387 protein-coding genes, 10 tRNA genes, 7 pseudogenes and 1 riboswitch (2 of these 405 only partly in view) are annotated in these 461,373 nt (G+C 58.6%); of the genes and pseudogenes, 227 read left to right on the top strand and 177 right to left on the bottom strand.

The window, feature by feature from the left end:
- Window positions 1–978: the 5' portion of a Cna B-type domain-containing protein gene (locus BN3002_RS10195; RefSeq protein WP_058237736.1), read on the bottom strand. Its footprint begins 1,824 nt before the window's first position; only the first 978 of its 2,802 coding nucleotides appear in the window; its start codon is at window positions 976–978; the stop codon falls past the left edge of the window.
- A 164-nt stretch (window positions 979–1,142) separates the two neighbouring features.
- On the opposite strand from BN3002_RS10195, the gene BN3002_RS11370 reads away from it, so the two are divergent.
- From BN3002_RS11370 to BN3002_RS10180, 3 genes are read left to right on the top strand one after another with little or no spacing between them, the layout of a single operon-like run.
- Complete coding sequence (locus BN3002_RS11370) at window positions 1,143–1,364, top strand: hypothetical protein (RefSeq protein WP_257525642.1); 222 nt, start codon at window positions 1,143–1,145, stop codon at window positions 1,362–1,364.
- Window positions 1,354–2,307 (top strand): ABC transporter ATP-binding protein, encoded by a 954-nt coding sequence (locus BN3002_RS10185; RefSeq protein ID WP_257525640.1) that lies wholly within the window; start codon window positions 1,354–1,356, stop codon window positions 2,305–2,307. Before BN3002_RS11370 ends, BN3002_RS10185 begins: the two co-directional genes overlap by 11 nt.
- A complete protein-coding gene (locus BN3002_RS10180) occupies window positions 2,304–3,065 on the top strand; it encodes an ABC transporter permease (RefSeq protein ID WP_257525638.1) in 762 nt (253 codons plus the stop codon). The genes BN3002_RS10185 and BN3002_RS10180 overlap by 4 nt, the downstream gene beginning before the upstream one ends.
- A 257-nt stretch (window positions 3,066–3,322) precedes the next feature.
- Here the strand turns inward: BN3002_RS10180 and BN3002_RS10175 are convergent, their stop codons facing one another.
- From BN3002_RS10175 to BN3002_RS10135, 9 genes are all read right to left on the bottom strand, one after another.
- Complete coding sequence (locus BN3002_RS10175) at window positions 3,323–5,173, bottom strand: phosphoenolpyruvate carboxykinase (GTP) (RefSeq protein WP_371935779.1); 1,851 nt, start codon at window positions 5,171–5,173, stop codon at window positions 3,323–3,325.
- A gap of 297 nt (window positions 5,174–5,470) precedes the next feature.
- Window positions 5,471–7,225, bottom strand: a complete 1,755-nt coding sequence (locus tag BN3002_RS10170; RefSeq protein ID WP_058237733.1) for an ABC transporter ATP-binding protein — start codon at window positions 7,223–7,225, stop codon at window positions 5,471–5,473.
- Entirely contained in the window at window positions 7,222–8,934 is a 1,713-nt protein-coding gene (locus tag BN3002_RS10165; protein ID WP_257525634.1) for an ABC transporter ATP-binding protein, read from the bottom strand. Before BN3002_RS10165 ends, BN3002_RS10170 begins: the two co-directional genes overlap by 4 nt.
- Window positions 8,935–9,033: 99 nt before the next feature.
- Window positions 9,034–9,699 (bottom strand): class I SAM-dependent methyltransferase, encoded by a 666-nt coding sequence (locus BN3002_RS10160; RefSeq protein WP_058237731.1) that lies wholly within the window; start codon window positions 9,697–9,699, stop codon window positions 9,034–9,036.
- A 31-nt stretch (window positions 9,700–9,730) separates the two neighbouring features.
- Window positions 9,731–10,744, bottom strand: coding sequence for a saccharopine dehydrogenase family protein (locus BN3002_RS11215; protein ID WP_058237730.1), 1,014 nt, complete (start codon window positions 10,742–10,744; stop codon window positions 9,731–9,733).
- Window positions 10,741–16,473: a non-ribosomal peptide synthetase gene (locus tag BN3002_RS10150; RefSeq protein WP_058237729.1), complete on the bottom strand. Its 5,733-nt coding sequence runs from the start codon at window positions 16,471–16,473 to the stop codon at window positions 10,741–10,743. The genes BN3002_RS11215 and BN3002_RS10150 overlap by 4 nt, the downstream gene beginning before the upstream one ends.
- Complete coding sequence (locus BN3002_RS10145) at window positions 16,470–18,056, bottom strand: AMP-binding protein (protein WP_074026238.1); 1,587 nt, start codon at window positions 18,054–18,056, stop codon at window positions 16,470–16,472. The genes BN3002_RS10150 and BN3002_RS10145 overlap by 4 nt, the downstream gene beginning before the upstream one ends.
- A gap of 15 nt (window positions 18,057–18,071) precedes the next feature.
- Window positions 18,072–20,111 (bottom strand): ATP-binding cassette domain-containing protein, encoded by a 2,040-nt coding sequence (locus tag BN3002_RS10140; protein WP_074026237.1) that lies wholly within the window; start codon window positions 20,109–20,111, stop codon window positions 18,072–18,074.
- A 16-nt stretch (window positions 20,112–20,127) separates the two neighbouring features.
- Complete coding sequence (locus tag BN3002_RS10135) at window positions 20,128–20,685, bottom strand: ECF transporter S component (RefSeq protein WP_157843532.1); 558 nt, start codon at window positions 20,683–20,685, stop codon at window positions 20,128–20,130.
- Window positions 20,686–20,779: 94 nt separating this feature from the next.
- Between BN3002_RS10135 and BN3002_RS11520 the strand changes: the two are divergent.
- Window positions 20,780–21,058 (top strand): annotated as a pseudogene (locus tag BN3002_RS11520) (hypothetical protein); the annotation flags it as partial.
- A 6-nt stretch (window positions 21,059–21,064) separates the two neighbouring features.
- Window positions 21,065–21,481 carry a 4'-phosphopantetheinyl transferase superfamily protein gene (locus tag BN3002_RS11365; protein ID WP_257525629.1) on the top strand — a complete coding sequence of 139 codons (417 nt, stop codon included), beginning with the start codon at window positions 21,065–21,067 and terminating at the stop codon, window positions 21,479–21,481.
- A gap of 87 nt (window positions 21,482–21,568) precedes the next feature.
- Here the strand turns inward: BN3002_RS11365 and BN3002_RS10125 are convergent, their stop codons facing one another.
- A complete protein-coding gene (locus BN3002_RS10125) occupies window positions 21,569–21,805 on the bottom strand; it encodes an integrase core domain-containing protein (protein ID WP_257525628.1) in 237 nt (78 codons plus the stop codon).
- Window positions 21,806–22,149: 344 nt separating this feature from the next.
- Between BN3002_RS10125 and BN3002_RS11565 the strand changes: the two genes are divergently transcribed.
- From BN3002_RS11565 to BN3002_RS10090, 8 genes are all read left to right on the top strand, one after another.
- The gene (locus BN3002_RS11565; protein ID WP_443592066.1) at window positions 22,150–22,494 is read left to right on the top strand and encodes an IS1/IS1595 family N-terminal zinc-binding domain-containing protein; all 345 of its coding nucleotides are present in this window, start codon (window positions 22,150–22,152) and stop codon (window positions 22,492–22,494) included.
- 21 nt (window positions 22,495–22,515) lie between these two features.
- Window positions 22,516–22,893, top strand: coding sequence for an IS256 family transposase (locus tag BN3002_RS10120; protein ID WP_058237241.1), 378 nt, complete (start codon window positions 22,516–22,518; stop codon window positions 22,891–22,893).
- 729 nt (window positions 22,894–23,622) lie between these two features.
- On the top strand, window positions 23,623–24,693 hold the full coding sequence (locus BN3002_RS10115; RefSeq protein WP_157843531.1) for a tyrosine-type recombinase/integrase: 1,071 nt from the start codon (window positions 23,623–23,625) through the stop codon (window positions 24,691–24,693).
- Window positions 24,694–24,774: 81 nt separating this feature from the next.
- Window positions 24,775–25,578 (top strand): ParA family protein, encoded by an 804-nt coding sequence (locus BN3002_RS10110; protein ID WP_058237722.1) that lies wholly within the window; start codon window positions 24,775–24,777, stop codon window positions 25,576–25,578.
- Window positions 25,579–25,585: 7 nt separating this feature from the next.
- Window positions 25,586–25,888 (top strand): hypothetical protein, encoded by a 303-nt coding sequence (locus BN3002_RS10105; RefSeq protein WP_154955736.1) that lies wholly within the window; start codon window positions 25,586–25,588, stop codon window positions 25,886–25,888.
- Between the two features lie 71 nt (window positions 25,889–25,959).
- On the top strand, window positions 25,960–27,123 hold the full coding sequence (locus BN3002_RS10100) for a coiled-coil domain-containing protein (protein WP_058237720.1): 1,164 nt from the start codon (window positions 25,960–25,962) through the stop codon (window positions 27,121–27,123).
- A gap of 144 nt (window positions 27,124–27,267) precedes the next feature.
- Window positions 27,268–29,910, top strand: coding sequence for a VaFE repeat-containing surface-anchored protein (locus BN3002_RS10095; RefSeq protein ID WP_058237719.1), 2,643 nt, complete (start codon window positions 27,268–27,270; stop codon window positions 29,908–29,910).
- Window positions 29,911–30,099: 189 nt separating this feature from the next.
- Entirely contained in the window at window positions 30,100–30,279 is a 180-nt protein-coding gene (locus BN3002_RS10090) for a hypothetical protein (protein ID WP_257525627.1), read from the top strand.
- A 434-nt stretch (window positions 30,280–30,713) separates the two neighbouring features.
- Here the strand turns inward: BN3002_RS10090 and BN3002_RS10080 are convergent, their stop codons facing one another.
- Window positions 30,714–30,977 carry a type II toxin-antitoxin system RelE family toxin gene (locus tag BN3002_RS10080; RefSeq protein WP_058237960.1) on the bottom strand — a complete coding sequence of 88 codons (264 nt, stop codon included), beginning with the start codon at window positions 30,975–30,977 and terminating at the stop codon, window positions 30,714–30,716.
- A gap of 56 nt (window positions 30,978–31,033) precedes the next feature.
- Between BN3002_RS10080 and BN3002_RS10075 the strand changes: the two genes are divergently transcribed.
- The 5 genes from BN3002_RS10075 to BN3002_RS10060 are packed head-to-tail and all read left to right on the top strand — an operon-like array spanning window position 31,034 to window position 34,013.
- Window positions 31,034–31,369, top strand: a complete 336-nt coding sequence (locus BN3002_RS10075) for a glutaredoxin domain-containing protein (protein ID WP_074026236.1) — start codon at window positions 31,034–31,036, stop codon at window positions 31,367–31,369.
- 2 nt (window positions 31,370–31,371) lie between these two features.
- A complete protein-coding gene (locus tag BN3002_RS10070) occupies window positions 31,372–32,307 on the top strand; it encodes a C40 family peptidase (protein ID WP_257525626.1) in 936 nt (311 codons plus the stop codon).
- 20 nt (window positions 32,308–32,327) lie between these two features.
- Complete coding sequence (locus BN3002_RS10065; RefSeq protein WP_058237716.1) at window positions 32,328–32,708, top strand: single-stranded DNA-binding protein; 381 nt, start codon at window positions 32,328–32,330, stop codon at window positions 32,706–32,708.
- Window positions 32,709–32,741: 33 nt separating this feature from the next.
- Window positions 32,742–32,876, top strand: a complete 135-nt coding sequence (locus BN3002_RS11360; RefSeq protein WP_257525625.1) for a hypothetical protein — start codon at window positions 32,742–32,744, stop codon at window positions 32,874–32,876.
- A gap of 3 nt (window positions 32,877–32,879) precedes the next feature.
- Window positions 32,880–34,013 carry an ArdC-like ssDNA-binding domain-containing protein gene (locus tag BN3002_RS10060; protein WP_058237715.1) on the top strand — a complete coding sequence of 378 codons (1,134 nt, stop codon included), beginning with the start codon at window positions 32,880–32,882 and terminating at the stop codon, window positions 34,011–34,013.
- Window positions 34,014–34,149: 136 nt separating this feature from the next.
- Here BN3002_RS10060 and BN3002_RS10055 read toward each other — a convergent pair whose 3' ends face one another.
- Both BN3002_RS10055 and BN3002_RS10050 read right to left on the bottom strand, forming a co-directional pair.
- Window positions 34,150–34,944 (bottom strand): Fic/DOC family protein, encoded by a 795-nt coding sequence (locus BN3002_RS10055; protein ID WP_074026235.1) that lies wholly within the window; start codon window positions 34,942–34,944, stop codon window positions 34,150–34,152.
- A 4-nt stretch (window positions 34,945–34,948) separates the two neighbouring features.
- The gene (locus BN3002_RS10050) at window positions 34,949–35,188 is read right to left on the bottom strand and encodes an antitoxin VbhA family protein (protein WP_058237714.1); all 240 of its coding nucleotides are present in this window, start codon (window positions 35,186–35,188) and stop codon (window positions 34,949–34,951) included.
- 600 nt (window positions 35,189–35,788) lie between these two features.
- Between BN3002_RS10050 and BN3002_RS10045 the strand changes: the two genes are divergently transcribed.
- Window positions 35,789–36,361, top strand: a complete 573-nt coding sequence (locus BN3002_RS10045) for a DNA-processing protein DprA (protein WP_257525624.1) — start codon at window positions 35,789–35,791, stop codon at window positions 36,359–36,361.
- Window positions 36,362–36,437: 76 nt separating this feature from the next.
- Here the strand turns inward: BN3002_RS10045 and BN3002_RS10040 are convergent, their stop codons facing one another.
- Window positions 36,438–36,671 (bottom strand): hypothetical protein, encoded by a 234-nt coding sequence (locus BN3002_RS10040; protein WP_058237712.1) that lies wholly within the window; start codon window positions 36,669–36,671, stop codon window positions 36,438–36,440.
- Window positions 36,668–37,000, bottom strand: coding sequence for a hypothetical protein (locus tag BN3002_RS10035; RefSeq protein WP_058237711.1), 333 nt, complete (start codon window positions 36,998–37,000; stop codon window positions 36,668–36,670). The genes BN3002_RS10040 and BN3002_RS10035 overlap by 4 nt, the downstream gene beginning before the upstream one ends.
- A gap of 268 nt (window positions 37,001–37,268) precedes the next feature.
- On the opposite strand from BN3002_RS10035, the gene BN3002_RS10030 reads away from it, so the two are divergent.
- Both BN3002_RS10030 and BN3002_RS10025 read left to right on the top strand, forming a co-directional pair.
- Window positions 37,269–37,469 (top strand): antitoxin VbhA family protein, encoded by a 201-nt coding sequence (locus BN3002_RS10030; RefSeq protein ID WP_058237710.1) that lies wholly within the window; start codon window positions 37,269–37,271, stop codon window positions 37,467–37,469.
- A gap of 212 nt (window positions 37,470–37,681) precedes the next feature.
- Window positions 37,682–38,584, top strand: coding sequence for a DNA adenine methylase (locus BN3002_RS10025; RefSeq protein WP_058237958.1), 903 nt, complete (start codon window positions 37,682–37,684; stop codon window positions 38,582–38,584).
- On the opposite strand, the gene BN3002_RS10020 is transcribed toward BN3002_RS10025, so the two are convergent.
- Window positions 38,541–40,046, bottom strand: a complete 1,506-nt coding sequence (locus BN3002_RS10020) for a hypothetical protein (RefSeq protein WP_154955735.1) — start codon at window positions 40,044–40,046, stop codon at window positions 38,541–38,543. The two genes, BN3002_RS10025 and BN3002_RS10020, sit on opposite strands and share 44 nt — an antisense overlap.
- Before the next feature lie 442 nt (window positions 40,047–40,488).
- Here BN3002_RS10020 and BN3002_RS10015 point away from each other — a divergent pair, with 442 nt between their 5' ends.
- Together BN3002_RS10015 and BN3002_RS10010 are read left to right on the top strand one after the other, a co-directional pair.
- Window positions 40,489–41,313 (top strand): Fic/DOC family protein, encoded by an 825-nt coding sequence (locus BN3002_RS10015; protein WP_074026234.1) that lies wholly within the window; start codon window positions 40,489–40,491, stop codon window positions 41,311–41,313.
- On the top strand, window positions 41,310–41,858 hold the full coding sequence (locus BN3002_RS10010; RefSeq protein ID WP_058237708.1) for a recombinase family protein: 549 nt from the start codon (window positions 41,310–41,312) through the stop codon (window positions 41,856–41,858). The genes BN3002_RS10015 and BN3002_RS10010 overlap by 4 nt, the downstream gene beginning before the upstream one ends.
- A 271-nt stretch (window positions 41,859–42,129) precedes the next feature.
- On the opposite strand, the gene BN3002_RS10005 is transcribed toward BN3002_RS10010, so the two are convergent.
- The gene (locus BN3002_RS10005) at window positions 42,130–42,387 is read right to left on the bottom strand and encodes a YceI family protein (protein WP_058237707.1); all 258 of its coding nucleotides are present in this window, start codon (window positions 42,385–42,387) and stop codon (window positions 42,130–42,132) included.
- A 443-nt stretch (window positions 42,388–42,830) separates the two neighbouring features.
- On the opposite strand from BN3002_RS10005, the gene BN3002_RS10000 reads away from it, so the two are divergent.
- Genes BN3002_RS10000 through BN3002_RS09990 form a run of 3 tightly spaced genes read left to right on the top strand, consistent with a single transcriptional unit; the run spans window position 42,831 to window position 45,470 of the window.
- The gene (locus tag BN3002_RS10000; RefSeq protein ID WP_058237706.1) at window positions 42,831–43,238 is read left to right on the top strand and encodes a MobC family plasmid mobilization relaxosome protein; all 408 of its coding nucleotides are present in this window, start codon (window positions 42,831–42,833) and stop codon (window positions 43,236–43,238) included.
- Window positions 43,235–45,052, top strand: a complete 1,818-nt coding sequence (locus BN3002_RS09995) for a relaxase/mobilization nuclease domain-containing protein (RefSeq protein WP_082628647.1) — start codon at window positions 43,235–43,237, stop codon at window positions 45,050–45,052. Before BN3002_RS10000 ends, BN3002_RS09995 begins: the two co-directional genes overlap by 4 nt.
- A gap of 25 nt (window positions 45,053–45,077) precedes the next feature.
- On the top strand, window positions 45,078–45,470 hold the full coding sequence (locus tag BN3002_RS09990; RefSeq protein ID WP_154955734.1) for a DUF4913 domain-containing protein: 393 nt from the start codon (window positions 45,078–45,080) through the stop codon (window positions 45,468–45,470).
- 25 nt (window positions 45,471–45,495) lie between these two features.
- Here the strand turns inward: BN3002_RS09990 and BN3002_RS09985 are convergent, their stop codons facing one another.
- The 8 genes from BN3002_RS09985 to BN3002_RS09950 are packed head-to-tail and all read right to left on the bottom strand — an operon-like array spanning window position 45,496 to window position 54,151.
- Entirely contained in the window at window positions 45,496–46,542 is a 1,047-nt protein-coding gene (locus tag BN3002_RS09985) for a hypothetical protein (protein WP_058237703.1), read from the bottom strand.
- 27 nt (window positions 46,543–46,569) lie between these two features.
- A complete protein-coding gene (locus tag BN3002_RS09980; RefSeq protein ID WP_058237702.1) occupies window positions 46,570–48,279 on the bottom strand; it encodes a type IV secretory system conjugative DNA transfer family protein in 1,710 nt (569 codons plus the stop codon).
- Entirely contained in the window at window positions 48,276–49,754 is a 1,479-nt protein-coding gene (locus tag BN3002_RS09975) for a putative type IV secretion/conjugal transfer ATPase (RefSeq protein WP_058237701.1), read from the bottom strand. The genes BN3002_RS09980 and BN3002_RS09975 overlap by 4 nt, the downstream gene beginning before the upstream one ends.
- Before the next feature lie 2 nt (window positions 49,755–49,756).
- Entirely contained in the window at window positions 49,757–51,235 is a 1,479-nt protein-coding gene (locus BN3002_RS09970) for an SCO6880 family protein (protein WP_058237700.1), read from the bottom strand.
- On the bottom strand, window positions 51,225–52,502 hold the full coding sequence (locus tag BN3002_RS09965; RefSeq protein WP_058237699.1) for a collagen-like triple helix repeat-containing protein: 1,278 nt from the start codon (window positions 52,500–52,502) through the stop codon (window positions 51,225–51,227). The genes BN3002_RS09970 and BN3002_RS09965 overlap by 11 nt, the downstream gene beginning before the upstream one ends.
- Complete coding sequence (locus BN3002_RS09960) at window positions 52,503–53,273, bottom strand: DUF8175 domain-containg protein (RefSeq protein ID WP_058237698.1); 771 nt, start codon at window positions 53,271–53,273, stop codon at window positions 52,503–52,505.
- Complete coding sequence (locus BN3002_RS09955) at window positions 53,273–53,581, bottom strand: hypothetical protein (protein ID WP_058237697.1); 309 nt, start codon at window positions 53,579–53,581, stop codon at window positions 53,273–53,275. Before BN3002_RS09955 ends, BN3002_RS09960 begins: the two co-directional genes overlap by 1 nt.
- A complete protein-coding gene (locus tag BN3002_RS09950; protein WP_058237696.1) occupies window positions 53,582–54,151 on the bottom strand; it encodes a DUF6668 family protein in 570 nt (189 codons plus the stop codon).
- 66 nt (window positions 54,152–54,217) lie between these two features.
- On the opposite strand from BN3002_RS09950, the gene BN3002_RS11355 reads away from it, so the two are divergent.
- Both BN3002_RS11355 and BN3002_RS09940 read left to right on the top strand, forming a co-directional pair.
- Window positions 54,218–55,216, top strand: coding sequence for a hypothetical protein (locus BN3002_RS11355; protein ID WP_058237695.1), 999 nt, complete (start codon window positions 54,218–54,220; stop codon window positions 55,214–55,216).
- Window positions 55,217–55,234: 18 nt separating this feature from the next.
- Entirely contained in the window at window positions 55,235–55,507 is a 273-nt protein-coding gene (locus tag BN3002_RS09940; protein WP_058237694.1) for a hypothetical protein, read from the top strand.
- 68 nt (window positions 55,508–55,575) lie between these two features.
- Here BN3002_RS09940 and BN3002_RS09935 read toward each other — a convergent pair whose 3' ends face one another.
- The 3 genes and pseudogenes from BN3002_RS09935 to BN3002_RS09930 all read right to left on the bottom strand — a co-directional run bounded on the left by BN3002_RS09935 (window position 55,576) and on the right by BN3002_RS09930 (window position 57,830).
- Window positions 55,576–56,367, bottom strand: coding sequence for a hypothetical protein (locus BN3002_RS09935; RefSeq protein ID WP_154955733.1), 792 nt, complete (start codon window positions 56,365–56,367; stop codon window positions 55,576–55,578).
- 72 nt (window positions 56,368–56,439) lie between these two features.
- Window positions 56,440–56,634, bottom strand: a pseudogene (locus BN3002_RS11575) (MarR family transcriptional regulator); the annotation flags it as partial.
- The gene (locus tag BN3002_RS09930) at window positions 56,631–57,830 is read right to left on the bottom strand and encodes a hypothetical protein (protein WP_154955732.1); all 1,200 of its coding nucleotides are present in this window, start codon (window positions 57,828–57,830) and stop codon (window positions 56,631–56,633) included. The gene BN3002_RS09930 and the pseudogene BN3002_RS11575, both read right to left, overlap by 4 nt.
- Here BN3002_RS09930 and BN3002_RS09925 point away from each other — a divergent pair.
- Complete coding sequence (locus BN3002_RS09925) at window positions 57,829–58,242, top strand: hypothetical protein (RefSeq protein ID WP_154955731.1); 414 nt, start codon at window positions 57,829–57,831, stop codon at window positions 58,240–58,242. The genes BN3002_RS09930 and BN3002_RS09925 overlap by 2 nt on opposite strands.
- A 295-nt stretch (window positions 58,243–58,537) precedes the next feature.
- On the opposite strand, the gene BN3002_RS11515 is transcribed toward BN3002_RS09925, so the two are convergent.
- Window positions 58,538–58,759: a MerR family transcriptional regulator gene (locus BN3002_RS11515; RefSeq protein ID WP_058237690.1), complete on the bottom strand. Its 222-nt coding sequence runs from the start codon at window positions 58,757–58,759 to the stop codon at window positions 58,538–58,540.
- An 85-nt stretch (window positions 58,760–58,844) separates the two neighbouring features.
- On the opposite strand from BN3002_RS11515, the pseudogene BN3002_RS11510 reads away from it, so the two are divergent.
- Window positions 58,845–59,087 (top strand): annotated as a pseudogene (locus tag BN3002_RS11510) (helix-turn-helix domain-containing protein); the annotation flags it as partial.
- Window positions 59,088–59,166: 79 nt separating this feature from the next.
- Here the strand turns inward: BN3002_RS11510 and BN3002_RS09915 are convergent.
- From BN3002_RS09915 to BN3002_RS09885, 7 genes are all read right to left on the bottom strand, one after another.
- A tRNA-Thr gene (locus tag BN3002_RS09915) sits at window positions 59,167–59,239 on the bottom strand.
- A gap of 133 nt (window positions 59,240–59,372) precedes the next feature.
- Complete coding sequence (locus BN3002_RS09910; protein WP_058237689.1) at window positions 59,373–61,058, bottom strand: alpha/beta hydrolase; 1,686 nt, start codon at window positions 61,056–61,058, stop codon at window positions 59,373–59,375.
- A gap of 114 nt (window positions 61,059–61,172) precedes the next feature.
- Window positions 61,173–62,342 carry a DNA polymerase III subunit delta' gene (locus BN3002_RS09905; protein WP_058237688.1) on the bottom strand — a complete coding sequence of 390 codons (1,170 nt, stop codon included), beginning with the start codon at window positions 62,340–62,342 and terminating at the stop codon, window positions 61,173–61,175.
- A 92-nt stretch (window positions 62,343–62,434) separates the two neighbouring features.
- Window positions 62,435–63,283: a dTMP kinase gene (gene tmk, locus BN3002_RS09900; RefSeq protein ID WP_058237957.1), complete on the bottom strand. Its 849-nt coding sequence runs from the start codon at window positions 63,281–63,283 to the stop codon at window positions 62,435–62,437.
- Between the two features lie 61 nt (window positions 63,284–63,344).
- Window positions 63,345–66,293, bottom strand: a complete 2,949-nt coding sequence (gene topA / locus BN3002_RS09895) for a type I DNA topoisomerase (protein WP_058237687.1) — start codon at window positions 66,291–66,293, stop codon at window positions 63,345–63,347.
- A gap of 110 nt (window positions 66,294–66,403) precedes the next feature.
- Window positions 66,404–68,359 carry a DUF7059 domain-containing protein gene (locus BN3002_RS09890; protein WP_058237686.1) on the bottom strand — a complete coding sequence of 652 codons (1,956 nt, stop codon included), beginning with the start codon at window positions 68,357–68,359 and terminating at the stop codon, window positions 66,404–66,406.
- A 493-nt stretch (window positions 68,360–68,852) separates the two neighbouring features.
- Window positions 68,853–70,190, bottom strand: a complete 1,338-nt coding sequence (locus BN3002_RS09885) for a serpin family protein (RefSeq protein ID WP_058237685.1) — start codon at window positions 70,188–70,190, stop codon at window positions 68,853–68,855.
- Between the two features lie 401 nt (window positions 70,191–70,591).
- Between BN3002_RS09885 and tdh the strand changes: the two genes are divergently transcribed.
- The 3 genes from tdh (at window position 70,592) to BN3002_RS09870 (ending at window position 73,647) form a co-directional block, all read left to right on the top strand.
- Window positions 70,592–71,650: an L-threonine 3-dehydrogenase gene (gene tdh, locus BN3002_RS09880; protein WP_058237684.1), complete on the top strand. Its 1,059-nt coding sequence runs from the start codon at window positions 70,592–70,594 to the stop codon at window positions 71,648–71,650.
- A 22-nt stretch (window positions 71,651–71,672) separates the two neighbouring features.
- A complete protein-coding gene (locus BN3002_RS09875; protein WP_058237683.1) occupies window positions 71,673–72,866 on the top strand; it encodes a glycine C-acetyltransferase in 1,194 nt (397 codons plus the stop codon).
- Between the two features lie 160 nt (window positions 72,867–73,026).
- Window positions 73,027–73,647 carry a superoxide dismutase gene (locus tag BN3002_RS09870; RefSeq protein WP_058237682.1) on the top strand — a complete coding sequence of 207 codons (621 nt, stop codon included), beginning with the start codon at window positions 73,027–73,029 and terminating at the stop codon, window positions 73,645–73,647.
- Between the two features lie 175 nt (window positions 73,648–73,822).
- Here BN3002_RS09870 and BN3002_RS09865 read toward each other — a convergent pair whose 3' ends face one another.
- The 3 genes from BN3002_RS09865 to tadA form a co-directional block, all read right to left on the bottom strand.
- Window positions 73,823–75,382 (bottom strand): Ig-like domain-containing protein, encoded by a 1,560-nt coding sequence (locus BN3002_RS09865; RefSeq protein WP_058237681.1) that lies wholly within the window; start codon window positions 75,380–75,382, stop codon window positions 73,823–73,825.
- Between the two features lie 854 nt (window positions 75,383–76,236).
- Window positions 76,237–76,325, bottom strand: a tRNA-Ser gene (locus tag BN3002_RS09860).
- Between the two features lie 98 nt (window positions 76,326–76,423).
- The gene (gene tadA / locus BN3002_RS09855) at window positions 76,424–77,077 is read right to left on the bottom strand and encodes a tRNA adenosine(34) deaminase TadA (protein WP_074026232.1); all 654 of its coding nucleotides are present in this window, start codon (window positions 77,075–77,077) and stop codon (window positions 76,424–76,426) included.
- 84 nt (window positions 77,078–77,161) lie between these two features.
- Between tadA and upp the strand changes: the two genes are divergently transcribed.
- Window positions 77,162–77,800: a uracil phosphoribosyltransferase gene (upp, locus tag BN3002_RS09850; RefSeq protein WP_058237680.1), complete on the top strand. Its 639-nt coding sequence runs from the start codon at window positions 77,162–77,164 to the stop codon at window positions 77,798–77,800.
- Window positions 77,801–77,979: 179 nt separating this feature from the next.
- On the opposite strand, the gene BN3002_RS09845 is transcribed toward upp, so the two are convergent.
- The 5 genes from BN3002_RS09845 to BN3002_RS09825 all read right to left on the bottom strand — a co-directional run bounded on the left by BN3002_RS09845 (window position 77,980) and on the right by BN3002_RS09825 (window position 81,939).
- Entirely contained in the window at window positions 77,980–78,873 is an 894-nt protein-coding gene (locus tag BN3002_RS09845) for a MetQ/NlpA family ABC transporter substrate-binding protein (protein WP_058237679.1), read from the bottom strand.
- Window positions 78,874–79,109: 236 nt separating this feature from the next.
- Window positions 79,110–79,853, bottom strand: a complete 744-nt coding sequence (locus tag BN3002_RS09840; protein WP_058237956.1) for a methionine ABC transporter permease — start codon at window positions 79,851–79,853, stop codon at window positions 79,110–79,112.
- Window positions 79,854–79,855: 2 nt separating this feature from the next.
- Complete coding sequence (locus BN3002_RS09835; RefSeq protein WP_058237678.1) at window positions 79,856–80,848, bottom strand: methionine ABC transporter ATP-binding protein; 993 nt, start codon at window positions 80,846–80,848, stop codon at window positions 79,856–79,858.
- A gap of 4 nt (window positions 80,849–80,852) precedes the next feature.
- Window positions 80,853–80,943, bottom strand: a riboswitch (SAM riboswitch).
- Window positions 80,944–81,004: 61 nt separating this feature from the next.
- Window positions 81,005–81,460 carry a fluoride efflux transporter FluC gene (locus BN3002_RS09830; protein ID WP_058237677.1) on the bottom strand — a complete coding sequence of 152 codons (456 nt, stop codon included), beginning with the start codon at window positions 81,458–81,460 and terminating at the stop codon, window positions 81,005–81,007.
- Window positions 81,457–81,939, bottom strand: a complete 483-nt coding sequence (locus tag BN3002_RS09825) for a fluoride efflux transporter FluC (protein ID WP_058237676.1) — start codon at window positions 81,937–81,939, stop codon at window positions 81,457–81,459. The genes BN3002_RS09830 and BN3002_RS09825 overlap by 4 nt, the downstream gene beginning before the upstream one ends.
- Window positions 81,940–82,013: 74 nt before the next feature.
- On the opposite strand from BN3002_RS09825, the gene BN3002_RS09820 reads away from it, so the two are divergent.
- The 10 genes from BN3002_RS09820 to BN3002_RS10960 all read left to right on the top strand — a co-directional run bounded on the left by BN3002_RS09820 (window position 82,014) and on the right by BN3002_RS10960 (window position 94,207).
- On the top strand, window positions 82,014–82,847 hold the full coding sequence (locus BN3002_RS09820) for a hypothetical protein (RefSeq protein WP_058237675.1): 834 nt from the start codon (window positions 82,014–82,016) through the stop codon (window positions 82,845–82,847).
- A gap of 124 nt (window positions 82,848–82,971) precedes the next feature.
- Window positions 82,972–83,493, top strand: coding sequence for a GNAT family N-acetyltransferase (locus tag BN3002_RS09815; protein ID WP_257525615.1), 522 nt, complete (start codon window positions 82,972–82,974; stop codon window positions 83,491–83,493).
- 464 nt (window positions 83,494–83,957) lie between these two features.
- Complete coding sequence (nrdH, locus tag BN3002_RS09810) at window positions 83,958–84,221, top strand: glutaredoxin-like protein NrdH (protein WP_058237674.1); 264 nt, start codon at window positions 83,958–83,960, stop codon at window positions 84,219–84,221.
- Between the two features lie 169 nt (window positions 84,222–84,390).
- Window positions 84,391–84,816 (top strand): class Ib ribonucleoside-diphosphate reductase assembly flavoprotein NrdI, encoded by a 426-nt coding sequence (gene nrdI, locus BN3002_RS09805; protein WP_058237673.1) that lies wholly within the window; start codon window positions 84,391–84,393, stop codon window positions 84,814–84,816.
- Window positions 84,777–86,930: a class 1b ribonucleoside-diphosphate reductase subunit alpha gene (gene nrdE / locus BN3002_RS09800; protein WP_058237672.1), complete on the top strand. Its 2,154-nt coding sequence runs from the start codon at window positions 84,777–84,779 to the stop codon at window positions 86,928–86,930. Before nrdI ends, nrdE begins: the two co-directional genes overlap by 40 nt.
- 122 nt (window positions 86,931–87,052) lie before the next feature.
- On the top strand, window positions 87,053–87,676 hold the full coding sequence (locus BN3002_RS09795; RefSeq protein WP_058237671.1) for a hypothetical protein: 624 nt from the start codon (window positions 87,053–87,055) through the stop codon (window positions 87,674–87,676).
- A gap of 167 nt (window positions 87,677–87,843) precedes the next feature.
- Complete coding sequence (locus BN3002_RS09790; protein ID WP_058237670.1) at window positions 87,844–89,598, top strand: ABC-ATPase domain-containing protein; 1,755 nt, start codon at window positions 87,844–87,846, stop codon at window positions 89,596–89,598.
- Between the two features lie 44 nt (window positions 89,599–89,642).
- Window positions 89,643–90,542 carry a sulfite exporter TauE/SafE family protein gene (locus BN3002_RS09785; RefSeq protein WP_058237669.1) on the top strand — a complete coding sequence of 300 codons (900 nt, stop codon included), beginning with the start codon at window positions 89,643–89,645 and terminating at the stop codon, window positions 90,540–90,542.
- A gap of 349 nt (window positions 90,543–90,891) precedes the next feature.
- Entirely contained in the window at window positions 90,892–93,297 is a 2,406-nt protein-coding gene (locus BN3002_RS09780; RefSeq protein ID WP_082628643.1) for a S9 family peptidase, read from the top strand.
- Window positions 93,290–94,207 (top strand): ribonuclease H family protein, encoded by a 918-nt coding sequence (locus BN3002_RS10960; RefSeq protein WP_082628642.1) that lies wholly within the window; start codon window positions 93,290–93,292, stop codon window positions 94,205–94,207. Before BN3002_RS09780 ends, BN3002_RS10960 begins: the two co-directional genes overlap by 8 nt.
- Window positions 94,208–94,242: 35 nt before the next feature.
- Here BN3002_RS10960 and BN3002_RS09770 read toward each other — a convergent pair whose 3' ends face one another.
- Window positions 94,243–94,965 carry a response regulator transcription factor gene (locus BN3002_RS09770; RefSeq protein WP_058237668.1) on the bottom strand — a complete coding sequence of 241 codons (723 nt, stop codon included), beginning with the start codon at window positions 94,963–94,965 and terminating at the stop codon, window positions 94,243–94,245.
- The gene (locus BN3002_RS09765; protein WP_257525701.1) at window positions 94,965–95,915 is read right to left on the bottom strand and encodes a sensor histidine kinase; all 951 of its coding nucleotides are present in this window, start codon (window positions 95,913–95,915) and stop codon (window positions 94,965–94,967) included. Before BN3002_RS09765 ends, BN3002_RS09770 begins: the two co-directional genes overlap by 1 nt.
- 151 nt (window positions 95,916–96,066) lie before the next feature.
- Between BN3002_RS09765 and BN3002_RS09760 the strand changes: the two genes are divergently transcribed.
- The 4 genes from BN3002_RS09760 to BN3002_RS09745 are packed head-to-tail and all read left to right on the top strand — an operon-like array spanning window position 96,067 to window position 101,511.
- On the top strand, window positions 96,067–96,810 hold the full coding sequence (locus BN3002_RS09760) for an ABC transporter ATP-binding protein (RefSeq protein ID WP_257525614.1): 744 nt from the start codon (window positions 96,067–96,069) through the stop codon (window positions 96,808–96,810).
- The gene (locus BN3002_RS09755; protein ID WP_058237666.1) at window positions 96,807–98,204 is read left to right on the top strand and encodes an FtsX-like permease family protein; all 1,398 of its coding nucleotides are present in this window, start codon (window positions 96,807–96,809) and stop codon (window positions 98,202–98,204) included. The genes BN3002_RS09760 and BN3002_RS09755 overlap by 4 nt, the downstream gene beginning before the upstream one ends.
- A 30-nt stretch (window positions 98,205–98,234) precedes the next feature.
- Window positions 98,235–99,587 (top strand): alpha/beta fold hydrolase, encoded by a 1,353-nt coding sequence (locus tag BN3002_RS09750; protein ID WP_058237665.1) that lies wholly within the window; start codon window positions 98,235–98,237, stop codon window positions 99,585–99,587.
- On the top strand, window positions 99,556–101,511 hold the full coding sequence (locus BN3002_RS09745; RefSeq protein WP_257525613.1) for an acyltransferase family protein: 1,956 nt from the start codon (window positions 99,556–99,558) through the stop codon (window positions 101,509–101,511). Before BN3002_RS09750 ends, BN3002_RS09745 begins: the two co-directional genes overlap by 32 nt.
- A 16-nt stretch (window positions 101,512–101,527) precedes the next feature.
- On the opposite strand, the gene BN3002_RS09740 is transcribed toward BN3002_RS09745, so the two are convergent.
- The 3 genes from BN3002_RS09740 to BN3002_RS11205 all read right to left on the bottom strand — a co-directional run bounded on the left by BN3002_RS09740 (window position 101,528) and on the right by BN3002_RS11205 (window position 104,236).
- A complete protein-coding gene (locus BN3002_RS09740) occupies window positions 101,528–102,613 on the bottom strand; it encodes an AEC family transporter (RefSeq protein ID WP_058237663.1) in 1,086 nt (361 codons plus the stop codon).
- Window positions 102,614–102,734: 121 nt separating this feature from the next.
- Entirely contained in the window at window positions 102,735–103,331 is a 597-nt protein-coding gene (locus BN3002_RS09735; RefSeq protein ID WP_058237662.1) for a DUF1349 domain-containing protein, read from the bottom strand.
- Between the two features lie 554 nt (window positions 103,332–103,885).
- Window positions 103,886–104,236, bottom strand: a complete 351-nt coding sequence (locus tag BN3002_RS11205; protein WP_058237661.1) for a hypothetical protein — start codon at window positions 104,234–104,236, stop codon at window positions 103,886–103,888.
- Between the two features lie 452 nt (window positions 104,237–104,688).
- On the opposite strand from BN3002_RS11205, the gene nrdF reads away from it, so the two are divergent.
- The 6 genes from nrdF to BN3002_RS11435 all read left to right on the top strand — a co-directional run bounded on the left by nrdF (window position 104,689) and on the right by BN3002_RS11435 (window position 112,105).
- Window positions 104,689–105,657 (top strand): class 1b ribonucleoside-diphosphate reductase subunit beta, encoded by a 969-nt coding sequence (gene nrdF, locus BN3002_RS09725; protein WP_058237952.1) that lies wholly within the window; start codon window positions 104,689–104,691, stop codon window positions 105,655–105,657.
- A gap of 194 nt (window positions 105,658–105,851) precedes the next feature.
- On the top strand, window positions 105,852–106,145 hold the full coding sequence (locus tag BN3002_RS09720) for a heavy metal-binding domain-containing protein (protein ID WP_070728262.1): 294 nt from the start codon (window positions 105,852–105,854) through the stop codon (window positions 106,143–106,145).
- Between the two features lie 49 nt (window positions 106,146–106,194).
- Window positions 106,195–108,471, top strand: a complete 2,277-nt coding sequence (locus tag BN3002_RS09715; protein ID WP_058237659.1) for an ABC transporter ATP-binding protein — start codon at window positions 106,195–106,197, stop codon at window positions 108,469–108,471.
- Window positions 108,468–109,298 carry an energy-coupling factor transporter transmembrane component T family protein gene (locus BN3002_RS09710; RefSeq protein WP_058237658.1) on the top strand — a complete coding sequence of 277 codons (831 nt, stop codon included), beginning with the start codon at window positions 108,468–108,470 and terminating at the stop codon, window positions 109,296–109,298. Before BN3002_RS09715 ends, BN3002_RS09710 begins: the two co-directional genes overlap by 4 nt.
- Window positions 109,299–109,377: 79 nt before the next feature.
- Window positions 109,378–109,465: transfer RNA gene (locus BN3002_RS09705), tRNA-Leu, on the top strand.
- A 1,146-nt stretch (window positions 109,466–110,611) separates the two neighbouring features.
- Entirely contained in the window at window positions 110,612–112,105 is a 1,494-nt protein-coding gene (locus BN3002_RS11435; protein WP_058237657.1) for a DUF4352 domain-containing protein, read from the top strand.
- 118 nt (window positions 112,106–112,223) lie between these two features.
- Here BN3002_RS11435 and BN3002_RS09695 read toward each other — a convergent pair whose 3' ends face one another.
- On the bottom strand, window positions 112,224–113,762 hold the full coding sequence (locus tag BN3002_RS09695; RefSeq protein WP_257525612.1) for a polysaccharide deacetylase family protein: 1,539 nt from the start codon (window positions 113,760–113,762) through the stop codon (window positions 112,224–112,226).
- A 253-nt stretch (window positions 113,763–114,015) separates the two neighbouring features.
- On the opposite strand from BN3002_RS09695, the gene BN3002_RS09690 reads away from it, so the two are divergent.
- The 7 genes from BN3002_RS09690 to pknB are packed head-to-tail and all read left to right on the top strand — an operon-like array spanning window position 114,016 to window position 123,180.
- The gene (locus tag BN3002_RS09690; protein WP_058237655.1) at window positions 114,016–114,723 is read left to right on the top strand and encodes an FHA domain-containing protein; all 708 of its coding nucleotides are present in this window, start codon (window positions 114,016–114,018) and stop codon (window positions 114,721–114,723) included.
- On the top strand, window positions 114,723–115,214 hold the full coding sequence (locus BN3002_RS09685; protein WP_058237654.1) for an FHA domain-containing protein FhaB/FipA: 492 nt from the start codon (window positions 114,723–114,725) through the stop codon (window positions 115,212–115,214). The genes BN3002_RS09690 and BN3002_RS09685 overlap by 1 nt, the downstream gene beginning before the upstream one ends.
- 5 nt (window positions 115,215–115,219) lie before the next feature.
- Window positions 115,220–116,563: a PP2C family protein-serine/threonine phosphatase gene (locus BN3002_RS09680; protein WP_058237951.1), complete on the top strand. Its 1,344-nt coding sequence runs from the start codon at window positions 115,220–115,222 to the stop codon at window positions 116,561–116,563.
- Window positions 116,563–118,050: an FtsW/RodA/SpoVE family cell cycle protein gene (locus BN3002_RS09675; RefSeq protein WP_082628641.1), complete on the top strand. Its 1,488-nt coding sequence runs from the start codon at window positions 116,563–116,565 to the stop codon at window positions 118,048–118,050. Before BN3002_RS09680 ends, BN3002_RS09675 begins: the two co-directional genes overlap by 1 nt.
- Complete coding sequence (locus BN3002_RS09670) at window positions 118,047–119,501, top strand: peptidoglycan D,D-transpeptidase FtsI family protein (RefSeq protein ID WP_058237653.1); 1,455 nt, start codon at window positions 118,047–118,049, stop codon at window positions 119,499–119,501. Before BN3002_RS09675 ends, BN3002_RS09670 begins: the two co-directional genes overlap by 4 nt.
- Window positions 119,498–121,213, top strand: a complete 1,716-nt coding sequence (locus tag BN3002_RS09665) for a serine/threonine-protein kinase (RefSeq protein WP_058237652.1) — start codon at window positions 119,498–119,500, stop codon at window positions 121,211–121,213. The genes BN3002_RS09670 and BN3002_RS09665 overlap by 4 nt, the downstream gene beginning before the upstream one ends.
- On the top strand, window positions 121,186–123,180 hold the full coding sequence (pknB, locus tag BN3002_RS09660) for a Stk1 family PASTA domain-containing Ser/Thr kinase (protein ID WP_058237651.1): 1,995 nt from the start codon (window positions 121,186–121,188) through the stop codon (window positions 123,178–123,180). The genes BN3002_RS09665 and pknB overlap by 28 nt, the downstream gene beginning before the upstream one ends.
- A gap of 49 nt (window positions 123,181–123,229) precedes the next feature.
- Here pknB and BN3002_RS09655 read toward each other — a convergent pair whose 3' ends face one another.
- Genes BN3002_RS09655 through BN3002_RS09645 form a run of 4 tightly spaced genes read right to left on the bottom strand, consistent with a single transcriptional unit; the run spans window position 123,230 to window position 125,742 of the window.
- Window positions 123,230–123,934: an anthranilate synthase component II gene (locus BN3002_RS09655; RefSeq protein ID WP_058237650.1), complete on the bottom strand. Its 705-nt coding sequence runs from the start codon at window positions 123,932–123,934 to the stop codon at window positions 123,230–123,232.
- Window positions 123,935–123,960: 26 nt separating this feature from the next.
- The gene (locus BN3002_RS11345) at window positions 123,961–124,113 is read right to left on the bottom strand and encodes a hypothetical protein (protein WP_257525610.1); all 153 of its coding nucleotides are present in this window, start codon (window positions 124,111–124,113) and stop codon (window positions 123,961–123,963) included.
- 47 nt (window positions 124,114–124,160) lie between these two features.
- Entirely contained in the window at window positions 124,161–124,922 is a 762-nt protein-coding gene (locus BN3002_RS09650; protein ID WP_082628640.1) for a class E sortase, read from the bottom strand.
- A complete protein-coding gene (locus BN3002_RS09645) occupies window positions 124,915–125,742 on the bottom strand; it encodes a DUF881 domain-containing protein (RefSeq protein ID WP_257525609.1) in 828 nt (275 codons plus the stop codon). Before BN3002_RS09645 ends, BN3002_RS09650 begins: the two co-directional genes overlap by 8 nt.
- A gap of 218 nt (window positions 125,743–125,960) precedes the next feature.
- Between BN3002_RS09645 and BN3002_RS09640 the strand changes: the two genes are divergently transcribed.
- Complete coding sequence (locus BN3002_RS09640; RefSeq protein WP_058237648.1) at window positions 125,961–126,227, top strand: cell division protein CrgA; 267 nt, start codon at window positions 125,961–125,963, stop codon at window positions 126,225–126,227.
- A gap of 78 nt (window positions 126,228–126,305) precedes the next feature.
- Here BN3002_RS09640 and BN3002_RS09635 read toward each other — a convergent pair whose 3' ends face one another.
- Window positions 126,306–127,211: a rhomboid family intramembrane serine protease gene (locus BN3002_RS09635; RefSeq protein WP_257525608.1), complete on the bottom strand. Its 906-nt coding sequence runs from the start codon at window positions 127,209–127,211 to the stop codon at window positions 126,306–126,308.
- Window positions 127,212–127,354: 143 nt separating this feature from the next.
- Window positions 127,355–127,879, bottom strand: coding sequence for a peptidylprolyl isomerase (locus BN3002_RS09630; RefSeq protein WP_058237647.1), 525 nt, complete (start codon window positions 127,877–127,879; stop codon window positions 127,355–127,357).
- A 201-nt stretch (window positions 127,880–128,080) separates the two neighbouring features.
- On the opposite strand from BN3002_RS09630, the gene BN3002_RS09625 reads away from it, so the two are divergent.
- The 5 genes from BN3002_RS09625 to BN3002_RS09605 all read left to right on the top strand — a co-directional run bounded on the left by BN3002_RS09625 (window position 128,081) and on the right by BN3002_RS09605 (window position 130,680).
- Window positions 128,081–128,809, top strand: coding sequence for a hypothetical protein (locus tag BN3002_RS09625; RefSeq protein WP_058237646.1), 729 nt, complete (start codon window positions 128,081–128,083; stop codon window positions 128,807–128,809).
- 376 nt (window positions 128,810–129,185) lie between these two features.
- Window positions 129,186–129,428, top strand: coding sequence for a hypothetical protein (locus BN3002_RS11190; protein ID WP_058237645.1), 243 nt, complete (start codon window positions 129,186–129,188; stop codon window positions 129,426–129,428).
- On the top strand, window positions 129,428–129,721 hold the full coding sequence (locus BN3002_RS09615) for a GNAT family N-acetyltransferase (RefSeq protein WP_058237644.1): 294 nt from the start codon (window positions 129,428–129,430) through the stop codon (window positions 129,719–129,721). Before BN3002_RS11190 ends, BN3002_RS09615 begins: the two co-directional genes overlap by 1 nt.
- Before the next feature lie 148 nt (window positions 129,722–129,869).
- Window positions 129,870–130,298, top strand: a complete 429-nt coding sequence (locus BN3002_RS09610) for an OsmC family peroxiredoxin (protein WP_058237643.1) — start codon at window positions 129,870–129,872, stop codon at window positions 130,296–130,298.
- Window positions 130,291–130,680 (top strand): DUF488 domain-containing protein, encoded by a 390-nt coding sequence (locus BN3002_RS09605; RefSeq protein ID WP_058237642.1) that lies wholly within the window; start codon window positions 130,291–130,293, stop codon window positions 130,678–130,680. Before BN3002_RS09610 ends, BN3002_RS09605 begins: the two co-directional genes overlap by 8 nt.
- Before the next feature lie 180 nt (window positions 130,681–130,860).
- Here BN3002_RS09605 and BN3002_RS09600 read toward each other — a convergent pair whose 3' ends face one another.
- The 5 genes from BN3002_RS09600 to serS all read right to left on the bottom strand — a co-directional run bounded on the left by BN3002_RS09600 (window position 130,861) and on the right by serS (window position 136,773).
- Window positions 130,861–131,811 carry a carbohydrate ABC transporter permease gene (locus tag BN3002_RS09600; RefSeq protein ID WP_257525607.1) on the bottom strand — a complete coding sequence of 317 codons (951 nt, stop codon included), beginning with the start codon at window positions 131,809–131,811 and terminating at the stop codon, window positions 130,861–130,863.
- 1 nt (window position 131,812) lies between these two features.
- The gene (locus BN3002_RS09595; protein ID WP_227469227.1) at window positions 131,813–132,937 is read right to left on the bottom strand and encodes a carbohydrate ABC transporter permease; all 1,125 of its coding nucleotides are present in this window, start codon (window positions 132,935–132,937) and stop codon (window positions 131,813–131,815) included.
- Window positions 132,938–132,948: 11 nt separating this feature from the next.
- On the bottom strand, window positions 132,949–134,328 hold the full coding sequence (locus BN3002_RS09590) for an ABC transporter substrate-binding protein (protein ID WP_257525606.1): 1,380 nt from the start codon (window positions 134,326–134,328) through the stop codon (window positions 132,949–132,951).
- A gap of 271 nt (window positions 134,329–134,599) precedes the next feature.
- A complete protein-coding gene (locus tag BN3002_RS09585; RefSeq protein ID WP_058237641.1) occupies window positions 134,600–135,505 on the bottom strand; it encodes an HAD family hydrolase in 906 nt (301 codons plus the stop codon).
- The gene (serS, locus tag BN3002_RS09580) at window positions 135,502–136,773 is read right to left on the bottom strand and encodes a serine--tRNA ligase (protein WP_058237640.1); all 1,272 of its coding nucleotides are present in this window, start codon (window positions 136,771–136,773) and stop codon (window positions 135,502–135,504) included. The genes BN3002_RS09585 and serS overlap by 4 nt, the downstream gene beginning before the upstream one ends.
- A gap of 248 nt (window positions 136,774–137,021) precedes the next feature.
- Here serS and BN3002_RS09575 point away from each other — a divergent pair, with 248 nt between their 5' ends.
- Both BN3002_RS09575 and BN3002_RS09570 read left to right on the top strand, forming a co-directional pair.
- Window positions 137,022–138,344 (top strand): YkvI family membrane protein, encoded by a 1,323-nt coding sequence (locus tag BN3002_RS09575; protein ID WP_058237639.1) that lies wholly within the window; start codon window positions 137,022–137,024, stop codon window positions 138,342–138,344.
- Window positions 138,345–138,584: 240 nt separating this feature from the next.
- Window positions 138,585–139,913, top strand: a complete 1,329-nt coding sequence (locus BN3002_RS09570) for a YkvI family membrane protein (protein WP_058237638.1) — start codon at window positions 138,585–138,587, stop codon at window positions 139,911–139,913.
- A gap of 27 nt (window positions 139,914–139,940) precedes the next feature.
- Here the strand turns inward: BN3002_RS09570 and BN3002_RS09565 are convergent, their stop codons facing one another.
- Window positions 139,941–142,298 (bottom strand): DUF6541 family protein, encoded by a 2,358-nt coding sequence (locus tag BN3002_RS09565; protein WP_154955729.1) that lies wholly within the window; start codon window positions 142,296–142,298, stop codon window positions 139,941–139,943.
- A 204-nt stretch (window positions 142,299–142,502) separates the two neighbouring features.
- Window positions 142,503–143,141: pseudogene (locus BN3002_RS09560) on the bottom strand (DedA family protein); the annotation flags it as partial.
- A 120-nt stretch (window positions 143,142–143,261) separates the two neighbouring features.
- Between BN3002_RS09560 and BN3002_RS09555 the strand changes: the two are divergent.
- The 3 genes from BN3002_RS09555 to BN3002_RS09545 all read left to right on the top strand — a co-directional run bounded on the left by BN3002_RS09555 (window position 143,262) and on the right by BN3002_RS09545 (window position 148,739).
- Window positions 143,262–146,225, top strand: a complete 2,964-nt coding sequence (locus BN3002_RS09555; RefSeq protein ID WP_058237636.1) for a lysylphosphatidylglycerol synthase transmembrane domain-containing protein — start codon at window positions 143,262–143,264, stop codon at window positions 146,223–146,225.
- Window positions 146,226–146,302: 77 nt separating this feature from the next.
- On the top strand, window positions 146,303–147,313 hold the full coding sequence (locus tag BN3002_RS09550; RefSeq protein WP_058237635.1) for a DsbA family protein: 1,011 nt from the start codon (window positions 146,303–146,305) through the stop codon (window positions 147,311–147,313).
- A 160-nt stretch (window positions 147,314–147,473) separates the two neighbouring features.
- Window positions 147,474–148,739 carry a diacylglycerol/lipid kinase family protein gene (locus BN3002_RS09545; protein WP_058237634.1) on the top strand — a complete coding sequence of 422 codons (1,266 nt, stop codon included), beginning with the start codon at window positions 147,474–147,476 and terminating at the stop codon, window positions 148,737–148,739.
- A 42-nt stretch (window positions 148,740–148,781) separates the two neighbouring features.
- On the opposite strand, the gene BN3002_RS09540 is transcribed toward BN3002_RS09545, so the two are convergent.
- Entirely contained in the window at window positions 148,782–150,491 is a 1,710-nt protein-coding gene (locus BN3002_RS09540; protein ID WP_443592064.1) for an alpha/beta hydrolase, read from the bottom strand.
- Between the two features lie 160 nt (window positions 150,492–150,651).
- Between BN3002_RS09540 and BN3002_RS09535 the strand changes: the two genes are divergently transcribed.
- On the top strand, window positions 150,652–151,749 hold the full coding sequence (locus BN3002_RS09535) for a Gfo/Idh/MocA family protein (RefSeq protein WP_082628638.1): 1,098 nt from the start codon (window positions 150,652–150,654) through the stop codon (window positions 151,747–151,749).
- A gap of 64 nt (window positions 151,750–151,813) precedes the next feature.
- On the opposite strand, the gene BN3002_RS09530 is transcribed toward BN3002_RS09535, so the two are convergent.
- From BN3002_RS09530 to BN3002_RS09515, 4 genes are all read right to left on the bottom strand, one after another.
- A complete protein-coding gene (locus BN3002_RS09530; RefSeq protein WP_082628637.1) occupies window positions 151,814–152,674 on the bottom strand; it encodes a class I SAM-dependent methyltransferase in 861 nt (286 codons plus the stop codon).
- Window positions 152,675–152,776: 102 nt separating this feature from the next.
- Window positions 152,777–155,212, bottom strand: a complete 2,436-nt coding sequence (locus tag BN3002_RS09525) for an ATP-binding cassette domain-containing protein (protein WP_058237632.1) — start codon at window positions 155,210–155,212, stop codon at window positions 152,777–152,779.
- Window positions 155,209–155,805, bottom strand: a complete 597-nt coding sequence (locus tag BN3002_RS09520) for an ECF transporter S component (protein WP_058237943.1) — start codon at window positions 155,803–155,805, stop codon at window positions 155,209–155,211. The genes BN3002_RS09525 and BN3002_RS09520 overlap by 4 nt, the downstream gene beginning before the upstream one ends.
- A gap of 179 nt (window positions 155,806–155,984) precedes the next feature.
- Window positions 155,985–157,151 carry an ROK family protein gene (locus BN3002_RS09515; protein ID WP_058237631.1) on the bottom strand — a complete coding sequence of 389 codons (1,167 nt, stop codon included), beginning with the start codon at window positions 157,149–157,151 and terminating at the stop codon, window positions 155,985–155,987.
- 95 nt (window positions 157,152–157,246) lie between these two features.
- Here BN3002_RS09515 and BN3002_RS09510 point away from each other — a divergent pair, with 95 nt between their 5' ends.
- The 4 genes from BN3002_RS09510 to BN3002_RS09495 all read left to right on the top strand — a co-directional run bounded on the left by BN3002_RS09510 (window position 157,247) and on the right by BN3002_RS09495 (window position 162,294).
- The gene (locus BN3002_RS09510; RefSeq protein ID WP_058237630.1) at window positions 157,247–158,176 is read left to right on the top strand and encodes a carbohydrate ABC transporter permease; all 930 of its coding nucleotides are present in this window, start codon (window positions 157,247–157,249) and stop codon (window positions 158,174–158,176) included.
- 4 nt (window positions 158,177–158,180) lie between these two features.
- On the top strand, window positions 158,181–159,125 hold the full coding sequence (locus BN3002_RS09505) for a carbohydrate ABC transporter permease (RefSeq protein ID WP_082628635.1): 945 nt from the start codon (window positions 158,181–158,183) through the stop codon (window positions 159,123–159,125).
- 58 nt (window positions 159,126–159,183) lie between these two features.
- Complete coding sequence (locus tag BN3002_RS09500; protein WP_058237629.1) at window positions 159,184–160,560, top strand: ABC transporter substrate-binding protein; 1,377 nt, start codon at window positions 159,184–159,186, stop codon at window positions 160,558–160,560.
- Window positions 160,561–160,791: 231 nt separating this feature from the next.
- Window positions 160,792–162,294 carry a glycoside hydrolase family 36 protein gene (locus tag BN3002_RS09495; protein ID WP_193599988.1) on the top strand — a complete coding sequence of 501 codons (1,503 nt, stop codon included), beginning with the start codon at window positions 160,792–160,794 and terminating at the stop codon, window positions 162,292–162,294.
- 55 nt (window positions 162,295–162,349) lie between these two features.
- On the opposite strand, the gene BN3002_RS09490 is transcribed toward BN3002_RS09495, so the two are convergent.
- Entirely contained in the window at window positions 162,350–162,835 is a 486-nt protein-coding gene (locus BN3002_RS09490; protein WP_058237627.1) for an SRPBCC domain-containing protein, read from the bottom strand.
- 206 nt (window positions 162,836–163,041) lie between these two features.
- On the opposite strand from BN3002_RS09490, the gene BN3002_RS09485 reads away from it, so the two are divergent.
- Together BN3002_RS09485 and pntB are read left to right on the top strand one after the other, a co-directional pair.
- Window positions 163,042–164,595 carry a Re/Si-specific NAD(P)(+) transhydrogenase subunit alpha gene (locus BN3002_RS09485; RefSeq protein ID WP_058237626.1) on the top strand — a complete coding sequence of 518 codons (1,554 nt, stop codon included), beginning with the start codon at window positions 163,042–163,044 and terminating at the stop codon, window positions 164,593–164,595.
- Window positions 164,596–164,646: 51 nt separating this feature from the next.
- Window positions 164,647–166,101: a Re/Si-specific NAD(P)(+) transhydrogenase subunit beta gene (pntB, locus tag BN3002_RS09480; RefSeq protein WP_082628704.1), complete on the top strand. Its 1,455-nt coding sequence runs from the start codon at window positions 164,647–164,649 to the stop codon at window positions 166,099–166,101.
- An 8-nt stretch (window positions 166,102–166,109) separates the two neighbouring features.
- Here pntB and BN3002_RS09475 read toward each other — a convergent pair whose 3' ends face one another.
- The 8 genes from BN3002_RS09475 to BN3002_RS09440 all read right to left on the bottom strand — a co-directional run bounded on the left by BN3002_RS09475 (window position 166,110) and on the right by BN3002_RS09440 (window position 175,898).
- Window positions 166,110–167,174, bottom strand: a complete 1,065-nt coding sequence (locus BN3002_RS09475; protein WP_058237624.1) for an NAD-dependent epimerase/dehydratase family protein — start codon at window positions 167,172–167,174, stop codon at window positions 166,110–166,112.
- A 77-nt stretch (window positions 167,175–167,251) separates the two neighbouring features.
- Window positions 167,252–167,713 (bottom strand): RidA family protein, encoded by a 462-nt coding sequence (locus BN3002_RS09470; protein ID WP_058237623.1) that lies wholly within the window; start codon window positions 167,711–167,713, stop codon window positions 167,252–167,254.
- Between the two features lie 169 nt (window positions 167,714–167,882).
- Window positions 167,883–169,910 (bottom strand): glycoside hydrolase family 31 protein, encoded by a 2,028-nt coding sequence (locus BN3002_RS09465; RefSeq protein ID WP_058237622.1) that lies wholly within the window; start codon window positions 169,908–169,910, stop codon window positions 167,883–167,885.
- A gap of 140 nt (window positions 169,911–170,050) precedes the next feature.
- A complete protein-coding gene (locus BN3002_RS09460; protein WP_257525605.1) occupies window positions 170,051–170,653 on the bottom strand; it encodes a carbohydrate ABC transporter permease in 603 nt (200 codons plus the stop codon).
- A 227-nt stretch (window positions 170,654–170,880) separates the two neighbouring features.
- Entirely contained in the window at window positions 170,881–171,780 is a 900-nt protein-coding gene (locus BN3002_RS09455; RefSeq protein WP_257525604.1) for a carbohydrate ABC transporter permease, read from the bottom strand.
- 69 nt (window positions 171,781–171,849) lie between these two features.
- A complete protein-coding gene (locus tag BN3002_RS09450; protein ID WP_082628633.1) occupies window positions 171,850–173,085 on the bottom strand; it encodes a sugar ABC transporter substrate-binding protein in 1,236 nt (411 codons plus the stop codon).
- A gap of 411 nt (window positions 173,086–173,496) precedes the next feature.
- A complete protein-coding gene (locus tag BN3002_RS09445) occupies window positions 173,497–174,540 on the bottom strand; it encodes an NAD(P)-dependent alcohol dehydrogenase (RefSeq protein WP_058237618.1) in 1,044 nt (347 codons plus the stop codon).
- Window positions 174,540–175,898 carry a xylulokinase gene (locus BN3002_RS09440; protein ID WP_058237617.1) on the bottom strand — a complete coding sequence of 453 codons (1,359 nt, stop codon included), beginning with the start codon at window positions 175,896–175,898 and terminating at the stop codon, window positions 174,540–174,542. Before BN3002_RS09440 ends, BN3002_RS09445 begins: the two co-directional genes overlap by 1 nt.
- Window positions 175,899–176,068: 170 nt before the next feature.
- Between BN3002_RS09440 and BN3002_RS09435 the strand changes: the two genes are divergently transcribed.
- Together BN3002_RS09435 and BN3002_RS09430 are read left to right on the top strand one after the other, a co-directional pair.
- Window positions 176,069–177,355: an ROK family transcriptional regulator gene (locus BN3002_RS09435; RefSeq protein WP_058237616.1), complete on the top strand. Its 1,287-nt coding sequence runs from the start codon at window positions 176,069–176,071 to the stop codon at window positions 177,353–177,355.
- Window positions 177,316–178,011: a mismatch-specific DNA-glycosylase gene (locus tag BN3002_RS09430; protein ID WP_257525603.1), complete on the top strand. Its 696-nt coding sequence runs from the start codon at window positions 177,316–177,318 to the stop codon at window positions 178,009–178,011. The genes BN3002_RS09435 and BN3002_RS09430 overlap by 40 nt, the downstream gene beginning before the upstream one ends.
- 94 nt (window positions 178,012–178,105) lie before the next feature.
- On the opposite strand, the gene rbsK is transcribed toward BN3002_RS09430, so the two are convergent.
- From rbsK to BN3002_RS09410, 4 genes are read right to left on the bottom strand one after another with little or no spacing between them, the layout of a single operon-like run.
- Complete coding sequence (gene rbsK / locus BN3002_RS09425; protein ID WP_058237614.1) at window positions 178,106–179,047, bottom strand: ribokinase; 942 nt, start codon at window positions 179,045–179,047, stop codon at window positions 178,106–178,108.
- A 22-nt stretch (window positions 179,048–179,069) separates the two neighbouring features.
- Entirely contained in the window at window positions 179,070–179,540 is a 471-nt protein-coding gene (locus BN3002_RS09420; protein ID WP_058237613.1) for a response regulator, read from the bottom strand.
- The gene (locus BN3002_RS09415) at window positions 179,537–181,543 is read right to left on the bottom strand and encodes an ATP-binding protein (RefSeq protein WP_058237612.1); all 2,007 of its coding nucleotides are present in this window, start codon (window positions 181,541–181,543) and stop codon (window positions 179,537–179,539) included. The genes BN3002_RS09420 and BN3002_RS09415 overlap by 4 nt, the downstream gene beginning before the upstream one ends.
- Window positions 181,544–183,106: an SLC13 family permease gene (locus BN3002_RS09410; protein ID WP_257525602.1), complete on the bottom strand. Its 1,563-nt coding sequence runs from the start codon at window positions 183,104–183,106 to the stop codon at window positions 181,544–181,546.
- A gap of 485 nt (window positions 183,107–183,591) precedes the next feature.
- Between BN3002_RS09410 and BN3002_RS09400 the strand changes: the two genes are divergently transcribed.
- From BN3002_RS09400 to BN3002_RS09390, 3 genes are all read left to right on the top strand, one after another.
- Window positions 183,592–183,801: a cold-shock protein gene (locus BN3002_RS09400; RefSeq protein WP_058237610.1), complete on the top strand. Its 210-nt coding sequence runs from the start codon at window positions 183,592–183,594 to the stop codon at window positions 183,799–183,801.
- Between the two features lie 222 nt (window positions 183,802–184,023).
- The gene (locus BN3002_RS09395; protein ID WP_058237609.1) at window positions 184,024–184,866 is read left to right on the top strand and encodes an MBL fold metallo-hydrolase; all 843 of its coding nucleotides are present in this window, start codon (window positions 184,024–184,026) and stop codon (window positions 184,864–184,866) included.
- A gap of 339 nt (window positions 184,867–185,205) precedes the next feature.
- Window positions 185,206–185,430 (top strand): hypothetical protein, encoded by a 225-nt coding sequence (locus BN3002_RS09390; RefSeq protein WP_058237608.1) that lies wholly within the window; start codon window positions 185,206–185,208, stop codon window positions 185,428–185,430.
- Window positions 185,431–185,682: 252 nt separating this feature from the next.
- On the opposite strand, the gene BN3002_RS09385 is transcribed toward BN3002_RS09390, so the two are convergent.
- The gene (locus BN3002_RS09385; RefSeq protein ID WP_058237940.1) at window positions 185,683–187,176 is read right to left on the bottom strand and encodes a CoA-acylating methylmalonate-semialdehyde dehydrogenase; all 1,494 of its coding nucleotides are present in this window, start codon (window positions 187,174–187,176) and stop codon (window positions 185,683–185,685) included.
- Window positions 187,177–187,533: 357 nt separating this feature from the next.
- A complete protein-coding gene (gene xylA, locus BN3002_RS09380; protein ID WP_058237607.1) occupies window positions 187,534–188,880 on the bottom strand; it encodes a xylose isomerase in 1,347 nt (448 codons plus the stop codon).
- A 231-nt stretch (window positions 188,881–189,111) separates the two neighbouring features.
- Here xylA and BN3002_RS09375 point away from each other — a divergent pair, with 231 nt between their 5' ends.
- Both BN3002_RS09375 and BN3002_RS09370 read left to right on the top strand, forming a co-directional pair.
- Entirely contained in the window at window positions 189,112–189,876 is a 765-nt protein-coding gene (locus BN3002_RS09375) for a GntR family transcriptional regulator (protein ID WP_058237606.1), read from the top strand.
- Window positions 189,877–189,930: 54 nt separating this feature from the next.
- Complete coding sequence (locus BN3002_RS09370) at window positions 189,931–190,716, top strand: CPBP family intramembrane glutamic endopeptidase (RefSeq protein WP_058237605.1); 786 nt, start codon at window positions 189,931–189,933, stop codon at window positions 190,714–190,716.
- Here BN3002_RS09370 and BN3002_RS09365 read toward each other — a convergent pair.
- Window positions 190,713–190,934 carry a hypothetical protein gene (locus BN3002_RS09365; protein WP_058237604.1) on the bottom strand — a complete coding sequence of 74 codons (222 nt, stop codon included), beginning with the start codon at window positions 190,932–190,934 and terminating at the stop codon, window positions 190,713–190,715. The two genes, BN3002_RS09370 and BN3002_RS09365, sit on opposite strands and share 4 nt — an antisense overlap.
- 113 nt (window positions 190,935–191,047) lie before the next feature.
- Window positions 191,048–192,397, bottom strand: coding sequence for a replicative DNA helicase (dnaB, locus tag BN3002_RS09360; protein WP_058237603.1), 1,350 nt, complete (start codon window positions 192,395–192,397; stop codon window positions 191,048–191,050).
- Window positions 192,398–192,687: 290 nt separating this feature from the next.
- Between dnaB and BN3002_RS09355 the strand changes: the two genes are divergently transcribed.
- The 5 genes from BN3002_RS09355 to rplI all read left to right on the top strand — a co-directional run bounded on the left by BN3002_RS09355 (window position 192,688) and on the right by rplI (window position 196,066).
- Complete coding sequence (locus tag BN3002_RS09355; protein WP_257525601.1) at window positions 192,688–194,139, top strand: MATE family efflux transporter; 1,452 nt, start codon at window positions 192,688–192,690, stop codon at window positions 194,137–194,139.
- Window positions 194,140–194,334: 195 nt separating this feature from the next.
- Entirely contained in the window at window positions 194,335–194,625 is a 291-nt protein-coding gene (gene rpsF, locus BN3002_RS09350) for a 30S ribosomal protein S6 (RefSeq protein ID WP_058237602.1), read from the top strand.
- A gap of 36 nt (window positions 194,626–194,661) precedes the next feature.
- Entirely contained in the window at window positions 194,662–195,225 is a 564-nt protein-coding gene (locus BN3002_RS09345) for a single-stranded DNA-binding protein (RefSeq protein ID WP_058237601.1), read from the top strand.
- 116 nt (window positions 195,226–195,341) lie between these two features.
- Window positions 195,342–195,584, top strand: a complete 243-nt coding sequence (rpsR, locus tag BN3002_RS09340) for a 30S ribosomal protein S18 (protein ID WP_058237600.1) — start codon at window positions 195,342–195,344, stop codon at window positions 195,582–195,584.
- 23 nt (window positions 195,585–195,607) lie between these two features.
- Complete coding sequence (rplI, locus tag BN3002_RS09335; protein WP_058237599.1) at window positions 195,608–196,066, top strand: 50S ribosomal protein L9; 459 nt, start codon at window positions 195,608–195,610, stop codon at window positions 196,064–196,066.
- 196 nt (window positions 196,067–196,262) lie between these two features.
- On the opposite strand, the gene BN3002_RS09330 is transcribed toward rplI, so the two are convergent.
- The 3 genes from BN3002_RS09330 to BN3002_RS09320 all read right to left on the bottom strand — a co-directional run bounded on the left by BN3002_RS09330 (window position 196,263) and on the right by BN3002_RS09320 (window position 201,798).
- Entirely contained in the window at window positions 196,263–198,635 is a 2,373-nt protein-coding gene (locus BN3002_RS09330; protein WP_307781423.1) for a transglycosylase domain-containing protein, read from the bottom strand.
- A gap of 136 nt (window positions 198,636–198,771) precedes the next feature.
- Window positions 198,772–200,241: an NADP-dependent phosphogluconate dehydrogenase gene (gene gnd, locus BN3002_RS09325; protein ID WP_058237597.1), complete on the bottom strand. Its 1,470-nt coding sequence runs from the start codon at window positions 200,239–200,241 to the stop codon at window positions 198,772–198,774.
- A 132-nt stretch (window positions 200,242–200,373) separates the two neighbouring features.
- Window positions 200,374–201,798: a CCA tRNA nucleotidyltransferase gene (locus tag BN3002_RS09320; RefSeq protein ID WP_082628699.1), complete on the bottom strand. Its 1,425-nt coding sequence runs from the start codon at window positions 201,796–201,798 to the stop codon at window positions 200,374–200,376.
- A gap of 212 nt (window positions 201,799–202,010) precedes the next feature.
- Between BN3002_RS09320 and BN3002_RS09315 the strand changes: the two genes are divergently transcribed.
- The 7 genes from BN3002_RS09315 to BN3002_RS09285 all read left to right on the top strand — a co-directional run bounded on the left by BN3002_RS09315 (window position 202,011) and on the right by BN3002_RS09285 (window position 212,279).
- Window positions 202,011–202,547, top strand: coding sequence for an NUDIX hydrolase (locus BN3002_RS09315; protein WP_082628632.1), 537 nt, complete (start codon window positions 202,011–202,013; stop codon window positions 202,545–202,547).
- On the top strand, window positions 202,547–205,060 hold the full coding sequence (locus BN3002_RS09310; RefSeq protein WP_058237596.1) for a DUF6049 family protein: 2,514 nt from the start codon (window positions 202,547–202,549) through the stop codon (window positions 205,058–205,060). The genes BN3002_RS09315 and BN3002_RS09310 overlap by 1 nt, the downstream gene beginning before the upstream one ends.
- The gene (gene murJ, locus BN3002_RS11340) at window positions 205,057–208,368 is read left to right on the top strand and encodes a murein biosynthesis integral membrane protein MurJ (RefSeq protein ID WP_074026228.1); all 3,312 of its coding nucleotides are present in this window, start codon (window positions 205,057–205,059) and stop codon (window positions 208,366–208,368) included. The genes BN3002_RS09310 and murJ overlap by 4 nt, the downstream gene beginning before the upstream one ends.
- 11 nt (window positions 208,369–208,379) lie before the next feature.
- Window positions 208,380–209,432, top strand: a complete 1,053-nt coding sequence (gene trxB / locus BN3002_RS09300) for a thioredoxin-disulfide reductase (RefSeq protein WP_058237937.1) — start codon at window positions 208,380–208,382, stop codon at window positions 209,430–209,432.
- On the top strand, window positions 209,429–209,785 hold the full coding sequence (locus BN3002_RS09295) for a thioredoxin family protein (protein WP_058237595.1): 357 nt from the start codon (window positions 209,429–209,431) through the stop codon (window positions 209,783–209,785). The genes trxB and BN3002_RS09295 overlap by 4 nt, the downstream gene beginning before the upstream one ends.
- A gap of 123 nt (window positions 209,786–209,908) precedes the next feature.
- Window positions 209,909–211,228 (top strand): aminotransferase-like domain-containing protein, encoded by a 1,320-nt coding sequence (locus tag BN3002_RS09290; RefSeq protein WP_058237936.1) that lies wholly within the window; start codon window positions 209,909–209,911, stop codon window positions 211,226–211,228.
- Between the two features lie 91 nt (window positions 211,229–211,319).
- Window positions 211,320–212,279, top strand: coding sequence for a D-alanine--D-alanine ligase family protein (locus BN3002_RS09285; protein WP_058237594.1), 960 nt, complete (start codon window positions 211,320–211,322; stop codon window positions 212,277–212,279).
- A 72-nt stretch (window positions 212,280–212,351) separates the two neighbouring features.
- On the opposite strand, the gene BN3002_RS09280 is transcribed toward BN3002_RS09285, so the two are convergent.
- The 9 genes from BN3002_RS09280 to rpmH all read right to left on the bottom strand — a co-directional run bounded on the left by BN3002_RS09280 (window position 212,352) and on the right by rpmH (window position 220,014).
- Window positions 212,352–213,008, bottom strand: coding sequence for an HAD family hydrolase (locus tag BN3002_RS09280; RefSeq protein WP_058237593.1), 657 nt, complete (start codon window positions 213,006–213,008; stop codon window positions 212,352–212,354).
- Window positions 213,009–213,426: 418 nt separating this feature from the next.
- Window positions 213,427–214,341 carry a ParB/RepB/Spo0J family partition protein gene (locus BN3002_RS11505; protein ID WP_371935778.1) on the bottom strand — a complete coding sequence of 305 codons (915 nt, stop codon included), beginning with the start codon at window positions 214,339–214,341 and terminating at the stop codon, window positions 213,427–213,429.
- 1,015 nt (window positions 214,342–215,356) lie between these two features.
- Window positions 215,357–216,241 carry a ParA family protein gene (locus BN3002_RS09265; RefSeq protein WP_058237591.1) on the bottom strand — a complete coding sequence of 295 codons (885 nt, stop codon included), beginning with the start codon at window positions 216,239–216,241 and terminating at the stop codon, window positions 215,357–215,359.
- 48 nt (window positions 216,242–216,289) lie between these two features.
- Window positions 216,290–216,979, bottom strand: a complete 690-nt coding sequence (gene rsmG / locus BN3002_RS09260) for a 16S rRNA (guanine(527)-N(7))-methyltransferase RsmG (RefSeq protein ID WP_058237590.1) — start codon at window positions 216,977–216,979, stop codon at window positions 216,290–216,292.
- Window positions 216,972–217,634, bottom strand: coding sequence for a Jag family protein (locus BN3002_RS09255; RefSeq protein ID WP_082628630.1), 663 nt, complete (start codon window positions 217,632–217,634; stop codon window positions 216,972–216,974). Before BN3002_RS09255 ends, rsmG begins: the two co-directional genes overlap by 8 nt.
- Before the next feature lie 93 nt (window positions 217,635–217,727).
- Window positions 217,728–219,098 (bottom strand): membrane protein insertase YidC, encoded by a 1,371-nt coding sequence (gene yidC / locus BN3002_RS09250; protein ID WP_058237589.1) that lies wholly within the window; start codon window positions 219,096–219,098, stop codon window positions 217,728–217,730.
- A complete protein-coding gene (yidD, locus tag BN3002_RS09245; RefSeq protein ID WP_058237588.1) occupies window positions 219,088–219,498 on the bottom strand; it encodes a membrane protein insertion efficiency factor YidD in 411 nt (136 codons plus the stop codon). The genes yidC and yidD overlap by 11 nt, the downstream gene beginning before the upstream one ends.
- Entirely contained in the window at window positions 219,495–219,869 is a 375-nt protein-coding gene (gene rnpA / locus BN3002_RS09240) for a ribonuclease P protein component (protein ID WP_058237587.1), read from the bottom strand. Before rnpA ends, yidD begins: the two co-directional genes overlap by 4 nt.
- A gap of 7 nt (window positions 219,870–219,876) precedes the next feature.
- On the bottom strand, window positions 219,877–220,014 hold the full coding sequence (gene rpmH, locus BN3002_RS10820; RefSeq protein WP_074026227.1) for a 50S ribosomal protein L34: 138 nt from the start codon (window positions 220,012–220,014) through the stop codon (window positions 219,877–219,879).
- A 473-nt stretch (window positions 220,015–220,487) separates the two neighbouring features.
- Between rpmH and dnaA the strand changes: the two genes are divergently transcribed.
- The 10 genes from dnaA (at window position 220,488) to BN3002_RS09195 (ending at window position 231,370) form a co-directional block, all read left to right on the top strand.
- Window positions 220,488–221,894, top strand: a complete 1,407-nt coding sequence (gene dnaA / locus BN3002_RS09235; RefSeq protein ID WP_058237586.1) for a chromosomal replication initiator protein DnaA — start codon at window positions 220,488–220,490, stop codon at window positions 221,892–221,894.
- Window positions 221,895–222,425: 531 nt separating this feature from the next.
- Window positions 222,426–223,559, top strand: coding sequence for a DNA polymerase III subunit beta (gene dnaN / locus BN3002_RS09230; RefSeq protein WP_058237585.1), 1,134 nt, complete (start codon window positions 222,426–222,428; stop codon window positions 223,557–223,559).
- Between the two features lie 4 nt (window positions 223,560–223,563).
- The gene (gene recF / locus BN3002_RS09225) at window positions 223,564–224,817 is read left to right on the top strand and encodes a DNA replication/repair protein RecF (protein WP_058237584.1); all 1,254 of its coding nucleotides are present in this window, start codon (window positions 223,564–223,566) and stop codon (window positions 224,815–224,817) included.
- The gene (locus BN3002_RS09220) at window positions 224,804–225,523 is read left to right on the top strand and encodes a DciA family protein (protein ID WP_371935777.1); all 720 of its coding nucleotides are present in this window, start codon (window positions 224,804–224,806) and stop codon (window positions 225,521–225,523) included. The genes recF and BN3002_RS09220 overlap by 14 nt, the downstream gene beginning before the upstream one ends.
- A gap of 215 nt (window positions 225,524–225,738) precedes the next feature.
- Window positions 225,739–227,775 (top strand): DNA topoisomerase (ATP-hydrolyzing) subunit B, encoded by a 2,037-nt coding sequence (gyrB, locus tag BN3002_RS09215; protein ID WP_058237582.1) that lies wholly within the window; start codon window positions 225,739–225,741, stop codon window positions 227,773–227,775.
- A gap of 72 nt (window positions 227,776–227,847) precedes the next feature.
- Window positions 227,848–230,433 (top strand): DNA gyrase subunit A, encoded by a 2,586-nt coding sequence (gene gyrA, locus BN3002_RS09210; RefSeq protein WP_058237581.1) that lies wholly within the window; start codon window positions 227,848–227,850, stop codon window positions 230,431–230,433.
- A complete protein-coding gene (locus tag BN3002_RS09205; protein WP_058237580.1) occupies window positions 230,430–230,834 on the top strand; it encodes a DUF3566 domain-containing protein in 405 nt (134 codons plus the stop codon). The genes gyrA and BN3002_RS09205 overlap by 4 nt, the downstream gene beginning before the upstream one ends.
- 122 nt (window positions 230,835–230,956) lie before the next feature.
- Window positions 230,957–231,030 (top strand) — tRNA-Ile (locus tag BN3002_RS09200).
- A 33-nt stretch (window positions 231,031–231,063) separates the two neighbouring features.
- Window positions 231,064–231,216, top strand: coding sequence for a DLW-39 family protein (locus BN3002_RS11185; protein ID WP_227469239.1), 153 nt, complete (start codon window positions 231,064–231,066; stop codon window positions 231,214–231,216).
- A 78-nt stretch (window positions 231,217–231,294) separates the two neighbouring features.
- Window positions 231,295–231,370 (top strand) — tRNA-Ala (locus BN3002_RS09195).
- Between the two features lie 87 nt (window positions 231,371–231,457).
- Here the strand turns inward: BN3002_RS09195 and BN3002_RS11335 are convergent.
- Window positions 231,458–232,352: pseudogene (locus BN3002_RS11335) on the bottom strand (IS1249 family transposase); the annotation flags it as partial.
- Between the two features lie 516 nt (window positions 232,353–232,868).
- Here BN3002_RS11335 and BN3002_RS09180 point away from each other — a divergent pair.
- The 13 genes from BN3002_RS09180 to BN3002_RS09120 all read left to right on the top strand — a co-directional run bounded on the left by BN3002_RS09180 (window position 232,869) and on the right by BN3002_RS09120 (window position 247,596).
- Window positions 232,869–233,189: a PadR family transcriptional regulator gene (locus BN3002_RS09180; protein ID WP_058237577.1), complete on the top strand. Its 321-nt coding sequence runs from the start codon at window positions 232,869–232,871 to the stop codon at window positions 233,187–233,189.
- A gap of 9 nt (window positions 233,190–233,198) precedes the next feature.
- A complete protein-coding gene (locus tag BN3002_RS09175; protein WP_058237576.1) occupies window positions 233,199–234,251 on the top strand; it encodes a permease prefix domain 1-containing protein in 1,053 nt (350 codons plus the stop codon).
- 251 nt (window positions 234,252–234,502) lie between these two features.
- Window positions 234,503–234,904, top strand: a complete 402-nt coding sequence (locus tag BN3002_RS09170; RefSeq protein ID WP_257525599.1) for a hypothetical protein — start codon at window positions 234,503–234,505, stop codon at window positions 234,902–234,904.
- The gene (locus tag BN3002_RS09165; protein ID WP_058237574.1) at window positions 234,901–235,125 is read left to right on the top strand and encodes a GNAT family N-acetyltransferase; all 225 of its coding nucleotides are present in this window, start codon (window positions 234,901–234,903) and stop codon (window positions 235,123–235,125) included. Before BN3002_RS09170 ends, BN3002_RS09165 begins: the two co-directional genes overlap by 4 nt.
- A gap of 131 nt (window positions 235,126–235,256) precedes the next feature.
- Window positions 235,257–235,667, top strand: coding sequence for a peptidoglycan bridge formation glycyltransferase FemA/FemB family protein (locus BN3002_RS09160; protein ID WP_082628629.1), 411 nt, complete (start codon window positions 235,257–235,259; stop codon window positions 235,665–235,667).
- Window positions 235,668–235,819: 152 nt separating this feature from the next.
- Window positions 235,820–237,196 carry an anaerobic sulfatase maturase gene (locus BN3002_RS09155; protein WP_082628698.1) on the top strand — a complete coding sequence of 459 codons (1,377 nt, stop codon included), beginning with the start codon at window positions 235,820–235,822 and terminating at the stop codon, window positions 237,194–237,196.
- A complete protein-coding gene (locus tag BN3002_RS09150; protein WP_058237933.1) occupies window positions 237,193–238,074 on the top strand; it encodes a sulfite exporter TauE/SafE family protein in 882 nt (293 codons plus the stop codon). The genes BN3002_RS09155 and BN3002_RS09150 overlap by 4 nt, the downstream gene beginning before the upstream one ends.
- Window positions 238,075–238,324: 250 nt before the next feature.
- Window positions 238,325–239,632 carry an ABC transporter substrate-binding protein gene (locus tag BN3002_RS09145; protein WP_227469246.1) on the top strand — a complete coding sequence of 436 codons (1,308 nt, stop codon included), beginning with the start codon at window positions 238,325–238,327 and terminating at the stop codon, window positions 239,630–239,632.
- 112 nt (window positions 239,633–239,744) lie between these two features.
- Entirely contained in the window at window positions 239,745–240,845 is a 1,101-nt protein-coding gene (locus BN3002_RS09140) for a carbohydrate ABC transporter permease (protein WP_082628628.1), read from the top strand.
- A complete protein-coding gene (locus BN3002_RS09135; RefSeq protein WP_257525598.1) occupies window positions 240,842–241,915 on the top strand; it encodes a carbohydrate ABC transporter permease in 1,074 nt (357 codons plus the stop codon). Before BN3002_RS09140 ends, BN3002_RS09135 begins: the two co-directional genes overlap by 4 nt.
- The gene (locus BN3002_RS09130) at window positions 241,912–243,354 is read left to right on the top strand and encodes a GH1 family beta-glucosidase (RefSeq protein ID WP_058237571.1); all 1,443 of its coding nucleotides are present in this window, start codon (window positions 241,912–241,914) and stop codon (window positions 243,352–243,354) included. Before BN3002_RS09135 ends, BN3002_RS09130 begins: the two co-directional genes overlap by 4 nt.
- 16 nt (window positions 243,355–243,370) lie before the next feature.
- On the top strand, window positions 243,371–244,390 hold the full coding sequence (locus tag BN3002_RS09125; RefSeq protein ID WP_058237570.1) for a LacI family DNA-binding transcriptional regulator: 1,020 nt from the start codon (window positions 243,371–243,373) through the stop codon (window positions 244,388–244,390).
- A gap of 8 nt (window positions 244,391–244,398) precedes the next feature.
- Window positions 244,399–247,596: a DEAD/DEAH box helicase family protein gene (locus tag BN3002_RS09120; protein ID WP_058237569.1), complete on the top strand. Its 3,198-nt coding sequence runs from the start codon at window positions 244,399–244,401 to the stop codon at window positions 247,594–247,596.
- A gap of 2 nt (window positions 247,597–247,598) precedes the next feature.
- Here BN3002_RS09120 and BN3002_RS09115 read toward each other — a convergent pair whose 3' ends face one another.
- Together BN3002_RS09115 and BN3002_RS09110 are read right to left on the bottom strand one after the other, a co-directional pair.
- Window positions 247,599–248,312: a response regulator gene (locus BN3002_RS09115; RefSeq protein WP_058237568.1), complete on the bottom strand. Its 714-nt coding sequence runs from the start codon at window positions 248,310–248,312 to the stop codon at window positions 247,599–247,601.
- Window positions 248,309–249,646, bottom strand: coding sequence for a sensor histidine kinase (locus tag BN3002_RS09110; RefSeq protein WP_058237567.1), 1,338 nt, complete (start codon window positions 249,644–249,646; stop codon window positions 248,309–248,311). Before BN3002_RS09110 ends, BN3002_RS09115 begins: the two co-directional genes overlap by 4 nt.
- Before the next feature lie 115 nt (window positions 249,647–249,761).
- On the opposite strand from BN3002_RS09110, the gene BN3002_RS09105 reads away from it, so the two are divergent.
- The 4 genes from BN3002_RS09105 to BN3002_RS09090 all read left to right on the top strand — a co-directional run bounded on the left by BN3002_RS09105 (window position 249,762) and on the right by BN3002_RS09090 (window position 254,058).
- Entirely contained in the window at window positions 249,762–250,679 is a 918-nt protein-coding gene (locus BN3002_RS09105) for an ABC transporter ATP-binding protein (protein ID WP_257525597.1), read from the top strand.
- The gene (locus tag BN3002_RS09100) at window positions 250,676–251,749 is read left to right on the top strand and encodes an ABC transporter permease (protein WP_058237565.1); all 1,074 of its coding nucleotides are present in this window, start codon (window positions 250,676–250,678) and stop codon (window positions 251,747–251,749) included. Before BN3002_RS09105 ends, BN3002_RS09100 begins: the two co-directional genes overlap by 4 nt.
- Before the next feature lie 128 nt (window positions 251,750–251,877).
- The gene (gene hemG / locus BN3002_RS09095; protein ID WP_157886418.1) at window positions 251,878–252,405 is read left to right on the top strand and encodes a menaquinone-dependent protoporphyrinogen IX dehydrogenase; all 528 of its coding nucleotides are present in this window, start codon (window positions 251,878–251,880) and stop codon (window positions 252,403–252,405) included.
- Between the two features lie 219 nt (window positions 252,406–252,624).
- Entirely contained in the window at window positions 252,625–254,058 is a 1,434-nt protein-coding gene (locus BN3002_RS09090) for an MFS transporter (RefSeq protein ID WP_058237563.1), read from the top strand.
- 100 nt (window positions 254,059–254,158) lie between these two features.
- Here the strand turns inward: BN3002_RS09090 and BN3002_RS09085 are convergent, their stop codons facing one another.
- Both BN3002_RS09085 and BN3002_RS09080 read right to left on the bottom strand, forming a co-directional pair.
- Window positions 254,159–255,031 (bottom strand): NADPH-dependent oxidoreductase, encoded by an 873-nt coding sequence (locus BN3002_RS09085; RefSeq protein WP_257525596.1) that lies wholly within the window; start codon window positions 255,029–255,031, stop codon window positions 254,159–254,161.
- A 211-nt stretch (window positions 255,032–255,242) separates the two neighbouring features.
- Window positions 255,243–255,914, bottom strand: a complete 672-nt coding sequence (locus BN3002_RS09080; protein WP_058237562.1) for an MFS transporter — start codon at window positions 255,912–255,914, stop codon at window positions 255,243–255,245.
- A 9-nt stretch (window positions 255,915–255,923) separates the two neighbouring features.
- Here BN3002_RS09080 and BN3002_RS09075 point away from each other — a divergent pair, with 9 nt between their 5' ends.
- From BN3002_RS09075 to BN3002_RS09065, 3 genes are read left to right on the top strand one after another with little or no spacing between them, the layout of a single operon-like run.
- Window positions 255,924–256,148: a hypothetical protein gene (locus tag BN3002_RS09075; RefSeq protein ID WP_058237561.1), complete on the top strand. Its 225-nt coding sequence runs from the start codon at window positions 255,924–255,926 to the stop codon at window positions 256,146–256,148.
- An 8-nt stretch (window positions 256,149–256,156) separates the two neighbouring features.
- Window positions 256,157–257,551: a hypothetical protein gene (locus tag BN3002_RS09070; RefSeq protein WP_154955727.1), complete on the top strand. Its 1,395-nt coding sequence runs from the start codon at window positions 256,157–256,159 to the stop codon at window positions 257,549–257,551.
- Between the two features lie 7 nt (window positions 257,552–257,558).
- Window positions 257,559–257,756, top strand: coding sequence for a hypothetical protein (locus BN3002_RS09065; protein WP_058237559.1), 198 nt, complete (start codon window positions 257,559–257,561; stop codon window positions 257,754–257,756).
- 168 nt (window positions 257,757–257,924) lie between these two features.
- On the opposite strand, the gene BN3002_RS11180 is transcribed toward BN3002_RS09065, so the two are convergent.
- The 4 genes and pseudogenes from BN3002_RS11180 to BN3002_RS09055 all read right to left on the bottom strand — a co-directional run bounded on the left by BN3002_RS11180 (window position 257,925) and on the right by BN3002_RS09055 (window position 260,807).
- Complete coding sequence (locus BN3002_RS11180; protein WP_154955726.1) at window positions 257,925–258,125, bottom strand: hypothetical protein; 201 nt, start codon at window positions 258,123–258,125, stop codon at window positions 257,925–257,927.
- Window positions 258,126–258,430: 305 nt separating this feature from the next.
- Complete coding sequence (locus tag BN3002_RS09060; RefSeq protein ID WP_058237241.1) at window positions 258,431–258,808, bottom strand: IS256 family transposase; 378 nt, start codon at window positions 258,806–258,808, stop codon at window positions 258,431–258,433.
- A gap of 21 nt (window positions 258,809–258,829) precedes the next feature.
- On the bottom strand, window positions 258,830–259,081 hold the full coding sequence (locus BN3002_RS11560; protein WP_443592060.1) for an IS1/IS1595 family N-terminal zinc-binding domain-containing protein: 252 nt from the start codon (window positions 259,079–259,081) through the stop codon (window positions 258,830–258,832).
- 612 nt (window positions 259,082–259,693) lie between these two features.
- Window positions 259,694–260,807, bottom strand: a pseudogene (locus BN3002_RS09055) (IS1249 family transposase).
- A gap of 569 nt (window positions 260,808–261,376) precedes the next feature.
- Here BN3002_RS09055 and BN3002_RS09050 point away from each other — a divergent pair.
- Both BN3002_RS09050 and BN3002_RS09045 read left to right on the top strand, forming a co-directional pair.
- Window positions 261,377–261,943: a hypothetical protein gene (locus tag BN3002_RS09050; RefSeq protein WP_058237558.1), complete on the top strand. Its 567-nt coding sequence runs from the start codon at window positions 261,377–261,379 to the stop codon at window positions 261,941–261,943.
- A 14-nt stretch (window positions 261,944–261,957) separates the two neighbouring features.
- The gene (locus tag BN3002_RS09045) at window positions 261,958–262,653 is read left to right on the top strand and encodes a hypothetical protein (protein WP_058237557.1); all 696 of its coding nucleotides are present in this window, start codon (window positions 261,958–261,960) and stop codon (window positions 262,651–262,653) included.
- Here BN3002_RS09045 and BN3002_RS09040 read toward each other — a convergent pair.
- Together BN3002_RS09040 and BN3002_RS09035 are read right to left on the bottom strand one after the other, a co-directional pair.
- Complete coding sequence (locus BN3002_RS09040) at window positions 262,636–263,943, bottom strand: ISL3 family transposase (protein WP_058237555.1); 1,308 nt, start codon at window positions 263,941–263,943, stop codon at window positions 262,636–262,638. The genes BN3002_RS09045 and BN3002_RS09040 overlap by 18 nt on opposite strands.
- Window positions 263,944–264,206: 263 nt before the next feature.
- The gene (locus tag BN3002_RS09035) at window positions 264,207–265,991 is read right to left on the bottom strand and encodes a hypothetical protein (protein WP_103632992.1); all 1,785 of its coding nucleotides are present in this window, start codon (window positions 265,989–265,991) and stop codon (window positions 264,207–264,209) included.
- 254 nt (window positions 265,992–266,245) lie between these two features.
- Between BN3002_RS09035 and BN3002_RS09030 the strand changes: the two genes are divergently transcribed.
- Both BN3002_RS09030 and BN3002_RS09025 read left to right on the top strand, forming a co-directional pair.
- Window positions 266,246–267,553, top strand: coding sequence for an ISL3 family transposase (locus BN3002_RS09030; protein WP_058237555.1), 1,308 nt, complete (start codon window positions 266,246–266,248; stop codon window positions 267,551–267,553).
- Window positions 267,554–267,742: 189 nt separating this feature from the next.
- Entirely contained in the window at window positions 267,743–269,008 is a 1,266-nt protein-coding gene (locus tag BN3002_RS09025) for a VG15 protein (protein ID WP_058237554.1), read from the top strand.
- Window positions 269,009–269,277: 269 nt separating this feature from the next.
- On the opposite strand, the gene BN3002_RS09020 is transcribed toward BN3002_RS09025, so the two are convergent.
- Window positions 269,278–269,892: a type IV toxin-antitoxin system AbiEi family antitoxin domain-containing protein gene (locus tag BN3002_RS09020; protein WP_058237553.1), complete on the bottom strand. Its 615-nt coding sequence runs from the start codon at window positions 269,890–269,892 to the stop codon at window positions 269,278–269,280.
- An 82-nt stretch (window positions 269,893–269,974) separates the two neighbouring features.
- On the opposite strand from BN3002_RS09020, the gene BN3002_RS09015 reads away from it, so the two are divergent.
- Window positions 269,975–270,304 (top strand): ADP-ribosyltransferase, encoded by a 330-nt coding sequence (locus BN3002_RS09015; protein WP_257525595.1) that lies wholly within the window; start codon window positions 269,975–269,977, stop codon window positions 270,302–270,304.
- A gap of 392 nt (window positions 270,305–270,696) precedes the next feature.
- A complete protein-coding gene (locus BN3002_RS11170; protein WP_157843526.1) occupies window positions 270,697–270,843 on the top strand; it encodes a hypothetical protein in 147 nt (48 codons plus the stop codon).
- Between the two features lie 993 nt (window positions 270,844–271,836).
- Here the strand turns inward: BN3002_RS11170 and BN3002_RS09010 are convergent.
- The 3 genes from BN3002_RS09010 to BN3002_RS09000 all read right to left on the bottom strand — a co-directional run bounded on the left by BN3002_RS09010 (window position 271,837) and on the right by BN3002_RS09000 (window position 273,670).
- A tRNA-Ser gene (locus BN3002_RS09010) sits at window positions 271,837–271,925 on the bottom strand.
- 150 nt (window positions 271,926–272,075) lie between these two features.
- Window positions 272,076–272,162: transfer RNA gene (locus BN3002_RS09005), tRNA-Ser, on the bottom strand.
- Between the two features lie 173 nt (window positions 272,163–272,335).
- Window positions 272,336–273,670, bottom strand: coding sequence for an AGE family epimerase/isomerase (locus BN3002_RS09000; RefSeq protein ID WP_058237551.1), 1,335 nt, complete (start codon window positions 273,668–273,670; stop codon window positions 272,336–272,338).
- Window positions 273,671–273,778: 108 nt separating this feature from the next.
- Between BN3002_RS09000 and BN3002_RS08995 the strand changes: the two genes are divergently transcribed.
- The 5 genes from BN3002_RS08995 (at window position 273,779) to BN3002_RS11330 (ending at window position 281,612) form a co-directional block, all read left to right on the top strand.
- Window positions 273,779–274,114, top strand: coding sequence for a hypothetical protein (locus BN3002_RS08995; protein WP_058237550.1), 336 nt, complete (start codon window positions 273,779–273,781; stop codon window positions 274,112–274,114).
- 60 nt (window positions 274,115–274,174) lie between these two features.
- A complete protein-coding gene (gene pgm, locus BN3002_RS08990; RefSeq protein WP_058237549.1) occupies window positions 274,175–275,845 on the top strand; it encodes a phosphoglucomutase (alpha-D-glucose-1,6-bisphosphate-dependent) in 1,671 nt (556 codons plus the stop codon).
- Between the two features lie 166 nt (window positions 275,846–276,011).
- On the top strand, window positions 276,012–277,370 hold the full coding sequence (locus BN3002_RS08985; protein WP_117394379.1) for an MFS transporter: 1,359 nt from the start codon (window positions 276,012–276,014) through the stop codon (window positions 277,368–277,370).
- Between the two features lie 77 nt (window positions 277,371–277,447).
- Entirely contained in the window at window positions 277,448–280,138 is a 2,691-nt protein-coding gene (locus tag BN3002_RS08980; RefSeq protein WP_058237548.1) for a beta-glucosidase, read from the top strand.
- Window positions 280,104–281,612, top strand: coding sequence for an App1 family protein phosphatidate phosphatase (locus BN3002_RS11330; RefSeq protein WP_371935776.1), 1,509 nt, complete (start codon window positions 280,104–280,106; stop codon window positions 281,610–281,612). The genes BN3002_RS08980 and BN3002_RS11330 overlap by 35 nt, the downstream gene beginning before the upstream one ends.
- Here BN3002_RS11330 and BN3002_RS08970 read toward each other — a convergent pair.
- The 5 genes from BN3002_RS08970 to BN3002_RS08950 form a co-directional block, all read right to left on the bottom strand.
- On the bottom strand, window positions 281,609–284,839 hold the full coding sequence (locus tag BN3002_RS08970; protein WP_082628624.1) for a PIG-L family deacetylase: 3,231 nt from the start codon (window positions 284,837–284,839) through the stop codon (window positions 281,609–281,611). The genes BN3002_RS11330 and BN3002_RS08970 overlap by 4 nt on opposite strands.
- A gap of 40 nt (window positions 284,840–284,879) precedes the next feature.
- Window positions 284,880–285,689: a carbohydrate ABC transporter permease gene (locus BN3002_RS08965; protein ID WP_058237545.1), complete on the bottom strand. Its 810-nt coding sequence runs from the start codon at window positions 285,687–285,689 to the stop codon at window positions 284,880–284,882.
- Window positions 285,686–286,627: a carbohydrate ABC transporter permease gene (locus tag BN3002_RS08960; RefSeq protein ID WP_058237930.1), complete on the bottom strand. Its 942-nt coding sequence runs from the start codon at window positions 286,625–286,627 to the stop codon at window positions 285,686–285,688. Before BN3002_RS08960 ends, BN3002_RS08965 begins: the two co-directional genes overlap by 4 nt.
- Before the next feature lie 92 nt (window positions 286,628–286,719).
- Window positions 286,720–288,099, bottom strand: coding sequence for an ABC transporter substrate-binding protein (locus BN3002_RS08955; protein WP_257525594.1), 1,380 nt, complete (start codon window positions 288,097–288,099; stop codon window positions 286,720–286,722).
- Window positions 288,100–288,126: 27 nt separating this feature from the next.
- Window positions 288,127–289,104 carry a carbohydrate kinase family protein gene (locus BN3002_RS08950; RefSeq protein ID WP_058237543.1) on the bottom strand — a complete coding sequence of 326 codons (978 nt, stop codon included), beginning with the start codon at window positions 289,102–289,104 and terminating at the stop codon, window positions 288,127–288,129.
- 131 nt (window positions 289,105–289,235) lie between these two features.
- On the opposite strand from BN3002_RS08950, the gene BN3002_RS08945 reads away from it, so the two are divergent.
- The 3 genes from BN3002_RS08945 to BN3002_RS08935 all read left to right on the top strand — a co-directional run bounded on the left by BN3002_RS08945 (window position 289,236) and on the right by BN3002_RS08935 (window position 295,992).
- Window positions 289,236–290,030 (top strand): DeoR/GlpR family DNA-binding transcription regulator, encoded by a 795-nt coding sequence (locus BN3002_RS08945; RefSeq protein WP_058237542.1) that lies wholly within the window; start codon window positions 289,236–289,238, stop codon window positions 290,028–290,030.
- Window positions 290,027–291,421: a family 4 glycosyl hydrolase gene (locus BN3002_RS08940; RefSeq protein ID WP_058237541.1), complete on the top strand. Its 1,395-nt coding sequence runs from the start codon at window positions 290,027–290,029 to the stop codon at window positions 291,419–291,421. Before BN3002_RS08945 ends, BN3002_RS08940 begins: the two co-directional genes overlap by 4 nt.
- A gap of 122 nt (window positions 291,422–291,543) precedes the next feature.
- Window positions 291,544–295,992: a lamin tail domain-containing protein gene (locus tag BN3002_RS08935; RefSeq protein ID WP_058237540.1), complete on the top strand. Its 4,449-nt coding sequence runs from the start codon at window positions 291,544–291,546 to the stop codon at window positions 295,990–295,992.
- A 57-nt stretch (window positions 295,993–296,049) separates the two neighbouring features.
- Here BN3002_RS08935 and coaE read toward each other — a convergent pair whose 3' ends face one another.
- Complete coding sequence (gene coaE, locus BN3002_RS08930) at window positions 296,050–296,742, bottom strand: dephospho-CoA kinase (RefSeq protein ID WP_082628622.1); 693 nt, start codon at window positions 296,740–296,742, stop codon at window positions 296,050–296,052.
- Between the two features lie 334 nt (window positions 296,743–297,076).
- Between coaE and BN3002_RS08925 the strand changes: the two genes are divergently transcribed.
- The 5 genes and pseudogenes from BN3002_RS08925 to BN3002_RS11500 all read left to right on the top strand — a co-directional run.
- Window positions 297,077–298,693, top strand: coding sequence for a peptide ABC transporter substrate-binding protein (locus tag BN3002_RS08925; protein ID WP_058237539.1), 1,617 nt, complete (start codon window positions 297,077–297,079; stop codon window positions 298,691–298,693).
- Window positions 298,694–299,087: 394 nt separating this feature from the next.
- A complete protein-coding gene (locus tag BN3002_RS08920) occupies window positions 299,088–300,014 on the top strand; it encodes an ABC transporter permease (protein WP_058237538.1) in 927 nt (308 codons plus the stop codon).
- Complete coding sequence (locus BN3002_RS08915) at window positions 300,007–300,981, top strand: ABC transporter permease (RefSeq protein WP_058237537.1); 975 nt, start codon at window positions 300,007–300,009, stop codon at window positions 300,979–300,981. The genes BN3002_RS08920 and BN3002_RS08915 overlap by 8 nt, the downstream gene beginning before the upstream one ends.
- 191 nt (window positions 300,982–301,172) lie before the next feature.
- On the top strand, window positions 301,173–302,906 hold the full coding sequence (locus BN3002_RS08910) for a dipeptide ABC transporter ATP-binding protein (RefSeq protein WP_058237928.1): 1,734 nt from the start codon (window positions 301,173–301,175) through the stop codon (window positions 302,904–302,906).
- A gap of 139 nt (window positions 302,907–303,045) precedes the next feature.
- A pseudogene (locus BN3002_RS11500) lies at window positions 303,046–303,363 on the top strand (acetylxylan esterase); the annotation flags it as partial.
- Window positions 303,364–303,456: 93 nt separating this feature from the next.
- On the opposite strand, the gene BN3002_RS08905 reads toward BN3002_RS11500, so the two are convergent.
- Together BN3002_RS08905 and BN3002_RS08900 are read right to left on the bottom strand one after the other, a co-directional pair.
- Window positions 303,457–304,929 (bottom strand): arylsulfatase, encoded by a 1,473-nt coding sequence (locus BN3002_RS08905; protein ID WP_058237536.1) that lies wholly within the window; start codon window positions 304,927–304,929, stop codon window positions 303,457–303,459.
- Window positions 304,922–306,583, bottom strand: coding sequence for a xylulokinase (locus BN3002_RS08900; protein WP_257525593.1), 1,662 nt, complete (start codon window positions 306,581–306,583; stop codon window positions 304,922–304,924). The genes BN3002_RS08905 and BN3002_RS08900 overlap by 8 nt, the downstream gene beginning before the upstream one ends.
- Before the next feature lie 230 nt (window positions 306,584–306,813).
- On the opposite strand from BN3002_RS08900, the gene mgrA reads away from it, so the two are divergent.
- Both mgrA and BN3002_RS08890 read left to right on the top strand, forming a co-directional pair.
- The gene (mgrA, locus tag BN3002_RS08895; RefSeq protein ID WP_082628620.1) at window positions 306,814–307,884 is read left to right on the top strand and encodes an L-glyceraldehyde 3-phosphate reductase; all 1,071 of its coding nucleotides are present in this window, start codon (window positions 306,814–306,816) and stop codon (window positions 307,882–307,884) included.
- Between the two features lie 13 nt (window positions 307,885–307,897).
- The gene (locus BN3002_RS08890) at window positions 307,898–308,881 is read left to right on the top strand and encodes a PfkB family carbohydrate kinase (RefSeq protein ID WP_058237535.1); all 984 of its coding nucleotides are present in this window, start codon (window positions 307,898–307,900) and stop codon (window positions 308,879–308,881) included.
- A 29-nt stretch (window positions 308,882–308,910) separates the two neighbouring features.
- On the opposite strand, the gene BN3002_RS08885 is transcribed toward BN3002_RS08890, so the two are convergent.
- Window positions 308,911–309,900 carry a diaminopimelate dehydrogenase gene (locus BN3002_RS08885; RefSeq protein WP_058237925.1) on the bottom strand — a complete coding sequence of 330 codons (990 nt, stop codon included), beginning with the start codon at window positions 309,898–309,900 and terminating at the stop codon, window positions 308,911–308,913.
- A gap of 133 nt (window positions 309,901–310,033) precedes the next feature.
- On the opposite strand from BN3002_RS08885, the gene BN3002_RS08880 reads away from it, so the two are divergent.
- Window positions 310,034–310,106, top strand: a tRNA-Arg gene (locus tag BN3002_RS08880).
- Here BN3002_RS08880 and gluQRS read toward each other — a convergent pair.
- The 3 genes from gluQRS to BN3002_RS08865 are packed head-to-tail and all read right to left on the bottom strand — an operon-like array spanning window position 310,072 to window position 313,598.
- Window positions 310,072–311,082: a tRNA glutamyl-Q(34) synthetase GluQRS gene (gene gluQRS / locus BN3002_RS08875; RefSeq protein ID WP_074026223.1), complete on the bottom strand. Its 1,011-nt coding sequence runs from the start codon at window positions 311,080–311,082 to the stop codon at window positions 310,072–310,074. The two genes, BN3002_RS08880 and gluQRS, sit on opposite strands and share 35 nt — an antisense overlap.
- 28 nt (window positions 311,083–311,110) lie before the next feature.
- Window positions 311,111–311,935 carry a hypothetical protein gene (locus BN3002_RS08870; protein WP_058237534.1) on the bottom strand — a complete coding sequence of 275 codons (825 nt, stop codon included), beginning with the start codon at window positions 311,933–311,935 and terminating at the stop codon, window positions 311,111–311,113.
- 16 nt (window positions 311,936–311,951) lie between these two features.
- Window positions 311,952–313,598: an L-serine ammonia-lyase gene (locus tag BN3002_RS08865; RefSeq protein ID WP_082628618.1), complete on the bottom strand. Its 1,647-nt coding sequence runs from the start codon at window positions 313,596–313,598 to the stop codon at window positions 311,952–311,954.
- A 110-nt stretch (window positions 313,599–313,708) separates the two neighbouring features.
- Between BN3002_RS08865 and BN3002_RS08860 the strand changes: the two genes are divergently transcribed.
- From BN3002_RS08860 to ppgK, 3 genes are all read left to right on the top strand, one after another.
- Window positions 313,709–314,962, top strand: a complete 1,254-nt coding sequence (locus tag BN3002_RS08860) for an ROK family transcriptional regulator (protein WP_082628617.1) — start codon at window positions 313,709–313,711, stop codon at window positions 314,960–314,962.
- Between the two features lie 137 nt (window positions 314,963–315,099).
- Window positions 315,100–316,425: a CehA/McbA family metallohydrolase gene (locus BN3002_RS08855; protein ID WP_058237532.1), complete on the top strand. Its 1,326-nt coding sequence runs from the start codon at window positions 315,100–315,102 to the stop codon at window positions 316,423–316,425.
- Window positions 316,426–316,575: 150 nt separating this feature from the next.
- Complete coding sequence (ppgK, locus tag BN3002_RS08850) at window positions 316,576–317,328, top strand: polyphosphate--glucose phosphotransferase (RefSeq protein WP_058237923.1); 753 nt, start codon at window positions 316,576–316,578, stop codon at window positions 317,326–317,328.
- 3 nt (window positions 317,329–317,331) lie between these two features.
- Here ppgK and BN3002_RS08845 read toward each other — a convergent pair whose 3' ends face one another.
- Window positions 317,332–318,804: a mannitol dehydrogenase family protein gene (locus tag BN3002_RS08845; RefSeq protein WP_058237531.1), complete on the bottom strand. Its 1,473-nt coding sequence runs from the start codon at window positions 318,802–318,804 to the stop codon at window positions 317,332–317,334.
- A 121-nt stretch (window positions 318,805–318,925) separates the two neighbouring features.
- Between BN3002_RS08845 and mtnN the strand changes: the two genes are divergently transcribed.
- Genes mtnN through BN3002_RS08830 form a run of 3 tightly spaced genes read left to right on the top strand, consistent with a single transcriptional unit; the run spans window position 318,926 to window position 321,012 of the window.
- Window positions 318,926–319,648 carry a 5'-methylthioadenosine/S-adenosylhomocysteine nucleosidase gene (mtnN, locus tag BN3002_RS08840; protein ID WP_058237922.1) on the top strand — a complete coding sequence of 241 codons (723 nt, stop codon included), beginning with the start codon at window positions 318,926–318,928 and terminating at the stop codon, window positions 319,646–319,648.
- Window positions 319,649–319,703: 55 nt separating this feature from the next.
- Window positions 319,704–320,129: a low molecular weight protein-tyrosine-phosphatase gene (locus tag BN3002_RS08835; RefSeq protein ID WP_504739172.1), complete on the top strand. Its 426-nt coding sequence runs from the start codon at window positions 319,704–319,706 to the stop codon at window positions 320,127–320,129.
- Entirely contained in the window at window positions 320,113–321,012 is a 900-nt protein-coding gene (locus BN3002_RS08830; RefSeq protein WP_257525592.1) for a hemagglutinin, read from the top strand. The genes BN3002_RS08835 and BN3002_RS08830 overlap by 17 nt, the downstream gene beginning before the upstream one ends.
- On the opposite strand, the gene BN3002_RS08825 is transcribed toward BN3002_RS08830, so the two are convergent.
- Window positions 320,988–322,184 (bottom strand): glycoside hydrolase 5 family protein, encoded by a 1,197-nt coding sequence (locus BN3002_RS08825; protein ID WP_058237528.1) that lies wholly within the window; start codon window positions 322,182–322,184, stop codon window positions 320,988–320,990. The genes BN3002_RS08830 and BN3002_RS08825 overlap by 25 nt on opposite strands.
- 295 nt (window positions 322,185–322,479) lie before the next feature.
- On the opposite strand from BN3002_RS08825, the gene BN3002_RS08820 reads away from it, so the two are divergent.
- From BN3002_RS08820 to BN3002_RS08810, 3 genes are all read left to right on the top strand, one after another.
- Window positions 322,480–323,787 carry an ABC transporter substrate-binding protein gene (locus tag BN3002_RS08820; protein ID WP_058237527.1) on the top strand — a complete coding sequence of 436 codons (1,308 nt, stop codon included), beginning with the start codon at window positions 322,480–322,482 and terminating at the stop codon, window positions 323,785–323,787.
- Window positions 323,788–323,887: 100 nt separating this feature from the next.
- On the top strand, window positions 323,888–324,850 hold the full coding sequence (locus BN3002_RS08815; RefSeq protein ID WP_058237526.1) for a carbohydrate ABC transporter permease: 963 nt from the start codon (window positions 323,888–323,890) through the stop codon (window positions 324,848–324,850).
- The gene (locus BN3002_RS08810) at window positions 324,847–325,692 is read left to right on the top strand and encodes a carbohydrate ABC transporter permease (RefSeq protein ID WP_082628616.1); all 846 of its coding nucleotides are present in this window, start codon (window positions 324,847–324,849) and stop codon (window positions 325,690–325,692) included. Before BN3002_RS08815 ends, BN3002_RS08810 begins: the two co-directional genes overlap by 4 nt.
- 186 nt (window positions 325,693–325,878) lie before the next feature.
- On the opposite strand, the gene BN3002_RS08805 is transcribed toward BN3002_RS08810, so the two are convergent.
- The 4 genes from BN3002_RS08805 to BN3002_RS08790 form a co-directional block, all read right to left on the bottom strand.
- Entirely contained in the window at window positions 325,879–326,700 is an 822-nt protein-coding gene (locus tag BN3002_RS08805; RefSeq protein WP_058237525.1) for a carbohydrate ABC transporter permease, read from the bottom strand.
- Entirely contained in the window at window positions 326,697–327,602 is a 906-nt protein-coding gene (locus BN3002_RS08800) for a carbohydrate ABC transporter permease (RefSeq protein ID WP_058237524.1), read from the bottom strand. The genes BN3002_RS08805 and BN3002_RS08800 overlap by 4 nt, the downstream gene beginning before the upstream one ends.
- An 85-nt stretch (window positions 327,603–327,687) precedes the next feature.
- Window positions 327,688–328,974: an ABC transporter substrate-binding protein gene (locus tag BN3002_RS08795; RefSeq protein WP_074026222.1), complete on the bottom strand. Its 1,287-nt coding sequence runs from the start codon at window positions 328,972–328,974 to the stop codon at window positions 327,688–327,690.
- Window positions 328,975–329,348: 374 nt separating this feature from the next.
- Window positions 329,349–331,484, bottom strand: a complete 2,136-nt coding sequence (locus BN3002_RS08790; protein WP_058237522.1) for an alpha-galactosidase — start codon at window positions 331,482–331,484, stop codon at window positions 329,349–329,351.
- A 129-nt stretch (window positions 331,485–331,613) separates the two neighbouring features.
- On the opposite strand from BN3002_RS08790, the gene BN3002_RS08785 reads away from it, so the two are divergent.
- Window positions 331,614–332,756 (top strand): ROK family protein, encoded by a 1,143-nt coding sequence (locus BN3002_RS08785; protein ID WP_227469120.1) that lies wholly within the window; start codon window positions 331,614–331,616, stop codon window positions 332,754–332,756.
- Here the strand turns inward: BN3002_RS08785 and BN3002_RS08780 are convergent.
- The 8 genes from BN3002_RS08780 to BN3002_RS08745 form a co-directional block, all read right to left on the bottom strand.
- A complete protein-coding gene (locus tag BN3002_RS08780; protein WP_058237521.1) occupies window positions 332,740–333,369 on the bottom strand; it encodes a nucleoside/nucleotide kinase family protein in 630 nt (209 codons plus the stop codon). The genes BN3002_RS08785 and BN3002_RS08780 overlap by 17 nt on opposite strands.
- Entirely contained in the window at window positions 333,350–333,934 is a 585-nt protein-coding gene (locus BN3002_RS08775) for a phosphoribosyltransferase (RefSeq protein WP_058237520.1), read from the bottom strand. The genes BN3002_RS08780 and BN3002_RS08775 overlap by 20 nt, the downstream gene beginning before the upstream one ends.
- A gap of 11 nt (window positions 333,935–333,945) precedes the next feature.
- Window positions 333,946–335,076 (bottom strand): 6-phosphofructokinase, encoded by a 1,131-nt coding sequence (locus BN3002_RS08770; protein ID WP_058237519.1) that lies wholly within the window; start codon window positions 335,074–335,076, stop codon window positions 333,946–333,948.
- 84 nt (window positions 335,077–335,160) lie between these two features.
- Window positions 335,161–335,685, bottom strand: a complete 525-nt coding sequence (locus tag BN3002_RS08765; protein WP_257525591.1) for a SprT-like domain-containing protein — start codon at window positions 335,683–335,685, stop codon at window positions 335,161–335,163.
- 9 nt (window positions 335,686–335,694) lie between these two features.
- Window positions 335,695–337,047, bottom strand: a complete 1,353-nt coding sequence (locus BN3002_RS08760) for a carbohydrate ABC transporter substrate-binding protein (RefSeq protein ID WP_074026221.1) — start codon at window positions 337,045–337,047, stop codon at window positions 335,695–335,697.
- Window positions 337,048–337,063: 16 nt separating this feature from the next.
- Window positions 337,064–337,243 carry a DUF6903 family protein gene (locus tag BN3002_RS08755; protein WP_058237517.1) on the bottom strand — a complete coding sequence of 60 codons (180 nt, stop codon included), beginning with the start codon at window positions 337,241–337,243 and terminating at the stop codon, window positions 337,064–337,066.
- Window positions 337,240–338,178: a carbohydrate ABC transporter permease gene (locus BN3002_RS08750; protein WP_257525590.1), complete on the bottom strand. Its 939-nt coding sequence runs from the start codon at window positions 338,176–338,178 to the stop codon at window positions 337,240–337,242. Before BN3002_RS08750 ends, BN3002_RS08755 begins: the two co-directional genes overlap by 4 nt.
- A gap of 10 nt (window positions 338,179–338,188) precedes the next feature.
- Window positions 338,189–339,115 (bottom strand): carbohydrate ABC transporter permease, encoded by a 927-nt coding sequence (locus BN3002_RS08745; RefSeq protein WP_082628613.1) that lies wholly within the window; start codon window positions 339,113–339,115, stop codon window positions 338,189–338,191.
- Between the two features lie 241 nt (window positions 339,116–339,356).
- On the opposite strand from BN3002_RS08745, the gene BN3002_RS08740 reads away from it, so the two are divergent.
- Window positions 339,357–340,814, top strand: coding sequence for an alpha-L-fucosidase (locus BN3002_RS08740; RefSeq protein ID WP_058237515.1), 1,458 nt, complete (start codon window positions 339,357–339,359; stop codon window positions 340,812–340,814).
- Here the strand turns inward: BN3002_RS08740 and hrpA are convergent.
- The gene (gene hrpA, locus BN3002_RS08735; protein ID WP_058237514.1) at window positions 340,804–345,156 is read right to left on the bottom strand and encodes an ATP-dependent RNA helicase HrpA; all 4,353 of its coding nucleotides are present in this window, start codon (window positions 345,154–345,156) and stop codon (window positions 340,804–340,806) included. The genes BN3002_RS08740 and hrpA overlap by 11 nt on opposite strands.
- Before the next feature lie 38 nt (window positions 345,157–345,194).
- Window positions 345,195–348,221, bottom strand: coding sequence for an alpha-mannosidase (locus BN3002_RS08730; protein ID WP_058237513.1), 3,027 nt, complete (start codon window positions 348,219–348,221; stop codon window positions 345,195–345,197).
- Between the two features lie 135 nt (window positions 348,222–348,356).
- On the opposite strand from BN3002_RS08730, the gene BN3002_RS08725 reads away from it, so the two are divergent.
- From BN3002_RS08725 to BN3002_RS08715, 3 genes are all read left to right on the top strand, one after another.
- Window positions 348,357–349,703 carry an MFS transporter gene (locus tag BN3002_RS08725; protein ID WP_257525589.1) on the top strand — a complete coding sequence of 449 codons (1,347 nt, stop codon included), beginning with the start codon at window positions 348,357–348,359 and terminating at the stop codon, window positions 349,701–349,703.
- Window positions 349,700–350,395, top strand: a complete 696-nt coding sequence (locus tag BN3002_RS08720) for a ChbG/HpnK family deacetylase (RefSeq protein WP_058237512.1) — start codon at window positions 349,700–349,702, stop codon at window positions 350,393–350,395. Before BN3002_RS08725 ends, BN3002_RS08720 begins: the two co-directional genes overlap by 4 nt.
- Window positions 350,396–350,520: 125 nt before the next feature.
- Complete coding sequence (locus BN3002_RS08715) at window positions 350,521–351,780, top strand: hypothetical protein (protein WP_154955723.1); 1,260 nt, start codon at window positions 350,521–350,523, stop codon at window positions 351,778–351,780.
- 9 nt (window positions 351,781–351,789) lie between these two features.
- On the opposite strand, the gene BN3002_RS08710 is transcribed toward BN3002_RS08715, so the two are convergent.
- Window positions 351,790–352,560 carry an alpha/beta hydrolase gene (locus BN3002_RS08710; RefSeq protein WP_058237510.1) on the bottom strand — a complete coding sequence of 257 codons (771 nt, stop codon included), beginning with the start codon at window positions 352,558–352,560 and terminating at the stop codon, window positions 351,790–351,792.
- A gap of 100 nt (window positions 352,561–352,660) precedes the next feature.
- Between BN3002_RS08710 and BN3002_RS08705 the strand changes: the two genes are divergently transcribed.
- The 8 genes from BN3002_RS08705 (at window position 352,661) to BN3002_RS08670 (ending at window position 359,464) form a co-directional block, all read left to right on the top strand.
- Window positions 352,661–352,945: a YtxH domain-containing protein gene (locus tag BN3002_RS08705; protein ID WP_058237509.1), complete on the top strand. Its 285-nt coding sequence runs from the start codon at window positions 352,661–352,663 to the stop codon at window positions 352,943–352,945.
- Window positions 352,946–353,088: 143 nt separating this feature from the next.
- The gene (locus tag BN3002_RS08700) at window positions 353,089–354,129 is read left to right on the top strand and encodes a VIT1/CCC1 transporter family protein (RefSeq protein ID WP_082628612.1); all 1,041 of its coding nucleotides are present in this window, start codon (window positions 353,089–353,091) and stop codon (window positions 354,127–354,129) included.
- Window positions 354,130–354,148: 19 nt separating this feature from the next.
- Complete coding sequence (locus BN3002_RS08695) at window positions 354,149–354,904, top strand: trimeric intracellular cation channel family protein (protein ID WP_070725480.1); 756 nt, start codon at window positions 354,149–354,151, stop codon at window positions 354,902–354,904.
- Window positions 354,904–355,545, top strand: a complete 642-nt coding sequence (locus BN3002_RS08690; RefSeq protein ID WP_058237507.1) for an SOS response-associated peptidase — start codon at window positions 354,904–354,906, stop codon at window positions 355,543–355,545. The genes BN3002_RS08695 and BN3002_RS08690 overlap by 1 nt, the downstream gene beginning before the upstream one ends.
- Before the next feature lie 34 nt (window positions 355,546–355,579).
- Window positions 355,580–357,034, top strand: a complete 1,455-nt coding sequence (locus BN3002_RS08685; RefSeq protein ID WP_257525588.1) for an amino acid permease — start codon at window positions 355,580–355,582, stop codon at window positions 357,032–357,034.
- A gap of 49 nt (window positions 357,035–357,083) precedes the next feature.
- A complete protein-coding gene (locus BN3002_RS08680) occupies window positions 357,084–357,746 on the top strand; it encodes an HNH endonuclease family protein (protein WP_058237505.1) in 663 nt (220 codons plus the stop codon).
- A gap of 17 nt (window positions 357,747–357,763) precedes the next feature.
- Window positions 357,764–358,615, top strand: coding sequence for a DUF5926 family protein (locus BN3002_RS08675; RefSeq protein WP_058237504.1), 852 nt, complete (start codon window positions 357,764–357,766; stop codon window positions 358,613–358,615).
- 39 nt (window positions 358,616–358,654) lie between these two features.
- The gene (locus BN3002_RS08670) at window positions 358,655–359,464 is read left to right on the top strand and encodes a glycosyltransferase family 2 protein (RefSeq protein WP_257525587.1); all 810 of its coding nucleotides are present in this window, start codon (window positions 358,655–358,657) and stop codon (window positions 359,462–359,464) included.
- Here the strand turns inward: BN3002_RS08670 and BN3002_RS08665 are convergent.
- From BN3002_RS08665 to BN3002_RS08650, 4 genes are all read right to left on the bottom strand, one after another.
- Window positions 359,388–361,688 (bottom strand): heavy metal translocating P-type ATPase, encoded by a 2,301-nt coding sequence (locus tag BN3002_RS08665; RefSeq protein ID WP_058237502.1) that lies wholly within the window; start codon window positions 361,686–361,688, stop codon window positions 359,388–359,390. The genes BN3002_RS08670 and BN3002_RS08665 overlap by 77 nt on opposite strands.
- A gap of 8 nt (window positions 361,689–361,696) precedes the next feature.
- Window positions 361,697–361,936 (bottom strand): heavy-metal-associated domain-containing protein, encoded by a 240-nt coding sequence (locus BN3002_RS08660; protein WP_058237501.1) that lies wholly within the window; start codon window positions 361,934–361,936, stop codon window positions 361,697–361,699.
- Between the two features lie 11 nt (window positions 361,937–361,947).
- Entirely contained in the window at window positions 361,948–362,229 is a 282-nt protein-coding gene (locus BN3002_RS08655) for a metal-sensitive transcriptional regulator (RefSeq protein WP_058237500.1), read from the bottom strand.
- A gap of 125 nt (window positions 362,230–362,354) precedes the next feature.
- The gene (locus tag BN3002_RS08650; protein WP_058237499.1) at window positions 362,355–363,089 is read right to left on the bottom strand and encodes a transaldolase family protein; all 735 of its coding nucleotides are present in this window, start codon (window positions 363,087–363,089) and stop codon (window positions 362,355–362,357) included.
- A 79-nt stretch (window positions 363,090–363,168) separates the two neighbouring features.
- On the opposite strand from BN3002_RS08650, the gene BN3002_RS08645 reads away from it, so the two are divergent.
- Together BN3002_RS08645 and BN3002_RS08640 are read left to right on the top strand one after the other, a co-directional pair.
- On the top strand, window positions 363,169–364,587 hold the full coding sequence (locus BN3002_RS08645) for an alpha/beta hydrolase family protein (RefSeq protein ID WP_058237498.1): 1,419 nt from the start codon (window positions 363,169–363,171) through the stop codon (window positions 364,585–364,587).
- Entirely contained in the window at window positions 364,574–365,104 is a 531-nt protein-coding gene (locus BN3002_RS08640; RefSeq protein ID WP_058237497.1) for a hypothetical protein, read from the top strand. The genes BN3002_RS08645 and BN3002_RS08640 overlap by 14 nt, the downstream gene beginning before the upstream one ends.
- A gap of 12 nt (window positions 365,105–365,116) precedes the next feature.
- Here the strand turns inward: BN3002_RS08640 and purB are convergent, their stop codons facing one another.
- Window positions 365,117–366,571, bottom strand: a complete 1,455-nt coding sequence (gene purB, locus BN3002_RS08635; RefSeq protein ID WP_058237496.1) for an adenylosuccinate lyase — start codon at window positions 366,569–366,571, stop codon at window positions 365,117–365,119.
- A gap of 128 nt (window positions 366,572–366,699) precedes the next feature.
- On the opposite strand from purB, the gene BN3002_RS08630 reads away from it, so the two are divergent.
- The 3 genes from BN3002_RS08630 to putP all read left to right on the top strand — a co-directional run bounded on the left by BN3002_RS08630 (window position 366,700) and on the right by putP (window position 370,200).
- Entirely contained in the window at window positions 366,700–367,221 is a 522-nt protein-coding gene (locus BN3002_RS08630) for a gluconokinase (RefSeq protein ID WP_058237495.1), read from the top strand.
- Window positions 367,222–367,233: 12 nt separating this feature from the next.
- The gene (locus BN3002_RS08625; protein ID WP_058237494.1) at window positions 367,234–368,643 is read left to right on the top strand and encodes a GntP family permease; all 1,410 of its coding nucleotides are present in this window, start codon (window positions 367,234–367,236) and stop codon (window positions 368,641–368,643) included.
- Between the two features lie 69 nt (window positions 368,644–368,712).
- On the top strand, window positions 368,713–370,200 hold the full coding sequence (putP, locus tag BN3002_RS08620) for a sodium/proline symporter PutP (protein ID WP_058237493.1): 1,488 nt from the start codon (window positions 368,713–368,715) through the stop codon (window positions 370,198–370,200).
- On the opposite strand, the gene BN3002_RS08615 is transcribed toward putP, so the two are convergent.
- Together BN3002_RS08615 and BN3002_RS08610 are read right to left on the bottom strand one after the other, a co-directional pair.
- The gene (locus tag BN3002_RS08615; RefSeq protein WP_058237492.1) at window positions 370,197–370,973 is read right to left on the bottom strand and encodes a fructosamine kinase family protein; all 777 of its coding nucleotides are present in this window, start codon (window positions 370,971–370,973) and stop codon (window positions 370,197–370,199) included. The genes putP and BN3002_RS08615 overlap by 4 nt on opposite strands.
- 255 nt (window positions 370,974–371,228) lie before the next feature.
- On the bottom strand, window positions 371,229–372,068 hold the full coding sequence (locus BN3002_RS08610; protein ID WP_058237491.1) for an ABC transporter ATP-binding protein: 840 nt from the start codon (window positions 372,066–372,068) through the stop codon (window positions 371,229–371,231).
- 204 nt (window positions 372,069–372,272) lie between these two features.
- Here BN3002_RS08610 and BN3002_RS08605 point away from each other — a divergent pair, with 204 nt between their 5' ends.
- Both BN3002_RS08605 and BN3002_RS08600 read left to right on the top strand, forming a co-directional pair.
- Entirely contained in the window at window positions 372,273–372,500 is a 228-nt protein-coding gene (locus BN3002_RS08605) for a hypothetical protein (protein WP_058237490.1), read from the top strand.
- 9 nt (window positions 372,501–372,509) lie between these two features.
- Window positions 372,510–374,165, top strand: coding sequence for a hypothetical protein (locus tag BN3002_RS08600; protein WP_058237489.1), 1,656 nt, complete (start codon window positions 372,510–372,512; stop codon window positions 374,163–374,165).
- Here BN3002_RS08600 and BN3002_RS08595 read toward each other — a convergent pair whose 3' ends face one another.
- On the bottom strand, window positions 374,166–374,549 hold the full coding sequence (locus BN3002_RS08595) for a phage holin family protein (RefSeq protein ID WP_058237488.1): 384 nt from the start codon (window positions 374,547–374,549) through the stop codon (window positions 374,166–374,168).
- A 38-nt stretch (window positions 374,550–374,587) separates the two neighbouring features.
- Window positions 374,588–375,463: a YwiC-like family protein gene (locus BN3002_RS08590; RefSeq protein ID WP_058237487.1), complete on the bottom strand. Its 876-nt coding sequence runs from the start codon at window positions 375,461–375,463 to the stop codon at window positions 374,588–374,590.
- Between the two features lie 78 nt (window positions 375,464–375,541).
- Here BN3002_RS08590 and BN3002_RS08585 point away from each other — a divergent pair, with 78 nt between their 5' ends.
- Both BN3002_RS08585 and BN3002_RS08580 read left to right on the top strand, forming a co-directional pair.
- A complete protein-coding gene (locus tag BN3002_RS08585; RefSeq protein ID WP_058237486.1) occupies window positions 375,542–376,552 on the top strand; it encodes a bile acid:sodium symporter family protein in 1,011 nt (336 codons plus the stop codon).
- 42 nt (window positions 376,553–376,594) lie between these two features.
- Entirely contained in the window at window positions 376,595–376,990 is a 396-nt protein-coding gene (locus BN3002_RS08580; RefSeq protein ID WP_058237485.1) for a hypothetical protein, read from the top strand.
- On the opposite strand, the gene BN3002_RS08575 is transcribed toward BN3002_RS08580, so the two are convergent.
- The 5 genes from BN3002_RS08575 to BN3002_RS08555 form a co-directional block, all read right to left on the bottom strand.
- Window positions 376,987–377,793 (bottom strand): hypothetical protein, encoded by an 807-nt coding sequence (locus tag BN3002_RS08575; RefSeq protein WP_058237484.1) that lies wholly within the window; start codon window positions 377,791–377,793, stop codon window positions 376,987–376,989. The genes BN3002_RS08580 and BN3002_RS08575 overlap by 4 nt on opposite strands.
- Before the next feature lie 667 nt (window positions 377,794–378,460).
- Window positions 378,461–378,537 (bottom strand) — tRNA-Pro (locus BN3002_RS08570).
- Window positions 378,538–378,713: 176 nt separating this feature from the next.
- On the bottom strand, window positions 378,714–380,864 hold the full coding sequence (locus BN3002_RS08565) for an alpha-L-fucosidase (RefSeq protein ID WP_141757242.1): 2,151 nt from the start codon (window positions 380,862–380,864) through the stop codon (window positions 378,714–378,716).
- Between the two features lie 187 nt (window positions 380,865–381,051).
- Window positions 381,052–382,089 (bottom strand): metallophosphoesterase, encoded by a 1,038-nt coding sequence (locus BN3002_RS08560; protein WP_082628610.1) that lies wholly within the window; start codon window positions 382,087–382,089, stop codon window positions 381,052–381,054.
- A gap of 2 nt (window positions 382,090–382,091) precedes the next feature.
- A complete protein-coding gene (locus BN3002_RS08555; RefSeq protein WP_070725301.1) occupies window positions 382,092–384,380 on the bottom strand; it encodes a transglycosylase domain-containing protein in 2,289 nt (762 codons plus the stop codon).
- Window positions 384,381–384,629: 249 nt separating this feature from the next.
- Between BN3002_RS08555 and BN3002_RS08550 the strand changes: the two genes are divergently transcribed.
- Window positions 384,630–384,965, top strand: coding sequence for a WhiB family transcriptional regulator (locus BN3002_RS08550; RefSeq protein ID WP_058237482.1), 336 nt, complete (start codon window positions 384,630–384,632; stop codon window positions 384,963–384,965).
- Window positions 384,966–384,998: 33 nt separating this feature from the next.
- Window positions 384,999–385,166 carry a Sp36 family protein gene (gene sp36 / locus BN3002_RS11010; protein ID WP_074026219.1) on the top strand — a complete coding sequence of 56 codons (168 nt, stop codon included), beginning with the start codon at window positions 384,999–385,001 and terminating at the stop codon, window positions 385,164–385,166.
- A 42-nt stretch (window positions 385,167–385,208) separates the two neighbouring features.
- Here sp36 and BN3002_RS08545 read toward each other — a convergent pair whose 3' ends face one another.
- Window positions 385,209–385,889: a Crp/Fnr family transcriptional regulator gene (locus tag BN3002_RS08545; protein ID WP_058237481.1), complete on the bottom strand. Its 681-nt coding sequence runs from the start codon at window positions 385,887–385,889 to the stop codon at window positions 385,209–385,211.
- Between the two features lie 148 nt (window positions 385,890–386,037).
- Between BN3002_RS08545 and nth the strand changes: the two genes are divergently transcribed.
- Window positions 386,038–386,730 carry an endonuclease III gene (gene nth / locus BN3002_RS08540; protein WP_058237480.1) on the top strand — a complete coding sequence of 231 codons (693 nt, stop codon included), beginning with the start codon at window positions 386,038–386,040 and terminating at the stop codon, window positions 386,728–386,730.
- Here the strand turns inward: nth and BN3002_RS08535 are convergent.
- The 3 genes from BN3002_RS08535 to BN3002_RS08525 form a co-directional block, all read right to left on the bottom strand.
- Complete coding sequence (locus BN3002_RS08535) at window positions 386,713–387,627, bottom strand: alpha/beta fold hydrolase (RefSeq protein ID WP_058237479.1); 915 nt, start codon at window positions 387,625–387,627, stop codon at window positions 386,713–386,715. The genes nth and BN3002_RS08535 overlap by 18 nt on opposite strands.
- A gap of 5 nt (window positions 387,628–387,632) precedes the next feature.
- The gene (locus BN3002_RS08530) at window positions 387,633–388,853 is read right to left on the bottom strand and encodes a Yip1 family protein (RefSeq protein ID WP_058237478.1); all 1,221 of its coding nucleotides are present in this window, start codon (window positions 388,851–388,853) and stop codon (window positions 387,633–387,635) included.
- A gap of 85 nt (window positions 388,854–388,938) precedes the next feature.
- Window positions 388,939–389,961: a hypothetical protein gene (locus BN3002_RS08525; protein WP_154955722.1), complete on the bottom strand. Its 1,023-nt coding sequence runs from the start codon at window positions 389,959–389,961 to the stop codon at window positions 388,939–388,941.
- Between the two features lie 27 nt (window positions 389,962–389,988).
- On the opposite strand from BN3002_RS08525, the gene BN3002_RS08520 reads away from it, so the two are divergent.
- Window positions 389,989–390,828 carry a hypothetical protein gene (locus BN3002_RS08520; protein WP_058237476.1) on the top strand — a complete coding sequence of 280 codons (840 nt, stop codon included), beginning with the start codon at window positions 389,989–389,991 and terminating at the stop codon, window positions 390,826–390,828.
- A 14-nt stretch (window positions 390,829–390,842) separates the two neighbouring features.
- On the opposite strand, the gene BN3002_RS08515 is transcribed toward BN3002_RS08520, so the two are convergent.
- Entirely contained in the window at window positions 390,843–391,646 is an 804-nt protein-coding gene (locus BN3002_RS08515) for an HAD family hydrolase (RefSeq protein ID WP_058237475.1), read from the bottom strand.
- 126 nt (window positions 391,647–391,772) lie between these two features.
- Here BN3002_RS08515 and BN3002_RS08510 point away from each other — a divergent pair, with 126 nt between their 5' ends.
- From BN3002_RS08510 to BN3002_RS08390, 25 genes are all read left to right on the top strand, one after another.
- A complete protein-coding gene (locus tag BN3002_RS08510) occupies window positions 391,773–392,753 on the top strand; it encodes a hypothetical protein (RefSeq protein WP_058237474.1) in 981 nt (326 codons plus the stop codon).
- The gene (locus BN3002_RS08505) at window positions 392,750–393,895 is read left to right on the top strand and encodes a TadA family conjugal transfer-associated ATPase (protein ID WP_117394378.1); all 1,146 of its coding nucleotides are present in this window, start codon (window positions 392,750–392,752) and stop codon (window positions 393,893–393,895) included. Before BN3002_RS08510 ends, BN3002_RS08505 begins: the two co-directional genes overlap by 4 nt.
- Window positions 393,896–393,981: 86 nt before the next feature.
- On the top strand, window positions 393,982–395,145 hold the full coding sequence (locus tag BN3002_RS08500; RefSeq protein ID WP_257525586.1) for a type II secretion system F family protein: 1,164 nt from the start codon (window positions 393,982–393,984) through the stop codon (window positions 395,143–395,145).
- Window positions 395,146–395,409: 264 nt separating this feature from the next.
- Window positions 395,410–395,595, top strand: coding sequence for a DUF4244 domain-containing protein (locus BN3002_RS08495; protein WP_058237916.1), 186 nt, complete (start codon window positions 395,410–395,412; stop codon window positions 395,593–395,595).
- A gap of 98 nt (window positions 395,596–395,693) precedes the next feature.
- Window positions 395,694–396,008, top strand: coding sequence for a pilus assembly protein TadE (locus BN3002_RS08490; protein WP_257525585.1), 315 nt, complete (start codon window positions 395,694–395,696; stop codon window positions 396,006–396,008).
- Entirely contained in the window at window positions 396,008–396,394 is a 387-nt protein-coding gene (locus BN3002_RS08485; RefSeq protein WP_058237471.1) for an Rv3654c family TadE-like protein, read from the top strand. Before BN3002_RS08490 ends, BN3002_RS08485 begins: the two co-directional genes overlap by 1 nt.
- Before the next feature lie 372 nt (window positions 396,395–396,766).
- Window positions 396,767–398,284 (top strand): sugar ABC transporter ATP-binding protein, encoded by a 1,518-nt coding sequence (locus BN3002_RS08480; protein ID WP_058237470.1) that lies wholly within the window; start codon window positions 396,767–396,769, stop codon window positions 398,282–398,284.
- Window positions 398,281–399,303 carry an ABC transporter permease gene (locus BN3002_RS08475; protein ID WP_058237469.1) on the top strand — a complete coding sequence of 341 codons (1,023 nt, stop codon included), beginning with the start codon at window positions 398,281–398,283 and terminating at the stop codon, window positions 399,301–399,303. The genes BN3002_RS08480 and BN3002_RS08475 overlap by 4 nt, the downstream gene beginning before the upstream one ends.
- 76 nt (window positions 399,304–399,379) lie before the next feature.
- Window positions 399,380–400,399 carry an ABC transporter substrate-binding protein gene (locus BN3002_RS08470; protein ID WP_058237468.1) on the top strand — a complete coding sequence of 340 codons (1,020 nt, stop codon included), beginning with the start codon at window positions 399,380–399,382 and terminating at the stop codon, window positions 400,397–400,399.
- A gap of 178 nt (window positions 400,400–400,577) precedes the next feature.
- Window positions 400,578–402,344 carry an L-fucose isomerase gene (locus tag BN3002_RS08465; protein WP_058237467.1) on the top strand — a complete coding sequence of 589 codons (1,767 nt, stop codon included), beginning with the start codon at window positions 400,578–400,580 and terminating at the stop codon, window positions 402,342–402,344.
- Between the two features lie 154 nt (window positions 402,345–402,498).
- Window positions 402,499–403,905 carry a rhamnulokinase gene (locus BN3002_RS08460; protein ID WP_058237466.1) on the top strand — a complete coding sequence of 469 codons (1,407 nt, stop codon included), beginning with the start codon at window positions 402,499–402,501 and terminating at the stop codon, window positions 403,903–403,905.
- Window positions 403,880–404,920, top strand: coding sequence for a LacI family DNA-binding transcriptional regulator (locus BN3002_RS08455; protein ID WP_257525584.1), 1,041 nt, complete (start codon window positions 403,880–403,882; stop codon window positions 404,918–404,920). Before BN3002_RS08460 ends, BN3002_RS08455 begins: the two co-directional genes overlap by 26 nt.
- A gap of 13 nt (window positions 404,921–404,933) precedes the next feature.
- Window positions 404,934–405,365 carry an RbsD/FucU family protein gene (locus BN3002_RS08450; RefSeq protein WP_058237465.1) on the top strand — a complete coding sequence of 144 codons (432 nt, stop codon included), beginning with the start codon at window positions 404,934–404,936 and terminating at the stop codon, window positions 405,363–405,365.
- 275 nt (window positions 405,366–405,640) lie between these two features.
- Window positions 405,641–406,393, top strand: coding sequence for a DeoR/GlpR family DNA-binding transcription regulator (locus BN3002_RS08445; RefSeq protein ID WP_058237464.1), 753 nt, complete (start codon window positions 405,641–405,643; stop codon window positions 406,391–406,393).
- Window positions 406,394–406,404: 11 nt separating this feature from the next.
- Window positions 406,405–407,754, top strand: a complete 1,350-nt coding sequence (locus BN3002_RS08440) for a dihydrolipoamide acetyltransferase family protein (protein WP_058237463.1) — start codon at window positions 406,405–406,407, stop codon at window positions 407,752–407,754.
- A 5-nt stretch (window positions 407,755–407,759) separates the two neighbouring features.
- The gene (gene lpdA / locus BN3002_RS08435) at window positions 407,760–409,130 is read left to right on the top strand and encodes a dihydrolipoyl dehydrogenase (protein ID WP_058237462.1); all 1,371 of its coding nucleotides are present in this window, start codon (window positions 407,760–407,762) and stop codon (window positions 409,128–409,130) included.
- Window positions 409,131–409,172: 42 nt separating this feature from the next.
- A complete protein-coding gene (locus tag BN3002_RS08430) occupies window positions 409,173–411,623 on the top strand; it encodes an alpha-ketoacid dehydrogenase subunit alpha/beta (protein ID WP_058237461.1) in 2,451 nt (816 codons plus the stop codon).
- A gap of 139 nt (window positions 411,624–411,762) precedes the next feature.
- On the top strand, window positions 411,763–413,076 hold the full coding sequence (locus BN3002_RS08425; RefSeq protein ID WP_058237460.1) for a PHP domain-containing protein: 1,314 nt from the start codon (window positions 411,763–411,765) through the stop codon (window positions 413,074–413,076).
- A gap of 43 nt (window positions 413,077–413,119) precedes the next feature.
- A complete protein-coding gene (locus BN3002_RS08420) occupies window positions 413,120–414,160 on the top strand; it encodes an SDR family NAD(P)-dependent oxidoreductase (RefSeq protein ID WP_058237459.1) in 1,041 nt (346 codons plus the stop codon).
- 31 nt (window positions 414,161–414,191) lie between these two features.
- On the top strand, window positions 414,192–415,469 hold the full coding sequence (locus BN3002_RS08415) for a zinc-binding dehydrogenase (protein WP_058237458.1): 1,278 nt from the start codon (window positions 414,192–414,194) through the stop codon (window positions 415,467–415,469).
- A gap of 135 nt (window positions 415,470–415,604) precedes the next feature.
- A complete protein-coding gene (locus BN3002_RS08410) occupies window positions 415,605–416,435 on the top strand; it encodes a prephenate dehydratase (RefSeq protein WP_257525583.1) in 831 nt (276 codons plus the stop codon).
- 170 nt (window positions 416,436–416,605) lie between these two features.
- On the top strand, window positions 416,606–416,965 hold the full coding sequence (locus BN3002_RS08405) for a hypothetical protein (RefSeq protein ID WP_058237456.1): 360 nt from the start codon (window positions 416,606–416,608) through the stop codon (window positions 416,963–416,965).
- Window positions 416,966–416,967: 2 nt separating this feature from the next.
- Window positions 416,968–419,679: a hypothetical protein gene (locus tag BN3002_RS08400; RefSeq protein WP_058237455.1), complete on the top strand. Its 2,712-nt coding sequence runs from the start codon at window positions 416,968–416,970 to the stop codon at window positions 419,677–419,679.
- A 34-nt stretch (window positions 419,680–419,713) separates the two neighbouring features.
- Window positions 419,714–420,334 (top strand): hypothetical protein, encoded by a 621-nt coding sequence (locus tag BN3002_RS08395; protein WP_058237454.1) that lies wholly within the window; start codon window positions 419,714–419,716, stop codon window positions 420,332–420,334.
- A gap of 132 nt (window positions 420,335–420,466) precedes the next feature.
- Window positions 420,467–421,219 (top strand): CDP-alcohol phosphatidyltransferase family protein, encoded by a 753-nt coding sequence (locus BN3002_RS08390; protein WP_227469082.1) that lies wholly within the window; start codon window positions 420,467–420,469, stop codon window positions 421,217–421,219.
- On the opposite strand, the gene BN3002_RS08385 is transcribed toward BN3002_RS08390, so the two are convergent.
- The 6 genes from BN3002_RS08385 to BN3002_RS08360 form a co-directional block, all read right to left on the bottom strand.
- On the bottom strand, window positions 421,216–422,100 hold the full coding sequence (locus BN3002_RS08385) for a hypothetical protein (protein WP_058237453.1): 885 nt from the start codon (window positions 422,098–422,100) through the stop codon (window positions 421,216–421,218). The genes BN3002_RS08390 and BN3002_RS08385 overlap by 4 nt on opposite strands.
- Window positions 422,101–422,409: 309 nt before the next feature.
- On the bottom strand, window positions 422,410–424,980 hold the full coding sequence (sftH, locus tag BN3002_RS08380; RefSeq protein WP_074026218.1) for a DEAD/DEAH box helicase: 2,571 nt from the start codon (window positions 424,978–424,980) through the stop codon (window positions 422,410–422,412).
- Window positions 424,973–425,452 (bottom strand): YbjN domain-containing protein, encoded by a 480-nt coding sequence (locus BN3002_RS08375; protein WP_058237452.1) that lies wholly within the window; start codon window positions 425,450–425,452, stop codon window positions 424,973–424,975. Before BN3002_RS08375 ends, sftH begins: the two co-directional genes overlap by 8 nt.
- A complete protein-coding gene (locus tag BN3002_RS08370; protein WP_058237451.1) occupies window positions 425,449–425,904 on the bottom strand; it encodes a hypothetical protein in 456 nt (151 codons plus the stop codon). The genes BN3002_RS08375 and BN3002_RS08370 overlap by 4 nt, the downstream gene beginning before the upstream one ends.
- 70 nt (window positions 425,905–425,974) lie before the next feature.
- Complete coding sequence (locus tag BN3002_RS08365; RefSeq protein ID WP_058237450.1) at window positions 425,975–426,463, bottom strand: YbjN domain-containing protein; 489 nt, start codon at window positions 426,461–426,463, stop codon at window positions 425,975–425,977.
- 2 nt (window positions 426,464–426,465) lie between these two features.
- The gene (locus BN3002_RS08360) at window positions 426,466–426,945 is read right to left on the bottom strand and encodes a type III secretion system chaperone family protein (protein WP_058237449.1); all 480 of its coding nucleotides are present in this window, start codon (window positions 426,943–426,945) and stop codon (window positions 426,466–426,468) included.
- A gap of 273 nt (window positions 426,946–427,218) precedes the next feature.
- Here BN3002_RS08360 and BN3002_RS08355 point away from each other — a divergent pair, with 273 nt between their 5' ends.
- The 4 genes from BN3002_RS08355 to BN3002_RS08340 all read left to right on the top strand — a co-directional run bounded on the left by BN3002_RS08355 (window position 427,219) and on the right by BN3002_RS08340 (window position 432,323).
- The gene (locus tag BN3002_RS08355; protein WP_058237448.1) at window positions 427,219–428,256 is read left to right on the top strand and encodes a phosphatase PAP2 family protein; all 1,038 of its coding nucleotides are present in this window, start codon (window positions 427,219–427,221) and stop codon (window positions 428,254–428,256) included.
- 330 nt (window positions 428,257–428,586) lie between these two features.
- A complete protein-coding gene (locus tag BN3002_RS08350; protein WP_058237447.1) occupies window positions 428,587–430,440 on the top strand; it encodes a ribonucleoside triphosphate reductase in 1,854 nt (617 codons plus the stop codon).
- Window positions 430,437–431,261 (top strand): anaerobic ribonucleoside-triphosphate reductase activating protein, encoded by an 825-nt coding sequence (locus BN3002_RS08345; RefSeq protein WP_058237446.1) that lies wholly within the window; start codon window positions 430,437–430,439, stop codon window positions 431,259–431,261. Before BN3002_RS08350 ends, BN3002_RS08345 begins: the two co-directional genes overlap by 4 nt.
- A gap of 117 nt (window positions 431,262–431,378) precedes the next feature.
- Entirely contained in the window at window positions 431,379–432,323 is a 945-nt protein-coding gene (locus BN3002_RS08340) for a variant leucine-rich repeat-containing protein (RefSeq protein ID WP_058237445.1), read from the top strand.
- A gap of 82 nt (window positions 432,324–432,405) precedes the next feature.
- On the opposite strand, the gene BN3002_RS08335 is transcribed toward BN3002_RS08340, so the two are convergent.
- Window positions 432,406–433,392 (bottom strand): LacI family DNA-binding transcriptional regulator, encoded by a 987-nt coding sequence (locus BN3002_RS08335; protein ID WP_058237444.1) that lies wholly within the window; start codon window positions 433,390–433,392, stop codon window positions 432,406–432,408.
- A 141-nt stretch (window positions 433,393–433,533) separates the two neighbouring features.
- Between BN3002_RS08335 and BN3002_RS08330 the strand changes: the two genes are divergently transcribed.
- Together BN3002_RS08330 and BN3002_RS08325 are read left to right on the top strand one after the other, a co-directional pair.
- The gene (locus BN3002_RS08330) at window positions 433,534–435,630 is read left to right on the top strand and encodes a beta-galactosidase (RefSeq protein ID WP_058237443.1); all 2,097 of its coding nucleotides are present in this window, start codon (window positions 433,534–433,536) and stop codon (window positions 435,628–435,630) included.
- Window positions 435,631–435,678: 48 nt separating this feature from the next.
- Window positions 435,679–436,950 (top strand): MFS transporter, encoded by a 1,272-nt coding sequence (locus BN3002_RS08325; RefSeq protein WP_058237442.1) that lies wholly within the window; start codon window positions 435,679–435,681, stop codon window positions 436,948–436,950.
- A 4-nt stretch (window positions 436,951–436,954) separates the two neighbouring features.
- Here the strand turns inward: BN3002_RS08325 and BN3002_RS08320 are convergent, their stop codons facing one another.
- From BN3002_RS08320 to BN3002_RS08310, 3 genes are read right to left on the bottom strand one after another with little or no spacing between them, the layout of a single operon-like run.
- Window positions 436,955–437,803 carry an SIR2 family NAD-dependent protein deacylase gene (locus tag BN3002_RS08320; RefSeq protein WP_058237441.1) on the bottom strand — a complete coding sequence of 283 codons (849 nt, stop codon included), beginning with the start codon at window positions 437,801–437,803 and terminating at the stop codon, window positions 436,955–436,957.
- Window positions 437,803–438,540 (bottom strand): glutamine amidotransferase-related protein, encoded by a 738-nt coding sequence (locus BN3002_RS08315; protein WP_058237440.1) that lies wholly within the window; start codon window positions 438,538–438,540, stop codon window positions 437,803–437,805. Before BN3002_RS08315 ends, BN3002_RS08320 begins: the two co-directional genes overlap by 1 nt.
- Window positions 438,541–438,597: 57 nt before the next feature.
- Complete coding sequence (locus tag BN3002_RS08310) at window positions 438,598–439,047, bottom strand: hypothetical protein (protein WP_058237439.1); 450 nt, start codon at window positions 439,045–439,047, stop codon at window positions 438,598–438,600.
- Window positions 439,048–439,331: 284 nt separating this feature from the next.
- On the opposite strand from BN3002_RS08310, the gene BN3002_RS08305 reads away from it, so the two are divergent.
- Window positions 439,332–440,804, top strand: coding sequence for a uracil-xanthine permease family protein (locus BN3002_RS08305; protein ID WP_082628607.1), 1,473 nt, complete (start codon window positions 439,332–439,334; stop codon window positions 440,802–440,804).
- 98 nt (window positions 440,805–440,902) lie between these two features.
- On the opposite strand, the gene BN3002_RS08300 is transcribed toward BN3002_RS08305, so the two are convergent.
- Window positions 440,903–441,577, bottom strand: a complete 675-nt coding sequence (locus BN3002_RS08300; protein WP_070725239.1) for a LytR C-terminal domain-containing protein — start codon at window positions 441,575–441,577, stop codon at window positions 440,903–440,905.
- Window positions 441,578–441,638: 61 nt separating this feature from the next.
- A complete protein-coding gene (locus BN3002_RS08295; protein WP_257525582.1) occupies window positions 441,639–442,040 on the bottom strand; it encodes a hypothetical protein in 402 nt (133 codons plus the stop codon).
- Window positions 442,041–442,270: 230 nt separating this feature from the next.
- Between BN3002_RS08295 and betT the strand changes: the two genes are divergently transcribed.
- Window positions 442,271–444,565: a choline BCCT transporter BetT gene (betT, locus tag BN3002_RS08290; protein WP_058237912.1), complete on the top strand. Its 2,295-nt coding sequence runs from the start codon at window positions 442,271–442,273 to the stop codon at window positions 444,563–444,565.
- 187 nt (window positions 444,566–444,752) lie between these two features.
- A tRNA-Ser gene (locus BN3002_RS08285) sits at window positions 444,753–444,837 on the top strand.
- Window positions 444,838–445,245: 408 nt separating this feature from the next.
- Here BN3002_RS08285 and BN3002_RS08280 read toward each other — a convergent pair.
- Complete coding sequence (locus BN3002_RS08280) at window positions 445,246–445,458, bottom strand: hypothetical protein (RefSeq protein ID WP_058237436.1); 213 nt, start codon at window positions 445,456–445,458, stop codon at window positions 445,246–445,248.
- 462 nt (window positions 445,459–445,920) lie between these two features.
- A complete protein-coding gene (locus BN3002_RS08275) occupies window positions 445,921–446,124 on the bottom strand; it encodes a hypothetical protein (RefSeq protein ID WP_058237435.1) in 204 nt (67 codons plus the stop codon).
- Between the two features lie 66 nt (window positions 446,125–446,190).
- Between BN3002_RS08275 and BN3002_RS08270 the strand changes: the two genes are divergently transcribed.
- From BN3002_RS08270 to BN3002_RS08255, 4 genes are all read left to right on the top strand, one after another.
- On the top strand, window positions 446,191–446,799 hold the full coding sequence (locus BN3002_RS08270; protein WP_058237434.1) for a hypothetical protein: 609 nt from the start codon (window positions 446,191–446,193) through the stop codon (window positions 446,797–446,799).
- Between the two features lie 690 nt (window positions 446,800–447,489).
- Window positions 447,490–448,875 (top strand): ABC transporter substrate-binding protein, encoded by a 1,386-nt coding sequence (locus BN3002_RS08265; protein ID WP_257525691.1) that lies wholly within the window; start codon window positions 447,490–447,492, stop codon window positions 448,873–448,875.
- Window positions 448,876–448,949: 74 nt separating this feature from the next.
- Window positions 448,950–449,849, top strand: coding sequence for a carbohydrate ABC transporter permease (locus BN3002_RS08260; RefSeq protein WP_058237432.1), 900 nt, complete (start codon window positions 448,950–448,952; stop codon window positions 449,847–449,849).
- Window positions 449,846–450,688 (top strand): carbohydrate ABC transporter permease, encoded by an 843-nt coding sequence (locus BN3002_RS08255; protein WP_117394376.1) that lies wholly within the window; start codon window positions 449,846–449,848, stop codon window positions 450,686–450,688. The genes BN3002_RS08260 and BN3002_RS08255 overlap by 4 nt, the downstream gene beginning before the upstream one ends.
- A 1,323-nt stretch (window positions 450,689–452,011) precedes the next feature.
- Here the strand turns inward: BN3002_RS08255 and BN3002_RS08250 are convergent.
- Window positions 452,012–454,603 (bottom strand): glycoside hydrolase family 3 protein, encoded by a 2,592-nt coding sequence (locus BN3002_RS08250; RefSeq protein ID WP_082628606.1) that lies wholly within the window; start codon window positions 454,601–454,603, stop codon window positions 452,012–452,014.
- Between the two features lie 707 nt (window positions 454,604–455,310).
- On the opposite strand from BN3002_RS08250, the gene BN3002_RS08245 reads away from it, so the two are divergent.
- On the top strand, window positions 455,311–456,468 hold the full coding sequence (locus BN3002_RS08245) for a class II aldolase/adducin family protein (protein ID WP_074026273.1): 1,158 nt from the start codon (window positions 455,311–455,313) through the stop codon (window positions 456,466–456,468).
- 53 nt (window positions 456,469–456,521) lie between these two features.
- On the opposite strand, the gene BN3002_RS08240 is transcribed toward BN3002_RS08245, so the two are convergent.
- Window positions 456,522–457,616 carry a LacI family DNA-binding transcriptional regulator gene (locus tag BN3002_RS08240; RefSeq protein WP_058237429.1) on the bottom strand — a complete coding sequence of 365 codons (1,095 nt, stop codon included), beginning with the start codon at window positions 457,614–457,616 and terminating at the stop codon, window positions 456,522–456,524.
- 396 nt (window positions 457,617–458,012) lie between these two features.
- Here BN3002_RS08240 and rhaI point away from each other — a divergent pair, with 396 nt between their 5' ends.
- From rhaI to BN3002_RS08225, 3 genes are all read left to right on the top strand, one after another.
- Window positions 458,013–459,191, top strand: coding sequence for an L-rhamnose isomerase (gene rhaI / locus BN3002_RS08235; protein WP_058237428.1), 1,179 nt, complete (start codon window positions 458,013–458,015; stop codon window positions 459,189–459,191).
- 91 nt (window positions 459,192–459,282) lie between these two features.
- Window positions 459,283–460,782, top strand: coding sequence for a rhamnulokinase (locus tag BN3002_RS08230; protein ID WP_058237910.1), 1,500 nt, complete (start codon window positions 459,283–459,285; stop codon window positions 460,780–460,782).
- A 142-nt stretch (window positions 460,783–460,924) separates the two neighbouring features.
- On the top strand, window positions 460,925–461,373 hold the 5' portion of the coding sequence (locus BN3002_RS08225; protein WP_058237427.1) for a family 78 glycoside hydrolase catalytic domain. 2,437 nt of this gene lie beyond the right edge of the window; 449 of the gene's 2,886 nt are visible here — the first part of the coding sequence; it begins with the start codon at window positions 460,925–460,927; the stop codon falls past the right edge of the window.

The raw sequence follows: 461,373 nt of genomic DNA, 5'->3' as shown, positions 1-461,373 counted from the left end.
GACCGTGCCGCCGGAGATTTCCACATCTTTGCCACCACCGAGCGCGATCCCTCCTCCGAGACCTTTAGCAGTATTGCCTTCGACCGTGCCGCCAGAGATTTCCACATCTTTGACATCATGGATGTACATGCCGCCGCCCTGACCGGCGTAATCACCGTTGGTGTTTTCCTGGACAGTTCCGCTCGTGAAGTTGAAGCTATCTCCATTATCAATCGCGATTCCTCCGCCAATTTCGGTGGTATTTTTTGCGATTGTCGTTCCATCAAGCGTGACGTTGGCAAAACTCGCATACACGCCTCCACCGAATCCTTTATATTTGGGATGAACCGCATCATTGCCGGATATTTCCCCACCGGTCAAGGAAACGGGTACAGGAGCACCTTCAGCTCCCCAAATGCCTATCGCACCACCACGCTGGTAGCCGTGGTTCTCCTGAAGAGTTCCGCCGGCAATGCTGACACCGTCACCGCCGTAGATCGTAATCGGTGCGTAGAGGCCCTCATTCACCCCTTCAGGCAGGGTGCCGGAGGTATCAGTGACATTGTTCCTCGAAAAGTCAGCGCTCCCAGTCATGTTGAATTCGCCGTCTTTGACGAAGATGACAGGTCCGGTGAGCGATGTGTCGTGGACGGATCCGTCAGTGAAGTCCAGCGTTCCACCGTTCACAACGATTCGTGAGTTCGTGAAGGAGGGGCCGGCAAGCGTGAGGCTCCCGCCTTCGGCCACAGTCACTGTGTCGGCGCCCACTCCCGTGACAGTTCCACTGCCCGTGAGAGTCAGTCTCGCACCCTCCGGAACAACGAGCGGTTTGTCTGCTGTCGCACTGACATCACTGTCAATCGCGACTGTGGTCTCAGCACCTGGCGTCGCCTGGGCTGCCTGGGAAACGATTGTGTCCCATGAGGGGGGCTCCTCTGCCCTCGCAATCCCACTGGGTGTCAGTACAACAGCGAGGGAAACAGTAAGGAGACTGGTCACAAGCCTTAAAACACTACGCATGTCGTCATTCCGATCCCAGCGAAAATTCCTCAAACTATTCGATCATCTCACTTTTCCACCTTTCTCGTGTGTGAATTCCTGCATAGCGGTAAATTGCTTGCGTCTGACCCAGCCTGGCTTAACGTCAGAGCAAAAGGACTCCCTTGGGGTATCTACCGACTTCACAGCCCATCCACTCGCCACGGACCCTGGCCACATTTCGAAACAGGCGCACGACAGCCCTCGACATTCCAGCTCGCGACATGTTCGGATACAAGCCGGGCGATGATGTCCTTCTCCTTGCTGACCCCGAACGCGGCATTGCGATTCTGCCGGCCGATCAGATCAACAAGCTTCTTCCCCAGACACCACCACATGTTTCCTAAGCGAGAATCCATGCCCGCCATTGTGTGCACAGACGTCCGGCGCACCTTTGCCGACGTCATCGCTCTTGACAACATCTGCCTGACCGTTGAGAAACACCAGATTTTTGGCTTACTTGGACCAAATGGATCAGGAAAAACCACCCTGCTCAATCAGATTCAAGGCCTCGACACTCCTGATTCGGGCCATGTGGAAGTCCTAGGCTACGACCCTGCCGATAGTCATGCGCAGCTGGTTCAGCACCTAAGGAGTCAGCATCAGGAGGCGGCACTACCGCCTCGCCTGACGGTGCGCGAAACCCTCGACCTCTTCGCCGCCTTCTACTCTCACCGCCTCAACTCAGCGCAGCTCATCAGCGACCTCCTGCTCGATGACAAAGCCGATGCACGTGTGGAGAAGCTTTCCGGCGGGCAGCGTCAGCGCGTGCTCATCGCGCTCGCCCTCATCCACCAGCCGGAACTGCTGCTGTTCGACGAACTCACGTCCGCCCTCGACCCTCATACGAAGCACTCCATATGGAACATTCTTCGCACCCTGCGCGAGGCAGGCAAAATCATCGTGTTGACTACTCATTCGATGGAGGAAGCCGCACAGATCTGCGATCGGATCGCCATCATGGATAAGGGACACATTCTTGCTGAAGGAAGTCCGAATGAACTTATCAACCGATACGCGCCGCACCAGACCTTGACACTGTCCACCCACATCCCCTTAAACGAAGGAACACTCGCGACGCTCCACAGATATGGAGCCACCCCTCACGCAGGCCAATCCGACTCGCAGACCACGTGGGAAGTTACGGGCGAGGAGGATGTGGTCGCACAGGTTGCAAGAGATCTAGTCAATGAAGGAATCAGCGTCACCGACATGACGTTCAAACAGCCCACGCTCGAAGACGTCTTCCTGCTGCTGACACACGCCACTGAAAAGGAGGACGGGCGATGATGCGCGGATACCGGGCGCTCACTCGCGCCCTCTTCACATCGCAGCTGCGCGAACCCGCGGCAGTGTTCTTTCTTCTCATCTTCTCTCCCGGACTCTTGCTGGTGCTGGGCCTTATTTTCGGCAACCAGAGCATCCCTGAGTTCGGCGGACAAGGGCCCATCGACTACATGCTGCCTGGTGTGATGGTGATGTCAACGCTCATTATCGGGACAACTGTCATCCCTCACAATCACACATTCATGCGGTCCTCCGGCTTACTCACGCGACTTCGCATGACCCCTCTATCTGCCGTCACCTACCTGGCATCCGACATGACTGTCAATTTCGTGCTCGGCATGGTCGGGCCAGTCACCGCATTCATCACCGCCGTGCTGATTTTCAAGGCGAAAACACCGAGCAACACGGTCGCACTGCTCGCAGCAGTCATCATGTGCCAGGTCGCGATGCTTGCTTTCGGTTACGCACTGGCGGCATTGCTCCCTAGCCCCGGCGCAGCCACAGGTCTGGGGAATATGCTGATGATTCTGCTCATGATGACATCGGGCGCGTTCTTCCCCGTTGATTCATTGGCACCCGGTGTCCGCAAGTGGTTGACCGCATCTCCCTCGTACCACATGGCACGGCTTGTCCACGCTTCCTTTTCCGGGGACTCATGGCCAGTCGCCAGCGTTCTGGTGGTCTGCGGCCTCACCGCGCTCACTCTGGCTCTCGCCACGCTCACTATGACATGGGGTTCGCCCAGAGTCTCCTCTCGTTGACCTTATATCCGCTCAGCAAATGGAGCTGCTCTAGCGCAGCGGTCGAGGTTTCTTCTGTTGAGGCGAACGGAAGTCGGGTTATAGGACATCTGGCATACGCGAAGACCATCTGCCAATCTGCAGACAGTGACAGCTGGTACGAACGACAATGAGCACACGGACAAACACCAGGGAGGAAAATGCGGGCCAACTTATGATCAGTGCCCGCCGGACCCCAGATCGCCAGCGGGCACTGATGCTCTTGTATCCTTGCCCTGTCAGATATTCTGACAGATTCGACGGTGCGCCTCCCATATTTCGTCGGGAAGATCGTGGAACTGGTTCAGATACTCTTCGCGGTTATCCAGTTCTTTGACCCATAGTTCACGGTCGATAGTCAGGATCTTCTCCAGGTCTGCGCGCGATCCTTCAAAACCATCGAGGTTCAATTCGTCGACCTCTGGAACGATTCCAACGGGTGTTGAGCGCCCTGTCACTCGACCATCCTTGAGGTCAAGCAACCACAGCAATGCCCGGAGGTTGTCACGATACCCCGGCCACAGGAAATGCCCATCCTCATCATCGCGGGCAAACCAGTTGACGTGAGCGAAAACCGGTTGGTGGGTCGCCTTACCGAGGATCTTGAGCCAGTGAGCTGCATAATCACTCTCGGGATAGGACATGAACGGACGCATCGACATCGGGTCGTATCGAAGAACACCTTCTTTGCCTTCTGCCGCGAACGTTGCCTGAGCGCCCAGGGTAAGACCATCGTAAACGCCTTCAGCAAGATCTGTAATTGCCCGAATGAGGGGCTCGCGGTTGGCTACCCTGCCGCCAAAAATGATTGCGTCAATCGGCACACCCTTCGGATCTTCATAGTCGGGAGCAACGTTCGGGACGTTGCGCAGCGAAGTGGTGAATCGAGCATTCGGGTGTGACCATTCGCAGCCCTTTTGCGATGAGCGCTGCTCTTCCTTGGGACGATCGCTGATCAGCTTACCTGTCCAGTCGTACCATCCTGTCACGTCCTCCGGGTAGTCAGGGGTTTTACCTTCCCACCATACTTCCTGCCTGTCCGGGTTGTATGCAACGTTGGTGAACAGCGCACGGCTCCCAGGACGGATCGACTCCATAGCGGTCGGATTCGACTTCCAGTTCGTGTCTTTGGCAACGCCGAATGCTCCGTATTCTGGATTCATACCGTATACGCGCCCGTCGTCGGGATCGACCCGCAGCCAGACAATGTCATCCCCGTAGAAGAACACTTCGTAACGATCGCCGAGGGCGTCTGGCGCCAACATCATTGCCAGATTTGTCTTGCCTGAAGCTGACGGGAAGCCGCCGCACACGTAGCGTGTCCGATCAGTCACCTTATCGTGAATTCCGATGAGCATGAACTGCTCGGCAAGGAACTTCCCCGACACCCAGCCGTCGTATGAAGCCTGACGCAGGCCGTGGGCGATCTTGCCCAGCAATGCGTTACCGCCATAGGCAGAACCAAAGTGTTCAATGGTGCGCTCATCCGCAAGGGTGGCAAACAAGCGCTGGTCATCCGCAGTTCCCTGTCCCAGATTCTCTATATCTCCCGTGACATGGATGGCGCGCACAAACTCACGAGGCTGATTGTCAGTGTTGACGTACTCGACCCCGACGCGTGCCATGCGAATCATCTGCAGGACAACAATCCGGTTGTCGCTCAGCTCAACGCCTCGTGCCCACACTTCGAGCGCGGAGCCAGGAGGAGCCATCAGATACGGCACAACGTACATGGTTTTTCCATGCAGGGCACCGTGCATATGCGACCGCTGACGCTCATCCACCTCATCAGCATTGTGCCAGTTATTGAAAACACCCTGGTCGCTTTCCCTATGCGTGGCAACCACCGTTCGTTCCTCAGAACGCGCAGTGTCTTTGTAGTATGAGCGCGAATAGTACGTTTCTTTTCCTGCCGGAAAGATCTCACCGGCTTCCAGCGCCTCCTGTATCAGTCGCTCGTCGTCACTGGCACTGATCACCTCAATGGCATCTGGTTGCGTGATTTCTGCCCATTCGCGCACAAAACCAACCACATAGGGATTTGTCACGCCGCCAGCGCGGAGTGCTCCTTGAACGTCACACATCCTCATCGGACCCCTCTCCAACTTTATTTCGGCTACCCCAACTTTATCTTTTGGGTATCCTAACTATAGCGATTTCAACAGAGTCTTTCTGGGACCACAGTCACGTCCAAGCGCCGCGCGCCGGCTCAGGGCCTGGCACACCGATCCTGACACCTGGTTCACTCTGTCATCCTCGGTGCGGCGGGTCTGCCGGCTTCGCTCTCATTGCCCGCCGCAGGCACCTGAGGCAATCAATCGCCTTCTACAATCGAATTGTCACGTTCTGAAAACAGCCTTCATACCGAATGGAAACTGTCCCCTGGCCTAGTCGGATGCGGTGGCAATCTTCCAGCTGATCGCTCGTTCTCTGGTATTCACGAAGTCACGGTAGATTCCGTCTTGTCTGCTCAGTTCATCGTGCTGTCCCTGCTGTACAACGCACCCATGGTCAAGAACGACAATCTGGTCTGCATTTCTCACAGTCTTCAGGCGATGAGCAATCATCACAACTGTCTTGTTCCGAGTGAGAGTTTCGATCGCGCTTTGCAGCTCAGCTTCATTTTCTGGATCAACGTTGGCTGTCGCCTCATCCAGCAGAATAATCGGCGCGTCCTTCAGCAGGGCACGAGCGATCGACAGGCGCTGGCGCTCACCGCCGGACAGTGTCGCGCCCGCTTCTCCCAGCACAGTGCTGTATCCATCAGGCAAGGCTTCGATGAAGTCATGGCAGCAGGCCTGTCGGGCAGCGCGCACCACGTCCTCATGAGTAGCTGTCGGACAGCCGAATGTGATGTTGTTTTCGACCGTGTCACTGAACAGATAGACGTTCTGGAACACCATCGCGAAGTGATCCATTAACCTGTCATAGGACCATTCCCGGACGTCGTGCCCACCCAGCGTCACGCTACCGCCCTGCACATCCCAGAAGCGGGCTATCAGCTTCATGAGCGTTGTTTTCCCAGAGCCTGACGGGCCGACGATGGCGCAACTGGTTCCCTGTGGAATTGTCAGGTTCACGCCGTGTATGACTGCATTTTCTTCGTCTTCGCCATATGAAAATGTCACGTCCTTCAGGACCAAATCACTGGTGTCAGCATGCGTAATGGAGCCTGCCTCAGTCATCAGCGGTGTGTTTTCCACTTCATTGACTCGGTCCATTGCCAGGTCGATCGACGGCAACATGAAGGACAAAGCGCCTGCAACCTCGATTTTGCTGTACACAAAAAACGCGCCAACGATGACGAGCAGACAGACAAACAGCTTCATCGAATCTGCGACATAGAAATATATGGATGCAGCAATCGCGGCAACGGAGAAGGTTCTGAGCACTATCTGTTGAATCATGGTCGGCGGAATACTGACCTTTTCCAGCCGATAGTTCTGACGTTCGGCCTCACCGATAGCTGTGTCCATCGATGTGTTATGGCGATCGGACATCCCGAATGATTTCACGACTCCCACGCCCTGGATGTACTCCATCACTGCATCTGCCAGCCTCGTCTGAGCATCGAGGCGGGCAGGTGAATATTTGCGCGACAGGACGATCATTCGGGAATTGACTACCAGCATGGCGGCCACGCCGCACAGATACAGCAGACCGATCCTCCAGTCGATGATGATGAATCCGCAGCTGAGGATCGTGGCATGAAGCACGCCGGTCAGCACGCGCACGACGATGTTGCCAGCCAGAGATTCCAGATCTTCCATCGTCGAGGTGCAAACTGCGGTCAAGTTACCCAGGCTGCGCTTGTTGAAAAAGCCCATCGGCATGAAACGCATCCGCTGGCCAATGTTGATGCGTTTGTCATCGAGCATCAGGTAGCACGCTTGCATCTCGAGGCTGTATCCGGCGTAGTGAAGGGCCGATGCCAGAACGACCGAAACTATCAGAAGTCCCAGGCTGATCCACATGATGCGCGCTGTCATTGTGCCATTGACAAGTGCAAACAACACCATGAACAGTGGAACGATCTGAATGGAAGTGGCCAGCGACCGTAGACATTCCAACGCAATTGCCCAGTACCAGGAGCGTCGGTGCGTGCCCGAAAAACGGAAGAACTTTGCGAATATCGAGATCATTTCGTCGCAACCTCCGTTGCCATATCGCGTGCCGATTCATGCGCGTCCCACATGTGGTGATAGAGCGGACAGTGAGCCAGAAGATTGTCGTGAGTATCGCAGGAAATAATGCGACCGTCATCCACAACCGCTATGGCGTCGGCGTCGATGACCGTAGAGAGTCTGTGCGCAATGACGATCATGGTCTTGCCTCGAGCCAGACGGCTGACGGCACCTTGAATAACCGCCTCATTTTCCGGATCCGTGTAGGCAGTTGCCTCATCAAGAATGATGATCGGTGCATCTTTCATCATCGCTCGGGCTATTGCAATGCGTTGGCGCTCCCCGCCTGATAGATGCCCACCGGAGAATCCGACGCGCGTGTCGTAGCCGTGGTCGAGTCCCATGATGAACTCATGGCAACCGCTTGCCTTCGCAGTGGCAATCACCTCATCATCAGAGGCATCTGGCCTGCCGACTCGGATATTGTTCATAACCGTGTCGTTGAAGAGATAATTGTCCTGAGCAACATAGGCAATGGTCTGAGAAATCTGGCTGAGCGGTATGTCGCGGATGTTCTGCCGGCCGATTGTGATTGTTCCGCCTGTCGCATCCCATTGCGAGGCAATCAGCCGGGCAATTGTTGACTTTCCTGAACCGGACGGCCCCACCAGCGCAGTCACCTTTCCTGGAGCCACCGTGAGATTTACCCCCTTTAGAACCAGCTCGTCTTCATAGGAAAACTCAACGTTTTTCATGACAATTTCCGATCCGTCGAGTTTGACCGGGGTGGACGGTCGTTGCATCTCAGGCTGCTCAAGCACCGAATTCAGCTCGTTCGCAACTGTCGAGATCTTCGAAATATCACTGGTGAATAAAATGGCTGTAAAAAGGGGTTCGATGATTCCCAGCGACAGGATGATGACCGTCACGAAAGTCGCAGCCGGCAAGGTCCCGTTGATTGTGAGGAGGCACCCTATCGGCAGCACCCCGACCAGAACCGCCGGCCACACATTCATCATGATGGCAGTCCATGGCAGTGTTGCGCGCATCCAATCCAGCATCAGACCGGAATTAGCCTGAACAGCTTCAGTGAATTTCCGGTAGGAGGAGTCGGTCCGGCTGAAGGCCTTGATCACTTCGATCCCACCTACATATTCAACAATGGCGGCGCCCATATGTTTCTTCGCCTGCACAACGCGGCCGTATTTTTCCGCGTAGCTCCGCATGCCGATCATGTACGCGAAGATGCCGATTGGAATTGTGACCAAGGAAGCGAGTGCCATTCGCCAGTCGAGGGCGAACAGGTACACCACTATTCCAAGTGGAACCATCACGTTTGCCGTCAGCTCCGGAATGACATGGGACAGAGGCACCTCAAGCTGTTCGGTTCGCTCAACGAATGCCGTCTTTAGCTCGCCCGAAGGAGTATTGATCAGATATCCCATGGGGACACGATCGAGCTTGACCGCAAGCGACCGGCGCATTTCGGAAAGCACAGCGAATGTTGCGCGATGAGAAATAAGTGTGGATGCACCTGAAAGAAGCGCTTTCGCGATGTGGCCCAGAACAGCGATCACGCACCACAATACGTAAAAGCCTGCCTGCGAGTGTCCTGCGAGCAATCTGGCAATGAGTGCAGAAGCAGCGACGTACGGAAGGAATCCGCACAGCACCGCCACTATTGCCAAGAGTACGGAAAGAAAATACTTGCCCTGATGGGGTTTCACACAAGCCCTCAGCACATTCATCGATGTTTCACATTCCTCTCACAGTGACCAAAGAGCCTGGATCTCGATGAACGGGGCTGGCCACACGACCCGGATCCTTTAGTGCGCGTGACGCATGGTGCATAGCGTCACCATTCCCTTGCGCACTTCGCGGATAATTTCGCAGCCACATGCATGCGCGATGTTTGCAATCTCGCCCGGACGGAAGACGTAGTGGCCGAGAAGACGCATAAGTGCCGTGTCAATTGGCTGTTTGTTGGGCGTTTCTTCGCAATAGGTCTGAATACGAAGAAGACCGTCGTCTGCGAGCGCGGATGCGACATGGTGAAGAGCTTTCCTGACATCTCCCATCTGATGCCATGCTCCGCAAAACCAGATTCCACGGGCGGCTTTCATAGGTAAGCCATCCATCAGATCTGCCTGCGTGTAGGTGACTCGCGCAGCGCTGGTCTGCTTTGGCTGCCTAGCGCGGGCAATGTTCAGGGCGTTGTGCGAAATATCGACACCATGAATAGTGGTGCCAGCGCAATGCGGCTCCATCGACAGTTTTCGCGCAAACCAGCCCGTTCCACAGCCGATATCAAGCAATACATCACCTGCACGCAATTGCCACCCCTGAGGTGTATGCGACAACAGTTCACGGTAGATCTCGTCAAATGTCAGAGATTCACCGGCATACTTCTTCAGAAAACGCGGGTGGATTGTCTCTTCATACCGCCGGAGCTTTCTGGGGCGATCCATGCTCCACTGCGAAAACGACTTCACGGTTTCTCCATTCAAGATTGGCGAACTGGTCTTACAAGCCTCGCTGGGTGCGGGAAATTCGCGCACCATATTCCTGGGATTGCGCCAACAGGTAGTCAGCAAGTTTCGGCAGATCAGCAACCTCGTAGGCTCCTGGTTTGATCTTGTCCGACACGAGGAATCGCGCTGCGCTGGCCGCCGCCACCGCAGTGAATTCATACGAAGTCAACCCTGACAACGACACAGTGGTAAGTTCAGACTTTCCCTGCATCGCGATCGACAGGGACGCAGGATGAGGCTGATTTGCCTCGAGGGCTTTCCTCGACACGCTGCGTGATGCTTTCCTGGCAAGCCAGGTGGAAATCACCGGCAAAGAGAAAATCCTCTTCTGCTGCAAAGCTGTCACCATCTGCCCGGACAGTGCTTCAAAGGCAACAAAGTAGCTGTAGTCCTGCACCTGGGGAAATACTTTGCCCACAGCACCGATATCGGGACACTCGTACCCGACAAATCGTTCTGCAGGTACCTGATGCGGGATTGTCACTATTTGCCTGTTCTGCATCATCCGATAGCCGCCATGCATTGTCGACATCATTGACTGCACGGCAGCCGCACCGGATGGCTGCCCTTTCCCGATGGTGAGTTCTGCACGAATCTGCGTGATGTCGTCTGTCGGAATGCTCATCATCAGAGCGGTCGACAGGCCAGGACACAGGCCCGCGCCCGTTACCATTACCACTCCGGCATCCCGTGCAGGAAGCGCCAGGATCGCTTCCCTGGCATCGATGGAGTCATTGACATCAATGTAGTTGGTGCCTGCTTTCATACATAGCAGAGCTACTTTGTCGAGGATCTTTTCGAAGGGACCGACACATGCGATCACCCAGTCATATGTGCTGAGCACATCGATGATTCTCGATGTCGACCCCGACAGGTTGAGCGTCACTTGATGCGGGTCGTCACTTTCGTGCCGCGAGCTGTAGTCAACGACGGCGTCGCTGTCAGCGAGCAGCTTTCTCACGCGAGTTCCGGTGACACCGGTTCCTCCCATCACCAGAATTTTCATGCCTGGCCTGCTTCCTTCACTGATTGGCGTGTACAGGTGTGAGTAATGAATTCTTCAACTGCCTGAACTGTCGGAGCGCTCGTTGGGCCGATGACAAAGGAATAATGGTTTCCCACTACTTTCTCTGTCTGGCGACAGTCCGCAAACTTCGCCCAGTCCGCGTAGTTATAAGCTTCACCGTCGTCGGGAACGACGATAAGGGTTGGAATGGCGCAATAAGATGGCGCGTACTCGTTTCGAGCAGCAATGAGGGTGCGCAAGGTGGACAGGTCGCGAACACGTACCTGGCCGGCGCAGACACCGAGGTCTTCGAGCAGGGAGTCGGAGAATGTCTGGGCGATCTTACACACCGCCTGCGGATCGTTCTCGACGCTGCTCCACAGCTCCAGCAGGCCTGCTGCTTTCTTCTCATACACCACACCGGCTCGTTTCAGCACTGTCTCATCGGCCTGCAGGGTGAATTCTCCAACGGGGGCATGGGCGCCCGGAGCCAGGCTGTCCAACAACACCAGCCCTTCGCACCGTGACGCCAGGAGGGACGCCAGAGCGTGCCCCAACGTGCCGCCGGCACTCCACCCCACGACGACAAAACGCGTCGACGGGGCGAACTGTCGGTCAATCTCGGCACGGTAGTGCTGCGCGATTTCTTCAACACTGATGTGCTGGGGCCATTGCCGGGCAAAGTAGTCAAACTTCAATCCCCAGATCTGAGGCCCCGCCTTCATTCCCAGCGCCAGGTCTCGATATATGTCGACGGTTCCGAACCCGCCGTGCACCATCACGATGACCAGTTCCTGGTCGCCCTGCCTGAGCAGGCTGAGCGAGGAAGACCGTTCATCCTGTTGAACCACGCGGGTCGAAAGCTGAGCGAGTGTGCGGATCGTGGGACTGGCCAGCGCCTGGGCGAGTGGAATCTTGCCGCCCGCATAGCGCTGCACCTTCTGAACCAGCTGAACAAAACCAAGAGAGTCGATGCCGACGTTGAAGAGTGATTCATCAAGATCAGTCTGCGAGTCCAACGCGTAGTCCTCATGAAGCCATCGGCGAATCTGCTGAATGCTTCCAGAAAGTTCGGTGGAATCGTTGCTTGCCTGAACCGTTGGAGTGCGCGTGTCGATATCTGCGCCTCGCGTGGATGCCCACGAATGCCGAATGGTTCGCAATACCTCGACTGGCACGGTGGAACTCAGGCTCCCTGACTCAGCGTACTGACGGAGGGAGGATTTAAAGTACGCAAAAATCTGTTCCATCAGGGCTGGATCGAGGATCTGCTCAACGAAGTCCCAGGAGATGTTCAAACCGCGTGCTGTTGGTAGAACCTGGTGGTCGATCAGAACCTGCGGAGTTTGCGAAATCGCATACTCAATGTGCCCGAGCACGGAGTTTTCGGCTTTCTTCGCATCAAAAAGCAGGGACGTAAACACAAATGGCGCCAGGGCCTGTCCTGCGAACCCTTGGAGACGCCCCATTTCTGCCAGCATCTGTACACCTGAGCGGGAATCGTCTATCTGTTCAAGAAGGAGTTGCTGGATCCGTGGCAATGCGTCCTGGCCCTCCGATTCATCGAAATCTATCAGGGCGATACCCGTGAAATCTCCGAACATTTCTTCGATTCCAGGCAGGTCGTAATTCCTGTTGTACGTCGTGACATTGATGCCGATCTTGCCCTCCCTCGAAGACAAAGCAAGGCTGGAGGCATATGCATAGAGCAGGACTGTGGACAGGGATACTCCCTGCTGTGCGGCGTAAGACCTGATCTTTTCCACCAGATCTTCGAAAACGTCCCACGACATTCTGCGCATATGTGGCCTGGCGACAACGCTCGTGTTCGCCGGCAGGACATTGCCGAGGGGGAATTCCTCCATCATGCGCTTGATTTCCGAGCTGTACGCATTGGCGCGGTTTTGATCCTGTATGCGCTTAATTGCGATCACGTGATCTCGATACGATCCCGCCACAGGAGGCAACTCTTCGCCTCGATACGCTCGGGCAAGATCCTTGATGAAGATACGCTGGCTCGCCCCATCGCCAATAATCATGTCGATGCTGAAGAAGAGCCGATGAGTCCCATCCGGCAACGCGTGTGCCTGCAGTCGGAACAGCGGCCATGTACCCAAATCAAAGCATTCGTGGCTAAGCGCCTCGCGTTCGCGCATTGTGGCTTCAGAGATTTCGCTGTCTGAGGCACAGCGCAGATCCTTGACGTCAACGGTGTAGCGGGGAACTTCCGGCAAGACACGCTGACGGCCATCATCGGTAAAGACGGCTCTCAGCATTTCATGTCGTTGAATCACCGCATTGAGAGCGTTTTCCAGGCGCTGCATGTCAGCATGGGTGACAGATTCAATATAGAAGTGCTCACCTACACCGCCAAGATCGAATCCCTGCTGACGCCCCACGTAATAGGCCATCTGCATCTCAGTCAAGGGGAATGGCGCATATGGATCATGTTCGATTGCAGTCATAGCGTTGTGCGACTGCTCAGACGCCTGGGCCGATTCAACCAGTTGCGCCGCCTGGAGGACACAGGGATTGCGAATTAGATCGCGGAACCTCAAACGTCTGCCGGTTCGTTCTCCAATCAATTTCAGCAGCATCTGGAATCTCAGAGAGTCTCCACCCAGAGCGAAGAAAGAGGCGGACGGGTCCTCGACGCGGGTGTGCAAGACTTCTTCGAAGAGTTCTTGCATGTTCAGCTGGCTTGAATCACTGGGGGTGCCGGCAACACTCTCCCCGCTATCACACGATGGCGAATTATCGTTGATTGTGCCTTCGAATAAAGCCTTCAAGGCTTTCTGGTCGAGCTTCCCGTTCACTGTCATCGGTATGGAATCAACGGGAATTAACGCACGCGGGATCATGTAGTCCGGCAGCTGCTGGGCAAGCTCGTCGCGGATCTGTGTGCCCTGGACACCATCACGCGGCACGTAGGCGCATACCAACGATGGGGTGTGCGCCCCTTCCATGATTGCCGCACACGACGTGATGACCAGCCCGGACCTGCTCAGTACTGATTCGATTTCTCCCAGTTCAATCCGGTGTCCAGATACCTTTACCTGTCGATCCTTACGGCCAAGGAACTCAACGAATCCTTCGTGATTGAACAGCCCGATGTCACCGGTCCTGTAGCACCGTCCCAGTCCGGGTATGTCACGAAATGCCTCTGCCGTGAGCTCAGGTTGGCGGGCGTATCCCAGAGCGACTCCCTGCCCTGATATCCAGATGTCACCGGGCACACCTCGTGGGCACATCGTCAGGTCGTATCCCAGGATGTGAATTCCCTGGCCCGCCAATGGGTAACCATACGGGATTCGGTTATCGAGGCTGTCCTCGTCGAGTGGGAACTGAATCGACCATATGCTGGCCTCCGTTGCGCCCCCGAGACTGTAGATCTGAGCGTTGGGAAACACGGCGTGCGCACGCGCCGGCATCGATGCCGGAATGCGGTCACCGCTGAGCATGATTGTCCTGACAGAGTCGAATCTGTCTGTTTGCTCGCAGCGCAGCAGTGCCAGTTCCATGAGGGCCGGCGCGGAATTCCACACAGTGATGTCCTGAGTGCGCAGAACATCGATAATCCGGTCGGCGTCTCGTTCATCGTGAACCATGACAAGTGTGGCGCCGGCAGCAAGTGAACCGAAGATGTCGTAGACGGACAGGTCAAACCCCAGGGACGACAAACCAATGATTCGCGAGTGTGAATCGACTCCATAGCGATCGTTGATGTCACTGATGGTCCCTACTGCACCGCCGTGGGAAATCTCCACGCCTTTGGGAACGCCGGTTGATCCTGACGTGAAGATGATATATGCCAGATCTTCACGCGATGGCGATGCATCTGAGACGAATTCACGCTTCACGCGGCTTTCACGCAGAGCCTCGTCGGTCGTGATCGTAACGGACCCTGGGATAAGGCGGCGGATCGCATCGCGACGGTATGCAGGCAGATGTGCTGCAACTGGAACATAAGCGGCACCGAGACGCAACGCCGCGACCATGGCGACAACGTCGGCAGAGTCTTTAGCGAATTCAATAATGACTGTGCTTTTCTCGCGCGCACCTTTTTCACGCAGATAGGCTGCCACGTTACCCGATGCTTCCCACAGCTCCTGATAGGTATAGCCGGGATCGGCAATGATTGCCTGGTGCGTCGGGTACTTCCGCACTGAATCTCTGACAAGGTCGAGCATGGTTCGCACCGAGTCGCCGGCCCGAACCGAATTGTATTTTTCGGACTCAATGACGGTGGCCTGATCAACCACGGGCAACGCATCGTGACCATCTGCGATGCGAGCCAGGAGCGACTTAAGGCACTCGAACATGTCTGTGGCATAAGGGAAATATTCGGGCACCACGTCCCACGACAGGTTAATCTGCCCATTTCCCGCCGGCATTGCCTGCATGTCGAGGCTGACTTGCGCTGTTTGAGTGTACAGATAGTCAATCTTCAGGTCAGAATTGGACGAGCCACCCAGATAACTTGTAAAGACAATCGAAGCTGTGGCCTGTTCCTGGTTTTCTTCCGTGCGCAGGAATTCAGTCATCACCTCCACCCCGCTGACGCTGCCGTGCACGATTCCGTCATGCATGTCTCGACTAATCGTTGATGCCAGTTCACCGATAGTGTCAGGATTGTCGACATCAATTCCCATCAGCATGGATGACGTAAAATCGCCCATCACTGACTTCCCCGGATCAAGTGCAGTTCGCCGTGAAACAGTCACGTTGCACATCAATCCCGGCGAATTGTTCCATCGTGAGACAACAGCAGAACATGCAGCCAGGATCAGAGCTGAAAGGCTCGCACCTGCCTTTTCAGCGACGCGTTCCAGTTTGCGTGACAGGTCCGCGTCCAGACGGTTATTCAGTCGCTCTGTGTGCCAGGGGTGATCTCCCATCACGCGGTGGGCAGGACACGTAGGCGTTGGAAAGTCCTGCACTTTCGTGCGCCAGTATTCCAGGTCACGCTGCCGCACAGATGCCTGAAGATGCTCAGTAGTGAGCCGGGTAGCCTGCCTCAAGGGCATTGCTTCAGGAAGATCCTTTCCTGTCAGAATGTCTCGGAGCTCGCGGAAGAAGACATACAGTGATCCGGCATCCATGATCACCATGTTGAAGTAGGCACACAGTGAAGCGTTTTCGTTGCCGAGAATGCGCACTCCCACCAAAGGCCCGTCTTCATTCGACTTCCGTGCCTGCTCCATCAGCTCCTCTCGCACGCGCGACCGGGCTGATGGCGAATCATCCTCTTGAGTTTCTATCGAAATGCTGGAGTCGGTGCGCTTCAGCGTACCTGTCTCCAGGTCGGGACGGTAGCTAAAGACATCATGGCGCTGAGCGATTGTACGCACAGCGGCAGCAACTTCATGAGCACTCGTCTCAAAGGCGGCTTCAGCATAAATGAATGTCGATTGCCCGCCCAGTTCAATGTCCTCTTCCGATCCCAGCAGATACGCAATCTGGATCGGACTCAGGCTGATTTCGTGATCGGGATCGGCAGCCTGATCAGATTCCGCCCGTTTTTCGATAATTCCAACCAGGTCACCAACAGTTGCGTCATAGTCCAGTCGGGACAGATCTATGGTGGCTGACAAACGCGCTTCAAGGCCGAGCACAGCTTGCATCAGCATCATCGAATTGGGTATACGAGCCCGCAGCAGATCATGAGGTTCAAACGTGACATCCACGATTGATTCAAGGATGTCGCATACAGTCTGTGCGTCCGTCACAGGAGGACCTCCAACTCTCGACGCAACTTTTTGCCGTTGGCAGTATGCGGAATCGCGTCAATACGCATAATCCTGCTGACCGGAATTCCGGCATCGGTCGCCATCACGCCGATAATGTCCTTATCGCTGACGTTCTTTTCGGTCACGGGAACAAACACAACCACCTGTTCTTCACCGCTTTGCGGGTCTGTTCGTCCCAAGACAACTGTCTCGATCTCCAGTTTTGTCATCAACAGGGATTCCAGGTCCGGTGAATAGTAGTTTTTCCCGTTAACAAAAATGATGTCTTTCTTGCGGGCAACGACGTAAAGGTTGCCCTCGTGAATCAACCCGATATCGCCGGTAGCAAGGAATCCATCCGAGGTGAGATCATGTTCAACAACACCGTTCATGCCTATCGACTCGTGTGTCAAGGAGGTTCCACGAATATAGATTTCACCCACTGTGTCAAGGGACAGCTGCTCACCGGCGTTATCACGAATCGACACTTCCATCCCAGGTACTGCCTGACCAACCGATACGAATTCCGCTCCGTCGGGTTGGGCAATATCGACATAGCGCGCACCGATCGCCACACGGGCTCGATCCAGACACACTGCCGTCAACGGCTCATATATCTGAGTGGTGGAAATCTGCAGACAGGCCTCTGACATACCGTAGGCCACGACAACGGCATTGGACCGAAGCCCGAATTTCGCCAGAGCCTCGCAGAAGGCATGGGCTGCTCTGCTGTCAACAGGTTCAGATGCGCTGATTATTTTCTGCACGCTGGACAGATCGTAGGAGGCTCCCTCGGGAATCCCGCGCGCCTTGAGGTAACGCAAAACATGAACAAACCCGAAGTTCGGGCATACTGTTACGGTTGCTCGATGGCGTGAAATGGCTTCGAACCAGTTCAGCGGGTTCATGATGAAGTCTGACGTCGGCATCAGAACCTGTGAATAACCACGGAAAATTGAATAGACATGGAAGCCGAGCAGTGAGAAGTTGTGCGTGAGCGGCAACCAGGTGAGCATGCAGTTCTCAAAACGCTGTGGCTGTCGAGGAATGGTCGCCTGCATTGCAGACATCAGGGTTTCCTCAGTCAGGATGATGCCTTTGGGGTCTCCTGTTGATCCCGACGACATCTGCACCAGCCGAATGGATTCGCCGTTTGTCTCAGACAGAGGCAGTTCTTCGTATGTTTCAGTGCTGTTAACTGTCTGAACCGGCAGACACCGTTCACTGTGGATATGCGGCGCAGTACGTTCATCGGTAAGAATCACAGCGTCCGGCAGCATGTCGGCAATGCGGCTTACACGTTCCTGATCGTTGGTGGACACGGCTGGCGGTGCAGCTACAGGTATGGCGCCCAGCCAGATGCAGCCCCAGAACAAATCAATAAGATCGCGATTACCGGTGAGCTGGAAGACCACGTGCTGACCTGGGCGCACTCCCCGGGCAGCGAGTTTCCCTGCGACTCTCGGGCTCTGGTGGTAAAGATCAGAGTAGCTGAGGAAACTTTCCTCGCCGCGCACAATAAAGGTTATACCTTTGTTTTTTTCGTTTTCCAGATCCTCTAAAACAGACAGGAATTTTCGCATAATCAATACTCTTTTCTAAATCCAGAACGATATGACAATGGCCAAAAAGATCAATAAAATCGTTATTGGGTCGCGCAGCCGCCATAAATAAGTGTGGCGATATGTTTTTTTCGAGAATCGACCAAAGCCACGCGATTCCAACGTGTCGTTCAGACGTTTCGAGTACCTAATGGACTCGACGAATAGTGGAAATGCATAGCGCACAGGGAGCAGAATTCGCGTCAGAGCTGCATTGAATGCGCTGCCCGCTTTGACGTTTCGCAGTCGTACTGCGGCTGCTATGAAGGGCTGGGTGTTGTGCAGATACTGCGCAATCGACACGCCGCTCAACATGATGCTGCAGTATGTGTACGGCACTTTGAGCCGCTGCGATACCGCATCCGCCAGTTGGGTGACGGTTGTCGCCGATCCGGCCCACAACGAAGCAGCCAGGATCAGCGATCCCAGTGCGCCGTGTCGAGCAATGCGCGCCACATCAAGAGTTGCTCCCACATACCAGCTGCCACGCAGCGCCATGAGGGAAAAGGCCAGACCTGCGCACGTTGCCGCGACAGCGTGGAACACGAAAGTGCGCCAGTTTCTGTGGAAAGGTACAGCAGCCAGAAGAGCTCCTGCGCTGAGGGCCGCAACAGCCTCCGCATGAGGAAGCACAATCCCCAGAACGATGAGTCCGATGAGCACTCCGATAGCGGTGACCGGGTTCAGGGGAACGGTCGCATCTGCTGGGCGGCGACGGGAACGGACAGGACCGTGTTCATCGGATTTGACTTCAGAATTCACACGCGTGTGCGTACGACTCATATCGACACTGACGTCACGCGGCAGCAGTTCCTCGTCGTGTGAGCTGACAACAACTATTCCACCGTTGCGCGCATAGGCCTTCAGGACTGTTCCCAGCACCTGGCTTTGGTTGAAATTCGCCGTTGGCTCATCCAGGACAACTAGAGGACGGTTTGACAACAAACACAGTACGATCCCCAAGGCTCTTTTACGGTTCCCACTGAGCGAGTATGGAGATTCGCCAAGAAGATCGGTCAGCCCAAAAAGTTGCGGCAAAACAGCAAGATCCTGCGGACTCAAAGGACCCTTACTGTCGCTCCTAACGAAGGCACTATTCAGTTCTTCTTCAACAGTGTTCAGGACAAACTGTCGTTCAGGATTTTGCTGCGCCCAATCGAGCATTCCATCTGGAAGCCGGCGAACACGTCGACCATTGACCGTTATTTGCCCACCGTCAGGTTTGACAGCTCCGGCGATAACGGCCATGAGCGTTGTCTTGCCGCACCCATTTGGCCCAGTCAGCATGTAGATGTGTCCAGGTTGAAGGTCAAGGCTGACAGCATCCAGTCTGACAGGATCGTGACCGCATGTGATGTTGCGCAAACTGATGGCGGGGCCTTTCAGGGCACCGTGTGCGTGTTCGAATGAAACAGGTTCTGGGGCGCGGTGAGGCTGTCGCGGTCGAGGAAGAGCGACGAGGGAGTCTGCCCACTGCGGCTTTAGGGTCCGGTTCTCACACAGGACAACTGCGATTCCATCATCTGCCAATTGTCGCAGGACGTGGTAGACAGTGTCCCGACCTGCTTTGTCGATGTTGCTGCACGGGTTATCAAGAACCAGCACGTCGGGTCTCCGGGCGATCGCCGAGGCTAACGCCAAGCGCTGACGCTCTCCGCCGGAAAGCGTCCACGGATTTCTCGCTTCAAGTCCTTCCAGCTCCATCGCGCGGAGTGCCCATTGGCATCGCTTTTTCACCTCGACCGGTGGTAACAGGAGATATTCAAGCGAACTGGCCGTTTCGTCCAGTACTGACAGTGTCGCTACCTGACTGTCGGCATCTTCTCCAACGTAGACGACTTCGTCGCACTGAACGTGACCGCTTACGTGTAATGACGACGGCAGTAGCCCGCTCATGGCTCTGGCGTACAGAGTTTTTCCACTTCCGTGTTCCCCACTGAGCACGCAGAGCTGGCCGCGCGCGACCTGGAAAGAGATGGGACCAACAATTGTTTGCCCGCCATCAGAGATAACGGCAAGACTTTCCACTGAAAGCATCGGCAGCGGACCGTCACTAGTGCTCGCCGAGTACGCCGGTCAGACGCACCTTGGATCCGATGAGGAAGCACAGCCAGGTTCCTGCCAGCGCAGAAACCAGTGCGATCAGCATGCAGATGATCGGAAGCGTGATGCCGGGCGTTTTGATTCCGATACTTGCGGGCACCATGAAACCCATGAAGGCACCGAGGATACCTCCGGCCACGTAGTACTGAACGGTTCGCCAGGACCGGTACAGAGTCACCAGGAATGGAATCTCGACAATTAAACCTTCAAAAAGCAGAGCTGGAATTGCCGCCAGACCAAAGGGGGTTGTAACCGCTGAGATTACGCCGATAGCGCCGCAGGCGAGCAGAGCTGAGCCGGGACGCCTGACAAGTACGAGGGGCAGAAGGCAAGGAATCACCCACAGTCCCAGAGTCAGGGCAACAAGGTAAGTGTGGGCAAGGGTCGCGAAGATCTGCAGATACGTCAGCGGAACAATAACTATCGACCCAGCGACTCCAACTGCGACAGAGACGAGGAGTGCCTGCGTTATCGATAGATTCTTTTCATTCTTTACTTCCGCGTTCACAGAGCGACCCCTCTCGGTATAACCAAGCACTATTTACATAGTTAGGTTAGGGTAACCTAATTCCTAAAAATTATGCAACAAGGATTTTTTAAAAATGTGCCGACAGATCTATGAGGGCCTCTTTCCAGTACAGGTCTACGCGCGAGTGGCGTGGGGCATGCACGAGGAAGTGCTATTTGCGTCAGAGCGCACGTATCTACGAGGGGCGACGCGTCAACGGCGCGAGGAATTCATCAGCGTGCGAGCGTGCGCACGAGATGCCCTGAGATGTCTGGGCCTGTCCCGACCGCCATTGATCGCGCACGCTATTCGAGGATTGCAGTGGCCGGAAGGGACAACTGGTTCACTCACACACACCGGACAATATCGTGCTGCAGTCGTGGCATCGTCACAGGACGTGACAGGAATCGGAATTGATGCCGAGAGCGCGTTGCCACTACCCGAAGGGCTACGAGACCGAATTCTCACCCCCGGGGAGTGCCAGATTTTTCGCAGAACACCAGCCCTGGAAAATTCAGCGTGGGACAGGATCATTTTCAGTGCGAAAGAAGCCGCCTACAAGGCCTATGCTCCAGCGACCGGTCGCTTCCTGGATTTCCTCGACTGCGAGTTAACTACAGACCTGCAGGGAAAAGACCCACTCCGCATTGATTCCGGTCGCTTCGGTGTAGTGATGAAAGGTCGTGATAGAGCGCTCATTAACGGAGCCTGGATCATCGCCAATGGCTTGATTCACAGTGCTGCCTGGATAATGAGCGGAGTCACTGCTGCCTCATCCATGTCCCCTAATTGCTAAAAAGCCGGTTAGAGCCATCAGGAAAAGACCCTCATTTTAATAAAAGGCTTTGGGGTGCGCGAAACTGACGTGTCCTGGGTTTGCTTCCTAGGCGTTTGCCCTGGTTTCCATTTTCTTTGATGTGCTCGCGATGTTCCAGTAGTCGTTCTCGATCTCGACCGGGTTGCGGTAGTCGAGGCCTTGGTGGAGACGGGTGCGGCTCCACCAGTTCACCCATTCGAAAGTCGCGACCTCAACCTCGAGCACATCACGCCATGCGCGGGTATGGACCAACTCGTTCTCATACGAGCCATTGACGTTCTCGGCCAACGCATGGGCGTTCAACGCTAGCTTCTCGAACCTCGTCACGCTGCACACGGTGGTCTGTGAATCGGCACTTCCCCGCGAGCGTGGCGTGCCGAATTTGCGCCTCCCGATGCACATACCCCTAGATTTAAGGCCTCCCGATGCACATACCCCTAAATCTTCGCCTTTTCGTGCACATACCCCTAGATAAAGAGGGCGTGCTGCCTCGTCCGGTACCTGCACTACGCCGTGACCTGCATGTTTGAAATTCGGGTGGAATGTAGCGCCGTTAGATCTAGGGGTATGTGCATTTTGGCGAGAGTTTTTAGGGGTATGTGCACATCCGCACGCCTTTTTTAGGGGATTGCGCACGGCTGCACGTCATGGGGTTAATGCCCGGATTGTGTGTACGTGGTGTTGGTTTTTGTTCGGTGTGTCAGGGGTTTGAGCGCTGTGTACATGCTTTGAAAGCATGTATGGTCCATGCTGCTAGAAATCGGCCGCGTTGTGGTGTATGCGGCCACAAGCTTGTCAAGAACGGCAAAACCAGTGCTGGAAGAACCAGGTGGCGGTGCCGAACGTGCGGAGCGTCGAGGGTTATCAACCGCCCAGATACCACCAGGCGAGCCCAGGCATCACTTTTCGTGTCATGGCTTGTGGCAGGAGTGTGCGTCAAACAGCTGGCAATGCCGACAACCTCGTTTGCCAGAAAGGTCTCCTGGTGCTAGCAGGTCGATCCTCCGCAACCGTTGATCACTGGTGAGATTTATGATCAGATCATCATCGACGGGATTTATCTATCCCACCACTGGTGTTTACTGATCGCAACAAACGAGTCACACGTCATTGGCTGGCAATGGTGCGACCGTGAATCCGTAGCCGCATGGCAGGCGCTTCTTTCCAAGTTCCCAGCCCCTACCGTGGTCATCACCGATGGCGGGCCAGGAGCACTCAAAGCGATCCGGCAATGCTGGCCCGCCACCGGGGTTCAGCGCTGCCTGTTCCACGTATGGCTCAACACGAAAACCGACCTGACAGGGCACCCGAAAACCCCTGCCGGCAAGGCATTACTGCGCCTCGGAGGCAACCTCGCCGCCATCAACACTCTCGACGAAGCCGCCACATGAGCCACCCAACTCAACCAATGGTGGAACATTCACGCTCACCTCACCAGGCAACGAACCTACAACACCAGCTGGCAACCAGGACGACAACACTGGTGGTACACCCACTACCGGCTTCGACGCGCCTACCTGCGCCTAGCGAAGCTACTGGCCAACAAGTCCCTGTTCACTCATCTTGACCCCAGCGTTGCCACCCTTGGGATAGCAAGAACCACAAGCAGTCTCGAAGGCGGGATCAACGCCGGCATCAGAAAACTGCTCGCCGCTCATAAAGACCTGTCACAAAACCACATGCGAACCGCGGTCCAATGATCCCTCAACAACAAATCAATCCACCCCACCAACCGGTACGCTACCTCACCAGCCACTACCAGCCACCATCCCACAAACCCCTCACCACGCGTGCCGACAGCCCCGGCACACCAGCCCGCTACGACACCACCATCGACTACAACACCAACTACCAAGACGGATCACTACACATCAAAAAAGGCTGGGCCGGACACTCAACACCCCGCGACACGCCCACCCCATACACACATTTCGGGCACTCACCCCAAAATTCTTCGGCATAAACCAGATTATTCCCATCCACCCAAACGGAAGAAAACCCGGGACACTTCAGTAGACCTGCTCCCAACAATGGACAGACTTGGAGGATGGATACCCGCGCCGTTCACCCCCGGATATGCGAAAGCCCCCGCTCTCGCGGGGGCATCACCAGAGCCACCTGTGGGAATCGAACCCACGACCTATTCATTACAAGATTTTTTCCTCAAATCAGCATATATCGCGCTGCTCACGATGCTCGCGTTTTCATTTACCAGAATCGCTGGCAACTCCACAATCACCAGTCATTACGACAATACTGACCACTCCGGAAATGGCGGGCGCACGTCAAAGACAGCGCTGGCGCGCGCTCGATTGGTGCGGGTATTGGCGCAAACTTTAGGCATGATTACGAGACCAATACTTTCCAATCAGCTACTTGAAGCCTGGATGGTCGAAATGGCCGCCCGCTCATTATCCACACGCACCATCGATGAACGCATCCGCGTCGTGGAGCAATTCTCCAAACAGGCAAACCTGGACGCGCTCACGGCCACCTACCAGGACATCACGCTCTGGCTGGTGACCCTGCCCTCAGCCATCACGCGCCACACCTACTACGTCCACCTACGCGCGTTCTACCGCTGGCTAGTCATCACTGATCAGCGCGCGGACAACCCAATGATCCGGGTAGCTCCACCAAAACGCCCTAAATACAAACCACGGCCGATCACCGACGTTCAATTACAAGCCGCACTATCCTCGCCGCTTCGAGGCGGCACGCGTACACGCATCATGCTCGGAGCCTTCGCCGGTCTGCGAGTACACGAGATAGCAAAGATCCGTGGTCAAGACCTCGATCATGCCACTGGCTTATTGGAAGTCGTCGGCAAGAACCATAAGACCTCTGTTGTGCCGGTACATCCGATCATCATGCAGGAAGCGAGAAACTATCCGTTACGCGGCTACTGGTTCCCCTCACCAAAAGACCCTAAGACTCATGTGGAACGACGGGCCGTCGGCTCAAGTATTTCGAATGCCTTCGCCCGCGTGGGAGTAAAGATGACGTCACATCAATTGCGCCACTATTTCGCAACAGCACTGCTCGAAGCCGGTGCCGACGCGCGCGTCGTCCAAACCCTTATGCGTCACGAAAACCTATCGACAACAGCTCTTTACATGAACGTGAGCGTGCGCCTCCAGCGCGAAGCTCTCGACCTGCTACCAACAGTATTCAACGAATACCTTTTCTAAACCCGTACTCCTGAATTGCTGGAATAACTGGCAATGCCAGCCTTGCCGCAATCGCTGGTAACCCTACTGTTAAGGAAACTCATGTTAACAATTGCTCTTTGTAACCAAAAAGGTGGTGTCGGCAAGTCAACTACGACCTACCACCTTTCACGCGCGGCAGTGCTTGATGGAATGCGCGTCCTTGTGATCGACCTGGATCCCCAGGGCAACATCACATCTTCACTAGCACGCCACCCCGTAGGAGAAGATCAAGCAGGACTAGCTGACGTGCTCTCACATCGGTCGCAAATGCCTATCGCAGACGTCATTGTGCCCGGACTGTGGGAGGGAGTAGACCTCGTACCCACCACAGGCGAAGCACTACCAGTAGTACGAGATGAACTGGTAGTAGCAGGGGCAGGCCGCGAAAGCAGGCTAGACACCGCCCTCAAGGCCGTCGAACTCGACTACGACCTATGCCTCATTGACTGCCCTCCATCCCTCGATCAGCTCACCATCAACGGCCTCACCGCAACAGATACCGCCCTGATCGTTACCCACTCGAAACTGTGGTCAGCCAATGGATTGGCACGCCTGCTCACCTCGATTGAAGAAATCCGCCGCTACTACAATCCACACCTCACCATCGGCGGCATCATCATCAACCAACACGAGGCACGCACCACCAGCGGTGGCCACTGGCTCAACGAACTCAGCGATGAAGCCGAAAAACGCAGACTCACCATCTTCGACCCGCCCATACCCAAGAGGGTAGCCATTGCAGACAGCGTAGAAGCCTCACAGCCACTAGAACAGTGGCCCACCCGTGATGCGGCCGCTCTCGCCACCATCTACACCGACTACCTCCACGCCATCTGCCATCATCACGAAACCAAGGAGAAATGACATGCACATGAGTAAGCCACAACCCCGCAGATCCGCACTGACCGGACAAACGGTGATTGCACCGCGCGACAATCCACGCACACCCGAACAAGCGCCGGCCAGCAAACAAAAAATCACGATCACGTTAGACGCGCACATCGCTAACGCAGCACGCGGTGCATACCTGAGCGAACTCCCTTACGACGGGCCACGCACATGGAGCCAATGGGTCGAGCGAGCACTCAAGAAAGAAACCACCAGCGTGAATCGTCGCCTGAATCATGTGGCTCTCCCACAGCCACCGGGAACCCTGCCGGTAGGGCCACGATGAAGCGTTCACACACTCGACCAAATATGAATTTCCCGTTATCCTCTGTAAAAGAAACAACCCGTGGAATCCAAATGAACACTACTAACACTCCAGCCGTTGAAGACCGCGGTGACGCCACCCCGAACACGTCGGAAATCAAACCCGCATGGTACAAGCGAAAGCCTGTCCTGATAGCCCTCAGTCTCGCCCTAGTTGCTGTCCTCGCAGCCGTGGGCCTCATCTGGCATGCTCACGCGGCCACCGCCCAGGCACGCTCAGCCTTTGAAGAAGCACAAGACGAGAACACGCAGGCACAAACAGACCTCCAACACGCGCAGGCGGACGCTGACGCGCTTAGCGCCATGCTCGCCACTTACGCCAGCGACCTCCAAGCCGACGAATTCAACGCAGCCCGCCAGGCCACACAGGCCGCTCCTGACGCACCCCAAGTCGATGACGCCGATGAGCTCACCCGCGCCCAGCTGGAAAATGCAACCAGGGAGCTCACTGCCCACACAAATACCCTCGAGGCTGTCACTGGCACGCTCGAAGACGCCAACACGACCATTGAAAACCAGTTGGGCGAACGGGCAGACGCTGACCAGGCCGCAGCAGACAAGCAGCTGGCCGACGCGATCCAGGCAGCTAAAACCGCTCCGCGTGAAGGCGTGGACTCCACCATCCTGAATGAGCTTGACGACGCGCTTGAAACCGCGCAAACCGACGCCCCACAATCAGGGGACACAGCTCAATCAGACGCGCAGTCCGCATCTCAACCCGAATCCACACAGTCTGGCAGCACGCTGACAGTATCCGACTCAGTGCAAACTCTCCAAGACAGGTTCGCAACTATCGACACGACCCTCACTCAAGTCACCGTGCTAAAAGAAGCCACGACGAGCGTCAATGAAGCACACAAGAAATGGGCCGACACTCAAGCCAAAGCAAAAGCACAAGCCGACACCAGGCAAGACGCAGGAAACACCAGCCCATACGACGACAACACCGGATACACCAGTAACGAAGGCTCCAACGACTGGAACGGAGGCAACGCAGGCGGCAACGGCGGCTACAGCGACGGCGGATCAAGCAGTGAAGACGTGTGCGGCGGAGGCCAATACTGCTACAACCCCAACTTCCCCGAATGGATACAAGATAATACAGACGGAAGCTGGCACCACCAAGTAACGCCAGACGAAAACGGCAACGTGATAGGAGATGTTCAAGGCGAAATTTGCGTCGGAGACTGCAGCTAGTCTTTTTTCGTAAAAACATTCCGATTTGCCCGCTCAGCACCATGCTGGGCGGGCAAATACTGTGCGCGCACTATCTACGAAGTGGCTGAGATCCCAATAAGTGGGACTCAGTGATCACTGACAATCAACAGATGGAGCGAGTTCATGTCTACATCGACCATCGGATACCACTGGCGAGATCGAGCACTGAAAGTGGGAGCAACAATTGCCGCCGTTGTTCTCGCTCTCGTCGCAACGGTATCCGCACAACTACCTACTCATGCTGCTGGTTCGTGGGTGCGCGGCGTTCCTATCGGAGGAAGCGTAGGCTGGCTGGGGACATGGATTCCCTATAGCGGCCAGCCTGTCCCCGGTCTGTGCATTCAAGCAGATGCGGTGAACCCGTCGGCCTCGATCGCGGTCACACCGGGAGAACTGACCAGCCAGCCTAATCTTCGGCGCCCAGCTGACTTGAGCGTGAATGTCGCCCAAATGGCGTACATCATGAACAAGTGGACTCCAAAATCCCTGGAGTTCTCTAACACGGACGTGGACGCAGCCGCGACAGGATTCCTCGCTCACGTGAATTTTGAGAGCAGCGCGCAGGGAGCGGAAAAGTCCCAGCAAAACGTTGACGCCCTCCTAGGCCTCGCGCCCGAAAGCGTGCAGGCACGCGCCCGCCAAATGGTAGCCGAAGCAAAAGCCAAGAGCATCGTGGGCTGGGAAGCAGGCGAACCGGAAACCAGCGATCACATGTACGGAACGCTTGACGGCATCAGACTAGTAAACGGTAGCGGCAATCCTGTCGCGGGTTATCCGTTCACTGCCACGCTCAATGGTCCGGCTGTGTTCGACGCGACCGGCACCAAGACCTACACGGGAACAACCGCCTCTACACCTATTACCGGTATCAAATGGCACTCAACAGGAAATGGTACGGTTAGCGCAAGCGTCACATTCAAGAACATTACTGCTCCCGTGTTGGGCTTTGCGGCTCCTGGCGGAGCGAATCAGAGCGTCATCTATGACGTTGCGAAAGTAACCTCAAAGACTGTGACTTCTCCGTCGTGGGATGTGATTTTTGATTTCCGCCCGCAAGGTGTATCGAATGTGGATACCGCTAAGGTTATTGACAGTGGCAGCGAGCTGACTGACACGTTCACCCCAAACGCTGACCCGAACTACGGGGACGGCAAGTGGCTCAACATCGATGGCACTGACGTGCCCGTGAACTATCGTGCAAGCGTTTACTACGTCTCGGCACTAGCTCCGGCTGAACAGAGCGAAACTGTGCCAGAAGGCGCAGAGCTAATCAAGTCCGTCACCGTCAAGGCAGACGGGCCTGAAACGATGATTACCGCTAACGCGGGCATAGCACCGAAGGACGGCTTCTACACGTGGGTATGGGAAGTAAAGGCCGATGACCAAGACGCTGATTGGTCTAAGTACATTAAGGCCGACTTTGCTGACGGTTACGGCCTGGCAGACGAAACCACGTCGGTAAGGCACCCAGCTCAGATTGATTCGCAGCTGAGTGTGCGCGACACCAAGGCGGGCACCTACTTGGTAGATGACGTGTTTGTAACTGGTATGCCCAAGGATCACCCCAACTTTGAAGGCGCAGCAGGCTTCAAGGCAGACGAGAAAGAAATCTCTCACGAAGTACTGTTCTTCCCCGCTGGCCTTGAAGTAACCCAAGCGAACCGTGACAAGGCTGAAAAGATCGGTGAAACCGTCACCATTCCAGCCAAGAACGGCTTCTACCCCAGCATTGGTGACACGTCCTGGATCGCTAAGACTGGTGCGGACGGCAAGCTGGTCGCTGGCACCTATGTATTCATCTCCACCTTCGCTGGCGACGACCGCGTTCAGCCTCTAGCAACTTCCGTTGAAGACCAGACCGAACAGTTCACTATCGCACCCGAGCCTGGTATCCACACCACGCTCATGTACGAAAACAAGCGCGGCCCGGTCCCTGGATACGGCACGCGCACCCTTACCGACGTGGTTACCTACACCAACCTTGAACTCGGTAAGGAATACGAAGTAGTTGGCACCCTCATGGATAAGGAAACCGGCAAGCCCATGCTTGACGGTGCGGGTAAGGAAATCACTTCAACCACGAAGTTCACACCTGAAACCGCTAACGGCAGTGTCGAAGTCGCCTTCGAGCTAGACGCAGCACTCTTTGCTGGCAAGACCACCGTCGCCTTCGAGGAACTATTCCACGATGGCAAGTCCATCACCATCCATGCTGACATTACCGATGAGAACCAGACAATCACGTTTGAGCCTGGCCCGAAGCTAAAGACCACTTTCACCGGCGAAAACGGTGACAAGACGCTCACGCCCGCCAAGGACACCAAACTGATCGACACGGTATGCGACGCGAACGAAAAACTCGTTCCCGGCACCGAATACACCCTCAAGCTCAAGATTCACAACAAGACCACCGGCAAGATGGTCACGGTCGGCGACAAGGACTATGAGGTAACCGCGAAATTCTCGCCCCAGAGCCCGCAAGATTGCGGCAAGGTAATAGCCACGCTCGACACTACAGGCATGGCGAACACCGAGCTGGTTGCCTTCGAATACGTCTACGACGCTGACGGCCAGCTCGTTGGTACCCACGAAGATGCGAACGACACCGACCAGACGATCAAGCTCAAAGCCTCTGATCACTCCGACGGCGGCGCGGGACGCGACCTGGCAAGAACAGGTGCCACCACCGCTCTGAGCGGCGCAGCAGCGCTACTACTAGCAGGAGGCGGCGCACTCACCCTCGCCAAGAGACGCAAATCAGCCTAACTCTCACCTCCTAATATGACGGACGTGGCCCGCAGGAAACCCTGCGGGCCACGTTCCTATCAGAACGTCACTCAACACACATGTGGCCCTACTTTGTGGTACTATATATTTGTGTTCAAGCGGACTGACCTTACTTTCACACCTTCCTCACAACGTCACGGCATCACGCCAGAAGACGCTTACTACGCGATGACCCACCCACATCTAGGTGTTGATGAACTTGATGGTGAAGCAGGTGACATGACAGTGGCATTCTACGGACACCCACACGCGCAAACCACGCGGGTCATTGAAGTATTTGCCGCACGCAAACCCTGGGGGGACATCGTTGTGTTTCACGCGATGGACCGCCCCGACCTCGTCTCGTAAGCCACAGAAAGGACTACACCGTGCACATTGACCTCACTGATTATGATGCGCTAGCCGATAAAGCTGAACGCGGACAACTCCACACGCGCCGCCAGCTTCACCCCGGAACCGCGGGCCCCTTGGACCTCGCTGAGATTTTCATGCCGCAAGGGCGACCCCGCGGAGAAGAAAATACCGCTCGATGCACGTGGAAAATACGGGCACCCCAAGAACTTGACAATGCCGTGAGAAACCAGGCGCGCAACGAAAACATGCCCAAATCTGCACTCATTCGTAAGGCTGTTACAGCCTATCTCGACACGCAACACGCCGTATAAGCCGGGATACACACACGGCCCACACGCGCGCCATAATTCAAACCGTGTGGCCCACACCCTTTGCGGTGCAGGCCACACGGTTTGTCTGACGATCACTAAGACTGCATAAGCTTGTCATCATTTCTGGTAGATCTTGCTTCTATGACCGACACTGATGAGGATGAGAATGAGTTGAGCGTCTCGTATATCAGCAAGGATTCGATAATCACCCACACGGTAGCGCCACTGGCCGCGCCTGGCGGCAGTCAACGCTTTACCGTGGATTCGTGGGTCCCCAGCACCCACGAGATTCTTTTCAATCCATGACTTCACAATGCGTTGCCTCTGCTTATCCAGCTTCCCAAAGGACTTATCAAGCCTTTCACGCTCATAAGGTGCCACGTCATCGTCCCCTCGCCTGCGAGTAGCCTTGTGCGCACACACCATACGTCACCAGTATGGACGCCATCACGATCTACACCACGCCGCACTGCCCAGGATGCGCACTCACTCGCCGCACCCTCGACAAAGCGGGAATCTCCTACGACCACATTGACTTAAGCCAGCGGCCAGACCTCATAGAGCGCTTCAAAGCCGAAGGCCTCCTATCAGCCCCAATCATTGAAACCAGCCAGGGGCGCTCTGCCGGCTTCAGGCCCGACCGCATCCGCCAAATCATCGCTCTAGCAGAGCCATACACTCAACCCGACCAGAACGGGCCTACCAGGAAAGCCCGTACAACCGGTCCCGCCCAACCCAATGCGCACCGGCTTGAGCCGCATCAAGGGCGATGAGCGTGAAAAAGCTTGTCGGCATACTAGCCGCCATCCCGCTCACGGTTATTCCATTGATGATGGCTGGAGGAGAAGAAGAAAGAGCCGCATCATTAAGTGGCGTGCCAGCTGAGTACCTGGCGGCCGTGATGAAGGCTGGGAGTATCTGTGAGGAAATCACTCCCAGCTTGATTGCCGCACAGATCGAAGCTGAATCAGGATGGGATCCTCACGCGGTCAGTCCGATGGGCGCGCAGGGCATCGCGCAGTTCATGCCTGGCACGTGGAAAACACGTGGCATCGATGCCGACGGTGACGGCACCGCAGATCCCTTCAATCCCGATGATGCCATCGCCAGCCAGGGTGCCTTCATGTGCGCGCTGGTCGAAATCGTCACAGGCTATACGCGCAGCGGGCAAGCAGATGGCAACACGATTGACCTGGCACTGGCCGCCTACAACGCGGGGCCTGGAGCCGTCCAGCAACACGGGGGTATCCCTCCGTTTACTGAAACACAGGATTACGTCGCACGCATCAAGCGTCTCGCAGGCAAGTACACTCAGGCTTCTCCTTCTTCGTCGTCTGTTGTGGCCACAGCCCAGAAGTACTTCGGCGTGCCCTACGTGTGGGGAGGCACCAGCCCCAGCGGCCTGGACTGCTCAGGACTGATTGTGCGCGTCTACGCCGACCTCGGCAAGCCACTGAACGTTCGAACCGCACACGACATCATCACCACAGCGGGCACCACCATTGCGCAAGACGCCATGCAGCCAGGCGACCTCATCGGCTTCGCCTACCACGGAAGCACCCACTACCACCACATCGGGATCTACGCCGGAAAAGATCCTCAAGGACACCGGCTCATGATCCACGCACCAGACGTGGGAGGGCATGTCGAACAGGTGTCTCTGGACACCGCGTACTGGCTGGGCATGACCTGGACAACCATCCGAATCTAAAGAAACCACGAAGGAGAAAAATGAGCTACATAATCCGAGCCGGAAACCTCGCCGGCCCCGTCAAACTCATCATGAACGACGACGGTACCTACAGCGGGCGAGTAACAGTCATTGTCAACGACCGCGCCAAAAACACTGAAACCGGCACGTGGGAAGACGTGGCCACCACTGCGTACTACCTCCGCCTCAACGGCAACGCGGCCGTCAAGCTACACGACTTCCATGACCTTAACGGCAACGCGGCCGTCATCTTCGCCGGCAGCTATCGCCAGCGTACCTACACAGACGAAGAAGGAAGTCAGCGAACGGCAAACGATGTGTGGGTCGATCACATCGGAGCAGACCTCACCAGGCAAGAGCTCCACATCATCACCCAGCCCGCCACGCAACACGACAAATAATCCAGTCCACACCCTTTCATGAGGAGAAAATTGATGAAACCCCAATACACCACCCTCGAGCTCGTCGAAAGCCTCATTGAGCAAGTCGAAGCACAGCAAGACCAAATCGACGCGCTCACCAGCAGAGTGGAAGCTCTCGAAACAGGCAAGCAGCAGGCGGGCATGTAGATCATGGCGCGCCCTAGCAAGACCGACGCGGCGCGAGCCCAACGCGAAGCTCAACTCGCCCTGGCCCACGCAGAAATAGCCGAAGCCGCCATCAGGTTCACAGACACTCAAGCCTGGAAAGACATGCTTGACTACATGGCACGAATGCCACGGTACTCATTCCGCAACCTCATCTGGCTACACACGCAAGCCGTACAGCGTGGGACTATGGAATCATCCTTCGCCTCTTACAGCGCCTGGAAGAAACTTGGCAGGCAGGTCCAAAAAGGCGAAAAGGGTTACAAGGTACTGGCACCCGTCATATACAAACTGCCCTTCCTCAAAAACAGCGACAAGCCACTCAATAAAGCCGAAGTAGACAAATACGACAAGAAAGACATCATCTGGAAGAAAGCGATCACAGGATTTACCGTGCGCACAACGTTCGGCTACCAGCAAACCGACGGTGAACCAATTAAAGGCAAAGACCTCCCGCAAGTAACTGGCGAACGCTCAGAAGAACTCTGGCAACGCGCACAACAAATCGTCAAAGACCTCGGCTACAAATACGAAGAAACAACCAGAGCAGCCCTTCATGGCGCCTACGGAGTCACCTCACGCCCTCTCATCGACGCGATGGGAGACAAAACTATCCACGTGGCAACAGACGCACCAAAAGGGCACCAGTTCAAGACGCTCATTCACGAAATCAGCCACGCACGCCTCCACATGGATCAGGTCAATACAGACATGCACAGGGGAATCAAAGAAGTGGAGGCTGAATCGTGCGCCTACCTCGTCAGTAGGTACTTTGGCCTCGACACGGCCGAGTACTCCACCGGCTACATAGCAGCCTGGTCGAAAGCGGATGAAGACACCATCCTCGCCACCGGCGAGCGTGTCGTCGAAAACTCCAACTGGATCATCGAACACCTCGATCCACAAACGCCCAGTGACCACGCTGTACAAACCCTCGAACACGTCAAGCAACAACAAGAACACCAAGAAGCCAAGCAGGAAGCCATCGACAAGCCAACCAGGCGACCGCTGCCAGGCATCGGACAAACACCACAACTCACCAAACTCAACCACCCCACACACCACCCAACCCCACGCGGCATCTCGTCGCACGAAACAAGCCATGCGCGCAGCAGGTAACGGGGACAATCACGAAAACCAACGGGCTTTATGCCCTGCGTCAGCAGGGAACACAAAAGGACGCCGCCCACAGGGGATCTCAAATCTCTCAAGGGCGGCGCTTTATTCTACATATCGCTTAACCTGCATTGCTTGTCTACATGCCTCGACCATGCTTTGGCCGCGACGCCCGACGTGCATGCACACGCCGATTAGAAGCAACTCGTGAACGGCTCGTGCGCCCGAGCGTACCGCCATTCATTTTCAGTAAAGACTGCACCTCTTGACCACGATCCTGTACAGGATCGATATCTGTACGTTTGACGGTGATCGCATCAAACACTGGTATGAGATAATCAGGAACTGGTTGCAAGGAGCCTAAATCGGGGCCGCTGAGCATGCTGGCGTAATTCCAGTCATGCGGTGAGACCAAGGCAAAATCTAAAGAGTAGTTTGACTGCTGCGCGACATGTTCCAAGAATACTTTCGCGGTACGTCCATTGCCTTCACGAAACGGGTGGGCCTGATTCAAATCAGCGAATACGCTGGCAAGACGCTCACAAAAGCTCTCACGATCAATATTCTTCCACGGGGTAGAAGCTACGCCTGAATGCACATGGCGAAGGTACCAGTCGATTTGACCTGAATAGCAATCAGCAAAACTACTCCTTCCCTTCGTCATGTTCACGCAGCGGTACTCGCCGGCCCACTCATACACATCTTGAAACAGATATGCGTGAATAGCGCGCACATGATCAGCATCAAACGTCTTCGAAATAGAGACATTGCCGCGGATAAGATCAACAGCGCGTGAGGACGTGTCCGCATACTCCAATTGCGCCAGTACGCCTGCGTCGCGCTCCCCATACAGATTACGGAGCGTACCGTTGCCGGTTCCGGGATCAATCGTTTCGGGATAGAAATATGATCCCCAGCTGTCAAAACGTGCCATTTGACTAACGCGCTGCTGAAGAAACTCCAGCTATACGGCGCGCAATATCAATACCGCGCTGACGGTATTCATCGCGCGTAATCACGCCGCGCGCATATTCAGTCAAGTTCTTGACATGATCGCGAGTAGGCTCAAATCCTTCATGCCATGCTGCAGCAAGCGATTGGCGCACAGCGTGATGCTCACGCTCACTGAGGTGCTCAAAAAGCTCTGGCCAGCGTAGCTCAACATCAAAGCTTTCCATTTCATCCCTCCTCACAACACCTCTATTATACTCGACTTTTCCGCATGAATTCAAGCAAAACGAGCTATAAAGCACGCAAATTTCACGCGCCAAGGTAACCAGTAGCAGCGCCATGTACGAAGTTGGTGAACTTCCTAGAACGCGGGCCGTGCACACGCGCGTGGCGTTCCTGTTGTCAGGGCTGATTACATCAATCAGCCCGTGCACCGTCGGTGTGGCTTCGCCGCTTTCATAATCGTCATCCCTTCGGGATGCGCTCTTTATGGGTGTTTTATCCTCGCTGGCTTTCGATTATCGCTCGTCGGCGCCCTGGCAAGCCCCACAGGGGCTGGACGCACCGGACTTTCGCGGCATAAACCGCTATCGCTATTTATTCCACGTTCCACTGCGCCCACACAAGGTTGCCAAACCGCCTTGTACTCGCCTCAACATCTCATCTGCCAGCGAGGCAAAAACAAAAGTCACACACAGAAAGGGACAAGTCCGATGCTCACAACCATGACACGCACAACTACCACGAACAGCCAAACATTTCGCGTCTCACTCAAGGCCCTCCGCACGACAAGCAGTGAACACGACCGCATCAGTGCACGCGTGCGCATGAACGATGAGACACAGTGGGATGACCTCATTTCACGCCCGATCGTCGCCCTGGTGGGAAACCGTGCGTGCACTGGAAGCGCCGCACAGATGGCTTGCACATTGACACGCCAGCTAGCAGGTCGCGAGGTCACGCTCATGTGCGACAGTGGGATAGGAACCTCACAGGCCGTCATGGAAACCGCACTACAGCACGAAACTCCCATAATCTGCTGCCTGCCCTCAGGTCTAGAAAATATCTACCCACGGGTAAATGCTCCCACCTGCACTCAGCTCATCAACTGTGGAGGCGCACACCTATCTTTACGCGAGGATCACGAGCCTCCAGTGCGCAGCGCATTCCTCGACCTCAAAACATTCATGGCCCGCACTGCCAGCATCCTCATCGTCATTGAAGCCGTCCACCGCGCAAGCGCCGTATTCGCAGGATTACAAGCCAAGACCTACGGCACTCCACTCGGAGCCGTGGCATGGCCCACCACCTCAGTGATGGCAGCAGGATCAAACAAACTCATCCAAGAAGGCGCCCACACGATCACCACCGCAGACGACATACTTGGCCTACTGCCTTAAAAAACAGCGGATCGCGGCCTCCACTCCGAGCTGTAGGGGGGAGGCCGCGATTCTACGGCCGCCCGAGCCGAAGCGACTATCGGACCCACCTGATTTTCCTATCAAGATTCTTGCGACGCAGCCAGCGGCGACTGCCAAAGTGTGCCTGGGCCTGCTGAACGGTGAACAGGTCCACGTCCTGGGTAGGTCGATCAATCAATCCATGCTCACGGATCGCACCTGAGCCGGCCAAGGCGAAGTCGGCGTCGTCCCCGGCGGCCTCCAGTGCTAGGCGTGTGATGCGTCGCTGTTCTTCCAGGTCGTTGCTCACACAGTCGCCCGGAGCTTGGGAAAGCGTCCTTCCCACAAGGCGCGCACGCGCGGGTCCATGTTCAGGATTGGCCACGTCTCGATGAGCCGGTTGCGGTTCATCAAGCGGCGCTGCTCGTCAGCGGTGCCTTCGGCGAGCAGTGCCTGGTAGGCCATACGACGCCAGCCCAGGTTCGACACATCCACGCCGAGGCGATCTGTCTGCCAGCGTACGCAGTGAGGCAAGTCGATGAGCCCGTCATAGGGGCCGTGCAGCTCGTCGAGCGAGGCGGGCGCGTCATAGGGCTTGATGTCGCGTAACCGCATGCGGGTCACTGTCGCCTCACTCATGGCCTGCCTCCTTTCATGTCCACTCCACTGTACCGTCTCAGCAGGAATCCACCCCTCACAGGTTTGGGCGGGGTCTGGCCACTTTCTTGCCGCCAGGCGTGCAGAATCGACCGTTAATGCACGCTCAGGGCGGCGATCACAAAAGCCTGCGAAATCAAACAATCCGAACGCGCAAAAGTCATGCCCACAACCGTAATCGTTCAAAACCTGCGACCATTGAGTAATGCACGCCCGTCAGGTAAAATTGTGAGGAGAAGGAAGGGGTATCATGGAGGCTTTCGACGTTGAGCAGCGCTGGCTCGAACTGTTCCACGGCATGACCCAGACGCAACGGGAAATCGTGCTCGACGCTCTTGCTTTGGGCTGGCACGAGGAAAATGAGCCTACAAGGCGAGTTACTAGGAACCTAACTGACTACGTGCGCGGAGACATTAGCGAAGAAGAATGCTTGGCATGCGGCCTGGTGTAGACTCGCTTCAATCTTGGATCAAGGCATATCCCACATTTCTTTACCAACGAAACGTCGCTATCCTCTCCGAGGCACACCAGCCCGCCGCATGAACAAGGAAACTAGTCCAACGACCCGACACTTTCGTCTTTTCAAAGTTAACAACATCCACACACCATGCCTCACCTAATGTGGGCCACTGTCGTGACATCATTATTCAGGGGATAACTACCATGATCAATCGTTTGCGCATCGTCACCAGCCGCCGGTATGGCACGCATTCCCCTCTACGTTACCCCGGCGGAAAAGCAACCATGGCAGGATTCTTCGCAGACCTTATTCAACATCTAGATCTGGAAAACCCTATCTATATCGAGCCCTATGCTGGTGGGGCCGGTGCCGGCGCAGCACTATTGCGCGAAGGAATAATCGCCAAGCTGATTATTAATGATATAGACCCTGCCGTCTACGCTTTCTGGTACTGCGTCAAATACCACGCTTCTTGGCTCATCGAACAAGTGCAATCCATACCGCTGACACTCGATGAATGGAAACGCCAACGGAATATATACCAGGAAGAGGACGACACAGATCTGTGTTCTCTGGGACTGGCATTTTTCTACCTGAATCGCACTAACCGATCCGGAATTCTCAACGCCGGCGTCATTGGAGGAAAACAACAACAAGGCGCATACAGAATCGACGCAAGGTTCAACAGGACGACTCTGTCCAACCGGATCAACGCCCTCGGTTCCCTCGCCGACAAGATCGTGCTTCACAACTTGGACGGGAGAGACATAATTGAACGCTACGGAAACGAGCCTGAAGCGCTGATTTATATTGACCCGCCCTATGTTGCAGCTGGAGGATCACTCTACCTGAATGCTTTCGACGGGCGAGATCACGAAGCACTCGCCGAGCATATCCATCGCATACCTACAGCCCACTGGCTACTAACGTACGACGATCACTCACTCATCCGTCACCTATACCGTGACAGTTTTATGGCCGATCTCGAAATCACCTACTCTGCAACCAAACCAGGAAAAGCAAAAGAACTACTCGTCGCCCCCCCAAGGGTGGCTCGCGCCATTATGGAGTGCCATCGAGAGACGTTTTCAACATATGTTCTATGACGGGGTAAACCAGTGACCACGCATGGTGAAGCGTTTCCCCCGCAGGGTGCAAATCGAAATCATGGGCGACCATGTTGAACCACGTGATCGAGCCAGGGGTCGAGACATTAGCATCTGCTATAATGTTTACGCCGCCCTTGCACGGCCAGTTTTCGGAATTCGCTTTATCTTGCACAACCTTGAATAATTGTTTTAGCTGGTTACGGTTATGCTGTTCTTGATCCGTCAATGTCCGCTTCACCGTTGCTTCTAAAACGGCGCGCATAAGCATCGTTGACGCTACGGGAAGATCACTAACGTTGATTTTCTGGAGTTCAACAAACAGGATCTGAATGTTAACGGGAACTTTGCCATCGCGATATAAGTTCTCCACGGACTTCATGTTGAGGTGCTGGTAGGTGCGTGGATCATGGCGACTCCTTGGCGACGATTCTTCACTGTTATTGCCCTGCTGGTCGTCACCGCGCGTCTCCTCGTTTGAGGGGGTATTTGCTCCGCCTGGGTACGAGCTCTGCTCTTTTTCCTTCTTTTCAGTAGATCCTTCGTCCGGTCGTGGAGTCTGTCCATCGGCCGTTTCCGATTTACCTTCAAGCTCACGAATAAGCTCCACATACTCAGGAGTGCCCTTCTTTAACGCCGCACTTCGCGTATTGAGCTCATTCGATCGGAACTTTGTTAGCAACAGTTCCAACGCACCAAGTTTTTGCCCATCAAGCTCGGCCCCCTCTCGCTCCGGAGATGGCTCAATGAGTCCGTCGTCGTTAAAACTGATCCCAACCGCATCCGCAATATCTTTACTGCGATAAGCATATTCGAACGATGACATCGTCAAATCCGCCGACGCCGCGTACGCCCTCAATGAGCCATCCGTGAACTTAGCATGGGAGATGAAGCGCCGAACCGACGCCATTTTCAATAGCCTATTCAAACCAGGCTGGTTCGGGAAGCGCACCCTGAGATCGCTGACGTTGGTGTTTTTATCAAGCATCGAATAGTAGAACGTTGCTTGCTGGTCACGGCTCCACCGCCGTTTCGAATCCCCAATATGCATTCGGCCGAGGTGCGGTAAAGCACTCTCGCGCGATTCCATAACTATCACCCGAATCTTCGTCGGCAAGTTCTTCAGCTCATGGGCGTACTTCTTTCGCACCTTATTCAGCTGCTTCTTGCATCCATCCGGAGTTACTAGTCCACTAAGCGCTTTTAAGGCAGCGACTCGACGATTCCCTTCCAGCACAATGAATTCTCCGGTTTCCCCACCTTCTGTCTCCGCTCGCACAACAAGAGGTAGCTCATTGTCCAAATAACCATCGTGCGCGATCTTCTCAACCAGCTCTAGGACATTCTCCGATTCAAAGAGGTAATGCAATGCATCATCTTGTGACGCCTGTGAATCCGGGATCCGATAGTTTTCAAGGTCTAGTAACACATGGCTTAACCCAACTTCTTTGATAGGCCGCACGCAGGCCCCCTTATTTTAATGAACGGACAGTATACGAACAGCATAACCAATCACGGGGTCTGCTGAAGGTGTGGTTGACATCGGGGCGTTTCACGATTGTGGGTCAGGGAAGGATGTGGGCCAAACCTTCAGCAGACCCAACTGGTCAAAACACCCCTCTATTGAGTAGTGCACGCCCGTCAGGTAGAATTACGAGTAGACGAAAAGAGTTGTTTTGGGGTTTTCGGCCGAAGGAGGGGACTATGCCAACAGTGCTCAAAAACCCTGCAACGTCACGTAAGTGCGCTCAGGATGCGCTTGCAGTTGCAGATGCTGGGCTAGCATTAGCTGGGCATCGGGTCACTGACCCGTATGCACGCAGGCTTGCTCAAAAAGTAGCCGAGGGGCACATGTCCGCAGATGAGGCTATCTGTCGTATAGTGAGTGCTGATTCGCCACATCAATGACCGGCGCTGCCTTCTACACGTGGAGTGACTATTTCATTCCAGGCACGACTGTGCTGCGCAACAAGTTCACTAGCCCTGGCGCCCCTTACGGCATCGAAGATCAGGATCAGTTGCAGCGATTGGAAGAGAAGGTTGCTTTGATCCGTATGGTAGAGCTGGCTCAGCACCCTGTTGACGGCCGTTTCGACTATGCGCATATGAAAGCTATTCACTACCACATTTTTCAGGATGTGTATGAGTGGGCAGGGCAGGAACGAACCGCGCCAGATACGCACATGACTAAGAGCTACCCTGATGTCGTCAATTTCGAACCAGGTGATCCTGAGGCGCCTTGGCGCACTTACGGGTATTACCCTGCCGGCGAGACACTGACTGCGGCCGCTGAACAACAGTATGAGCTGATTAGGCAGCAGGATTATTTCCGCGGAATGCCCAGGGACGCTTTCGTGAAATCGCTGGCTGAGTCATGGGGAGAAATCAATACGATTCATTCGTTCCGAGAAGGCAATACGCGCAGCCAGTTCATGTTCTATACGCAGCTTTGTGAACAGGCTGGTTGGAGCCTGGATCCACGCAGATTCACTACCGGCCATACTCTGAGAGAAGAGTTCTTGGCGGCACGATTCTACAGTCAAGCCACAGGAAGTAACACGCGATTGGAAATGGTGCTAAGAAAGGTCGTCACTCCACTGCGCGAGCACTTACCAGGCATTACAGAAACACCACGCCTCACAGAGGCCAGCCGCCCCATGCCCCACTCCTTGCCCCCGCATGGGCGAAAGCTCCAGTCGGGTTACAGCTATGAGCGAGGTGCATTGTGAGCCTTGTTGGGTACGCGCGTGTTTCCACTCTTGATCAGCATGTGGACGCTCAGGTGGACGCCTTGAAAAAAGCTGGATGCACGCGTATTTTCACTGACCATGCTTCGGGTGCCAGCGCTGATCGGCCGGAGCTTGCGCAGGCGTTTGACTACTTGCGCGAGGGGGACACTCTCGTCGTGTGGAGATTGGATCGGTTGGGGCGTTCTCTGGCCCACCTTGTGCACGTTATTGAAGAGCTGGATGAGCGCAGGGTTGAGTTGTGTTCGCTTACTGAGTCGATTGATACGACGACGCCTGGAGGTCGGCTCGTGTTTCACATGGCCGCCGCGTTCGCACAGTTTGAACGCGACTTGATACGAGAGCGCACCAGTGCCGGCCTTGCAGCCGCACGCGCCCAGGGCAGGCTTGGAGGGCGACCAACCGTGATGACACCAGAGCGGGTCAAAGCTGCCAAGACCATGCGCGAGGGCGGCGCGACATTCACGCAGATCGGCAAGGTGCTGGGGGTGAGCCGTTCCAGCGTTTCACGTGCACTCAGCCGGTAAAGGAACGGTTTGAGAGCCGTTCTTCGCTGTATGTGAGCTATCGCACCGGCCGCGCGCGGCCGGCGTTCAACACCGCCGCAACTAAGTCACCCATGAGCACGAATAATGAAGGCGTGTTACGCGCCGCTGCACAGTTCATAGATTCCATTACCCTCTTATGTGTGTGCCTGGCGATCATCTTCGGTACGCCCAGTGTGCGGATTATGGGCGTGTTAGTCGTTCTGTGGCGAAGGTCGGCACCTGTGCCTCGCGCTGAGCGGGGCCGGCCCGACTAGAGATCGGCTGCCGGCGCTTCTGGCTGACTCGGGTTGATCTTCCTGACCTTTGGAAGTTTGGCAACGTCGAAGAATCCTGCGCCGTTCAGGTCACGTTTTGCCCAGCCCGTGTCGACCGCAGCTTTGTGGGCATCACGGTAGTTACTCACTGCCTCTTGCAGTGCCGTCATCGCCGCGGCCAGGTCGCGTAGAGCTCCCTCGCGTTTTCCTTCACGTGCGAGCAGATTGTGTACGGGGTCGAACTTGTCAGGCATTGCTGCTTCCTTTCACTATGAAAGCCATTCGTTATGGCTTTCATAGTGACGTGGGGTGTGCGCGCACAACGCGCACACCACCGAACCGGACCGGACCGGACTGGACTGGACCGGTTAAGACGACGGTGCGACGTTTATTGCGCAGAGCGCGCATCGCTTACACAGCACGCAGTAGTGACCTCACAGCGGGCACCTGACTCATACCCACACGCGAGATGAACGTGGACGCAGCAGCGCGCCACATCTCATTAGCTTGCTACCCAAGCCACACGCACACGGTGCGTTTCCCCGTCACTTAGCACGCGCAGCAGCGCGTGCGGAAGCGCGGGTAGCAAGCTATATGTTACTGGTACCAGTAACAGGCTTGCAGGTAGACACGGGTGGCTACCTGGAGGCACACTAGAGGTGTGATCCCTTCGGGTCGCTACGCTGAGGAGGGTGGGATGAGTGAGTCGGAGTTGACGGGCGCACAGCGCCGTCATGTTCGGCGCGCTCCGCGGCAGGTTAATGGCGTGACTCGCACGTCGTTGCGAGTGCATCTGACTCGTAGCGAGCGTGCGTTGCTGGAAGCGAAGGCGAGCAACGCCGGATGGTCCTTGTCTCGCACACTGGTGCACTGCGCGTTGCATCCGGTTGCAGCCGATGAGATTGCGGTCGATAACCTTCACGAGTTGATTGCCGGTTTGCGTGACTACCGGCGTCAGCTCACCGGCCTGGCAAACAACGTCAATCAGCTGACTCGCTACGCTCACACTGACCACGCGCTCCCCGACCATATGAATGACGTTCTCGACCACATTGAGCACAGCGTCGATGAGATCAACTACTTGCTTGCGAGTGTGCGCCGATGATGCCGAACATCGTCGATGGCGGGGACATGGGTGGGCTCATGCGTTACCTGGTTGGGCCAGGACGCGCCAACGAACACACTGAGCCTCACCTCGTGGCTGGCTCACGCACCATCATGAAGCGGTGGGGCGACTGGAGTGAACTGTCCACCGCTCAAGCCGGCGAAATTGCTCGCTACCTTGACTCGTTCATGAATGAAACGGACCGCACCTCGCGCGGCCCGATCCGCAAGTTCGACCCCGCGGCCGGCAGGACGCGAGTAACGGACTACGGTGCGAACCACGTCTGGCATTGTTCTCTTTCTTTATCGCCTGACGAGGGGCCACTGTCAGAAGAAAAATGGGCAGCCATCGCACGCGACTTCATGGACCAGATGGAGTTTACTTCTGCATGTGGGAAGTCCGAGTGCCGATGGGTCGCCATCCATCACGGTGCGTCAAAAAACGCCGGCGACCACATCCACATCGCCGCCAACATCATTCGTGAGGATGGGACCAAGTGGAACAACTGGAACGATCAGCCCCGCAGCCAACGCGCGTGTAACGCTCTCGAACACAAATACGGTCTACGTATCGTGGAAGGGCGCGAACACAATCGCTCATCTAAGTGCGACAGTGCGCAGGCACTGAATGCCGCTAGGCGGGCCGGCAAGCCGGTCACTGACCGCGCCGCACTGGAAACGCGTCTGCGTGCCGCCGCGAAGGCAGCGAGCAATGAGGTTGAGTTCATCGGCCGCGCGCGTGGCCTGGGCGTGAGACTGCGCCCACGCTTTGCCAAGGGACACACGGATGTAATCGTGGGGTACTCTGCTGCCCTGCACACCAAGCCAGGACAGCGTACACAGTGGTACGCCGGTGGATCCATTGCGCGTGACCTCACGCTGAGCGCGCTGCGCGAGCGCTGGCCAGACACCATCGACGCCTCTACTGATGCAGTGCGCGCATGGCACGATGCCTGGAAGGGGATGCCGCTTGGCGCGCACCGCAGCGCCTACACACCGGAGGAATGGCAAGGGCATAGGCGCGCGCTGGAAATCTACCGCGACGAGCTAGGCGGCATTGACCCGACTGATCCGCTTGCCTTGGCTAATGCGACCAATGATGTGGCCGGACTTCTGGCGGCCGCCGCGCAGCAATCGGATTTGAGTGAGGACATGCGCCGCGCTTTGGACTACTCCGCACGGCAGGTCGGCCGAAACGCACAGTTGAAACAGCGGCCCGTCACTGGCAGTGGGACGAGCCCGTGGGTCGTTCTCGGTGCGCGGCTGCTCAGCACAGCCATCACTCCCAAGACCAGCAAGGTGAACTATGCACTCATGCTGGTGGAGGCATTGGAATTGGTGAAGACACTGGCAAACCTATATGAACAAGCGCGCCAAACAAACACCGCACACATGATCTTGCGTGACACGCGCACTGTGTACGACCGCTTACGCGCCGAAGCACCGCACACGGCTCACCAATCTCTCCAGGCCGACACGGCAACCTTGCAACAAGACGTATTGCCCGAGCCGGCCGCAACACGCTCCGCGCCCTCAGTCCAGGAGGAGCCGGTGACAGTTGGAGCACCCTCCAACGGCGACTACTTTGAGCGTTTGCGCGCGCGCCATAAGTTCCTCGCGTTGCCCGATGGATTCGGGACAAATACTGAAGGCTCCAGCACCAGTGGCAACGAGACTGACCATGATGAGAGAACATCCAGGCGACCGTTGCCAGGCATCGGGCAAACACCACAACTGACCAAACTCAACCACCCCACACACCACCCGACCCCACGCGGGCACACGACAGAGCGCGGGCGCGGCCAGTTGCGCTAGTGTGCGCACGGCCCACGTTGTGAGCATGGACGACGAAAACGACGAAAACGCATCTTCAGAACTCTTGTATCCCACGCTTGACGCCTTCGTGGAGGATCTCCTGGCACGAATCTATGACCGGTTCCTGCCAACGGGACGGCTGACGTGGTGCCCCCAGTGGTGGAAACACGCCGAAGCGGTCTACCGTCTGCAGGCTCTATGGCTGTCATGGGAATACATGCGAGTGCACGATGGGCCGATGGCATCGGCACAGTGGCTGGTCTCGTATGCTGATCCAATCATGAACGTCCTGTTTGACAATGACGGGCCATTCAAGGGATGCAGCGTCACGGGTGGTCACCGCGACCTGCGATATCACCCTGATGGGCAGCTGCCCTGCGATCCAGCCGACCCAGAGATTTTCGCCCCGCGTAACTAGCCATAGGGGGCAGCCGACGCCTGGATCACATGTGACGGGTCTGCACGCGCGCCGATTTCTGAGCTCGCGGGGTGGCGCGACGTGTGGATGTTCTGGCGACGGTGCTCATCGCTTGCCTGACAGGGGTGTGCAGGCCCTTGTCGGCCGTGATGGCTGCCTGCACCGACTGCGGATCCGCACCCTGATCCAGCAGCGCCTGAGCGTGAGCCTGGCGCGCCTGCAGTGTGTCCCACGCGGCTTGCTCGCTGTGGCCGGCGTGCCTTGCCTCGCTTACTTCCTTCACTGTGTTTTCACCGCCAGGGCTCATACTGCCTTGCCTGTCTGTTTCCAGGGCTTCAGATGCTTCACGAGTCTCGATGCTCGCATTCTCGCGTGCACGGCCCAGTGCCCTTTCAGCCTGAGCCTGCTCGGCTTGAGCGGCCTTAATATCGGGATAGATCGCACGAATACGCGCATCCACCTGCTCACTGTCACCGAGCCATGCCGCCAGGTCATGTTTCCACATATCGTTCAGCCACTGCGGTGCACTGTCTTTTTGCTCGTGCACGTAGTGGAGAATTTCCTCGCGACGTTCACTGCCAGCCAGCTGCTCATACGTGCGGTACAGCACGTCCTGGACAACGGGCCTGACGTCCTCCACATCTTCGCTATCGAGGACAGGCGCCACCTTCAGGGCCTGTTCGACCCGTGGAATATCCTCCACGTCCCTCATTGGAGCGGTGACCTCAATTCCCCACCGCTCTTTCGCCTCACGCTCACACCTTCGCGCGGCCAGCCCCGCCTGCGGGTCAATGTCGCTAAACCTTTTCGCCACGCCGTACACGTAGACAGCTTCATCGCGTGATGCACTGTCCCACCAGTGTGACGTGAGCGCCTCCGAATACACCTTTTCAGCCAGGGCACGCTCCTGCCTAATCGCCCTGCGCAAAGCTTGCTCGTGGTAGGTGGAAGACTTCTGGGCCGCGCGCAGGGCCTGCTCGCGACGCATTGCCATGAATCTGCCTACCGCCAGCGCCACCCGCCAGGCACGAGCCATCTCCGCACTCGTCTCATTAACCACCTGATCTGCCATCACATGCGCCTTTCTACGCTTACACTGCTATTTCACTGTTTGAAAACCAGGCTGCTCCCAAAAGGGAACCAATTGCACAAGGGTGGGCACAGCCCCCGACGCAAACACCCATGCCCGCCCCTGCGGTAGGGCCTGCAGGTCCGACACCGTGGCGATAGGGCGCTGCTGGGACGCCTTTGATGTCGAATACGAGTGGCCCTGGCTTGACCTGGACACCTGTGTGGAGTCCACATAATGCACACCAATCAGCTCCGATATGCTGCGCAAGAACTCAGGCTCAGATACACCGCCGCCATACATCTTGACGTTCGCCGCCGACCACAATGCCTTCATTCCCTTTTCGCCCCACACTCGTTCGCCCTGGCTCCACGACTGCAATACCGTGTCCACGCATACTCCACGCGATCCCAGGTGCGAGTACTGATTGGGCAGTTCACCCCACCGGCACACGTTCGCCGCCTCATCGAGCTCAATCAGCATGGGAGTGGCCAGCCTGCCGCGCGGCTGCGTACTTGCATGGGCTGTGGCCGCTTCCACTACAGCCACAGTGAGCGGGGTCACTATCTGAGTGGCACTGCCGCGCCCTTCCTGAGACAGGCAGTACAGAGTCTGCCGCGTCCTGACGAACTCGGCCGCATCGAACTCGGGTAAGCCCTCCGATGGGGTCACCCAACGCATAAGGCGCGTGTTATTCAAAAAATGCATGATCCGCACCGCGCCACCATAAACACTGCCCCGCGTCTCAACAGGCATGCCCATAAACCCCTCCAGGCTCGTTGCCGCCTTACGCACGTCATCACGGGTATCTGGGTCTGCGAACTCCTCAGCCATGCTGCGCAGCAGCAGCACTGCCTCATCGTTCGTCTGATCAGCAAGCCACGGCTGCAAGGCTGTCAGTGGCCTGCCCGCCAGAGCGGCAGCCAGCAGCATCGGAGAGATCAACTGGCACGCCCATCGATCCCACATGTCGGTTCCATCCTTGTTCGACACGTCCTCAGCCGACAGGAACATGTCAGCCAGCGCGCTCGCCTGCACATAGTCAGTCACATACGACAAGGGATTCCACCACCACGACTGGCGTGTGCCTGCGAGATCTTGCGGGTCGAACACCCATGACCGCTCGCCCGTAGCCGCTTCACGCCTGGAGCGTGTTTCATCCACAATGTCACGCTTGTTCGAGGTGGCCACAACTGCTCCAGGCGCAGCTAGGATACGCGGCACCACCCAGGCTGTTGTCTTGCCCGTGCGGGGACCGGCAATCGTGATACACACATCTTCAAACGAGGACAACACGGCCGCATCCGCTCCCACGGTGCGACCTACAGGCAATCCAGCCGCGCCCTGCACGCCCAGGCGCTGAGCTTTGGCTGCCACAGCCTTCAAGGTGATCGGCTCAATGTCACGGCCGCGTCCCGCATACTGCGCGGCCTCATCACCTCGACGCGACTGGCGGTGTCTGCGCACACCTGCCAGGACCACCAGGCCACTCACCACCACAAGGATTCCTGCCGCAGCCGTAATCCACCAATACACCTCCCCCGTGGGATCCACTCGGCCGCCCGCCAAATCAAACACGAGTGTGAACGGATTCCACGACACATCCGCCACGCCACGCACCCACGCCCACACGTGCACACCCGCAATGAGCGGCACGCTGCCGGCGATCACCATGACGGTCACGACCACCAGGAGGAGAGTGGACGGTTCCCACGTATCCGCACCGTCTCGAGCACTCATCGGGCTCTCCTGGCCCACCGCTGATTCGTATCTGACAGTGCGGCCTCACCGCCTACGAAGCGCACCTGGAAGGGAGTGCCAGGCGCGTTAGACGTCTTGAGCAGGAACTTCCCCATTCCCAGCGGCGGGGCATCTCGCCCCGTGGTCGGGTCGTAGGTGCCAGGCGCGTTCCACGACGTGAGCATCTCCTTTTCCTTTTCTGTCAAGGAAAACACGCCCTCCAGCAAGCTCATCTCACGCGCAGGCATGCCGCCAAGGAACAGCATTTTCGACCGCTCGACAAAACCTGCCGCTTTCAGCCGGTCGGCAGGCGATGCCAGAGCGTTGAAATCGGCCATCGAGTGCGTGATCATGACCTGCCCCACACCGATCGTCCGGTTCAGGCGAGTCAGCGAGTCAATCCGCTCCACCAGCCCCGATGAGGCACGCAGAATACGCCACAGTTCATCCATGACGATCTTGTAGCGCCGACGGGGGGCCACGCCCGCATCCGCCAGCGTCTGAGCTATCTCGACCGTGGCGAACCCATACGACCAGCACGCCAGCAACAAGGCTGCCTGCAGGTCCTCTGAGGCTTCCTTAAACGCGCTCACGTCGAACACCACGCATCGGTCCATCATCATCGGCGTCGTGGTCTCCACCGCGAAAAGAGCGCCAAAACGGCCCGACACCAGCGCCACCAGGGATGCTTCCAGGCTTTCAGTGACCGCGCGATAATGATCAAGGTCCCCACGATCCAGCGCGGCTGCACGAAGCGCGGCAGGCGCCTGGCGCACCACTTCGAGTAGATCAGCCAGTACCACGGGCCGCTCATAGGTCTCCAGGATTCTGATTGCCTCATCCACAATCGTTTCTTCACGATCAGATGGAGGAGTACGCCGAATGATATGAATCAGCGAGCACACCATGTCTTTTTTGCGTTCATGAGCCGCCGCAACCAGCTTGTCACGATCTTCCCACTTGCCGGCTGCCTCCAGCAGTGCAACGGCCTCCGACACGTTGCCCGCATCCAACGGATTAATCCCAGCACCGCCATGCTCAATGCTGATCACCTGGCCGCCCAAAGCCTCGATCAACGCCACGTAATCGGGCTTGATGTCGCCCAGCACCATTGTGTGCACGCCAAACCCAGCAGATGCAGTAATCATCCTGCGCACCAACGACGACTTGCCCAATCCGTTTAAGCCGAGCACCATTGCTGAGGGTGCGGAAATAAGCCCGCGCTCAAACCAGCTAATCTCATCAGCACACACCGCGCCGCCACCGCGCAGCGCGCGCCCTAATGGTGCTCCCACCAACGCCGTATTTGACCCGACAATAAACGGGAACAGTCCGCACACCTGTTTTGAGGTCGCCCTCCACGGCTGGATCAACGGCCCATTAGCCGGCCAGCCGCTACCACGGCCTCCCTTGCTCGCCGTCGCGCTGACACCTCCAAACAAGGCTGACAGCAAGTCGGTGACAAATCCACCCATCACTACCACCCGCCCGACAGCCCTTGAGAAGCAGGCCGCAGCCCCAGCGGCAGGCCCAGGGCAAACGCGCTGTCCTGAGCGCCGTATGCCGGTCGCACCAGCAGGCGCGACGATGATGCCAACGCAGTGACCGCACTGGAGGTGTCGTCCAGCTCATCCGTACTCGTCGTAGCAGTGATAATCAGTGCAAAATCCAGCAATCCCGCACCAGCCGCCTCCTCATCAGCCACCTGTTGTGCCGCGCGCAGCTCACGTCGCGCGGTCGCTGTGGGACGAGGAGTATTCTCCACCCGAGCCGCAGCCCTGTTCACGTCCGCATCGGCCGCAGCTGGAGCCTTTGCCGCGTCAACCGGTCGATACATGATCGTCACCCGCTTACGCTCCACATCCCGTGACGGCTCCAAAATTCGTCGCAAAACGCCCGACTGCACATAGCCGCGTGCAGGGCGACTCATCACCCACGTGCGTGACAAACCGGAATCATGGCGGTAGTAGTCCCACTCGGCCACAGCACGAATAGGGCCCGCATCTTCCCACACCAGCGCCACCTGCTCGCCCGCGCTAGCGGCCTGTTCAAACAAGACCTCCGACGCCGGATCATACGCCACGCGCGTGAGCTGACATACCTCACGCGCGGTCAGCACATGCACACCGCCTGCGCCCGTTCCCATCAGCGTCTGAGTCAGCCCAGGCAGATCAGAGGAAATACGCGACACCGCCTGCGCCCGCTTCTTCGACGAGCCCATCTTGGAAGGGTCAAACGTGATCGTAATCCACACGCGCACACGTGCCGCGCCCTGCCCATACTCATCGACAATGCGCTGAAGCATCTGTCGCGCAACCAGTGGAGCATCCTGGCTGATGCGAGAGCCTACCTCACGGCGCAGCCGATCCCCACTATCAGGGATCGTCTCAACACACACGCTTGCCTGAGCAACCCCCATCTGCCCGCCCAGGTCCCCCAGCCACATTCCCCACAGCGCCACCTGACGGTCAATCGTGTCCTGGTCGGTCAAAGCACCACCTTCAGGCGCCACGCTCATCACCACGCTCAGCGTCCCATCCCCGTGCTCGATCAGCCCAAAAGGCCTCTCATAGGAATCACGATGCTCACTCAACCGCGACGCGTGCAACATGCCAGGCAACTCGCACATGCCCTGCGTCGCATCCGGTGCTATCCCGCCCGTTGCGTGAATATTCGACTTCCTGCGCGCCGCCCTGCCAAAACGCATCCTTTGATTCATCCTTTCTGCCACAGACACCCCATGCACATCGCGGGTCACCATCAGCAGCACGAGACCAGCCCACACGACTGCGACCGCCAATGCGATCACCACGCCCTTCGACATGGCCACTACGCTCACGACAGCCAGGCCGACGAGTCCAAAGATCGATTCGCCAAAGCCCATCTTGCCGAAGCCCGCGCGACGCGGGATACGCCAATTGCCATACGTGCGAACCTTGACCGCCTCAGCGCTCATTTTGAACATCACCACCAGTAGGACTGAAGCCGCCCATATCACTGTCCACGCCGTCACGCCCAGGCGCACCGCTCGGACCCGAACTCCCATCACGGCCCGACGCGCCATTAGCACCTGACGGGCCACTTTGATGAGAACTGTTCGGCGCCGGCGAGGCATCACTCGACGCGGTTCTCGTCGCACCACCACCGGCGCTACCAGCACTACCCGCGCCAATCGAGCGCGCACCACCACCAGCACCAACACCAGAAGCTCCACCTGCGCCCGCACTCGACGCGGCTCCCGTCGCACCGCCAGCGCCCGCACCAGCACCCGCTGCCGCTGTAGCTCCTCCACTGGCCGTCGCAGCACCCACGCGGGCCACAGTCATTGCACCCGTCGCCAGCACTGCTCCCGCACCAGCAGCGCCACCGCCACCGGCACTGAGCGCCTCAGTGGCCGGCACCATAAAGGTCACCAGGGCGGGCAGCGACAGCACTGCCAGGATCAGCATGACAACGCCCATGACGAAACTCGTCAAGTCCTCACCACTCGCCAAAACCCAGGAATCGCCTTGCACCAGCTTGATAGCCACCGCGTAAATGATGGAAGCGGCCGGCTTAAACATCAGGAACGCGAAAAACCATGCCACGATTTTCCACAGCCAGCCCCGCCCCCACTTCGTCGAGTAGGCGCCAGCTGCCAGCGGCATAATTCCCACCAGTAGGATCAGCATTGCTGACCGAATAAACATCAGGCCTATCTGGACCAAGTTCGCGACCAGCGCGCCCAAGCCACCCACGATCAGCACCGTCAGCCCCAAGCTGCCCGTCACACTCGTCACTGACAAGATTTTCGAGCCAAACTTGCCCGCATCGCCATCAATCGCCAGGCCGATCACCCACGTGGAAAACGCATCTGACGCATCCACCAGCAACTGTCCAACACCGACAGATGCACCAGAGACCACCGCCAGCGCCAAGAGTCCCTGAAGCACGCTCATCGCTGTTTCACCGCGCCTGGACAGCGCCAAATGGATGCCAGCCACGAACAGCGATGCGACTGCCAGCGCCACCACAAGTATGTGAGTGGTGGAGTGTACGAAGCCCACTGCCGAGTCAGCACCCCCAAGCCTGGGGGTACCCACACCCGTCCACACCGTGCCGACCTTCAGCAACGTGGCAGACACATCCTGAATGATGTTGTACGCCCATTCTGCGATAATGTTGTGCGTCGCCTCAGAAGCGACCTCACCGATCTTGCATGACAGTTCCCAAAACTGGCACATTTACGCACTCCACTCCACGAACCCCTCCAATGCAAGTGAGTCAATAACGCGCTCACCCCACGAGTCAGTAGATGGAGCCTGCACCTTCCAATCACCGTCCTGCCACACCAACACCACAGGCCACGCCACAAGCGTGTCAGGAACCGACACCGACGACACAGCCAACACCACCATCGCCACGTCTGGGCCACGATCCTCATACCGGAACCCGTGAATGCTCAACGCGGAGCCCGTCTCACCTTGCCATTCGGCCTTAATCTGTGCTTCAAGCCGATCACGATCCGGCCCGGCAGCCATCAGGGCAGGAACCACCTCATCAAGACGCTCCTTCGACGAAAACCACGACAGGAAATTGGCTGACGCCAAAATCGCGCCCGCCGGACTATGAGCGAAGCACCGTGAAATCCCATCCGTCATGCCAGGCCCATACCCGTTAATGCTCGGCACTGTGATCCGCTCTCCCACTTGCACAGGTACCGACGGCAACGCCTGCTCAGGAACCGCACGCTCCAAAGACGACAAGCCGCACACCGAATCAGACGCACCAGCGCCGCCAGCAGTGGCCACATCAGGCGACTCACCACCGCTTTGCTTACCTGCACCAGCGCCCGAGGCGCTCGAGGAAGGGGAGGCGGCATTCTCACCACTAACAGGCACAGCATCCCGTGTGACCACCAGAAAACCTAAGCCTACCAGCAACGCAACTACCAGCAGCCCCGAAACAATAAAGGCTGGGCGGGCAAGAATGTTCGTGCTCTTTTCCTCAGCCATTACAGCAATGCCTTCGCCAGAGCCGCCGCAGCCGCAATAACAATTGCACCCATAATCACATAGCCGATCCTGCGCACGTTCTCATTACCCATCCCACGCTCATTCGACACCGCAAGCATGATTCCGCCGACAATAAAACCGACAATCACAGACGCGCCGGCAATCCACATCACCCAATTCAGCACCGTCTGCACGCGCGCCTCCACACCTGGAGGCGCAACCGGCGTCGGATTCAAATCCATCCAAATCAGCCCCGCGCGCCCCACCACGGACTCAACAACGCCAACACCACTCGCAACAAGACTCATTTACTCGTCCTTTCCAATCAACGACATATCTTTCAAAACCTTGCGAACATCCCTCGAAAGCGGAACGTCCCACGCGAAACCGGTACGCCACGCACTCTGGAAGCCCACCAGCCACACGCGCGGAAACGCGCCAGCAACACGCTGACGAAACGGGGCAAGCTCTTTCGGACTGCGACCAGGCGCATCCGCCGCCAAAATCAAACCAACCAGCTCCACACGCCCAACCTGGCCAGACGCCCACTGGATCCCCGCGTCCTGCGCGGCCCTCAGCCCAGCAAAATGAGTCCGAGCCACCACGACTACGCGCGTTGACCTACTCGGATCAGGCCACGACACACCAGCATCACCCGCGCCCAACAAGCGGGCCCACGACGTCGCCCCCGCGCCGCCGTGCGCGCCGACCACCCACAACGGGCAATACCCACCAGCAAACGCAATCGGCAAGCCGCCAGCCGCCACCACCTGCGCGCCCGGCTTCCACACAGGCGGCCGGACAGACCCAGACACCGCCGCGCGGTCGCCGTAGTCCGAGGAGAATTCTCCACCCGAGCCAGCCCAAGGATTCCTCATGTGCGCTCCCTTCTACGTAATACGTAGACAATGCGCACACACCACCAAGACAATGAAAGACACGCAATGACCAGCTGGCCACCAATCACCATCACACACCACGACAACGGCACCGCCACCGTCACCTCAGCAGGCATCACAATTGCCCGCCTACAACCCAGCCAACACCTACACCACGACGCAATGAACATTGCCCTGGCACAAGCCAAACACTACAACCGCGCCCTACCCGTCACCGCAACAGGCCCAGAAGGCACGTACTACATGAGCGTGCACCCAGACGGACACATCCAAACCCATGACACACCAGAGCCGACAGCCAGCAATACCGGAAACGCCAGCAATACCAGCAACACCATAGACCCCAGCAACCCAAGCGATAACGACACAGCAGCGCGCCACAACCAAACCCCCGAGCACGCGCCCACACCGACACGCTCACACCCGCACAGCAGGAAACACCGGACACGCCTCATCCTCACCGCACCACTCATCCTCCTCCTCAGCGTAGCCACCGCCACAATCGTCATCACCAGCACTCACCAAACAGGCAAAACCCTCACCCACACCGACACACCCACCAACGCCCAAAGCGCGCAATCCACCGCACCCGAAAAACCAGCCGAGAAGACTCAAGACCAGCAGCGCACACCACAATCCACACCAACCACTCCGCCAAAGCCAGAACCAGCCGCACCCACGACGCCACACACAGAACCAGAACCAGATCCCGCGCCCACACCCGCACCAGAGCCAGCACCGCAGACGCCCGAACCACCAACACCACCAGCACCAGAGCCGGCACCAGAGCCAGCGCCCACAGGCGTCACCTCAATGAACACCTCAGTCAACACTGGAGACAGCGGCGCTGCCACCTTTTCGATCACAGTTTCAGGAAGCGGATACACCACCTGCACCATCAGCATCGCAGGACACGCAGCCAACGCCAGCACACCCATACCAGGAACAGCCACCGCCATCCTCACCAGCATCCCACTCGGCACACAATCATGGACCACAAGCTGTGACGGCCTCGTCAATACCGGCACCATCACCATCTACTAAGGAGACACCACCACTGCCATGCAACAACTCGAACGCCACAACGAATACATCGTCACCTTCGACGGACAAACCCCCGACGAAGCAGGAAGCAGATATTTCATTGCCCACGACTACACCACAGCCAAAGCCGAAGGCATCAACATCGCTCAAGAACTCAACCTGAACCCAAGCAAAATCAGAATCTTCTACCGCATCACCATCACCGTCAACACCAACACCGTCGAGGTAGGACAAGACACCAGCTACGAAGAAGTACTCGAACAAATCTATAACGAGTTCAAACCCCTCTAACAAAAAAGCATGGTGCCAAACTGGCACCATGCCCCCAAATGCCACGTGTGATCCACCTCACGTTCCTGCTATGCCGCCAGATTTAAGGCCTCCACCACCTCGCGAGCAGCTATCATCAGCGCCTCATCATCAGCCTGCAACAGGCTGCCTTTGACACCACGCCGCGAACCAACCAACATCGTCATCCACGCGCGCGCAGCCGCACCCTGCACGCCCAAATCACCCAACCGTGGATCCACACTCGCCATTCGATGCCGCCTACTACTATCACCCACCGCAAGCTCAGCTATACGGCGAGTTCCCGCCCACGCCAACGTCTCGGTCATTCCCGCCTCAATAAGCGCCTCCACCATACGAGCCAGCGGGCCCTCAAAATCATCAACACACACCCACACATCAGCCGTATCGCCCTGGCCGGGACGCAACCCAGCCTCAGGCATCATTGACGGCTCCACCGCCTCCTCCACACCAGCACACTTATCGCGCGCAAAACACCGCCGATTCACAATCGTCGTCCACACCGCCCACGGCCGCGACGCCTCCACCACCTGCGAGGCACACGTCATCAACACCTCCCACGCGATCCCACACGTATCAGCCACCGACTCAGACCACGACATCCGAGAAAACTGCACACCCCGAGAAATCGCATTTGAGAACTGGCGCGCGCCCACCTCCTGCACCGTCACCGCCAAGCACTGCGCCGCAGTGCCTACCCAGCCCTCAGCAGCCGCCTCCAACACCACACGCCGCAACCCCTCATTATCAGACATCGACAACGGCACAACACCCACACACGCATCAGACTCGCGCCCAGCCTGTCCAGGACACAACTCGCCCTGGACAGGCGAATCACTCACCCCAGCCATCCAATGCAACACGAACCGTGAAGCCGCCTTACGACCCCGCACATACCGCATCTGGCGTGACAAAACCCCGCGCGACTCCAAACCCGCCAACGAGCGAAACACCGACCTGCGAGAAACACCCGTACACTCCACCAGATACTCCACAGCGCAAATCACCACACCACGCGCATCCGCAAGCCGCGCCAACTCAAACAGCACCAACGACTGCGACGCAGTAAGACCCCCAACACCACGCGCCCACACCAACCACGACGTCATGCCTGATCACCAACCAAACGGTCATACCGCTTCTGCGCCTCACGCACCTGCACAACCCGCGACACCCCCACGCACTCAGCAGTCACCTCATCCCACACGCGAGACCACACCGGATCAACATCCGCACCAGCATCCCGCTCCAACGCCTCAACAGCACGCCGCCGACGCGAAGCTTCCGCATCCAACGCCACACGCTGAAGGCGCGCAGGCGCCATCAATGGCGCAACATTGCGCTCCAACCGATACGCCACCAACGCCGACAACCGGCCCACATCACCAGGCACCGGCTGATCCATCACGCGCCGAATCTCACGCGGACGCCACCCCGCATCCAACCGTTCACGCAACAACCCAACCACCCTGGCAGCACCAGACGGATCCAACGCCTGCATCCCAGGCGGCAGACACTGCGCCAACAAGCCCGCGCCAGGCACCACGTTCTCGCCGCCAGACACCGACACGCCCGAAGACCCAGAAGAACCATCAACACTCACAGCCCGACCGGACCCAACCGCACCACACCCTTCATCACCACAACGCTTCGAATCCGATTCACCCAGGTCTGGTTCGGTCAGGTTATTAGATTTATCTAATAACTTGGTATCCCGTAGGGATAGTGCGCCGGCTGACCGTGCTACGGCTGACCGTGCGCCGGTAACCCGGCGCACGGTGGAATCACAATCGCCCCGTTCACACCGTGCGCCGGAAATCCGGCGCACGGTGACACCCTTGCAATCATGCGACTCGCCTACAGCACCATCACCAAGACGCTCAACCGGATCAGGCTCGCCTTCCTGCTCCGAAGACGGTCCAGTCTCCTGCTTGCCTTCACCCGAACCTGCCGAGCACACCGCACCCAGCGCTCCACCACGAGCCAACTCCAACGCTTCACGCGCCTCCACCTCACAAACAGGCACATCAAACACGCCCACCACCGTCACTAAACGGCCAGAACCCTGACGGTCATAAAACCGCCACCGATACCCCGACTCCTCCAACTCCCTAAAACACCGCAACAACAAATCACGCCCCATACCACGCCCCAGCAACGCCCGATACCCCATAGGCGCGCCAGGAGGCATCGACAACAGCAGTGCCAACACGCCCAACGCCTGAATGGACAACTTCTTATTCCACACCGTCGCATTAGGAACCGCAGTCGCCCCACGACGCACGACAAAAAACTCACCAGCCATGACCACACCTCTGGTTAAACTCAAAAGCACAAGCAAAACCCACGAGAAGAAGGGCGCAACCCCAATGAACATGTGGATAATCAAACCCGAGACAGCAGCAAGCACCATTGTGAACGTGATTCGTGACGCAGGAAGCATCGACCCCTACGTCAAAATTGAAAAAGCAGATGAAGGAGCACTCGGAGTCACAACAGCCGCAGAAGCAACAATTGACGGTTCGAACAGCCGAACCTCCGGCGTCACCATGAAAACCCACACGGTCTACCTTCCGGAAACAGACTCTCCAGAAACGCTTCTTCGTGAGCTCTCCACTATGCTGCGATGGCAACAAACAGCGTTCATTACCATTGAGCAGACCGAAGACGGAGAACGCTGGACCATACGGTCCCCCAAGGAAAATCTGCGGCCCTAAACATGCAACACGCGCACGCAAAACGCCTAGATTCACAGCACACCGCCTAACACCAAACGAGCCGACCAACAGCCCGAATCAGACCAACGCCGAGCCTCAATAAGACCCGAACGCTCCAAAGACGACAAGCACGCCTCAACACGCGCCACACTCAAACCCGTCACACCCGACACCAAAGCAGGATCAACACGAACAACCCCACCGTCATCCGCCTTCCACGCCAACCGCAGAAGAACAAGCTTGTCACTCAACCTGCGACACTCAACCCGCCACGCCCACTGAACCGCCTCAGCACTCACCACAACCCCCTCACCGCTCCACCACCCGCGCCACGCGGTTCAACCGGCTCCAACAACACTTCGATATCCTCGCGCCGAAACCTCATCCGCCCTGAAGGCAACTCCACATAGCGAACTTTCCCCGTTCGCGCCCAACGCCGGACGGTATCAGGCGAAACCCCAAGGATCTCCGCAGCAACAACAGTGCCGATAATCTCATCTACTTGCGTTTTTTGCATGTTCATGCAACAAGAATGCCCTTTTGTGGACTTTCCGTCAAGTACAACACTTGCGGTATTTGCACGCATGGGTTACATTTGAAATATGTCTACTCGGATGCCACCGACTCAGAGCTCACAAATAACTGTTGACCAAGCTGTTGGACTGTCAGTCAATCAGCATCTCTTTGCAGCTGGCTTTCAAGCACAGGTTCTTGCTCACGCGATCGGCGTCTCACCATCGTCACTTAGCCGGAAGCTTCGTGGAAACGTTGGCTGGTCGGCCGAGGATCTGCTTCTTACCGCTGCATTCTTTGATCTTGAAGCTCAAGACCTTATGCCGCATCCGGATGGAAAAGGCGGCTGGATCCCTGCTCCGTTCACCCCCGGATACGCGAAAACCCCCGCTCTCGCGGGGGCTAGCTCAGAGCCACCTGTGGGAATCGAACCCACGACCTATTCATTACGAGTGAATCGCTCTGCCGACTGAGCTAAGGTGGCCGCCTTCCCTATCAGCGCTACGTGGCTGCGCCACGCGCATCAATTGATAGGCAACGACGTTTACTGTAGCCGACTACCCACGCCTGCGACAAATGCTCGACAGGTGGAGCGCGTCACGCACAAAGGTTAGTGCCTAATCCGTGCACTGAAGACCGTCTTGCGGGACGGTTCCGTTGAGGAAGAAACCGTCAACAGCATCACGCACGCACCGCGACCCGTCGCGCGAATACGCCGTGTGATTCCATCCATCCCAGCTCACCAGCACGCCCTTACTGAGCTGGTCGGCAAGCGCCTGCGACATCACATAAGGCGTGGCGGGGTCGTGCGTCGTTCCCACCACAACAATCTCCGGGGTGCCTTCAGCGTGGATCGGTCCGCGTTCACGCGTAGATTCAATGGGCCAGCCTTCCAAAGCGGCAGAGGAATACCCGGCGAAACGACCCATGAACGGCAGCTCAGCTTTCATCTTCTCCGCTGCAGCAGCCCATTGCTCAATGTCTCCGACCGGAGAATAGTCCAGGGAGTTAATCACGCTGATTGCTTCCATCGAATTATTCTGGTACGTGCCATCAGCGTTGCGTTCCATCAGCAGATCTGCGAGCGCCAGCATCGTTGACCCATCGTCCTGCTTGATTGCCATATCCAGCCCCTGGGTCAACGCATCGTGCAACTGCGTGTCGTACAGCAGGCCGATCACGGCGCTGAAGGCCAGGGAAGACGTCAGCGGTCGGTTAGGATCCTGCGTCTCAAGCGGTTTTTCTTCCAGTTGATCGAAGAACGCGTTCAGAGTCTCCAGTCCTTCGTCAACACTTGACCCCACCGGGCAGTCCGACGATGCGGAGCACACTTTAATCCAGTTTGCGAGGGCGTCCTCGAACCCCTGCATCTGCAGTCGTTCAACCTCGTCAACACTGAGCGACGGGTCGAGCGCACCGTCAAGCACCATGCGTCCGACCTTGTCGGGGAACAGCTCGGCGTACGTCGCTCCCAGGTAGGTGCCGTATGAGTACCCCAGATAGGTCAGTTTGTCCTGTCCGAGGGCGGCTCGCGCCATATCAAAATCCTTGGCAGCTGAGATCGTGTCGACGTGCTCGGCCAGGGAGCCGCTGTGTTCCTTACATCCAGCTGCCAGCTTGGCGGATTCAGCCTTCAGATCCTCAACAATTTCCTGCGGGGTGGGCTCTTGGGTGCTGTCGGATTGATCGGCTGGATCGTCGGACATTGCGGCCGTTTCATCGCGTTCTTTGTCTGTCAGGCAGATAACCGGCGTGGACTGGCCGACTCCGCGCGGATCCAATGCCACGATGTCAAAGCGGTCCGCCAGATCCATCGACAGTCCCTGGCTCGCAATGTAGGGCAAGATCGAAGTTGCCGGGCCACCGGGCCCACCGGGGTTATAGAACAATGCGCCTTCGGATTGCGGTGCGCGGTGAATGGCCAGCGCCAGTGCAATCACATCGCCGTCGAGCTGGTCCCAATCCAACGGTGCATACAGTGCGCCGCACTCATATCCGTCTGATGACTGCTGCGAGCCTTCCATCTGTTTGAGGTCGTCATCAGTGCATTCACGCCAGTTGACTTTCTGCTGGTAGAAGCCCTCAATGGTTGGTTCCGGCAGGTCACCCAAAGTGTCGCTGAACGTTGATTCCGAGGTGATGACCGTGCGACCATCTTCGCTGACGGCTGACTGCTGGTGAGTGGCAGATCCACCGCTCTTGCGGTCGTGTCCAACGATCAGCACGGCACTGACAGTTGCCAGCGCAACGACGACCAGTATGGCGAGCAGAATTATCACGATGTTGCGTGAACGCGTTTTCATGGGTCAAGACTAACAATGATTCAGTTACCTACCCCCGTATGGAAGACCGGGGCCTCCTGGTTCACGGACAGTGTCGATGCGGTCGCGCACCCTCCGGCTGGACGCCACGCGCATCTAACGCAGCGCCACCACCATTGCTTCCATTGCGAGCAGTGGATTCGCACCGTTGGTCAGTCTGGTGCGCGCCTGGTCGATCACGTCGATGCGCGCAAGAGTCTGCTCCGGGCTGGAGGTGCGGGCGATATGTTCGATGACCTCCGCGACATCGTCATTCATCAGATCCTGATTCGCACCGAGCTGGAGCATGAGGACATCGCGATACACGCTCATCACGTCCAGCAGGATCCGATCCAGCATGTCGGTCAGTGAGCGTTTCATGCGGCGGGTCTGATTTTCACGCAGTTGGCGCAGTTGTGAGCGCACATGCGGCGTCATCTTGTCGCCCTCGACCATGCCGAGCTGGTAGCGCAACTTGGCTTCTTCTTCCGTGTTGCGCTGCTCGGCAACCGTCTCCGTGTCACTCTTCGCCATCTCAACTAGGTCATGGGCGGCGACAGCGGCTTCACCGACTGAGGCGACGTGAATGGCAGCGCGGATGCGTTGACGGCGCTTATCGCGCTCCTCGGGGTCACGCGCCAAGGCTTTCGCCCGCCCGATGTGGCACTGCGCTGCCCGCGCAGCCTCGCGCGCCACGTTCATATCCACGCCGAGCTGCCGGACCAGCAGACCAGCCACAGCGTCAATCGATGGGATGCGCAAGGACAATTGTCGGCAGCGTGACCTGACGGTGGTGATCATGTCTTCGGAGCTTGGTGCACACAGCACCCACACGGTGCGCTCGGGAGGCTCCTCGATAGCCTTGAGCAGGATATTCGACGAGAGTTCCTGAATGCGGTCCGCGTCTTCAATAACGATGACGCGCCAGCGGCCCTGCGAGGGCGCCACCTGGGCGCGCATGATGATGTCGCGCACCTGTTCTGCAGTAATAATGCTGGTTTCTGTGGCAACACTCAGCACGTCAGCGTTTGTTCGAGCCACTGTCGTCACGCATCCTGGGCACGTGCCGCACCCGATCTCACTTCCTGTGCACTGCAGGCACGCGGCAAATGCGAGCGCAGCGTTGGATCGCCCGGAACCCGGCGGCCCTGTCACGAGCCATGCGTGGGTCATGGAGTGGGTGCTGCGATCACTGTTGCCCTCGACGATGTGGCGGGCGGCGCGGGCAGCTTCCTGCAACGTGGCGACGGCCTTTTCCTGACCGACAATGTCATCCCATACGCTCATCGCTCACCTGCCTCACAGCGATACCGGCGCACAGGCCTCGTACAGGCGCTGATACCCGCTGGTGGGCACACCGCTGCAACACGTCGGGCTCATCACAGCAGTCCCTCACTGTCACCTTCCCACAACGTGCCCTGGGATTCTTTCAGCAAAGCCGCCACCATCGTGCCAGCCCGGTCCTCATCGCCTGTCTGCGATGCTGCATGCTCGGGCGCAGGCGCGTTCGGCTGGGGTGATTCGGTCGCAGACAGCTCGACCTGATCGTGCGCCTCATGATTGACGAGGAGACCCAATGCGGGTCGAACGCGTTCCTCCAGTACGCCTCTGATCTCGCGGAACACTTCTTCAGGGGTGCCGACCGCATCGATGACGACAATGCGGTCTGGGTAGCGATCTGCCAGGTGCAGGTATTCGTGGCGCACTCGCTCATGGAAGTCCATTGATTCACGCTCGATACGGTCAGCGGTGTGCGACGCCGACCCTCGTCTGGCACCCACCTCGGGGGGCAAATCCAACAGCAATGTCAGATCCGGCGACAGGTCCTCCGTCGCCCATTTTGACAAGGCCAGTACCTCATCCACGCCCAGTTCGCGCGCAGCGCCCTGGTAGGCCACTGACGAGTCAATGAATCGGTCAGCCAGCACTACCTGACCGGCCGCAAGCGCGGGTCTGATCACGGTTGCTACATGGTAGGCGCGGTCGGCCGCATACAGCAGGGCTTCAGTACGCGGATCCACGTCTTCGGGTCCGTGCTGAATGAGCTGACGCAGCTGGTTACCCATGTCAGTTCCACCCGGTTCGCGGGTCACAAACGAGACGCATCCAGCCTGATCAAACCACTCTTTGACGTGTTCGATCTGGGTGGTTTTGCCTGCACCGTCACCGCCTTCGAAGGTGATGAACAGGCCGCGCCTGCGCCGCGAATCCCCGCTGGAAGTGCTCATGAGCCTATCTTTGCACGAGGCACCGGCATTTGCGTACATGCACGCTGTTCAGGCCGACGCACTACTGGTCGCCATCCGCAGATGAGGAGTTCTTCTTCGACGCTGAAGCCTTGGACGTGCCCGACGACTTCTTCGCACCAGTCCCGGCGCTCCTACGCGTCGTCTTCGCACTCTTCGTGGAGGCTTTCTTGCGGGTCGTTCTGGAGGTGCTCTTGCGTCCGTGTTTGGGAGCAGGCCCCTTGGCGCGTTTGTCAGCCAGCAGTTCAAAGGCGCGGGCTTCAGTCAGCGACTCGATCGATTCGGATCGCGGCACCGTCACATTGGTCTGACCGTCCGTGATGTACGGTCCAAACCTGCCGTCCTTGACCACCACTTTCTTCTCAGAGATCGGGTCAATACCGAATTCACGCAACGGCGGCCTGGCCGTGCGGCCACGGCGTGTCTTAGGCTGAGCGAACAGTGCCAGCGCCTCATCCAACGTGATCGTCAGCAACTGCTCTTCGCTTTCCAGTGAGCGCGAGTCACTCCCCTTCTTCAGGTACGGCCCATAGCGACCATTCTGAGCGGTGATCACTTCGCCATCTGCCGGATCAGCTCCCACTTCACGGGGCAACGACAACAGCATCAGTGCATCATCCAGTGTGATCGTCGCCAGATCCATCGACTTGAACAGGGAAGCCGTGCGCGGCTTCACCTTCTTCTTACGCGTCGATTTCGCAGCGTCGCCCTCGTCGGCGTCCTCGGGCAGAACTTCGGAAACGTAGGGGCCGAAGCGACCATTTTTCGCGATGAGCATATGCCCGCTGGCCGGGTCGATGCCGAGCTCACGGCCATCATCAGCTGCCTGAGTGAACAGTTCGGCAATCTTCGCTTCATCGAGCTCGTCAGGCGCAACGTCCGGCGGCACGTTGGCGCGCACATCGTCACTGTCGCGCTCCAGGTACGGCCCGTAGCGCCCCACGCGCAGCGTCACGCCGTTGCCGTAGTCAATCGAGTTGATCGCCCGCGCATCGATATTGTCGCCCAGCGAGGCAACCTGGGTGCGTAGTCCTTCACGCTTCGACGAGGAAGACCCATCCGCCGCTGCGTCGGCCACTTCGTCACGCGGACCATCGACGCCACTGGCAGTCTCGGCCTCTGTCTGGTCTGCGCTGCTGCCGAGATAAAACTCCGTGAGGAACTGCGTCGAGTTCTCCTGCCCGCCCGCGATGCGGTCCAGGTCGGTTTCCATCGACGCCGTGAAATCGTAATCCACCAGGTCAGAGAGGTTTTCCTCCAGAAGGCGCGTGACGGAAAACGCCAGCCACGTAGGCACCAGGTACTGACCGCGGTGCGTGACGTAGCCGCGGTCTCCGATCGTCTGAATCGTTGCCGCATAGGTGGAGGGGCGGCCAATTCCCAGCTGCTCCATCATTTTCACCAGTGACGCTTCAGTGTAGCGCCCCGGTGGCTGGGTCTGATGGTCTTCGGCTTCAGCGTGGTGAACCGTGACAGTTTCGCCTTCCTCCACGGCAGGCAGCAGGGTTTCCGCTCCGCGCGCACCATCCTGCGAGCCAGGCTGTGAAGCGGATGCTGCGTCAGCGGCGGGCTGTGACAGCGCCTGTTCATCGCGATCCTTGTCGCGGCCTTCCTGATAGGCCAGTCGATACCCGGGGAACGTGATCGTTGTACCAGACACGGACGAGGTCACTTCCCGCGCGCCCGTGCCATCTGGCAGCTCGAGCACATCGGTGAGCTGGCTGAGGACACGGATCGTGGAGGTATGCCCCGTCGCATCCGCCATCTGCGAGGAAATTGTGCGCTTCCAGATCAGGTCATACAGCGCCCACTGCTGGCGGCTCAACACCGAACGCACCTCATCGGGGGTGCGGAAATGGTCACCAGCAGGGCGGATCGCTTCGTGTGCTTCCTGCGCGCCTTTGGATTTCGTGCCGTAGATACGGGGCTTGTCCGGCACGACATCGCTGCCGTACAGTTCAGCTGCCTGGGCGCGCGCCGCACGGATTGCCTGGCTCGACAGCGCGGTCGAATCGGTACGCATATAGGTGATGTAACCGGACTCGTACAGGGACTGCGCCGTGCGCATCGTTGAGGACGCATTCCAGTGCAGCTTACGGGAAGCTTCCTGCTGCAGGGTTGACGTCGTGAAAGGCGCAGCAGGGCGACGGCGGTACGGCTTCTTCGTGACGGATTCAATCGACGAGGGAGCCTCACGCAGACCGTCCGCCAGGCGGTCGGCTGCAGCCTCATCCAGCGCCACTGTCTGAGCTTTGCGAGCCTTGTCCGACAGCACACCCTCTTCGGAAAAATCAGTGCCAGTGGCTACAGGACGCCCATCGAGCGCGCTCACACGCGCCGTAAAGTCACCCTCGTCAGCCTGAATGAAGGCATCGATGGACCAGTAGTCCGCGCGGATAAACGCCATGCGGTCGCGTTCACGATCCACAATCAGGCGAGTTGCTACCGACTGGACGCGGCCGGCCGACAAGGATGGGCGGATTTTGCGCCACAACAACGGTGAGACTTCATAGCCGTAGAGGCGGTCAAGGATGCGTCGAGTCTCCTGCGCGTCAACCAGGTCGGTGTCAATATCGCGCGTGTTGTCCAGTGCGCGCTCAATAGCCTCGCGGGTGATTTCGTGGAACACCATGCGCTTGACGGGCACCTTCGGTTTGAGCACTTCCAGCAGGTGCCACGCGATGGCTTCACCCTCGCGGTCCTCATCAGTGGCCAGGTAGAGCTCGTCAGCATCCTTAAGGGCGCGCTTGAGTTCAGTGACACGCTTTTTCTTCTCAGGCGTCACCTGATAGTAAGGAGTAAAGCCGTCTTCGACGTTGACGGCGAAACGACCGTACGGGCCCTTCTTCATGGACACGGGCAGTTCGGACGGTTGAGGCAGGTCGCGGATATGACCGACCGAGGCTTCAACACGAAAGCCCGGCCCTAAATAAGATCCAATAGTGGCCGCCTTCGCCGGAGACTCGACGATGACTAACTTCGACGCGCCCATGTCCCTCCGTTCCTTCCTGCCTGTCCGTCATTTCGCCTTCCCGAGGGAAATTCACTTAGCCGCGAAATGTGGTTCGCTGATGACCATACAACGTTTAACCGGCATCTCGCTCACGGCGTGTCCTGTGAGCTGGTGCGCAATATGCCGAACTTGAGGAGGCGGATCACCTCCGGCGACAGACGATTTCGCAGGTCGCCGGGGTCAAGTTCCATGAGCGCTGCGATCGCGGCAACGATCTGTCCCAGGGTCAGCTCGCCATCTGCAGCGCCCACCAGGCCGGCCAGTTCCGAACTCACCGAGGTTTTCAGTCCGACACCTCCACCCTGGAGCAGCTCGATCACTTGCGGGTCGGCCTCACCGGGCGCAAAATAACGCACTTGGGTGACATCCGGGCTGCACACGGCGTGCAGGTCCCATAGGAGGTCGGCGCTTCCGCCATCGGTGCTATCGCCCTCCACGCTGCCGCCATTGTCACTGCTGCCATAGATCTTGCCTCCGCCGGCGCGGGTGGCGACGAGCTGAATAATGTCAAGGCCTCGACGTATGTCTCGCCCGGTTGGCACATGTCCGGTCGCCACCGCGTCACATTCCACGTATGCGGGCCGGCGCTGCGTCGCCCGATCCGGCTCATTCCCATTGGCACTGGATGGTGAGGCGGCCACGTCGTCCTCGTCAATCGGACTACCCCCGTCGGCGGAAGGACCCTTCTCAGCGAAATCCGGGCGGCGGCGAGCTGCAATGAGTCCCATGCCGATCGACTGGACGCCGGCCGCGGTGAAGTCAGCCAGCCAGTCGGCGTATGCGCGTTCGAACGTGTCGCGGGCGGTGAGCGTGCCGCCGGAATCTCGCAGCCACATTTCGACGTATTGGGCAGGTTCGAGGCAGTCTCGCTGAATCACCCACGCGTCCACGGGGAGGCCGTCGAACCAGCTTCTGGGGTGATCGGACCATGTGGCGGTGGAGTCAGAGTCGACCTCCCAATTTGCCAGCATCTGAATGGTGCCGCCCTCGGTCAGGTGGTCGGGTGCCTCGCGAATGATCTGCGCAATCAGGTGGTCTCGCTGCGCGCCACCGTCGCGGTACTGCATCAATCCGGATGCGCGCACCGAATCGGGAGTGATGACGAATGGTGGGTTGGAGACGATCAGGTTGAAGCGCTCGCCGGCGACCGGCTCGAACAGGGATCCGCAGCGCACGTCAATGGCTACCTGATTCAGTGCGGCGTTGAAACGGGTGATTTCACAGGCGCGTTCAGACAGGTCTGTCGCCACGACTCGGGTGCAGTGCGTGGCCAGGTAGAGTGCCTGAATGCCGCAGCCTGTGCCGACATCCAGTGCGCTGTCAACGGGTGTGCGGTCGGTCAGTGTCAGCAACGTTGTCGTTGCTCCGCCGATGCCGAGCACGTGGTCAGGAGCAAGCGGCCTGCCCGTTGTGGCCTCTCCCAGATCGGAGAGGACCCACCAGTGATGGTCGCCGTCCGGCAGCGTGGCGGCATGTGGTCGCAGGTCAAACAGCGCGCGCATCGGAGCGGCGGCTGACTCGACATCGCTGCTGGTTTCACCGGCGTTCCCGGCGAGGTTGCCGGTCTCAGCGGCTTTCGCGTTCGCGTCGGCACCGCTGGTTTCGGCGGCATTCGCGCTCGCGCCGGCAGGTGCGATGAGGCCGAGCGCGCAGGCCCCAGCACTGCCCAGAGCCGGCAATGCCGCATCGACGCGGTCATAGTCCACATCCATCCCCAGGATAAACAGCTGCGCCAACGTTGCGGCGGCTGCGGCGTTCCCGGCGAACTCACCATCAATCAGCCGCTGAAGCTCCACCATCGCCGGCACGCGCTGATCACGCATCAACGCATTCTGCGCCTGCTGGCTGAGCAGCGAGTCAACATAATCGACGGTGAAGTGAGCTGCTTCAAGGTCCCGGCGCAATGCCTCGATCAGATTGTCGTCGAGCGCAGGCGGTCGCGGCGACTTCGCAATGTCCGAGGGAGGGTGCGGCGGTTTCGTCGCGCCCGAGGGTGTCTGCGGCGGAATCTGCTGGCTCGCATCCGACACGTCATCTGTTCGCATGCACCCAGCCTACGCGGACGAGCCAACCTGAGGCCGCGAGGACGTCGCCGGGTGAGCGTGCACGTGCGCTCCGAGTCGGGCAGCTAACCTGAGGCCGCGAGGACGTCGCAGTTGCACATACCCCTGGATCTGAAGCTGCTCAATGCACATACCCCTAGTTTTAAGGTCTCTCGGTGCACATTCCCCTAGATTTAAGGTCTCTCGGTGCACATTCCCCTAGATAAACCTCGGATGTCATCGTCGGGGACTAGCCCGCGACCTCCTGACCTGCATGTTTAGAATTCGGGTGATGTGGCGTGACGTTAGATCTAGGGGTATGTGCACACAGGGCCGACTTTCCAGGGGTATGTGCACGTATGGACGCCTTTTTTAGGGGTATGTGCACACGGGCACGAGTTCCTGGGGCATTGTGCACCTGCACTGGGGCGAACCTAAGGGGAATCAGGGACGGGCAGCCCGTCTCACCATGCGCCTGGCAGTCGACTGAGTTGCCCTAGTTGACCAGGGACGGATCACCGATCCATGCCATAAACAGCGGCGTATTGGTTTGCATTTCCGCGATGATCGCGAGGTATGGGTGATCAAACACAAGCATGGGCGGCGGTGCCGGCGCAGTAGCTCTTCCTCCGAACTCGGTCACCGCTGCCGCCACAGTGCCCTTCTCCTTCATGATTAAACGTCCCTGCTGAACAAACTGGTCGAGAAACACCGCCGACCCCTCATCAGCGGAGGTGCCAAACCCTGAAAAGTCCCCGTGTCCCAGATCGACAGGTGCGCCCATGTCTTCGAGGATCGTCAGCAGATCCGATGATGACGTGAAATCGACCTTCGGCAGAGACACGTCCACCTCCGTCTCATCCACGTCACCGAGCACATTCACCATCTCATCGATGCTGGCCGGACTCACCTGTGTCCCCTCGTGAGGCATCAGAATGTGAAGCACCAGTTCATCACCTTTGTAGGGCAGCGTCCCGGCGGTCCATTTGTCGTCCTCGAATGCACGTGCCGGAGTCTCGGCGTGCATCGTATCGACCAGTTTGACTGGCCCTTCAGCCGTGTAGAACTCATTTCGCCGCGTATTGTTCTGATCAAATGGCTTCGCCCACGGAGCACTGAAAACCACCGCGTTCTGCCCCACCAGGCGCGAGTTTTCATCAAGCTGAATTGCGGAGGCGTCAACCAAACCTCCGCTGCGTTCATTAACCCAGCTGTCCAGGTCCTCCTTGGCTGACGCAGACTGCAGATCCAGATCGGCAACCTCGCTGTCCCAATTCGACGTTACGGCATGAAGCCACGCGGGATCAGGCACCAGATCGTCGTCGAGGACCATACGCATCGATCGCGCGACCAGCGGGTTCTCGGCCACTGCGCCACCAGCGACCTGCCCAGGATCACCATTCCAGCGATCCCACATGTTCCATGCCTTGGAAAACTGATTGGCCGCATCATCAGAACTGAGGCCCATCAGCCGCTCAAACTCCGCGCGCGTCTGCCCTCGGGCACCCAAGGCAATCTGCGCAATAGCTGTCGCCGTGCCAACAGGAGACGTCAACACATTCGTGTCACTCGAATCACCGCCTACGCTGGCTTCACCGTTGCCACTCATGCCGCCCTCATCCGCACTGCCACTTTGAGCGCTGCCGCCTAAGCGAGCAGCGCGCGCAACGGTGGACAACCCCATCGCATACATCGACACACGGGCCTGATCATCAAGCGAATCAAACGACCCGGCTTCCAGCGGGCCAATCTCGATGTCCACATTGAGCGGCACGCCCTGCTCAACCACTGTGCCAGCCGGGGACTGTGGTTCATCTCCCTGTCCGCCGCCCATCGTGCATCCAGCCACAAGGATCGCACTCCCGATACAACCGCACACCACGCGCCCCCAATGGGGACACACCTCAAAACCTTTATCCATAATCCATAGATTATGAGGAAGTGAAGCAGCCCACAACCCCCGTTACATAAATGAATACCCACCATTGCCAAGACGTGACATCTTCATCGTCTGCCACGATCATCCAGTACCAAGGCCCCAACGCCTCAGCGCACCTATACCCCATGAGCTGAGCGGTACCACGATACGGTCATCCGCACAGGCTTCGGCCTCCCCTCGCAAATTCTCACTTCAGCGGCTATACGTGCCACACTAGGAGCTGACATTTTTCAGGCGGTGCGCTCGCCCTCCAGACAGCCTGCAGCATCGCAGCTTTGGCAGCAAGGAGGCTCATCGTGCGCGCACTTCGCAAAATGGCACAGGCACCAGGTTTGGAGCTGTGCGACATCCCCGAACCGGCAGTCGGCCCGAGTGAAGTCAAAATTAAAGTGCAGCGCGCAGGCCTGTGCGGCACGGATGTTCACCTGTTCAACTGGGATGGCGGAGCCCCCGGATCCCTCACCCCACCGCAGACGCTGGGGCACGAGTTTTTCGGGGAGATCGTCGAAATTGGCGAGGGTGTCGCTGCCGGATTCGGCTGCGACGAGCTACATCCCGGACAGCACGTATCAGTGGAGGGGCACATCGTGTGCGGCAGGTGCCGTAACTGCCGCGCGGGCCGCAAGCAGATGTGCCTGCGCACCGTCGGCATCGGCGTGAACCGCGACGGTGGTTTCGCTGACTACGTGGTGGTGCCGGCGTCAAACGTGTGGGTTCAGCCCGACCTCATCGACCCGGAGCTCGGCGCACTTTTTGATCCGTTTGGGAACGCTGTCCACACCTGTCAGCAGGTGGAGATGACTGGTCAGGATGTACTGATTACGGGTGCAGGCCCTATCGGGATCATGTGCGTGGCGATCGCCCGACATGCGGGCGCGCGCCACGTCGTCATCACCGACGTTCAGGAGGAACGCCTGGACATGGCGCGCTCGGTAGGGGCGGACGCCGTGGTCAACATTACGCGCCGCACGGTTCCAGATGTGATGGCTGAACTGGGCATTCGTGAGGGTTTCGACGTGGGAATCGAGATGTCGGGAGCTCCCGGCGGGCTGACCACGTTGATCGACTGCTGCACCCATGGTGCAACACTGGCACTGCTCGGCTTGCCGAAAGGCGCCTTCCCCGTGGACTGGGGCAAGGTCATCACCCGCATGTTCACCATTAAAGGGGTGTATGGGCGCCAGATGTTCGACACGTGGTACCTGGCGACGTTCATGATGGAATCGTCCGAGAAGCTGCGCGAATCTGTTCGTTCCATCATCACGCACCGATTCGCCCCTGAGCAGTGGGAGGATGCGTTCGAAGCCGCAGCCAGCGGCACGGCAGGTAAAGTCATTATCGATTGGGAGAAATAGAGATCCGAAGGAGCATTTCACAATGGACACACTCAGCGAACGGCTGACAGCTCACCTCGATCAGATTCGCCAGCAGGGACTGTATAAGGAGGAGCGCGAAATCCTGGGTCGCCAGGGCTCCCACGTTGACACCAACTCCGGGCAGGCGCTCAACTTCTGTGCCAACAATTACCTGGGACTGGCAGGGGATCAGAGACTTGTCGATGCAGCGAAGGAAGCGCTTGACCGGTGGGGTTTCGGAATGTCATCGGTGCGTTTCATCTGCGGTACTCAGGATCAGCACAGTGCGCTGGAGCGCGAGATCGCTCAGTTTCTCCGCATGGATGACTCCATCCTGTTTTCGTCGTGTTTTGATGCCAACGGCGGAATTTTCGGCGCCCTTCTGGGTCCCGATGACGCCATCGTGTCTGACGAGCTCAACCATGCGTCACTGATTGACGGTATTCGCCTGTGCAAGGCCACCCGCTTCCGCTACCGCAATGCCGACATCGAGGATCTGCGTCGCCAGCTCCAGGCAGCTCGAGACAAGAAGTGCGATCAGGTCCTCATCGTCACTGACGGTGTCTTCTCGATGGACGGCTCGTACGCTCCCCTTGAACAGATCTGCGATCTGGCAGAGGAGTTTCACGCCCTCGTCATGGTGGATGATTCGCACGCGACAGGGTTCGTCGGTCAGCACGGTCGGGGAACTCCTGAGTACTGCGGTGTGGAGGGTCGGGTGGATATTCTGACCGGCACACTCGGCAAGGCGCTGGGTGGCGCTTCGGGTGGGTATGTCGCTGGCCCGCAGGCCATTGTGGACACCCTGCGTCAGCAGGCTCGACCGTACCTGTTCTCCAACACGTTGGCTCCCGTTGTTGTGGCAGGGTCGCGTAAGGCTTTGGAACTGGCCGCCCAGGCTGACGATGCGCGCGCTCACCTGAAGGAGATGTCGGCACTGTTCCGCTCTCTCATGGAGGACGCCGGATTTGATGTCCTGCCCGGTTCGCATCCGATTCATGCCGTGATGTTCCGTGGAGATGATGGAGCGGCGTTGGCCGTCAAAATTGCGGCCCGCATGTTGGAGCTGGGTGTGTATGTCACGGCGTTCAGTTTCCCTGTGGTTCCGCGGGGGCTGGCACGTATTCGCGTGCAGCTGTCGGCCGCGCACAGCGAGGACGATGTACGCGCGTGTGTCAAGGCATTCATTGATGCACGTGAGAGCGTTATTGGGTAGGCAGCTGATGTCGGACTGACAGAGTGGACGAGGGTGACCAGTAATTACCTCATATAAGTCATGCGAAAAGATTCGAAGGCCGATACCCTAAAGAAGAAGCATCCAGGGCTTAAGGCCCGGATGTGTGGCAAATCGCCTCGTCTAGAGCTAAGGAGCTGCCATGCCGACTTATACACTGCCTGATCTTCCGTACGACTACTCCGCGCTGGAACCGCACATTTCCGGCAAGATTATGGAGCTGCACCACGACAAGCATCACAACACATATGTGACCGGCGCTAACACCGCCCTCGAAAAGCTTGCCGAAGCGCAGGAGAAGGGCGACTTCCCCACGATCAACAAGCTGGAGAAGGATCTGGCGTTCAACCTCGGTGGCCACACCAACCACTCGATTTTCTGGAAGAACATGTCTCCGGACGGCGGCGGCGAGCCTGAAGGCGAGCTGGCTGAAGCCATCAAGGAATTCTTCACTTCTTTCGACGCATTCAAGGGACAGTTCACCGCAGCTGCGACCGGTCTGCAGGGTTCCGGCTGGGCAGTGCTCGCATGGGACACAATTGCGGAGCGCCTGGTGACGTTCCAGCTGTTTGATCAGCATCAGAATGTGCCCGTTGCGACGGTCCCGCTGCTCATGCTGGACATGTGGGAACATGCCTTCTACCTGGATTACCTGAACGTCAAGGCTGACTACGTCAAGGCGTGGTGGAACCTGGTGAACTGGCAGGATGTCAGCGAGCGCCTGGAGCGCGCTCGCGGTTTCAAGGGTCTGGTTGTAGCCTGACTTTCCGCTAACTGAATGCTCCGCGACAGCGCGGCGCACCACTGACCAAAGGTGCTCCGAAGTTTCATGCTTCGGAGCACCTTCTTTTTGCGGTTCACAGGCAGTGTGGCTCCTCGCCTGAAAGACGAGGAGCCACACTCTGCAGATCACCTGTGGCGGTGAACCGAATCGTTTACTAACGTCGACGACGCGCCAAGATCATGGTCGACGCACCTGCAAGCAGCGCGAGAGCCGCTGCAGCACCGCTCATCCCAAGATCAGCACCGGTACGTGCCAGTCCCTTCCTGTCGGCAGCGGGCTTGACTGTGATGACCTGGTCAACCTTCGTCAACGTGACCTGGAAGCTATCAAGCACCTTGCCGTCCCTGTCCAGCACAGTCACGGTAATGACATCACCGACGCGCGCACCGGAATTCGGGGTTACGGTGATGTTGCCATTGTCGTTGATAACAGCCGTTCCCGGTCCTTTGACCTGGACAGTGGCACCGTCGGCGACCGGGCCACCGTGGTTGGGAACAACGACAGGCTTGTCAGCAGGAGTTGTCACATCATCCCAGTTTGGTGCTGCCGGGCATGCGGCAGCGGCGATGTCGAATGTCCATTCGGTCTGGACCGGTTCGCCCGTGGTTTCATCCTTCTTCACGATGTAGAGAACAGGGTCAGCCAATTTAGCCGTCACCTTCATAAACTGGCCTTTTTCGTCCGGCTCACCCTTCGCATTAACGCGGGTCTCCTCGTAATTCCACACCGGATTGTCAGGATCCTCCGCCTTTGGCAGGTTAACGGTCGCTTCTTCACCGCACTTGTCCGGTTGGGTGGTGGTCGGTTTCTCAGGCGCAACTTCCTTCACATTGGACTTGACGTATACAGTCCACCCAGTCAGATCGTCGCCTTCGACCTTTTCAATCTCGTAGCGACCATTTGCGTTCACAACGCCGCCCGTGTCAGCAAACTTCGCATTCAACGCGTAGGTCTTGATGCGACCCGTATAAGGGCTGAAGATGTCGAGATCATTCCCGGAAGCTGCTCTGGTAATGGGCGTCTGAGTACGATCAGCATTGTATTCCGCGCTCGGATGGTGAACTGCGTTGCCCTTGAAGTTGTAGGTATTGACAGTTTTCTGGCGGCTTTTTCCTTTGAAGTTTTCTTCAGTCTTACCTTTATAGGTACGATTCAGTCCGATCTTGACCGATACACCATCCGCATCTTCGGGGTGAATGACGCCTTCAGTCAGAACGAATTCAAAGTCGGTGTTCGCCTGCTGAAAGATCGAAATATCGTCGACGTTGGTGCCAGCCACGGTCGAGTGGGACGTGGCAAGATCACGCGCAAATCCTTCTTCGTCATTCATGACGTGATAACACGCATCGATATGCACATCTACATAATCCGTACCGTCAACGGTGCGAGTTGACGGCGTCTTCACGACATACGACGACTTCTCGCCATACGTCACTTGAACATCTGCCCACTCATAAGCAGGAATTTGCTTCTCAGCCGCATCCGGACTCGTCTTGCCGTAGAGAGTGCAGTACATCCTCATCTTTTTGGAAATACCCGTACGCGATTGGTCGTACGTCCACCCCGGATTGCTGTCATACGTCTTCCATTTGAAGTTCAGCGTATAACTGCTCTCAGGCGGTTCTTCAGCTGCCTGCGCCACACTTGTCATGCCCTGCACACCTGCGACCAGCGCGAAGGCTGCAAGTGCGCTCAGTGATGCCCTCGTTTTCATTCTCACAGTAGCGAGTCCCTTCTCACACCAGATTGATGGTTAGGAGCATTTTACATTCCCAGTCCACAAAACCCAACACTTTGGTAGAAATGGCCCTCTCGCCAGAGCACCGAGTACCGCTCGAATGGCCGTGTTCGACTAATGAGTGTAGCGGCATCGTTGCGTAGATCGTACTGGAAGGGATGCGCCACGGCCTGGTTCTTCGGGTGATGTGTGCACACTGCCCTCATTCTCAGGCTCTGTGGTGCACAATCCCCTCAATCTAAGGGCGGCGTGTGCACGAACCCCCTGATCAACAGTGGATGGGGGCGCCCTCGTCAATTGCCATGCGGGGTGCGGGCGTGTACTGACAGACCTGGCCCCTGCCGACTCGCAGGAGAGGGCAGGAGCCAAAGAAGGGTCAATTGCCAAAACGTGGTGCTCCGGTTGAGTGTTTCGGCTTGCCAGGTCGGCGTTTCCTGGTGAACTTATGTTTTTCGGGGTTAAGTCGTGATGATTCTTGATTTCTTGTGTTGATTATGATTGGTGAGGAAATCCCGTCAGACTCGGCTGTGCCCGGTGTGCAGTCAGCCGATAAAGAAGAACTGTAAGACCGCTGCTGACGGCGTGACACTGTTCGTTTTGTCGTGGCCGCTGTCTCGATTGCCTTGTCGCTGTGTCTGTGTGGCTAGCAGTGAGGGTGTCAGGCGGCGGGGCGTTTAGCGCTATTCACTGAGCACGCTAGGTCTGAGCGTTAACTACTTTTGAGCGCTCACGAAGTGTGCAGTTTGGTCTGAATGTGCACCGTTGGTGCACCGTCCGGTTTTCCCTGAACCGCTGACCCTGACTTTTCGTTGGTATCTTGCGGTTCTTAATGGCGGTAGCGCTGGGATTCGAACCCAGGGTGGCTTATCACCACACAGCATTTCGAGTGCTGCACCTTCGGCCGCTCGGACACGCTACCTCGGCCAGTCAGATTACACGAAATCCGTCGACCAACGCTACTTCAGCAGCGATCTGGCGGCTAACCGTGGCCAAAAACACGTTGCCGGGTGCCCGTCGTCAGGATCGTTTGCGACCTCGCAGGCGCACTCCTTTCGGGAGCAGATTCTCACCAGGCGATGCGGGCGGCACTGTCGTATCAGGGCCGTTCGGCGTCTTCCTCGTTGATGATGAGCGGGAGGCCGGCGGGAGTGCGGCAGCGGCGGCCGAGTGTGACGTGACTCGTGGGGAGCGACCTTCATGAAGCGCATCTGAGCGCTTCTCGAAGAAGAATCCTTTGAGCTGGACTTCCACTTCCTGGCGCAGAACTCCGCCGATCACTTCCACTGTGTGGTTCAGACGAGCGTCACGCACGACGTCGCGGAGCGAACCGGCAGCTCCGGCCTTTTCGTCCCACGCGCCGAATACCAGGCGGTCGACGCGCGAGTTGACCACCGCTCCGGCGCACATCGTGCAAGGCTCGAGGGTCACAACCAGGGTGCATCCCGCAAGGTTCCATGTGCCCATCGCGAGGCCGGCCTGACGCAGCGCCACAATTTCAGCGTGAGCACTGGGATCGTGGGTCGTTTCCCGCTGGTTCCAGCCTGACCCTATGACCGTGCCGTGCGGGTCCAGGACCACCGCTCCGACAGGGACATCGCCCGCTTCGCGGGCACGGTTCGCCAGAAACAGTGCGCGTCCCATCGCCTGGGACCATGATTCGTCGACCGTCACGAGGTAAGCCTACCGCGCCAGCGGAGAAGGACAACAGTAACGACTCGATCGCCTCAGGCATGTCCGGCGCGGTACGCTTGAACCATGCACCTACATGTCGCTGATCATCCGCTGATTAACCACAAGCTCACTGTTCTTCGAGACAGCCGCACTCCGTCGGCAACATTCCGCCAGCTCGTTGACGAACTCGTCACCCTGCTGGCCTACGAGGCAACACGTCACGTTGCCGTGAAAGATATCGAAATTGAGACTCCCGTGTGTCCCACCGTTGGGGCACGACTGTCCGATCCACGTCCGATTGTCGTTCCCGTCCTACGTGCAGGCCTCGGAATGCTCGACGGGATGACTCGCCTGCTGCCCACCGCCGAGGTTGGGTTCCTGGGTATGAAGCGTGACGAGGATACGCTTCAGGTTGAAACCTATGCGAATCGGCTGCCGGACGACCTGTCGGGCCGTCAGTGCTTTATTCTGGATCCCATGCTCGCCACCGGCCACACGATGGTAGCCGCGACGAACTACCTGCTGGAACGCGGCGCCCGTGATGTGACGTGCGTATGCATTCTGGGGGCGCCAGAAGGCATTCATGAGGTGGAAAAAGCCGTGGGTGATCGCGCTGATGTCACCGTTGTACTCGCCGCCGTTGATGAGGGCTTGAACGAGAAGTCCTACATCGTACCCGGCCTGGGCGATGCCGGCGACCGCCTGTACGGCATCATCGACTAAGGAAAATGTACTGATGGGGGCGGCACACTTCCGTTCGCGAAGTGCGCCGCCCCATCTGTTATGAAGTTTCTCCCTTGAATGGCAGCTACCGCGTAAAGCAGTGGCTGCCGTTACTATCAGGAGGACAGCCCTATCTGGCACTGCTCAGCACACTGTCTGGAGCAGTGCCAGCAAGCTGCTTAGAACGCGGGAAGGACGGTGCCGTCTGACCAGTTCTCTTCGAAGAAGGTGCGGACCTCGTCGGAGTGCAGCAGCTCGTCAAGCTTCTTCACACCTTCGAGCTTGTCACCAGACAGATCCTTCTTCCACACGAGCAAGTTGGTGTACGGGCTTCCCTTACCCTGCTCGGCAACCAGTGCGTCACCATTGATGGTCAGGCCACCTTCCTGCGCGAAGTTACCGTTGATCACGGCGATGTCAACGTCAGACAGTGAACGTACCAGCTGTGCGCCTTCGGCTTCAAAGAACTCGAAGTTCTTGAGCTTTTCAACAGAGTTGATGTTGGCTGCCTCGTCACCCTCGGCAATCTTGACGAATCCGTTGGCTTCAAGCAGTTCGAGTGCACGACGCTGGTTGGTCACATCAGAGATGATGCCGATCTTGCCGCCATCGGGGAAATCCTTCAGGTCCTTGATCTTCTCGGAGAAGATACCGAGCGGCTCGATGTGGACGCCCTCGCCCTGGTCGAACTCATAGCCGAATTCCTTGACCTGGTCTTTCAGGAAGTTCGGGGTCTGGTAGAAGTTCGCATCCAGGTCACCGCTGTTCAGTGCAACGTTCGGCTGATGGTAGTCGGTGTACTCGACGATCTCCAGGTTAATGCCAGCTTCAGCAGCCAGGTTGTCCTGAATAAAGTGCAGGACTTTGGCATGCGGTGAAGGGCTGGCGCCGACGGTCAGGTTGATGACGTCACCGCTTGCGCCGCCTGCTTCGCCTGATGCTGCTGCGTCAGCCGAGCCGCTGGTGGCTGATTCCGTTGAGTTGCCGCCGCAGCCTGCCAGCGCGAAGGATGCTGCCAGGCCGCACACTGCGAGGGCCTTGAAAGAGCGTGTGTTCAGATGAGATAGACGCATGAGAGTTTCTCCAATCATGTTGCCGGTCTGTCGATGCAAACCGTTTCTATATTCGGAATGGTCAAGTTTTCAGGTTTTTTCAATTGCGCTGAAGCATGTGAGATGAACGAGGGCGACCTTCCCGTTGATGCAATGCACTCCTCATGTTGCAGGCGTATTGCGGATCAGATGCGACGGGTGCCGCGCATGAAATCTGATGCGGGCAGTGCCCGCGGTGTGTGCCGGCTGGTAGTGCCTCAGCGGTGGTCCACCAGCCGGCTGATCATGTCACCCATCATCTGGATCACCTGGACGATGATGATGATCGCAACGACTGCGCACAGCATGACGTCGGGCATGAATTGGTTGTAGCCGTAGTTGATGGCCAGCTTTCCAAGGCCACCGGCACCGACCGCTCCGGCCATTGCCGAGTAGCCGATCAACGTGATCGCCAGGACTGTCACCGACTGGATCAGGGCAGGCAGAGCTTCGCGAACCTGGACCCCCCAGTAGATGCGCTGGTTGGATGCGCCCATCATTTGGGCTGCTTCAATCTTGCCGCGTGAAACGGCCAGCACGTTTGTTTCCACCAGTCGTGCAAAGAACGGGATGGCACCAATAATCAGGGACGGCATCGCGGCTTTCCAGCCGAGCGTGGTTCCCACCAGGAACCTGGTCAGCGGCACAATCGCGATCAGCAGGATGATGAATGGGAATGAGCGGCCGACGTTGACGATCACGCCGAGGATCTGGTGCACGATGCGGTTGGGCGTGAGCCCGTGGCGCGACGTGTTGACGACCAGCAGGCCGAGCGGCAAACCGAAGATCACGGTCACCAGTGTGGCGACGCCGGTCATCACGAGTGTTTCCCACACTGCCGGCAGGAACTGCTTGGTCAGTGCCGGGTTGTCACCCCAGGTGGGTTTGTCTGCTGCAATCGACATCATGGCGGACTGAAATTGTGCAACACCGATGTGGGCAGCAAGCAGTACATGATTCATGATCATGCCAGCCTTTCAGTCGCGTAGATACCTTGGTCATGAAGCTGTTGAAGGATCTGCTGAGTGTGGTAGCGCGGCACTGACAGCGCCAGGCGTCCCACCTGTGTTGATCCGATGGACTCGAAAACCCCTGCGGTCACGTCGGCACCCATCGACGCGCTCATGTTGAGCACGCTGGCACCGGTGGGCACACCGGGGCTTGAAGTGAAAATCAGGTCCAGCAGCGCGCGGTCTTCCGGGATCACGGCATCGTCCACGTTCGGCAAGGGGACCAGTTCCTGAGCCAACGGCGAGGACGGATCCTTCATGATCTCTTCGATCGTTCCACTCTGGAGGACGCCGCCGTGGTTGAGCAGTGTCACCGAGTCACAGATTTCGCGTACAACCGCCATCTCATGCGTGATGATCACAATCGTCACACCCAGTGAGTCGCGCAGGTCGCGCAGCAGATCGAGGATCTGGCCGGTTGAGTCCTGATCGAGTGCGGAGGTCGGCTCATCGCAAAGCAGCACTGCCGGAGTTCCAGCCAGGCCGCGCGCAATGCCGACGCGTTGGCGCTGGCCACCTGACAGTTGCGAGGGATAGGAGCCGCCGCGTCCCTGCAGCCCCACCATGGTCAGGAGTTCTTCAACGCGCTCGTCGATTTCTTTCTTCGGGCGACGCGCAATCTGCAGCGTGTATGCAATGTTTTCTGCCGCCGTGCGTGCATCGAGCAGGTTGGCTGCCTGAAACACCATGCCGAAGTTCCGGCGAGCCTGACGCAGTTTCGCTCCGCGCAGCTGAGTCATGTCAACGTCGTTGACCACGATTTCACCACTGGTTGGGCGTTCGAGGGCGGTCAGACAGCGGATCAGTGTGGATTTTCCGGCCCCCGATTGACCCACGATTCCATGAATCGAGCCCGCATCGACGTGCAGCGTCACGTCATCAAGTGCGACAACGTCATTCCCGCCGCGCAAGTGATACACCTTGCGTACGTCGTGAAGGTCAATCATGGTTCCTCCATCGGTCCTGGCGGAAGCACCCTCTCCGTGACCGGGGGTTGCTGCAGCGTCATCGAGCCAGGTCTCTTAGCTGCTCTGGATGGTCGATCACTACTTTAAAGTGTCGGCGCGTTTAGAGCAAACGTCGAGCCCAACTCGTGACCATCTTCACCCGCCTGCACTCACCGTGGCCAGAGCAAACATCGCGATCGAAGCAGCAGCCGCCCCCACAATGACAGCCACCACGCATAGCGCCCACACACCGACCAGCAGGCTCGCACCAAGGGCCGTGCGGTGGCTTCGCAGCACTTCACACACGTCAACGACGGCGGTGGAAAACGTCGTGAACGCACCGAGGAACCCCACGCCGATCACCGTCCACCAGTGCGGCCATGTCGTCAGAAACGTGAATGCGCCGGCCAGCAGGCATCCGATCACGTTGACCGCCGCGATTCCACATAGTGGACGCAGGAGCTGGGCGCGCGAGCCGTGCACATGTCGACTTATTGACGAGGCAGACGTCGGCGCGTTCAGTCGCCGCGTGATTGCTCCCGACAGCAGCCACCGACAGGTGGCCCCACACCCGCCGGCCAGGGCGGTGAGTATCCACATCAGCGCGCTCATGGCCGCGCCTTTTTTCCGAGCCACCAGCCGGCAGCGGCGACACCTACCCCCAGGACAAGCAGGCCGAGGGTAATGGCACTGCCAGCAAGGATTCTGCCCATCGCGCCCGTCGTGGTGTCGAGCGGAGGGCTGTGGACGAATGTGACTGCGCCAAGCATCATGGTCGAATATGTAGTCAGCGCCCCGCATATACCAGTGCCGATCAGAAGGTTGACGCGAGCGCTCAGCCACCGGCCGGCTCCTGCGCAAAAACCAAGGATAAGCGCGCCCGCAAGATTGCACGCAATGGTCGACCACGCCAGCACCAGCGCCGATGAGGCGGGATGTGCCGCCGCAATATGGTCAAGACTTGCGCGGACGAGGGTACCGATCATGCCACCGAGGAACACGCACGCAATGTCAGCCAGGCGTGCGCGCGAAAGTGCAGGCGTGCGCCGCGAATGGGACTGGTCATCAGAGGCGGTGTGCGCGGATTCCACACGGTCAGCCTAACGCCACGCGTGCCATCATGCCGGCGCGGTAGGGTGAAGTAACCGAGGTAAGGAAGCCAACCATGACACGCGTTTTTTCCAGACGCCAGGTTCGCATCTGGTTCGCAGGGGCCGCATCAGGAGCACTGGCATTGACGCTTGTGGCCTGCTCACCGGACACGGGCGGCAGCGGCGAAGACTCTGGAGCCTCCAGCCAGTCATCCGCCCCTGCCGCCGAACGATCAGACGGCGCGCAATCCGGTGCGCAATCTGATGAGACAGATGGGGACTCCCTCGCCAATGAAGCTGAATTAACGGAAGAGCAGGTGGACGCTGCAGTTGCCGCACCATTGTCTGACGGTCGCACCCTCAAGAACGTTCCCGAGGGTGAGGGCGATGACGGCGCTGACACCAAGGCGGACCCGACCGGCGCGGCTGAAAGTGATCTGCCACCCGAGGCGATAGAGCCGGCTGCGTGCGCGTCGATCCTGTGGCGGCCTCATACTTTCGGAGCTCTGAGCGCCCAATGGCCCCACCGCAGTCTGTATCTTCCGCAGGAAGGCGACGAGCAGACAGCCGATATGAAGGGGGTTTTCGTTGCTGTCGCACCGTCGGGTGACGAGGCAGCAGAAGCAGTGACTGCCGTTGAGGATCTGGCGGCGCAGTGCTCGCAGTACACGGTCATGATTGGTGGCGGGGCGCCTACGACGCTGGCGTTGTCCAACTGGGATGATGCGGCGATCTCACAGGGATGGGTGCTGGAAACCAGTACGCAGGCAGAGGCAGCAGAACACGAGGTGAGCGTCGGCGCCCGTGTTTCCAATGTGCTGATCTCTGTGGGACCGCAGCCGGCGGATCGTCTCGATGAGGTGAAAGCGCTTGTCAGTCAGATCGCCGGGCAGTTGGCGAACCAGTAACGGAGCCTGATGCGTCAGGCTCGGGTCGCCTCGCGCGCGATGCTGTGGATTCGGTTCGTGCCCCGAGTGTGTAGTCGAGGTGAGTCCGCCCCCAATGAAGCCCGCCCTCAATCAAAGGAGAACTATGACTGACATGACGGCAGATTCGACTCCCCTGATGACCGAACGCCTCTGCCTGCGGCCACCACAGGACGCAGACGTTGACGCTGTCTTTAAGATTCACTCGGACCCGCTGACCTACAGACACCGACCGGAGCTCACGATGAAAGACCGTGACGAAGCCGTGGAACTGACGTCCGCGTGGCAACAGGATTGGCACCAGCACGGCATCGGTTACTTTGTCGTGTTGACTTACGGAGGTGAAACTATCGGTTTCACTGGCGTGCGGCATGCGGTCGAGGGTGACGAGACGGTCCTGAATCTCTACTACCGCTTCGCGTCACAGGCGCAGGGCAAGGGGTACGCGACCGAAGCTGCCAGTGCCGCAATCGAATGGGCACGCGACCGCCACCCACAGCTCCCAATCGTGGCGATTATCGACCCCGCAAACACAGCCTCGGCTCGACTTGCTGAAAAGCTCGGACTGCGCCTGGTCCCCGGTGCCGGGAAGGCGGGAGATCATGAAGTCTACCGGCTCCAAGGCTGAGCGAAAGGGACTGTCCCGCAATGAGGGGTCTGACAGTAGGGCCCGATGGCGTTTGAACGATGGCCTGTGACACCGCTGCAGCGCCCGAATGCGCCTATATAGAGGTACGACAACCAGTCCGCCACCCTAAATATAGGGGCGACACGCCGAAGAAACGCAACACGCCCACTAGATATATGGATTGCGCACCACGCTGGGATTCCATCTATCCACAGGTCCGCCCGGAGTTTAAGCTGTCAGATACAGGCCCGCCGATCGCTGTCCACAGCCTGTCCACAGCGCGATGCACACCATCACTCAGACACAACATGTAGTGGTCACTTGCACTTGGCGCCACAAGGTGTAGTGTTAATACATCAACGGAGCCACTACGGCTCGGGGTATCAAGAAGGCGCGCAGGACGCGCACCGAACCTGACGATCCCCACCACCTCACAGAGCGCATAGAAGAAAAAGGAGCATCCCATGACCATCACCGTGTACTCGAAGCCGATGTGCGTGCAGTGTGATGCGACCTACCGTGCGCTCGGCAAGCAGGGCCTGGAATACACCTCGATCGACGTGACGCAGGATCCCGAAGCACTCGAATACATTAAGGGACTGGGCTACCAGCAGGCACCCGTTGTGATCGCCGGCGAGGACCACTGGAGCGGCTACCGCCCCGACCGCATCAAAGCTGCTGCGGCAATGGCTGCCGAGGCTGCACCGCTGCGGGTCGCCCAAGCCTGATCAATGCGTGAAGCCCGGCCACCTCGCAGGTGTCGGGCTTTTCCCATGCACAGGTCAGACGCGGAAGGCACGACCGACGGTTCACACCATCCACGGCGCATGCCACCCTCGGCCCGCAGGCTCACACACTTAACCGGCTCTCACGTCCATATAAGGAGATTCCTCAGTCATGGTGGAGATCGTCTACTTTTCGTCGGCGACGGGGAACACGCGCCGTTTCGTCGAAAAACTGGGCTATCCGGCGCACCGCATCCCTCTTCACCCGCATGATGAATTCCTGCACGTTCACACCGACTTCATTCTGATCACCCCTACCTACGGCGGGGGAAATATCAAAGGAGCTGTGCCCAAACAGGTCATCAAGTTCCTCAACGATGCCACCAACCGCTCATATTGCCGGGGAGTGATCTCCTCAGGCAACACCAATTTCGGACCGGCGTACTGCTTGGCGGGCGATATCATCTCTGCAAAGCTACACGTTCCCCATATGTATAAGTTCGAGCTTCTCGGCACGTCCGAGGATGTCTCCCGAGTCCGCGAAGGATTGAAGGAATTTTGGTCGAAAATCTCACCGACACCGGCCCAGAAGAGTTGAGCACTGACCTCGACTACCATGCGCTGAATGCCCAGCTCAACCTGTATGACGAGAACGGCAAGATTCAGTTCGAAGCGGACCGTCAGGCGGCTCGCCAGTACTTTCTCCAGCACGTCAACAAGAACACCGTGTTCTTCCACGACCTCGAAGAAAAACTCGAGTACCTAGTGCGCGAAGGCTACTACGAGGGCGACGTGCTCGAGCAGTACGAGCCTCAGGACATCAAGGACCTGTACAAGCAGGCCTACGCCTACAAGTTCCGCTTTCAAACGTTCCTGGGCGCATTCAAGTACTACACGTCGTACACGCTGAAAACATTCGACGGCAAACGGTACCTGGAACGCTTCGAGGATCGCGTTGTCATCGTGGCAATGTACCTGGCGCGCGGCGACATCGAACTGGCACGCAAGCTCATCGACGAGATCATGTCAGGACGTTTCCAGCCGGCCACACCCACCTTCCTCAACGCGGGCAAGCGTGCGCGCGGCGAACTGGTCTCCTGCTTCCTGATCCGCGTCGAAGACAACATGGAGTCCATCGCCCGAGGTGTGAACTCCGCTTTGCAGCTGTCCAAGCGTGGTGGCGGCGTGGCACTGTCACTGACGAACCTGCGCGAAGCGGGCGCACCGATCAAACGCATCGAGCATCAGTCCAGCGGTGTTGTTCCCGTGATGAAACTGCTGGAAGATTCGTTCTCCTATGCGAACCAGCTGGGTGCGCGCCAGGGCGCAGGAGCCGTCTACCTGCACGCCCATCACCCGGACATCATGTCCTTCCTGGACACGAAGCGTGAGAACGCGGACGAGAAGATCCGTATCAAGACGCTCTCCCTGGGTGTCGTTATCCCGGATATTACGTTCGAACTCGCGCGCGCCAACGAGGATATGTACCTGTTCAGCCCCTACGACGTCGAACGCGTCTACGGTAAGCCGTTCAGCGAAATTTCCGTGACCGAGAAGTACCGCGAAATGGTCGATGACGGGCGTATCCACAAGAAGAAGATCAACGCTCGCCGCTTCTTCCAGACGCTGGCTGAAATCCAGTTCGAATCCGGCTACCCGTACATCGTCTTCGAAGACACCGTCAACCGCGCCAACCCGATCAAGGGCCGCATCACGATGTCGAACCTGTGCTCGGAAATCCTGCAGGTCTCCGAAGCCTCCGAGTTCAACGAAGACCTGACGTATTCGCACGTGGGCAAGGATATTTCGTGTAACCTCGGATCCCTGAACATTGCCAAAACAATGGATTCGCCCAACTTCTCGCAAACCATCGAGACGGCGGTTCGTGGCCTGACGGCAGTGTCCGACCTGTCCAATATCCAGTCCGTCCCCTCCATTGCGCGCGGCAACGCCATGAGCCACGCGATCGGTCTGGGACAGATGAACCTGCACGGATACCTTGCGCGCGAACGCGTGCACTACGGCTCCGAAGAAGCACTCGACTTCACGAACATGTACTTTCTGGCCGTGGCGTTTGAGGCGATCAAGGCGTCGTGCATGATTGCGCGCGAACGCGGTGAAAAGTTCGTCGGCTTTGAAGATTCCGACTACGCCAGTGGCACGTACTTCGACAAGTACATCAACGGCACGTGGGAGCCGACAACGGATAAGTGCCGTGAACTGCTCGCCAAATCCTCGATCCACATTCCGACCCAGGAAGACTGGAAGGCACTGGCAGCGGACGTGGCGAAGTACGGCATGTACAACCAGAACCTGCAGGCCGTTCCTCCCACCGGGTCGATCAGCTACATCAACAACGCGACCTCGTCGATCCACCCGATCGTCTCCAAGATCGAGATCCGCAAGGAAGGCAAGATCGGCCGCGTGTACTACCCGGCGCCCTACATGACCAACGACAACGTTGAGTACTACGAGGATGCCTACGAAATCGGCCCTGAAAAGATCATTGACACCTACGCGGTTGCCACGCAGCACGTTGACCAGGGACTGTCGCTGACACTGTTCTACCCGAACACCGTGACCTCACGTGACGTCAACAAGTCCTACATTCGTGCGTGGCGCAAGGGCATCAAGACCATGTACTACATGCGGATCCGTCAACAGGCTCTGGAAGGCACCGAAGTCGAAGGCTGCGTTTCCTGCATGTTGTAGGCATGCGCCAGGCTTTCAGTTCCTCGGCTCTTTGAGGCACCTGCGGTCGCCCTCGTCGATTTTTCACCTTCGACGAGGGCGACCCATGTTTTACAATGATCGTGAGCCTAAGGAGGTTTGCCGTGCCGATGTATCAATACGCCACCGATGACAATGACTCGAAACGTTTCGCACCTGATGCTGAGACCGATGAGGCCTCATCCGCTTCACAGTCCCACGCCTCCGATACATCAACTACCCGTCAGACCAACGCCGGCCCATACGAGTCAGCCGGCAGTTCCGGGTCCGGAGACTCAGCAGGATCCGCAACGGCTTCACCGTCATCGTGGCAAAGTTCGGCTCCCCGCTACGGCGCACCGGACACGCATCCGCGATCGGGAGGCACGCCCCAGGGCCAGTACTCACCGTGGACGCCTCAGCAGCAAACTGACGGCCCGCAGGGACCTTACTGGAATGAGCATTCCTCCCAGCAGGTCTACACGGAAATTGAGTCGAACGGGCTGGTGGCGCTGATCCTTTCCATCGTCTCGTTCTTCACGCTGGGAATACTGCTGTCGGTGCCGATGTGGATCTGGAGCCAGTCGATGATCAACAAGGGACGCAGGGCAGGTCTGCCGTTTCAGGCGATGTCACGTGCCCGCATTGCGCGCGGTATCTCAATTGCGGTCACCGTCATCTACATCCTGCTCGGTGTCGTCTGCGTGGTGCTGGCCATAATCGTCGCGATGGCGAATCTACAGGTTTAAGCATCGACGAGGGGTCCCATGCGCGGCTGGCCTGATATTGCCGCCAGATCGGCCAGTGGTGGCAGCCATGCGCGGCTGGCCTGAGACTGCCGCCAAAGCAGCCGATGGTGACAAACCCGGCGCAGCTGACGTTCGTGTCCGGACGCGTGAAGCCGTAGGCTGGGATCATGACTCCTCGACCCCATACTCCTATCCGACGTCGTTCCGGCACCGATCGAGACCTGATTGAACTGCTGCGCCGCCTGGACGGAAAAAGCTACGGCTCCTACAAGTCAGCAACCGGAGACTGGGATTACGGCGACTTTTCCATCGCCATTGACCGCGTCCAGTCCGACCCGTACGCACCGCCATCGGCTGTGCGCGTGATTGCCTCACCACAGACAATGGGGATCCCCGACGACTGCCTGTCCACTCACACCCAACGCGTCGCCAGCGCCGACTTCCTGCTGCGCTCTTTTAGCCACGCGATCCGAAAAATGTCCGGCCAAGGATCCGGAGGGGCCGGTCACGGCTCCCCTGTCCAGGTCGCACGCACCGGGCAGGAAATCCTGGAGCGCTCAGCCTGCACCGTGATGCCTGACCGGGTTGAGCTGCGATTCCAGGTCCACATGCCGGCACGTGGACGCACCATTCAGGGTCTGACAGCCGCCCGGATCTTTGACCAGGACGTGCCAGACATCGTGGTGGAAACCTTCGACTTTGTCTCTGACCAGGCCGACCGGCACCTCGACGAACTGCATCAACACGTTCACACCTACGAGGACTACCAGGCCCTTCAGCAGGCACTGGTCGACAACAACTGGGTCACATTCGTGGCTGATGATGCGATTCTGGCGCGCAGATCCGGCGTTTCCGACCTGCCGATGGAGGACGCCGTTCCATTCAGCTCACCGGAATCACTGCGCCGCACAGTGACCTTGCCTCACGCCGGCGAGGTGTCCGGCATGGCGCTCGAGCCGGGCGTGACCGTCATTGTGGGCGGTGGCTATCACGGTAAATCCACCCTGCTCGCCGCGATTCAACGCTCGGTATACGCCCATGTTCCTGCAGATGGCAGGCAATTGGTGGCGACGACGCCCTCGGCAATGAAAGTGCGTGCAGCCGATGGGCGCCCAGTGACGGGCGTAGATGTCTCCGCCTTCATCGCGCATCTGCCGGGCGGTGCGGATACCAGCGACTTTTCCACGCAGAATGCCTCCGGTTCAACCTCCCAGGCCGCAGCCATCGTGGAGGCGGTCGAATTGGGCAGTCCACTGCTCATGCTGGATGAGGACACGTCAGCGACGAACCTGCTGATCCGTGATGCGCGCATGCGTCGCCTTGTTGCGGCCGAACGTGAACCGATCACGCCGCTGGTGGACCGCGTGCGCGCCCTTTTTGATCAGCGCCACGTCTCCACGCTGATGGTCATGGGTGGGTCAGGTGACTACCTCGACATCGCGGACTGCGTGCTGATGATGGACACATATCAGTGCCGGGATGTCACCGACCAGGCTCGTGCGGTGGTGGCGGAGATGCCGCGCGAACGCACAGATGAGGAGGACTTTCCGGTGGGCAGGCCACGTGTGCTCATGCGGGATCGAGGCAATTCGGGTCGCGGCAAGCCGAAGACCAAGTCGGCGGGCCTCGATACGATCACACTGGACCGACACACTGTGGACGTGTCCGACGTGGAGCAGATTGTGGATGCGGGCCAGACTGAAGCAATCGCGTGGGCGTTGCGCACCGTGCTGGATGACCTCGCAGACGGTGAGCACTCCATCGATCAGGAGCTGGAGCGCCTCGACGAGATGATCGGTGAGCAAAGTCTGGACGTGTTGACGAAGGATCGAGGCAGGCCGTGGCCGGCGTTCCTGGTGCGGCCGCGTCCCATTGACATCGGTGCTGCCGTCAACCGGTATCGCGCTCTGACCATGCGCTGAGCTGGGCGGGTGGTCAGGTCAGCAGTCAGGGTAGGTCAGGTCTTGTGGGTATTGCAGCGCTTCTCGCCGTCACCGTCGCAGGGGTGGTGGCCGGTGCGATCAACACGATCATCGGGTCAGGATCACTGGTCACCTACCCGGTGATGGTGCTGCTCGGCGTCCCCCCGATCAGCGCCAATGTGGCGAACACGGTCGGTTTGGCACCCGGCGCAGTGGCCGGCGCCTATTCCTACCGCACATTCATGCACGAGGGAGACTCCGCCGCTGCTGTTTCTGCGCCGTCAGCATTTACTCTGTCGCGCGGCCGCATCGGTGGCCTGTCGCTGTGCGCCGCTGGCGGGGCGCTCATTGGTGCCGGCCTGCTGCTGCGCGTATCTGCCAGCACGTTTACCCTCATCGTGCCGTTCCTTATTGCCCTGGCGACTGTCCTGGTTGCGTGCCAGCCGCGCCTTGCCCGGATGGTGAGCGCACATGATGACGGCTCGGGGGCGCTGCCCGTGTCCTCTGCGCGACTGGGTGTACTGGCTCTGTTGGTGGTGTGCGGCGCAGTGTATGGCGGGTTCTTTTCCGCTGCTCAGGGGATCATTTTCCTGGCGATTCTGGGAGTTTTCCTGCCCGGCAGCATCCATACGCACAACGCTCTGAAGAATCTGCTGCAGGCGATCGTCAACGTTGTCGCAGCGTTGTTCTTCATTGTCGTCGCCATCGCAGTGGCTGCGGGGGCGCAGGATCCGACGCTATCGGTCACTTCACCCCTGTCCGGCACTCTCGATACTCGCACGTGGATCGCTGCTGCCTGCGTGGCGGTCGGATCGCTCATTGGCTCTCCGCTGGGAGCGTGGATCGGTGTGAGGATTCCGGCGCGAGTGCTGCGAATCAGCGTGGTGATCTTCGGCGCGTGCATGGCCGTTCTTATGGCAGTGCGCGCATGCACAATCCCCTAAAAAGTCGCAGTTTTTTGCACAATCCCCTAGCTAAACAACGGACGGGACCACCCTCGACAATCCGAACACCCCGCGACCTGCAGCTTTCAAAACGGGGCGGAAATGCGGCGCGTTAGATCTAGGGGATTGTGCATCCTGAAGGGTCAGATTTAGGGGATTGTGTACCTTGGGGGCTTAAATCTAGGGGGTTGTGCACCTTGGGGGCTTGAATCTTGGGGGTTGTGCACCTTGGGGGCTTGAATCTTGGGCATCGTGCACGCGGATGACGCGAGGCTCGGCCTGAGGCAGCACCTCCAGCCCTGGCGCCCGCATCGAACCGGCGCGCTGCCAAGCGTCTACACTGACAGCCATGCACCACTCTTCCGCGCCATCTAATAACAAACAGCACCACGACGCAGGCATCCAGCCGCCGCGAGCGCAGGCTCAGCCACCCGTTCCGCCGCGAGCACAGTCCCGGCCATTGGATCCGCCGCGTTCCTTCCACGGTGATTCCTTCGCAGATCCCTTCCAGTGGTTGCGTTGCGCGGACGACCCTGCAGTCATCGACCTGGTGGAAAAGGAAAACGCGTGGGCCGATCACGTCACGGCTCCGCTGCGCGCGCTGAGCGACACGCTGGTCAGCGAGTTCAAGGCGCACACCGTTGAAACCGATGTCACCGTACCGATCCGCATCGGCCAGTACTGGTATTTCGATCGCACCGAAGAAGGCTCACAGTATGTGTCTCATCAGCGCGTGCCGGTCACCCTCGTCAATGACGAATCGCCAGCGCACGTCGACGCCGCCCCACTTTCTCCGCCGACGATCCACGCCGACCGTCCCGCTCCGGGTGAGGAAACCGTCATTGATGAGAACGCTCAGGCTGCGGGCGAAGAGTTCTTTTCTGTGGGCGAGTGGGCGCCCAGCCCGGACGGTACGCGCGTGGCGTGGCTCAAGGACACGAGTGGAGATGAGCGCTACACGCTGGTGGTCACGGATATTGCCTCCGGGCGCACGGTCGATGAGCAGGTCACGAACGTTGGGTACGGCGTGGCATGGTCAGCTGATTCAGCGTCGGTGCTGTACACGCGGGTCGACGATGCCTGGCGCGCATGCCAGGTGTGGCTGCACGTCGTAGGTGAGGATCCAGCGCACGACCGCCGCCTCCTTGACGAGCCGGATGAGCGTTTCGAAGTCTACTTTGAGCAGGCACGTGACCCGAACTGGGTGGTGATTACGTCGGCTTCGACGTCCACCAGCGAGGTATGGCTGTGGCCGACCCTCCAGCCGCACCACATGCCGGTCAGCGTCACAGGCCGCAGACCGGGCGTCCTGGTCAGCGCAGAACCGGCCGGCGATCACCTCCTGTTGATCCACACCGCCGACAGTCGCGAAGGCAGCCTCGCCATCGCACCGCTTCCGCAGGTCAGGGACGAGGGAGGCGCTGCCGAATCGGTGGATTATTCGACGTGGCACACGCTGATCGAGGGTGACAGCCAAGGACCGCGCCTGCTGGATGTGGAGGCGTATGAGTCGATGTGCGTGATCTCGATGCGTCGCGATGGCCAGACCTGGCTGGAGTACATGACGCGCACCGCTCCCACCGCGCCCGAAGCTGCCGCTGCGAGTGCGCGTCAGCATCGTCCCGACTACGCGCAAATCTGGTCCGAGCCCCGCGCGGTCCTGCCCGGCGCTCACGATAACGGTGCGGTCCTCACGATGAACACTGTGGGTCAACTGGACTGGCACGACCGGCTGATCCTGGTTGAATGCCAGTCGATCACGCAGCCGCCTCGCACGGTCTCCGTGGATCCTCGTGACGGATCCGCACACGTCCTGCGTGAAAAAGCAGTGCCCGGGTGGGATGCCGAGCAGCGCGCCGGCTATGTGGAAGAGCGCGTGTGGGTCACGGCCCGTGATGGCCACACCCGTATCCCGGTCACACTGGTGCACCGCCGCGACGCTGCGTGCGATGGACGTGCAGCAGGCTGGCTGTACGGCTACGGCTCGTATGAGATTTCCAACGACCCGGAGTTTTCCGTGCTGCGCCTGCCGGCGATTCGGCGCGGTGTCGTGTTCGCCCTCGCTCATATTCGTGGCGGCGGTGAGATGGGGCGCTGGTGGTACGAGGATGGCCGGCGCGAGGTGAAAACCCATACGTTCACCGATTTCATCGACGTGGGGCGCTTCCTTGTCGACGCCGGGTGGGTAGCGCCACACCGCCTGATCGCGGAGGGACGTTCGGCTGGTGGCCTGCTCATGGGTGCGGTGACGAATATGGCACCTGACCTGTTCCGGGTGATCTTGGCCGGCGTGCCGTTCGTTGACGCACTGACCTCGATCCTTGATCCCTCGTTGCCGCTGACGGTCGGTGAATGGGAAGAGTGGGGCAATCCGATTGAAGATCGCGAAATCTACACCGTTATGAAGTCGTATTCGCCGTATGAAAATGTTGCCGACGGCGTGGAGTACCCCGCGATTATGGCCTCCACCAGCATTAACGACACGCGCGTGCTCTTCGGTGAGCCGCTGAAGTGGGTGCAGCGCCTGCGCCAGGCCACTGCGGGCAATACGACAGCGGCGGGCCGTGCATCTGAGCTGGGCAGTGCAGCCGTCACAACCACATTTGCCGGTCAGAGCGACCCGACTGAGCGCCCGATCATCATGCGCACCCAGATGGTTGCCGGACACCGCGGCCCGTCCGGACGCTACGGGCATTGGGCCTCCCGCGCCGAAGAGTTCGCTTTCGCCCTCAGTCAGGTGGGAATCAATGAGTGAATCGTCAGATCCGATCCGCGCTGCCGTCGACGGCTCATCGCTTGGAAATCCAGGACCTGCCGGATGGGCGTGGGTCGTGGACCGTGACCACTGGGATGCCGGTGGCTGGCCGTCAGGAACGAACAACCTGGGCGAGCTGACCGCCGTGTTGGAGCTCCTGCGCGCAACCGACACGGATGAGCTGCGCGGCAGACGCCTGGAAATCCTGGCTGATTCACAGTACGCCATTAACGTCATCACCAAGTGGGCACCGTCGTGGAAGAAGAAGGGGTGGCAGAAAGCCGACAAGAAGCCGATCGCGAACCTCGAGGTCATTCAGGAGATTGACCGGCTCATCGCCTCACGCGATGCACACTTCGCGTGGGTGCGCGGCCACGCCGGACATGACCTCAACGAGCTGGCTGACACTCACGCGCGCGGCGCGGCAGAAGCGTACCGCGATGGTCGAGCCCCCGAGCCAGGCCCAGGTTTCGCATCCGTATCCGGCTCAGGTTTTGAGTCCTCACCAGGTTCTAGTTGTGCATCTCCGATTGACGAGGGTGACCCGCCCGCCGTTGACTGCGCAGCGACGATACGGCGTCGGCAAAAGAGTCTGATCCGCGCGTGGGCCAGCCTCAACGTCAAGGAGCTTGGCACGTATGAGGCGGAAGGTGCCCGCATTATTGACCATGAGGGACACGATCGCTTAGAGCTGCGTGATGTGCCGATTCGTCCGGGCGAGTCGTGCCGGGTCAGTCGCATCGAGATCTGTGAGGGCGGCGCGAACATGTGGATCGCTACCTTTACGATTTCAGGCAGCGATGCGACGTGGCCAGGCACAATCCGCATCACTCACATGTGGGCAGGATCCAGTGCTGACACGGCGCGCGTCATCTGGCAGCAGTTCACGCCCGTGGTCGACGCCGGCTAAGCCAGGCCGGCACCAGCGCGACGGTACGCCGGCAATCAGCGCTGCGCGTGCTGCTCAGTCAGGTAGGCCAGCACCGCGCGCACCCGACGGTTCTCCTCACCCGGCTCCATGCCGAGTTTGAGGAAGATGTTCGCCACGTGTTTCGACACGGTTGCCGCCGATACGACCAGTTCATCGGCCAGCTCCGCATTCGACAATCCGCGCGCCATGAGCGCGAGAATCTCAATTTCGCGCTCAGTCAGCGTGGACAGCTTCGACGGCTCGTGCCGCATCAGCTCCGCCGCCACCTCCGGGTCGATCACCACGCCGCCAGCAGCGACAATGTCGAGCGATCGGATGAAGTCAGCCACCCTCGCGACACGGTCTTTGAGCAGGTAGCCGAGCCCTCCGGGGGCGTCCTCGTCCACGTTGCCGGCCGAAGGTGACCCCGCAAACCTGACATCCGAAGCCAGATGGTGGGCGGACTGCGGGTTGAACAGTTCGCGCGCGTAGGCCGGTGCCACATACTGTGACAGCACCACTATTCCCAAACCAGGGTGCTGTCTGCGGATCTCAACAGCTGCGCGCAGGCCGTCATCACTCATTCCCGGCGGCATGCGCACATCGGTGATCACCAGGTCCGCGTCGACCTGTCCAACTGCGTCAATCAGCTCCGGCGCTGTGGCGACGTGAACGATGACCTCATGGCCGCGTCGCTCCAGCAGGCCGATAATGCCTTCACGGAAAAGCGTGGAGTCATCTGCCACGATGAGTTTCATCATGCCTCCTTATTGGTGAGGGGTGAGCCGGCTCGTGATGTGACGCTGAATTCGCCGCGCATCAACATGAGCGGAATTCGCCCCGAAATAATGGTCGGGCCACCCTCGGGACTGGACACATCCAGGGAACCGCCGAAAGAGGCCAGCCGTTCACGCATGCCAGCCAGTCCGCCGTCGGCGCGCACGCTTGCTCCTCCAGGACCGTCATCTGTCACTGTGATCTGCAGATTCTCACCGGCGATGACCAGCACGGTGACATGCGCGTGAGGCGCATACTTCGCGGCGTTCGTCAGGCATTCAGCCACCATGAAGTATCCGGCAGCAATCACGCCCTGAGGAATGTCGGGAAGCGGGATGGGTACCTTGACGTCGGCGTCCAGCGGACTGGCGTCCGCCAGGTCTCGCACCGCTGCCTCAAGCCCCAGATCTGACAGCACTTTAGGGTGGATGCCGGCAACTGTGCGACGCAAGGCGGACAGAGCTTTTCCCGTGCGCTGGGCTGCTGATTCGAGGCGTTCGCTGACGCTGCGCATACTCGCGGGATCCACGCTGTCGCCCGCTGACAGGTCATCGAGCATCAAAGCCGCTTCCCCGATATCCATTGATGCTGCAACGATGAACTGCTGCGCTCCGTCATGCAGGTCGCGTTCAATGCGGCGGCGCTCAATTTCGAAGGCATTGGCGATGTCTCGGTGCGCGTGCACCACCTCGTCAAAAGCGTCGGGCGCTGCAGGAGCAGTCGAGCGGCGCCACCGCGCCCCACCGTCGTGGTCCCTGACCATTGTCCACACGTTGAACAGGCAGGCCGCACATACGGCGAGTGCGCACACGACCGCCACACCCAGACCAATCCCGGGATTGCTGAGAAACATCAGGGCAAACAGGCATGCAGTCAGAGCGCTGAGACATGCGCCTGCTCCGCATAGGAACGCTTTCCATTCATCTCGCATCTGCACACGAACATCCTATAAGCGCCACACGCAGGCCGGAGGGTGACGGCGCGCTCCAGTACTGGTCGGTTCAGACAGTAGACCTGGCTCTACCATGAAATATCGCCCCTGCTCACTGGTGAATCAGCACGCAAAAGGATGTACTGGTGACATGGCACAAAGAATGAATTCCGCGTCCGCAACACCTCAGGTGCTCAGCGGCCACGCGTTGACGAAGAATTTCGGTACCGTACCGGCTCTACGAGGCGTTGACATCGAATTCCCGCCCGGGCAGTCAGTGGCGATCATGGGTCCGTCAGGGTCCGGCAAGTCCACACTGCTGCACTGCCTGGCTGGGATTCTGCCACCCACATCGGGAGCCGCGTTCCTGGGGCAGGACAACATTTCAGCACTGTCCGACGCGCGCCGCTCCAAACTGCGCCTGGCCCGATTCGGCTTCGTGTTCCAGGATGGCCAGCTCATCCCCGAACTTCCCGCACGTGAAAACGTGGCCGTGCCGCTGATGCTGACGGGGCAAAGCCGCAAAGCGTCCCTCGCTCAGGCCGATATCTGGCTGGAGCGGCTCGGCCTGGGTACCGAGAAGTCGCGCCGTCCCGGTGAAATGTCAGGCGGGCAGATGCAGCGCGTCGCCATCGCACGCGCCTTGGCAGGCTCTCCCAGCGTGGTTTTTGCCGACGAGCCGACCGGCGCGCTCGACCAGTCCACCGGCCACGAGGTGATGCAGATTCTGACCACAACAACGCAGATGAGTGGCGCAACGCTCATCATCGTCACGCACGATTCACACGTTGCCGACTGGTGTCAACGACTCGTTGAAATCCGTGACGGCGTTGTGCACGCAGATTCGGGTGTGCGCGAGGTTCCTGCTCAGGCCCCCGGTGGTGGTCTGCGATGAAGACCCTGCACTTGGCTCCGATGCTCACCGTCGGCAGGCTGCGCTCCCGTGCCGGAGACGCGTGGCTGGACGTCCTGGCCGTCGCATCATTTGCACTGTCCACCGCGATGACGCTGACTGTGGCAGGCGGCGTGTGGATGTTCTACACATGGGCAAATGATCCTTCCGAGCGCCTCCTGAAAACGTTCGCACGCCTCGACTTGCATCCATCGGCAACAGAAGCGTATCTCGTGTTCGCCCTGTTCGCAGTCGTCTTACTTGCCTTCCCCGTGTTCTCTCTCGGGTCCTCAGCGGCACGCCTGGGAGCACAGGGCAGATCCGAACGCCTCGCCTCACTGCGTCTGGTTGGAGCAACAAGTGGGCAGGTCATCCTGATCGCACTGGTGGAAACGGTTATCCAGTGGGTAATCGGCGCAGCCATTGGCGTCATACTGTACGTGGTGACACTGCCGTTGTGGTCGCACGCTCATTTCCTCACTGTCGCCATCGACCCTGCCGAGATGCTCGTGCCTGCATGGATGCTGGCGATTGTGCTGGCCGTCCTGCTCACTATCGCAGTCATCTCAACACTGGTCGGCCTGCAGAAAGTGCGGATCTCACCGCTGGGAGTCGCCAAGCGGCATACACCGAAGGCACTGCGGATGTGGCGCCTGTTCGTCCTGGCAGGAGCAATCGTTCTGTTCTGCACCTTCGCTATCTTCCCGACCGCCGACTTCAATAATCAGGGAATGCTCGTTGTTATTGCGCTGCTATCTGTCACCATCATCGCGATCGCAATCGCAGCTCCGTTCATCATTCAGCTGCTGGCTGCACCATTCACGCTGAGTCACTTCCCCTCGGTGGTCCTGGCGGCCCGCCGCATCATGGATGACCCGCGCGCTGTGTGGCGCGCAGTCGGAGCGCTGTCCATTCTGTGCTTCATCGGCGGGTTCACCTCCGTCATGGACTTCGCTACGGTGTCCACCACAAAGCAGGAAATACCACCAGAGGTAATCCTCTTCACGCACGACGTCCCGCTGGGCGTGACGATCACGCTGGGAATCGGCTTCGCCGTGTCAGCCCTGTCCACCCTGATGAACCAGGCGTCAGGGGTCTTCGATCGACTCACACAAACTCAGGCCCTGGACCGCATGGGATTCCCTCGTCACCTGTTCACCCTTGTTCGACTGTTCCAGAGTTTCGCACCCCTGGTTGTGACATCCATCCTGTTCGCCGCTTTGGGTCGTGGCCTGTCGCTGGCGTCAACCGGAGGACGCAGCGCCGCCACGGACGACACGCTGGTCCGCCTGCTCATGATTGGCGGCATCGGACTGGGAATGAGTCTGGTGGCGTTGCTGATCTGCACACCGCTGGAGCGTCACGTCCTGGCTGCCCTGGGGCGCGCCAACGACTGAGGCTCGCCACCCGTGGCTACACTGTGGTGCATGCGCATCGGAAGCTACATTCACCATTCAAACACCATTCACGACCACACATTCACCGTCCCACTGGATCACAATGCGCCCGATGCGCATGACCACGGGACGGTGGATATTTATGCTCGCGAGATTATCCCCCCCGGTGGAGACAACCTGCCATACCTAGTGTTCATGCAGGGTGGTCCCGGAGTTGAAGGCCCCCGTCCAGGCGATTTTCGCGACGGATTCATCGGCCGCATGCTCAAGGACTACCGCGTCGTTCTGCTGGACCAGCGCGGGACGGGCAGATCCCACCGGCTCGACAAGCTCACGCTGAGTTCCCTCGGCAATCAATCCGTCACTGACGAGGGTGACCACGCTCCCACTGCTCAGGAAATTGCTGACTACCTGATGCTGTTCCGACAGGATCAGATTGTGCGCGATGCGGAAGTTGTGCGCCGTGAGCTGGCTGGCGATGAGCCGTGGACGACGCTCGGTCAGAGTTTTGGCGGCTTCATCAACACGTGCTACCTGTCGATTGCACCCGAAGGGCTGCGCGCCGTCTTCAACACCGGCGGTCTGCCCGGTCTGACGGACATTGATTCGATTTACCGGCTGACCTACGAGCGTACCGCAGCACGCAACCGCGCGTACTATGAGCGTTACCCTGACGATGAGCCGATGATTCGCCGCATCGCCGCGCATCTGCGTGACCACGAGGAATGCCTGCCAACCGGTGAGCGCCTCTCCACGGAGCGTTTCCGCATGATCGGCATATGTCTGGGTGGGCAACTGCGTTTCGACACACTGCACTACATGCTGGAAGCCCCCTTCGTCACGGTTAACGGGGTCTCACGCCTGTCGCGTCACTTCCTACAACAAGTGGCAGACGAGGTCGCTCAGACCACTCCCATGTATGCGGTGCTGCAGGAAACGATTTACGCTGCGACCACCCCTGCCCTCGCGGGCACTGCAACCCGCTGGTCAGCGGATCGGCTTTCGCGTGAGATCGCGGGGTTTGATCCAGATGCTGACCCGTTGGATACGTCCGAGCCGTACTACCTGACCGGCGAGCACATGATGCGCTCGATTTTCGATGAGGATCCGGAGCTGACCGGACTGGGCGAGGCTGCCGACATCCTGGCCAACCGCACCGACTGGCCAGCGGTGTACGACCCGGAGGTGCTGGCTGAGAACTCGGTACCTGTCGCGTCGGCCGTCTACTTCGATGACATGTTTGTGCCGCGTGAGTTGTCACTGGAAACTGCGAGCGCCATTCGCGGATCGCGCGTGTGGGTGACAAACGAGTACCAGCATGACGGTTTGCGTGTCTCAGGAGGCGCCGTGCTTGACCATCTCTTTGCTCTACAGCGCGACTGACGTGGCAGATTCACAGCACACAGCATCCACCCGGCGGCGCGTTCCCGGCCTTGACGGGCTGCGCGCGCTGGCAGTCGCAGTGGTGCTGATCTACCACCTGATGCGCTCGTGGATGCCGGGCGGCATGGTAGGCGTGGATGTGTTCCTGGTGATTTCGGGATTCCTCATCACGTCCCTGCTGATCCATGAGTTCCGCACGGCCGGTCGCATTGATCTCAAGGGCTTTTGGGTGCGGCGGGTGCGCCGCCTGGTTCCTGCCGTCGCAGTCATGGTGGTGGTGGCCACCACTGCGGCGACCATAGTCGGCGGGGATGCGCTGCTGGCTATCCGACGCCAATTCGTCGGCGCGTTGACGTATACCTATAACTGGGTGGAGATTGCTGCCGGATCCAGCTACTTCGACCGCAATCAGCCGCTGCTGCTCACCCACATGTGGTCCCTGGCCATCGAGCAGCAGTTCTACCTGATCTGGCCGCTCATCGTGATCGCCCTTCTGTGGCTGGCGCGCCGCGTTTTCACCCATTCAGAGCGCTGGATCTGGATCGTCGCTGCATGTCTGATGGCGGCATCAGCTCTGTGGGCACTGGCATTGGCAGCGGGAGGTGCTGACCCCTCGCGCATCTACATGGGAACCGATTCGCGTGCCTTCGGCCTGATGGCAGGCAGCGCGCTGGCGTTGGCCTGCGTCGATCCGCTCAGCATCGATGAACCCGCCCCGATCAGTGCGCGCACTGCGACGGCTCGCGCCTCGCTGGGCTACGTGGGCGCCGTCATCATCGTGGTGGTCGCCATCATGTTGCCCATGAACAACAGTCCGCTCGTCCTGGAAATCGTTCTGATCCTTGCAACGCTCGGCGCGGTCGGAGTGATCCAGGCGATGATGCCGGCAGTACTGAGCGGTTCCGTATCGGGACGTTTCCTGTGCCGCATCCTTGATGCACCCTTCATGCGCTGGATTGGTGAACGCTCCTATGGCATCTACCTGTGGCACTGGCCGCTGTGGGTTCTGGGCTACTACCTCGTCGATGGCGACATGCCGCGCCCGATGGCGCTCGCTCTGGCAGCGCTCAGCGTCGTGATCGCAGAGGCCTCCTATCGGTGGATCGAAACGCCGCTGCGCAAGGGCGGCATCATCGCCACAGTGCGCTTGTGGATCACGAGCCTGCAGGAGCGTGGCCGCATCATCGTGTTCATAGTCTCGATGCTGATCATCGGAGTGCTCGTGACTGCAGTGGCGCGCCAGCCTGCCATGTCCAGCGCCGAGCAGGCCATTCGCTCCGGCCAGGCCGCCATTTCCGGCTCGCAGTCCGCTGCCGGCGATACCACCCCCGCGTCCGGCCAGAAGGCCGAGGGCGACCCGTCTGCTGCCCAGTCCGCTGCCGCAGGTGCCGTATCCGGAGCGGGACACGACCATTCAGATCAGCCCGCCACACCGATTCCCGGCAATCAGATCACGGTGATCGGGGATTCGGTGACGCTGGCGGCTGCGCCTGCTTTAACTGAGGAGCGTCCGGGTATTGCGATCAATGCCGAAGTGTCGCGTTCGATCTATCAGGTTTCATCCGTCCTCACGCAGGTTGATGCTGAATATGGTGCCCGCCCCTACGTCGTTGTCGCTCTGGCCACTAACGGTGATGTTCCACCCGAGCAGCTCGATGAGGTGCTCAAGCAGCTCGGGCCGGATCGTCGCCTCGTGCTGGTCACCGGGTTTGGCCCGGACGATGATACGTGGATTCGTCTCGCCGCTGACACGATCCGTTCATGGGCGGCAGCGCATAAGGACCGGGTTCGCGTGGCCGACTGGGCCGCCGCGATTGCAGAGCACACCGACCTTCTGGCCTCCGACAACGTTCACCCCGACGAAGAGGGCGCAAAGGTGTGGACGCGGACTGTGCTGGACGCCCTCGACACTGTGCCGAGGTAAGGGCAGGAAGCGCCTGCTACAGGGCGCTCACCAGCAAGAACACCAGCGGGAATGTCACGGGAAAGACGGTCAGCGTCATAACGATCGTGGAGGTTGCTCCCTGAGGGTCACCATCCAGGCCGAGCGCAAGGTTGAGCACCGCTGACGCCGAGGGAATGCTCGCCAGGACGATCGCCGTCAGCGCCCACACCGAATGAATATCAATGCCACACGCTGCGATCACGCCCGCCACCAGCAGCGGCAGCACCACCGTCTTCGTCAGGGCCGCAGCAAGGACCACTGACAATGGGACAAAACGCTGACGCAGGGCCCGCAGGGCCTCAGGGACAGCCAGACCAATCGCGAACAAGGCACAGGGCACCGTGGCTCCGGCAATCAGTGACGTCGTGTGCGTGATCGCCTCCGGGAGGCGGATATGCAGGGCATTGACGCCAAGTGCCAAGGCAAAGGCAATTGTGGGAGGCATGGTGACGGCCTGGATGAGGACTTGGAGCGCTCGCGGCCAGTGGCGGGGGCGGGCAATATGCGTGGCGTGATCACGGTCGACGTGTTCCTCGTGCGCGGACTGTCCCAGCAGGAGCTGACGCATGATGGGATAGCCCGACAGGAAAACAACGTTGTGGAGCAGTTGAATGACGCCGCCCGCAAGGCCGGCCTGTGGTCCGATCAGGGCCAGTGCGATAGGCACACCCATGTATCCGACGTTGCCGAAGGTCGCGCCCAAAACAATGGGGGACGGGTTGAACGCTCCGCTTGTGCGGGCACGGTCACGGGCGGAGAGATCAGCGTCCGTTTCCTGTCCTTCACGACGTTCCTGACACAGCCGACGCCGCTTAGAGACTGCTCGGAGAGCGAAGCCGAGCAGGAAGTAGAGGAGCACTGCGATGACGGGGCCTGAGAGTGCTTCCACGACCGGGGTAGCTGACGTGTCCAGTGGCGCATTGAGCACGACGGTGAACATGTAGCACGGCAGGGTGACATAGAAGACGAAGTCGTTGATCGGGTTCAGGGCACCGACAAAGTGACGGTTGCGTGCGAAAAGTGTTCCCAGCACTCCCACCGTGATCATGGGTGTGATCGTTGTCAGTACTGTCCCTAGCACCGTTTCCTCATCGTGACATCCAGCGTGCTGCCGGCATTTTCACGGACCCATGCGGCCCGTGCTCTTTAACAATAGGAGTCAGTTCGAGGATGCGCACAATTGGTCCACCGCACCACCCTCGTCAGTGCAAACTGGCGTCTGCAGGGCCGAGCGTCCATGACGAGAAGGCGATGGACAGTCCGCCCCTGGACGGCGAGCACACGAAGGGGCCTGCCTCCACCACCGAGCCATCATCAGGCAGACACGGCAGGACTCGCACCAACCTGAGGTCCTCGCCCACCACGCCGGCACGCAGGATGATCGAATCGTCGTGGCGGCTCACGCGGATCACCACATCTTTGTTGAGCCATTCGTGGACCGGCGACACTGACCAGTCGGACACGCCGCGCGTGACGACCGCGCCCAGCTGCAGCACTCCGTCGGAAAATTCAAGGCCCGCTTTGACCCAGTTCTTCGCGCCGGCGCGCACGAAAATGCCAGCCTGGTCGAATTGCTCGGAGAAGGCCGCGTTGAGCGTCACCTCCATTGCTGCACCGTGGGGAAGTTCCCTGACCAGGGCGTTCACAGTGTTCACGCTGAAGCCGTAGTAGGTACGCTCCCACGCATCGGATTTCTCGGTAGCGGTCACCACCAGCGTTCCCGCGTCGTCGATATGGTGTTCGGCAGGGTCATGTAGCCAGCGGCCCTCGCTCCAGGCAACGGTTGTGTGAGTGGTCATCTCGCGCTCCTTACGCTCCAGGCAGACTCATCCGGTCATAGAGATACGCGGGGCAGGGCGTCCCGGTCATCAGCACCGACGAGGGCGACGCTGTCCGCTGCTGCTTCTACTGTTTCATACCGGGGCCTCCTGAGGTGAGCGACTGGAGCACTGCGTGGCGGGAGCGTTCGTCCGGCTCGGCTGCAAATGCACATGCCGCCACGTAGGATTGACAGCACTGGATACATGGGAGGCTTCTGATGACTTGCGATTGCCGCGATCACGACTGTTCAACCAGCACGGATGTTGGCGGGAGCTCTGCGTTTGACCGCATTGAGCAGGCGCTGAGTGATCCGCGCAAACTCGGTTATGTCGCGTTGATGTCGGGTGGCACGCTCGCGTGGTATGCCATGCCGGACTTCGTGCGCTCACGACCTGTTCGCGGCGTGTTGAAGGCCGGGCTCCTGGACGGAATTACAGCCGCATTGGCGTCAATGTTCAGCTGTGAGGATCACCGCGCGTTCGTCGGCAATTGTGACGAGGGGGGCGCGTGCGCCTGCTGCAACGAAGATGCTTCATGCGAGGGCAAGAGCTGCAATTGCGGTGAAAACGATGGATGTGGCTGCGGTAAAGGTCAGGACGGCTGCGCGTGTGGCAAAAGAAAGGGCAAATGTGGCTGCGGATCGGATGAAGGTGCCGCAGCCGCTGGTGAGCGTACCGTTCCGCTGATCGACAAGGATCAGGCTGGCCCACTCGACCCGAATCGGACGTTGGAGCCTGAACCACACAAGGAGTGCGACTGCCAGAGCGACGGATCGTGCGGCTGTACGGGCAATCGACACCACGACGGACAGCATTGCGATCACGACCAGTGCGGCTGCAGCACAGAACATCATCGCCACGGCGATCACCGCAGTGGCCACCACCAGGCATTGGACACCCTTCAAGAAACTCTGCAGGAAAATCCTGCACTTATTGGAGCCGCGGTCGGCATTACTGCTGTGACGACGGCTGCAACAGTGTGGATCGAGAAAACTATCTTTCGGCGCGGCGAGAATCGCAGAGCTGCGGGCAAGAGATGTGCGCACACGGATCTGGCCGCGCTGATGGCAGCCCTCGTTGCTGGAATGGAAACGGCGCACGTGTCCGGTTTGCTGAGCTCAAGACAGGACGCCCACTGCCCACATGATTGCGAGGATTGCGGGCGCTGACCACGACGACGACAGTGACAGGCAATGCGAATGCGGGTGCGAGGTGCACTAGACACGGCCACATCACATCTGGCGGGCGTGTCTTTTCGACGCTCAGACCAGTAGGCTGGGCTAGTGGCGTGCATGTGCGACATCACCAGGATTGAGGAGGAACAACTGTGGATCCCATTCATGCATCAGAGAATGAGACGATCGAAGCCATTAACTGGAACAAGATCATCGATGAAAAAGACGAAGAGGTATGGGATCGTCTGACTCGTAACTTCTGGCTGCCTGAGAAAATCCCGTTGTCCAACGACATTCAGTCGTGGAAGACGCTCAACGAGGATGAACAGACCATGACGAACCGCGTGTTCACAGGCCTGACCCTGCTGGACACGCTGCAGGGCACCGTCGGTGCCGTCTCCCTGATTCCTGATGCGCGCACCCCCCACGAAGAAGCGGTCTACACAAACATCGCGTTCATGGAGTCAGTTCACGCCAAGTCATACTCGTCGATTTTCTCCACACTGCTGTCCACACAGGAGATCAATGAGTCGTTCCGCTGGTCGCGTGAGAACGAACCGCTGCAGCGCAAGGCACACATCGTGAAGTCGTACTACGACGGTGACGACCCAGAAAAACGCAAAGTGGCGTCCACGATGCTGGAATCCTTCCTGTTCTACTCCGGCTTTTACGCCCCGATGTACTGGTCGGCGCACGCCAAGCTCACCAACACCGCCGACCTGATTCGCCTGATCATTCGTGACGAAGCCGTGCACGGCTACTACATCGGCTACAAGTATCAGCTGGCTGTCAACGAGGCCGATGAGAAGCGCCGTCAGGAACTGAAGGATTACACGTTCTCACTGCTGTTCGAGTTGTATGAAAACGAAGAGCTGTACACCGAGTCGCTGTATGACCCGTTGGGGTTGACCGAGGACGTCAAGAAGTTCCTGCGTTACAACGCGAACAAGGCTCTGATGAACCTGGGGTATGAGGCACTGTTCCCGCATGATGAAACCGATGTGAACCCGGCGATCCTGGCAGCACTGTCACCGAATGCCGACGAAAACCACGACTTCTTCTCCGGTTCCGGCTCTTCCTACGTCATCGGTGAGATCGTCGACACCGAGGACGAAGACTGGGATTTCTGACAACCCCTGACAGACCCAGACGCTGCCTGGCGGTAAACAAGACGGCGCACGCACTGTAAGTGCGCGCGCGGCGCGCACGTGGAATGATACAAGTGGATTCAGGCCGCCCGACTGGTCGGCTCGGGCGCAGCGGGCGCCCATGGCAGTCGCATTGCCAGCCTGCCGAATCGTTGCGTCAATAGATGGGAGACAACATGCTCGCAGTGACGACACCGTCCATCGAAGGTCAGCCGATCACGCGTTACATCGGCCTTGTATCAGGTGAAACTGTTTCATCTTTCCCCGCGAGCGGAATGCTGAAAGCGCTCAACGGCGGACGCAAAAGAGGCGAGGAAAACCTGCAGACCGCTTTTGAAAATGCTGTCAACCAAATGTGCGAGCGTGCCGAACTCCTCGGAGCTGACGCCGTGATCAGTGTTGAGATGCACTACACCTGCATGCAAGGCACTCTGATCTGCACAGCAACCGGCACAGCCGTCACCCTCTGATTTCAGACTGCCTCCTGTCATCCTGCCGTTCCTGTCAGTGGATACACAATTGTCATCACACCGTTCTCACACGCGATCCACGGCAGGCACCGCACGCCCGACCGGCGCGCTCACACCGGTTGAACTTGCTTCATGCGGAGTGCTTGCCGGACTGGCAATCGTGGCATGTGTCGGCGCTACCATCCTGCCGTTCTTCAACAACTTCCTGCAGCTCATCGCTACAATCCCGATCGCCATGATTGCGGTCAGGCTCCGCCCTCGTGCATCACTGACCACCGTGCTGACCACCTGCCTGATCGGAGCCATCCTCGGCGGAGTCAACACCGCACTGACCGCAATCCAGGCGACACTGGCAGGGTGGATCGTCGGAGCACTCCACCGCAAACACATCCGCACCCGATTCGCATTCCTGATCGGCATTATTGTCGGAGTCATCCTCGGAGCACTCACTGACCTGACGCTATGGCTGCTCACCGACCTGCGGGAACTCACGCTTGAATCTGTGCGAGTCTCGGTCAAAGGCTACGCGCGGCTGTTATCCGGATGGAGCCTCACCCGCCCGATGTCCGACCTGTTCCTGACCTTCACCGACTGGATGGTGGCCTACTGGTGGGCATGGCTGCCGGTATCCGTACTTTTCGCATTCGCACTCACATTGACCGTTGCGCACTGGCTGATGGGTCACGTCCTCGCCCGTATTCCGCAGGGCAATGCATTAGATCCACTGCGCGTCGACGAGGATGCCGCCCCGATCCAGCCGTTGCCCACCACGCTCACCGACGTCCACATGCACTATCCGGGCGCCACGCGCGACGCGCTTGACGGCGTGAGCCTCACCATCGACCGCGGCCAGTTCGTCGTCATCGCCGGGCCGAACGGATCTGGAAAGTCGACCCTAGCATCCATTCTTGCCGGTGCGCGCCACAGCGCCGGTTCCGTGAAGCGGCCCGGCCGGATCGGACTGGGTCGACATAGCGGGGTCGCACTGCTGGCTCAACGCACCGAATTGTCATCGCTGGGCGAAACGGTCGAAGAAGACATCCTGTGGGGTATGAGTTCCGACGAGCGCGCCGCGCTCCCCCTCGACATTCTTCTGAATCAGGTCGGTCTGCCTGGCCTGTCCGCGATGCCGGTACGTCACCTGTCGGGCGGCCAACTGCAACGACTCGCACTGGCCGGAGCCTTGGCACGCCAGCCTGCCCTGCTGATCTCGGACGAGTCAACCGCCATGATCGACCAGCAGGGGCGCACCGAACTGATCGCCATCCTCGCTGACCTGCCCCGCACCGGCACAACCGTCGTTCACATCACCCACGACCTCACTGAAGCGGCACGGGCCGACCGGCTGATCACACTCGACAACGGTCACGTCACTTTCGATGGTGCTCCCACCGACCCGACCAGTCCGCTCACCGACAGCACGACCACCGGCGCATCTGGCTCCCTGACCTGCCACCTCACCAGCGGCGCTGCCGATGTCGTGGCCGTCCCCACCGACGATGCTACTGATTCCACAGCCTCTCCCACCCGCCCGCCAGCCAGCAGCGTGCACGACTCCCCCATTGACGAGGGTGACCCATCCGCGGTTCGCACCGCACCAGTCACGCCTCTGATCTCCACCGACGATGAGGCTGACGACATCGTGTCCCACCTCAAACGGTGGGGGGATCACTTCGCCCCGGCGCTGACACTGCACGACGTGTCGCACGCCTACGACGTGAGGACCCCGTGGCACAAGCAGGTCCTCTTTGACATTAATCTGGACGTTGCGCCAGGTGAGAGTGTCCTGATCGCAGGTGAGAACGGGTCGGGCAAATCGACACTGGCACGCATCATGACAGGACTGATGCCTCCCACCTGGGGAGATTGCCTCCTGGGCGACAAGCCCTCCAGCCAGCAAGTCGGATCCATCGGCATGTCGATGCAATTCGCCCGACTTCAGCTCCAACGCCCGTCCGTGCGTCTGGACATTGCCGCGGCCGCCAACATCGACCCTGACGACACAGAGCGGGTCGACGACGTGGTCAGCCGCGCGATGGCGGAAGTGGGACTGGACTGTGAGTTGCAAAGGCGCGGTATTGATGAACTCTCCGGCGGGCAGATGCGACGCGTCGCGTTGGCTGGATTATTCGCAGCGGACCTGAATTTCATTGTGCTTGACGAGCCTCTGGCGGGCCTGGATGCAACATCGCGTGAACTGGTCATCAGCGCGCTGAAACGCCGGCAGGATCGCGGCATGGGAATTATTGTGATTTCGCACGATTTTGAAGGTTTGGATCAGGTGTGCTCCCGGCACCTTTCCCTCGTCGAAGGGAAACTGTCATGAGTACATTCGCACGCAATACGCCATCCAACACAGGTGTTCGCGGATCTGCCGCTACGCACAGGCGCCCTCGCCCATCACCTACGTTGGCACTGCCCCGCCCGCTGCCGTGGGAATCTCCCCTGACGCGCATGTGGGTCGGCACGAAGATCATCTGCCTGGCAATTCTGACGACACTGCTGGTCCTGCTTCCCAAGTGGCCAACTGTCGCGGCGGTCGGCGTGTGTCTCCTGGTTGCGGCTGTTGTCGGACGCATGCCCATTTCGGCACGGCCGCGCCTGCCGTCCTGGATCTGGGCCGGCTTCATTGGCGGCATGATCGGGGCCGCGATCGGCGGCGGTGCATTGATTTTCGTCCGCGCCTTCCTCGTCATGGTCGAAGTGATCCTCGGATCACTGCTGCTCGTGTGGACCACACCCATTGAACGAATCGCCCCGGCACTTCGAACACTGCTCCACCCCCTCACGTGGTTTCGAGCTCCCGTCGACGAGTGGGTAATGGCGGCAAGTTTTGCGCTTCGAGGTCTGTCGACCGTGCGCGACCAGATGCAGGCAGTGTTCGACGCCGTGCGCCTGCGCTGGACAGATGATGGGCCGATGATGACATTTCGCGGTCAGCTCAAATTGATCGTGGATATGACAACCGCAACGTTATCCGCGTCCTCGAGACGTGCCGATGACACCGGCAGGGCAATGACAATGCGCGGTGGAATCCCGCCAGTTGAGCGCGATCGAGTTCGTTTTCGCTGGCCAGACATCATCGGGCTGGTCCTGGTTCTTGCCGCAACCGTCATCTCCGTCATCTTCCGCTCCGGTGTCCCGTGGCAGTGAATGTGACTGGTCTCAACACCTCTTGTGGTGGATTCGGTTTGACGAAGACACCCTCGGCCTCGTAATCTTCTATAGCAACGCGCGAGTGGCGGAATAGGCAGACGCGCACGGTTCAGGTCCGTGTTCCAGTTGATGGAGTGGGGGTTCAACTCCCCCCTCGCGCACCATGTGATGTGTCGGGACATCGTTGACATTGTGTTGGCGGTGTCCCGATCTTTCTGTATATCGCCGCGTTTCAGTACACTGCCGGCGTTTCCACATCTTGCTGGCCTTTCTGCATTTCACCGTCTTTTTGGGGTTAATGCCCGAAATGTGTGTATGGGGTGGGCGTGTCGCGGGGTGTTTAGTGTCCGGCCCAGCCTTTTTGGGTGTGTCATGACCGCAGATCCTTCGGGCGGGGATGCCACTGCTGTCCTGCCGCGCGCACCAACACGTGCACATACCCCTAGATTTAAACCCTCCACGTGCACATACCCCTAGATTTAAGCCCGCCTCGTGCACATACCCCTAGATTTAAGCCCGCCTCGTGCACATACCCCTAAAAAGTCTTGTAAAAATGCACAATCCCCTAGATTTAACGCGTGAGGCTCGAGGTCGCCGGAAGCTACTGACGGCTGACCTGCGGAAATAGGTTTTGTCCTTTTGGGGTGCCGACTTTAGCTAGGGGTATGTGCAATTTTCGCGTTAAATCTAGGGGAATGTGCATCAAGACCGTGAAGATTTAGGGGAATGTGCAACGCAGGCACGAAGATCTAGGGTGTTGTGTTGCATCGGCGGCTGATTTGTCGCATGAGCGCACGAGAAAAGGGGTCGCGGAGACGCAGGGAGAAGAGCAAAGCGCGACACGCCGCGCATACTCACGTACTGCGGCAGAGCCATGCTCGCGGGGAGATATCGATTCAGAGATCAGCGTTGACAGTGCGACGAGGTTCGAGGGACGTTCGTGTTGGACGCCGATGCGTCGACATATGCGAGCAACGTTTTTCTGTGTCATGTCACCAAAAGGGATAGGCTCATAAAGAGGGCGCCGAAGCTTAATGGGCGCCCGTTTCGTTGTTGATCCGCACCTAGAGTCTCACCCACTTGATCGAGGACAGTCCATGACGAATCCACCCACCACCCCAGGTTCGAACGGTAACGACAGGTACTCGACGGGCACACATCGGGAACTTTCACCTTCGCCCGTCATAATGCCTCTGTTGGCGATACGCTTAAAGTGAATTGAGACCTCAATCAAAGAGCCACTTTGGGTTCCACGCCCACGCATCTGATCTACCGCACTTGCACGAATGTCGTAGAACGAAGGATGAATCATGACGAATTCACGCCCACCGACAGGTAACGACGCCAACTCGCACCAGCGATACGGCAGTAGTCCCTACGGTTTCGACAACGCACGCCAATTCGAGTCCAAGCCAGATCAGACGGCACAGTGGAATGGACAAGGCGCGAATAGCTTGAGCCAGGACGGCGATGGCCGGTTCAGCCCCGAAGGTCCCACGTCACAAGGCTCGAACTCCGACGGAGATTACGGCCGTTGGAGCCGCGACCAGCAAACAGCGCAGATGCCACCTGCACATGAGCAATGGGCAGGCAACTCGGCAAGACAGCCGGGACAGCCGGGACAGCCGGGACAGCCGGGACAGCCGGGCCAACCGGGGCAAAACGGGCCAGGCTACAACGACCAGTGGTCACACAATCAGCAGTGGTCATCGTCCAATTCTCAATGGTCATCCACCCCGTCATGGCAAAACGGCCCACAGGGGCCCTATACCCCACAGGGAGCATACGGTTCGCAAGGCCCCACGAATCCGCAAGGATCGTACGGACCACAGGGACCATATGGCTCGCAGGGGCCCAACAGTCCGCAGGGCCCCAACAGTCCGCAAGGGCCCTACGGGCCGCAGGGGCCTCAAGGCCCTGGTGGCTCATGGTCACAACCAAACCAATCCGGTGGAACGAAGAATATCAACATCGTCGCGTTTGTTGCGCTTGGCCTTGCAGTCCTCGGCCTGATCCTCTCTGTCATTCCAGTGACGCAGATCGTAGGGTGGGTCATCCTCGGCGTCGCGTTTATTTGCTCCCTCGTCGCGCTCTTCCTAAAGAACCAGCCGCGCGTCGGCGCACTGATCGCGCTGGCAGTGACGGTTCTTTCGGCACTCATTGCTCTGGTCGTCGCCTTTGTCATGGCCAATCTGTCTGACGTTGATGAGACTGTCGACGAACAGGAACAACCCTCGGCGACAGAAACTCAGGATCAAGATCCGCAAAGTAGCCCCATTGCCCCAGCACCTACCGTGCCTCTTCCGACCACGCCCCAGCAATCAGGAGACCCAGGTCAGGCAGGACAGCAGCCTGGACAGATGCCCACCCCCGGAACGGCAAGTTCGCCCCAAACCTCGAGAGACAATCCCGCAGCACTGGGAGAAACCATCACCGTTGGCCAGTGGGACGTGGCGATCAATTCATTCAATCCCGACGCCACCGACCAAATTGTGAACGGCAATATGTTCAACACTCCTCCGGATGACGGCACGGTTTACTCCCTGCTCAATGTCACTTTCACCAACAAGGGCACTGAAAAGACCCTGCCCTTCCTGGCATTCGCCTTCATCGACGAGGCAGGCCAGACGTACTACGACTATGACAACCTCGTGGGTCTGGAGGACTCGTACTACCTTCTGGACCTTGAACCGGGACAGCAAGGCACTGGTAGCGTCGCTATCCAGATCCCAGCGGGTGCGAGCGGTGTTCTTCAGGTGACAGATGTCCTGGGAACGAGCATCGCGTACGTCTCAACGCACTAGGCAATGCCTGCAGCGCCAGCGGGATGCTGCGAGGCTGGCCAATTGCCGCCTGCTGAGTAAGCATGACCGCCGGCCACCTACTCGCCAGTAACGCTGCCTCCGCGGCAGCGCCAGCCCCCTAATAATACGACTGCCCAGCCTTCACGCCACCGAGCAGCGTTGGCACTGTGACCAGCGTGAAGCCCTGGCGCTGCAACTGATCAATGATGCCCGGGATAGCTTCAATGGTCGAAGGGTGAACGTCGTGCATCAGGACGATCGACCCGGCGCGCACAGTCGCCATAATCCGATCGGTCGTGCTCTTGACGTCGCGGTTCTTCCAGTCCTCAGAATCCACATCCCAGAAGATCGCTGCCTGACCCGCCTCACTGAGCACGCCGGTTACCTTGTCATTGGTCGCTCCATACGGAGGACGCATCAGCGCCGGCAACAGCCCACTGGCCTGCTGAATCGCATCCCGCGAGCGCGCTACCTCATCACGGATCCCCTCGACCGGCAACGTGTCGAGCTGTGGGTGCGACCAGGAATGCGACCCCACCACATGCCCTTCGTTCACAGCGCGAGCGGTGATATCCGGGCGCGCCGCCACACTGGGTCCCAACTGGAAGAACGTGGCGTGCACGCCTTTCGATGCAAGCACATCGAGCAGTTTTGGCGTCAGGTTCGCATCGGGACCATCGTCGAACGTCAACGCCACACACTGCGCCGCACTGCAATCCACATTCTCGGTCGGAACCATACCCATCACACCTGATCCATCTGCGGGCAGCGGCTCGAGGGGAACGAATGGCGGTTCGGGCTGGGGAAGCCCAGCAAATTCCGCGCCTCCTGTCACCGCCGCAGTTACAGCGCGACCCAGGTCGCTCGACACCTCGGCAGCCTGATCGGGGGACACTTCCAGCACCGCGCGATCAGCGTTCACTCCACTATCAGCGTTCAGGATCAGCGCAAATGAGCCGTCCTGGCCGATTCGCACATCATCTGGCCCATGCCACGCCTCGTTCGTACGCAAGCCGAGCCTGGCCAACGCGTCCTGATAGGTTCCCGGGTCTCGATCTGCCTCACGCAACGCACGCTTGGCGGCAGGGAACAGCTGCACCCGCTCATCCTCATTGACGAGGGCGGCCGCAGGCGCCACCGTTTGGTCCTGGGTATCAACGATCCATGATGACGAGCGCGTGACCTCGCCGTCGTCGGTGCCGGTGATGGCTTCGAGGACGAACCCGATCCACTGCCCCGCAGCGAAGGACACGTCGTAGCGCACTTCCTGAGAATCCGGCCAGGATGCCATCTCGAGGGCCCGCTGCTCCATGAACGCGTTGACGTCGTCGAATCCCTGGATACCCGGCCAAGTCACAGGGATGTCTGCCGTGGACGAACGGTCAATGACATGACCGATCTGCGGGTCATCAGCGGGAAGCGCCTCAGGCATGTCAGCGACGTGGGACCGTATCCCGGCAGGTGAGGTGGGCGGGCCAGGCTGGGGTGCGCTTGACGCAGCAGACTGGCCTGATTCCTGTGTGCCCGACGGCGCAGTGTCCCCAGAACCAGGATTGCACGCCGTGAGCCCCGTGAGCACAGCGACGCACGCCAGGGCGGTGCACCACCGGTGCCGGCCGAGGCGGTTGGAACTGCCGTTGTATTCACGTAGTGCCATCATGGCGCCGATGATAGCGAGCCAATCGGCCAGAATCCACCCTTTTATGTTCCACTAGACACAACCATGCCGGTATTGTCGTTACTATGAGTACCGACTCTGTGCCGCAGACAGCTGAAGTCCTGTCGGTCCTGTCCTCTTCGGAATGTTCGCTTAGGAGTGTTCCGCCGACACGGTTACACTGGCCTTTGCACTGCATCAGTAGTGCATGCGTGATCGGCGTGTTACGCGTGACGCAAGGGAAGGGGACGCCATGAGCATCTTTGATCGTTTCGAAAACGCGGTCGAAAAAGGTGTGAACTCGGTTTTTTCTCGTGTCTTTCGTTCCGGCCTCAAGCCAGTTGACGTGAATTCTGCAATCCGGCGTGCCATGGAGGATAACCTCCAGGAAGTTTCCTCCGACCGCACCATCGCGCCCAATAAGTTCGTCGTGCGTACCTCCGTGACGGATCTGGAATCCATCGGTGACGACATGCCCGTCCTCGTCGATGAATTTGAACGCGACGCGACAGAGTACGCCACTCAGCACGGCTATGCATTGCTTGGCCCCATCGCAGTCAGTTTCGAGGAAGACGAATCTGAACTGACCGGGCAACTCATCGTTGAAGCTGCCAATGAGCGCGGCGCAGTGGCTCCAGCAACAGTGCTCGAGGCTTCCCCTGAACATCCGATCATCGATGTGGATGGAGACCGCTGGCTGCTGACCGAACCAGTCACCGTGATCGGGCGCGGCTCAGACTGCGACATTGTCATCACCGATTCAGGCGTGTCACGCCATCACCTCGAACTGCGCATCACTCCCACCGGGGTCATCGCAACAGACCTGGGTTCCACGAACGGGACTTTTGTGGAGGGACACCGCATCGATGCCGCTACGCTGGTGGATGGCAACCAACTGACGGTGGGCAGAACCCGGATCCTGTTTTGGACCCATCCTGAACCAGCTGACGAGGAACGGTGATGACAAGCGATCTGGCATTTACTGTTTTTCGCGTCGGATACCTGGCTCTGCTGTGGCTGATGGTGCTCGCCGCAGTGTCCACGCTGCGTCGAGACATTTTCGGAACCGTTGTCACCCCTCGTGGCAAGGGCCGGCGTACCGCTGACAAGAGACGCAAGAAGTCGCAGAAAGCTCGCAAGGATCGCGCATCAGATGAACTGATTCCCAGATCACTGCTCATTACAGGCGGCCCGCTGGTCGGGATGACTCTGACACTTGGCTCCGCCCAGATCACCATCGGACGCTCCCCGAACTGCATCATGGTGCTGGAGGACGAGTACGTCTCGGGGCAGCACGCTATGCTCTCCCCACAAGACGGCGAATGGGTCATCGAGGACCTCGGCTCCCGCAACGGCACGTTCGTGGACGACGAGCGCATCACACAGCCGACCGTCGTCCATCCCGGCACGACGATTCGCATCGGACAAACCACGCTTGAATTGGTCAGGTGAGCGTCGTGAGTCCTGAAGCAATCGAATTTCACTATGCAGCCCGGTCTGATATCGGACTGGTCCGCAAGAACAATCAGGACTCTGCCTACGCGGGCCCCAATTTGCTTGTACTCGCTGACGGTATGGGCGGCCCGGCCGGCGGTGATATCGCCTCATCCGTCGCGATCGCCCACCTGGCGCACCTGGATTCGGAATCATATCCAGCTGATTCGATCGCCAAGCTCCTGCATGACAGCCTGGTGGATGCACACGATGAGCTCTGTGAACGCTCGGAAACTGACCCGGAGCTGAAGGGTCTGGGAACCACCTGCATTGCGATCATGCGTGCCGGCTCAAAACTGGCGATGGTCCATATTGGTGATTCTCGTGCCTACGTGATGCGTGGCCAGACCCTCACGCAGGTCACCATTGACCATTCTTTTGTCCAGTACCTTGTTGACAGTGGCCAGATCACGCCTGACGAGGCTGAACAGCATCCTCAGCGCAACGTGGTGCTGAAGATTCTAGGGGATTCGCAGGCCAGCGTGGTTCCTGACGAAACCATGCGTCAGGCTGTTGTGGGAGATCGCTGGCTGCTGTGTTCAGACGGTCTGTCCGGAGTGGTATCGGGAGACACGATCGGTTCGGTGCTGACCGAGTATGAAGATCCGGGCGAGTGCGCCGAAAAGCTCATTGACCTGGCGTTGCGTGCCGGTGGGCCTGACAATGTGACGTGCGTGATCGCGGATATTGTTCCGGCAGGCACAACGAACCAGACTGCTCCTGAAATTGTGGGTGCTGCCGCGATCGACCGTCAGGCACCCACCCGCGGAGGTGGCGGTGCTGCTGCGCGCGCAGCGGCCCTGGCCCGATCAACCTCGACTCATTCACTTTCAGATCCTGACGAGGATGCCGCTGAACCTGAGCGGCCTCGCATGCGGTGGTGGACCATTGCCGTGGGTGTGCTGGCCGTAGCAGCTGTGGTCCTGGCAGGCTTTTTGGGATACCGCTGGTCACAGCAGCAGTACTATGCGATTGGCGAGGACGGGGCGGTCGCCATCTACCAGGGAATTCCTCAGACGCTGGGGCCGTGGGCCTTTTCGCACCGCGTGGAGGTCACCTCTATTTCGCTGGCTTCCCTCGATAACGTGGATCGTGAACGACTGCAGGAACCTGTCACCCGTTCCTCACGCGAGGAAATCGACGCATATATTGCGCAGCTGGCACCCGTGAGTGCCCAGGGACCAGACAGTACGGATGCCCAATCGGGTGGTGACCGGCCACAGTCATCACGTTCCTCACAGTCGGGCACCCAGCCGCAGCCACAGTCGCTCCGCCACAGTGATTCCTCCGACGTGGAGGCACTGTAATGGCAACAGTGATGGTGGCACCGACACGTCCTCGACGCCTGGTGGAAATTGCGCTCATGGTGGTGGCACTGGCCATCGGAATCGGCGGCTACGTGCTGACGACGATCAACCGCACCGGCGTTATCCCCTCGAACCTGGGGATGCATATCGTGATCCTGCTGGTGGTTGCCATAGCCGCTGAAATCGGGATGCACGTGCTGGCACCCTACGCCGATCCTGTCATCTTGCCGATCTCGGTGGCATTGACCGGGCTGGGACTGGCGATGATTTACCGCCTGGATCTGACCTATGACATGCTCGGGCGTTACGACACTGAATCTGGTGGCCACCTCATGCCGACCAGCACGAAGCAGCTCATCATGGTGGGTGTCGCGCTGGTTGCCGCAGCACTCACCTTGATCGTGGTGCGTAATCACCGCCTCCTGCGCCGCTTTACGTACACGTTCGGAGTGATCTCCCTGGTCTTGTTGCTCCTGCCCATGCTCCCTGTCATCGGCAGTGAACAAATGGGCGCGCGCGTGTGGATCCGCATGGGGCCGCTCAGCTTGCAGCCAGGCGAACTCGTCAAAGTCACCCTGGCCATCTTCTTTGCCGGCTACCTGGTCAACAAGCGGGACTCACTGGCCATCGGCGGTCCGAAGATCCTGGGAATGCGCCTGCCGCGCGCACGTGACCTCGGTCCGATCCTGGTGGTGTGGCTCATCGGCATCGCGATTCTGGTACTCCAGCGCGACTTGGGCACATCCCTCATGTTCTTCGGCATGTTCGTGGCGATCCTGTACGTGGCGACCAACCGTCCCTCGTGGCTGGTGATCGGCGTTGTCATGTTCACTCCCGCCGTTATTTTGGCAGTACGCGCGTTCCCACACGTTCAGAACCGTTTCAACGTATGGCTCAATGCCCTGGACAATGACGTGTACAACGCGCAAGTGGGGTCCTATCAGGTCGTCCAGGGCCTCTTCGGTCAGGCTTCCGGCGGACTGATGGGCACCGGCTGGGGGCGTGGCTACCCGCACCTCGTGGTCCACGCCGAGTCCGACTTCATCTTGTCGTCACTGGCTGAAGAGCTCGGATTGACCGGGCTGCTGGCCATTTTGCTGCTGTACCTGATTTTGATTGAGCGCGGTTTGCGCGCAGCCATCGGTGTGCGCGACGGATTCGGCAAGCTACTGGCTGCTGGTTTGAGCTTCTCACTGGGACTTCAGGTGTTCGTCGTCCTGGGAGGTATTACGCGAGTCATCCCTCTGACCGGTCTGACTGCCCCTTTCCTTGCTGCCGGCGGATCATCGATGGTGGCGTCGTGGGTGATGATCGCGTTGCTGGTGCGTATTTCCGATGCTGCGAGGCGCCCCACCCGCCCGATCCCCTCCTCAGCGATCAGTGGACACGCTTCCCACGCCGGTAACAATGCGCTGGCTCAGTCACGCTCCGCACGTGCCGATCACCGCACAACCGCCACTGCATCTGAGGGTGGTGAGGCACAGTGAACACGCAGATCCGCAGATTGTTCCTGTTGATGCTTGTCATGTTTGCCGCCCTGGCATGCGCGGCAACGTCTATCCAGTTCTTCCAGGCTCCATCCCTGAACGCAGATGGGCGTAATACTCGCACCATCTTGCACGCCGCAGAAATCGATCGTGGCCCCATTATCGTCGGTGGTGACGCCGTTGCTTCTTCCTCAAAGGAGGAGAGCTCTGCACGCTTCCAACGCTACTACTCGCAAGGCCCGCTCTACGCACATGTCACTGGCTACTTTTCTTCCGTGTTTTCTCAGGCCAGCGGCATTGAGCGCGCATCCGAAGACGTTCTGGATGGCCGGTCGGACGCCCTCCTGATGCATCGGATCCGCACCCTGTTCACAGGGTCGGAGCGTCAGGGCGGTGGCGTGGTTCTGACACTGAATGAACAGATGCAGCGGGTGGCAGCTGAAGCGCTCGGTGCCAGGAAAGGCGCGGTGGTCGCCCTCGACCCAAAAACTGGAGCGGTACTGGCCTTGTATTCATCACCCAGCTACGATCCCAATCCACTGGCCTCTTTCGATGCTCAGACTGTTCAAAACGCCTATGACGCCCTGGTTGCCGACCCTGCGCAGCCGCTGACGAACCGTGCGATCGCGGGAAATCGGTACGCACCAGGGTCAGCGTTCAAGATCCTGACGGCAGCAGCCCTGCTCGAAAACGGCATGACACCCGATACGCCCGTCGATTCGCCGGTGGAGACACCACTGCCCGAGTCCACTACGACGGTGTCGAATATCGAATCCACAACCTGCGGCAACGGAAAACCTGCCTTGCGTGAAGCATTTGCCCGCTCCTGCAACACCTCCTTTGTCATTGCCTCTCAGCAGCTGCCTGACACGGCACTGGCCGACATGGCCAAGCGTTTTCAATTCGGAACGGAACTGTCCATTCCGCTGACGGTGACACCCTCGCGTTACCCGGAAGATGCCAATGCGCCTGAACGGGCGCTCACATCGATCGGACAGTTTGACGTCCAGGTGACCCCGATGCAGATGGCGATGGTGGCCGCGGCGGTGGGTAACCACGGCGTCATGATGAAGCCGCAGCTCATACGTGAGATCGTGGACGCCGATCTGCAGTCCACTCAGCAGATGACACCGACCAGGCTTGCTGAACCGATCAGCGCTGGTGTGGCCTCGCAGCTGACCTCGATGATGGTGTCAACGGTGAATGAGACGTACGGCACGGGCGGCCTGATGGCGCTGAGCAACTGGCAAGTGGCGGCAAAGACCGGCACGGCGGAAACGGGTGACGGGTCCGGCAAGGCCAATGCGTGGGCCGTTGCGTTCGCCCCGGCTGACGACCCGCAGATCGCGATAGCCGTTTTGGTGGAAGGTGATGATGAACAGCCTGTACCTCATGGTGGTGACACGGCCGGTCCGATCGCACGTGCCGTTATGGAGGCTGGCCTGCAATGAGTGAAGCAACGCATAACCATTACATGCCCGGACACTTGCTGGGCGGGCGCTACATGCTGCTCACGCGGATCGCACAGGGCGGCATGGGTGAAGTGTGGAAGGCACGTGATAAGCAGACCGGGCACATCGTGGCGGCCAAAGTGTTGCGGCCGGAACTGTCCGGCCATCAGCTTCCGCTGTCCCGTCTGCGCATCGAGGCACGTAACGCGATGCGTATCGAGCATCCCAACATTGCGTCTGTTCTGGATTCGGGCGAGGCCGGCGGGTATGGCTGGATCATGATGGAGTTGGTCGAGGGCCGCCCCCTGACGGACTACCTGCGCGGCGGGCGCACCCTGGAGGTGCGGGACATCATTCCGATGATGATTCAGGTGGCGATGGCTCTGCACGCAGCGGCAGCGGCAGGAGTGGTGCATCGCGATATCAAACCGGCCAATATCCTGATCAGGCCTGACGGAGTCGTCAAACTCACCGACTTTGGGATCTCCCGCACTGCCGATCAGGCCGCTTTGACAGCGGCAGGCATGGTGATGGGAACCGCTCAGTACCTGCCTCCCGAGCAGGCAATGGGTGAAGTGGCGACAACTCTTGGGGATCTGTACGCCCTTGGTGTCATTGCCTACGAAGCTGCATCGGGTAAGCGCCCGTTCACGGGAAAGACCCAGGTCGATATTGCGTTTGCGCACGTCAATGATCCTGTGTCGCCGCTGCCATCCAGCGTGCCTGAACCGTTTGCTCGGATCGTGATGAAGCTGCTGGAGAAGAACCCGAAGTCTCGTCCCCAATCCGGTGCGGCTCTGGCTCGTGAACTGGTTCAGGCTGCTCACACGCTGCACCTGTCGACAGCTCCCCGCCCGCTTCCTGCCCTTGAGGTTACCGACGACACCACCGCTCAGCCGCCCGTCATCGCGCCGTCCCACCAGGACACGCCAGCCACGCCTGCCATGCCAGCGACTCCTGCCGGGGGTGGCCCTGCTCTCGCTGATGCAACAACGTCTGTCGCTCCCGTTCTAGATCTGACAATCGATACCACCATTGACGAGGATGCCCTCGACAAACCACTGGATCCCCGCGAGCGGCGTCGACGGGAACTGGTGGCTCGCCTCAAACAGCGCGCCGAGGAACGCCAGCGTCAGGAGCAGCGTCAACGCGAAGAAGTGGAAGCTCAGGCGACAGCGGAGCGCGAACGTGAGGCACATGAACGCCGCCTGCAGGCCGGTAGGCAACGTCAGGAGCGTCAGGAAGCGCTCAGGCGACAAAGCGCGCGTGCCACTGCGCAGGCACGCGACACCAAGCATGAGGCGTCCCGCAGTCACTCCGGGTCGACAGGGCACTCCCCTGCCGCCTCGACTAAGAATCGCGCATCCGGTGCGTCGACAGCTGCGCACACATCTGGCTCGTCGACCGATGGTCGCCCACGCGTCCGGTGGCACGCAGTGGACCGTGCGAATGCGCGCAACGGGTTCAACAAGCACGATGAGGCGAGCTCGCCGACACCCACGCGCTTCAACCGTTCGCAGGTGTCACCGCCACTGACACGGCGCGATGTCCTGGGACGGGCGTTGATCATCGCACTGATCTTTGTCACGATCGTCCTGATCGTCATTGCCACCCTTTACAATAGATTTGGATCATTGTCTCTACCCCTAGGGATGAGTCAATTCATCATCGAGGAGGCTCACACATGGCCGATTCCATGGCCCACCGTCTAGGCGGACGCTACGAAATCCGCTCGCTCATCGGGCGAGGCGGCATGGCGGAAGTCCGCCTGGGATTCGACACGCGTCTGAGTCGCATCGTCGCGATCAAGATGCTGCGAACAGACCTGGCACGCGATTCGATCTTCCAGACCCGTTTCCGCCGTGAAGCGCAGGCGGCAGCCTCTTTGAACCACCCCAATATCGTCGCCGTGTATGACACTGGCGAAGAGGTTGTCACCACGCCCGATGGTTCGGGAGTATCCGTTCCCTACATCGTGATGGAGTACGTCGAAGGACACACCGTTAAGGATCTGCTGGCTGACGGCACTCCGGTTCCGATCGACGAAGCGGTCGAGATCGTATCCGGCGTCTTGTCGGCACTGGAATATTCCCACTCGCAGTCGCTCGTCCACCGCGACATCAAGCCGGGCAACATCATGCTCACCACTGACGGCAAGGTCAAGGTGATGGATTTTGGTATCGCCCGCGCTCTGACAGATTCTCAGGCGACCATGACGCAGACCAATGCGGTTGTCGGCACGGCGCAGTACCTGTCCCCTGAGCAGGCCCGCGGTGAACAGGTCGACGCGCGTTCCGACTTGTACTCCACCGGCATCGTCCTCTTTGAACTGCTCACAGGCCGGCCGCCGTTCAAGGGAGATTCTGCCGTTGCCGTGGCCTATCAGCATGTCTCCTCGACGCCACCGCTGCCCTCGTCCATTACACCGGATATTCCTGAGTCGCTTGACCGAGTGGTGATGAAGTGCCTGGCGAAGGATCGTGAGGATCGGTACTCCTCAGCAGCATCGATGCGTTCTGACCTGATCCGGGCCGTACACGGTGCTGACGTGGATGCACCTGCCACCCAGGTGTGGGAGACGGCCGCACTGGCCAATGCGGGCAGCTCATCTGGTGCGACCGCCACGATGCCGTTGTCGCAGATGTCATCGCCTCCCCCACCACCGCCGAGCTATACGAACAGGAACCGTGCCCAGTACGCTGACACGTCTGTGGCGACCGAGGAGGAAGCAGAACCGCGCAAGAAGCGCACAGGTCTGATCGTCGCACTGGTGATTCTTCTGATTGGCGCGCTGGGAATCGGTGCGGTCGCCCTCATGCAGTCGAACAAGGATCCTGAAAAGGTCACCGTTCCTGATGCTCTGATCGGCATGACGCAGGAGGAAGCCAAACAGGCTGTCGAAGGTGCGGGGCTGGTCTTCGCCATTGGTGATCCCGTCGAATCGGAAGATGTGGAAGAAGGCCGCGTCGCTCAGTCTGATCCGCCGCCCTCCACCCAGGTCGAAGAAGGCTCGTCAGTTACTGTGTTCCTCTCCTCGGGACCAGCTTCCCAGCCCGTTCCTGATGTCACCGGCAATCCGGTGGATCAGGCGCGCACAATCCTGGAAAACGCCGGTTTCGAAGTAAAGGTCTCCGACCAGAAGAAGCCATCCGATGATATTGCTGAAGGCAGCGTCGTCGAAACCTCACCGAAGGCTAAGGAAATGGCCAAGAAGGGATCGACGGTTACGCTCATCGTGTCCTCGGGCAGCAACCAGGTTGCCGTTCCTGATGTCAACGGAATGAGCCAGGAGCAGGCGCGCTCCGCGATCGAAGCAGCCGGACTGCGGGTCGGATCCGTCACGAGCGTCGATTCCGCCGAGCAGGCGAAGGATCGTGTCGTCTCCTCCGCACCCGCTGCCGGTGAAAAAGTCGCCAAGGATTCAGAAATCACGCTGCAGCTTGCGTCCGGAAATGTGGCTATCCCTGCCGGCCTTCCCGGCCAGTCCCAGGAAGCTGTGGTCAACGCTCTCAAGGAACTCAAACTGGTTCCGGATGTGTACGAGATGGACAGCAACGATGTCGCCAAGGGAATGGTCGTCAACGTTGAGCCCGGCGAAGGCCAGCTCGTCTCCCAGGGTGGCACGGTGAAGGTGTACGTCTCGAGGGGATCGTCCTCAGGCTCTCAAAGTGGCAACTAAGTAATCGACGGTAAGCGCCGGCTCGGTGCCCGGCCCCGCGGTCGGCCCGTTAGTCGGTTAGCTCAGAGCGCTCGGCAACCACAGGTGTCAGCTCACGTGCGCGCCTGGGCGCGTCCGCGTCACCGCAGGCTGCCAACCAGTTGGCCAGCATGAGGTGGCCCGAGCGCGTCATCACCGATTCAGGATGGAACTGCACGCCCTCAAGAGGAAGCTCTCTGTGGCGCAACGCCATGATGATGCCACTGTCCGTGGTCGCACTGACCTCCAGGCACTCCGGCACCGTCGCAGGATCGACAACCAGCGAGTGATAACGCGTGACGGTGAGAGGATTCTCCGCGCCGGCGAAAACACCGCGCCCATCGTGCGTAATCGGTGAGGTCTTACCGTGCATCAATTCGGGAGCGCGCACCACGTCCGCTCCGAAATACTCACCCAGTCCCTGATGCCCCAGGCACACTCCCAGCATCGGTACGTGCCATCTGGCACACACATCGATCACATCAAGCAGGCTTCCTGCCTCCTCGGGTCGGCCTGGCCCGGGTGAGACGAGCACGCCGTCATACGTACGCTCACCATCGGCAGCGGCCCCGTAGGCGCCCTCGTCAATGAGGGAAAGATCCACCTGGTCGTTACGCACGACGTCCACGTGCGCGCCGAGGTGACGCAGGTAGCCGACGATGGTCCAGACGAATGAGTCATAGTTGTCCACGCACAGGATTCGACGCTGGCGCGGAGCAGATTCGGTTGGGGCCATTGACGAATCGTTTCCAGGTGTTGTCATCAGACGGTGACGTTCCCGTCAATGTAAGTGGACTGGAACCACGGGAACACCCATTGGAACAGCACGGCGATGACAAGAACGATCAGCAAAACAGCCTCAATGGTCTTGAGCCAGGCCGGGCCAGGTAGGTGGCGGAAAATCCATGCGTACATGTTGGTCGAATCCTCTCTTCACACGCGGGGCAAGACAAATACGGCGGTCATTTCGCAGGCTCGCTGGCCAGCGCTGCAGGAACACCGGTTTCCTTGGGCGTCCACGAATCCAGCTTGAGGTGCACGATGTATCGCTCCGTGTTCGACCACTCGGGATGGCACGTCGTCATCGTCATCCACCGCTCGGTAGGGGTTTCAGAAAAACTGAGGTCGCCGGGGACCGGAGCGATCGTCTTGATGTTTGTTTCATCGTCGGCGGAGTAGATCTCGAAATTGTCCATCGTGTACACGTAGTACGTGTTGGCCGTTTCAACAACGACCTGGTCACCAGGTTCGAGGCGGTCAATGAAACGGAAGTTATTGCCGTAGGTTCGCCTGTGCCCGGCGACAGAGAAATTGCCGAGGGCGCCCGGCTGAGCCGTTTCCACGTAGTGCCCGGCATACGCTTTCGCGAGCACATCGGGAGTGGTGCCTTCAGCAAGCGGAATCTTTGCCCAGTTCCATTTCGGCACGTGAACAACGCCGTACACCTCACCAGGAGCAGGCTGATCGATCGCCGGTGGTTCATCCGTGCGCCGTTCACCTGATTTTTGCGGGGCCTGGTGTTCCTGTTCGAATTGCAGAACCGTTTCTTGGGCCGGCCCGCTGACTTGGTAGCTCGTCCAGAACAACTGCCAGAACGCGAAGAGGCCCAGGATGATGGCAACGGTGATGAGCAACTCACCGATCACTCCGATGATGCGGGTCGGCAATGATGCTGGGGCGCTCTCAATCCTCCGGACGTGAGCCGGTGTGCCTGAACTAGCCATGATCCTCCACAATGCGCGCGTACTGAGGTGAAGTGTCTTCGGGCAGTGCGGTGAATGTCAAGTCCTTTTCTTCATCCAGACGCCAGCCCAGGCCGTACTTCACGACATACCTTTTATAGTTGATTATTCTCTCATCTGAATTGATTGCTCGCTTGAGGCGATCAGGATCGCCTATGGCGGAAATCGCATACGGCGGTGAATACGAGGTGCCGTCCACCAAGATGACGTTGCCGATACAGCGAATGACCGAGCGTGACGTGACGCGCTTGCCCTGCACCGTCATCGCTTCCGCACCGCCGCGCCACAACGCATTCATCACATCTTCAATGTCCTGCTGGTGAATCACCAGATCGTCGGGCTGGGCACCCTCGGGCAAAATCTGATCTGCAGGCGCGTCAGTGAGCGTGACGGTGACACCCGGCCCCTGAACAGCGGTAGTCGTTCCGATCGGGATTGACGAGGCAGCTCCCTCATTCGTTGCAGGATCGTCACTCGATGAGATGGTGTCCACGTAGCGATGGATGGATTCGCGCAGACTGTTGCGCTGATCTGTCAGCTCCTGAACGGTTTCCTGCCTGTCTCGCACCATGGACAGCAGGTTGACGTCGCTGCTTGATGCCTGGCCCCGCGTATTGGAGGCCGCTACGCCGAAGACGACGCCGCAGGTCACCATCACGACCAGGATTGCCAGTGCTGAGCGCATCTTCTTCCACGTTCGTCTCTTGGGCGAACGCTCCCCTGAACGTTTACGTGGTGGATCCATCCGCGCACGCGGGGCATAGCTCGGCGGAGGTGACTGCGGCGAATCGCTGTCGCTCATCATCCCTCCTGACTGGTCGGACCATATCTGAGCGGTGGGTGCATCACGTTGGCAGGCGGCAGACCACAGTGAGATAGACCGAAAACGACTACCGCGTGTCGATCGCTTTGGCCGATACCCCACTCCGAGACTACGCTAGAGGATATCCAGGCGCATAACGCGCCACGGCAGTTATTCAAGTCCCGGCCCCATTCCGGGAGAGCGATCAGGAGTAGGTTGTGGCCGAGTCGAAAAAACGCAAGCGCAAAAGCGGCGAAGTAGCTGAGCAGGATACCGAAGTCCACTCATGGACTGAAGACATCCCCATGAGCCCATCGTGGTGGGCTCCGGCTTTCATTACACTGCTCATTGTTGGCCTGGTGTGGGTCATGGTGTACTACATCTCGTCCGCACGCTTCCCGATCCCCGGTATCTCATGGTGGAACCTGGTCATCGGTTTCGGCATTATGCTGATCGGTTTCCTGATGACGCTGCGCTGGCGGTAAGCTCGGCTGCTCGGCGAGCGTGCTGACATCATTTACCATGCGGCGGCGCTCACCTCACCTCGTCCGCCCGTAAACCGACTAGTAGTTCAAAGCGAGCAACGCGGCATATTCCACAGCCACCACGGCGCACACGGCGATCAGCATTCCTGCACCGGCCAGTGCGCTGATGCGTGTCTTGCGCGTGGCCTCGGCCTGACGGTTGACGACGACCTCACCGCTCCTGCGACGCGGCGGGCGCCTCATGATATGCGCAAAGCCCCACGTCACCAGCGCGCCCACGATCATGCCGCCGACATGCGCCTGCCAGGAAATATTGGGCACGATGAAGCCGTAACCGAGGTTGATTGCCAGCAGGATCAGAATCGATGTCGTATTGATCCCGCTCATCTTCTGAAGGACGAAAATCGCGGCGAACAGGCCGAATACGGCGCCCGACGCCCCAACAGTGGTCACCAACAGTGTTTGTCGGCTGACGAAGCACCAGGCCAGGACACCGGCACTGCCACCGATCGCGCTGGCGATATACAGGATGAGGAAACGCCACCATCCAAGCACAGGCTCGATGCTCGAGCCGACGAACCACAGTGCGACGAGGTTGAACAGGATGTGCAGGACGTTGGCATGCAGGAATGCAGTCGTCAGAATTCGCCAGGGCTCAAGCCATCCGATCGCCGGCATGAACGCCAGGGAACTGTAGACCTGCGGAATGAGCTTCATCGCCACGAATGTCACTGCGCACAGGCCAATAAGCACCATCGTCACGGTCGGTTTTTGAGTCCAGCGCATCTGACGGCGTCCGCGTCGGCCTCGTTTCTTCGCACAGTCCACACACATGGCGCGCACTTCCACCGGTACACGGCACTGCGGGCACATCGGCCGGTTACATACCTTGCAGTAGTCGATGGACTGCACATCAGGGTGGCGTGGACACGGCGGAGCCGCATTCGGGTCTGAACGCTGACCGTACTGAGGTATCTTGGCCATACTCATCCTTTGTTCGAACTCACCGTTGGAGGGGCTGCGCCCGCCACAGTGGACGAGGGCGTCCCATCCGGCTGTCAGGGCTGGCAGTATCCAGCTTACCGGTGGTCGCCCTCGTCATTGATGATGCAGGCATCAGCCCGCGTCTACTTGTCAAGAATCTCCACGGATTCAATCACGACGTCTTCGCGCGGCTTGTCGCGTCCGTCGGTGGGAACCTGTGCGATCGCGTCGACGACGCTGCGTGACTCATCGTCGGCCACCTTGCCGAAGATCGTGTGCTTGCCCTGCAGCCACTGGGTCGGGGCGACGGTGATGAAGAACTGGGATCCGTTGGTGCCCTTCCCCATGCGGGTTCCGGCGTTGGCCATTGCCAGGACATACGGCTCATTGAAGTTCAGTTCCGGATGGATTTCATCGTTGAACTGGTAGCCGGGGCCTCCTGTGCCGGTGCCGAGCGGGTCACCTGTCTGGATCATGAAACCGTCGATGACGCGGTGGAAGATCACGCCGTTGTACAGCGGTGAGCTCATTTCCTGACCGGTGCCGGGGTGCGTCCACACGCGCTCACCGGTTGCCAGTCCCACGAAGTTCTTCACCGTGAACGGTGCGTGGTCGGGGTACAGGTCCAGGCGGATATCGCCTTGTGAAGTATGAAGAATAGCTTGCATGAATCTATAGTGACAGATTTTCCGCCTGTGAGCACGCGTGTGGGCAGCCGTTCGCCCAGCGCGCATTTTACGTAAATGGTCACTGTCTGCCGGCCTTTTATGGTGTGATTAAAGTGCATTGAATCGTGTGACGGTGCACAATAGGGGGGAAGACCCTTTGCGTCATTCGTCGCAATGAAGAAACAAGATCCGGAGGCATCAATGGCTAAGAAACACCAACTCGATCCGGAGCAGATTAAATCTGATGCCGTTCAGCTGGGGTCCACTCTGGCTGAGCAGGCTCATGCCGCTGCCGAAAAGGTCGCTGACCTGGCGGAACAGGGCTTGGACTGGGCCGGCCCGCGCGCTCAGGAGGTATTGGATAATGCTCGCAAGACTGCAGACAGCGCCCGCAAGTCTGCCCAACCTTACATTGACGAAGCGACTGACCGTGCCCGCGATGCTGCAGACAAGGTTCGTCCCGTGGTTGAAGAAGCACGTAAGCGTGCCGAAGATGACTACCTGCCTCGCGTGAACCGCGCATGGACGGAAGCAACGGCTGCCGCTCAGACTGACGGTGACCTGATCGAACGCGCTCGCCGCGCTGCCGATGCCGGATCATATGCGTTGACCACGCCGACCCCAAAGCGTAAGTCACACCGCGTTGCCAAGTGCCTCGGCTGGACGGCACTGGGGCTGAGCGCCGCTGGTGTGGGATACCTGTTGTGGCGTCGAAGCCAGCCGATCGAAGATCCGTGGGCCGAGGAATACTGGGCTGACCTGGACACCGATGTTGAACTGCCTGACGTTGAGGTGGAAAGCGCTGATGACGCGCAGGGCGCGTCGCAAACCCCGACCGACGAGGAAAAGGCTGCGGCTGAAGAGGCTGCTCAGGCCAAGCTTGAAGCCGATGAGAAGGCCAACAAGGAAGCTGAAGAAGCTGCCAAGTAAGGCCTCCAGCGCGGGCACGTGAAAGAGGGACGCTCCCTTTACGAGGTGTCGTCTTTCTGAGCGCCCGCAGGGCTGTGAACTGCTGACCGGCGTGTGCGTCTGCGTGACGTCCACGCCGGTTTGCTTTCACGGGGCGGGCGCGGTTTGCTTTCATGGGTCGGCGCCGGTTTGCAGTTGGCTGTGAGGAGACTGCACGGGGAGGCGCTCTTACCTTGACCAGTTGATCCGACGCTCCCGTAGCACCTTGACCAGTTGACTAAGACCTTTGCCCGTTGATAGTTCAAAGTCTTATACCTTGATCTGTTGATTTCTACCTTGAGCGCTTGATTGAGGCGCGCGCCAATTCCGCGCGATCGGTGCCGACACCGAGCAGATCATGGCGCTGTTTGCCCGCGAAGCTGATCGGATGCAGCGCGATGGACTTGATCAGTGGCAATCTGGCATCTATCCATTGACCGAGCATATTGAGGCAGATATTCGAAGCGGCTACGGATGGGGGGTTGCCAGCAGAGGAGACGTCCTGGCCTATCTGAGTATCGACGACACTCCCGGCCCGTTTTACGATGCGGCCAATCTGACGTGGAAGACTCCGCGCGAGGGAACGAGGGAACATGGGTGATGCACCGACTGATCGTTGCCGAAGAAGCTCGCGGAATGGGACTGGCTCGCAAGCTGATTGAATTCGCTGTGACGCAGTCACCGAACGGGTATCTGCGCGCGGATACGGATCCGAAAAACACGCCCATGCGGGCACTGTTTGAGCGGCTCGGATCCCGTGACGCTGGATTGCTGACCTATCACGAATTCAACGATTTGCAATGCGTGACCTACGAGCGCTGGGTGCACTCGGTCGTGCGGCGACAGATGAGCCAACACGTTCAGGTGCACCCGGCCAGATTCGGCTGGATGTGACAGCGCCGCCAGGCGCCAGCACCGCATTCCCACGCGCATGGCCTCACCCCGGATAATCTCGCCGCGCGCTGAATATTTCCATTGAGGGCGCGCCGAGCCGGCAAATAGGGTAGACATGAAGTGCACATCCACTATGAGAGGAGTCACAATGGCGAATTCAACTGTGAGCACTGCGAGCACCCACTGGGAAGGTGGCCTGACAGACGGCGCCGGACAAACGACACTCGAAACATCCGGTGTGGTCACACTGGACGTCGCGTGGGGCAAGCGCACTGATCCAGGCCAGGGCACCACGAACCCCGAAGAACTCATCGCAGCAGCCTTTGCCACCTGCTATTCGATGGCACTGACCAACGAGCTGACCGAAAACGGCCATACGCCTGAATTCCTCGACACCACTGTTGAGGTCTCCTTCAACCCCAAGGACGGCATTTCCGGAGCCAAACTCACCGTCAGCGGTAAGGTTCCCGGCCTCGATGCTGACGCATTCAAGGAAAAGGCTGAGTGGGCGAAGGACAACTGCCCCGTCTCCAAGGCACTCGGCGGCCTCAAGAAAGAGCTTGTCGTGAATGCCTGAGTTTCATCTCAAACGCATCTACGAGGACCCGGAGCCATCTGACGGCCTCCGGGTTCTCGTCGATCGCCTCTGGCCAAGGGGGATCTCCAAAAAGCGCGCCGCACTGGACGAATGGAACAAAGACCTGCCACCATCACCGCAGCTGCGCACCTGGTTCGGACACCGACCCGAACGTTTTGAGGAGTTTGCACACAGGTACCGTCAGGAACTGGCTGACAGCGGAGCTGCACGCGACTTCGTGGAAAACCATCTCACCTGTGATGTTGTCACGCTGCTCATCGCAGCAAAAGACCCCGAGCACAACCACGGACTGGTGCTGCAGGACGTTCTCACCACACTTGCCGCTGAGCGTGCGGATCGCCAGCAATGCGGATCACCATGACAGCACGAACCGATGACACTGCCCATTTGTCTCAGTAGCGACGCAGCGACGCCCTCGTTCACCCATGTTTGACGGAGTTGACGAGTTCGACTGTGGACGTCGCCCCTGTCACATGTGAATAAGACAAGGGGCGCCCCGGAGTTCACACCCCGAGGCGCCCCTTGAGTTATGTGTACGGGATCAGCCCTTCACGGATCCGCGGGTCACACCCGAGATCACCCAGCGCTGAGAGAACACGTAGACCAGCAGCAGCGGAGCCATCGCCATCAGGTAGGAGGCGAATGCCACCGAGTAGTCCAGGTTGAACTGTCCCTGGAACACATACTGTGCCAGCGGCAGCGTGCGGTGCGCCGGATCGGTCAGCACAACCAACGGCAAGATGAAGTCATTCCATGCCCACACGCACGTAATGATTCCGACCGTCGCATTCATCGGAGTGAGCAGCGGGAAAATCACCTGCCAGAACACACGCCACGTGGATGCGCCATCCACGCGCGCCGCCTCTTCCAACTCAATGGGAATCGAGCGGATGTAGGAGACGTAGATGAACGAGTTCATCGACAATCCGAAGATCGTGTACAGGATGACCATGCCGATGGGTCGATCCAGGTGCAGGATCGACATCTGCTTGATGATCGGCAACATGATGATCGGGAACGGGATGAACAGTGCCGACAGCAGGTAGTAGAACGCGCCCTTGAAGAACGGCTTATGCAGGTTACGTGCAATCGCCCAGGACACGATCGACGAGGTCAAAATCGTGAACACCAGGGTCAGTGCTGTGACGAACACGGTGTTGACCAGCGCGTGTTTGAAGTCGGCACGTTCCCACGCGTCCGCGAAGTTCTGCCAGCGGATCGAGGTCGGCAGTTCGAAACCGTTACCGTTGAGCACCTGATCAGGCGACTTGAGCGCAACAACCACGGCGAGGTACATCGGGATCAGCACGCCCAGAGACGTGAACAGGATAAACAGCGTGGCCACCCAGTTGATGCGGCGCCTCTTTGAAGGGCGTATCTTGCGCGTCGACGTGTTGGCCGAGTTCTGCCCGGCTGTCCCTCGCGTCGAGGGCGACGACGTTGACGAGGACGTTGATTCGATCGGTGTGCCTGGTGTCATGGGAGCAGTCATGTTACTTTCCCTCCCCACGTTGCAAAATTCTGAATTGGAACAGCGACACGATGGTGATCACCACGAAGAAGAACACCGCGTTTGCTGTCTGGTAGGCGAACTCACCGCCGGTGAAGCCGCCTCGGTAAATCAGGACGGAGACCGATTCGGTTGCCGTGCCCGGTCCGCCGTCGGTCAGCGCGATGATCGGGTCGAAGACCTGCAGGAAGCTCTTCAAACTCAGCACCATATTGAGGGTGAAGAAGGGGCCGATCAGTGGGAACGTGATCTTCCAGAACTGTTGCCACGAGTTCGCACCATCCAGTGCGGCAGCCTCGTACACATCGTCTGGAACGGTTTGCAATCCGGCCAGGTACAAGATGATCGCGAATGCGCTTGCCTGCCACACGGCCAGCGTGATGATCGCTCCCCATGCGGCGATCGGGTGCGTCAAAATGTTGTCTCTGAACAGCGGAATGCTGGAGAAAATCTTCGGCAACGATGTTGAGAACATGAATTTGAAGACGTAGCCGATGATCAGCACCGACAGGACGTAGGGGATGAAGAACACGCCTCTGAAGAAGTTACGGGCCAGAATGTTCGAGTTCAGCGCCACGGCGATGATCAGTGAGATCACGTTCGTCAGGATCGTGGCGATGATGGCGAAAATGAAGGTGGCCGCATATGCGTGGAACATGCGCTCGTCGCGGAAAATGTTGATGTAGTTGGAGATTCCAACGAATTTCCACGTTCCGTATCCGGCATAGTTCGTGAACGAGAAGAACACGCCGATCAGGACGGGCAGTGTATGGAACAGTGCGAACGCAATGAGCGCGGGCACAACAATCATCGTGTACGTGCGGTCCTTGGTGGGCGACACCGTCCGTCGCTTCCCCTTATCTGAACCGGATCTGCGTGCGGACGAGGCCGAGGACTTAGCCGAGAGCGTGCCCGATGAGGCCGTACCCGACACGGCCGTAGCCGTTGCCGTGGTGGTCACCGAACGTGCAGGTTCACTCGCCGTTGCTGTGTCTCGTGAGCGCATGCGTTCGCGCAACTGTGGCGGCAGGTCAACCATGCGGCCGTCTTCGCCGTCCGTGCTGCCGGCATTGTGCGATCCGGCGCCAGCACCAGGTGTTGATGACATGGATTTTCCTTTCACTCCACAGTGCGTGCAGCGTATTCACGCCACTGGCGATCCAGCTGCTGCAGTGTCACTGATGGGTCTGCGTCAAACAATCCTTGCTGGACCAGAGGGTCCAGTCGGATAGAGGCGGGAACGTGGTGGTCCACGAATCCTGCGATGTGGCCTCCATCGAAGAACGGAGCCAGTTCCTGAATTGCCGGATCATCCGGGTAGTCAGCTTCCCTGAGGGAGGGGAACATGGATTGCGACTTCGCGACCTTCTCGATGACTTCAGGCTGGAAGAGGTAGTCGAAGAAGCGGCGTGCCTCTTCAGGGTGCGCCGCCCCCTTCCCCATCGTCACAACGACGTCCACGCCAGTCACCAGCAGGCGCTGGTCGGCGCCCTCACCTTCGGGAGCCGGATACGGGAAAATTGCCGCATCCACGTCGGGGTTTGCCTGACGGATCGGATTGAGCGCCCAGATACCCTGCATCAGCATGGCGACTTCACCGTTGGCAAATGCGGCGTTGCCGTCGTCGTAGGTTCGGGCACGCCATCCGTCCTGTGCGTATCCGAATAAGGTGAGTTGGCGCTGCATCGGTTCGGTGAAGTTCTTCTGGAACGACACCGCCGAATCCGGCCCGATATCCGTACCCTGCTCGCGCATGGTGTCGAAGAACCCGTCGCGCGCGGCGTAGGCGCCCAACCCATTAAATGAGGGCAGTGTGGTCCACGCGTCGGCCACCGTCCCGTAGAACGGTGTGATGCCAGCGGCCTTGAGCTTTTCACACACATCGAGCAGTTCTTCCCATGTGGAGGGAACTTCCAGGCCCTGTTCCTTGAAAATCTGGCGGTTGTAGATGATGCCGTCTGCGTTGTTCAGATAGCCGACACCGTTGACTTCGCCTTCCGCATTTCCCAGGTCAGCCAGAATGTCCTGCACAGCCGGGTTAATGTGCTCAAGCAGCGGGTCACCTGAAAAGTCGTGGAAGACGCCGGCTCGTGCCAGGTCAGCGAATTTTCCGTTACCGTTCAGGGTGATGACATCCGGCGGGCGGTTCTTCACCAGGAGCGTACGGATCGCGGTGTCCGCATCTGCCGATTGGTTAATGACTATGTCAATGTCGGGATTTTCGGCCTCAAAGTCAGCCGCGATTTCTTCGAAATCTGTTTTGGCTTCACCTTTGAACTGGAAAAAGTCCAGTTCGGTTTTCTCCTGCGCCTGGGGCGTCCCGCAGCTCGCCAATGCTCCACATGCGCATACAGCCAGAGCCGCAATCAGTGCTCGTCGCATTCGTGGTTGCCGAGGGGGACGTGTGGCACCGTGAGCATCTGGCTTGGATGTGTGCGTCGATGATGAGCACTGTGATTCGAGCGGAGAATGCTCCAGGGGCGATGCGTGTGAATACATCGTGACATCTCCTGCCTTCAAATGTATGGACTGAGCGCTCATTCACCCCTGCGGCATACGCAAGCGAGTCGGCGTTCAACGTGTGTGACGGGTGCTCCTCGTATCGGCCGTAACCATTACGATAAGCCACTTCATTTATATCTCATTGGCCACGAACGTGAGGAGCCGAGGGTCCTTTTTGTCAGCAATAACTCGGTTTTGACACCTGACAGACACCGTTTGCGTGTCGAGCCGCCAGTCGCCGTCCTCAGGTCCGTGACAAGCCGGTGAGTCAGAAGCGATTCAAAATCGCGCGAACCAGAGCAGCAGCGCCGTCATTCTCCACCGACCCGGTCACCGCGTCGGCATGACTGCGCACGTCCTCATCAGCGCCGCCCATCGCTACGCCGTGCGCAGCCCACTGCAGCATCGGGATGTCATTCGTTCCATCCCCCACCGTGACGATGCCGCTATGGGGCACCTGCAGGTACTCGGCCAGTTCTTCCAGACCGGTCGCCTTGGTAAAGCCGCGAGGACCGACATCCACCCAGGACGTCCATCCGATCGCCACTTCATGTGTGTCAGCCAGGCCAGTCTGCGCGATCGCCTCGCTGAATTCTTCACGCGTCAACGACGGCGCACGGCCAACGAGTTTGGTGCTGGGAGTGCTGCGCAGGTTCTCCATCGATTCGACGCGGAACGTTTCGATCAGCTCACCATGTGGGAACGGCGCAGAAACAGCGTATCCATAGTCGCGTTCTGACCCGATCAATGCATCCGGCATGACCTGGCGTAACGCGTCAATTGCTTCTGCGGGATTGAAACTGTGCCGGCGCACCACGCGTCGACCACCCTCGAGCTGAGGATCCCACTGACCCATCGTGGTGCCGTTCGAACACACCGCCCACCCCTGACTGGCTTTCAGATAGCCAAAGACCGGGTCGACGGCATTGACGCCTCGCCCAGTGGCGATCACCATCTTCATTCCGGCAGCAACACCGTCATGGAATGCGCTGATGACACGCTCAGAGGCACCCTCGGGAAGCAACAATGTGCCGTCAACGTCCAGGGCGACCATGATTTTGGTCGGATCGCCGGGAAGTGACGAGGGCAGGCCGGCCTCGGCCCTCGCGACGAGTTCATCGAAGGGGATGGCCTGCTCGCCGGACGGGGGCGGTGTGAGGAGCGGGATGCTCACCGCGGCTCCAGGACGTCGATTCCACCCAGGTAGGGCCGCATTGCTTCAGGCACGCGCACGGACCCGTCTTCACGCTGATGGTTCTCCAGGATCGCGACGAGCCAGCGGGTTGTCGCCAGTGTGCCGTTGAGCGTGGCAACCGGGAACATCTGGCCATCGCGGCGCTCTCGAATGCCCAGGCGCCGGGCCTGGAAGGTTGTGCAGTTCGATGTGGAGGTGACCTCCATGTAGCGCTGCTGGGTCGGCAGCCATGCCTCGCAGTCGAACTTGCGTGCTGCCGAGGTGCCGAGGTCGCCGGCCGCAGTATCGATGACGCGGTAGGGCAGTTCCATCTTCGCCAGCATCTCTTCTTCCCACGCAAGGAATTTCTTGTGCTCCTCTTCAGCATCCTCAGGGCGGCAGAACGAGAACATTTCCGCCTTGTTGAACTGGTGGACACGGATAATGCCGCGCGTGTCGCGCCCGGCTGCCCCAGCTTCGCGCCGGTAGCAGGTTGACCATCCGAGGTAATGCTTCGGGCCGTCACTCAGGTCCAGAATCTCACCCATGTGGTAGCCCGCGAGCGCGACTTCTGAGGTTCCCACCAGGTAAAGATCGTCAGCAGGCAGGTAGTAGATTTCATCGGAATGCTCGTTGAGGAATCCTGTGCCACCCATGACCTGCGGCGTCACCAGCGTCGGCGTCATCATCGGAGTGAAACCTGCAGCGACAGCCTGATCCAGCGCCATGGTCATCATCGCCAGCTCCAGGCGCGCGCCGATTCCCTTGAGGTAGTAGAAACGCGATCCTGAAATCTTGGCGCCGCGTTCGACGTCAATTGCGTCCAGTTTTTCACCGATTTCCAGGTGATCTTTCGGCTCGAACCCTTCGGCCGCGAAGTCACGCGGATCGGGGCCTTCATGGCGCAGCACCACGAAGTCTTCTTCACCACCGGTGGGCACTCCCGGCAGAATCAGGTTCGGCAGCATGCGTGCCAGTTTGTCGGCTTCTTCGCCTGCTTCGTTCGATGCGGCCTCAGCATTCTTGACCCGCGCAGCCAGTTCCTTGGCCTCAGCCAGGATTGCGGGCCGCTCTTCCTTGCTGGCACGCCCCACAGATCGAGAGACCTCTTTTTGCTGCGAGCGCAGCTGCTCGAATTCCTGGAGCAGTTCACGCCGCTTCGTGTCGGCTTCGAGGATTCGGTCCACCAGTTCCACGTCTGCGCCGCGCGCACGCTGTGAGGCGCGGGCCGGTTCGGGATCTTCTCGCAAGGCACGCATATCAATCATGTGTTCATGGTAGTTCAGATACACCGCCCGTTACTACCGCGCCAGCGGGGAGGGGTCGCGGGCATGTGCGGTGACGCCCCTCAATCGCGCGCACACGGCAGGGTTGGTCAACTATAGTTCGTGGGTATCACTACTTCGGGTCACTGACGAGGGCGACTTTCCCCGCGGCGTGTGCCACGCCGCGACGGTGCGCCGGCGCTATTGGAGGCGCCCATCAGTGAGGAAGCGACCCGGGAACGGATCGACAGATGAATAAGAAAGTCCTGACCGTTGCCATGGCGTACATTGCGATCGCCGTGGGTGCAGGCTTTGCCTCCGGGCAGGAAGTGCTTCAATACTTCGTCGGTTTTGGTCCGTGGGGCCTGGTCGGCGCATTGGCCGCTGCCATCGTGTTTTCATTCGCAGGTTTCGTGATTGTCCAGCTCGGCTCCTATTTCCTGGCCAGCGATCACAAAGTCGTGTTCGGCGGGGTGGCGCACCCGGTTCTGGCATTCCTGTTCGACGTCACGGTCACTGTCACAGCTTTTTCAATTGGTTTCATCATGATTGCCGGCGGAGGAACGAACCTGAATCAGCAGTTCGGCCTGCCGACATGGGTTGGCTCAGCGATCGTGATCGTGGTTGTTCTGACCATGGGGTTTCTGGATGTCAGCAGGGTTACGCGCATCATCGGCGCGCTCACACCGGTGCTGATCATCTGCGTCCTGGTGGTGACCATCTACGCGCTGACACACATCGACGCCACCTGGAGTGACATCCACGCTTCAACGCAGCTGGTTGACACCACCATTGCGCACTGGTCATTGTCGTCACTGAATTACGTGGCAATGAACCTATGCGTGGTGGCGTCAATGGCGATCGTCATCGGTGGCGATATTTCCGATCCGAAAGTGGCTGGCTTTGGCGGCCTTCTCGGCGGCGTGTTCTTCGGAGTCCTCCTGCTGGCGATTACGGTGTCGCTGTATGTGCACGTGCCGACCGTGTACCGCGATGACATGCCGATGCTGACGTTGGCCGCCAGCGCGGCACCGTGGGCGGGGCACGTGATGGCACTGGTTGTTTTCGGCATGATCCTGAACTCTGCGATCGGCATGTTCTACGCGCTGGCTTCACGCTTCTCCACAGGAAGCACCGGCCGTTTTCGCCTGGTGCTGGTGACGCTGGTTGTGGCCGGCACCGTCCTGTCGGCTTTCGGCTTCAAGAACCTGGTGACCTGGCTGTTCCCCGTCATTGGTTATGCCGGCTTCATCCTGATGGGCGTGCTGGGCTACTCGTGGATTCGCACGCGCCGCATAATTAACGAGGAAACTGATCGACGAGGGCGAATCACGCGTCTGCTCAGACGCAAACTACGCACGGATCGTGTGTTTTCCAGGCGCGACCAGGCGCGCCTGGACCGTGAGGTGAGCGCCTCACCCATTGAGGACGCTCAGCTAATGGAGTCCATCGGGTCAGAAACGTGTGCCGACCTTGATGCGCATGGTATTGCTCACGACAATCTTGACGGTGAATCAGTGTTGCAGAACCAGGCCGAACCTGGTCCCCCTACCGGCGAGGTGTCGGCGAAATAAGCGACGTCAAGCCACAGCTATCTGCTGAATTACACTGATGTAGTTTTCCCCATGTGTGGATAAGCGTGTGGATTAAGTGACAGCAGTGGAGGTGGAAGCCACCCTCGTCAATAGCGGCGAACACAAGGAAGAATCGCCGAACTGGCCGATCGCTGCCGCTGGCGCCCGGCATAAAAGTCGCATGTGAACGAGCAAAGCAGGTTAAAGTATCAAAGGAAATGTTCGCGTCGAAAGCCGTTCATGAATAAAAAAGTCTTGACTGTTGCCCTTGCCTTCATCGGCATCACCGTTGGTGCAGGTTTTGCCTCAGGCCAGGAAGTTCTGCAGTATTTCTCCGGATTTGGGGTGTGGGGCATCGTCGGCGCCGTCATCACCGGTGCGGTGTTCTCATTCGCAGGTCTGGTGGTCGTTCAGCTCGGATCATACTTTCTGGCCAGCGACCACAACGTGGTATTCGGCGGGGTGGCACATCCATTCCTTGCCCGCCTGTTCGACATCATCATCACGTTTACGCTCTTTAGCCTGGGTTTCGTCATGATTGCGGGTGGCGGCTCGAATCTCGAACAGCAGTTTGGACTGCCGACATGGGTGGGTTCCGCGATCATCACGGTGCTGGTCATGCTGGTGGGAATGCTGGATGTGGACAAGGTTACGAAGATCATCGGCATGATTACGCCCGTGCTGATCCTGTGCGTCCTCATCGTGGTGATCTGGTCATTCACGCACATTGATGCGGCGTGGGAGGATATCCACGAGTCTGCGCAGCTGGTGGACACGGCCCTTCCGGCGTGGCATATTTCGACCCTGAACTACGTGGGCGTGTGTCTGTCCACCGTTGTGTCGATGGCGATCGTCATGGGCGGTGACATCACGGATCTGAAGGTTGCCGGGCGCGGGGGAATGATCGGCGGCATCGTCTACGGCGTACTGCTCACACTGGTCGCCGGCGCGTTGCTGACGCAAATGACGACCGTGTATGACCAGGACATGCCGATGCTGGCACTGGTCAACCACATCCATCCGTGGTTTGGCTTTGCGATGGCAATCGTGACGTTCCTGATGATTTTCAACACCGCGATTGCCATGTTCTACGCGTTGGCCAAGCGTTTCTCGCACGGTGGCGACATGCGGTTCCGCGTCATCTTGCTGGCGCTGACAGTGGCAGGGTTCGGGCTGTCATTCCTCGGGTTCAAAGAGCTGGTCAACAAGCTCTTCCCGATCTTGGGGTACTGCGGCATCGTGCTGATGGTGGTGCTGTTTTACTCGTGGATCAAGACTCGCCAGGACATCATCGACGAGTCGGAGCGACGCGGCCGCATTCTCAAGTTGATACGTCGCCGTCTGCGCCTCGATCGCGGTTTTTCCCGCAAACACGCCAGGCAGCTGCGCCACGAAGTCGAGGACTCCGATGTTGAAAACGTCGAACTGGTCGACGCGATGGGGGCCGTCGCCGCGGAGGAACTTGAAGAAGAAGGCATCGACCACGACGATTGGGAGCCGATAGCCGACCGTCAGGAAAACCAGGCTGCCACAGAAGCCGGCGAGCAGGTCTCAGCTGACAAGCACTGAGTCATACTCCGCGCGCCCTGCGCTTCGTCAGTCGCAGGCAGTAATGCGGTACAGTTTCGCCGTGCCGCCAGTGTCGACCAGCTCGAAGCCGTGGGATGTGTCCACGTTGTAGAACCCTGGCATTCGCGAGGAGCGTGCGAAGTTGTAGTACTGGCCATCTTCGTCCTCAAAGAAGTGCGTGATTCCAAGGTCACGAACCACTTGGCACACTTCGGGATTGGTGTGGATCTCATTAAAGGATCGGCGCAGGATATCTTGCGAAACCGTGTCCTTGTTAACCGTCGACAGTTGCCTGAACACGACCTGACGCTGTCCGATCGACAGCGAGTAGGCCTCGCCGGCGATGGGATCTCCGACGATCAACGCATCTTCTGGCACCGTCTGAGGCATGCGCCGGAACATGTTCAGCTCCGCGTTCGTTGACATTCCGGGTTTGCCTAGGTGATCTGCGTCGTACACGTATCGCACCGCCCACAGCCGAGCATCCATCGCGCCGCCCAGTGACATGGCAACGATCCACACGCCGAGCAGTGCGCCGACCCGCCACAGTGACGATTGCGCATGATGCTCGTCAGCGGCGCGCACCCTGTGCGAGCGCACCCAGTTCACGAGCTGCTCGAAACCGAACGCGATCAGAGGAATCATCGTGAGGTTCTGTACCCCCATGATGCGACGAGCATCCATGTACCACGGTGCCAGCAGGTAGGTGCGTCCGGGAAAATCTGGCGCATACGCCATGAAAGTCAGTGCCGCGAACAGCAGGAAAGAGACAATGAGCCAGGTTGTCGGACGCGGCCCATACGATTCGCGCACGCGTTGGCGCGTTGCGATCCACAGGTCGGCTCGTTCGCTCACGGTCATGGAGGCCGTCGACGAGGGCGGCTCCGTCGAATCCTGCAGCATTGCCGAGGGCTGCTCTGCCGCATCGTGAGAATCTGCTGTCTGGCAGTGGAGCGCTGCATCGGTTTGCGCTGCCTCGTCGGAGGGGGCCGCTGCGCCGGAAGGCACTGCTGCCTCGGGCTGCACCACTGACGGCCACGGCCAGGTGGGAATGTCGTTCTTGACCACTCGAGACCACACAAATGCGCCGCGGATCAGCGCAATGATGCCAATCAGCATCAGCACCGCGGTGATCGTGATGGTCAAGATCAAGCCGATGGTGCGGGTGAAAGGCGGATAAGGGGTCAGGAAGGTCGAGAAAGCCTGCTCGTAAGAAATGCCCCGCCTCGGGTAATCCCCCATCGCCTGCACGCGATCCATACCCAGCATCCACAGCGGCGCGCACACCGCCACCACGCACACCACCCCTGTTGCCGCAGCCACGCCGTAGTGACCGATCCACGCGGAGCGCCTGACGAGGATGAACATGGACGCAATGATCGGTGGAATCAGCAGCACAGCCAGTGAAAACGCGGCCGTGGGGTGGGCGAGCACCATGCCGACGAAGCCCAGGGCAATCAGCCCTCCCAGCGGAAGATGTGCAAACGCGCCAGCCAACCCACGATCGGTCGATCGCGCCAACCGCCTGCCCCAGACCAGGCTCATTGCAGCAATTCCCGGCAGAAGGATGACTCCCAACGCGTTGGGCCACTGGTTGTACATGGTCAGGGCGTCAGCCGGCATGGAGAGCATGCAGCCCGCAGCAACGGGTGCCACGACAACGGCAACCCGTGAAGTGGTGACGACAGCAGTGAACGCTGTGCCACCGATCGCCCACAGCGCCATCAGTGCCAGCGAGGCCGCGTTCGACGTTTGAATCACGGTTTCGGGCGTGGCGAACAGCGCCGTGAACGCATGCCAGGCGTTCGGGTAGAAAACTTCACGTCCACCGTACAGAGGTGCCAACCCTCCGAAAGGATCCGCACGTGAGGTCTCCAGAATCGACCACACACCATTGACGTGGAAAACAGAGTCCCACTGTTGCACGGGATCACGCGGATTGGCCGCGATCAGCATGGGCAGTGCGGCCAGCACCCAGCCGACAAACACCATGAACCAGATTGCGCCGCGCGCTCTGCGCGACAGAATGCGGTAGGCGTGCGAGGCCGGCGCATCTGCCCGCAGTGGTGGCCGCGCCACCAGGCTGTCTCCAAGCAGTTCGCCATGTTCAGGGTTTGCGCGCCGACGCAGCACATAAACCGCAGCTCCGGCGCAGGTCAGCAATGCCAGGACCGGCATAACGGTAGCGCGGGTATACGGAACTCCCAGCGCATGCCAGATCATCGACAGGATCGACACGGTTCCGACAGTGAGTGCCGGTCCGGCTGCAGCAGCCACCACCGATGAACGGATCTGTGTGCGCACCCAGAAATAGCCGGGAAGGATTGCGATGACAACCATCGCGATCACCAGTGGCATCAGCCCCAACCATGCAACCCAGTTCATGAATCAGCTTTCTGTGGCGCGATCGGTGCCGGTCGGGTCACCCTCGTCAATTGCGATGCTGCCGGCCCGCCGAAATGCCTCAGGCTTCGGGTCGACAGCTTCGGGACCAGAGCTGACTGACCCGGACCTGCGATCAGCAGCCTCGGAGTCGGCATCGACTGCATCCGACACCTGCGCGGATGCTTCGGCTGCTTCAGCGCGACCTTTGCGAGACTGACGGACACGCTGAATGGCGAACTCGGCGATCATGGGGATGACCGAGACCACGACGATCAGGATGATAATGACTGACAAATTATCGTGAACGAATTGGATACCGCCCAGCGCGGAGCCGGCCCATGTGATGCCCACGCCCCAGGCCAGAGCGCCCAGCGAGTTATAGATGACGAACTTGCCGTACGGGTAGCGCGCGATACCGGCGGCAAGCGGAATGAATGTGCGCACAAACGGGATGAAACGCCCGATCACCAGCGAGCGCCCGCCATACTTCACGAAGTAGCGTTCAGCCTGGTGCAAATGCTCGGTCTTCAAAATCCGCGCATTGTCGGAAAAGAGACGCCGCCCGAATCGATGCCCCAGCCAATAGCCGATCTGTGCGCCGATAAACGCAGCGACGAACGTCAGTGCAATCAAGGTCGGCAGGTGCAGCCCCAGGCGCTCATGAAGCAGACCGGCCGTGAACAGCAGGGAGTCGCCAGGCAGCACCGGAAACAGAATGCCCGATTCGATCAGGACGATCAGCAGCGTGCCCCACAGCACCCACGGACCCATCGCGAGCAGCAAGGATTCGGGATCGTGGAACCAACCGATGACGGTTGTCAACCACGATTGATCGGTTGGCATCACGGTTACAGCCAGCACAAGTTCCCTTTCATTAGCGGGGCATAACACCTCAAAACGGTGCACGCACTACCCTATATGTGTTACTGCACGAATAGGCGTTGCGCCATTAGGATAGATCGTATGACTTTGAAGGGCGCGGATTCGACGGCACCCCAGTCGACGACATCCGATTGGGTCGAACCTGGCTCAGCCACACCCACATCCGCATCGCCCTCCGCGACGTCAGGCCCGTCGACGCCCACACCGCACGGATCCACCACGAACGCTTCTGCCAAGACTGACACTGAGCCGCCCGGCTCAAACCCCGACGCGTCCATCGATGACCTGTCGATCGACCAGCTCGCCGCCACTCAACGCGCGACCGCTCCCCTTCCGCGCCTGTCGCGGCCCGCGTATTTCGCTGACCGTCATGAGGAGCGCACGCGCCGACGTGAGGATCTGACCGACGTTATCCTCGCACTCCTGGGAATCGCACTGGTGTGGGTGTTGGGTATGTACGCCCATTCAACCACGCAAGGGGTCACCGACGATGTGCGCAACGTCTTTGCCGGCGCTCTGCGAGCCATTTTCCTGCTGCCCGTCACGCTGATCGAGGGCCTGATCATTCTGGCCGGCCCTATCGTCATCGTGGGCGCGCTTGCCCGGCGAGGAAGACTCACCACCATCATCGAAACACTCCTGACCGCGGCGATCGCGACGTTCACTGGTTGGGTTCTGATGATAGTGCTCGATCATGTACCTGCCGATTTCACGGCTCCGTTAGGTGCCACCGGCACCTTCGGCGCACACGCCGCCATCAACCTGGTCCTCATGACGCTTGCCGCGTTATTCACCACAGCCGGCGAAACGACGCATATGCGTTCCATCCGCTACGGCTGGCTCGGTCTGGCGGTCGTCGCATTTTTCGGCGTCATTCGCGGCACCATGAGCCTTCCGTCAGCGCTCGTCTCCCTGCTGCTTGGCCGTATGATCGGCTCACTGGCACGATGGGTCCTCGGTTTCGAGGATCAGCGTGCCACTGGAATCGACATTGTCGAAGGCTTGCTGTCGATCGGCATTGTCCCCTCGCGGATCATCCGTTCCGACCTGGAAACGTCAACCTCGCCGCTGGTGACGTGGAAGATTGACGAGGTAGACTCACGGCGCGTCAATCCGGATCGCCATCCAACAGGGGACGGGTCTGCCTCGGTAATCAGTGGGGCCGACATGCAGCCGGGGCGCGATACGGCACTAGTGGGTGCTCGGCCAGGATCGACCGCGGTGCAAGCCGGCAGCGAGACGACCAATGCCGGCACGCCTGAAACTGACGTGACCGATGAGGTGACCACTTCCACTGATGAGGAAGCTGACGTCACTTCCACGCGCCAGGATCTGCACATGTTCACCACCGATGTGGACCTGGTTGAATACACCGTCACGCGTTACCCGCAACGCCCCGACGCCCGCCACTATGCGGTGTGGGATGACCACGGCAGGCTGTGGGAAGTACAGGTGCTTGATCCGGGTCGCGAACTGACAGGCACGCTGATCGACGTATGGAACAATCTGCGTCTGCGCGGGATATCACGATGGGTCTCGCCGTCGCTGAAAGCCAACGCTGAACGCTCCACGCTGACGACGCTGGCTGCGCACAGAGCTGGCGTGCATGTTGCTGAACCACTGGGAATGGCCCAGGTAGGCGATTCAATCCTGGTGGCATCCAAGGCGATCCCGCCGGTGACAACGCTCAAGGATTCGCCTGATCACCTCCTGTCTGACGACGTACTGGATCAGGTGTGGAATCAGTTACTCCTGGCGCATTCCCGGTCGATCACGCACCGCGATCTCACGTTCGACTCGGTGATGCTGGACGCGTCCGGACAGGTATGGCTGCTCGGCTGGGATCAGGGCGAAGTGGCAACGAACGAGCTCAACCGCAGGATCGACATTGCTCAGATGCTGGTGTTGCTGTCGGTGTGCGTGGGTGAAAAACGCGCCCTGGAAAGTGCGGTGCGCGCGGTAGGCATCCGTGAACTCAAGGCCAGCGCGCCGGTGTTGCAAGGCGCGGTGCTGCCCGCGCAGATCAGCCGTGCCGTGCGTAAGAGTGAAACGTTGGCAAATCTGCGAACTGCGATTGTGGGCGATGAGAAGAACGAATCCGCCCAGCTTTTGAAACTTGAACGCTTCGCCCCGAAGACGATTATCACGGTCGCGATCCTCGCGGTGGCCCTCATCGTCGTGCTCGGCTCGATGAACTTCCGCGAAATCGCTGATGCTGTTACGTCTGCCAGCCCGGTGTGGATTCTTATCGCGTTCATCCTGGGTGCGCTCACGTGGTTCGGTGCTGCCGTGCCGTTGGTGGCGTTGTCTACCGAGAAGATCAAACTGTCTGACGCGACCCTGGCACAGATCGCCGCGTCCGTTGTGACGGTCGTGGCTCCTGCCGGTATCGGTCCTGCGGCGCTGAACCTGCGCTTCCTCAATAAACAAAAAGTTGAGACACCGATGGCGATCACCACGGTCACGCTCATGCAGATCTCCCAGTTCCTGACAACTGTCGCATTGCTTCTCATCATCTTGCTGACCGGAGCATCATCCACACCGCTTAACATTTCCCTGCCGACGTCGACGATCGTGCTGATCGTGGTCGCAGTACTGGCGGTGGTGGCCACAGCGCTCGCAGTGCCGAAATTGCGCAGGTGGCTGTGGGCAAAAATCAAGCCGACGTGGAAGCAGATCTACCCGCGTCTGATCTGGATCGTGGGTCAGCCCAAGCGTATCGCCGCCGTCCTGGGTGGAAACATCGTGATGAATATCGGCTTCGTCGGCGCGTTCTGGGCAGCGCTCAAGGCTTTCGGCGGTGAGCTCAACCTGCTGACCCTGGCGGTGACATATCTGGCGTCGAACTCGTTGGGATCAGTGATCCCCTCGCCTGGCGGTATCGGTCCGGTGGAAGCTGCGTTGACCGGCGGACTGCAGGTTGCCGGCATCCCCGTCTCGGTGGCACTGTCCACTGCCGTCCTGTACCGACTGGTGACCTTCTACGGTCGTATCCCCTTCGGATGGGCGGCCCTCAAGATCATGCAGAAGAAGGATCTGCTCTGAATCTTCGGATCGCATCGCGTTGTGCACCGGAGGTGGCTCGACCGACGTGGCCACGTAAAACGCGATAATGTGCGTGTATGGACATTCAGCGTACTTCTTCTGATTCTGAATCACCTGGTCGCGCAGATTCACATTTGACGCGCACCGTGCCCGTCTCCGGCTCACAAGCCTCCTCCACCGGCTCTGCTGGTGCAGACGAGAATTCCGCACCAGCAGGATCAGCTACGCACGGCACTGATGCTCGTGCGGCGCGCTCACAGTCGTCGCGCTCCTCGTCATCCGTCCTGGTCGCCATTGCCGCTGTTTTGGCAGTGGTCCTGGCGTTCGCCGCCGGAGTGTTCGTTGGGCGAAGCACCGCGCCGCAGCCGTCACAGGCACAAAGCGAGGCGTCCTCGCAGACACAGGACGAGGCGGCATCGCAGCAAGGTGAAAACTCTGAATCCGCAACCACTCAACAGCAGCTGGACTACGCTCCCTCGCAGACCAATGAGGAGGCGTTGAAGATTCTGGCCGATGAGCCACGACGCGATCCCAACGACCCGATGGCGCGCGGCGAGGTCGACGCTCCCGTCGTGATGGTCGAGTACTCGGATTACTCGTGCCCCATGTGCGCCAAGTACGCCCAGGAGGTTGAGCCCAAGTTTCAGGAACTGATTGACAATGGGACGCTGCGCATCGAGTACCGCGACATGGTGATCTTCTCCGACAAGGGGTCTGACATCGCTGCCGCCGCTGCGCGGGCAGCCGGCCTGCAGGGCAAGTACGTCGAATTCCACGAAGCGGTTTTCGCTCAGGCTCCCACGCAAGATCATGCGTCCTACACTGAAGAGTCCGTCACGCAGATTGCTGAGCAGGTAGGTGTGGCAGACCTGGATCAATTCCGCGCCGACCTGACGTCCGAGAAGATCAAGGACGCCGTCCAGGCTGATACGCAGCACGGCAAATCAGTGGGGTTGACGGGAACACCCTCGTTCTTCATCAACAACGCGTACCTGACAGGTGTCTACCCTGTTGACTACTTCATCCGCACCATCGAGAATCAGGCTGCTGAAGCCGGCAAGGCGATCGAGCCGGCGGCCGAGAAGTAGGCAGAAGGATTAACCGCCGCGCCCCTGCGCCCACTTTGCCCGACAATAGAGGTAGAAGGTACCAGAGAGTCGAACAGGACTGGCGGGCCGGCCCGTCCGCACCGCTGGGAACTCGAAGCTGCACAGTCCAGACAGTCGCACCGTCAGATAGGAGCTTTTCATGGGACGCATCAATCTTTCACGATGGATCGGTTTGGCCACGGCTGGCGCTACAGCAGCTGGTCTGGTGTTGGTCGTACGCTGGCTCGCCTTCCAGCAATCGCGCTCAAATGCGCGCCAGGACGCCCAGTTCGACGTCAACACCCATGAGAGCGACAAGACGCTGGAGAACGTGTGGGTCGTGTTCAACCCTGCCAAACAGTCCGATACTGAACAGTTCCAGGCCCACGTCGAAGAAGTAGCGCGCTCATGCAACGTCTCCCACATCGAGTGGATTGAGACAAGCGAGGAAGATCCCGGCACCGGGCAGGCCATTGAGGCCCTGACGAAGGGCGCATCACTGGTCATCGCTGCTGGCGGTGATGGGACCGTGCGTGCAGTTGCGGCCAGCCTGGCTCACAGCGGCGTGCCGATGGGAATCATCCCCGCCGGAACCGGCAACCTGCTGGCACGCAACCTGAATATTCCCACCGACGACCTGGATGAAGCCATCCGTATTGCGCTGGGCAGCACCTTTATTCACGGTGACTTGGCGTGGCTGCGGATGGAAGATCCGGACGAGGTTGGCGACCTGACCGCTGAAGGCCAGCTGATCCGCGAAGCACGCGAACGCCTGGATGCGAACGGTGACACCATCGCAGAGGATGATGAATTCGCCTATACGGTCATTGCAGGAATGGGCTTTGATGGCGAGACGATGGCGAACACGGATTCTGGTCTGAAGAAGAAGATCGGGTGGATTGCCTACGTCATTTCCGGTGTGAAGGCGCTGCACGGCAAACGCATGAAGGCGTCACTGAAGTTGAAGGATGCTGTCTCCGCCGACCAGTCGACGGTGGCTCCTGACCTGGCAGAACACCCCGACGCGCAGGCAGACGAGGGTGACCGCCCTGATGTTGAAGAACTGAGCGATGTGCCGGCACGGACCATCATGGTTGCCAACTGTGGTGAGCTGCCCTACCTGGTGCTGGTGCCTGATGCGGATCCGACTGACGGACTCCTCGACGTGGTGGCAGTGGACGTGCGCGCAGGTCTGCTTGGCTGGGCAGACGTTGCGGGGAAGATTCTTGCGCAGGGAGCAGGATGGACACCACTGGATCTGCCTGCTTCGACCGGCCACATGACAGCTCGCCAGTGCCGCGATGTCAAGGTCGACGTCGATCAGCCGTGCATCGTGCAAGTCGACGGGGATCCGGTCGGAACAGCCTCGACGGTACATGTCAGGGTTGACGAGTCTGCCGTCGATATCGCAGTTCCGCGCCAGTAACGCTCAAGGGACTCGCTCTCCGGCAGCCTGCCTGACCGCCGCCTACTGGCGTTCGGACAGCGCAATGTTGGCGGAAATGGCGTGCCCGATCCTCCGCAGCATCGCATCATCAGCCCACTGGCCATCGGGCAGCGTGTTGGGACGTTCTGCGTCCCCAAGCCCCAGCAGTTCCTTCCACATGGGGATCAGTTCGTGGTGGTAGGTGTGCCCGTGCCCACCGGGTGCCCGACCCGCCACCGGCAAATCAGCCAGCACCTGCAGGTATGTCCCGATACGGGTGTACTCCATGGACAGTGACACGTCGCGGCCGGCTTTTTCACGCATCCAGTCCGGCTGGTACCACGCCAGGCGGCCCGTCCACCACACCACCGGGTCGGACGGGTGTTGTGCGTAGATGATGCGCGGGAAGTGCCACGGCCCGAGTTCACGGCCGTATATATCGTGGCGCAGATCCTCCGGACCTGTCGCAAAGCGCACATGCCGCGCATTGTCCACAACAGGTGCCACCTCGGGCGATCCGCGATGCCTCTTTTCTGTCAGCTCCTGATGCATCGGGGTGAACGAGGGCGTCCCCACCCACAGCGCACCGTCCACCTGACGCATCACATCGGCCAGGTCGGTATACACAGCCTGTGAGGCGAATGCGCCGAGCGACTCTCCAGTGATATACAACGCCGGCCGCTGATTAGCAGGCAGACCGTCCACTGCCTTCTTGACTGCCTGGTACAGCATGATCGCGGCTTCGACGCAGTGGTCCAATCCGGTCATCCAATGCAGGGACGAGGGTGCGTAGGAATACTGCATCGATGCTGTGGCGCAGTTGCCGCAGCTCAGGTACTCCAGAGGCTGCACTTCCCACTCGTCAACCCAGCCGGATCCCGTTGACGTATTGACGGCGATGACCGCCCGCTCGAATGCGCCGGTGCGTTCCAATTCGCGCACCACCATGTCAGCTGCGTCAGCGAGGGTCTGCCCGCCTGTCGGCATGCCGGCGTAGACGCGAATAGGTTCGAGGGCCTCGCGCCCGGTCACCTCTTCAATGTCGTGGCGCGAGGGGCCTCGTCCCAAAAACACGCGGCCCTGACCGCCAACGGATGCCCACGACACCAGGGAATGGTGGGATCCGGATCGTTCGGGCACCTCGGGACGAAAGATCCCTTTGGCGGTGCGGTTGTTCATTTCCCATGCCTTTCGGGAAAAGAACGTGACACCTCCAGCGATAATCACTTTTGAGGTCAACAGGATCAGCAGCGCCACAATGATTGCGCATCCCACCGCCAACGCGATCCACACCGGTATCCATCGCGCCAGGAAAGTGACCAGGGTGGCCAGCATCCACAGCAACGCATCCAGTACACCGATGATCACGTGGAAGAGCACAAATGCTCCGACCATTCCCAGCAGGATGGAACTGATTCGCGGACCGGGCATGTCCACCAGTTGCGCAGCTGAGCGGGCGTGGATGAATGACTGAACAACTGATCGGATGAACCAGATCATGAAAATAACGAATGCGGCCCACCGCAACCCGGTTTCGGTGGCAGGCGAGGCACTGATGGTTAAGTCAGTCAGGCGCAAAATTAACGTTCCCGCGCTCTCGATCACCACTCCCACCACGTATCCGAGCGATGCCAGAACGCCGGACACGACGGCTTGCCACCACCAGGATCTGGGCAGCAGGGACGGCGACACGGACACTGCATACATCACCAGCGCGGCGATAATGCCGAGCAGAGATGGACTGTCGAGCACCCGTCACCTCCGTGTTGCATGGAATGTCAGACGTGGGGATACGTTCACGTCCGTGTCCTCTTTATTGTACGAACATCGCACCGCATCACCACGATTCACCTGACGTTGGCGTCACCTTCGACCGCACGTAGTCGGCACACTTATGTGACAGAATCGAATTATGACGCCAGATACATCGAAGACACCCTCGTCCCCCCATCAAACCCTCCCGGAGTTGCCGCCTGCGATGCGCCGCCTGGCTGGCGACGTGCACATCCCTGACCCGATGGATGCTCCCAGTATTCAGTGGGGAATCATTGGTGCCAGCGGCATTGCCCGCACGATGTGTACCGCGATCAATTCGTACACGACTTCACGCGTCGTCGCGGTCGCTGCCCGCGAACCGTCCAGGGCAAAGGCGTTTGCACGTGACAATGACGTCGAGCGGGCTGTGGATTCGTACGAGGAACTCGTGGCGTGCGATGACGTGGACGCGGTGTATGTGTCGACGATCCACCCCTACCATGCACGTTGCGCGCTGATGGCTCTGCGTGCGGGCAAGCCTGTGCTGGTGGAAAAGCCGTTCACGATGACGGCACAGCAGGCACGCGATGTTTTCGATGCGGCTGAACGAGCGCACCTGTTTGCGATGGAGGCTATGTGGATGCGCCACTTGCCTCACCATCACGTTCTTCGCGCCATCCTCGCCGGAGGAGGTCTGGGAGCTGTGCATTCCGTTCACGCTGATCACGGGCAGCGCCTCCTGGATGTTCCGCGCCTCATTCGCCCTGAGCTGGGTGGCGGAGCCGTGCTGGATCTGGGCGTGTATTCCCTGTCTTTTGTCCATCAGGTGCTCGGTGCGCCCGAGGAGCTGTCGGCGCACGGCCGGATGCGTCCTGATCACCTTGACACCGCTGAGGTTGTTACTGTGCGCGCAGGCGATGCGCTGGGTGTGGCTCGCGCCGCGATGGATGCGCGTTCAGCTACAGCGGCCGAAGTGGTCTGTGCAGGTGGGTGCCTGGAGTTGCCTGAGCAGTTCTACCAGCCCGGTATCCTGCAGTTGCGCACGTGGGATGACGAGGGGAACGAAGTCGTGGAACAGTGGGATGCCCGCATTCCCGGCGGCTTCCAGTATGAGGCGGCTGAAGTGGCGCGCTGCCTGGCCCAGGGTCACACCCAAAGCAGTGTGATGCCGTGGCGCACAACGGTGGAGGTCATGGACATGATCGATCAGGTGCGTGCCCAGCTCGACATCCGCCATCCTGGAATTAATGGGTAGGGTTTGCGCTGGTGGCAGCGCGTAAGAATCGCCCCGGCATCACTGTTAAAGCTGCCGGCACACTTTAGTTGAGTCCGTTGCGCGCAATCCACGTCATCGTGACGACAGGGATGGACACCCACTGGTCGCTTTCGTAGCGCAGGTGTTCGTACAGGTACCAGTGCAGGTTGCGTTGCATGCGTTTGCGCATGGCCGTGCTCGCCCGCAGGTACGAGGAGCGGGTGCGTGCCAGTTCCATCACCTGTTCGGGCAGTAAGACGTGCATCCACCTGCAGGTATGCAGCGTCGCCGGTGTGATCGGCGGGTCCCACCTGGGTGGTTTGTCGGGCCGGTGCACGTCGCCCGAACGCATGATCCGTGTCAGGCGGTGCACCCACGGCATCCGCACATCCATCTGGTTGAACACTGCTGCCACCACGCCGCCAGGTCGAACAATTCGCGCCAGCTCGGCGCTCGCCTCATGCGCATCGACCCAGTGCCACGACTGTGCAAATACTGCACCGTCGACACTTCGATCCGGCAATGTGGTCCGCTCCCCGGTTCCATCAATCACGCGGATAAGCCCTGAGTGCGCCTGATGCCATGGTGTTCCATCCGCAGCTGGGTCGCCCTCGTTCATGGCCGAATTGTCGGCGACGTCATGCCCATGAAGAACGCCGGTGAGTTGATCGCGCATTGCCCGGGCCGGTTCAACGGCAACAACATCGACTTCACGCCGTGCCAGTGCGAACGTCATTTTTCCTGTGCCGGCACCGATGTCTGCGATACGCACTGGCGACTCGGTCTGCAGGCCGCTCGCCTCGCAGGCACCGATCAGTGTGTCGACCGCTGCAGCCGGGTATCCGGGGCGGATGTGCCCATACGAGGACGTGGCACGCTCGAAAGGGTTGACGTCGTCAGTTTTGGCAATATGGGAAGTCGGCACTCAGTCAGCCTACTGCATGGGTGATGCGCCGCAGACAGACAGACGAGCCGGCGCTGTACCCAGTGAGGTACCTGCGGCCGGCTCGTCTGTCTTCGTTCCTGTTCAGGTGCCGATTGATTCGAAACAGCCGAAACGGATTGCTGTGGTCAGTGCGATCACCGGGATCACGATGCACAGCACCATGAAGACCATGTCCGCCCAGCTGACTGTGGAGGGGCGCGCCCAAGTGCGCCGCGTATCTGCACCGAATCCTCGTGCTTCCATCGTCACCGACAGTTTGGCGGAGCGGCGCAGCGCAAAGACGAGCAGTGCGAACGCTCCCTGGAAGAACGCGATGAACCTGTTGGCGTCACCGAGGCCGCGCATGCGTCGAGCCTGCATGAGCGCTTTCCAGTCGGCCATCATGAGTCCGGCCATACGGACACCTGCCAGGGATGCCAGGACGGGGCGTGCCGGCAGGTGCAGTATCTGTCCGAGTCCATCTGCCATGTCAGTCGGATCGATGTGAGAGAACACAACGATCGCCGGCATTGCGACGGCGATGATACGAAGGAATATTCCTGCTGCCAACGCGATGGAGCGGTCACTGATCGCCATCGGCCCCCAGTGCCAGTACAGCGTTCCACCCGGGTCGGCGTACAGGAGCATTGACACAGACGCCAGCGGTGCGGCGATGATGACCGGGATCATTCTCACTGCTATCTGTTTCGCACTGATTCCCACCAGTGGGAGCAGCAGCAGTTCACAGATCAGCGCAATGCCTGCACTGACTGTGTCAATGGAAGCGATCAGCGGGGTCGTCATTGCAGCGATTCCCAGCACCTGCGTCACCGGGTTGACCTTCTTGAGCAATGCGCCTCGCTTGTATGCACACGAATGCCCCTCATTGCCGAGGGCGTCCACGCCATCTGTGCTCTCACTACCACCGGCAGATGCCGGATCTGTGCGTGCGTCGGTTCCAACTTCGCTCAGATCAATGACGTTGTCCGCCATTGCTTCAACAAATGAGTGGTCGTGCGTGATCGCCACGAGCGTGGTGCCGGCATCGACCACTGAGCGCAGCAGTGCCACCAGTTCGACCCATGTGGACCGGTCCTGTCCGAAGGTCGGCTCATCGGCGATCACAATGTCCGGCGCGCTGATCAGCGCGGTCGCCACCGACAGGCGGCGTTTTTCTCCACCGGACAGTGTCATGGGATTCGCGCGAGCAAGGTGCTCAAGTTTCAGAGCTTTCAGGAAACGCTTGACCAGTTCGTCGCGCTGATCGTCCTTCAGCTTCGCCAGTGTCGGCCCGAGTTCGAGCTCTTCTTGAACAGTACGGCACACAAACTGGTATTCGGGTTCCTGGAAGACCATGGACAATCGTCCGACCAAGTCTCGCGAGCGCCATTCGTACGGGTCGGCGCATTCCGGGCGGCGTGAAGCTGTCCGTTCGGGAGTCTTACCGGACGCGGACGTCTTATCCGATGCTGCAGGGGGCGTCGGATCGATTCGCACCATGCCGTCAAGCGGCTTGAGCAGGCCGGCCATCGTCAAAGCCAGTGTTGTCTTTCCCAACCCGTTTCCGCCGACAATGCAGGTGCATTTGCCCTGCGGAATACGCATCGAAATGTCGCGCCGAATCGGATGATCCGGGTCGTATCCGATGGCCAGGTCACTGACAGTGATGGCATCCGTGTTGGTGGCGACCGGATCATCCTGGCTGCCACTCACGATGCTGTCAGTATGCTGATTGCGTACGTCACGCCGACTGTCACCGATCACCGCTTCTTCGTCACCAGGCAGCCAGATCCCGCATTCACGCAGGTAATCAGCCTGGTCATGCAGGACTTCCTGCACGGTGCCGTCAGCACCGATTGCGCCGTCGATCACCACGATGACGCGGTCAATCAGCTCCATCCACACGTCAACGCGGTGCTCGATGATGATCGCTGTGGCACCGGTACGTTCCAGTACTGCGCGGGTCGCGTTGCGGACCTGCTGAACGCCCTGCGGATCCAGATTGGCCGTCGGCTCATCCAGGAGCAGCAGGCGCGGATCCATGGCGAGCACGCTTGCCAGTGCAAGACGCTGTTTCTGCCCACCGGATAGTTTTGATGTTGGATAGTCCAACGGAATATCCAGGTTCACAGTGTGCAGCGACTGGTCGACGCGCTGCCAGATTTCATCACGCTCCACCGCCAGGTTCTCGCATCCGAATGCGACGTCGTCACCGGCTCGCGCCAGCACGACCTGTGCTTCCGGGTCCTGCATAACCAGACCGATGGAGCCACGCATTTGTTCCGGGCGAGCTCCGTCGACAGTGAGTGTGCCGCGAGATTCACCCTCGTCGTCACCTCCGAGTACGCCGGCAATACCGCACAGCAGTGTTGACTTGCCGGACCCGGATGCCCCCAGTACGAGGACGTGTTCGCCAGGCCTGATGTCGAGGGTGATCTGATTCAGTGCCCATGCGCGTCTACCGGCGTGCCGCCATCCCCATCTGTCGATGTGAACGGAGGCTCCGATATCCACGCGGGTAGTTGCCTCCGGACTCATACGAGTTCGTGGCGCTCGCGTCCAGCTGCGAAACGGTCAAGCGCGCCGGTCTGAGCCAGTCCGCGCACGATGAACCATCCGAGCAGGCCTGCCAGCAATGCGCCGGAGATCTGCGTGGTGATGAAGTACGTGACGTTGAACAGTGCGCCTTTGGCGTGGTTGTAGGCGATGAATTCCCAGACGAATGCACCCAGAGCTGAACCCATACCGGTCAGAATGCCGATCGGCAATGTGAAGCGGCGGTACAGAACAATCAGGAGGATCAGTTCAGCTCCGAGTCCCTGCACGATGCCTGAATACACCGCGCCGATGCCCCATTGTGATCCCAGAGCTGCGGACATACATGCTGCCAGGAGTTCAACGAACAGTGCGGCACCGGGTTTGCGGATGATGAGGCCACCCAGAACACCGCCAATCAGCCAGATTCCAACGGCGATTCCGCCCAGACCCGGGGTGAGGGCATCCATCGCTTTGGTCCATAAATCACCGGGCTGGTTCCACAGCAGGAAAATGCAGCCGCAGGCTACCGCGAGGATTGCAGCTGTCACAAAATCAACAACGCGCCAGCTCAGGCGCGGCTTCTGGTCAGTCATCGTGTCCTCTTTCTCGTGTATGACCTTGAAGACGCGCACGAGAAGAGAGCCTTCCTTCGCCGGTTTTAACCCGGATCAGGTTCAACGGTCGAGGGGCCTTGTTCCCCCTCCTCTCAACCCAGCACAACTGGGCTCCCGTGGCAGTAAACGTGAGTATAGTACGTGCTGGCTCTGTTGAGTTACTTCCACAGCGTATTCGGCGAAATTGACGGAAAATAGTCGGCGTGCGTGACGAGACGAGTGATCTGGTCAAAAATGTCATCAAGGCCGAGTCGAATTCCTCCCAATGCGACGGCGCGTCTGCCCAGTGTGGAGGCTGCGACATGGGGCATGAAAGGACATAGGTCGGTGAGGTCGTCAACTAGTTGGTCGTAAAACAGGGACGCGTATCGCGCAAACTGCCCGCCGATCACCACGCATTGCGGAGCAATAGCAAGAATCATCGCAGCAGTTCCCTGCGCAAGAATGTGTGCGTATTCAGCTATTGCGCCTTGGTAATCAGCGTCACCGTCATGAGCGACCAGGGCTCCTTCGAACAGCTCTTCTCGCGTGGGTGTACGGCCCGCAAATCGGTGCGACACGAATGTTTCCGATTCAAGGTCTTTCCAGCGAATGCACGGGAGTTCACCAATCAGACCGGCGCTGCCCATGAGGCCTTCACGCACACGACCGTCGATGACACTCGCAGCACCGGTACGACGCCCCGCCAGGATAAAGACGACATCGGAATACTGGCTGGCAGCGCCTTTCCAGGATTCGCCACGGGCACCCAGCGCACAGTCTCCAGCTGTTCGCACGCGCACACCAAGTCTGTCGCTGAAAATCTGATCAAGTGCCAGTCCCTGCCAACCGGGCATGCCTTCACCCCCGAAGTAGACCACACGTCCATCATGCTGAACCCCTGGCGAAGCGACAGCGCAGGTCCATGCTGTCCCACAGGTGGTGTGTTCGCGCACCTCGTTCGTCAGGTCAACAGCTACGTCGATACGCGTATCGGCAGAGCAGTCTTCATCAATGTTGATGCTTCGTTCATCCAGGATTTTGCCTGAAAGATCAGCAGACATCGCAGTGATGTGGTGGGCTCCAATATCGAGGGAAAGGACGTGGCCGGCATCGGTAGCCATTCCGTAGAACGCTGCGGGGCGTCCCAATGATGTGAATCCCTGCGGAGGGGCGACCTCGGTAATCCATCCCAGATCCGCGAGGTCGCTGACAACTGATTCCGCTGCGGGGCGGGTGATGCTGCACTGCTGAGCAATGTCGCTGAGAGTGCGCGGACTCTCAAGGCAGTAACGCAAAACACGCGCCATATTCGCGCGCCGCTGAAGGCGTTTAGGAGCAGGCATACACGACTCTCTCTCCATCACATTGACTTATTAAAGAAAGTAACCTAATAATAGTAACTGTTCAACCCGTCGAGGGCTCAAAGACGAAGGACCTCATGAGCACTACTGTACAAAGCAAGGGCGCGCATTCACCCGCACAGACGCACCGGCATTCACGCAAACTGCGCGATGTTCCGGTTGCGCTCGTATTCCTGGCACCTGCCATTTTCGGCTTCCTGCTGTTCTACCTGTGGCCCATGATCCGCGGCCTGCAGATTTCGTTCACCGACTGGGACATGATCAGCACGCCTCATTGGGTCGGTTTTGACAACTACCGCAAACTCATCGGCGACCATCACTTCGGTCATGCACTGGTCGTGACCGCGATCTACGTGGTCGTCAATATTTCCACGCAGACAGCTCTGGGCCTGGCTATCGCCACCCTGATGCAGCGGATCTCGCATTCAACCCTGATCCGATCCCTGCTGCTCGTCCCCTGGCTTGTTCCCAACGTGACGATCGCAGTGATCACCTTGTTCGTCCTCGATCCCAACGTTGGACTGCTCAACCACATGCTGTCCTATCTCAATGTCGGTCCGATCGCTTTCTACTCTAACCCTGACATCGCGATCTACACCGTCGCCCTCGTCAATTCGTGGCGCAATATGGGCTACACCGCGTTACTGATATTCGCGGGCATGCAGATCATTCCGACCATGGTGTACGAGGCTGCTGAAATTGACGGTTCCTCCACATGGCGCACATTCTTCTCCATCACACTGCCGCTGATCCGACCCATTCTGGTCATGGTCGTGGTGGTCTCCACCATCGGGTCATTCCAGATCTTTGACACCGTGGCCGTGGCAACGAAAGGCGGACCTGTTAACTCGACGCGCGTGATCTACTTCTACATCTACGAAAAAGCGTTCCAGCAAGGCCAGATGGGATACGCAGCAGCCATGGCTGTGGTGCTGCTGCTCATCATCTTGCTGATGACGCTGGTTCAGCTGCGCGTCACCCGCGCAACCGAAACGGATCTGGGGTGAAGTCATGACGTCACTGTCTCGAAAAGCTGATCACACTGACACGCAGGCCAGCAGGGCTGCGAAGAAGAATCGCCGCCCCATTCGCCCGGGTCTCGTTGCCGGATGGATCGCCCTGATTATCCTGCTCTTCATTACACTGGTGCCGTTCGTGTGGATGATCCGCACGGCGTTCACCCCAAATGCGCAGATCTTCAACGGCGACTACTCACTGATTCCACAGCAATCAACGTGGATCAACTTCAAACGCGTCCTCGGTCTGGCAACACCAAAAGAGGACCTCGCTGCAGGCGGATCCGGAGCAACCATGTACTTCTGGCTCTACCTGCGTAACTCCGTAATTTTCACGGCTCTGCTGGTGGTTGGCCAGGTCACGACCTCCGCGATGGCGGCATACGCATTTTCACGCCTGCGTTTCCCCTTCCAAAACGCGCTGTTCGCCCTGTTCCTGACCGGCATGATGATTCCACCAATCTTCATCGTGCTGCCCAACTTCATCCTGATCAAGAACGCCGGTCTGCTCAACACGTTCACCGGCCTGCTGGCACCCTATTTCTTCATCAGCCCGTTCGCGATCTTCTTCCTGCGCCAGTTCTTCCTGTCCATTCCGCGTGAAGTTGAAGAGGCGGCAACGCTGGATGGTGCCGGGCACTGGCGTACATTCGTCCAGATCATCGCGCCAATGGCATCCGCACCCCTGACCACGATCGCCATCATCCAGGCGGTCTTCGCATGGAATGAGTATCTGTGGCCGCAACTGGTCGCACAAAAGCACGCAGTACGACTGCTTAACGTTGCGCTGGCCGTTTTCCAGCAGGCATCGCCTTCCACGCGCCCCGACTGGGCCGGGCTGATGGCTGCTGCCACCCTGCAGACTCTTCCGATGCTGCTGGTGCTCATCCTGCTGGGTCGCAAGCTTGTCGGATCAATCGGTCTGACGTCCGCTAAGTAACACAAACCTTTTGACGTTCCGCAAAATTTTTTCCAACACAATTTCAAAGGAGAAGATGATGAAGAAAGTAGTCGCCTCAACATGTGCGGCAGCAATGGCCGCACTGGCACTGAGCGCCTGCACACCTGCCGAACTGACAGACGAAGGTACCTCCGGTGCAGCCGGCATGTCCGGCGAATCGGATTCACAGGGAATCACCTACAGCCTGTGGGATCCAAACCAGAAGCCGGCATACGAAAAGTGCGCAGCCGACTTTACGGAGAAGACCGGCATCAAGGTCACCATTGACCAGAAAGGCTGGGATGACTACTGGCAGAACCTGTCAGTTGCCATTTCCTCAGGAACAGCTCCCGATGTGATCACAAACCACGTTGCGCACTACCCGGAGCTCGCATCCAAGGGCGCCCTCGAGGATCTCAAGCCGTACATTGACAAGGCACAGATCGACATGAGCCAGTACACCGGCAACCTTGCCTCCCTGTGGGATTACGACGGCAAGACCTTCGGCATTCCGCAGGACTGGGACACAATCGCACTGGTGTACAACGCCAAAGATGTTGAAGACGCCGGGATTGATCCCGAATCCCTGAAGGACCTGGACTGGAACCCGCAGGACGGCGGTTCATTCGGCAAACTCATCGCTCATCTGACCATCGACGAAAATGGTGTGCGTGGCGACGAGGCCGACTTTGACAAGACCAAAGTTGCCACATACGGATGGGGACTTGAAAGCGGTGGCGGCGTTGTCGGCCAGGGCCCATGGTCATGGCTGGCGCTCTCAAACGGCTTCCAATACCTCGACAAGAACCCGTTCGGCACTCAGTACCAGATGAACGATCCCAAACTGATCGAGGCTCTCACCTGGTGGCAGAAGCAGATTGAAGCAGGCTACGTCACTCCGCTTGAACAGGCCGGCAACCTCGGCCTCGAACCGATGATGGAGCAGAACAAAGCTGCCCTGATCCCAGACGGCTCATGGCGCATCAACACCTGGGCAAACTCCGAGGCAGGCGATTTCAAGTTCGCACCGCTGCCGAAGGGACCAGAAGGCCGCAAGACCATCATCAACGGCATTGCACCATCGATCATGGCATCCTCCACTCACAAGGATCAGGCATTCCAGTGGGTTCAGTACCTGACATCGGAAGACTGCCAGTCCGTCATCGCCAAGGAAGCAGTGGTCTTCCCGTCCATCACGTCGCAGTCTGAAGCAGCTGCCAAGGCTCACGAAGCCAACGGAGTGGATGTCTCCGCATACATTGACATCACAAAGGATCCGTCATCACTGTCGTACTACCCCATCACCTTCAAGGCTGATGAAATCAACAGTGAGGCAGACACCGTCATCGAACAGATCGAGCGCGGAAGCGTTGACCCAGCTGAAGCTCTGCCGAAGCTGAACGACACGATCAACGGCATCCTTGCAGATCAATAGTCGGACCAGATACCACTGCTGAGCTGCATACGCTCAGCAACACCAGGTGCCGCCCGCCGCCCGCAATCTGCGGGCGGCACCTTGCCACTGCCACGTCACCCTGCCCTCCTGCAGTCTCCTCCTACCTCCAGCACTCCCTGCCCCTTCTCACTTTCTTCGCCATCCGAAAGCACTCCCATGCATTTGCGTCTCAAAACCACCACCACTTCCTGCGTCCTCAACGCACCATCCATGTCACCCCTCGAACTCAGTGTCACCGGAGCACAGCTGCGCGCTGACACGCTGAGGATTGACGTTGATGGCCACTCCATCAGTGAGTTTTACCGCCACGGCATCAACTCCTGGTCGCCGACAGCATGGTGGTACACCGATCGCGAACCGTGGCGCGTGTGGGACAACGACGAACGCCTCCTGACGGCGGAAGATCCCGCCACCGATTCAACAACTGACCACCGCTCCTACCTGCTGACAGCGTGGACAGTCGACTCGTCAACGCATCGCGTCATCGTGGTCGGAACACTGGGAGGCCGCACCGGCGTCTTCACCGTGACCGGTCAGCAGGTCGCATCTGCCCCGCTGGATCCAGAGCACGACAACAGCGAGCTGACCTGGTGGATCGGCATAGGGGAAGAACGCGAAATCTTCGCCGCATATGCACGCGCTCTGGCTGATTCGATTCCAGAATTTCATTCACGTCAGGACTGCGGACCTGTGTGGTCATCGTGGTACTCCTGGTTCGAAGAAATCACCGAACACACTATTGAAACCGAAGTGCCGCACGCGCAGGCAGCTGGCTATCGCGTGCTGCAGATTGACGACGGCTGGGAGAAAACAGTTGGCGACTGGCAGGCGAACACAGATTTTGAACACGGAATGGACCACTGTGCCACCCTCATTCACAACGCCGGCATGCGGCCGGGTCTGTGGATGGCGCCGTTCATTGCCCGCAGCAGTGCCCCGATCGTACGCGAACACCCCGAATACTTCATTCATAACGCCGATGGCACACTGGCTCACGCCGGATATAACTGGGGCGAACCATACTTCGGACTCGACACCACACATCCCGGTGCCCAGCAGTGGCTGACGAACGTCATGAAACGCGCACACGGCTGGGGATTCACCTACTTCAAACTCGATTTCCTCAATGGTGCCGCCATCCCCGGAGTCCGTTACCAGGACTGTGATCGAGAGGAAGCCTACCGCCAGGGTCTGCGTACGATTCGCCAAGCTGTGCCAGATGTCTACATCATGGGGTCTGGCGCTTTGATTGGATCGTCTATAGGGCTGATTGATGGAATGCGAGTGGGACCCGACACGGCTCCCTACTGGGACAACACCGAACGCCATCGTGATCCAAGTGGTCCGGCCGTCAGAAATGCGCTGCGTAATGCGCTGTCTCGATACTGGTTGACCTCGCTGGTGGCACCAGATCCCGATGTCGCATTCGTGCGAACACGCGGCTCCCTGCTTTCTGACCAGGTCAACGCCGTCACCCGGGACCTCGGGCATGTCATGGGTGTTCATTCATGTTCTGACCCAGATAGCTGGCTGACAGATTCGGAACGCCAGCAGATACGGGAATTCTGCCAGGTGGCCAGCCGCTCAGGTGCTGATCAACTCGACGTGCAGCAAACAGGACGGTTCACATTCACCATCAACGGGCGCGCCGTCGACTTTCAACCGTGGATTGACCCGGAGGGGCGAATCAGCGACCGCCTGCTCGTCAAGTAGGTACCAACATCGCTGCGGTGCGCACTGAGTTCGTGTGCGGCGCAGCGGCACAGCCTCAGGCTGCACCTTCCAGGTAGGCCTTCAGTGCCGGCAGGACAACATCCCACGTGCCCTGCGCGTCTTCCCATGCCTGGCGCACTTCAGCCTCGTCATCGCTGACGGATGTAATATCTGATTCCTCGACGTGCACCTGTACCTGGCCGTCCTTCTCGGACAGTGATACTTCCACGCGCGTGGTGCGTTCTTCAGGGAATTCGTCCCCTGCCAGCGGGTACCACCGGAAGGAAATGAGATCCATCGGATCTTCATCTTCCTTTTCGATCAGCCATGCACCGGCATCCGGATCTTCGATACGGTACAGGCCATCCTCGCCGCGCTCAAATTCATGGTCGCCGAATGGCCCGTCGTTGACCCACCAGCCCGGCTCGCTGACCGCTTTCCATACGGATTCGAGGTCCGCTGCAATTGAAATGTCTGCTTCAACCGCGTCGAGGTTGTCCACCTTGTCCATTGATTCGTCATCGTCGTCGAAGTAATTCATGTCTTAACGGTAATCGTTGCCCACCACGACTTTCCAGCTTTTGACGCATTAGCAGATCAAAGATGCGGCGCATGACGGTTTCCACCTATACGATAAAGACGTGAATGCGGCGCAACGCTCAACTTTGCGCTGTGCCTTCTTCACAACACCTTTCTGTGCGCGTGCCACGAGCATCGCACAGTCGCTGCTTGAACAAAGGAGTACGTGTGCTCGTCGGAGTACCAGCCAGCAATGCTGATCAGCCACTTGTCGCAGCCACCCCTGACACCGTCACCAAGCTAAAGAAACTGGGTTTCGACGTGTGCGTACAACGAGGCGCTGGGCAAACCGCTCAATTTCCTGATTCATTATTCGAAGATGCGGGAGCCACCCTCGTCGATGACCGCGGTGCGTGGGGAGCCGACATTGTCCTCACTCTCGACGCCCCCACAAGCGAGCAGATCGCGGCGATGCAGTCGGGCGCAACACTGATTTCCCGCCTGGCACCCGCGCGCCACCCCGAACTGCTCGACGAATTGGCGAGGGCGAACATCACCGCGCTGGCTATGGACACCGTGCCGAGAATTTCCCGTGCTCAGGCGATGGATGTCCTGTCCTCCCAAGCCAATGTTGCCGGATATCGAGCCGTCGTTGAGGCCGCTCATCAGTTTGGCCGCCTCTTCACCGGTCAGGTCACCGCGGCCGGGAAAATGCCGCCGGCACGTATCTATGTGATTGGTGCGGGAGTTGCCGGTCTGGCAGCGATCGGCACCGCCAACTCCATGGGCGCTGAAGTCTACGCAACCGACGTGCGTCCCGAGGTGGGCGAACAGGTTGAATCGATGGGAGCCACATTCGTTCCGATCCCGGTGGGCCGTCAGGAATCCAGTGACGGTTATGCCAAGGAGATGGACGCTGATCAGGCGCGCGCAGCTGAAATACTGTACGCCGAACAGGCTGCCTGCTCCGACATTGTCATCACGACAGCAAACATTCCGGGGCGTGCCGCTCCGCGCCTGCTCAGTGCCGACGCGATTGATGCGATGCGTCCGGGCAGCGTGATTGTGGATATGGCAGCTGCCAACGGCGGTAACTGTGAACTGACGTCACCCGGGGAAATTGTGCGAACCGAAGGTGGCGTCACCATTATCGGCCTGACCGACCTGGCGGGCAGACTCCCAGCACAATCCTCCCAGCTGTACGGGCAAAACATTGTGAATCTGCTGCGTCTGGCCACGCCCGACAAGGATGGTCAGCTCACGCTGGACATGGATGATGAGATCATTCGCTCCATCACTGTGACGCACGAGGGCGACGTGATGTGGCCACCGCCGCCGGTCAACGTGTCGGCGGCTCCTGCTCCTGCTCCGACTCCGCGCGAAGACCCGGCGGCAGTCGCTGCCAGAGCGGCTGATGAGTCACGAAAGGAAGCGTCCCATAAGCGTAACCGCGTGATCGGAATTGTCGTGGCGATAGCCTTGGCCGCCCTGTTGATTTTGACGTCACCGCTGATGGTCTCCAGCCATTACATCGTGCTGGCGCTTGCAGTGGTTGTCGGGTTCTACGTCATTACGAACGTGACGCACTCGTTGCATACGCCGCTCATGTCGGTGACGAACGCGATTTCCGGCATCATCCTGGTCGGCGCTCTGCTTCAGATCGGATCGTCGAACGTTTTGGTCACGATCATTTCCTTTGCCGCCATACTCGTCGCGTCGATCAACATTTTCGGCGGCTTCACAGTCACCCACCGCATGCTCGCGATGTTCAAGAAAGACTGAGGCAGATTTACCGTGTTCACCAACCTTGTCACACCGTTTTCCCAGGACCTCATGTCAGCTGATATTCCGGGTGCCGACCTCCTGTCCGGTGGCTTCGTCTCACACTTCGTTGTTTTCGCCTACATTGTTGCCGCCATATTCTTCATCCTGGCGCTGGCCGGACTGTCCCGTCATGAGACGGCTCAACGTGGCAACAATTCAGGCATCATCGGCATGGCGATTGCGCTGGTCGCCACCATAGTCCTGGCTCTCACGTCGCAGCCGGCACGCGGGGTGGTCGTCACCGCGATCCTGATTGCGCTGGCAATGAGTATCGGCGCAGTGATCGGCATCTGGAAGGCACGCAACGTTCAGATGACCGGCATGCCGGAACTGATCGCATTGCTGCACTCATTTGTCGGCCTGGCAGCAGTGCTGGTGGGGTTCAATTCCTACCTGGCACCCGACGCCAATGCGCTTCTGCTGGGAGGATTCCACCTCGGTGAAGTGTTCCTGGGCATCTTCATCGGTGCCGTCACCTTGACCGGCTCAATCATCGCGTACCTCAAATTGTCCGCGAAGATTTCGGGCGCACCGTTGATGCTTCCGGGGCGCAACTGGATCAACCTTGCTGCCATCGTCGTCTGCCTCATCCTGATGGTACTGTTCGTGCGTCAGGACGGTTTCACCGGAGTTGGCATTGCAGCGTTAATCATTATGACTCTCATCGCGCTGGCACTGGGTGTGCACCTGGTGGCCGCGATCGGCGGCGGAGACATGCCCGTTGTCGTGTCCATGCTGAACTCGTATTCCGGGTGGGCTGCGGCAGCGGCCGGCTTCATGCTCAACAATGATCTGCTCATTATCACTGGCGCGCTTGTCGGCTCCTCCGGCGCGTACCTGTCCTACATCATGTGCAAGGCGATGAACCGTTCGTTCATCTCCGTCATCCTGGGCGGTTTCGGATCGACAGGTGCGACTGCGTCAGCCTCGGACGAAACAGGCGAATATCGCGAGATTGACGCTGCGCGTGTCGCCGAGATGTTGACGGATGCGCAGCACGTCATGATCACTCCCGGGTACGGCATGGCAGTGGCTCAGGCACAGTATCCAGTCGCGGACCTGACGAAGCGACTGCGCGAGGCGGGTGTGGATGTCCGCTTCGGTATTCACCCTGTTGCAGGTCGCCTGCCCGGTCATATGAACGTGCTGCTGGCTGAAGCCAAGGTTCCCTACGACATCGTGATGGAAATGGATGAGGTCAACGATGATTTCGGTGATGTTGACGTCGTCCTCGTCATCGGCGCGAATGACACGGTGAATCCTGCCGCCGAGCAGCCCGGCTCCCCGATTGCGGGAATGCCGGTGCTAAAGGTGTGGGACGCACACGATGTCATCGTCTTCAAACGTTCAATGGCGACCGGCTATGCGGGTGTACAGAACCCGTTGTTCTTCAAGGACAACACGCACATGCTCTTCGGTGATGCCAAAGCCTCAGTCGAAGCAATCATTTCTGCGTTGAACTAGCTCGTACGCTACACCTCGGCAAGATCGCGGCGCATCTCCACCATGGCACCGGGATCATCCACCACGTCGATTCCCACGTCGACAAGCAAGTCGCGAATGGTCACTGCCAGCGACCGAGGCTGATAGTCCCATTCGTTGCGCGCTTTCGCGCCTGAAACGTGTGGCAGATCCTCAAGGGCACCCAGCGATGCCGATGTGAAAATATCCGAATTGACCCACGATCCGATTTTTTCGCCCACGGGAGCCAGCCAGTCCACCCACCGCAACGGAAATACCGGCACCGCACGCCCCGAATGTCCTGCGAGCGCGGAAGCGATTCGCACCAGTGTCGACATGGATGCTCGAACGCCAGGCAACAAGTACTGCTGCGAGGTTTGGCCCTTCTCAAAGGCGTCGATCAGCCCTCCGGCAACATCGCGTACATCCACCCAGTCGAAGCCGCCAGCCACGACCGCAGGTACCCGGCCTCGTGCAGCATCCAAAATGATTTCGTTGACGCGCGACTGTGTCGGGTCGGTCGGCCCAATAATTCCGGTCGGCATACACACCACCGCGTCCAGTCCACGCGCGATCTGTCGACGCACCGCTCGATTTCCTGCCGCCTTTGAGCGGTCATACAGCGGGCGGTCAGGCCCGGCAGGCGGCGACTTTTCAGTGATGACCCCTTTAGTCGCATTGTCGAGGGCATGCACGGACGAGCAGTGAACCATTCGGATGTGGTGTTTCAGCGCCGACCTGGCCACGACTCCGGGTCCAGCCGAATTCAACCTCCATGCCTGCGGGTCACGTTTCTTCAAGGTGATGGCGGCCGCCAGGTGAATGACACCATCAACGCCGCGCATCGCCTCATCCACCTGGGCGGGTTCCAACACTGATCCGGTGACATACTCTCGCTGCGCACTGCACACACCATCATGAACGAGGGCGCCCCGCGTACCACTGGCAGGTGCCACCTGATCGAAACAACGCACGGCATAACCTCGTGCTTCCAAAGCGGGCACGAGGTTGCTTCCCACATATCCGCTGGAACCTGTGACTAAAATGCGTGGGTATTCAGTGGCATTCGTGTGCATCGCTATCCCCCTTTTCTCACCTTAGTGCGCGTTGACACCGAGGGGGCGTCCTGGGCGGGAAGACGTGTGGGTTGGGTTCAGTTATTCAGAGCGAACTCGACTTCCACCTCGACTGACGCGTTGAGCGGCAATGCGGCTACGCCGACGGCAGAACGTGCGTGAGGCGTTCCGAAGATGTCCTGGAAGAAGTCAGAGGCCCCGTTCAGAACACCAGCCTGGCCGGTGAAGCTTGGGCGGGAAGATACAAAACCGGTGACTTTGACGACGCGTGCCAGGCAATCGACGTCTCCGGCGACGCTTGCTGCTGCCGCAAGCGCGTTGAGCGCGCAGATGCGGGCTGCCTCGTAAGCATCGTCTGGGTCTGCGCCGTCCTCTCCGACTGCACCAATGCAGGAAAGCTCACCGTTCTCCAATGGCAGCTGGCCTGATGTGCGAATCACTCCGCGGTCTTCAACTGCCGGAACATAGGCCGCAACCGGTGCTGCAACTTCCGGAAGTTCGTATCCTGCCTGCGACAGTCGCGCGCTCACCGATTCCATTGTGATCCCCTTAGTTCGAGCTGTTCATCTAGCTAGGTTCATTTGACCATTTTGGTTCGAGAAAAGCCATGCAGCAGCGCGAGATGTCTCAACCTGGCGCATCCACCTGTCATGTCGCATTAAAAAGGGTGGGCCGCGAACCTTGCGGTCGCGACCCACCCCAGTTGAACTAGATCATGCCAACTAGTTCACTATGCGTGTCGTCTCGGAGGAAGACAGGAATCTTGTCCAGAGGGCACTCGACATCGATCGACTGACCGCCTTCGTGCTTGTCACCCGTTGACGCGTCAGTCCAGGAAGCTCCGGCCGGCAGATACACCGATCGGGAGGTTGCAGCGGCTTCCAGAACTGGAGCGACCAGGATGTCTCCGCCTAGCAGGTACTGGTCGGAAATGGACCAGCACTTCTCGTCGAGCGGGAATTCCTGGAAGAGCCCTCTCATCACAGGTTGTCCTTCTTCATGGGCTTCCAACATGACGTCTCGCATGTAGTCGCGGAGCTTTTCGCGCAGATGAATATACTTCTCAAGCACGGCATACACGTCGTCTCCAAAGCTCCAGAGTTCATTCTCAGCACCGCTGGGCAGTCTGTAGGAGCCATCCTTGGCGCTGACCTCTTCAACTGGCCGTCGGTCACCGTGCAGCCTCATCACCGGGCAGAAAGCTCCGAACTGGAACCACCTGATGAGAAGTTCCTTGAATTTCGGATCTGTGATGACACCATCGTGGAAGCCGCCAATGTCGGTGGTCCACCACGGGATTCCTGCGGCACCCATGTGGATTCCCGCAGCAACCTGGCACCGCAGGTCTTTCCATGTTGAGCTAATGTCACCAGACCACACAAGAGCACCGTAACGCTGAGAGCCCGCCCAGGCGCACCTCAAGAGGTTAACAACGTCGTCAGTGCCGGATTCAACCAGTCCGTCGTAGAACGCTTTGGCGTAGTTCTGCGGATAGATATTTCCGACCTTGACGTTGGGGCCAGCGTTGTAGCGGTAGTTATCGAAGTCGTAGGCACCGTATTCGGGCTCAGCCTCATCGAGCCAGAAAATCTTGATGCCGTACTTGCCGTAATTTTCTTTGCACTTCTCCCAGATGAACTTTCTTGCCTCGGGATTGGTCATGTCAATGAAAGCGCTCGGTCCCTGGAACGCCATATGGACATCTAGGCCACGTTCTGCCCGTGCCAGCAGGTTGTTCTTCTTCAGCTCATCCCAGTTCTCGGATGCGTGCGCAACCTGGGTCCACACCGAAACCATGAGCTCAACGCCCATGCTATGGAGTTCATCAACCATTGCCTGAGGATCCGGCCAGAATTCCTCCTCGAAGCGATAATCTCCCATGTGGGGCCAGTGGAAAAAGTCGATCACGATGACGTCCAGGGGCAGTCCACGGCGCTTGTGTTCTCGCGCGACTTCAAGGAGCTGCTCCTGGTTCCAGTAACGGAGCTTGCACTGCCAGAACCCCAGTCCGTGTTCTGGCATCATGGGAGCGAATCCGGTTGCCGCGGCATATGCCTTACTGATTTCCCGCGGGCTGTCTCCAGCCGTGATCCAGTAGTCGAGTTGATCGCAGCGCTCTGCTGACCACTGAGTTACGTTCGATGAGAAGCTTACTTGCCCGATGGCAGGGTTGTGCCACAAGAAGCCGTAGCCCTTGCTGGAAATCACAAAAGGAACGCTCGCCTGGGAGTTGCGATGAGCAAGTTCAAGAGTGCTTCCCTTGAGATCACCGATACCCTCTTGGTACTGGCCCATTCCCCACAGATGTTCTTCTTCTGGAGACTCGAACGACATTGTCAGGGAGATATCGCCGCCAAGAACGGGACGCAGATCGCGAGCCTTCAAGTCCAGAGACCCGCCCCGATCCCTTTCACGCAGTAATGGTGTTCCATCCGTTTTCTCAAAACTGATACTGCAATGGAAAGTCTCGTACCCAACTTTTCCATCACACATCGCGGTTTGGCGCAAGATGACGCGTAGCGATCCGACCTCGAGTACAGCTTCATCGCCCTTGAGTTCGACGCTCGATTCCTGATCTTCAGGTTGATCGAGCAGAGCCCAATTCGATTCGATGACATCTGCCATGAGTCGTGAACGCACACGGACTGCGTCCTTTCCCCAAGGCTGAACTGAAAGTGTTGTTCCGTCACCACGCCACCGTAGTCCTAGACCGTCTTTTTCAAACGCCTGCTGCAAGGCTCTTTCCTTTCATTCACTATTCCTGAATTGCGGTCATGTCAACTTTCAAATTTCGCTACCGTAGAGCGACTACCCTCCTCATCCCTTTTTCTAGAAATCGCGACTCCATCCATTCGCCCAAACCAGTTTCATTACCCCTACTTCACACTTCCTGCGGCAACGCCGGCCGAGACAAACCGCTGAGCTACAACCAACAGAACAATCGCCGGAAGTGAAGCCAGGACGGCTGTAGCCATAACCATGCCCCAGTCTTGGACATACGCGCCGACATACGTATACAAACTCAGGGTTATAGGACGGACCTCCTCACTTGTCGTCAACGTCAAGGCAAAGAGGAAGTCGCCCCAAGCAAATAGGAAAGAGAACAAGCCAGCAGTGACAATAGCGTTACGAGACATAGGCAATGCGATCGAGACAAACGTCCGAAAAGCACCCGCGCCATCGATCCAGCTAGCCTCAATGATCGCCTGCGGGATGTTCTTCATAAATGTCTGCAGGATCAGGATCGAGAAGGGGATTCCTAAGGACGCGTCAGCCAAGATAAGACCGATCACTGTATTCAAAAGACCAAGATCAGAATAAGCAGAATACAGCGCATTCGCCACAACGATCGTTGGAATCATCTGGCTAAGTAAAATAACCAGGAGAATCGTCGAAGACCCCTTAATGCGATAACGCGCAAGAGCGTATGCAGCTGGTGTCGCTATGATAAGTGAAACCAAAGTAGCACCAATTGCCACAATCAGACTTGTTAGGAGGGGTCCGCTCTGTGCCCTAATAGCTGCTAGATATCCACTGAAAGTTGGAGACTTTGGATAAATCGGGCTCACCACAGCCGACCCTGCCGATTGGAGCGATATGTTGATCATCCAATATACTGGGAACAGAAAGATGAGGAGTATGAGAATTCCTATCAGTGTTCTTATCCAACTCGTTTTCTTAGAGTTCATCACTGTCACTTTGCCCCTCAATCAAGATTCGACTTGCGATTTGCACGAAGGTATATCGCAGCGAAAATCACCGACAAAACCACTAGGAGCGTACTTAGTGCTGCACCCTGTCCGAAATTGAACTCCGTAAAGGAGAGGCGGTAAGACTGTGTTGCTAACGTCTGGGTGGCATTTGCAGGCCCACCGCCCGTTAATCCCAGAATGAGGTCAAGAACCTTGACTGTATATACAACTCCTAAAATCAAAACTACATTCACTACGGGACGCAAAAGTGGCCATGTAATCTTGCGGAATCTCTGGAAACCATTTGCTCCATCTATAGCTGCTGCTTCATATAATTCCTGATCAATATCTTGCAAACCTCCGAAGAGAATTGTTGTATTAAATGGAATACCTATCCAAATATTCACCAAAATGACGGAAAACAGTGCGAGAGAGGAAGAAGTTAACCAACCTGTATCACCTGATGTGATTCCAATACTCTCAAGAGCCCTATTTAGAACTCCCGAGTCCTTATCCAAAATCCATCGCCAAATTGCAGACGAAGCGATCATCGGAATAAGCCATGGTAGGAGAAGAAGCGATCGCATGACCTTCGCACCTTTAAAGGTTCTATTGAAGAAGATTGCCAAAGCCAAGCCAATTGTGAATTGGCCGAACAATGATCCTACCGTAAAAATGACAGTATTGAGTAGAACCTTTCCAAAAAGAGGCGTCCCCATTACCGCCTTGTAGTTTTCGAATGCAACGAACGGGGCCTCTCCTGTGTAAAACGTAGAGGGACTATAGTCCTGAAAGCTCATGACAAAGTTCTTGACTATAGGAAAGCCATAGAAGGCCAACATATAGATCACTGCGGGCGCGAGAAAAACCACTCCTATCAGCTTTTGCCGATTCCCGAGTTTACTTTCATTCATTTCCATTCCTATGTTTCTGTCTTAACAGGAGAGCATCTCCCCCAATTCGTCTTTCTTAGATCGCTTCCATTACTTCAGGGAAGCAGCGGCTCCCTCTAAGGCTTCGGAGGGTTCCTTACCGTTTACCAGCGCTTCTTGAATGGCGTTATGAATTGCGGTGGCCGTTGCTGGCCATTTCGTTCCTAGCTCACCTGTACGTGCTCGAGCTCCATTGCACATCTCCACGAACGCTTCCATATCGGGAGACTCCTTCAGGAAGCCCTCTTGGAGGCTCATATTTGTAGGAACTGTAAACCGTTTAATGGACAAGTCCTTCTCAACTTCGTCACTATTGAGGCACTTGACCAATTCGGCAGCCTTTTCCTGCTTTTGTTTGTCGCCGGTGTTCGGCACGGTCCACACTTCGCCACCAAGAGGCGCCACTGGTTCCGTCTGTCCTTCCGGAACAGGAATCGGAACTGCCTTCCACTTGATGCCTGAGTCGTTTAGCAGAGGGATTTGCCATGGACCGTTGACCATCATGGCGGCATTCCCTGCCATGAATTGGTCGTTCACGTCAGCTTGAGTCCAGTTCACTACTGATGCCGATGCAGATCCATTTCGAACTAGATCACGCCACAAAGTCAAGGCCTTTACAACACCTTCACCCGCAATGTCTTTCTCATCACCGCCCGCAGTCCACATGAATGGCAGGAATTGCCACGTTCCCTCATAGTTTGAAGGAGCTGCGAACGCAATGCCATATTGCTTTCCGTCAGTAAGCTTGGCCGCTACTTCCTCGAGTTCCTTCCAATTTGTTGGAGGCTCAACTCCGGCACTTTGGAGAAGTTCTTCGTTGTAGAACAACGCCAATGAATTTGCGATGGGCTGCATGCCGTAAAACACGCCATCAAAGCTACCCGCATCCTTAACTGCAGGAATTACGTTTTCGCCCGGTTCAATCCCAAAGGTGGATAGATCAGCTAAAGCTCCAGTCTCTGCAATCTGCGCCAAATCAGGATTGTCCAATTGCAAGACATCAGGGAGAGTCTTAGAGGAAGCCATCTGCAGGACCTTGGAGATAAGGCTGTCTCCCGGGATCATCTCCCTTTCTATCTTGACCCCTACTTGAGCCGCACAATTATCAAGTGCCTCTTGGTAAAACTCTTTATCCGGGGAGTTATTGTAATAGTCGACCGTTCGTAGCGTGATCTCTGCATCACCTGACGAGGATCCACTAACGCTGCCTTGCCCTCCACTTCCACAGGCAGTCAGCAATAGGCCCGTTGTCACAAGCAACGGGATGGTGTAACGCGACATTTTCATGGCAGTTTCCTTCTCATCTTTGAACATATTCACCGAAATGAAATCGCAACATTAGAAGTCATGACCGTGTCACGGCATTATTATCCGCACGGTACACAGATCACTACGCCTATCGTGCTGCTAAAACCTCATCTTCCGACTCAATATCGAGCCCTCCAATCATGCCCACATTGGCATCTCGGTTTTGATTAATAATACAACTAAACAAACATTGTTGTCAATACAAAATGCCACCCATATACGCTCCTAAACCGTGTCCTGCAGACTAATCAAGCCCCAAGGACCAAAAGATATGTAGGTCCCAAAAGTTTTTTCGTGAATTGAAGTTCCCAGAGCTAGTTCGTGCAAACATGCATTGCATAATGCCCTCAACATGACTGTCGATCTCTCCGGCATTCCGCCCTGGTCTTCTTAGTGCGAGCTGTGCGTCATCTGTCCGGGATGGACGATCGACTTCAGCGTGGTCGGCGCGGGCTTGTTGATGATGGGCTGGTCAGCTTCGTCGAGGGCGTAGTGATCAGTGCACAGGCGATCCAGGTCGACCGCTCCACTGGCTACCAGGTGGATGGCTGTGGGCCACGTGTTGTTGTAACGGAAAATCCCGGTCACGTTGATTTCGTGCGCGGTGATGAATCCAACCGGCAGTGACATGTCATCGTCACCCATACCAATCAGCACTGCGGTGCCGCCAGACGCCAGGCGCATGATGCCGTCCTGCACAGCTGCAGTGACGCCCGTCGCGTCAATGAACGCGTCAAAGTGTTGACCATCTAGTGCCGGGTCACCTGGCTCAACAGCCTGGGTTGCTCCCAGCGACAGTGCCAAATCGCGCCGACCTTCAACAGGATCACTGACGACCACCTCGGCAGCGCCAAATGCCCGCGCAACCTGGATGACGATCGCACCGATCGGACCTGCGCCGGCAACAAAGACGCGGTCACCCACTTTCACGTGGGCTTTGCGGATTCCGGCAATACCCACGCTCAGGGGTTCCATCAAGGCTGCCGCATCCCACGAAATGGAGTCGGGAACCTCGTAGGCGAAATCGGACTGAATCAGGACATATTCGCAAAAGGCTCCGTCAATGGGCGGCGTCGCGTAGAACTCGATATCGGGGCACAGGTTGTATTCTCCGCGCTTGCAGTATTCGCACACTCGGCAGCACCGTTGCGGCTCGATGGAAACGCGCTGGCCAATGCGGGCCGGATCCACGTCATCGCCCACGGCCACAATCTCTCCGGAAGCTTCGTGCCCCAGGATCATCGGCTCGTTCACCACAAAGTCACCGATGCGGCCCTTGTGGTAGTAGTGCACATCCGAGCCGCACGCCCCCACCGACTCCACGCGAATCAGCACCTGGTCCGCATCCGGTGTCGGCACCGGTCGTTCCTCCATCTCAATGAGACCCTGGCGAATCAGGACGCTGGCTTTCATGGTCTGTGGAATCTGCGTCATCACTGTGCCTTTCCTGCGCGTTCCATCACGCGCGCTGCTTGACGGGCGGCGCCCAACGCTACGTATTCTCCCGACTTGGGTACCGTAACTGTTGCGCCGAGGAATTCTTCGGCCAGTTCGAGGACGGCGCGCGATTTCGCTCCGCCGCCGACCATGACCACGTGTTCGAGCTTCACATCCAGTGCGCGCACCGCATCCAGAGCGAACTTCATCAAGTTCAGCAGTCCTTCCACCGTTGCGCGCGCCACGTGAGCGCGATCCGAGTTCTTCAGAGTCATGCCCTTCAGCTCAGCCGTAGCATCAGGCAGGTTCGGGGTGCGCTCGCCCTCGAAATAGGGCACTAAAGTCAATCCCGCGGCATCGTCCACACTCAAGGCAAGATTATCAAACTCGTCGTAACCCGCATCGATCACCGCCATCATTGCGTCGATGATGCGCGAGGCATTGAGCGTGCACGCCAATGGCAGCCAGTTTCCCGTAGCGTCGGCAAAACCGGTCACCAGTCCTGAATGGTCAGCAACCGGGTGATCTGACACGGCGGCAACAACTCCGGATGTGCCCAGTGACAGCAGAGCCTGACCGGGTTTGAGGTCGACACCCAGCGCTGACCCCGCATTGTCTCCACACCCTGGTCCCAGCATGATCTCACCCCAGCCTCGCGACTCATCACCACGTCCGGCCACGTCCCATGGTCCGAGGATTTTCGGCAAGATGATGGATCGTGCGACGTCCTTGTCGATGCGCAACGCGTGGGCAAGGATGTCGCGGCGGTAGGTTGGCGTAGCGCGGTCCATGTAACCGGTACCCGACGCATCGGAGCGGTCCGTGCGCAGATCCTCCAGTCGACCGGTTCCCATGATTTTCCACGTCAGCCAGTCGTGCGGCAGGCAAATAGCTGCAATACGGCGCGCGTTCTCAGGTTCGTGGTCTGCCAGCCAGCGCAGCTTCGTCACGGTCAGTGAGGCGACGGGCACTGATCCGGTGGCATCAGCCCACCACGCGGCACCGGCTTCCTCGTCACCCTCGCCGTATTCGGCAATAAGGTCACGAGCAGCGTCGGCTGAACGCGTGTCGTTCCACAGCAGGGCGGGTCGGATGACTTCTCCATCTTTGTCCAGGCACACCATGCCGTGCTGCTGTCCGCCCACGGATAGCGCCACCACGTCCTCCAGGCCACCTGCTGCTTTGACGGCCTCGTTGAACGCGTCCCACCAAGCCTGCGGGTCCACTTCCGTGCCGTCAGGGTGCGTCGCTTTACCTTCCCGCACGACCGTTCCGCGCAGGGCATCCACGATGACAACTTTGCATGATTGGGTCGACGTATCCACGCCCGCAACGTACGGTCCATACATCGTCATGTTCAGCTCCTTGTTCCATGTTGAATAATTTCACGCTGCTTGGAAGAGGCGTGGCGTGCACGAGAACCCCATTGTGTTTCGTTACTAAACAAAATAGCGGGGTGAGCGAGTATAGTCAACCCATAAGGCCACGTCGCGACGCTGACACATAACCAGAATGTGAGAGAACAATGACCCGAGCACATAAGTCCTCATCACGCCTCACCTCTCTGCCGCGCAGTGCCCACACATCCTCACGTGGCAACGGCGGCGTCAAAGCTCAGTCGTTGCGCGCCATGAATCTCGCCCTCGTCTTTCGCTATATCCTGGCCGATCCCGGAGCAGTCACCCGCGCCTCGGTCGCGGCGACAACTGGCATTACGCGAGCAACAGTCTCCCGCCTGGTGGACGAGCTCATCTCGGCTCACCTGGTCACCGAACTCGACCCGTCAACTGATGCTCGACGAGGCAGGCCAGCGGTGCGCCTGACCCCGCGGGAAAGATATGCGACCGCACTGGGATTGGAAGTCAACGTCTCCTACCTGGCTGCACGCATCGTGGACCTGTCAGGGCAGATCGTGGCAGAAGGCGTGCAGGAAGGCGACTTTTCAGACTCAGATCCGCAGCAGACCATGCGCGCTCTGGGGGAGCTCGCTGACCGGGTAAAAGCGCAAGCCGATGCCGCGACAGAAGGCGACACACTGTTTCTTGGAACCGGGTTGGCCGTGCCCGGCATAGTTTCCGCTCAGGCTGTGATCCTCGCTCCCAACCTGGGGTGGCGTGACCTGCCGTTACACACGCTGCTCGCACCGCTGTCCCACCTGGGTGTCGTCACCGTCGCGAACGAGGCCGACCTGGCAGCGTGGGCCGTAGCATGTCCGCAACCTGGTGTCCCATCAGGGCCGCCCTCGTTCGTTTACGTGTCCGGTGAAGTCGGTATTGGCGCAGGCATCATCATTGACCACGCTCTCCTGCCCGGTTCGCACGGATGGGCAGGCGAAATCGGACATATTTCCACCGACCCTGCCGGCCCGACATGCAGATGCGGCGCGACGGGATGCCTGGAAGCCTACATCGGCCAGCGCGCACTGGTAGAGCGCGCAGGTCTGGCACGCGGCGCGACAAATGTCGATGTTGTCGCTGCTGCTCAAGCTGGCAACGCTGCTGCCCGCGTTGCATTGGACGAGGGTGGCGCCGCTCTGGGGCGCACACTGTCTGCCGTCATCAACATGCTCGACATTCCTTTGGTGGTGTTGGGCGGCTCCGTCGCTGACATTGGCTCTGAACTGCGCGAACGGGCACTGCCTGAATTGCGCACACGGGTCCTCCACTCTGCCGGCAGCCCCTCTGAAATCCGCATTGCCGAGCACTCTGCTTCACTTGCCACGATCGGCGCTGCACACCGAGTCCTACAGCACCTCGTCGATGATCCGATGGCGTGGACAGCACGCGTGGAACGGTCGCAGGAAAGTGCCTGACGGCCATAGCGATGAAGTCTTTACGCCGACCGTCGCCTCTGGGTGGACGCAAGCCACACCAGAGTGATCTGGCGTACTTTGCCACCGATGATCCTCTGGCTCTTGACGATGTACTACCTGGTCCGCACTGCGTTGGAGCTGAACTGACGCTCCTGATCGTCGGAATCAATCCGGGGTTGTGGACTGCGGCCGTTAATGCACCGTTCGCGCGACCGGGTAACCGCTTTTGGCCCTCTCTCGCTCGAGCGGGCCTGACTGACTATGAGATCGATGCGTCCTGCGGCCTCGGCGCCGAAGATGAGGAACATATTCTGTCACGCGGAATCGGCATCACGAACCTGGTCGGCAGGCCCACTGCACGCGCAGATGAATTGAGCCGCGATGAACTGCGCGAGGGCGCTGCCCACTTGGTGACTCGGGTTGGCGACCTGAATCCACGCGCCGTTGCCATCGCCGGAATTACCGCGTACCGCACGGCGTTCAGGCAACCTCACGCGAAGCTCGGGCAGCAAGATGCTGACACGATTGACAACTGGCCGCGCGGCATATCCCTGTGGGTTGTTCCCCAGCCAAGCGGCCTGAACGCACACGAAAATATCGACTCGTTGGCCGACAAGTGGCGTCAGGTGTGGGCAGATGCCACTCGGCCCGAGTGACCGGCGGGCTGGGCCGCTCCGGGACACACTTTCTGCGTGGTAGTCCCGTCATAGCCGCTCATCCCCCAACTGGGTGCTGAGGACCGCTCGCGTCTTACTGCGTGCGTTGGGCGCGCCACCGGTCAAATTCGTCGGCTGTGGCATATGAGTACTGGGTGCCGCGTTTGAGCACCGACATTGCCGCATAGCTGTTGGCGTACTCCAGAGCCTTCGCAATTGCATCGCCGTGGACGATCCGGTGCGCAAAGGCTCCGATAAACGCGTCCCCTGCTCCAGTCGTATCCACCGGATCCACACGGAGTGCGTCAATACGCTGACTGACAACGCGCAAGCCGCCTTCGTTGGTGCGCGTGAACCACCACGCCCCGCGTGACCCGAGCGTGACGATGACGTGTCGGCATCCGTGTTCAACGAGGGTGCGCGCCGCAGCCTCAACACCTTCATCACTGTCACATGGCATGCCGGTCAGCAGTGTCAGTTCACTTTCGTTAGGCATGAGGTAGGTGCAGCGCCGCGCCCAGTCAAAGTTGAAATCAGGGCTGGCGGGAGCAGGATTGAGCAGCACGGGTACACCGACCTGTTCGCCAAGCGCTATCGCCGCATAGACCGTATCCAGACGGATTTCTAATTGGCAGACGATCAGTGCGCACTGTGCAATCTGCTCGCGGCAGGCCTCCACGTCCTCAGGAGTCAGGTCGTTATTGGCGCCTTTGACAATCAGGATGGAGTTGCGCGAGTGTGGATCGACAAAGATCGGCGCCACACCCGACGTGCCGTGCGCACGCTTGACGTGGTCTGTGTCGATGCCGTTATTGCGGTAGTTTTCTACCGTCATGTCGGCAAAAATGTCATCACCTACGCAGGTCACCATCAGGACACGCGATCCCAGGCGCGCAGCGGCCACCGCCTGATTCGACCCCTTGCCACCGCACCCCAGCTGGAACGAAGGCGCTTCGAGTGTCTCCCCTTCGGTGGGCATGCGATCGATGTAGGTAATGAGGTCGACATTGTTCGACCCGATCACTGCAATATCCATGATGCCTCCTTGTGAGCGGGGACTATCGCATGGCATCCATAATACGAACCGCATCCAGCACGGGCATGTACGGCAACGGGTCAACACCTGATTCGAGGACATAGGTGGTCAGTTGGTCGCGCACCGTTGCCACCAGCTCATCACGTACCCACGGCTTGGCGATGTAATAGTCCAGACTGGCTTCATTCAAGGCGCGGATCGTGTCGCTTTGATCGGCCTGGCCGGTCACCAGGACGCGCCGCGTATTGACCGTGGAGGGCTCATCCATCATGTCGATCAGGAAGTCCACGCCGTTTCGTCCGGGAAGACGGTGGTCAGCCAGGACCAGCGCAAGCTCATCGCCGTCTTCGTCAATGCTGCGGATCGCCTGCCATGCATCGTCAACATCTTCGGCAGTCTCCAGTCGCAGCGTGTCCCAGAACTCGTCACAGTCGCGTTCCAGAGCGTCACGCACTTCCGCTTCATCTTCCAGTATGAGAACAGCTAACGTCATGATCTCTCCTTGTGTTCACTGTGGGTAGGGCCGCCCTCGTGGTCGGCAGCTTTCGGCAGACGTATCGTGACCTGTGTGCGTCCGGGCTGAGATGCCACGTTGATGGTGCCGCCTGCGTCTGTGATAATCGACCGGCAGATCGACATCCCCATGCCCAGACCGTAACGAACGCGGCCCGATTTGGTGGTGAAATGCGGCTCGAACATTTTTGCCAGCACGCTGGCGGGAATCCCCGGCCCGTTATCCACGATGTCGACCACCACATCCGGCCCTGCTGTGCGCGCACTGACCGTGATACTCGGTGGCTCATCTCCGCGCGCCGGCTGGGCGTAGGCATCGGCTTCGTCCTCGTCTTCGAATGCTTCAGCCGCGTTGACCAACACATTCGTCCACACTTGTTCGAGTTTGGCCGGATGACCCACCACGAGCGGCTCGCCCTCGAAATCACGGAGCACCTCGACGTGGCGTAGGCGGTGCGCCGTCAGACGCAATACGTCCTCGATCCCTTCACGCACGTCAACGATGCGCGCATCGGTACCATCAGGCCGCGCGTAGCCCTTCAGGGAATCGGTCAACTGCACTACGCGCCCTGCCGCCACCGTCAGCGAGCGCAGCGAGGATCCGATCTGCGCGCCGGTCTCCACCATCGTCATATACGAGGGAGGCGCTGACGCCGCAACAAGAGGTCGCGCAGTTGCCACATCGTGTACTCCTGCTCGCACCAGGCGGCGAGCGACCTGGCGGCTGACTTTCAGTTCCGACATGAATTCGCTGACCAGTCGGCGTTCATCGGCGGTGGAACGCGGATGTGCGTCGAGCGCGCGGGTCATGGCTTCATGAGCGGCGCGCAGCTTGTCACTGGGGTCATGGTCCGCGTAGGCACTGTCCATCAGCGTTGTGATGTCGTCACGCAAATGGTCGGCAGCCCGGTCCACCGCGGTGATCGGATTGTTCAGTTCGTGCGCGATGCCGGCGCTGAGTTCACCGAGCATGGCGTAACGGGCTCGCTCCACAAGTTCTGCGCGCGTGTGCCGCAGGTCGTCAACCAGGACGCGGTTTTCGATGTGCAGATATTCTGCGCGCACGAGGCGGCGGGCCAGGGATTGAATGGCGAGGGCAGCCAACGTCGCCGCCATCGGAGGATCTTCAGCGATGACCAGCTGGAGTTGTTCATTGGTCAGGCGCACCACCTTGACCGGCGTGGTGGTCGTCGACGTGAAGAATGCGTTTTCGCCGCGCGCCAGGGACACCAACCCGATCAGAGGTCCCGATGTGGCATGGTGCAGCAGAATGTCACCCTGGTCGGAATCGCGGTGCAGGGCAACGTGACCGTCGAGTACCAGGTGCACAGCGCGCACGGGCTGACCCTGCGTGGTCAGATCGGTATGAGGGCCAACCTCCAGGATGGGGCGCGGCCCCAGGACTCGTTCAGCCCCGGCCAGAAGGTCATTCAGTACTTCCCGTTCACTGTGGTCAAGGCCAAAGAGCACAGGGCCTCGCACGGCATTGTCGGGAACAGGGCCGGCGATTCGTTCACGTTCGGCCTCGTTCATTTCATAGCGCAACAGCAGCCGCGTGATCGCACCGTAGCTTTGCGCCACCAGCGTCGGAAGGGTCCACGGCACGGAGATGACAGATGCCAGCAGCCCCGAGGCCAGGGCGCGGCTCATGTCGGTGTGCGTGCGGCTGCGCGTCACCACCACCCATTCATTGTGCTGCGTGCACGGGTATGCCTTCAGTGCCTCGAAGGCGCGGTCAAGAGAGCCGACCTCGCTGGTGACAAATCCCAGGACGAGGCGCGTACGGCTGCGCGCCAGGTATGCGCATTCGGCGTCAATGCCGTCGATGTCGGCCATTGAGCGAACCTCGATATGGCTGAAAGCACCCGTTAAGTCCTCAACCAGTGTCGCGGCAATCCCGTCCGACCCGTCGCCTATCACCAGGATGGCGCAGGCATCTGCGTGCCGCGGATGGAGTGCGGATGGGGTGCCCTCGTCAATCACCTACAGCACCCCCAGTACGCGCCACGTGAGCGGAGCGACGAAGGCGAGCAGAAGGACGCCACTGATGCCGACAACCATGCCGACTTTGACCATTTCGGGGGTGGGTGTCGTGCCTGTCGAATATGCGATGGCGTTGGGTGGGGTGGAGATCGGCAGGCACATTCCCAGCGAGCATCCCAGAGCCAGGACAACCGCGATCTGGCTCGGGGACGTGCTGACCGTTGCTGCCAGCCCCATCCCCATCGGGATGAGTAAGTTGGCGGACGCGGAGTGGGAGATAACGTTCGAGGTCACCCAGCCCACTGCTGCCAGAGTCAGCAAGAGTAACGCCATCGGGATTGCCTGCCAGGAGATTGAGCCGATGAACCACTCGTCCAGGCCGGTTGCTCCCACTCCCGCTCCCAGGGCGATACCGCCTGCGACCAGCCACAGTACTGGCCAGTCGAGTTTCTTGACGTCGTCGCCGCCCATGACACCCAGGATCATCAGACCGGCGACAGGGATGAAGCCCACTGTGTTGGAGGAAATGTGGTGGAGCGATTCAGTCATCCACAGGCCGATCGTGATCATGGCGACCACGTAGAACATGATGGCTTTCGGGGTGCGCTCGAAGGTTGCGGATGTGTCGACGTCGAACTTGACGTCGGAGGGGATATATCGCCAGACGATGAACAGCCAGGCGATGACCAGTACAACAAGCATGAGCGGAACTGCGGCCAGCATCCAGTCAATGAATGTGACGTGGATGCCGTGGTTTTGAAGGGCGCCCAGAGCGATGGCATTGGGAGGGGTGCCCACAGGTGTTCCCATGCCACCGACATTGGCGGCCACCGGCACCGACAACGCAAGGCCGGTTCTCGCGCGTCCCTTCGGCAAGGCTGTAATCACCGGCATCATGACAGCGAACATGGTGGCGGTGGTGGCGGTGTTCGACATGAACATGCTCATCAGCGCGGTAATCATCATGACCCCCATGACGGTCATGCGCGCATTACGCAGGAAGGGTTTGAGCATGAGAGCGGAGAGCGCTTTATCAAGGTTGTATTTGGCGGCTCCGTCGGCGAGCATAAATCCGCCCATGAACAAAATGATGACGGGGTTGGCCAATGAGCCGAAGATGGCGGTTGCGGCGGGCGCTTCTTCCGAGACGCTGAGCACTGCCTGGTTGGAGATCAGGAGTACTTCCATCAAGATGACGCCAACTGCCGTTGCGGCCAGCGGGATAGCTTCGGTGACCCACAGTGCGATGGCTGCAATGAAAATGCCGAACATGCGTGAGCCGCTCGCATCAAGACCGGGCAGCTGGACGAACAGGAATGTCACAAGGGCAGCGGCCGCGATGATGCGGCCGACGAGTTTGCTGCGGGTCAGGGTTGCGGGGCGCCCTGATTCGGGGCGCGGTGAACGCCTCGGGCGTTGCCTGGCGTGTGCCTGTTTTCGTGTGCCACGCGAACGCTTCGACGTCGAAGTTGGCGTGGCTGGGTTGGGCTGGGTGTGGGTGTGAGCCGCGTCAGGATGCGGCGTGTCAGCGTGCGGCATGTCATCGGACGGGGGTCGCGTCATTGCGTCTATACCTCCGCACCTACTTTATGAAGTGGTTCACACACCAGGATCCGACGAAAGTCCCATGCCGTCAGAGACAGACGCCAAGCGCCGGGCAGCGGATGGCCGGCAGTGAGTGGGGATGCATGGCCGCGGGTTCTGCTGGACTGAGGCGGGGTGGGGGCTTCGGCTGGCGGGCGGTGGGCGATAGGTACGCGGCAGACTTTCCACACGATGAGGCATCGGAGCTCCTGCATGAGGGTTGCGTCGAGCCCCTCAAGCTGGTACCCCGTCAGATCCTCAAACATGAGTCGCGTCGGAACGCGTCCGTGTCGACTGATACCGAGCTGTGACCTGTGTTGCCTTTTTTCTAGCCCAATGTGCGGTAGCGTTGATGTCGCAGTCGTTATGTTCCGCTTTGCGGTGGGCATGAAACTGTGTCGGTCTCAACCGGGATCGAGGTTTTTCCCCTGCGCAGGGGCTTTTGTAGACAGGACAGCGCTTTCATGACCACTGGTGTCGTTAAATGGTTCAACGCGGACAAAGGCTACGGCTTCATCACTCCCGATGACGGATCTGCTGACGTGTTCGCTCACTACTCACAAATCGAGGCGTCAGGCTTCCGCACTCTCAACGAGGGTGAGAAGGTTGACTTTGAGGTCTCGCAGGGCCCGAAGGGTCTGCAGGCCGAGCACATCAAACGCGTCGAGGAGTAAGGCCGACAGGCCTTCATCTCAAACCTCCACGTCAATCCGGGTGATATTCGGGTTGGCTGGAGGTTTTTGTGTATTTTCGGTTGATGCCGAAACGTTGGCATGAACCGAAGCCTGGGCGCTGAATGGACCAAAAAGTGCGACGATGCTCCACCATGGCGACGCGTCTTCAATTCTCGGAGGGCGTGACCACCCCGCTTATTCGAAAGGTTCGGTGAAATCACCATGGCTGATTTCTTCTCCGCACAACGTGTCACAAACCGTGTGACCGCTATTCGCACATTGACTGGTGAACTCCTCTACCTGGTGGAGGGTGCTACGCGCGCTGCTCTCATCGATTCGTCATTGGGAATACGAGGCCTGCGAGCTTTCGTCGAACGTCTGACGAAAAAGCCGATCGTGACCATCTTGACTCATGGCCATGTCGATCATGCAATGGGCGGTCCAGAGTTTGACAACGTTTACATGAATTCTCTGGAGGTGCCGGTATACGACGAAATGGCAGTCCTGAAAGTTCGCCGTGAATACATCGACTTGTCTGTCGGTGATGCATCACCGCGAATGAACGACTCTGATTTTGTGCCACCTCACCCCTTGAACTTCGAAGATCTCACCGACGGTCAGATCTTCGACTTGGGCGGAATATGCGTGGAAGCCCTTCACTTCCCCGGGCACACTCCCGGCATGACTGCGATTCTTATCCCAGAAGAAAGAATCCTCATCACCGGCGACGCCTGCAACCAGCGCACCTTTCTGTGGGACCACAATTCAACGTCTGTGGAAGAATACCGCGACCGTGTGCTGAGCATGAAAGAGCGCACTGCAGATTCCTACGACCGGCTTTTCATTTCCCATATGACCATGGACATGCCGTTAAGCCTGTTCGATGAAGCCATCGAGTTGTGTGACCAGGTGCTGAACAAGGATGTTGATGACGTGCCCTTCGAGTTCATGGGCTCCAGCGCTCTGATTGCCAAGCGTTTCGACGAAAGCCAAGCCCGACTGGATGGAAAATCCTTCAATCTCGTCTACTCCAAAGATCGGATGTGGCGTCAGCAAATCAAGTGACGTTGTCAGCAGTCTGAACGCTTCACGACAGAGGTATCCCTGCACTGCGACGCAGGAACCTTTCCAGTATGTGTACGCCATTTAGCAAGAATCAGTCTCGTCAGCATCAGCTACGCCAACGGGGACTCGATCTACCACACGCTACCACGTGGCCCTGTGAGCACGCGTTCATTACTGTGATCAACTCAACCAGCATCGGTGCTGATAACGGGAGATAATGGAAGTGCATTGATCCACGGGGAAGAATCTGCCCCACCGGATTGAACACAATGCCGTGCGGGTGCACGGTGTGTGTCATCGGGTCTCCTGCATGGCCGACGAAGATAAACAGGAGAGACCATGACATCAACTCAATCGTATGCAATTGCACAGCCTGCCCTGACGCTTCAGCTGTCAGCACCGGCTCAGTATCGCATCTTTGTTGTTGCTCTTGTGATCAGCTTGGTCGCCCTCGTTGCCGGAATTGCCGCCGCTTCACCAGTTATCACACTGATTGCCGGACTGTGCACTCTGGCTCTGGGAGTACACGCACTGTTCACGCGTGTTCTTGATACCCAGGACTGACTGATCCCGATCGCGTCCAGCTGACGCGGCTTCACCTAGGCGATACCTTTCGGTATCGCCTTTTGCTTTGCTCGGGTGAGCATGCAGCATTCCAATAAGGGTGCGATGCCAGGTTGCGACCAGGTCCTGCGACCATGTGCCATCCACCGCGATGAGACATAGCGAGGACGGCCATACGCAACACCACATCTAGCAGTGCCGCGCACAGCCGCCCTCGTCAATGAAAAAGATCAGCGCACGGGAAGACCGGCGTCACTCTTCACGCTGGAACGACATCGTCGCCTCATAGGTCTTCTCACTGGGCCAGCGAGACGTGATCGCCTTGGCGCGCGTGTAGAAACGGACACCTTCCGGACCGTGGATGTGGGTATCGCCCAGCAGCGAATCCTTCCACCCACCGAAGGAGTAGTACGCAACAGGTGTCGGGATCGGGACGTTCACGCCCACCATGCCAGCCTCAACATCGAGTGTGAAGCGACGTGCGACGCCGCCGTCGTTAGTGAAGATTGCTGAACCGTTGCCGAAGGGGCTGGAGTTCACGATCTTCATCGCTTCCTCGTAGGTGTCGGCATGGACGATTGCCAGGACAGGTCCAAAAACTTCCTCGGTGTACACCGGCGCATCCAGCGGAACATCATCGATAATGGTCGGTCCCACGAAGTGACCACCCTCGTACCCCTCGATGACCAGGTCACGGCCATCGCGCACGATTGTGGCGCCGCGCTTTTCCGCATCGTCGATCAGGCCAACGATGCGTTCCTTTGCCTTGGCGGAGATGACCGGGCCCATTTCGACGCCCTCATCCATGCCGTAGCCAACCTTGATTGCATCGGCGTGCTTCTTGACCATCTCGGCCAGTTTCGGGCCGATTCCACCGACGGCGACAACAACCGGCAGCGCCATGCAGCGTTCGCCGGCCGCACCGAAGGCTGAGGCGGAGATGTGCTGTGCAGCGAAGTCCAGATCTGCGTCGGGCATCACGATCGCGTGGTTGTTGGCGCCGCCCAGTGCCTGGACGCGCTTGCCGTGGGTCACACCGGTGTCCTGCACGATGTGTGCCACCGGGGTTGATCCAACGAATGAGATCGCGTTGATTCCGGGGTGCTTGAGGATTGACTGCACCATGTCGCGGTTGCCGGACACGACGTTGAACACGCCGTCAGGCAGGCCCGCCTCCTTGTAGAGGCGTGCGGTCAGCAGTGCTGCCGACGGAGTCGGCGAGGCGGGCTTCAAGATGAAGGCGTTGCCTGTAGCGATCGCCAGCGGGTGCATCCACATGGGAACCATCGCCGGGAAGTTGAAGGGGCAGATGCCTGCTACTACGCCCACAGGCTGACGGGTGGTGAAGATGTCCACGCCGGTTGATACGTTGACGGAATGCTCACCCTTGAGTGCGACGTTGATGGCGGTGGCAAAGTCGAGGGTTTCGCGTCCACGCTGAATTTCACCGATTGCGTCGGAGTAGTTCTTGCCGTGCTCTTCAACGATCAGCTTGGCCATTTCATCCTGGTGATCCAGGACGAGTTGACGCATCTTGAACATGATCGCGGTGCGCTTGGCGAGTGACGTTGCTGCCCACTCTTTTTGCGCCTCGGTTGCAACCTCAACTGCGTGGTTGAGGTCGTCATCACTTGCCAGGAGCAGCTGGCTGACCACCTCACCGGTGCCTGGATTTTCGACATCGAGAGTCTTGACCGGCGTGCCTTCGTATTCGGCACCACCAATCCAGTGCTTAATTGTATTCACCTGTGACAGCTCCTTCGTCATTGTCATCGTTCGCGACCACTGTCATGGCCACACTTCCCGCGCCCGTGCCACCTCGTATTCCCTTGTTTCGATGAGGACGAGGGTGGCCTGCGCACTCACCACCTAGTATAACCACGCAGTCACACTTTGTCAGTACAAATTATGGGAGGATGTGTGATTGCCGTTCTGCCTCATCACACACTCTTGACTGTGCCATCGCTGCGACGCAGCGGCTCGCGAACTCATTTGGCATACCAAACAGCCCACGAACCATTTAATCAAGTTCATGGGCTGTCTGGTATGCACGTTGGCTCGGTTTGTTGACCTCACCCGGCGTGCCACCGGGGCGATGCCGGATCAGGCCTGCGCGAGCGCGTCGATGATGTAGTTGTTGATGGTGGCCTTGACGCATTCGAGGTGGTCAGAGCGCACCGCCTTCATCAGGTCAGCCTGCGGCACATCGAGGGCATGCTCTTCCAGGCTGGCAAGGGTTGCCGACCCGTCCTCAACTGTCGCACCGATTCCAGAATCGAATGACCCGTATCGGGTGGAGACCAGTTCTTCAATGAATCGATCCTCGTGCATCTTGGCGGCGACCAGCAGGCCTGCGGCATACGTATCCATGCCGACGATGTGGCCCAGGTACAGGTCTTCGGCGGTGAACGAGGTACGTCGCGGCTTGGCATCAAAGTTCAGTCCACCGCGCGGCCCGATCTGCCCCTCGTCGACGATTTCCCACATCACTGCAGTGGTTTCGTACAGGTCAGATGGGAATTCATCGATGTCCCAGCCAATGAGCTTGTCACCTTGGTTGGCATCGAGCGAGCCGAGCATTCCGGCGGCACGCGCCACGCGGATCTCGTGCTGGTAGGTGTGTCCGGCCAGGTTCGCGTGGTTACCTTCCAGATTGAGCTTGAAGTGACCGGCCAGGTCGTAGGTCTGCAGGAATGCGATCGACGTGGCAGCATCGAAGTCGTACTGGTGCGTCGTCGGTTCCTTGGGCTTGGGTTCGATGAGGAACTGTGCGTCCAGGCCGATCTCCTTGGCGTAGTCCACGCACATGTGGAAGAAGCGGGCGATGTGATCCTGTTCGCGCTTGAGATCGGTGTTCCACAGATTCTCGTATCCTTCGCGCCCGCCCCAGAAGACGTAATTTTCCGCGCCCAGTCGCTTCGCGATTTCCAGAGAGTGCTTGAGCTGGCCGGCTGAGTACGCATAGATGTCCGCGAACGGCGAGGTGGCAGCGCCGGACAGGAACCGCGGGTTAGTGAACAGGCTCGAGGTATTCCACAGCAGTTTCATGCCGGTGTCGCGCTGGAGCTGTTCGATCCGGTCGACGACCTTATCCAGGTTTTTGTTGCTCTCACGCAGGGTGTCACCCTCGGGAGCGAGGTCGCGATCGTGGAAGCAGAAGTACTGCACACCGAGCTTGGTGTAGAAGTCGAATGCGTAGTCCACTTTTGCCAGTGCCAGTTCCATCGGATCGGTATAGCGGTCGAAGGGACGCTGAGCGGTTCCATCTCCGAACGGGTCAACCAAGCGCTGGTTGAATGTGTGCCAGTATGCCACGCCAAAGCGCAGCCATTCTGCCATTGTCTTTCCGGCAACGACGCGGTCTGGCTGGTAGTACCTGAATCCCATGCCCGCTTTCGGATCGTCGGTCCCGACGAAGGGGATAGGACCGTTTGACCACAATTCACTCATAGTAAAGACACCTCCATGTGCACGTACGCAGCTCTGTCGCCACATCACTTCAATTTGTTAATCACTAAAACAATATAGAGCATGAAGGCCTCTGTCAAGGCGGACACCATCGGCTTTCCGCGCTCCGCACCGACCAACCTCGCATGTCATAACAAATATTCGTTTGTCCTCAGGTGATACGATTCGCTCAATGACATGAACCCATCATGAGACGATCTGAAGGAACCCACAATGGCCAGTGACCAAGGAAATCTCGACGAACCCTTTGAGCTGTCAATCGATCTGGACCGTACCAGTTCAACGCCCCTGTACACCCAGATCGCCGAACCTCTCGAACATCTCATCTCCACCGGCACCCTCCTACCCGGCAGACTGATCGAAGATGAAATCTCCATGGCATGCCGCCTGTCCGTTTCCCGCCCCACCGCGCGCCGCGCACTCCAGGAACTCGTCTCCCGTGGCCTAGTGACCCGCCGGCGTGGCGTCGGCACACGCGTCACCCCCAAACACGTCCGCCGCCCCCTCGCCCTGACCTCCCTCAACGACGACCTGACAAAAGCCGGCTTCACCCCACGCACCGAAGTGCTGCGCTATGAAGTTCTCCTGGCCGACGAGGATGACGCCGCCAAACTCGGATGCACCGTCGACGAGGAAATTGTTCGCGTCACCCGCCGCCGCTGGATCGACAACAAGCCACTGGCGATCATGACGAATCTGCTGCCGGCTCGCTACGCCCCCTCATTCACAGATCTGGCGCACCAGGGCTTGTATTCATGCATCCGCGAGCGCGGCATCGAGCTGCTGTCCGCCACCCAGTCTGTCGGTGCCCGAAACGCCAGCGAGGTCGAAGCGGATCTGTTACACATAGGAACTGGAAGCTCGCTTTTGACAATGGAGCGCACGGCATATGACGGTGCGGGCGCAGCAGTTGAATACGGCCTTCACTACTACGATGCCCAGCGCTACTCCTTCAAGTTCACACTCTCATCGGAATAAACAGGCGCCGAAGAGCCCGGCCCGCTCGACGCTGCACGTGAAAGGAGCAGGGCCGTGCGCGATAATCCGTGGCGCCGTCTTGTGACATATCTACTCACGACATTCGCGATCACATGGATCTGTTGGGGCGCGACAGCACTCTTGGTCCACTTCACATCACTTCGCGCCACCGACATTCCCGCTATGGCGTTGTTTGTTCTGGGTGGATTCGGCCCGACCATCGCCGCTTGCGTGTGCCTGCCGGGTGGTTTTTCGTGGAAAAATCTCGCGCATTTTCTGACCCGTCGTGCCCCGCACGCTGCGCTTTATTTTCTCCTGTGCGCTTTGCTTGAGGTCGCCGCATTCTGGCTGTCATCACACGGATGGAGTGCACCCGCCGACTCGGCAGGCACCTCATTGATCGCCATCGTGTCCATCTTCTTGGTCGTGACGCTGGTGGCTGGCGGCAATGAAGAATGGGGCTGGCGTGGAATCATGCAGCCTCTGCTCGCGCGCCGCTTTCACAATTTCATAGCGCCAGACCTAGTAGCGGCCCTCGTTGTAGGGGCGGTATGGGCATGCTGGCATATCCCCCTGTGGTGGATCGACGGCAACCCGCATCAGGGATCCTCATTTGCGGCATTCGCACTGACCTCTTTCGCGCTCAGTGCGTGGTTGGGACTGTTGGTCGCCTTCACCAGATCAGTCCTGTGGTGCATGGTGTTCCACGGGATGGCCAATACGCTCATGACTGTGTTCCCACCGGCTGACGACATGCGCCATCACCTCGTCATTGCCGTCTGGTTCCTGCTTGCTATTCCCGCGTATTACGTGTTCCAGCGGGTGGCCCGTACCCCTTAGTTTCCTCCGGCCAGCATTGTGGTTCGAGGGCGAGCGCCCCGCATGCGCATATGCATACGCACTTCCTCAACGTCAATCATCGTCGTGTCGGTGTGACTACGGGCGGCAATATGGCGCGCATTCGTGCATTGAACATGGCGACGATCAGTCTGGTCGAATGACCGCAGCGTCGGGGTCATAGGTGTGGTGCCACGAAAAGTGTCGCGGAGTGTGCTCATCAGGTTTCACTCTCCTTCCTTGCCTTCTACCGTGCAACACTCAGCGCCGCTTGGCTACCCTCCAAACCGAAGGCAAGGGGAGATTCAGGGTAAACCCTGATGAAGTGAAGGGGTTATGCGCCCGGTTCTTCACGTCCCGTGAAGTTCGCAAAACGTGCCATATGACCCTGGAAGAGTGCGCGAATCGTCGCAGTTTCACCGTTACGGTGCTTGGCGACGATGATGTCGGCTTCACCGGGGCGTTCCTCGGAGTTGTAGTACTCCGGGCGGTGCAGCAACATGATGACGTCGGCGTCCTGCTCCAACGACCCGGATTCACGCAGGTCAGCCATCATCGGTTTCTTATCTGTTCGCTGCTCAGGCCCACGGTTCAGCTGTGCGACAGCCACGACCGGAACTTCAATATCTTTGGCGAGCAGCTTCAGCTGGCGAGACAGCGTGGACACTTCCTGCTGACGCGATTCCATCTCGCGTCCAGCTGTCATCAACTGCAGGTAGTCCACCACAACGAGGCCCAGGTTGTGCTGCTGTTTCAGTCTGCGGCACTTGGCCAGAATCTCCGTCATCGCCATGTTGGGCGAGTCGTCAATAAAGAGCGGAGCTTCGGACACTTTCGCCGTGGTGGCAGACACGCGCCTCCAGTCTTCACTGGTCATCTCACCTGCGCGCATCTTCTGCAAGAAGACGCCGGATTCTGCCGACAGCAGGCGCATGGCAATTTCGGAGCGCGACATTTCCAGTGAGAAGATCACCGATGTGACACCGTGGCGGATCGATGCCGAGCGGCAAAAGTCCAGTGCAAGTGTCGATTTACCCATTGCCGGTCGGGCGGCGACAATAATCATCTGACCGGGGTGGAGACCCTGGGTGAGTCGGTCCAGATCAGCAAACCCGGTGGGCACGCCCTTGAGCTTGTCCTTGTTGCGTTCAATTTCCTCAAGTTCGTCGAGGATGGACTCCGACACGTCCGACATCGACAGGTAATCAGTGCTCGCCTGACGTTCTGAAACAGCGTAGATTTCCGCCTGCGCCTGGTTGACGATTTCATCGACGTCGCCGCCGGCATCAGCGTAGCCGAGCTGCACAATGCGTGTACCGGCACTGACGAGGCGTCGCAGCAACGATCGCTCGCGCACAATTCGCGCATAATATCCGGCGTTCGCCGCTGTGGGGACGGCTGCAATCAGGGTGTGCAGATATGTGGCGCCTCCGACGCGCTGCAGCTCGCCGCGACGCTGTAATTCGCCGGCCACCGTGACGGCGTCGGCCGGTTCGCCTCGACCGGAAAGATCCACGATGACGTTGTGGATAGTTTCGTGAGCAGGCTTGTAATAGTCCGAGCCGCGAATCTCTTCCGTGACGTCGTTGATGGCTTCTTTCGACAGCATCATCGAGCCCAGCACAGAAATCTCCGCATCCAGATCCTGCGGTGGAACCCGGTCAAAATCTGAATCTGACGCCATCGGCCTGCCAATCCTTCCATTGCCTGCGCCCGCTCGTGCGCGCATACGCGAGGTTATCCTCTTTTTCCGCCTCACGCGAAGCTCTCAAGGATCACTTGATGTGGATAACGTGTGGATAGACTGTGGACAACTCGGCAGGTCGTCCACAGCACATGTGGATAAAGTTGGGACAGGGATCTGATCCTCACCACCATGCGAATCGCTCAAGAGGCGTTTTCATGCGGAACATCACCACCAGGTTGTCCACAGATCTATGCACAATGTGTGGACAACAAATAGGAGCGTAATCAGTGGATGAACAGAAGATGAATTCTTGCGACCCTCAAGATGAACATAAAGGTGCGGTTTCATCCGCGTCACACTCCTCTCACAGCGCCCCCACCACCCCCTCAGGGTCACTGACCCGTCAGATTCTGTCCCTCGCAATCCCGGCACTGGGAGCACTCGTCGCAGCACCCATCTTCACCCTCATCGACACCGCGATGGTGGGCCACCTTGGCACTGAAGAGCTGGCCGGCCTGGCCACCGCCACCACCATCGTCCAAACCATCGTCGGACTGTTCGTCTTTCTGGCCTATTCCACAACCGCGCTCGCTGCACAGGCACTCGGGGCCGGTGACAGCGTGCGCGCCATTCGCTCCGGTATTGAAGCAATGTGGCTGGCAGCCGGATGCGGCATTGTCACCGCATGCGGCTTGATCCTGGGCGGTCGGGCGCTCGTGGAAACCCTGGGCAATTCACCTGACGTCATGCCGCACGCGCTCGCCTACCTGCACACGGCCTCTCCCGGCCTGGTCGGAATGTTCGTTGTCCTGGCGGCCACAGGCACACTGCGCGGCCTGCTCGATACGACCACGCCGCTGTATGTTGCCGCCGGAGGTGCAGCACTCAACGTCGCCCTCAACGCGCTGTTCATCTACGGGCTGGACATGGGGATCGCCGGGTCGGGACTGGGAACCGCGCTGGCTCAGACACTGATGGCTGTCGTCCTTGTCGCCGTCATCTTGTCCAAAGCGCGAGGCCGGCACGTGTCCTTGCGGCCATCAGGAGCGGGAATCTGGAATGCGGCTCTGGACGGCGCTCCCCTGTTCGTGCGCACCGTCGCCATGAGGATCGCCACCATCGCCACCCTCATGGTTGCCACCTCCATTTCCGTCACCGCCTTGGCGGCACACCAGGTGGTCAACGCCGTGTGGATGTTCACCGCGCTGGCACTGGATGCGCTGGCCATCGCCGCGCAGGCATTGGTGGGCTTCGATCTGGGTGCCGGACGCCGCGAGCACCTGCGCACCCTGCTGCGCAAACTCACCGTGTGGGGCGCAGCTGTCGGCCTGATTCTCGCGGTACTCATCGCTGCTTCCAGCCCGTTTTTGCCTCACTTCTTCGGCTCTGACCCATCGATGCACCGCATTGCGACATGGGCGCTGATTGCCAGCGCCTGCGCCATGCCGTTGGGAGGGGTCGTGTTTTTGCTTGACGGCGTCCTGATCGGCGCGGGGCACGGCAAGACCTTGGCCTTTGGCGGTGTCTTCATGATGGTGGTCTACCTTCCGTGTCTGTGGACACTGGACCGCTGGATGGCTGCCCAACGCATTGATGACGCACTGAGCCCAGCGGATCAAGGTATAGCAATGGTGGCGCTGTGGCTGATCTTCGGTTTCGTGTTCCTGGGGGTGCGCGGCCTCGTGAACGCGTGGCGCACCTGGTGGTCACCGCGCCGCGCTATTGCCGACCTGCACTGAACATGAGCCTCCTTGCCGGCCGTCGGATGTGGCGAACTCGACCGCACAGATTCACTCCGCGGGGTAGCTAAGAGAGCCTCGAAGCGACTAAAATAGACACTCGGACCGTGTTCTGCATAAGGGACACTGTCCACGCATTACCCTCCTGTCACGGAAAGTCCGTGACCGCTAAGACCATAGGAGGTGGGTACACACGTGCGTACATATGAACTGATGGTGATCCTCGATCCAACGATCGACGAGCGCACCGTCGTCCCCATGATGGAAAAGTTCCTGGCCCCTGTGAAAGCCAGCGACGGCTCCGTCGAAAAGGTGGACGTCTGGGGCAAGCGTCGTCTTGCCTACGACATTTTGAAGCAATCTGAAGGCATCTATGTTGTCATTAACATGACAGCAACGCCTGAGGCTGCACAGGAAGCAACACGTCTGATGGGCTTGAATGAGTCCATCCTGCGCCACAAACTGATGCGCCCTGACGCACGCTGAATTAAGAGCGTTTGACCACCCACCAAAGGAGTTGACATGGCTGGAGAACCTGTCGTCACAATCGTCGGAAACCTGACCAGAGATCCCGAATTGCGTTTCACGTCATCGGGAGTAGCCGTTGCCGACTTCTCGGTGGCAATGACCCCACGCTCGTTCGACCGCAGTGCGAACGAATGGCGCGACGGAGACACACAGTTCTACCGTTGCTCCGTCTGGCGCGACGCGGCTGAGAACGTGGCCGAAACCCTGCGCAAAGGCATGCGCGTCATCGTCCAGGGTCGCCTGACTTTGCGGTCCTATGAAACGCGCGATGGCCAGCAGCGCAGTGAATTGTCCCTGCAGGTTGACGAGGTCGGCCCATCCTTGCGTTACGCAAAGGCTGAAGTGACCCGCACTCCTCGAGGCGATTCCGGCCAGGGCGGATACTCCCAGGGTGGATACCAGAGCCAGTCAGGCGCTGGCGCGCAAGGTGGTTCCGGCAGCTACCAGGGTGGATATGGTCAGCAACAAGGCAGCTACAATGCGCCCGCCGGAGGGTCCACTTCCGATCCGTGGCGCACCGAGGGAGCGTCCTCTTTCGGTGAAGAGCCGCCTTTCTAAATTCAATTGACGAGGGCGACGCTGATCTGACGCAACGCGCTTTCGCAATGCATTCTTATCGCTTCATTTTTCGTATGGGGTAATCACAGCGATTACCTGGATCCAAGGAGAACACTATGGCGAAGCCTCAACTTCGCAATAAGCCCATTAAGAAGAAGGCCAACCCGCTGAAGTCGGCCAAGATCGAATCCATTGACTACAAGGACACCGCTTTGCTGCGTAAGTTCATCTCGGACCGCGGCAAGATCCGTGCCCGCCGTGTCACTGGCGTATCCGTACAGGAACAGCGCCGCATCGCCAAGGCCGTCAAGAACGCCCGCGAGATGGCTCTGCTGCCGTACTCTTCGTCCGGTCGCTGAGATTCATAGGGAGGCTTTTTCTGATGGCAACAACGAAACTCATTTTGACCCACGATGTCGACAAGCTCGGTTCAGCCGGTGACGTTGTCGAGGTGAGAAGCGGTTACGCTCGCAACTACCTGGTTCCTCGCGGCCTTGCCACTGCATGGTCCAAGGGTGCTCAGCGCCAGATTGACGACATGGCTCGTGCTCGCCGCAAGCGCGAAATCGCGTCCGTCGACGATGCCCGCGTCGTGCGCGATCAGCTCCAGGAAGTCAAGTTCGTGACTGTTTCCGGCAAGACCGGTTCCAACGATCGACTCTTTGGCGCCGTTTCAAGTGCCGACATCGCTCAGGCCGTTCAGGATCAGATCGGCCAGACGATTGATCGCCGCAAGATCGTCATCCCTGCTCCGATCAAGACGCTGGGAGACTACACCGTCAAGGTCAACCTGCACTCTGAGGTGTCTGCAAACCTGCATGTCCGCGTCATCGCTGAGTGACAGTGACACACCACCGAGTGTGATCCCGGCGTTCCGATGAGTACTCCGTTTCTGTAAGGAGGCTCCGGGACGCCGGGCACATTCATACCGGGCCGCACCCGCGCAGTGGATTTTTTCCACACTGTGGGTGCGGCTCGATTTTCATGCAGTCGGATAGCCAACCGGCTAGGCCCACGTGCCCACCAGCGCCAGACGTCTAGGAGGATTGAGAGCCGCCCGTATCGTGGTCGTCATCGTGACCCTGACCAGGCTGGCTGGGCTGAGTCGGTTCAGCTGGTTCGGGTTGTGTGGGCTGAGTCGGTTCAGCTGGTTCGGGTTGTGTGGGCTGAGTCGGCTGGGTGGGCTGGACCGACTGAGGTTGTGTCGGCGTTGGTGGAGTGTTCTGTTGAACTGGGTTCGGTTCGGTGTACCACGAGTAGTCACCGTTAGGCAGGTCAGCAGTTGCAGCCTCCATGAATTTCACCCACACGTCAGCTGGCCAGTCGCCTCCGTGGAACTGATACAGGCCGCCGATGTTATCCAGCGAAACCGGGTTGCCGGCCTCGTCGGACTGATACATCGAGACACTGGCGACAAGGCCCGGAACCATTCCAACAAACTGTGCGGACTTCTGATCATCAGACGTACCGGACTTACCGGCCGCTTCACGTCCCAGAACTGCCGCCTTCTCACCGGTGCCACCCGGCTCCATCACTGCCTTGAGCGCCGGCATAATCGCGCTGACCGTCTCTGCATCAAAGACCTTTTCCGACTCAAGCTGCGCGCTGTAGACCTTGTTGCCGACAGAGTCACGCACCTCTCGCAGGATATGCGGGTTCATCCGTGTCCCGCCGTTGGCGATAGTGGCATACGCATGGGTGAGGTCAATGTTGTGCGTTGATGCCACACCCAACGTGTTGAGCAGCGTCGCATCGAGCCCGTTCGTGTCTTCAGGGATTCCCAGCTTCACGGCTGTGTCCACTGTCGCCTGCGGACCGACTTTCTCATTCAACGTCACAAAAGCCGTGTTGATTGAATAGGACGTTGCCTTAATCAACGACACATTACCCCACGAGGTGTTCCCCACGTTCGACACTGGTTCAGCCAGGCCGTCAAATGAGCGCGGTGAACTGCCATCAACCTGATCGTAGACACTGCCGCCCTGATCGGCATACGCCAGCAAGGTAAACGGCTTGAAGGTTGAACCGGCCTGTGCAATGTCATCAGTGACCGCATTACGTTGAACTTTTTGATAGTCACTGCCCGCAAACTCAGCGACGATCTCCCCCGTTGCAGGGTCAATGGCAGACAGCGCCACGTGCATGGAATCAGGGTTCCATCCCTCGACCTCGTTCATCATCTGGGCCGCATTGATTGCGGCTTCCTGACGAGCCTTGTCGATAGTGGTGATGATCGACAGGCCACCCGAATCGATCTGCTCATCAGTGAACGCACCTGTCTCGGCCAGCTCGCGACGCACCTGCTGCAGGAGGTAGCCGGTCGTCCCGGTCATTGACGAGGTCGTCTCCTGGAAATCAATGGTCTGCGGGAATTGCTGCTGATTTGCTTCCGCCTGGTCGATCCACCCGTCCTGCACCATCAGTGAGATGACTCGTTCCCACCGTGAGTGCGCCATATCAGGATCTTCTGCAGGATCCCACGCCGATGGTGCCGGGATGATCCCTGCCAGCAGCGCGGATTCTGACAGGGTCAGTTCTGATGCCGGATGTCCGAAAAAGACTTTCGAGGCTTCTTCGATGCCGTAGGCTCCCCGGCCGAAATAGATAGTATTGAGGTAGTTGCCCAGCACTTCGTCCTTGGTTTGCTCACGGTTGATCTTCACCGCCAGGACCGCTTCCTTGACCTTGCCTTTCAGCGAAGTAGTCTCACCCATGTAGTAGCGCTCCACGTACTGCTGGGTGAGCGTGGAGCCACCTTGTCGCGGCAGTCCTCTCAGATTATTGACGAGGGCACGCGCAATGCCTTTCAGATCTATTCCGGAGTTGGAATAGAAAGTGCGGTCTTCGGAGGCAACAACGGCCTGCCCCACATAGTCCGGCAATGTGGACGTGTCGATGATGGAGCGATTGATCTCAGAGAACTTCCCCATCTCGGAGGTGCCGTCCGCGTAATACACGGTGCTGGTCTGAGCCAAGGCCACCTGGTCGGCCTTGGGAATATCCAACGTGGCGTACAGGAACAGGAAGGATGCCAGTCCGGCAATAATGACGCCGAGGACGCTGAACACGAAGGCAAGGCCGATGCGTTTACCCCATGACCGCCTTTTGCGCCCATTCGCTGTGCGTCCACTGGTCTTGCGTGAGTTCGACCGGCTGGTTTCGCCTTTCCGCCCACCGGCATTGCCTGCCGCAGCGGAGCCAGCCTGCCTGGAAGTCCCGGGCGACGAGTTGGAAGCGGATGACCGATGGGTTCCTTCATGTCGCGCTGCGCGCTTGGGGAATGCCGGATCGGGACGCATCGCCCCTCGCGATGTGCCGTGCGATGAGCGGGACGAGTGACGCCCGTTCTTGGCCTCATCCGGATTCATCCTGCCGTTTTTCGACACGCGTTCACCTTTCGTTACAGGCACCGTCTCTATGAGCCTTGCCCTTCAGCGTAAGCATGTCGACGGTGATCGCGCCATGAACCGCGCCACTATTCCCCTCGTTTCACATGGAAATCCCAGCTTTTCCATGAAGGGAATCACACCTGGGTATGGTCCGAGCCTAGTCCCACTGTTCTTCAGGCTTGCCCTCGTCAGCCCACCGCGTGTGGAATGTTCCCTCGCGATCGACGCGCCGGTAGGTGTGCGCGCCGAAGAAATCACGCTGACCCTGAATCAGTGCTGCCGGCAGTCGGTCGGCACGCACCGTGTCGAAGTAGGCCAGGCACGACGAGAACACGGGGGTAGGAATGCCGTGCGTCGCTGCCAATGCCACAATCTTGCGCAGTGACGGGATGCATTCCTCGATCCGGGAGGCGAAGGGTTCGGCTGCCATGAGCAGAGGCAGATCGGGATCCTCGTCGTACGCCTGCCCAATGTCGGACAGGAACGTGGCACGAATGATGCATCCTGCGCGCCAGATCCGCGCCACAGAACCCTTGTCAATCGTCCAGTTGTAGGCGTGTGCCCCCTGAGCGATCTCATCGAATCCCTGTGAGTAGGCGATGATCTTGGAGGCGAACAGGGCGCGTCGTACGTCCTCAACAAAGGAGTCATGATCGGCCTGTTCCACCTTCAGTTCCTGGGCGTGGCCCTCCATGTGTTGTGCGGCTTCACGCTGCGTGGTCTGCGAGGATGCGCCGCGCGCAAAGGTTGCTTCAGCAATGGCGGTGACGGGAACTGCCAGGTCCAGCGCTGTTTGCACGGTCCACTTGCCGGTGCCTTTCTGCGATGCCTGGTCCACGATCATATCCACCAGCGGCTCACCTGTGCTTGCATCCTTGTGGCGCAGCACCTGCGCCGTGATCTCGATGAGGTACGAATTCAGCTCGCCCGCATTCCATTCGTCGAAAATGTCCGCCAGTTCGGACGGTGTAGCACCCATGCCGCGGCGCAGCACGTCGTAGGCCTCCGCGATGACCTGCATATCTGCGTATTCGATGCCGTTGTGTACCATCTTGACGAAGTGACCCGCGCCGTCAGCACCCACGTGCGTACAGCACGGCTCGCCGTCCACATGGGCGGAAATCGTTTCAAACATCGGGCCAAGGCGCTTGTAGGACTCTTCGGTTCCACCCGGCATGATGGACGGCCCCCACAGAGCACCTTCCTCACCGCCTGAAACGCCAGCACCGACAAAGTGCATCCCACGCTCACGCACCCACTTTTCACGGCGAATCGTGTCAGTGAACAGGGAGTTTCCACAGTCCACGATAATGTCACCCTCGTCCATGTGGTCCGCAAGCTGTTCGATGACCCAGTCAGTGGCCTCACCTGCCTGCACCATAATGATGGCCACGCGCGGCTTTTCGAGCGATTTCACGAAGTCTTCGGTGGTTTCCGAGGGAATGAAGATGCCCTCGGATCCGTCGCCATGTTGGTCCATGAGGCGCAGCGTGCGACCGGGTGAACGATTCGTCACCGCAGTGCGATACCCGTTGCGTGCGAGGTTACGCGCAAGATTCGACCCCATCACGCCCATTCCATACACGCCAATATCAGCACTTGCCGTTTCAGGTGAAGTAATCGTCATCGTGAGCTTCTTTCATCCTTTGTCGTGGCGCGAGGGCGTCCGATCCACGCTATGACGCCCTTCACATTGAGTGTACAGTCCGGCCACTGTTTTACGGTGCGAACGCCGTGCCTTGGGCGGCCGGCGGGTGTTTCAGTCCCTGGCACCCTGCTCGGTCCACCAGCGCAGTAGTTCCTCACGTGCCGCGTCCTGACCCATCGGGCCGTTCTCCATGCGCAGGTCCAGCAGGTGCTGGCGTGCTCGACCCACATCGCGGCCAGGTGGAATGTTGAGGATTTCCATGATCTGACTGCCATCCAGATCCGGCCGGATCGCATCGAGTTCTTCCTGTTCACGTAGTTGAGCGATGCGTGCTTCCAGATCGTCATAAGCGGCCGACAAGTGCATCGCTTTCCGGCGGTTGCGCGTCGTGCAGTCAGCTCGAGTGAGGCGGTGCAGGCGCTCCAACTGGTCACCAGCATCAGCAACGTAGCGGCGCACAGCCGAATCAGTCCAGGCCTGTTCGCCATAACCGTGGAAACGCAGATGCAGCGCCACCAGATGCGTCACCGCATCAACTGTGTGTCTGTCAAAGGTCAAGGCCTTGAGGCGTTTGCGCGTCAGTTTCGCGCCGACAATCTCGTGATGGTGGAACGACACGGTGCCGTCTTTTTCAAAGCGCCGCGTGGCAGGCTTGCCCACATCGTGCATGATCGCGGCCAGCCGCAAAATCAGGTCCGGTGCCGGCACAGCGCCATCGAGCCCGGTTTCCAGGTCCATCGCCTGATCGAGCACGGTCAGCGTGTGCTCGTACACGTCCTTGTGGCGACGGTGTTCGTCGCGCGTATCGACCAGTGCGTCCAGCTCCGGAATGACAACAGCTGCCACGCCGGTGTGCACCATGAGTTCGATGCCGCGCCGCGGGTACGGGCTGACCATCAGGCGTTCAAATTCGGCCCGGATCCGTTCGTTGGACACAATCGACAGCCGTGAGGCCATCGACTCCATCGCATCCATCACATCCATGTCGACGTCGATGCCCAGTTGGGCGGCAAAACGCGCCGCACGCATGATGCGCAGCGGGTCGTCGTCGAATGATTGTTGAGCGGTGACAGGTGTGCGCAGGCGTCCGTCGGCCAGATCGTCAAGACCGTGGTGAGGGTCCACAAGTGCCATCGTCGGCAGCCGCATCGCCATGGCGTTGACAGTGAAGTCTCTGCGCGTCAGGTCTCCCTCGAGCGTGTCTCCGAATGTGACGTCAGGCTTGCGTGAGCCGATGTCATACTCGTCGCACCTGTATGTGGTGATTTCCACAACGATGTGATCTTTGCGTGCTCCGATCGTGCCGAACTTCTTGCCGATGTCCCACACGGCGTCGGCCCACTTGCTGAGCAGCTCCTCGGTTTCGTCGGGGCGTGCCGATGTTGCGAAGTCGAAGTCATGCGGCGTCACGCCGAGGAACGCGTCGCGCACAGGTCCGCCCACCAGCGCAATTTCCTGGCCAGCGTCGTCAAAAAGGTGCGCCATTTCCAGTACTTGCGCAGGTAGATGGCTGAATGTGCGTTGAGCGTTGACCAGCAAAGCTGGCACGTCCTGAGATCCGACACCCTCGAGTGCGCGTGTCTTCACACCGTGTCCTTTCAGTTGCTGGCGGTCAGCGTGGGAACCGTGCTTGTGCGTATCCATTACGTACTAGAGTGCCACGTTTTCAGGCCTCGAAAAACCTCAGGAGCCGCGACGCAGGAATGTCACGTCACCCGCCATCGCTCCAAGACTAATAGAGTGGAACTATGTCAGCCCGTCGTTATGAGCGCCGTGTGGGGACACCTCGTCCCCCACGCCACCATGCCTCGATACGGGCGTATCACTCTGCCAGTTCCCGCCTGCCGATTGTGGGAGAAACATCGGCGGGCGGCCTCGTTATCGATGTTGTCAACGGTACCCCTTACGCGGCGATCATTGCGCGACGTAACCGGGCCGGCCGCATCGAATGGTGCCTGCCGAAAGGCCACCTGGAGGGACGCGAAACCGCTCAGGAAGCCGCATTGCGCGAAGTTGCGGAAGAGACGGGGATTACCGGACGGATCATTCGTCACCTCGCGTCGATCGACTACTGGTTTTCCTCTCCTGATCGGCGTGTTCACAAGGTGGTGCACCACTTCCTCATGGGCTACGTGTCGGGATCGATCACCGTGGAAATGGACCCTGATCACGAAGCTGAAGACGCGTCGTGGGTATCCTTGCAGCAGCTGATGCGCCAACTCGCCTATCCGAACGAGCGTCGTATCGTCAGAATCGCATTGGATCTTTTGTACCGGGACGTGTGATGAAGAGCCGCGCACGCGTTTTCTCCACGGTCGTCACTGCCATTGTGACTGCCGCGTGCCTGTGCGCGCCCGCGGGTGCCTCGAGCATGCCACTAACTGACACCAGTGCGCGTGTTGCTTCTTTTACTTCCACGTCCGAGGGTGACCCGTCCGGTATTCACACCACGCGCCCCAGCGTGCTCGGTGAAGCCGATGAGGGCGGCAATCTGCAGGTGTCGATCACGTCGATCACACCCACTGTCCTTGATGACACGTCAACGCTCACCGTGTCGGGCACATTGACGAACCTTTCGGGTGCACAGGCCACCTCGTCAACTGTGCTGCGCCTGTTCATGTCCGTCCATTCAGCGGTCGCGGCACCTGACCTGAGCGCATACTTTTCGGGCCACACTGATGCCGGCATCCCGGTAGCCGAACGCACCATCGACAGGCAGCTTGGCCCGCGTCAGAAAGTGGGTTTCACCTTGTCGGTTCCCGCCGAGGAGCTGCCGCTGGATGACAGTTTTGAGTGGGGGCCGCGCGGTATTTGCGTCCAGGCGCAGGCCACCACTGATGAGGGTGATATAGACGGTGAGGACCGCTCCGTGGTCGTGTGGGATTCTTACTATGAGCGTCAGCAGACACCCATATCGGTGCTGGTTCCTTTCACGTCGACTCAGGCATTTGGCTCCACGGAGCAGTGGAAAGCTCTCAGTGAACTTGCCCGCACACCAGGCGTGACACTGGCTGTTGATCCTGAAGCGTTGACCAGTTTTGTGCGCACCGGCATTCTTGACGCCGACGGGCGGCTGCGCTCACCGACTGCGACCGCTGACCAGGCTCAATCTGCCGGGACAAGCGCCCAGCCGCAGTCGACTGCTCCGACCAGCCAGTCCCAATCCACTGCCCGTTCCGATTCTGATTCGGCCTCCCCGGCGCAATCCGGTAAAAGCAGCCAACCTGAAGGCACTCAGTCCGGCAGCGCGAACGGCACGGCGGCAGATGCAGGCTCTCAATCCGGCGATCAGCCTCAAAGCGGAAGCGCCGGTCCAGCAGAGATGACTCCGTTTCCTCATTGGCCTTCACCCAGGTACCCCACACCGTCATGGTGGCATTCACCGGCAACTTCCGCGTTTGTCTCGCGCGCACTGGACACCCTCGTCGGATCGGGGGGGCAGGTTGTTGCCCTGCCCAGCATGGATGCAGACCCCGCTCGGCTGCAAGAGCTAGGCGATGAGCGTCTGACCGAACTGGCGCGTGAGTCGATGAGCGTTTTCGGCACGCTGTCCACGCCCGAGCAGGTCGTCAATCAGGCCGGTCAGGCAGATTCGACCACATCACGCACTGGTTCAGCTCAGTCAGTCAGCGTCATCGGATCAGTGCTGTGGCCACGCTCATCGACTTTCGGGCTGTCCATGCTGCCGGAGTCAACTGGCCGCACGATCATTGCACCCGCCGGTGAAGTCGCGCCTCCCGAGGACGCCTCTTTCACATCCGTGACACGCGTCGAAGTCGATGCTGATGATGGTCACACCCACACGGAGGGCGCATCTGATTCGACTCGCACGGTGCTGACCTCGACTCGTGAGCTCACGGAGTTGCTGGCGTGGGATGCGCCTACAGACAGCGATGAGCTGGATGCGCGTCAGGCAGCCCAGGCAATGGGTGCTCTGATCACGCGTCAGCTTCCCAATATCGCCCGACCTCAGCTCGTGACCGTGGCGCGCAACACCGCCGTCAACTCCGAACTGGTATCACGTATCCGCTCCCTGACACAGTCGGACTGGATGGCACCGCGTTCCTTCGCCGAGATTGCAACGTCAGAGCCCACCGATACCGAGCGTGAAGACGTACATCCCACACCTGAGGTCCCTGACCATTGGGAGCACACACTGCACACGCTGAACGAAGTACGCGCTCAGGTTGCAGCCTTGGCGACCGCACTCGACGAACCCCACCAGCTGACGAGCGTCGTCAACATGGCGATGCTCAACGCCGTCAGTGCAGGACACGACGATGATCACGCCATTGAGGCGGCGAAGAACCTGCAGGGAGCGATCAGCGAGCTGTACTCACTGGTCCATGCCGAACCATCAGCGACGATCAATGTCATTAACAAGACGGCTGCGTTCCCTGTGCGCGTGACGAATAAGCTACCGTGGACAATCACCGTCACCGCAACGCTGAAACCTGACGATGCGCGTCTTCGTGCGACACCCAGCGCCGCTCAGCCCCTCGAGGCGAACTCCACTGGTAACGTCGAAGTTCCAGTTCAGGCCATCGGATCGGGGAATATCGACGTCACCTACATTGTGGCCACACCGCGTGGCACCATACTCGATAGCTCTCAGTCCGTCATGGTACGTTTGCGCGCACAGTGGGAGGATATTGGGACGTGGTCAATCGCGGGGCTGGTTGCAGTGGCGTTCTGCGTCGGTTTGATTCGCAATGTGCGCTCGCAGTGGCGATCACGCGACCCGTTAGTGTCGTCGCGACGCAAGCACACACACTCAGATGATGGAGACACACCATGAACCAGTCACACGATGCATCTGATTCGCGTGCCCCCAGGCAGACGTCCCTGCTGAAGTCGTCAGCCATCATGGCGTCAGGCACCCTGGTCTCCCGCATCCTCGGATTCGTGCGAACCGCGCTGCTGATCATCGCGATCGGTGAAGGTGCCGGCTCCGTGTCAGCGACCTTCCAGGTGGCCAACACGCTGCCCAACACGGTCTACAACATTCTGGCGGCAGGTGTCATCGACGCTGTCCTCGTTCCGCAGATCGTGCGCGCACTGAAGTCGCGTTCTGGGGATCGTTACGTCTCGCGCCTCCTCACGCTGGCCGGACTGATCCTATTCGGCGTCACCATCGTGATGATGGTGGGCTCGCCGCTCCTGGTGACATTGTTCGCCTCCAGTTACGAGGGTCCCGCCCGCGCACTGACCATCACCTTCACATTGCTGTGTTTGCCGCAGATTTTCTTCTATGGGGTGTACAACCTGCTGGGCGAATTGCTGAACGCGCGCGGCATGTTCGGTCCCTATATGTGGGCGCCGGTGCTCAACAATGTCATCGCCATCCTGGGTCTGAGCATCTTCCTGATCTTGTGGGGCCCTCACCACGGTGTCTTCCCGATTGAAGAATTCACCTCTTCTCAGTTCTGGGTGCTGGCCGGATCGGCCACGCTCGGCGTGATCCTCCAGGCATTGATCTTGCTGATACCGCTGCGTCACGCTGACGTGAAGCTGCGCATCGACTGGCATTTCAAGGGCACGTCCTTCAAGTCCGCCTCACGCGTGGCCGGCTGGACGTTCGCCACGCTCGGCGTGAGCCAGATCGGCATTATTTCAACGACGAACCTGGCTACGCAGGCTGACCACTGGGCCACTCTGCATGACGCGTCCATTGCCGGTTACGTGGCCTACACGGCAGCGTTCATGGTGTACATGGTTCCTCAGTCATTGATCTCCGTGTCGCTGGCGACCGCGATCTTCACTCGGATGGCCAATGCGGTCACCGAAAATGATCACCGGGAGGTCGCGCGGAATTTCCACACAGGCGTCAATGTCATCACCTTGTTGACGCTGCTGGCTGCAGCCATTTTGATCGCGGCAGCTGTGCCGGTCATGCAGCTGGTGTTGCCGATGGCCTCGCCGGAGAATGTGCGCGCCTACGCGGCAGTGTTGATCGCCCTGATGCCGGGCGTTGCTTCGACCGGCATGGTGCTGATGAGCCAACGCGTCTTCTTCGCCTACGAGGATGCCAAACCTGTTTTCCTGATGGGAATCGTCCCGACGATCATTCAGATCATCGTCGGATGGTCAGTTTTCTTCCTGGCAGGACCCGGCTGGTGGACGATCGGGGCCAGCGCAGCTGAAACGGTGTGCCGACTCCTCCAGGGCTTTATCGCCGTCTTCTGGGTTGCGCGAAAGATTCGCTACGTCAACCCGGGTCTGATTGTCGCCAGCTATATCAAATACTTCACTGCCGCCGGTGTGGGGGGTCTGGCCGGTGGTGTGGCTATCTGGCTGATGGGGGCGTCCACCCCGATCGATCAGTGGGTGGCGCGTTGGCTGGTCGCAGCTGTGAAAGCCGTGGTGGTCGCCCTCGTCGTCACCATCGTGTTCGCATTGATGATGCGTCTGCTTGATCCTGCCTCCACCAGTGATGCTGTGCGCAAGGTGAACCGACGACTACCCGTACCAGCGTTGATCCGCAAGGTGTTCGTCGTTGAAGGAGCGGGCGCCTCCACCGCCTCTTTTGCTTCACACGCACGTACCACCGTGCCGCAAGCCCCCGACGCTGAGCGCGACGAGTCGGATTCAGCTGCCGCAGATCGCGCGCAGCCGACAGCAGATTCTGGTGAGCAGCAAAGCACGCAGGCCGACGCGGTGGTGGACGGGTCCTCGCACGATACCGATTCGCAACGCACGCAGATTCACTTCTTTGACTGGTCAAAGTTCCTGGGTCGCGAGCAGGCTGAGGTTGGTCAGGAACTCACCGACGCGCAATACGACACCACTCTTCATGCTGACCCGTTCCCCGCTGACGCTCATCACAGTGATGACCCGGCCCAGGTGGAAGAAGATGCACAGATCCCCTCGAGCATTCTGCAAAGAGGGTTTTCACCTTCAGATCCGACGAACACGGGTGAGATGCCGGTGGTCAGCAGGTGGGGTGCCGCGGCGCCGGAGCCGGATGCTCAAGACGGCCTCGCCTCGGCGGTGACGCCCGACGAAGAGACTCCACACTTAGTACAATCCCAAGCGAACGACCTGCGCGCCTCTGAACCGACGCCAGCTCACACACCTAAGGAGCATCCCGTGCCCTACCCACCCGAACCTGATGAGAACGACGAACTCGATCAGTTTGGCTCTCATGAACATGGCGCTCATCAGCCCGCGCGTCCCAGCTTCGATGAGATTGCGTTCGGCAGGCTCACCGATCATGCCTCCTCGGGTCACGAGTCGAGTGATCACTCCGTGCCGCCGGCAGCTGCCGCTTCAGGTGGCATAGGTGCGGCCGGCGCTCCAGGTACAGCCGGCACAGCAAGTACGACGGGAACAACCGAGGCTGCGGGAGCTGCGTCTGAGACCGGGCAATCTGCAGCAACCGAACAGCCCACAGCAACCGAGCAGCCCGAGCCGGCCTCGAACGCATCTTCGACGACAAGCCGCGCCCTCACCACGCGCATCAATCCTACGATTCCGACCGTGATTTTTGCGGCGATCCTGGTCATCGGTGGCGGGCTGTGGGGTGTCAAGACCATGCTCGCACCTGTATCCGGCGAAGGCTTCTCATTCAGTCCTACCCACAACGAGCAGGAATCCGGCCAATCTGCAGAACAGTCAGGATCCGGCCAGTCAGGATCCGATCAACCTGTCGAACCGGAAATCATCCGTCCGCAGGTCACCTCCGTGGACGCTTTGTCGTGGCGTAACGACAATGGCGACAACCCGGACCAGGCGATCTACGCCATCGACGGGAAACTGGACACCGCATGGAGGTCGCGTTCCTTCGACTACAACCAGTTCCCGCCCGATGAGATCGTCTCACTCAAACTGAACCTGCAGGAAAAGGCCACCGTGTCCAAGGTGACTGTCCACATGGCTCCGGGCACTACCGGGGGCGAGCTGGTCCTCACCTCCGTCGACCCGTCAGTTGACGTCACCGCTGCACGTCACGGCACGGAGCTGGCAACCACGGCAATGAGTCCGACAACTGACATCACATTACCGGAGCCTGTTGAGACCCAGGGCCTCGTGTTAATGTTCCGCTACATGCCCTCGTCTGACGAAGGTAGCAACCAGGCGTGGGTCTATGAAGTCACTGTGGAATGACAAGGTGCATCATGACTGATTTTTCCGTCTCCTCTATCCCCTCTATCAACGCAATCAGCCTGGGCGACAGTCAGGCGGACGATGCAACGGCCCCTCAAACCGCCGACCAGGCCACCGAGGCTACACAGTCTCACACCGACGGCACCGTTCATGACGTCATCATCGTCGGATCAGGCCCCGCCGGATACACGGCAGCTGTCTATACCGGGCGCGCCGGCCTGAAGCCCATCGTCATCGCAGGTGAACTGGACGCAGGTGGCGCCCTGATGAACACGACGGACGTGGAGAACTTCCCCGGTTTCCCTGAGGGTATCCTCGGGCCCGAACTCATGGAGAATATGCGTGCCCAGGCCGAACGCTTCGGTGCCGATATTCGTTTCGAGGATGCCCGCAGCGTCAGCCTCGAGGGCGACGTCAAGACCGTGACACTCGATGACGAGACACTGCAGGCTCGCACCGTGATCCTCGCGACTGGCAGCGAATACCGCCACATGAACGTGCCAGGTGAAGATGAGCTTTCCGGCCACGGCGTCAGCTACTGCGCCACCTGCGACGGCTTTTTCTTTAAGGACAAGGACCTGGCGGTCATCGGTGGCGGCGACTCTGCAATGGAAGAAGCAACCTTCCTGACTCGTTTCGCAAAGTCCGTCACGATCGTTCACCGTCGCGACGAACTGCGCGCCTCCAAAGTGATGGCAGACCGCGCCAAGGCTGACCCGAAGATTTCCTTCGCGTGGAACTCGACAGTAGCCTGCGTCGAGGGCGACACCGAGGTGGAAGGCCTCGTTTTGCGTTCCACCGTTGACGACTCTGAGACCACCTTGCCCGTCCAGGGCGTGTTCGTTGCGATCGGACACCTGCCACGCACCGACATCGTGCGCGGCCAGATTGACCTGGATGAAGCCGGTTACATTACCGTGAACGAGCCGTCGACCCACACATCACTGCCTGGCGTATTCGCCTGCGGTGACGCAGTGGACCACATGTATCGTCAGGCCATTACGGCAGCGGGATCAGGGTGCCGAGCCGCCCTCGACGCTGAACGGTACCTGGCAACACTGTGAAGCGTGTCGACCTGCGTGAACTCGACACGCTCCTTTCCGACGACCGCATCGTTTTCATTGCATGCCTGGCCCACTGGAGTCCCGAATCGCGCATGGTTGAGCCGGTTTTCGACGAACTTGCATGTGAATTCGCTGCAGATGTCACGGTTGTGGCTGTCGATACCGACGCCCCGCAGTTCGTCACCTTTGCGAAACGATGGCATGTGACGTGGGTTCCCAGCGCCGTCCTGATCAATCCGTATGACGACGAGCAGCCCACCCGCACGTGGGATGGTGCGCAACCGAAAACCGAGTTGCGTCACGGACTGGACAGTGCTTGCGCGATGAAACATCGGCGCGCTAGTGTGACCTGATTCATCATATGTCGCCTCACGAGTGTCACCGTTACTGACCGTGTGTGAAGTGGTGGCACACTGGTGATAGAACGTGTGATCAGCACTTGCGTAGCACAATGGAAGGAAATCGTTGTGAGCCAGATGCCCGGCCGGGAAGCCGCTCAGCATGGAAACCGTCTCGACCCATGGTTTGACCATTATGCCGAGCGAGCTCACAACCTGCGCGCCTCTGAAATCCGCGCGTTGTTCTCGGTAGTGTCGCGCCCCGAAGTTGTCTCACTGGCTGGCGGCATGCCCAACCTGAAGGACCTGCCTATTGAGCGCCTGGCTGACTCGGCGCGCGACTTGATCGCACGCAACGGCTCGGTCGCCATGCAATACGGCTCCGGTCAAGGCTGGGAACCGCTGCGCGAACAGATCTGCGACGTCATGTCCTATGACGGCATCGCCGGTGCCGACCCCGATGACGTTGTCATCACCACCGGTTCGCAGCAGGCCCTGGACCTTGTTTCCGAATTGTTCATTGACGAGGGTGACGTTGTCATCGCGGAGTCGCCGTCATATGTGGGAGCCCTTGGTGTGTTTCGTGCGCGTCAGGCCGATGTGGTGCACGTCGACATGGATGCCGATGGCATCATTCCGCAGGCGTTGGAGGATATGATCCACTCTCTGCGTAAGTCTGGAAAGACGATTAAGTTCCTGTATACGATTCCGAACTTCCATAACCCAGCGGGCGTGACGCTGAGTGAGGAACGCCGACCGCACATCGTTGAGATCTGCCAGCGTGAACACGTGCTGATCGTGGAAGATAACCCCTACGGACTGCTCGGCTTCGGGTCAGATCCGCTTCCCGCATTGAAGTCCTACGCACCGGAAGGCGTGGTCTACCTGGGATCGTTTTCCAAGATGTTTGCACCGGGCTTCAGGATCGGATGGGCCTACGCACCCCACGCAATCCGCGACAAACTGGTCCTGGCCAGCGAGTCAGCGATCCTGTGCCCCTCGATGGTGGGTCAGATGGCGATCGGCGGGTACCTGGTTGATTACGACTGGTACAGCCAGGTCAAAACCTTCCGTTCCATGTATCACGAGCGTTGCGACGCAATGATGAAGGCGTTGGCTGAGTACATGCCGGACTGCACGTGGACACATCCTGAGGGCGGCTTCTACACGTGGGTCACGCTGCCCGACGGCCTGAACGCCAAGGCGATGCTGCCGCGCGCGGTGCGAGCCCAGGTCGCTTACGTGGCCGGAACTGCCTTCTACTATGATGGGCGTGGTACCAATCACATGCGATTATCGTTCTGCTACCCCACTCCCGAGGAAATTCGCGAGGGTGTGCGACGTCTGTCCACTGTGGTCAACGCTGAGAAGGAGCTGGTGGACATGTTCGGTGTCGGGTCGGTCCCTGCGAACGCGCACATCGATGTCGAGCCCACACTGCCGACTTCAGATAACTGAATAGGTCCGTGAACCTGCCTGAGCGCACTGTTCACACCACTCACGTTCTTTGACAGATATTGCCACGACTACCTCAGGAGGTATCGACGCTATGACTCGTCAGACAGATCACCCACAGCGGGTCTTGATCATTGCAGGTGGACTTACCCACGAGCGCGACGTGTCCGTGCGGTCGGGCCGCCGCGTGGCATCCACCTTGCATCACCTGGGCCACAAGGTATGCGTGTGCGACCTGGACAGTGAATTGCTGACAGGTATCAAGGATTTTCAGCCCGATGTGATCTGGCCGCTGATTCACGGCTCCCTGGGCGAGGACGGATCCTTGCAGGGCTTGCTTGAAAACCTTGATATTCCCTTCGTCGGGTCGAACTCGGCTCAGGCCATGATGGCGACCAATAAGCCCACAGCCAAGAGCCTGGTTGGTTCATCGGGTTTGAACACTCCCGGATGGGTGACACTCCCTCAGCAACTTTTCCGCCAGGTTGGCGCCTCCGGTGTGCTGGATTCACTGGATCAGACAATGCACTACCCGGCGATCGTGAAGCCGGCTGATGGTGGATCGGCCCTGGGTCTGTCGAAAGTGACCTCGGCTGAGGAGCTGCGGCTGGCGCTGGTTGACGCCTTTGCCTATGGTGAGCGCGTCATGATCGAGAATTTCGTGGAAGGCACCGAAGTTGCCGTCTCTGTTCTTGACCTGGAGAACGGGCCTACGGCCTTGCCGCCTATTGAGATCGTCACCGATGATGGGCGTTACGACTACGATGCCCGCTACACCACGGACAGCACGGAATACTTCGTGCCCGCTCGTCTTGATCAGGAGGTTCTCGATCATGCGCAGGAAACAGCATTGGAGATCCACGCTTTGCTGGGATTGCGTCACCTCTCCCGCATTGACGTGATCGTTGATCCTGCTGGAACTGTGTGGTTCATCGATGCGAATGTGGCACCCGGAATGACAGACACGTCGTTGTTCCCTCAGGCTGCAGATGCGCAGGATTCATTCAGCGCGGTGTGCGACCGCATCGTGCATTTCGTGGCCTCAGATCTGTGAGGTTGTGGTCGAGCGTGCTTTCCGAAGGCGCCCTCGTCACTTCAGCGCTTCAGCGAGTGTCTGCAGCTCGTGTCAGCTCGCTGCGACGCATTCGTCGAGCAGGTTGAGGTTGACCAGCGCCTCACGCGCGGTGGCTGGGTCGGTCCACTGAATGGTGTGCATTCCTGCCAGTGTGGCGGCGCGAATATTGGGCTGTCGATCGTCAATGAAGAGAATGTTGTCCGCTGGCACCCCTGAACGGGCGATTGCTTCTTTATAAATGCGTTGTGCCGGCTTGCACACGCCCAGCGGAGCGGAGAATGTGAAGTGGTCGAAGGCCTCAGCCCAGGACAGTTGCGGGAAGCGGTCGGCAATCGCGTGCGGCGCGTTGGACAGGATCCCCAGGTTCATTCCGCGGGCTTTCAGTTCGCATACGAGTTCGAGGGCGTCCGGGTCAGGCAGGTCGAAGCGTGTAATGTCTTCCTGGACGAGAGCGGCGATCGTGGCATCGCTGAGTTCACCCAATCCGCAATCTCCTGCGACGTGGTCCCAGAATTCACGGTCTGAACAGCCAGCATCGTAGGCATCACGGTGGAACCAGATGGAATGATCAACCAGCTTGACGGTGTCTGACGGGGTGGTATCCATATTCATGACCTGAGCCATCTTCGCCGCATCAGGTCGGTGTGTGACAAGCACACCACCAATGTCGAACAATACGGTGCTGATCAGGCACTGCGCATTCCCCATTGCTGCTTAATCTCCTATTGGACCGGTGGACGGACTCACCGCTGGTTGCGCTGGTAGCGTTTCCGGCAGCTCACCCGTATTCGTATCGCTGCTCTGATTGTCTCCGTTTTTCAGATGTAATGGGATAGTTTGTGATCATTCACACCGGCTTCACGAATAGTATCGATCACAGTCTGCGGCGCACGGCCGGTGAAGTCACGGGTGCATTCCTCGGCGCCTTGCGCCACCGCATCACATCATCACAGTGTGACAGCGTCATGGCACCATGCCTCTAGCGCATAGCATGACAGCGCGACACCCATATCACCTCTAGTGGTCTAGTCCTCAGGACTCATTAACCCATCCTGAGACGCTTGTTGACAATAAATGTCGGCATCACGATCGCGCACGTGCGGCCCTGTCTATATCTGCGTACGCGTTACCTGGCCTGTGCGAGCAGGACTGCTGCGATGCGTTCCAGGTCCTGTGCGCCGGCAAACTCAATGACGATCTTGCCTTTGGTGCTGCCTTCGTTCACCGTTACACGGGTATCGCACAAATCAGACAGTTCCGCTGCCACGTGGCGCCCCAACTCAGAGAGCTGCTGAGGTTTGAGGATGCGTTGTACCCGTGCAGGCTTAGGCTTGTTGAGCCGAGCGATTTCTTCCGTCGTCCTCACCGAGAGCCCTTCTGCTACGATTCGGTCAGCCAACAGCTCCATTTCATCTGGTGTTGACAAAGAGAGCAGGGCTCGTGCGTGGCCAGCAGAGATCACGCCCGAAGCAACTTTTCGCTGCACGGCGGGTGGGAGTTTGAGCAATCGCAAGGTGTTGGCAATCTGCGGACGCGATCGTGCAATGCGCCTTGACAGCTCTTCCTGCGTTGCTCCAAAGTCCTCCATCAGCTGAGCATAGGCCGAGGCTTCTTCAAGTGGATTGAGCTGGGCGCGGTGGAGGTTTTCCAGCAGGGCATCTCGCAGAAGGTCTTCATCTTGGGTCCTTCGGATAATGGCGGGAATGGTGTCGACCTCAGCGATTTCAGAGGCGCGCAGACGTCGCTCTCCCATGATGAGTTCATAGCGCGCTTCCGGCTTTTCCTCGATGTATTCACGCAATGTGTCAGGCGTATCAGACGTGATTTCGATGGGTCGAATGACAATCGGCTGCAGCACCCCGACTTCTCGAATCGAAGCGGCCAGTTCGTTGAGGTCATCTTCGTCAAAAACGCTCCGAGGCTGACGGGTATTCGGCACAATCCACTGAGTTGGAATCTCAGCAAAGGTCGCACCGGGAACTTCGACCAGGTCAGACTTCGCGTCACCAGTACCTGCGTGACCAGCGTCTGATCTCGGCACTGCTTCTGCGTTATTTGATCCCGAGTTTTCTTTCGGCGCGTGATCTCCGTCAGGTCCTGGCGAATCGGCGGCCGACGGCGATGTTTCACGTGAAACATTCGCAGGTGTTCCTTCAAGGACCTCAGCAAAGAGCCGTGACCTCGACTGACCTTTACGAGGTGACGCACCCTCACCTTTTCGCGACACTGCGCCGTCATCCGATTGTGATTTGCGGGCTGCACCTTTTCTTGTTCCAGCAGATGTTCCACGATTCTTTCTCGTTGAATCCTTGTGGGCGCGTTCAGAACCCAAGTTGCGGGACTGATTGGATGCAAATGCGTCCGACGACTCTGACACAACGGTTGTTGAATTCCCCGTACCTTCTGACTCGGGCGTGGTCGTGCCCTTCCGGGTGTGTGCTGTCCGACGTGACGAGCGCGGAGACAACAAATCTCGTTGTGACCCTCCACGAACTCGAGCATGGCTACCCGTATGCTCTGGAAATAAGACATCAAGCGGCCGCGACACCGAATGTGGATTTTCGCTCTGAGAATCTGGAATCAGTGCCGCCAATCCACGTCCCAGTCCTCCGTGCCGACGAGTCGATTTTCCTGAATCGGACGATTGATGTGCAGTGTCTTTCTTCCTGGCCATCGTTCCCAGCGCTTCACTTTCTTCGGTCGTATCGATGCTTTCGATTCTACAGTTCTCTGAGCGCCAACGAATGTTTCACGTGAAACATTGCTGTGAGCACATTCGATTGCAACCTTGTCCACTTTCCAAACAAAGGGCGCTCGATATCACGAGTTGCAGGAGTCCCTATCCACCATCATGTCGGGTACAAATCGCACCTGGTCATCTAACTTGACCGGGCTTTTGTCATCACTGACCAAACGGGCCTCTTCGTGAATGTTTCACGTGAAACATTTCCTGCATTCGCATACAACCTGACCGACTCACAGGCCCGCCACCCGCACAGACACTGGAACTGTAATTATCCTTCACAGGTCACGGCCACGCAAAATGACGCGATCAGTTACTTCTGTGCCCATCGCTGCGTCAACTCAAGCGCCGCCTTGCGGTACGCAATCGCACCGGTCGATCGCGGATCATAGGTTACTGCGGTCTGCGAGTAACTCGGCGCCTCGGAAATGCGAACGGATCGTGGGATGACGGTTGTCAGCGTGATGTCCCCAAAGTGTTCGCGCACTTCAGCTGCAACCTCTTCGCTCAACTTAGTACGCTTATCGACCATCGTCAGCACAATCGTCGAGATCCTCAACCGCGGATTGAGTTCAGATCGAATCCGTTCGATCGTTGACCATAGCTGGGTCAAACCTTCCAGCGCGTAATATTCGGTCTGAATCGGAATCATGACCTCGTCGGCACACACCAGTGCATTGAGCGTTACCAATCCGAGCGACGGGGGGCAGTCAATCAGGATGACATCCACGTCACGGTTCACTGACAAGAACTCCGAAACCGCATCGGACAGCAAGAATGCACGACGCGGCAAATCCACCATTTCAATTTCAGCACCCGACAAGTCAATGGTCGATGGGCACACCCGCAAGCCTTCCACATCAGGGCAGTCCTGAATCACGCCTGCCAACGATGCTCCCTCAACCATCACGTCATAGATTGACGGGGTGCCCACGCCATGTTCTGCACCCAACGCCGTCGACGCATTTCCCTGGGCATCAGCATCAATGACCACAACATTCAACCCGCCAAGAGCCAGAGCTGCAGCAAAGTTGACGGCGGACGTCGTCTTTCCAACGCCACCCTTCTGGTTGGCAACGGTCATGACCACAGGGCGCTCTGGCCGCGTGAAGACCGCATGCTCGAGCATACGAAGATCAGCATAGTTCTGCTGAAGACGCCGCGATAGGGGAGCGTCACCTTGCGTCAATTCGCTCATCTCAGCCTGCCTTCTTCTTGTCTACTCTGTCAGCCGCTGGTTCCGAGGTCACACATCGCGACGGGCAACGACCACATAGGTCGATTCATCTTCCATCACCGACGGTACTTCATGAACCTCAGCGAGGAGATGATGACGCTTCAATTCGTTGCGTGCGTCCTCAACTTCGAGCGCAGCACGACGACCTTTCAACGCCACCAACTGACCATGAGGAGCAATCAGCTTGGACGTCATTCGCACAAGCTTCGACATTTTCGCCACTGCACGAGCCGTCACCACATCAGCACGACCCTTACCGCGCAGATCTTCCGCGCGAGCCTGGTGGATTGTCACATTGTCCAAACCCAGCTCATCGATTGCGTCCGCCAACCATTCACACCGACGCTCCATCGGCTCTGCCAAGTGAACGTCAAGTGATGGTTGACAAATGGCAATAACTAGGCCAGGAAATCCCGCGCCTGAACCCACATCAAGCACCTGTCCACGCTTAGGCAGAAAATCCAATACCGCAGCTGAATTCACAATGTGGCGCGACCACAATCGTCCGGCTTCACGCGGTCCGATCAAGCCGCGCATCTCTCCCTCGTCAAGCAGCATGTCGACCAGGTGCTCCAATGCCGAGAAACTGGTACCGAAATACTCGCGCACAGCTTCGGTGGGCTCTTCGGGGATCACCAGGTCAGCGTCGCCGGTGCCGTCAGGTACACTACCGGCCGCAGGCGCCACATTCTCACTCATCGTCGCGCTCAGCAAGTTCCGAGGTTGCCTCGGCTACATCAGAAGCCGGAGCAACAAAGTCGCCTTCCTGCAATTCCTCCAGAGCGCGCACCTCGTTAACAGATTCGTCATCGCTGTCTGAATCCTCGAAGTGCGCGTCGTCATCAACGTCGTCGCTCTCATCGTCACGCGGATCGGAGATCACGACATAGCGATGTGGATCTGCGCCTTCCGATTCGGAGTGCAGGCCAGCCTCGGCCACCACGTCGTGACACACCTTGCGCTCAAACGGGTTCATCGGTTCAAGCTTTTGCGGCTCACCCGTCGCATTCAGGCGGTTAATGGCCTCTTGTGTCAGCTCACGAAGCTGGACGCGGCGATCGGCACGGAAGCCCGCGATGTCCAGCATCAAGCGTGAGCGTTCGCCCAGCTCGGTTTGTACTGCCAGGCGCGTGAGTTCCTGCAGGGCGTCGAGAACTTCACCGTCCTCACCGACCAGGTTTTCCAGACCAGTCGCGTCGTCAGCCACGATTTCCACCGACGCGCGACCGTTTTCAACGTCGATCTCAATGTCACCGTCAAGATCGGCAATATCGAGCAGTTCCTCCAGGTAATCTGCCGCGACTTCGCCTTCTTCTTCCAGACGTGACAACGTTTCGTCTTTCTTCTCACTCATTGAGATGTCCTTCCGTGGGGCTCCACTTGTTCAGGTGCGGGGGATCGGCGGTGAGTGTCACTGTCGCTGTGTGTCAGTGCCACCACTTTCCGATCATTTTCTCTTCTTCTTCTTGCGTTGGCCTGGGTTGTTGCGTTGACTCTTGCGCTGTGCGCGGCGGCGTTCCACCTCTTCAGGGGTCAGCTCGCTCTTGGCACGGTCGTTCGCCTCGCGGCGAGCTCGCCGATTCTGTTCGGCACGTTCATGCTCGGCAGCCAACTGACGTTCCTTAGCTTCTGCCTGCTTGCGCTGTTCACGACTCATCCGTCGGGGCTGTTCACGCTTCGCAGCCTTCTCCTGGCGCACCACGCTGCGCTCCTTGGCACGGTGGACGCCACGCATCCACGTTTCGTCAGGCAACGTCGTCCACTCCTGCAGCGCCAGATTACGGTATACGCCCACCACTTCACCCTCACTCATTGATTCAGGGAAGTTGCCGGCTACGCGCTGGCTCCTGGCCTTGCTCTTGATTTCCTTGAGCGATGTTTGGTTCAGCTGTGCGACAGCCTCAGGATCAGATCCGAGTTCCTCACGCTTGCGATCGTATTCCTCGAAGTAAGGCTTGGCCCACTCCTTGTACCCACGTTCACGCTTGGCCAGCACGTCCTTGTAGGCCGGTGAACCGGGGGTCGGCATCACAGTCATCATCACCATCTGCTGGCCGAAGGTCCACGCGGTGGAGATCGACAGGTAGATCATGATGCCCATCTGCACCACAAATGCCGTGAAGACAAACATCAACGGCATCAGGTACATCATCATCTTCTGGGTGCGCATCATCGGGTTTGATGAATCCTGAGCCTGCTGCGGCATGTTGCGTTCCATCGAGATCTTCATCGTCAGGAACTGCAGCACGACCATGAAGATGGCCAAGATGATGAAGACCGCCAGGCCCACACCCGTCGATTCGGTCAAGCGCCCTGACAGTGACACACCTGCCACCGTCGTCCGCTCGATTTCCTGAGCCAGCGCCTGATCGATCGGACCGATGTGGTCGCCAAGATTGAACGTTCCCTGCGCAACGGCACCCGCGTTCCACAGTGCGCGGTACATACCGAACAGAATCGGCATCTGAACCAGCAGCGGCAGACACGAGGCAAAAGGATTCGTCCCGTACTTCTTGTTGAGCGCCTGCATCTCCTCGCTCATCTTGAGACGAGATGCCTGGTCCGTCTTGCCCTTGTACTTTTCCTGAATCTTCTTCATTTCAGGCTGCATGACGGACATCGCTCGCTGCGAACGCAGCTGCTTGACGTACAGAGGCGTAATCAGTGCGCGCACCACAATCGTCAGCACGATGATCGACACGATCCACGCCACACCTGGCCCACCGCTCATTCCGAGCGCCACCAGCAGATCGTGGATCTTTACCCACACCCATGCAATCGCAACGGTAAATGGGTAAATGATTTTGTCAAACCACATGGACATCTCCTTCATGTGTGTCTCGCACAGGCGAATGTGCGCATGTCTCATCGATCGTATCGTGAGTGCACGAGGGCGACTCGTCACAATCGCTAAGCCCCATCACGGGGAAGTCATCGGGGTCCAGATAACCCGCCCAATCGTCAGGCGGAACCCAGGGGGGTGCACTCCACTGGCCTTGAAGCGGCACATGGTCGACACCGCCATTGGACCACGGGTTGCATCGCAGGAGCCGCCATGACGCCAGGAGTGTGCCTTTGATGATGCCGTGAACTTCGATCGCACGCACGGCGTAAGCCGAACATGTGGGTGCGTACTTGCATCGTGGTGGCAAACCGGGAGAGATGAAGCGCTGGTAGAAACGTATGGGTGCCAAAGCGATGGTGCGCAGGAGGCTCATTTCTGGCCCCGTTGCTGCTCGCGTTCATCCCACTTGCGCCATGCCCGCGTCAGTGCCCGATCCAGGTTGACGCCCAGTGTGGCCGAGTCCTGACCCAGAGCTCGGTGCCCTGCGCGGACAACAATGCGCGCACCGTCGGGTTGGTCAGCTACTCGCGCGGCCATGAGGTGGCGCAGGCGACGCTTGATGGTGTTGCGTCGTGTTGCCAACGCGACTTCGCGCTTGGGCACGATGAAACCGACGAGGCGCTTGGAAGCATCCTCGTCGGTTCGGCAATGCACCACGACCATCGCATTACCGCTGCGAGAACCATGACGGATTGTCGTTGAAAAATCGGTCGAATCCACCATGCGATGCGCGCGCGGCAACACCGAAGTCTCAGGCAGAAAGACGTGCGCGGCCTTTGCGGCGACGGTTGGAGATCACCGCGCGACCTGCACGTGTCCGCATACGCAAACGGAAACCATGCGTACGGGAACGACGACGGTTACCGGGCTGATAGGTCCTCTTCACCATGACGCTACTCCTTGACGGTGGAACCCCTCGTTCCACTCTTCCTTTATTTCTTTCACCGCGAGTATCCACCGAGTTGTTCTCGCAGGACGGTTCACGGCGTGCTCATGCGAGCACAGACAGATTTCAAGCGTAGGGGTTTGACCCAGAGCCGTCAACGCAATCGAGGCCAATTGTCACCGGTTCCACACTCCCAATTTTCGTCCACAACTGTGGACTGGCCCGTGGATAACTTTTTCCACATCCGTGGATTTCCACATGTTATCCACAACGGTGTAATTTACGGATTTTCCGCAGCATCTCTGAATTCGGCTTTGTAACTACACGTGTGTCATTTGCCAGCGTGTTTTCCACAGACCTTTCCCCAACTTGTGGATTACGCTCAGATCGATACAGTGAGTTATCCGGACGTCGTCACAAACTGGTAGCGTTCAAGTGTTGAATGTCACGTCGGTTTCGCAGGTAAGGTAAGAACAGTGAGCAAGTCGTTATCCGATGCGTGGGCAGACGCCCTCGAATCGTTGAAATCCGTTGATTTAGGGCCATTGGCGGCGTCATTCATCAACATGGTGAAACCTCTGGGCGACATCGAAGGCACCATCTTGCTGGCCGTCCCCAACGAATTCACCAAAGGTTTCATTGAGACACGCGTTTCCGACGAAGTCACGCAGTCACTGTCCCAGGCACTGGGTCGCAACGTGCGCATCGCTGTCACCATTGACACCTCGCTTGCACCGCTTGAAGACGAGAGCGCATCACCCGACGATGATCATGTTCCACCTTTGCAAACTCCGCGCGACGCCGGAGCCTCGCGCGTGCTCGATGCTGTGAATATCGATTCAACGGAAACCCGGCTCAACCCTCGCTATACGTTCGACACATTCGTCATTGGCCCCTCGAACCGTTTTGCCCATGCGGCGGCAACGGCAGTGGCTGAAGGACCGGCCAAGTCCTATAACCCCCTGTTTATCTACGGTGGGTCAGGACTGGGAAAGACTCACTTGCTGCACGCGATCGGTCACTACGCACTGTCGATGTATCCGCATCTGCGTGTGCGCTACGTCAATTCCGAAGAATTCACGAACGACTTCATTAACGCTATTCGCGAAGACCGCGCGGAGGAATTCCAGCGCCGCTACCGCGAAGTGGACATTCTGTTGGTGGACGACATCCAGTTCATTCAGGGCAAAGAGCAGACCGTCGAGGAGTTCTTCCACACCTTCAACACCCTGCATAACGCTAATAAACAGGTCGTTCTGACTTCGGATCTGCCGCCCAAACAGCTGTCAGGCTTTGAGGACCGGCTGCGTTCGCGCTTCGAGTGGGGTCTGCTCACCGACGTTCAGCCACCGGATCTGGAAACGCGTATCGTCATCTTGCAGAAGAAGGCCGTTGGCGAGGGGATCGAAGTGGATCCGGCTGTGCTGGAGTACATCGCCTCGCGCATTTCGTCGAATATTCGAGAACTCGAGGGTTCGCTGCTGCGCGTGACGGCTTTCGCCAATATCACGCAGCAACGCATTGACTTGCCGCTGGCTGAGATGGTCCTCAAGGACATCATTTCTGATCCCGATGACACGGAGATCACGTCCGCACTGATTATGGGTCAGACCGCGCACTACTTTGATGTCACGCTGGATCAACTGTGTTCAACTGACCGTTCCCGCACGGTGGTGGAAGCACGCCAGATCGCCATGTATCTGTGTCGCGAGTTGACAGATCTTTCATTGCCCAAGATTGGCGCAGCGTTCGGCGGTCGTGACCACACCACGGTGATGCATGCCAATAAGAAGATCACCGAGCAGATGGCGGAAAAGCGTGACATTTTCAACCACGTCACCGAGTTGACCAACCGCATCAAGCAAAAAGCTCGCAATTCGTAAGGATCGCCCGTACCGTTGAGCCACGAATTGACGAAGGGGGCGCGTCCAGCCGCATATTCCTTACTTACCCACCGCTGGGGATAAAACTGTGGATATCCTGTGGGTAATGACAAGAAATTTGTGATTCGATCTGTGGATCGATGCCTGCTCGTTGTGGATGCACGGACCGGTCTTGTGTGAATCCACAATCGGCTCATAAAGTGTCCACATCTCGTGCCCACATTTGTCCACGTAACGAATCGTTGAAATCGCGGGGGTTGACGGGCTTTTCCACACTTTCCACATGTCCTATGACGATGAAGAAAAAGAAATAAAAGATGAAAAAGTGGAAAACTCACAACAAACGATGGGTGGCCGATTAATGAGTTCGCGAAGAGCTCGACGAAGCTCATCGCACGGGTTCGTGGTCAGTTCTGATGTAATCCACATATTTCGCCTTGGGGTCAACTTCTGCATGAGAATCGAGTAGAGTTGGTTCGGTTCATCAAAACAGCTAATGAGTGCTCGCACGGGGAGTTGGAGGGGTACAGAATGAAGTTCACTGTCGCCCGTGACATTTTGTCGGAAGCCGTATCGTGGACTGCCCGAGCGTTGCCGCAACGGCCACCCAGCCCGATTCTGGCAGGTGTCAGACTCAGCGCAGATGCTGAGATCGTCACGCTGTCGTCATTCGACTACGAGGTATCCGCGAACTCGCATATTCCTGCCGAAGTACATGAGCCCGGTGAGGTTCTCGTATCGGGTCGCCTGCTGGCCGACATCTGTAAGTCACTGCCACAGCGTCCGGTCGATTTCACTGTTGACGGACCGAAAGTGACGATCACCTGCGGATCGTCTCACTTTGTGCTGGCCGTGATGCCACTGGATGAGTACCCGCTGCTGCCCGAACATCCCCAAACACGCGGCACTGTTGATTCTGAAACACTTGCCCAGGCCATCGGCCAGGTCTCGATCGCCGCGTCGCGCGACGACACGTTGCCACTGTTGACGGGTGTGCGTATGGAGTTTGAAGGTGAGCGCATATCGCTGATCGCCACTGACCGCTACCGCCTAGCTGTGCGTGACCTGGAATGGGAACCCAGTGACCCGCAGTTCTCCGATGCGGCACTGGTGAAGGCCCGGATTCTGAGCGACGTGGCCAAGTCCACCGCATCAGGGTCGCGCGTGACGATCGGTCTGTCACGTGAATCCAAGCCAGGAGCATCATCTCTGATTGGTTTTGAGGCATCGGGTCGACGCACCACCTCCACGTTGATGGACGGGGATTACCCGCCGGTATCCCGACTTTTCCCGGAAACCACACCGATTCAGGCTGTATGTGATCGTCACGTGCTGCTTGAAGCGGTCAAGCGTATGGCGCTGGTGGCTGAGCGTAAGACGTCGGTGCGGATGGCATTTTCAGAAGGTCAGGTGGTCCTCGAAGCCGGCCAGGGTGAAAGCGCCCAGGGTTCGGAAGCAATTGAAGCTCAGGTCAACAACGAGATCACCACAGGATTCAACCCGTCGTATCTGATTGAAGGCCTGTCGGTACTGTCGGCCGACTTTGTGCGCTTCGGCTTTACACACCAGTCCAAGCCGGTTGTCATGACTGGTCAAAGTGAACTCGATGGGGGAGAGGACACCAGTTTCCGCTACCTGCTGATGCCCATCCGCTTCGGAGCGTGAGTGTGTGCGTATCTCGCACATCGCACTTGATGATTTCCGTTCCTACCGTCACCAGGTGTGTGAACTTCCCGCTGGAGTGAGCGTTTTCGTTGGCCACAACGGTCAGGGAAAAACGAATCTTGTTGAGGCCATCGCCTATTTGTCAACGTTTTCGTCTCATCGGGTCGCTGCCGACACGGCACTGGTGCGGGTACCGACCGGCGAGGAGGCTCCTCCTGGTGGTGCCATGATCCGCGTGAAATTGGTGACAGGGGAGCACACGACGTCGCTGAGCGGGGACAACAGTGACAATGCTTCGGATACGTCACAGGCAGGTGAATCCTCCGAAAGGCGCGATCAAGCCGGCAGGCGCGACCAGGTGGTGGAACTGGAAGTGGTGCGCGGAAAAGCCAATCGGGCGCGCCTGAATCGCACCACGCTGGCGGCTAAGAAAATCCTCGGAATGGTCAGGACCGTTGTGTTCGCACCCGAGGATCTGTCCATTGTGCGCGATGCACCGCAGGTCAGGCGCCGTTTCATCGACGAATGCGCGATCCAGCTTCACCCGACGTTCAGCGCCGTTCGTGCAGATTTTGACCGTGTGGCACGCCAACGCGCCGCAGTGCTCAAAGCTGCCAGTGCACGTGTGCGTCGTGGCCAGGTCCCTGATCTGTCAACGCTGGAAATCTGGGATGACCAATTCGTGGAACTGTCTGCGCAGGTCACACTTGAGCGCCACCGCGTCGTCACGTTACTGAGTACACCGGCATCTGATGCCTATAGCAGTGTGGCTGACTCGCCTCGAGAATTTTCAGTGGGCCTGGAAGCCTCCGTGTCAGCCTTCAGCGATATCGACGTCACTGACCCGACCGCGCACATTGAGGCATTAAGACAGGCCCTCCAGCATGTTCGAGACGATGAAGTGCGACGCGGTGTGAACCTTGTGGGTGCCCACCGCGACGACCTGGAACTGACTTTGGGACACTTGCCCGTTAAAGGCTATGCATCTCACGGCGAATCATGGTCGGCTGCCCTGGCACTTCGCCTGGCATCATTTGAAGTCCTGAGTGACGAGGGAGAACGGCCAATCCTCATCCTCGATGATGTCTTTGCTGAACTCGATGCGCAGAGGCGTCAAGCCCTTGTCGAGGTCATCAGGCAGGCAGATCAGGTGCTCATTACTGCGGCAGTTGAGAGCGATGTGCCCGATCAGCTGGACGCTCACATTTTTCGCGTCCACTGGGATCCAGAAGATGGCTCGGTGATTGAGCGTGAATGAAAATTCCGGACTGCTTTCTGATGGTGAGCGCACCGATGTGATCGCGCAGGCCACTGCTCGCATGCAGCGTGCCATGCTGGCTCGGGGAGCCACGCGCAGCACTCATCCGCGCGCTGCCGGCTCTTCTGGGCGCACTCAGCGCGATGAGTTCGCCCATGGCGCTCACGCTGGTGCAGGTGACACCGGTGCATCGAACGGTGATACACACAGTGGTCAGGTCACCCTCGAACCTCGCAATGCACGCGAGGAACTGCGAGCTCGTGCCATGCTGGGACCCCTGTGGGCATTGCGGCATCGAAGCGGGGCTGGGCGCGCCGGACGTGTGGGACTGGCTTCTGGTCGCTTGCGGTGGAATGAACCGCGCTCCATTGGACGTGTCATCAAGAAGACCACGCATGATCGCGGGTGGGATTCCTCGACCGCGATGGGGTCGGTTATGGCGCAGTGGCCAGTGATTGTTGGAGACAACGTCGCCCAGCACTGTTCAATCGAAACCTTCAATGACCGCACACTCATTGTGCGCTGTTCATCAACGGCGTGGGCCAAACAGCTCGTGCTGCTTCTGCCGCATATTGAGCGCCGAATTGCCGAAGAAGTCGGTGCCGGAGTGGTCGATCAGGTCATCGTCCGCGGCCCGTCGGCCCCCTCCTGGAACAAGGGCCGATGGTCAGTGAAGGGCAGAGGTGTGCGTGACACGTATGGGTGACCCCTCCCACACTTCATCAAAACCTGTATTTTCGCAGCTCACGAGTACTTTAGTAGGGCCTGCACCAACGTGAAATCAAGTCGAAAAACCCTGTTTTTTGGTAAAATATAAACAGATTATGAGTAGTGTGTCATGTGGACACACGGTCCCGGAATTTTCCGGGAGGGCAGCCAGCCCGCGGTGCACAGCACCATCACAATGAGGGGAGCCGGTGAGTGGCGGACGAAGGGATCAATTCCCAGCCAAATGAGGACCAGGGGCATTACGGGGCATCAGACATCACCGTTCTGGAAGGTCTGGAGGCTGTTCGTAAGCGGCCTGGCATGTATATCGGTTCAACGGGAGAACGCGGCTTGCACCATCTGGTGTATGAAGTGGTCGACAACTCCGTTGACGAAGCTTTGGCTGGATATGCCGACCACATCGAGGTGACGATCCAGGCTGATGGCGGCCTGAAGGTAGTCGACAACGGGCGCGGTATTCCAGTGGATATTCACCCCACCGAGGGGCGACCAACTGTTGAGGTCGTCATGACGATTCTGCACGCCGGAGGCAAGTTCGGAGGCGGCGGGTACGCTGTTTCCGGCGGTCTGCATGGCGTGGGTATTTCCGTCGTGAACGCTTTGTCCACCCGGGTTGATACTGAGGTGCGTCGACAGGGGTACGTGTGGCGCATGTCCTTTGCCGATGGCGGGGCAGTGGTCTCTGAGCTCGAACGTGGCGAGGAAACCGACGAAACGGGCACTACCCAGGTGTTCTATCCAGATCCACAGATCTTCGAGTCCACTGAGTTTGACTTTGAGACGCTGCGTCACCGCTTCCAGCAGATGGCGTTCCTCAATAAGGGGCTGCGCATCACGCTGACCGATGAGCGCCCCTGGGTTCAGGACGAGGGCGACGAGATCACCGGGGATGATGAAGGCCCAGCTGACGATCCTGTTCCAGGATTCCGCCGCGTGTCCTACATGTATGAACATGGCTTGCGCGACTACGTGGAATTCCTGGATTCGAGCCGCAAGACTGACGTCATTAACTCCGAGATCATTGATTTTGAAGCTGAAAACGATCCGGGCACGATGTCGCTGGAAATTGCGATGCAGTGGACAACGGCGTACTCGTCGAGCCTGCACACCTACGCCAACACGATCAATACGACCGAAGGCGGCACACACGAAGAGGGCTTCCGCACGGCACTGACCACGGTGATCAACCGTTATGCCAAGGAGCGCGGAATCCTCAAGGACAAGGACGAAAACCTGTCCGGTGAAGATGTGCGTGAAGGTCTGACGGCGGTGATCTCCATCAAGCTGACCGAACCGCAGTTCGAAGGCCAGACCAAGACCAAGCTGGGGAACACAGAAGCCCGCACATTCGTCCAGCAGCAGGTCTACCAGCACCTGCAGGACTGGTTCGATGCGCATCCTGCCGACGCCAAGGCGATCATCATGAAAGGTCAGCAGGCTCAGTTGGCGCGCGTCGCGGCACGCAAGGCCCGTGAGGCCACTCGGCGCAAAACCGCCCTGGACACGCTGTCGATGCCGACGAAGTTGCGCGACTGCTCGTCCAAAGATCCCTCGGTGTGTGAAATCTTCATTGTCGAGGGTGACTCGGCAGGTGGTAGTGCCGTCGGTGGGCGCGACCCGGAACACCAGGCGATTTTGCCACTTCGCGGAAAGATCCTGAACGTTGAAAAGGCTCGCCTTGACCGCGCGCTGAACTCTGAGACGATCCAGTCGCTCATCAGCGCCCTGGGCACTGGCATTGGTGAAGAGTTTGACATCAACAAGTTGCGCTACTTCAAGATCGTGCTGATGTCAGATGCTGACGTGGATGGCCAGCACATCGCGACCTTGCTGCTGACGTTCCTGTACCGCTATATGAGACCACTGGTGGAGCAAGGCTACGTGTACCTAGCGACACCTCCGCTGTATCGACTCAAGTGGACGAATGCTCCGCACGAATACGTGTATTCGGACAAGGAGCGTGACGACTGTCTTACTGAAGGACTCAAGGCCGGTCATCGCCTGCCCAAGCAGGGCGGCATCCAGCGTTACAAGGGCCTGGGTGAGATGAACGACCAGGAATTGTGGGAAACCACGATGGATCCTGCGCACCGAATTTTGAAGCAAGTCGAGGTGGGCGAAGCAGCAGCTGCCGACCAAATCTTCACCCTGCTGATGGGTGATGACGTGGAATCCAGGCGTTCGTTTATTCAACGAAACGCTCAGGATGTGCGATTCATTGACGCCTAGCGCCGCGGCGCAACGACAGTGATCCGACCATCGTCAACAACCTACTGATCAGGGACCAAGGAGAGTTTCATCGTGAGTGACGAGCCCACCACAGAGATTGAATCAACCGCTCCGCACGGACGGATTGATCAAGTCGACCTCGAAATGGAAATGAAGAGGTCGTACCTTGATTACGCCATGTCGGTCATTGTGGGCCGCGCCCTTCCGGACGTGCGAGACGGCCTCAAGCCGGTTCACCGCCGCATCCTGTATGCCATGTACGACGGCGGATACCGCCCCAATGCAGGTTTCTACAAGTGCATGCGCGTCGTCGGTGACGTGTTGGCGCACTACCACCCTCACGGTGACATCTCCGTGTATGACGCTTTGGCTCGCCTCATCCAGCCGTGGTCAATGCGTTACCCGCTCATTGCCGGTCAGGGTAACTTTGGTTCTCCCGGTAACCTGGGGCCTGCTGCCCCTCGTTATACCGAATGTAAGATGGCGCCCCTGGCGATGGAAATGGTGCGCGACATTGATGAAGACACTGTTGACTTCCAGGACAACTACGATGGGCGCACCCAGGAGCCTACGATCCTGCCGTCGCGTATTCCGAACCTGCTGATCAACGGGTCGGAAGGTATTGCCGTGGGTATGGCCACGCGCATCCCGCCGCATAACCTGCGTGAGGTGGCCGAGGGTGTGCAGTGGGCACTTGAGCATCCTGATGCCACGCGTGAAGAACTGCTGGCAGCTCTCATGGAACGCATCAAGGGCCCGGATTTTCCTTCCGGTGCGACGATCCTGGGTCGCAAGGGCATTGAGGATGCCTACCGCACTGGCCGCGGCTCGATTATTCAGCGCGCCATTGTCGAGGTTGAGGAAATCCATGGCCGCACGTGCCTGGTTGTCAAGGCGCTGCCTTACCAGGTCAACCCCGATAACCTGGTCCAGAAAATTGCCGACATGGTCAAGGCCGGCCAGATCCAGGGCATCGCGGACATCCGCGACGAAACGTCGGGCCGTTCAGGCACGCGCCTGATCATGGTTCTCAAACGCGACGCGGTTGCCAAAGTTGTCCTGAACAACTTGTACAAGCGCACGCAGCTGCAGGACTCGTTCCCGGCGAATATGCTCGCCCTGGTGGACGGCGTGCCGCGCACACTGTCGCTGGATGGATTTATCCGTCACTGGATCAGACACCAGATCGAAGTCATTGAGCGGCGCACTCGCTTCCGTTTGAACAAGGCGCGCGAACGCCTGCACATTCTGGAAGGCTACCTCAAGGCGCTCGATGCCCTCGATGAAGTGATTGCGCTGATTCGTCGCTCTCCAACAGCCGACGATGCGCGCACCGGCCTGATGGACCTTCTCAACATTGATGAAGCGCAGTCTGATGCCATTTTGGCGCTGCAGTTGCGTCGCCTGGCCGCCCTCGAACGTCAGAAGATTCTGGACGAGCACGCACAGTTGCGTGACCATGTGGCCGACCTGGAAGACATCCTGGCCACCCCGCAACGCCAGCGCGACATTGTGTCCACCGAGCTGGCGGAGATTGTCGAGCGCTACGGTGATGAGCGTGTCACCACGATCGTGCCGTACGCGGGCGAAATGTCGATGGAGGACCTCATCCCCGAAGAGGACGTGGTGGTGACCATCACCCGTGACGGTTTCGCCAAACGTACCCGCACCGACAATTACCGTTCGCAAAAACGCGGCGGCAAAGGTGTGCGCGGCACTCAGCTCAAGGGCGATGATGTGGTGGAGCATTTCTTTGTCACAACCACGCACCAGTGGCTGCTGTTCTTCACGAACCTGGGTCGTGTTTACCGCGCGAAAGCGTATGAGATTCCGGAGGGCGGTCGCACCTCCCGCGGTCAGCACGTTGCGAATCTGCTTGCGTTCCAACCCGATGAGCGCATTGCACAGGTCCTGGCTATTCACGACTACGACGAGGCTGACTACCTGGTGCTGGCCACACGGTCCGGCCTGGTGAAGAAAACGCGCCTGTCGGAATACGACAGTGCCAGAACCGGCGGCATTATTGCGATCAACTTGCGTGATGATGACAACGGAGAGCCTGATCAGCAGGTATCTGCTCAGCTGGTGAACGCTGATGATGATCTGATCCTGGTGTCCCGTAAGGGGCAAGCGGTGCGATTTACTGCCAGCGATGAGCAGCTGCGTCCGATGGGGCGCGGCACGTCGGGTGTGCGCGGCATGAAGTTCCGTGACGGCGATGAGCTGCTGGCGATGGAAGTTGTGCGCGAGGGTGCTGACCTGCTGATCGTCACAGATGGTGGCTACGCGAAGCGCACCCCGTTGAGCGAATATCCTGTGAAGGGTCGCGGCATTTTCGGCGTGCGAGTAGGCAACTTGGTGGATGAACGAGGTGCACTGGTGGGCGCCCTCGTTGTCGACAGTGACGAGAATGTCATGGTGATTACCGAATCCGGTAAACTTGTCCAAATCAACGCGTCCGACGTGCGTGCCACCGGGCGCAACACTATGGGTGTCATTTTCGCTCGCCCGGATGACGATGACCGCATTATTGCGATTACGCGTCACACGGAGGATGACGAAGATGAGGCCGTTGATGAAACCGCCGACGAATCAGCTGCACAAGAGGCTGATGAGCCTGTAGCGTCAAGTGCAGAAACTGAGGAGGACGAGCAATGAGCGATCTTGAAGACCTCGATCAGCCGATCCTGGATGAGGATGTACCGCGCAGAGTCGACCTGTCGGTAGCGCGCGTGGACCCGTGGTCAGTCACGAAGGTTGGCTTCCTGTTGTCCGTGGCGCTGGGGATAGCGTTGGTGTTCGCCACCCTGGTGTTGTGGCTGATGCTCGACTCCATGCACGTTTTCGGCGACATTGAGGAATTCCTCAAGAATCTGAGCGCGGAACGTTTCGTCACGCTCATGGAGTACCTGCATTTGTCGAAGGTGCTGTCCTACGCGACCATTGCGGCGGTTGCCAACGTCATCATGATCACGGCGATGTCGACGCTGGGTGCGTTCCTGTACAACATCATCGCCTCATTGGTGGGCGGGGTGCGCGTGTCCTTGATGGATGAGTAGAGGCGCGAGCGGTGGAAGATGGCGACTGTGGTGTCGGTGAATGTCATAGACGTCACTAGGCTCTCGTTTTGTTGTCGCACCGATGCTCGGGTACGATAGTTCGGTGCCCTTGGGGCGCGGATGGGCCTATAGCTCAGTTGGTTAGAGCGCAGTCCTGATAAGACTGAGGTCGCTGGTTCGAGTCCAGCTAGGCCCACTGTCCACACTCAGCTGAATGGGAGGCGGAGCGGTGAAGAAGGCGATCACGACCATTGCGGCGCTTGCCGGTGCTGCGATAGCGGGGATTGTCGTTCGTCAAATTGCTCAGGACCTGTCCAATAACGCTGATCTGTGGAGGTCCGTCACCGACGAATATGAGCCGGAATCTTCCACCGCTCATTAACGACGGCGACCCGACCCGACCGCTTTCTGGGCGGTTGTCTGGAGCTGTCACCGTCAGGTACGGTAGGAACTCAATAACGGGGCTATGGCGCAGCTGGTAGCGCACCTGCTTTGCAAGCAGGGGGTCGTGGGTTCGAGTCCCACTAGCTCCACCACTGGACGCTCATTGTGATTCACAATGAGCGCTTTTTGTGTCGTGGCGACGAATATTGGGCTACTGCCGGTTAAACGACAAAATGGGGTTAAACGACAAAATGCGTGTTTTTGTTGGTGTGTCGGGATTGGAGTTGGCCTTTTCGGAAGCCGAGTGAGTGGTTGTAGGTGGTGTCGGTAGCTTTGTCGTAGAGGGCTGGTCGTCCGGTTTCTTGGTCGGCTTGGTTCTCGTTGTGGATCAGGATTGGGACTTTGGCGAGTTGGTCTTGACCCTTGTTGGGCTGTTTGGCGATTTGTACTGGGTCGTTGGGCTGGTCCGTTTTTTAGGTACAGCCCCCATTCCAGCATGCGGCGTTGGTGCTCTGCGTGTGTGCCGCGGTGGGTTCTAGCGAGTAGTTTCAGCTGGGCGTTGATCCCGCCTTCAAGGCTGTTGGTGGTGGATTTGAGATGCTGGAGATCCAGGGTTGTGCCGGGTAGGTTGTGGTAAGTAAACAGGAGGTTGCGCCGCCAGAGATTGTTCAGGCTGTTGTATGCCCTATGGGCGCCTTCGTGTGTCCACGACCAGGTTCTTTGCTTGGTGGTGAGGTCGGTAGTCCAGGTCTTCTCGTTGAGCCAGTTGCGGTAGACGCATTCGTATTGGTGCAGTTGTACGCCCCATTGGGCGGCGTGGTCGAAGCTGGTGATCTTCGTTAGGTTCAGTGCCAGCTGGTAAATCGCACGCCCGCCGTTGGTGCGAGGCCGCGAGGTTGTATGTCTACGTACTGTGCGTTGGGCGTGGATTAGGCAGCGTTGTACTGCGGTGGTTGGCCAGCAGTTGTTGATGGCGTTGGCGGCTGCGCGCCCGCTGTTGGTGACCACGATCAGTGGAGCGGTAATCCCGTCGAGTAGCGCGCTGTAGGCACCAGTGCTTTCGGTTGTGCACCAGTGCCAGGCTATGACGTGGTCAAGACTGGAGGCGGCCAACAGGCACCCGCCTGCGTGCACAATCCCCTCAATCTAGAGGAGAAAAACGCACAACCCCCTAGATTTAAGGGAAGAAAATGCACGAAGCCCTAGATTTAGGCAGAAAATTGCACAAACCCCTAGATCAACAAGGTCTGTCGCGGGCGTCGCTGAAGCTAATGCCGGCTGACGTGGACACATGGAAAAGAGTGCTGAAAAGGCTCTCTTTTTTCCAGGGCATCGTGCACGAGGTCGCCTTAGATCTAGGGGAATGTGCATGTGGTGGCCTTAGATCTAGGGGAATGTGCACAACGAGGCGTCAAATCGACGGCTTCGGCCTCTAGGAGGTGCAGCGCGTGATCTTCGGCCCAGTCGCTGCCAACACACGTAAGGCGGAAATCACTGCACCACGAAGTGACCCAAACTACTTGATGTGACGTAGTAGTGGGTGTACAGTATTTACTACATCAGACGTAGTACTTCACATGGAGTACTTGCTGAGGGGCATACACATCACCACAACAGTGCGGCGACGGCATCACAAAGGGAGGAACCCACATGGTCAGTAGTGAAGTTCTGCGCGGATGCACGGAACTGATGATTTTGCGAGTTCTGCTCGACTCGGACAGCTACGGCTACGAAATATCCAAATCCATCACTGAACTGAGCAAAAGCGACTTCGTCATGAAGGAAACGACGTTGTACTCCGCATTCAAACGACTTGAAAAAGGCGGATACGTGACCTCGTATCCCGGCACCCGAACCGGCGGAAAACCTCGGACTTACCTCCATATCACCACAGAAGGACGCACCTATTACCATGACAAGTGCTCCGAGTGGAACGACACCAAAATCCTCGTTGACCAATTCATTCGTTGAGGAGTAACCATGAAAGCCATCGAGCAATATCTTGATTACATGTTCGCATCTCTTCCCCACACCCCTGAAACCGCGCAGGCCCGCAGCGAAATGCTCGAACTGATGGAAGACAAATACGACGAACTCCTGGCGCAGGGACTGCCCGAACACTACGCACTGTCCCAGGTCATCGCTGACTTCGGAGATGTTGATGAGTTGGCAGCAGAAATGGGAGTAGCCGCTCCAGCCCAGGCCGCATCACCCCAGTCGGCAGCGGCAAACCAGGCGGGCGATCCCCAGGTGACAGCGCCGACCGAGCGCACAGTCACCCTGGCTGATACACCGATTCAGATCAGTCCTGAACGAGCCGCCGAGTTCATTGAGCATCGACGCAAACGGGCACGCCCCATCGCCTTGGGAGTGGCAGCATTTATCCTGTCTCCAATCGTTTTGATCTGCGGTGGCATGGTGGCTGACGGACGCGGCGAGACCGTTGAGATGATCGCTGTCGCCATCGGACTGACAGTAGTGGCAATTCTGGTCTGCCTCGGACTGTACTTCATCCTGAAAAACCCCTACTCAGGTGAGTATGAGGACATGTCGAAGAAGATTCTGGCGCCCACCATTGCCGCAACGTATCGAACTGAGCAGCAGAAGAAGGAGTTTAAGCCGACATATTCGCGTGCCGTTACGATCTCCGTGATCTCCTACATCGTCGGGCTACTGATTTTGATACTTGGCAGCATACTGTCGGACGTGTTCGGGGACGGGATACTGGCAATCTGCTTTGCTCTCTCCCTGATCATCTTCGCCGTCGCGACCTACAGCATTACTGCAGTTCAGACTGTTATGAACGGCATGAACGTCATCTTGCAGGTTGAAGAGTACGACCTGGCCAAGAAGACCTCACACAGCCCTCTGGGCATGATCAGCGGAGTGTACTGGCTGCTGACCGTTGCGATCTTCCTGGCGGTGTCATTCCTGGGCAGTTGGGAAACCTCGTGGCTGGTGTGGCCGATCGCCGGACTGATTTACGGCGCGATCGTGGTGGCCACGAACTACATGTTCAGCACGGAAAAGTAGAAGCATCGCAATCATCTGAGCTTCACCCCGACGAACGGTCTCTCGAGCGGCCTGATCGGCGGGGTGAGGTGTCATGGGCCGGGGCCTTTGTGGTGTCAGCCTCAAGTGATCACAGTGAGATCCTCGGGATGATCCAAATGCTACGATGAGGAATTGCAACTCGTTACTGAACCGTTGTTGTCCGTTGAGGATCTCGAAAGATTCGGCGCAATATCCGCCTACAGTGACGTTTTTCCAATGAGTATGGCCGGTTGGTGGGATACGGATCATCATCCCTGCTCCGTAGGTCAGACACAGAAGGTGAGCGTCGTGAGTCACAAAGAAAAAACGCGCCCGTTTCGCGCGACCCTTACACTGCAGCGGAAGTATCGGCTGATTCGCATATCCAGACACTGACTGACGAGGAATACGAGGCATTCCTGTCACGTGCGCAGTCATTGGTGCCGATCGAGGCGACAGTGCAATGGGATCGCGTGGACGCACTGCATGAGGGCCGCGACCTTTGTGAGGGGTCCCGCCACCTGTGGACTGATGGGCACTATGAAGCAGTCTTAACCTTGAAGTCGTATGAGACTCATCGTGTACCGTTCCTGTGGTCTCGTGGCGGGCCGGTCTGGAATGAGCGCCCCCTGCCTCAGTTGAACGACGCATGATCGATGACCTAGCCGCCTACGTCAAGAAATCACGCAGTGATGCCACGTTCCTCAGAATTGTGGCGAGCCTTCAGGCGCAGTGCCTGCCGTGCAGCGATGCCGTGGCCTACGATCGTACGGTGATGCTGGACCTTAAGGGCGATGAGGACTCCGATGTGCTCGCCCGCATGAAAAAACGAGGGCGACGCGACGCGCGGAAAGCCCTGCGCGAGATCGATTAGAGTGCTATTCACACCTATACCTCTTTGAGCGCTGAAGAATTTCGCCCTCTTGTCGAGATCATGAACAATCTCGGCAGCGCGGAACTCTTCGCCACCTTCACGGGCGATTACTACCATGACTTCCTGACTGCATTGGCACAGGGGATGCGGCAACACTGATCACCTACGCCCCCGAAGGTCAATCTTCGGCCTGGTTGATGATGACCCATGCGCACGACCTCGCCACCTACTACTTTGCCGCTGCCACGCCTCAGGCCAAACGCGAACTGGCTCCCGACGCCTTGGTGTGGAAGATGATTCAGGTGGCCCGCGAACGCAAGTGCCACACGCTGGATCTGATGGGAATCGGCTCAGAAGACGCTCCCCAGTTCGCCCACCTCGATACGTTCAAGACGAAATTTGCTGCCGAACCGACACAGGTGTGGACGTACGGGGAAATCCCGATCAACATGCTTCGTTACCGCCTGGTCCTGCGTCTCACCGAACTGCGTGATCAGCTGGCGCGCATTCGAACAGTGATGCGGCACGCCCCTCGTCAATAACGAGGGAGCCAACTGTCGGGCAGGGACGCGATCACTGCACGATGTGACGTTGCATAAGACATCCCGCCCGGGCCGTGATGCGGTGGCGCCTGAGCGAAAACCGTGACTACGCTGGATCAAAACGGCTGACGATGAACGGGCAGGAGGTATCCATGACACGCGGATCACCTCCAGCGCCGGATCCCGAACCCGCAGCAGACTCCGTGCCGGCACTGACACCACTGCCGTTTCCACATGTGCGCACCGAGGCCCCTTCTCTCGACGGGACACCTCTGGCACGCGAAAGATTTCCTTTCTCCGTCGTTGCCAAACCCTCTGGTGCGGCGTGCAACCTCGACTGTCAGTACTGCTTCTTTCTGTCGAAGGAACTGCTCTACGACGTGCCGCGCCAACGCATGAGCGAGGACACGCTGGAGCGATACATCGCAGAGTTCCTGGCCGCCAGCGCCGACGGCGAGGTGACGATGCTGTGGCAAGGTGGCGAGCCCACCTTGCGCGGACTCGACTTTTTCAGACGTGCCGTCCAGTTGTGCGAGGATTACCGCCGCCCCTCGCAACGCGTTGTCCACGCGATTCAGACCAATGCCACTCTGATCGACCGCGACTGGGCGCAATTCCTGGCCAAGCACGACGTCCTGGTTGGTGTGTCGATTGACGGGCCTGAGGCGCTGCACGATGCCTACCGACTGAATAAGGGTGGCCACGGCACACACACGATGGTGATTCGAGGGTGGCGATACCTGCAGGAAGCCGGTGTGCGCTGCAATGTCCTGTGCACCGTTCACCATGCGAACGAACACCATGCCCGCGAAGTGTACGAGTACTTCCGCGATGAGCTGGGTGCTGAGTTTATGCAGTTCATTCCCATCGTGGAGCGCGTCGACCCCGAATATGCTGATCTGGCTGAAAACGGCTGGCGCGGCGAAGGGGAGCGCGCTCCGAGCGTGCTCTACCGTCAGCATGGCTCGGATGTGACATCACGCAGCGTGGACCCTGAGGCGTACGGCCAGTTCCTCTCCACCGTTTTCGACTGCTGGGTTAAGCGCGATGTGGGGCGCGTCTTCGTCCAGGATTTCGATTCAGCCTTGTCTGCGCTTTTCGGTGCCGCGTCGGTGTGCGTGCATGCGCCCGAGTGCGGATTCAATTTTGCCATGGAATTCAACGGCGATGTGTACGCCTGCGACCACTGGGTTGAACCTGACTGGCTTGTGGGAAACGTGGCGGCGGACGCGTTTGCTGACCTGGCCCGAACTGACACGATGGGCCGCTTTTCACGCAAGAAACGCCTTGAGCTGACCGGACAGTGCCGGCGTTGCCCGTACCTGCAGCTGTGTTACGGCGGATGCCCGAAGGACCGCTTCGTTCGCTCGGTCGACGGAGAGTACGGGCAGAACTATCTGTGCGCCGGATACGAGCACTTCTACCGACACATCAGCGCTGACCTGGAGCGCATGGCGGGCCTGATTGTCTCGGGCCGACCCGCCAGCGACATTATGAATGACACGCGAAAGGGAACATGCAGGACATGATGAGCATTGGTGCAGCGTTGGCAGTCGGATTAGCGGTGGGTGTCGTGGTGGGCGCGCTGGGCGCTGGCGGCGGCATCTTGTCCGTCCCGATCCTGGTGTATCTGCTGGGGCAGAGCCCCCATTCTGCCGCCGCGTCGTCGCTGGTCATCGTGGCTCTGACCGCCGTCGTGTCAATCGTTGACCATCAGCGCCACGGACGGGTTCGAATCAAGGAAGGGCTCATTTTCGGAGCCCTGTCGTGCATCGGGTCTTTGGCCGGTTCACGCCTGAGCGTGCTGGTAGACGGCACCATCCTCATGCTCTGTTTTGGCGCATTGTTGTTGTGCGTTGGCACGCTCATGATCTGGCGAGTGTTGCGCCGTGCCGGATCGCCATCTCGCGATGCGTCCACAGATGCCCTCGACGATACTCCCGTTGATGGTGCTGATGGCGACGATGCTGACCCTTCCTCCACCCGTATTGACGAGGGTGCCCGCGCGCCTCGTCGTCTTTTCTCACTGGACGGCGTCAACGTCTGGGCACTGATTGCTGCGGCAACACTGACAGGCTTCCTGACTGGCTTTTTCGGTGTCGGCGGCGGGTTCGCGGTTGTTCCGATGCTGGTGCTGGTGCTGAAATTCCCGATCAAGGAAGCGTCAGGCACGTCGCTGTTGATCATGATCATTGCCTCAGCGATGGGACTGCTATCTCGGGTGGGAACTCACGTGAGCGTCGACTGGGTTGTGACACTGTCGTTCGCAGCTGCCTCAATGGTGGGTGGAATCTTCGGCGGAAAACTGACCACTCGAGCCAAAAACAGCACCCTGACACTGGCTTTCGGTGGACTGCTGTTAATCGTCGCCGTAGCGACGCTGGTCTCCACAGCTGTGGCGCTGTGAGCGACGGCTGCCGTCAGACACGAGGAGTACCGGCGACAGCCTGAACACCCGCCTTGTGAAAGGTGTTACTAAATCGTGTCCGTTTAACGGTTGCAGCCTGCGCACTATGGTGGCAGGATGGGAAACATCCTGTTGAGAGCGCTCTCAGCCTGTGAACACAATGAGAGAGCGCTCCCAAAGGTGGCCTTATCAGGGCGCTGGTCCATGCGCATCGGCAATGGACGACACCATCACATACGAAGGAGTAGTTGTGAGATCGAGAAAAATGATGGGCACCATCGGGGTGTTCTCAATTGGCGCACTTGCGTTGGCAGCCTGTTCGTCAGGCGGAGGATCGGAATCTTCAGCATCAGGCGAGGCTGGCGGCGGATCAGACGGCGACATCACGCTGACTGTCGCAACATTCAACGAATTTGGCTACGACAACCTCTTTGACGAATACATGGAGTCACATCCGGGCATCAAGGTCGAGCAGAAGAAAGCGGCCACCTCGAACGAAGCCCACGACAACATGCTCACCCGTCTGGCAGCAGGATCCGGCCTGTCGGACATCGAAGCAATCGAAGTGGACTGGTGGCCCGAACTGAAGCAGTACCCAGATGAATTCGTCGATTTGAGCTCACCTGACGTTGAGGGTCGCTGGCTGGACTGGAAGGCCGAAGCTGCGATGACTGAAGATGGCAAGCTGATGGGCTACGGCACGGATGCCGGTCCGGAAGCCATCTGCTACCGCGCAGACATGTTTGAAAAAGCCGGCCTGCCAACTGATCGCAATGAGGTGGCCAAGCTGCTGGAAGGCGACTGGGACAAGTACTTCGAAGTCGGCAAACAGTTCGTCGAGGCAACCGGAATTCCGTGGTTTGACGGTGGAACCGGTACCTACCAGGGTATTTTGAACCAGGTTGAACAGCCCTTCGAAGAGTCTGACAACACCGTGATCCCGCTGGACCAAAACGACACCATCAAGAAGGTGTACGACCAGGTACTGAAGGCGTCGGTCGAGGATAACCTGTCTGCCCACCTGTCACAGTGGTCGGAAGACTGGACCAACGCATTCCAGAATGATGGTTTTGCCACGATGCTGTGCCCGCCGTGGATGCTCGGCGTTGTCGAAGGAAATGCTGAAGGCGTCGAAGGCTGGGACGTGGCTCCTGTCTTCCCCGGTGGCGGTGGCAACTGGGGCGGCTCCTACCTGACTGTTCCTGCGCAGGGCGCACACCCGGAGGAAGCCAGGGAACTCGCAGCCTGGCTGACCGCACCCGAACAGCAGATCAAGGCATTCGAGACCAAGGGCAACTTCCCCTCGCAGCTGGAAGCACTGGATTCTCCGGAGCTGACCGAATACACCAACGAGTTCTTCAACAACGCTCCGATCGGGCAGATCTTCTCTGACATGTCGAAGAAGATCACGGTCCAGCCGTACAAGGGACCCAACTTCTTCGCTCTGACCACGCTGGTCACCGACGGCATTACGCGCGTCGATGTCGACAAGACTGATGATGCCCAGGCGTCCTGGGACAAGGTTATTGCTGAATACAACCAGCTTGATCTTCAATAACTCCTCACTGTGAGACTGTGGCGGGCTCAAAATGGGCCCGCCACAGTCCCCAGCTCATCGGATCCATCTTGCACATTCGTGCTTTTCTACCTGAAAGAACGCAGGAAAACCCATGTCGAGCGATGCTGCCACTGCGCGCGTTACATGGCGAGATCGTCTCAGTAGATTCGAGTACAAAGCCTCTCCGTATCTGTACATTTCGCCATTCTTTATTGTTTTCTCCGTGACCGGATTGTTCCCCCTGGTCTATACAGCCTGGGTGTCCGTCCATAAATGGCACCTGATCGGTGGGGATAAAGGGTTCAACGGAGTTGAAAACTACGCAGCCGTTCTGGACCATTCAGTCTTCTGGATCGCGCTGCGCAATACATTCTCAATTTTCTTACTGTCCTCAGTTCCGCAGATCATCGCCGCGATATTCATTGCCTGGGTGCTCGATGCCAACTTGCGTGCCAGGACATTTTGGCGCATGGGTGTGCTGCTGCCTTACGTTGTGGCGCCTGTGGCCGTGGCCCTGATCTTTTCGAAAGTTTTTGCTGACCAGTCAGGCATGATCAACACGCTGCTGGGCATGGTGGGCATCAGTCCGATCGGCTGGCATGCCAACGCTTTGGCCTCCCATATCGCTATTGCGAATATGGTGAATTTCCGCTGGACGGGGTACAACGCTCTGATTCTTCTGGCCGCCATGCAGGCTATTCCGCGTGAACTGTACGAAGCGGCAACCGTTGACGGGGCAGGCCCTGCCCGCCAGTTCTTTTCGGTGACGATCCCGCAGCTTCGATCGACCATTATTTTCGTTGTCATCACCTCCACTATCGGCGGTCTGCAGATCTTCGACGAGCCGCGCATGTACGACACGATGGGTGGTGGCGGCGCCGACAACCAGTGGCTGACCCTGACGATGTACCTGTACCAGGTCGGGTGGGGCGCGCAAAAGAGCTTCGGTAAGGCATCTGCCGTGGCATGGCTGCTCTTCCTCATCATCGTTTTCTTCGCGGCGATCAACTTCCTCCTGACCAAGCGAATTTCCTCCTCCGGTCGAAGGATTTCCCGTGCTGAGAAGCGCGAGGCGCGTCGGCGCGCCGTCGAAGCACAACATCGCTCCGACAAATCGGGTGCGCAGCACGAACTGGTTGCCACCTCGGCCGCACACTCCGATCACCGTTCGGCACATTCAACTTCTGCAGGGAAAGGAGCTGACCTGTCATGAGTACTCTTGAAGGCGCTTACCAGCCGTCGATTGCCATGATTGAGCAGCGATGCGGCAAAAGGGCTGCGCGCGCAGCGGCGCGCGCGAGAGCCAGGCAAGACCGTCGTCGCACCATCAGGGCACGGACTCAGGAAGGAAAGAGCCAGGCTGCCTCGTCAGTTCAATCAACTGCTTACGAGCTCTCCGAACCTGTGCGGAAAAAGCGTGGCCGGCGCGCGGACACACCCGAACACCGTGGTTTCGGCACGACCCAGCGGCCGCGGTGGTACAAGTACGCACTGCTGGTAGTGATCCTGCTGATCTCTGCTTACCCGCTGTACTTCGCGTTTTTGCTCGCTTCGTCCACCGCGCCTGACATTGCCAAGAATCCGATTCCGTCCCTGATTCCGGGCGGGCACCTGATCGAAAATATTCAGCGCGTCCTCAACTCCGACATCAACGTGTGGGGGGCGTTCATCAACTCGGTGATCGTCGCAGTGATCTCGTCCGCCTCTGTGGTGTTCTTCTCGATGCTGGCGGGTTACGCGTTTTCGAAGCTGCGTTTCCGCGGGCGTGAACCACTGCTGACCTTCATCATCGCGACGATGGCGGTGCCCGCACAGCTGGGCGTTGTCCCGCTGTTCATGGTGATGACAAAACTGGGATGGAGCGGCGAACTCGTCTCCGTCATTGTGCCGGGCATGGTCAGCGCATTCGGCGTGTTCTGGATGACGCAGTACATCCGCGACGCACTGCCCTACGAACTGATCGAGGCAGCCCGCGTGGATGGCGCCTCCATGTTCCGCACGTTCTGGTCAGTGGCGATTCCAGCTGCACGACCCGCCGCGGCGATGCTCGCCCTGTTCACGTTCGTCGGCTCATGGACCAACTTCTTCTGGCCGTTCATCGTTCTGGGCGCGAAAAACCCAACACTGCCCGTTGCACTGCAACTGCTGCAAGCCTCCTACTTCAAGGACTACTCCCTGATCATGGCAGGCGTCGTCGTGGCAACGGCACCACTGATTATTCTGTTCTTCCTGGCCGGACGGCATCTCGTCTCCGGCGTCATGCAAGGAGCTGTCAAAGGATGACCACACTCACTTTCCCTGAAGATTTCCGATGGGGCGTCGCCACCGCGGCAGCTCAGGTTGAAGGCGGCGCATACGAGGGCGGGAAAGCTGCGTCCATCTGGGACGTTCACTGCCAAACCCCGGGCGCCATCATCGACGGATCCACTATCGACGTCGCATGCGACCACCTCCATCGCATGAAAGAAGACGTCGCCTTGATGAAAGACCTCGGTGTCGGCACCTACCGATTCTCCGTGTCATGGGCGCGCGTGATGCCAGATGGACACACCCTCAACGAAGAAGGCCTGGCGTTCTACAGTGACCTGATCGATGAGCTCGGCGCAGCAGGAATCAAACCGTGGCTCACGCTCTACCACTGGGATCTGCCGCAGGTCCTGCAGGACGAGGGCGGCTGGACAAACCGCCACACCGCCGAACTGTTCGCTGATTACGCAGCCGCCGTATACGACCGTTTTGGCGCCCGCGTGGACGTGTGGACAACGCTGAACGAACCGTGGTGCTCGTCATTCCTCAGCTACGCATGCGGTGAGCACGCCCCTGGGCACACCAGCCCTGATGAGGCTGTGGCGGCGGCGCACCACCTGCTGTTGGCGCACGGACTGGCGATACGTGCCATCGACGCCCTCGCCAATGAAAAAGGTGAGAAGCCGACGCGTGGAATTACCTTGAACTTCACTGTCGCACACCCCGCTGACCCGGATAGCGAGGCTGATCGTGATGCCGCCAGACGAATTGACGGGCTACACAACCGTATCTTCCTCGACCCCATTTTCCGCGGCGAATACCCTGCTGACGTGGTCGAAGACATGCGTCTGGAAGCCGACATCATGCAGTATGTACGCCCCGGAGACATGGAGACGATTCATGTGCCGATCGACGTGCTGGGGGTCAACTTCTATAACGGAATGGCAGTGGCCGCACCTGAGGATGGATACAGGAAATCGGTGCCTGCACCGAATGCGCAGGGAGTGCTGCGTTCCAGCCCGGAAGTCGGTTCATCATCTGTGCGCGTAGTCTCGCGCAACTTGCCGCTGACAGATATGGGATGGGAAGTCGACGCTCACGACCTGTACCTGCTGCTCACCGACCTACATCAGAAATACACCGGGCCGGCAGGAGCTGACCTTGTGGTGACCGAGAACGGTGCCGCCTACCCTGATGCTGCTGATGAGCACGACTACGTTGACGATTCACACGACCGTTTGGTGTACATTCGTGATCATCTGGCAGCTGTTCACCAGGCAATTGACGAGGGCGCCCGCGTGCGCGGCTACCTGGAATGGTCACTGATGGACAATTTCGAATGGGCATTGGGATATTCGAAGCGATTCGGCATCGTGCGCGTCAACTATGACACGCTCGAGCGAGTACCGAAGGCTTCAGCGCTGTGGTACCGCGACGTCATGCGCACCGGAACGCTGAAGATTCCAGACGCCTAGGAATAGAGGATGAGTCATGGGAGTCCCACGCACGGGCGCAGTGCGCCTTGAGGACGTGGCGCGTGCAGCTGGCGTGTCACGTGCAACGGCATCGCGTGTCGTGCGCGGGGATGCCCGTGTGTCACCGCAGAAAGTGCGCGCCGTGCAGCGCGCTGTCAAGGAGCTGAACTATCGGCCTAACCGTGCGGCCCGTTCGCTCGTGACACGGAGAACTGACACGATCGCGCTGATTGTGCCTGAGCCGGATCAACGCATCTTTTCCGACCCGTTCTTTTCTTCGGTTGTGCAGGCGGTTGTCTCCAGCCTGGATGACACGGACGTGCAACTGGTTCTGGCATTTGCAGACAAGGAAGGCCACCACCAGCGCCTGCGACCATTCCTGTACGACGGGCATGTGGACGGTGCGATCGTGACTTCTCATCACCAGATCCCCGGCCAGGTTGAAACCTTCATGCACGCGCCCATTCCAATCGTGTTCATCGGACGACCCGAACAATCCACCTCCTTTGAGTCGTGGGTCGATGTGGATAACAAGCAGGCTGGTCGTATGGCTGCCCGCCGACTGGTCGAGGGTGGATCGCGCAAACCGGCTATTATCACCGGATCAACGGATATGGTGGCAGCGCAGGATCGTCTGGCTGGTTTCTGTGATGAGCTGCGAACTCACGATATCGAGGCACTCGTTGTCAACGGCTCGTTCACTGCTGAATCGGGAGCCCGGGCGGGGTATCAGTTGATAGAGCCGATTCAGCGCGGCGAAGTTGACGCTGTTTTTTCCTCGTCGGACCTGATGACGATGGCCGCAATCAATGTGTGGCGTGACCAGGACATTCGCATACCGGATGATGTTTGCGTGGTGTCGATCGACAACTCGGAAATGGGAGCGAGCTTCACTCCGCCATTGACGTCACTGACGAACCCTGCTGATCAGATGGCTGACGTTGCCACGCGGATGCTGCGTGACCTGATCAACGGCGAACATACGGAAGCTCCTGTCTTGCTGCCCTGTGAGCTGGTGGTCCGCGCATCAGGTTAGAGTGGAGCATGCACAAGCCCGAATCGAGCGCACGTGATGACGACTCAGCTGTGCCTTGTGATGCGCACAGGAACAGGCGTCAGCGCTGTGATACCGATAGCTGTGAAGAGGAGCGCCCACTGAGCACGTGGCAATTCACGGGAACCCTGCGCACGTACCAACGCGACATTCTTGCCACTTTGACACCAGGCCCGGATCATCCCCTGCATATTGTGGCGCCGCCAGGAGCAGGCAAAACACTGGTCGGCCTGATGCTGGCCATGCGTTCAGGATGGAAAGCCGTTGCACTGGCTCCCACGACAACTATTCGCCATCAATGGGCTCTGACTGCCACGAAGCTGAGCCGGGCGGCCGCCGCCTATGCACCCGTGCCGGACGATGAACCTCAAGCTACGATCAGCGAAGATCCGGAACTGGTCGGCGATTTCACTGCGCTGACATATCAGGCATTGTCCACCGTCCGCAGCACAGATGCTGTTGCTGATTTGGCGCGGGAGCAGTGGATCGACGACCTGGTGGATGCGGGCCGCTCAGTGCAGGCGGCTGACGAATGGTTGAAAGATCTGAAGAGCTCAAATAGCGCGGCTTATCGCTCCGGCATTTCTCGTCGAGCCTCCAAGATCCGCACAACCCTGACAGCGCAGGATCCTAAGCTGGTGGAACGCGTACTGCACCCTCATGCAATTGCTGCAATTGATCGGATAGTTCAGGCTGGCGTGCGCACAGTCATCCTTGATGAATGCCATCATCTGCTTGACCACTGGGCACTGGTTATCGGACTGCTGTTGGCGCGTATTCGTGCCAGTGGCCGCGAACCGATCGTGATCGGTTTGACCGCCACGCTGCCCAGTGTGGACGATGGCCGCGCATTTGACACCTATTCAGGTCTGTTCGGTGACGTCGACTTTGAGGTTCCGACCCCTGCCGTCGTTCGGGAAGGCAACCTTGCACCATACCGGGATCTTGTGTGGTTCACTGAGCCGGCAGATGATGAAATCACATTCCTTACCTCTCATGATCGCCAATTGCGTAGATTTTTGAAGGCAGTTTTTGCAGGGGGTGAAGGACTCGACTTTTTGTTGGAATCAATAGGTTTCATAGGTATAGACGGCGAGCAGCCTACAGGTATAGATGCACAATTGGAGGCCGATTATGCATTCACGGAATCAGCTGCGCAGATTCTGATTCACACCCACGGTGATCACCCTGCAGCACTCACACTGCCCAGACTGATCGGCAACAGACGCCCCAGCATCGACAGCGCCATACGGGTGTGTGCACGCTTCGCGTTGGAGAAGATTCTGCCGGATGCGAGCCGAGCCGATGAATGGCACGCGATGCGCCGCACACTCAAAGACTTTGGATATTACCTGACTGACAGAGGGATCCGTGCGGGTCGGAATCCGGTTGACACCGTCATGGCGCAGTCACACGCCAAGAACGATGCGGCCGTCGATATTGTGCATCACGAGCTGGCAAGCGCGGACGGTCAACACGTTCGGGCAGTTATCGTGTGCGACTTTGCCACTGAAGGGAATCGACGAGGGCGCTCCACCGGCCCCGTTGCCAGCGCGGTGGAATGTTTTGCCCGAGTGTGTGCTGACGCGACAACAGCGGGACTGCACCCGATTTTGCTGACCTCACAGCACCTGCATGTTGCCAGCGCTGACGCGCAGTGGATCATTCCCGCCCTTGAAGAACTCAGCGGTCTGCGCCTGGCAGTTGATAGCGGTGACGAGAACGAGCCGGAACAGGCAGACCACCTGGTGACCAGAGTCAAAGTGGAATCATCCTCCCCTTCTGCGGCAGTGCTTGTCAGAGCGGTATCCACACTGATGGAGCAAGGCACAGTACGTCTGCTGGTCGGCACCCGAGGCTTGCTGGGGGAGGGATGGGACTGCCCGGCCGTCAACACGCTGATTGACCTGACCGCTGTGGCCACATCAGCTGCAACTCAGCAGCTGCGTGGGCGCACACTGCGCTTGGATCCCCAATGGCCAGGAAAGGTGGCGCACAACTGGGGAGTGATCTGTGTGATGCCGCCGCGTATCTCCCTGGATTCTGATGCGGAAATATCGCGTATGAATCGTCGCCACGAACAGTTGTGGGGACTGGATGTCACCCTGCCAACCGGTCATGCCCCGCAGGCCAGCGACTACTTGCAAGTCAGCGACCGCCCGCACCCCGGCAACCAGCCGCAGCCCGCCAACACCCTGCTATCAGGTCAGTTCCCACAGATCGTCACCGGCATCGATCACTCGCTCACGCTCACTGGGCAAGCCAGGTTGCGCGCACTTCTTGAAGGCGACAGGCGTGCCACCATCAACCAGCTCAATGAGCAGACACTGCAGCTCATAGCGTCACGAGCCGCCACCTACGAACAGTGGGGTATCGGCCAGCCCTATTCAGGCGACACCAGCCACGACACGGCAGTGTCGGCCGGAAAGAATCCAACGTTCTATTCGCCGCCCACCCTCTGGACAGCCGTGGCCCTCCTTTCCGGCCTGTGTGCCCTGCTGGCCGGCATCATCTGGCCAATGCTCGTCATGTGGGGCACGCACCCTGTCCGCATCCTGATAGCACTGGCATTCATGGTGGTGCTCCTGGGCATCGCAGGCGCATGGCGGCTCCCCGTTGAAATATGGCGCATGTTACGAGGGCGTTCACACCCCGCCCGCGTCTATGCCGGTGCCACTGTTGCCGTCTCCCGCGGCCTTGTCGCCTCAGAACGCGGCCAGCGCCTTGTCTCACTCGATGAGGTTCAGGTCCGCCCTTACGGCGCGGTCACAGTGGGAACCCAGGCAATGCCCGCCGGCTATGTCGTGTCTTTGCCGGATGTGCCCGATGCGAGTGCACGCACCATCATCGATGCAGTCAGTGAAGTCTTCGCTCCCATTGAGACACCGCGGTTTCTGCTGCGCGTGACCTTTCAGGGAGATTCGCAGCGCCCGTCGACGCTGCTGTTGCGCATGGTCAGCTGGATCGCGCAACGGATCTCACCCTCGGCACTGTACGTGCAGGTTCCCAAGGAGGTGGGAAGGCGAAAAGCCGGAGCCAAAGAATTCGCGCGCGCCTGGGCCGAACTGATTGGACCATGCCAGCTTGTGGAGGTATCGGGCGTCGAGGCGATGAGGCCGCTGGCGCAGGCTCGCCTGGCCAGCCGCAACAATCAGACGTATTCACGGGTACGCACCGTGTGGGCCTGACGTCAGCTGCGCGGTCTGATGCCGTGCGCATGTGCCCACACCACCAGTTGAATACGATCACGAGCGTGCACCTTGCGCAGCAAACTCGACACGTGAGTTTTCACCGTGGATTCACTGACAAAAAGAGCCTCGCTGATTTCCGCGTTGGTGTGACCGGCTGCCAGAAGTTCGAGTACCTCGCGCTCGCGGTCGGTCACATTGGCGGCTTCCAGAGCCTGGCGTGGATCCAAAGCGTGGCCCGCATCCATTTCAGAGCCACGAGTACCACCTTCGCCACGAGCACCTTCGCTCCGCTGACGCATCGCGTTCATGACAATGCGCGTCACGTCATCATCCAGTATCGCCTTGCCTTCAGCGACGCGCCGAATCGCGTCGAGAAGTTCCTCAGGCCTGCACGTTTTCAGCAGAAACCCGCTGATGCCGGCAGAAACAGCATCAACAACGTAGTAATCATCTCCAAACGTTGTCAGCATGATGATCTCCGGCCCGCTATCTGCACATTCGTCCACAATCTCGCGCGCCGCGCTGAGCCCATCTTTCACGGGCATCTCAATATCCATGCAGATCACATCCGGCCTCGCACTGCGTGCAATGTCGAGTGCCTCCAGTCCGTTCCCACCTTCAGCGACAACCTCCATATCGTCAGCAGTGTTGACAATGATGCGCAGCCCGGAACGCACCAACGCCTGATCATCAACGAGGGCGACTCGAATCATGCCATCTCCTGCCTGGCGACTGTGCTGGGATCACGATCACCGGTCGATTTCATCAGGGGGACATGTGCGCGCACGACGAACCCGCTGTATTGACCGGGATGCGCTTCGACAGTACCCCCGACCGCACCGATACGTTCACGCATACCACGCAACCCCATTCCCGTTGACGTGCTCGCCGAATGCGCGGGCCGCCCTCGTCGATCGGCAATCATTGCCCTGGACGTGTCAACCACTTCAACCTCCACCGCATCAGAGGCGAACCGGACGATGACCTGGACGCGGCTGCGTTTCGGCGCGTGTTTACGCACGTTCGTCAGCGCCTCTTGAGCCACGCGGTATAGAGCGACGTCGACCAGCATCGGCACCGGACGCGGCTCACCCACCACAACTGTGGTTACATCCATACCGATGTGCGCGGCCTCTTCTACAAGGGAAGGGATCTGTGCGATGCCGACGGTCGGCCCGTCTTCACCATTGCTCGGGTCACGTAACGTGTGCACGAGGCGGCGCAGCTCTGTGACCACGGCGGACGTGCCTTCCTCGATGTGCTCCAGGGCGGGGCCGATCTTCGAAGGATCCGATGTCAGGTTCAACCGGGCAGCGCCGGCATGGATGCCGATGACAGAGATGTGGTGAGCCACCACGTCGTGCAGTTCGCGCGCAATAGCCAGTCGTTCCAGCACGACAGCCTGGGTAGCGGTGGTGCGACGTTCCCGTTCCAACTCTCCGCCTTGCGCTTCGAGGCGTGCCCGCGTGCGTGCCCACTGCCAGGAGGCTTCACCGACTGCGCAGGCAAGTGTCAAGTTCAACAGGTTTGTCATGACGGTGATGAGAATGACCGTGGCATAGGCAGAAAAGACGCCGGCGCGGGAGATACCGGGGAAAAGTTCGACATTGGAGGAGGCGAGGATGAGCCACACGGCGCACCAGATCACGATCGCCGCGGTGCAGACCAGCCGCACCACCAATGCGCGCACGCGTTGGCGACCCCACGCGCCCACCGTGTACAGAGCGATCGACAGGCACAGGGAGGTGACCAATTGTTCGGGCACGCCAAAATGCGCATTGACCAGGAACGCCGCCGTGATAATGAGGGCCACGGTGCAGGGAATGCGTCGGCGCAGCGCGGAAGCTGTAAACGTGATCGCCAGGGAGGCGAGCGTCAGCCACATGGGGGCAACTTCCGTGAATATGCCCGAACGCAAGTAGAGGGGAACCGTCAGAGCTGACCATGCGGCCAGCACGCAGGCCAACACAATGTCACGCCTGAGCCCCTGTTCAGTGGGACGCGGCCTGACCCATGTGGAGTTCAACTCGACAATCGGACCCGTCATGAATCCAGCATAAAGTCATGATCCTGCGGGCGCGGGGTCAGGGAGGTGGCGGGAAGCGAAAATCAGTCGCACGACCGATAGGAATCATCCGCCAGACGGATGCGGATCGGCTCAGGTGGCACGTAGCGTAAGCACCATGCTGGAAGTTCGAAATCTTAACCGGTCATTTTCCGGCCACCAGGTCCTCCACGATCTGTCCATGACTGTTGCCGATGGGCGCATGACGGGTTTCGTTGGCGGAAACGGCGCCGGGAAAACAACGACGATGCGTATCATCATGGGCGTCCTGGAAGCTGACTCGGGTGAAGTCCTGATCGATTCACACCCGACGAGCACCGCTCAGCGCGCGCAATTCGGATACATGCCAGAAGAACGCGGCCTGTACGCGAAAATGCCGCTGCGCGAACAACTCATCTACCTCGCGCGTCTGCACGGCGTGTCCGCGCACGACGCATCCACGTCCACTGATGAGCTGCTTGATGAACTCGGCTTATCGGAACGCGCTGCGGAACCGGTGGAAAACCTGTCGCTTGGCAATCAACAGCGCGCCCAGGTCGCGGCGGCGATTGTGCACCACCCGACAGCGCTGATCCTCGATGAACCCTTTTCCGGTCTGGATCCTTTCGCGGTGGATGTGGTGCTCGGCGTCCTGCAACGCATATCGGACACAGGTATTCCGGTGCTTTTCTCTTCTCACCAGCTCGACGTGGTCGAGCGCCTATGTGAGGACCTCGTCATCATCAGCGACGGTCACATCGTGGCCGCGGGAGAGAGGGAAGAGCTGCGCGAACAGTACTCGGACCGCTCGTTCGAAATCGAAGTCAGCGGTGACTGCGGGTGGATTCGTGACATGCCCGGAATCGAAGTCAGCGCCCTGGAAGGCGGATTTGCACGCTTTTCAGCACTCGACGAGCAGGCAGAACAACGCGTCGTCGAGCAGGCTCTGCACCGTCGCGACGTAGCGGGTCAGCTCTTGCACTTCGGCCCCATCGTCCCCTCACTGGCACAAATCTTCAAAGAGGTCATCGAATGAACTGGTTCCAGCAAGTCGTGCTGATTACCGCACGCGAGGCAAAAACACGATTCACGTCCAAAGCTTTCATCGTCATGGTGTCGATCGTGGGTCTTGGCGTCCTGGCGGGCACCATCATCCCCGGGCTGCTCGGCGGCGATGATGAGGTGCCTTCGGTCGCCACTGTCGGACCCTCCGTTACGCAGATGGCCACGAGCGTGGGGCTGGATGCCACCGAAGTTGCTGACAGGTCCGGCGGTGAAGAACTCCTGCGCGACGGCAGCGCCGAAGCCGTCATTGACGAGGGAGACTCACCCGTTGGCCTGACAGTGGTGGCACTGGAAAAAGAACCGGCCAACGTGATCAATGTATTGGCGGCCTACCCAAAGGTTGAACTTCTGGATCCACCACAAGTGGACAGCATGATGGCGTTCATGATCTCGCTCATCTTTGCGGCCCTGTTCATGCTCAGTGCGGTCACATTCTGCAGTTACGTGGCGCAAGGCGTCGTGGAGGAAAAGTCGAGCCGCATTGTGGAGATTCTGCTGGCCACGACGGGTGCGCGCGCACTGATGTGCGGCAAGATCGCAGGTAACACGATCGTGGCGTTCACTTGTATCGGTGTGGCTGCAATTCTGGCGACGACGGGTCTGCTGGTGACGGGGCAGGATTTGCTGCTCGGTGAGCTGGGATCGGCTCTGATCTGGTTCGTGATTCTGTTCCTGTTGGGCTTCATCGTGTTGGCTGCGCTCTATGCCGGTGCTGCTTCACTGGTGTCACGCCAGGAAGACGTCGCAGGAGTGACCGGGCCACTCATGATGCTCATCATGATTCCGTACGTTCTGGTCATCCTCTACTTTGACAACACCACGGTCATGGCCGTCATGAGCTATGTGCCATTCAGTGCTCCGATTGCGATGCCGGCACGCCTGTACATGGGAACGGCACAGTGGTGGGAACCGTTCATCAGCACGGCGATCCTGATCGTCACCACGGTGGTGTTGGTGTGGTTGAGCTCGATCGTGTACGAGCGTGCGGTGATGCGCATCGGCAAGCGCGTTGCACTCAAGGACGCGATCAAAACGGTGTGAGCAGCGGGAACTGTGCGCGCAGCACGCTCTTTGCCACAGTCCGTCATATTACGAGCCGCAAAACGGCACTATGATGTGGATCCGTACCTGACATGTGACGGACGGGAACTGGGTTTATGGACATCGTGGTGCTCTGCTCAAGCCGATTTGGACATACACGCCGCATCTGTGGGCGCGTCGCTGACATCCTGCGCCAGGACGGGAACGATGCTCGCGTCCTGGACATCACGGGACGCGAACGCATCGAGCCTGCACCGGGTCGGGCAGTCATCGTCGGAGCCTCCACCAGGTACGGTTATTTTTCCCCACGAGTGTGGCGCTTTGCCCGCACCAACGCTGCAGCACTGGCTCACATCCCCAGTGCTTTTTTCGGAGTGAACCTCGTGGCCGCGAATGATGGCAAAAACACTCCGGAAACAAACGTGTACATGCGTCGCTTCTTCGAACACACCCCATGGAAACCGGACATGATTGACGTATTTGCCGGTGACCTCGATTTTTCGCTCTACAACCCGTTCGATGCCGCGGTAATCAAGATGATCCGCCGTTTCATGGGACGCGACATTGACTTCACCCAGCGTGTCGAATTCACCAACTGGGATGACGTGGCCACATTCGCCCACGACTTTTCCGCACTGGCCGCTCACGGGAAGTAAACTATCGCTGATCCGGTTGCTGGATCACACGATATCCCCATGAATACCCCGGATCTGCCGCTGCTGCGCGGTCACTGAAAGTTCGGTGTGTATGCGTGGAGAATCACGGTGCGACAACCTGCTCGATGGTGGACAATGGTGCATTGAGAGGCATGCTGACTATGCAGCCCTCATCAATCCCTTCACACAGTAGTTCAGCTCGATTTTTGCGGAGAACACGTGAGCGCGCAGAATGTGACCCCTGCACCCGAGACTTCCGAATGCGCCGCCGATGCGTCACACTCTTCCAGCTCGCCGGCAGATGAGTGGCCATCACACGGTGTGAAGGTCTACCGCTCCCTGCTGAGCATTCCGCGCACCCCTCGTTTCGCATTCGGCGGCACAATCGCACAGTTCCCGTTTCCCCTGGTCGGAATGGGCATGCTCATCGGCGTTCAGCACGCCTACGGTTCTTATGGTCTGGCGGGTGCTCTGTCAGCGGTCGTGGCGCTCACCTCGGCCGTTGCCGGCCCGATCATTGGCCGTCTGGTTGACAACCACGGCCAGCGCCGCGTTTCCATTCCCATCATCACGATCTGGGTTCTGGCCGACATCGCCGTCATGGCGGCCCTGGCGCTGCGCGCCCCGATCTGGGTGCTCTTTGCTCTCAGCCCCCTGCTCGGCCTGTATGCACCGTTCGGCTCCATGCTGCGAGCACGGTGGGCTGTTGCGCTGCGTGAGCGGCCACAAGGCCTCAACTCTGCTTTGTCTTTGACTTCCACGCTTGAAGAGTGCATGTGGGTGATCGGCAATCCACTGGCAGCCTTTCTTGCCACCTCCATTTCACCGCTCGTGTCCCTGGCATTAGCTGCGGTCCTCATGAGCGTGGGCATGTGGATCATGCTGGCAGATTCGACCTACGAACCGGCCCCACAGTACGCTACCCGCCACCGATCCATCGCGCGCCAGGTCTCGCGAATACTGCGCCGTCATGGCGACGTGCAGGACTCCCTCGTCACTTCACCCACCACGGACGAGGGCGACTTGCCCACCAACACCCTGCCACCACAACCAGCTGCGCGCCAGGGCCTGTGGTCGGTTGCGTTCGCATCGATGCTGATCATTCAGCTGGCCTACGGCGCGTTCCTGTCGATCACGACACTGTCGGTCGTGGCGTTCAGTGGCGAGCAGGGCCACCAGGAACTGTCCGGCGTGATCACCGCCTGTTTTTCAGCTGCATCCATGATCGCGGCCCTCACCTACGGTGCGATCGACTGGAAGGGTGAGCTGTGGAAACGTTTCTACATCGGGCTGATTGCGCTGGCCGTGGGCTGTTCGATGCTGGTATTCGTGCACTCCATGTGGGGTGCCGCGATCGTCATGTTCATCGCCGGACTGGCGCAGGCACCGACCGTGGTGAACGTGAATCAAATGATTGTGCGTATGGTGCCGTCCTACCGATTTACCGAAGGCATGGCGTTGTGCGGAACAATGTGGGTGGTCGGCCAGTCTGCCAGTTCACTGATCGGTGGTCACCTGATCGATGCGTTCGGCGCCATCGGAGGATTCCTGACGACGGTCGGCTGCGCCCTGGCAGCACTGATCTGCGCATTCGCGACATTTTTACCGATTAAGCGCGCCGTACGCGGGGAGACGCCCGCGAACTACTTCTAAGAACGAGCTGCTGACAGGATTTGTGATTTGCCTGCTGACTAGCTTTGAGATCTGCCTGTTGACAGATTCTGGGAGCCGCTCAGCTGACGGGTTCTGAGGACTACCTCTGGACGAGGCCCTGATCGTTCATGACCTGCATGGCGGGGGCAGTTTCCGATGGGCTCGTGCCGTACTTCGAGATGATTTGGTTGCTGAACGAGTCGACGCGGCTGTTCAGGTTTCGCATGTCGTAGTACCGGGTGACGAGGGCGTCGTAGTCATCCAGTGCCGCGCGTGCCTGATCGGAGTCCAGGTCAGGGTATGCGTCAACGCCAACTGTCAGCTCGCGCGGGAGCCGCGGCTTGAACTGGGGTTCCTGGGCCGGGTGGCCAACCAGGACTCCGACAACGGGGTAGGTGTGTGCGGGTAGTTTGAGCAGATCGATTGTTTCCTGCGGCTTCGCGCCGATGGAGCCAAGGTAGACGGCGCCGAGCCCGAGGGATTCAGCGGCGATCACGTAGTTCTGCGCGGCGATCAGGGTGTCGCGACCGGCCTGCTGATAGGCGTTGATCGTTGATGCCGGGTCGGTGGGCTGGCCTGCGCGCTCGCGGATCACGGCGTTGCGATGCAGGTCCGCGACGAAGATGACCAGTTCTCCTTTCGTGCCTCCAATGTAGGGTTGGCCCGCGTTGCGGGCCAGCGCGTTGCGCGTGTCCTCGTTCGTGACACGGATGATCGTCATCTGCTGGTAGAAGCTGGAGGTGGGCGAGCGGCGTGCCACGTCGATCAGCGTGTCCATGATGTCCTCACCGACCGGCTCGTCTGTGAATGCGCGGATCGTGCGGTGCGCAAGCTGAGTGCGGATCGTCTCGTTGGTGACCGGAGTGGTCGGAGCAGTCAACAGTGGATCGTCATCAGTTACGGGTGGTTTCACTGGCTGGGTCGGATGGGTGGGCTGGGCTGACTGGTCGGAATGGGCTGACTGGACGGACACGGTGCCTCCTTCGCTGTGCGGCATGGAGCTCGTTGATGTCTGCCCATCATTGTCCGACCCGTCCGGCCAAATCACAACACCTGTCCACGCGAAGGTAATCCCAATACGATAGCCGTGAAGCCAGTTCGCCAGCCCACCAGGGAGAAATCCTCGGGCAGGCCTGCTGGCTTCCTCCTTTCCCGCACACGCGAAGATGATAGGACGCGCGTATTCAGTTCTTACTCGTCGTGTAACGCTTGCCTTGGTCGAAGATTGGAGCAATGAGGACTAAAAGGCCTGAAGCGACAAGAACGAGACCCACACCAGTTGTTGAGTTCGTCGGTGAAGCCACAACTAGCGACAATGCCCCAAGTGGCGCAAGGCCACCGGCAATAGCTGTGCCCAGCTCGCGAGCAGCGCCCACACCTGTGGAACGAGCCTCTGGTGGGAACTGCCGTGATAGGAATGAGCCTTGTGCGGCAAACATCATAGGAGCCAATATGCCAGTGCCGATCGCAAGAGCGATGTAGGCATTCAGATCCGTACCGCTTTCCAGCAATTTGAGGAAGATGAAGGCGTAGATCGCGGAAAAAGCCCCACCGGTCATAATGACGTTACGTGATCCAAACCGGTCGCACATGGCTCCAAAGAATGGAACCACGATGATGGCGATGGCGGCACCCACCATTACTGAACCGGAGGTTGTGTTAGCACTGACATCTTGGAATTGCTTAAGGTAAGCCAGCGAGAAGGTCTTGAAAATATAACTGATCGGGTCGACAAAGCCCGGGACAGGATCAACAGGTTCAAGCCAGCGCTCGCGGTCATGATGGTCAAGGCCTTGCAGGTGGAGGGCGTGGAGCTGGACGGGCAGACCGTTGAGGTGCTCTTCGAGCCGCCTCACGCTGTGTCAATGACGGAGAAGTATGCGTCTGCGAAGATGGCGCGCGAAGCCGGGGAATCACTGGAAACGATCCAGCGCAACATTCTCGGCTATTCGCCTGAGCAGGTTGCCCAGGACAAGCAACGCAGGTCTGAAGAGCAGATGGCGCAAGCTCTCCTGCTCGCAGCGCAAACAGCTGGCACACCAACACAGGGCGAGCAGGAAGCCGCGCCTGAACCTGTCGGGGCACCGTGATGAGCCAGATGGACGATCTGGATCTGATCGCCAAGGCGTACGGCTCGCAGGTCGGCGCGATACGACGCCAACTGCAATCCTTTGGCGACGCACTGTGGCAGGCACTGCCCGACTACAGGGACGAGAACATCGACATGCTGGTGCAGGCGATCGTCCCTCGCGTGAAAGCCGGACAGATCCAGATCGCGAACCTCACAGTCGCCTACGTCAAGCAGACACTCATGGCGATGGGCGTGAAAGCCCCCGTCACAGGAGTCGACGAGGACGCGATCACCAGCCTGCGAGGCGTCGACCCGCAGGAGGTATACCGGCGGCCAGCCGTCAGCGTGTACACGGCGCTCAGCCAGGGGAAACCCCTCGATCAGGCTGTCAAGGAAGGTGGCCTGAGGCTCTACCAGCTCATCGGCGGCGACATGCAGCTGGCAAAAACACGCCAAGCACACCGCTCAATGCGTCGCGCTCGCGCGGGCGGCGTGCAGTTCTACCGCCGCATCCTCACCGGCCGCGAAAACTGCGGCCTGTGCGTCGTGGCATCCACCCAGCACTACAGGGTCGACCACGTCATGCCGATCCACCCGGGATGCGACTGCGACTTCGGACCACTGCCACCAGGCACCGGCGAGGAATGGGTCATCGACCCCGACACGCTCGAACAAGTCCACTCAGCAGTCGAGGAACGCTACGGGGAATCCGACCGAGGCGCTCGCAGCCCGGACTATTCGAAGATGATCATGACCACGACGCATGGTGAGTATGGACCGGTCATCAGCTGGAAAGAAAGCATTGCAGAGCGCAAGCTAAAGACGAAAGCAGGAGTAAAGAGGTCTCTTAGTCTTCTCCCCGATTACTATACGAAAAAGGCCAATGTTCCTCGCACCCAAAGTGATCTGCGCGGTTTAAACAATCGAATATTCGCTTTGATTGGCACCGAGAGAATAATACCGAAAGGCTTTTCTAAGCTTCCGGTCGATATGATGTCGAAATCGCGTAGAACTTTAGATGGCGGAGTTGTCAGAGGGGAGTACATGCCGAACACCGGAAGAATACTTCTCAATCCAGAGCTGGAGAACCTCGAGATAACGATACTTCACGAATATGGACATGCTATTGATCATTTCTTAGGGGCAGGCACGTTTGCGTCTCAAGCAAAGGGAACTATTCCAAATAGCATTGCTACCCTGCTGGCAGGTCGCGGAACCACGAGATACCTTACGGTTTATAGCAGGTTTTCGAGAGTTGAAGAGATTTTTGCTCGAGCTTATGCTCAGTATTTCGTTTCAAAAATTGGGAACAGGAGTCTCAAACGCGCGATTAAGATGGCCGCAGAAACACCTGCCCACCAATGGAGTGAAGAAGATTTTCTAGAGGCAAGTGTTCTCTTCGACGAGTTATTCGGGATATGATGGCATCATGATCTCAAGAGATCTTTTCGACAAGACTCCGGAAGAGCTCGCTGGGTATGTGCTGACTCCCGAAGAGGACGAGCTGTATTCGGACGAGGATTTGCGAAAGTACTTGCACAGCCTTGGAGCAGGTAAGTTTGCCGAGGCATTAATCCTGTATTTGCGCGGCATAGTTCCTTGGGACTATGTCGAAATGTACGAGTAGAGCCTTCCGGTTCTAGCTGCCCGGCCGCTTCATGGTGGCCGGGTTTTCTTATACCTAGATTCTTTTGATTGGTGCCGTATAGCCGTAATGGCTGTGGGGCTTTTGTTATGCCCGAAATGGGGGTTAATGCCCGAAATGTGTGTATGGGGTGGGCGTGTCGCGGGGTGTTTAGTGTCCGGCCCAGCCTTTTCTGATGTGTAGTGATCCGTCTTGGTAGTTGGTGTCGTAGTCGATGGCGGTGTCGTAGCGGGCTGGTGTGCCGGGGTTGTCGGCACGCGTGGTGAGGGGTTTGTGGGATGGTGGCTGGTAGTGGCTGGTGAGGTAGCGTACCGGTTGGTGGGGTGGATTGATTTGTTGTTGAGGGATCATTGGACCGCGGTTCGCATGTGGTCTTGTGACAGGTCTTTATGAGCGGCGAGCAGTTTTCTGATGCCGGCGTTGATCCCGCCTTCGAGACTGCTTGTGGTTCTTGCTATCCCAAGGGTGGCAACGCTGGGGTCAAGATGAGTGAACAGGGACTTGTTGGCCAGTAGCTTCGCTAGGCGCAGGTAGGCGCGTCGAAGCCGGTAGTGGGTGTACCACCAGTGTTGTCGTCCTGGTTGCCAGCTGGTGTTGTAGGTTCGTTGCCTGGTGAGGTGAGCGTGAATGTTCCACCATTGGTTGAGTTGGGTGGCTCATGTGGCGGCTTCGTCGAGAGTGTTGATGGCGGCGAGGTTGCCTCCGAGGCGCAGTAATGCCTTGCCGGCAGGGGTTTTCGGGTGCCCTGTCAGGTCGGTTTTCGTGTTGAGCCATACGTGGAACAGGCAGCGCTGAACCCCGGTGGCGGGCCAGCATTGCCGGATCGCTTTGAGTGCTCCTGGCCCGCCATCGGTGATGACCACGGTAGGGGCTGGGAACTTGGAAAGAAGCGCCTGCCATGCGGCTACGGATTCACGGTCGCACCATTGCCAGCCAATGACGTGTGACTCGTTTGTTGCGATCAGTAAACACCAGTGGTGGGATAGATAAATCCCGTCGATGATGATCTGATCATAAATCTCACCAGTGATCAACGGTTGCGGAGGATCGACCTGCTAGCACCAGGAGACCTTTCTGGCAAACGAGGTTGTCGGCATTGCCAGCTGTTTGACGCACACTCCTGCCACAAGCCATGACACGAAAAGTGATGCCTGGGCTCGCCTGGTGGTATCTGGGCGGTTGATAACCCTCGACGCCCCGCACGCTCGGCACCGCCACCTGGTTCTTCCAGCACTGGTTTTGCCGTTCTTGACAAGCTTGTGGCCGCATACACCACAACGCGGCCGATTTCTAGCAGCATGGACCATACATGCTTTCAAAGCATGTACACAGCGCTCAAACCCCTGACACACCGAACAAAAAGCAACACCACGTACACCCATTCCGGGCATTAACTCGCTTTCTGTCAGCGTGTGATCAGATAAGACGAGGCGCAAGGCAATCTCGTTTCGTCATATATAAGAGTCTGGAGTCTCTTCCTTTAGAAGATGCACGCAATATAACGAAAACAGCCTTATGGCAATCTGGAGCAGAGCTCGACAAACTTATAATTATCGTTGGAGACGGGGGTGAGTACCTTGAGTGGATCCGTTCCTGAAGCTATTTATCACTGTGTAGAGGCAGCTAATAAGGAGGACTTAGCGCATGTTCTAGATAAATACACATGGTACTCGGAGAAGTCCGCGTATCCAGGCTATGAGACTGAGATTTGGGTGGATTCTCGTCATGAGCCGCAAGAGATTCTCGCCGGCTTGCGTAGCCTCGGATTGACGGTTGTTACTGACGAGGTAGCCTCCGCTCCGTGGAACTATGATCCAAGTGAGGAAACTTGGGATCAGCATGTTGAACGCAGTCTAAAAGCGATAGGCCGCATTTAACCTTTCAGAATTTTGGGGTTATAGGACATTTTGTGTTGCTTTTTAGTCCCATGGGTTGTGGTAGGGCGTGGTGTGGTGGAGTTCGTTCCAGCAGATTGCGTCGCCCCATCGGGGGATGCTTGCAGTGATGGGGTGTTCTTGGCAGGCTGTGGCCCACGCGGTCTCGATGTGTTTGTCGGTGGGCATGACTTTCACGATCTTGGCTGCTGGTAAAGGGTGCTCAGAGTGCATGTAGCACCACCAGAACACTGCTTTGATCCGCCTGGTCAGGCGCATTCCCCGGTGGTCACGCAGTACCTGCCTTAAGGGAGCGTTGGTTGCTCCTTCGATCTGGTTGTTCATCGCTGGCATGGCATGGTCCCAGTGTGGGTCCACAAAAGTAAAAAGCACGCCTTTGCTGATCAGCCGGTTCATGCTGTTACGCGCGCGTACAAGCCGCTCATGGGTGTACACCCACCCATTGTCGCTCAATGTCTTTTCTGCAAGGAAATCCTTCCAGCGGGCGCACCACTGGTGGTAGTCCTGAACCCATTGGCGGGCTTGTTCAACAGTTGTCACGTGCAAGAGATCTTTACCCCGGGGCATACAACTGCTGGGATGCTTCCAGCTTCGGACGCATTGTCGTGGCTTTCTTGATCTGCCCGAACGCGTGGAACGTGCACCGCTGCACCCGCGTGTTGGGCCATGCGGCACGCCTGGCTTTATCAAAACTACTACCACCATCACTGACTACTAGAAGCGGTGGCGCGATCCGGCTCATCAACGCCTCCCACGAGCGTGAATTCTCGCTACGAGCCACATACCACCCCAGTACGTGCGTGCGGCTTTGAGCAATCACAATGACCACGTGACGGCTCAAATAAATCCCGTCAGCAAAGACCACATCATGAACCTGATCAACAACCGGAGCCAAAGGCCACACCTGCCACAATGATGCGCACCTGCGTCGAAACGATCGGCCAGCCCCCGGCATGTCCACTTGCCTGGCCCCCGACAACAACCACGATAAGAACTCGTCCAAATGCTTCGCGCACGCATCAATATGCCTGACCTGACTGACATTGCACGCTTTGCACCGCCACCTTTGGGCCCCCGAAGAGGAATGCCCATGACGAGTCATCACACGCCCGCACACCGGGCACGAAGGAATATTCATCCCCACACGATGCCCGACCCAACTTCAAAGCAGACTTTCCCGAGCTACAAAGCCGAAAAACCCCACTCACCGCAACACATTTTGTCCGACCTTCAAGTTGCCCCCAACCAACTTGAACCACGACCTTTCCCCACCACAACAACGAAAAGTCCCCACAAAAGCAACAGAAAATGTCCTATAACCCGTATTTCTCGGATCAGGAATTAATCGATCAGTTAGCTGTAAGTCGACGGGTAAAAGGGGCACCGCTATACGTGATAACTCACGACTCAAAGCTTCTTAGGGCGAGATAAGAAGTAGGAGCCGCGCACGCACCACATGGGGTCGCGCACGGGGCTCCTACAGGATTTAATTCTACTACGAAAAGAGGAGCCGCACACACACCTCCACAGGGTCGTGCACGCCGCTCCTACTTGTTTCTAGGATAGTCCGCCGGCTAGATAGACGCAATATAGCAATTCTAATAAGGGCTTGAAACTTGTTGCCACCCCCCTCAGGTTGGGTGGTTTTTTATGCCCCGCAACCCGCACTCCCATAGTGATGGGAGGAACATGTTCACGAGATTAGAAATGAACAGGCATCGGAACCTGGTATTTGCACTGCCGGACTCGCCGCAAGGCGGCAGCGACAAGAACGCAGCCGACACTAGCGGCGAAACCGGTCAGCCTTCTCAGCCAAGCGAAAGCAAGGAAGACGCGACCAAGGCGGAAGAGACGGCTGCCGGCTCTGACAGTGAAACCGCTCAAGCACCAGAAGCTGACGAGCCCGAAGACGACGCGAATGAGCCGCGCGAGCAGGCCACAGAAACCACTCCCGAACAGGCAGTCGACTACCAGGCCCTGCAGGACAAAAACAGTGCGCTCGCGGAGGAAGTCGAGCAGCTGAAAGCGCAGATCGCGCGGTTCGAGACCGAACACCAGTGCGCCGCGTGGCGCGCGGAAATCTCCAAAGAAACCGGCGTTCCCGCTGAGGCGTTACGCGGGGGAACGCGCGAGGAAATCGAAGCGCACGCCAAGGTGCTCGCTGAACTCCTCAAACCACGACCAGTTGTACGCGGCGCAGGCTCTCAGCCGGAGTCCCCGCGTCGAAGTGTGGAACTGGAAACCGCTAACCGCCTACTGGGTACTAACAATTAGAAAGGACTCCCATCATGGCACTGACAACAAGCAAGATCGCCCTCCCCAAGGAGGTTGTCGCTTCTATTGCGACAAAGACTAAGGACGATTCCGCCAGTAAAGATATTGACGGTGATGTGCCGACTATTGAGCAGGTTGCGCAGGCGTCGATGGCTCCGCACGTGGAGATGCTCAAGTCGATGGCAATGCTGTGCGCGGCGTCAATGCGGGTGCCTGTGGACTATATGGGTATCACGTTGGATAATCCGACGTCTGCGGAGTCTCAGGCTGCGGCTGAGCGCCGGTTGATTCGTATTGCTGACCGGCAGAATGTGGCGTTTGGGCGCGCGCTTGTTCACACGCTGATGATTGCTGTGCATGTGCGGGATGGGCGTTCCCCTGGCGAGCAGGCTCTTGAGAAGGTTACGGCGATTTGGGCTCCGACTCGTGAAGAATCGGGCGCGGCTCGTGCTGATTCGTTTGCGAAGGTTGCTGCTGTTATCCCGGGGTATGCGGATTCTGATGTCGGTTTGGAAAAGTTGGGATTGTCGCAGGAGGAGATACGCAGGTTGCGTATTGACCAGCAGCGTGTCAGGGCGCAAGAAACACTCAACCAGATACGCGCCTCGATGGGGCAGACCGCTCCAGAGGGAGAAGAAAGCAGTCTGACTCGCCCAGCCGGTTCACAAGATCCTGTCACGTTAAAAGGCTCTTCACGAACGAGGGTGTAGCGCGGGTCTAAACCCTCCGGCTTCGAGCAGCGACCGAGCGATGTAGTGGGTGAGGTTGCGGAAGCCGAGGGCGGAGCCGCGGAGGTGTTCGAGTCGCCCGTTGATGGCCTCGGTGGGGCCGTTGCTGGTGCCGGGGCGGTCGAAGAATGCGAGGATGTCGCCCGCCCGCTGCTTCATGGTCCGGCCGAGCTTGCGGACCTCGACGAGCGCCGCGGGAACGCCGCTGCTGATCGCAGCGATCACCTCCTGCATCATCGCCTTCGCTTTCTTCTTGTCGGGCTCCCGGTAGGCCGCGACGATGCGCTGGTAGATGCCCCAGGTCGCCTCGACCTCGACGTGCTCCTCGCTCGCGAACACTGCGTCCAGGCGTGCCCGCTGCCGGTCGGTGAGCAGGCTCGCCCCGGTGTGCAGGGTGCGGCGGGCTTTGTAGAGCGGGTCGCCCTTGAGCCCGCGGTGCCCGGTGGTGTCTTGCTGGACCCGACGCCGGCAGACATCCAGCGCGTCGCCGGCGAGGCGGACCACGTGGAACGGGTCCATGACGGGGACGGCGTCGGGGAGTTCCTCGGCGGCAGCGGTCTTGAACCCGGCGAAGCCGTCCATCGCGACCACCTCGATCCGCTTCGCCCAGTCCGCAGGGCGGGCGGCGAGCCACTGCTTGAACACCACCTTGGAGCGGCCCTCGACCATGTCCAGCAGCCTCGCCGGCCCGGTCTTGTTCCTCGCGGGCGTGAGGTCGATGATCACGGTGACGTACTTGTCGCCCAGCCTCGTGTGTCGCCAGACGTGCTCGTCGACACCGATCGTGGTGACCCCGTCGAACCGGGCGGGGTCGTCGATCAGGCGCCGCTTGCCTTCCGCGAGGACGGCGGCGTTCGCGGCACTCCAGGACACCCCGAGACCTGCGGCGACGCGGGTGACGGTGAGGTGGTCGATGACGATGCCCCGCAGCGCCCACTCCAGGCCGCCGCGGGAGATCTTCGCACGCGGCGCCGCTGCCCGCGTCATGTCCTGCCGCCACGTGCGCCGGCAGTGTCCGCACCGGTACCGGCGCACCCGCACCAGCAGGGTCGTCGGCCGGTGCCCGAACGGCTCGTGCGCCAGTCGACGCGTGACCGTGTCCCGCGGCACGCCCTCGACACCGCACTTCCGACACCACGGGTCGTCCTCGACGACGCGGCATTCGATCGTGGCCCGATCCGGCTCGATCAGCTGGCCGACGGCGACGAGGCCGAGCTCGTCGAGGCGGCAGAACGTGGTCAGGTCAGGGATCGCGAAAGTAGGGTGGAGCACGTCGAGGTCTTTCGGGATGGCGAGCGTGAAGAACTTCCATCATCCGGGAGACCTCGACCCCTACCCGGCCACCGACGCGCTCAACCGACTACACCCTCGTTCGTGAAGAGCCACTTAAGTCCTACCTGAATAAATATGGTTTTACATCGGGATAGTCCTTGGCTTGTAGGGAGTTTCACTAGTTGGCGAATCTGGGGCTAATGCCCATCTGTCGGACATAGGTAAGGGCTCTGGAATAACACCCAGAGCCCTTACCTTAAACGTTATTTTTCGTATTCACGACGAACGAAAAGTAACGTAATCCCAGCTAGACTGAAGATCGTAGCTAACGCCATAATTTCTGTTGACATGGCGCCAGTTCGCGCTAAGGCTCCCTTAACCGCGGCTTTCTTCTTGACGGGCTTGGAATCCGTTGACGAGGTTGCACTAGACACCTCGTTTGCCATCAACGAAATCTCATAAGGATGCACAATATGGAACCGATCTTGGAACTCAGCAGCATCGGTGTAACCCCCGTTTAATGCGAAGGTATTGTATGCCAGTTGCGGATTTTCCAGATTCCACTTTTTAGTATCAGGAAGAACTAAGCCATGCAGTTTAATAACTACTTTTTGCCTAACTTCAATTTGTTCTAGGGGAACAGTAATTTTCCCATCTTGAATCGTTCCCGGTACTTCTTTATCTCCCGCTAGCACAGATACCGCCTTTGCAGTAACGCCTTTAGGTAGAGTCGCAGAAAACTCTCCATTTGCAGTCGCCGCAAAGCCGTTATTTACAATCTCCAAGGAGAAATCGAAAGGCTTATTTACAAACTGCTTCGAGGCATCATTGCTAGCCGCGCTGGACATAGTGAGATGCGATCCGGTGGTGACAGTTGCACCAGTAAAGCCGGTAAGAGCAACCGCACTCTTCTCTGCAAGAGCAGTATGATCCTTAGTTTCATCTGCCTGGCGGAAGCTGGTGAAAATTCGGGTTACCCCTTCCGGGACTTTCCAAACGAAACCTTGAGTTCCAACTTCTGGCCTATTGGTATCACCTTCGTAAAGCATTACCGGGCGATCTGTGTTCCAGTCTGGGAAATCAGACATCTGCTTTCCAGTAGCGTCATAAATTCGCAACTGCAGCTGGTCAGTACCACCCTCTTTTCCATTGGACACCCAAGACGGAGTAATAACTATTTCACTTCCAGGGGTGACATCAACTGCCTGTTTAACCCCGGAATTAAACCGAGGATAAACTATACGATCAAAAGAAAATATAAGGTGCGTACCATTCTTCAAATCTGCACGAGCCAACATCGTATGTATGCCGATTTTCCCTGCGCTGTAATCTTCAAAGACTTGCTTTGTGCTCTTATCAGCCTCAGGACTATCACATTTTTCCCAAAACGTCTGAGTTTCAAATGGTTGCTTGATTGCCTTGCAGTGCTCACCGGTGGCAATTGATAGCTTAGCTCCTTCAAAATAGCCTGGGTTGGCCTCAATCCAGGGAGCCCATGCCCGCTCAGCAATCGAGTTTGTTTTCTCGTCTTTCTTAATTTCTGGTTCTGGAGTTTCACGGTATTTTCCGAACCAAAATATATTTTGCTTATTTTCCGGATTAATAATTCCCGATTCACCGGTGCCCTCAGTAAAGGCTTTCCCCTCCTTGGAAATACTGATCGCACCCATATTTAAATCCCAGCCAAACTCTTCAGCATTTGAAATAAGAGGCTCATCTACACCTGGAAACTTTTGCATATCTACAACACTGTATGGGGTAGCAGTGTTTGGCAGTTTAACAGCCTCATCAAAAGTATTAGTATCGGGTACTCCTTTACGGCTACCATCCCAATTCACGTTATCAGGAAGAACCGAGAGGTCTGAATTAACATAATTTTTGGTTTCGTGCAGATTGTTAACTGCCGGATCTTCGCCGCTTTCTACAGTATTAACTACGGTCGACTGCGCGCCCTCAGCAGCAGAAGCGGGGAAAGTAGCACTCAAGGCTAAAAATAAACTTAGGCTGCCGGCAAGAAACAATCTATGCCGAGGTCTATCAAGAATCACAATTTTCCCCTTTCTGGATTGAATCCGGATTCTACACACACAAGAACCCAGATCTCCGTCGATTATACCTGACTTATCTGCAAATTTACAAGACACAAAAAAATCAAGCTAACACTAAAATTTGGATATCTAACACGAAAGTGGCTCTTCACGAACGAGGGTGTAGTCGGTTGAGCGCGTCGGTGGCCGGGTAGGGGTCGAGGTCTCCCGGATGATGGAAGTTCTTCACGCTCGCCATCCCGAAAGACCTCGACGTGCTCCACCCTACTTTCGCGATCCCTGACCTGACCACGTTCTGCCGCCTCGACGAGCTCGGCCTCGTCGCCGTCGGCCAGCTGATCGAGCCGGATCGGGCCACGATCGAATGCCGCGTCGTCGAGGACGACCCGTGGTGTCGGAAGTGCGGTGTCGAGGGCGTGCCGCGGGACACGGTCACGCGTCGACTGGCGCACGAGCCGTTCGGGCACCGGCCGACGACCCTGCTGGTGCGGGTGCGCCGGTACCGGTGCGGACACTGCCGGCGCACGTGGCGGCAGGACATGACGCGGGCAGCGGCGCCGCGTGCGAAGATCTCCCGCGGCGGCCTGGAGTGGGCGCTGCGGGGCATCGTCATCGACCACCTCACCGTCACCCGCGTCGCCGCAGGTCTCGGGGTGTCCTGGAGTGCCGCGAACGCCGCCGTCCTCGCGGAAGGCAAGCGGCGCCTGATCGACGACCCCGCCCGGTTCGACGGGGTCACCACGATCGGTGTCGACGAGCACGTCTGGCGACACACGAGGCTGGGCGACAAGTACGTCACCGTGATCATCGACCTCACGCCCGCGAGGAACAAGACCGGGCCGGCGAGGCTGCTGGACATGGTCGAGGGCCGCTCCAAGGTGGTGTTCAAGCAGTGGCTCGCCGCCCGCCCTGCGGACTGGGCGAAGCGGATCGAGGTGGTCGCGATGGACGGCTTCGCCGGGTTCAAGACCGCTGCCGCCGAGGAACTCCCCGACGCCGTCCCCGTCATGGACCCGTTCCACGTGGTCCGCCTCGCCGGCGACGCGCTGGATGTCTGCCGGCGTCGGGTCCAGCAAGACACCACCGGGCACCGCGGGCTCAAGGGCGACCCGCTCTACAAAGCCCGCCGCACCCTGCACACCGGGGCGAGCCTGCTCACCGACCGGCAGCGGGCACGCCTGGACGCAGTGTTCGCGAGCGAGGAGCACGTCGAGGTCGAGGCGACCTGGGGCATCTACCAGCGCATCGTCGCGGCCTACCGGGAGCCCGACAAGAAGAAAGCGAAGGCGATGATGCAGGAGGTGATCGCTGCGATCAGCAGCGGCGTTCCCGCGGCGCTCGTCGAGGTCCGCAAGCTCGGCCGGACCATGAAGCAGCGGGCGGGCGACATCCTCGCATTCTTCGACCGCCCCGGCACCAGCAACGGCCCCACCGAGGCCATCAACGGGCGACTCGAACACCTCCGCGGCTCCGCCCTCGGCTTCCGCAACCTCACCCACTACATCGCTCGGTCGCTGCTCGAAGCCGGAGGGTTTAGACCCGCGCTACACCCTCGTTCGTGAAGAGCCCGTTAAAAGCAAAGTTCGACGCTCTAGGGGTCGCGATCCGTGCAGGAGTCTCCCCAGAATCGGCGGCAACAAGCTTGGGTCTGGATGGCGTCGAGTTTACAGGGGCGGTTCCGGTGAGTTTGCGTATGCCTGAATCGGAAGCAACGGATTTGGAAGAAAAATAGATAGAGCAGGGAGGTCCAGTTGGAGATTCCCAGTAATTTACAGCAGGAACTCGACCGGCTCTGGGCAAACTACCAGCAGGACCTCGACGCGATCACAGAGTACGCGTGCGGCCTCGTCGAGGAGGTTGCCGGCAACGCTGATGACACGCTAGAAGTGATCAAGGACTACACATCCGTAGCGTCACAGGCAGCTAATGAGTATTACGACGCTGTGCGAACCGTGTGGGAAAAAGCAGGCGTTGACCTGCCTGCATTCGAGCACGACAATCTGATCGACCTGAGGCGGGCTCTGCGGCAGGTTCAAGGCGGCTTCTCAAACACCGACTTTAATGGCCTGACCTACAAGCAGGTTATTAGTGGCGAGGTGCACTCGGGGATGACGATTTGGGATCTGCTTCCCGACATTACGAATGTAGATACTGCGCAGCAGCTTGTAGCCGACATGATTCATTCAGCTGCGCGCCTGACGACTCAGCGGAACATGCGCCTGGATCCGACCAGCCCGAGATGGGCGAGGGTACCGAGGGGCGAGACGTGCGAGTTCTGCCTGATGCTCGCGTCGAGAGGGTTCGCGTATACCAGTGAGAAAACGGCTGGACGGGAAATGCAGTATCACTCGGATTGTGATTGCAGGATCGTTCCATCGTGGGGAAAACAGACTTTAGCCGGATATGATCCTGACGGCTTGTATGCGCGGTATAAAGCGTGCGCGGACACTGTTGCGCCTATGACGACGCGCGAACGGTACGACGCGTATAAGAAGACGCTGGCCGCCAGGGGCGGTGAGGAGCTTCGTGACTATGAGTCGTGGAAATGCAGTATCGAGCTTGCTGAGATGCGTTGGCGTGATCGGCACTGGCTCAACACCGGTGAGCTACCAGAAATCACGTTCGCGTCACCGGGGGTCGAGCAGGAGATTCTTAAAGAACGTCCGCATGAGCTACGAACAGCCCAACGATTAAGGCTATGTGGCGTTCAGTGTCACTTCATCGAGGACGAACTGCATATTCGACGTGGAAATGAAACAGTAACTGTTGGATTATCTGATCTTGCTGGCGGTATCGAGCTAAAAACCTTACTTAAAGCGGGTTCCGCGAACACGATTGAATCCCACTTGCGTTCACTGAGAACGAAGAGCGATTGCCGGCGTGTCATATTTGATAACCACGAAAATGACCAAATGGACGATGCTTCTCTCATCGACATACTCACGCGGTCAAAACGATTTGGCAGAGGAAGCGTTTATGTCCTTACCGGGACAGAAAGGCTCATGAAAGTACGATAGGCGTTCAACATGTCACCCTACAGTGTCACACTGAACGCCTAACACCTCGATTATATCACTTGATCGCTCGACTACGCCACCCCCCCCTTCAGGCTGGGTGGTTTTTTATGCCCCGCAACCCGCACTCCCATAGTGATTGGAGGAACATGTTCACGAGATTAGAAATGAACAGGCATCGGAACCTGGTATTTGCACTGCCGGACTCGTTGCAAAGCGTAAGGGTGTAGCCAGTTTTTGGGCGAATGCAGTTACGCGGGGTACATGTCCACTTACAAGTCGAGTCCTTTTGGCAACGTGGTTCTAGGATGCCGCGCGAATGCTTGTCGGAGAAGCGCAGGGGCGGTGGCTTTGCCCATCTCAGCGAGCATGTCGATCGCAGTTCCAAGATTGTCGGCGTCGGGGACGAGCGAATACATGTCGGCTAGTGCGTCTTCGAGTGTCATAACGGGCATCCCGTCAATGCGCTCGATGTTCAGGTGTGCGATGTTACGTTGACAGTAGTAGATATGGCGGGCGCGGGTACGGTGCCGGTGGGTTGTGACAAGGCAAGTTTTAGGGTAGGCGTAGTAGGTGAGTCCGTGGAGTTCGAGGGCGCTTTGGGCTGCGACGACGGCTTCGTTTGGGTAGAGCGTGTTTTCGCGCTTCCATGCTTCGACTGCGGGTATAGCTGCGAGCCATGCGGCGTAGGTGTCCTCATACACGATGGGTGGTGTGCCGGCGAATTTATAGACGCCTGATGCAATTCTCTCCAGTCTGCCCAACCTGACTCCGCGAGCGAGTCGGTTGCCAGTGGCGCCTAGGCACGTGGCTTGCACGGCTGTGAACATGCCGTTTTGGTAAGCGGCGAGTTCGGCCAGCTTGGTGCGCATCTCACGCATGGACATGCCGCAATATTACCTATTACGGCATTTTTGCGCCGTATTTCATGATGCTCGGGGTGCCTTGGCGCCCCCTGCAACACGCGCCATGACAGTTGACCGCATGGCACCTTTCGCAACATTTGGTGCTCACGATATGGAAGAGCTTTATCAAAAGATTGGCGAGATTCACGATCACAAAGGGTATATCGCGGCTTCGTTGAAGCCCGGCGGCGTGCAAGTCGGGAGTAAGCCACGGTTCCTGATTCGGCTACTTCTCCCGAAAGGAACCAACGCCGCCGCTATCAGCAAGTTCTCCGTTATTCTCAGCGAGGAAGAGATCCTGATCATACGCGGTGGTAAACCGAAATTGAATAGGATTGTGGATGAGGGCGACAAGAAGGTTGTTCTTGTAAAGTATCTTGGAGGTGAGCAGTAATGATAAGAAAATACGCGTCTCCTTTGCAGGATCCTTGCACATTCCAATGGAATAACCCGCGTCAAATGACGGATGCTGAAATCAAAGCTGAAGAGGAAGAAATGGGTATTTGTATTCCTCGGCCGGGCCCTGAGAAGGACTGGGTAGGGAATAGGGTTTCTGAATGCCTAGATCGTGGTCTGCCTTTCGATACTTCAGATTTGACCAGGGAGTATCGTCGTTTGAAATCTGAAGGTAAGCTCTAAGCGCCTCTTGTTTTAATTTTTGCCCCGCATCGGTGTTGGTGCGGGGTTTTGTTATGCCCACCCTTGTGGCGCTCCGTAAACAGCCCGGAGACCATTGGCTGGACCAACAAGGCTGACGAGCCATAAACGGGAAGAAAGGAACAGACCATGTCTGATTCAACCGCGCCCAGCGAGGGCAACACCGATGTTTCGGAAGAAAACACAGGCGGATTCAAACCGGTCACCATTCAAGAAGACCTCGACCGGATCATCGAAAACCGCCTGGTGAGAGAACGCAAAAAATTGGCTGGTTAACTTAGACTCAGATATTTGTGGCGCGACCGAATGCCTGTCGTTACAACAGAACTTGCAGCGAACCCAGAGCGTGGAACGTGGCCTTCAAAGATCGCATTTCGTCATACATACAAAAGCCATCGCGGTGATGAGCGTGCCAACGTCGCTGAATCTTGGGGAGAGTTCTCGCTCCGTGCGCGGTATCAGTGTTTGCCGAAGGTTGCTACCTTATTGGTTTGTCATCTCGAAGAGTTGTTTCCCGTATGTCGCGTGATACGGGAGCTGTTGGATGTTCGATGCCGCATGCGACCTGCCCAACGCAAGGAGGCAGGTCAAAGTCGATTAACTCTCGTGAGTTTCAGTTGAGGAGGTCGAGCAATTTACGTCCGCTTGACTCCATCGAGGTTCACCACCGGATGATTGATTGCCTCTGAGGCAAAAGTCCGTGGGAGTCTGTCCCAATGTGCGAGTAACAATCTCTTGCGGATCTAGTTTCAGCTCGTGAAAACAAGTGGGGAGAAGCGCGGCAGGTGGTCGAAGCATGGTCCTCCGATCGAGTGTGCCGTCAACGGGTCAAGGTCGATGAGGGGCTTTTGAGTCAACGGGTCAAGGTAAGAGCGCTGAATGCACGTCTCGTGTAGAAGGAAGACCCCGACTTTTTGGCACCATCATGCGGTTCTCACATGATGAGACTCTTAGCGAGGTCTCTCTTACCTCGACCGGTTGATCGCCAGCCCTCCGGCTACTTTGACCGGTTGATCTCTACCTTGACCGGTTGATCGCAAACCATCAGGCTACCTTGAGTGGCTGATCGGGAGCCCTCCGGCTGTCTCGACCAGCGGCTCCAACCTCGACTGCAAGCTTCAGCCTGTGACTACTGTGTGTCTAAAAAAGCCTTCAAGGTGGCCCGAAACCGGGCGTAATTTGCAGTCACACGCGTAGGCACGAGCTACAGCGAAACCCTGTCATGCCAACGAAAAACCCCGCCGTTCCAACGAAACAGCGGGGCATTTGCGGAGACGGCGGGATTTGAACCCGCGAGGGGCGTGAACCCCTACCTCCTTAGCAGGGAGGCGCACTCGACCGGACTATGCGACGTCTCCAAGTACCGCTTGAGTCTACCGGGCTTGCGCCCGTGCCACAAATACGCAGACTCACGATCCGGGCAAACTTCCCGGCGCGGCGGCACGTAGCTGGAAAAAATCCCGAAAACAGTGATCACCGAGGTGAAGCGCCATTTTCGGGAAATCCCGCGGAGGGCAAGGGATTCGAACCCCTGGTGCCATTGCTGACACAACGGTTTTCAAGACCGTCACCTTCGGCCGCTCGGTCAGCCCTCCCAGCCCGCCTAGTGTACCTGTTCGGGCGCGCAGATGAAAATCTGAAACAGCAGTGAAACACGTAACGATGTCAACACCACGGCACCACTAACGCGCTGGTCCCCTCGTCAATGATGATGACGAACGAGGGTGACCCACCCGCATCACGCGCCGCGCGCGAAAGTCGAACTGGCCTACCAGCGATGCTTGAAAATGTTCCACGAACGCCGATCCGTAGGTGCTTCCTCCGGATGATCCAGAAGACCGCGCGAAATTGCCGAGGCAAACGGCGGCCACAGCGGCACGCGTGACATCAACAATGTCTGGATTGCGTGGTACACATCCAGGCGTGAGGCGATCGGCTCGGAAGCCGGTTCGTTGTTCTCATCCAGCGCGCGAATCCACCTGCCAGGAGACAAGATCAGGTAGTCGTTGATGAAGTCGAGCCAGGAACGGTGACAGTGCTCGTAGCTCTCCACCTCAGCAGGGTTGACACCGTCATCGAGCATTGCGCGGCGAATCGCCAGCGCAGCGCACACACCTTCGCACACGACCCACTGCAGGTGGTGCGTATCCACAGGCTCGCCATCTGCGGACACGGTCAGTGCGAAACCGGGCTTTCCGTTGCGCCGCCATCCATCAACGCGGGCGCGGTGGAAAAGCTCCTGTGCCATTTCGAACAGGTAATCCGGCTGCTGGCGACCCATCGAGCGCAGTGCGGCGCGAATATGGACAGCCAGGCGCGCCCACTGCATCGAGTGGCCGATGACGTAGCCGGTGTACACGCGCCGACCGTCGTCAAAACCGGAGGGGACATGATCCAGCGGTTTCCATTGCGCGTCGTAGTATTCGGGCAGGCGCCAGTTGTGAGACGACGCCTGCTCGTTGACGAACTGCGCGATCACTTCGGCGCGTTCAATCCACAGTGGATCGGTTGTGGCCTCAGCCGCTGAAAGGTAAGCCTCGGCGGTGTGCAGCAGGCAATCCATCGCATGCAGACGGTCGGTCGGCTTATGGTCAGCGGTCAGCGAATCGTGCACCAACCCGTTCTTGTCCAGCCAGAACCGCTCCTGATCGTGCAGCGCAGCGTTGAGAAGTTCAAGCGCGCCGGGCCTGTTGGCGACTGTGGCCGCGGAAGCCGCCAGAATCAGGAACGCGTGGTGGAACTGCGACTTCATATCGGCGTAGGGGCCTTCCCACGGGACCGCGTTGCCCTCAGCATCCAGGTCGTGTGTGAGGCCGGTGAACCAGCCGCCCTGAGCCTCATCCACAAAATGTGTCGACAGGCAGTGGATCCCGTGGTCTGCGAAGCGACGGCAACCGGGGATTCCCATCAGGACACCCAACGAGTACACGTAGGTCATGCGCGAGGTGACCGCGAGCTCCACTGGTCGGGTCGTGTCAGCGTCCCCCTCCGTGGTCAGGTGAGCAAACCCGGTGGATGCCATCGTGCATTTCGCCTCTTCCAGGAGGGCGCGCATTTGTGCCGATAGCCAGTTATTGTGTTCAACTGAACCAATCCAACCCATTGTCTTCGTTAACCTCCAATGGCACTGATGAGCCTCTATCGCGTCATTGCCTTTTCGTCGTAGAGTGGTTGTTATCAGTACTCAGCCTACCGTCTCAGTGGAGTTCAGATGCCTACTGTCATCAATACGTTCAACGCGTCGTCACCTTTGGCCAACACCGGCGCAACTGTACTGCCGTACGTTCTGATTGGCCTCCTGCTGGTTGTCCTCGCCATCGCCGCGTTGCTGTGGGCACGCCATTCGCGTCGCCAGCAGGCTGAGCAGGCTGCCGCAGCCAAGCCGGTCGTTCCGCCGGCACACACTGACGAGGCAGGCTCCACCGCCGCTGATGCAACCGATGCTGCAGGCGGAGCAGTTGCTGCTGATGAGAACCTTGATTCAGGTGAATCCTCCCTGGAAACGCCTATTAATCCCACTGATGGAGATGATCCGGCAACCAAGTAGGCACGTGCCGAAAGCTGAAATAGGGCGACAGGTGGCACCGATCAGTGACACACTGGAGTCATGCATGAAAGAGCTGGCACAGTTGCCCTACCAGAAGACCTGATCGACGTTCAAGAACTTCTTTCCGCGTATTACGACATTGAGCCGGATGTCAGCAATCCGGACCAACGCGTCGTGTTCGGAACTTCCGGGCACCGTGGATCCTCACTCGATGGCGCATTCAATGAGGCGCACATCGTCGCGATCACCGCGGCCATCGTGGAGTATCGCGAAAGCCAGGGATATAACGGCCCGCTGTTCATTGCGCGCGATACTCACGCGCTGTCCGAGCCTGCATGGAAAACCGCCGTTGAGGTGCTTGCCGCTGCAGGCGTGCAGATCAAGGTTGACGAGCGTCATTCCTACACGCCGACCCCCGCGTTGTCCCTGGCCGTGCTCAATGCGAACGGTGCGCCCGAAAATCTACGCACCAGTGGTGACGGACTGGCTGACGGCATCGTCATCACCCCATCCCACAATCCGCCGCGCGACGGTGGCTTCAAGTACAACCCGCCTCACGGTGGCCCGGCTGACACGGATGCCACCTCGTGGATCGCGCAGCGAGCCAACGAGCTCCTTGAAAAAGGATGGCGCTCCATCCCGCGCGTCCTCGACACTGACCTGTACAGCCACGAATGTGTGGGCACATTCGACTTCCTGGCGAACTACGTGCGCCAGCTCGACACGATCATCGACATGGATGCAATCCGCGAAGCGAAGATCCGCATCGGAGCAGACCCGCTGGGTGGCGCCTCGGTGGACTACTGGGCGGCAATCGCTGAACAGTACGATCTGGACCTGACGGTGGTCAACCCGAAAGTCGACCCGGCCTGGTCGTTCATGACGCTGGACTGGGACGGCAAGATCCGCATGGACTGTTCATCTCCCTACGCGATGGCTTCCCTGCGTGATCAGATGACGCCCGATGCCAACGGGCACACCCCCTACGACATCGCCACCGGCAATGATGCAGATTCAGACCGTCACGGCATTGTGACCGCTGACGGCCTGATGAACCCGAACCACTACCTGGCGGTCGCCATCGAATACCTGCTGACGCACCGCCCCGGATGGTCAGAGTCCACAGCGATCGGTAAGACCCTGGTGTCCTCCTCCCTTATTGACCGTGTTGTCCAATCACTGGATCGCACGCTGATCGAGGTACCCGTGGGCTTCAAGTATTTCGTGCCCGGACTGTTGGACGGGTCAGTGGGCTTCGGCGGTGAGGAATCGGCCGGAGCTTCGTTCCTGCGTAAAGACGGCACCGTGTGGACCACCGACAAGGACGGCATCATCCTGGCGTTGCTCGCCTCGGAAATCATGGCGGTGACAGGCAAGTCGCCCTCGCACATTCACGTTGAGCAGGTGGAACGCTTCGGCGCCTCGTCGTACGCGCGTGTCGATGCGCCCGCGAACCGGGAGCAGAAAGACAAGCTGAAGAACCTGGCTGCTGACGATGTGAGCGCAACGGAGCTGGCGGGCGACCCGATTACCGCGAAACTGGTGCGCGCACCGGGCAACGATGCGGCAATCGGCGGCCTGAAGGTGACCACTGACTACGCGTGGTTTGCTGCCCGCCCGTCAGGAACCGAGGATGTGTACAAGATTTACGCCGAATCGTTCAAGGGCGATGACCACCTTGCGAAGGTTCAGGACGCTGCGCGTGACGTGGTGAGCGAAGCACTCACGTAAGGCTTGATGCGGCGCTGCTGCACGCTGCCGGAAGATTGGAATGAAGGTGAGGCGGGCCCGGCCTGCAAACTTGCCGGCAGAGCAGTGATTCTATACCCGTCTGGGTGACGAATCTGGCCAAAAATGGTGGTGCTGACCCGCCTGCAGACGGTTAGGATAGTGAATCGTGCTCTCGAATTACGCTGATTTGCTGCGCATCCGAGGGGCATGGAAATTCTCACTGGCTGGTATGGTGCTGCGCGCACCCATGTCATTGATGGGAATCTCAACGATTCTGCTGGTCAAAGGCATGTACGGCAACTACACGCTTGCGGGCGCGGTCAGTGCAATCTCCGTCGTCTCCTTGTCGATCTGCGCCCCGATACTTGCCCGCCTGGTCGATCAACGCGGCCAGGCTGTGATTATGGTGCCGTCCCTGGTGGTGTCGGCACTTGCGACCATCGGACTGTTTGGTGCCGCCGTCCTGCACGCCCCTTCGTGGGTGTTGTTCATCTTCGCCGGGCTGTCCGGCGCAACGTGGGGTTCACCCGGTGCACTGGTACGTGCCCGCTGGGCAAAAGTGGTGCGCACGCCGAAACAGCTCACCACCGCGTACGCATTTGAAGCTGCAGTTGACGAGGTTGTCTTTGTCATCGGACCGATCGTTGCCACGCTGCTGGGAACAGCGCTCCATCCGGGGACGGGTCTGATTTTGTCGGTGTTCTTCATCATCGTCGGCTCAATCGGGTTCTTTCCGCAGCGCGCCAGCGAGCCGACCCCGACTCCGAAAATCAAGGGCGTGCGCCAGCCGACCGTCCTTCTCAACCCTGTCATCATCATCCTGGTGCTCACCTTCATCGGTGCGGGCGTCATGTTCGGTGCGAACGATGTGGCAGTGGTGGCCTTCACCGAAGAGCACGCTCACCCTGAGCTTGCCGGTGTGCTGCTCGGCTTCTTCGCAATGGGGTCGTTCACGGCTGCACTGTTCTACGGTGCACGTCACTGGACCACTGCGCTGTGGAAACTCTTTGCCATCGGAATCTTGGCACTCGCCATCGGTGTGTCAACATTCCTGCTGGCGCACTCCCTGCTTGCCCTTGGCGTGGCAATGCTCGTGACGGGACTGGCAATCGCGCCGACCATGACGAACGTCAATGCGATTGTGTCGAAAGTCGTAGCCTCCTCACAGCTCACTGAGGGATTGACGTGGATGTCCACGGCAATGAATATCGGTGTGTCGGTGGGGGCGACGCTGGGTGGCCGCGTGATCGATGCGTCCGGCGCTCACGGCGGCTTCCTCGTTACCGTGTCCTTTGGGTGGGTGATGGTCGCGGTCATGCTGATCGGACTGCCCAGGTTGCGTCGCGACGTGCTGCGCGCTGAAGCCGAACCACTGATCGCAGACTCGTCAAAAGACGAAGGCGCAGACTCAGACACGGCCTCGAGCTCACCCGAGGAGCCAGCCTCCCAAGAACCAGCGTCCAACGGGCAGACGCCTGACGATCACACTTCCAACGATTCTCACAGTGAGGGTGACCCACATTAAAGTGTGCGCCATGAGCGCACGTGGATAAGCTAGTGACAGATCCTGTTGATCCTGTTGACCTGTGAAAGGGACCTGACATGGCTGTCACTCCAACACCGTCCGCACCCACGCTGCGCATCCCGTCCGAGGGAATCACCGTCGATATCGATGATCCCGACGGCCAGATGTTCATGCTGGACCGCTCCCTTCAAGGCTGTGTCTCACTGGCATTCAGCACGCAGATCGACAAGGAACATCCGGGCGATGTTTTCCTGGACGGCTCCCCAACCCCGTACGTGCTGGCTGACGTTCTGGCTATCCGGGGCGTGACCCACCTGGGGATCACAGTATTCGGCGTGCTCACCCAGCGAGGAACGTGCCACCGCGTCACGGTCCGGGGATTTCGCGACCTGAACGGCACGGTGATGGAACCGACCAGCTTCACGCTGACCACCCTGCCCGACACTGCCCCCGATCCAGCGTTCGCACACCACGACGCCATCGCCCTGCGCGCCGCCGAAGAAGGAATCGTCTTGCTGGAAAACCGGCGCAACACGTTGCCGCTGCCTTCGGGCACACTCAACCTGTTCGGAGCAGGCGTGCACGCCTTCCGCACCGCCATCGTCGGGGCAGGCAGGATCAACCCGCGTTACACGGTGCGGCTGCGTGATGCCATCGAAGCATCCGACACGTTCACTCTCAACGAGGAACTGGCCTGTTTCTACCGCACCGGAACCAACGATCTGCCACCACGTGACCTGCGTGATCGCGCCCGCGCACTGTCCGACACCGGCATTATCGTGCTCACCCGCCCCTGCGGAGAAAACACGGACAACAGCTCAGATGAGGCAGAATTCAGACTTGACAGCGCCGAGGACACGCTCGTGCGCACTGTATGCGACCTGTTCGACCGCAACGTCGTCATCTTGAACACTCCGTACCCCATTGACGTGTCCTTCATGGACACCTACCCGGTCGATGCGCTCATCCTTGCAGGAGTGGGAGGTATGCTGGCCGGCCCCGCCATCGAACGCGTCCTGTCGGGCGCAGTGAACCCCTCTGGCCGCCTGTCAGATTCGTGGCCACGGGCACTCGCGGACCTGCCCGCCGACGTCAACTTCTACGACTGTGCAGGTGGAAAGACGCGCTACAACGCCGAACACCGCACATGGATCGACACGGCGTACGAAGAAGGCATCTATGTGGGCTACCGCTTCTATTCCACATTCGACGCCGAGCCGGCCTACCCATTTGGCTACGGACTCAGCTACACCACATTCGACCTGACGCCCTCGGCAACGATCAACAGTGACGAGGGGGGCCACCCGCATGCGCAAATCGATGTGACAGTGACGAATACGGGGGAGCGTGCCGGCCGGGACGTCGTCCAGGCCTACGTGCGCAAGCCACATGAGCGGATCGAAACACCTGAACGTGAACTCGTGGCATTTGCGAAAACGCCACTCCTTGAGCCAGGTGAATCACATGTCGTGCACCTGGACGTTGGCGCTGACCGCCTGAGTGTGTGGGATGAAGAGGTGTCCAGCTGGATCGTGACGGAAGGTGAGTACACCCTGTTTGTCGGACACGACGCGGCCGATGCCGGCCAGACCTGCCAGTTCCGTCTTGACGCTGACCGGGTTCTTGCCCACGGGCACCCAGTAATGCGCGCACCTGAGCCGGTCACTGCGCTTTCACGGCGCGATCCGTCCCACACCTGGCCTCAGGGCACGCGCAGCGGAATCAGGGATACTCCCGGTTTTATCCCCGTGCGCCATGTCCCCTCGCGTGACGGACTGGAGGAAGCCCTGCCTTCTGACACCCCAGTCACATTTGACGACGTGGCGGCAGGGCGGGCCACGGCAGCTGACCTGGCCAGACAGCTCGACGTGGATCAGTGTGTGCGGCTGCTGGTGTGTTCGCGAGACGACTGGGGGATGGAAGGGACAGGCGCTGCCGGCATCATGGCCACCGTCGCGGGCGTTGACCTGCCTGAATTCGTAGTGGCTGACGGCAATTCCGGTGTCAACATCAGGAAACCGAACATCGGGATGCCGACGACGGTCGTCCTCGCCTCCACATTTGACGTGGATCTTGCTGAGGAAGTCGGTCGGGTGATCGGCCAGGAAGCCCACGCCAACCGGATTGACGTGATCCTGGCACCGGCCATGAATCTGCATCGCCACCCCCTGTGCGGGCGCCACCCTGAATACTTTTCGGAAGATCCGTATCTGACTGGCATGATGGCGGGGCATTTTGCGAAGGGCCTGGAAAGCGGGGGAGTGGGTGCCTGCTACAAGCACTTCCTGGCGAACAACGCTGAAGCCTCCCGCAAACGCAACCAGTCGCTGATTCCGGAGCGTGCGCTGCGTGAACTGTACTTGAAATCCTTCGAAGTCGCGATCGGCGTGCACCCGGCCGCAACGCTGATGACCAGTTACAACGGCGTCAACGGGTGTCACACCGCTGCAGATACCGAACTGCTGGAGACGATTATCCGAGGCGAGTGGGGCTGGCGCGGCATGATCATGACCGATTGGACCTCCTACGACACGTGCCCGGTTGACATGATGGTGCCTGCAGGCACCAACTGGATCACTCCGGCCTCCCCGGATGACACTTTCACGGCTCCGATTGTGCGCGCGGTGCGCGAAGGACGAGTGGGCGAATCAGTCGTTCGGAGGGCAACCGCGGAACTCATTGGTACGCTGGTAACCGTTCGCGCCCTCGCCTCGCAGGCTGATTCGCGTCTCAGTGAGCACAACACGAAAGGTGAATCCGACGATTAAACCGGACACAGGGGATCAACCCGACAGCCTGCACACAGGGGATGCCCGCCGCGAGAACCAGGGTGCCCGCGCCACATTCGCGCCTTTGTTGCGCGCAGTGAATACGGTGAGCGAATTCGCCTCCACCGGCTTGGCGCATGCACTGGCCTTCGGAGGTTTCTATCCCTCCGTCGTCGGATTCGGAGGGTACGGCTCTGCAACGCAGGTGCGCATCCTGGCGCGCGCCCTCATGAGCCGCACAGATGATCAGCGTCGATGGCTGGCCGAAAGGCGCGGCTGGCGACAGTTCTTCGACGCGCAGGTGCCACGCCAACCCGCCCTGATCACCGTGGGAAAGGCGCGCGTCATCTGCTTCGCAAACGCGGAAGGCTACATCGACCTGACACTGAGCGACCATGGACTTGCGCCCGGCTGGCATGACGCGTGGATTCAGGTTCTGCACGCCGGCGACGTGGCACACCTGGGAATTGTCGAGGGCGACGCTCCGATTCTGCATCACGTGCGCAACGAACATACGCACACCGATGTCACGCCCACTGCGGAGCGCCGCCGACTGCGCACTCAGCTTTCACGCGAACAACGGGCAGTTCTTCAGCGCATCAATGCCATCCCCACCATGCCGTCAGGCCAGCAGGTGTTCGTCACTGCAGGTAAGGAACTGTACCAGCTGGTGCCGGAGAATCTTTCCTCAACGGCTGGCGGCCACCTGTCCTACATTGAGCATCTTGTCTTGACGGCAAGTGAGCCCGACAGGAAAGACACGCCTGAGCGTGAGAAGCGTTCGGGCAGAATTCGTGCTGGCCAGCCCGTCGCCGTTAAAGTCCGCATCATCGGTGATGATGAGCGGGTCGGGGTCGTCTCTGACCTGGATGACACGGTGCTGGTGTCGATGCTGCCACGTATGGCAATAGCGCTGCGGCACGCCCTCGTCGATCGTTTTTCGTCACGTCAGTCGGTGCCGGGAATGATGCGCCTGCTCAACGAACTGGCTGAAGGTGACCAGCACGCTGAGGCGATTAACCGGCCGCACGCTCCCGTTATCTACCTGTCGACCGGTGCGTGGAACGTGTTGCCCGCAATGCGGGACTTCCTGGGGCGGATGGGCTTCCCTGAGGGAGCATTTTTGATGACTGACTGGGGGCCGTCCGCCAATACATGGTTCCGTTCGGGCCGTGAACACAAACGGCGCGAACTGCAGCGCGTGGTCACTGAACTTCCGAACGTTCGATGGTTCCTGGTGGGAGACGACGGGCAACACGACCCGGAAATCTATGCGGACTTTGCCCGCAAATATCCGGAACGTGTTGCCGGGATCGCCATCCGATCACTGACTCAGTTTGAGCAAATGCTTTCGCACGGCACGTTGACGCCGCTTCGGCCCGAAGCACTCCATGACATCCCGGAAGATATCGACGTGTGGTACGGGCCGAACGGCTTCAACCTCCTTGCTCAAATGCGTCGCGATCAGCGTTAGTGTCGCCGCCGCGATGCTGCCAGCCCTGCAGCTCCGGCCACGCCGAACGCTGCGAGCATGATGAGTGCGCTACCTGACGCGCCGGTTCGTGCGACGCCACCTGGTCGGCCGGCTGCGTTCGGATCGCCCTGATCGGCGTCGCCGCCACGCTGCCCATCCTGATCGCCGGGCTTCTTGTCGGTATCCGGCTTGGGTGTGGGCGTGTCACCGGCCTTCTTTGCCACTATCGGGTAGGCCCACGCGTTGACAGTGTCACCGTTGCGGTAGGACACCAGCAGGTGAACGTCGGTACCCAGTGCTGCGCGAATCTCATCGGTCAGCTCGATCGTCATGTCGGTGCTCCCCACGTCGGCCTGAGCGCTGGCCAGGAGCCTGCCACCCATATTCGGCTGCCACGGCATCGCTGCCCCGTCATCAGGTGAACATGCGTCGAAGTTGTGCGCGGAGTTCGCGCAGCTGGACGTCCACACCGGAATGAAGGACGGATCCCCTTTCCACAGGAAGGCGCGCGCCGTGCCGGCCTGAGTTCCCGACAGCGGAACGCGGATGGCCTCGGCATCGATACTCGGAGCCACGGTGACATCGGCGGCGGGCATCAGACCTGCAATCGGCACGCCTCGTGTAGCGGACTGGAACACCGTTTGAGGTGAATCAATACTGTCCAGCGCGCTGTCAGGAATGATGGGATCGCCAGCTTCATGGGAACGGTCCGTCGGAGGCTCGTACCCGTCCAGGTAGGCGTGACCCCACCGGTACGGCTCAGACTGCTGAGATCCGAAAGCCGACCAGGCCAGACGGGTCTGGCCAACGAAGTCAGGCGTATCGGAATCGTACGGCGTGATGTTGAAGCCCAGGTAGGTCGGGTTGACAGCATTGCTGGCCTGATCTCCGGTCGGTGCAGTGGACGTGGGGCCAATTGCTGCCGGCAGGTTTGCCAACGGCAGTTTGACTTCCAGCTTGTAGTGTCCATCCGTGTAGGCACCCGAATCGTCACGTGGGGCAAATGCCTTGACTTCAACGTCGGGAGCGTTCAGGCCACCCTCGATAGTTTCCGCCAAAGGTCCTGTGGAGAATCCTTGATGATGGTCAGCGTCACGCGACCAGCATGGGCCGTTCGCGCCGTTGCCGTTCCGGCCGTCAGGGTCGTCAGTGAATGGGAAAACACCGAGCTTGAACGTGGTGGACGTGTCGTTGGACGGTGCGAGCGGGTCGAGCAGGAATTCGACGGAGTCAACCAGCCAGTGACCGAAGCAGCGGTCAGGTGTTGCCGCCGCTGAGGCCTGCTCGTCGACCACATCGACCAGAGCGTACAGCGCATCGTCGTACCATCCCAGCCATGCCTGTGACGTGCCGCCGCAGTCAGCCTCGGAGGAGCACTCCTCGCCTTCCCACCGTGCGGCAACGCTGATCGGCGTGCTGCCGTAGGCTGACGCGTCACCATCCAGAGCAGGGGCCTTCGCCAACTTGGGGATCACCGTTGTCGGCACGACATTCAGTTCGAGCTTCTCGGTCGAAACCGATGTTCCAGCGGTTGTGGTGGCTGTGACCTCGTCAATCGTGTTGCCGACGGCAGCAGGATCAGTGTGAGTGAGAATGAACTCCACCGTCACCGTCTTACCCGGTGCGACCGCATCGAATGATTGTGACGGCTGGTTGAGTGCATATCCTTCCGGAACCGTTAGCTCCACCGTGCCACTTTGCGCTTCACTGGAACGGTTTGTGACGGTCACGGGAACCGTGATCGATTCACCTGCACCGATAGCGCGCCGCGCCGGTGACTGGCCGTAGACAAAGACGTTGTAATCTTCGGTCCACTGATCGTAGTAGGCGGCGTTGCCGGCACGCGTGAAGCGGCCGTTGACCGGGGCCACCACGTCAACATGGGTTTCGTTGTAGCCCGTCATCTCGGCTGAATCTGAGGCGAAACGGATCGGCAGACGCATCGTGCCGAGGGCACTGGAGTCAGGGGCGGTCACAGTGAACGTGACATCGGTTGAGTCACCGGACGCCAGTTCACCTGTTGCCTGTTTGTCGCTGACGGTCCACCCCTCGGGGACGTCAATCGAGACGGTGCCGGCCGGAATTGCTTGCTCGCCAGCCACGAGCGTGACAGTGACGTCGACCGATTCACCGGGAGCTACCATCTGGGCTTCCGGTGATCCATACATCAGTGTGCCCAGTGGCATGCCGCTGGGGTCGGGCAGGGATGCGCCGAAGAGGATGGAACGATCATCGCCGCCACCTTCGGTGCCGTTTTCCTGCATCGGTACCCACGACCTACCCACCAGGAAGCGTGTACATCGATTGTCGACAACGGTCTTTTCCATCAGGCGGGCCTGAGTGGCGTGAGCCTTGGCGTTTTCACCGCCAACCTGCGCCCAGGTCTTGGGTGTTCCGGCAGGCTGTCCCTGCACGTTGCCTTCCACCCACGTGTACTCAGATTCGTATCCTGTCCACGTTCCGGCCACGGTGTAGGGACGTCCCTCGATTCCGGCGTAGCCAGCCAGACAGTTGGCCTGATCAGGCAGCTTGGTGGTGTTGCCAAAGTCAAAGACGTATTCGGTGACTTTCTTGACCTGCCAGGGCTGAACCGCGTTGGGTCCGCTGAGCTGTTCAGGGAAACGGTTGGGATCAGCAGCTGCCTGCGCCACTTCCCATGCCAACATCGAGGCGGCCTGATGGTTGCCGTGACCTGCGTCGAAGGAGGCGGGCCATGTCACCAGGATCTCGGGTCGGGTCTCACGCACAACCTGTGTGGCCCGGCGCAACGTTTCGTCATGGTTCCACAGCTGGTGAGTCAGCGGCGCGGACGTGTTGTAGAAGAAGTCCACCCGGTCAAGGAAGTACACATCAACTGTGCCGTCACGTACGTGCGCCGCACGGTCTTCGTTTTCACGTCGCAGGCCCAGGTCCGGCCCGGCTTCGGAGCCGACTGAATTGGAGCCGCCCTCGCCGCGCGTGGTCAGCATAATGCCGCAGCGTACATCGGCAAGATCACCCCACACGCCACACGGTGCACTGAAGGACGCGTCATCATCGGGGTGCGCCCACACGCCCAGGACATCGAGTTTTGTTGGATCACTGGTTGAGGAGGTTTGGGCGTGGCCGAATGCCCATTCAGGTGCCTCAGACGAGGGTGCCGCGAGGGACGGCGTCGCATACATCATTCCTGGGACCAGAAGCGCACACGCCCCTGCGAGCGCGACCGATCTGAGTAGGTGCTTCATTGCAAATTCTCCAGTTCTTTTCAACAATCACGGTCAAATATCAGCCTTTAACTGCTCCTTCGGTCATTCCGGAAATGAAGCTGCGCTGCAGGGCGAGGAAGAGGATCACCATAGGCAATGCAACAAGAACCGCTCCGGCTGCCAGGAGCGTGGATCCGGTGGTGTACTGGCCCTGGAAGAATGCCAGACTCAACGGGGCGGTGCGCATCCTGCCGGTCGGTGACATGACCAGCGGGATCAGGAAGTCGTTCCACGTCCACATGAACGTCAGCACAATCTGAGTCACGATTGCGGGACGTGCCAGTGGAAGCAGGATCGACCACAGGATTCGGATGTCACCGGCGCCGTCAAGCCGGGCAGCCTCCAGGATGGATGGGTTAACTGAGCGGAAAAACGCGCGCATCCAGAATGTGCCGAATGCCAGTGACTGCGCAATCTGTGGCAGCGCCACCGCCCAGAGCGTGTCGGTGAGTCCGAGGGTGCGAAGATCGTAGAACAACGGCAGGATGATCGCTTCGGACGGCACCATGATGCCCAGGAGGAACACGTAGAACAGAACGTTGGAGCCAGGCGGGCGCAAAATGCCGAGCACGTAGCCGCTCATCAGTGAGAGCACCAGTGCCGACGTCACGACAACCACGGCGATCATCGCCGAGTTCTTCATGTACAGCGAGAACTTACCCTGGCTCCACGCCTTCGCGAAGTTCTCGATGTGTCCCCACGACGAGTCGTTGATTTTCTCTGAACTCAACGACAGGAACAGGACATACAGAATGGGGATCAGGGACTGCAGCGCAAAGAAGATCAACACGATGTAGCTGACAACTTTTTCAGCGGGAGAAGTTTTCATTGGTCCTTTTCCCCCCACAGGTTGATGGTCAGATTGATCAGGAAGATCACCAGTGTTAGTACGACCGCCAGTGACGAGGCCGTTCCCACCTGTCCGAGTCGGAACGCCTGGTTGTAGACCTCGTAGGACGGCACGGTTGTGGATGTGCCGGGGCCGCCCGATGTCGTCATGTAGACCAGATCGAATGTCTTCAGCGCTGCGATCACCGTCAGGGTCAGTGAGACGAGGATTTCACCACGCACGCTTGGAATAGTGACGGACCAGAAGCGGCGAAACCACCCAGCGCCGTCAAGCATGGCTGCCTCGTAGTATTCGCGCGGGATGCGCGCAATTCCGGACATGAGCAGGACGGTTACCAGGCCGGTGGACACCCATGTGCCGATCAGGCCCACGGCGATCAGCGCCGTCGAGTAGTCACCGAGCCACGGCCTGGCAAGTCCGCCCAGACCGATCGCCCGGAGCACACGGTTGAGCAGCCCGTCGGGCGCGTAAATTTCACGCCACGAAATGGCCAGCACCACCATGGCGATGACCTGTGGCAGGAAGACGACGGTTCGGAAAAATCCGAGCCCGCGCACGCTTGAGCGTGTCAGCAGTGTCGCCAGGACGAGGCCGATGATCAGTGGGAACACCGCGTAGAAAATGATGAGGACAAGAGCATGCCAAAAGGCGTCCAACAGCCTGGGGTCGGTGAATGTTGTGACGTAGTTGTTGAACCCTGCCCATGTTCCTACGCCCAGGCCATCCCACTTGTAGAACGACAGGGTGATGACGCGACCGATGGGGTACAGCATGAATGCGCCGTACACCAGCACTGGCAGTGCCAGCAGAGCAATCGACATGGCCCACCGTGACTGTGCGCGTGACCTGTTGCGTCCACGTGCGGGGCGTGAACTAGTGGCGGTCGCTGTCTGTGCACCGCCGGTGTGGTTGGTCATCGAAGCCTCCTCAATGTACACGCGAACGGATATAAAAAGCGGATGGGTCGCCCTCGTTGATCATGAAAGACGAACGAGGGCGACCGGCTGCATTATTGGTTGGTGAATTCGGTGTACGCCGTCTCCAGAGTGTCGACGAACTGGTCAGGGGTGATCTTCGAATCAAGCAGTCCCTGCAGTGCGTCACCAAGAACCTGATCGAAGGTCGGGGTGGCGTAGTCGAGGTACGGCAGAACGTTGCCGGAGTTCGTCAACGTGTCGAAGGCGTTCATGACATCGGCCACGACGCCCTTCTCGTTGGCGGCGTAGGTAGCCGTATCGTTGACGGGCACGTTTCCGGTTTCAGCCAGAACCTTCATCGCATCGGCGTTCGTCAGGAAGTCGATGTAGGCCGCAGCGACGTTGACATCCTTGGCGGCTGACGTGATGGCGAACGGCAATCCGGTGCCGCCGGTGGTCTGCGGCGCATCCATTCCTTCGGCCATTGGCGGCAGCATGAAGCCGACATCTTCACCCATTGCTTCGAGCAGGTCAGGTGCGAGCCATGAACCGGCAATCAGGTACACGCCCTTGCCGCCAGCGAAATCCTGCCAGGTGCTGTCGTAGTCAGCGCCGTTGAAGCCGTCGTTGAAGAAACCGTTCTTGGCCCATTCCTGGATCTGCGTGGCGGCAGCAACGTTTTCCGGTGTCTTCCACGAAGCACCTGCGTTACCGAAGCCGAGCGAACGCACGGTATCTGCGTCCACATGTGCGCCCTGCACGACGCCGAAGACGTGCAGTCCCGGCCACTTCTCGACGTTACCGAGCATCAGCGGTGTTTCACCGGCTTCCTTGATGGTCGGCAGCTGGTCGGCCAGTTCCTGCCAGGTTGTGGGCTCCTTCAGACCGAGGTCAGCGAGCTTGGCCTTCGAGTAGTAGATCCCCACTGATTCGCCGACCTGCGGCAGACCGTAGACGCAGCCTTCACCGAACTTGGTGGCATCAGAGGAGTACGAAGAGTTCGCCAGGATGCCTTCAGCGAAGGTTTCGTTCCACTTGTAGGCCTCCACATAGGGGTCGAGGCACTGGATCTGTCCAGCTTGGACGAACTGGCCCATCATGGAACGCGAGTTGTTGGCCTGCACAACGTCAGGCGCATCCGCGCCGGTCAGAGCCAGACGCAGTGTGGTCTGCAGATCGTCAAAGGACTGGGAGTTGCGCTCGATGGTGATGTTCGGGTACTTCTCCATGAACGCTTTGTTGAGGCGCTCGATCTGTTCATTCTGGCCGCCGCGCACTTCCTGGTCCCACACCACAAGTGTCTGTTCGGGGGCGTTCGAAATATCGGTTGATACTTCGGATGCTGCCGTCGACTGGGAGCCGGAGTCGCCACTGGTCTGGCCTCCGTTTCCGCCGCTGGGAGCACACCCCGCCATCAGTGCCAGGCACGCCAGTCCGGCAACCATTGCCGAGCCGTGAGAAGAATACTTCATCGTGTTACATCCTTTCGGTCGTGTCATTTAAACGTTGAGTACATCAAGAAAAGTCAGGTCAAGTCCCTTGGTGAGGTCTCGCGAAAGGCTCGTGACCCAGTGGTGCAGGTCGGAGCCGGTCGGCGCGCTGGATGAGCCGCCGGGGAAGCGAACGGTGTAGTTACTGGCAGCGATTGCCAGGGAAACTGCGGCGCGCGGTGCGAGCCCCGCATGGTGAGCGAAGGTCAGGCCCGCTGAGAACACGTCTCCGGCTCCCGTCGGGTCAACAACAGGGATATCCAGGGCCGGGACCGTGAACAGCTCCGTCCCATCGCAGGCGACAGCTCCCCTCGGCCCGCAGGTGACAACCACCAGCGGCACCTTCTTCGACAGTGCCCGGGCTGCCTCCTCGACGCTGTCGGTGCGTGTGTAACGCATCGCTTCAGTCTCGTTGGGAGTGAACACATCGGTGACGTCAAGGCCGCGCAGATTGTTGATATCCCACTGCCCGCTTGGGTCCCAACCAACATCGCCCAGCACCCACACATCACCCCACTGAGCAATGCTGTCGTGGTTGGCGTTAATCGCATTCATGTCAGCGACGAGGGCGGCCGGGTGATCCCCCTGGATGACATCTGCCAACAGTGAGACGCTCTCCGAGCCATAGGTCACCATTGCCCGGTCACCGTTGAATGCCAGCGACGTCGTGACATTCTGGCGGTCACATCTGCTCGCCCACCTCAGGTCAATACCTTCACTGGTCAGGATGTCGGCCACCAGATGACCTGCTCGATCCTGGCCGATAGTGGTGACCAGGCGTGGACGGGAGGAATCGTCTGTGTCAGGCGCCTGAAGTAAACGCGCAATAGCGATGGCCTGGTTTGCTGCTCCACCTGCAGTGATGGCGCATCCTGATACCCATTGTTCTTCACCTGGGCGCGGGGGGCCTGCAAGTCCCGACATGACAACGTCAAGGAAGACAGGGCCAATGACGCAGGTTGATCCATCTGACGACACAGTGCCCACGGATGCCTCCTTGCCAATGTGGAACTGAACGTGATCTTGTTCTCATCACACTGTAGCGATATTTCGGCGCATTGTGCTTGCAAATGACCAATATTGCTCACAATTGAAAGAATTTCGTTATAATTGGCACTATGTTGGCTTATCAGCGTCGTGCCAGAATCCTTGACTTGGTACATGACCGCGGCAGTATGTCAGTATCCGATCTGGCACAGCACTTCGGCACCTCCGAGTCAACGATTCGGCGCGACCTGAACCGTCTGGATGAGCAAGGCGCACTGACGCGCGTGCGCGGCGGCGGAATTCACGGCGGTGTACCCAGCTTTAGAGCCCTGAGCGAATCCCCTCACGATACACAGGACCTGCCTTTTGCCACGGTTGCTATGCGATCAGCCGAAGAGAAGGATCGTATCGGCAGGTCAGCTGCAGCCCTCGTACCCGATCAGTCGGTCGTCCTCATCGACATCGGCACCACCGGCGTGATGGTGGCCCGCCATCTCAGGCATCGCGACGTGACCGTTGTCACTGCCTCCCTGGCTGTCGCAGACGAACTGCGAGGCGAATGTGAAGCAACGCTTGTCGTACTGGGTGGTGTGTTGCGAACAAACTACCTGTCACTGGTCGGCAGCCTCACTGAACATGCACTGGAGGCAATCAGAGCTGACATCGCATTCGTTGGCACCTCGGGTGTCCGCCATTCCGGCGCTTTGATGGATTCGACCGGAATGGAAGTGCCCATCAAGAAATCAATCATCGCGCATTCTGAACAAACCTTCGCCGTCGCGTCATCGGACAAGTTTCCGGGATCAGGCCTGCTGACCGTGTGCCATCTCAGTGACTTGACGGGTGTTGTGACGACCGCCGAAATATCCACCACCCCCTCACTGGCAGAGCTTGAGGGAACAAACACGAAAGTGATCAGCGCATGAAACTTGTAATTGCAGGCGGAGGCGGATTCCGCGTCCCGCAGATCATCGAAGTTCTTTCAGCAGCACGCGAGGGCAAGGGGCCTCATAGCGGCCTGAACGTCGACGAAGTGGCCCTCTATGACATCGATCAGCGCAGGCTCGACGTCATGATGGCGGTCATCCGCGGAATGGATTTCGCCCATCCACCGACACTGACCGCCTCCACCGACCTGCGCCAGGCCCTCACGGGAGCCAACTTCGTCTTCTCAGCCATACGAGTGGGCGGCACAGCCGGACGTGTCACTGACGAGCGTGTTGCGCTGGCCGAAGGAATCCTCGGACAGGAAACGGTCGGGGTGGGTGGCTATGCCTATGCGTTCCGTACACTGCCCATCGCGATGGAACTGGCTCGTGCAGTGCGCGAGGTGGCTCCCGATGCGTGGGTCATCAACTTTACGAATCCTGCCGGAATCATTACTCAGGCGATGCGGCGCGAACTGGGCTCCCGTGTGATTGGTATTTGCGATACGCCGATCGGACTGGTGCGCCGTGTCAGCGCGGCGGCAGGCATCGATCATCACTGGGTTGACCAGGACGATCCTCGTCTCACATTCGACTACGTGGGCCTGAACCACCTAGGGTGGCTGCGGTCGCTGGAACTGGACGGCACAGATCGTCTGCCTGACCTGTTGGCCGACGATGCCGCGTTGGATCACATCGAAGAGGCACGCACAATCGGTTTTGAGTGGGTGCGCGCACTGGGAATGTTGCCCAACGAATACCTCTTCTACTACTACCTCAACCGCGAATCAGTCGCCCGGATCAGGCAGGAAAAGGCTACACGCGGCGAATTCCTCGACAAGCAGCAAAGCGCTTTCTATGACGAAGCTGCCGGAGCGAGCGACCACGATGCCGCAGCCGCATGGACCAGGGTCCATGACGAGCGCGAAGCGACCTACATGGCCGAATCCCGTGATGAGGAAGACCGCGCCAACCGTCGTGACGAAGACATCGCCGCAGGTGGCTACCAGCAGGTCGCCTTCGATTTGATGAACTCGCTGACCACCGGCACACGCGCACGCATGATCCTGGGTGTGGGCAACTCGGATGCGGACGGTGATCTGATCGTGCCGCAATTGCGCGAAGACGCGGTGATTGAAGTGCCCTGTCGCGTCGACGCTGACGGAGTTCATCCGCAGCACGTGCGGCCTGTGACCGGTCCCGAACTCGGACTCATCACCACCGTCAAGGGGTGTGAGGAACTCGTGATCGAAGCGGCAACGCAGGGGGACAGCACCCTTGCATGGCGCGCAATGGCCAACCACCCATTGGTCGATTCCGTTGCCGTGGCACGCCGCGTGCTGGAGGGTTACATCGACCAAAGTCCCCAGATCGCGAAGGTTTTCGAATAAAGGAAAGAAGGCTCACACACCGGTAGACCTACACGTTAGGCAGTGTTTACCGGGTGGTTGAACTGCGTCATTAGCGTCAGTGAAGTCATAGTGATTTTTGCTGACTGATGGAGTACATACACATGTTTTCAGTTCGACCTCGTGCCCTCATTATGGGAGTGGCGGCAGCTCTGATGATGACGAGCGTGTGGAGCGGTGGCCCGGCACAGGCTGAGACCATCGCTCCGCCGCTCATGATCACGGAGATTGCGCCCGACAATACCGGCTCTGACGAATACGAATACTTCGAAATCCACAACACGACGGATGCGGCGATCAACCTTGCTGAACAGAAGTACTCTTTCGCTTACACTTACGCCGATTCCGATGACCGATCCCAGGACAAACAACTGACGGTTGACGACGCCAACCTGACCCTCAGCCCAGGCGAAACAATCATCATGTGGCTGTCCTACACGGCGAAGAACCTCGATTCCTTTGCTCGCACGGACGCAGATTTTCGCACCAACTGGTCCATGAGCAACACAGCCAGGATTGTGCGCATCACCGGCCAGGCAGGTATGGCCAATAAAGGTGAGCGCGGAATCCGGGTCCTCAAAGACGGGCAAATCGAATCGTGGTCGTACTACCCGGCCGGATCCGTTGGAGCCAACAAAGTCGCAGAATTCGCCGTATCAGACACCCAGTCGATGACGTTGCTGGCGTCGCAGGCCACTGCAACACCTGGCACTGTCCGCGACGAACAGTTCGTCCGCACCTCTCAGCCAGATCCGGGCGACCAGTCAGGTCAGCCAGACCCCGATGACCCCACGTCGGCACAGGACGCACCTGACACGGCAGCACCTCTGATGATCACCGAACTCGTACCCGACACAGATAACGTGTCCGGCTCAGATGGCTATGAGTTCATTGAGATTGCCAACACCACCGACCAGCCCATCGATTTCTCCAACTACACGCTCAGCTACCTGTACCCCGATTCGAAGAGCTCGGCACTGTGGCCCTCCACCCCTGACAACGTCGTGATCCAACCCGGAAAAACCCTGGTGTTCTGGATCAGGAACGGCAACAACAATGATCTGGGCGCAGCCGATTTCAACAAGCAGTGGGGTACGTCGCTGACTATGGGCCAGGACCTGGTGGAAATCTACTCAGGTGGCATGGCCAATGGTGGCGCTCGCGGCATGCAGATCCAGACGAATACCGGCACGGTCATTAACCGGGCCTACTACAACATGAACGGCAAAGAGGTCGAATACAACAAGGGATTCCATTTCTGCGTGAACACGGACGACCTCACCACACAGGGCCGCATTGGCACTCACCCGGCATCGCCGGGCACACTGATGGCTGCCCAGCTCCCCAGGCCCCTGGTCGCGCTGGCCGCAGACACGCAGGAACCGGCGCTGACAGATGCCACCCCATCCACAGTTCGCGCCGACCAGCCACTGACATTCGACTTCACCATCACGGACAACACCAGCGTCAAGACGGTGACACTGAACATGAAGTCAAGCGCCGATCAAGATTCGCGCGCGATCAACTTGACACATGACAGCGAAGACGTCACGCACTTCACCTTCGAGGTGCCTGCCGCTGACATGACCGGCAAACGCTGGTTCGACTACACGCTGACCTACACGGACGGAACCTTCACCAAAACCACCGCTCCCGTACGAGTTGCCATCCAGGGAGCAACCACTGACCCCTTGCGTATCAACCACGCCGATAATGACTGGGTGTCCGGCACCACCGACCTGATTGCGGCGACCGATGCCCCCTCGTCAATCACGATGACGATCGATGGCACGAACGTGCTGACGGAAGCCTCACTGGAAGGTGAGCCCGTCTTCGCCTTCGAAGCCACGCAGACTGACACGTTCTTCCGCAACGGCGTGCTGGCCCCCAATGGCGACATCCTGACGGTTTTCGATGAGGGTACCTACAGCGAGATCACGACCATTTCGACGCCCGTTCCCCTGGTCTACATGGACGGACAGACCGTAACCGCCTCGATCTACGCGGGTACCAAAGCCAAACCCGGGATCGACGAGAACGAAAACAACGACGATTTCGATGTGCGTGCATTGCGACTGATCCTGCCGGACGGACGCACGCTCACCCCACGCGGATACTCCGATGCCACACAATGGCTGCGCATGGGCGATTCCACAGGCAAGCACGATTTCTTTGACGCGACGTTCGACATTCCTGACGACGCGTTCACCGGCGCTCGCCACGCGTGGGACACCACGACAGCAATAGACGGCACGCACACCATCACCGCGCAGGCAACAGTGGACGGCACCCAGCACAACGTCACACGCGTCCTGCGGGTCGACAACACGGCTCCGGTCATCGAGACACACATTGACGAGGGCGCCCTGCTCCAGGGTGACATCACCGTCAATCCCACCGCCACTGACAGTGGGATTGGACTGGATTCACTCAGCGCAACACTCGACGGCAAGGACATCACCCTTCCGCTGACCACCTCGTCGACGACACTGCCGGCCGGCAACCACGAACTGACCGTCATTGCCGTCGACAAACTGGGGAACTCCGCAACTGTCACCACCCACTTCACGACGCCCGTGGAAGACCCCACGGTTGCAACCTTCACTCCTGGTGATGGTGCCCGTGTGGAAGCCGGCGATGTGGTACTGAGCGCCCACGTGGATGATGAAGCAGGCGACCAGGTCACCGCAAAATTCTACGAAGGTGAACGCGTGGACAACAGCACCATTCGCACCGCCTCCGGAACAGTGAATGACGCTGCCCAAGCTGAGCGTGAGTCAGCTCGTCCGCTCACCAGTGACGAGATCGAGCAGCTTGCCCAGGATGATGATGTGGTCAAACAGGTCACCTCAGATGATGCCTTCCCGTATGAACTGTTCGAGATTCCTGTCAGCGACAGCGACGCTGGCAGCACGGTGCGTGTGCACTGGTCCGGACAGGCTGAACGGAACGCTCAGGTGTCGATGCGCGTGCGCGCCGCTGACGGATCCTGGGATGAGGTCGACCGCCACATCACTGGCCCAGGCACGGATTCGGCCAGCACGCGCGCCGCGTCTGCAGCAGATGGTGCGTACGAAAAATTTGACCTGGACGCCCTCGTCAAGACAGATACGTATGCGCATGATGGTGTGATTACCGTGCTGATCCAGCATTCCGACGGGTGGGCCGGGAAGAACCTGACGACGCGTGAGTCCACCGTCACTCCCGCGCACGCCGACGACGAGGCGCGCTCCACGTACGATTTCACGCTCGCCTGGGAATCGGACACGCAGTACTACAACGAGCGCGACGACTACTACCCACATCAGCTCGCCATCCACCAGTACCTGCTGGATCAGCGGGCCAACATGAATATCCAGTACCTGTTCCACACAGGTGACATTATCGACGACTTCGACCAGCAGCATCAGTGGGACCGTGCCAATCCGGCGTATCGCACGCTCGATGAGGCGGGATTCCCTTATGGCGTTCTGGCAGGAAATCACGATGTTGGCCACCTTGCCAACGACTACTCGGAGTATTCGAAGAACTTCGGTGAGGCACGCTTCGCTGCTAACCCGTGGTACGGCGGCTCATATGAGGACAACCGCGGACACTTCGATCTGTTCTCCGCCGGAGGCATCGACTTCATTGCCGTCTACCAGGGCTGGGGACCAGGGGACGCGGAAATTGAATGGATGAATCAGGTGCTGGCCGCTCACCCGGACCGCATCGCAATCATCGACCTGCACGAATTCATGCTGACGACCGGTGGGCTCGGTCCGATCCCGCAGCGCATCCTTGATGAGGTCGTCGCCACGAACCCGAATGTGCGGATGGTGATGTCGGGGCACTACCACGATGCGTTCACCCGCACGGACAGCTTCGATGACGATGGGGACGGCGTAGCGGAGCGCACCGTGACATCGATGCTCTTCGACTACCAGGCACTTCCCGAGGGTGGCCAGGGCTACCTGCGCTTGCTGCATTTCGACAACGAAGGCCAGCGCATGATGGTACGCACGTATTCACCTTCGCTGCAGCGTTACAATTCCGATGATCAGGGGCTGTTGGGCAGCTCCGACAATCCGTATGAGTACCAGCATTTCGATGTCTCATATGCGCAGCTGGGAATCACACCTTCACAGCGCGTGCTCAGCACGGACACCTTCTCCGCGGACGTGCTGTCCACCCGACTCATTGGGACTGCCGAGGGTGTTGCCACACCTGGCACTGCCAGTGCGACGTGGAAAGATGTGCCGGTGGGGACACATAGCTGGTACGTGGTGGTCAGCGATGTCAACGGTGGTGAAGTGATCTCACCGGTATTGACGTTCACAGCGGTGCCTGTCGGTGAGCCGACCGAGCCGGGCACTCAGCCGACCGAGCCGGGAACCGATCAGAACCGCGGCCACGGTCAATCAGCGCAACCCGGTGCATCGCCAAACGTATCTGCGGGAGGGCGTCACCTGTCAGCCACCGGCGCTGATGGCGGTCTGCTCGCAGCGGTCAGCGTGATCGGCATGGCGGGCGCCGTGATGGTGGCGACGCGACGTCGCCGTCATACGCACTGACAGATAGGGATCTGGTCAGACTCCCCGCACTGCCATCTGGTGGTGTGGGGAGCCTGCCTATGACAGCAGCGGTGTCAGCCACTCGTCGATGAGTCGGTCGACCACCTGATTGAGGTCAGCGACCGTGCCCGTGTTCGCGATCCACACATCGCTCACCGCCCGTCGCTCAGCTTCACTGGCCTGAGAATCGATGCGCTCGCGGGCATCGTCAGCTGTCAGACCACGGCTCACGAGGCGTTCGACTCGGATCTGCACCGGAGCACCCACCATGATGACGACGTCAAAGGTGGATGCCAGGCCACCCTCGACCAACAGAGGAACGTCGTAGACAGCGAAGGTGCCGGGAGGTGCGCTGGCGAGTATGCGCGCCGACTCGCGAGCAATACGCGGATGAGTGAATGCCTCCAGGCGGGTGCGCCGCGCCGGATCAGAAAAAACGAGCTGTGCCAGCGCCGGACGATTCAACGAGCCGTCGGCGTTGAGAATGTCCGTGCCGAACGCCTGCGCGATGTTGTGCAGCGCGGGTGAACCGGGTGCGACGATCTCCCTGGCAATCTGGTCGGCATCTGCGACGGTGGCATGGTGGCGGGCAAAAACGTCCGCCACCGCCGACTTACCGGAACCGATTCCGCCGCTGATGCCGATACGTAGTGCGTCAGGCGGTTGCGTGATGCGACGCTCCGGTGTGCGGAGTGCCGTCGCGTGTGCCTCTCCGCACGTGATGACGTGACCTGCAGCGCTGGGTTTCATGCACTCAAGGGTAGTCACAAATCAATTGGTGACGGTCCCATGGCGAAGTCTTGACCAAAGTGTGTGAAGTCAGACACAATTAGTTGAGGCAAAGATGAGGGTTTGTCTCAAAGTGACGCGACGACACCACGTGAGCTTTCGGCTTGTTTCCAATGATGAAGACGAGTTCTTGATCATTTCGTGATAATTCGTGACCAAATTGTAGCTTCCACATGGTGAACTCTCAACGCTTTGAGGCAGATTGATCGATAGTGTCTGTGACATCTGGCATCCGTGTCCTGTGTATGTGACACAGCGGCCCAGAAGCACCTGCATAAAAATCAGGAGGCATCCCATGAGGATTAAGAGAACATGGCTGGCGGTTCCGGCCGCCCTCGCCCTTGCACTGACCGCATGCGGCGGCGGCAGCGGCGACCAATCAGGAAACGGTGGTGAAAGCGGTGCCGCAGCATCAGGCGGCATTGTCGAGGTCAACGGATCTGAACCTCAGAACCCGCTGATCCCTGCGAACACGAACGAAACGGGCGGTGGCCGTCTTCTTGACGTGCTGTTCGCCGGACTGACTTACTACGATGAGACAGGCGCAAGCCACATGGAAATGGCCGAGTCCATCGAAACTGACGACCATCAGACCTACACCGTCAAACTGAAGGAAGGCCTGAAGTTCTCTGACGGCTCCGATCTGAAGGCCAAGAACTTCGTTGAGGCATGGAAGCTCGGTGCAAAAGAGGCCATGCTCTCCGCTTACTTCTTCGCACCCATCGAAGGTGCCGATGAGGAAGGCAACGGCGATCTGACCGGCCTCGAGGTCGTGGACGACACCACCTTCACCATCAAGCTCAAGCAGCCGGAAGCTGACTTCGAACAGCGTCTGGGCTACTCAGCTTTCTACCCGCTGCCCGACTCTACTCTGGCTGATCCTAAAGCCGGCGGCGAGAACCCGGTCGGCAACGGCCCCTACATGGCTGACGGCGAAGGCGCATGGGTTCACAACGAAGGCTTCTCACTGGTCCCGAACCCCGAGTACAAGGGTGAGCGCACTCCGCAGAACGGTGGACTCCACTTCACCTTCTACGCCAAGCAGGACGCGGCCTACCAGGACCTCGTGGGCAACAACCTCGACGTGCTGGACGCCATCCCTGAAAACGCATTCCAGACCTACGAAAGCGAGCTCAACGGGCGCTCGGTGAACCAGCCTGCTGCTATCTTCCAGGCATTCACCATTCCGAACGACCTTGAGCACTTCACCGGTGAAGAAGGCAAGCTGCGTCGCCAGGCGATCTCCTACGCGATCAACCGTGAAGAAGTCACCGAGAAGATCTTCTCCGGTACCCGCACCCCTGCCAAGGACTTCACCTCACCAGTCGTTGACGGCTTCAACGACTCGATCCCCGGCAGCGAGGTTCTGACCTACGATGCCGACAAGGCGAAGGAACTGTGGGCACAGGCTGAGGCCATCGCTCCGTTCGAAGGCAAGTTCACCATTGCCTACAACTCTGACGGCGGTCACCAGGGTTGGGTTGACGCAACGGTCAACTCCATCAAGAACACCCTCGGAATCGAAGCGGAAGGCAACCCCTACCCGGACTTCAAGTCACTGCGTGACGACGTCACCAACGGCGCCATCAAGGGAGCCATGCGAGCCGGATGGCAGGCTGACTACCCCGGTAAGTACAACTTCCTGGCACCGATTTACGCCACCGGCGCAAGTGCGAACGACGGCAATTATTCGAACCCTGCATTCGATGAACTGCTGACCAAGTCCTCGGGCGCAAGCTCGCTGGAAGAGTCCAACAAGCTGCTGGATCAGGCCCAGGAGATCCTCTTCCAGGATCTGCCGGCAATCCCGCTGTGGTACTCGAACGTGGTCGCCGGCTGGTCGGAGAACGTGGACAACGTGAAATTCGACTGGCACAGCGTTCCGATGTACTACCTGATCACCAAGCAGTGATCTGCTCCGTATAGATCAGCACTACATAGTTCTGTGGCGACCAGGAATGCCCTGTTCGCCACAGAACTATGTTCACGTCCAACCGAGTGACCTGCACAAACATGTCTCTGATGTGATGGGTCATACAGTGCAAAAGTGACGCGAATGCCGCTCAAGAGTCGACTCGGCTCCCAAGACTAAAAGAATTAGTGATACGCTCACCAAGCGAAGCTTGCATATTTTGGCGTGAAGTTTGCACGATGTTGAACATTCGACGTTGGCAGGTCTCACGGCAAAAGGTGAGTGGCCGAAACGATCGCGAGGCGTCAGCTCCGTGATCCTGTAGCACACATGCACGCGATTCTGAGCAATCAGAGGGGCGAGCATGTCCTGTCCACCCCGAAGGAAATACCCAATGTCCCGATATATCGGACGACGGCTCCTCCAGATCATCCCGGTCTTCTTCGGAGCCACGTTCCTGATTTTCGCAATGGTGTACCTGATGCCTGGTGATCCCGTTGCCGCCCTGGGAGGCGACCGTGGCCTCAACCCGGAAGTACAGGCGCGTATCCGTGCGGAATACAACCTCGACAAGCCTTTGTACATGCAGTACCTGCTGTACCTCAAGGGCGTCTTCACTCTCGATTTCGGAACCACCTTCTCGGGTCGTCCAGTTGCCGAAGTAATGGCGGGAGCCTTCCCCATCACCATCAAGCTTGCAGTGATGGCGCTGCTTTTCGAAGCGATCCTCGGTGTGGGTTTCGGTGTCATCGCCGGCATGCGCCGAGGCGGCTTCTTCGACTCAACGGTTCTGGTTCTGTCCCTCGTGGTCATCTCAGTACCGACCTTCGTTATCGGCTTCGTACTCCAGTTCCTGGTCGGCGTGAAATGGGGCATCCTGCCACCGACGGTGGGCAGTAAGACTACGATCACCAATCTTTTGATGCCGGCGATAGTACTGGGCGCCCAATCGCTGGCTTACGTCTTGCGACTGACGCGCCAGTCAGTGTCTGAGCACACCGCGGCCGACTTCGTGCGCACTGCGCGGGCAAAAGGCCTGTCGAACGGACAGGTCATGCGCCGCCACATTCTGCGCAACTCACTGATCCCCGTCGTGACATTCCTCGGCGGTGACCTCGGCGCCCTCATGGGTGGCGCCATCATCACAGAAGGCATTTTCAACATCAACGGTGTAGGCGGCACGCTGTGGCAAGCAGTCATCAAGGGCGAGCCGGCAACGGTGGTGTCCTTCACGACTGTGCTCGTGCTTGTCTACATCATCGCGAACCTGATCGTTGACCTTCTGTACGCCTGGCTCGACCCGAGGATCCGCTATGAGTGAGAATCTGATTCCTTCCGCGTCCATTGAGCGCACTCGCCATGGACAACAGCACTACGTCTCTGAAATTGACGAGACCGGCCTGGGTGCCGTCGACGCCGTAGCTGACGATTCAGCACCCTCATCCATGTGGGGTGAAGCGTGGAAGCAGCTGCGCAAGCGCCCCATGTTCTGGGTGGCAGCCATCATCATCTTCATCGCGCTCCTCATGGCCTTCGTGCCGCAGCTGTTCACCTCACAGGACCCGCGTTTTTGCGAACTGGGCAATTCACTTGAACCAGCCGGTCCCGGGCACCCCTTCGGCTTCGAACGACAGGGCTGCGATATCTACGCGCGCGTCATCTACGGCGCTCGCGCCTCAGTGACGGTCGGTGTCTTCACGACCATCGCCGTCGTCCTGATCGGCGGATCGCTGGGCGCCCTCGCCGGATACCTCGGTGGCTGGGTTGACGCTGTGATCTCCCGCATTATCGACATCTTCTTCGCGGTTCCGCTGCTCCTTGCCGCAATCGTGTTCATGCAGATGTTCCGCGACAACCGCAATGTGTGGATGGTCGTCCTGGTGCTGGCATGCTTCGGGTGGACGCAGATTGCGCGCATCACCCGCGGCGCCGTCATGTCCACCAAGAACGAGGAATTCGTGACGGCAGCGCGCGCGACCGGCGCATCGAGCTGGCATATCGTGGTCAGCCACATCCTGCCGAACGCAATGGCACCGGTGATCGTCTACGCAACCGTGGCACTGGGAACATTCATCGTTGCCGAAGCCTCCCTGTCATTCATGGGTATCGGTCTGCCGTCGTCCGTGGTGTCCTGGGGTGGCGACATTTCGATGGCACAAGCATCCCTGCGCGTTCAGCCCATGGTTCTGTTCTACCCGGCTATCGCGCTGGCACTGACCGTTTTGAGCTTCATCATGATGGGCGACGCCGTGCGTGACGCCCTCGATCCGAAGGCGCGTAAGAAGTGACAACTCCACGTAATCCAGATCTGACACCTGACCCCGACGACCCCACGTTCGCCGCGTCGCGACCGGTCACACCCAACCCGGCCAGTTCCGACTCGGGTGACAACCGCTTTATGCCCGACGTTGACGAGGGTGACTCGACCGACGCTGAGCTGACAGACGAACGCCTCGAAAAGCTGGTTACCCGCACTGTCATGTCCGATGCGCCAGAAGTGGTCAATGAGCATTCACGAGACCAAGGCGACATCCACCCAGATGACGCTGAACCGCTGCTCAAGCTCAAAGACCTTGAAGTCACGTTCACCACGTCCACCGGCAAAGTTCCCGCCGTGCGCGGAGTCAACCTGACGATCTACCCCGGCCAGACCGTGGCAATTGTGGGTGAGTCCGGTTCCGGCAAGTCAACGACTGCCTCTGCGATCATCGGCCTGCTGCCCGGCACCGGTGAAGTCACAGGCGGAAGCATTGAATTTGACGGCAAGGACACCACGCATCTGTCCACTAAAGAGTGGGTGAAGCTGCGTGGATCCGGTATTGGTCTGGTCCCACAGGACCCGATGACGAACCTCAACCCTGTGACCCGTATCGGTAAGCAGGTCGGTGAGGCTCTGCGGGCCAACAACGTGGTCCCCACCTCGCAGGTGGGTCAGCGCGTGGCAGACCTGCTTGAAGAGGCCGGACTTGCCGGTGGCGGCAAGAGGACCAAGCAGTTCCCACACGAATTTTCCGGCGGTATGCGCCAGCGCGTCCTGATCGCGATCGGTCTGGCTGCCCGCCCGAAGCTGCTCATTGCCGACGAACCGACCTCCGCGTTGGATGTGACAGTTCAGCGCCGCATCCTTGACCACCTGGGCACAATGACTCGTGAGCTGGGCACAGCCGTCCTGTTCATTACTCACGACCTTGGCCTGGCGGCTGAACGCGCCGAGCAGCTGGTCGTCATGCACCGCGGACGTATCGTGGAATCCGGGCCCGCGCTGGAGATCCTGCAGCATCCGCAGCATCCGTACACGAAGCGACTGGTGTCGGCGGCCCCCTCGCTCGCATCGGCACGTATCGAGTCCGCCCACGCCCGCGGCGTGAAAGTGACGGACGAAGAACTCACCGGTACAGGAGCAGGTGCGTCCTCCACCGAGGAGATCGTGCGCGTCGAACATCTGACGAAAGTCTTTGACGTGCGCGGTGCGCGCGGCGAAGCCAAGGAACTGCGCGCCGTTGACGACGTCACGTTCGGATTGCGCAAGGGCACAACCCTGGCATTGGTGGGTGAATCCGGTTCCGGTAAGTCCACTGTGGCCAACATGGTGCTCAACTTGCTCACTCCCACCGAAGGCAAGGTGTTCTTCAAAGGGCAGGACACGTCGCAATTCTCATCCAAAGAGCTGTTTGAGTTGCGCCGCAAGCTCCAGGTTGTCTTCCAGAATCCCTATGGGTCACTGGACCCGATGTACTCGATCTTCCGCATTATCGAGGAACCACTGAAGGTTCATAAGATCGGAAACAAGAAGGAGCGCATCGCACGGGCCCAGGAACTGCTTGACCTGGTCGCTCTGCCGCGCTCGGTCATGCGGCGCTATCCGAACGAACTGTCCGGTGGGCAGCGTCAGCGCGTCGCCGTGGCCCGCGCCCTGGCACTGAAGCCCGAAGTGATTGTGCTGGACGAGGCTGTCTCTGCCCTCGACGTGCTGGTGCAGAACCAGATTCTGCACCTGCTTAATGACCTGCAGGCACAGTTCTCGCTGTCCTACTTGTTCATCACGCACGACCTGGCGGTGGTGCGTCAGATCGCTGATGACGTGGTGGTGATGGAGCACGGCAAGCTCGTCGAGGCGGCACCGTCCGACGAACTGTTCGATCACCCCAAGCAGGACTACACGCGCGAGCTGATCGACGCAGTGCCGGGACGAGCCATCCAGCTCAACCTGTAGGAACCCCTCAGCGGCAAACTCTGTCGGCAAGTGCCAGGGCCGCATAGCGACGCCTGGACCGGATCATCACTGCCGGAGGAAGCTAGGGCGGCGGCCTCACAATTGCAGCGACCGCACTGAACCACCGGGTTTCGCAGCCATGCCGGACGTACCGTTCCTGTGCCACTTCGAACGCGCCGCTGGCATGACGGGACAGGAACCCTACGAGGAAATTTTCCGCTACCTGTCGATCATGCGCCACAAGGTGGCCACGGTGTTCACCACGCTGTCCAACTTCGACGCAGTGAACCTGGCGAAGAGAGTCACTGTCGGCACGCCGGCTCTGTTTTCAACAGGGGAGATGGATATGACCTGCCCACCTTCGACCGTGTTTGCGGCGCGAAACTGGTGGGGCAGGACTGACGCATCGCAGACCGGGGACGCCCCCGAAATCGTCGTCTACCCCTTCAATCAGCACGAAGGTGGCCAGATAGTGAAGGGAGCAAGCAGCTCACGTGGCTGCGCGCACTGCTCGACGAGTCATCGTCACCGAGCTCGCCACGCTAGCCGCCTACCGGCCCTCATCCAGCGGCGGATGGGGCTGAGTCAGGACGGCGTGAACAGGTCGCCCAGTCACCAGGTCTCCCTCGTCAACAAAACCTTCCTCACGACCTTCGAGTTCGGCAATGAGGTAGCCGCGCGCTTTCTTCAACGCTGACTCGTAGTGCGGATCTGAAGCAAGGTTGTGAAGCTCGTGCGGGTCGTCTGCCAGGTCGAAAAGCTGTTCGGTGCCCCACGATGAGTACCACACATACTTGAAATGCTCGTAGACAATCCATTGCAGTGACTGGCCGAATAACGTGTGCTCACCGTGGATGTAGGTGCGCCACGACGCATCCTGTCCACGCAGGAACGGTGCCAGTGACCGCCCATCCACGCCCTCAGGCACGGGTACGCCAGCCAGATCCAACAAGGTGGGCATCAGATCGCGAAGTTCGGTCAGCTGGTCGACGCGCGCTCCTGCAGGGATGCCGGGACCTCTCACGAGGAATGGCACGTGAGCGGACCCTTCGTAGGGGTATCCCTTGCGCCACAGATGGTGGTCGCCCATCATGTCGCCGTGATCGGAAATAAAGACCACATACGTGTTGGAGTCAACGCCGAATTCAAACAGAGCCTGCAGGAATCGTGACACCTGAGTGTCGATATGGGTCATATGTCCGAAGTAACCGGCACGCGCGCGATGCACGGACCGCGGATGATAGACGGCTGCAAGTGCTGTCGGATCCCAGGCGCGCTGCTCATCTTCCATGAGCTCATCAGCCCAGTCGCCCACGGGAGGATCAGTCAGCTCGGCCGAATCGTACTGCTCGAACGCCCATGCAGGCGGGTCGAGGGGCGCGTGCGGGCGGTGGAAGGACAGGTACAGGAAGAATGGACAGTCAGGATCGCGCCGGTACATCCAGCGGATCGCCTCACTGACAACCCAGTTCGTCGGATGGAGACGTTCTGCCTTGTCCCACGGACGGGCAACGATGGAATTGCATTCCAGGCCGGAATCAATGTAATCCTCGACAGCGTTTGCGCCCTCCTGGTCGCGCAGCCACGGCAGATAGTCGTCGTACCACGCCACATCGCGTGTGCGATCGCGTGAGACATGAAGGTAGCCGTCGTGCAACTGGACGTCGTCAAATCCGATTCGCGTGCGTTCGGGCCAGTAGTGCATTTTCCCGATCGCCTGCGTCTGGTAACCGGCCTCTTTCAGACACTGCGGCAAGGTGGGAGCCACGTCGAATGTGACGCCGTCCTGGTAGCCGACGCGTCGGTGCGACTGAGGACTCATGCCCGTCATGAGTGACATGCGCGCCGGCACGCATGTTGGAGCCGCGGAATACGTACGCGACATCTGCGCGCCCATCCCAGCCAAACGGTCCAGGTAGGGGGTCTGAACATCCGGATGGCCCAGACTGGAGAGGCAGTCACCCCGCCACTGATCGACACAAATCAGGACGATATTGGGACGCGAATCCTTTTGATCAGTCATTTGATTCGTGCTGCGAGTGAGTGGAGAGTGCCCGGCCGGCTTCCTGCTGAACACTGATGGCCGCCTGGTAGCGGGTCAGGAAGCGCTCGAAACCTTCTTCATCGCGGGCGACAGGATCAATGACCGAGGATTCGGTGTCGGCAAAGACGCGTTCGGCAAGATAGTCCGGCAGGGACTGAGCATCCCCATTGGCACGGTCTGCGCGGAACTTCGCCAGGATTGCGATGCCCCATGCTCCACCTTCGGCGGCGCTCTTTCCAACCGCAACGGGCACACCCAAAGCGCCAGCCATCAACTGCTGCGCGACGATCGGTGTCTTGAACAGGCCACCGTGAGCGAACAAGCGGTCCACCTGGACACCCTCGTCCTCAGTCAGAATGTTCATGCCCAGGCGCAGCACGGCGAACGGCGTCATGAGCTGTGTGCGCATGAAGTTTGCCAGGTTGAATGTGGAGGCAGGCGGGTTGACGAACATGGGTCGACCGGTTTCCACGCCGACGATCGGTTCGCCGGACAGGAAGTTGAAGGCGACCAGGCCGCCGCCGTCGGGATCGCCGGTCAGGCCATGCTCGTACAGCAGGTCGTAAACGCGTGGCTTGGGAATATCGACGCCGGCAATTTCAGCGAACTCGCGGAAGATCTTCACCCACGCATCCAGCTCACTGGAACCGTTGTTGGAGTGCACCATCGCAACCGGGGAGCCGTCGGGCGTTGTGACAGGGTCAAGCTCAATGTGCACCTTCTTCAGGGCTTTCTCAAGGACGACCATCGCGAAGATGGACGTGCCGGCCGAAACGTTACCAGTGCGCGGCGCGACAGCGTTCGTTGCCACCATGCCGGTGCCTGCATCGCCTTCAGGAGGACACATCGTGATTCCTGCTTCGAGGTTACCGCTGGGGTCGAGGAAGCGTGCGCCCTCGGCGGTAAGTTCACCTGCATCGTCGCCCGCTGCCAGAACTGTGGGCAGCAGGTCTGCAACGTCCCACTGGAAGCCTTTTTCTGCGACGAGGTCGTGGAACTGCTGCAGTCGCTCCTGGTCATAGTCAACGGTGGTGGAATCGATGGGGAACATGCCCGAGGCGTCGCCCACGCCCAGCACGTGACGACCCGTGAGACGTTCGTGGACGTAGCACGCGAGGGTCCGAATCTTCGCTACGTCCGTGACGTGCGGTTCCTCGTTGAGAATCGACTGGTACAGATGAGCAATCGACCAGCGCAGCGGAATGTTGAAGTCGAACAGTTCAGTGAGCTTTTCGCTGGCAGGCCCCGTGTTTGTGTTGCGCCACGTCCGGAACGGCACCAGCTGTTTGCCATCGGCATCGAAGGCCAGGTAGCCATGCATCATGGCGGAAATGCCGATCGCGCCGACGCGAGTCAGCGTGACGTCGAATTCCTTCTTCACGGTGTCGGCTAGCGCGCGGTAGGCGGTCTGCACGCCTCGTTCCACGTCGGCCAGCCCATAGGACCACAATCCGTCAACCAGCTTGTTTTCCCATTCGAATCCACCCTGGGCAATCACCTGGAAGTGTGAGTCGATAAGAACAGCTTTAATGCGGGTGGAACCCAGTTCAATTCCCAGCGCCGTGTGTGCAGCGTCAATATCTGCGCGTTGTTGTTCGTGCGAAGATTGTGCTTCCTGATCTGTCAAAGTCACGTCATACTCCCGGTTCCGACAGTCGTCATCGTGTCGAATCTTCATTAGTCGTCAGGGTCATTCGTGTGCGAATTCCTCACCAGTGTACGTTATTGCGCGCACATTGAAAGTCTGATTGACCAGTTGGTGTTAACGTGATCATCGCGGCAGTGGTTCGCAGATGCACACGCAGTGGGCCATACTGAAGACGAACAAACTGCTCAGAGCGGGAAAAGAATGAAGGCAGTCCAATGGTGAACACGCACATATCAGAAACTCCTATCGCACCACAGCAGATCGATCGCCCGTGGGCACCGGACCCTGACCGATACAGTGGGCCAGGTGCGCACTACCGGCGCTGCGGTGCATCTGGACTGGACTTGCCTGCCATCTCACTGGGTCTGTGGCATAACTTCGGTGATGACCACCCCATCAGTGTGCAGCGGGAGATTATTCGCACGGCCTTCGATCTGGGGATCACCCACTTCGACCTCGCCAATAACTACGGCGTACCGTATGGCTCTGCCGAAAAGAATTTCGGATACCACATGGACCACGACCTGCGCCCCTACCGCGACGAACTGGTCATCTCCACCAAGGCCGGCTACGACATGTGGGACGGTCCCTACGGGAAAGGCGGCGGTGGTCGCAAATACGTTCTCGCCTCCCTGGATCAGTCACTGCGCCGCATGCGTCTGGACTACGTGGACATCTTCTACTCACACTGCTTCGATCCGACCACGCCGCTGGAGGAAACGATCGGCGCCCTTGAACAAGCTGTGCGCTCGGGTAAGGCTCTGTACGCCGGCATCTCGTCGTATTCCCCGGCCGACACCGAACGCGCCGTTGCCCTGGCAGCGGAGGTACACCTGCCGCTGATCGTCCATCAGCCCCGCTATTCCATGCTGGATCGCTCGGTCGAATCCGGCCTCATGGACACCTGCGGTGAAAAGGGACTGGGCATGGCCGTCTTTTCGCCCCTTGCTCAGGGCCTCCTGACCGACAAGTATTTGGGTGACGAGGGTGTCCCTGTCGGATCGCGTATGCGTGAACAACGCTTCCTCCACACCGATGTACTGACCGAGGATCGAGTCAGCCATCTGCGGGCTTTGAATGAGCTGGCTTCCCAGCGTGGACAGTCACTGGCGCAGATGGCGCTCGCATGGTTGCTCAAAGATGAGCGCATCACCACGGTTCTGGTCGGTGCCTCATCGGCTGCTCAGTTGGCCGATTCGGTGAGCGCCCTCGACAATGCGGCATTCAGTGAGGACGAACTGGCACTCATTGACGAACACTCGCGCCAGGCATCGCTGGACAACTAGGAGCAGGATCGCCATGACAACGCAGCAGGTGGGTCGCGTCATCCACACCGGTCAGGTCGTCGTCGACCTGACCATGAATATCGACCACATTCCACAACCGTCCACGGAGATCTTTGCTGACGGATACGGGCTTGAAGTGGGCGGCGGTTTCAACGTCATGTACGCCGTGCGTCAGATGGGCATCATCGCTGAATACGCCGGCGGACTGGGAGTCGGGCCGTTGGCCGATATTGCGCGCGAACGTTTGGTACGCGAAAAAATCGTTGCCAGCGGGTATCGCGACACGACGATGGACACCGGAATCTGTGTGGCGATGACGGATCGCAACGCTGAACGCACCTTTGTTTCGACCCGCGGCGCTGAACTCAACACTCCACTGGACGCCTACGACGATATTCGACTGGGTGTGGGGGACGTCGTCTATATGACGGGGTATTCGCTGGTTGATGAAGCTCCCAAGGCCGCGCTGCTGCGGCTGATTGAACGGCTGCGCACGCACACGGTTAAGCAGTCGGCTGATTCCGATGAGAAACCCACGATCGTGTTCGACCCCTCCACGATGGTGGCTGACATCGACCGCGACACGTTGGAAGCCGTGGCATCCGTGCATCCGATCTGGTCACTCAATGCCCGCGAATCACGCATTGTTGCGGGCACGCTCGGTGTCGAGATTGACGAAACGGACGATGCCTCACAGCGTGCGCTGTCTTTGTCTGAAACAGTGGACGCGCCCGTCATTGTGCGTCAAGGCGGCAAGGGGGCGTTCGTTGCGGCGGGCGGCCGAGTCGAGACCATCGCGCCGCATGCGGTTGATGCCATTGACACGAACGGTGCGGGGGACACGCATTGCGGCGTGGTCTGCGCGATGCTGGCACGCGGAAGCGAGCTTAATGAAGCGGTGCGCGTCGCGAACGTGGCGGCGGCACTGTCAGTGACGCGGCGCGGCCCGGCAACATGCCCGAGCCTGGCCGAACTTACCGCCGCACTGTCGTCTTAACGGTGTCGCTCACCCACGCCCACGCTAGGTTACAGGAGCTGGGAACGCAGCTCCTCGGCGCTCAGCGGTGAATAGTAGGCGGGCGCAATATCGAAGACGGTCATTGCACCAGTGCGTCCCTCGCGGGCCAGTCGGGCAACCGCGCGGGCAGTAGCCGTCGCGAAAGCACCCGTGAACTGCGGGTTTGATTCAAGCGTCAGGCCGAAGGAGACAACCTGGCGCGCACCACCGGACGTGTGACCGCTGCGAATCACCTCTCCGCCGTGCGGCATGCCTGTGTGATCACGGTCGAACTCTTCACGGCTGATGAAGTGGACCGTGGTGTCGTAGTCAGCAAAGTAGTTCGGCATCGTGACGATCTCGCGTTCGATGCGTTCGCGGTCAGCCCCATCGGCCGCTACAACGAAACACTCGCGGGTGTGCTGCTCACGCGTGGTCAGCTCGAGTTCCTCTCCGGCACGAATCCGCTTGCTGTTTTCTTCGACCGGCACCGTGTACTGGATAGCGGTTTCGACACCCTCGATCCGCCGGATAGCATCGGAATGGCCCTGCGAAACGCCACGACCCCAGAACGTGTAGGTCTTCCCATCCGGCAGAGCGGACTGGGCGATAATGCGGGCCAGTGAGAACAAACCGGGATCCCAGCCGGTTGAAATCACGCTGAGGTGCCCCTCGGCGTCAGCGGCAGCATCAACGGCAGCAAAATACTCGGGAATCTTCGCATGAGTGTCGAAAGAATCAACCGTATTGAACAGTGCGGCAAACTCTGGACCCTGATCTGCCAGATCCGTAGCGGATCCGCCACACAGCACACACACGTCAACTTTGTCACGCCACTGAGGCGCATCACTCACAGCGACAGCTTCGCAGAATTGTGGCTTGATCGTCGCGGGATCGCGTCGTGTAAACACTGCGACCAGCTCCATATCCTCAGCGGCCTGAACTGCCTGCTCAACGGCCTTGCCAAGGTTGCCATACCCGTTAATTGCTACGCGAATTGGTGAATGCCCGTGTGTCATGGGTTGATAGTAGCCCGCACCACCTGCCCCCGCACCAGTGGTGTCCACACTGTGAATGTGGCGACGTTGACACCAATTCGATTTGAAGATCAGGCGCCTGACGGTCTAAAGTTAAGTTCAGCCAAACGGCACTGCGCTCGTAGCTCAATGGATAGAGCATCTGACTACGGATCAGAAGGTTGGGGGTTCGAGTCCCTTCGAGCGCGCAGCGGCCCCGCTCGGTGCGATCCACCGGTCGGGGTTTTGCTTTATTTGCGAGGGCGGCGTCACCATCCAGGGCTCTCGCGGCAAGGCGCGAAGCGCCGACAGATCCAACGCGTCAGAAAGATCATTGATCGAACGTGCACCGCGAACTCCCAGTGATTCACCGATCCACTCAATGACGTCGCTAACCGTCCACCCCAGCTTGCGCAGATCCGACAACGTCACCGCGCCATCGCGCTTCGCCAGGCGCTGACCGGTGCCTGCGGCGAGCGCCAACGGGACATGGACAAAATTCACCTGGTCGATTCCAAGCATGTCGGCCAGCGCTCCCTGCGCCGACGCCTGACTGAGCAGGTCGTCACCACGCGTCACCTGATCCACGCCCTGCGCCGCATCGTCCAGTACGACCGCCAGGTTATAGGCGGGCGTACCGTCGGAGCGCTGAATGACAAAATGATCGACCGGAGCGCGCACCTCACCGTAGAGCTCATCGTGAATGGTCCACTCATCCATCGGGGCGCGCAGCCGCAGCGCCGGACGCCTGCCAGATTCAGCCAGGGCCGCTCGGCGTCGCCCTCGTTCCGCATCACTGAGGTTCAGACACGTGCCGGGATAGTGGCCCGGCGGGCGGTGGGGAGCCGACGCAGCCTCACGAATATCGCGGCGCGAACAGTAGCACTCGAAAACCAGTCCCTGCTCCACCAGGTAGTCGATCGCGCGGCGGTGCACATCCAGGCGGGTTGACTGATACATGACTGGCGCATCCCACATCAGACCCAGCGCCGTCAGGTCAGCGATCTGCGAGTCAGCTGCTCCTGAGCGCACCCGGTCCAGATCCTCGATGCGTAACTTGAAACGCCGGCCCGTTGCCTTCGCCCACAGCCACGCCAGCACCGCGGTGCGCAGATTACCCACATGCAGATCCCCCGACGGAGAAGGCGCGAAACGTCCGGCTCCTGGGGTTTCCCCTTCAGTCATGCGTCCCTCCTTTCATTGTCGAGGGCGCCTAGCGGCCACTTCGATGCAACGTGATGGATGCCCATACGAACAGGAAGACCGCGACCAGGGCCAGCAGATGTAGCACCACGGTGAGCCAGTTCATCGGATGGGCGAATGTGCGATACGTGGCCCAGCCGTCCAGAACGAGAGCCGTCATCAGGTAGTACCAGCGGGCAGTGCGCAGGGGATTCGATGTCACTTCCGGGCGTGACGTCAAACGCGCGGCATACTCCTCAGGCGTGCCGAAATACTCCCACGGATCCAGGTCGTCGGCCTCACCCGGTCCAGTCAGGTGCGACTGGGCGTGTTGCAGGTCGGCACGTGCCAGACGCACCTGCGCCTCGGCTTCCTCCGGGGTCCAGAAGTGGGCGGCTCGCAGAACCCGCGAGGTGCGGACGTACCAGTTGTTTTGCCTGTGATCATTGTGCTCGTGGAGGGCGTCAGTCTCGCGCCACAACCCGATGCATACGATGATGACGCCGACGGCGAGGATACCGAGACGCGGAACCAGGACGCTGAGTTCATCGGGCACGCGCTGATCCACGATGTGAGCCAGTGCGATGATCATGCCGATTGCGGCGATGGCGCCGACAGACCACGCCACCATGTGCTGCCACAGACCCCGTACATATGACAGGGAAATGCCGTGCGCACAGGTCGCCACGAAGAAGACGGCGACGGCGATGAACAGGTGCCGGGTTTCAAATATGGTGGGTGCCATGCGCAGGCGCCATGTTCCCTCGCCAAGAAGTGACAACGCAATGATGACGATGCCGAGGATCAGGGTCGCGCCTTTCGCCACGCCCCAGTATCGCTTCGGTGGTGGAGCCATTTCGTCACCTTCTCATTCAGCATTCCACGACGTTGACGGCTAATCCGCCAGCTGACGTCTCTTTGTATTTCGACAACATATCGTTACCGGTTTGGCGCATCGTTTCGATCACGGCATCGAGGCTCACTGTGTGCCTCCCGTCGCCCCATAGTGCCATACGGGCTGCGTTGATCGCTTTGACGGCGGCAATCGCGTTGCGTTCAATGCATGGAACCTGCACCAAACCTCCCACAGGATCGCACGTCAACCCTAAAGAATGCTCCATGGCGATCTCCGCTGCATTTTCCACCTGGAGTGGTGAACCACCCAGAGCCTGAGCCAGTCCGGCTGCAGCCATCGCAGATGCTGATCCCACTTCACCCTGGCATCCCACTTCGGCACCAGCGATTGACGCATTCGTCTTGATCAGCGCGCCGATGGCCGTGGCTGCGAGCAGGAATTGGCGTATGGCTCGGGTGCGGCGCATACCCGAGCCGCCCTCGTCATCACTGGCGAACAGAGATGAGTCGACGCTGGGCGTAAACGTGGTGGCCCCCGCCTCAGGGCAATACGACACAAGGTATCCGAGCACGGCGGGGATGACGCCGGCTGCTCCGTTCGTCGGAGCAGTGACGATCTGGTGACCTGACGCATTTTCCTCATTGACAGCCAGTGCAAACAGGTTGACCCAGTCGATTGCGCGCATCGGATCGTCAGGTCGCTCGGCCCACGATGGTGCTGCAGAATTGCCATGCTGAGGGCGGTTACCTTGGGCGCACAGTTGAGTGAACAATGTGTGGGCGCGTCGACGCACATCGAGTCCGCCCGGCAGGATCCCGGTCGCGCTGATTCCCGCTTCGATGCAGCTGAACATCGTCGCGGCGATGCGGTCAATGTACCCGTCGACCATTTCGGTTGGACGCATCGACCGCTCATTGGCGTAGACGAGATCTGCGATGGACAGCTGCCGGGATGCGCACTGATCCAGCAGCTCGCGACCAGATGCAAAGGGATAGGGAGCCTGGCAGCCGTGAATGTCGGCAGCATCGGGAGCTACGAGGGATGTCACCTCCGGATGGGCGGTGTCATCGTTGGTTTGCATCATGACGAAACCGCCGCCGATGGAGTAGAAGGTGCGCCTGCGCGCAATGCGCCGATACATCTGGTCTGCCCACGCCGTGATGGTCAGCGCGTTGACGTGGTACGGCAGGATCGTTTCAGGTTCGAAACGAATATCGCGCGCGATGTCGAAGAACACGGAGCGGTGGGCGCCCACGGGCAAAATTCCTGTGCGGCTGACCGTGGGGAAGAGCGATTCGACGGTGGTGATGTTCACGGTTTCCGGGTCGTAGCCGGCCAGTCCCAACAACGTGGCTCGGTCGGTGTTGTGGCCTCGTCCAGTTGCTGCCAGCGACCCGTACAGGTCCACTGTGATTCGTTCGGGTGCAGTGTCGGTGTACTCCAGCTCGGTGGCAAAGGCCAGCCCCGCGCGCATCGGGCCAACCGTGTGGGACGAGGAAGGCCCAATCCCAATGCGAAATAGATCGAAGACCGACAGGGGGTGCGGCGCGTCCGCTGCACTGACGGCGCCGGCCAGGAGTGACGCAGGGGTAGGCTCTTCAGCCCCTCCCTGAGCGACAACTGCCTGCCCTCCGTTGAAATAATGGTCGTTAATCCTGTGCATAGGCCTATTGTGCCGCCTAATTGGACTTCAAGTTGCGTAAAGTAGTAGGTGATTATGTTTGTTGCTGCCACCGTTGCGGATGGTCGCTCAATAATCTCACGGAGGGGAAGATGAGAATCGGGACCAGTCTGGTAGAAGTTGGTCAATATAACGAAAAAGTTGTCCTAAATGCTTTAAGACGTCTGGGGCCTGCGAGCCAGCGTGATATTGCCGCAAGCACCCAGCTATCGGTTCAAACAGTGTCGGCAATCGTTCGTCACCTGCTGTCCATCGACGTCCTCAGGGAAATCGGTACGGACTTTCGTGGACGAGGGCGTCCCCACGTCATCGTTGATCTGGTCCCGGAAGCTGCCTACTCGATCGGCGTTCACGTCGATCCGGCGGTGACCAGCCTGGTTATGCTCGATATGAAAGGCCGTGTCGTTGCCTCCAGCGATTCCGATGAGCCAACCCTGGCTGATCCGGTTGAGGCGATGAAGCAGACTGCCGGAAGGATCCGGGAGCTGGCGGAACGAACCGGTGTTCCGGAAGACAGAATTGTCGGCGTGTGCATGGCAGTGCCTGGAGTTGTTGACGTGGCGAACGGATCGCTTAGGGAATCCGTCTGGCTTCCTGAATGGCAGGACGCGCCGCTGGGTGCACTGCTGGCGGAAGGGCTGGGAGCTGAAAAGCCCATTCCGGTTGTCAAAGACACGATTTCGGCATCGATCGGTGAATGCTGGGTGCGCGGTGGCGGCATCCTGGATTCAACGATGGTCTTCGTATACTTGGGTGCCGGAATCGGACTTGGCCTGGCGGTCGATGGTGAGCCGCTTGCCGGAGCGTCCGGTAACTCCGGTGAAGTGGGCACAATCCTGAAGACGCTGGGCATGTTCGAAGAGGATAGCGACGGTGGCCTCGACAACGATCCTGCTCTGCTTGTAGAGCGGGCTCACGGAAAGGGTGCCATCGACGGTGATCTTCCGCCGCGCGCCGACCACCACGCTGTGCGCGAAGCTCTGCACCAGGTGTGTGACAAGGCCGAAAATGGCAACCAGGAAGCACGCGACATCCTCCAGGCAGCTGCGCAGCGTATCGCAACTCTGACGGTGGGGGCAGTAGAACTCATTGATGCTGACCTGATCGTGCTGGGCGGTCCGTATTTCAAGGAACTGCAGCCCTACTACCAGAAAGCTGTGGAGGATCTGCTGGCGGAGTCCGCAACTCAGCGTCACCGTGACGTGCAGATCATGGAGTCGATTATGGACGAGGATGCCGGCGCCATCGGCGCGGCAGCCGTCGTTCTGGACCGCAGGTACACGCCACGTTCGCGACGCACGCGCATGGAGACGACGCCGGCAAAGGAAGCGACGCAGGAGGCGTAAGGCTCGACGCGGCGGGACTGCTCTGAAGCCATGCACCGCTTGACAAGTGATGTGTAACACATCACACTAAGTGTGGCGTCAGGGATGTTTCGCCGCGTCTCTGTCTGCATGTCGACGATTGGCGGAGGCGATCAGTGATGGCACCTGCTCAACGCACACTTGTTGAACGCACCTTCCACGTGACCCTGGCGGATCAGGCCGCCAACCGTTACCCGCGCGTCGAGTTCGAGGTTGATGGGTTCGACTCCATCGAAGCGACACTGAGTTTTTCGCGCGAAGGCGGCGCTGGTATCGACATGGGCTGCGAATCGCCGCAAGGTTGGCGCGGATGGTCCGGGGGTGCGCGCACCAGCTTCATCATTGCCCGTAGCGACGCCACGCCGGGCTACATTCCCGGTGACCTGGAGTCGGGCACGTGGGCAGTCGTCCTCGGACTTCATACTGTCCCTTCGCACGGGTGCGACGTGACGGTGTGCGTGCGCACACCCGCCAGCGGATCCATTGACCACGGACCGGCCGATGAGCCGATCCACCGTGAGGTGCGCGGCAGTGAACGCGGACTGCCTGCCCCGCCCGGACTGACGTGGTACGCAGGTGACCCGCATAATCACTGCCTGCATTCCGACGGGCAATTGTCGCTGTGGCAACTCGCGAACGAGGGCGTCGCCTCCGGCCTTGACTACCTCGGCTGCACGGATCACAACACAGTGAGCCACCATCCCCACTTGGCGGCTGTCAGTGCTCGCCACGGAATTACGCTGATTCCCGGTCAGGAGATGACGACTCACCGCGGGCACGCCAACGCGTGGGGCCAGGTCGGCTTTATCGATTTTCGCCAACCGGCGCAACGGTGGGTGGACGAAGCTGCTGAGCGTGACGCATTCATGTCCATTAATCACCCGGTGTCCGATGACTGCTCGTGGCTGCATCCACTGGAGACGGAACCACCAGGCGCGGAGCTGTATCACGGAAGCTGGTACCTGCGCCCGACTGACACCTCGATCCTGGCGTGGCATGCCCGCTGGAAACACGATGTGGTGGTGATGGGCGGAGGAGACTTCCATCATTACTCCACACCGCTGCGCCCCGGTATGCCGACCACATGGCTGGCAGCTGAAGAATGTACGCCCGAGGCACTGATCGACGCGATGAAAGCGGGACGTACTACCATCACAGCGGCGGCACGGATGGTCAGCGAAAATGAAGCACGTCCGATCCTGTTCGATATTCCGACAATGATTCGACTGGATGAAGCACGTCCGATCCTGTTCGATATTCCGACAATGATTCGACTGGATGAAGACGGGATTATCGCTGTCGATGCGATCGGTACCGTTATGGTCGACCGTTTGGGGGAGCGCATCTGTGTCACCGACCAGAATCAACGCATCGCCGCGCCGCGCCGCTTTGGACCGTTCCGTCTGGAAGGAGCAGACCGCCGCGTACTGGCTCTGTGCGGGTGAGTGTGCTGCGCATAAAACCGCACCACGTGGCTGCCGAGTTCTGCACGAATGAGGCATAACGCGTTTGAAGATGTTCGCACTGAGGGCGACGTGGTGGAATAGTAAGATCGGTAAGTAAACAATCGTGGCATGAAGAGCGGAGCAGGTCCCATGGCTACCCAGGCATTTGGAATCGACATTGGTGGATCAGGCGTCAAGGGGTCACTCGTTGACCTGAAGATCGGGCGCGTCCTGCGCGACCCCATCACAATCCCCACACCTGCTCCGGCCACCCCGGACCACGTCATCGCCGCATGCCAACAACTGATCGACCAGTTTGACGTTGCAGACGACGTGCCCGTCGGCATTTCTTTCCCCGCACCGATCAAACACGGCGTGATCCCCTTCATGGCGAACCTTGACCAGGAATGGGTTGGCATCAACGCCGAGGAACGATTCTCCACTCAGCTGGGACGGCCCACCGTCGTCATTAACGATGCCGACGCAGCCGGCCTGGCAGAGGTTCGCTTTGGTGCAGGCGCCGGCGTAGGAGGCGTTGTCATTGTCACCACGCAGGGAACGGGCATCGGATCCGGCATGTTCATTGACGGCACACTGGTTCCCAACACCGAGCTGGGACACCTTGAAATTGACGGGCGTGACGCCGAGTCACACGCGTCAGCCCGCCAGAAGACGGTGTACAACCTGACGTGGGAGCAGTGGGCAGAGCGTCTCCAGCGCTACTACTCGCATGTCGAAATGCTCTTTTCACCTGACCTGTTTGTCGTAGGGGGCGGCGTGTCGGAAAATCACGACAAGTTCCTGCCGTTGCTGGACCTGAAGACACCGATCATTCCGGCGAAGCTGGGTAACCTCGCCGGAATCATCGGAGTTGCGTGTGCTGCCGGTGAGGCAGCCCGCTAAGCGTCAGTTCGCCTGAGCAATCAGCTCACGCATGACGGCGCGGGCACCGTCGCGCCGAATTGCGTGCAGCCAGTGTTCGAAGCGATCCGCAAACTCACTGGTTGATTCCAGCTCGCCGAACAGGCGGGCATCGCTCAGCAAAGCGCGCGTATTTCCGGCCTTTTGCTGCTGCGCCAGCGAGATCAGGCGATCCCGATACTGGTCGTTGATGGTGATCGGCGCGCCGTCCTCGTCGTTGCCTTCCAGTGTGAGCGCCCACGCCGCACACATCGCCGCACCCAGATCAACCGGGCGACCCTGCTCGATGCATCCGCGCAGAGCCGGCAGAACGAATTTGGGCACGCGGTCCGATGCGTCTTCGGCCAGACGATTCAGCGTGTCAGCAATGGCGTGATTGGTGAAGCGCTCGAAAAGCGTATCGACATACTGGTCGAGGTTGATGCCCGGCACGGGGCGCAGGGTGGGCAGCGCTTCACGCTCCAGGTAGGCGCGCGTCACAGCTTCAATGTCCGGATCTTCAGCGGCCTCATGCGCGTAGGTCATTCCCAACAGGCGGCCCCAGTGTGCGAGCATCTGGTGGGCGGCGTTGAGCAGGCGGAGCTTCATCAGCTCGTAGGGCACCACGTCCGTGACCATCTGGGCGCCGACTTCTTCCCACTGCGGGCGGCCTGCCGGGAACTTGTCTTCAATAACCCACTGAATGAACGGTTCAGCGCCAACCGGCCACGCATCTTCGATCCCCCACTGCTGTTCGACCAGTTCGCGATCTTCGTCAGTGGTCACGGGCGTGATCCGGTCGACCATGCAGTTCGGGAACGCAACATTGTCGTCGATCCACTGCGCCAGCTCCTGATCCGACAGTGCTGCCTGCCCACAGGCTGAATCGTGCGCAATGTGACCGTTGCCCGGCAGGTTGTCGCACGACAGTACGGTGAACGGTTCAATTGCGCGCTCGCGGCGCAGCCTGAGTGCCTCGACGATCAATCCGAATGGCGTGTGAGGCGACTGAGGTGACTGACCGTCCTCACGCGCAGCGTCATCCGGGGCGAATTCACCGGTCGCATCATCGATCGGGTAGCCTCCCTCGGTGATCGTCAGCGACACAATGCGGGTCGAGGGAGCTGCAAGCACGTCGAGCACTGCCTGAGTATCGTCTACCGCCAGCATGTGATCCATGATCGAGCCGATCACGCGCGCATCGTACGAGCCATCGGGTGCTTTGAGGACCAGAGTGTACATGCAGTCCTGCGCATGCAGAGCATCGTGCATACGTCGGTCTCGCTCCAGCACGCCTACACCGCAGATGCCCCACTCCGGCACGTCATCATCATGCTGACGCAACAGTTCATCAAGGTAGGCGGCCTGGTGAGCTCGATGAAAGTTTCCCATTCCGAAATGCACGATCACATTGCGTGGCTCGGATTTCGGTGAGCGTGAGTATGTGGGTGCAAGATCGCTGTGCGCGGGTAACGTCATCTGTGGCTCCCTCTGATCTTAAACTTGGAGATTTTTCCGTTGTCCCTGACATTTCCAGTGTAGGACACACGTATATCCAAAGGTGGCGGCAGGATTGCAGGCCGGCGATAATACGTGCGTGATGATCTTTATCCAGTGCGCCATGGCGATGGAAGCAGCACCGTTTGTCGACCAGCTTGAGCCAGGCGCCACCCGCCACATTATCGGCCATGCTGACACTCACCAGCAGGTCTTTACGCGAGGGACACTGCGCGGCCACGACGTCGTGGTGGTCGAATCCGGTATCGGCCTGGCGAATGCTGCGAGCGCCACAGCCCGCGCACTCACATTCGTCGAGGACCCGGCGACTGCGTTAGTCGTTGTTGCCGGAACATGCGGTGGCCTGGATGAGGAAGCCCAGGTGGGTGACGTCATCGTCGGTACCAGCACCGTGTATTCCAGTGCCGATGCCACAGAATTCGGGTACGCACCCGGCCAGATTCCGCAGATGCCTCCGGAATACACTGCAGGGCAGCGCGCTGCGGCATGTGCCGCCCGTGTCGAGGGTGTGTGCGCCGGCCAGGTCATTTCCGCCGATTCATTTGTCACCGCGCGCACTGTCCACACTGTTCGCACTCGTTTCCCTGCAGCGCTGGCGACCGACATGGAAACAGCCGGTGTAGCTCAGGTCTGTTTCGGCACACGCACCCCCTGGATCAGCATGCGGGCGGTATCCGACCTGTGCGGCCCGCAGGCCGGCCAGGACTTCCACATGGACGGCGACAAGGCCGCGCGCATCTCTGCCGCAGCGGTATGTGAGCTGCTCGACCTGATCGGCGGCACTCAGGTGGATCAGGCACAATAGTCGCATGTCGTTTTCAGTAGTCATGGTATGTACCGGAAACATTTGTCGATCCACAATGGCCGAACAGCTCCTTCGTGAAGCTGTCGAGCACGCGGACCTTGATGTGCGAGTGGATTCGGCAGGGATCTCCGATGAGGAGGAAGGTAACCCGATCGATTATCGTGCCGAGCGTGTGCTGCGCGAAGCAGGATACGGCATCCCCACCCATCGGGCGCGCCAGCTGCTGCCCAGTGAACTGAGCCAGTGGGATTTGATCATCCCGATGACTCGCGGCCATGAACGGGCAATCGAGCGCATGGCTGCACGCACTGGAACGGATCCGGATGTCCACCTGATGCGCGAATTTGATCCGCAGGCAGATTCGGACCTGGATCTTCCTGACCCGTGGTATGGCGGGCATCAGGATTTCGTCGACACCCTCGAGGTTCTCGAACGCTCTATCCCGGGCGTGGTTGACTATATCCGTGAGCACAGGCAATAGGCACCACTCCGACAGCCAGTCGCCTCGGGCAGCGTTGACGTCGATCGGAATCATCATGCTCGCAGTCGCCGTGGTGATCGCGCTGGTCGTTCTTGTGACGACGACGCTGTCTAGCCGCAGTAAGAAGGACACGTTTGAACCGCCCGCGCACTCTGCGCCACCTTCGGGGCCTGTGACACCACCGCTGGATTTTTCGGGCTTCGACCCGTCGAACATCATCTCTGACGAGGAATTCTTCAATGACCGCGCACTGACGCAGGATCAGATCGAAGCGTTCATCACCCAGTGGAACGATGGCTGCAGACCCAACCCCGATGGCACGCCGTGCCTGAGTTCCTACCGTGAAGACACGGCCGACATCCCCGCCGACGAGTACTGCGATGGTTTTGCGGGCCAGGCGGGCGATACCCCGGCATCGATTGTCTCCAAAACTGCTCTCAGCTGCGGTATTAACCCGGAAGTGCTGCTGGTGATGCTTCAAAAGGAACAGGGATTGATCACTGCTTCGGGCGCGAAGTTGGTCCCGAGCCGTTACGCCTCCGCGATGGGATACGCATGCCCCGACCGGCAGACGTGCGACCCGCAGTATGCAGGTTTTGCCACGCAGGTTTTCCACGCTGCCAGGCAGTTCAGAATTTACGAGGGCACCCCCGGCATGTACGACGTGATTCCTGGGCAGGTCAACACCATCCGATTCCACCCCGACGAGGCGTGCGGTGGCAGCGATGTGATGGTGGAGAATCAGGCCACAGCGAATCTGTATAACTACACGCCTTACCAGCCCAACGATGCCGCACTCACCGGTCATCCCGGCGACCAGTGTTCAAGCTGGGGCAACGCGAACTTCTACGCGTACTATCACGCGTGGTTTACACGCAGCTGAGGCCACACGTGATCCCTGGTCCAGATGCGTTGGAAAGTGTCGAAGACGTCGCCCTGGGGGCCTGCCTCGTGACGCAATGCGGGGTCTGCTGGCACGTCTAGTACGGGACGCTCAGCTGAGTCAGCGCCAGCCGTGCCGATATTGTCACCGGAACGCACAGCGTGAGCAAATTCGGCTACTGCCCGCCCGACGGGCTTGACTTTACCGTCGCTGTCGATCAGGCCGAGTGAATACTCCAGTTCGGGGAAGTCAGCCAGTTTGCGGGACACATCATGGGAACACCACCAGGTGATGCCAGTCAACTCCGGCACGTCGATCACTCCGCGGATTGTTGCGGTAGCAAAGTCTGCAGCGTCCTCAGCCGTGACACATGTGATCGGAGCGCCCACCTCCTGAAGCCATACGCCGCGGTCAGGCACGTTGCAGTATCTGTTCCATGCGCAGGCCAGCTCGACCAGGTAGCGCGCGAATACCTCCAGTGCCGGATGCCGCTTGCCGTAACGCGGCCCGACGTGGGCAAAAACCCACGAATGAACGGTAGTCAGATCGCCGAACTGTGTTGCAAATGGTGGAATGAACGGATGAGTGGCATCGAACCAGAGGTCATCATCAAAGCAGTGCACGCATGCACAGCGTCGATCAACTGCCCCGAATATTTCAGTGAGCCAGCGACGCGCTCCGTCTGTATCGACCCTGCTGTGATCGGGATGGCGTGCTGCGGCAAACTGAGGAAATTCGTTTCCAATGCATATGCCGGCCGTGCCGGGCTCGTCAGCCAACTGTGTGCTCAACTCATTGACGAGGGCGGCCTGTCCGCTGCGAATACGCTCGGACGTGAAGAGATCATCATGATGCCAGGTCACCGTCCACGAAGGAAGAAAATCAAAAGATGACAGGTGTCCCTGCAGGACATCGACCCATGTGCTCATTCCACGTTCGTGTGCCAACTGCACGAGGCGGCGCACGTCGTCGATTGCTGATTGGCGAATCAGTGTGCGATTGGGTTGGAGCAATGGCCACAGCGGGAAGATGCGGATGTGATCCATTCCTAAAGCGGCGATCGCATCGAGGTCGCGTGCTGTCTGATCGGCATCGAAGTCGAGCCATGAATGAAACCAGCCTGCCCGGGGCGTGTAATTTACGCCGAAGGCAATCTGTCGAATACTGCTCATGACAGCCTCTTTCTCTTTCTCGCGTGGAGTATGACAATGCGGGAATGGCGGTGTGCTCACCTGAAGAACAGGAGAACGAACCATCCTAGCTCTCACTTCAATTGCTGTTGTGCAGCAGGAACGGCCAGCGCCAGGTACCGAAGCTCTTGTGCTCTAGAGAAATTATATAGAAATCAGTGAGCCTGACGGAATGTACGGAAGATCTAATCTGATGTACCTGATACGTGCTACTAGTGTCATACTGGTTGCTGTGCGCAATGCACATGTCATCATATTTTCGAGGGAGAAAACACAGATGAAGGCTTGGAATAAAGCCGGTCTTGCCATGCTGGCAGGTACGGCAATGCTGATGGGGCTGACGTCCTGCACTGGTGGTGGTCCGGTCACTACGACGAACGAATCCGGAGACGATGCGCTTCAGAGTGGACCGGTCGAAGGGGAGATCACTTTTCAGACATGGTCGCTGAAGAATGACCGATTCACACCGTATTTCGAAAAGCTCATTGCAGACTTCGAAAAAGAGAACCCAGGAACGAAGATCAAGTGGATGGATCAGCCCGGTGACGGCTACGAAGACAAGGTTCTTCAACAGGCAAACTCCGGTGAGTTACCCGACGTCATTAACCTTCCACCCCAGTATGCCTATCAGTTGGCCAAGGCTGGACAGTTGGAAGATTTAGCGAAGGCGGATCCTGAAGCCCTCAACGCTTATGTCGACGGCGTGACGAAAGCGTACACATTTGACGATGCAGGAGGCGGCTCATACGGATATGGGTGGTACCTGGGAACCGACGTGAACTGGTGGAATACCGCCATGCTTGAAAATGCAGGTGTTGATGTCAGCACGTTGCCTGAAACACTCGATGACATGCTTGACATGGCGATCGACGCGGCGAAGAAGACCAACGGTGAAGTGAAAGTAGTTTCCGATCTGCCTGCCTTGGCGACGCTCGCCTCGGAGGGTGTTGAGATTATGAAAGATGGGAAGTTCACGTTTGCTACTGATCGGGCTAGGGAGATTGTCGAAAAATACGCCGAAGCATTTAAGGCGGGAGCCATGCCGGCTGAAGCACTGTCCGGTGAGTGGGTAGGCAACTCTGCTTCCTACAAGGAAGGCAAAGTCGCCTGGACAACCGGTTCAGGAGGATTTGCGTCGGAGCTGGAAAAAGAAGCTCCCTCCATCCTTGAAGCTACGAAGACAACGCCACGTTTCGGTATTCCACCTCTGTTCAGCCAGGCACTGTCCGTGTCAGCCAACTCGAAAGCCAAGCCGCTGGCACTGAAATTCGCGCAATACGTGACCAGCAATGAGAACCAGGTTGAGTTCTTGAAGATCGCCCAAGGCTTCTTCCCTGGCACGAAAGAAGGCAACGAGAATCCGGAGTCCTTTACCTCTGTGATTGAGAACCCGCTGCAAAAGGAAGCCACCGAGATGGCGACTGTATCTATTTCCGGCAAGACCCAACCTGAGCAATTCCAGCTCACTGAGAAGATCAGTAACTACTACAACCAGCAGATCGCTCTGGCTGTTCGTGGTGACATATCTGCCGAGGAAGCACTGAAGAAAGCAGAGGATAACGCCAACGCTGAGCTCAACAACTGATCGATGAGGTCTTTTCCGAATGTTCCGGCCAGAAAGCCCGCCGCGCTTTTGGGCCGGAACTTCGGTCTGCTAATCACGTTAATCAAAAAGGTGGCTCTCTATGCGCATGCATAAGTGGTACACGCCGTACATTCTTTTGGCCCCAGCTGTTATCTGGGTTCTGGTCTTCTCACTGTTGCCCTTCCTCAATACTGTCATCCTGTCTTTTACGAATGCCAAGCCCCTACAGCCAGCAACGTTCGTGGCATTCGATCAATACAGGCGCCTCCTGAACGATGAGATCTTTCACTTCGCCATCGGTAACGTCCTTGTCTATGCCTTGGTCTGCGTTCCGCTGCTGACATTCCTGCCTTTGCTTCTGGCCATGTTGGTTCAAAGGAACATTCCGGGAATAGGCTTTTTTCGCACAACCTTCTATTTCCCCGTCATTGCGTCTGCTGTTGTGGTGGCAATTATCTGGGCATGGCTCTTCGAATCTCGCGGAATCGTGAACGCCACACTTGATGCTCTCGGGCTCAGTACCGTCGACTTCTTGATTCACCGATGGTGGATCATCTTCGTCGCCATCACTCTGACGGTGTGGAAGGGGCTGGGATATTACATGGTGATCTATCTGGTTGCACTGTCGAATGTCAATCCGGATCTATACGAAGCTGCAGAGATCGATGGTGCAGGAGCGTGGCGCAAATTCTGGTCTGTCACGGTGCCCGGTGTTCGCGGCGCAATGCTCCTGATATCCGCCCTTATTACAGTGTCGGCGATGCGAGTTTTCACGGAGATTTATACGATTGTTGGCTCCGGAGGCGGCCCCGGCGGTGAAGCACAAACCATGGTGGGACATATCAAACAGACCGGTTCGGGGCTGGCAGGAAACCTCGGCTATGCATCGGCATTGTCTGTGATCTTGTTCCTGCTCACCATTGTGCCGTTGGTAATGGTTGGGTGGATGAATCAGGGACAGGAGATCCGCGAAGCGATCAGAATCCACAGGCTCTCGCGAAAAGTGCGCCGTTCCATTGAACGCGGCGATAAGAGGTCCGAAAAAGAGAAGGTGTCACAATGACATCAAAGAAAACGCGCCAGATCTCAGGACTGACGATTCGCTATATCCTCCTGATCGTCATCTTCGTCATTTCTGTCTTCCCGTTTCTGTGGCAGCTTACGACGTCTCTCAAGGGGAAGAATGAAGATCTGTATTCGTTCCCTCCCAGTCTGATTCCGCATGACTTCACTCTGAGCAACTACGGAGAAGTCATGCGCACCATTCCCGTGTTTTCATACGCGTGGCACTCTTTGATCGTTGCGGTGTCGGTCGTTGTCCTGAACTGCTTTTTCTCGTTGCTCGCAGGGTATGCGTTGGCGTGCATGAAGTTCAAAGGCAAGGCGGTTGTCATGGCGATCATTTTGTCCACCTTGCTGCTGCCTGGCGAAGTAACATTTACCAGTCAGTATTTGACGGTGAAAGCGCTGGGGGCGGCCAATTCACTTGTTGGAGTAATCCTGCCCGGAGCGATCGGTGCGATCAACGTTTTGTTGATGGCCACGGCCTGTCGAGCTATTCCACAGGATATTCTGGATGCTGCTGCCATCGACGGTGCTACAACAGTCCAGCGCATACGCCACATTGTGTGGCCCAATGCCCGAGGCATGACAGCGGTCGTTGCCCTGATGAGCTTTATTGGCGCCTGGGATGATTTTCTGTGGCCACTCGTGGTGTTGTCAGACCCGGAAAAGTACACCCTCACAGTTGGAATGCAGTACCTGGCCTCGAACCAGACGCTGGGATCTGATCCGAGGGTCGTGGCTGCCGGAACGATTATCGCCCTCCTGCCAATTATCGTCCTGTTTGCAGCGACTCAGAAGTCCTTCTTCCGCGGAGTGGAAGTTGGCGGAGTGAAAGGTTAGGAACACGCTCATAGCGTGATGAGTTGCCCAGACAGCAAGTCGCCCTCGCTCATGACGAACGAGGGCGACCAGCGTGACGACGAATCGTGTTATTCGTCGTCCCTGTTCGAACTCATCAGCGTGTTGACCGAGAGCTATCTTTGAAGGTCGTGAAGTTATCTGATAAGCCGAAGAAACGATTGGAATTCACTTCACTGCACCGGCCACCATTCCCTTGATGAAATACTGTTGTAGTACCGCGTAAGCGATGACGACAGGAATAACTGAAATGAGAGCTGCTGCGGCAGCCGGCCCCAAATCTGCTCCAGAACTTGCGAAGAACGCAGAGATTGCGGGAGCAATTGTTCGTACAGACGGATCGCGCAAGAGGTAAACGCTTAAAGCGTACTCGTTCCACACATTAACCGACACCAAGATTATGACAGTTGCAGTGACTGGCTTCAGCATGGGGAAAACAACTCGAACTAGAGTAGAGATGAGTCCTGCACCGTCCATCATTGCCGCTTCTTCAATTGAGATCGGAAGGCCACGGATGAAAGATGAGTATAGGAAGATTGCGAGAGGCATCTGTGTTGTCACCATGACGAGAATCGCGCCCCAATAGGTATTTGTCCCTCCAATTTGAGTCAAGAATGAGTACAGAGGAACAAGAATCGATAGTGGCGGGATCATAATTAGGCCGATAATTGCACTCAAGATCAGCTTGTTGAACGTAGTCTGTCGTCTAGCAAGTGGATACGCTGCTAGAGCTCCAATTAGGCAAATCAGTACTGTCGAAACGAATGTGACAATAAAGCTCGAAAAAATAGCCTCTAATATGCGGCCTCGCTCGATAGCTACACGAAAATTCTCGAAGTATAGCATCGAAGGAGGCATCCATTGAGAAGACATATCTGTCTTAGGCTTGAATGCCGTGGTGAAAGCAATATAGAGCGGCACCATCTGAATGATGCACATCAGGCAAAGCGCTAGGAACGCGAGAACGTTAGACCACCGTTTCTTCATCATGCACCTTCCACTTGATGTTTGTTGAACCAAGAATTAAGAACGAAAGTGAATGCTGCGATCGTTATGAAGAGCACAATTCCCATAGCAGAGGCGTAGCCTGCAGTCTGACTGTCAAAGTAAGTCTTAGAAATAAGCGTCGAGATTGAATGCGTCGAGTATCCAGGACCACCGCCGGTCAGAACTTGAATAACGTCAAACAACTTGAGACCACCAATTAGGTTAAGGACGATCGAAGTAGCAAAAGCAGGCTGAAGAAGAGGCATGGTGATTGAGCGGAAACGAGTCCAACCCACAGCGCCGTCGACTGCCGCAGCCTCAAGATACATCTGAGGGATCGACTGTAGACCGGCCAGATAGATGACCATTGATATGCCAACGAATTGAATTGAGTTAACAAGAACAATGATGACAATCGCTAAGTGAGGGTTCGACAGCCATGCAACTCTATCGAGTCCGAAAGCGATCATGATGTCATTGAGACCGCCGTAGTTATAGGCGAACAGCAGATAGTACATTGTGCCCATCACTACAGGTGAGATTAAGACTGGTAGGTAGACGATAGCCCGCATTACAGTTCGGCCACGGAATTTCCTGTCGAGAGCAAGTGCTAGTGATAGTCCCAAAATTTGTTGTATCAGCGTCGATCCGAAACCGTAGATCAGTGTATTGATCAGTGCACTTAGGAAGATCTCGTCTGTAAAGAGCCTAAGGTAGTTCTTTGCCCCAACATTGTTATATCCAGCACTGTACCCATTCCAGTCGGTGAAAGATAAAGCAAAACCGTTGATTAAGGGGTAAATAGTGAATACGAGAAACAAAAGAACCGCTGGAACGTAAAGAAGGTTGACTCGACGTTTCGAGAAGACGCTCGGAACATTTGAAGTCTGTTTCTTATGTTTCAACTCATCCTCCTCTTTGAGATCGATAAGTAATGAAAGAATTGGCCGGTGTATTAGTCGAAGTGACTAATACACCGGCAATCGGAACTTAGTTCTGACCGTAGAGCGTCTTGAATTGCGACTCCATTTGTTTGACAGCTGACGGTACATCACCTTGGAGAGAGATGATGGAATCAGCAGTCGAAACCATGGTGTCCCACATGCCGTTCGGCAGATAAACACGATCGAAATACGGTTCGAGAGGGATCTTGTTCGGCTCTACGAAGGTCTCGTAGCTTTCCTGTAGCGGGCCGAGATCTGACTTGGCGTTCGTCAGACCAGGAATGCCGCCAATCGCCGATGCGAGCTTTGCAGCATTCTCCGGTTCTGCGATGAAAGCGAGGTAGTCAAGTGCCTGATCCTTGTGCGGCGATGTCTTGGAAACGCCATATGCGTAGGCTTCACCACCGAGGAGGTACTTTGAACCGTTGTCATTTGGCACCGGCATATATCCGAGATGGGCCTCAGGATTGTATGTAAGTGCAGTTCCAACAACGTTGTTCTGAACGAACACGAACGCTGTCTCACCTTGTCCGAGAGCTCGAGCAATGTCGTCCATCGGTGCTGATGAATAGTCTGGATTGAAATAGCCAGCGTCAGCCCACTTCTTTATGTGCTCGAGCAGCACTGTATAGGGCTCTGAGGGGAATTCCCCGCTCTTGAGTGCTTCGCGGTTTTCTTCACTGTAAAATCCAGACGCCATGAAGTCTGCAATATTGCCTGCGAAGTAGTCATCTTTTCCGGATGCTGAAATCGGGATTACACCCAGATCCTTAATTGCAGCGAGAGCCGCGTCGAACTGCTCCCATGTTTCGATTGACTTAGGATCAATTCCTGCCTTATCCAGGACATCCTTATTGTAGACAATGCCCGCAACGTCGGTATTTGCCGGCAGCGCATAGAAATGTCCCTCTGAATCGCGCATGGCGTCATCAAGTGCTGGATTGAAATTGGCTGCCCAAGGCTGATCGTCAAGTGGTACGAGGAAATCGCTATATCTCTGCAGAGACCAGCCGTGGGTCGACCAGATGTCTGGTGGATCATTGCTCGCTAGCCGTACCTTAAGGTCAGCCTCATAGCTACTCGTCGTTGGCACGAGCTCAATTGATACGCCTTCGTGAGAAGCCTCGTACTCGTCGGTGATCTCCTGTAAGACTTCGAGAATGGGAACGTTCAGGCCGAGATTCGTTTGGAATTCAATTGTCCCCTCAGGCGTTGCGCCTGTCGAACCACTTTCGGAGCTTTGCCCTCCACCGCCATTTCCTCCACCGGTACACGCTGTAAGCGCAAGGCAAGTGCCTAATGTAGAAGCTAATAGTAGACTTCGATGTCTCATTGTATTTCCTTTGTTAAGCATTCTCGAATTATCAATCCAAGAACATGATGATTTTTTCGGTAGATCGACCGTGCCCTGAGAACGTTAGGTGCAGAGATTCCCACTCTTTGAGTTAGACGCCTTTAATTCTTCAGGGAAGAATATTGATCCAAGGTTTAAGAAGTTTCGATTCTTTTATGTTCATCCTTTCTTGGTTAGGAAACGCCTCGAGAGATTAGTTGGCAGAACGTACGAGAATGGTATTTTGATCTGCTGCATCGTAGAGAATTTCCAGGCAGGTCTAAGATGCTTGCTTCTTCATTCCAATCACGAATCGAAAGCCGCAAGGAATCGTAATCGAGACATTCGGTTTTGGTACGCATTTAAAGTGGCTTCTACTGAGCGCTCTGAACTCTGAGTAGAACCGTCTGCATAGGGTTCAAATCGGGGAAGCGAATGCCAGCGTGAGTAAGAACTGCGCCGGGTAACATTAATCCTCGTTCCCACCACGGCACTGACCCGTGGCCATCTCCAATAGCTGAGCCGATGCCTTCAGGCAGGAGTTCTCGCAATGCGTAGGTCACGTCTTCGACAAGGCCAGGCAAGCGCAGCGGAGGTGTGGGCCGCTGCGCTGAAGTCCGTACTCGGGTTAAAGCAAAGACTGCGTCAGCGCCGTCCTGAGCAACTACGCCGTGAACCCAGTAGCCTGAGTCAGGATGATCGGCATGGACAACCCGACCCGAATGCAGTAATGGTCGAAGCTGCTTGTGCAACGTCACCCACTTTGCTAGCTCCTCAAGTTCGGTCGGGTCGGCGTTCGGTAGATCCCATTCAATTCCCATGTGAGAGAACATGGCGTTCGATGCGCGCAGAGGCAGATTGAGCGTTCGACCGGTTTGGTGCGAAACGGTCGATGCAACATGTGAGCCAACCAATTCTGGCGGCAATAGTAAGGAAGTGCCGGCCTCGATTTGCAAGCGTTCGATTGGATCCGTGCAGTCTGATCCCCAAATCCGAACGGTGTGTTCCAATACACCTAGATCTATACGTCCGCCGCCTCCTGCACAGGATTCAATTTCGAGCGTGGGATGGATCTTGGTCAACTCGTCCATCAAGCGGTAGGTAGCCAGTGTCCGTTCATGGTAAGCGGGTTTGCCGGTGCGAGGTGAAACAGCCTCGTAGACGTCACGGTTAAAGTCCCACTTAATGTAGTCGATCGTTGTTGAATCGAGTACGGCAAGTATCTGTGACTTTACATATTCGTAAGCTTCCGGATTTGTCAGATCGATGACCTGCTGCTGGCGGGCTTCTCTTGGCTGGTGAGTGCGCGGCGAAAGGATCCAGTCCGGATGAGCACGTGCTACGTCGGAGTCAGGGCTGATCATTTCAGGCTCGAACCACAGTCCGAATTGCATGCCAGCATCGTGGACCGCGTCTGCCAGCGGTGCCAAACCGTCAGGCCACACCTCCTCGGAAACGGTCCAGTCACCGAGGCTGGTCGTGTCATCGCGCCTGCCGGAAAACCACCCGTCGTCGAGGACGAAACGTTCAGCTCCAACTTTTGCTGCTTCTGCGACCAATTCAAGTAGGTGTGGCAAGTTTTGATTGAAGTACACGGCTTCCCACGCGTTGAGCGTAACAGGGCGCGGCGTAGTCGGGTGTGCGGAGCGGTCTCGGACAAATTTATGGAAACGAGATGCTGCTTGATCGAGGCCTTCACCCCAGGTGCCGAAGAGCCAAGGAGTAGTGTAACTTTCCCCATGTGCCAAGCTAACTTCGCCTGGGTAAAGTAACTCGCCCCCCATGAGTCCTTGATAACCTTGCGTATCGCGCTCAGCGATCGTCCGTGTGTTTCCGGACCATGCGACGTGGATATAGTGGACGAGTCCGCGTTGCCAAGAAGTGGCTTTCTGGCACGTCCCGTGAATGCTGGAAACTGTGTGCGCTCGTGCCACACGAATCTCGCGCTGATGTGAACCGATAGTGAATTCGTGTATGTCGGTATCACGCTCGCGCAAGTGATGGCCACTTTGATCGATAACATACGTTTCCGTAGCCGGAGTGGGGAGTGCAAGAAGTAGAGAGTCTAGGTTATAACCGTCCTCGCCAGCATTCGTTAGAATCGCACGCGTTCGGAGTAGGCCTTCATCGGTAATTTCGAGTTCGATACTCAAATCGATGTTTGCCTCGTCATCGTGTGCATAGGCGATCATTGACGAAGGTGTTTGGTCAATCGTGTGGGTCACAAAAGAAGAAAATTGGGATAGCCCGTTTCGTGATCCAACCAAGCCGGGTGTTCCGAGCCAGCCGTCACTTTGTTGCGGAATTAAAGAAAAGAGTGGTGGAGTGTCGGCCATTCCTGACACGACAGCAGAGTACTGAGAGTCAGAGAAGTCGGCAGCGCTCTCGCTGGAGAGAGCGGGTAGGGTAGCTCCCCAGTAAAGGACTTGAGGAAGTGCCTTGTCTGATGTGCGAATAAAGACTGATGTTCCCCCGTTGATGAGGTGAAGTGTTGACGGTAGGTGCGTCACGTGAATCCCTCCATCGAGTTAGTGTGAAGTTGGGCGGCATCGCCCACTAACTTTCGATGTGAAAAATAGTAGCGTGAATGTACAGTGAATACAAGACAATGACGCATATATTTCGAGGAGACTGTCACAGTGGCTCGTTTATTCGACGACTCATCACTGGCAACCGCTGCGCATATCCTGACGAAAGGCCCTGTTGCGCGAGCCGACATTGCACGCAGCCTTGAGCTGTCGCCGGCAACGCTGACGCGGCTGGTGCGCCCCCTCGTCTCGCGTTCACTGGTGCACGAAACCTCGTCGGGTATGTCACCTACCGGTATGGGTCGGCCCACCCAACTCCTTGAAGTTCCTGCCGATAAGCAGACCTTTGTCGGAATCAACCTGACTGGTTCCGACATTCACGTTGTGCACACCAATACCCATGCCGAGATCCTGGATGCTCTGACTCAGCCGATTCCCTCGACCGATGTGTCCGAGTGTGCTGCTGAAATTCGCCACCTGATCAACACTGTGGCCCCCGGCGCAACTGCAGCAGCGATTTCGCTGGGCGGGCAGGTGGACGGAACGGTTGTGCGGTCCAGCCGTTTCCTCGGATGGGACAATATTGACCTGGCCCGTGAGCTCGACCTGGCAATTCCACTGACAGTCATCAACGACGTGTCAGGCCTGACGATGCTGGAACTGTGGTTCGGTCTGGGTCGGGAATGCGAGGACTTCCTCATCGTCACGGTTGGCGCCGGAATCGGACACGGTATGGTGCACGGCCTGCGAGCTGTGCGTTCGCCGCTGCGGGGCCTGGGTATGACGGCTCATATCCCCTTGGCCGGAGCGCATGGAGTATGTCAGTACGGTCATATCGGGTGCGCCAACGGCGCCTTGACGGTTCCCGCAGTGATATCTCGGGCGCGCTCGGGTCGCGCCATTGTCGACGATGACGGCCGCCCCGCCTCGGCTGACGAACTCATCGCTTTGGCTCAAGACGGTGACCAGGCCAGCCAGCGTGCCATCAGGGAATTTGCCACGAACCTTGCGGTCTATGTGCAGACAGTGGCATCAGCCGCCCTCGTGCGTGATGTTGTTCTGGACGGGGAAGGTGTGTGCCTGCTGGAGACACCGTGGGCGGACAATTTCCAGCGTGAACTGACGTCATTTTCCCGGCCCGATGACCCGCACATCCGCGTCCATCAGCGCTCCGGCAGTTTTGACCGTTGGGCGCAGGGCGCTGCCACCGCAGCGATCGTGCAGTGGCTGGTTGACTCTACGCTCGCACAGTAAAATCTGCGCGGCCCGCAGCCGCACACACCAGGTCAATATTGTCGCTGTCCACCGTTCGCACCCAGTGCGCCGCCTCGTCGGTACGCCGTCCGTGCTGCTTATGCCGCTCCACCAGGCGTCGCACCAGCTCGGTGCGATCAGTGTCGATGAAAACAAGCTCATCGAGCAGGCCGCGAACGTCACGCCATCTCGGCAGATCCACGCCCAGATAGTTCCCCTCCGTCAACACGATCCCCCGAGGGGCAATTGCGACGCTCGCAGCAATCGGCTCATGCATGTCGCGGCGATATTCGGGGGCGAAAACGGTTCCTTCGGCACGCCGAACACGGCGCAGGATTTCACAATACCCATCAACATCAAAGGTGTCGGGAGCGCCCTTGCGGTCAGCCCGACCCAACGCGTGCAGCACTGCATTCGACAGGTGGAAACCATCCATCGGAACAATTCCCGCGACCTCGATGCCGCGCTCATCCAACCCTCGTGCCACCAGGGCACACACCGTGGACTTACCAGTGCCGGGCGGGCCGGTTATTCCCAGCAGGCGCAGGCGGGGGTGAGCGGCGATGCGGTCAACGATCTGGCGAGCAACTGATTCAGACGCGCTTGGTGTCATTGTCCTGACTGCGCTGGATCACCGGCAATGTTGACCAGGGGAAATTGATCCACTTATCAGTCTCACGCCACATGTAGTCCGGTTCGATCACGGAGCGAGGCTTCTTATAGATCACCGCGCTGCGGGCCTCTGCCTTGACAGTGGTATGACCATCCAGTGACAGACCGTGAGCGTTGATCATGTCCATCACCATCTTCAGGGTGCTGCCGGAATCGGCAACATCGTCGACCACCAGGACGCGTTTGCCGTCCATCGCCGAAACATCCATCAAGGGGGGCAACAATTGCGGTTCAGTCAGAGTCTGACCCACCCCGGTGTAGAACTCGACATTCATCGTGCCCATCGCCTTGACGCCGATGGCGTAGGAAATCGCACCGGCGGGCAGCAGTCCTCCGCGTGCAATCGCGACAATCAGCTCCGGCATCCAGCCTGAATCCACAATGCTCTGGGTGAGTGCGCGCGAGGCGTCACCGAACCCCTGCCACGTGAGGGTTTCGCGATCTGGCTGCAGGTCAGCTGGTCGTCCGTCGGTAGTGGTGGCTCCGTCATCGAATGGAAGTGTCACGAATAATCCTTCTAGTCGCCCATTCCGGTTCCGACGTGGCGTGCAGCAGTGATCCACGGGTGATCCAGAGGAACAGTCTTGAGCGTGCCGGCCACGTCCTTCAACGGCACCGGCACAGCCGCCTGTCCCTGTGCTGCCACGGTGATGCCGTATTTTTTCTTGGCCACGAGATCTGCGCCAGCCCCGCCGAGCAACGTGCCAAGCATGCGGTCTTCAGCATTCGGCGTGCCGCCACGCTGCACATACCCCAGCACCGTCACGCGGGACTCCAGGCCGGTGGCCGCTTCAAGTTCTTCGGCCAGTTTGAATGCGTTGCCGCGATGCGCCAGTTCCAGGGACTGCTTATGCATCTTGGCTGCCGACTTTGCTTCCGGGCTGTCTGCAGCAGACAGCAGTGCTTCAGCAGCTTCGAGGTCAGCGGTGTCCTGAGTGTCACGGGCGCCCTCGGCAATCGCGACAACCGAGAACGAATGCCCGGCCTCGGCACGTTTGCGAATCGATGCGGCGATGGAGTCGATGGAATAGGCGATTTCGGGGATCAGGATGATGTCGGCGCCGCCGGCGATGCCGGCTCCCAGTGCCAGCCACCCTGCTTTGTGACCCATAATTTCCACCACGATGATGCGGTGGTGGGAGTGGGCCGTTGAATGCAGACGATCAATCGCGTCGGTCGCGATACCCAGTGCAGTGGAGAATCCGAAACTTGTGTCGGTGTGCGCGATGTCGTTGTCAATGGTCTTGGGCAGGTGGATGACGTTCAGACCTGCTTTGGCCAGCCGGTTCGCATTCTTCGCAGTTCCGCCACCGCCGATGAACACGACACAGTCCAGTTTGTTCTTCTCGCAGTTCGCCAGGATCGTGTCCGTCATGTCAACGGTTTTGCCATTGACGTTCATCTTGTGCGGCTTGTCGCGCGAAGTTCCAAGGATCGTGCCGCCGACGGTCAGGATCCCGGAGAGGAAGCGTGAATCGATGGGAATGGTGCGGTTTTCCGCCATGCCGCGGATGCCGTCGCGGAAGCCGATCAGTTCCATCCCGTAATGCCCGATGGCCGCTTTTCCGAACCCGCGGATTGCTGCGTTAAGCCCAGGGCTGTCGCCCCCTGCGGTAAGGATTCCCACGCGCTGTATTTTCTTCGCCATGATCCGCTTCCTTCCTGTGCGCCGATCGGCAGTGATTCCCATGGTAGTGGACGAGGTCGTGCCACGAGTAATGACGAGGATGATTTAACGTCGTGAAGATCGGCGTGTCAGTGAGCGCAGTTCACGCTGGTAGCGCCCCGGTGGGGTACGAGGGTGGCCGAGGTGTTCCCACTGCCAGATCAAGGCGACATCAAAGTGTGGTGAACATGACGCGCATGATGACACGCGCCTGGGTGCGGAATATAGATACCTGCGTGCTCCGCAGTGCGGACAGGTTCCGATCCACGGCGCCTCAGGAGCAGGCAAGGCCGCAGACAGGCGCGCCTCGGGTCGCGCCCCCAGGTTGCGAGCCGCCTTCTTCCATACCTCGTCATGGTGGTGGCTGGCGCCTGCCAGAGCGTGAGCCACTTCGTGAGCGATGACGTCTCGAATTTCATCTGGGGGATACAGTGTCATCAACGGCCGAGAAAACGACAGGGTGTGCGTCGTGTGGTTGCACTGTCCAGCACGACGGCGTGCACGGTCGAACTTAACAGTCCAACCATGCACGCCGTGCGAAGTGAGCAGGGTTTGTGCTTCTTTAAGCACCCAGCTCAGATCATCAGTCACCTGGACAGGTTACTTCTGATCTTTGGGCATCGCCTCATTCAGAGCATTCGAATCGTCGTTGAGCTTTTTCTGCCACTCATCAACGGTCTTCTTGCCCGAGGCAATTGAGTCGATCGTTGAGTACAGGTCATCCTTGATACTGACACCTTCAACGCTTGCATTCTGGCTGAAGGAGGTGCCGGGAATAATCTTGACGCCTTCCTGGTCGAAAGCACCATACAACTCAGCGAGTTCTGGTTCGAGCTTGTCGGTAATGCCCTTGATGGGCTGAGCTTGACCAATCTTGGCGAAGATTTCGGCAGCCTTGTCGGAGTACATGAATGCCATGAAACGCTTAGCTTCTTCAGGGTTCTTTGCCTGAGTTGGCGTCCACAGTGCGTCCATCAGTACCGTCAGGTAGCGCTCGTCGGGAGTAAAACCGGGAGCGGGTGAGAGCGCCCACTTGAAGTTTTCAGTCTTCGGGGCGTCCTTCATTTCGTTGCGGATCCAAGTTCCGTTGGGCATGAACACTGCATCACCATTGAGAACCGTCTGCTGATTCTTCTTTGAGTCCTGCACGTTTGCGTATCCCAGTGTGTCCGGGTGCAGGTAATCGGGGCTGACGATCTTGCCGATCGTGTCGAGGACTTTGCGGGCCTCGTCCGACTTCCACACGTCCTTCTTATAGAACATCACGTCCTGGAAGAGCTGTTCGCCGCCAGCGTCTGCAAGCAGGGCACCCACGAGCGAATCGAAGTAGCCTGAGGTTGCGTAGGTGAAGACCGAGATACCTTTTTCCTTGGACTTCTTGCCTAGTTCGAACATTTCATCCCATGTTTGCGGAACTTCCCAGCCGTTCTCTTCCAGCAGGGTCTTGTTGTAGACCAATCCGGCAGGTGAGTAGAACGTCGGCAGCAGGAAGGTACGATCGTCGCCATTTGGGTTCGTGTAGGGTCCGATGATGCCGTCGATCAGCTTTTCGCCAACGGTGACTTCCTCGCCGGGAATTTGCATCGACAGGACATCGGTGACATCGGCAATTGCGTTGTCACCGAGCATGGTTTCAACGAGCCCGGCCTTTGCATTCAGGCCACGCTGGACCAAGTCCGGGTACCTGCCCGCTTTCATGCCAGGCATGATTTCGTCTTCGATTTCCGTTGACGTCACAAGGTTGACTTCCACGTCAGGGAACAGTTCCTTGTAGGCTGCCACGACCTCCTGGTAGGGTTCAGGGCCGTTTCCGCCATCGAAGAACGCCAGGTTCAACGTCGATTTGCCGTCTGATGCGCTTTGAGATCCGCCGGCGCCGCATGCGCCTAGCGTTGCCGTCAACGCAAGGCAGGTTCCCGCGCACAACAAAGTGCGTTTGGTGTGATATTTCACGATTACCTCTTTCTAGTTAGCGGTATTGATGGTTGTAGAAAGCGAGCATGCCGAGGACGCCAGCCAGTCCGATTAGCTGGATGCCGAGGCTACCCCAGCTGGTTGTACGTTGACCGATGACGACCAGTGCAACGAAGAATATGAAGATCAATGCGGCACCGATCATGCCGATAATTCGTAGTGCGCGGTCGCTCATCCCTTGATACCTCCAGCATTGGTGACGTTGAGTAGACGCTTTTGAACGAGTGAATAGAAAATGATCACTGGAACGATCACGATGACCATGCCTGCGTACAGGCGGCCGTAATTGGTGGCTGCCCGTTGCGTTGCCATCAGGTTGAGCAGACCGACCTGGACGGTGCGGCTGGATGAATCGGTCATCAGCGTCATTGAAATGATGTAGTCATTCCAGAAGCTCAGGAAGTTGAAGAGCATTGCCATGGATATGGCTGGTGTCGCCATGGGGAAGAAAATGCGAACCATGACGGTGAACTGGTTGGCGCCATCAAGCAAGGCAGCTTCTTCGTAATCTTCAGGGATGCGCGCGAAGAAGTCCTGGAGCAGGAACACTGTGAAGGGCAGTGAAGTTGAGGCGTACACAATGGCAAGTACCACGAGGTTGTTAATGAACAGGCCGTTGGGGAACCACTGGTATACCGATGAGTCGAATCCGACCAGCATCAGGAAGATTGGGACGACAATATAGTTCACGTTAATGAACAGTCCGCCTTGGATGGCCATCTGCAAGATCCTGCGGCCAGGGAAGTCGAATCGTGCCAGTACGTAAGCGCAAGGCAGCGCGATAGCGACAACTAGCACCATTGCCAGAGCAGTGACGAACAGAGAATTCAAGAAAAAGTCGCCGATTCTGGCGTCGGTGAAGGCGTCGACGTAGTTCTGTAGGTAAAGGCTGCGAGGTAGGGACCACGGGTTTCCGTAAAACTCGTCTCTCTGCTTGAAGGAGGCAAGGAAAACCCAGATCGTCGGGATGATGATCGTCAGGGAAACCAAGACGAGAATGACTTGGTTGAAGATGCGATGCGGGGTCCACCTGTCGGCAACACTCCCCGAGGCTTTGCGCATCCTCTTTGAAGAGGATTTCTTCGTGGAAACTGAAACTGTTGGTGTCATCTTTCTTCCCTCACAGCTCAATTGGTTCGCGTTTGGTCGCGCGGCTGACGATCAATGACAAGATGAAGCTAAACAGGAAGATCACTACTCCGATCGCCATGCCGTAACCGTATGAGGAGTTTGTATAGGCCTGGTCGTACATGTATCCCAGAATGACTTGGGATGCGTTATCTGGACCGCCGTCAGTCATTGCCTTAACAAGGACGAAACTCAGATTGACCGACCCTAGGATGAAGAAAATCAATGTCGTTCGGATGTTGCTCCAGATCAGTGGCACCGTCACGCTCACCAGGGTGCGGATCTGGCCGGCTCCGTCCAATGATGCTGCCTCGTACAGGCTCTTATCGATGCCAGTCATGGACGCCATATACATCACCATGTAGTAGCCAAAGGACTGCCATACCATTGCGAATGCGATTGAGAAAATGACGATCTTGTGGTCGCCGAGCCAGACTTGCTTAAGCCAGTCAAGACGCAGGATGTGCAAGGTACCGTTTACTAGGCCAGTATCAGCCTGGTCGTAAATGACGGAGAACATTGCTGCGATGACAACTGCCGATAGAATCGACGGAATATACATCACGAAGCGGAGCAGATTTGCTCCGAGAATCTTCGTTTGAATCAGCATTGCAGCAAAGATCACGGCAACGGGCATCGTGATACATGTCACGACAATAAGGAGTAGAAGGGTGTTTTGTAGCGAGTGGACGAAATTCATGTCACCCAACAAAATCTTGAAGTTGTTCAGCCCAACGAATTCGGGAACACCAGAAAAACCGCTCCATTTGTAGAGTGACATTCTGAAAATGTTGATCGTCGGAACGACGATGAAGACAGTGAACAGGATGGCCGTCGGGAGTGCGCACGCAATACCGAAGATGCTTCGATTGCGCTGAAGCTCGGCTGACCTGCGCTTTCGCCTATTTGTCGTTGACATAGTTGATCCTCTTTGAGTTGAAAGAAAGGATGTGAGGGTGCTCCGCCAAATAGCGTGACAACATCGGCATCCTCAATTCGTCAGAATCCAAGTCTCCGGGTCATTGACATTTACTGTCAGCTGGCCGGAAAAGAACCTCGTAACAATCTACATCAGAAAGGGTGCCAAACTATCACAAGTTAGTGAGTGTTATGTAACATTTAATCGCTGCTGTCAGATACAAAGAAAAGGACTTTCCATCATGCATGCGGGTGACGCACTGAATTATCTGTCCAACGTTCGACCATCATTCCGTCAGCTCCGCTGGCAGGAGATGGAAATGTACGCCTTCATCCACTTCGGCATGAACACGATGACAGACCGCGAATGGGGCGAGGGGCACGAAGATCCTGCACTCTTCACTCCCGGCAACGTTGACACCGACCAGTGGATGCGCGCCCTCAAGGACGCCGGAATGACCGGCGTGATCCTCACCTGCAAGCACCACGACGGTTTCTGCCTATGGCCCAGCGCCTACACCGACCACAGCGTCGCCTCCAGCCCCTACCAGGGTGACATCGTCGCACAAGCCAGCGAATCAGCCCGCCGCTTCGGCCTCAAATTCGGCGTCTACCTGTCCCCGTGGGATCGCACCGAAGCCACCTACGGGCAAGGCGTCGCCTACGACGACTTCTTCGTCAACCAGCTCACCGAGCTGCTCACCAACTACGGCCCGATCTTCTCCATCTGGTTCGACGGGGCCAACGGTGAAGGAGAGAACGGCAAGGTCCAGTACTACGACTGGGAACGATATTTCACCCTGATCCGCGCCCTGCAGCCCGAAGCAGTCATCAACATCTGCGGACCCGATGTGCGCTGGTGCGGTAACGAGGCCGGCGTTGCCAGGCCGGCAGAATGGAGCGTCCTTCCAGCAGAACTCCAGTCCGCCGAACGCACACAGGAACACTCTCAAAAAGCAGATGACGGCACATTCTCACGCGAAGTGAAATCCACCGACGAGGACCTCGGATCGCGAGCTGCCCTCGCCAATTACGACGGGCCGCTTGTGTGGTACCCGGCCGAAGTGGACACGTCGATCCGAACCGGATGGTTCCACCACGCCGCCGAAGATGAGCACGTGCGCACCCCTGATGAACTGTTCGCCATCTGGCACGGCAGCGTCGGCGGGAACTGCTCGCTGCTGCTCAACGTGCCACCCACCCGCAAGGGCGTCCTGGCCCAACCCGACATCGATTCGTTGAAGGGGCTGGGAGATTTGGTGCGCGACTTCTACGCGCGCCGCATCAGCACCGTCACCGTGGACGCGTCCACGTCAACCGTGCCTGACACGCTCACCGCCCAGGCGGGCACCCCGTTCGATGACTCGTACGACCCCCTCATTCCCGCCCTGCTGACCGCCCCGTACTGGCAGCCGGACGAGGGAGACTCAGCGCCCACGCTGACCATCAGCTTCGACCGGTCCACCCCTGTCAGCGCCGTCATTATCCGTGAAGCCATCGCTGAAGGCCAGCGCATCGATCGAGTCACGGTGCGCGGCACCTGCCCAAATGGCACCACAGTTGACCTGGGCAGTGCGAACTCAGTGGGCTACCAGCGCATCATTTCGTTCGATCCGGTCGAACTGGCCAGCATCACAGTGTCGGTCGAGCAGTCACGCGGATCAGTGCGCCTGGCGCACGTATGGCCAGTCAGTGCCTGAGCAGGGAGTAGATCCTCTTGGCTGAAACTTTCCGCGGAGTGCCCAGCTGCTGAGCGAACAGTGAGACGCGCAGCTCTTCGAGCAACCAGCGCGCCTCGCTGATCGTGCGCGCCCGCTTCGCATTGAACGGATGCTCATCCAATGCGTGTTGCGCCTGCTCAATGGCGTCTTCAACATCACCGATCACGTGCGCATTCTGCGCGTCCTGATCGAGCATGGGTCGCCCTCGCGCCGCACGGTCAAGGCGCACGGCACCGGCACGCACATACCTGGCCAGGTGAGGCAGAACCTCAAACGGTGTGGCTGAAATGAAACCGGGGAAGACCAGCGCCTCAGTCGTATCACGCACCTCCTGGCGAACTTCATTCAGTGACGCGTGCTGATGAGTACGCACACTGTCCGCCACCTCGCTGGAAGCCTCAAGCGTGCGGATCACATGCTGAAGGATCTCGTAAACACGGTCTTCATGCCGGTCGCGGGCCTGCGCAACCAGGCTGTCGAAACGGGTGCGGCTGCGGATCGCTGCCGGCCCGTCATCACCGGAAAGCTGGTCCACCAGGCTCAACGCGGAGGCCCACTGCGCGTCAGAAACCAGCGCCTGCGTCGACTCATACGGGGAGGCAGCCAGCATCATTGCCTGCCGGCCACTCCACCGGGTCGTTACCCGCGCAGTCGCCAGCTGAACTTCGCGCACCAATAGCCGCGCCACCCCCACGCGGTGCAGACGGTTCGCCTCATCGGGATTCGCCACGATCTGCAGACGCACCTCATCTTTGTCAGAAACAAGCGCCGGGAAACCGCGCAATGCCACCTGCGTCGCATCTGGCTCCACCGACCAGGGCACATCCTCGGGAAACTCCGTGACAGGTTCCGGTGTCAGCGCAGGCGAGGGTGCAGCCGCCCGTGCAAACGCTTCGGCCACAGCCCCGCGAACAGCGGTGCGCACGGCATCGTCGGCTGTGCGTGCCAACGTGCGCTGCAGGTACGTCAATGACGGACCCGAACCCAGCTCACGACCATCCTGATCCACTACTCGCAGCGTCATCACAACATGGGAGGGAACATTCTCACGCGCATGAGCCAGATCCTTTGCACCCAGGTCAACGCCACGAATCTGACGCACCGCATCAGCGAACACCTCCTCAAAAGGCGGACGCCTGGCGGGATCGGGATCAATGCCGGCCGAGCGCTTCACGACCGGGGCATGGTCTGGCTCTGGCTGCGACTGCGCAGATGCCGTCCTGTTGCGCCTGACTGATCCGCTGGTCGCCCCCCACTTGGCCAGGCGATCCATCGCGGCGTTCAGGGAACGAGGGTCCTCAGGCTCGTCCACTTCAACGCTCACGACTTCATCGTCTCCGCCGATGCGTGAACGAATCCATTGAGCCACATCCACTCCCACTTCGGGCGCCGGAGCCAGCAGACGCCGTTTCGCTTTGGGCAGCGCACGGATCGTCTCAATCACCAGTTCGTCCAGCAATCCAGGCACCAGCCAGTCCATGCCGCGTCCCGTCACGCGCGGAAGCTCTTCTACACGAATCGTCGCCGTCACGCCGTCACGGGCGGCACCGGGGTGAAACTCGTAGGACAGGGGGAACTCCAGGTCGCCCTCGTTCCACGTGTCAGGAAATGCGTCGGCATCCGTTCCCGAGCCGCGCGGCAACAGCAGCTGTGGCGGGTACGTCAGCAGGTCAGGCTTCGAGCGGCGCTTTTTGGCCCACCACCGGTCAAAGTGGCGGGCAGAGATGATGCCCTCAGGCAGCAGGTCGTCAAAGAAATTGACGAGGGAGTCTTCGCCTGCAACGAGTCCGCTCGTGCGTGAACGCTGCTCCACCTCATGAGCCTGCTCCAGCAGGTCACGATTCTGTGCCATGAAACGGTGGTGCTCACGCCATTCGCCACGCACCAGCGCATGGCGGATAAACATTTCGCGCGCCAACTGGCGTGCAGTCAGCGGCTCAATCTCTTCCACGCTGACGGGGGAGTTCTCCTCAACGGTCGTTTCTCCCAGGGCGTCCGACAGTGCATCAGCGAACACGCTTGGCCCCTCATGGCCGCGCAAACCCTGCGCAATACCAGCCAGTGTTCCCGGACGCGCTACTCGGGAACGGCGTGGGCCACCCTCGTCCATCGTGATGTCGAGCCTGCCGAGCAGGACCGTACGGTCAGCTTCCAGCGTCAACCCGTACAGCATGGTTTTCTGGTGGATCATCGCAGCGCCCTTGCCTGATGACCAGTATGGTTCGGAGTAGACGCGGGTGAGCAGAGGGCCGGCCAGAGGCTCGATCCACTCGGGTTTGATGCGCGCCACCGTGCGGGCGAACAGGCGCGAAGTTTCGACCAGCTCCGCCGTCATCACCCATTCGGGGTGGCTGCGGGTCAGGCCGGAGCCGGGCCAGATGGTGAATCGTGTGCCGCGAGTGCCCGCATACTCCTTCTTCGCCGGATCCCAGTTACCCAGGTTCGACAGTAAGCCAACCAGAAGCGAGCGGTGGATTTCGTCAGCATCAGGTGAGGACGTTGAACGCGTGTAGGCAACGACTGCGCGCGCAGCGGCATTCGCAATTCCGCCACTGTTGGCAGCAAACGCCACTTCTTTCGGGCTGGGAATGCCGATGCGGTGAGTATCCAGGCCGAGGGGGCGCGCCATGTCCCGCAACTGCCCGACCACGTCACGCCATTCACGAAAACGCAGATAGTGCAGAAACTCTGCGCGGCACATGCGGCGGAAAGCGGAGCCGGACAGGTCACGTGACTGCACGTTGAGGTAGCGCCAGATGTTCAGGTAGGTGATGAAATCTGAATGCGGATCCACGAAGCGCGCATGCGCCTGGTCGGCAGCCTGCTGAAAGTCCAGAGGGCGCTCGCGGACATCCTGGATCGACAGGGCCGCCACGATGACAAGGACATCGGAGCCGCATCCGTTACGGTCACCTTCAATGAGAATGCGGCCCAGCCGCGGATCGATCGGCAAATGCGCCAGGGAGCGGCCGATCGCCGTCAGCCCGTGGTCAGCGGTCAGTGCCCCGATTTCCACCAGAAGCTGCAGGCCATCCCGAACGGCACGCTGCGCGGGAGGGTCGATGAACGGGAAGCGCTGCACGTCACCCAACCCCAGTGACACCATCTGCAAGATGACGCTGGCAAGTGAGGTACGCAGAATCTCCGGCTCGGTGTACTCGGGGCGCGCGTCGAAGTCATCCTCGGAATACAGCCTGATCGCCACGCCGTTGGCGACGCGACCACAGCGTCCTGCCCGCTGGTTCGCTGAAGCCTGCGAGATCGGTTCGATGGGCAGGCGCTGTACCTTCGTGCGGTTCGAGTAGCGGGAAATGCGCGCCAGACCCGGGTCGATGACGTATCGGATCCCCGGCACAGTCAGTGACGTTTCGGCAACGTTCGTGGCCAGGACAATTCTGCGACGCGAATGACGTTCAAAGATTCGGTGCTGTTCGGCCGATGTGAGCCGCGCATACAGCGGCAGGATGTCAATGTCAGAAGTGCTTCCTAGATGGTCAGCCAACGCCTGCTGCGTGTCACGGATGTCGCGCTCACCGGGCAGGAACACCAAAATGTCGCCGGGACCTTCCGTACGCAGCTCATCGACAGCGCGGCAGATACCTTCTTCCTGGTCGATGTGGTCACCCTCGTCGTCAAAAAGCGGTTCGTAGCGTATGTCGACCGGGTAGGTACGTCCGGTCACCTCGATGACAGGTGCGGGGTCTTCCGGTGTGTCGAAGTGACGGGCAAAACGCTGCGAATCGATCGTGGCGGAGGTGATGATGACCTTCAGATCAGGGCGCACAGGAAGCAGGCGGGCGAGGTACCCCAGGATGAAATCGATGTTGAGGGAGCGTTCGTGGGCCTCGTCGATAATCAGAGTGTCGTAACGACGCAACAGTGGGTCCGACTGGATCTCAGCGAGCAAAATGCCGTCAGTCATGAGTTTCACCAGCGTCGTCGGGCCGACCTCGTCAGTGAAACGAACCTGGTAGCCCACAACCTGGCCGGCTTCGCGCCCCACTTTCTGCCCCAGTTCGTGGGCGATACGTTCAGCAACAGTGTGTGCGGCGAGGCGGCGCGGCTGAGTGTGTCCGATCATGCCGGTCACGCCGCGCCCCAGCTGCAGACAGATCTTCGGAAGCTGGGTCGTCTTGCCTGAGCCGGTTTCCCCGGCCACCACGACAACCTGGTGATCCCGAATCGCAGCGGCGATCTCGTCGCGCCTGTCGCTGACCGGCAAATCCGGGTATGTGATCACCGGAATGGCGGCGACGCGCTGCGCAAGCTGTTCAGGTGTGAACGGCTTGAACGCTGAATGTTTACGTGGTCGTCGGGGCACCGGCCCAGTCTATGTCGATTAGCCTTTCACTTCTCCTGTTAGTTTCGATGTATACGAACTGTCACCAGTTCGAATGGCTTGAGATCAACGTCGAAGCCGCTTTCATCGGCGCGAAGGTCAGCCTCGTCCTCGCACTCGCGCTCCAGTCCATCTACCAGGCCAATTGACGCGAGGTGGGGAATATCGACACTGAATCGCGCCGTGGTGCGCCCGCCTCTTGTTTCATGGAAACGCACGATCACGTCACCGGATTCGTCATCAGCCAGCTTGACTGCCTCAATCAGGGCATTCCCGCTGTCCAGTGCTACCAGTGCCGGCACGCCATGGTCGCCTCGCACTTCGCGCACCGGCAGGTTCAGGCGCTGCCCTTGCGCGATCGCATCGTCAATCTCAGCTCCAACGGTCAGGGAGGTGCGCAGGACGTGGTGGCCCTGATCGGCATCCGGATCCGGAGCCATCGGCGCGCGCAGCAGTGACTCACCGATCTGTACGAACGGCCTGCCCTCGTCGCTGCGCATGCGTACGAACGAGTGCCCATAGGTGCGGTCATTGGCCACGGCCACGCCGAAATCATCTTCTGCCACGCGCACCCACCGCAGTCCCACAGTTTCAAAGCGCGCGTGCTCCCACGACGTGTTCTCGTGAATGGGGCGCGTGATATGTCCGCACTGAATTTCGGATTGGGCGGTTGTGGTCAGCACGTCAACCGGCAACTCCAGTTTGAGCATCCGCCGGCGCTCATGCCACTCGACTTCAGTCGTGAAATCAACCGTCGCAGAATCGGGCGCGATGCGCATCGTCTGAACGAACGTCGACGTGCCCCAGGACCGCTCACACGTCACGACGGCAGCGCCGTCTTCTTCGCGCACATCCAGAGCGTCCACCGAGTCAATCGGGTTCGGGTGGCGACGGTAATCACCGTCGATATTCCACGCATCCCAGTCCACCGGAATGTCGCGGTACGCGTTGAGCCTGCCGAGCACCTGTCCTGCCGGCACAACCTCACGATTACGGCGCGCATCCACCAGCGAGTCAATCAATCCGTCCCGCGTGACATGTACGTTCAGCACGCCGTTCGAGATCTGCCAGCCGTCGTCGCCCTCGTCAATGGTGATGGACGAGGGAGCCTGCGCGCTGACATGTGCGATCACTCCGGCACCCACGCCACGCTGCTCGGCGGACGAGGCGTTCGCGGTGAGCGGGGTCTCACCGTTGCCGGCAACAATGCTGAGCGCGTCATTGATCAGGGTGTTCAGGCGCTCCATGAGGCGCTCGAAGGTTTCTTCAGCTTCGCGGTGGACCCACGCGATTGAGGATCCGGGCAGGATGTCATGGAATTGCAGCAGGAGGACTTCCTGCCAGATCTCGTGCAGCTCATCGTAGGGGTAGTCGGCACCGGTGCGCACCGCTGCCTGCGTCCACCAGTATTCGGCCTCGCGCAGCAGATGCTCGCAGCGTCGGTTCCCGCGCTTGGTGCGCGCCTGCGAGGTGAGCACGCCGCGATGGTTCTCCAGGTACAGTTCGCCCACCCACGTCGGCGCATCGGGGTATTCGGCCTGCGCGTCGACAAAAAAGTCGGTCGGTGAGGCGATGCGCACGCGCGGGGAGCCTTCCAGGTCTTTTTGCCTGTGCGCGTTGGCCAGCATTTCCCTGGTCGGGCCGCCGCCGCCGTCACCGTAGCCGAACGGCACCAGCGTCCTGGATGCTCCGCCGCTGTCGCGGAATGTGCTTTCAGCGTGATGCAGGTCGGTCGGGCTGAGCGTGGAGTTGTAGGTGTCAACGGGTGGAAAGTGCGTGAAGATACGCGACCCGTCGATCCCTTCCCACCACAGAGTGTGATGCGGGAACGTGTTCGTCTCATTCCACGACAGCTTCTGCGTGAGCATCCATTTCATACCCATGTGCCGTGCGATGGTCGGCAGTGCTGCCGAGTATCCGAAGGAGTCCGGCAGCCACACGTGTTCGGGCATGACGCCGAATTCGCGCTGGAAGAATCGCTGGCCTTCCAGGAACTGTCGAACCATTGCCTCCCCGCCGATCATGTACGGGTCGGATTCGATCCACTGACCTCCGACGACTACCCACCTGCCTTCGGCAACGCGCTGACGCAGGCGCTCGAACACGTCAGGGTGCTCGTCACGCAGCCACTGATACTGCTGGGCTGAGGAGGCGGCGAACATGACGTCGGGGTCGACGTCCATCAGGTGCAGGACATTCGACCACGTGCGCGCTACTTTGCGTCGCGTCTCTCGCAGCGGCCACAGCCACGCCGAATCGATATGCGCATGTCCGATCGCGTATGCGGTGGTCGCTGACGCGGAGGCCGGAGCGCTCAAAACATCGCTGAGCATCTGCCTCGCCTCGTGTGCGCTGCCCGAGAGATCGTCATAGTCGAGGGCGTCCAACGCGCGGTCAAGTCCGCGGATGATCTGTTCGCGCCTGGGTGAGTCGACGACGGTCACGAGGTCATTCAGCACGGTCAGGTCAGCCTGGAGTGCTTCAACCGTGGTGTCGATGGCGCGCAGTTCGCACGTAGTCATTGTGTAGATCGACTCTGTGCCGGCTGTTTCTTTCGAGCCCATCGTCGGTGGTGTCACCCAGTCACCTTCGATGACATTCGGGTTGGCGGCCGCTTCGATGAAGAGCTCGAATTCTTCACCGGGCGCTGCCTCGATCGGAATGTAACGGTTGAGTGGTTCGAGCGCCTTAATCATCGTGCCGTCTGGCCGATATGCTGCGCCTTCTGCCTGGAAACCGGGGCCGGCGTCGGAAAATCCCAGGTCAACGATGATTTCGTGGCGGCGCTGGTCGGATGCAGGGTCCCATTCCTGCGGTACGCGCCCGCTGACGTGGAACCATGTCGTGCCCCAGGGGTGCGACCATGCGTAGGGCAGGCTGATGTCGGAGTATTCCTGTGTGACTGCCTCGTCGAAGGGGACGGGTTCGTCGGGCACTTCCCATGCGGTAAGGGTCAGATTTGCTCGTTCGATCGTGACACCCGGGGTGAGCCAGTCGCGCAGTACGCGTGACACCTGGCGGCGGGTGCGTGAACTTTCATCGAACATGAGGCTCCTTTGGCTCGAATTGTGATGTGTTCCTCTATATTATCCATCATTATTGATGTATTTGAAGAGGGAATCGATCATGAATCATCCTCAAACGTAAAATGTATGCATAATGAGGCGTGCTACGATGCTGCTGTGACCGCCATCTCACCTGAGCGTCGACAGACGCCGCCGTGGCGCTTCGCCATCGGCATGTTTGGCACATCGATTCCGATCAATGTCATCAAAGGGTCGATGCTGTATTTCTACGTGTCGGTCCTTGGCATGGATGCTGCCATCTACGCCGCCGTCTATACGGTCTACGGGATTATTGACGCCATCGATAACCCGATCTTCGGCTACTTCTCCGACCGTACGCGCTCCCGATGGGGCAGGCGCCGTCCCTACCTCATCGTCGGCGCACTGGTGCTGCTGATCGGCATGATCGCACTGTTCTGGGTGCCTGACGCCGTCGTCGCGGCGAAGGCAACAATGCTGGTCGCCTGGTTCGCCACATTCGCCATCTTGTCCGAAGCGGCCGATTCCATGATCAACGCGGCCTACGGGTCGCTGCTGCCGGAACTGTTCCCGCAGGAAAAGCGACGCGCCCTCGCCAATTCGCTGCGACAGGGATTCCAGTTGGTCGCCATGATCTTCTCCCTCGGCCTTACCCCACTGCTGGCCCGCAACATCCTGGGATGTGACGTCAGGGATGCAGCGTGTGCTGATCCGACCGTGGGATACGAGCGCCTCGCCGTCATCTATGGTGTTATCGCCGCTGCAGTCATCATCTTCATGGCGCTGGGGATCCACGAACGCCACGGCGACGTCGAAGAAAAACGCCCGACGTTCCTGCGATCGATCCGAGACATCGTCACCAACCGCTACTTCTGGACGATCGGCGTGGTCTCAGCACTGTATGGCGCGTCGATGGCGATGCTCATGGGTGGTCTGCAGTTCTACGTGGACTACGCGCTGGGTGGCGGCGCGCTGGAAGCCACCATCATGCAAGGTGTCGTCATCTTCACGTCACTGGGATCACTCGCCATCTGGACCTCGATCGTGCGCAGACGCGGCGCGGCGTGGACATGGCGCCTGGCCCTGCCGGTATGCGCACTGACCTTTGTGCCACTGTTCTTTGCCCACAACCTCATCACCGGCATCCTGTGCGGAATCTGCGTGGCGTTCGGCTGGTCCGGTATGCTCGCCACCAACGACCTGATCTTCGCCCGCGTTCTTGACGAGGATGCCCGCAAGACTGGCATCCATCGCGAAGGGATCTTCCTGTCGGCATTCGGCGTGCTCGGCCGTCTCAATGCGATCCCGACCTCCATTGCGTTGCTGTCGCTGGGCTGGTTCTTCGGATATCGTTCCGGCGCGGTGCCCGGCCCTGACCCGGCGATGGCGTGGCGCGTCTACATGGCCATCTATCCGCTGGTATTCATGCTGATCGGCACGCTGATTTCGCGCTTCATTCGCCTTCCGGAAGCCGACGAAGCATGAGTGCCGAGCGTCGCATTGTCATTACCGCTGATGACTTTGGCATGAACCCCGCGTCCTCGCGCATCGTGTGCGACCTTGTCGCCAGCGGCCGTGTCAGTGCCGTGACCGCCCTCGCCAATTCCGATGACCTGCCCGCGCAGCTGAACATGCTGCGAGACGCCGGACTGAGCAGCGTCGGCCTGCATCACGAAGCAACCGGAGGTGAGATCGCCGATGAGCTGCGCGAACAGCATTCGCGCTTGACTGGCTGCGGGATGGACGTCATCCGGCTCGATTCGCATTGCGGCGCGTTGTATACGCCCGAGGCGCTCCCCGCCGCACTCGAATTCTGCACCCGCTTTTCGTTGGCTTTCCGCATGCCGCGCACGTTCCCCGTTCAGTTCTTTGACGAAGGTGACTCGTCGATGCCTTCTCTGCATGCTCAAGCCGTGGCAGCAGCAGACCGCCTGGGAGTGGCTCTGCCACAGATGATGCTGACCAATACGACGCCGTATCAAGACGTCGCCAGCTACGAGCAGCTACGGGACAGTTATATTGCAATGCTGGATGCTGTGCCTGTCGGGGTCAGTGAAGTGTTTGTGCATCCCGGTGTCGATGATCAAAAGCGGCAGTGGGAGGCGCGGCTCGTCGTTGACTCACAATGGCTGGAAGCACTGAAGGAGCGCGATATTCGCGTGGTCGATCGCTGGTAGCTGGTAACTGGTAGTGGTGGCGATCGTGACGCCGGTCGATAGTGTGACACACATCACTTAAATCAGGATGGTTGTTGGCTGTGTGTGGAACGCAGATGCCGGTGGGTGCTGCCACAATAGAACACATGTTCGACAAAACACGTGTTCCGCAGCTCGCGCAGGACGATGCCATAGCTCGCATCGATGCCCTGCGTGAGGCGGATATGCGCTGGAAACAGGCCGAAGCTGATCGTGCCCGTCTTGTCGTCGACACTGTCCTGGCTGTCAGCCGCGCAGCTCCTGCAGATGAAGAGCGTGTCATTCGCAGTGGCGCGGGTACACCCCTGATTGCCGAGTTCGCCCACTTGGAAGTGGCGGCGGCTCTGGGGTGCTCCCCGCACGTGGCGCTGAACCTTATTTCAGACCTGCTTGACCTGCGTTTCCGCATGCCGCGCCTGTGGCAGCGCATACTGGATCTGGACGTGCCCGTGTGGAAGGCGCGCGCTATCACGATGCGCACCACCAGTTTGTCGCTGGACGTGTGCAGGGAAGTTGATCGCCGAATCGGCGACATCGGCACGTGGAGCAAAGAGCGCACCATTGAGCACATCAACGAGCTGATTGCCGAGGTTGACACCGAACGCATCGAACGATGCTTCGACTTGAAGAAGTCGCACCGCCGAGTCGCCTTCGACCGTGAGAGCTCGACGGATCTGGTGTATCTCGATGCCACCTTGAGCGTGACCGACGCGCAGCTTCTGGAAGGAACGGTCAACGCTTTGGCGCGCACGCTCGTGAGCGAACACCCCGACGAATCTCTGGACGAGCGCAAGTCCCGCGCCCTGGGAATTCTGGCGACGCCCGCCTATGCGCTTGCGCGCCTGGAAGGCGCCACTGGTAAGGCGCTTGATCGCACCCGCCCGCCTGCCACGCTTCACCTGCATATCAACGCTGCGTCGCCGCGACTGGTACACGGTGACAGGTGCGGCACGATCCCGGCGCAGGCTCTTTCCGACCTGCTGGCTCACTGCCACGTCACAGTGCGTCCCGTCCTTGACCTCAACAGCAACCGTGCGGTCGACCGACATGACCCACCGCCATTGATGCGCCATGCGATGCATATTCGCGAGCCCGTCGAAGTCTTCCCGTACTCCACGATGCGCTCCTCGGCATGCGACCTTGACCATACCGTTCCGTATGACCCGCACGGGCCAAAGGGGCAGACCTGCCTGGGCAATCTCGGTCCGCTCTCACGTACCGTGCACCGCGCCAAGACGCATTCACGCTGGCACCTGACTCAGCACCGACCGGGAATATACGAGTGGACATCTCCGCTGGGCTACCGCTACAGCGTCACCCACGGCAAGACTCGATACCGCGGACACCGCCGACCTCAGCGCGCATAGGCCTGCCGACTATCGACGAATCGGAACGTGCGTGCGTGACCACTCAAGCGACAGATCCACAAGCGTTTGAGCGTCTTCACCTGCGCCGAAATGCGAGCCGTGAATGACCTGGACGGAACTTCCCAGCGGCAGCTCCGGCATGACTTCCTCAGTCATTTCCACCAGGCCGATCTCCTCATCGTCGGCATCGTGAATGATCAGAACCGGCATGGTCAGGTGATCCACTGTCGCTTTCGTGTCGACCAGCGACAGATCCACCAGAGTCTGCCTGGAAATCGTGAAGTTCTGGCGAGGGCCGGGTGAATCGTCAGGGATGGTTGTAACGCCGTGACGCTCCAGTTCATCAAGCTGCTCGGAAGAAAAAATAGCCTGCCAGTCATACGACACGGGACCCAGTACCGCCCCGGACAGCACCATAGTTGTCGCTGCAGGTGGAGCAGCGTTCATGGCGACGGTGGCGCCGTAGGAGTGCGCGTGGATCAGCTGGCGATGGAAACCCTGGTCAGCCAGCCAGCCTGATGCGGCACGCAGATCCTCCGCGTGAGAGTCAAGAGTGATGATGTCATCGTCAGACAACCCATGTCCCGAATAGTCAAATGCCAGCGTCGCATACCCCGCCGTGCGGTAGTGCCCGGCGAGGCGATCGAAGTGCCCGCCGGAGTGACGATCGGACAGGAACGAGTGAGAAAACAGCACGGCACAGTCAGTGCTGTCCACAGGGTTGACGAACGAACCCGACAGGCTGAGCCCGCGGGGTGTTTCAATCAAGACCTCACTCATACCTTCCAACCTAGCTATTTTTGTCAGTTCTGTGGCAAAAGCGTGAGACAATTCGCCCTAAGGAAAATACACTGGGTGTCGACGCGAGAGGAGATCGTCAATGGGAATGAAAATTGGACTCGCCCTCGGACTGGGAGTGGGGTACGTCCTCGGAACACGAGCCGGACGTGAACGCTACGAGAAGATCAAAGCCGCAGCGCACAAGCTTCGTGAACAGCCTTTCGTGTCGCGTCCCCTCGACAATGCCGGCCAGCGGGTATCCGAAGCGGTGCGCACCGGCGGCGAACGTGTGACCGACAAAGTTGCCGATGCTGTGAAGGAACGCCTTTTCGGCACACCGACCAGCACCTACGAATATGTCGACGTTGAGGTGGAAGAAGAATAATTCCGGACGCCCGAACGTCCTCTTTCGACGACGCTCGTGGACAACGCGCCGGTGGGAGTGCCACTGTAGTCACCGTGACGTCTGAACACACTCCGACCCGCGAACAGATACGCCGGTGGCGCAGGTACCTAGCTGAAGAACGCATGGAACAGGCGACCTACCGCCATCTCGCCGCTCGACGAAAAGACGGCGACAGCCAGGTGCTGAACGCACTGGCAGACGCGGAAGAACGTCACGAAAAACACTGGCTCGACCTGCTTGGCCCTCATGCCTACCCTGAACCCAGGCCTTCGTTTCGCGCCCGGGCACGCGCATTCCTCGCACGCATGTTCGGAACAATCTTCGTTCTCGCGATGGCTCAACGATCCGAACAACGCACGGCGTACGACCGGGACGACGACGCGACCGCGCAGATGGCAGCCGACGAACACATACACGGCGAAGTGATCCGAGGCCTGACCGCACGATCGCGCCAGTCTCTGGCCGGCACGTTCCGCGCGGCAGTGTTCGGTGCCAACGACGGCCTCGTGTCCAATCTGGCGTTGATCCTGGGCATTGCGGCAACCGGCGTGAGCTCCAGGATTGTCCTCGTCACCGGCATCTCCGGCCTGCTCGCCGGTGCCCTGTCAATGGCAGCAGGGGAATGGGTCAGCGTGTCCAGTCAGCGTGAACTGCTCGACGCATCCCGGCCCGACTCGCAGGCCCACCAGTCAGTGCCCGCCCTCGACGTGGATGCGAACGAACTGGCGCTGGTGTTCCGCGCTCGCGGCGAAACGCCTGAAGATGCAGCCGAACACGCGCGCCGGGTCTTCCAGCAAGTCGCCGCCCATCCATCAGGCCAATCCGGACCGATCGCCGTGCGCACAGCGCTCAGTGGCAACGACTCTGGCGGTGCCGGTGAAGAAGTGGGGACCCCGTGGCGCGCGGCAATCAGCTCTTTCATCTTCTTTGCCGCTGGCGCGTTCATCCCGCTCATTCCGTATATTTTCGCGGCCGATGGCCTGCTCGCCGTCGTTATTGCCGCCGTGCTGGTGGGAATTTCGCTGCTGCTGACCGGCGGAATGGTGGGTGTGCTTTCTGGTCAGGACCCCATGCCTCGCGCATTCAGACAGTTGGCAATCGGATTTGGAGCAGCCGCCGTGACATACGCTCTGGGCTGGTTGTTCGGTACAACAGCACTTTAAAATCGACGATGTGACTTCTGTGCTCCATTCGCTCAACGATGCGCTTCCCGACATTTTTCGCGCCATCGACCTGATCGGCGTGGTGCTCAACGGCGTTCTGGGTGGCCGCCTGGCACGCATGAAAAGGTTCGACATCGTCGGATTCGGCGTCCTCGCCGTGATGTCTGCGCTGGCCGGCGGTATTCTGCGTGACGTCATGCTGCAGGTTGGCCCGCCGGCAGCACTCACCGATCCGTTCTACCTGGCAGCGGCGCTGGTCGGAGCCATCATCGCTTACATGTTCACATTTGATTCACGGCGCTGGCAGATCGCCCTCGCCTTTGCTGACGGAACAGTACTGGGCTGCTGGGCAGCAACCGGAGCCGCGAAAACACTCGAAGCAGGATTTGGCATCATGCCGGCACTGATCCTCGGGATGACCACCGCAATCGGCGGCGGCATGATCCGGGACATCGCAGCGGGAAACACGCCGATGGTGTTCGGAGGAAACAACCTGTACGCCACGCCTGCACTGGTGTCCTCCGCGATCATGGTGGCCTTCTGGAACTGGCACCTCGACACCATCGGAATGGCGACCGCAATCATAGTCGGGTCAGCATTCACATTCCTTGCTTTCCAGCGCTCCTGGCAGCTGCCGCGCAACTCGGAATGGTCGCTTGCACACCTGTGGGGCCGCAACCGCGTGGAAACCGCCGCTGTGACCGCTGAAGCTGCAGCTCAGGCAGCGACCGACGCGCTCAACCAGATCCGTGAAGAACTGGATAAGGAGCAATAATGTGCGGACGGTTCGTTCTGTTCGGTAACGACGACGATATGCAGGATCTCTTCGAACTCGACCAGCTGCTGGGGCGTACCATCGCGTCCTACAACATTGCGCCCACTCAGCCAATCCGCGTCATCATGGAACACTACGCCGACCGCCTTGTCCGCGTGATGACCGATGCGACATGGGGGCTTGTGCCAAGTTGGGCCAAACCCGGTTTTCGCCCCATGATCAACGCGCGCGCCGAAACAGTCACGGAAAAGCCGTCCTTCCGCGGCCCCGTCCGGCACCACCGCTGCCTCGTTCCCGCGAACGGATACTACGAGTGGCAAGGCAAGCAGCCCTGGTTTTTGTCCGCCGACGAGGGCGACCCCCTCATGGCCTTTGCAGGCATCTGCGACAGCTGGACATGTGCGATCCTGACACGCAGCGCGCCGGACGCCCTCGGCACTATTCATGACCGCACGCCGCTGATCGTGCCCAGGGAATTGTGGGGAGCATGGCTCGACCCGCACCTGGACCGTCCGGATGAGGTGCGCTCACTGATTGACGCTGTTCCCGAGCCACACCTGTTGCCGCGCCGCGTGGGCCGGGAAGTCGGGTCGGTGAAGAATAACGACCCGTCGCTGATCTCACCACTTGAGCGCGCATGACAGCGCACGAACGGAAAGTGTGAGAATCATGACTATGACTGAAACCAGAAAACCGCGCCGGTTCAAAACGCGCCACCTGTCAATGATTGCTCTTGGCTCAGCGATCGGTGCTGGGTTCTTTCTGGGGACCGGGCAGGCCATTGCATCGGCCGGACCGGCCGTTCTTGTGTCGTACCTGATTGCAGCGCTCATCGCGATCACTGTGATGTACTCGCTGGCGGAACTGTCAGCCGCGCTGCCGTCGACCGGATCGTTCTCCACATATGCCGAAGCCGGCATCGGACGGTGGGCCGGGTTCACGGTCGGATGGATGTACTGGTTCATGCTGATCATGGTGCTCGGCATGGAAATCACAGGTGCCGCACAGATCTTCGTGCAGTGGTTCCCTGCGGTCCCGCAGTGGATCGTCGCCCTCGTCATTGTGGTGGTGCTCGGCGGAGTCAACCTGATGGCAGCCGGTGACTTCGGTGAGGTCGAAGCGTGGCTGGCCGGAATCAAAGTCGCAGCCATCATTATGTTCCTGCTGATCGGCGTCGGTTTGCTGATCGGCTTCATTCCCGGCAAGACCGCCCCGGTGATGGAAACCGTCCTTGGCAACGGTGGGTTCGCACCGTTGGGCATGGCGGGCATCGCAACCGGCCTGCTCGCCATCATCACATCGTTCGGCGGCATTGAGATTGTGACGATTGCGGCCGCCGAAGCGGAAGACCCGCAGCGCGCCATGAGCAAGGCGATTCGCTCAGTACTGTGGCGCATCCTGGTGTTCTACGTCGGCTCGGTGATACTGCTGATCTGCCTGCTGCCGTGGAACTCGCCTGACATGGTGCTCAACCCGTTCGCAACGGTGCTGAACATGGCGGGTATCCCAGCTGTCGGCCGCATCATGGAAATCATCGTGTTCGTGGCCCTCGTCAGCGCTTTTTCAGCCAACGTCTACTCGTCGTCGCGTATGGCCTACTCGCTGTGCGCTCGCGGCATGGGCTCACCGTGGCTGCTGGGCGGGTCGGCAACTGCATCGGATTCGCCGGACGCACTCGCCCATGTGGTCACCGGCGATTCAAAGCGTGATCTTGAGGCCGTCATGGCGGAAGAGACTGCAGTCGGTGATATTGCACGAGGGCGAACCCCGCGCCGAGCCGTCAGCCTGTCAGTCATCCTCGCCCTGGTGTCGGTCGGTCTGAACTGGTGGCTGCCGGAGGCGATTCTGGGGATCCTGATCAACGCGATCGGCATGGTGCTGCTCATTGCGTGGGTCTTCATCATCATTTCGCAGATTCGTCTGCGCCCAATCCTGCGTGAAAATCATGACCTGCCGATCCGCATGCCCGGCTGGCCGTGGACGGGGTATCTGGCTCTGGCTGGCCTGGCCGTGATGGGTGTGCTCATGGCTCTGAGCCCCTCTGCGCGCCCGCAGCTGATCTCGATGCTCGGCTTGATGCTGATCATCATGGGGATCTACTGGATCCGCGAAAAACTGGCGCGGCGCTAGCCCTGTGGATAAGTCGGGCAGGTGCCGACGTGATGCTCATAATGAGTAGGTGCGTGGGCGATTCAGCATCGGCGATTTCATCATCGCGCTGGCAGTCATTGTGCTGCTGGCGTGGGTGTTGTGGCTGTTCATACCCGCCCCACGAGTCGAAGCTCCCGCCGGTCCCGCCGGTGACCAGCTTCGCACACTGATCGTACGCAGTGACGAGGGCGCCCCTGACTACAACCGGGACCAGTTTGGTCAGAAGTGGGCCGATGAGGACCATAACGGGTGCGACACTCGTAACGACATTCTGGCCCGTGACCTCGCGCGGCCAACGTTCAAGCCGAATACTCGCGACTGTGTGGTGCTCAGCGGAACACTGGCAGAACCCTACACGGGCAAGGTCATCGAATTTCAGCGAGGTCAGGACACGTCGACACTGGTGCAGATCGATCACGTCGTGGCGCTTGCCGACGCATGGAGATCGGGAGCCTGGCAATGGGACACAGCCCGCAGGCAGGCCTTCGCCAACGACCCGGACAATCTCCTGGCAGTTGACGGACAGGCCAACCAGGACAAGATGGCTGCTTCAGCTGATCAGTGGCTGCCACCTGACCGCAGTTTCCGCTGCGAATACGTGACGCGGCAGATCGCGGTGAAAGCCAAGTGGAAACTCACGGTGACCAGAGCGGAACACGATGCAATGGCACATGCGCTCGCACACTGTTAGCCAGTATTGTTGTGCGTATGGGTAAAGCAAGCCGTCGTAAAAAAGTACAACCCGGACGCAGCACGTACCGTCCGCCGATCCGCTTCGTGGAACGACCCTTTGACGGGCTTCCATGCGAAAGCGACCTGGTCGCCATGAGGGAAATCATTCCGTGTGCGCGCATGAGTGCCCGCACGACGGACGGCGTCGAATTCGACATAGTCTCACTGCTGCCAGACGGGCAGGGTGCCATGGTGCGCGGTGACGGCCGAATCATGGTGGGCATGCAAACGCGATTCCATTCCGGCGACCTGTCTCACGATGTGGGTGGCGCGTTGCAAGCCGCCCTCGACGCGAAAGACGAAGGTATCGTTGCCTTTGACGTGCGTGACCCCGCACCCAGGTTGCAGGAACTGCTGGAAAGCGCCGAACCGATGGAACTGTGCGACGATTTCTCATTCTGGTTCGACCCGACCGAAGAAATGTCCGAGGACATCCGCTCCACGATGGAGCAGACACGCAACGAACTGATCCCCACGCAGGAAGTCCCGGGAGCGCCCGGCATGTATTGGTGCGAAATGAACCGCAACTTCGTGCGCTACGTGACCGATGAGGACGAAAACAAGCTCTTTACCGCGCTGGCACGTATGCAGGTGGCCGGAGATGCCCACGTGGGGGAGGGTTCCCGCTTTGTCGGAGCCTTCCGCGCCTGCGGGCTGGCCATCCCCGTGTTCGAACTGGCAGAAGGAGTCAGCTCTGATGACGTGTCCAAGCCTGCGCAGAACTTCATCAGCAAGCTTGAGGACGCGCTCAATGCGACCGAAGCTCTGACACATGACGAGCGTCGAGCCAAACAGGGGCTTGTTTCTCGACAAGTCACCATCCGGTAGAGGTACAAGAAGAGGCAAAGTCGGAGTAAAGTTGTGGGCGTGAACGATTCGGGACCCCAACGCGTTGCCGCGATCATCTGGGCGCACGACGATGCTCATGACATTGCCTCCACAGTCCGATCCTGCCGCGCCATTCCCGCAGTCGATTTGCTCATAGTCGTCGATGACGGCTCCACTGACGAAACAGGCGCGCACGCGCGAATGGCAGGTGCCGTCGTTGTTCGACACTCAGTGCCGCGTGGACGCGCATCCGCGATGGAGACAGGCGTGAAAGTCGCAGCGATGCGTGACCGCGCCGACTGGCCACCACGCCTCCTGCTCTTCCTCTCATCCGACCTGGGCGAATCAGCCGTCGAAGCCGCCGTGCTGGTCGAAGCAGTGATGACCGGGATGGCGGACTGTGCCTGCGCCAGTGAGAAATCCAGTCGCCGCCTGCCCGCCGCACGGATAGCGCGTCGAGCCATCCGGCGCGCAACAGGGTGGGCACCTGAATCGCCCATGTCCGAAAATCGCTGCATCACGCGCGAAGCGCTGACAGCCATCATGCCTTTCGCCAACGGGTACGGGCTGGAACCCGCGATGACGATCGACCTGCTGATGCAAGGGTTCACCATGGTGGAGCTGCCGTGCGCATTCGTCCACTTGGGTGGAGATCGCACCCTCGGTGAACTCAACAAACCACAGCAGCTGATCGATACGCTGGTGGCGCTGACCGAACGCGGGCCACGCGTGCTGACGCGTTCGCCTTTGAGGCGCTCCGAGAGCCGCGCGTTTAAGCTGGGTGACCCGTATCCGCATCGGGCTGACGAGACCCCAGGGCGCGAATCCGACGCAGACGAAGAGAATTAGTCACCACGCACACCGATGACAACGCCATCGCGCCGGCTGCGATCATCGGGTTGAGCAGTCCTGCGACAGCCAGCGGAATGGCAGCCACGTTATAGCCGAACGCCCACACCAGGTTCTGCCGGATGACGCGCAGTGTCCGCCGTGACAGGTCGATTGCGGTGGCGGCTGCGCGCAGATCCGAGGACACCAACGTGATGTCAGCAACCTGGATCGCCACATCCGTTCCGGATCCCATCGCCATACCCAGCCCGCGATGTCCCGCCTGAGCGAGCGCCGCAGCGTCGTTGACGCCATCACCCACCATCGCCACAACGCGTCCCTCATCCTGCAGGCGCTTCACGACATCGCGCTTGTCATCCGGCAACACATCAGCGATCACGTGGGAAATGCCGACCTGGTCGGCTACCACGTCAGCAGCACCCTGATTGTCGCCGGTCAGCAGGATCGGCTCAATATCCAAGTTGCGGAACAGGCCGATTGCCTCAGCTGACGAGTCCTTCACCTGGTCGCGCAATACGATCACACCATGCACCTGCGCCCCGGTCAGTGGTGCGTCCAGCTGGCGGCCAATACTTGGTGCAGACGGCTCGGCAGTCTCACTGGTGCGCGAGCGCACACGCGCCTGGTACCCGGCAGCTTCCACAACGTGCACCAACTCATCGTCACCGTGGTCGCGGGTGAGCAGAATCGATGCGCTTTCGGTCGCCAGGTTGACGTGCGCCTCGACTCCATCAAGTTTGCCCAGCTTGCGTTCCACACGATTCACACACGACGCGCACGTCATTCCGCCCACCGCCATGTCAACACGGACCGGGCTCTCAGCGTCGCTTTCGTCGGCGTGGATTGTCGAGGGCGACTCATCCCACCCTGGAACGCTGGCCACCACGATGGGCGTTGCGCAACGCGATCGGGCAGTGCGCACGATGTCCTCGGGAATACTGATACCCAGCCCCGTGAACCACTCGGGCCTGCCCACCAGAGCCAAACCGCCGTCGATCAGAGCTGAGACACCCATGCCGGAATGGTTGACGAAGCGGCGAGTCGCAACGGGCGTGAGTGAGCGGGACTGTGTGGCGCGCACAATTGAGCGCGCCATCGGGTGTTCAGAGCGTGCCTCGATACCGGCTGCGAGGGCGAGCGTGACGTCGGGATCGCTTGACTCGACGTGTTCGACGGCCAGGTTGCCGGTTGTGACCGTGCCGGTCTTGTCCAGCACAATCGTGTCGATCTTGCGGGTTTCTTCGAGGATTTCAGCTGAGCGGATCACGATGCCCAGCTGGGAGGCGCGCCCTGAGCCGACCAGCAGGGCGGTGGGTGTGGCCAGTCCCAGCGCACACGGGCAGGCCACCACGAGCACGGCAACGGCGGCGGTGGCCGCGGCCTGAACGTCGCCAGAAAAGATGAGCCAGCCGATCAGTGTTGCCGCGGAAATCGCAAGCACGACCGGCACGAAAACCGAACTGATCGTGTCGGCCAGGCGCTGGATCGGTGCCTTCGTGGCCTGAGCTTCGCTGACCATGCGGCCGATCTTGGCCAACGCGGTGTCGGATCCAACTCGGCGGGCTTCCACTTCCAGAGCGCCCCACGTGTTGATCGTGGCACCTGCTACATCGTCACCGGGAGCAACATCGCGTGGAACGGACTCGCCGGTCAGCATCGACGTGTCAATGGCGGATTCGCCTGAGATGATGCGCCCATCTGTTGCGATGGATTCGCCGGGACGAACCTCGAACATGTCTCCGACCTGCAGGTCAGCGCTGTCGACGTCCTCGCGCGTCCCGTCAGGCAGAATGCGGTGCGCTGTGGTGGTGCCCATTGAGAGCAGTGAGCGCAGCGCGTCGCCGGCCCGATGCTTGGTGCGCGCCTCCGCATAGCGCCCGATCAGCAGGAACAGGACGATCACGCAGGCGCCCTCGAAATAGAGTATCGCGGATTCGCCGCCCCACAGCAGTGCCCACAGGCTCCACGCAGTTGAAGCGGTCACGCCCAGGGACACCAGTGTGTCCATTGTTGTGGTGCCGTGGCGTAGACCCTGGATGGCTGAGCGGTGGAAGGGCCACGCGCCCCATGTGACGACAGGTAGTGACAGGATGGCCACCACCCATTGCCAGCCCGGAAAATGCAGGCTGTGGAACATCGAAACGGTGGCAACGACCAGTGTGGGCGGCGCGGTGACGATGAGGCGGCGCCTGAGGTCTTGTGCGCGATCCAGCGCGCTGTGCATATAGCTCCTTAGAAGTCTCGCTTGATTTCAGTCAGTGTGTATCCGGCCTCGCTGATGGCATCTTTGAGGGCGTCGTCATCTACGCCGGTCTGCGTGTGGACGGTGACCAGTGAGGTCTTGTTGGCCTTGAGAATGACCTCCACGTTGGATACGCCTTCGACCTCTTTGAGTTCTTCGGTGACGGATGCGACGCAGTGGGAACAGGTCATGCCGTCGACATAGAGTTCAACAGTTCGATCGAGTGCCATGATGAGTCCTTTCAGGATTTGACGAGCCGTGCGATCGCGTTGATCGCTTCGGTGATTTTTTCTTCGCCAGCTTCGTGAGAGTGCTTGGCGGCGTCGAGGACACAGTGGCCCAGATGGTCGTGAACGAGGCCGAGGGCGACTGAATCAAGGGCGCTTTGAATGGCAGATATCTGCGTGAGTACGTCAATGCAGTAGTCCTGCTCCTCGACCATGCGCTGGACGCCGCGCACCTGACCTTCGATACGGCGAAGCCGGGTGAGGTACTGCTGGGTTGATGCTGAGTATCCGCGCATTGAGGTCTCCTCTCAGGTCTACCAGCACGACAATACCCCTAGGGGGTATTAGTGTCAAGGGGTGCGCCGATAGTAAAACGCGCGCCACGACCACTGACGGTCACGGCGCGCGTGAAGGAAAAAGGTTACAGCTCAGGCTGCGCGACCTTGAGCGACTGCTGGTCACGCTGGTGAGCCAGAGCAATCAGATCACTGAAGGTCTCCTCGCCGCCGACCTGGCGGGCAAAATCAGCATCCTGAGCGGCGATCGCCACATCCGTGATCGGGTTGGCCACCAACGCAGCCAGCACGGACGGAGCGGCAGTGATCGCGCCGATACCGGCCTCAACCAGGCGCAGCACCTGATCGGAGTTCTTGAAGGAAGCGGCCAGCACATCCGCATGCAGGTGATGGGTGCGCAGGATCTGATGAATTTCGGTTGCTACACGCACACCGTTGATACCGAAGTTATCCATCCTGTTCACATACGGCGCAACATAGCGCGCACCGGCCTGAGCGGCCATGAAGCCCTGCAGGGTGGAGTGGACGCCCGTTGCCGTGACCGGGATACCCTCCGAGGCCAGCATGTTGATCGCGGCGAAGCCTTCATGGGTGACCGGAATCTTGACATGCAGGTGCTTGCCGAACTCCGCACGCAGCGCGCGCCCCTCGGCCACCATGGATTCGCGATCATGGGACACGACCTGCACGTGCAGCTGCGAGCCTTCCGGCAAAACCGAGTGGATTTTACGGAGAACCTCCAGCGGGTCGCCTCCCTCGTTCGCCAGAATGGTGGGGTTCGTAGTCACGCCGTCGATGGGAAGGTAATCGAGAGTCTCACGAATGAGGTCAATATTGGCGTGATCGATCAGAATGAGCATGATTCTCCTTGAATTCGTAGCCTGACCCCATTGTACGATTCGGCAGGCATCAATAAATGGGACGTGCCAGACTACACATATGGGTCGCAGCGAAGACAGGTGGTATCCACTCAAACGTGTGCCGCAGTCTTATCCGCCGACCTACGTGCGCATGAAACTTGTGCCGATGATTCCGGCCATTGCTCTGGCAGCCGGTGCCGACTTGCTCTCCGATGCGCGCTTCGTGCCGAAGGATGCACAGAAAGTGCTGAGGGTGGCCTCCGAGCGCATGGGGTCGGAAATACTTGAACGCTTCCAGCGGATCTTCTTCGATGAACCGGGCCTGGACACGCTTTTGGTGCGGGCAGGAGCCGCTGCTGCGCGCCGCGTGGCCGACGCTGGCCGACTGTATCTGAAGGCGCGGATCGCCACGCACACCGACTGTGATGGGCGTGCGCGCGCCATGTTGCCATTGGTTCCGCGACGCGGATATGAAGCGTTGATGGTGATCGCACTGACTGTTGGCACAGCGACCGGGTATTTTCGTGGCGGAGCGGTTCACACCGCGGTGATCCTCGATAGTGACGACGGTACGCCGACCGTTCCGCCCGGCCACCCCACACCGCAACTGCGCAGAAGGCAGCCACCCTCGTCACTGGGTGACATCGCCGCCGACATCGACGACATGTACTACTGCGGGTCGATGGGGCAGATGGTCAAGGTGGTGCGCGTGGGCGAGGGCGACGCGCGACGCTGGATCGTGGCCATCCCCGGCACCATGCACCTTGACCCGACATCGACTCCGAACCCTGCCGACACGGAATCGAATATCCGCGAAGTCCTCTTCCTGCCTTCAGCCGTGCGGATCGGAGCGGTCAAGGCGGTGCATGAAGCGATGCGACGCAGCGGTGTAGACCAGGATGACTGGCCGGCCGAACGCGTCTTGATCTGCGGCCACTCTCAGGGCGGCATGGTGGCAGCAGCCCTGGCGTCGATGGACCCGGATGAGGCGGGTATGCGCGTGAGCGGCGTGATGACGATGGGATCACCATGCCGGCGCATCAAAATTCGCCCCGATGTGACGATGGTGTCGATTGCTCACGACCAGGACGTGATTCCAGCCCTGGACGGCACACCCGCACTGACCCCCGACCAGCGGGTGACGATCCACCGAAACCTGGTGCGGCCGCGTCAGTCGCCGCTGTACTACGCGCATTCATCGACGATCTACACCGACACGGTGCGTCTGCTGGAGCGGCGAGCCAGCGTCGTCCGACACGGATACCCCTCGGAATGCGTGGACCGCCTGCAGGAATTCCTGCCGCGCGAGGGGGAATCCGTGCACACCACATTCCATGAGGTGTGGCAGGACGTACTCGAAACCGTCGAAGAGCCGACGTGGGACCAGTACGTCGTGCTCGACGCACCCGAATCTGACCTGGTGGGCAGTGACTGGCAGTGGCAGCCCAACCCATTGATCGACTTTTCAGCGTTGAGGAGGACACATGCGCAGGCGTAAGGGAAAAGGCTCACCCACCCCCGTCAATAAGGGGCATGGACGAGGGCGACGCGGCCGTCTGCCACAGATCGACAACCCTGTGCTGATCAGTGTGCTCACCGCCGGAGCGCGGGGGGTCAGCGCCGCGCTGGATGTTCTTAAACCGCCGAAACGGGCGGGTCGCGGGCACCGCGTGCAGCAGTGGCTGACTGAGCGCATGCCGGACATGATGGGAGCGCACCTGTCGTTGGATGTGCGTGTGCACGAAGGGTTCGGCCGCTCACCTCTGATTGACATGCGCATCGTGTGTGATGACGACAGTGAAGATCAGGCGCGCCAACAGCTCGAAGATGCGGTGCGGTGCGCATGGGACAACCCGGAGCTGGCTCCCGTGGCGGTGCGCGCCTGCGTCACGGATTCAGCAGGCGAAGTGCGATGCGACGTTACCAGTGTTGGATTCAGTGAGGAAACCGCGACACCCTCGGCACTGTATGCGCGTTTCGGCGCACCCGACGCTGACCCTGCCTGGCGGCCGTAAACCGTGGACGGACTACTCCCAGCCCGCCATCTTTTCGGACTGGCCAATGTAGGTGGCGGGGGTCAGGTCCAGGAGGCGATGTTCGACCTCACCCGGCAATCCCAGGCCGGCGATGAATGTGCGCATTTCGTCGGCGCCGACTGTGTGCCCGCGGGTGAGCTCCTTGAGGCGCTCATACGGGTTGGCCATGCCGGTTGCGCCCGCAATGGAAGCAGCGCGCATCGCCTGCTGGACGGCTTCACCCAGCACAGCCCAGTTCTGATCCAGGTCAGCAGCCATGCGCTCACGGTTGATGTCCAGTCCGGCCAGGCCGCGCACCAGATTATCCAGTGCCAGCAGCGAATGTCCGAAAGCGACACCGATATTGCGCTGCGTGGTTGAATCCGTCAGGTCGCGCTGCATGCGCGATGTCACCAGTGTGGCCGCCAACGTGTCGAAGAGCGCGCACGAAATTTCCAGGTTCGCTTCGGCGTTTTCAAATCGGATCGGGTTGACCTTGTGGGGCATGGTGGACGAGCCGGTAGACCCCTGGGCAGCAAGGTTCTGGTGGAAGTAGCCCATCGAAATGTACGACCAGCAATCCGTCGCCAGGTTGTGCGCGATGCGGTTGAAACGGGCGACGTCCGAGTACAGCTCGGCCTGCCAGTCGTGCGATTCGATCTGCGTGGTCAGCGGGTTCCATGTCAAGCCGAGGAACTCGACGAATCCCTGAGCGAGCGCCGGCCAGTCGGCACCGGGAACGGCCACCATGTGTGCCGCCCACGTGCCGGTCGCACCATTGATCTTCCCGAGGTATTCGGCTTTCTCAATGCGGTCGATCTGACGGTTCAGGCGGTGAATGAAGACCGCCATTTCCTTGCCCATTGTCACGGGAGTGGCGGGCTGACCGTGGGTGTGTGCCAGCATCGGCGCGTCGGCACCGTCGCGCGCAATGGCACGCAGTGACTCAATGAGCTGGCGGGCTGCCGGTAGCCACGTGTGTGTGACAGCCGCGGCGACAGTCAGCGCGTACGCGAGGTTGTTGATGTCTTCGGAGGTGCAGAAAATGTGGACCACTTCGTGCAGGTCCGGCAGGCAGGTGGAATCTCCCAGCTCGTCTGGCGCCTGATCCAAGTGCTCTTTGATCAGGTATTCGACCGCTTTGACATCGTGGCGCGTTTCAGCTTCGATGCGGGCGAGACGATGAATGTCTTCCGGCCCAAAATCGACGGCCAGGCGGCGCAGATAGGCGCGTTCCGCATCGGTCAGTGTGGGAGCGCCGGGCAGAACCTCGTGGTCCATCAGGTAGATGAGCCATTCAACTTCCACATGGACGCGCGCACGGTTCAACGCTGCCTCAGACAGCGTGTTTGCCAGAGGGGCGACGGCTGCGCGGTAGCGCCCATCCAGAGGGGACAGGGGTGTGTCCATCGCAAGGTCGGTATAGCCGGATTCCGGATTGAAAAGAGTTGACCACGTATCGCTCATGGCCTTATTCTACGCAATCGCACCGAATCGACGTATTGCCCGCAATTCACACGTTTAATCGTTGCACGAACAGTAGAATCAGTAGGCTAGTTCTGAACGATTGTTCACAGACAATGGGGTGGAGGAAGATGAGTAACGAGGCAGTGCACCTGGTGTTCATGGGAGTTGCCGGATGCGGAAAGACCACTGCAGCTCAGCAGATGGCCGACTTCCTGAAATGGCCAGCAGCCGAGGCGGATGATTTCCACCCCCAGGCGAATATCGACAAGATGAGTGCGGGCACACCGCTCACCGATGAGGACCGTTGGCCGTGGCTGCGTTCGATACGCGACTGGATGAGCGATCACGCCAGAAATGGCCAATCAACGATCGTCACCTGCTCCGCGTTGAAACGCAGCTATCGTGACCTGCTGCGCGAATCGCAAGGACGCGTTTTTTTCGTGCATCTGACCGTGCCGGAAGATGTCATCCGAGAGCGCATGGCGACCCGTGACCACTTCATGAAGCCCAATATGCTGCCTTCACAGTTTGCCACGCTCGAAGACCTCGAAAGTGACGAGGACGGCGTAGTGATCTCAGCGCTGGGAGATATCGACGAGACTTTCAATGCCACAGTGAATGCCCTGCGTGAGCAGGGTCTGATTGATTAAGGGGCCAAACCGATGAATCAGATTCTCATCCCCATGGCAGGAGCCGCGGACGGTGTGCAACACACGGACAGTGTGGCGCAGCTGCTGGTAGCGGCACTGGCCGGTATCGCCACGATCATCGTGCTGATCGTCTGGCGCAAAATGCACCCATTCCTCGCGCTGACACTCGGATCCGCTGTCCTCGCATTGATTGCAGGCATCCCGCTGACCGACACGTTCACCGCATTTACCAAGGGCGTCGGATCCACCGTCGGTGGCGTGGGCGTCCTGATCGCATTCGGCGCCATCATCGGCAAGCTCCTGATCGACTCAGGCGGCGCTGACCAGATCGTTGACACTGTCCTTGAAAAGACAGCTCCGCACCGCTTGCCGTGGGCTATGGCACTGGTCGCCTTCGTCGTCGGTATCCCGCTGTTCTTTGAAGTCGGCATCGTGCTGCTGATCCCAGTGGTCATGCTCGTTGCGCGCCGCGCCAAACTGCCGGTCGTAGCGGTCGGGATTCCTGCACTGGCTGGCTTGTCGGCACTGCACGGACTCGTGCCTCCGCACCCCGGGCCACTCATCGCGATTGACGCACTGAATGCGAATATCGGCATCACACTCGGCCTGGGCCTCCTCGTCGCTGTGCCCACAGTCATCATTTCCGGCCCGCTGGCGGCGAAGGTGATGGTCAAGTGGGTGCCGCGCGAAGCCGCCAGTGTTCTGGGCGATGCCTCTGAAACCGAAAAGCGCGAAGGGCACCGCCCATCATTCGGTGTGGCAATCTCCGTAGTTTTGATGCCCGTGATCTTGATGCTGCTGCGCACCGTGGTCGAAATGGTGATGATGGGGCACGAGGACTCCATCATCTTCAAACTGCTGACATTCGTCGGTGAACCGATCGTGGCGCTGCTGCTGACCGTGCTGTATGCGATTGTCGTTCTGGGGCGCATGAGCGGCCGCACCACACAGGAAGTCACCAACATCGTGGGCTCCTCGCTGGCCCCGGTCGCATCCATCCTCCTCATTGTCGGTGCCGGCGGCGGTTTCAAGGAAACGCTGGTCGAATCCGGTATTGCCGAGGTCATCGCCCAGTGGATTGAGCAGATGGGAATGCCGATCCTGATCGCCGGCTGGCTGGTGGCAGTCGCCGTGCGTCTGGCTACGGGTTCGGCCACAGTTGCCACGATCACCGCTGGCGGCATCATGGCACCTATGGCAGCCGACATTTCACCCGTTGCCGCTGCACTGCTGGTGCTCGCCATCGGCGCCGGATCCGTGTTCCTCTCACACGTCAACGACGCTGGGTTCTGGCTGGTCAAGGAATACTTCGGCATGACGGTGGGTGAGACGTTCAAAACGTGGTCGCTGATGGAAACGATCCTGTCGGTGGTCGCGTTGCTGTGCGTCATCGTTATCGCCATCCCACTGGGAGCCTTCTAGGAGACGACTACCTCACATCATCACGTAGCCTCATGCTGTTCTTTTCCCTCGAGACCGAAGGGGGCCATAATGAGTGAAATGACGTATCAGGCTATCGCGATGATTGTGTATTTCGTCGCCATGATTATGCTCGGCCTGCTGGCCTACAACCGGACGAGCAATCTTGACGACTACATGCTGGGTGGCAGGTCGCTGTCCCCAGGTGTGGCAGCGTTGTCGGCCGGCGCATCCGACATGTCGGGCTGGCTGCTGATGGGTTTGCCCGGCGCAATCTACGCGACAGGTCTGATCAACGGCTGGATCGCGGTTGGCCTGACTATCGGCGCATGGCTGAACTGGAAGTACACAGCTCCTCGGCTCAGGTCATACAGTCAGGTTTCCTCCAACTCGATCACTGTGCCGTCGTTCGTGTCCTCGCGCCTCAAAGACCCTCACAACGTGATCCGCATCGTCGCCGGCCTGGTCATCATGGTGTTCTTCACCTTCTACGTGTCATCAGGCATGGTAGCCGGCGGCTCGTTTTTTGAATCATCCTTCGGTATGGATTACCGCCTGGGCATGACGCTGGTGGCCGGGATCGTTGTGCTCTACACCCTGGTGGGCGGCTTCCTTGCCGTATCGTGGACGGACGTTGTTCAGGGCCTCATGATGGTGGGTGCGCTCATTCTGGTGCCGACCGTGGCGATTATTCACGTCGGCGGCTTCAGCCCGATGGTGCAGACCATCAAGCGCGTGGATCCCACCATTTTGCATCCATCGGGCGGGACGCTGAGCGCGACGGCCGTGATAGGCATTATCTCCGCACTGGCATGGGGGTTGGGCTACTTCGGTCAACCCCACATCATCGTGCGTTTCATGGCGCTGCGCTCAGCCGCGCAAGCAAAGGCTGCGCGTCGCATCGGCATCGGCTGGATGGCTCTGGCAGTCATCGGCGCAGGTATGACTGCTCTAGCAGGCGTCGCCTACTACCAGCACGACGAATCACAGCTGCCGAATCCCGAATCCGTCTTCATCACGCTGGGACAGCTGATGTTCCACCCCCTGATCGCCGGGTTCATGCTGGCCGCCATTCTGGCGGCGATCATGTCAACGATTTCATCGCAGCTGCTGGTCACATCCTCGGCAATCGTGGAGGATATCTACAAAGCACTGTCCAAACGAGACCTGTCGGAAACCAACGGCGTGCTACTGGGACGCCTGGCCGTGGCCGCCGTGTCCGTACTGGCAGCGGTGCTGGCGTGGAGTCCCTCGGACACGATCCTCGGCCTGGTGGCCTTCGCGTGGGCAGGTTTTGGTGCATCATTCGGACCGATCGTGATTCTGTGCCTGTACTGGCGCAAACTCACCTGGCAAGGCGCATGCGCCGGCATCATCGTCGGAGCCGTGACCGTGGCCGTGTGGGGCAACCTGTCAGGCGGCATCTTCGACCTGTACGAAATCGTCCCCGGATTCGTGTTCAACCTTCTGGTCAGCGTCGCAGTGTCGATGGCAACCTATCGGCGCAACAATGAGATCGACGCCGAGTTTGATGCCGCTCTGGACGGATTGGCGGCTTAACCCACCCAGTGCCGCGCGATCGCGAGCGTTTCGGGCACGTAGGAGCGTCCGAACAGCTCGCAGTGTACGACGAGCATATGCAGCTGATGCAGTGAAATGCGTTCGCGCCAGCCGTCAGCAAGGGGCGATTCCTCGTCGTAAGCCGCCCAGATCCGCTCCACGAAGGGCGCGCCGAATACGGCAAGTGCCGCCAGGTCTTCCTCCGCATGACCGCCCTGAGCAGCCGGGTCGATCAGCGTCGCACCGTTCGGGGTCCACATCACGTTGCCCGACCACAGGTCCCCGTGCGTGCGGGCCGCAGGCGTTGTGACCAGTCGCGGTTGATCATGGTCGAGGGCGCCGCTTTCAAGCCTGGTGCACAAAGCTTCGAGTGTGGCGCGCTCATCTGCGGTGAAGGCTTTGGCTTTGAGGTACGGGCGGATTCGATATTCGGCGTAAAACTCGCCCCATGACGTAGGTGCTTCGACTTTGGACAGGAGCGGCAGGGGTGTCAGACCCATCCATCCCTGAGCGTCCTCTTTGGCCGGTGGCGGCGCACCCAGATTCGGTGCGCCGGCCGCATGTGTGTGGGCCAGTGCGCGACCAAAATCCTCGGCAGTCTGCCTGGTTGGCCGCGTCGTTTCCAGCTCGGGTTCCTCCAGCCATGTCGTGCCGTAATCGCTCACCGGCACAACGGGCGCAGCCTGGGGTGGCGTGTCAGCCAGCCACTTGAGACCGGCCACCTCGTACAGGATCCTGCCTGGTCGCTGATCACTCTTGCGAAAAGTACCCATGCCCCTACCGTACAATCAGAACGAGACACTGTTCATCTGTTTTTCGAGGAGCGCACTGTGGCGCAACAGCACCCACAGCTATGCCGCCAGGAGTGGCTCGACCTCACCGGTCAGTGGCTCTTCGCATACGATGATGAGGATCGCGGCCTGAGCGAGCATTGGGAGCGCCCTCGTGACAATCCGGCTGAGATCTTCGATCGCACAATCACCGTGCCGTACCCGCCCGAATCTGAAGCCTCCGGCATCAATGACCCGTCATTTCACCCGATCTGCTGGTACTACCGCGCGCTGACGGACGCTGAGATCAGCGCGGTGCGCGGGTCCGGGCAGCGTGTGATCCTCAACTGTGGAGCAGTCGACTACCAGGCACACATGTGGGTCGACGGCAGCGTTGTGCTCATCGAGTTTGCGGATCTCGTAAGGTTCCCGCACGAAGGCTTGGACCACGCGGTTGCCTTCGATGTTTTCCTCCACCATCGAATTGAGACGAGCCAGGGATTCACGCATCGACAGGAAGAGGGGGCGTGCATGTTTGGCCAGCTGGCGGGCACAATAGGCCAGGAACGGGGTGATGGCCAGCAGGGCCAGCGCGAGGCGCCATTCGATCGTGAACATGACGGCCAGTGAGCCGATGAACAGGCACACGCAGTCGACCACGTTGTAGGTCACCCACGACAGGAAGTGCCGGATCGCGTCGGTGTCTGCGGTCAGGCGGTTCATGATGTCGCCGGTGCGCGTGTGGTTGAAGTACGTGAAATCCAGCGAATGCAGTTTTTCGTACTGGTCGGACACCAGGCGGTAAATCGAGTTCTGTCCGAAGCGTTCCATCAGCATCTGGTAGCCGTAGCGGGCGCAGGTGCGTACAAGCGTCGCACCCACCATCGCGCCGCACAGGGGCAGGAGCTGATCGAGGTGGCGGTCAACGATGACGAGATCCACGATCATTCCCGCAAGGATCGGGACCAGCATGATCAGGATCTTGTCGACGACGAACAGCACCAGTGCGGCAAAGACGCGCGGAACGTCGGGGCGGCAGTAGGGCACAATCCACCTGAGGTTCGAAGCCTTGGTGTTGGATGTGGGATCGACGTACATCCGGTCATCTCCCGAAGAAAAGTCATGCGCGTGGGGTGATCACACTGTATTCAATCACTCGGTCAAGTGCGAATGGTGGAGCGGAGAGGTTTTCCACAGGTTCGCGCGCCTCCCCTCGCCAATCCACAGGCGGCCGCACGGCATGCGCGCGAGGCGATGAGGCTGGCTACCGTGACACCGTCATTGATGTGAAGGAGGCAGCATATGAGCGGCGAAATCGACGCGGTACTGAGGAGCTTGTGGAGCGTGAGCGAGGACATGGATGGGCTGGTTGCAACTCTCAGCGCCATCGAATGCCCCAGTTGGCAAGGACCCACTGCGGACCTGGCGCGCCGGGAATTCAACGCCGTTGTGACGGATGCGATGTGGGCGCAGCAGGTTGTGGGCGATGCGGCACGCAACTCCGTATTGATGTGTCCGGTTGGGGGATAGGAGGAACGCGTGAGTGAGCAGAGCGTAGACCCAGGTTTCTATGACTCCGTTGTCACCACCAGCGCACACACCAGTGTTGACACAGATGAGCTGATCGGGGCGGCACTCGGCGTGATGATGGCGAAAGAGACGGCGCAGAACTGTTATGCGAGTCTGATGGTTATTCAGCTCATGGCGTCCTCGGCCGTCATGCTGGGGTTCGATCCCGGCCGCCTCATCGGCGCGGTGGAGGATGCGATGACTGCTGTGAGTGCGCTCGTTGTGCGTCTGGAATCTTTGAGTAACCGCCTGACCGCAGCGGCAATGAAGTATCTCAGTGCAGAAGGTGATGCCCAGCGTTTTGTCACCGCACGCATGCTGCTGATGGACGGGCGAGTGTCGTGGACACCGCTTTCGCCACTGACAACAGGGCTGACAGCGGGGCAAGTCTACGGGTATGCGAATGAATTCAGCGGCAAGATGCACAGCGACCCTACCTTGGGATACCGTGTCGAATTCGACATGGCGACGTTGGGGACGACAGTGAATTCCCTGTCCACCAGAAGGGATCTGTACGGTTTCCGTCCCGATGCCGGTCAGCAGGCATGGTGGGGCAGTCCGCGCACTCAAACCGTTGACGCCGCACGCGTTGCCAGTCAGCTCTTCTTCACGGTCGGGCAGCGCGCGACGGGACCGCTGGCAGGCCTGCAAATCACCACCTCGCAAATCAGTGACGCGGGAGGATCGGGGCGTCCCCAGCGATCCTCGCAGATCCGTGTCGTTGATCCGAGCATCCCGAAAACAGGTGTGGCTGCATTGGCGGGTGTGCCGCCGCTGTGGTTGACGGCGCGAAGTGCGGTGAATGCGTCGAGTCGAGCCAGCGGCGTGAGCGTATCCAACAGGTATGCGCCAACTCCCCGCCTGCCCCGCACCGTACCGACGCCTCGCAGTGGTAGTGAACTGTTCGACCGCGTCAGTCAGCTTGAAAGCGGCAGCGACACGTTCGGCCAGCTTGAGATCCTCAAACATGAAACGCCGCAGCCCGACGGGTCGACAAAGCGATCATGGTCAGTCGTCGTGCGCGGTACGCAAAAGTGGACACCCGGGCAGACCAACCCGCAGGACATGCTCAGCAACTTGCAGGCGGTCGGCCATGATAATAACGACCTGAGTGCTGCAACCCTCGAAGCGATGGACATGGCGGGGATCGCACCCGACGAGCCCGTTGAATTCGTCGGACACTCCCAGTCGGGTATCACAAATACGCAGCTCATTGCCGACCCGGACACGACGCGCAAGTACACCGTCGTCTCCAGTCTGACCGCCGGGTCTCCGACAGGAAATTACGTCATGCCCGAGGGCGTCCACACCCTGTTCATGGAGAATACGCGCGACATCGTCCCGCCTCTTGACGGCTCCCCCAACATGGATGTCAACGATGCGGTGACTGTTTCCTTTGACGGCGACCTGGTCGGACCGCTGGACGGGGAGGGGCTGGACATCACGCCGCACGGCCTGGAACCGTATACCAAAGCCTTCGACGCCTTGAATGATCCGTCAGCGTATGCGGCGCCCCCGGAAGTGCGCGAATGGTCCAGGCATCGCGAACAGTCACTGCGCCTGAGCGATCAGACTGTGACAACCTCGCAGCTGTTCAACACTCGCCGCATCTTTGCAGATGAATAGCTACGACTCTGACCTGCGTGGCAGCGCGGCGACAACAAGAGCGGAAATAACAGCCGTAATCAGACCCGCACCCACTGCCGGCCAGAAGCCTCCAACCGTGAAACCAAGATTCGCCTGCTCACTGAGCCACCCTGTCAGCATGAACATCAACGCGTTTGTGACCAGTGCGAACAAGCCGAAGGTGAGGATATACAGCGGGAACGTGACAACCTTGACCAGCGGGCGAACCAGTGAGTTCACCGCCGTGAAAATCAAAGCCACCAGAATCATCGTGCCCAGAGATTTCCACACCGACGCTTCGGGAGCAAAACTCACGGAGCTGATGATCAGGGTGGACACCCAGATTCCGACCAGATTGGCAAGGGAACGTACAAGAAACCTCATAGGTACATCGTCTCATGATGCCTGCCGCCAGGCCACCGCTAAGGCGCCACCATGAGGGAAGCTCCTACAGCCACCATGACGACCAGTTCGGCCAGCCCGATGTATTTCACGGCGATCGTGGTGCGCTGATGCTTCCACGGCATGAAAGTCGCCCTCGTGAATGCGAGCGCGAAGGCACAGGGTACGAGCCAATGAAGCTGCCCGGCCTCAGCTGCCCACGCAGTCCCGACGACAGTCAGAGCATGCCAGATCACTGAGGCGACAATCCAAGTGGGGTTTCCGCGCTCGCGGATCAGGCAGCGCACATGCAGAACGGACCCGACCAGCACTCCGGCCAACGCTGCCCACGCGCACCAGGCCTGAGGCCACAGCTCGCCGCCTTGCCAGGGGAACCAGTGTGTGCGCCGGAAAGCGGTCGAGATATCCACCGCAACAGGACACATGAACACAGAAGCAAATACCTGCGACAGTCGCGCGAGTATGGACCGTTGGCGCCGCCGCAGACTCTGCACCAGCGCGATCGCGATGAGGGGTGCGAAAATCGGTGCCCACGACAGCAGTTTCGGGGCGCACAGGACCGACGCTCCGCCCAGGAGGACGGTGCTTACGGCCCACGTGCCTGTGGCCGCTGCGAAACGCTGACGCTTGGGGGAGCGGATCCACCAGCTTCCCGCAGAAAAGAGCATGAACGCCACCATCCACGCAGCCAGAACCAGCAGGTGAAGAGGGCGCCAGCCTCCGCGCGTGGCACCGACCAGGAAAGGCAGCAGCGCCATCATCCACGAGCCATGCTGGTCAGGCAGCCAGCCGGTGCGCATGAGTGCGCGCACGCGCGAAGAAGAACGCGGGCGTCGGATGCGCGGATGGTCAGTCGGGCGGCTCGTCATGACGATCAGTGTACGGAAGTGGCGCACGTGGTCGCCATATGGACACTTCGGCCAAAAGGTGAGATGCCGAATCATCTGTGGCATGCGGTGGAGCACTGTACATCTATGTCCCATGAACACAATAATGAGAGCACTACCAACGTGCTCGACTCCCAGCAGGATCACTCATCGGCACGTCTGAATCCGGAGGACCGATCGGCTCGCCGCGCAGCGACCGTTTTCCCGCTCATCATCATTATCGCCTTCATCATGGGGCTGCTGATTCCCGGGCCAGCGGCGCGCCTGGCAGGAGGCGTCAACATTGCGCTCGCCGTCATCATGTTCGGCATGGGCCTGACGCTGACGGCATCCGATTTTGTCCTGGTCGTCAAGCGTCCGCTCCCCATCATCGTCGGTGTGATTGCACAGTTCGTCATCATGCCCACACTCGCCGTCGTCTTGACGAAGGTATTCAGCCTTCCGCCCGAACTTGCCGTGGGCGTCATCCTGGTGGGATGCGCGCCGGGCGGCACTGCGTCGAACGTGATTTCCTATCTGGCCAAAGGTGATGTTGCATTGTCCGTCGCCATGACATCCGTGTCGACTCTGCTTGCCCCGATCATGACTCCGCTGCTCACGCAGTGGCTGGCCGGTCAATACCTGCCTGTTGACGCGTGGTCGATGGCGAAGACGATTGTGCAGATCGTCCTTGTGCCGATTCTGGCCGGCCTGATTATTCGACGCCTGGCAGAAAGCTCCGTGCAGAAAGTGCTGCCGTTCCTGCCGTGGGTGTCTGTCCTCGGTATCTCATACGTGCTGATCGCTGTTGTCGGTAAGTCAGCTGATCGCATTGTGCATGCTGGCCTGTTCGTCCTCCTCGTCGTGATGCTGCATAACGTCCTCGGACACGTGCTGGGATACTTCGCAGGGCGGGCCACCGGAGGCGGAGAGCGTGTTGCCCGCACCACCTGCATTGAGGTGGGCATGCAAAATTCCGGTCTGGCCGCAGGCCTCGCTTCCCAGTTCTTCACTCCCGAATCCGCTTTGCCGGCAGCCGTCTTCTCCGTATGGCACAATCTGTCCGGCGGAATCCTCGCCGCTTTCTTCCGCCGCCGCAGCCTTGGCGACGTAGACTAAACAAGCATCGACGAGGGTGACCCCACCCGGAAAGGACACGTCATGACAGCTCAACCGTGGACACCCGACTATGACTGGGGTTATGGCCGGGAAAATGAAAACCAGCTGCTCAACATGCTTGTCCGCATTACCGTCACGGACGGTGATGAGACGGTGTGCGCCGACCTGCGGCGCGCATTGAGAGAGGGATTCGCGCGCAAAACTCCCGCTCAGGGCGTGCCCGAGGGGTTCGGTGCCTACGGAGGCGGAGCCTCCATGCTGCGTTTCGGTGCAGGAAGCGCTGACGAGCCTGTTCAGATCGCGATCTGTTCAGGTGGTCAGGATGCGATCGATTCGGTCGAAATGTGCACCGACGCGATCTGGGCGATGATTGAAAGGTTTGCGGACGTGATCGACGTGCAGTGGGAGTACCTGCCGCATACGCGCTCTGACGTCTAGGTTTCGTCCGGGACGATCAGGTTGAGCGCATTCCTGAATGACTGCGCCCGCACCAGAACGTAGATGGAAACCGTCAGGATCACACCTGCCACGCCAAAACAGATCGGCAGAGCGTAGGGCAGTCGGGCGGGGTCAATGAACCCTGTCAATACGATGAGGACTGTGGCGATGACACACCCCGTTGCTCCACTGACTGTCATCGTGCTGAAAGAAGGGGTGAAGCGGTCGCGCTGCTCACGAACATGCGCACGAGCCTCGGCATCAGCGATCCAGCGGGTCCGTTTCCACTCTGAGAACTCACGGCGATGCGGATCCGCAATGAACAGGTATGCCGCAACGGCGAAGCACACAAGCACGACGGCACCGCCGATGCTCAACGCGAGTGTCACGGTCACGGCACCGTCCTGGCCTGCGAGCAGTTCAAGCACGATGATCGGGATGAATGCGATGACACACAGAGCTGACGCCAGGGCAATGCGCTGGCCTCGTTCGCGGCGATAGTCCAGCACACGCTGGGCACACTGCAGATCCACCACGGTGAATTCTTCGGGAACCACGTCGCGTTTCGGTGTCGAGGGTGACAGCGCTTCAAGCCCGAATGAGGCTGCGAGCTCATCTGGCGTGCCGAACTGGCTGATCACAGTTGACAGTGCGGAATCCTCGTCAACGCCGGAGTCAACCAGTGCCTGTACCCGTTCGCTCATCTGATCGTGGATCTGTGTGCGGGTGGCCTGGACCTGAGGGGTGTCCCTGTCGGCAACCTGATCAAAAACATAGTCAAGATACTGGGTGATGCCGTCCATAACACTCCGATCAGTGAACAGAAGTTCTGAAAGCTCCATTGTGCCACGCCGCGGTGCTCACTCACCTCCACGTGCCAGAGGCTTCCTCCTCTGTTTCGTTGATGCCTCGTCGCGGAACAAAGCGCCGACTTGATTGAAATACGTGCTGGCTACCTGCGTTGCGCATACCCCTAGATCTTCCCTGCTTTGGTGCACATTCCCCTAGATTTAACGCTCGAATTGCACATACCCCTAGCTAAAGTCGACACCCCAAAAGGACAAAACCTATTTCCGCAGGTCAGCCGTCAGTAGCTTCCGGCGACCTCGAGCCTCACGCGTTAAATCTAGGGGATTGTGCATTTTTACAAGACTTTTTAGGGGTATGTGCACGCGGAGGGCTTAAATCTAGGGGTATGTGCACGTGTTGGTGCGCGCGGCAGGACAGCAGTGGCATCCCCGCCCGAAGGATCTGCGGTCAGGACACACCCAAAAAGGCTGGGCCGGACACTAAACACCCCGCGACACGCCCACCCCATACACACGTTTCGGGCATTAACCCCAAAAAGGCGGTGAAATGCAGAAAGGCCAGCAAGATGTGGAAACGCCGGCAGTGTACTGAAAGGCGGCCGTATACAGACAGATCGGGACACCGCCAACAAACTGTCAACGATGTCCCGACACATCACAATGGTCGGGGTGGCGGGATTTGAACCCACGACCTCTTCGTCCCGAACGAAGCGCGCTACCAAGCTGCGCCACACCCCGTGCGACCGTTCAAGTATAGCGATGCCGATGCTGAGTACACAAAAATAAGAGAGCAAATACGCTGCAGTTTCGGTCACACCCGTTGCGTGGCGCTGATGAAAGGGAGAAGCGGGTGAGGCTTCTGGCTGTTGACACGGCTGGAAACCTCACCCGCGAGGGATGGCAGTTAGTTCAGGTCACCTCCGTTTCCGGGACACAACCGTGAGTGCGGTTGCGCCGACGATGAAGCTGAGCGCAATGAGGCCAGTCAGGTTGTTCGCGCCGGTGCGAGCAATTCCCTTGGCGACGATGTACTTACCGTCCGCGCTCTTCTTGGACTGTTCGACTTTGCCTGGAGTGACCGGCTTGGCTGGGGTGACAGGGCATGGCTGCGCAGCCACCGACAGGTCCCATTCCACGGTTGCGCCGTCTTTAACCATGTAGTCCTTGGCCACTGAAGCTGTGACGTGAACCGTTGAGTTGGTCTTTTCCGTGGTGTAGGTGACGCCTTCCTGGGTTGGAAGCTTCACCGTTTGCTCAACGCCGCACTTGTCGGCGGGAACCACTGTTGGCGCCTCGGGGGTCACGACTTTGGTGACAGTGCCTTTCACGTCCATCTGGAATGTGTCGATTCCCAGCGGTGTGGCGTAGTAAGGAGGATTGGCAAGTGACAGCATGACCGGCGTTGCGGTATTGGCCGCCAGAGCTCCAATCTCCACGCCAGCTTTGAGCTGCGCGCCTGTCACTTCCATCCGCGTGTCCCCGACAGTGAGGGCGTACATCGTCTGGTCTTTCAGGGCATTGGACGTGACAGTTGCCGTGGCATCCATCACCGCATTGTCCTTGGCAGTCAGGTACACGGTGTGGGACACGTCCCCTGAGTATCCAAGGGTGCTCGGCATGCTTTCTGCGTTCTCTTCGGTTGCGGTGAAGGTGCCGTTATCTGACGTGACAGTCTTCTCCGACAGGTACAGTGGCTTGCCTTCTGTTTCAACCTTGATCACCGGCAGGTTCGCGTCAGGGGAATTGCCCTTGAGTGTGACTGTCAGTGTGGTTCCCTCATGCGTGAACGGAAGTTCCGTATCCGTTCCGTCAATTGTCACAGACTTGACCGTGGAGGAAAGGCCGCGCAACTGGATGGTCTTGTCAGGAGCCCAGCCGTCGGTGACACCCAGGTACACCGCATTGTCGTTGACGACCGCATATCCCCAGTTTTCCTGTGGGAAACGGGCGTAGCGTGAGCCGTTGAGAATGGCGGGGTGAGCCTTGTTCCATTCGCCCACACCCTTGAGGATGTTGACCTCGAATGGATCCATTTCGCCGGTGCCCTTGGGGCCAATATTCAGAAGGTACTGGCCACCGTTGGCGACTGTTGTGAACAGGTTGTTGACTTCGTGCTGAATCTGGTAGGTCAGCTGAGCGGGATTCTGCCGCTTGTTTTCTATTTCAGGCCACTTGCAGTATCCCCAGCACGTGGGGAACGTTGAACGGGCAGCTTCCCACGGTGCCTGGCGTTTCTGGCTGAAGACCGCGTTATCGCCACCGACTTCGAAGTCACCCTTGTTGTTCCACACGCGTGAGCTGACCATGGCGTTAGGCTGCAGTTCATGCACCCAGTTGGCCATTCGCTCTGACTGGTCGGCAGTGGGAGCGCCCATATCGAACCAGACCTCTGCGATTTCGCCGTACTTCGTCATCAGCTCAGTGAGCTGAGACTTGATGTAGGGCATCATGCTTTCGGGGATCTTGTTCATGTTCGAGTAGGGCTCAGCTTCGTGCTTAGTCCAGTCGATAATGGAGAAGTACACGCCGAACTTCAAACCGACATCGGCGCAAGCAGTCGACAGTTCTTCCAGAGGGTCGAGACCCATATCGGTCTTATCAATGACGTTATAGTCAGTTGTTGCGGTATCCCACATTGCAAAACCATCATGGTGCTTTGATGTGATAACCAGATATTTCATTCCAGCGTCTTTAGCATTTTGACACCATTCATGGGCATCAAATTCAGGCGCATTCATTTGTGCTGCTTCAGCAAGATAATCTTCGTCGCTGATTTTCGACCAGGCTTTAATCTGTTCCGGATACCCTAGGGGCTGGCGTTGACCTTTGTAATATCCACCGAAGTTCGAATAAACGCCCCAGTGGATAAACATTCCGAACTTCAGCTTTTCCCAGTTTTGGGCGCGCTCCGATTCAGTGTAGGGAATTGCTGCATCCACGCCTACCACGGGGGATGGGTTCGCGGGTGCCAGATCGGCAGACGGTTCAGCGAAGGCTAGACCTGTCATAGAAGTTATGAGGCCCAGAGTTAACGCTGAAGATGCAAGAAAATGTAGCTTTCTCACGTGATCTCCTAATAGTGTGACAACATTGTCGCCGACTACGCTACTCGAAAGAATTACTTTTCTTCTACTGTTTCGGTATTAACCAAAATAAAGAGTTAATTTATTGCAAGAAACAAAATTAAAACAAAAGGAATAAGGATCTAAGTCCCCCCACACATAATGCGGCTCAAGGTGATGTCAAACGATCTCAGTTTGCGCTGACCAGACGCAGAATCGACACCTCGGGGCGCGTGGCGATACGAACCGGCGCCCATGGTGAGGTACCCAGTCCGGCACTGACATGCAGGGGAGCAGACGCGCCCTCATGCCTCCACGTGTGCACACCCTTGGCGTAGCGCGGCGGCAGGTCGCAGTTCGTCACCAACGCCCCCCACACGGGCAGCCCGATCTGTCCGCCGTGAGTATGTCCCGCGCAGATCAGATCCACACCTCGATCAACGAACGCATCGAGGACCCTGCGATACGGCGCGTGAGTGACACCGATGCGGATGGTGTCCGAATCATCCCAATTCTCCGGCAGCTCCGGCATGCGGTCGCGCTCAAGGTGCGGATCGTCAACACCTGCCAGATTGACCGCCACCGACCGGTCGCCGTGCGACAGGCGCACCGTCAGCTGATCGCACCGATTCGACAGGTCAACCCAGGACGCCCTCGTCAATCCCTGAACGAAATCGCGCCACGGCAGACGCGCCAGGTGAGACGTGTCGCGAGTGGCGTGCGCATCGCGGCGCAGATAGTGCGTCCAGGGGCGGAACGTCGACGACGTGTAATAGTCATTGGAACCCAGCACGAACACTCCGGGGTAAGCCAACAGCGGCCGGTAGGCCTCACGCAGAAGCGAAGCTCCCGTCGCATTGCCGAAGTTGTCGCCCGTCGACATCACCATGTCGAAATCCTCGGTTCGGGCCACGTGGTCAAGAAAATCGACGAGGAAGTCCTGACCGGAATACAGGTGGAGGTCGGAGATGTGCAGGATGCGCAGCTCTTCGCCCTGGCGCAGTGCAGGCACTGGAATCGAGAAGTGCCGCACCGTCGGGCATCGTCGCTCGCACTGACCCCAGGCAAGCGAAGCGACCCCCAGACCCGCCACCGTCGCAGTGGCCAGGCCCAACGCGCGGCCCGCTGCGATCAGGCGGGGTGGCAGAACCGATGGCTGACGGGACGCATTGAGCAAGATGCGAGGATCCGTCGCAGCCAACGACTGTCGCGCGTTGAACTCACTCATCGTTATCTCTCTCGCTCAATAATCGTGCCGTCAGGAAGCTCGATGCTTTCGCCGGGCTTCAGATTCAAACTGTCAAGATCAATATTACTGAGGTCAACCTGGCCGTCGGTGGACAAACTAGTGGACGAGGAGTTCGCGTTGTTACCTGCGTTCCTGTCGCGATTCTGGTTCTGGTTGTTCGAGTTGGCGTTGTTCTGAACCTGACGTGTGCCATTCAGGTTGGCGTTCGGCAGGGGCTGGACTTCCGCACCCTGAAGAGCAAGGTTCATGTACGGCATCCACAGGTGCAGGCCAACCGTGGAACCATAAGGAACCGAGTAGTAGCGTCCGGCCACCGTCACATCGGAGACCTGCTGGGATGATGCGTTCGCATGACCCATCCACGCGGCGGTGGCGAGCTGCGGTGTGAAGCCAACGGTCCATGTGTTCGAGTTCGAGTCAGTCGTACCGGTCTTTGCGGCAAACGGGCGGCCACCCTCCAGGTAAATACCTTCCTGCGGGCCGTACCATTCAGCAGCTGACTTGCCCAGAAGCGTCGCAACCTTATCAGCCACTTCCTGATCCAAGACCTGATGACACGACGGCTTGAATTCCTTCAGGACATTCTCTGAGCGGTCAGAAACGGACAGGAGCGCCGTCGGTGGGCACTGCGAGCCACCGTTGGCCAGCGTGCCGTACGCCGAAGCCATCGCGAGTGGCGATGCGCCGGTCGAACCAATGATGTTGGACGGGAGGGCGGCCGGCGCTTCACCCGTATTGGGGTCCTTAATGCCCAGGTCAGCTGCGCGCTGGAAAATCTCACACAAATCGAGGCGGCTCGCCATGTTAACAAATGCCTGGTTGACAGACATCTCTGTGGCGCGCAAGACCGTGTGGGAGCCGTCCTTGCCGGGCAGGTCGCCCACCGTCCACGGCTCGAAGCCACCGATCGCGGCGCCGTTGCAATGGAAATCACCCGGCGTGTAAGTGCGGTTACCCCGGCCAACACTTTCATAAGCGCCGTGACCTTCCTTGAACCACTGAATCAGAGTGAATACCTTGAAGGTTGATCCGACGTCAAAGTTTGAGTCCGCCGAATAGTTCACCTGCGTCATTGCTGGATCAGATTCGTTGGGTGCGCCGAAGTGCGTATTTTGAGCCATCGCGACGATGTGGCCGTTGGACGGCTCCACCGACGCGATCGCGGCGTCGACTCCGTTACCCGGTGGCAATGCTCCGTTGACAACGTCCAGCGCAGCTTTCTGCTTATTCGCGTCAATCGTGGTGCGAATCGTGATACCGCCGGTCTTCAGCAGGCGTTCACGTTCGATGCGGGTCTCACCGAATATTGCATCGTCGAGGAACTGCTGCTTGGCGAACTCGCAGAAGTACTCCATACCCGTCGCCGCGCCGGCACAGCCCTGGGGGCGCTCGTTCGGGTTGAGCATGTCAGGAACAGGTGTGGCCACCGCCTCGTCGTGTTCCTGCTGAGTAATGATGCCCTGATCGAGCATGACGGAAAGGACGATGTCACGTCGTTCCTGAGCGGCATCGGGGTGAACCAGCGGATTGTAGGAGACCGGGGACTGCACCAGGCCCGCCAGCAACGCCGACTGCGGCATGGTCAACTCGGATGCGTGGGAGGAAAAGTACAGGTCAGCAGCGGCTTCAACGCCATAGGTGGTGGGGCCGAATGGTGCGATATTCAGGTAGCCGGTCAGGATGTCATCCTTGGACATCTGGCGCTCCAGACTCATCGCGTACTTCATTTCACGCAGCTTGCGCTCAGGTGTACTCACCGTCGCATCGTGAATCTGTTCAGGGTCGCCTTCCAGAAGGCCTTTCTCCACCAGCGAGTTACGCACGTACTGCTGCGTGATGGTCGATGCACCCTGCATGCCGTCATCGTCGGAGAAGTTACGCACAACGGCGCGCATAATGCCGTCCGGGTCCACGCCGTGATGGGTGAAGAATCGCTTGTCCTCAATAGCGACAATCGCCTGCTTCATCTCTTCGGAAATCTTGTCGGACGGCACGACGATACGGCGCTTGTCGTAGAACTTGGCGATCGTCTGATTGTTGGCGTCGAGCATCGTCGACTCTTCAGCCGGTGCAACGATCTCGATATCTTCGGGCAGCCCCTCGAGAATCGATGGTGAGGCTTTGGCGGCCACCCCCAGTGATCCCACGGCAGGCACCGCGATACCGGCACCCAGGACGCCCAGCAGTGCAGAGATGCAGATGAAGGCGAGCAGGAGCGCCACCAGCTGGACTGGCGTGACTGAACGAGTTCGAGTCTGTGGCTTCGACATAGGTTAAGGATACGTGTGTCCACGTGCATTAGGGGAGGGGAAGTGCCTGAGGTATGAGGAATTCGTCAAATTGAGGCTGCTGGCGTCACCCTCGTCGATGATTGACGAGGGAGGCCGCGGGCGCCTGTTATGCATCCTGTGAGGAGTATATTTCACACTATTGATGATCTCGTGTTGCTTGAATGAGTCAGATGTGTGTATGGTCACAGTAGTGATGGTCAAGGATGATCATGGACTGGAGAACAAGGAATGAGCAGTATCGATCAGGATCAGACATGGGCCGCCCGCGCGCTGTGTGCGACGGAAGAACCGGACGCACTGTTTGTGCAGGGAGCTTCCCAACGCCAGGTACGAGTCAAATGCATGGCATGCGAAGTGCGCCTGGAATGTCTGGCAGATGCGTTGCAGTCGGAAGCTAACTTCGGCGTGTGGGGTGGACTGACTGAACGTGAACGGCGAGCCATGCTGCGTCACTACGACGACGTGGAGGATTGGTGGCAGTGGCTCAACGAATCTCAGGACGCGTTGGCGTGTGAACTACGTACACCGCGGATCCCGAAAGTTCTGGCCCACGTGCGCCGCTAGGAAGCATCGGTATCAAACAGTTAGGCTAGTGACATGACCACATGGGAATACGCAACGATTCCGTTGCTTACACATGCCACAAAAGCAATCCTGGATCAATGGGGTGCTGACGGGTGGGAACTTGTCACCGTCATCCCCGGGCCGACGGGTTCCGATAATCTGGTCGCCTACCTGAAGCGGCCGATAGAAAAACAGGCATAAAAAAATGGGGCGGTCAGCGACCGCCCCACTTTTTTGACGTCTTCAGCGTGCGCGACGAGCCAGACGGTCAACATCCAGCAGCGTCACTGCGCGACCCTCAAGGCGGATCCAGCCGCGGGAGACGAAGTCAGCCAGTGACTTGTTGACGGTTTCGCGCGACGCGCCAACCAGCTGAGCAAGCTCTTCCTGAGTCAGGTCATGAGGCACGTGAACGCCTTCGTCGGTGGGCGCGCCGAAACGGTCGGCCAGGTCAAGCAGCGCCTTGGCGACACGGCCTGGAACATCTGAGAAGACCAGGTCAGACATGGACTCGTTCGTGCGGCGCAGACGCTGGGCAAGTGCCTTGAGCATGTGCTTGGCCAGCGTCGGGTTCGTGTCAAGGATTTCCATGAGGTCTTCGTGCTCAAGGTAGAGCAGGGTCGCCGGGGACACTGCGGTAGCGTCCGTGGAGCGCGGGCCTGGATCGAAGAGCGTCAGTTCACCGATAATTTCGCCCGGTCCGAGCACGGCGAGCAGTGATTCGCGCCCGTCGTTGCTGGTGTGACCCAGCTTGATCTTGCCTTCGGTGATGATGTAGAGGCGATCGCCAAGGTCGCCCTCGTCAAAGAGAGTTTCGCCGCGACGCAATGCGGTGCGTCCCATCTTGGACTGCAAGAAGTTCTTCTGCGCCTCGTCGAGCCCGTCGAAGAGGGGAACCTGATTGATAATGTCATCAACAAACATGTGAGACCAAACTCCGTTCCTGTCGTCTATGTCGAATCGCGCGAGGCTGCTCGCAGCGTTTCATCTTCCATTGTGTCGTAATCGTGACAATCACCACGGCGTTTTGGCCGGAGTGTATGGCAACAACAGTCAATATTATTATTCATACGTGACGATTCCAACAGAACACGACACATCTGGGCTTGTCAATGCGGGTTCTGAAGCTGCCGAGGCACTTGCGCGTCAGCTGATGAACGCCTATCCGGACGCCACATGCACATTAGATTGTTCGACGCCGTTCCAGCTGCTCATTGCGACAATGCTGTCGGCGCAGACAACCGATGAGCGGGTCAACCGCATCACGCCGGCGCTCTTCGGGGAATTTCCAACAGCTCTGGACCTTGCTCAGGCGCGGCGCGATACGGTCGAGCAGATCGTGCGGCCGTTGGGTTTCCAGCACCGACGATCCGGGCAGATCATTGCGACCGCTCAGGCACTGTGCACTGAATTCGGTGGTGAGGTTCCGCAGTCCAACAAGGAGTTGGAAAAACTCCCCGGGGTCGGGCATAAGACGGCCAACGTCGTGATGGGAGTGTGTTTCGGAGCGCGCGCACTGACAGTTGATACACATGTCGGCCGCCTGTCTCGCCGTTTGGGATGGACGAGAGCGACCAGCGTGACGCGCGTCGAAAAGGACGTGACAACACTGCTGGCAGGCGTGAACTGGACGAAACTGTCACATGTTCTGATCGCACATGGTCGCTCAGTGTGCACTGCCCAGGGGCCCCGATGCGATGAGTGTCCGGTGGTGGATCGCTGCCCGAAAGTCGGTGTAGTGCCCTGGTCAGGTGGTGGGCAGTGAAGCCAGGAAATCGCTGATCAGGGTCGTGACACGCTCGGGTGCTTCTTCGGGGGCGAAGTGCCCCACTGCGGGCAGCATTGTGGTGTGCAGCGGATAGGTCACATGGTGTGAATCGCGCGCAAAATCTGTAGCCGACAGTGATGAATCTTCTGCGCAGTGCACGCTCAGAGTCGGAACCTGCACGGGGTCGGCCAGCGCCTTGCGCGAGGCGATGGACAGGAATCGCGTGCTGGAAAATGAGTCAGTGGTCGCGGAGGCGGCGAACGCGCGAGCCATTGCGCGTCGATAGGGTTGTGCGTCGGCCAGCATCTGTTCGCGATGTGAGGGCGCCGCCCACGAACGGATCATTGAATCGATGAGTTTGCCGGATTTGAGCAAGGTGACGCGCCGCCAGGGAATATCCATGCGCAGGGCGAGCAGACGCCCGCGCCACAGAGGAAGCAGTGTGGGCCACAGGGTACGTTCCAGTGGGTGCGGCGCCGCCAGCGTCATCACCGCGCGCAACGCAACCGGATTGGTAGCTCCCAGCATCCATGCAACAGCACCGCCCATGCCTGCGCCGACCACTGTGAAGTGGGAAATACCCATTGCTGACATGATGGCGGTGACGTCATGGGACAGTTGCAGCAGATCCACCTTGTCGGCCTGCAGGTCGGAGGCGCCGAAACCGCGCTGATCAACTGCGATCACACGATGCCCCTGCTCAGCCAGGGAGGGAATAACATGCCGCCAGGAACGCCAGAACAAAGGAAATTCGTGCAGCAGAACAACGGCGTGGTCACATTCCAACGGGCCGGCATCGACAACGTGGAAGGTCGCGCCGCCAGCGTTGACGTGGCGATGCTGCCACGGACCGGGCTCTTCCAGAACCTCCCGAAGAGAAAGATCTGCATCCATGTGATTCAGCGGCCCTCATCGCGAGCCTTGGCCGCGCGGCGGCGGGCTCGCCATGAGAAGAAGGCACCTTCAGGATTGATCTTTTCCACCTCAGCGCGCAGAGCTTCCTCCGAGCGGCCACGGCGACGTACCCAGTGAGAGACCCACGCGCCTACCAGCACGATCAGGCCCAGGAGTGCGAAGCGTCCGGAAAATGCGGAGGCCTGGAAGTGGTGAGCAAGATTCATGCCGAATGCGTTCCACGAGTTCAGCCACTGAACAGCAGGCTGAATGAGCTGCGAGAAAATCCCCGGAATGACGATCGGAACAAGTCCGGACAGGAAGGTGAGAATACCCATGACGAAGCCACCCAGCGAGGAGCGCGCAACCGTCACCCCCAGCAGGACAACAATCACCAGAGCGCCCACCAGTTCGGCAATAGCTGCCAGGTTCACTGCCCCCGTCGAGAACGCAGACCCGTCAGCAAGTGTCATGCGCGCCCCGGCATCAGCTGCGAGGAACCATGCGATGGGCAGGAAGATCAAGAATGCGAAGAAGCTCCACCAGTGCGATCCAGCGCGAGACGGAATCTCGGGCGACAGTGTCGTGCCTTCAAAGATGGCGTCATCGAGGGAACTCGGGGTGCCTTCCACGTGCACCGGAACCGGTTCAGCGCGAGGATGCCAGTTTGCCTCGTTCTCATCTGCCGGATCTGCTTCCTCCGGCGGAGAGACGAGGGAACGGCGGTGCACTGCGGTGCGCTCCAGCTCATCTTCATCTGTGGCTGTTTCGTCCTCATCGCGGTCATGGCGATTTTCGAGGACGTCGCGCGGAGCTGGTGCCGGCAAATCATCACGCTCAGGCGGGGAGATGCGGTCGCGAGGTTCATCCTCATCCAGGTCAGGTGCGTCGCCCTCGTCATCAACAGGATCGACGGGGGAAGGGATGCGTGGTTCGGACGTGGAGGGCACAGGATCGACGGCCGAGGTGTCATCGGCAGCACTGCCAGGCGCTCCAATGATGTTTTCCGTGTCGCCCTCATGCCTGCTCAAGGTCACTTCTTCGCCCGTGAGAATCTCATCGCTGGCAGCTGATTCAGCGATTTCGTCAGTTTCTTCGGGGCGCGGTGCCATCGGCGCAGCCGTTGATCCGCTTGCGCCCTCGAAAGTCGGGCTCTCATCGACGATGAGTTCATCGTCTCCCACTTCACCTTCCGGGCGGCGGTCGTGGAGTTCCTGATCAGACATGGTGCTACCTCCTTAGACCTTTAATGTAGCGTGAGAACTGCCCGATCTTGCGATGGGCGTGCCGAAACGGCCGATTCTGATCGTGTTACATCTCATCCACAAAACCGTGGCGGTGCCCGGTTGCCCGCAACACCTGTGCGCGAACATGGCGGCGCGTCAGCAGCGGACCCATGACCAGTGCGGGAAGCAGTAACCCCAGCGCGGACAGCACCGGCGCAGCCAGAGAAATCTGCGTCGTGGCGGGGGAATGCGGTGTGACCACCGCGCCGGTAAGGCTTGACCACAATGGGATGAGGAACGAAAACGGTATGACCACCAGAACTGAGGACGCTACAATGGGTCCGGACGTTGACCACTGCGAAATCCACGCCACCAGGCCGAAACACAAGGCGCAGATCAGCGCCGGAACTGGTCGGAACGTGTTTTCTGCCATCAGCCCCTCCAACCCCTGTGACGCTACGCGCAGTGATTCCTCGGGCGCGGCAACCATCATCATGATGCACCCGAGAATCAGGGCAACACAGGAAAAGACCGCGACCCACGTCCGGTTGCGCGCATTGTGGAATTGCCCGTTGAAGGGACGCACGCGGGAGGACCCTCCCTGAGAACTCTCGGCACTGGCCTGCTCCAGTTCCCTCAGCGTGGCGTGAACCGTCCACCGCCGCGTGGCAATGGTTGCCACCGTCGCCCCCAGGCAGATGAAGACCACGCATATTGGATACAGACTCCACCGCATCGATGTCAGTGAGTCCGCCTCGCTCATAGCGATTCCCATCCACAGGGGAGCGCGCAACGCGCCGGTCAGCTGGCCCACTCCGACAATTACCGCACTGACAGTGGTGACGGCAAGGCCGGCTGAGGACTCATCAGAGTTGGCAGCCACGAGTGCCAGCAACAGGGTCGTAATGACGATACCGACGGTGCCCTCGGACGATGACAATGGCTGTCCCTGCGCGGTGGCGGCCTGAGTGTCAGCGACCGCAAATCCCATGATGATCAGCGCGACAGGTGAAAAAACCGCTGAGAAAACCGCTGAACGCAGGTGCTGTGACAGCGTGGCCCGAGGGATCGACCTGACCCCAGTCTGTGCCACTTTCGTCTCGCTCACGTTCACCTCACCCGATAAGCTCACCACGTGGAAGAATCCGATCACATTGTGCGCATGCGCCTCCTGCTTCAAGCGTGGCAGACCCCAGATATCTGCGCGCTGCGCGAACAATGTGACAGCGCATTGACGCGCGTCCGTTTCCATCATAGTTTGCGCCGCCGGTGGCAGGAAGTACGCGCCCTGACCAACATCTATGAAGCTGCCTATCTTTCTCGCTGGGAAGGCTCACCGATCAGCACCAGCGATCTGCGTGACCTCACGATGCGCGAGGGGCCACACGAAGCCGGCACCCTGACCACAGGTGAACAGTTCGCGCTGGGGATCTGGCGCAGCCAATGGCACGTCATGACGCTCATGCCGCCCCTGAACCGCACGCCCACCACCAGGCCTGCATCGCAGCCCGCTTTGCCGAACCTGGTCGCCGGACTGCACCGCGACATCACGTCACTTCTTGCTACCTCAGGCCACGTTGAACGTTCCCGAATTGCCGTTCCTGCCTCGCCTCGGCGTCTCGCTCACGTTTTGTCGCATGTCACCTGTGATGTGCCTGCTGTGGCGAGTGCGGCCGCAGTGTGGGCCGACTGTGCAGCTCATCCACTGTTCGAACCAGGTTCACGCTCCGTGGGGGCGGCTGTGGCGCGATGGATTCTGACCGTGCGCGGCACGGACCCGACAGGGGTCGTGACTGTGAGCAAGCTGAGCGCCACAGACCCTCAGCGCGTTGCGCGCATTGTGTCCGGCTGGGCAGCGCCCGATCACTCCTACGCGCACGACGTGCTCGCATTCTTCCTGTCATCACTGATCGCCGGTGTCGACGATGCCCTGGATATTGCGCTCAGTGTTCAGGCGGGCCACCCTCGGCAATAGGGAATGAGGGCGGGCTACTTGCCGCGCAAACTGGTATACGCGCGGTAAAACGACCACGCCGCGCCTGCAGCAGAGCAAGCGGCAATCAAGCCCGGCACAATGAGTCGAGCCGGCGAGGTGCGGACCTGAACCGTGTGCGTGAAACTGCGAATCGGCCAGTCGCGTTCCTGAGCGATTTCACGCAGCTGACGGTCAGGGTTGATGACGACGGGGTGCCCCACTGCCTCCAGTAACGGCACATCAGTGATGGAATCTGAATACGCGAAGCACTCCCTCAGATCCCACCCGTTGCGCTGTGCCATGTCGATGCAGGCGCGCGCCTTCTCATCGGCGTAGTTGAAACGCGAAATCACGCCGGTGAACGTCCCGTCCTCATTGCGCTGCGCGTAGGAACCGATCGACGCGTCAGCACCCAGCATGTGAGCAACCGGGCGCACCATTTCTTCAATCGAGGCTGAGGCGATGACAATGCGCCGACCAGCCGCGCGGTGAATGGCGATTTCTTCCAGCGCCTCCACGAAGCACACCGGGTCAATTGACCTGCTCAACGCATCCTTCACGGTGGACTCCAGGTAGACTCCGTCCCATCCGGCAGCGATTTCACCCAGTGATTCGCGCATTTTCTCTGTCGCCTGCTCGTCAGCGCCCTTGATCAGGTAGGGCAGTTGGATGAGCAGACCCAGCAGTGCGCCGCGCCGGGTCAGAAGGCCGGCCTCACGCAGGGGAGCGCGCAGCGCCACGGAGGTTGACGTGGCCAGGATTGTCTTGTCGAGGTCGAAAAAGGCAGCGGACCTTGAGCGTGGCTGTGATCGCTTCATGCGGGTCTCCTGATCGTCGAGTCGAAAAACTGCGCGCGTTATCCACAGGGTGGTGTCTCTCTCCAGTCTTCCACAGGTTGACTGAGCGAGGTGGACGAGGGAAGCCACGTGAGATGAAGTGACGGCATGAGTACACAGTGGAACGTGCGCGTCGGACTGGATCGACTGGACGAGGGTGCCAGGCGCAGCGCATGTGAAATCATCGAGCTTGCAGGCGGAACGGTTGCCAGCGACGGACTGCCCTGCGACATGTGGCTGACCTCGGATCCGGATGGGCCACCCTCGTCAGTCCGTGCGTCTGCACAGGTGCCGGTCATTGTTGTCGGCCCTGCCGGATCGCTGCGCCTGCCCGGCGATGAGATGATGCTGGCCGACATTGTCGCCTCATGTGAACCGTCACCGGTATTTTCCCCTGACCTGATACGCATCGGTTGCGCCGGATGGCAAGGTGGGGTGGGGGTGACGGCAATCGCGCGGGCGCTGGCTCAGCAGATCCGGTCGCACCCGCTGCCGGTTCTGCCTCAGGCTCCCCCTCCGCCCGTGATCGTCGTGGACACCGCCGAGTATGGGCCAGGCGTGGGCGCGGCGCAGGACGTGGCCGCTGACGGTATCCACTGGGGTGACCTGCGCGCAGACGAGACCGGATGGACTGGCACGCTCATTGACGCTCTGCCCGTGCGTGACGGCGTGAAAATCCTCGCGGCTGACTGCCGTGGTGGGCCGGCACGTTCAGATACGAGGCTGGTGCGGGTGCTCACCAGCGTGAGCTCCCGCGCGCATGTTGTGGTCGATCTGGGACGGTGGGATGAATACGCAATGCGCACCGCCTCCCAATGTGGAATCGATGCGCTGTGCCTGGTCGGACGCGCCGACCTGGACGGGGTGTGTACGCTGATGGCCGGCATATCCCGCTATGCGCCACCTGCTGTGCCCGTCGTGATTGCCACGACGCACGGGACGACGACGCAACTGTTGGGCAGTATCCGCGAGTGCGGCTTCCAGTCGATTCAGGCCATGCAGTGTCCTTTTCGAGGTGGGATGCCCAGGGGTTTTGCCGTCAAGCGAATGTATGCCGCGCTCAGGTCGGGCATGGAGCGTGCGCGATGAGCCGTCACACCATGAGGCGCGCGCTCGCTCAGGGGCACTCAGCTGTCCGGGCGGTGCGTGACAATGCTCGCGAGGGTGCAGGAGTGAGAGAACTGGCCACCGATTTTGACGATCTGGTGGCGCGCGCCGGTGGACTCGGACCGGACCTTGCTCCTCTTGTGGCGGACCCCGATGTGACAGATGTGCTCGTCAACTCCACCAGTGTCTGGATCGATCGCGGGCAGGGGGTGGAGCGCGTTGACGTGCAGCTGGGGTCGGAAAGTCAGGTTCGGGCGCTCGCGGTCCACATGGCAGCTGCGTGCGGACGACGACTGGATGAGGCCAGTCCGATTGTGGATGGAACGCTGCCCGGCGGCGTGCGCCTGCACGCGGTGCTCTCACCAGTTTCTGATGAAGGAACGGTGATTTCCCTGCGGACCTCGCGCGCTCACTCCATGACGCTGGAGCAGATGGTGCGCAAGTCTTTGATGGACGGTTCCATCGCGAGCGTGATGGCCCAGTTGGTGGCACTGCGGGCCAACATTTTGATATCCGGGGCGACCGGGTCGGGTAAGACCACATTGCTGTCGACCATGCTGTCCAGCGTGCCGCATGACGAACGGATCGTGTGTATCGAGGAGGTACGGGAATTGCGTCCCTGTCACCCGCATGTTATCCACTTGCAGGAAAGGCAGGCCAATGTTCAGGGCGCGGGAGCGGTGAGCCTGTCGGATCTGGTGCGCGCTGCGATGCGAATGCGGCCCGACCGACTGATTCTCGGTGAGTGTCGAGGCGCCGAAGTGCGTGACGTGTTGACGGCGCTCAACACCGGACACGACGGGGGAATGGCTACCATCCACGCCAACGCGGTGGAAGATGTCCCGGCACGTCTGGCTGCCCTCGGATCGCTGGCCGGCCTGTCGGATGCCGCGCTGTCAGCGCAAGCGGTGGCCGCATTTGACGCGGTGATTCAGATGAGGCGCGATGCGCATGGAAGGCGGGTCAGCCAGATTGGTGTTCTGACCCGGACAGCAGGTGGCGTTGCCTGTGAATGTGAATGCGCGCTGAGAGAGCGTGATGGCCGGCTCTACCCTGATCGCGCCTGGCCACTGCTGGCTGAACGGCTGCACATCGATCTGGACGCGAAAAGTGCTGCTCCATGATGGCGCTACTGTGCTTGATGAGTGCCTGTTTGGTCGCGGCGATTGGCATATCGGCCGCCAAACATTGGCGCGCTCAGGCTGTGATCGTGGCCTGGAGATTCGACGAATCATTGAAGGCAGTTCGCGCACAGAAGCCAGTGCCTCCCTCGTCAAATGTCGTGCCGGCCGGGCAGGACAGCAGCTCCCAGTTGTCGATGTTGGTGGCCGAGGTGGCAGCCCGGCTGCGTGCCGGTATGCCGACTGCCGAGGCGTGGATGCGTGCGTGGGACAGAGTTGGCTCTGCGCACCTGGGTTCATGGGAGGGGATTGCCGAGGACGGTGTTCCCCGATCCGTGGCGAGGCTGGCGCGCGCTCCCTCGTGGCGCGATGTGCGGCGTGATGTGCTGGGTTTGGTGCGGCAGCGAGACGCGTTGTCGTGGCGCCACCTAGTGTCCTCGTGTGGGCGGCTGCGGCGACGCAGCACAGTGAGCGAACGGGTCAGTCGGCGCTCAGCTCATACCTTGAGTGTCGCATGCCGCCTGACGCAGGAACTGGGAACGCCGCTTGCTGAGGTACTGGATATTGTGGCTGACAGTATCGATGAAGCTGCAGCCGCCGAAGATGCGCGCGCCATCGCACGGTCTGGCCCCTTGACCTCGGCACGTATTCTCACCGCATTGCCTGTGGCGGGTATTGCGCTGGGCCAGCTGATTGGAGCGAACCCTCTTGAGCGCTTCTGTGACGGTGGGATCGGCACCATCAGCGCCATCATCGGAACGGTGTGCCTGATCGCTGGTCGGCTCGTCTCCACTCGCATGATCACCCGAACCATTGACATAAGCGAGGGCGTCGATCCGGCCACTATGTGCGATCTGACGATCGCGGGAATGAATGCGGGTGTCTCAGTGCCCTCCATTGTGCGCACGCTGGGCCGCGTCAGTAATGACGCGGAACTGGAACGGATTGGTAGCGAACTGGTCCTGGGGGCACGGTGGGGTGATGCGTGGAATCCCTATCCAGCCAACGCCGCGCTGCTGGCTGATGTCCTCGAGCCGGCATGGAGCGATGGCACGTCGCCGGTGCCATTGCTCACGCGTGCTGCGCGCCAGGTCAGGGCACGGCGCATCGCACATGCAAAAAGTGAGGCTGAACGCCTGGCGGTGCGCCTTGTCATCCCGCTGGGGGCGCTACTGCTGCCGTCCTTCATCGCCCTAGGCGTCGTGCCAATCCTGCTGCATATTGGCACGAACACTTTTGGCGGGCTGTGGTAGCTGACGGGTCGGCACCTGGCAGCCCCTGGTTATCCACACCGCGCATCTACAGATGCGTTCAATCCACAGCTGCCCTTCCAGGTGCTTCTTGCTCCACAATTTGCGCACAGTCGATGGAGATCGCAGTGCGTGTCACGGAAGGTGGTCACACCGTCAAACGGCGGACAGTCACTATTGATCGAAAGGACAAACATGGCAATCACCCAACGCATCGAAGATGCAGCGACGAAGGCAGCGTGTGACACGTGGTGTCAATACGACGCAATGATCCAACGTGCTCACCATGTCGAGGATCATGATGCCGATCCGGAAGAAGGATCCACAACCGTGGAATACGCGATCGGGGCGGTCGCAGCAGCCGGCTTCGCCGGACTTCTGCTCGTCGTTCTCAAGTCAGGCGCAGTGAAATCCCTGCTTCAGGGCATTATCCAGCAGGCGCTTTCACTGTGAACAGGCATGCGACACGTGGTCCCGTAAGTGCCAGGGAGTGCTTACGGGACCACCCCGCTGGTGGCAGCGAAACGGGCGGGCATAGCGAGGACGGCATGGTGACAGTCGAACATGCGCTCTCACTTTTCGCCGTGATGATCGTGGTGGCGTTCGTTCTTGGCGTCGTCAGCATTGCTCACACGCGCATTGAACTGTGTTCGGCGGTTCGTCAGGGTGCACATGAAGCAGCCATAGGTGGCCAGGATCCAGCTCTCAGTGTTTCCCAGGCGTACGGCAGGCCCGTTACTGTCACAACGAACAAATCAGGGCGATGGATGACGGTCACCGGGCACGCCAGTGTGGCTGTGCCGGCAGGATGGGTCGGTGCTACAGCATCGTGCACGATCACCACCATTTCTGAGCTGGTGCCCTGATGGTATACGGCGACAGGGGGAACGAGGAAGGATCAGGCACCATCTCCGCGCTGGCGGTCATCGCATGCACCGTGATGATGTGTGTGGTGATTGCTGGTGCAGGGAGTGTGTACGGGCATCAGACCCGTCTTCAGGCAGTGGCTGACGTTGCAGCCCTGGCCGGTGGGCATCGGTCGGCGGTTGCACAGTGGACCGGAGGTGGGATGAATGCCTGCACGGTGGCCAGTGAGGTCGTCGAGCGCAATGGGGCTCACGCCGGCTGCGAGGTGCGCGGAGATGACACCTATGTGACGGTGAGCCAGAGAGTGCTTGTTGCGGGGATCAGTGTGGATATTCGCGCGAGGGCACGCGCAGGGCCGGTCAGGCGTGACACGCTGAAACAGTGAGCGAGACGACTAACACGAGGAAGTCCCTTAATCCGGGAAGATTCACGGTGAAAAACGTTTAACCCGAGGCGGCAGAGCGTCGCTCAATCCTGGTTTTGCCTGATGAATCACGACAAAGGCACGCTGTGACCCTTCAATCGTTAACGATCACGTAAACGGTCGGCGTCGCGCAGCGGTCGTGCTGATACGAGGACGAAAAATTACGTTTTTATATCGTTTTTGGCAGATTTAACACTTTATTTGTCGTTTTGCACGAACCAAGCTACACTGTCAAGCACGTTGTCGTACAAATGTGACACTGGAGTCGTTAGCGCTAACGGTCTAGGTCTTATTTGTCGCAGGCGTTATGTACCACGCACGAAGGGGTGAGACGTGACACATTTGCTCGACTTGAAAGGTATGTCGAAGACCTTTCCGGGCGTCAAAGCACTATCGAATGTCAATTTGGATCTTCGAGCAGGAGAAGTGCTGGGGCTTTGCGGTGAAAACGGTGCCGGAAAGTCGACGCTGATGAAGGTCCTGACCGGTATTTATCAGCCTGATCCAGGCGGCGAGATTTGGATCAAGGGCGAAAAGGTCCACGTGACGGGCATCAACCACGCACGTGACCTTGGCCTGGCCATCATTCACCAGGAACTCAACATCGTTCCCGACCTGACGGTTGCCCAGAATCTGTACCTGGGGCGCCCAGGCTCCACTAGAGCCGGGATCGTCAATGACAAGAAACTGAACAAGGATGCTCAGGAGCTTTTCGATCATCTGAAGATGGATATCAACCCCAAGGCTTACTGTCGCGACCTGTCAGTGGCGCGCCTCCAGATGGTGGAAATCGCCCGAGCGCTGTCGTATAACGCAGACATTCTCATTATGGATGAGCCGACTGCGGCGTTGACGATCGAAGAAACGGACGCACTGTTTGACCTGATCCACGACTTCGTCACGCCGTCAACCGGTCTGATATACATCTCGCACCGTATGCCTGAAATCAAGCAGATTACGGACCGCGTGGTCGTTCTGCGCGACGGTGAATACGTCGGCACGGTGAACACGGCTGAAGTGGAGATGCAGGAAATCATCTCCATGATGGTGGGACGCAAACTGAAGTCTGACGTCCGTCCCGTCACGAAGCCGCAGACAGACGAAACTGTTCTGGAAGTCAAGAACCTGTCCACGAAGAATCTCATCAAGAACGTGAGCTTCGACGTGAAGAAGGGTGAGATTTTCGGATTCGCCGGTCTGATGGGTGCAGGTCGCACCGAAGTGGCGCGATGCGTCTTCGGTGCTGATCCGCGCACCGAAGGTGACATTTACGTGCACGGCAAGAAGGTCAGGATTACGAACGCCAAAGACGGGGTGACGAACGGTATCGGCTACCTGTCCGAAGACCGTAAACGCTTCGGAATCCTGCTGGATGCTGACGTGAAAGCCAACGTCACGCTGGCCGACATGAAGGACTATGCGAAAGCGGGCTTTGTCGACGATCGCAAGATCCGCAGGACCGCACTCGACTATGTGGACAAATTGCGGATTCGCACCCCTTCAATCAATCAGACCCTGTTGAACCTGTCTGGTGGTAACCAGCAGAAAGTTGTTATTGCCAAGTGGTTGGTTCGAGACAGTGATGTCTTGATCTTCGATGAGCCAACACGCGGTATCGACGTGGGCGCAAAAGAAGAGATCTATCAACTGCTGGAAAACCTCGCGGCGCAAGGCAAGGCAATCGTTGTGATTTCATCGGAACTGCCCGAAGTACTGCGCCTGTCGAACCGCATCGCAGTGATGGCACAGGGCCGCATTATCGGCATCCTCGATAACGAGGAAGCCACCCAAGAAAAGATCATGGAACTGGCCACCGTTGGCCAAGAGCAAGCAATGGGAGTGGACGCGTGAGCACCGAGGTTGAAACGAAAGACCAAGCGTCAGAAAAGTCCAACAGCAAAGTCGTGACTTTCCTGAAGTCATCAATTCAGCAGCTTTTCGCATTCGCTGCACTGATCCTGATTTACATTTACTTCCTGTTCGCAGCCCCGAACTTCGCATCCATTGGCGTGTTCATGAACGTCCTGATGGCAGCTTCTGCAATCGGCGTCATGGCGCTGGGTGCAACGTTCATCATCGCCACCGGCGGCATCGACCTGTCAGTGGGCACCGGCATGACGCTGACAGCAGTGTCGGCAGGTCTGCTGATGGGCTCACCCGAATCCGGATACCTCGGGCTGCCCGTCGGTATCGGCTTGCTGCTCGTCCTGGTGGTCGGCGCAGTGATCGGACTGGTCAACGGGTTTAACGTGGCGTTCCTGGGTATTCCTCCCTTCATCGCCACACTGGCCATGATGATGGCAGCCAACGGTCTGTCACTGATTCTGTCGGGTAAGAGCTCGATCAAGATCCCCTCGCCGTTCTACTACAACCTGTCGAACGGCAAACTGATCGGCTCCCTGCCCAACGCAGCGTTGATCTTCATTATCTTGACTGTCATCGCATCGATCCTGCTGACGCGCACGGTCCTGGGCCGCTACGCGCTGTCGATGGGATCGAACATCGAAGCCACACGCCTGTCAGGCGTGAACGTGCGCTTCTGGACCTTGATGGTGTACATCGCAGCCGGTATCTTCACGGCCATCGGCGGCATTCTGTACTCAGCACGATTCGGATTCGCACAACCTGCTGAAGGTCTCGGACTCGAGTTGCAGGCAATCGCAGCGGTCGTCATCGGCGGTACCTCACTTGCCGGTGGTCGCGCCACAATCATCGGTACGTTCATTGGTGCGCTGCTGATGAACACTCTGACGACAGGTCTGCAGATGATGGGTGTTGCAAAGGAATGGCAGCTCGTGGTGACCGGCCTGGTCATCCTGCTGGCAGTCTTTATCGATAACGTCCGCCGAGCCCGTGCTCAGGCAGTGTAAGCATTACTTGAATCGGACAACCGTCCAACCACCACAACGGCGAAGAAAGACCTTCGCCCGAAAGAAAGGAACAGCAATGCGCCCAATTGGACGTATCGTGAGCCTCATTGCCGCTGGGGCAATGGCATTGGGAATGACCGCTTGCTCATCAGGCGGCGGCGACACAAACGCCGCTTCCGGCGACGCCGGTGCAACACAGAGCGGTGAAAGCGCCGGCGGTGCTGCCAGCGGTGAAACCATCTACCTCGTCTCGAAAGGCTTCCAGCACCGCTTCTGGCAGGCAGTGAAGGAAGGCGCAATGCAGGCAGGTGAAGAATTCGGCTACAAGGTTGAATTCATCGGACCCGCCAACGAGCAAGCCATCACTGAGCAGCTCCAGCAGCTCCAGACCGCACTGGACACCAAGCCTGCTGCAATCGGATTTGCAGCACTGGATTCAGAAGCTGCCGCCCCGATCCTCGAGCAGATCAAGGCCGCCAACATTCCGGTGGTCGCATTCGACTCCGGCGTTGAGTCCGACATTCCGGTGACAACCGTTCAGACGGACAACAAGGCCGCTGCCGCTGAAGCCGCCAAGCACCTGGCGGAACTCGTGGGCCACAAGGGCAAGGTTGCTCTGGTCTGCCACGATGACACCTCCCAGACCGGTAAGGACCGCTGCGCCGGATACCAGGAATACATGGCTGAGAATGAACCTGACATCGAACTGCTCGATCCCCAGATCGGCGGCGAGGTCGGTGTGGCAGCTGACGTTGCCAAGAGCATTCTGACTGCCAACCCGGATGTTGTAGGTATTGGCGCAACGAACGAAGCATCAGCCATCGGCACGATGCAGGGTGTGACCGAATCCGGCAACGCCGGCAAGGTTCAGATGGTTGGTATCGACTCCGGTAAGGCACAGCTCGAATCCGTTCGCAGCGGCGTGCAGGCCGGCGCTGTGACTCAGGCTCCAGTCAAGATGGGATACGAAACTGTCAAGGCTGCAATTGCAGCCATCAAGGGTGAAGAACTGCCCAAGATCATTGACTCCGGTTTCGCCTGGTATGACAAGACCAATATGGACGATCCTGACATTAAGGCCAACCTCTACGAGTGATTTCACATCCCACCGGATAATAGCCCAGGTGGAGGGGGAGAACCCGTTGATCCCCCTCCACCACCTCCTGACCAACGGGACATAATAGTGACGTGACGCTTCGGCCGAACGTCACCGTCCTTACTGCCACGCAGGGGACCAACTAAGACAAACGAAACCAATGAAGGAATGAGGAAACATGGCTGAACACCCCAAGATCGGCATCCGACCAATTATCGATGGACGTCGCAGGGGAGTGCGTGAAAGCCTCGAAGATCAGACAATGGGCATGGCTCAGCGTCTGGCGAAGCTGTACACGGACGAACTACACTACATCGATGGTGAACCTGTGGAATGCATCATCGCTGACACCACCATTGGTGGCGTTTCCGAAGCCATCGCATGCCAGAAGAAATTCGACACTGAAAACGTTGGTCTGACTGTCTCGGTGACCCCGTGCTGGTGCTACGGCACAGAAACCCTGCAGATGGACACCCGTACCCCGCACGCAATCTGGGGCTTCAACGGCACAGAGCGTCCAGGCGCCGTCTACCTTGCCGCTGCACTGGCAGGACACGCACAACTCGGCTTCCCGGCATTCGGCATCTACGGTAAGCAGGTCCAGGATGCTGACGACGAGACCATCCCCGATGACGTGCGTGGCCGTCTGCTCGACTTTGCGAAGGCAGGTCTGGCTGTGGCACAGATGCGCGGTGAAGCATATCTGTCGATGGGCTCGGTTGCCATGGGCATTGCCGGATCAACGGTCAAGGACGAATTCTTCGGCCCCTACCTTGGCATGCGCAATGAGTACATCGATATGTCCGAGTTCTACCGCCGTATCAACGAGAAGATCTACGACGAAGAAGAGTACGAAAAGGCCCTGAAGTGGATGAAGGAAAACTTCACCATCGGAAAGGACTACAACCCGGAAAAGAACCAGCATCCCGAGCGCCATGAAGATTGGTGGGAAACCTGTGCCAAGATGGTGCTGATCGGCCACGACCTGATGAAAGGCAACCCCAAGCTGGCAGAAAAGGGATGGGCCGAAGAAGCCGGCGGCCATGGTGCAATCGCAGCCGGATTCCAGGGACAGCGTCAGTGGACAGACGGCATGCCCAACGGCGACGTCATGGAAACTGTCCTCAACACCAACTTTGACTGGAACGGCGCACGTCAGCCAGTCGGAGTTGTCGCAACCGAAAATGACTCCCTGAACGGTGCATCCATGCTGTTCGGATATCTGCTGACCAACACCCCGCAGATCTTCTCCGACGTGCGCACCTACTGGAGCCCGGAATCGGTCAAGCGAGTCACCGGCTATGAGCTGGAAGGACACGCAAAGGACGGCTTCCTGGATCTGCGCAACTCCGGCTCGACCACACTGGATGGTGCCGGCAAGGCCACCCGTGACGGCAAGCCTGTCATCAAGCCGTGGTGGGAAGTAACCGAAGAGGACCAGAAGGCAGCCCTTGAGGCAACAACCTTCCACCCCTCAGGGTACGAATACTTCCCCGGTGGTGGGTGGTCAACCCACTTCCGCACCAGCGGCGAAATGCCCGTGACGATGTGCCGTATCAACCTTGTCTACGGACAGGGCCCGGTTCTGCAGATCGCTGAAGGCTGGACCATTGATCTGCCCGACGAAGTCGCCACAACCATTGAGCAGCGCACCGACCCGGCATGGCCGACCACCTGGTTCGCACCGCGTCTGACCGGCGAGGGGGCCTTTGCCTCCGTCTACGACGTGATGAATAACTGGGGCGCCAACCACGGTGCAATCTCATACGGACATATTGGCGCTCAGCTCATCACGCTGGCCTCCATGCTCCGTATCCCGGTTAACATGCATAACGTGCCGGAAGATGATATCTTCCGTCCGCGCGCATGGACACTGTTCGGAACAGCCGACGTTGAAGGCGCGGACTACCGTGCCTGCAAGAACTTCGGACCGCTGTACCGCTGAGTCATCCGGCTCTCGCCGCTGACATCAGGATGCCCGATGGGTGGGGCGTCAAGGCGCCCCACCCATCACTGCACCCACTGGGCGAATGCACTGTCACCCTCGGACAATTACCACTGACATCACACTGAAAATACTGAGAAAAGAAGGACGTTTCATGACCACTGCGCTTGCTGTCGATTTAGGGTCGTCGTCAGGCCGCGTTGTTGCAGGACGCTTGGAAGGCGACCATATTGAGATCCACGAGGTGCATCGGTTCTCACATGAAGCGATCCGACGTGACGGCTCACTGGTGTGGGACCTGGAGCGTTTGTGGGATCAAACCGTTGAAGGTCTGCAGAAAGCCGTCCAGGAATATCCCGACGCACAATCCGTATCTGTGGATACCTGGGGCGTCGACTTCGTCGCGCTGGACAGCGACGATCATCCTGTTGGCCCACCACGCGCCTACCGCGATGAGCGCACGGCACGCACATTGGAACAATTCCGTCAACGCATTGATGATGAAGAATTCTTTCATCTGACGGGAATCGCTCCAGCCACCATCAACACCGCAAACCAGCTCGTTGCACTGACCCGCGAAGAACCGGAACTGGCTGAGCACATCGACACGGTTCTGCTTCTGCCTGATTACTTCGCGTGGAAACTGTCCGGCGTCAAAGGCTGGTCTCGTTCTATCTGCTCCAGCTCAGGACTGTGCGAACCTGGTTCGCCACGCTGGTCAGACACGGTCTTTTCACGCCTTGGTCTTCCCCGTTCATGGGTTGGTGATCTCAACGATGACCTCACCACAGTCGGCCCGTGCACGGTCGAAGGGCTTGAATCGCTCACGGTGGTGCGCGGCGGCGCACACGATACGGCATGTGCAGTCCACGGCCTGCCTGTCGAAGAAGGCGTCAAAGCGTACTTCCTGTCCTGCGGATCATGGTCCGTGCTCGGCGGCATGCTGGACCGCCCGCTGCTCACTGACGCAGCATTCAAACTGGGCCTGACCAATGAATCACGCAGTGACGGAGGAGTTCGTCCGCTGTTCAACATCACCGGCATGTGGATCCTGCAGGAACTCCAGCGTCAGTGGGAGCGCGAAGGGATGCCGACCGACACCGACGAATTGGTGGCCGCTGCGCGCACATGCGCCCCGTCCGCACATCTGTTTGACCCGGATGACTCCCGTTTTGCCGAACCCGGTGAAATGGTTGAAAAGATCGACACCGTGATTCGGGAAGCCGGCGGTGAGCCTCCCTCGACGAAGCCCGAGTACGTACGACTGGTCATTGAATCCTTTGCCCAGCGTTATGCGCGCGGCATTGACGAGCTGGCGCAGATCGCTGGAAGCAGGCCCGACCAACTCAACCTGGTAGGAGGTGGCGCGCGCAACCACCTTCTGTGTGATCTGACCGCGCAGGCCGCTCAGCTGCGTGTCGTGGCCGGCCCGATCGAAGCGTCGATCCTGGGCTCCCTCATCGCGCAACTGGAAATAATGGGGAACATCGCTTCAGGCGACAGGCCCCACATCATTGCAACGACAGCGAAGACCCGTGTCCACGAACCCTCTGCGCGTTAAGAACGGACCACCTGCGAAGAACAAGCGAATCTCGCTCGCAGACGTGGCGCGCCATGCCGGCGTGTCAGCCAACACGGTCTCGCGCGTGGTACGAGGCGACCCTGAAGTCGCAGATTCCACACGAGCGAAAATCACCGCGCTGCTCCACGAGATGGGGTACCGGCCGAACTATGCGGCCAGGGCTCTTGCCGGCAAGCGCACAGGGGTCATCCATGTGCTGATGGCGGCGCCGATGTTCCACGGGCACGGCCAGACGTTGCTGCATGTGCTCAACGCTGCCAGCGATGCCGGTCTGAGCGTGTCGATTTCGAGTGTCTACATGTCCAACGGGCACGTCACCAGTGACGCGATCCCATTTCGAGTCGACGGAATCGTCATTCTGGGCGGTCAGGACCCCGTCATCGAAATGGCGATGAAGCTGGCTCGCACAACGCCGACGACGCTGCTGCTGTCATCGGAAACGAATATCGATGGCGTATCGACCGTCTCTGTCGATAACGTGCTGGGCTCACGAGTCGCCACCGACCACTTGTTGCGTGGAGGAGTCACTGACATCGTTCACCTGATGGGGCCGGCAGGCTGGAACGACGCACATCAGCGGCGCAAGGGATTCGAAGAAGCGTGTGCGCAGTCCGACGCCTCTTTAAATGTCGAGATCATCGAATGTGGCTCGTGGAATGCTGTGGACGGATTCGATGCCACCTACAGCATGGGGCGCATCCCGCAGGGGATCGTCGCATCCAACGACCAGATTGCGCTGGGGGCCATGCGCGCCGTTCGCGAGCTCGGCGGAGAGCTCCCCCACGACACCCGCGTGGTCGGTTTTGACGATGAGGCGGGCGCGCAGTGCTTCTCGCCGCCGCTCACAACTATTCGACAGCCCTTTGACCGGGTGGGCCGCACGGCGATTCGTCAGATCGTCGACCTCATTGCCGGACGCCCACCGCAGGACTTCATCATTCCCCCCGAACTGGTCATTCGGACCAGCTCCCAAATTGTCACTCACTACGAATGAAAGGACACCACTGATGCTGTACGGACCTATGACTCACCCCGCGTTCCTACGCGCACTTGCCGCAGCCGGACACGGCTCGAAGATCTTGCTGGCCGATGGTAACTACCCGCACACCACCGGCGTGAACGAGCGCTGCGAACTGATCTCCCTCAACCTTGCGCCCGGCTTGCTGGGCGTCAACGAGATCCTCGAAGTTCTCAAGCGCACGATCCCGATTGAAAAAGCGGAGATCATGGTGCCTGAGGATGATCAGGACACGATTGACATTCCGGCTCACGCCGACTACAAGGCAGCTTTGCCGGATGTGGAATTCGGTGAGATTCCGCGCTTCAAGTTCTACGACGCGGCTCGAAGTGAGGATGTCGGCATTATTGTGGCGACGGGCGATCAGCGCCTGTACGCGAACTTGCTGCTGACAATCGGCGTGCGCCAGCCTGGTGAGTAGCCGCTCCGTAACCCTCCGTTCACCGGATTTTCGTTTGAGTGACGATTGATCTGAGGTGAGTATCTGGGACTTTCGTCGCCCTCGTGAAGATTTTTCTTCAACGAGGGCGACTTAGTTTTCTGCCTTCCGTTGATTTCCAGTTGTTATCTGACGGCTGGAAGGGCGTGATTCAGCGGAAAAATGGCGGAGAAAAGTTCACATATCGAGTGTTGCATACTTTCGATTGATTTACTAAAATTCATCATAGGCAAATCGAAACGTAAGGATGCGATGAGATGACGAGAGCGCAACACGAGCGTAACAGCTTCATTCTCGACCAGCTGGCGGCTGAGGGTGAAGTCTCTGTGAGCACTCTTGCCGTTGAGCTCGATGTCTCTCCAGTTACCGTCCGATCCACCCTCAAACAGCTCGAAGAAGACGGCTACCTGGTCAGGACGCACGGCGGTGCGCGTCCGACCGCGTTCCGCAATATTCGACTGCGCCAGATGGATCGCGTCGACGCAAAAGAGCGCATCGTGCGTGCAGCGGCAGCGATGGTCAGGGACAACGACCGCATCATGATTGAAGCGGGCACGACCTGTGCGATGATCGTTCGGCACCTGGCCGGAAAACGCGGCGTGCAGATTGTCACCAACTCGGTGCTTGTTTTCGCCAACGCTCGCTCGAATCCACAGCTCAACATCACGCTGACGGGTGGCCAGTTCCGCGCTGAATCAGAATCGCTGACCGGACCGCTGGCGGAACGCTCAATTAACTCGTTCAATGCACGCATCGCGTTCCTGGGGACGGACGGATTCACAGTCGAGCGTGGTCTGACAACTCAGCTGGTTGAAGGCGGAGAAGTCGCCACCTTGATGAGGGCGCGTGCAGAAGAGACGTGGCTGCTGGCAGATTCGTCGAAATACGGAAAGAGCGGATTTGTCAGTTTCATGGGACTTGATGACGTCACGGGGATCATTACCGATGATGACCTCACGGCGGACTCGATGAAGGAATTGGAAGAACACACCCGCGTTCGCGCGGTGTAAGGGAGGAACACATGGCCACCATCGTGGTGATGCCCCAACTGGGTAACTCAGTGGAGTCCTGCTTGATCAACGAGTGGGAGGTCTCCGTTGGCGACACGGTCGCCGTTGACCAGGTGCTGTGCTCAATTGAGACGGACAAAGCAACAATGGACGTGCCCAGTACCGATGCCGGCACAGTCCTCAAACTTCTGTGGGAAGTCGGTGACGAAGTCCCCGTCAAGGATCCCTTGCTGATCCTGGGCGAGCCTGGCGAAGAGATCAGCGAGGAAGTTCTCGCGCAGGCCGGTGTTTCCGGTGACTCCAACGAAGCCGCCAGTGCTCCCGAACAGGAAGCACCCGCTGAAGAAGAAAAGCCTGAGGCGCCCTCGTTCCAGACGGCAGCATCCGGCGGAGCGATTTCGCCTCGCGCCCGCGCACTGGCCGACAGTGAAGGACTGGACCCGTCGGCAGTGTCCGAAGGATCCGGCCCCCACGGACGCGTGCTCGAACGCGATGTAAAGGCCTATCTTGCCGAGAACCCTGCCACCAACGCAGCTCGTGCCCAGGGCGCAACCGGAACTGGAACCGGACTGGGTGGACGCGTCACGACCGCCGACCTGGCTTCCCCTGCAGCCGACGAGGCAGCCGCAGCGCCGCTGATCAGTGCCAACGCCGACTTCCCTGGCCCCTCCGAAGCGGCACCGTTGAAGGGCATCCGCAAGGTTGTCGCCACGCGCATGATGGAGTCCCTGGCCGAAACCGCTCAGCTGTCCTACACGGTCAGCGCGAAGGCCGACAAGCTCATGGCCATGCGCAAGCGTTTCAAGCAGGCCGACGAATCACTGGGCGTCAATGCCATTACGATCGGTGACCTGGTCGGATACGCAGTCGTCAAGACGATCGCGAAGTACCCGACATTCAACGCGCATCTGGCTGACGGCACCTACACGAAGTTCCAGAACATTCACCTCGGGGTGGCCGTCGATACTCCGCGCGGCCTGCTGGTCCCGGTGATCCGCGGAGCCAACGCCATGAACCTGAAGGAATTCTCCGCTGCCTCCAAGCAGGTGGCTGGTGATTCGATTGACGGCACTATCAGCCCCGACCTGCTCAACGGCGGCACCTTCACCGTGACGAATCTGGGATCGTTCGGCGTGGAGACCTTCACACCGATCATCAACCGTCCGCAGGTCGCGATCCTGGGCGTGGCAGCTGTGACGCCGCGGGCCGCCCTCGACAATGACGGAAATGTTGTGGTGGAAAAGAGGATCGGCTTCTCGCTGACCGCTGACCACCAGGTGATTGATGGTGCTGACGCAGCGCGATTCCTGCGCGACCTGGTCAACGCCATCGAAAACATCGACCTGACAGTATTGGGATGAGCGCCATGACAGAGACAAAATTCGACGTCATCGTACTGGGCGGAGGCCCGGGCGGATATCTTGCAGCCGAACGCCTCGGCAACGGCGGCAAGAAAGTCCTGCTGATCGAGGAGAAAGATCTCGGCGGCACATGCCTGACGGTGGGATGTATCCCCACCAAGACCCTGCTGAACTCCGCGAAGCACTACGTGCACGCGAGTGAGGCCGGCGCCTACGGCGTGGGGATCGAGGGTGCCTCCTATGACTGGGAAGCGATGCAAAAGTGGAAGGGCCAGGTCGTCAAAGGTCTGGTCGGAGGCGTGGGAGCCAGCGTCAAGAAAGCCGGCTGCACCGTCGTGTACGGGCGTGGCTACTTCGAAGGCCCCGGCAAGGTACGCGTGGATGACACGCACTACACCGCTGAACACGTCATCATCGCGACCGGTTCAGTTCCTGCGATGCCGCCCATCCCGGGCAGCGCCGACAACGAAAAGGTCGTGGATTCCACCGGACTGTTATCTATCTCCGACGTGCCGAAACGACTGGCCGTCATCGGTGGCGGTGTCATCGGCGTGGAGTTCGCCTCGTTGTTCTCCAGCCTGGGCAGTGAAGTGACCGTCGTCGAAATGATGGACGAGATCCTGCCCTTTATGGATGACGACATGGCAGCTCAGCTGCGCAAGGCGATGCCCGCCATCACCTTCAACCTCGGCTGCAAGGTGGAGGCGGTCGAAGGATCGAACGTCGTCTTCTCCAAGGATGGCCAGAAGCACACGGTGGAGGCCGACCTGGTTCTCATGGCGGTGGGTCGTCGCCCAGCCACGCGCGGCTGGGGAGCTGAAGAATCCGGACTTGACATCGGGCGCCGAGGCATAACGGTTGATGACCGCCTGCGCACGAACCTTCCCAACGTGTGGGCCATCGGTGATGTGACGGGTCGTTCCCTGCTGGCGCACGCTGCATACCGCATGGGCGAGGTCGTGGCGGCGAACATCCTGGATGACCAGGCCTACAAGCGTGGACAGGTGATGCGCTGGAACACGATCCCATGGGCTGTGTATTGCCTGCCGGAAGCAGCCGGTGTGGGACTGACCGAATCGAAGGCCAAGGCTGAGGGACGCGCCATTAAGGTCGGGTCCGTGCCTGGCCAGATGTCCGGCCGGTTCATCGCTGAGAACGGCTTCAAAGCACCCGGCAGCGCCAAAGTGATTGTGGATGCTGAGACGAACCACGTCCTCGGCATTCACGTGTTGGGCACATACGCATCCGAGATGATCTGGGGCGCATGCGCCGTCCTCGAAACCGAACTGACACTGGACGACCTGCGTCAGCTTGTCGTCCCGCACCCGACAGTATCTGAACTCATCCGCGAAGCTGCCTGGGCTGTCAAAGCCTGAGCGCACCGACGTAACTGATTAGAAGTAGGCGAAAGAAAGAACATGACGAAGTCACTGACAGTTGACCCGGCGAAGGTCCGCGCGTCCGGAAAGATCACCATTCCAGATATTCCGATCAACCAATACACGTTCGACCTTGACACCGAGGTCGGCCGATACGGCAAAGATGGCATGGTGCAGATGCTCCACGACATGATCGCGGTGCGCACATTTGAATCCATGCTTGATTCCATCAAGAAGACCGGCGGATGGCAGGGCGTGGAATACAACCACCGTGGCCCCGCCCACCTGGGAATCGGTCAGGAAGCCGCATACGTCGGCCAGTCCTTTGTGCTGACCCCCGACGATTTCATCTTCGGCTCTCACCGCTCACACGGTGAGATCCTGTCCAAGTCCTTCTCAGCTGCACGCCAGTACGAGGACGCTGATCTGGAAGCAGTTATGAAGGGCTTCCTCGACGGTGAAACGCTGGGACTGGCCGAAGAAATCGGGTACGAGAACCTGCGTGAGCTGTCCGAAAACTTCATCCTGTTCGGCACGCTGGCGGAGATCTTCGCCCGTAAGGCAGGCTTCAACCGCGGCATGGGCGGCTCGATGCACGCCTTCTTCCAGCCTTTCGGTTCCATGCCGAACAACGCCATTGTTGGCGGCTCGGCACCTATTGCCACGGGCGCAGCGCTCTACAAGCGCATTAACCGCAAGCCCGGCATCGTGGTGGCCAACGTCGGTGACGCAGCCCTGGGCTGTGGCCCGGTATGGGAAGCCATCCAGCTGGCATCGATGGATCAGTACCGCACGCTGTGGCGCGAAGAAGACGGCGGCAACCCGCCGATCATGTACAACTTCTTCAACAACTTCTACGGAATGGGCGGCCAGACCTCCGGCGAAACAATGGGATACGACGTTTTGGCCCGCGTTGGCGCAGGTGTCAACCCCGAAGCCATGCACGCCGAACGCGTCGACGGCATTAACCCGCTGGCCGTTGCAGATGCCGTCACGCGCAAGAAGAAGATCCTGGAAGAAGGTCGCGGACCTGTCCTCATGGACACTCTGACCTACCGCTTCTCAGGCCACTCCCCGTCCGACGCCTCCAGCTATCGCGACAAGGCTGAAGTGGATCTGTGGGAGGAAGTCGACTGCATCAAGACATACTCTGAGCTGCTCATCTCCAACGGCCTGGTCTCCCAGGGCGACATCGATGACTTCTCCGCGAAGTTCACCGAGAAGCTCACCAAGGTGCTGGTGCTGGCATCCGACGATGAGAAGTGTCCGCGTGTGGGACCCGAGTACGTCGAAAACGCCATGTTCTCCAACACGCCCACCGAGGCAATGGAGGAGGGCGAATCTGAAATCACCCTCGAGGACAACCCGCGTATCAAGGCTTTGTCCAAGAAGATCCGCTCTTCGCGCGACGAGAACGGCAAGCCCGTCTCGAAGATGAAGATGTTCCAGTTCCGTGACGCCCTGTTCGAAGCCATGATTCATCGCTTCTCCGTCGACCCGACGATGGCGGCATGGGGCGAAGAGAACCGCGACTGGGGTGGTGCATTCGCCGTCTACCGTGGCCTGACCGAAGCCCTGCCGTACCGTCGCCTGTTCAACTCGCCGATTTCCGAAGCGGCGATTGTCGGTGCCGGTGTTGGGTACGCGATCTGTGGTGGCCGCGCTGTTGCAGAACTCATGTACTGCGACTTCCTGGGCCGCTCCGGTGACGAAGTGTTCAACCAGATGGCCAAATGGCAGGCAATGGCCGCGGGCCTGATCAAGATGCCACTGGTGCTGCGCGTGTCTGTCGGCAACAAGTACGGTGCGCAGCACTCACAGGACTGGACAGCTCTGACCGCTCACATTCCTGGCCTGAAGGTATACTTCCCGGCCACGCCAACCGACGCAAAGGGCATGTTGAATCTGGCGCTGCACGGCACGGATCCCGTGGTCTTCTTCGAATCCCAGCAGCTGTACGACAAGGGCGAAGACTTCGAAGAGGGGGGCGTGCCCGAGGGCTACTACGAAACACCTGAAGGTGAGCCCGCCATCCGTCGCGAAGGCAAGGACATCACCATTGCAACCCTGGGCGCGACGCTCTACCGTGCGCTTGAAGCAGCCGACATTCTGGAAGAAAAGTACGGCATGTCCGCTGAGGTCATCGACCTGCGCTTCGTCTGCCCGCTGAACTACGACAAGCTGATCGAATCAGTGAAGAAGACAGGCCGCCTGCTGCTGAGCTCGGACGCGTGTGAACGCGGCTCGGTGCTGCAGGACGTCGCACAGAACGTGCAGTCACTGGCCTTCGACGCACTTGACGCACCGGTGACCATCGTGGGATCGCGCAACACCGTGATCCCGGCTGCTGAGCTGGAAAAGACCTTCTTCCCGCAGCCTGAATGGATGATCGATGCCATTCACGAGCGCATTGTTCCACTGCCGGGACACACCCCCACCACCAACCAGACTGAGGGTGAACTGGCACGTCGCAACCGCCTCGGAATCTGAGACATGCGGTGAGGCGGCAAAAAGGCTGCTGCCGCCTCACCGCCGTATCCCACCCGCAGCCACAACATATCCAACGGCCACGGTGCTCACTGAGCGATGCCGTGAGCACCTGGCCGACAACGAACCCAGCAGAGGAAATATGAGCGTTCCAGTTACTAACGATGTCAGCCTCACTCAGAGTGAACGCCTCGATGCTTTGCGTGAGGGCGCCGCGCACTTCACGTTCCCTGCGTGGGCGCCAGAATCCAACAACCACATCCACACGTGCTACTCCTTCAGCCCGTACACACCGACCCATGCTGCACTGCGAGCCAGGCAGGCAGGGCTGCGGGTTGTTGGGTCCGTTGACCACGACTCGATCGCTGCCGCCCCGGAAATGAGCGAGGCTTGCCGTATCCTGTCGATGGGTTCGGTGACCGGCTTTGAAATCCGCGCGTTCTTCGACGATACGCCCGACGGCCCGTTTGCATCGCGCAAACTCAACAACCCCGATTCAGCGGGTATGGCCTACCTGACCGTCCAGGGAGTTCCGGCGCCGTCCCGTGAAAAGGCCGATCAGTGGCTTGCACCCAAGCGAGTGGCACGCCTGCAGCGCACCCTCGAAATGGCCGAACGTGCCAACAAGATTTTGGCCGGCCTGAATCTGACTCCCTTCGATCCACAGCGCGACATGGTGGATCACTCCCAATATGCCAACGGCGGCGGAATCACGGAACGCCACTTGCTTGCAGCGATGGCGCGCGCACTGATCAACGGTTTCGGCAAGGGACAGGCTCTGCTTGACGGCCTGGCGACCATGAATGTGGAGGTGCCGGCCCCCCTCGTCGATCGACTGGGAGACGAGGCCAACCCGTACCTGATGTACGACCTGCTCGGCCTGCTCAAATCTGAATACCTGCAGCAGATCTACATTCAGCCTTCTCACGAGGAATGCCCGACCGCCCGCGAGGTCGTCGCCTTTGCTGATTCGATCGGCGCGATCGCGACCTACGCTTACCTGGGAGACGTGTCAGCCTCACCGACAGGAGACAAGAAGGCGGAGAAGTTTGAAGACTCCTTCCTTGATGAGCTGTTCGAAGCTTTGGAGGAACGCGGGTTCAGGGCAGTGACCTACATGCCGCCACGCAACACCGATGAGCAGCTTGCCCGGATTCATGAACTGGCCACGCAGCACGGCATGCTGGAAATCTCCGGTGTGGACATCAACCAGCCGCGCCAATCCTTCAACTGCCCAGAGCTGCGCAGAGAGGAATTTGCCGGACTCAACCAGGCGACCTGGGCACTCGTGGCGCACGAAGCACTCACCAGTGTGGACCCGCAGCTGCACCTGCTGGGATCAGGTCGACTGAGCCCGCAGGACCTGGTGGCCCGCATCGAACAATACGCGCCGCTTGGCCGCGAATACGCCGACGGGACGCCCGCCGAGGACATAGCTTCACGCCTGACGGCGTGATCACAGACTTACCCAAGACCCAAGTGATGTGGAGGAATGAAAGATGAGCGTTGCACCTATCGTGCGCGGAGTGTTTCTGCGCGCACTAGGTCGACCGGTTCTGGTCAGCCGCAGCGACAAGGAAGCAACGATCACGCTGCCTGCAGACGAAGACAGCCTGATCCAGATGAATGACTCGGAGGTGAACGAGCTTCTGGGCGGCGTGAACCTACCGGTCACCGTCAGATGCGGAGACGACATCTTCGAGGTCACCGAAACAGGTAAACGCGGTGAACGCGAGATCTCCGGCAGGATTGCCGTCGTAACGGGCGGCGCGCAGGGCTTCGGTGCTGAAATCGCACGCGGTCTGATCGACCAGGGCTGCTTCGTTTTCATTGCTGACCTCAACGAAGAAGGCGCCCGCGCCAAGGCCGAAGAACTCGGCGAACACGCATGGCCGATCACGGTAGACGTGTCCAACGAGGAATCAGTGGCAGCGATGGCTGAGGAAATTGAGCGCGTGGCCGGCGGGCTTGACCTGGTGGTCTCCAACGCCGGAATCGTGCGCGCTGGAAGCGTCCTGACGCAGGACCCGTCCGCATTCCGCCTGTCCACGAACATCAACTACATTGCGTTCTTCCTGGTCACTCAGGCGTGCGGCAATCTTCTGGCCCGCCAGCACAAGGCTGCACCCCAGTGGCTGACTGACATCATCCAGGTCAACTCCAAGTCCGGCCTGGAAGGATCCAACAAGAACGCCGCCTATGCCGGGTCGAAGTTCGGTGGCCTCGGACTGGTGCAGTCCTTCGCCCTCGAACTGGTCGCCCACGGCATCAAAGTCAACGCTGTGTGCCCGGGCAACTTCCTCGACGGACCACTGTGGTCAGACCCTGATCGCGGACTGTTCGTCCAGTACCTCAACTCAGGGAAGGTGCCAGGCGCGAAGACCGTTGCCGATGTGAAGGAATACTACGAAGCGAAGGTGCCGATGCACCGCGGCGCACAGGGCATCGACGTTTTGCGCGCCATCTACTACATCGTTGAGCAAGCCTATGAAACTGGCCAGGCGGTGCCCGTCACCGGCGGTCAGGTCATGATGAATTAACAGGGCCACAGGCCGAAAGGAACACATTTCAATGTCCACTCAGACAACAACTGCAGTGCGTATCCACGGAGTGGAGGACCTCCGCCTGGAAACGTTCGACCTGCCTGAAATCGGTGAGGACGAAATCCTCGCTGAAGTCACGTCAGACTCGATCTGCATGTCCACCAACAAGCTCGCACACCAGGGCGAGGCGCACAAACGCGTGCGCGGATCGCTGGCGGAAACCCCGACAATGGTCGGGCACGAATTCTGCGGAACGATCAAGAAGGTCGGCTCCAAGTGGGCTGACCAGTTCACACCCGGCATGAAGTTCGCCATCCAGCCCGCCCTGAACTACAAGGGAACACTGTGGGCACCGGGATACTCCTACCAGTACATCGGCGGCGACGCGACCTACGTCGTGATCCCCAGCGAGGTCATGGAGTCCAACTGCCTGTTCGAATACAAGGAAGACAGCTTCTTCACCGGCTCCCTGACCGAGCCGTACTCGTGCGTCATCGGCGCATTCAAGGCGCAGTACCACATGAAGCCGAACGACTACACGCACTACATGGGTATTCGCGAGGGCGGCACACTGGCCATGCTCGCATCCGTCGGCCCGATGGGACTGGCCGGCCTGGACGTGGCACTGCATCAGGAGCGCAAGCCGCGCCGTATCGTCGTCACCGACATTGCACAGGATCGCCTCGATCGTGCAGCCGCGCTGCTGACCGTTGAAGATGCGAAGAAGAACGGCATCGAGCTTCACTACGTCAACACCGGCGACATGGAGGATCCGGTCGCGGAGCTGACAAAGATCAACGAGGGCGAACTGTTTGATGACGTCTTCGTGTTCGCTCCGGTGCGTCCGGTCGTGGAGCTCGGCTCGAAGTTGCTGGCTCGCGAAGGCTGCATGAACTTCTTCGCCGGCCCGCCGCGTAACGATTTTGAGGCGACGATCAACTTCTACGATATCCACTACTCAGGTCACCACTACGTGGCCACAACCGGTGGCACGTACGAGGACGTCGCTGATGCGATCGATATGTTTGAATCAGGCAAGCTGAACCCGGCCGTCCTGGTCACCCACATCGGTGGTCTGAACGTGGTCGAGGAAACGACGCTGAATCTGCCGAACATTCCCGGTGGCAAGAAGCTGATCTACACCCACAAGAGGCTGGATCTGGTCGCAATTGACGATTTCGCTGAGCGCGGCAAGACGGATCCGTTCTATGCGGAGCTGGATCGCCTGTGCAAGGCGAACAACGGTCTGTGGAACAAGCAGGCTGAAGAATACCTCCTGGAGCACGCGCCGTCGATTGACGAGTAGCATCGTCGCGCGTCATGGGTCGCCCTCGTTCATTGTGATGGACGAGGGCGACCCATAATCGCTTCTGTAGATCCTGCTCACACGATGTGAGAAGAACGCTGCCGCCCTGATAGCCTAATTTTCATGACACGCGGGATGACAGTTGCGATACAGGGAGAGGCCGGATCGAATTCCGAAGTGGGTGCTCTCCAACTCTTTCCGGACGCAACGATTGCGCCCTGCGAGACGTTTACCGCCGCTTTCGATGCGGTGCACGACCAGGCAGCTGATGTAGCAGTAATACCGGTGGAAAACTCCTCGGCCGGTCGCGTCGCAGACCCGCACCAGCTGCTGCCCAACTCTGGCCTGTACATCACCCGTGAACTGTTTCTGCCGATCCACTTCGATCTGGTGGCACCCCAGGGTGCGACACTGGAGTCGATCCGCTCCGTGCGCTCCCACGTCCACGCATTCGGCCAGTGTACGAAACTGTTTGCCAACTGGAAGTGGACGCGCCACATCAGTGCCGATACGGCAGGGGCTGCGCGTGAAGTTGCGATGATGGGGAACCGATCCGTAGCGGCATTGGCTCCCTCGGGAATTGCAGACAAATTCGATCTGGCGGTGCTGCAAAGCCATGTCGAAGACAACGACAACAATGCGACGCGATTCCTTGTCCTGTCGCCCAAGCCAGAGGTGAGCCAGACACGGCCAGCCATCACAACGGTTCTGTTTCGCACCAAGAACGTGCCTGCCGCGCTGTACAAATGCCTGGGCGGATTCGCGACGAACTCGGTGAACATGACAAAGCTGGAAAGCTACCAGCTGGGGGGCTCTTTCTGCGCCACGCAGTTTTATGTCGACCTCGATGGGCACATGGAGGATCCAAACGTCAAGCGTGCCCTCGATGAACTGCACTTCTACGTCGCGGACATGAAAGTCATGGGCTGCTACCCGGCGGACCCCTACCGCGAGGAACTGGCGTAGTTCCCTATCGTTGCGGCTGTCTCGGTCCTTCATCTGTGCCTTGTAACCTTTCCTTTTCATGATCGGCGAGGAACATGAAAAGAAAATAGTCAGAACTATTGACTGACAGTCAATTCTCCATTTAATGTAGTAACGCCTGAGTTCCTCCGAGACGAGAGATTGACAGTTCGATGGCTGACTTGGAATTCGACCGCGCTGCCGTTGGTGTGAGCGCGAAGAAAGATTGGACCGATTCTGAAGAATTCGGGAGAATCGGTGCTGTTGCCAGACAGATTTCCATAGTGGGAATTGCGAAGAATCTGCCAGAAGGCCCGAACGAAGGTGTTCAATCCCTGCGCGATGCAGTGAGGAACTATCGCGATGGCATGAAGGACGTGATCTTTGAATTTTCGGATGCCTGCGCTGTTCTGGGATCAGGTCAGGAAAAAGCAATTGCCAACTATGACAAAACTGAAGCGGCGAATGGAAATCTCTTCATACGAGATGTCCGCGAAGGTATCGCAGTGCTGAGTGAAAGGTTGGGGGGCTGACTATGGCTGGTGCTGACGAACTGCCCACCCCGCCTGATATTCAGGCAGGCGCGAACGCGTATGCCGACGATTTCGAGATGGTGAGTAAACGTATCGCGAACACCCAAATCGCATCTGGAGCAGATCAGGTGCCGGGCTGGGAAGGCCAGGCTGCTCAAAAGTACTGTTCGGAAGCTCAATCACTGTCGACACACGTCTCCACATTGGCTAAATCATTTTCAAAGCCTGTGAATTCACTACGGGACTGGGCTCACACTGTAGGCGAAGCCATCCGCGAGGTTGAGCGGTGGCAGCAGGAATGGGATGACGCTGAAGCAGAAGCTACGCAGAGAATCAACGCGCTCAATGCCGACAGAGACGCCCGACAAAACACAAACAATCCGATGGATCGTCTTGAGTACAGCCGGAGCCATGGAGAGATCATTGAGTCAAAAGATATTCAGCAGACTCGTCTGAGAGAATCATATAAAAATGAGATGGAAAGACTGGATAGTGAGGCGTCAGCTACTGCGTCCGCTTTAACCGGATCAATCAATTCAATCGTATCGGCTGCTGATCGCAAGGGTGGGCGAGACTCGATAGGAAAGAGCCTATTCGACGACATGCCGCTGGTAGATGGCCAGGCCGAATGGGAATACTGTCAGGGCATAGCGGACGACGCTGCTGATCTTCTTGATATGTCTTCCCCGGATCTCATTGAAAACATCAAGGAATTCAATAAGAAATACGCCGACGATCTGGATAACCCGTTCTTTGCCAATGCGCTGGCCGAACGGGTACCTCCTGAGGATATGGCCCGGTTTGTGGCGAGGATGGGGGATTTCAAGGGACAGATTGTTGATCCAGGGACTCATGAAATTGACACCGATTTCGATAAAGCAATCGAAAATGTGACGCGTTCGCTGGGAACAGCCATGGTTCTGTCAACTGGGGGAATGAATGGTGATCCTGCATACCAGAGCGCCCAGAACAGTTTCAATGTGGTGCAAGACGGCCTGATGGCATCTGATGGACAGCATTATTCCGCTGTTCAGGAGCATAATCTGGATGGCTTGAAGAAGTATGGCCACACGCTTGTCGACTCTTCCGGAGAACCTGTTGACCCCAATTTCGCGGGGATGGCTGGAACTCATTATGGCTATGAATACGTTGGGCACATGCTCGGCGTAGCGTCAGAAAATGAAAACATTTCACTTGGTGGAGGATTCGTTGAAGATTACAACGGGAAAGACTCGATAGCTCGCGACATTATCACCTGGGATAATGAGCATCCTGAGTTGCGACAAAACGCTTTCCCGTACTCTTCATGGAATGGCTCGCACATGCCTGGAGGCAGCTATGGTGCCTACGGCTGGACACTTGATCCTGTCACCTCCATGATGAAATTGATGGATATGCCCGACTCTTTTGCCGATGGGACACCGGATTCTTTGTCTGCCGCAGAAACTGAACGCGCAGATGGTGTGCGTAACCTGCTTGCCAGTAATACAGATTTTGCTGTTGACGGTCGGGCGATGTCGATGACGGAGTACCTGACAGGCCACCGCGCTGTCCCTGATATCTTCAGCGGGTGGACTGATCAGGGAGATGCATTTGGTGAGGTCATTGCGCAAAATGCGATGCCTGTTGACAAGCCTGACGTCTCTCCCGACGATCCAACGTATGCAGAATGGGCGGATCGTGAGAGGAAGTCTGCGCAAATCACCATGGACTTTGTTCAGGGGTATCAAGATGGCCTGCAGGACTTTGGAGAATCACAAGGCGAAAATCGCTTCGGCATGATGAACAGTCAACTGAGAAGCTGGGCTGGCGTCGCGCTTGCGCCTCGAGTTGATAATCTTCTGTTCGAAATCGGTTCTGGGTCGGGTGCTGAAAACACCGTAGCGGAAATGGGTCTGAATGATGATCGGGCATCGTTTGCGTTCTCTAAAGATCTCAGGAAATCGCTTCTAGGTGAGAAGAGCCTGCTGACTGATTTGGCATTTGATCATCCGGTAAAAATGGATGACGGTTCGTACATCGGTGGACGCGGACCCGCAATTGATAATCTGCGACTTTCGGCAATTGAGAAGTTCCAGGAAGACGTCGATGGTTCGTCGCCGACAACAGCAGGCGTACAAAACATTGCTCAAAAATGGGCGCCCGGTTTCAATCAATTGTTCGGTGCGCACGGAGCCGCAGACGGGGCTCATGCCGAATGGCTTGACGAAACCAACAAACGCTGGCGAGAGCTCGCTGAGGGGGGTCTTGGTGCAGCAGGACTGCCGGGCAAAATTCCCGGCGCCGGCAAAGTTACGCAGTTTATCGCGGGTCAGGCACTCGGTGCCGGAACTGACATGGCTCTTGACCAATTTCTGCCGACCAATCACGCTGAACTGGCGCAGGCTTCACGCATTAATGATCAGGAAGTTGCGCGTACTTTGATGGCTCAGTCGTTGTACTCACGTTATGCCGATTCGGAAGTCATGGGCGCGCCAGTTATGGGCAAACAGCCTGATGGGAGCTTTTTGAGCACTCGCTCTGGCGCCGGTCTGGACGACTATTACAATTCTGATGGGACATTGAAAGACTACGAGGATCTTTCACCGGAACAACGCACAGCCTTCCAGAATTTCATCAACAATAATGAGAATACTGCGAATATTGAGCACGAAGTCAATTCGGTGTTCAATGACACTCAGCAAAATGAAAAGAACGCGCAAGGCGGGAACTAAGGACTCATTGAATCGCATGGAAGGCTGTTGAAAGATGAGGAGACTGTGGCGGTATGCACTGGTCACCATTGGACTTGTTTCAATGGGACACTTGACTGGATGCGACGTTACGTTGGGGCAGTCGGAATCATCGATGTCGGATTCGACGCAGTGCATGCAATCATCCGATGATGACCAATCCAAGGAGGTCAACACCATGAATATTGACTTGCCCAGCGGGTGGGTCATCCGTGAAACTCCGGATAATCCGACAGTGGATTATCGGATTGAAGCGTCCACTGATCCGGCTTCAAACGCAACGGCCGAAGTTGTGCGCTACCACATTTTCGACTGGGGCGACATCGATACAAAAGAACCTCGCTCTGATCCGATGGAGCTGATCCCGGACCCTGCTGACATGCGAGAAGACAGAATCAAACTCGCTCAGGAGAACTCTCGCGTGTCCAACACTGAGGCATTGCCTGATCGGAGTATCGACGGCTGTCAAGCCACGGGACTGGCTTTCGTTGCGGATGAGGATGAGGGTGCTGTCGAGACCATGATTGTGTACGTGGCTCGACCTGATGGCATGTGGGTGATGACCCTTCGAAGTGCGCCGAACGAGGCGCTGCCGCACGAACTCGTGGCCGCCCTCGACACCGTGACGTGGAGCTGAACGCGCGGCGCAGGTAACCGGAGCCGATCATCTGGCTCCATCGCAGGTGATGTGCCCAACGATCGCCGGAATGAGCAGTTTTTTCGTGTATTGTCTCGTTCAGCATCGTTGTAGGCAACAATCGAGGGAAACATGAGCGCAGACACTCACGCGGTGAACGAGACACAGTGGTCCATTGAACGACGAGTGACCGTATGGTGCATCCATGCTTTCACCATGAGCGGTCTGCTTTGGGCACTGCTGGCAGTCGACTCACTGCGCTCTGGCGACATCAAGATGATGTGGCTGTGGCTGGGAATTGCGCTGATTGTGGACGCTGTTGACGGGCCAATGTCACGCGCGGCTGACGTGACGAAAGTGGTCCCGTGGTTCTCTGGCGTGATGATGGATAACGTCGTGGACTATCTGACGTGGACATTCATTCCAGCGGTGTTCATGTTCCTTTACATTCCGCTCGGGCCGGGCAAATGGCCAATCCTTGCTGCAGCACTGGTCCTCGGCTCATCCATGTTCTGTTACGCCAACACGAAGATGAAGTCCTCGGACTGGTATTTTGTAGGGTTCCCGGCAGCGTGGAACGTCGTCGCTATTATCATGTGGTTGTTCGCGACGCCCTGGTGGTTCAACTGGCTGATCGTCGTGATTTTCACCGTGCTGGCCGTTATCCCGTTCAAGTGGATCCATCCCTTCAGAGTCACTCACCTGCGCATCTTCAATGCCACTGCCGCCGCCTTGTGGGTCGTGACAACTGCGGTGATGGTGGGGTTGTACCCGGCTCGCCCGCTGTGGCTCATGATCGTGTGGCTCGTGGCTGGCGTGTGGCTGATGGTCGTCAGCGCAGAACGTACCGTACGAGGGCGCCCCTCCAAACGCCACGTGTCCTAATCAGGCTCGATGCTGGAGAGCTGGCGATTGGCACGCCGGTCCAGCCAGTACTTGAAACCTTCGAGCACGAAGGCAGAGGCAATCAGCAGTGCGATGATCACGATGACGTACCCGGGGTAGTCTTTTCCGTTGAGCCCGAAGTACACGTAGGGCGCGACGAAGGTGATGACGGTGACGGCCAGTCCTGCCATGCGTTTGAGGAAATGCGCGGCCGTCACCATCGTGAGCACGCCCCACGTGTAGGGAATCGCCGTCGTCAGGTCGATGAGCCACAACAACAGAAGCGAGCCGTGGAATTCGCGCACATACGACACGGGCAACACGCGCAGCGCCGAGTAGATCAGCACAACCGCGTAAGCCAGGAACTTCGGATTCGTCAGTATTCGCGTGACCATGAAACGGTGTTGTAGGCGGATACCTGCCTGCGTGAGGCCGCGGTAAGTGGAAGCTGAAACCAAAAGTGCATCCAGGCCCGTGAGGGCATGGTGAAGGAACGCCAGGTCCTCAGGTCTGCCTCGTTCCAGAAGGAATGGGATTAACAGACGCGGGGCTACGCCGATGGGCTGGCATTGCTGCCCCTCGTAGGTCTGCACGGGTCCGAGCTCGTGGAGCAGGTCGGGGGCCAGCCACTGTTCCCAGTGCGCGCGATCGGTGGGTGTCATCATCAAAAGCCAGAGCCGTTCGCGTTTTCGTACCGAGTCACGCAGCGTGACCTGCAGTTCGCGGATATTGTCAGGGTGAGTGGGATCAATGACGCGGGAGAATTCGCGGACGTGGCGATCCCGCAGGTCGCCTGTGCGTTCGACACCTGCAGCTTCGCGCACGGACACCGGGTCGAGGCTGATGTCGCTGGCGAATGAGATTCCCAGAAGAAGATGCACCTACACACAGTACATGTCGAGACCTCTCGCGCGGCAAAAGGTGCGCCGGTAGTGACGTATCTGCAAGGCTGAGGTGTTGGAGGTAAGCAGACGCGATGTGCAGACGCACTGAGGGGCCGGTCAGCAGACCGGCCCCTCAGGCATCCCATCAACACAGTGCGAGTCTAATCGAGAAACAGCTCCCTTGAAACAGTCGCTATAGAACCTCGTTGGCTCGATGGTGTCAACACTACGGGCCCTACCTTGGAATAGCTTTGAGCGAACCTTAAAAATCCCTGTGAATTTTGGTCCTGTGGTGAGGTCCTCGACTCAGGATCGGACGGTCGCGGGGCAGGAAGACGAAGAATCGGGAGAAGCAGACGGTGTGGGCGAATCCGAGGGCGCCGCCTCCTCCGGCGGGCAGTGACTGGCCAGGAACTCCAGCACCGCGATCGCGCCGGCCTTCGACAGCGGCTCGTTGCCGTTGCCGCACTTGGGAGATTGCACGCACGATGGGCACCCGTCCGAACACAGACACTCCTGCAGGCGCGTCACAGTTGCCTGCACCCACCGCGCAGCGTGCGCACACCCGTACATCGCGTAACCAGCGCCGCCGCGATAGGCATCGAACACGAAGACGGTAGGCGCGTCAGTGTCCTCGTGCAGTGCGGTCGACAACCCGCCCAAATCCCAGCGGTCACAGGTCGCCAGCAGCGGTAGCAGTGCAATCATCGCGTGCTCAGCGCCATGCAAAGCGCCCGGCAGTTCAGCTTGCGTCAGGCCAATGCTGCGCAGTGCACCGGGAGCCAGAGTGAACCACACGCCTACGGTCTCCAGCGTGTGGGACGGCAACGAAAGCTCGCGGTTACGGATGAATTCCAGGCCCGGAAGTCGAAGCAGGTCGTAGTCAGTGACTCTAGTGGTGACGTCAACCTCGCCGGTGTGCCACGTGACCGCGCCATCTGCACTGTGCCACTCCTGGGATGTACTTACGATGGAGACAGCAACGTGTTGTTTCGCGCGGGTGCGCAGCTGCGTTGAGACAGGTTCGACGAGGGCGACCCGTCCGCCGTCACCAGGTGACAGCGGTGCCAGGCTCAGTACGTGATAGGTGCGCCCTTGATGCAGGTAGATGGCATCTGGAAAAACCTGAGCGTCGGCGGACCCCTCGTCGACTGTGCCGATGACGGTGCCGGTGGCCTGATCGATGATCTGGACTTCGCCGCCGCCCCCTCGTAAATCGGTCAGATCAGCTGCGCGGTCGCCGCGCGTGACATCCCAGTACCAGCCTGCCGGGCGGCGCACCAAAAGCCCCTGATCAGCCAGGTCATCGAACATAGAGGTGTCACCGTCAGGCAGACCGAAGCAAGCGGCATCGTCAGCGGTCAGCGGCAGCTCCTGAGCGGCGGCACACAGGTGAGGCGCCAGGACCCACGGATTGAGCGGATCAATGACCGCGGCTTCAACCTCCCGGGTGAGTTCGTCGGGGTGATGGATGATGTAGGAGTCGAGCGGATTGTCGCTGGCGATGAGGATCGAAAGGCCGCGCGCTCCGGCCCGACCGGCACGGCCCACCTGCTGCCACAAGGATGCGCGCGTACCCGGCCAGCCGACAGTAATGGTCGCGTCCAGTCCGGACACGTCCATGCCCAGTTCCAGTGCATTTGTCGTGGCGACCGCCCTCAGCTGCCCAGACCGCAAAGAACGTTCCAATGCTCGGCGCTCTTCAGGCAGGTATCCGCCCCGGTAGGAGGCAACGGACCCAACCAGCGGAGACAATGAGGCAGACAGTATGTCGCGCACATGCGCCGCCAGGGTTTCAGCTCCCACGCGTGAGCGCACGAATGCCAGGAGACGAGCGCCACGCTCCACCAAAGCAGCGATGAGCGAGGCAGCTTCGGACGTGGCGCTGATACGCCACGTGGACGGTGCCTTCTCCAGCACGACCGGCTCATTGTCAGCCAGCGCGTCCAGGAATGCGTCAATGGGGATATCGTCCGGGTCGGGGCGCAACGCAGGCTGCCACAGTATGAGCTGATGCTCACCGGCAGGTGAGCCGTCCTCGGTAATGTCACAGATGTTCTCACGCCCCGTCATCTGACGGGCGACATCGTGAGGGTCACGCACAGTGGCGGACAACATGATGACGGTGGGGTTCGCACCCAGGTGGCGGGCAATACGCAGCAGGCGGCGAATGACCAGGGCAATGTGGGAGCCAGTCATGCCGCGCCAGTAGTGCAGCTCATCGATGACGATGTAACGCAGGGAAGCCAGCAGTCGTGTCCACCGCTGATGTCCAGGCAGCATGACAAAATGCAGGTAATCAGGATTGGTCAAGACGATGTCGGCATGAGCGCGCGCCCAGTCCTTCGCCTCGCGTGGTGTATCACCATCCGCCGTACTCACGCGCACTCCCCACTGCGTGCCCTGCGCCGTGTTGATCCACTTGTGCAGTGCGCTCAACTGGTCGGCGGCAAGCGCCTTCGTGGGGGACAGGTACAACAGTGTGGGCCGGTGGTGCACTTCGGAGATACGCGCCGGCCTGTCGGATGCGGCGTGGTCGGCCAGATCGGACAGAATCGGCACCCATGCGACCAAAGACTTCCCGGAGCCAGTCCCGGTGGCGACAACTGTGTCCTGCCCGGCGTGCACGGCGTCCAGTGCGCGCCGCTGGTGCTCCCACACGTGCTCGATACCCAGGTCAGCGCCTGCGTGTGTGACGGAGGGGTTGATCCACCCAGGCCACGGTGCGGTGCGTGCTGGTCGTGCAGGAATGCTGTGAACGTGGACCAGCCGATCGTCACGCGCACCAATGCGCTCCAGCATCGCAAGAAGGTCGTCGATGCCCGCGCTCAGGGACGAGGGCGCCCTCGTCGAACCGGCACCTGCGACATCAGCCATTGGGACACGACGTGTGGGTGAACGCTTGACGCATGTAGGCGATGGCTTCGAGGCCGGCGCTCACCCCTGCTGCGAGGTTGTCGGACAATTGAGCGTCCGTGAGGCCGCACTGCGTGTCAACGGTAAAGTCAGCGCACACCTGGACGTGGTGATCGGGGCTGTTCATCGTGTAGACGGTGGGAATGAACTTCTCACGATTCCACCAGTCGGATGCGGCAAAGAGCTGCTTCTTGCACCGATCAGGCTGCGCATCGGTATCCCACACCGCGCGAACACACAGGAAACGCTCGCTCGCATCGAAGGAGAAGAGGAAAGGAACCTCCTCGATCACTACTCCGGCTGCCTGATCTTTGACGAGGACACCCAGCTCGTATGTCAACGCGTGGGCGCAGCTGATGACGCGATCCAGGCTGACCGGTGTGGGGCGCGCGGAATCCGCTGAATCAGGCACTGAATGCAGCGACGTGTTCATTGTGCCTCCTCCTCGCGTTCCCATGTGATGAATTCGGGCAGTGTTGCCTCCAGATCGTGGAAGAACGACATGGTCATCGCCATCGAAGTTTCGTAGAACGTGGAGAGCTGCTGGTCGGTCAGACCTGCTGACGTGAGGATGGCGCATTCGGTGTGGAGGCCGAAACTCGTCTGATCTTCCAGGGGCGCCAGGTAAGCCTTGGGTGCCGTACGCATCGAATTGCAGGCTTCGATTTCACATTCGAGTGCGTAGAACTGAGCGTCGTTGCGTGCGATGCCTCGCCAGATGCCCCGCATGATCAGCACATTCGGATACGTCGCATCCCACAGGTAAATCGCGTTCGGGGTGGGAACGACGAGTTGGTTGTTTTCCCAGTCATCAAAATGCACGTGATTGCCCGCAAGCAATGTGCGTATGCGCTGGACATCAATGGGACGGGACAACGCAACCATGACGACCTCCTCTGGCTCAGGACGAGTGGCGGATACGTGGAAAAGTGGGCGCACTGGCATTGCCAACACCCTATGACACGTCATCGCTTTCAGCGCGCTGAGATGTCGGGGCCGTAGTGGCTGGCGGCTGGCTTACGCCGTCAATGAAGTCCAGAGCCTGTCTGCCGCCCTTGAGCCCGACATTGACATTGGTTCGAAGCTGCGCATCTGACAGGCCGTGTGCTGTTGAGACGCGTAGGCGGGTAAAGACGAAGGAACGATCCTGAGCATCGGTCTGGACAAACGCCGTGGGTGTCACCCGCTGCGCATTCCACTGGTTGGCTCGTTCAATTAACGTGCCAGCCTGGCGCGAAAAGAGGCGTGTGATCAGGCGCGCAGCACTGACAGTCAGCCACGGATCGTCGCCCTCGGAAAGGGAGACGAAAAACAGGTCACTGCCAAGTCTGACCTGAAGCTGTGTCGGGTTGGATGCGGAGGGACGCGGATGTGTGCCCACGTCGCGCAGTGCGCGCTCAATGCGATCCAGGTCGACAGGAAGAATTGCAGGTGCGTCAGACATGGTCAGCGATCCTCCTCGTGCGGCGCGTCCACATCCCAGGTCACCATGTCCGGCAATTGGCGTTCGAGGGCGTGCAGAACTTCAGCAATGGATGCCACCGAGCGCGTGATGAACCCGGTCAGCTGTTCGTCGCTGACGCCGTCCGCAATGATGAGGGTCGTCTCGGCTACGAGCTGGTATCCCTCATCGTCAGCCAGTGGCACGATAAAGAGCTTGGGGCTGAACTCGACTGGATTGATCTTGGCGGCTACCAGTTCAAGTTCGGTGCGGCTGTCTTCATCAGGAGCTTCACCGCGCCAGTGAGCGCGGATACGGAAGAAATCAGGGTGGGACAGATCCCAGAAGTAGAACGCGTTTTGTTCCAGGCTGGTGAACACTGCGTCATCGGTTGAGGAGGGGCGGAAATCGACATGAAGATCCGTCAGAGTCCGATCCAGTCGGGTCGATGTGACGGGCGACGTCTGTGATGGTGACACGCTCATCCCTCCCTTGTCAGCTGCCGATGCATTTTCATCATATGCGCTTATCGTGCCGTTTCCTGAGCGAGGTGCCCAGGCCTCATTTTCTTCATCCTACGTGAGGGAAAAGAGGGCGGCAGAACTTCGTTGCGAAGAGCCGCAAGATCCTACATGTCTAGACGAGTGTGACTCGCGCGCTTGGGCGGCGCGCGGCCGTGAAACCGTGCTCGGAAGTTGGCGCATCATGGAATACAGTTTCTATCGGGAATGCTCAACACGAACCGAGGAGTAAGCGAGATGGCCATGCCTGACGAGCCTCGCCCTGACGTGCGGCAGGTGCCCGAAGATGGTGCTGGTCAGCGCGCAGCCGGACCACCGGCCTCATCCACATCGCCGTCCGCGCCCGACCAAATCGGGCCATCATCTCGCCCGGCGCAGCAGTGGGCCGCCCGCCCGGATGGATACAGCGCACGGCTGTTCCGCCGGATTGTGTCAGCCGTGGTGTATATCGTCGTGATCGTGGTGACGATTCGCGGCGCCGTCTTCACGGCAGTTGGGCAGGCCTGGGATACGGCATTGATGGAAACGCTGGCCACGTGGCGCCCCACTATTGCGCCGGTGGGCCGCATCCTGGTTCACCTGGCCTCCTGGCAGGCCGTCGTTGTCATGTGTGTCGTTGTCGCGGCCGTTGCGATTGCGCGCAGGCGGTGGCACCTGGCCGTGCGCGCCATCATCGTCGTCGTTGCGGCAAATCTGACCACGCAGCTGGTCAAACTCCTGATCGCGCGACCGGATCTGGGATCGTCGATCCACATCGCAAACTCACTGCCCTCCGGCCACACAACGTTTGCCGCATCCATCGCGCTCGCCCTGGTCATCGTGGCGCCTCGATGGGTGCGCACCCCGGCCGCCTACGTCGGGTGGATCTGGACCACGCTCATGGCCATGACCGTCATCATGTATGGTTGGCATCGCCCTTCCGATGTTCTGGTCGCAGTGCTGGTGGCCGGCACATGGGCGCAGCTGCTCGCACCCGTTGAACACCGCAGGCGGCACGGCGTGATGGCGCGGCGCATGTTGTCCTTCTTCTGTGGCTGCGCGATCATCTTCGCGCTCCTCATCGCATGGTATTTCATGCCCAACGTCGACATCGTCTCGCACTTTGCGCCGGGCGCGTGGGACCTGGGTTACGCACAGTTCGTTGCCAGTGACCCGGCGCGCACCAGGTGGCTCGCCCTGGCCGTCATGTTCATGCTCAGTGGTATCGCGGGGGCTGTGATGTGCGAGGTGGACCGCCTGTCGTGGGCGCAGCCGCAATCTCGCAACAGTCGGTGAAACAGCGGGCGCGGTCGCCCTCGTCAATGACAACACGCACAAAGTGACCGACGAGGGGGACGCTGTGCAACGCCCACTGGGCGAGATGGGGACTTTCGGCCCATGCTCGACGAGGGAATCATAGCTGACGCATGCGACACGCCGAACCACGACATCTAGTGGGTAGAATTTAAAACGGCAACTAGATATGGTGTTCACGCAACGTCGACAAGGACGACGGCCTGACGCCGCAGCAGCCCGAGTGCGGGCTGTTTTCCCTGTGACGAAACCCCCGACGCGTGGCGGGCTTTCCGCGCGTCGACCCCACATCAAGGCAGAGGAGACTGAACCGTGCGCTATGACGTAGATGCCATCAGCACAATTGATGAATACCTGGAACGCTCCGACTGGCGCGTCAATGCGAACGCAAACCAGGGGTACTCCCTGGGCGGTTTGATCCTCAACGCCTCCGGCAAGATGGTCGCAAACTACTGGCTGGAAAAGATCTATTCACCGGAAGCCGGTGAAGCGCACCGCTCGGGCGCCCTGCACATTCACGACCTCGACATGTTCTCCGGGTACTGCGCAGGCTGGTCGCTCAAACGCCTCATCCAGGAAGGCTTCAACGGTGTGCCCGGTGCGATCGCCTCGGCCCCACCCAAACATTTCTCCTCTGCGTGCGGTCAGATCGTCAACTTTCTGGGCACGCTGCAAAACGAGTGGGCCGGTGCGCAGGCGTTTTCATCTTTCGATACCTACATGGCGCCATTCGTCCGCCTCGACAACATGACGTACGAGGAGATCGTCCAGTGCATGCAGGAACTGATCTTCAACCTGAATGTTCCTTCACGCTGGGGCTCGCAGTGCCCGTTCACGAACCTCACGTTCGACTGGACATGCCCTGACGATCTGATGGATGAAGCTCCGCTGATTGGCGACGAGATCTGCGACTTCACCTACGGCGACCTGCAGCATGAAATGGACCTGATCAACCAGGCGTTTATCGAAGTGATGACCGGGGGAGACGCTGACGGACGCGTCTTCACGTTCCCGATCCCGACGTACAACATCACCAGGGACTTCGACTGGGATTCGCCCAACACGCTGCGCCTGTTCGAAATGACCGCGAAGTACGGCCTGCCCTACTTCCAGAACTTCATCAATTCCGATCTGGATCCGCATATGATCCGATCAATGTGCTGCCGATTGCAGTTGGATCTGCGCGAACTGCTCAAGCGCGGCAACGGCCTGTTCGGGTCGGCCGAGCTGACCGGATCGGTGGGCGTGGTCACGCTTAACATGGCGCGTCTGGGCTACCTGTACAAGGGTGACCTGGACGGACTGATCGGTGCGATGGACCAGCTGATCGACATTGCCTCCGACACGCTGGAGCGCAAGCGCGAAACCATTTCCTACCACATGGAACACGGCCTGTTCCCCTACACGCGCCGCTACCTGGGGTCGCTGGATAACCACTTCTCCACCATCGGTGTGAACGGCATGAATGAGATGGTCCGCAACTTCACCGACGACCAGATGGACATCACGGATCCGCGTGGACGCGAGATGTGCGAAAAGATCCTCGATCGCGTGCGCGACCGCATGGTTCAGCTGCAGGAGTTCACCGGCCACATGTACAACCTGGAGGCCACCCCTGCCGAAGGCACGACGTACCGCTTCGCCAAGGAAGACCGCAAACGCTACCCCGACATCCTGCAGGCCGGCTCCGCCGATCAGCCGTACTACACGAACTCCTCGCAGCTGCCCGTCGGCTACACCGACGACCCATTCCAGGCTCTGGAAGAGCAGGAAGTGCTGCAGGGCAAGTACACGGGCGGCACCGTGCTTCACCTGTACATGGGGGAGCGTGTCTCATCTGCGAAGGCCTGCATGGAAATGGTCCGTCGCTCTCTGACTGCTTTCAAGGTGCCGTACGTGACAATCACGCCGACCTTCTCGATCTGTCCGGTCCATGGGTATCTGGCTGGCGAGCACTTCACGTGTGAACGCTGCGCGGATGCCCACCCGAACAGCGAACCGCAGACGTGTGAGGTGTGGACACGCGTCATGGGCTACTTCCGCCCCGTCCAGTCCTTCAACATCGGCAAGAAGGGTGAGTACGCCGAACGCACAATGTTCACTGAATCAGCCGCCTCTCAGCACGGCGAACTGGTCAGCGCCTTTCCTCCCGTCTCCCTTTCATGAAGGACGAGGCAGGCCGCGGGCGCCTTGTCAACGCCGACGACCTTCAAATAGCTGGGCTCACCCCGATGTCAACGGTGGACTGGCCTGGCAAGCTGGTCGCATCGGTGTTCTGCCAGGGATGTCCGTGGGTGTGCCCGTACTGCCATAACCACGCGATCATCGATCCGACGATCCCGGGCGTGGTCGCATGGTCATCGGTGGAGGATCTGCTGTCACGGCGCCGCGGACTGCTCGATGGCGTGGTGTTTTCCGGAGGGGAGGCCACACGCCAGCAGGCGCTGATACCGGCGATGCGTCGGGTGCGCGAGATGGGATTCCTGATTGGTTTGCACACCGCAGGGCCGTACCCGCACCGTTTGCGCGAGGTCCTGGCTGAGGGCCTGGTTGACTGGGTCGGGATTGATATTAAAGCGATGCCGGACACGTATCAGATCGTGGCGGGACGCCAAGGTGCCGGTACGAAAGCGTGGGAGGCACTGGACGTGCTGCTTGACTATGCCGAGCCTGGTTCAGGCAGTGCGGGCGCAGATCCAGATGAGGTGAATTGCGAGGGCGGTGGCAGCGGTCATGCGCGCTCGCGGTCGGTGGATTACGAAGTGCGCCTGACGGTGTACCCCGATGGGCCGCGTGACGGTTTGACGGTGGCGAGAGAGGCGTTCCGGCGCGGCGTTCGCCGCTTTGCCTTGCAGCAGGCCAGGGCGATGGGTGCGCCTGACGGTTTCCGCTCCGACGCGGTGGGGTGGGATGACCAGGTTGAAGCGCTGGCCCGCGACATCGAACAGATCGGGTTCGACACCTTCGCCTATCGGCCCGCGCACTGAATAGGTGAGTGCGGTGACCTCGGACAATAGGGCAGAGTTCGCCCGCGCGATCGTCAGGCGTGCAGCGGTGCGCTAGGCTTGTCAGCAACACCATTGGAGCTGATGGAGGCAAACGCGATGAACAATCAGTCAGATCCTCGCAACCTACATCAACTGGCCGCTGACCCCGGTACGGATTATGAGACGCTGAGGGATATCGCCTACCGTCACCCGGAGCTGCGTGCCGTCGTTGCTCAGAATCCGCACACCTACTCGGGGCTGCTCGAGTGGTTGGGATCGTTGGGAGATCCCGCGGTGGACCAGGCGCTTGCCCAGAGGCGTGCATACGGGCAGCAGGGAGCGGGGCGTTTTCCACCTGTTTCTCAGGCGGCGTCCGGTACGGCCGCCCTCGACCAGGCCAGCCGCCAGCAGGGGAATCGAAGCGGTGAATCTGATGGATCGTCGCAGTCCAGGGTGGGACTGGTGCTCGGAATCCTCATCGCCATCGCTCTTGTGCTTGTGGTGATCTCGATCGTGGTATTCAAAGGGATTTTCCCCTCCCGTCCGGTTGATCCCAGCCCCGCGCCGGCTCCGCAGTCGTCTGCGCAGTCGACCGAGCCTGAAAGCACCGGGGCGGCTGAAGAGCAGTCGGAGGCCGAACCAGAGCAGGCTCAGTCAGATGAACAACCGATCGTGTACCCGGCACCGGCGGGTGCAGTTCAGGCCGGCGAGATCATGGCGCCCTCGGGCAATATTGCCTGCACTCTGTCCGACGAAACTGTCTCATGTGTCATTGTTGATGACGATTACGCAGCTGCCGGAGTTGAGAGCTGCGGTGACCGGCTGACAAATCTGGTTGCCACCGCCGAAGGAGCTTCGCGCGAATGCGTGGAGTCCGCACAAGGTGGTGGGCAGGCCCTTGAATACGGCAAGTTTGCAACCAGTGGTGACGTCGCATGTCAGTCGACGCAGAACGGCATGAGCTGCTGGAACGTGAAGTCCGGAGCTTCATTTGCCCTTGCCCGTCAAGGATGGATGGTCGGGGAGCAAGGCCCCATCGGTGAAGACCAGTTCAGGTGGTGAGTATCGATACTTGCAGCACGGTCTGAATAGCCTAGTGTCTCGGGGATGCGAAGCGATTCTCATTAGTAATTTGGACTGTCTCTTAAGCTGATTGACGTTCGACGAGACGAGCGATAGGGGGTTTGGGGATTTCAATGTCCGCTGTGATTCCAAGCATGTTCAGTCCATCAGTAAGAAGCTGAGCTGCTGTCGGGTCGCCAGCGAGTGTGAAAGTGGTGAGAGGAATCGGCAGATACGAGTCGAATAACTCATCATCCACACCGATGATTGCGATATCATCGGGGATCGACATGCCTCTGCTGAGTACAGCATTCATGATCGGCATTGCGTGAACGTCGTTGTAACAGGCGAACGCATCTATCTCAGGATTCAAGTCGAGATAGTCGTTTACCATCTGTGTGAGTTCAGCCGAATCTCCTCCTTGTGGGATGGGGAGCACTAGCTCGAATGGGCTACGGTATCCCGCTTCGCTGAGTGCAGCTCGAGCGCCTTGTGCACGCGGAGCCGAAAAGATCTGCATCAGGGGATTGTCCGTAGTTGCGAGAGCAATCGTGTGAGAACCTCGTGAGAACAAATAGTGGACTTGAGCCCTGCCTACCTCTAAGCCGGCAAGTTCCTGAGAATGTCCTCCTTCGACATGTGGAATCGACAAAGAATCGAAAGTATCAATATCGTCTGTATCCAAGCCATATGGAGCAATTATCAGGGCTGGAGTGATCGCTGATAGCAGCGACGCTGTTAGCTCTTCATTTTCGTACCATAGAAGCGGGGTCAATCCGCATGAAGTGATTGCGGTGCTGAGTTGCTGGTAGTACTGCCCTAACTTGAATGTTGAGGGAAAACGTGGCATGGCGATCACGACAACCCGCGAATGTCCCATTGCAAGATCGCGGGCAAGAGAATTGGGTGTGTAGCCCAGTTTCTGCGCCGCCTGAAGGACGCGTGCCCGCGTGGCACTCGAGATACTCTGCCCAGGCTTGTCATTAAGAACGTAGCTCACCGTGGCACGCGAGGTGCGTGCCAATCTTGCGACATCGGCACTGGTGGGGCGGCGACGGACGTTAGCCATGATTGCTCATTTCCTGCGACTGCTGGGGCAATCAAATGATATCGCTTGACGATTTTGGGTTACGCGCTTAAGCTATGAGCTAACGGTTGCTTACGCGTGTAAGTCCGGTTGTGAACACCAATCAATGAAGAGGGACAGACAATGACGCACCCATGGCAGAACAAGATAGGGTTCGGTGCTGCGTATTATCACGAGTATCATTTCGAGGACCGTCTCGATAAGGACTTGGATCTCATGGTCGAGGGCGGTTTCAACATCATTCGAGTCGGTGAATCCGTCTGGTCAACGTGGGAGCCAGAAGACGGGATCTTCAATCTTGAATGGCTTCAACCGATCCTTGATGGTGCCCATAAGCGTGGTATCGATGTCATCATCGGGACACCGACATATGCCGCGCCTCCGTGGATGAGAGTGCGATACCCCGAGACAACCTTGCAGGTCGCGACAGGTGTGGAAAAGCCATACGGCGGGCGACAGGACATCAACTACCACAACGCAACCTTCTGTCGTCTGGCCGAACGCGTCATACGGAAAATCGTTGAGCGCTACAAAGATCATCCTGCTGTGGTGGGATGGCAAGTGGATAATGAGCCCGGTCTGGCATTGATGTACAATCCGGATGTTTTCGCCGACTTCAAGAAATGGCTTCAGAAACGCTACGGTGACGTCGACACCCTCAACCGGAAGTGGGGCCTGACTTATTGGTCCCACAGAATCACCTCGTGGGATGAGCTGTGGACGCCCGACGGTAACACGGTACCTTCCTATGACCTAGCCTGGCGGCGATTCCAGGCAGAAATCACTCACGAGATGATTCAATGGCAGGCTGACTTGGTTCGCCAGATGGTCCCCGATCACCACATCGTTACCACGTGTATTGCAGCCAACCAGCCGGGACAAGACATTACAGAGGTGGCCAGCGCACTTGATATCGCCGGATCGAACATCTACTTTGCCGCACAGGTCGGCCTAGAAAAGCCTGGTATAGACGAACTGGATCCTCAAGGTGCTCCCGGTTGGATTCCCTGGTCTGGTCCCGCCTATGTTCAAATGCTTCTTGACGTCTCCCACGGAATGAAAGACGCACCTTTTGTCGTCACCGAAACGGGAGCAACCTCAATTGGCTACTCCCATAACCTGATCGTGCCGTGGCCTGGCCAACGCCGACAGGTCGTATGGCAGATGATTGCCCGCGGTGCTCAGATGATTGAATACTGGCACTGGCACACCAACAGATTTGGATTCGAGACATGGTGGGAAGGAATCCTCGGTCACTCGCTGACACCGACCCGTACCTATCACGAGTTGTCAGATGTGGCCCACGAGCTGGAAAGCTCACGCGAACTCATCTCAGGGCTCACACCGCATTCTGACATCGGAGTGATTGTCACGGCTGAATCGCGCTGGGCAACTGAATTCCAACCGCCCATTGGTGAAGGCATTCGCGGCGACCAGGGTGCCTACGACAAAGGCATGGCACTTCTCATGAGAGGTATCCAGGATGCCGGCCTGACCACCGATATTGTCAACATTGATCAACTTGGTACGAGCCCTGAGGAGATGGTCAAACGCTGGCCGGTGCTGGTTAGCGCTTTCCTCTACGTGCTTTCCGACCAGGACCTGCAGCTGCTGCGCGAATACGTCGCTGCAGGTGGCCACCTTGTCGTTATGCCGCGTACAGGGCTGGCAGATGCAGAAGCAATTGTTCGTGATTGCACCAAGCCAGGCGTACTTCGAACAGATGCTGGTGTCCATTACGACGAATCAACCACGCTGCTGCACCCCGTTGCAGTTCATGGGCAGTGGGAAGGACATGCGCAGTGGTATGCCGACTGCCTGATTCCGGACAGCGACGACGTCCTCGTCCTTGGTCACTACGATGACCCATTCCTGGACGACTACGCAGCTGCAACGACCCAGCAAACGGGCCAAGGGCGAGTAACCACCGTGGGGTGCTACCCGGATCGTGAACTGGCGCGTCACCTGTTCGAATGGGTTGATTCCACGTCGCTCGAGCCGGATCAGTGGCGAGCACATGCAGGCGAACAGCAAACCTACATGCGTGCTACGAGCACTCAGAACACAACGCTGCACTTCATACACAACTGGTCTTGGAAGCCCAGTACCTATGTTGTGCCTGAACGTGCGACGGGACTTGACGGCGCAGTTTACAAGGCCGGGGAAGAAATCAAGCTTGGCGCATGGGACGTTGCAGTCGTTCATACGCCCTCTCACTGATCCACTGTTTCCGGTTCCCATTAACGAATAACGAAGAAAGAAAGCAAGATGAACACTGATACCGGCACGACGGGCACGCCACAGGTGACCCGTCCGAAATTGACAGCTGACACCATCCGCTTCGCAGCGGCTCTCGCGCTGTTCTCATTCTTGTGGATGGGCGGCCTGATGATTGTCTCGGGCGTCCTACTGCCGCAGCGGCTCACAGACATTGGCGTGGCGAATAAAGAGGCAGTATTCGGAGCCCTCAACACCATTACTGCAATCGTCTCGCTCCTGTCGAATCTGATTGCCGGTAACCTCTCAGACCGTACTCGCTCGGTGTTTGGCAAACGTACGCCCTGGGTTTTCACCGGCGGCATTTTAGGTGGCGCCTCGCTGTTCCTGATTCAGGTTCTACCCAATGCATTCCTGATCGGACTGTCCTACTCCATCTCCATGGTCGGTCTCAATATGATGATTGCCCCGGTGATCGCAACACTGTCGGACAGAATCCCCGAGCGTCAACGTGCCACTATGTCGGCATTTATCGCAGCAGGTACATTGGTTGGCCAATCAGTGGGCCAGCTGGTAGGTGCACGTTTCCTCGGCCAGACATTGCCCGGATTCGTTACGGCAGGAATCCTCATGGGGTTGGCAGGAATTCTCACGGTTATGGTGTGTCCACGGGAAGGCTCCTCCCGCAATGGCGAAACGCAGCATGAAAAAGAAACCCTGCTTGACTTGCTCAAGTCCTTCCGCCCACCTCGCAATGCCCCGGATTTCTGGCGCGCCTTTGTCGGCCGTTCACTGCTGATTCTGAGCTACTACATGATCCTCAACTACCAGCTGTACATCCTCCAGGATCACATTGGTGCAACAGATGCCCAGGCCTCGGCGACGATCGCGACAATGGCAATAGTGACGCTGATTGTATCGGCGATTGCGACGGTTACGTCAGGACCGCTATCTGACTTGATTCACCGCAGGAAGATCCCTGTTGTCGTCGCCTCGATTCTGCTTGCAGTGGGATACCTGATCCCGTGGGTGATGCCGACAACAACAGGCATGATTCTGTTTGCCGCATTTGCAGGATTCGGATACGGCACGTATTCGTCAGTTGATCAGGCGCTCAATGTCGATGTGCTGCCATCGAAGGAAACTGCGGGTAAAGATCTGGGCATTTTGAACATAGCGACGACGCTTGGTCAGGCTGTTGGCCCGATCATCACGTCTGTACTTGTCACGGCCATGTCCTCATACTCGTTTGTGTTCCCGACAGCGATCGCATTTGCTGTCATTGCGTGCGTATTTATCATGCGGATCAAGTCTGTGCGGTAGGGCTTTATGCACCGAGGGCGTCTGCCAGTACCTCGAGATAGTCACTGGCAGAGCCATCGATGCGCAGGCGAACAGCGGGGTGATGATCGAGGTCGCACGGCCCACGATTGATGACGATCAAGTCAGCGCCGCTGCTGATCGCCTGATGAGCAATCCACACGGCGGTTGACACTTTCACTGACGTGCCCACAACCAGGAGTACGTCACACTGCGCAGCAAAGGTCAGTCCCTTGTCCATCTGGTCTGATGGCAGCATCTCGCCAAAAAAGACGACATTCGGTTTGAGGATTCCACCACACTGCGGACAGGGAACCAGCGTGATCGCGGAAGCCGTGGCGCCCTCGGGATCAACCTGAGCCAGAATCGCAACGTGAGTGGGATCAGGGTCGTCGACCAGATTCGGATTGGCGGCGCGCAACTCGCCATCGAGCCATTCTCGAGGATACCGCGCTGCGCACTGCATGCAGTCAACCGTCAAGAACGAGCCGTGCAGCAGAGCGAGCTGGTGGATCCCAGCCTTTTCATCTAGGCCATCCACATTCTGAGTGGCAACGCCGTGAAGGATTCCTGCCCGCTCCATGCGTGCGAGCGCCTCATGTCCACGTGTGGCGGGCAGGTCCTGCAACGCTCGCCACGTCACCTGGTTTCGCTCCCACACCCAGCGTTGCCATTTCGGATCCGACAGGAACAGGTCGATATCCACTGTCGGCGTGCCAGACGATCCGGTTCCGCGATAGTCCGGAAGCCCTGAATCAGTGGACATTCCGGCACCTGTCAGAGCAGCCAGACGCTTACCCGCACACAGCTCGACCAGCTCATCCAGGTGAGGCAGCGAGGATGACGACCGTGGCATTACTGCTGCCTGAACCTTTCAACGAACTTCTTCACGATTTGTCCCGCCTGGTGGGTTCCTTCACCCATGTGCCCGATCTGCACCAGGGTCTCCAGATCGTCAGTGCCTGAGTAGCCGGCATCGGCATAGATCGCCAGGCGCTGATTGATCGCGTCGGAGTCAAGTTCAGGGTTGAACTGCGTAGCCCAAAAAGCCGGCCCAAAACGCATCATCTGCGTGGGACACGTGACTGATTTAGCAAGAACCGTCGTGCCCGGCGGCACTTCTTCTACTGCTTCGTGGTGGCCGACGTAGGTTGTGAATGTGCGCGGAAAGTCCTCAAGCAGCGGGTCACCCTCGGCCTCCTCAGTCAGGGTGATTGTCACCATCGAAGCCGGTTCAGCCCACCGTGTCGTCACCGTGCCGCCCAGAACCGTCGCGGCAACCTCCGTTCCGTAACCCGTGGTCAGACATGGGGTTTTCGCCTCGAGGATCTGATGGAACAAGTGAGCCAGATCTTCCTCAGTTCTGCGCTGGGACGATGACTTCTTCTCAGTGGGAGTAGTGGTGCCGTAAGGCGATCCAGCCACGAAGATGCCGCTGTAGGCATTGACGTCAACTTCGGGCAGCCCCAGCATATCCATGCGAACCTGTTCGAGCGTGGACGGCGTCAAACCGCTGACCAGGAGGTACGAATGGTATTCAGCGTCGATCGCTTCTTCTTCGGGGCGTGTTGATACCAGCAAGAAAGGCTTCATGCTTCAAGTGTAGGCAAAGAAAGAATTTCCGGTACCCTTACGGTCGAAACATGGGATCTACAGACCGGCCGTGAAACCGATGACGAAGATGCCGACAACGAGACAGATCGAGATGATCACGATGCCCGATACAACAAGCCCGGCGACGGCCTCGTGCCTTCCTCGACCACCGCGTGAAAACGAGGTGATGAGTCCGGCAATACTCAAGATCAGGGCGAAGATTGTCAGAGGGAACGCCAGCAGGGAAAGGGCTGCCATCCACAGGCCAATCGTGGCGGCAGTGTTGGAGTTATGGCGAGGGGCGTTGTATCCGGGGGCCGAGAAAACCATGGCTGGGTCAATGTCCTGGGTTCCGGGGAAAACGAACTGGGGCGACGAGGGATCCAGTGCAGGATCAAGGGATGGATCCAAGGGCGGATCCAGCGTCGGATTTTCTGTGGCACTGTGTGAGGAATCAAGAGAAGGATCCAGCACGTGCAACTGCGAACCTGTCGCTGGCTGACTCACCAGTTCCCCCCTCACTCCCCGCGGCCCTGTGCTGACCGAGGGCATCTTTGGTATCCCCTTGTGACGATCCTGCTACGTCCCACCCTACGGCATGACGACTGGGTTCATCTATGGTCACAGCTTATCTGCACGCTCAGGCAACTCGCCCATCAGATCACCCGTGTGAAATCAACCATGATTTGCCGCGGAATTTAGCCTTTTGTCGGCAAGTTCGATACTGTGATGTTCCGACCGGTGAACGGCCTGCACTTTTGCATCCTTATCAACTGATCGGAGACATCCGCATGAGCGGTTCAGCTACCCCTCGCGCCTCGCGCGAGTCTTCCCATTCGTCAAGTCGTCCTCGGGGCGGCTTTTTTTCATGGCGACTGCACGGTGACGGCACGTCAATCGCTCCCGGCGAGGTTGTCGCCCCCGAAGAGCGTCTGTCCTGGCCGCGCACCATCGGAATCGGTGCGCAGCACGTTGTCGCCATGTTCGGTGCGACGTTCCTCGTCCCTCTGATCACAGGCTTCCCACCTTCGACCACGCTGTTCTTCTGCGCAGTCGGCACACTGCTGTTCTTCCTGATCACCGGCGGACGCATGCCGTCCTACCTCGGATCATCTTTCGCGCTGATCGCGCCGATCACCGCTGTCACGCAGACCCTCGGCCACAACTACGCCCTGGGCGGCGTAATCGCCACCGGTGCAACCCTGACGCTGGTCGGCATCATTGTGCACTTCGCCGGCGCGCACTGGATCGACGTCGTGATGCCCCCAGTCGTCACTGGCGCAATCGTCGCGCTGATCGGCCTGAACCTTGCGCCAGCCGCATGGAACTGGGTCAAGGAAGGCCCACTGACGGCAGTGGTCACCATCGTGTCAATCTGTCTGATCACCGTGCTCTTCAAGGGTATTATCGGACGCCTGTCCATCCTATTCGGCGTGCTGATCGGCTACGTTGCAGCAATCCTCCAGCACGAGGTTGACTTCTCACGCGTTGCTGAAGCCTCCTGGATCGGTCTGCCTGAGTTCTCCACACCTGCTTTTGATCCATCGACGCTGGGCCTGTTTGTCCCGGTTGTCTTCGTCCTTATTGCTGAAAACGTTGGTCACGTGAAGTCGGTGTCAGCGATGACCGGCCGCGACCTTGACGGCATCACCGGGCGCGCACTGATCGCTGACGGCTGCTCCACCATGCTTGCCGGTGCCGGCGGTGGTTCAGGTACCACGACGTACGCAGAAAACATCGGTGTGATGGCTGCGACCCGCGTGTACTCCACGGCCGCGTACCTGGTCGCCTCAGGCATGGCGTTCCTTCTGGCTCTCACGCCCAAGTTCGGCGCCCTCATTTCGACGATTCCGGCTGGCGTTCTGGGCGGTGCGGGAACGGTTCTGTACGGCATGATCGGCATGCTGGGCGTGCGTATCTGGGTGCAGAACCAGGTGGACTTCTCTGACCCGGTTAACCTCAACACCGCTGCGGTTTCCCTGATCGTCGCAATCGCGAACTTCACGTGGGTTGCCGGCGGCATGCAGTTCGAAGGTATTGCACTGGGTTCAGGTGCAGCATTGCTGATCTACCATGTCATGCGCTGGATTTCTAAGCTGCGCGGCACGACGCTTGAGGCTGCTTCACCTGCGTCAGCCCCGTCAGGTACCGAGTTGGAGTCGACGGCCTATTCGACCCGTCATCATTCACGAGGGGAACTGGCGGACGCTGCTGAACTGGCAGATGGCACCGAACAGACTGGCGGCGCTGAACAGGCTCGCTAAGCCAATTCTTCAGGTATGTGACGAGGGCGGCTCACGTGAGTCGCCCTCGTTCCTATTAAAAGCGGACGCAACGCCACTGCTGTGACACCGCGGCGACGCTACTCGGATTGTCCCTCTGACTGACTGCCGTCGCCTGACTGATCATCGTCGCCGGTTTGGGTGGTCGCGGGCGCAAGAAGCTCCGGGTCGACAGGCAGGCACGAGTCGCTGCCTTTCAAGGCGCTTTGAGCCTCTGCGATTTTCTTGATATCTTCCTTAGGCAGCAGTGAATCGAAGAATGTACCGAGGATGACCTGGACAACCTCGTCGGTGCCTTCGCTCAGCACCACGCGCGCATCAGGGAAGAAGCGCGCAACCGTGTAGCCGGCATCAATGTTCTTGGGGGAGACGTCAATTTCGACGGTGCCGGTCAACTCACTTGCCGCGTTGGCAGGATCCTGCATGACAAATCCCTGCTCGGCCAGCATCGTCGTCACCGAGCTGGCCAGGCCCGACTGTGAGGTGGCGTTGAGAACCTGAACATGGATCGTGTCTGCCGGCAGCGGTGTCGTACCTTCCGTCGGGCACACAATGTCGCCCAGACCTGCCGTCTTTTCCGTCTTGGAGAACTCTTCGGAGGGCATCGAAATGATGTTCGTGATCACGAGGAGCGCAGCAATGACCAGTACTGCCATGACGGATGCCACGACGGAAAATGTCAGATTCTGCTTACTCTGTCGGGCATCAAGGAAGCGTTGACGTGCTGTTCGACGCCGAGATTGCTGCGGGTTCACGTCACTAACTTAGCCGAAATACACTGTGAATGTGACCTCGCCATGCACGGGCGGTGAAAGCTCAGCTGCCGCTGTCCAAGTCCTCGAGCATCTTGTCAAGCTCCTCGAGCTGCTCATCCAATTCTGCGAACTGGTCGTCAAGGTCACTCGTGAGGTTTTCGACGTCACCCGAGAAAGTGTCTGGATAGCAGAACTGTGCCTGATCCATCGACACGTTGACAATACCCATGTCATCGCCCTGCTCAGCCTTGTCGGCCAGTGAGAGTAGGTTCTTCTTCGTGCGATCGTCGTCTGTGAGCCGCCCGGCGTGAGGCCCGTGGATTGGGGGGGACGGGGCGGGAGCCGGCGCCGGGGTGGGAGTCGGAGTTGGAGTTGGAACGGGCTGCGTGCTTTGCGGTGTGGGTTGGATGCCCTGTGCAGTGGGGTCCTTTTTGACGAGTGGTCCACATGCACTCAGGGTCATGGTGATGGCGACTGTGCTCAGGAGCGCGAGAATTTTGGTCGGTTTTCTCACATTTTGGAGTCTGTCACGACGAAGGCGCCATGAGAACCCTCGTCGATAAGGTTGATATGCAGTTGTCACCATCAACGCCTTATGGTGATAGAGCAGTGTGCGGCTCCCAGCTGTCGCGCACACGAGCGAAAGGACGATGTGTGAGCGCGCACATCAACACAAACAGCGCAAGTCACGATATGGATGAGCAGGCAGAATCCTCACCGGACGGACGGCCTCGCGAAGGGGAGATCGCCACTCGACCCACACCCCAATCACCACCAGTCAACTACCCGGTATTCATCGGATCAGCTCTGATCGTTGCGGTCATTGCCATCATCGCGATCGCATCACCGCAAAGCGTGGAGGCAGGGTTTACCGTGGCGGTGGATTGGATCAGTCACTGGTTCGGATCTTTCTATATTTTTCTCGCAACCTTCATCCTGGTGTTCGTCGTTGTGCTCGCTTTGAGCAAGTTCGGCAACGTGAGGCTGGGGCCAGATAACGCGACACCTGACTTCTCGACTTTCTCATGGGCAGCCATGCTGTTTGCCGCAGGTATCGGTACCGACATCATGTTCTTTGCTGTCGCAGAGCCGATCGCGCAGTACATGGCGCCTCCCACCGGTGAAGCTCAGACAGTGGAAGCTGCCCGCGCCGGCGTGGTCTACACGCTCTTCCACTACGGCATCACAGGGTGGGGCATGTACGCGCTGGTCGGAATTGCTCTGGGATACTTCGCCTACCGTCACCAGCACCACCTCGCGGTGCGGTCAGCCTTGCGGCCTCTTTTCGGCAAACATGTGGACGGCCCGCTGGGCAACATCATTGACGGCGCAGTCGTTGTGGGCGGTGTCTTCGGTATCGCCGCATCCCTGGGCGTGGGCATCATTCAGCTGAATGTCGGTCTGACGATACTGTTCGGACTGCCGCAGGCAACCTCCACTCAGATCGGATTGATCGCACTGAGTGTCATCATGGCGACAGTTTCCGCTGTTTCCGGCGTCGATCGCGGCGTGCGCGTTCTGTCCAACGTGAACGTACTGTTGGCAATCGGTCTGGCCGTGTGGGTTCTGGTCACCCAAAACACCGCGTACCTGCTGGACTCGCTGGTTCGTTCCGTGGGCGACCTGGTGCGCATGTTCCCCGCCCTCACATTGGAAACCTACGCTGACCTGCGTGTGAACCCGGCAACGGCAGATGTGATCAACACGTGGCTCAATAGCTGGACCTTGTTCTTCTGGGCGTGGTGGATCACCTGGGCCGCATTCGTCGGAATGTTCCTGGCACGTATTTCACGCGGCCGCACCATCCGTGAGTTCGTCATGGGCTCACTGATCCTGCCCCTGAACTACGTCATCATGTGGGTGTCAATTTTCGGTAACGCTGCACTGGAACTCGTGATGAACGGTGACAGGGAATTCGCAGAAATCACTGTGAACGCTCCGGAACAGGGGTTCTACGCCCTGCTGCAACGAGTACCTGGCTCAACAGTGGTTGTCGCCGTCGCACTGTTCGTCGGAATCCTGTTCTATGTCACCAGCGCGGACTCAGGCTCCCTCGTCATGTCAAACCTGTCCAGCCGCATCACGAACGCTCGCCAGGACGCTGTGCCGTGGCTGCGTATCTTCTGGGCGACGCTGACCGGTGTGCTGACCATTGCGATGCTGGTTGCCGGTGGGTTGACGGTTCTGCAGCAGGCCACGATCGTTATGGCGCTGCCATTCTCCTTCGTCCTTGTGCTGGTGATGATCGGCTTGTGGCGCTCGCTGTCGCAAGAGGCGTCGATGGCTCAGCGTCGTCGCCGCATCGTCCAAAACCGCGTGCTCGCATCAGGAGCCGGAACGATGGCTCGCCGCTCCTGGCGTGACCGTCTGAGCAAGACATTCGACGTTGTCACCCCTGTGCGCGCTCAGCGTGTCCTTGACAGGCGAGTGGTTCCCGCATTGCAGGCTGTGGCCGATGAACTCCACAAGGAAGATCTGCCCGCATGGGTGGTTGTTGAGGGTCCCGAAGCACAGGATCCGGATGACGAGCGTAACTTCCTGGGCCGCGTCACGCTGACAGTTGGCGGCGAATCGGAGGCCAGGGCATCGGGCGCGCAGGAGTGGGATTCAGGTGCTCAGACCACTGATACGGGCGAGCAACCGCAGACCGATTCCACCACTGAGCTGCACGAGCAGATCAGTGAAATGGTTGATGATGCGAAGCCTCGAACGGCCGGGAGTACTTCTGCTGACGCTGAACCGAGCATCGCGGGCCTGCTGACCGAGCATCCGTTCCGCTACACCGTGCGAGTGATCGAGTCTCCCGTTCCGTCTGTGGGCACCGCGATGGTTGCTGAGGCGAATGACGTGACGGTGCGCCTGGAAGTGCGTCCCTCGGGCGGTGGTCAGGGGTACGACATTGTGGGGTGGTCCTCTGACCAGATCGCGCACGACGTTCTGGATCATTACGAAGGATGGCTAGACTACCTGGGCGTGTACGACGAGTAGCACATGGGTCGCCCTCGTTGATTGATTGCATTGACGAGGGCGACCACGCTGCACCTGGCTGGCGCTGCGTGAGCGATTACACCCTGATGTGAACGCTGCGAGGTGGCCGAAAGGGCGGTCAATCAGATATGCTCCTATGTTGTTGCACGTATTGATCAGCTGTGTGGTCGAATCGGTGCAGCGCCTTGGAGGATTCGCCTAGTGGCCTATGGCGCACGCTTGGAAAGCGTGTTGGGTGCAAGCCCTCGGGGGTTCGAATCCCCCATCCTCCGCAGATACCCCGCTGTTTCGTTGGAACGGCGGGGTTTTTCGTTGGTGTAGCGGGGTTCGCTTTAACCCGAGAAACGAGGATCACAATGTTCACAATGCGCAACGCTCGCGACACCACCTCATGTTCGCAGAGACGACAGGCGACGAGGGCATAACAAAATCCCTAATTTTGGAGCAATTTGGCCTTCCTCGTAGGTCTAAAAAGCCTTATCCTAGTGACAGGACGGGTTCCCCGGCCGCCGTCTCATTGAGTCGGCTAGGCAGTTTCACTGTCGAATCGGCGGGGATTGGACCCGTCCGCTACTATTTCATTCACGCGGATTATCTGCAATGACAGGTCTTTCTTTTCGTAACGATTAAGATCTGGTCGTGCATGTCCCGCCCTCGCTGTTGATCTGGGCGCAGGACATCTATACTGCCAAGGCTTGAGGAACTTCGGAGGCATCGACTTCTTCTAACCAAGGATCGCCATCAAGGAGCCAGCCTATAACCGGCATGAGCTCCAACGCTACCCATGCACCTTGAGCAACATCGTAGCGGAACTCCTGACCGTAAAGAGGATGTCGCTGGCCTACTACTCGTGCAAAATATCTATCGACCTGCTCGTCTTGGTAGTACAGCACATCTGGCTCCATAACTCGATGCTACGCGACCTCTGCCGCACCGAGAGACTTTCTTGCGTTGTTGACAGTCTTGTCATATCTGCGCACAAACATCTTGTGCTGCCTTCACAGTGATTAAGTGCTCGCAATCAAGTCACTCGTTGGGCCCAACATTCGTCAGGTTGAACGAATTGCACAGGATGCCTAACGGGAGCCCTTCTCACCTGACTTTGTGTTGTTCGGACGGAGCAAGAACGAAAACCCGGCCACCATCAAGCAGTCGGGCAGCTAGAACCTGACGGCTCTACTCGTACAGGTCCATATGATCACGCGGAACTATGCCGTGCACACGCTCGATCATCCAGTATCCGGCATTAGGGAAACCGAAACGTGCCAGTTTGCGGCGTAGATCGCCCCGCCGGCAAAGATGATAGGCAGGTACAGCGAAGATGGCAGGTATCCATCAGCCGTGCTCTACTGGCGTCACTTCATCCACCGATTCGTTGAGCAAAGGAATGGCACAACCACGATAAACAGGCGCTTAAATCCGCCAGGCGTGCTTCGCAATTCCGCTGCTACGGCGATCCCGCCGATGTGCCAGCCTTGTGTCACCACTTCGTGCACGGCAACAGGCGAACCGGTGGCAGTTTTGTGGGAATTGACGAGGACGAGGACACCCTCGTCCATTACCCGCACCAGGCTCTACGAAAATGCGCCGGAAGCTCTGCACGTCAGCATGGAAGGAGGGGACCTGTGCTCAGGGTAGTTTTGCGACTGTTTGTGTGGGCATTGATTATGTGCAGCGCCCTCATGCTCCTGGGTGGCGTGCTGGCGTATGTGGACCAATCCACTCCTGATTTCGGGACGGGCCAGCTTGTTTTCATCGTTGTTCTCTTCGGAAGTATCGCGCTGCTACTGATCCGTGCTGATCGCAGGCTCGCGCGAAAGAAAAAGCCGCAGCCCGCCGCCACGAGGCAGGTGTACGTCCCCGCATCGACGCCCCGCGACAAGAAAGCAGATAGCCTTGCCCCTGATGTCGTCACGCACAGCGTCGAAATTCACGAGCACCACCGATTCCAAGTCGCGGAGTTCGTCAGGCGCTCAACTGGACAACAGTACGGCACCGTCAACGGCAAGGCACTTGTGTTTCAGACTCCGGACCCTGAAACACGCGAGGAACGCCTCGCCGCGTGGAGCGGCAGAGCTGAACGCGGCTACCTCACCAGGAAAGTTGAAAACCGAGTCCGCACAATCATGGTTCGCGAGGGTCTTAGCACCTACAACGTTGACGTCTTCGTGCGCTATACGGCTGACGAGATGCGCGTGTGCTGCATCAACGACGGGAACCTGGCACCCAGATAGAACACCATCGCACCCTGCCAGGCCCATACCGGATAAACTGAGGTTATAGGACATCCTCTGTTGCTTTTGTGGGGACTTTTCATCGTTGTGGTTGGGAAAGGTTGAGAGTCAAATTGGTTGGAGGCAACGTGAGGTCGGACAAAACGTGTTGCTGTGACCGGGCTGTTGTGGCTCTATAGCGCGGGAAAGTTTGCTTTAAACTTAGGTCGAGCGTAGTGCGGGGATGAATATTGTTTCATGCCCAGTGTGCGGGAGTGAAATGACTCGTCATAGGCTTTTATCAACGAGCACCGAGCCCTAGCAGTTGCTCGCTTGGTGCTCGCAACCATCGGCGCACTGATCGCCGCTAGAGCTTTTTCGTGCGCGTGAGAAAACAGGTGCAACTGTTTTCTTGTGACCTTTGCTTGGAGAAGGCAGGAGTGGCGTGCACGACTCCTGCGTCTAAATTTCGTTGTATGAACTTGCGGAAAATGACCGACGTAGCAATGGACGTTGCTGTTCTTGCTTCTGCCTCTTGAAAGCTTGGGCTCGCAGGATAGTTGAGACCATGGCGGGATTTGGATTCGCTGACTTAGGGATAGCCCCATCTCGCTTAGGAGGATGAATCGAATGAATCTCGTGAATCGTTTTTTGACAATAGCGGAAAATGCCGTATAGTGTGTAAACACTAGTGAATAGATTCACTGTGTGATGACCACAGCCAAAGATGGAGTGGTGTGTCTAATGAGAGGTGCAAGACAAGTGCTTGGTAAACATCGTGTAGCGTGTGTGGCTGCTGCGGCGCTACTGACTGGAACCCTCGTGGGTTGCGGGGGTGCGAGTGGCGGAGATTCTCAATCGGGAGCTGACGGTGACGCATCTGCGAATGCAGTAGACTTAACGGTTTATATTGATTCAAACCCGTCGTCACTAGCCTTGTGGGATAGAATCATAGCCAAATACAAAGAGGTTAATCCAAACGTCAATCTTTCGTATGAAACTCATCCAGCGGGAGGCGAAGGGGATAACCTCGTCAAGACGAGACTGTCGACCGGGGACATGAGTGATATGTTCTGGTACAACTCAGGTTCTCTGCTGCAGGCGCTATCCCCTGACAATACCCTCGTTGATCTCTCAGACCAACCGTGGGTTGAAAGCGTTGATGAAAACTTCATTAAGTCTGTCGCAACTGACTCAGGCATCTACGGTGCTCCAGCCGGCAGTTCGTTTGCTGGGGTGATAATCTACAACAAGACTATTTATAAGGATCTTGGACTGGAAATTCCGCGCACATGGGATGAATTCATGGCGAACAATCAAAAGATTAAGGACTCAGGTCTGACGCCAGTGCTTCAGAGCTACGCGGATACGTGGACATCCCAGTTATTTGTCCTCGGCGACTTCTACAATGTAACAGCACAAGACCCTGAATGGGCGGAAAAATACACAGCCGGGAAGGTAAAGTACGCAGATGCTCCGGCTGTTGAAGGTTTCAAACACCTTGAAGAAATCTACAAGGCAGGATACCTCAACGATGATTTCGCCTCGGCAAACCTTGACTCGGCGATGCGTAAGTTAGCCGAAGGGGAAGCTGCACATTACCCTATGGTGACAATGAACGCAGCTCCGGTTATCACCGAGAACTACCCCGAGTCTGACGAGGAAATTGGTTCATTCCCAATTCCAGGTAATGATCCCGAGAAAAACGGCGCCACTACCTGGATGCCAAGCGGTCTATACATCCCGAAGACAACTGAGGGAGAGAAGCTCGAAGCAGCAAAAGATTTCCTTAATTGGTTTGTCAGTGTGGAAGGCTGTGAGGTAACGGCAGAAGCCGCATCCGTTTCTGGGCCATTCATGGTTGATAAATGTGAAATTCCCGAGTCTGCTCCCACACTGGTGAAGGATCTTCAACCCTATTACGACGAAGGGAAAGTCGGCCTTGCTCTCGAATTTATTTCGCCCATTAAGGGTCCTGCCCTTGAGCAAATTACCGTAGAAGTTGGCTCGGGAATTCGTGGAGCTCAAGATGGCGCGGCATTGTATGACGAAGACGTTAAAAAGCAGGCGCAGCAACTAGGAATTGAAGGGTGGTGAAATAGTTTTGTTTGGGGTGAGGTCGCAACCTTGAGTGGCCTCACCCCAAACAATTTGAGTTCTATCAACGAGGAATGAATATAGAGGTCAAAATGCGAAAAACTTCAAAAGCGAGCCTCGCTAAGAAGCAATATCCTTTATACTTTTATTTGCCCGCGGCCGTATTTTTCTTGCTGCTCTTTGCCATTCCGACCATCGCCTCTTTCTATTTTTCTTTAACGAGGTGGACGATTTTCGATCACGAATTCATCGGTTTAGAAAACTTTAAGCAATTCTTCCGCGAGCCGGCACTTGTTCAAGGATTTATTAATACATTCATATATGCATTTGTGACATCCGGTTCAAAAGTAGTAATAGGTCTATTGCTGGCTGTCTTGCTAACTTCCCAAATCGTTGGCAGAAACTTTCTCCGTTCCGTGGTATTTTTCCCAGTTCTAGTCTCTACGATTGGGGTTGGCGTAACTTTCAAAGTGCTGTTAGATCCATTCGATGGACTGGTGAATCGTTCTCTCGCGGTTATTGGAGTAGATGGACCCGGCTGGCTGACGGATCCGAATCTAGCTCTGTTGAGCGTTGCTGCCGTAGACGTTTGGAAAGGTGTTGGCATCGCAACTCTCATCTACGTAGCCGCGATAGTAGGAATTCCGCGAGACTATTTAGAAGCGGCCGAAGTGGACGGTGCGTCGAAAATCCAAAAGTTTTTCCATATCACCATGCCGTTGTGCAGAGCTGCGACAGGTACAGTCATTATTCTTTCCTTAATTGGCGGGCTCAGGTCCTTTGACCTCATTTGGGCAATGACTAGAGGAGGCCCAGGGTTTACCAGTGACGTGATCGCATCGGTAATCTACAAACAATACCAAGCGGGTTTCTTTGGACTCTCGACAGCAGGAAATGTTGTGTTATTTATCGTCATTGCTGCAATTGCAATCCCGCTCAATTACTGGCTTAATCGAAGGGAAGTGGCTCAATGAAAAATCTGATTAAAAAGCTTCCTCGAGGAACCATTCTGGGTGTGGTTTCGATTGTAATAGCTTTGCTTGTTTTCATAGTTCCGCTCGTGTTTATTGTCTTGACAGCGGGGAAGAGTCAGAAGGAAGCTTCAGAACTATCATTTACGTTGCCAAGCGAGTTTAAGTATTGGTCAAACTTCATCGAAGTCATATCTAGTCGTGATGGCGTTTTGATAAGAGCGTTTGCCAATAGTGCTCTGTTGACAGTATTTTCGGTTGCGATAATGGTCGTGTTAGCGGCCATGGTGGGATATGTGCTGCAGCGTAGGCAGTCTGCCATAAATCCAATCGTTAACCTGTTTGTAATGCTGGGATTAATCATTCCTCCAGCTGTTGTTCCTACCATCTGGATGCTGGAGAAAGTTCATCTTTACAAGACTCTTGCCGGATTAATTGCGGTGCATGTTGCGTTTGGACTATCTTTCTGTATTTTGATGTTCCGTGCTTTTGTGTCATCAATCCCTCGAGAGCTTGATGAAGCAGCTACGATAGACGGTGCTGGTCCGATAAGGCTATTTTTTTCGGTTATTTTTCCTCTGCTGCGGTCGGTCATCATTACAGTTATTGTGGTTCAGGCGGTAACGGTGTTTAATGATTTCACATATGCTCTTTACTTCTTGCCAGGGCAGGGAAACGAGACAGTTCAGCTAACGCTTTACGATTACCAGTCTCAGGGGCTTAATAGGTGGAACCTGCTGTTCATGGATGTCTTTTTGATTACTATTCCGCCGCTGATTATGTTCATTTTCTTCAATCGGAAGATTATTGAAGGTATGACAGCAGGAGCGGTGAAAGGCTAGTAGCTCACGTGCAGTACAGCTTCGCCTCCTTGGCGAGGCGTTGTGGTGGAGACATGACGCTGCTGGTTGTAAGGAATCGTGAGGCTTATCGCGGTGCCTGGTTTGGCAAGATTGTAATAGTGCAGGATGCGCGGAAGGAATTGACGGACTGGATGAAGGCTCTATTTCCTGGTTGAGAGCTAGTTGTGTTTACTGCGGTATTTGGGCCCTCAAACTGTTTTGAGTCTGTGGTTGTTGATTCCGAGCCTTCAACTACTCGTCTGCAGTATAGGTGGGAGACCCCGTGGCGTGCACTCATTTTGTTTGGTGAGTATCGAGAGATTAGAGCAGGTAGAGAGTGCGATTCGAAATGCGCTTGAAGGAACGGGTTGTTTTGGCTTGCCGTAAGAGTCGACCAGTCGGAAATTCAATGATTATCCCAGTTCTTTCGTAGTAAGGGTCTACGTTGCTATGTGTCTTCACTTACTGGCGGTGAAAGGGCAATGATCAAGGATTCGAGTTATGCGATTTAGAGCACCCGCCAAGAATTACTAACCTCGCAAGGTTTTCGAATCGTGGCGTACGGCACGTAAATGCAGTGGGAATTGAAGTGCCAGTTGATTTCGAGGCTCACCTTAGTGTGACCTCATGGGTATGTTTTGCTCTAATGGCACTGCTTTGATTGCGAACCAGACGTGTGTTATTAGTACTGTCTCAATAGTCGATAGCTATTCTTTACTTACCGAAGGTGAAACGCATGTGAAGGAACGAAGGTGATGACTTACTCTGACGGTCGCTTGGTTTTGAGATAGACGGAGTATCTGGAGAGGTCGGCTGATTGCTGTGGCTCGTATTGGGCTAAGTAGCCAATCTTTCGTCAGAGCGCGAGAAGTTGTATTTACGCCTTATCATTACAGCTCACTACTATGAGATCTGTTTATTGGTCAGATCAATTTGAAGTGACAGGAAAGATTTTCGTTATAAATTGTTGAAAGCGGTTCGTTCGGGAGTGTTCACTTGACGTCGGATTGAGTTAAGATGAAATTCATGGTAGGCGTGTCCATTTAGCTGTCTAAATGACAGTTCTCACTCAATTGATTTTCCTTCGCACTAGGTGAAACATGCGAATGATGGGACACAGAAGAGCTCACGTCATTCGAGGATAAGGGCTGCTTTGCTAACGTCCAAGACTATCAAGCGTATCCTCTTGCAAATTTATTCACAATCGTCTAAGTTGCGCCTTTGTGATTCACGTTGGCATTAGATTAGGTTTACGGTGATTCCAAAAATAAGTTCCGCTTGGCTCCATTGAAGGAGCCAAGCGGAAGAAGATAGAGCGTAATTCTATCGTTGATACTTCCGAGTGCGGCTTACTCCAATAGAGGCAGCGCCAACCGCTAAGGCAGTGAGCATCGAAGGAAGTAAGATGACAGAAACTCCAGTCGACGCAATTGAGTCAGGCGACTTCATGGTACCTTTGCCATCTTGGTTGCTCGAACCATTTCCTGCGTTTGTCTGGTCAACCGGAGGATTCTTGGCGTCGGGCTTATCGTCAGTGTTACTTGACGTATCTGGAAGACTGAACCCCATGGATTCAACTATGTCTCCAGCCGAGCGAGCAAGTGACAATTGGTAATCTCCTTCAGGAATTCTCCAGTCGTCGTTGTTAATATCCCAAATGGATAATGGCCGATCAGGTGAATCTGAGCTAATCACAAGTTTCATGGGCAACGTTGCGCCTGGAGCAATTAGAGGAGTCTTTTGATATCCAACTAACAATTTTCCAGGGACATCGGCACTTGTTGGGAAAGTTAGATAGAGCTGAGGAACGTCCTTTCCAGCCAGGTTACCTGTATTCGTAACATCGAATTCTACTTGCAATTTGGTACCGTCACCACTGGAAGAGGTGGATGAAGTGGGAGCAGAATAAGAAAATTGGGTATACGAAAGCCCATGTCCAAAGGGAAAGAGAGGCGTGATATTTTCTGAGTCATACCATCGGTATCCCACCTTGAGACCTTCAGCATAGTCAACCTGTCGTATGTTGTTTTCATCGACGACCCCAGGATACTGATTTTCGCTTCCAGCTGTAGGCGTGTCGGCTAACGACTTAGGAAAGGTCATTGGTAGGCGACCGCTAAAATTAGTGTCGCCCCATAATAGACTAGTTAGTGCATTACCTTGTTGCTCGCCTGGGTACCAGATAGTCATAACAGAATCGACATCTGCAATCCAAGGCATTTCTACAGCGGAACCATTTGCTAGAACGACAATCGTAGTTGAATCGTCGGGTACGGATCTTGCGACGGTGGAAATGAGTTCGTCACCGCCGTCTTGCAAATTCAGATCAGTTATGTCTGAGAATTCTCCCATGAGCTGGTGGCCAAAGATGATCGCGATGTCTGTATTACTTGCAGCTTCGCGAACTTCGTCACTACTCTTTCCGGCGATGTAGCTGAACTGCCCGCCGGCACTTGCTACACGCTGAGAAATCTCAGAGACCGCAGTAACGATATCGGTGCATGGCATCGAAGTCGCACCTCGGAATCCGCGTATGCTGCAAATGCTTTGTGCGCCAACCCCCTCAGGCTGTTCTGATGCCGCAAGACCAAAAACCGTGACCTTCTTACCTGTAAGGGTATTAGAAAGGGGCAAGACACCATCATCATTCTTGAGTAGTACTGCTCCCTCTTCAACCAGTCGCTTGGCAAGCGCGAGAGTCTCGACAGTCTTAGTTGGCTTGTCTGCGTATTTTTGTGGATCCTCGGACAGCTCTTGACTTATAGGAACATCGAACAGACCTTGTTCGAAATAGTTTTCAAGGACTCTGTGCGCCGCTGCATAAATTGCCTCCCTGTCAACGCTGCCAGTATTTACTGCACTTGCCAGTAAATCAGGTGTGTAGAACTTTGGCCGGTTAAGCTCTAAGTCCAATCCTGCATTTAGAGAAGGCGCAGTAGAGTGCACTGCGCCAAAATCTGACATTATGAATCCCGTGAATCCCGCCTTATCAGCTAATAGCTGAAGTACCTCTTTGTTCTCGCATGCGTATGTTGAGTTCACTTGGTTGTACGAGCACATAACGGAAGCAAGCTTGTCTGATTTCTTCACCGCAATCTCGAATGGTCTCAAATACAGCTCGTGTAAAGAACGGCTATCAATATTCGATGAGCTTGAGTGCCTATCGAGTTCTTGCTCGTTAGCCACAAAGTGTTTCAGATTTGCGAATACGCCGGGTGTACTTTGAATGCCGTCAATTCCTGCTGCAGCCATATCGCCTGACAGAAGTGAGTCTTCTCCAAAGTATTCAGGAGTACGTCCCGCTAGTGGTGTGCGTCCCGAGGAGACGCCTGGAGCCAAAATTCCTTGGAATCCTTTCTGGACAGACTCTTCAGCCATAGCTCTTCCTTTGGCATAAGAAAGCTCTGGATCCCAAGTTGACGCCACCAAAATCTGTGGCGGGTAAGAAGTGGCACCTTGGTGTCGTATCCCCTCGGGGCCGTCAGTGTAGTTTACCGTTGGTGTGCACGGCAGTTGGTCAGAATAATCAACGCCGTTAAAGCTATTCTGCGAGGGATAATTTGCAGGTTGCTCAACGAGCCAGCGAAATACTTGGGTCTCCTCCGATTGACTGAGTAGAAGATCAGCTCGCTTTGATGCGGATAATGAGGTATCCAGCCATGGCATCGAGGAACAATCGACATGAGGCGCCGATTCAAGTTTACCGATTGGCTGGGTCGTGTCTGAGCTGCGTGCGAGAACGTCCGGTTCGTCGGAGGTGGACTGCGGCTGCTCAAGCGACTGTGGATTTTCCCCTGCTAGAGCGCCACTTTGTTGAGGGGCACCCGTTGAAGAAGGAACTCCAATAAATGCTAAAGATATGCCTAGTGCAGAAATTAAACTATATAAGGAAAATTTGCGACAATGCGCGGACATTGAAACTCCTGAGAATGTTTACATAAAATGTCGAGCAAAAGAGTTTCGAGAAATTGATCGAATCTCTAGACGAATATCAAAAAAGGAAGCGGGAATCAGCTTCAGGTTTCAAATAGTTCCGAATGATCTAAATAGGGGATCTATGGATCACGGAATGCCGCGTTGCCTTCTGGATCTACAGTCTCGCAGGTACTGCAACGTGTCGGCGTGGTGTGGGCGTGTGCAGATTGCGCGGATCCGAGCGATGAGACCGACGGTGAGGTGGACGAGGCGCGGTGGGGTGGACCGGGCGCAGCTCGAGCAGATGATTCGCAGAGGCGAACTGGCTGATGCCATGACACTGGCGGCACTTCGGCTGGCGGGCTTCTGACGGTCAAGCCTGTTGGATGAGCCATCTGCGAGCACAACGTGGAAATAACAGGAGCCTCTTCTTGTCGCAACAGTAATAGGCAGATAGCTACGGAAAGCCCTACTGGGGATTCCGAAAAACCTAGCCTTTCATGAAATGCTGATTCACGTTGAAAAGGTCATCTGAGTCCTTATTCTGCGCAAAATCATGAGCAAGCGGTAGTTGGATGAAGACGGCTAGTGGCGGAAATGCTACAGTTTGGAGTGAAACGGTTCACCGCGTCGGAGATGACGACTGGATGACGTGGCAAAACGGTTTACTCAGTAGCGACTCTTACCAGGAGAGGAATCTGGATCTAATGTCTTCGCAACTGCATGATGACGTTATTCGTCTGGCTAATGAGATAGGTGGTAACACCGAGTTTTCTAGGGCAGGGGGTGGAAACGTCTCGTGCAAAGAAGAAGGGATTCTGTACATCAAGCCTAGTGGTGTGAGCATGGCATCTTTACGTCAAGATGATTTGGTTCCACTCAAAGTGGACGTGCTGTTGGACTGCTTACATTCGAATGAGGAGATTGAAGGCGACCCAGTCCAGGTTGCAGCTCACGCAGCGCAGGTTGGTAAGCCGGATAGGCGCCCCAGTGTTGAAATCTTGTTCCACGCTTTGATTGACGACCCTTTGGTGCTCCATCTGCACCCGCTAACGGTCAACGCACTTACGTGTAACCAAGATGGTTCCCGTTTAGCCAGGGAAATCTTGGAGGATAGAGCTGTATGGGTTAGCTATGAAGACCCAGGTGTCCCGTTAGCGCGCCGCATCGAACATGCGCGCCAGGACTTCGCTGAGCGCACAGGCAAGAAAGCTCCAAAGATTACATTGCTGGGCAATCACGGAATGATTGTTTCCGGTAGTTCATATGCGGATGTGAAAGCGAGCGTAAACGAAGCTACGCAACTTGTTCGAGAATCGATCGAAGCGTCAGATCCAGTCAGTGCGCCGGTCAACGCCCAGTCATTGAGTGAAAGTGCACAGGGCGCGTTGATGGAGGCGCTGAAGGCTTCACTAAATGCGCGACATATTTCAGCGGCATGGGAAGGCGTTGCACGAGACTCATCAAGCATGAAGGCCGCTCCGGTTACTCAAGGCCCTCTTATCCCGGATCAAATCGTCTATTCAGGGTCTTTCCCGCTGGTTATCATGCAGGATAACGTCGCGGAAGCTCACAGAACTGGGACTGTAGATGAGACTATCGCTGAGGCAATTAATCAGTTCTATTCGCAACATGGGAAACGCCCCATTGTTGCTGTCATGCCTGATGTTGGCGTGATAGGGACCGGTGCAAGCCAGTCCGCGGCTGATAATGCGCTAGCTACGTTTCTTGATGCGCTGCGCGTGTCACGTGACGCAGACCGGATAGGGAAGACTCGAGTCATGAACGAGCGAGAACGGAGTTTTATTGAAAACTGGGAGGCGGAGTCGTACCGCCAGTCAGTTGCCCAGAAACAGGGAAACTGAAAATGTGGTTCAGGGCAGAGCAGACTTGTTGGCTGGAAAATGCGCCGAATAAGTTAGTGATCGGCGCGAGGGGTAGATGTTGACTCTCGGGTGACAAGACTCGGATAGAACTTCTCATGCCGAGTTATCTCTGAGGAAGTTAGCAGCAAATCTGCAGCGGCCCAGCCGAGCTCTTCCATCGGTTGAGCAACTGTAGTCAGAGGCGTCGACATTTGCTGTGCGATCGAAATGTCATCGAATCCCACTAGGGAAACTTCTTGCGGCACTCGGATGCCACAATCCCGGAGGGTGGTCATTGCACCAAAAGCCAATAGATCGTTCGCGCAGAAAAATGCGGTTGGAAACTCCTTTGGCAAAACAGACGCATACTGTTTGCTGCGCGAAAACATACCGGCTGGATCTTTTTCGATGACTGCTGTGTCCATCAATAGTTGTCGCATCCCTGAACGACCAGCTTCAGCTGTGAAAGCCGATAATTTGACGTATGTGAGTTGGATTTTGTCCCGCGAAGCATTGATCACGGTTTGGACTCCCGCAAGCCTGTCTTTTGCTTGTCTGACATGGAAAGGACCATTCAGAAACCCTATGCGGTGGTGCCCGAGGTCGACAAGATGGCGAACTGCAAGTGCTGCGCCCGCATGATCATCGACGCATATTGAAGACATCCTGGGATCGTTGCCTGGGAAATCGAAAAGAACAACCGGAGTTCCTTGAGAGATCGCTTCGCGTGCAACGCTTAGAGAGTTGTCTGCTGGAGTCAATAGGATGCCGCGCATGCGCTGAGCGGAGAAAGCGCGGATAAGGCGTGCCTCTCGAGCTGGATCTGACAATGAGGATGACAAAGCCATCACGACATTCGCATCGGAAAAACGTCGGTCCATGCCCGTTGCAGCCTCCATAAAAAACGGGTTCGCCAGGTCAAGGACCGAAACGCCTACTAGGGGAGATAGGCCGGTGCGCAACGCTTGAGCTGTTGGGTTGGGCACATATCCCAACGCCTCCACAGCAGCCTCGACCCGCCGTCGAATATCTGCAGCAACAGTCTTGCGGCCATTCAGAACGTTGGAAACGGTTCCGACAGAAACCCCTGCCCGGTAAGCAACATCCTTAACTCCGGGGCGATTAGACGGTGATTTTCCGGCTCTCAATTTAGTCTCTCTGGTGCTCGTGGTAGCTCCTGACTAGGAAGGACGCGACCTGATGGCAGTTAAGTTCGCTCTTCCTAGTTTGCCGGAATCTGGCTGGAAATGCGAATAATAGAGAAAACAGTGGAGTGTAGGTGATGGCGGGATGCCAAGAATTGACGCATGAAACGGTTCACTGTACACTAAAGGTCATCACCTTCTAGAGGTGTTTCACCTTGTCAGTGAGAGAAAGTGGGGTGCTCTGAATCTCCGCTTAAACTCTGAAGTTAGTAGCAGATGGCTTTGCTCAAGGGTGCGGCAACTGTTGTTTTGCTCTTCACTGTGATGCAGGTGTGAGGCGCGTCTTGATTGGCAGGGAAAAGGTGACTTGCAGGAAACGTATTTCAAAGGAGAATTTTCATGATCCTCTTGGGTGACCTTAATCGTGAACAGAAAAAGATCTTGACTGATCAAACGATAGAATTGCCAAGCTGGGCATTCGGAAATTCGGGAACGCGTTTTAAAGTTTTCAACACCCCTGGCACGCCGCGTAACCCTTACGAAAAGATCGACGATGTGGGGCAAGTACATAAATATACTGGAATTACGCCTCGAGTATCGCTTCATATTCCTTGGGATGAGGTTGACGATTTCTCTGAGCTGAAAGCATATGCGGAGGAACGGGGCATTACCCTCGGAAACATCAATTCGAATGTGTTTCAGGATGACGACTACAAGTTTGGCTCGTTGACCAACGCGAATGAAAAGTGCCGGAAGAAAGCGATTGATGCCCATCTGCATTGCATTGACGTTATGCGTGCGACGGGCTCAGATACCCTGAAAATATGGCTTGGTGACGGCACTAATTATCCAGGGCAGGATTCAATGTGGGAGCGTCAGGAAAGGCTGCTTGACTCCCTCAAACAGATATATGCCGCGCTAGACGAAGATCAAAAACTCTTACTGGAATATAAGTTCTTCGAACCGGCTTTCTACCACACGGACGTGCCTGACTGGGGCACCGCGCTCATGCATGTGCAGGCGCTAGGTGAACGTGCAGTTGTGTGTCTTGACACCGGACACCACGCCCCGAACACAAATGTCGAATTCATTGTGGTTCAGCTTCTGCGCGCAGGTCGCTTAGGGGCATTCGACTTTAACTCTCGCTTCTATGCAGATGACGACCTGATGGTCGGGGCGGCAGACCCGTTCCAGCTCTTCAGAATCTTGAATGAACTCGTCTCGGCAGGCGCGATGGGCGCTGATTCCCCTGTTAATTACATGCTGGATCAATGCCACAACATCGAGGGCAAGATTGAAGGAGAGATTCGATCAGCTCTGAACGTCCAGGAAGCGACCGCTAAGGCGGTCCTTGTCGACCGTGAAGCCTTGAAAGATGCACAGAAGAATAATGATGTCTTGGCAGCAAATCAGGTCTTAATGGATGCATTCTTTACAGATGTCCGCCCATTGCTTGCGGAATTGCGTGAAGAGAAGGGCATGGACCCAGATCCAATGCGTGCCTTTAAGGAATCAGGATATATGTCCCGGATTGAAGAAGAGAGAATCGGCGGAGAACAAGCGTCGTGGGGTGCCTGATTTAGAGATGGTTTCTTTCAGAGGCGGTAGCCGACGTTGCTGGCGCAAGCTACTGCTCTCCAGTTGATTGAGTATGTGTGAAGAGGAATCCATGGCAAGCACAGTCGTTGCTATCGATTTAGGCGCTTCGAGTGGCCGTGTCTTAGCCGGTACGCTGTCGGCGGATCGGTTGGAGGTAGCTGAGTGTTCGCGTTTCCCCAACGGCCCGGTACGTGTGCCCAATGGTCAAGCTTACGATCTTGAATGGGACATTCTTTTCCTGTGGCAGGGAATCTGTGCCGGTCTAACTGAGGCGGCGCGTCGAGGCCCTATCGAATCGATTGGTATTGACTCGTGGGCTGTCGACTACGGCCTGCTTGACGCAGACGGACGACTGATGGGTAATCCATCGGCGTACCGCTCGAATCGAACCGAAGAAGCTGTTGAGTCGTTTCATGAGCAAATTGGGCATGAGGCGCTTTATCAGCTTAATGGGATTCAATTCCAGCCGTTCAACACCATTTATCAGCTGATCGCGGATCGATCGACAACTCGAGGTGTCAACGCTTCATCGATTCTGATGCTGCCAGACTTGGTGGCGTATTGGTTGACAGGTGAACGCGTCTGTGAAGTGACTAATGCGTCGACGACTGGACTGATTGATCCGACTACTCGCACATGGGCACCAGACCTGATCAGAGCCTTGCATGATGGATGTGATGTACAAGTACCGGACATATTGCCGCCGTTAGTCGAAGCAGGAGAAATCGTAGGTGACGTCACGCTGCCCGGCGTCGATCTCCAAAATTCAAGCCACGCTCCCACCAAGCTGGTAGCTGTGGGGTCACACGATACTGCTTCAGCTGTTGTGGCGGTTCCGGCTTCTACAGGCGTGAACTTCGGATTCATTTCCTCAGGAACGTGGTCGCTTGTTGGTACGGAACTGTCTTCGCCCGTACTATCGCAGGCGTCTCAACGCGCGAACTTCACAAACGAGCTCGGTGTCGACGGAACCGTCCGGTACCTCAAGAACATTATGGGAATGTGGGTTCAGCAAGAATGTTTGCGTGAATGGCAAGAGTCGGACATGAGAAATATGTCATGGAAGGTCCTAGACGCCGAAACAGAGAATTGCGAGCCATTCAGAACTCTAATCGACGTGAACGATGATGTGTTCCTCGCCCCAGGGGACATGTTGGCCCGTATTGATCAATGGGCTTGTTCTCATGGTGAGCCAATTCCCCGCAACCGCGGTGAATATCTCCGTACAATTACGGATTCGCTCGTCGTGGCCTACAGGCGTGCCTTGCGTGAAATGCAGGAGCTGACCGACGAGAGGATTGATGTGATCCATCTCGTTGGGGGAGGTTCAAAGAATCGATTACTTTGCCAGCTGACTGCTGATGCCACTGGCTTACCGCTTTTGGCGGGACCTGTTGAAGGAACCGCTATCGGCAATATGGCTGTCCAGCTTCGCGCAATCGGAGCAATTGAAGGTGGACTCAATGAAATCCGCACATTAATCAAAAAGTCAGTTGCCAGTGTTCGATATGAACCGACGGCTGGCGAATTCTCGTTGTGGGACTCGGCAGAGAGAAGGGTTTTTGGATAAAAACTCGAAACCTCAATGGAATGAGAGCCAAACCGCGTGCCTTGTTTTCGATCATGGCTGCGGAACCTAATTGAAAAGCTATTGGAAGCAGGGAATTTAACGCAGCATAATGCTCTCCTTCCAAGAAAATGAGAGGAGAATAATGGAAATTCTTCACAGTCGTCAGAATGTCAGAAAACCAATTGGCCCACTTGCCGCGCCGGTAGGTATTCGCTTCAATCATCGCATTCCGAGTGAGGACGGGCTGCTGCTGGGAGCCACGGGACCGGAGCCTCAAATATCGTGGGTTGTGCCGCGTGCTCCGCAAGGGTGGAATCAGGAAGCGGTCGAGCTGCGTCTGACAAATCTTGACTCAGAAGAATCTGAGTGTCATGTCGAAAAGACTTCTGAGAATAGTTTTCTAGCATGGCCTTTTTCACCATTGGAAACAGGAATCCGGTACACGCTATCGCTACGGGTAACTGGTGCCGGTGGTGACTATTCACCCTGGTCAGAACCAGTAGAAATTGAAACTGGTCCACAGTGCGCAGAAGACTGGCTTGGTCGTCCAATCACTCCGATTCCGCGCGTTGAGCGCCTTGACCCTGCTCC

It is taken from the genome of Actinomyces ihuae (assembly GCF_001457875.1).
Taxonomy (GTDB): Bacteria; Actinomycetota; Actinomycetes; order Actinomycetales; family Actinomycetaceae; genus Pauljensenia; species Pauljensenia radingae_A.
Note: the sequence above shows the minus strand (reverse complement) of the source record. Positions and strands in the feature narration are given on the sequence as shown.

Coding starts and splice junctions, on each gene's coding strand:
- BN3002_RS10035 (WP_058237711.1), bottom strand. CDS start 37,000: ATGAGTGAGGCGACAGTGACCCGCATGCGGTTACGCGACATCAAGCCC.
- BN3002_RS08865 (WP_082628618.1), bottom strand. CDS start 313,598: ATGCACAGGATTAACGACCATTATTTCAACGGAGGGCAGGCAGTTGTC.
- BN3002_RS09450 (WP_082628633.1), bottom strand. CDS start 173,085: ATGAAAATGTCGCGTTACACCATCCCGTTGCTTGTGACAACGGGCCTA.
- BN3002_RS09625 (WP_058237646.1), top strand. CDS start 128,081: ATGGCTAAGAAACACCAACTCGATCCGGAGCAGATTAAATCTGATGCC.
- BN3002_RS09390 (WP_058237608.1), top strand. CDS start 185,206: ATGACATCAACTCAATCGTATGCAATTGCACAGCCTGCCCTGACGCTT.
- BN3002_RS09865 (WP_058237681.1), bottom strand. CDS start 75,382: ATGAAAACGAGGGCATCACTGAGCGCACTTGCAGCCTTCGCGCTGGTC.
- BN3002_RS10065 (WP_058237716.1), top strand. CDS start 32,328: ATGAGCTACATAATCCGAGCCGGAAACCTCGCCGGCCCCGTCAAACTC.
- BN3002_RS09515 (WP_058237631.1), bottom strand. CDS start 157,151: ATGCCTGCTCCTAAACGCCTTCAGCGGCGCGCGAATATGGCGCGTGTT.
- BN3002_RS09205 (WP_058237580.1), top strand. CDS start 230,430: ATGAGCGATCTTGAAGACCTCGATCAGCCGATCCTGGATGAGGATGTA.
- BN3002_RS09595 (WP_227469227.1), bottom strand. CDS start 132,937: ATGTCATCAACACCTGGTGCTGGCGCCGGATCGCACAATGCCGGCAGC.
- betT (WP_058237912.1), top strand. CDS start 442,271: ATGGATGAGCAGGCAGAATCCTCACCGGACGGACGGCCTCGCGAAGGG.
- BN3002_RS09375 (WP_058237606.1), top strand. CDS start 189,112: ATGGCCAGTGACCAAGGAAATCTCGACGAACCCTTTGAGCTGTCAATC.
- BN3002_RS09135 (WP_257525598.1), top strand. CDS start 240,842: ATGAGTACTCTTGAAGGCGCTTACCAGCCGTCGATTGCCATGATTGAG.
- murJ (WP_074026228.1), top strand. CDS start 205,057: ATGAACCAGTCACACGATGCATCTGATTCGCGTGCCCCCAGGCAGACG.
- rhaI (WP_058237428.1), top strand. CDS start 458,013: ATGATCCTCTTGGGTGACCTTAATCGTGAACAGAAAAAGATCTTGACT.
- BN3002_RS11180 (WP_154955726.1), bottom strand. CDS start 258,125: ATGATCCCTCAACAACAAATCAATCCACCCCACCAACCGGTACGCTAC.
- BN3002_RS09470 (WP_058237623.1), bottom strand. CDS start 167,713: ATGGAATCGGTGAGCGCGCGACTGTCGCAGGCAGGATACGAACTTCCG.
- BN3002_RS09070 (WP_154955727.1), top strand. CDS start 256,157: ATGGACGATCTGGATCTGATCGCCAAGGCGTACGGCTCGCAGGTCGGC.
- BN3002_RS09345 (WP_058237601.1), top strand. CDS start 194,662: ATGGCTGGAGAACCTGTCGTCACAATCGTCGGAAACCTGACCAGAGAT.
- yidD (WP_058237588.1), bottom strand. CDS start 219,498: ATGAGCCTCCTGCGCACCATCGCTTTGGCACCCATACGTTTCTACCAG.
- BN3002_RS08585 (WP_058237486.1), top strand. CDS start 375,542: ATGTCCCATGAACACAATAATGAGAGCACTACCAACGTGCTCGACTCC.
- BN3002_RS08885 (WP_058237925.1), bottom strand. CDS start 309,900: ATGACACACGGGCATTCACCAATTCGCGTAGCAATTAACGGGTATGGC.
- BN3002_RS09780 (WP_082628643.1), top strand. CDS start 90,892: ATGCACCACTCTTCCGCGCCATCTAATAACAAACAGCACCACGACGCA.
- BN3002_RS09630 (WP_058237647.1), bottom strand. CDS start 127,879: ATGCAAGCTATTCTTCATACTTCACAAGGCGATATCCGCCTGGACCTG.
- BN3002_RS10025 (WP_058237958.1), top strand. CDS start 37,682: ATGATCAATCGTTTGCGCATCGTCACCAGCCGCCGGTATGGCACGCAT.
- BN3002_RS09420 (WP_058237613.1), bottom strand. CDS start 179,540: ATGACGTTAGCTGTTCTCATACTGGAAGATGAAGCGGAAGTGCGTGAC.
- BN3002_RS09605 (WP_058237642.1), top strand. CDS start 130,291: ATGCCTGAGTTTCATCTCAAACGCATCTACGAGGACCCGGAGCCATCT.
- BN3002_RS08545 (WP_058237481.1), bottom strand. CDS start 385,889: ATGTTTGTTGATGACATTATCAATCAGGTTCCCCTCTTCGACGGGCTC.
- BN3002_RS08260 (WP_058237432.1), top strand. CDS start 448,950: ATGAATATAGAGGTCAAAATGCGAAAAACTTCAAAAGCGAGCCTCGCT.
- BN3002_RS08575 (WP_058237484.1), bottom strand. CDS start 377,793: ATGGACGGCATCACCCAGTATCTTGACTATGTTTTTGATCAGGTTGCC.
- BN3002_RS08705 (WP_058237509.1), top strand. CDS start 352,661: ATGGGAATGAAAATTGGACTCGCCCTCGGACTGGGAGTGGGGTACGTC.
- BN3002_RS08890 (WP_058237535.1), top strand. CDS start 307,898: ATGACAACGCAGCAGGTGGGTCGCGTCATCCACACCGGTCAGGTCGTC.
- nrdH (WP_058237674.1), top strand. CDS start 83,958: ATGACCATCACCGTGTACTCGAAGCCGATGTGCGTGCAGTGTGATGCG.
- BN3002_RS10110 (WP_058237722.1), top strand. CDS start 24,775: ATGTTAACAATTGCTCTTTGTAACCAAAAAGGTGGTGTCGGCAAGTCA.
- sftH (WP_074026218.1), bottom strand. CDS start 424,980: ATGGCTGATGTCGCAGGTGCCGGTTCGACGAGGGCGCCCTCGTCCCTG.
- BN3002_RS09790 (WP_058237670.1), top strand. CDS start 87,844: ATGACTCCTCGACCCCATACTCCTATCCGACGTCGTTCCGGCACCGAT.
- BN3002_RS09890 (WP_058237686.1), bottom strand. CDS start 68,359: ATGCGAACAGATGACGTGTCGGATGCGAGCCAGCAGATTCCGCCGCAG.
- BN3002_RS08740 (WP_058237515.1), top strand. CDS start 339,357: ATGCATGCGGGTGACGCACTGAATTATCTGTCCAACGTTCGACCATCA.
- BN3002_RS08870 (WP_058237534.1), bottom strand. CDS start 311,935: ATGGCTCCACCACCGAAGCGATACTGGGGCGTGGCGAAAGGCGCGACC.
- BN3002_RS08640 (WP_058237497.1), top strand. CDS start 364,574: ATGCGCAGGCGTAAGGGAAAAGGCTCACCCACCCCCGTCAATAAGGGG.
- BN3002_RS10140 (WP_074026237.1), bottom strand. CDS start 20,111: ATGCTTTCAGTGGAAAGTCTTGCCGTTATCTCTGATGGCGGGCAAACA.
- BN3002_RS09020 (WP_058237553.1), bottom strand. CDS start 269,892: ATGTCCATGCGTGAGATGCGCACCAAGCTGGCCGAACTCGCCGCTTAC.
- BN3002_RS09075 (WP_058237561.1), top strand. CDS start 255,924: ATGACGGAGAAGTATGCGTCTGCGAAGATGGCGCGCGAAGCCGGGGAA.
- BN3002_RS09765 (WP_257525701.1), bottom strand. CDS start 95,915: ATGCGAGATGAATGGAAAGCGTTCCTATGCGGAGCAGGCGCATGTCTC.
- BN3002_RS09610 (WP_058237643.1), top strand. CDS start 129,870: ATGGCGAATTCAACTGTGAGCACTGCGAGCACCCACTGGGAAGGTGGC.
- BN3002_RS08250 (WP_082628606.1), bottom strand. CDS start 454,603: ATGTCCGCGCATTGTCGCAAATTTTCCTTATATAGTTTAATTTCTGCA.
- BN3002_RS09710 (WP_058237658.1), top strand. CDS start 108,468: ATGAGTACATTCGCACGCAATACGCCATCCAACACAGGTGTTCGCGGA.
- BN3002_RS08230 (WP_058237910.1), top strand. CDS start 459,283: ATGGCAAGCACAGTCGTTGCTATCGATTTAGGCGCTTCGAGTGGCCGT.
- rbsK (WP_058237614.1), bottom strand. CDS start 179,047: ATGGATATTGCAGTGATCGGGTCGAACAATGTCGACCTCATTACCTAC.
- BN3002_RS09675 (WP_082628641.1), top strand. CDS start 116,563: ATGGCAACAGTGATGGTGGCACCGACACGTCCTCGACGCCTGGTGGAA.
- gnd (WP_058237597.1), bottom strand. CDS start 200,241: ATGACGATTACTTCACCTGAAACGGCAAGTGCTGATATTGGCGTGTAT.
- BN3002_RS09695 (WP_257525612.1), bottom strand. CDS start 113,762: ATGGCACTACGTGAATACAACGGCAGTTCCAACCGCCTCGGCCGGCAC.
- BN3002_RS08675 (WP_058237504.1), top strand. CDS start 357,764: ATGGGTAAAGCAAGCCGTCGTAAAAAAGTACAACCCGGACGCAGCACG.
- BN3002_RS09830 (WP_058237677.1), bottom strand. CDS start 81,460: ATGAGCGCGCTGATGTGGATACTCACCGCCCTGGCCGGCGGGTGTGGG.
- BN3002_RS09820 (WP_058237675.1), top strand. CDS start 82,014: ATGACACGCGTTTTTTCCAGACGCCAGGTTCGCATCTGGTTCGCAGGG.
- purB (WP_058237496.1), bottom strand. CDS start 366,571: ATGAGCGATACGTGGTCAACTCTTTTCAATCCGGAATCCGGCTATACC.
- nrdI (WP_058237673.1), top strand. CDS start 84,391: ATGGTGGAGATCGTCTACTTTTCGTCGGCGACGGGGAACACGCGCCGT.
- BN3002_RS08970 (WP_082628624.1), bottom strand. CDS start 284,839: ATGAAGCACCTACTCAGATCGGTCGCGCTCGCAGGGGCGTGTGCGCTT.
- BN3002_RS08685 (WP_257525588.1), top strand. CDS start 355,580: ATGACTGAAACCAGAAAACCGCGCCGGTTCAAAACGCGCCACCTGTCA.
- BN3002_RS08420 (WP_058237459.1), top strand. CDS start 413,120: ATGAGCGTTGCACCTATCGTGCGCGGAGTGTTTCTGCGCGCACTAGGT.
- BN3002_RS08365 (WP_058237450.1), bottom strand. CDS start 426,463: ATGTCTGACGCACCTGCAATTCTTCCTGTCGACCTGGATCGCATTGAG.
- BN3002_RS08510 (WP_058237474.1), top strand. CDS start 391,773: ATGAGTACACAGTGGAACGTGCGCGTCGGACTGGATCGACTGGACGAG.
- BN3002_RS08730 (WP_058237513.1), bottom strand. CDS start 348,221: ATGTTCGATGAAAGTTCACGCACCCGCCGCCAGGTGTCACGCGTACTG.
- BN3002_RS08795 (WP_074026222.1), bottom strand. CDS start 328,974: ATGAGACATCGAAGTCTACTATTAGCTTCTACATTAGGCACTTGCCTT.
- BN3002_RS11560 (WP_443592060.1), bottom strand. CDS start 259,081: ATGGTCCATGCTGCTAGAAATCGGCCGCGTTGTGGTGTATGCGGCCAC.
- BN3002_RS09590 (WP_257525606.1), bottom strand. CDS start 134,328: ATGTATTCACACGCATCGCCCCTGGAGCATTCTCCGCTCGAATCACAG.
- BN3002_RS09650 (WP_082628640.1), bottom strand. CDS start 124,922: ATGGCTAGTTCAGGCACACCGGCTCACGTCCGGAGGATTGAGAGCGCC.
- BN3002_RS08955 (WP_257525594.1), bottom strand. CDS start 288,099: ATGAAGTATTCTTCTCACGGCTCGGCAATGGTTGCCGGACTGGCGTGC.
- BN3002_RS09840 (WP_058237956.1), bottom strand. CDS start 79,853: ATGAATCATGTACTGCTTGCTGCCCACATCGGTGTTGCACAATTTCAG.
- BN3002_RS10185 (WP_257525640.1), top strand. CDS start 1,354: ATGTTTCCTAAGCGAGAATCCATGCCCGCCATTGTGTGCACAGACGTC.
- BN3002_RS09395 (WP_058237609.1), top strand. CDS start 184,024: ATGGCTGATTTCTTCTCCGCACAACGTGTCACAAACCGTGTGACCGCT.
- BN3002_RS08335 (WP_058237444.1), bottom strand. CDS start 433,392: ATGGCTAACGTCCGTCGCCGCCCCACCAGTGCCGATGTCGCAAGATTG.
- BN3002_RS11435 (WP_058237657.1), top strand. CDS start 110,612: ATGACGAATTCACGCCCACCGACAGGTAACGACGCCAACTCGCACCAG.
- BN3002_RS08450 (WP_058237465.1), top strand. CDS start 404,934: ATGCTGTACGGACCTATGACTCACCCCGCGTTCCTACGCGCACTTGCC.
- BN3002_RS08700 (WP_082628612.1), top strand. CDS start 353,089: ATGGAACAGGCGACCTACCGCCATCTCGCCGCTCGACGAAAAGACGGC.
- BN3002_RS09635 (WP_257525608.1), bottom strand. CDS start 127,211: ATGGCCAAGATACCTCAGTACGGTCAGCGTTCAGACCCGAATGCGGCT.
- BN3002_RS08720 (WP_058237512.1), top strand. CDS start 349,700: ATGAGTGCCGAGCGTCGCATTGTCATTACCGCTGATGACTTTGGCATG.
- BN3002_RS10100 (WP_058237720.1), top strand. CDS start 25,960: ATGAACACTACTAACACTCCAGCCGTTGAAGACCGCGGTGACGCCACC.
- BN3002_RS09180 (WP_058237577.1), top strand. CDS start 232,869: ATGGTCAGTAGTGAAGTTCTGCGCGGATGCACGGAACTGATGATTTTG.
- BN3002_RS08360 (WP_058237449.1), bottom strand. CDS start 426,945: ATGAGCGTGTCACCATCACAGACGTCGCCCGTCACATCGACCCGACTG.
- BN3002_RS10005 (WP_058237707.1), bottom strand. CDS start 42,387: ATGCCTGACAAGTTCGACCCCGTACACAATCTGCTCGCACGTGAAGGA.
- BN3002_RS11170 (WP_157843526.1), top strand. CDS start 270,697: ATGTCTGATTCAACCGCGCCCAGCGAGGGCAACACCGATGTTTCGGAA.
- BN3002_RS08580 (WP_058237485.1), top strand. CDS start 376,595: ATGACAGCTCAACCGTGGACACCCGACTATGACTGGGGTTATGGCCGG.
- BN3002_RS08690 (WP_058237507.1), top strand. CDS start 354,904: ATGTGCGGACGGTTCGTTCTGTTCGGTAACGACGACGATATGCAGGAT.
- BN3002_RS09575 (WP_058237639.1), top strand. CDS start 137,022: ATGAATAAGAAAGTCCTGACCGTTGCCATGGCGTACATTGCGATCGCC.
- BN3002_RS09050 (WP_058237558.1), top strand. CDS start 261,377: ATGAACAGGCATCGGAACCTGGTATTTGCACTGCCGGACTCGCCGCAA.
- BN3002_RS08355 (WP_058237448.1), top strand. CDS start 427,219: ATGGCCATGCCTGACGAGCCTCGCCCTGACGTGCGGCAGGTGCCCGAA.
- BN3002_RS09065 (WP_058237559.1), top strand. CDS start 257,559: ATGATCTCAAGAGATCTTTTCGACAAGACTCCGGAAGAGCTCGCTGGG.
- BN3002_RS09505 (WP_082628635.1), top strand. CDS start 158,181: ATGACGTCACTGTCTCGAAAAGCTGATCACACTGACACGCAGGCCAGC.
- BN3002_RS08400 (WP_058237455.1), top strand. CDS start 416,968: ATGGCTGGTGCTGACGAACTGCCCACCCCGCCTGATATTCAGGCAGGC.
- xylA (WP_058237607.1), bottom strand. CDS start 188,880: ATGAGTGAATTGTGGTCAAACGGTCCTATCCCCTTCGTCGGGACCGAC.
- BN3002_RS08825 (WP_058237528.1), bottom strand. CDS start 322,184: ATGAGCAGTATTCGACAGATTGCCTTCGGCGTAAATTACACGCCCCGG.
- BN3002_RS10095 (WP_058237719.1), top strand. CDS start 27,268: ATGTCTACATCGACCATCGGATACCACTGGCGAGATCGAGCACTGAAA.
- BN3002_RS09645 (WP_257525609.1), bottom strand. CDS start 125,742: ATGAGCGACAGCGATTCGCCGCAGTCACCTCCGCCGAGCTATGCCCCG.
- BN3002_RS08515 (WP_058237475.1), bottom strand. CDS start 391,646: ATGAAGCGATCACAGCCACGCTCAAGGTCCGCTGCCTTTTTCGACCTC.
- BN3002_RS10145 (WP_074026238.1), bottom strand. CDS start 18,056: ATGCGAAAATTCCTGTCTGTTTTAGAGGATCTGGAAAACGAAAAAAAC.
- BN3002_RS09440 (WP_058237617.1), bottom strand. CDS start 175,898: ATGACGATGTATGGACCGTACGTTGCGGGCGTGGATACGTCGACCCAA.
- BN3002_RS09615 (WP_058237644.1), top strand. CDS start 129,428: ATGCACCGACTGATCGTTGCCGAAGAAGCTCGCGGAATGGGACTGGCT.
- BN3002_RS08430 (WP_058237461.1), top strand. CDS start 409,173: ATGACGAAGTCACTGACAGTTGACCCGGCGAAGGTCCGCGCGTCCGGA.
- BN3002_RS08860 (WP_082628617.1), top strand. CDS start 313,709: ATGAGAATCGGGACCAGTCTGGTAGAAGTTGGTCAATATAACGAAAAA.
- BN3002_RS09510 (WP_058237630.1), top strand. CDS start 157,247: ATGAGCACTACTGTACAAAGCAAGGGCGCGCATTCACCCGCACAGACG.
- topA (WP_058237687.1), bottom strand. CDS start 66,293: ATGGGCGCGTCGAAGTTAGTCATCGTCGAGTCTCCGGCGAAGGCGGCC.
- BN3002_RS08550 (WP_058237482.1), top strand. CDS start 384,630: ATGAGCAGTATCGATCAGGATCAGACATGGGCCGCCCGCGCGCTGTGT.
- BN3002_RS08505 (WP_117394378.1), top strand. CDS start 392,750: ATGAGCCGTCACACCATGAGGCGCGCGCTCGCTCAGGGGCACTCAGCT.
- BN3002_RS08440 (WP_058237463.1), top strand. CDS start 406,405: ATGGCCACCATCGTGGTGATGCCCCAACTGGGTAACTCAGTGGAGTCC.
- BN3002_RS10170 (WP_058237733.1), bottom strand. CDS start 7,225: ATGATCTCGATATTCGCAAAGTTCTTCCGTTTTTCGGGCACGCACCGA.
- BN3002_RS09475 (WP_058237624.1), bottom strand. CDS start 167,174: ATGCACACGAATGCCACTGAATACCCACGCATTTTAGTCACAGGTTCC.
- serS (WP_058237640.1), bottom strand. CDS start 136,773: ATGATTGATATGCGTGCCTTGCGAGAAGATCCCGAACCGGCCCGCGCC.
- BN3002_RS09975 (WP_058237701.1), bottom strand. CDS start 49,754: ATGGGTGGATTTGTCACCGACTTGCTGTCAGCCTTGTTTGGAGGTGTC.
- BN3002_RS08755 (WP_058237517.1), bottom strand. CDS start 337,243: ATGAGCGACCGCGCACTACGAATTATCGGCATGATCGGTGCCGCATTG.
- BN3002_RS09735 (WP_058237662.1), bottom strand. CDS start 103,331: ATGACCACTCACACAACCGTTGCCTGGAGCGAGGGCCGCTGGCTACAT.
- BN3002_RS08265 (WP_257525691.1), top strand. CDS start 447,490: ATGACCACAGCCAAAGATGGAGTGGTGTGTCTAATGAGAGGTGCAAGA.
- dnaB (WP_058237603.1), bottom strand. CDS start 192,397: ATGGCGTCAGATTCAGATTTTGACCGGGTTCCACCGCAGGATCTGGAT.
- BN3002_RS09520 (WP_058237943.1), bottom strand. CDS start 155,805: ATGACTGACCAGAAGCCGCGCCTGAGCTGGCGCGTTGTTGATTTTGTG.
- BN3002_RS09100 (WP_058237565.1), top strand. CDS start 250,676: ATGAACTGGTTCCAGCAAGTCGTGCTGATTACCGCACGCGAGGCAAAA.
- BN3002_RS09120 (WP_058237569.1), top strand. CDS start 244,399: ATGCACAAGCCCGAATCGAGCGCACGTGATGACGACTCAGCTGTGCCT.
- BN3002_RS08745 (WP_082628613.1), bottom strand. CDS start 339,115: ATGTCAACGACAAATAGGCGAAAGCGCAGGTCAGCCGAGCTTCAGCGC.
- BN3002_RS09490 (WP_058237627.1), bottom strand. CDS start 162,835: ATGAATTACTTCGACGACGATGACGAATCAATGGACAAGGTGGACAAC.
- BN3002_RS09665 (WP_058237652.1), top strand. CDS start 119,498: ATGAGTGAAGCAACGCATAACCATTACATGCCCGGACACTTGCTGGGC.
- BN3002_RS09690 (WP_058237655.1), top strand. CDS start 114,016: ATGAGCATCTTTGATCGTTTCGAAAACGCGGTCGAAAAAGGTGTGAAC.
- BN3002_RS09265 (WP_058237591.1), bottom strand. CDS start 216,241: ATGAGCGAATTGACGCAAGGTGACGCTCCCCTATCGCGGCGTCTTCAG.
- BN3002_RS08625 (WP_058237494.1), top strand. CDS start 367,234: ATGAATCAGATTCTCATCCCCATGGCAGGAGCCGCGGACGGTGTGCAA.
- BN3002_RS10175 (WP_371935779.1), bottom strand. CDS start 5,173: ATGAGGATGTGTGACGTTCAAGGAGCACTCCGCGCTGGCGGCGTGACA.
- BN3002_RS08980 (WP_058237548.1), top strand. CDS start 277,448: ATGGCTGTCACTCCAACACCGTCCGCACCCACGCTGCGCATCCCGTCC.
- pknB (WP_058237651.1), top strand. CDS start 121,186: ATGGCCGATTCCATGGCCCACCGTCTAGGCGGACGCTACGAAATCCGC.
- BN3002_RS09600 (WP_257525607.1), bottom strand. CDS start 131,811: ATGACTGCTCCCATGACACCAGGCACACCGATCGAATCAACGTCCTCG.
- coaE (WP_082628622.1), bottom strand. CDS start 296,742: ATGAAACCCAGCGCTGCAGGTCACGTCATCACGTGCGGAGAGGCACAC.
- BN3002_RS09365 (WP_058237604.1), bottom strand. CDS start 190,934: ATGAGCACACTCCGCGACACTTTTCGTGGCACCACACCTATGACCCCG.
- BN3002_RS10180 (WP_257525638.1), top strand. CDS start 2,304: ATGATGCGCGGATACCGGGCGCTCACTCGCGCCCTCTTCACATCGCAG.
- BN3002_RS11355 (WP_058237695.1), top strand. CDS start 54,218: ATGACCAGCTGGCCACCAATCACCATCACACACCACGACAACGGCACC.
- BN3002_RS10030 (WP_058237710.1), top strand. CDS start 37,269: ATGGAGGCTTTCGACGTTGAGCAGCGCTGGCTCGAACTGTTCCACGGC.
- BN3002_RS08390 (WP_227469082.1), top strand. CDS start 420,467: ATGAGCGCAGACACTCACGCGGTGAACGAGACACAGTGGTCCATTGAA.
- BN3002_RS09400 (WP_058237610.1), top strand. CDS start 183,592: ATGACCACTGGTGTCGTTAAATGGTTCAACGCGGACAAAGGCTACGGC.
- BN3002_RS11565 (WP_443592066.1), top strand. CDS start 22,150: ATGGGGTTAATGCCCGGATTGTGTGTACGTGGTGTTGGTTTTTGTTCG.
- BN3002_RS09110 (WP_058237567.1), bottom strand. CDS start 249,646: ATGACGGGTCCGATTGTCGAGTTGAACTCCACATGGGTCAGGCCGCGT.
- BN3002_RS08630 (WP_058237495.1), top strand. CDS start 366,700: ATGAGTAACGAGGCAGTGCACCTGGTGTTCATGGGAGTTGCCGGATGC.
- BN3002_RS09315 (WP_082628632.1), top strand. CDS start 202,011: ATGTCAGCCCGTCGTTATGAGCGCCGTGTGGGGACACCTCGTCCCCCA.
- BN3002_RS08535 (WP_058237479.1), bottom strand. CDS start 387,627: ATGGATGCAGATCTTTCTCTTCGGGAGGTTCTGGAAGAGCCCGGTCCG.
- BN3002_RS08595 (WP_058237488.1), bottom strand. CDS start 374,549: ATGAGGTTTCTTGTACGTTCCCTTGCCAATCTGGTCGGAATCTGGGTG.
- BN3002_RS08995 (WP_058237550.1), top strand. CDS start 273,779: ATGCCTACTGTCATCAATACGTTCAACGCGTCGTCACCTTTGGCCAAC.
- BN3002_RS08465 (WP_058237467.1), top strand. CDS start 400,578: ATGGCTGAACACCCCAAGATCGGCATCCGACCAATTATCGATGGACGT.
- BN3002_RS08710 (WP_058237510.1), bottom strand. CDS start 352,560: ATGAGTGAGGTCTTGATTGAAACACCCCGCGGGCTCAGCCTGTCGGGT.
- BN3002_RS08905 (WP_058237536.1), bottom strand. CDS start 304,929: ATGACTGATCAAAAGGATTCGCGTCCCAATATCGTCCTGATTTGTGTC.
- BN3002_RS09925 (WP_154955731.1), top strand. CDS start 57,829: ATGACCACACCTCTGGTTAAACTCAAAAGCACAAGCAAAACCCACGAG.
- BN3002_RS08530 (WP_058237478.1), bottom strand. CDS start 388,853: ATGTCTGATCAGGAACTCCACGACCGCCGCCCGGAAGGTGAAGTGGGA.
- BN3002_RS09155 (WP_082628698.1), top strand. CDS start 235,820: ATGACACGCGGATCACCTCCAGCGCCGGATCCCGAACCCGCAGCAGAC.
- BN3002_RS10015 (WP_074026234.1), top strand. CDS start 40,489: ATGACCGGCGCTGCCTTCTACACGTGGAGTGACTATTTCATTCCAGGC.
- BN3002_RS09555 (WP_058237636.1), top strand. CDS start 143,262: ATGACTTTGAAGGGCGCGGATTCGACGGCACCCCAGTCGACGACATCC.
- BN3002_RS08915 (WP_058237537.1), top strand. CDS start 300,007: ATGAGTGAGAATCTGATTCCTTCCGCGTCCATTGAGCGCACTCGCCAT.
- BN3002_RS09815 (WP_257525615.1), top strand. CDS start 82,972: ATGACTGACATGACGGCAGATTCGACTCCCCTGATGACCGAACGCCTC.
- BN3002_RS08305 (WP_082628607.1), top strand. CDS start 439,332: ATGAGCGGTTCAGCTACCCCTCGCGCCTCGCGCGAGTCTTCCCATTCG.
- gluQRS (WP_074026223.1), bottom strand. CDS start 311,082: ATGACTGAAGGGGAAACCCCAGGAGCCGGACGTTTCGCGCCTTCTCCG.
- BN3002_RS08460 (WP_058237466.1), top strand. CDS start 402,499: ATGACCACTGCGCTTGCTGTCGATTTAGGGTCGTCGTCAGGCCGCGTT.
- BN3002_RS09435 (WP_058237616.1), top strand. CDS start 176,069: ATGACCCGAGCACATAAGTCCTCATCACGCCTCACCTCTCTGCCGCGC.
- BN3002_RS08370 (WP_058237451.1), bottom strand. CDS start 425,904: ATGGTTGCGTTGTCCCGTCCCATTGATGTCCAGCGCATACGCACATTG.
- BN3002_RS09545 (WP_058237634.1), top strand. CDS start 147,474: ATGGGACGCATCAATCTTTCACGATGGATCGGTTTGGCCACGGCTGGC.
- BN3002_RS09570 (WP_058237638.1), top strand. CDS start 138,585: ATGAATAAAAAAGTCTTGACTGTTGCCCTTGCCTTCATCGGCATCACC.
- rplI (WP_058237599.1), top strand. CDS start 195,608: ATGGCAACAACGAAACTCATTTTGACCCACGATGTCGACAAGCTCGGT.
- BN3002_RS10045 (WP_257525624.1), top strand. CDS start 35,789: ATGAACGATGAGACACAGTGGGATGACCTCATTTCACGCCCGATCGTC.
- BN3002_RS09845 (WP_058237679.1), bottom strand. CDS start 78,873: ATGCGTCTATCTCATCTGAACACACGCTCTTTCAAGGCCCTCGCAGTG.
- BN3002_RS08405 (WP_058237456.1), top strand. CDS start 416,606: ATGGCTGACTTGGAATTCGACCGCGCTGCCGTTGGTGTGAGCGCGAAG.
- BN3002_RS08315 (WP_058237440.1), bottom strand. CDS start 438,540: ATGAAGCCTTTCTTGCTGGTATCAACACGCCCCGAAGAAGAAGCGATC.
- BN3002_RS08410 (WP_257525583.1), top strand. CDS start 415,605: ATGACAGTTGCGATACAGGGAGAGGCCGGATCGAATTCCGAAGTGGGT.
- BN3002_RS09045 (WP_058237557.1), top strand. CDS start 261,958: ATGGCACTGACAACAAGCAAGATCGCCCTCCCCAAGGAGGTTGTCGCT.
- BN3002_RS09910 (WP_058237689.1), bottom strand. CDS start 61,058: ATGAAAACGCGTTCACGCAACATCGTGATAATTCTGCTCGCCATACTG.
- BN3002_RS08715 (WP_154955723.1), top strand. CDS start 350,521: ATGTTCGACAAAACACGTGTTCCGCAGCTCGCGCAGGACGATGCCATA.
- BN3002_RS10055 (WP_074026235.1), bottom strand. CDS start 34,944: ATGGCACGTTTTGACAGCTGGGGATCATATTTCTATCCCGAAACGATT.
- putP (WP_058237493.1), top strand. CDS start 368,713: ATGAGTGAAATGACGTATCAGGCTATCGCGATGATTGTGTATTTCGTC.
- BN3002_RS08810 (WP_082628616.1), top strand. CDS start 324,847: ATGACATCAAAGAAAACGCGCCAGATCTCAGGACTGACGATTCGCTAT.
- BN3002_RS08610 (WP_058237491.1), bottom strand. CDS start 372,068: ATGTACGTCGATCCCACATCCAACACCAAGGCTTCGAACCTCAGGTGG.
- BN3002_RS08445 (WP_058237464.1), top strand. CDS start 405,641: ATGACGAGAGCGCAACACGAGCGTAACAGCTTCATTCTCGACCAGCTG.
- pgm (WP_058237549.1), top strand. CDS start 274,175: ATGCATGAAAGAGCTGGCACAGTTGCCCTACCAGAAGACCTGATCGAC.
- BN3002_RS09770 (WP_058237668.1), bottom strand. CDS start 94,965: ATGAAACTCATCGTGGCAGATGACTCCACGCTTTTCCGTGAAGGCATT.
- BN3002_RS09685 (WP_058237654.1), top strand. CDS start 114,723: ATGACAAGCGATCTGGCATTTACTGTTTTTCGCGTCGGATACCTGGCT.
- lpdA (WP_058237462.1), top strand. CDS start 407,760: ATGACAGAGACAAAATTCGACGTCATCGTACTGGGCGGAGGCCCGGGC.
- rpsR (WP_058237600.1), top strand. CDS start 195,342: ATGGCGAAGCCTCAACTTCGCAATAAGCCCATTAAGAAGAAGGCCAAC.
- BN3002_RS08245 (WP_074026273.1), top strand. CDS start 455,311: ATGTCTTCGCAACTGCATGATGACGTTATTCGTCTGGCTAATGAGATA.
- BN3002_RS08655 (WP_058237500.1), bottom strand. CDS start 362,229: ATGCGCGGATACTCAGCATCAACCCAGCAGTACCTCACCCGGCTTCGC.
- BN3002_RS08330 (WP_058237443.1), top strand. CDS start 433,534: ATGACGCACCCATGGCAGAACAAGATAGGGTTCGGTGCTGCGTATTAT.
- BN3002_RS08965 (WP_058237545.1), bottom strand. CDS start 285,689: ATGAAAACTTCTCCCGCTGAAAAAGTTGTCAGCTACATCGTGTTGATC.
- BN3002_RS10075 (WP_074026236.1), top strand. CDS start 31,034: ATGGACGCCATCACGATCTACACCACGCCGCACTGCCCAGGATGCGCA.
- ppgK (WP_058237923.1), top strand. CDS start 316,576: ATGGCTACCCAGGCATTTGGAATCGACATTGGTGGATCAGGCGTCAAG.
- BN3002_RS08750 (WP_257525590.1), bottom strand. CDS start 338,178: ATGACACCAACAGTTTCAGTTTCCACGAAGAAATCCTCTTCAAAGAGG.
- BN3002_RS09285 (WP_058237594.1), top strand. CDS start 211,320: ATGACTCGTCAGACAGATCACCCACAGCGGGTCTTGATCATTGCAGGT.
- BN3002_RS09535 (WP_082628638.1), top strand. CDS start 150,652: ATGACGCCAGATACATCGAAGACACCCTCGTCCCCCCATCAAACCCTC.
- BN3002_RS11190 (WP_058237645.1), top strand. CDS start 129,186: ATGGCGCTGTTTGCCCGCGAAGCTGATCGGATGCAGCGCGATGGACTT.
- mtnN (WP_058237922.1), top strand. CDS start 318,926: ATGATCTTTATCCAGTGCGCCATGGCGATGGAAGCAGCACCGTTTGTC.
- BN3002_RS08960 (WP_058237930.1), bottom strand. CDS start 286,627: ATGACCAACCACACCGGCGGTGCACAGACAGCGACCGCCACTAGTTCA.
- BN3002_RS09985 (WP_058237703.1), bottom strand. CDS start 46,542: ATGGCAGATCAGGTGGTTAATGAGACGAGTGCGGAGATGGCTCGTGCC.
- BN3002_RS10060 (WP_058237715.1), top strand. CDS start 32,880: ATGGCGCGCCCTAGCAAGACCGACGCGGCGCGAGCCCAACGCGAAGCT.
- BN3002_RS09960 (WP_058237698.1), bottom strand. CDS start 53,273: ATGGCTGAGGAAAAGAGCACGAACATTCTTGCCCGCCCAGCCTTTATT.
- BN3002_RS08820 (WP_058237527.1), top strand. CDS start 322,480: ATGAAGGCTTGGAATAAAGCCGGTCTTGCCATGCTGGCAGGTACGGCA.
- BN3002_RS08325 (WP_058237442.1), top strand. CDS start 435,679: ATGAACACTGATACCGGCACGACGGGCACGCCACAGGTGACCCGTCCG.
- BN3002_RS09410 (WP_257525602.1), bottom strand. CDS start 183,106: ATGACGCGACCCCCGTCCGATGACATGCCGCACGCTGACACGCCGCAT.
- BN3002_RS08615 (WP_058237492.1), bottom strand. CDS start 370,973: ATGGGTACTTTTCGCAAGAGTGATCAGCGACCAGGCAGGATCCTGTAC.
- rsmG (WP_058237590.1), bottom strand. CDS start 216,979: ATGAGTGAGAATGTGGCGCCTGCGGCCGGTAGTGTACCTGACGGCACC.
- BN3002_RS08470 (WP_058237468.1), top strand. CDS start 399,380: ATGCGCCCAATTGGACGTATCGTGAGCCTCATTGCCGCTGGGGCAATG.
- BN3002_RS09125 (WP_058237570.1), top strand. CDS start 243,371: ATGGGAGTCCCACGCACGGGCGCAGTGCGCCTTGAGGACGTGGCGCGT.
- BN3002_RS11215 (WP_058237730.1), bottom strand. CDS start 10,744: ATGAAAATTCTGGTGATGGGAGGAACCGGTGTCACCGGAACTCGCGTG.
- BN3002_RS08415 (WP_058237458.1), top strand. CDS start 414,192: ATGTCCACTCAGACAACAACTGCAGTGCGTATCCACGGAGTGGAGGAC.
- BN3002_RS09150 (WP_058237933.1), top strand. CDS start 237,193: ATGATGAGCATTGGTGCAGCGTTGGCAGTCGGATTAGCGGTGGGTGTC.
- tmk (WP_058237957.1), bottom strand. CDS start 63,283: ATGAGCACTTCCAGCGGGGATTCGCGGCGCAGGCGCGGCCTGTTCATC.
- BN3002_RS10050 (WP_058237714.1), bottom strand. CDS start 35,188: ATGGAAAGCTTTGATGTTGAGCTACGCTGGCCAGAGCTTTTTGAGCAC.
- BN3002_RS08395 (WP_058237454.1), top strand. CDS start 419,714: ATGAGGAGACTGTGGCGGTATGCACTGGTCACCATTGGACTTGTTTCA.
- BN3002_RS09965 (WP_058237699.1), bottom strand. CDS start 52,502: ATGTGCCAGTTTTGGGAACTGTCATGCAAGATCGGTGAGGTCGCTTCT.
- BN3002_RS09750 (WP_058237665.1), top strand. CDS start 98,235: ATGCGCATCGGAAGCTACATTCACCATTCAAACACCATTCACGACCAC.
- BN3002_RS09940 (WP_058237694.1), top strand. CDS start 55,235: ATGCAACAACTCGAACGCCACAACGAATACATCGTCACCTTCGACGGA.
- BN3002_RS08255 (WP_117394376.1), top strand. CDS start 449,846: ATGAAAAATCTGATTAAAAAGCTTCCTCGAGGAACCATTCTGGGTGTG.
- BN3002_RS09930 (WP_154955732.1), bottom strand. CDS start 57,830: ATGGCTGGTGAGTTTTTTGTCGTGCGTCGTGGGGCGACTGCGGTTCCT.
- BN3002_RS08375 (WP_058237452.1), bottom strand. CDS start 425,452: ATGAACACGTCGCTGCATTCAGTGCCTGATTCAGCGGATTCCGCGCGC.
- BN3002_RS08425 (WP_058237460.1), top strand. CDS start 411,763: ATGAGCGTTCCAGTTACTAACGATGTCAGCCTCACTCAGAGTGAACGC.
- yidC (WP_058237589.1), bottom strand. CDS start 219,098: ATGTGGTTTGACAAAATCATTTACCCATTTACCGTTGCGATTGCATGG.
- BN3002_RS09870 (WP_058237682.1), top strand. CDS start 73,027: ATGCCGACTTATACACTGCCTGATCTTCCGTACGACTACTCCGCGCTG.
- BN3002_RS09165 (WP_058237574.1), top strand. CDS start 234,901: ATGATCGATGACCTAGCCGCCTACGTCAAGAAATCACGCAGTGATGCC.
- BN3002_RS08845 (WP_058237531.1), bottom strand. CDS start 318,804: ATGACGTTACCCGCGCACAGCGATCTTGCACCCACATACTCACGCTCA.
- BN3002_RS08920 (WP_058237538.1), top strand. CDS start 299,088: ATGTCCCGATATATCGGACGACGGCTCCTCCAGATCATCCCGGTCTTC.
- BN3002_RS08925 (WP_058237539.1), top strand. CDS start 297,077: ATGAGGATTAAGAGAACATGGCTGGCGGTTCCGGCCGCCCTCGCCCTT.
- BN3002_RS09995 (WP_082628647.1), top strand. CDS start 43,235: ATGATGCCGAACATCGTCGATGGCGGGGACATGGGTGGGCTCATGCGT.
- BN3002_RS08485 (WP_058237471.1), top strand. CDS start 396,008: ATGGTATACGGCGACAGGGGGAACGAGGAAGGATCAGGCACCATCTCC.
- BN3002_RS09550 (WP_058237635.1), top strand. CDS start 146,303: ATGGACATTCAGCGTACTTCTTCTGATTCTGAATCACCTGGTCGCGCA.
- BN3002_RS08560 (WP_082628610.1), bottom strand. CDS start 382,089: ATGAGTGAGTTCAACGCGCGACAGTCGTTGGCTGCGACGGATCCTCGC.
- BN3002_RS09175 (WP_058237576.1), top strand. CDS start 233,199: ATGAAAGCCATCGAGCAATATCTTGATTACATGTTCGCATCTCTTCCC.
- BN3002_RS08340 (WP_058237445.1), top strand. CDS start 431,379: ATGAACAATCAGTCAGATCCTCGCAACCTACATCAACTGGCCGCTGAC.
- BN3002_RS11345 (WP_257525610.1), bottom strand. CDS start 124,113: ATGTACGCATGGATTTTCCGCCACCTACCTGGCCCGGCCTGGCTCAAG.
- BN3002_RS09495 (WP_193599988.1), top strand. CDS start 160,792: ATGTCACCCCTCGAACTCAGTGTCACCGGAGCACAGCTGCGCGCTGAC.
- BN3002_RS09990 (WP_154955734.1), top strand. CDS start 45,078: ATGGACGACGAAAACGACGAAAACGCATCTTCAGAACTCTTGTATCCC.
- BN3002_RS09455 (WP_257525604.1), bottom strand. CDS start 171,780: ATGAATGAAAGTAAACTCGGGAATCGGCAAAAGCTGATAGGAGTGGTT.
- BN3002_RS10000 (WP_058237706.1), top strand. CDS start 42,831: ATGAGTGAGTCGGAGTTGACGGGCGCACAGCGCCGTCATGTTCGGCGC.
- BN3002_RS11360 (WP_257525625.1), top strand. CDS start 32,742: ATGAAACCCCAATACACCACCCTCGAGCTCGTCGAAAGCCTCATTGAG.
- BN3002_RS08835 (WP_504739172.1), top strand. CDS start 319,704: ATGGCCGAACAGCTCCTTCGTGAAGCTGTCGAGCACGCGGACCTTGAT.
- BN3002_RS09290 (WP_058237936.1), top strand. CDS start 209,909: ATGCCCGGCCGGGAAGCCGCTCAGCATGGAAACCGTCTCGACCCATGG.
- BN3002_RS10105 (WP_154955736.1), top strand. CDS start 25,586: ATGAGTAAGCCACAACCCCGCAGATCCGCACTGACCGGACAAACGGTG.
- BN3002_RS08815 (WP_058237526.1), top strand. CDS start 323,888: ATGCGCATGCATAAGTGGTACACGCCGTACATTCTTTTGGCCCCAGCT.
- BN3002_RS08555 (WP_070725301.1), bottom strand. CDS start 384,380: ATGTCGAAGCCACAGACTCGAACTCGTTCAGTCACGCCAGTCCAGCTG.
- BN3002_RS09720 (WP_070728262.1), top strand. CDS start 105,852: ATGCTCGCAGTGACGACACCGTCCATCGAAGGTCAGCCGATCACGCGT.
- BN3002_RS09015 (WP_257525595.1), top strand. CDS start 269,975: ATGACAGTTGACCGCATGGCACCTTTCGCAACATTTGGTGCTCACGAT.
- BN3002_RS09280 (WP_058237593.1), bottom strand. CDS start 213,008: ATGGGGAATGCGCAGTGCCTGATCAGCACCGTATTGTTCGACATTGGT.
- BN3002_RS08910 (WP_058237928.1), top strand. CDS start 301,173: ATGTCCGATGCGCCAGAAGTGGTCAATGAGCATTCACGAGACCAAGGC.
- BN3002_RS09655 (WP_058237650.1), bottom strand. CDS start 123,934: ATGGCCCCAACCGAATCTGCTCCGCGCCAGCGTCGAATCCTGTGCGTG.
- BN3002_RS09500 (WP_058237629.1), top strand. CDS start 159,184: ATGAAGAAAGTAGTCGCCTCAACATGTGCGGCAGCAATGGCCGCACTG.
- BN3002_RS08275 (WP_058237435.1), bottom strand. CDS start 446,124: ATGGACGAGGGTGTCCTCGTCCTCGTCAATTCCCACAAAACTGCCACC.
- BN3002_RS09115 (WP_058237568.1), bottom strand. CDS start 248,312: ATGATTCGAGTCGCCCTCGTTGATGATCAGGCGTTGGTGCGTTCCGGG.
- BN3002_RS08780 (WP_058237521.1), bottom strand. CDS start 333,369: ATGACACCAAGCGCGTCTGAATCAGTTGCTCGCCAGATCGTTGACCGC.
- BN3002_RS09445 (WP_058237618.1), bottom strand. CDS start 174,540: ATGACGCAGATTCCACAGACCATGAAAGCCAGCGTCCTGATTCGCCAG.
- BN3002_RS08770 (WP_058237519.1), bottom strand. CDS start 335,076: ATGGCGAAGAAAATACAGCGCGTGGGAATCCTTACCGCAGGGGGCGAC.
- BN3002_RS09565 (WP_154955729.1), bottom strand. CDS start 142,298: ATGAACTGGGTTGCATGGTTGGGGCTGATGCCACTGGTGATCGCGATG.
- BN3002_RS08855 (WP_058237532.1), top strand. CDS start 315,100: ATGGCACCTGCTCAACGCACACTTGTTGAACGCACCTTCCACGTGACC.
- BN3002_RS08295 (WP_257525582.1), bottom strand. CDS start 442,040: ATGACCCTGAGTGCATGTGGACCACTCGTCAAAAAGGACCCCACTGCA.
- BN3002_RS08805 (WP_058237525.1), bottom strand. CDS start 326,700: ATGATGAAGAAACGGTGGTCTAACGTTCTCGCGTTCCTAGCGCTTTGC.
- BN3002_RS09755 (WP_058237666.1), top strand. CDS start 96,807: ATGAAGACCCTGCACTTGGCTCCGATGCTCACCGTCGGCAGGCTGCGC.
- BN3002_RS09130 (WP_058237571.1), top strand. CDS start 241,912: ATGACCACACTCACTTTCCCTGAAGATTTCCGATGGGGCGTCGCCACC.
- BN3002_RS09140 (WP_082628628.1), top strand. CDS start 239,745: ATGTCGAGCGATGCTGCCACTGCGCGCGTTACATGGCGAGATCGTCTC.
- BN3002_RS09255 (WP_082628630.1), bottom strand. CDS start 217,634: ATGAGTGAGAAGAAAGACGAAACGTTGTCACGTCTGGAAGAAGAAGGC.
- dnaN (WP_058237585.1), top strand. CDS start 222,426: ATGAAGTTCACTGTCGCCCGTGACATTTTGTCGGAAGCCGTATCGTGG.
- BN3002_RS08660 (WP_058237501.1), bottom strand. CDS start 361,936: ATGGCACTCGATCGAACTGTTGAACTCTATGTCGACGGCATGACCTGT.
- upp (WP_058237680.1), top strand. CDS start 77,162: ATGCACCTACATGTCGCTGATCATCCGCTGATTAACCACAAGCTCACT.
- mgrA (WP_082628620.1), top strand. CDS start 306,814: ATGGTGAACACGCACATATCAGAAACTCCTATCGCACCACAGCAGATC.
- BN3002_RS08495 (WP_058237916.1), top strand. CDS start 395,410: ATGATCCAACGTGCTCACCATGTCGAGGATCATGATGCCGATCCGGAA.
- sp36 (WP_074026219.1), top strand. CDS start 384,999: ATGACCACATGGGAATACGCAACGATTCCGTTGCTTACACATGCCACA.
- BN3002_RS08945 (WP_058237542.1), top strand. CDS start 289,236: ATGTTGGCTTATCAGCGTCGTGCCAGAATCCTTGACTTGGTACATGAC.
- BN3002_RS08645 (WP_058237498.1), top strand. CDS start 363,169: ATGGGTCGCAGCGAAGACAGGTGGTATCCACTCAAACGTGTGCCGCAG.
- BN3002_RS09970 (WP_058237700.1), bottom strand. CDS start 51,235: ATGAGCGCTGAGGCGGTCAAGGTTCGCACGTATGGCAATTGGCGTATC.
- BN3002_RS09875 (WP_058237683.1), top strand. CDS start 71,673: ATGGACACACTCAGCGAACGGCTGACAGCTCACCTCGATCAGATTCGC.
- rpmH (WP_074026227.1), bottom strand. CDS start 220,014: ATGGTGAAGAGGACCTATCAGCCCGGTAACCGTCGTCGTTCCCGTACG.
- BN3002_RS08650 (WP_058237499.1), bottom strand. CDS start 363,089: ATGCTCATTCTGATCGATCACGCCAATATTGACCTCATTCGTGAGACT.
- BN3002_RS09905 (WP_058237688.1), bottom strand. CDS start 62,342: ATGAGCGTATGGGATGACATTGTCGGTCAGGAAAAGGCCGTCGCCACG.
- BN3002_RS09955 (WP_058237697.1), bottom strand. CDS start 53,581: ATGAGTCTTGTTGCGAGTGGTGTTGGCGTTGTTGAGTCCGTGGTGGGG.
- BN3002_RS08935 (WP_058237540.1), top strand. CDS start 291,544: ATGTTTTCAGTTCGACCTCGTGCCCTCATTATGGGAGTGGCGGCAGCT.
- BN3002_RS08605 (WP_058237490.1), top strand. CDS start 372,273: ATGAGCGGCGAAATCGACGCGGTACTGAGGAGCTTGTGGAGCGTGAGC.
- pntB (WP_082628704.1), top strand. CDS start 164,647: ATGTCAGCTGATATTCCGGGTGCCGACCTCCTGTCCGGTGGCTTCGTC.
- BN3002_RS08345 (WP_058237446.1), top strand. CDS start 430,437: ATGAAGGACGAGGCAGGCCGCGGGCGCCTTGTCAACGCCGACGACCTT.
- BN3002_RS10090 (WP_257525627.1), top strand. CDS start 30,100: ATGACCCACCCACATCTAGGTGTTGATGAACTTGATGGTGAAGCAGGT.
- trxB (WP_058237937.1), top strand. CDS start 208,380: ATGACTGATTTTTCCGTCTCCTCTATCCCCTCTATCAACGCAATCAGC.
- BN3002_RS11515 (WP_058237690.1), bottom strand. CDS start 58,759: ATGCAAAAAACGCAAGTAGATGAGATTATCGGCACTGTTGTTGCTGCG.
- BN3002_RS09885 (WP_058237685.1), bottom strand. CDS start 70,190: ATGGGCGGCGGACAGGGAGATGAACCACAGTCCCCGGCTGGCACAGTG.
- BN3002_RS08940 (WP_058237541.1), top strand. CDS start 290,027: ATGAAACTTGTAATTGCAGGCGGAGGCGGATTCCGCGTCCCGCAGATC.
- BN3002_RS09980 (WP_058237702.1), bottom strand. CDS start 48,279: ATGAGTGCTCGAGACGGTGCGGATACGTGGGAACCGTCCACTCTCCTC.
- BN3002_RS09525 (WP_058237632.1), bottom strand. CDS start 155,212: ATGAGTCCGGAGGCAACTACCCGCGTGGATATCGGAGCCTCCGTTCAC.
- BN3002_RS09835 (WP_058237678.1), bottom strand. CDS start 80,848: ATGATTGACCTTCACGACGTACGCAAGGTGTATCACTTGCGCGGCGGG.
- BN3002_RS09310 (WP_058237596.1), top strand. CDS start 202,547: ATGAAGAGCCGCGCACGCGTTTTCTCCACGGTCGTCACTGCCATTGTG.
- BN3002_RS10960 (WP_082628642.1), top strand. CDS start 93,290: ATGAGTGAATCGTCAGATCCGATCCGCGCTGCCGTCGACGGCTCATCG.
- BN3002_RS09760 (WP_257525614.1), top strand. CDS start 96,067: ATGGCACAAAGAATGAATTCCGCGTCCGCAACACCTCAGGTGCTCAGC.
- BN3002_RS08320 (WP_058237441.1), bottom strand. CDS start 437,803: ATGCCACGGTCGTCATCCTCGCTGCCTCACCTGGATGAGCTGGTCGAG.
- BN3002_RS08665 (WP_058237502.1), bottom strand. CDS start 361,688: ATGCACAGCGCGCTGGATCGCGCACAAGACCTCAGGCGCCGCCTCATC.
- BN3002_RS09950 (WP_058237696.1), bottom strand. CDS start 54,151: ATGAGGAATCCTTGGGCTGGCTCGGGTGGAGAATTCTCCTCGGACTAC.
- BN3002_RS09000 (WP_058237551.1), bottom strand. CDS start 273,670: ATGGGTTGGATTGGTTCAGTTGAACACAATAACTGGCTATCGGCACAA.